419 protein-coding genes, 13 tRNA genes and 9 pseudogenes (2 of these 441 running past the window's edge) are annotated in these 450141 nt (G+C 67.5%); 234 read left to right on the top strand and 207 right to left on the bottom strand.

What is annotated here, in order from left to right:
• Both CSW60_RS06490 and CSW60_RS06485 read left to right on the top strand, forming a co-directional pair.
• On the top strand, positions 1-831 hold the 3' portion of the coding sequence (locus tag CSW60_RS06490; protein ID WP_099536452.1) for a carboxypeptidase regulatory-like domain-containing protein. 2316 nt of this gene lie to the left of the window's left edge; 831 of the gene's 3147 nt are visible here — the last part of the coding sequence; the start codon falls outside the window, past its left edge; it ends in the stop codon at positions 829-831.
• Positions 832-994: 163 nt separating this feature from the next.
• Positions 995-1357: pseudogene (locus CSW60_RS06485) on the top strand (DUF4440 domain-containing protein); the annotation flags it as partial.
• 88 nt (positions 1358-1445) lie between these two features.
• Here CSW60_RS06485 and sppA read toward each other — a convergent pair.
• Both sppA and CSW60_RS06475 read right to left on the bottom strand, forming a co-directional pair.
• The gene (gene sppA, locus CSW60_RS06480; protein ID WP_099536451.1) at positions 1446-3230 is read right to left on the bottom strand and encodes a signal peptide peptidase SppA; all 1785 of its coding nucleotides are present in this window, start codon (positions 3228-3230) and stop codon (positions 1446-1448) included.
• A 175-nt stretch (positions 3231-3405) separates the two neighbouring features.
• Positions 3406-3482: transfer RNA gene (locus CSW60_RS06475), tRNA-Pro, on the bottom strand.
• A 165-nt stretch (positions 3483-3647) separates the two neighbouring features.
• On the opposite strand from CSW60_RS06475, the gene CSW60_RS06470 reads away from it, so the two are divergent.
• A tRNA-Gln gene (locus CSW60_RS06470) sits at positions 3648-3721 on the top strand.
• A gap of 233 nt (positions 3722-3954) precedes the next feature.
• On the opposite strand, the gene CSW60_RS06465 is transcribed toward CSW60_RS06470, so the two are convergent.
• Positions 3955-4491, bottom strand: coding sequence for a hypothetical protein (locus CSW60_RS06465; protein ID WP_099536450.1), 537 nt, complete (start codon positions 4489-4491; stop codon positions 3955-3957).
• 105 nt (positions 4492-4596) lie between these two features.
• The gene (locus CSW60_RS06460) at positions 4597-5076 is read right to left on the bottom strand and encodes a hypothetical protein (protein ID WP_099536449.1); all 480 of its coding nucleotides are present in this window, start codon (positions 5074-5076) and stop codon (positions 4597-4599) included.
• A 300-nt stretch (positions 5077-5376) separates the two neighbouring features.
• Between CSW60_RS06460 and CSW60_RS23040 the strand changes: the two genes are divergently transcribed.
• On the top strand, positions 5377-6033 hold the full coding sequence (locus tag CSW60_RS23040) for a hypothetical protein (protein WP_143324128.1): 657 nt from the start codon (positions 5377-5379) through the stop codon (positions 6031-6033).
• A gap of 559 nt (positions 6034-6592) precedes the next feature.
• A complete protein-coding gene (locus tag CSW60_RS06455; protein WP_099537575.1) occupies positions 6593-7021 on the top strand; it encodes a MucR family transcriptional regulator in 429 nt (142 codons plus the stop codon).
• A gap of 103 nt (positions 7022-7124) precedes the next feature.
• On the opposite strand, the gene CSW60_RS06450 is transcribed toward CSW60_RS06455, so the two are convergent.
• From CSW60_RS06450 to CSW60_RS06440, 3 genes are all read right to left on the bottom strand, one after another.
• Complete coding sequence (locus CSW60_RS06450; RefSeq protein ID WP_099536448.1) at positions 7125-8936, bottom strand: ATP-binding protein; 1812 nt, start codon at positions 8934-8936, stop codon at positions 7125-7127.
• 70 nt (positions 8937-9006) lie between these two features.
• On the bottom strand, positions 9007-9564 hold the full coding sequence (locus CSW60_RS06445; protein WP_099536447.1) for a GNAT family N-acetyltransferase: 558 nt from the start codon (positions 9562-9564) through the stop codon (positions 9007-9009).
• Entirely contained in the window at positions 9561-11750 is a 2190-nt protein-coding gene (locus tag CSW60_RS06440; RefSeq protein WP_099536446.1) for a S9 family peptidase, read from the bottom strand. Before CSW60_RS06440 ends, CSW60_RS06445 begins: the two co-directional genes overlap by 4 nt.
• A 134-nt stretch (positions 11751-11884) precedes the next feature.
• Here CSW60_RS06440 and CSW60_RS06435 point away from each other — a divergent pair, with 134 nt between their 5' ends.
• The 3 genes and pseudogenes from CSW60_RS06435 (at position 11885) to CSW60_RS06425 (ending at position 15052) form a co-directional block, all read left to right on the top strand.
• The gene (locus CSW60_RS06435) at positions 11885-12733 is read left to right on the top strand and encodes a serine protease (RefSeq protein WP_099536445.1); all 849 of its coding nucleotides are present in this window, start codon (positions 11885-11887) and stop codon (positions 12731-12733) included.
• A gap of 58 nt (positions 12734-12791) precedes the next feature.
• A pseudogene (locus CSW60_RS06430) lies at positions 12792-12991 on the top strand (CsbD family protein); the annotation flags it as partial.
• Between the two features lie 156 nt (positions 12992-13147).
• Positions 13148-15052, top strand: a complete 1905-nt coding sequence (locus CSW60_RS06425) for a CocE/NonD family hydrolase (protein ID WP_099536444.1) — start codon at positions 13148-13150, stop codon at positions 15050-15052.
• Between the two features lie 31 nt (positions 15053-15083).
• Here the strand turns inward: CSW60_RS06425 and CSW60_RS06420 are convergent, their stop codons facing one another.
• From CSW60_RS06420 to CSW60_RS06390, 7 genes are all read right to left on the bottom strand, one after another.
• Positions 15084-15554: an OsmC family protein gene (locus CSW60_RS06420; RefSeq protein WP_099536443.1), complete on the bottom strand. Its 471-nt coding sequence runs from the start codon at positions 15552-15554 to the stop codon at positions 15084-15086.
• Positions 15555-15872, bottom strand: a complete 318-nt coding sequence (locus tag CSW60_RS06415; protein ID WP_099536442.1) for a DUF1272 domain-containing protein — start codon at positions 15870-15872, stop codon at positions 15555-15557. It lies immediately after the preceding gene.
• Positions 15873-15962: 90 nt separating this feature from the next.
• A complete protein-coding gene (locus CSW60_RS06410) occupies positions 15963-16409 on the bottom strand; it encodes a MaoC family dehydratase (RefSeq protein ID WP_099536441.1) in 447 nt (148 codons plus the stop codon).
• Positions 16410-16463: 54 nt separating this feature from the next.
• On the bottom strand, positions 16464-17798 hold the full coding sequence (locus CSW60_RS06405) for an Nramp family divalent metal transporter (RefSeq protein WP_099536440.1): 1335 nt from the start codon (positions 17796-17798) through the stop codon (positions 16464-16466).
• 32 nt (positions 17799-17830) lie between these two features.
• Positions 17831-18202, bottom strand: coding sequence for a DUF4180 domain-containing protein (locus CSW60_RS06400; protein ID WP_236634227.1), 372 nt, complete (start codon positions 18200-18202; stop codon positions 17831-17833).
• 11 nt (positions 18203-18213) lie between these two features.
• A complete protein-coding gene (locus tag CSW60_RS06395) occupies positions 18214-19752 on the bottom strand; it encodes an acyl-CoA synthetase (protein ID WP_099536438.1) in 1539 nt (512 codons plus the stop codon).
• A gap of 13 nt (positions 19753-19765) precedes the next feature.
• Complete coding sequence (locus tag CSW60_RS06390) at positions 19766-21433, bottom strand: GMC family oxidoreductase (protein WP_099536437.1); 1668 nt, start codon at positions 21431-21433, stop codon at positions 19766-19768.
• 164 nt (positions 21434-21597) lie between these two features.
• Between CSW60_RS06390 and CSW60_RS06385 the strand changes: the two genes are divergently transcribed.
• The 5 genes from CSW60_RS06385 (at position 21598) to CSW60_RS06365 (ending at position 26662) form a co-directional block, all read left to right on the top strand.
• A complete protein-coding gene (locus tag CSW60_RS06385) occupies positions 21598-22932 on the top strand; it encodes a cytochrome P450 (protein ID WP_099536436.1) in 1335 nt (444 codons plus the stop codon).
• A gap of 233 nt (positions 22933-23165) precedes the next feature.
• A complete protein-coding gene (locus CSW60_RS06380) occupies positions 23166-24050 on the top strand; it encodes a crotonase/enoyl-CoA hydratase family protein (RefSeq protein WP_099536435.1) in 885 nt (294 codons plus the stop codon).
• A gap of 52 nt (positions 24051-24102) precedes the next feature.
• Entirely contained in the window at positions 24103-25323 is a 1221-nt protein-coding gene (locus CSW60_RS06375) for a DUF2336 domain-containing protein (protein WP_099536434.1), read from the top strand.
• Between the two features lie 227 nt (positions 25324-25550).
• Positions 25551-25970, top strand: a complete 420-nt coding sequence (locus CSW60_RS06370) for a MucR family transcriptional regulator (RefSeq protein ID WP_013080426.1) — start codon at positions 25551-25553, stop codon at positions 25968-25970.
• 197 nt (positions 25971-26167) lie between these two features.
• The gene (locus CSW60_RS06365; protein ID WP_099537573.1) at positions 26168-26662 is read left to right on the top strand and encodes a PAS domain-containing protein; all 495 of its coding nucleotides are present in this window, start codon (positions 26168-26170) and stop codon (positions 26660-26662) included.
• 10 nt (positions 26663-26672) lie between these two features.
• Here the strand turns inward: CSW60_RS06365 and CSW60_RS06360 are convergent, their stop codons facing one another.
• Genes CSW60_RS06360 through CSW60_RS06350 form a run of 3 tightly spaced genes read right to left on the bottom strand, consistent with a single transcriptional unit; the run spans position 26673 to position 28726 of the window.
• A complete protein-coding gene (locus tag CSW60_RS06360; RefSeq protein WP_099536433.1) occupies positions 26673-27584 on the bottom strand; it encodes a ribokinase in 912 nt (303 codons plus the stop codon).
• 30 nt (positions 27585-27614) lie between these two features.
• The gene (fliP, locus tag CSW60_RS06355) at positions 27615-28415 is read right to left on the bottom strand and encodes a flagellar type III secretion system pore protein FliP (RefSeq protein WP_099536432.1); all 801 of its coding nucleotides are present in this window, start codon (positions 28413-28415) and stop codon (positions 27615-27617) included.
• Positions 28412-28726, bottom strand: coding sequence for a flagellar biosynthetic protein FliO (locus CSW60_RS06350; RefSeq protein WP_099536431.1), 315 nt, complete (start codon positions 28724-28726; stop codon positions 28412-28414). The genes fliP and CSW60_RS06350 overlap by 4 nt, the downstream gene beginning before the upstream one ends.
• Positions 28727-28831: 105 nt before the next feature.
• On the opposite strand from CSW60_RS06350, the gene flgB reads away from it, so the two are divergent.
• From flgB to fliE, 3 genes are read left to right on the top strand one after another with little or no spacing between them, the layout of a single operon-like run.
• Positions 28832-29275 carry a flagellar basal body rod protein FlgB gene (gene flgB, locus CSW60_RS06345; protein WP_099537572.1) on the top strand — a complete coding sequence of 148 codons (444 nt, stop codon included), beginning with the start codon at positions 28832-28834 and terminating at the stop codon, positions 29273-29275.
• 11 nt (positions 29276-29286) lie between these two features.
• The gene (flgC, locus tag CSW60_RS06340; RefSeq protein WP_099536430.1) at positions 29287-29706 is read left to right on the top strand and encodes a flagellar basal body rod protein FlgC; all 420 of its coding nucleotides are present in this window, start codon (positions 29287-29289) and stop codon (positions 29704-29706) included.
• A 10-nt stretch (positions 29707-29716) separates the two neighbouring features.
• Positions 29717-30028, top strand: coding sequence for a flagellar hook-basal body complex protein FliE (fliE, locus tag CSW60_RS06335; RefSeq protein ID WP_099536429.1), 312 nt, complete (start codon positions 29717-29719; stop codon positions 30026-30028).
• Here fliE and CSW60_RS06330 read toward each other — a convergent pair.
• Positions 30025-31008, bottom strand: a complete 984-nt coding sequence (locus tag CSW60_RS06330) for a sodium-dependent bicarbonate transport family permease (RefSeq protein WP_099536428.1) — start codon at positions 31006-31008, stop codon at positions 30025-30027. The genes fliE and CSW60_RS06330 overlap by 4 nt on opposite strands.
• Before the next feature lie 119 nt (positions 31009-31127).
• Here CSW60_RS06330 and CSW60_RS06325 point away from each other — a divergent pair, with 119 nt between their 5' ends.
• Entirely contained in the window at positions 31128-32000 is an 873-nt protein-coding gene (locus CSW60_RS06325) for a LysR substrate-binding domain-containing protein (RefSeq protein WP_099536427.1), read from the top strand.
• Between the two features lie 77 nt (positions 32001-32077).
• Here CSW60_RS06325 and CSW60_RS23605 read toward each other — a convergent pair whose 3' ends face one another.
• Entirely contained in the window at positions 32078-32230 is a 153-nt protein-coding gene (locus tag CSW60_RS23605) for a hypothetical protein (RefSeq protein ID WP_201722975.1), read from the bottom strand.
• Positions 32231-32378: 148 nt separating this feature from the next.
• Here CSW60_RS23605 and CSW60_RS06320 point away from each other — a divergent pair, with 148 nt between their 5' ends.
• Positions 32379-33143, top strand: coding sequence for an ABC transporter ATP-binding protein (locus CSW60_RS06320; protein ID WP_099536426.1), 765 nt, complete (start codon positions 32379-32381; stop codon positions 33141-33143).
• Positions 33136-34683: a glycine betaine ABC transporter substrate-binding protein gene (locus tag CSW60_RS06315; protein ID WP_099536425.1), complete on the top strand. Its 1548-nt coding sequence runs from the start codon at positions 33136-33138 to the stop codon at positions 34681-34683. Before CSW60_RS06320 ends, CSW60_RS06315 begins: the two co-directional genes overlap by 8 nt.
• On the opposite strand, the gene hutH is transcribed toward CSW60_RS06315, so the two are convergent.
• The gene (gene hutH, locus CSW60_RS06310; RefSeq protein ID WP_201723038.1) at positions 34680-36218 is read right to left on the bottom strand and encodes a histidine ammonia-lyase; all 1539 of its coding nucleotides are present in this window, start codon (positions 36216-36218) and stop codon (positions 34680-34682) included. The two genes, CSW60_RS06315 and hutH, sit on opposite strands and share 4 nt — an antisense overlap.
• Positions 36219-36282: 64 nt before the next feature.
• On the opposite strand from hutH, the gene hutC reads away from it, so the two are divergent.
• Positions 36283-37026: a histidine utilization repressor gene (gene hutC, locus CSW60_RS06305; RefSeq protein ID WP_099536423.1), complete on the top strand. Its 744-nt coding sequence runs from the start codon at positions 36283-36285 to the stop codon at positions 37024-37026.
• A gap of 44 nt (positions 37027-37070) precedes the next feature.
• Positions 37071-37610 carry a DUF1993 family protein gene (locus CSW60_RS06300; RefSeq protein WP_099536422.1) on the top strand — a complete coding sequence of 180 codons (540 nt, stop codon included), beginning with the start codon at positions 37071-37073 and terminating at the stop codon, positions 37608-37610.
• A gap of 6 nt (positions 37611-37616) precedes the next feature.
• Here the strand turns inward: CSW60_RS06300 and CSW60_RS06295 are convergent, their stop codons facing one another.
• Complete coding sequence (locus CSW60_RS06295; protein WP_099536421.1) at positions 37617-38030, bottom strand: GFA family protein; 414 nt, start codon at positions 38028-38030, stop codon at positions 37617-37619.
• 249 nt (positions 38031-38279) lie between these two features.
• Here CSW60_RS06295 and CSW60_RS06290 point away from each other — a divergent pair, with 249 nt between their 5' ends.
• Positions 38280-38546, top strand: coding sequence for a hypothetical protein (locus tag CSW60_RS06290; RefSeq protein WP_143324127.1), 267 nt, complete (start codon positions 38280-38282; stop codon positions 38544-38546).
• 5 nt (positions 38547-38551) lie between these two features.
• Here CSW60_RS06290 and CSW60_RS06285 read toward each other — a convergent pair.
• Together CSW60_RS06285 and ybaK are read right to left on the bottom strand one after the other, a co-directional pair.
• Positions 38552-38628: transfer RNA gene (locus CSW60_RS06285), tRNA-Met, on the bottom strand.
• A 65-nt stretch (positions 38629-38693) separates the two neighbouring features.
• Positions 38694-39170, bottom strand: a complete 477-nt coding sequence (ybaK, locus tag CSW60_RS06280) for a Cys-tRNA(Pro) deacylase (RefSeq protein ID WP_099537571.1) — start codon at positions 39168-39170, stop codon at positions 38694-38696.
• 45 nt (positions 39171-39215) lie between these two features.
• Here ybaK and CSW60_RS06275 point away from each other — a divergent pair, with 45 nt between their 5' ends.
• From CSW60_RS06275 to CSW60_RS06265, 3 genes are all read left to right on the top strand, one after another.
• Entirely contained in the window at positions 39216-40901 is a 1686-nt protein-coding gene (locus tag CSW60_RS06275; RefSeq protein WP_099536419.1) for a copper resistance system multicopper oxidase, read from the top strand.
• Positions 40901-41692 carry a copper resistance protein B gene (locus CSW60_RS06270; protein ID WP_099536418.1) on the top strand — a complete coding sequence of 264 codons (792 nt, stop codon included), beginning with the start codon at positions 40901-40903 and terminating at the stop codon, positions 41690-41692. Before CSW60_RS06275 ends, CSW60_RS06270 begins: the two co-directional genes overlap by 1 nt.
• Before the next feature lie 109 nt (positions 41693-41801).
• On the top strand, positions 41802-43394 hold the full coding sequence (locus CSW60_RS06265) for a fatty acid--CoA ligase (protein ID WP_099536417.1): 1593 nt from the start codon (positions 41802-41804) through the stop codon (positions 43392-43394).
• Positions 43395-43539: 145 nt separating this feature from the next.
• On the opposite strand, the gene CSW60_RS06260 is transcribed toward CSW60_RS06265, so the two are convergent.
• Both CSW60_RS06260 and CSW60_RS06255 read right to left on the bottom strand, forming a co-directional pair.
• Entirely contained in the window at positions 43540-44463 is a 924-nt protein-coding gene (locus CSW60_RS06260; RefSeq protein ID WP_099536416.1) for a Gfo/Idh/MocA family protein, read from the bottom strand.
• Between the two features lie 101 nt (positions 44464-44564).
• Positions 44565-45167, bottom strand: a complete 603-nt coding sequence (locus tag CSW60_RS06255) for a peptidylprolyl isomerase (protein WP_099536415.1) — start codon at positions 45165-45167, stop codon at positions 44565-44567.
• 197 nt (positions 45168-45364) lie between these two features.
• Here CSW60_RS06255 and CSW60_RS06250 point away from each other — a divergent pair, with 197 nt between their 5' ends.
• From CSW60_RS06250 to CSW60_RS06235, 4 genes are all read left to right on the top strand, one after another.
• Positions 45365-47032, top strand: a complete 1668-nt coding sequence (locus tag CSW60_RS06250; protein WP_099536414.1) for an MFS transporter — start codon at positions 45365-45367, stop codon at positions 47030-47032.
• Positions 47033-47120: 88 nt separating this feature from the next.
• Positions 47121-47714, top strand: a complete 594-nt coding sequence (locus CSW60_RS06245) for an RNA polymerase sigma factor (protein ID WP_201722974.1) — start codon at positions 47121-47123, stop codon at positions 47712-47714.
• Entirely contained in the window at positions 47678-48673 is a 996-nt protein-coding gene (locus tag CSW60_RS06240; protein ID WP_099536412.1) for a FecR domain-containing protein, read from the top strand. Before CSW60_RS06245 ends, CSW60_RS06240 begins: the two co-directional genes overlap by 37 nt.
• 119 nt (positions 48674-48792) lie before the next feature.
• The gene (locus CSW60_RS06235; protein WP_099536411.1) at positions 48793-52092 is read left to right on the top strand and encodes a TonB-dependent receptor; all 3300 of its coding nucleotides are present in this window, start codon (positions 48793-48795) and stop codon (positions 52090-52092) included.
• Positions 52093-52517: 425 nt separating this feature from the next.
• On the opposite strand, the pseudogene CSW60_RS06230 reads toward CSW60_RS06235, so the two are convergent.
• Positions 52518-55359 (bottom strand): annotated as a pseudogene (locus CSW60_RS06230) (M14 metallopeptidase family protein).
• A 122-nt stretch (positions 55360-55481) separates the two neighbouring features.
• Positions 55482-56243 (bottom strand): FadR/GntR family transcriptional regulator, encoded by a 762-nt coding sequence (locus CSW60_RS06225; protein WP_099536409.1) that lies wholly within the window; start codon positions 56241-56243, stop codon positions 55482-55484.
• Between the two features lie 235 nt (positions 56244-56478).
• On the opposite strand from CSW60_RS06225, the gene manD reads away from it, so the two are divergent.
• Positions 56479-57690, top strand: coding sequence for a D-mannonate dehydratase ManD (manD, locus tag CSW60_RS06220; protein WP_099536408.1), 1212 nt, complete (start codon positions 56479-56481; stop codon positions 57688-57690).
• A gap of 81 nt (positions 57691-57771) precedes the next feature.
• Here the strand turns inward: manD and CSW60_RS06215 are convergent, their stop codons facing one another.
• Positions 57772-58161 carry a VOC family protein gene (locus CSW60_RS06215; protein ID WP_099537570.1) on the bottom strand — a complete coding sequence of 130 codons (390 nt, stop codon included), beginning with the start codon at positions 58159-58161 and terminating at the stop codon, positions 57772-57774.
• Positions 58162-58518: 357 nt separating this feature from the next.
• Here CSW60_RS06215 and CSW60_RS06210 point away from each other — a divergent pair, with 357 nt between their 5' ends.
• The 5 genes from CSW60_RS06210 (at position 58519) to CSW60_RS06190 (ending at position 63314) form a co-directional block, all read left to right on the top strand.
• Positions 58519-58776, top strand: a complete 258-nt coding sequence (locus CSW60_RS06210) for a hypothetical protein (RefSeq protein ID WP_099536407.1) — start codon at positions 58519-58521, stop codon at positions 58774-58776.
• Between the two features lie 31 nt (positions 58777-58807).
• The gene (locus tag CSW60_RS06205; protein ID WP_099536406.1) at positions 58808-59317 is read left to right on the top strand and encodes a low affinity iron permease family protein; all 510 of its coding nucleotides are present in this window, start codon (positions 58808-58810) and stop codon (positions 59315-59317) included.
• A 171-nt stretch (positions 59318-59488) separates the two neighbouring features.
• Positions 59489-60724 carry an MFS transporter gene (locus CSW60_RS06200; RefSeq protein ID WP_236634259.1) on the top strand — a complete coding sequence of 412 codons (1236 nt, stop codon included), beginning with the start codon at positions 59489-59491 and terminating at the stop codon, positions 60722-60724.
• Positions 60721-62349 carry a glycoside hydrolase family 43 protein gene (locus tag CSW60_RS06195; protein WP_099536404.1) on the top strand — a complete coding sequence of 543 codons (1629 nt, stop codon included), beginning with the start codon at positions 60721-60723 and terminating at the stop codon, positions 62347-62349. The genes CSW60_RS06200 and CSW60_RS06195 overlap by 4 nt, the downstream gene beginning before the upstream one ends.
• Before the next feature lie 77 nt (positions 62350-62426).
• Positions 62427-63314 (top strand): TauD/TfdA family dioxygenase, encoded by an 888-nt coding sequence (locus tag CSW60_RS06190; RefSeq protein WP_099536403.1) that lies wholly within the window; start codon positions 62427-62429, stop codon positions 63312-63314.
• A 179-nt stretch (positions 63315-63493) separates the two neighbouring features.
• On the opposite strand, the gene CSW60_RS06185 is transcribed toward CSW60_RS06190, so the two are convergent.
• From CSW60_RS06185 to CSW60_RS06175, 3 genes are all read right to left on the bottom strand, one after another.
• Positions 63494-64804: an MFS transporter gene (locus CSW60_RS06185; protein WP_099536402.1), complete on the bottom strand. Its 1311-nt coding sequence runs from the start codon at positions 64802-64804 to the stop codon at positions 63494-63496.
• Positions 64805-64935: 131 nt separating this feature from the next.
• Complete coding sequence (locus CSW60_RS06180; RefSeq protein WP_236634226.1) at positions 64936-66789, bottom strand: glycoside hydrolase family 2 protein; 1854 nt, start codon at positions 66787-66789, stop codon at positions 64936-64938.
• Positions 66790-66926: 137 nt separating this feature from the next.
• Entirely contained in the window at positions 66927-69431 is a 2505-nt protein-coding gene (locus tag CSW60_RS06175) for a TonB-dependent receptor (RefSeq protein WP_099536401.1), read from the bottom strand.
• Positions 69432-69797: 366 nt separating this feature from the next.
• Here CSW60_RS06175 and CSW60_RS06170 point away from each other — a divergent pair, with 366 nt between their 5' ends.
• Entirely contained in the window at positions 69798-70427 is a 630-nt protein-coding gene (locus tag CSW60_RS06170; protein WP_099536400.1) for a TetR/AcrR family transcriptional regulator, read from the top strand.
• Here CSW60_RS06170 and CSW60_RS06165 read toward each other — a convergent pair.
• Together CSW60_RS06165 and msrA are read right to left on the bottom strand one after the other, a co-directional pair.
• Entirely contained in the window at positions 70424-70774 is a 351-nt protein-coding gene (locus CSW60_RS06165; RefSeq protein ID WP_099536399.1) for an MmcQ/YjbR family DNA-binding protein, read from the bottom strand. The genes CSW60_RS06170 and CSW60_RS06165 overlap by 4 nt on opposite strands.
• On the bottom strand, positions 70774-71427 hold the full coding sequence (gene msrA / locus CSW60_RS06160) for a peptide-methionine (S)-S-oxide reductase MsrA (protein WP_099536398.1): 654 nt from the start codon (positions 71425-71427) through the stop codon (positions 70774-70776). The genes CSW60_RS06165 and msrA overlap by 1 nt, the downstream gene beginning before the upstream one ends.
• A gap of 172 nt (positions 71428-71599) precedes the next feature.
• Here msrA and CSW60_RS06155 point away from each other — a divergent pair.
• A tRNA-Ser gene (locus tag CSW60_RS06155) sits at positions 71600-71689 on the top strand.
• A 64-nt stretch (positions 71690-71753) separates the two neighbouring features.
• Here CSW60_RS06155 and CSW60_RS06150 read toward each other — a convergent pair.
• From CSW60_RS06150 to CSW60_RS06135, 4 genes are read right to left on the bottom strand one after another with little or no spacing between them, the layout of a single operon-like run.
• Positions 71754-73022 carry a TolC family outer membrane protein gene (locus tag CSW60_RS06150; protein ID WP_099536397.1) on the bottom strand — a complete coding sequence of 423 codons (1269 nt, stop codon included), beginning with the start codon at positions 73020-73022 and terminating at the stop codon, positions 71754-71756.
• Complete coding sequence (locus tag CSW60_RS06145; RefSeq protein ID WP_099536396.1) at positions 73022-73225, bottom strand: DUF2892 domain-containing protein; 204 nt, start codon at positions 73223-73225, stop codon at positions 73022-73024. Before CSW60_RS06145 ends, CSW60_RS06150 begins: the two co-directional genes overlap by 1 nt.
• A gap of 18 nt (positions 73226-73243) precedes the next feature.
• The gene (locus tag CSW60_RS06140) at positions 73244-73687 is read right to left on the bottom strand and encodes a co-chaperone YbbN (RefSeq protein ID WP_099536395.1); all 444 of its coding nucleotides are present in this window, start codon (positions 73685-73687) and stop codon (positions 73244-73246) included.
• 2 nt (positions 73688-73689) lie between these two features.
• Positions 73690-74973, bottom strand: a complete 1284-nt coding sequence (locus CSW60_RS06135; RefSeq protein ID WP_099536394.1) for an NAD(P)/FAD-dependent oxidoreductase — start codon at positions 74971-74973, stop codon at positions 73690-73692.
• Positions 74974-75133: 160 nt separating this feature from the next.
• Between CSW60_RS06135 and CSW60_RS06130 the strand changes: the two genes are divergently transcribed.
• The 4 genes from CSW60_RS06130 to CSW60_RS06115 are packed head-to-tail and all read left to right on the top strand — an operon-like array spanning position 75134 to position 80128.
• Complete coding sequence (locus CSW60_RS06130) at positions 75134-75493, top strand: rhodanese-like domain-containing protein (protein WP_099536393.1); 360 nt, start codon at positions 75134-75136, stop codon at positions 75491-75493.
• Positions 75494-75520: 27 nt separating this feature from the next.
• A complete protein-coding gene (locus tag CSW60_RS06125) occupies positions 75521-76555 on the top strand; it encodes an efflux RND transporter periplasmic adaptor subunit (protein WP_099536392.1) in 1035 nt (344 codons plus the stop codon).
• Complete coding sequence (locus CSW60_RS06120) at positions 76552-79764, top strand: efflux RND transporter permease subunit (RefSeq protein WP_099536391.1); 3213 nt, start codon at positions 76552-76554, stop codon at positions 79762-79764. Before CSW60_RS06125 ends, CSW60_RS06120 begins: the two co-directional genes overlap by 4 nt.
• Before the next feature lie 31 nt (positions 79765-79795).
• Positions 79796-80128, top strand: a complete 333-nt coding sequence (locus CSW60_RS06115) for a helix-turn-helix transcriptional regulator (protein ID WP_099536390.1) — start codon at positions 79796-79798, stop codon at positions 80126-80128.
• Between the two features lie 139 nt (positions 80129-80267).
• Here the strand turns inward: CSW60_RS06115 and CSW60_RS06110 are convergent, their stop codons facing one another.
• Both CSW60_RS06110 and CSW60_RS06105 read right to left on the bottom strand, forming a co-directional pair.
• A complete protein-coding gene (locus CSW60_RS06110; RefSeq protein WP_099536389.1) occupies positions 80268-80816 on the bottom strand; it encodes a hypothetical protein in 549 nt (182 codons plus the stop codon).
• Positions 80816-81547, bottom strand: a complete 732-nt coding sequence (locus CSW60_RS06105) for a 2OG-Fe(II) oxygenase family protein (protein ID WP_099536388.1) — start codon at positions 81545-81547, stop codon at positions 80816-80818. The genes CSW60_RS06110 and CSW60_RS06105 overlap by 1 nt, the downstream gene beginning before the upstream one ends.
• 590 nt (positions 81548-82137) lie before the next feature.
• Here CSW60_RS06105 and CSW60_RS06100 point away from each other — a divergent pair.
• A complete protein-coding gene (locus tag CSW60_RS06100) occupies positions 82138-85062 on the top strand; it encodes a TonB-dependent receptor domain-containing protein (protein WP_099536387.1) in 2925 nt (974 codons plus the stop codon).
• 117 nt (positions 85063-85179) lie between these two features.
• On the opposite strand, the gene CSW60_RS06095 is transcribed toward CSW60_RS06100, so the two are convergent.
• Positions 85180-86673, bottom strand: a complete 1494-nt coding sequence (locus CSW60_RS06095) for a putative 2OG-Fe(II) oxygenase (protein WP_099536386.1) — start codon at positions 86671-86673, stop codon at positions 85180-85182.
• A gap of 162 nt (positions 86674-86835) precedes the next feature.
• Here CSW60_RS06095 and CSW60_RS06090 point away from each other — a divergent pair, with 162 nt between their 5' ends.
• The 3 genes from CSW60_RS06090 to CSW60_RS06080 all read left to right on the top strand — a co-directional run bounded on the left by CSW60_RS06090 (position 86836) and on the right by CSW60_RS06080 (position 91947).
• Positions 86836-88083 (top strand): histidine-type phosphatase, encoded by a 1248-nt coding sequence (locus tag CSW60_RS06090; RefSeq protein ID WP_236634225.1) that lies wholly within the window; start codon positions 86836-86838, stop codon positions 88081-88083.
• Positions 88084-88282: 199 nt separating this feature from the next.
• Positions 88283-89530: an MFS transporter gene (locus CSW60_RS06085; RefSeq protein WP_099536384.1), complete on the top strand. Its 1248-nt coding sequence runs from the start codon at positions 88283-88285 to the stop codon at positions 89528-89530.
• 2 nt (positions 89531-89532) lie between these two features.
• The gene (locus CSW60_RS06080) at positions 89533-91947 is read left to right on the top strand and encodes a TIM-barrel domain-containing protein (RefSeq protein WP_099536383.1); all 2415 of its coding nucleotides are present in this window, start codon (positions 89533-89535) and stop codon (positions 91945-91947) included.
• A 62-nt stretch (positions 91948-92009) separates the two neighbouring features.
• Here the strand turns inward: CSW60_RS06080 and CSW60_RS06075 are convergent, their stop codons facing one another.
• The 3 genes from CSW60_RS06075 to CSW60_RS06065 form a co-directional block, all read right to left on the bottom strand.
• A complete protein-coding gene (locus tag CSW60_RS06075; RefSeq protein WP_099536382.1) occupies positions 92010-92942 on the bottom strand; it encodes an alpha/beta hydrolase in 933 nt (310 codons plus the stop codon).
• An 87-nt stretch (positions 92943-93029) separates the two neighbouring features.
• Entirely contained in the window at positions 93030-95375 is a 2346-nt protein-coding gene (locus CSW60_RS06070) for a TonB-dependent receptor (RefSeq protein ID WP_099536381.1), read from the bottom strand.
• Between the two features lie 44 nt (positions 95376-95419).
• Complete coding sequence (locus CSW60_RS06065; protein WP_099537568.1) at positions 95420-96967, bottom strand: glycerol-3-phosphate dehydrogenase; 1548 nt, start codon at positions 96965-96967, stop codon at positions 95420-95422.
• A gap of 172 nt (positions 96968-97139) precedes the next feature.
• On the opposite strand from CSW60_RS06065, the gene CSW60_RS06060 reads away from it, so the two are divergent.
• Positions 97140-97910 carry a DeoR/GlpR family DNA-binding transcription regulator gene (locus CSW60_RS06060; protein ID WP_099536380.1) on the top strand — a complete coding sequence of 257 codons (771 nt, stop codon included), beginning with the start codon at positions 97140-97142 and terminating at the stop codon, positions 97908-97910.
• Here the strand turns inward: CSW60_RS06060 and CSW60_RS06055 are convergent.
• The 5 genes from CSW60_RS06055 to CSW60_RS06035 form a co-directional block, all read right to left on the bottom strand.
• Entirely contained in the window at positions 97907-98545 is a 639-nt protein-coding gene (locus CSW60_RS06055) for a ChrR family anti-sigma-E factor (RefSeq protein WP_099536379.1), read from the bottom strand. The two genes, CSW60_RS06060 and CSW60_RS06055, sit on opposite strands and share 4 nt — an antisense overlap.
• Positions 98542-99105 (bottom strand): sigma-70 family RNA polymerase sigma factor, encoded by a 564-nt coding sequence (locus tag CSW60_RS06050; protein WP_201722973.1) that lies wholly within the window; start codon positions 99103-99105, stop codon positions 98542-98544. The genes CSW60_RS06055 and CSW60_RS06050 overlap by 4 nt, the downstream gene beginning before the upstream one ends.
• Positions 99106-99186: 81 nt before the next feature.
• A complete protein-coding gene (locus tag CSW60_RS06045; protein WP_099536377.1) occupies positions 99187-99975 on the bottom strand; it encodes a DUF1365 domain-containing protein in 789 nt (262 codons plus the stop codon).
• A gap of 2 nt (positions 99976-99977) precedes the next feature.
• Entirely contained in the window at positions 99978-101303 is a 1326-nt protein-coding gene (locus CSW60_RS06040; RefSeq protein ID WP_236634224.1) for an NAD(P)/FAD-dependent oxidoreductase, read from the bottom strand.
• An 89-nt stretch (positions 101304-101392) separates the two neighbouring features.
• A complete protein-coding gene (locus tag CSW60_RS06035) occupies positions 101393-102178 on the bottom strand; it encodes a Crp/Fnr family transcriptional regulator (protein WP_099536375.1) in 786 nt (261 codons plus the stop codon).
• Positions 102179-102395: 217 nt separating this feature from the next.
• Here CSW60_RS06035 and CSW60_RS06030 point away from each other — a divergent pair, with 217 nt between their 5' ends.
• Complete coding sequence (locus tag CSW60_RS06030; protein WP_099536374.1) at positions 102396-103130, top strand: Crp/Fnr family transcriptional regulator; 735 nt, start codon at positions 102396-102398, stop codon at positions 103128-103130.
• 46 nt (positions 103131-103176) lie between these two features.
• Here CSW60_RS06030 and CSW60_RS06025 read toward each other — a convergent pair whose 3' ends face one another.
• Both CSW60_RS06025 and CSW60_RS06020 read right to left on the bottom strand, forming a co-directional pair.
• Positions 103177-103389 (bottom strand): hypothetical protein, encoded by a 213-nt coding sequence (locus CSW60_RS06025; protein WP_099536373.1) that lies wholly within the window; start codon positions 103387-103389, stop codon positions 103177-103179.
• A gap of 9 nt (positions 103390-103398) precedes the next feature.
• Positions 103399-104331: an iron-containing redox enzyme family protein gene (locus CSW60_RS06020; RefSeq protein WP_099536372.1), complete on the bottom strand. Its 933-nt coding sequence runs from the start codon at positions 104329-104331 to the stop codon at positions 103399-103401.
• Between the two features lie 328 nt (positions 104332-104659).
• Here CSW60_RS06020 and CSW60_RS06015 point away from each other — a divergent pair, with 328 nt between their 5' ends.
• From CSW60_RS06015 to CSW60_RS05985, 7 genes are all read left to right on the top strand, one after another.
• Entirely contained in the window at positions 104660-106018 is a 1359-nt protein-coding gene (locus CSW60_RS06015; RefSeq protein WP_099536371.1) for an arabinogalactan endo-1,4-beta-galactosidase, read from the top strand.
• A gap of 128 nt (positions 106019-106146) precedes the next feature.
• Positions 106147-108795: a TonB-dependent receptor gene (locus CSW60_RS06010; protein WP_099536370.1), complete on the top strand. Its 2649-nt coding sequence runs from the start codon at positions 106147-106149 to the stop codon at positions 108793-108795.
• An 88-nt stretch (positions 108796-108883) separates the two neighbouring features.
• Positions 108884-111379, top strand: a complete 2496-nt coding sequence (gene galA, locus CSW60_RS06005; RefSeq protein ID WP_099536369.1) for a beta-galactosidase GalA — start codon at positions 108884-108886, stop codon at positions 111377-111379.
• 389 nt (positions 111380-111768) lie between these two features.
• The gene (locus CSW60_RS06000) at positions 111769-114873 is read left to right on the top strand and encodes a TonB-dependent receptor (protein WP_099536368.1); all 3105 of its coding nucleotides are present in this window, start codon (positions 111769-111771) and stop codon (positions 114871-114873) included.
• Positions 114874-114972: 99 nt separating this feature from the next.
• Positions 114973-115695: a SapC family protein gene (locus CSW60_RS05995; RefSeq protein WP_099536367.1), complete on the top strand. Its 723-nt coding sequence runs from the start codon at positions 114973-114975 to the stop codon at positions 115693-115695.
• The gene (locus CSW60_RS05990) at positions 115620-116726 is read left to right on the top strand and encodes a cupin-like domain-containing protein (RefSeq protein WP_201723037.1); all 1107 of its coding nucleotides are present in this window, start codon (positions 115620-115622) and stop codon (positions 116724-116726) included. Before CSW60_RS05995 ends, CSW60_RS05990 begins: the two co-directional genes overlap by 76 nt.
• Before the next feature lie 18 nt (positions 116727-116744).
• Positions 116745-118244, top strand: coding sequence for a tryptophan halogenase family protein (locus tag CSW60_RS05985; protein ID WP_099536365.1), 1500 nt, complete (start codon positions 116745-116747; stop codon positions 118242-118244).
• A 3-nt stretch (positions 118245-118247) separates the two neighbouring features.
• Here the strand turns inward: CSW60_RS05985 and CSW60_RS05980 are convergent, their stop codons facing one another.
• The 4 genes from CSW60_RS05980 to CSW60_RS05965 all read right to left on the bottom strand — a co-directional run bounded on the left by CSW60_RS05980 (position 118248) and on the right by CSW60_RS05965 (position 122771).
• Positions 118248-119555: a glycosyltransferase family 4 protein gene (locus CSW60_RS05980; protein WP_099536364.1), complete on the bottom strand. Its 1308-nt coding sequence runs from the start codon at positions 119553-119555 to the stop codon at positions 118248-118250.
• Between the two features lie 9 nt (positions 119556-119564).
• On the bottom strand, positions 119565-120764 hold the full coding sequence (locus CSW60_RS05975) for an FkbM family methyltransferase (RefSeq protein WP_099536363.1): 1200 nt from the start codon (positions 120762-120764) through the stop codon (positions 119565-119567).
• Between the two features lie 85 nt (positions 120765-120849).
• Positions 120850-122403 (bottom strand): hypothetical protein, encoded by a 1554-nt coding sequence (locus CSW60_RS05970; RefSeq protein WP_099536362.1) that lies wholly within the window; start codon positions 122401-122403, stop codon positions 120850-120852.
• A gap of 68 nt (positions 122404-122471) precedes the next feature.
• Positions 122472-122771, bottom strand: a complete 300-nt coding sequence (locus CSW60_RS05965; RefSeq protein WP_066680458.1) for a helix-turn-helix transcriptional regulator — start codon at positions 122769-122771, stop codon at positions 122472-122474.
• A 261-nt stretch (positions 122772-123032) separates the two neighbouring features.
• Here CSW60_RS05965 and CSW60_RS05960 point away from each other — a divergent pair, with 261 nt between their 5' ends.
• The 8 genes from CSW60_RS05960 (at position 123033) to CSW60_RS05925 (ending at position 135813) form a co-directional block, all read left to right on the top strand.
• Positions 123033-126716: a hypothetical protein gene (locus tag CSW60_RS05960; protein WP_099536361.1), complete on the top strand. Its 3684-nt coding sequence runs from the start codon at positions 123033-123035 to the stop codon at positions 126714-126716.
• A 245-nt stretch (positions 126717-126961) separates the two neighbouring features.
• Positions 126962-128692, top strand: coding sequence for a type I secretion system permease/ATPase (locus CSW60_RS05955; RefSeq protein WP_099536360.1), 1731 nt, complete (start codon positions 126962-126964; stop codon positions 128690-128692).
• 74 nt (positions 128693-128766) lie between these two features.
• Positions 128767-130074, top strand: coding sequence for an HlyD family type I secretion periplasmic adaptor subunit (locus tag CSW60_RS05950; RefSeq protein ID WP_099536359.1), 1308 nt, complete (start codon positions 128767-128769; stop codon positions 130072-130074).
• Positions 130075-130299: 225 nt separating this feature from the next.
• A complete protein-coding gene (locus CSW60_RS05945; protein WP_099536358.1) occupies positions 130300-130932 on the top strand; it encodes an acetyltransferase in 633 nt (210 codons plus the stop codon).
• Positions 130929-132056, top strand: coding sequence for a DegT/DnrJ/EryC1/StrS aminotransferase family protein (locus CSW60_RS05940; RefSeq protein ID WP_099536357.1), 1128 nt, complete (start codon positions 130929-130931; stop codon positions 132054-132056). Before CSW60_RS05945 ends, CSW60_RS05940 begins: the two co-directional genes overlap by 4 nt.
• A 3-nt stretch (positions 132057-132059) precedes the next feature.
• Entirely contained in the window at positions 132060-133097 is a 1038-nt protein-coding gene (locus CSW60_RS05935; protein ID WP_099536356.1) for a glycosyltransferase family 4 protein, read from the top strand.
• A 10-nt stretch (positions 133098-133107) separates the two neighbouring features.
• Entirely contained in the window at positions 133108-134145 is a 1038-nt protein-coding gene (locus tag CSW60_RS05930; protein ID WP_099536355.1) for a glycosyltransferase family 4 protein, read from the top strand.
• 57 nt (positions 134146-134202) lie between these two features.
• Positions 134203-135813, top strand: coding sequence for a TolC family outer membrane protein (locus CSW60_RS05925; protein WP_099536354.1), 1611 nt, complete (start codon positions 134203-134205; stop codon positions 135811-135813).
• Here the strand turns inward: CSW60_RS05925 and CSW60_RS05920 are convergent, their stop codons facing one another.
• From CSW60_RS05920 to CSW60_RS05885, 8 genes are all read right to left on the bottom strand, one after another.
• Positions 135814-137103, bottom strand: a complete 1290-nt coding sequence (locus CSW60_RS05920; protein WP_099536353.1) for a glycosyltransferase — start codon at positions 137101-137103, stop codon at positions 135814-135816.
• 711 nt (positions 137104-137814) lie between these two features.
• The gene (locus tag CSW60_RS05915; protein ID WP_099536352.1) at positions 137815-138567 is read right to left on the bottom strand and encodes a DUF599 domain-containing protein; all 753 of its coding nucleotides are present in this window, start codon (positions 138565-138567) and stop codon (positions 137815-137817) included.
• 57 nt (positions 138568-138624) lie between these two features.
• The gene (locus CSW60_RS05910; RefSeq protein ID WP_099537567.1) at positions 138625-140064 is read right to left on the bottom strand and encodes an MFS transporter; all 1440 of its coding nucleotides are present in this window, start codon (positions 140062-140064) and stop codon (positions 138625-138627) included.
• A 63-nt stretch (positions 140065-140127) separates the two neighbouring features.
• Positions 140128-140283 carry a DUF3309 family protein gene (locus CSW60_RS05905; RefSeq protein WP_099536351.1) on the bottom strand — a complete coding sequence of 52 codons (156 nt, stop codon included), beginning with the start codon at positions 140281-140283 and terminating at the stop codon, positions 140128-140130.
• Positions 140284-140377: 94 nt separating this feature from the next.
• The gene (locus tag CSW60_RS05900; protein WP_099536350.1) at positions 140378-140770 is read right to left on the bottom strand and encodes a DUF983 domain-containing protein; all 393 of its coding nucleotides are present in this window, start codon (positions 140768-140770) and stop codon (positions 140378-140380) included.
• Positions 140771-141055: 285 nt separating this feature from the next.
• The gene (locus CSW60_RS05895; RefSeq protein WP_099536349.1) at positions 141056-141193 is read right to left on the bottom strand and encodes an entericidin A/B family lipoprotein; all 138 of its coding nucleotides are present in this window, start codon (positions 141191-141193) and stop codon (positions 141056-141058) included.
• 202 nt (positions 141194-141395) lie between these two features.
• Positions 141396-141977, bottom strand: a complete 582-nt coding sequence (locus CSW60_RS05890) for a beta/gamma crystallin-related protein (protein ID WP_201722972.1) — start codon at positions 141975-141977, stop codon at positions 141396-141398.
• 88 nt (positions 141978-142065) lie between these two features.
• The gene (locus CSW60_RS05885) at positions 142066-143145 is read right to left on the bottom strand and encodes a murein L,D-transpeptidase (RefSeq protein WP_099536348.1); all 1080 of its coding nucleotides are present in this window, start codon (positions 143143-143145) and stop codon (positions 142066-142068) included.
• Positions 143146-143348: 203 nt separating this feature from the next.
• Here CSW60_RS05885 and CSW60_RS05880 point away from each other — a divergent pair, with 203 nt between their 5' ends.
• Positions 143349-144281 (top strand): D-alanyl-D-alanine carboxypeptidase family protein, encoded by a 933-nt coding sequence (locus CSW60_RS05880; RefSeq protein ID WP_236634223.1) that lies wholly within the window; start codon positions 143349-143351, stop codon positions 144279-144281.
• On the opposite strand, the gene CSW60_RS05875 is transcribed toward CSW60_RS05880, so the two are convergent.
• Positions 144211-144831, bottom strand: a complete 621-nt coding sequence (locus tag CSW60_RS05875) for a glutathione S-transferase family protein (protein WP_099536346.1) — start codon at positions 144829-144831, stop codon at positions 144211-144213. The two genes, CSW60_RS05880 and CSW60_RS05875, sit on opposite strands and share 71 nt — an antisense overlap.
• Positions 144828-145007 carry a hypothetical protein gene (locus tag CSW60_RS05870; protein ID WP_099537565.1) on the bottom strand — a complete coding sequence of 60 codons (180 nt, stop codon included), beginning with the start codon at positions 145005-145007 and terminating at the stop codon, positions 144828-144830. Before CSW60_RS05870 ends, CSW60_RS05875 begins: the two co-directional genes overlap by 4 nt.
• A 63-nt stretch (positions 145008-145070) precedes the next feature.
• Here CSW60_RS05870 and CSW60_RS05865 point away from each other — a divergent pair, with 63 nt between their 5' ends.
• From CSW60_RS05865 to CSW60_RS05855, 3 genes are all read left to right on the top strand, one after another.
• Positions 145071-145640: a hypothetical protein gene (locus tag CSW60_RS05865; protein WP_099536345.1), complete on the top strand. Its 570-nt coding sequence runs from the start codon at positions 145071-145073 to the stop codon at positions 145638-145640.
• Between the two features lie 48 nt (positions 145641-145688).
• Positions 145689-146483 (top strand): DUF3883 domain-containing protein, encoded by a 795-nt coding sequence (locus CSW60_RS05860; protein WP_099536344.1) that lies wholly within the window; start codon positions 145689-145691, stop codon positions 146481-146483.
• 146 nt (positions 146484-146629) lie between these two features.
• On the top strand, positions 146630-147520 hold the full coding sequence (locus CSW60_RS05855; protein WP_099536343.1) for a hypothetical protein: 891 nt from the start codon (positions 146630-146632) through the stop codon (positions 147518-147520).
• On the opposite strand, the gene CSW60_RS05850 is transcribed toward CSW60_RS05855, so the two are convergent.
• The 5 genes from CSW60_RS05850 to lepA all read right to left on the bottom strand — a co-directional run bounded on the left by CSW60_RS05850 (position 147517) and on the right by lepA (position 153350).
• A complete protein-coding gene (locus tag CSW60_RS05850) occupies positions 147517-148521 on the bottom strand; it encodes a hypothetical protein (protein ID WP_099536342.1) in 1005 nt (334 codons plus the stop codon). The two genes, CSW60_RS05855 and CSW60_RS05850, sit on opposite strands and share 4 nt — an antisense overlap.
• A 104-nt stretch (positions 148522-148625) precedes the next feature.
• Positions 148626-149456, bottom strand: a complete 831-nt coding sequence (locus CSW60_RS05845; protein WP_099536341.1) for an Eco29kI family restriction endonuclease — start codon at positions 149454-149456, stop codon at positions 148626-148628.
• Positions 149453-150634 carry a DNA cytosine methyltransferase gene (locus tag CSW60_RS05840; protein ID WP_099536340.1) on the bottom strand — a complete coding sequence of 394 codons (1182 nt, stop codon included), beginning with the start codon at positions 150632-150634 and terminating at the stop codon, positions 149453-149455. The genes CSW60_RS05845 and CSW60_RS05840 overlap by 4 nt, the downstream gene beginning before the upstream one ends.
• Positions 150631-151044: a very short patch repair endonuclease gene (locus CSW60_RS05835; RefSeq protein WP_099536339.1), complete on the bottom strand. Its 414-nt coding sequence runs from the start codon at positions 151042-151044 to the stop codon at positions 150631-150633. Before CSW60_RS05835 ends, CSW60_RS05840 begins: the two co-directional genes overlap by 4 nt.
• A gap of 497 nt (positions 151045-151541) precedes the next feature.
• A complete protein-coding gene (gene lepA, locus CSW60_RS05830; RefSeq protein WP_099536338.1) occupies positions 151542-153350 on the bottom strand; it encodes a translation elongation factor 4 in 1809 nt (602 codons plus the stop codon).
• A 152-nt stretch (positions 153351-153502) separates the two neighbouring features.
• On the opposite strand from lepA, the gene CSW60_RS05825 reads away from it, so the two are divergent.
• A complete protein-coding gene (locus CSW60_RS05825; RefSeq protein WP_099536337.1) occupies positions 153503-154117 on the top strand; it encodes a DUF1134 domain-containing protein in 615 nt (204 codons plus the stop codon).
• Positions 154118-154137: 20 nt separating this feature from the next.
• Here CSW60_RS05825 and CSW60_RS05820 read toward each other — a convergent pair whose 3' ends face one another.
• Positions 154138-154665, bottom strand: coding sequence for a TIGR00645 family protein (locus CSW60_RS05820; protein WP_099536336.1), 528 nt, complete (start codon positions 154663-154665; stop codon positions 154138-154140).
• A gap of 61 nt (positions 154666-154726) precedes the next feature.
• Positions 154727-155167 (bottom strand): Rrf2 family transcriptional regulator, encoded by a 441-nt coding sequence (locus CSW60_RS05815; protein ID WP_099536335.1) that lies wholly within the window; start codon positions 155165-155167, stop codon positions 154727-154729.
• Between the two features lie 137 nt (positions 155168-155304).
• Between CSW60_RS05815 and hmpA the strand changes: the two genes are divergently transcribed.
• Positions 155305-156513 carry an NO-inducible flavohemoprotein gene (hmpA, locus tag CSW60_RS05810; protein WP_099536334.1) on the top strand — a complete coding sequence of 403 codons (1209 nt, stop codon included), beginning with the start codon at positions 155305-155307 and terminating at the stop codon, positions 156511-156513.
• Here hmpA and CSW60_RS05805 read toward each other — a convergent pair whose 3' ends face one another.
• The 10 genes from CSW60_RS05805 to infC form a co-directional block, all read right to left on the bottom strand.
• Positions 156514-156795 (bottom strand): hypothetical protein, encoded by a 282-nt coding sequence (locus tag CSW60_RS05805; protein ID WP_099536333.1) that lies wholly within the window; start codon positions 156793-156795, stop codon positions 156514-156516.
• Positions 156774-157076, bottom strand: a complete 303-nt coding sequence (locus tag CSW60_RS05800; protein WP_066680127.1) for a hypothetical protein — start codon at positions 157074-157076, stop codon at positions 156774-156776. The genes CSW60_RS05805 and CSW60_RS05800 overlap by 22 nt, the downstream gene beginning before the upstream one ends.
• 126 nt (positions 157077-157202) lie before the next feature.
• Positions 157203-157352 carry a hypothetical protein gene (locus CSW60_RS23035; protein WP_106907222.1) on the bottom strand — a complete coding sequence of 50 codons (150 nt, stop codon included), beginning with the start codon at positions 157350-157352 and terminating at the stop codon, positions 157203-157205.
• Positions 157353-157648: 296 nt separating this feature from the next.
• Complete coding sequence (pheT, locus tag CSW60_RS05795; protein ID WP_099536332.1) at positions 157649-160048, bottom strand: phenylalanine--tRNA ligase subunit beta; 2400 nt, start codon at positions 160046-160048, stop codon at positions 157649-157651.
• A gap of 58 nt (positions 160049-160106) precedes the next feature.
• Positions 160107-161180, bottom strand: coding sequence for a phenylalanine--tRNA ligase subunit alpha (gene pheS, locus CSW60_RS05790; protein ID WP_099537564.1), 1074 nt, complete (start codon positions 161178-161180; stop codon positions 160107-160109).
• 121 nt (positions 161181-161301) lie between these two features.
• On the bottom strand, positions 161302-161658 hold the full coding sequence (gene rplT, locus CSW60_RS05785) for a 50S ribosomal protein L20 (RefSeq protein WP_004625089.1): 357 nt from the start codon (positions 161656-161658) through the stop codon (positions 161302-161304).
• A gap of 15 nt (positions 161659-161673) precedes the next feature.
• The gene (gene rpmI / locus CSW60_RS05780; RefSeq protein WP_004625088.1) at positions 161674-161874 is read right to left on the bottom strand and encodes a 50S ribosomal protein L35; all 201 of its coding nucleotides are present in this window, start codon (positions 161872-161874) and stop codon (positions 161674-161676) included.
• A gap of 120 nt (positions 161875-161994) precedes the next feature.
• Positions 161995-163188 (bottom strand): MFS transporter, encoded by a 1194-nt coding sequence (locus CSW60_RS05775; protein ID WP_099536331.1) that lies wholly within the window; start codon positions 163186-163188, stop codon positions 161995-161997.
• Positions 163189-163243: 55 nt separating this feature from the next.
• Complete coding sequence (locus CSW60_RS05770; RefSeq protein ID WP_236634221.1) at positions 163244-165190, bottom strand: S9 family peptidase; 1947 nt, start codon at positions 165188-165190, stop codon at positions 163244-163246.
• Positions 165191-165328: 138 nt separating this feature from the next.
• Positions 165329-165850, bottom strand: coding sequence for a translation initiation factor IF-3 (gene infC, locus CSW60_RS05765; protein WP_013080311.1), 522 nt, complete (start codon positions 165848-165850; stop codon positions 165329-165331).
• A 235-nt stretch (positions 165851-166085) separates the two neighbouring features.
• On the opposite strand from infC, the gene CSW60_RS05760 reads away from it, so the two are divergent.
• Positions 166086-166685: a YitT family protein gene (locus CSW60_RS05760; protein ID WP_099536329.1), complete on the top strand. Its 600-nt coding sequence runs from the start codon at positions 166086-166088 to the stop codon at positions 166683-166685.
• A gap of 12 nt (positions 166686-166697) precedes the next feature.
• Here CSW60_RS05760 and CSW60_RS05755 read toward each other — a convergent pair whose 3' ends face one another.
• Both CSW60_RS05755 and CSW60_RS05750 read right to left on the bottom strand, forming a co-directional pair.
• Entirely contained in the window at positions 166698-167663 is a 966-nt protein-coding gene (locus tag CSW60_RS05755) for a glycosyltransferase family 9 protein (RefSeq protein WP_099536328.1), read from the bottom strand.
• The gene (locus tag CSW60_RS05750) at positions 167660-168841 is read right to left on the bottom strand and encodes a glycosyltransferase family 4 protein (RefSeq protein ID WP_099536327.1); all 1182 of its coding nucleotides are present in this window, start codon (positions 168839-168841) and stop codon (positions 167660-167662) included. Before CSW60_RS05750 ends, CSW60_RS05755 begins: the two co-directional genes overlap by 4 nt.
• A gap of 56 nt (positions 168842-168897) precedes the next feature.
• Between CSW60_RS05750 and CSW60_RS05745 the strand changes: the two genes are divergently transcribed.
• Positions 168898-169770, top strand: a complete 873-nt coding sequence (locus tag CSW60_RS05745; protein WP_099536326.1) for an alpha/beta fold hydrolase — start codon at positions 168898-168900, stop codon at positions 169768-169770.
• Positions 169771-169774: 4 nt separating this feature from the next.
• Here the strand turns inward: CSW60_RS05745 and CSW60_RS05740 are convergent, their stop codons facing one another.
• Complete coding sequence (locus CSW60_RS05740) at positions 169775-170635, bottom strand: SDR family oxidoreductase (RefSeq protein WP_099536325.1); 861 nt, start codon at positions 170633-170635, stop codon at positions 169775-169777.
• Positions 170636-170805: 170 nt separating this feature from the next.
• On the opposite strand from CSW60_RS05740, the gene CSW60_RS05735 reads away from it, so the two are divergent.
• The 4 genes from CSW60_RS05735 to CSW60_RS05720 all read left to right on the top strand — a co-directional run bounded on the left by CSW60_RS05735 (position 170806) and on the right by CSW60_RS05720 (position 173925).
• Positions 170806-170880: transfer RNA gene (locus CSW60_RS05735), tRNA-Gly, on the top strand.
• Between the two features lie 50 nt (positions 170881-170930).
• Positions 170931-171005, top strand: a tRNA-Gly gene (locus CSW60_RS05730).
• Positions 171006-171099: 94 nt separating this feature from the next.
• The gene (locus CSW60_RS05725; protein WP_099536324.1) at positions 171100-172866 is read left to right on the top strand and encodes a DUF885 family protein; all 1767 of its coding nucleotides are present in this window, start codon (positions 171100-171102) and stop codon (positions 172864-172866) included.
• A 228-nt stretch (positions 172867-173094) separates the two neighbouring features.
• The gene (locus tag CSW60_RS05720) at positions 173095-173925 is read left to right on the top strand and encodes a hypothetical protein (RefSeq protein ID WP_143324126.1); all 831 of its coding nucleotides are present in this window, start codon (positions 173095-173097) and stop codon (positions 173923-173925) included.
• Between the two features lie 364 nt (positions 173926-174289).
• Here the strand turns inward: CSW60_RS05720 and CSW60_RS23030 are convergent, their stop codons facing one another.
• Positions 174290-177622: a type ISP restriction/modification enzyme gene (locus tag CSW60_RS23030; RefSeq protein WP_143324125.1), complete on the bottom strand. Its 3333-nt coding sequence runs from the start codon at positions 177620-177622 to the stop codon at positions 174290-174292.
• Between the two features lie 260 nt (positions 177623-177882).
• Between CSW60_RS23030 and CSW60_RS05705 the strand changes: the two genes are divergently transcribed.
• The 6 genes from CSW60_RS05705 to CSW60_RS05685 all read left to right on the top strand — a co-directional run bounded on the left by CSW60_RS05705 (position 177883) and on the right by CSW60_RS05685 (position 182731).
• A complete protein-coding gene (locus tag CSW60_RS05705; RefSeq protein ID WP_099536321.1) occupies positions 177883-178329 on the top strand; it encodes a hypothetical protein in 447 nt (148 codons plus the stop codon).
• Between the two features lie 33 nt (positions 178330-178362).
• On the top strand, positions 178363-178785 hold the full coding sequence (locus CSW60_RS23025) for a hypothetical protein (protein ID WP_143324124.1): 423 nt from the start codon (positions 178363-178365) through the stop codon (positions 178783-178785).
• 22 nt (positions 178786-178807) lie between these two features.
• Positions 178808-180316 (top strand): DUF2779 domain-containing protein, encoded by a 1509-nt coding sequence (locus CSW60_RS05700; RefSeq protein WP_099536320.1) that lies wholly within the window; start codon positions 178808-178810, stop codon positions 180314-180316.
• Positions 180317-180550: 234 nt separating this feature from the next.
• Positions 180551-180787 carry a hypothetical protein gene (locus CSW60_RS05695; RefSeq protein ID WP_099536319.1) on the top strand — a complete coding sequence of 79 codons (237 nt, stop codon included), beginning with the start codon at positions 180551-180553 and terminating at the stop codon, positions 180785-180787.
• 343 nt (positions 180788-181130) lie between these two features.
• A complete protein-coding gene (locus CSW60_RS05690) occupies positions 181131-181961 on the top strand; it encodes a hypothetical protein (protein ID WP_143324123.1) in 831 nt (276 codons plus the stop codon).
• Complete coding sequence (locus tag CSW60_RS05685) at positions 181961-182731, top strand: hypothetical protein (RefSeq protein ID WP_099536317.1); 771 nt, start codon at positions 181961-181963, stop codon at positions 182729-182731. Before CSW60_RS05690 ends, CSW60_RS05685 begins: the two co-directional genes overlap by 1 nt.
• Positions 182732-183522: 791 nt before the next feature.
• Here CSW60_RS05685 and CSW60_RS05680 read toward each other — a convergent pair.
• Both CSW60_RS05680 and CSW60_RS05675 read right to left on the bottom strand, forming a co-directional pair.
• Positions 183523-184125 (bottom strand): response regulator transcription factor, encoded by a 603-nt coding sequence (locus tag CSW60_RS05680; RefSeq protein WP_099536316.1) that lies wholly within the window; start codon positions 184123-184125, stop codon positions 183523-183525.
• Complete coding sequence (locus CSW60_RS05675) at positions 184118-185695, bottom strand: HAMP domain-containing sensor histidine kinase (RefSeq protein WP_143324122.1); 1578 nt, start codon at positions 185693-185695, stop codon at positions 184118-184120. Before CSW60_RS05675 ends, CSW60_RS05680 begins: the two co-directional genes overlap by 8 nt.
• A gap of 171 nt (positions 185696-185866) precedes the next feature.
• On the opposite strand from CSW60_RS05675, the gene CSW60_RS24345 reads away from it, so the two are divergent.
• Positions 185867-187132, top strand: coding sequence for a flagellin (locus CSW60_RS24345; protein ID WP_099536314.1), 1266 nt, complete (start codon positions 185867-185869; stop codon positions 187130-187132).
• Here CSW60_RS24345 and CSW60_RS05665 read toward each other — a convergent pair.
• From CSW60_RS05665 to CSW60_RS05655, 3 genes are all read right to left on the bottom strand, one after another.
• Positions 187122-187688 carry a recombinase family protein gene (locus CSW60_RS05665; RefSeq protein ID WP_099537563.1) on the bottom strand — a complete coding sequence of 189 codons (567 nt, stop codon included), beginning with the start codon at positions 187686-187688 and terminating at the stop codon, positions 187122-187124. The genes CSW60_RS24345 and CSW60_RS05665 overlap by 11 nt on opposite strands.
• Positions 187689-187865: 177 nt before the next feature.
• Entirely contained in the window at positions 187866-189026 is a 1161-nt protein-coding gene (locus CSW60_RS05660) for a hypothetical protein (protein ID WP_099536313.1), read from the bottom strand.
• 114 nt (positions 189027-189140) lie between these two features.
• On the bottom strand, positions 189141-190913 hold the full coding sequence (locus tag CSW60_RS05655; RefSeq protein ID WP_099536312.1) for a recombinase family protein: 1773 nt from the start codon (positions 190911-190913) through the stop codon (positions 189141-189143).
• Between the two features lie 56 nt (positions 190914-190969).
• Between CSW60_RS05655 and CSW60_RS05650 the strand changes: the two are divergent.
• Together CSW60_RS05650 and CSW60_RS05645 are read left to right on the top strand one after the other, a co-directional pair.
• A pseudogene (locus CSW60_RS05650) lies at positions 190970-191173 on the top strand (chromosomal replication initiator DnaA); the annotation flags it as partial.
• Positions 191170-191892 (top strand): DUF6456 domain-containing protein, encoded by a 723-nt coding sequence (locus tag CSW60_RS05645; protein WP_201722971.1) that lies wholly within the window; start codon positions 191170-191172, stop codon positions 191890-191892. The pseudogene CSW60_RS05650 and the gene CSW60_RS05645, both read left to right, overlap by 4 nt.
• On the opposite strand, the gene CSW60_RS05640 is transcribed toward CSW60_RS05645, so the two are convergent.
• The 6 genes from CSW60_RS05640 to CSW60_RS05615 all read right to left on the bottom strand — a co-directional run bounded on the left by CSW60_RS05640 (position 191889) and on the right by CSW60_RS05615 (position 195954).
• Entirely contained in the window at positions 191889-192638 is a 750-nt protein-coding gene (locus CSW60_RS05640; RefSeq protein ID WP_099536311.1) for a glucose 1-dehydrogenase, read from the bottom strand. The genes CSW60_RS05645 and CSW60_RS05640 overlap by 4 nt on opposite strands.
• A 188-nt stretch (positions 192639-192826) precedes the next feature.
• A complete protein-coding gene (locus CSW60_RS05635; RefSeq protein WP_099536310.1) occupies positions 192827-193147 on the bottom strand; it encodes a helix-turn-helix transcriptional regulator in 321 nt (106 codons plus the stop codon).
• A gap of 80 nt (positions 193148-193227) precedes the next feature.
• Complete coding sequence (locus CSW60_RS05630) at positions 193228-193677, bottom strand: PA2169 family four-helix-bundle protein (protein WP_099536309.1); 450 nt, start codon at positions 193675-193677, stop codon at positions 193228-193230.
• A gap of 59 nt (positions 193678-193736) precedes the next feature.
• Positions 193737-194687, bottom strand: a complete 951-nt coding sequence (locus tag CSW60_RS05625) for a rhodanese-related sulfurtransferase (protein ID WP_099537561.1) — start codon at positions 194685-194687, stop codon at positions 193737-193739.
• Positions 194680-195114, bottom strand: coding sequence for a SufE family protein (locus CSW60_RS05620; RefSeq protein WP_099536308.1), 435 nt, complete (start codon positions 195112-195114; stop codon positions 194680-194682). The genes CSW60_RS05625 and CSW60_RS05620 overlap by 8 nt, the downstream gene beginning before the upstream one ends.
• 45 nt (positions 195115-195159) lie before the next feature.
• Positions 195160-195954, bottom strand: coding sequence for a sensor histidine kinase KdpD (locus CSW60_RS05615; RefSeq protein ID WP_099536307.1), 795 nt, complete (start codon positions 195952-195954; stop codon positions 195160-195162).
• 193 nt (positions 195955-196147) lie between these two features.
• Between CSW60_RS05615 and CSW60_RS05610 the strand changes: the two genes are divergently transcribed.
• Positions 196148-197872 (top strand): HAMP domain-containing sensor histidine kinase, encoded by a 1725-nt coding sequence (locus CSW60_RS05610; RefSeq protein WP_099536306.1) that lies wholly within the window; start codon positions 196148-196150, stop codon positions 197870-197872.
• 19 nt (positions 197873-197891) lie between these two features.
• On the opposite strand, the gene CSW60_RS05605 is transcribed toward CSW60_RS05610, so the two are convergent.
• On the bottom strand, positions 197892-198782 hold the full coding sequence (locus CSW60_RS05605) for a hypothetical protein (protein WP_099536305.1): 891 nt from the start codon (positions 198780-198782) through the stop codon (positions 197892-197894).
• 64 nt (positions 198783-198846) lie between these two features.
• On the opposite strand from CSW60_RS05605, the gene CSW60_RS05600 reads away from it, so the two are divergent.
• Together CSW60_RS05600 and CSW60_RS05595 are read left to right on the top strand one after the other, a co-directional pair.
• Positions 198847-199185, top strand: a complete 339-nt coding sequence (locus CSW60_RS05600; protein WP_099536304.1) for a DUF1491 family protein — start codon at positions 198847-198849, stop codon at positions 199183-199185.
• 94 nt (positions 199186-199279) lie between these two features.
• Positions 199280-199660: a hypothetical protein gene (locus CSW60_RS05595; protein ID WP_099536303.1), complete on the top strand. Its 381-nt coding sequence runs from the start codon at positions 199280-199282 to the stop codon at positions 199658-199660.
• Positions 199661-199681: 21 nt separating this feature from the next.
• Here the strand turns inward: CSW60_RS05595 and CSW60_RS23600 are convergent, their stop codons facing one another.
• Positions 199682-199819, bottom strand: coding sequence for a hypothetical protein (locus CSW60_RS23600; RefSeq protein ID WP_201722970.1), 138 nt, complete (start codon positions 199817-199819; stop codon positions 199682-199684).
• A 299-nt stretch (positions 199820-200118) separates the two neighbouring features.
• Between CSW60_RS23600 and CSW60_RS05590 the strand changes: the two genes are divergently transcribed.
• Both CSW60_RS05590 and CSW60_RS05585 read left to right on the top strand, forming a co-directional pair.
• The gene (locus tag CSW60_RS05590; RefSeq protein WP_236634220.1) at positions 200119-202500 is read left to right on the top strand and encodes a TonB-dependent siderophore receptor; all 2382 of its coding nucleotides are present in this window, start codon (positions 200119-200121) and stop codon (positions 202498-202500) included.
• Positions 202501-202568: 68 nt separating this feature from the next.
• Entirely contained in the window at positions 202569-204167 is a 1599-nt protein-coding gene (locus CSW60_RS05585; protein WP_099536301.1) for a peptide chain release factor 3, read from the top strand.
• A 143-nt stretch (positions 204168-204310) separates the two neighbouring features.
• On the opposite strand, the gene CSW60_RS05580 is transcribed toward CSW60_RS05585, so the two are convergent.
• Positions 204311-205546 carry a pyridoxal phosphate-dependent aminotransferase gene (locus CSW60_RS05580; protein WP_099536300.1) on the bottom strand — a complete coding sequence of 412 codons (1236 nt, stop codon included), beginning with the start codon at positions 205544-205546 and terminating at the stop codon, positions 204311-204313.
• Between the two features lie 172 nt (positions 205547-205718).
• On the opposite strand from CSW60_RS05580, the gene CSW60_RS05575 reads away from it, so the two are divergent.
• Positions 205719-206096 (top strand): methylglyoxal synthase, encoded by a 378-nt coding sequence (locus CSW60_RS05575; RefSeq protein WP_099536299.1) that lies wholly within the window; start codon positions 205719-205721, stop codon positions 206094-206096.
• A 1-nt stretch (position 206097) separates the two neighbouring features.
• Here the strand turns inward: CSW60_RS05575 and CSW60_RS05570 are convergent, their stop codons facing one another.
• Positions 206098-206577 (bottom strand): ribonuclease H, encoded by a 480-nt coding sequence (locus CSW60_RS05570; RefSeq protein ID WP_099536298.1) that lies wholly within the window; start codon positions 206575-206577, stop codon positions 206098-206100.
• Positions 206578-206963: 386 nt separating this feature from the next.
• Here CSW60_RS05570 and CSW60_RS05565 point away from each other — a divergent pair, with 386 nt between their 5' ends.
• Both CSW60_RS05565 and CSW60_RS05560 read left to right on the top strand, forming a co-directional pair.
• Complete coding sequence (locus CSW60_RS05565; protein ID WP_099536297.1) at positions 206964-208325, top strand: hypothetical protein; 1362 nt, start codon at positions 206964-206966, stop codon at positions 208323-208325.
• Positions 208326-208380: 55 nt separating this feature from the next.
• Positions 208381-208683: an energy transducer TonB gene (locus CSW60_RS05560; RefSeq protein WP_099536296.1), complete on the top strand. Its 303-nt coding sequence runs from the start codon at positions 208381-208383 to the stop codon at positions 208681-208683.
• Here the strand turns inward: CSW60_RS05560 and arsC are convergent.
• Genes arsC through CSW60_RS05545 form a run of 3 tightly spaced genes read right to left on the bottom strand, consistent with a single transcriptional unit; the run spans position 208680 to position 210132 of the window.
• Complete coding sequence (arsC, locus tag CSW60_RS05555) at positions 208680-209093, bottom strand: arsenate reductase (glutaredoxin) (protein WP_099536295.1); 414 nt, start codon at positions 209091-209093, stop codon at positions 208680-208682. The two genes, CSW60_RS05560 and arsC, sit on opposite strands and share 4 nt — an antisense overlap.
• Positions 209090-209761: an MIP/aquaporin family protein gene (locus CSW60_RS05550; protein ID WP_099536294.1), complete on the bottom strand. Its 672-nt coding sequence runs from the start codon at positions 209759-209761 to the stop codon at positions 209090-209092. The genes arsC and CSW60_RS05550 overlap by 4 nt, the downstream gene beginning before the upstream one ends.
• Positions 209758-210132: a helix-turn-helix transcriptional regulator gene (locus tag CSW60_RS05545; protein ID WP_201722969.1), complete on the bottom strand. Its 375-nt coding sequence runs from the start codon at positions 210130-210132 to the stop codon at positions 209758-209760. Before CSW60_RS05545 ends, CSW60_RS05550 begins: the two co-directional genes overlap by 4 nt.
• A gap of 181 nt (positions 210133-210313) precedes the next feature.
• Between CSW60_RS05545 and fliQ the strand changes: the two genes are divergently transcribed.
• The 4 genes from fliQ (at position 210314) to cckA (ending at position 214625) form a co-directional block, all read left to right on the top strand.
• Positions 210314-210577 carry a flagellar biosynthesis protein FliQ gene (gene fliQ, locus CSW60_RS05540; protein WP_066683014.1) on the top strand — a complete coding sequence of 88 codons (264 nt, stop codon included), beginning with the start codon at positions 210314-210316 and terminating at the stop codon, positions 210575-210577.
• Positions 210578-210594: 17 nt separating this feature from the next.
• The gene (gene fliR / locus CSW60_RS05535) at positions 210595-211350 is read left to right on the top strand and encodes a flagellar biosynthetic protein FliR (protein ID WP_099536293.1); all 756 of its coding nucleotides are present in this window, start codon (positions 210595-210597) and stop codon (positions 211348-211350) included.
• A gap of 9 nt (positions 211351-211359) precedes the next feature.
• Positions 211360-212445 carry a flagellar biosynthesis protein FlhB gene (gene flhB, locus CSW60_RS05530; protein ID WP_099536292.1) on the top strand — a complete coding sequence of 362 codons (1086 nt, stop codon included), beginning with the start codon at positions 211360-211362 and terminating at the stop codon, positions 212443-212445.
• Between the two features lie 101 nt (positions 212446-212546).
• Positions 212547-214625: a cell cycle histidine kinase CckA gene (cckA, locus tag CSW60_RS05525; protein ID WP_099537559.1), complete on the top strand. Its 2079-nt coding sequence runs from the start codon at positions 212547-212549 to the stop codon at positions 214623-214625.
• A gap of 29 nt (positions 214626-214654) precedes the next feature.
• Here cckA and CSW60_RS05520 read toward each other — a convergent pair whose 3' ends face one another.
• From CSW60_RS05520 to CSW60_RS05510, 3 genes are all read right to left on the bottom strand, one after another.
• Positions 214655-215182: a DUF4199 domain-containing protein gene (locus CSW60_RS05520; protein WP_099536291.1), complete on the bottom strand. Its 528-nt coding sequence runs from the start codon at positions 215180-215182 to the stop codon at positions 214655-214657.
• A 115-nt stretch (positions 215183-215297) separates the two neighbouring features.
• Positions 215298-215711 carry a response regulator transcription factor gene (locus CSW60_RS05515; RefSeq protein ID WP_099536290.1) on the bottom strand — a complete coding sequence of 138 codons (414 nt, stop codon included), beginning with the start codon at positions 215709-215711 and terminating at the stop codon, positions 215298-215300.
• Between the two features lie 41 nt (positions 215712-215752).
• Positions 215753-216064 carry a hypothetical protein gene (locus tag CSW60_RS05510; protein WP_099536289.1) on the bottom strand — a complete coding sequence of 104 codons (312 nt, stop codon included), beginning with the start codon at positions 216062-216064 and terminating at the stop codon, positions 215753-215755.
• Between the two features lie 152 nt (positions 216065-216216).
• Between CSW60_RS05510 and CSW60_RS05505 the strand changes: the two genes are divergently transcribed.
• Positions 216217-217893, top strand: a complete 1677-nt coding sequence (locus CSW60_RS05505; RefSeq protein ID WP_099536288.1) for a PAS domain-containing methyl-accepting chemotaxis protein — start codon at positions 216217-216219, stop codon at positions 217891-217893.
• Here CSW60_RS05505 and meaB read toward each other — a convergent pair.
• Positions 217890-218873 carry a methylmalonyl Co-A mutase-associated GTPase MeaB gene (meaB, locus tag CSW60_RS05500; RefSeq protein WP_099536287.1) on the bottom strand — a complete coding sequence of 328 codons (984 nt, stop codon included), beginning with the start codon at positions 218871-218873 and terminating at the stop codon, positions 217890-217892. The two genes, CSW60_RS05505 and meaB, sit on opposite strands and share 4 nt — an antisense overlap.
• 125 nt (positions 218874-218998) lie before the next feature.
• Between meaB and CSW60_RS05495 the strand changes: the two genes are divergently transcribed.
• Complete coding sequence (locus CSW60_RS05495) at positions 218999-219466, top strand: DUF4112 domain-containing protein (protein ID WP_201722968.1); 468 nt, start codon at positions 218999-219001, stop codon at positions 219464-219466.
• 3 nt (positions 219467-219469) lie between these two features.
• Here the strand turns inward: CSW60_RS05495 and CSW60_RS05490 are convergent, their stop codons facing one another.
• Positions 219470-220003 carry a TetR/AcrR family transcriptional regulator gene (locus CSW60_RS05490; RefSeq protein WP_099536286.1) on the bottom strand — a complete coding sequence of 178 codons (534 nt, stop codon included), beginning with the start codon at positions 220001-220003 and terminating at the stop codon, positions 219470-219472.
• 99 nt (positions 220004-220102) lie between these two features.
• Between CSW60_RS05490 and CSW60_RS05485 the strand changes: the two genes are divergently transcribed.
• A complete protein-coding gene (locus tag CSW60_RS05485; RefSeq protein ID WP_099536285.1) occupies positions 220103-221074 on the top strand; it encodes an alpha/beta fold hydrolase in 972 nt (323 codons plus the stop codon).
• Here CSW60_RS05485 and scpA read toward each other — a convergent pair.
• Positions 221071-223221 (bottom strand): methylmalonyl-CoA mutase, encoded by a 2151-nt coding sequence (gene scpA, locus CSW60_RS05480; protein WP_099536284.1) that lies wholly within the window; start codon positions 223219-223221, stop codon positions 221071-221073. The genes CSW60_RS05485 and scpA overlap by 4 nt on opposite strands.
• 3 nt (positions 223222-223224) lie before the next feature.
• Complete coding sequence (locus CSW60_RS05475) at positions 223225-224616, bottom strand: methylmalonyl-CoA mutase family protein (RefSeq protein WP_099537557.1); 1392 nt, start codon at positions 224614-224616, stop codon at positions 223225-223227.
• A 233-nt stretch (positions 224617-224849) separates the two neighbouring features.
• Between CSW60_RS05475 and CSW60_RS05470 the strand changes: the two genes are divergently transcribed.
• The 5 genes from CSW60_RS05470 to CSW60_RS05450 all read left to right on the top strand — a co-directional run bounded on the left by CSW60_RS05470 (position 224850) and on the right by CSW60_RS05450 (position 231615).
• Positions 224850-225857 (top strand): nitronate monooxygenase family protein, encoded by a 1008-nt coding sequence (locus CSW60_RS05470; RefSeq protein ID WP_099536283.1) that lies wholly within the window; start codon positions 224850-224852, stop codon positions 225855-225857.
• Positions 225858-225950: 93 nt separating this feature from the next.
• A complete protein-coding gene (locus CSW60_RS05465; RefSeq protein WP_099536282.1) occupies positions 225951-226691 on the top strand; it encodes a DUF2793 domain-containing protein in 741 nt (246 codons plus the stop codon).
• Between the two features lie 229 nt (positions 226692-226920).
• A complete protein-coding gene (locus tag CSW60_RS05460; protein WP_099536281.1) occupies positions 226921-227496 on the top strand; it encodes a TMEM165/GDT1 family protein in 576 nt (191 codons plus the stop codon).
• Positions 227497-227542: 46 nt separating this feature from the next.
• Positions 227543-231139, top strand: coding sequence for a hydantoinase B/oxoprolinase family protein (locus tag CSW60_RS05455; RefSeq protein WP_099536280.1), 3597 nt, complete (start codon positions 227543-227545; stop codon positions 231137-231139).
• The gene (locus CSW60_RS05450; protein WP_099536279.1) at positions 231139-231615 is read left to right on the top strand and encodes a low molecular weight protein-tyrosine-phosphatase; all 477 of its coding nucleotides are present in this window, start codon (positions 231139-231141) and stop codon (positions 231613-231615) included. Before CSW60_RS05455 ends, CSW60_RS05450 begins: the two co-directional genes overlap by 1 nt.
• A 3-nt stretch (positions 231616-231618) precedes the next feature.
• Here the strand turns inward: CSW60_RS05450 and CSW60_RS05445 are convergent, their stop codons facing one another.
• The 4 genes from CSW60_RS05445 to CSW60_RS05430 form a co-directional block, all read right to left on the bottom strand.
• Positions 231619-232110 carry a hypothetical protein gene (locus CSW60_RS05445; protein ID WP_099536278.1) on the bottom strand — a complete coding sequence of 164 codons (492 nt, stop codon included), beginning with the start codon at positions 232108-232110 and terminating at the stop codon, positions 231619-231621.
• Between the two features lie 143 nt (positions 232111-232253).
• Positions 232254-232901, bottom strand: coding sequence for a DUF1190 domain-containing protein (locus tag CSW60_RS05440; protein ID WP_099536277.1), 648 nt, complete (start codon positions 232899-232901; stop codon positions 232254-232256).
• Positions 232902-232911: 10 nt separating this feature from the next.
• Positions 232912-233325, bottom strand: coding sequence for a DUF350 domain-containing protein (locus CSW60_RS05435; protein ID WP_099536276.1), 414 nt, complete (start codon positions 233323-233325; stop codon positions 232912-232914).
• A gap of 11 nt (positions 233326-233336) precedes the next feature.
• Positions 233337-233978 (bottom strand): YjfK family protein, encoded by a 642-nt coding sequence (locus CSW60_RS05430; RefSeq protein ID WP_099536275.1) that lies wholly within the window; start codon positions 233976-233978, stop codon positions 233337-233339.
• Positions 233979-234134: 156 nt separating this feature from the next.
• Here CSW60_RS05430 and CSW60_RS05425 point away from each other — a divergent pair, with 156 nt between their 5' ends.
• The 4 genes from CSW60_RS05425 (at position 234135) to pelA (ending at position 238155) form a co-directional block, all read left to right on the top strand.
• Entirely contained in the window at positions 234135-234806 is a 672-nt protein-coding gene (locus tag CSW60_RS05425; RefSeq protein ID WP_099536274.1) for a YjfI family protein, read from the top strand.
• A gap of 24 nt (positions 234807-234830) precedes the next feature.
• Positions 234831-235583 (top strand): PspA/IM30 family protein, encoded by a 753-nt coding sequence (locus tag CSW60_RS05420; RefSeq protein WP_099536273.1) that lies wholly within the window; start codon positions 234831-234833, stop codon positions 235581-235583.
• Positions 235583-236746, top strand: coding sequence for a glutathionylspermidine synthase family protein (locus tag CSW60_RS05415; protein ID WP_099536272.1), 1164 nt, complete (start codon positions 235583-235585; stop codon positions 236744-236746). The genes CSW60_RS05420 and CSW60_RS05415 overlap by 1 nt, the downstream gene beginning before the upstream one ends.
• A 101-nt stretch (positions 236747-236847) precedes the next feature.
• The gene (gene pelA, locus CSW60_RS05410; protein WP_099536271.1) at positions 236848-238155 is read left to right on the top strand and encodes a pectate lyase; all 1308 of its coding nucleotides are present in this window, start codon (positions 236848-236850) and stop codon (positions 238153-238155) included.
• Positions 238156-238157: 2 nt separating this feature from the next.
• Here pelA and CSW60_RS05405 read toward each other — a convergent pair whose 3' ends face one another.
• Positions 238158-238913, bottom strand: coding sequence for a copper homeostasis protein CutC (locus CSW60_RS05405; protein ID WP_099536270.1), 756 nt, complete (start codon positions 238911-238913; stop codon positions 238158-238160).
• A 53-nt stretch (positions 238914-238966) separates the two neighbouring features.
• Here CSW60_RS05405 and CSW60_RS05400 point away from each other — a divergent pair, with 53 nt between their 5' ends.
• The 3 genes from CSW60_RS05400 to CSW60_RS05390 all read left to right on the top strand — a co-directional run bounded on the left by CSW60_RS05400 (position 238967) and on the right by CSW60_RS05390 (position 242980).
• Positions 238967-239995, top strand: a complete 1029-nt coding sequence (locus CSW60_RS05400; RefSeq protein WP_099536269.1) for a N(4)-(beta-N-acetylglucosaminyl)-L-asparaginase — start codon at positions 238967-238969, stop codon at positions 239993-239995.
• Positions 239996-240072: 77 nt separating this feature from the next.
• Positions 240073-240936 (top strand): dienelactone hydrolase family protein, encoded by an 864-nt coding sequence (locus tag CSW60_RS05395; RefSeq protein WP_099536268.1) that lies wholly within the window; start codon positions 240073-240075, stop codon positions 240934-240936.
• A gap of 64 nt (positions 240937-241000) precedes the next feature.
• Positions 241001-242980, top strand: coding sequence for a TonB-dependent receptor (locus tag CSW60_RS05390; protein ID WP_099536267.1), 1980 nt, complete (start codon positions 241001-241003; stop codon positions 242978-242980).
• Here CSW60_RS05390 and CSW60_RS05385 read toward each other — a convergent pair.
• Genes CSW60_RS05385 through CSW60_RS05365 form a run of 5 tightly spaced genes read right to left on the bottom strand, consistent with a single transcriptional unit; the run spans position 242977 to position 247288 of the window.
• Positions 242977-243633 carry a hypothetical protein gene (locus tag CSW60_RS05385; protein WP_099536266.1) on the bottom strand — a complete coding sequence of 219 codons (657 nt, stop codon included), beginning with the start codon at positions 243631-243633 and terminating at the stop codon, positions 242977-242979. The genes CSW60_RS05390 and CSW60_RS05385 overlap by 4 nt on opposite strands.
• 14 nt (positions 243634-243647) lie before the next feature.
• Positions 243648-244400: an SDR family NAD(P)-dependent oxidoreductase gene (locus CSW60_RS05380; RefSeq protein ID WP_099536265.1), complete on the bottom strand. Its 753-nt coding sequence runs from the start codon at positions 244398-244400 to the stop codon at positions 243648-243650.
• Positions 244393-245061 (bottom strand): TenA family transcriptional regulator, encoded by a 669-nt coding sequence (locus CSW60_RS05375; protein ID WP_236634219.1) that lies wholly within the window; start codon positions 245059-245061, stop codon positions 244393-244395. The genes CSW60_RS05380 and CSW60_RS05375 overlap by 8 nt, the downstream gene beginning before the upstream one ends.
• Positions 245058-246524, bottom strand: coding sequence for an AMP-binding protein (locus CSW60_RS05370; RefSeq protein WP_099536264.1), 1467 nt, complete (start codon positions 246522-246524; stop codon positions 245058-245060). Before CSW60_RS05370 ends, CSW60_RS05375 begins: the two co-directional genes overlap by 4 nt.
• Positions 246521-247288 (bottom strand): thermostable hemolysin, encoded by a 768-nt coding sequence (locus CSW60_RS05365; RefSeq protein WP_236634218.1) that lies wholly within the window; start codon positions 247286-247288, stop codon positions 246521-246523. The genes CSW60_RS05370 and CSW60_RS05365 overlap by 4 nt, the downstream gene beginning before the upstream one ends.
• A 119-nt stretch (positions 247289-247407) precedes the next feature.
• On the opposite strand from CSW60_RS05365, the gene CSW60_RS05360 reads away from it, so the two are divergent.
• From CSW60_RS05360 to CSW60_RS05350, 3 genes are all read left to right on the top strand, one after another.
• Positions 247408-247935, top strand: a complete 528-nt coding sequence (locus CSW60_RS05360; RefSeq protein WP_099536263.1) for an RNA polymerase sigma factor — start codon at positions 247408-247410, stop codon at positions 247933-247935.
• Positions 247936-248032: 97 nt separating this feature from the next.
• Entirely contained in the window at positions 248033-249025 is a 993-nt protein-coding gene (locus CSW60_RS05355; protein WP_099536262.1) for a FecR domain-containing protein, read from the top strand.
• A gap of 77 nt (positions 249026-249102) precedes the next feature.
• Positions 249103-251463 (top strand): TonB-dependent receptor, encoded by a 2361-nt coding sequence (locus CSW60_RS05350; protein ID WP_236634217.1) that lies wholly within the window; start codon positions 249103-249105, stop codon positions 251461-251463.
• 4 nt (positions 251464-251467) lie between these two features.
• Here CSW60_RS05350 and CSW60_RS05345 read toward each other — a convergent pair whose 3' ends face one another.
• The 4 genes from CSW60_RS05345 to CSW60_RS05330 are packed head-to-tail and all read right to left on the bottom strand — an operon-like array spanning position 251468 to position 256826.
• Positions 251468-253780, bottom strand: a complete 2313-nt coding sequence (locus CSW60_RS05345) for a GH92 family glycosyl hydrolase (RefSeq protein ID WP_099536260.1) — start codon at positions 253778-253780, stop codon at positions 251468-251470.
• Positions 253752-254915 (bottom strand): N-acetylglucosamine-6-phosphate deacetylase, encoded by a 1164-nt coding sequence (gene nagA / locus CSW60_RS05340; RefSeq protein WP_099536259.1) that lies wholly within the window; start codon positions 254913-254915, stop codon positions 253752-253754. The genes CSW60_RS05345 and nagA overlap by 29 nt, the downstream gene beginning before the upstream one ends.
• Positions 254915-255991, bottom strand: a complete 1077-nt coding sequence (locus CSW60_RS05335; protein ID WP_099536258.1) for an SIS domain-containing protein — start codon at positions 255989-255991, stop codon at positions 254915-254917. Before CSW60_RS05335 ends, nagA begins: the two co-directional genes overlap by 1 nt.
• A gap of 40 nt (positions 255992-256031) precedes the next feature.
• Positions 256032-256826, bottom strand: coding sequence for a GntR family transcriptional regulator (locus CSW60_RS05330; RefSeq protein WP_236634258.1), 795 nt, complete (start codon positions 256824-256826; stop codon positions 256032-256034).
• A gap of 189 nt (positions 256827-257015) precedes the next feature.
• On the opposite strand from CSW60_RS05330, the gene ptsP reads away from it, so the two are divergent.
• The 7 genes and pseudogenes from ptsP (at position 257016) to CSW60_RS05295 (ending at position 271809) form a co-directional block, all read left to right on the top strand.
• On the top strand, positions 257016-259547 hold the full coding sequence (ptsP, locus tag CSW60_RS05325) for a phosphoenolpyruvate--protein phosphotransferase (RefSeq protein ID WP_099537554.1): 2532 nt from the start codon (positions 257016-257018) through the stop codon (positions 259545-259547).
• A gap of 5 nt (positions 259548-259552) precedes the next feature.
• Positions 259553-261292 (top strand): N-acetylglucosamine-specific PTS transporter subunit IIBC, encoded by a 1740-nt coding sequence (gene nagE / locus CSW60_RS05320; RefSeq protein ID WP_099536256.1) that lies wholly within the window; start codon positions 259553-259555, stop codon positions 261290-261292.
• Positions 261293-261566: 274 nt separating this feature from the next.
• Positions 261567-264369: pseudogene (locus tag CSW60_RS05315) on the top strand (TonB-dependent receptor).
• A gap of 139 nt (positions 264370-264508) precedes the next feature.
• Complete coding sequence (locus CSW60_RS05310) at positions 264509-266821, top strand: alpha-N-acetylglucosaminidase (RefSeq protein ID WP_099536254.1); 2313 nt, start codon at positions 264509-264511, stop codon at positions 266819-266821.
• On the top strand, positions 266818-267936 hold the full coding sequence (locus CSW60_RS05305) for an acyltransferase family protein (protein ID WP_099536253.1): 1119 nt from the start codon (positions 266818-266820) through the stop codon (positions 267934-267936). The genes CSW60_RS05310 and CSW60_RS05305 overlap by 4 nt, the downstream gene beginning before the upstream one ends.
• 8 nt (positions 267937-267944) lie before the next feature.
• Complete coding sequence (locus tag CSW60_RS05300; RefSeq protein ID WP_099536252.1) at positions 267945-269189, top strand: histidine-type phosphatase; 1245 nt, start codon at positions 267945-267947, stop codon at positions 269187-269189.
• A gap of 94 nt (positions 269190-269283) precedes the next feature.
• Positions 269284-271809, top strand: coding sequence for a glycosyl hydrolase 115 family protein (locus CSW60_RS05295; RefSeq protein WP_099537553.1), 2526 nt, complete (start codon positions 269284-269286; stop codon positions 271807-271809).
• A gap of 174 nt (positions 271810-271983) precedes the next feature.
• Here the strand turns inward: CSW60_RS05295 and CSW60_RS05290 are convergent.
• A tRNA-Thr gene (locus CSW60_RS05290) sits at positions 271984-272058 on the bottom strand.
• Between the two features lie 90 nt (positions 272059-272148).
• On the opposite strand from CSW60_RS05290, the gene CSW60_RS23425 reads away from it, so the two are divergent.
• The 18 genes and pseudogenes from CSW60_RS23425 to CSW60_RS05200 all read left to right on the top strand — a co-directional run bounded on the left by CSW60_RS23425 (position 272149) and on the right by CSW60_RS05200 (position 285225).
• Entirely contained in the window at positions 272149-272601 is a 453-nt protein-coding gene (locus CSW60_RS23425; RefSeq protein WP_161495625.1) for a hypothetical protein, read from the top strand.
• Positions 272602-272714: 113 nt separating this feature from the next.
• The gene (murA, locus tag CSW60_RS05280) at positions 272715-274004 is read left to right on the top strand and encodes a UDP-N-acetylglucosamine 1-carboxyvinyltransferase (protein WP_099536251.1); all 1290 of its coding nucleotides are present in this window, start codon (positions 272715-272717) and stop codon (positions 274002-274004) included.
• A 3-nt stretch (positions 274005-274007) separates the two neighbouring features.
• The gene (locus tag CSW60_RS05275) at positions 274008-274451 is read left to right on the top strand and encodes a DUF2948 family protein (protein ID WP_099536250.1); all 444 of its coding nucleotides are present in this window, start codon (positions 274008-274010) and stop codon (positions 274449-274451) included.
• 135 nt (positions 274452-274586) lie between these two features.
• A complete protein-coding gene (hisD, locus tag CSW60_RS05270; protein ID WP_099536249.1) occupies positions 274587-275861 on the top strand; it encodes a histidinol dehydrogenase in 1275 nt (424 codons plus the stop codon).
• Between the two features lie 45 nt (positions 275862-275906).
• Positions 275907-276389, top strand: coding sequence for a UPF0262 family protein (locus CSW60_RS05265; protein ID WP_099536248.1), 483 nt, complete (start codon positions 275907-275909; stop codon positions 276387-276389).
• Positions 276390-276391: 2 nt separating this feature from the next.
• The gene (locus CSW60_RS05260) at positions 276392-276847 is read left to right on the top strand and encodes a low molecular weight phosphatase family protein (RefSeq protein ID WP_099536247.1); all 456 of its coding nucleotides are present in this window, start codon (positions 276392-276394) and stop codon (positions 276845-276847) included.
• Between the two features lie 74 nt (positions 276848-276921).
• Positions 276922-277140, top strand: a complete 219-nt coding sequence (gene infA / locus CSW60_RS05255) for a translation initiation factor IF-1 (protein WP_004617696.1) — start codon at positions 276922-276924, stop codon at positions 277138-277140.
• 7 nt (positions 277141-277147) lie between these two features.
• The gene (locus CSW60_RS05250; protein WP_099536246.1) at positions 277148-277753 is read left to right on the top strand and encodes a nucleoside triphosphate pyrophosphatase; all 606 of its coding nucleotides are present in this window, start codon (positions 277148-277150) and stop codon (positions 277751-277753) included.
• Positions 277750-278810: pseudogene (locus CSW60_RS05245) on the top strand (ribonuclease E/G). The gene CSW60_RS05250 and the pseudogene CSW60_RS05245 overlap by 4 nt, the downstream one beginning before the upstream one ends.
• Positions 278807-278980: a DNA gyrase inhibitor YacG gene (locus CSW60_RS05240; protein ID WP_099536244.1), complete on the top strand. Its 174-nt coding sequence runs from the start codon at positions 278807-278809 to the stop codon at positions 278978-278980. Before CSW60_RS05245 ends, CSW60_RS05240 begins: the two are co-directional and overlap by 4 nt.
• 99 nt (positions 278981-279079) lie before the next feature.
• A tRNA-Phe gene (locus CSW60_RS05235) sits at positions 279080-279155 on the top strand.
• Between the two features lie 571 nt (positions 279156-279726).
• Positions 279727-280629, top strand: a complete 903-nt coding sequence (locus CSW60_RS05230; RefSeq protein WP_099536243.1) for a MotA/TolQ/ExbB proton channel family protein — start codon at positions 279727-279729, stop codon at positions 280627-280629.
• A gap of 5 nt (positions 280630-280634) precedes the next feature.
• A complete protein-coding gene (locus tag CSW60_RS05225) occupies positions 280635-281066 on the top strand; it encodes a biopolymer transporter ExbD (RefSeq protein ID WP_099536242.1) in 432 nt (143 codons plus the stop codon).
• A gap of 12 nt (positions 281067-281078) precedes the next feature.
• The gene (locus CSW60_RS05220; RefSeq protein ID WP_099536241.1) at positions 281079-281810 is read left to right on the top strand and encodes an energy transducer TonB; all 732 of its coding nucleotides are present in this window, start codon (positions 281079-281081) and stop codon (positions 281808-281810) included.
• A gap of 129 nt (positions 281811-281939) precedes the next feature.
• Positions 281940-282016, top strand: a tRNA-His gene (locus CSW60_RS05215).
• Between the two features lie 270 nt (positions 282017-282286).
• Positions 282287-282883, top strand: coding sequence for a YfiR family protein (locus tag CSW60_RS05210; protein ID WP_236634216.1), 597 nt, complete (start codon positions 282287-282289; stop codon positions 282881-282883).
• On the top strand, positions 282880-284604 hold the full coding sequence (locus CSW60_RS05205) for an ATP-binding protein (protein WP_099536239.1): 1725 nt from the start codon (positions 282880-282882) through the stop codon (positions 284602-284604). Before CSW60_RS05210 ends, CSW60_RS05205 begins: the two co-directional genes overlap by 4 nt.
• Positions 284605-284685: 81 nt before the next feature.
• The gene (locus CSW60_RS05200; protein WP_099536238.1) at positions 284686-285225 is read left to right on the top strand and encodes a hemerythrin domain-containing protein; all 540 of its coding nucleotides are present in this window, start codon (positions 284686-284688) and stop codon (positions 285223-285225) included.
• A 133-nt stretch (positions 285226-285358) separates the two neighbouring features.
• Here the strand turns inward: CSW60_RS05200 and CSW60_RS05195 are convergent, their stop codons facing one another.
• From CSW60_RS05195 to CSW60_RS23020, 4 genes are all read right to left on the bottom strand, one after another.
• Positions 285359-286786 (bottom strand): UdgX family uracil-DNA binding protein, encoded by a 1428-nt coding sequence (locus CSW60_RS05195; RefSeq protein WP_099536237.1) that lies wholly within the window; start codon positions 286784-286786, stop codon positions 285359-285361.
• On the bottom strand, positions 286786-288006 hold the full coding sequence (locus tag CSW60_RS05190; protein WP_369801013.1) for a putative DNA modification/repair radical SAM protein: 1221 nt from the start codon (positions 288004-288006) through the stop codon (positions 286786-286788). Before CSW60_RS05190 ends, CSW60_RS05195 begins: the two co-directional genes overlap by 1 nt.
• 131 nt (positions 288007-288137) lie before the next feature.
• Complete coding sequence (locus CSW60_RS05185; RefSeq protein ID WP_099536235.1) at positions 288138-288416, bottom strand: HU family DNA-binding protein; 279 nt, start codon at positions 288414-288416, stop codon at positions 288138-288140.
• 125 nt (positions 288417-288541) lie between these two features.
• Positions 288542-288745: a hypothetical protein gene (locus CSW60_RS23020; RefSeq protein WP_143324120.1), complete on the bottom strand. Its 204-nt coding sequence runs from the start codon at positions 288743-288745 to the stop codon at positions 288542-288544.
• Here CSW60_RS23020 and CSW60_RS05180 point away from each other — a divergent pair.
• Both CSW60_RS05180 and ligD read left to right on the top strand, forming a co-directional pair.
• Positions 288744-289013 (top strand): hypothetical protein, encoded by a 270-nt coding sequence (locus tag CSW60_RS05180; protein ID WP_099536234.1) that lies wholly within the window; start codon positions 288744-288746, stop codon positions 289011-289013. The two genes, CSW60_RS23020 and CSW60_RS05180, sit on opposite strands and share 2 nt — an antisense overlap.
• 11 nt (positions 289014-289024) lie before the next feature.
• Positions 289025-291670: a DNA ligase D gene (gene ligD / locus CSW60_RS05175; protein WP_099536233.1), complete on the top strand. Its 2646-nt coding sequence runs from the start codon at positions 289025-289027 to the stop codon at positions 291668-291670.
• Positions 291671-291808: 138 nt separating this feature from the next.
• On the opposite strand, the gene CSW60_RS05170 is transcribed toward ligD, so the two are convergent.
• The 3 genes from CSW60_RS05170 to CSW60_RS05160 all read right to left on the bottom strand — a co-directional run bounded on the left by CSW60_RS05170 (position 291809) and on the right by CSW60_RS05160 (position 294275).
• Positions 291809-292666, bottom strand: a complete 858-nt coding sequence (locus CSW60_RS05170; protein WP_099536232.1) for a Ku protein — start codon at positions 292664-292666, stop codon at positions 291809-291811.
• A 53-nt stretch (positions 292667-292719) separates the two neighbouring features.
• A complete protein-coding gene (locus CSW60_RS05165; protein ID WP_099536231.1) occupies positions 292720-293751 on the bottom strand; it encodes a DNA topoisomerase IB in 1032 nt (343 codons plus the stop codon).
• Between the two features lie 116 nt (positions 293752-293867).
• Positions 293868-294275: a helix-turn-helix domain-containing protein gene (locus tag CSW60_RS05160; RefSeq protein WP_099445490.1), complete on the bottom strand. Its 408-nt coding sequence runs from the start codon at positions 294273-294275 to the stop codon at positions 293868-293870.
• Between the two features lie 168 nt (positions 294276-294443).
• Between CSW60_RS05160 and CSW60_RS05155 the strand changes: the two genes are divergently transcribed.
• Entirely contained in the window at positions 294444-295451 is a 1008-nt protein-coding gene (locus CSW60_RS05155) for an FAD-binding oxidoreductase (RefSeq protein WP_099536230.1), read from the top strand.
• Between the two features lie 34 nt (positions 295452-295485).
• Positions 295486-296649: an acyl-CoA dehydrogenase family protein gene (locus tag CSW60_RS05150; RefSeq protein WP_099536229.1), complete on the top strand. Its 1164-nt coding sequence runs from the start codon at positions 295486-295488 to the stop codon at positions 296647-296649.
• Between the two features lie 69 nt (positions 296650-296718).
• On the opposite strand, the gene CSW60_RS05145 is transcribed toward CSW60_RS05150, so the two are convergent.
• The gene (locus tag CSW60_RS05145) at positions 296719-297429 is read right to left on the bottom strand and encodes an energy transducer TonB (RefSeq protein ID WP_099536228.1); all 711 of its coding nucleotides are present in this window, start codon (positions 297427-297429) and stop codon (positions 296719-296721) included.
• Positions 297430-297621: 192 nt separating this feature from the next.
• On the opposite strand from CSW60_RS05145, the gene CSW60_RS05140 reads away from it, so the two are divergent.
• Positions 297622-298500, top strand: a complete 879-nt coding sequence (locus CSW60_RS05140) for a transglycosylase SLT domain-containing protein (protein WP_099536227.1) — start codon at positions 297622-297624, stop codon at positions 298498-298500.
• Here the strand turns inward: CSW60_RS05140 and CSW60_RS05135 are convergent.
• Together CSW60_RS05135 and CSW60_RS05130 are read right to left on the bottom strand one after the other, a co-directional pair.
• The gene (locus CSW60_RS05135) at positions 298487-299677 is read right to left on the bottom strand and encodes a CaiB/BaiF CoA-transferase family protein (protein ID WP_099536226.1); all 1191 of its coding nucleotides are present in this window, start codon (positions 299675-299677) and stop codon (positions 298487-298489) included. The two genes, CSW60_RS05140 and CSW60_RS05135, sit on opposite strands and share 14 nt — an antisense overlap.
• A gap of 81 nt (positions 299678-299758) precedes the next feature.
• Positions 299759-301549 (bottom strand): ATP-binding protein, encoded by a 1791-nt coding sequence (locus tag CSW60_RS05130; RefSeq protein WP_099536225.1) that lies wholly within the window; start codon positions 301547-301549, stop codon positions 299759-299761.
• 290 nt (positions 301550-301839) lie between these two features.
• Here CSW60_RS05130 and spbR point away from each other — a divergent pair, with 290 nt between their 5' ends.
• Together spbR and CSW60_RS05120 are read left to right on the top strand one after the other, a co-directional pair.
• Positions 301840-302973 carry a pole-localized protein SpbR gene (gene spbR / locus CSW60_RS05125; RefSeq protein ID WP_099536224.1) on the top strand — a complete coding sequence of 378 codons (1134 nt, stop codon included), beginning with the start codon at positions 301840-301842 and terminating at the stop codon, positions 302971-302973.
• 60 nt (positions 302974-303033) lie between these two features.
• Positions 303034-303798: an NUDIX domain-containing protein gene (locus CSW60_RS05120; protein WP_099536223.1), complete on the top strand. Its 765-nt coding sequence runs from the start codon at positions 303034-303036 to the stop codon at positions 303796-303798.
• On the opposite strand, the gene CSW60_RS05115 is transcribed toward CSW60_RS05120, so the two are convergent.
• Genes CSW60_RS05115 through CSW60_RS05100 form a run of 4 tightly spaced genes read right to left on the bottom strand, consistent with a single transcriptional unit; the run spans position 303795 to position 307310 of the window.
• Positions 303795-304430, bottom strand: coding sequence for an ABC-type transport auxiliary lipoprotein family protein (locus tag CSW60_RS05115; protein WP_099536222.1), 636 nt, complete (start codon positions 304428-304430; stop codon positions 303795-303797). The genes CSW60_RS05120 and CSW60_RS05115 overlap by 4 nt on opposite strands.
• Entirely contained in the window at positions 304427-305365 is a 939-nt protein-coding gene (locus tag CSW60_RS05110) for an MlaD family protein (protein ID WP_099536221.1), read from the bottom strand. Before CSW60_RS05110 ends, CSW60_RS05115 begins: the two co-directional genes overlap by 4 nt.
• Positions 305365-306198 carry an ABC transporter ATP-binding protein gene (locus CSW60_RS05105; RefSeq protein ID WP_099536220.1) on the bottom strand — a complete coding sequence of 278 codons (834 nt, stop codon included), beginning with the start codon at positions 306196-306198 and terminating at the stop codon, positions 305365-305367. The genes CSW60_RS05110 and CSW60_RS05105 overlap by 1 nt, the downstream gene beginning before the upstream one ends.
• A complete protein-coding gene (locus CSW60_RS05100) occupies positions 306195-307310 on the bottom strand; it encodes an ABC transporter permease (protein WP_099536219.1) in 1116 nt (371 codons plus the stop codon). The genes CSW60_RS05105 and CSW60_RS05100 overlap by 4 nt, the downstream gene beginning before the upstream one ends.
• Before the next feature lie 216 nt (positions 307311-307526).
• Here CSW60_RS05100 and CSW60_RS05095 point away from each other — a divergent pair, with 216 nt between their 5' ends.
• The gene (locus CSW60_RS05095) at positions 307527-309086 is read left to right on the top strand and encodes a globin-coupled sensor protein (RefSeq protein WP_099536218.1); all 1560 of its coding nucleotides are present in this window, start codon (positions 307527-307529) and stop codon (positions 309084-309086) included.
• Positions 309087-309120: 34 nt separating this feature from the next.
• On the opposite strand, the gene CSW60_RS05090 is transcribed toward CSW60_RS05095, so the two are convergent.
• Positions 309121-310173, bottom strand: a complete 1053-nt coding sequence (locus CSW60_RS05090; protein ID WP_099536217.1) for a LacI family DNA-binding transcriptional regulator — start codon at positions 310171-310173, stop codon at positions 309121-309123.
• Positions 310174-310392: 219 nt separating this feature from the next.
• On the opposite strand from CSW60_RS05090, the gene CSW60_RS05085 reads away from it, so the two are divergent.
• The 3 genes from CSW60_RS05085 to CSW60_RS05075 all read left to right on the top strand — a co-directional run bounded on the left by CSW60_RS05085 (position 310393) and on the right by CSW60_RS05075 (position 313555).
• Complete coding sequence (locus CSW60_RS05085) at positions 310393-311649, top strand: MFS transporter (protein ID WP_099536216.1); 1257 nt, start codon at positions 310393-310395, stop codon at positions 311647-311649.
• 18 nt (positions 311650-311667) lie between these two features.
• Positions 311668-312474 (top strand): RNA methyltransferase, encoded by an 807-nt coding sequence (locus tag CSW60_RS05080; RefSeq protein ID WP_099536215.1) that lies wholly within the window; start codon positions 311668-311670, stop codon positions 312472-312474.
• 82 nt (positions 312475-312556) lie between these two features.
• Positions 312557-313555 carry an alpha/beta hydrolase gene (locus CSW60_RS05075; protein WP_099536214.1) on the top strand — a complete coding sequence of 333 codons (999 nt, stop codon included), beginning with the start codon at positions 312557-312559 and terminating at the stop codon, positions 313553-313555.
• On the opposite strand, the gene CSW60_RS05070 is transcribed toward CSW60_RS05075, so the two are convergent.
• The gene (locus CSW60_RS05070) at positions 313552-314277 is read right to left on the bottom strand and encodes a YafY family protein (protein ID WP_099536213.1); all 726 of its coding nucleotides are present in this window, start codon (positions 314275-314277) and stop codon (positions 313552-313554) included. The genes CSW60_RS05075 and CSW60_RS05070 overlap by 4 nt on opposite strands.
• A gap of 93 nt (positions 314278-314370) precedes the next feature.
• Here CSW60_RS05070 and CSW60_RS05065 point away from each other — a divergent pair, with 93 nt between their 5' ends.
• Together CSW60_RS05065 and CSW60_RS05060 are read left to right on the top strand one after the other, a co-directional pair.
• On the top strand, positions 314371-315099 hold the full coding sequence (locus CSW60_RS05065; RefSeq protein ID WP_099536212.1) for a glutathione S-transferase family protein: 729 nt from the start codon (positions 314371-314373) through the stop codon (positions 315097-315099).
• A gap of 195 nt (positions 315100-315294) precedes the next feature.
• Positions 315295-315630 carry a hypothetical protein gene (locus tag CSW60_RS05060; protein ID WP_099536211.1) on the top strand — a complete coding sequence of 112 codons (336 nt, stop codon included), beginning with the start codon at positions 315295-315297 and terminating at the stop codon, positions 315628-315630.
• A 7-nt stretch (positions 315631-315637) separates the two neighbouring features.
• On the opposite strand, the gene CSW60_RS05055 is transcribed toward CSW60_RS05060, so the two are convergent.
• From CSW60_RS05055 to CSW60_RS05035, 5 genes are all read right to left on the bottom strand, one after another.
• Positions 315638-316654: a 2-hydroxyacid dehydrogenase gene (locus tag CSW60_RS05055; protein WP_099536210.1), complete on the bottom strand. Its 1017-nt coding sequence runs from the start codon at positions 316652-316654 to the stop codon at positions 315638-315640.
• Positions 316655-316734: 80 nt separating this feature from the next.
• Complete coding sequence (locus tag CSW60_RS05050) at positions 316735-317475, bottom strand: SDR family NAD(P)-dependent oxidoreductase (RefSeq protein WP_099536209.1); 741 nt, start codon at positions 317473-317475, stop codon at positions 316735-316737.
• 1 nt (position 317476) lies between these two features.
• Complete coding sequence (locus CSW60_RS05045; protein WP_161495624.1) at positions 317477-317905, bottom strand: DUF3429 domain-containing protein; 429 nt, start codon at positions 317903-317905, stop codon at positions 317477-317479.
• Between the two features lie 182 nt (positions 317906-318087).
• Positions 318088-318162: transfer RNA gene (locus CSW60_RS05040), tRNA-Val, on the bottom strand.
• Positions 318163-318209: 47 nt separating this feature from the next.
• Complete coding sequence (locus CSW60_RS05035) at positions 318210-318923, bottom strand: HAD-IA family hydrolase (protein ID WP_099536207.1); 714 nt, start codon at positions 318921-318923, stop codon at positions 318210-318212.
• A 69-nt stretch (positions 318924-318992) separates the two neighbouring features.
• Here CSW60_RS05035 and glmU point away from each other — a divergent pair, with 69 nt between their 5' ends.
• From glmU to CSW60_RS04990, 9 genes are all read left to right on the top strand, one after another.
• Positions 318993-320375: a bifunctional UDP-N-acetylglucosamine diphosphorylase/glucosamine-1-phosphate N-acetyltransferase GlmU gene (gene glmU / locus CSW60_RS05030; protein ID WP_099536206.1), complete on the top strand. Its 1383-nt coding sequence runs from the start codon at positions 318993-318995 to the stop codon at positions 320373-320375.
• The gene (gene rpiA / locus CSW60_RS05025) at positions 320372-321058 is read left to right on the top strand and encodes a ribose-5-phosphate isomerase RpiA (RefSeq protein WP_099536205.1); all 687 of its coding nucleotides are present in this window, start codon (positions 320372-320374) and stop codon (positions 321056-321058) included. Before glmU ends, rpiA begins: the two co-directional genes overlap by 4 nt.
• A gap of 42 nt (positions 321059-321100) precedes the next feature.
• The gene (gene gor, locus CSW60_RS05020; RefSeq protein ID WP_099536204.1) at positions 321101-322501 is read left to right on the top strand and encodes a glutathione-disulfide reductase; all 1401 of its coding nucleotides are present in this window, start codon (positions 321101-321103) and stop codon (positions 322499-322501) included.
• Positions 322498-323733: an O-antigen ligase gene (locus tag CSW60_RS05015; protein ID WP_099536203.1), complete on the top strand. Its 1236-nt coding sequence runs from the start codon at positions 322498-322500 to the stop codon at positions 323731-323733. The genes gor and CSW60_RS05015 overlap by 4 nt, the downstream gene beginning before the upstream one ends.
• A gap of 112 nt (positions 323734-323845) precedes the next feature.
• Positions 323846-325225 (top strand): class II 3-deoxy-7-phosphoheptulonate synthase, encoded by a 1380-nt coding sequence (locus CSW60_RS05010; RefSeq protein WP_099536202.1) that lies wholly within the window; start codon positions 323846-323848, stop codon positions 325223-325225.
• Positions 325226-325288: 63 nt separating this feature from the next.
• Positions 325289-326200, top strand: coding sequence for an aspartyl protease family protein (locus CSW60_RS05005; RefSeq protein ID WP_099536201.1), 912 nt, complete (start codon positions 325289-325291; stop codon positions 326198-326200).
• Positions 326201-326296: 96 nt separating this feature from the next.
• Positions 326297-328087, top strand: coding sequence for a long-chain-acyl-CoA synthetase (locus CSW60_RS05000; protein ID WP_099536200.1), 1791 nt, complete (start codon positions 326297-326299; stop codon positions 328085-328087).
• A gap of 168 nt (positions 328088-328255) precedes the next feature.
• Entirely contained in the window at positions 328256-328612 is a 357-nt protein-coding gene (panD, locus tag CSW60_RS04995) for an aspartate 1-decarboxylase (RefSeq protein WP_010920154.1), read from the top strand.
• A gap of 3 nt (positions 328613-328615) precedes the next feature.
• The gene (locus tag CSW60_RS04990; RefSeq protein WP_099536199.1) at positions 328616-329077 is read left to right on the top strand and encodes a hypothetical protein; all 462 of its coding nucleotides are present in this window, start codon (positions 328616-328618) and stop codon (positions 329075-329077) included.
• A gap of 34 nt (positions 329078-329111) precedes the next feature.
• Here CSW60_RS04990 and CSW60_RS04985 read toward each other — a convergent pair whose 3' ends face one another.
• The gene (locus tag CSW60_RS04985) at positions 329112-329876 is read right to left on the bottom strand and encodes an SIMPL domain-containing protein (protein ID WP_099536198.1); all 765 of its coding nucleotides are present in this window, start codon (positions 329874-329876) and stop codon (positions 329112-329114) included.
• Positions 329877-330025: 149 nt separating this feature from the next.
• On the opposite strand from CSW60_RS04985, the gene CSW60_RS04980 reads away from it, so the two are divergent.
• Together CSW60_RS04980 and CSW60_RS04975 are read left to right on the top strand one after the other, a co-directional pair.
• Positions 330026-330101 (top strand) — tRNA-Ile (locus tag CSW60_RS04980).
• Between the two features lie 181 nt (positions 330102-330282).
• Positions 330283-330516 carry a hypothetical protein gene (locus tag CSW60_RS04975; protein ID WP_143324119.1) on the top strand — a complete coding sequence of 78 codons (234 nt, stop codon included), beginning with the start codon at positions 330283-330285 and terminating at the stop codon, positions 330514-330516.
• Positions 330517-330524: 8 nt separating this feature from the next.
• Here the strand turns inward: CSW60_RS04975 and CSW60_RS23420 are convergent, their stop codons facing one another.
• Complete coding sequence (locus CSW60_RS23420) at positions 330525-330869, bottom strand: helix-turn-helix domain-containing protein (protein WP_161495623.1); 345 nt, start codon at positions 330867-330869, stop codon at positions 330525-330527.
• A gap of 180 nt (positions 330870-331049) precedes the next feature.
• On the opposite strand from CSW60_RS23420, the gene CSW60_RS04965 reads away from it, so the two are divergent.
• The 14 genes from CSW60_RS04965 to CSW60_RS04905 all read left to right on the top strand — a co-directional run bounded on the left by CSW60_RS04965 (position 331050) and on the right by CSW60_RS04905 (position 344957).
• Positions 331050-331475: a hypothetical protein gene (locus CSW60_RS04965; RefSeq protein WP_099536195.1), complete on the top strand. Its 426-nt coding sequence runs from the start codon at positions 331050-331052 to the stop codon at positions 331473-331475.
• A complete protein-coding gene (locus CSW60_RS04960; RefSeq protein ID WP_099536194.1) occupies positions 331472-331687 on the top strand; it encodes a hypothetical protein in 216 nt (71 codons plus the stop codon). The genes CSW60_RS04965 and CSW60_RS04960 overlap by 4 nt, the downstream gene beginning before the upstream one ends.
• Positions 331688-331838: 151 nt before the next feature.
• Positions 331839-332393, top strand: coding sequence for a hypothetical protein (locus tag CSW60_RS04955; RefSeq protein WP_099536193.1), 555 nt, complete (start codon positions 331839-331841; stop codon positions 332391-332393).
• A gap of 277 nt (positions 332394-332670) precedes the next feature.
• Entirely contained in the window at positions 332671-333075 is a 405-nt protein-coding gene (locus tag CSW60_RS04950; RefSeq protein WP_099536192.1) for a phage tail terminator-like protein, read from the top strand.
• Between the two features lie 82 nt (positions 333076-333157).
• Entirely contained in the window at positions 333158-334372 is a 1215-nt protein-coding gene (locus tag CSW60_RS04945) for a phage tail tube protein (RefSeq protein ID WP_099536191.1), read from the top strand.
• A gap of 88 nt (positions 334373-334460) precedes the next feature.
• Complete coding sequence (locus CSW60_RS04940; RefSeq protein ID WP_099536190.1) at positions 334461-334904, top strand: hypothetical protein; 444 nt, start codon at positions 334461-334463, stop codon at positions 334902-334904.
• A complete protein-coding gene (locus CSW60_RS23015) occupies positions 334790-335251 on the top strand; it encodes a hypothetical protein (protein ID WP_143324118.1) in 462 nt (153 codons plus the stop codon). Before CSW60_RS04940 ends, CSW60_RS23015 begins: the two co-directional genes overlap by 115 nt.
• A 62-nt stretch (positions 335252-335313) precedes the next feature.
• A complete protein-coding gene (locus CSW60_RS04935; RefSeq protein WP_099536189.1) occupies positions 335314-340176 on the top strand; it encodes a hypothetical protein in 4863 nt (1620 codons plus the stop codon).
• Entirely contained in the window at positions 340176-341324 is a 1149-nt protein-coding gene (locus CSW60_RS04930; RefSeq protein WP_099536188.1) for a hypothetical protein, read from the top strand. Before CSW60_RS04935 ends, CSW60_RS04930 begins: the two co-directional genes overlap by 1 nt.
• A 5-nt stretch (positions 341325-341329) precedes the next feature.
• A complete protein-coding gene (locus CSW60_RS04925; RefSeq protein WP_099536187.1) occupies positions 341330-342100 on the top strand; it encodes a hypothetical protein in 771 nt (256 codons plus the stop codon).
• Positions 342101-342102: 2 nt separating this feature from the next.
• The gene (locus CSW60_RS04920) at positions 342103-342498 is read left to right on the top strand and encodes a hypothetical protein (RefSeq protein WP_099536186.1); all 396 of its coding nucleotides are present in this window, start codon (positions 342103-342105) and stop codon (positions 342496-342498) included.
• Positions 342499-343677: 1179 nt separating this feature from the next.
• Positions 343678-344109, top strand: a complete 432-nt coding sequence (locus tag CSW60_RS04915) for a hypothetical protein (RefSeq protein ID WP_099536185.1) — start codon at positions 343678-343680, stop codon at positions 344107-344109.
• Between the two features lie 34 nt (positions 344110-344143).
• Positions 344144-344692, top strand: coding sequence for a lysozyme (locus tag CSW60_RS04910; protein ID WP_099536184.1), 549 nt, complete (start codon positions 344144-344146; stop codon positions 344690-344692).
• Positions 344693-344720: 28 nt separating this feature from the next.
• Entirely contained in the window at positions 344721-344957 is a 237-nt protein-coding gene (locus CSW60_RS04905; protein WP_099536183.1) for a hypothetical protein, read from the top strand.
• Between the two features lie 188 nt (positions 344958-345145).
• Here CSW60_RS04905 and CSW60_RS04900 read toward each other — a convergent pair whose 3' ends face one another.
• Positions 345146-347872, bottom strand: coding sequence for a TonB-dependent receptor (locus CSW60_RS04900; RefSeq protein ID WP_099536182.1), 2727 nt, complete (start codon positions 347870-347872; stop codon positions 345146-345148).
• Between the two features lie 303 nt (positions 347873-348175).
• Between CSW60_RS04900 and CSW60_RS04895 the strand changes: the two genes are divergently transcribed.
• From CSW60_RS04895 to CSW60_RS04885, 3 genes are all read left to right on the top strand, one after another.
• Positions 348176-349975: an alpha-amylase family glycosyl hydrolase gene (locus tag CSW60_RS04895; protein WP_099536181.1), complete on the top strand. Its 1800-nt coding sequence runs from the start codon at positions 348176-348178 to the stop codon at positions 349973-349975.
• Positions 349951-351600, top strand: coding sequence for an alpha-amylase family glycosyl hydrolase (locus CSW60_RS04890; RefSeq protein ID WP_099536180.1), 1650 nt, complete (start codon positions 349951-349953; stop codon positions 351598-351600). The genes CSW60_RS04895 and CSW60_RS04890 overlap by 25 nt, the downstream gene beginning before the upstream one ends.
• A 94-nt stretch (positions 351601-351694) precedes the next feature.
• Positions 351695-352168, top strand: a complete 474-nt coding sequence (locus CSW60_RS04885) for a nuclear transport factor 2 family protein (protein WP_099536179.1) — start codon at positions 351695-351697, stop codon at positions 352166-352168.
• Positions 352169-352240: 72 nt separating this feature from the next.
• Here the strand turns inward: CSW60_RS04885 and CSW60_RS04880 are convergent.
• A pseudogene (locus CSW60_RS04880) lies at positions 352241-353311 on the bottom strand (LacI family DNA-binding transcriptional regulator).
• Between the two features lie 254 nt (positions 353312-353565).
• Here CSW60_RS04880 and CSW60_RS04875 point away from each other — a divergent pair.
• The 9 genes and pseudogenes from CSW60_RS04875 to CSW60_RS04840 all read left to right on the top strand — a co-directional run bounded on the left by CSW60_RS04875 (position 353566) and on the right by CSW60_RS04840 (position 363580).
• The gene (locus CSW60_RS04875; RefSeq protein WP_099536177.1) at positions 353566-355062 is read left to right on the top strand and encodes an MFS transporter; all 1497 of its coding nucleotides are present in this window, start codon (positions 353566-353568) and stop codon (positions 355060-355062) included.
• Between the two features lie 34 nt (positions 355063-355096).
• Positions 355097-357421, top strand: a complete 2325-nt coding sequence (locus tag CSW60_RS04870; RefSeq protein WP_099536176.1) for a glucan 1,4-alpha-glucosidase — start codon at positions 355097-355099, stop codon at positions 357419-357421.
• Positions 357422-357563: 142 nt separating this feature from the next.
• Positions 357564-359012, top strand: a pseudogene (locus tag CSW60_RS04865) (methyl-accepting chemotaxis protein); the annotation flags it as partial.
• A 54-nt stretch (positions 359013-359066) separates the two neighbouring features.
• The gene (locus CSW60_RS23415) at positions 359067-359240 is read left to right on the top strand and encodes a hypothetical protein (protein ID WP_161495622.1); all 174 of its coding nucleotides are present in this window, start codon (positions 359067-359069) and stop codon (positions 359238-359240) included.
• Positions 359241-359243: 3 nt separating this feature from the next.
• On the top strand, positions 359244-359873 hold the full coding sequence (locus CSW60_RS04860; protein WP_236634214.1) for a nucleotide-binding protein: 630 nt from the start codon (positions 359244-359246) through the stop codon (positions 359871-359873).
• Positions 359874-359944: 71 nt separating this feature from the next.
• Entirely contained in the window at positions 359945-360439 is a 495-nt protein-coding gene (locus CSW60_RS04855) for a GAF domain-containing protein (RefSeq protein WP_099536174.1), read from the top strand.
• A gap of 54 nt (positions 360440-360493) precedes the next feature.
• Positions 360494-361018: a flavin reductase family protein gene (locus CSW60_RS04850; RefSeq protein ID WP_099536173.1), complete on the top strand. Its 525-nt coding sequence runs from the start codon at positions 360494-360496 to the stop codon at positions 361016-361018.
• 75 nt (positions 361019-361093) lie between these two features.
• Entirely contained in the window at positions 361094-362590 is a 1497-nt protein-coding gene (locus tag CSW60_RS04845) for a CoA-acylating methylmalonate-semialdehyde dehydrogenase (protein ID WP_099536172.1), read from the top strand.
• A 21-nt stretch (positions 362591-362611) separates the two neighbouring features.
• On the top strand, positions 362612-363580 hold the full coding sequence (locus CSW60_RS04840) for a M15 family metallopeptidase (protein ID WP_099536171.1): 969 nt from the start codon (positions 362612-362614) through the stop codon (positions 363578-363580).
• Positions 363581-363748: 168 nt separating this feature from the next.
• Here the strand turns inward: CSW60_RS04840 and CSW60_RS04835 are convergent, their stop codons facing one another.
• The 5 genes from CSW60_RS04835 to CSW60_RS04815 all read right to left on the bottom strand — a co-directional run bounded on the left by CSW60_RS04835 (position 363749) and on the right by CSW60_RS04815 (position 367537).
• Positions 363749-364468: a DUF72 domain-containing protein gene (locus CSW60_RS04835; protein ID WP_099536170.1), complete on the bottom strand. Its 720-nt coding sequence runs from the start codon at positions 364466-364468 to the stop codon at positions 363749-363751.
• Positions 364469-364498: 30 nt separating this feature from the next.
• Positions 364499-365224, bottom strand: coding sequence for an endonuclease III (gene nth, locus CSW60_RS04830; RefSeq protein ID WP_099536169.1), 726 nt, complete (start codon positions 365222-365224; stop codon positions 364499-364501).
• Positions 365225-365312: 88 nt separating this feature from the next.
• Positions 365313-365885, bottom strand: a complete 573-nt coding sequence (locus tag CSW60_RS04825; RefSeq protein WP_099537551.1) for an NUDIX hydrolase — start codon at positions 365883-365885, stop codon at positions 365313-365315.
• Positions 365873-366874 carry an inorganic phosphate transporter gene (locus CSW60_RS04820; protein ID WP_099536168.1) on the bottom strand — a complete coding sequence of 334 codons (1002 nt, stop codon included), beginning with the start codon at positions 366872-366874 and terminating at the stop codon, positions 365873-365875. Before CSW60_RS04820 ends, CSW60_RS04825 begins: the two co-directional genes overlap by 13 nt.
• A gap of 6 nt (positions 366875-366880) precedes the next feature.
• Entirely contained in the window at positions 366881-367537 is a 657-nt protein-coding gene (locus CSW60_RS04815) for a DUF47 domain-containing protein (protein WP_099536167.1), read from the bottom strand.
• 178 nt (positions 367538-367715) lie between these two features.
• Between CSW60_RS04815 and CSW60_RS04810 the strand changes: the two genes are divergently transcribed.
• From CSW60_RS04810 to upp, 3 genes are read left to right on the top strand one after another with little or no spacing between them, the layout of a single operon-like run.
• Positions 367716-368180, top strand: a complete 465-nt coding sequence (locus tag CSW60_RS04810) for a (2Fe-2S)-binding protein (protein WP_099536166.1) — start codon at positions 367716-367718, stop codon at positions 368178-368180.
• On the top strand, positions 368180-370354 hold the full coding sequence (locus CSW60_RS04805) for a xanthine dehydrogenase family protein molybdopterin-binding subunit (RefSeq protein ID WP_099536165.1): 2175 nt from the start codon (positions 368180-368182) through the stop codon (positions 370352-370354). Before CSW60_RS04810 ends, CSW60_RS04805 begins: the two co-directional genes overlap by 1 nt.
• A gap of 54 nt (positions 370355-370408) precedes the next feature.
• Positions 370409-371038, top strand: a complete 630-nt coding sequence (upp, locus tag CSW60_RS04800) for a uracil phosphoribosyltransferase (RefSeq protein WP_099536164.1) — start codon at positions 370409-370411, stop codon at positions 371036-371038.
• 32 nt (positions 371039-371070) lie between these two features.
• On the opposite strand, the gene CSW60_RS04795 is transcribed toward upp, so the two are convergent.
• From CSW60_RS04795 to CSW60_RS04745, 11 genes are all read right to left on the bottom strand, one after another.
• Positions 371071-371595: a hypothetical protein gene (locus CSW60_RS04795; protein ID WP_099536163.1), complete on the bottom strand. Its 525-nt coding sequence runs from the start codon at positions 371593-371595 to the stop codon at positions 371071-371073.
• Between the two features lie 74 nt (positions 371596-371669).
• On the bottom strand, positions 371670-372068 hold the full coding sequence (locus tag CSW60_RS04790; protein WP_099536162.1) for a Dabb family protein: 399 nt from the start codon (positions 372066-372068) through the stop codon (positions 371670-371672).
• Between the two features lie 94 nt (positions 372069-372162).
• Positions 372163-373677 (bottom strand): PepSY domain-containing protein, encoded by a 1515-nt coding sequence (locus CSW60_RS04785; protein ID WP_099536161.1) that lies wholly within the window; start codon positions 373675-373677, stop codon positions 372163-372165.
• Entirely contained in the window at positions 373677-374240 is a 564-nt protein-coding gene (locus CSW60_RS04780; RefSeq protein WP_099536160.1) for a hypothetical protein, read from the bottom strand. Before CSW60_RS04780 ends, CSW60_RS04785 begins: the two co-directional genes overlap by 1 nt.
• Entirely contained in the window at positions 374237-376555 is a 2319-nt protein-coding gene (locus tag CSW60_RS04775) for a TonB-dependent receptor (RefSeq protein WP_099536159.1), read from the bottom strand. Before CSW60_RS04775 ends, CSW60_RS04780 begins: the two co-directional genes overlap by 4 nt.
• A 220-nt stretch (positions 376556-376775) precedes the next feature.
• Positions 376776-377675, bottom strand: coding sequence for a 5'-methylthioadenosine/S-adenosylhomocysteine nucleosidase (locus CSW60_RS04770; RefSeq protein WP_099536158.1), 900 nt, complete (start codon positions 377673-377675; stop codon positions 376776-376778).
• Between the two features lie 78 nt (positions 377676-377753).
• Positions 377754-379031 (bottom strand): amidohydrolase family protein, encoded by a 1278-nt coding sequence (locus CSW60_RS04765; protein ID WP_099536157.1) that lies wholly within the window; start codon positions 379029-379031, stop codon positions 377754-377756.
• Positions 379032-379076: 45 nt separating this feature from the next.
• Positions 379077-379514 carry an acetyltransferase gene (locus CSW60_RS04760; protein ID WP_099537550.1) on the bottom strand — a complete coding sequence of 146 codons (438 nt, stop codon included), beginning with the start codon at positions 379512-379514 and terminating at the stop codon, positions 379077-379079.
• 84 nt (positions 379515-379598) lie between these two features.
• Entirely contained in the window at positions 379599-381095 is a 1497-nt protein-coding gene (locus tag CSW60_RS04755; RefSeq protein WP_099536156.1) for a phosphomannomutase/phosphoglucomutase, read from the bottom strand.
• Positions 381096-381195: 100 nt separating this feature from the next.
• Positions 381196-382152 carry an SIS domain-containing protein gene (locus tag CSW60_RS04750; RefSeq protein WP_099536155.1) on the bottom strand — a complete coding sequence of 319 codons (957 nt, stop codon included), beginning with the start codon at positions 382150-382152 and terminating at the stop codon, positions 381196-381198.
• Entirely contained in the window at positions 382149-382379 is a 231-nt protein-coding gene (locus CSW60_RS04745) for a hypothetical protein (RefSeq protein WP_099537549.1), read from the bottom strand. Before CSW60_RS04745 ends, CSW60_RS04750 begins: the two co-directional genes overlap by 4 nt.
• A gap of 150 nt (positions 382380-382529) precedes the next feature.
• On the opposite strand from CSW60_RS04745, the gene gpmA reads away from it, so the two are divergent.
• The 3 genes from gpmA (at position 382530) to CSW60_RS04730 (ending at position 385956) form a co-directional block, all read left to right on the top strand.
• On the top strand, positions 382530-383243 hold the full coding sequence (gene gpmA, locus CSW60_RS04740) for a 2,3-diphosphoglycerate-dependent phosphoglycerate mutase (RefSeq protein ID WP_066686255.1): 714 nt from the start codon (positions 382530-382532) through the stop codon (positions 383241-383243).
• An 82-nt stretch (positions 383244-383325) separates the two neighbouring features.
• On the top strand, positions 383326-384585 hold the full coding sequence (locus CSW60_RS04735) for a pentapeptide repeat-containing protein (RefSeq protein ID WP_099536154.1): 1260 nt from the start codon (positions 383326-383328) through the stop codon (positions 384583-384585).
• A gap of 105 nt (positions 384586-384690) precedes the next feature.
• Positions 384691-385956, top strand: a complete 1266-nt coding sequence (locus tag CSW60_RS04730; RefSeq protein WP_099536153.1) for a pentapeptide repeat-containing protein — start codon at positions 384691-384693, stop codon at positions 385954-385956.
• An 87-nt stretch (positions 385957-386043) separates the two neighbouring features.
• Here CSW60_RS04730 and CSW60_RS04725 read toward each other — a convergent pair whose 3' ends face one another.
• On the bottom strand, positions 386044-386499 hold the full coding sequence (locus CSW60_RS04725) for an Hsp20 family protein (RefSeq protein WP_099536152.1): 456 nt from the start codon (positions 386497-386499) through the stop codon (positions 386044-386046).
• Between the two features lie 235 nt (positions 386500-386734).
• On the opposite strand from CSW60_RS04725, the gene CSW60_RS04720 reads away from it, so the two are divergent.
• From CSW60_RS04720 to CSW60_RS04700, 5 genes are all read left to right on the top strand, one after another.
• Positions 386735-387577 carry a class I SAM-dependent methyltransferase gene (locus CSW60_RS04720; RefSeq protein ID WP_099536151.1) on the top strand — a complete coding sequence of 281 codons (843 nt, stop codon included), beginning with the start codon at positions 386735-386737 and terminating at the stop codon, positions 387575-387577.
• A 58-nt stretch (positions 387578-387635) separates the two neighbouring features.
• Complete coding sequence (locus CSW60_RS04715) at positions 387636-388520, top strand: class I SAM-dependent methyltransferase (protein WP_099536150.1); 885 nt, start codon at positions 387636-387638, stop codon at positions 388518-388520.
• A 20-nt stretch (positions 388521-388540) separates the two neighbouring features.
• Positions 388541-389173 (top strand): hypothetical protein, encoded by a 633-nt coding sequence (locus CSW60_RS04710; RefSeq protein WP_236634213.1) that lies wholly within the window; start codon positions 388541-388543, stop codon positions 389171-389173.
• 89 nt (positions 389174-389262) lie between these two features.
• Entirely contained in the window at positions 389263-389571 is a 309-nt protein-coding gene (locus tag CSW60_RS04705) for an SCP2 sterol-binding domain-containing protein (protein ID WP_013080000.1), read from the top strand.
• Between the two features lie 5 nt (positions 389572-389576).
• A complete protein-coding gene (locus CSW60_RS04700) occupies positions 389577-390551 on the top strand; it encodes an alpha/beta fold hydrolase (RefSeq protein WP_099536148.1) in 975 nt (324 codons plus the stop codon).
• On the opposite strand, the gene hisN is transcribed toward CSW60_RS04700, so the two are convergent.
• Positions 390532-391368: a histidinol-phosphatase gene (gene hisN, locus CSW60_RS04695; protein WP_099536147.1), complete on the bottom strand. Its 837-nt coding sequence runs from the start codon at positions 391366-391368 to the stop codon at positions 390532-390534. The two genes, CSW60_RS04700 and hisN, sit on opposite strands and share 20 nt — an antisense overlap.
• Positions 391369-391437: 69 nt before the next feature.
• Complete coding sequence (locus tag CSW60_RS04690) at positions 391438-391821, bottom strand: helix-turn-helix domain-containing protein (RefSeq protein ID WP_099536146.1); 384 nt, start codon at positions 391819-391821, stop codon at positions 391438-391440.
• Between the two features lie 111 nt (positions 391822-391932).
• On the opposite strand from CSW60_RS04690, the gene CSW60_RS04685 reads away from it, so the two are divergent.
• Complete coding sequence (locus CSW60_RS04685) at positions 391933-392877, top strand: lysophospholipid acyltransferase family protein (RefSeq protein ID WP_099536145.1); 945 nt, start codon at positions 391933-391935, stop codon at positions 392875-392877.
• Here CSW60_RS04685 and CSW60_RS04680 read toward each other — a convergent pair.
• From CSW60_RS04680 to gcrA, 4 genes are all read right to left on the bottom strand, one after another.
• The gene (locus tag CSW60_RS04680; protein WP_099536144.1) at positions 392874-393401 is read right to left on the bottom strand and encodes a response regulator; all 528 of its coding nucleotides are present in this window, start codon (positions 393399-393401) and stop codon (positions 392874-392876) included. The two genes, CSW60_RS04685 and CSW60_RS04680, sit on opposite strands and share 4 nt — an antisense overlap.
• Positions 393402-393611: 210 nt before the next feature.
• On the bottom strand, positions 393612-393824 hold the full coding sequence (locus CSW60_RS04675; protein WP_099536143.1) for a DUF2093 domain-containing protein: 213 nt from the start codon (positions 393822-393824) through the stop codon (positions 393612-393614).
• Positions 393825-393852: 28 nt separating this feature from the next.
• The gene (gene xseA / locus CSW60_RS04670) at positions 393853-395376 is read right to left on the bottom strand and encodes an exodeoxyribonuclease VII large subunit (RefSeq protein ID WP_099536142.1); all 1524 of its coding nucleotides are present in this window, start codon (positions 395374-395376) and stop codon (positions 393853-393855) included.
• Between the two features lie 92 nt (positions 395377-395468).
• A complete protein-coding gene (gene gcrA, locus CSW60_RS04665) occupies positions 395469-395990 on the bottom strand; it encodes a cell cycle sigma 70 cofactor GcrA (RefSeq protein ID WP_099536141.1) in 522 nt (173 codons plus the stop codon).
• 238 nt (positions 395991-396228) lie between these two features.
• On the opposite strand from gcrA, the gene CSW60_RS04660 reads away from it, so the two are divergent.
• The 6 genes from CSW60_RS04660 to CSW60_RS04635 all read left to right on the top strand — a co-directional run bounded on the left by CSW60_RS04660 (position 396229) and on the right by CSW60_RS04635 (position 401815).
• On the top strand, positions 396229-397050 hold the full coding sequence (locus CSW60_RS04660; RefSeq protein WP_099536140.1) for an ABC transporter permease: 822 nt from the start codon (positions 396229-396231) through the stop codon (positions 397048-397050).
• Positions 397051-397145: 95 nt separating this feature from the next.
• Positions 397146-397802 (top strand): TetR/AcrR family transcriptional regulator, encoded by a 657-nt coding sequence (locus tag CSW60_RS24290; RefSeq protein WP_099536139.1) that lies wholly within the window; start codon positions 397146-397148, stop codon positions 397800-397802.
• A 5-nt stretch (positions 397803-397807) separates the two neighbouring features.
• Positions 397808-398326: a hypothetical protein gene (locus CSW60_RS04650; RefSeq protein ID WP_099536138.1), complete on the top strand. Its 519-nt coding sequence runs from the start codon at positions 397808-397810 to the stop codon at positions 398324-398326.
• 154 nt (positions 398327-398480) lie between these two features.
• Positions 398481-399698, top strand: coding sequence for an aspartate aminotransferase family protein (locus CSW60_RS04645; RefSeq protein WP_099536137.1), 1218 nt, complete (start codon positions 398481-398483; stop codon positions 399696-399698).
• Between the two features lie 65 nt (positions 399699-399763).
• A complete protein-coding gene (gene argF / locus CSW60_RS04640; protein ID WP_099536136.1) occupies positions 399764-400708 on the top strand; it encodes an ornithine carbamoyltransferase in 945 nt (314 codons plus the stop codon).
• Between the two features lie 195 nt (positions 400709-400903).
• Positions 400904-401815, top strand: a complete 912-nt coding sequence (locus CSW60_RS04635) for an Hsp33 family molecular chaperone (protein ID WP_099536135.1) — start codon at positions 400904-400906, stop codon at positions 401813-401815.
• Positions 401816-401859: 44 nt separating this feature from the next.
• Here the strand turns inward: CSW60_RS04635 and CSW60_RS04630 are convergent, their stop codons facing one another.
• From CSW60_RS04630 to metZ, 6 genes are all read right to left on the bottom strand, one after another.
• Complete coding sequence (locus CSW60_RS04630) at positions 401860-402840, bottom strand: DUF4347 domain-containing protein (protein ID WP_099536134.1); 981 nt, start codon at positions 402838-402840, stop codon at positions 401860-401862.
• Between the two features lie 134 nt (positions 402841-402974).
• Positions 402975-403637, bottom strand: coding sequence for a hypothetical protein (locus CSW60_RS04625; protein ID WP_099536133.1), 663 nt, complete (start codon positions 403635-403637; stop codon positions 402975-402977).
• A 177-nt stretch (positions 403638-403814) separates the two neighbouring features.
• Positions 403815-404153, bottom strand: a complete 339-nt coding sequence (locus CSW60_RS04620) for a helix-turn-helix domain-containing protein (protein ID WP_099536132.1) — start codon at positions 404151-404153, stop codon at positions 403815-403817.
• A gap of 266 nt (positions 404154-404419) precedes the next feature.
• A complete protein-coding gene (locus CSW60_RS04615; RefSeq protein ID WP_099536131.1) occupies positions 404420-405082 on the bottom strand; it encodes a hypothetical protein in 663 nt (220 codons plus the stop codon).
• 200 nt (positions 405083-405282) lie between these two features.
• Positions 405283-405747, bottom strand: a complete 465-nt coding sequence (apaG, locus tag CSW60_RS04610) for a Co2+/Mg2+ efflux protein ApaG (RefSeq protein WP_099536130.1) — start codon at positions 405745-405747, stop codon at positions 405283-405285.
• Positions 405728-406912 (bottom strand): O-succinylhomoserine sulfhydrylase, encoded by a 1185-nt coding sequence (metZ, locus tag CSW60_RS04605; protein ID WP_099536129.1) that lies wholly within the window; start codon positions 406910-406912, stop codon positions 405728-405730. The genes apaG and metZ overlap by 20 nt, the downstream gene beginning before the upstream one ends.
• Before the next feature lie 166 nt (positions 406913-407078).
• Here metZ and CSW60_RS04600 point away from each other — a divergent pair, with 166 nt between their 5' ends.
• The 8 genes from CSW60_RS04600 (at position 407079) to CSW60_RS04565 (ending at position 412157) form a co-directional block, all read left to right on the top strand.
• Positions 407079-408098: a 2'-deoxycytidine 5'-triphosphate deaminase gene (locus CSW60_RS04600; RefSeq protein ID WP_099536128.1), complete on the top strand. Its 1020-nt coding sequence runs from the start codon at positions 407079-407081 to the stop codon at positions 408096-408098.
• Between the two features lie 157 nt (positions 408099-408255).
• A complete protein-coding gene (locus CSW60_RS04595; RefSeq protein ID WP_099536127.1) occupies positions 408256-408561 on the top strand; it encodes a hypothetical protein in 306 nt (101 codons plus the stop codon).
• Between the two features lie 117 nt (positions 408562-408678).
• The gene (locus tag CSW60_RS04590; protein ID WP_099536126.1) at positions 408679-408939 is read left to right on the top strand and encodes a hypothetical protein; all 261 of its coding nucleotides are present in this window, start codon (positions 408679-408681) and stop codon (positions 408937-408939) included.
• Positions 408940-408964: 25 nt separating this feature from the next.
• The gene (locus CSW60_RS04585) at positions 408965-409402 is read left to right on the top strand and encodes a hypothetical protein (protein WP_099536125.1); all 438 of its coding nucleotides are present in this window, start codon (positions 408965-408967) and stop codon (positions 409400-409402) included.
• Positions 409403-409425: 23 nt separating this feature from the next.
• Positions 409426-410010: a hypothetical protein gene (locus CSW60_RS04580; protein ID WP_099536124.1), complete on the top strand. Its 585-nt coding sequence runs from the start codon at positions 409426-409428 to the stop codon at positions 410008-410010.
• On the top strand, positions 410007-410201 hold the full coding sequence (locus CSW60_RS04575; protein ID WP_099536123.1) for a helix-turn-helix transcriptional regulator: 195 nt from the start codon (positions 410007-410009) through the stop codon (positions 410199-410201). The genes CSW60_RS04580 and CSW60_RS04575 overlap by 4 nt, the downstream gene beginning before the upstream one ends.
• A 107-nt stretch (positions 410202-410308) precedes the next feature.
• On the top strand, positions 410309-411196 hold the full coding sequence (locus tag CSW60_RS04570) for an alpha/beta fold hydrolase (protein ID WP_099536122.1): 888 nt from the start codon (positions 410309-410311) through the stop codon (positions 411194-411196).
• Positions 411197-411266: 70 nt separating this feature from the next.
• Positions 411267-412157 carry a TraB/GumN family protein gene (locus CSW60_RS04565; RefSeq protein ID WP_099536121.1) on the top strand — a complete coding sequence of 297 codons (891 nt, stop codon included), beginning with the start codon at positions 411267-411269 and terminating at the stop codon, positions 412155-412157.
• 33 nt (positions 412158-412190) lie between these two features.
• On the opposite strand, the gene CSW60_RS04560 is transcribed toward CSW60_RS04565, so the two are convergent.
• From CSW60_RS04560 to CSW60_RS04545, 4 genes are all read right to left on the bottom strand, one after another.
• Positions 412191-412799, bottom strand: coding sequence for an HD domain-containing protein (locus CSW60_RS04560; RefSeq protein ID WP_099536120.1), 609 nt, complete (start codon positions 412797-412799; stop codon positions 412191-412193).
• Between the two features lie 77 nt (positions 412800-412876).
• Positions 412877-412951, bottom strand: a tRNA-Gly gene (locus CSW60_RS04555).
• 72 nt (positions 412952-413023) lie between these two features.
• On the bottom strand, positions 413024-414781 hold the full coding sequence (locus CSW60_RS04550) for an ATP-binding protein (protein WP_236634212.1): 1758 nt from the start codon (positions 414779-414781) through the stop codon (positions 413024-413026).
• Between the two features lie 448 nt (positions 414782-415229).
• Entirely contained in the window at positions 415230-415580 is a 351-nt protein-coding gene (locus CSW60_RS04545) for a calcium-binding protein (protein ID WP_099536118.1), read from the bottom strand.
• Positions 415581-416153: 573 nt separating this feature from the next.
• On the opposite strand from CSW60_RS04545, the pseudogene CSW60_RS23860 reads away from it, so the two are divergent.
• Positions 416154-416234: pseudogene (locus tag CSW60_RS23860) on the top strand (hypothetical protein); the annotation flags it as partial.
• A gap of 141 nt (positions 416235-416375) precedes the next feature.
• Here the strand turns inward: CSW60_RS23860 and CSW60_RS04535 are convergent.
• From CSW60_RS04535 to CSW60_RS04520, 4 genes are all read right to left on the bottom strand, one after another.
• Positions 416376-417314: a prephenate/arogenate dehydrogenase family protein gene (locus tag CSW60_RS04535; protein WP_099536117.1), complete on the bottom strand. Its 939-nt coding sequence runs from the start codon at positions 417312-417314 to the stop codon at positions 416376-416378.
• Positions 417315-418436 (bottom strand): histidinol-phosphate transaminase, encoded by a 1122-nt coding sequence (gene hisC, locus CSW60_RS04530; protein WP_099536116.1) that lies wholly within the window; start codon positions 418434-418436, stop codon positions 417315-417317.
• Between the two features lie 45 nt (positions 418437-418481).
• Entirely contained in the window at positions 418482-419282 is an 801-nt protein-coding gene (locus CSW60_RS04525) for a chorismate mutase (protein WP_099536115.1), read from the bottom strand.
• Between the two features lie 103 nt (positions 419283-419385).
• Positions 419386-420396, bottom strand: a complete 1011-nt coding sequence (locus CSW60_RS04520; protein WP_099536114.1) for a DUF2125 domain-containing protein — start codon at positions 420394-420396, stop codon at positions 419386-419388.
• A 28-nt stretch (positions 420397-420424) separates the two neighbouring features.
• Between CSW60_RS04520 and CSW60_RS04515 the strand changes: the two genes are divergently transcribed.
• A complete protein-coding gene (locus CSW60_RS04515; protein WP_099537548.1) occupies positions 420425-420976 on the top strand; it encodes a gamma-glutamylcyclotransferase in 552 nt (183 codons plus the stop codon).
• On the opposite strand, the gene CSW60_RS04510 is transcribed toward CSW60_RS04515, so the two are convergent.
• Genes CSW60_RS04510 through ftsE form a run of 4 tightly spaced genes read right to left on the bottom strand, consistent with a single transcriptional unit; the run spans position 420973 to position 423891 of the window.
• Positions 420973-421683 (bottom strand): 1-acyl-sn-glycerol-3-phosphate acyltransferase, encoded by a 711-nt coding sequence (locus CSW60_RS04510; protein WP_099536113.1) that lies wholly within the window; start codon positions 421681-421683, stop codon positions 420973-420975. The genes CSW60_RS04515 and CSW60_RS04510 overlap by 4 nt on opposite strands.
• Entirely contained in the window at positions 421680-422297 is a 618-nt protein-coding gene (locus CSW60_RS04505) for a YdcF family protein (RefSeq protein WP_099536112.1), read from the bottom strand. The genes CSW60_RS04510 and CSW60_RS04505 overlap by 4 nt, the downstream gene beginning before the upstream one ends.
• Positions 422294-423187 carry an ABC transporter permease gene (locus tag CSW60_RS04500; RefSeq protein WP_099536111.1) on the bottom strand — a complete coding sequence of 298 codons (894 nt, stop codon included), beginning with the start codon at positions 423185-423187 and terminating at the stop codon, positions 422294-422296. Before CSW60_RS04500 ends, CSW60_RS04505 begins: the two co-directional genes overlap by 4 nt.
• A complete protein-coding gene (gene ftsE / locus CSW60_RS04495; RefSeq protein WP_201722967.1) occupies positions 423184-423891 on the bottom strand; it encodes a cell division ATP-binding protein FtsE in 708 nt (235 codons plus the stop codon). Before ftsE ends, CSW60_RS04500 begins: the two co-directional genes overlap by 4 nt.
• A gap of 59 nt (positions 423892-423950) precedes the next feature.
• On the opposite strand from ftsE, the gene CSW60_RS04490 reads away from it, so the two are divergent.
• Together CSW60_RS04490 and CSW60_RS04485 are read left to right on the top strand one after the other, a co-directional pair.
• Positions 423951-424931, top strand: a complete 981-nt coding sequence (locus CSW60_RS04490; protein WP_099536110.1) for an MJ0042-type zinc finger domain-containing protein — start codon at positions 423951-423953, stop codon at positions 424929-424931.
• Positions 424873-425454, top strand: coding sequence for a phosphoribosyltransferase (locus CSW60_RS04485; protein WP_201722966.1), 582 nt, complete (start codon positions 424873-424875; stop codon positions 425452-425454). Before CSW60_RS04490 ends, CSW60_RS04485 begins: the two co-directional genes overlap by 59 nt.
• A gap of 21 nt (positions 425455-425475) precedes the next feature.
• Here the strand turns inward: CSW60_RS04485 and CSW60_RS04480 are convergent, their stop codons facing one another.
• The 4 genes from CSW60_RS04480 to argH all read right to left on the bottom strand — a co-directional run bounded on the left by CSW60_RS04480 (position 425476) and on the right by argH (position 430183).
• Positions 425476-427092: a methyl-accepting chemotaxis protein gene (locus CSW60_RS04480; RefSeq protein ID WP_099536108.1), complete on the bottom strand. Its 1617-nt coding sequence runs from the start codon at positions 427090-427092 to the stop codon at positions 425476-425478.
• Between the two features lie 92 nt (positions 427093-427184).
• Positions 427185-428450: a diaminopimelate decarboxylase gene (lysA, locus tag CSW60_RS04475; protein ID WP_099536107.1), complete on the bottom strand. Its 1266-nt coding sequence runs from the start codon at positions 428448-428450 to the stop codon at positions 427185-427187.
• 9 nt (positions 428451-428459) lie between these two features.
• A complete protein-coding gene (locus CSW60_RS04470) occupies positions 428460-428783 on the bottom strand; it encodes a hypothetical protein (RefSeq protein ID WP_099536106.1) in 324 nt (107 codons plus the stop codon).
• A complete protein-coding gene (argH, locus tag CSW60_RS04465) occupies positions 428762-430183 on the bottom strand; it encodes an argininosuccinate lyase (RefSeq protein WP_099536105.1) in 1422 nt (473 codons plus the stop codon). Before argH ends, CSW60_RS04470 begins: the two co-directional genes overlap by 22 nt.
• On the opposite strand from argH, the gene CSW60_RS04460 reads away from it, so the two are divergent.
• Both CSW60_RS04460 and CSW60_RS04455 read left to right on the top strand, forming a co-directional pair.
• On the top strand, positions 430184-430816 hold the full coding sequence (locus CSW60_RS04460) for a TlpA disulfide reductase family protein (protein ID WP_099536104.1): 633 nt from the start codon (positions 430184-430186) through the stop codon (positions 430814-430816). It abuts the gene before it with no gap.
• Positions 430813-431541 carry a GNAT family N-acetyltransferase gene (locus tag CSW60_RS04455; RefSeq protein ID WP_099536103.1) on the top strand — a complete coding sequence of 243 codons (729 nt, stop codon included), beginning with the start codon at positions 430813-430815 and terminating at the stop codon, positions 431539-431541. Before CSW60_RS04460 ends, CSW60_RS04455 begins: the two co-directional genes overlap by 4 nt.
• A gap of 4 nt (positions 431542-431545) precedes the next feature.
• Here the strand turns inward: CSW60_RS04455 and gluQRS are convergent, their stop codons facing one another.
• A complete protein-coding gene (gene gluQRS, locus CSW60_RS04450; RefSeq protein WP_099536102.1) occupies positions 431546-432388 on the bottom strand; it encodes a tRNA glutamyl-Q(34) synthetase GluQRS in 843 nt (280 codons plus the stop codon).
• Positions 432389-432390: 2 nt separating this feature from the next.
• Positions 432391-433011 carry a TetR/AcrR family transcriptional regulator gene (locus CSW60_RS04445; protein ID WP_201722965.1) on the bottom strand — a complete coding sequence of 207 codons (621 nt, stop codon included), beginning with the start codon at positions 433009-433011 and terminating at the stop codon, positions 432391-432393.
• 170 nt (positions 433012-433181) lie between these two features.
• Between CSW60_RS04445 and CSW60_RS04440 the strand changes: the two genes are divergently transcribed.
• From CSW60_RS04440 to CSW60_RS04420, 5 genes are all read left to right on the top strand, one after another.
• Positions 433182-433292, top strand: a complete 111-nt coding sequence (locus CSW60_RS04440) for a hypothetical protein (RefSeq protein WP_099536100.1) — start codon at positions 433182-433184, stop codon at positions 433290-433292.
• A gap of 178 nt (positions 433293-433470) precedes the next feature.
• Positions 433471-433953: a transcription elongation factor GreA gene (gene greA / locus CSW60_RS04435; protein ID WP_099536099.1), complete on the top strand. Its 483-nt coding sequence runs from the start codon at positions 433471-433473 to the stop codon at positions 433951-433953.
• A gap of 50 nt (positions 433954-434003) precedes the next feature.
• On the top strand, positions 434004-434645 hold the full coding sequence (locus CSW60_RS04430) for a DNA-3-methyladenine glycosylase (RefSeq protein WP_099536098.1): 642 nt from the start codon (positions 434004-434006) through the stop codon (positions 434643-434645).
• Positions 434646-434818: 173 nt separating this feature from the next.
• Positions 434819-435382, top strand: coding sequence for an HNH endonuclease (locus CSW60_RS04425; RefSeq protein ID WP_083778479.1), 564 nt, complete (start codon positions 434819-434821; stop codon positions 435380-435382).
• An 82-nt stretch (positions 435383-435464) separates the two neighbouring features.
• On the top strand, positions 435465-435749 hold the full coding sequence (locus CSW60_RS04420; protein WP_099536097.1) for a hypothetical protein: 285 nt from the start codon (positions 435465-435467) through the stop codon (positions 435747-435749).
• Here the strand turns inward: CSW60_RS04420 and CSW60_RS04415 are convergent, their stop codons facing one another.
• From CSW60_RS04415 to CSW60_RS04390, 6 genes are all read right to left on the bottom strand, one after another.
• On the bottom strand, positions 435750-436259 hold the full coding sequence (locus CSW60_RS04415) for a VanZ family protein (RefSeq protein WP_099536096.1): 510 nt from the start codon (positions 436257-436259) through the stop codon (positions 435750-435752). It lies immediately after the preceding gene.
• Positions 436260-436371: 112 nt separating this feature from the next.
• Positions 436372-438195 carry a M1 family metallopeptidase gene (locus tag CSW60_RS04410; RefSeq protein ID WP_201722964.1) on the bottom strand — a complete coding sequence of 608 codons (1824 nt, stop codon included), beginning with the start codon at positions 438193-438195 and terminating at the stop codon, positions 436372-436374.
• A gap of 17 nt (positions 438196-438212) precedes the next feature.
• On the bottom strand, positions 438213-438773 hold the full coding sequence (locus tag CSW60_RS04405; protein WP_099536094.1) for a demethoxyubiquinone hydroxylase family protein: 561 nt from the start codon (positions 438771-438773) through the stop codon (positions 438213-438215).
• On the bottom strand, positions 438770-439327 hold the full coding sequence (locus tag CSW60_RS04400) for a disulfide bond formation protein B (protein WP_099536093.1): 558 nt from the start codon (positions 439325-439327) through the stop codon (positions 438770-438772). The genes CSW60_RS04405 and CSW60_RS04400 overlap by 4 nt, the downstream gene beginning before the upstream one ends.
• The gene (locus CSW60_RS04395; RefSeq protein ID WP_099536092.1) at positions 439324-439932 is read right to left on the bottom strand and encodes a YqaA family protein; all 609 of its coding nucleotides are present in this window, start codon (positions 439930-439932) and stop codon (positions 439324-439326) included. Before CSW60_RS04395 ends, CSW60_RS04400 begins: the two co-directional genes overlap by 4 nt.
• A 106-nt stretch (positions 439933-440038) precedes the next feature.
• Positions 440039-442264, bottom strand: a complete 2226-nt coding sequence (locus CSW60_RS04390) for a TonB-dependent hemoglobin/transferrin/lactoferrin family receptor (protein ID WP_099536091.1) — start codon at positions 442262-442264, stop codon at positions 440039-440041.
• 157 nt (positions 442265-442421) lie between these two features.
• Here CSW60_RS04390 and CSW60_RS04385 point away from each other — a divergent pair, with 157 nt between their 5' ends.
• The 5 genes from CSW60_RS04385 (at position 442422) to CSW60_RS04365 (ending at position 445122) form a co-directional block, all read left to right on the top strand.
• Positions 442422-443207 carry a DUF4198 domain-containing protein gene (locus CSW60_RS04385; protein WP_099537546.1) on the top strand — a complete coding sequence of 262 codons (786 nt, stop codon included), beginning with the start codon at positions 442422-442424 and terminating at the stop codon, positions 443205-443207.
• Positions 443208-443233: 26 nt separating this feature from the next.
• Positions 443234-443704: a hypothetical protein gene (locus CSW60_RS04380; protein ID WP_099536090.1), complete on the top strand. Its 471-nt coding sequence runs from the start codon at positions 443234-443236 to the stop codon at positions 443702-443704.
• Positions 443705-443807: 103 nt separating this feature from the next.
• Complete coding sequence (locus tag CSW60_RS04375; RefSeq protein WP_062099782.1) at positions 443808-444056, top strand: DUF3297 family protein; 249 nt, start codon at positions 443808-443810, stop codon at positions 444054-444056.
• Between the two features lie 31 nt (positions 444057-444087).
• Positions 444088-444330 (top strand): hypothetical protein, encoded by a 243-nt coding sequence (locus CSW60_RS04370; protein WP_099537545.1) that lies wholly within the window; start codon positions 444088-444090, stop codon positions 444328-444330.
• Positions 444331-444612: 282 nt separating this feature from the next.
• Positions 444613-445122 carry a MarR family winged helix-turn-helix transcriptional regulator gene (locus CSW60_RS04365; RefSeq protein ID WP_066681894.1) on the top strand — a complete coding sequence of 170 codons (510 nt, stop codon included), beginning with the start codon at positions 444613-444615 and terminating at the stop codon, positions 445120-445122.
• Here the strand turns inward: CSW60_RS04365 and CSW60_RS04360 are convergent.
• A complete protein-coding gene (locus tag CSW60_RS04360; RefSeq protein ID WP_099536089.1) occupies positions 445109-446104 on the bottom strand; it encodes a P1 family peptidase in 996 nt (331 codons plus the stop codon). The genes CSW60_RS04365 and CSW60_RS04360 overlap by 14 nt on opposite strands.
• Before the next feature lie 99 nt (positions 446105-446203).
• On the opposite strand from CSW60_RS04360, the gene CSW60_RS04355 reads away from it, so the two are divergent.
• Positions 446204-446288, top strand: a tRNA-Leu gene (locus CSW60_RS04355).
• 110 nt (positions 446289-446398) lie between these two features.
• On the top strand, positions 446399-447145 hold the full coding sequence (locus CSW60_RS04350; RefSeq protein WP_099536088.1) for a LamG-like jellyroll fold domain-containing protein: 747 nt from the start codon (positions 446399-446401) through the stop codon (positions 447143-447145).
• On the opposite strand, the gene CSW60_RS04345 is transcribed toward CSW60_RS04350, so the two are convergent.
• Positions 447142-447756, bottom strand: coding sequence for an alpha/beta hydrolase (locus CSW60_RS04345; RefSeq protein ID WP_236634211.1), 615 nt, complete (start codon positions 447754-447756; stop codon positions 447142-447144). The genes CSW60_RS04350 and CSW60_RS04345 overlap by 4 nt on opposite strands.
• A 124-nt stretch (positions 447757-447880) precedes the next feature.
• The gene (gene msrB, locus CSW60_RS04340) at positions 447881-448360 is read right to left on the bottom strand and encodes a peptide-methionine (R)-S-oxide reductase MsrB (RefSeq protein ID WP_099536087.1); all 480 of its coding nucleotides are present in this window, start codon (positions 448358-448360) and stop codon (positions 447881-447883) included.
• A gap of 51 nt (positions 448361-448411) precedes the next feature.
• Here msrB and CSW60_RS04335 point away from each other — a divergent pair, with 51 nt between their 5' ends.
• Positions 448412-448990, top strand: coding sequence for a type 1 glutamine amidotransferase family protein (locus CSW60_RS04335; protein ID WP_099536086.1), 579 nt, complete (start codon positions 448412-448414; stop codon positions 448988-448990).
• A 67-nt stretch (positions 448991-449057) separates the two neighbouring features.
• The gene (locus tag CSW60_RS04330; protein ID WP_099536085.1) at positions 449058-450074 is read left to right on the top strand and encodes an N-acetylmuramoyl-L-alanine amidase; all 1017 of its coding nucleotides are present in this window, start codon (positions 449058-449060) and stop codon (positions 450072-450074) included.
• Here the strand turns inward: CSW60_RS04330 and CSW60_RS04325 are convergent.
• Positions 450067-450141 carry the final stretch of a heme-binding protein gene (locus tag CSW60_RS04325; RefSeq protein WP_099536084.1) on the bottom strand. The gene runs 420 nt beyond the window's last position, so only the last 75 of its 495 coding nucleotides appear in the window; its start codon lies beyond the right edge, outside the window; it ends in the stop codon at positions 450067-450069. The two genes, CSW60_RS04330 and CSW60_RS04325, sit on opposite strands and share 8 nt — an antisense overlap.

The raw sequence follows: 450141 nt of genomic DNA, 5'->3' as shown, positions 1-450141 counted from the left end.
TACGACGGCACCCTGATCGACTACGCCATCATCAACCCCGGTTCGGCCGCGACGGTGCGTCTGCAGAGCCCGCTCACCTCGACGAGCACGGAACTGCCGACCATCACCTTCACGGCGCAGCAACTGGGCTATCCGAAGCCGAAGCGTGAATACACGGCTCTGGATCTGTCGTTCGACCGCGCCTTCGACGGGAAGTGGAGCTTCCACGGGACCTACACCCTGTCGGAGCTGAAGGGTAACTACGAAGGCTCGTCGTACAGCGACTACGCCAGCGGTCAGGTCGACTCGGGCGTGACCCTGCAATACGATACCCCGACCCTGCTGGAAGGCGCCTACGGCCTGCTGCCGAACCACCACGCCCACGTCTTCAAGGCCTATGGTTCGTATCAGCTGACCGACAGCCTGATGCTCGGCGCCAACGGCACCGTCATCTCGCCCCGCCGCGTCGGCTGCATCGGCTATGACCCGAACGACCCGGTCCTGGAGAACAACTACGGTCCGTCGTACACCCACTACTGCGGTGGCAAGCTGGTGCCTCAAGGCAAGGGCACGAGCACGCCCTGGACGTCGTCGATCGACGCGTCGCTGCGCTACACGGTGCCGAAGTTCTTCCCCTACCAGGGCGACCTCGTCCTGCGCGCGGACGTCTTCAATATCTTCAACTCGCGCAAGCCTGTGAACGTGCAGAACGTCGCCGAAAACGGCACCGTGCTCTACACGGCGCCGGCGACCGGCAGCCCGCTCTCGGCGACGCGCCAGCCGGTGTTCGGCCAGCCGATCACTTTCCAGACGCCGCGCTACGTGCGTCTGGGCTTCGACCTGACGTTCTAAGGTCGACGCAGCTCTGAATGGATCGCGGCGGGCTCCGAAAGGGGCCCGCCGTTTTCTTTGAAGGGCGCCTACACGGGAGGAAGCATTGCGCGAGATGATCCTGGGTCTTCTATTCGTCGCCCTGGCTGGCGCGGCTCAAGGCGCGGAACCGACAGGGGAGCGAAAGGCGGTCGAGGCGGTGATCGCCGACAGCGCCAAGGGCTGGAACGCCGGCGACGTCGGACGCTTCATGGCCAGTTATTCCGACGCTCCACAGACCAGCTTCGTCACGGCGGAGGGCCTCGTCCGAGGCAAGGCCGCCATGCTGGAGCGGTACAGGACCAAGTATGACTTCGGCGATCCAGCCAAGCGGGGCGTGCTGACGTTCGAGACGCTGGACTTCCGGCCGCTGGACAAACGCCACGCGCTCTACGTGGCGCGTTGGACTCTAACCTACGCCGACGGAAAGGCCGCGAGCGGCTACACCACCCTCGTCATGGCCCACGAGAAGGCCGGCTGGCGGATCATCGCCGACCACAGCAGCTAAGGCTCTCGCGGCGGCGAGCATCCAGAAAAAAAGGCCGCCCGCGGACCGGAGCCCCGGGCGGCCTTCGCCTTTTGGGGGCGCCTAGCCTCTAGCGCACCGGCGTGTCCGCCAGCACCGACGCGCCGCCGGGCGCCGCGCGCAGGCGGGCCTTGGCCATTTCGTCGAGAAGGGCCTGCGAGCGGGGATCGCCCAGCACCCAGGCGGCCGCCGCCAGCGTCCGGACCGAGGTCTCGCTGACGCCCAGCAGCTTCTCCAGGGCCTCGAAGGGCGAGGGGCCGCCGTCCATGCGCTTGAGGCGCACGTCGCCGTTCAGCTTGGCCAGGGCCTTGGCCTTGTCGACCGCCTGGTAGAAGCCGCCCAGCTCGTCGACCAGGCCCAGCTGCTTGGCTTGCTCGCCGGTCCAGACGCGGCCCTTGGCGATCTCGCGCACGCGAGCGGCGGGCAGTTTGCGGCCCTCGGCCACGCGGGTGACGAAGCCGGCGTAGATGCGGTCCATCCAGCCGGCGAACTTGGCGCGTTGCTCGGGCGTGAAGCCGTCGCCCGAGCCGAAGGCCTGGGCGTAGTCGCCGCCGACATGCAGCTGCTTGGTGTCGACGCCGAACCGCGCCAGGGCGTCGCCGATGGCGAACTTGCCGCCATAGACGCCGATTGAGCCGGTCAGGGTCGAGGGCTGGGCGACGATCGCGTCGGCCTGGCTCGAGATCCAGTAGCCGCCCGAGGCCGCGTAGGTCCCCATGCTGACCACCACGGGCTTGCCCGCGGCCTTTGCGGCCTTCATCGCCGCCAGGATCTGCTCGGAGGCGGTGTCCGAGCCGCCGGGCGAGGAGACGCGGAAGACGATCGCCTTGATGTCCTTGTCGTCGATCGCGTTCTTGAAGGCCTGGGCCACGTCGTCTGAATAGACGTTGCTCTCGCCGCCGAAGGGCGAGCCGCCGCCGCTGGTCCCGGTGACGATCGCGCCCTCGGCGCCGATCACGGCGATGGCCGGACCGGTCTTCACGATGGGCGGCTTGCTGCGCGAGGCGTAGTCGTCGAAGTCGATCAGCTTGGCGCCCTTGCCGGCCTTGTCGAGGGCGAAGGCCTGGATGTCGCTGACCTGGCCGACCTTGTCGATCAGGCCCTTCGCTTGCGCCTCCTGGGCGCTGTAGGGGCCGTCCTCGAGCGTGCGGGTCAGCTGGACCGGATCGCGCTTGCGATCGACCGCGGCGCTGACCAGGGCGGTGCGATAGACCGAGCCCATCCACGACAGCGTCGATTCCCGGTGAGCCGGCGTGTAGTCGCTATAGAGATACGGATTGACCGCGTTCTTGTACTCGTAGCGCTGCTCGTAGTCGGCCTTGACGCCGTACTTGTCGAAGAAGCGCTTGAAGAACATCGACTCGCTGGACAGGCCGACCGCCTGGAAGCTGCTGTCGGGCTGCATCCACAGCTCGCTGGCCGAGGCGCCCAGCATATAGGTCGAGGTGACCATGCCCGAGGGGTAGAGGCCCTGGCTGTGGGCGTAGATCGGCTTGCCGCCGACATCGCGGAAGTGCTTGAAGGCCAGGCGCAGCTCGTCGGCCGCCGCCGGGGCGACGCCGCCCTCGGGCAGGCGCACCAGGACGGCGCGGACCTTGTCGTCCTTCTCCGCCCGTCGCAGCGTCTCGATGATCGACATCACGGAGTCGCCGCTTCCGCCCAGGGCGGCGAACGGGTTCCGGGGCGTCTGATCGGTCAGGCCCTGGCGCAGGTCCAGTTGCAGGACGGCGTGCGCCGGGGGCGGGGCGGGGCGCGCCGCCCCGGCGGCGATCACGATGAGGAGGAACGGAACTCCGACCACGAACAAGAGAAGGCCGACAAACACGCCGGCGACGGTCAGGAAGAACTGCTTCATCGGAAGTCCCGTTGGGAGGTGTCCGACACAAGTTACCCGGTGTCGCGGACGGTTCCAAATGAAGAGCGCGCAACGCCGTTCGGCTTCACGCAGGATTGGCGTCAGCGCCGGAGCGCTGGCTGCTAATCTTCTGTTTTTTCGGCAGCTTTCCCGCTTCTGGCTAGCGGGGAGGAAATGGTCGGAGTGGCAGGATTTGAACCTGCGACCCCTGCGTCCCGAACGCAGTGCTCTACCAGACTGAGCCACACTCCGACTTGGAGGCCGGCCTTATAGGAGGGTGTTTCGGAGGGCGCAAGCGCCTTTTTCGACGATCGTGCGACGGCCCGAAAAAAGATCGAAAATGGCCTGTTGCATCCATCCGAGTCGTGAGCTATCTCCACCGCCTCGCCGGGCCCTGACGGGTCTCGCCGTTCCTGCTGGGGAATGGTGTAATGGTAACACTGCGGTTTTTGGTACCGTCATTCTAGGTTCGAGTCCTAGTTCCCCAGCCAGTCTTTTCAATCACTTACGGCGGCGATCCGCGTGGCGGGAGTAGGGTTTTTACAATCCTCCTACGGATCGGCCGGATTTTTTACAGCTTTTACACCGGCATCTGACCTCTCAGCGAAGGGCGCTATCACCGGCCGTCGTCGATGGGGCGTACTAAATCCATGGGAAAACTGGAGCTAAAGCGATCGTGAAAGGCGACACGCCTCTGGCCTCATTTATCGCGGTCTGTGTGGCGCTATAGTTCGATTGCTTCTTTGGCCTTTAAGGCCTGGTCGATGAAGGCTGATAGGCGCTCGTCGAATTCCTCAAGAAGGGTAGGCCCAGTCGCCTTGCGGCCGGTCTCGTTCTCGGTCTTCACCCGAAGCTGCTCGTGATAAAAGTCAGCGGCCAGCAGCGCCGCGTCGAACGACGGGTTTAGGCGGGTTTTGGGGTTTAGGTCTCGGTGGGCCGTTAGCTCGTTACGATAGTCGACCAGCGCTTTCCTATAAGCGGTCCATTGATCCTGAGACATGCCCAGCGACGCACGCAGACCGGTGCGAAAATGGTCATGGTCGAACATGTTTTTCCAGTGGATCTGCTGATTATCGGCATGGTCCGATCCAAAAAGGATGCACCACGCATTGATCGCCGTGTCATAGGCGTTCCGCTGGGCGACGGTCAGGAAGTAGGGCGGTTCCTTCAGCTCGCAAATAGCTCGTGTTTGAGCAACCGCGTCGATGAAGGTGCGCAAAGTTTCACGGGCGAACGAAAGGTGCGCGTTTTTAACGACCATTTTCCGCCCTCCAGTCACGTTCCAAATCCCTTTTCGGTTTTGACGTTTGACCGGTCGCGGTCCCGATAGACGCTCTCTCAGAGGATGTGCGGCGCGTAGGTTTGGCTACCAAATGGGGGCGAGAAAGGCCCAGGCCAAATAGGCCCCGCCTGTCAGAAACAGAAACACTGAGGCGATGACCAGCCACACGCCCATTACAAGGTGACGGTTCGCTGTTTCGAGCTCAGCGACTTCTTCTGCGGGGCGGCCAAACTCCGCAGTCTGATAGAATCGCTCGGCTTCTCGAACCTCGACGCCTGACATTCGCGCTTGGGAATCATGACCGCAGACGGAGGCTAAAAGCGTTAGAAAGACGGCCAACGCGAAAGCCATGATCCCGCAAAGGACCGTGGGTAAATATACCCCCGCTAGGATCGAGGCGTTTTTGCCTTGGGCGAGAAGGCCGAGTACGGCCACAATCGCTCCGCCGTTGATGAGCAAGAGCGATTGAATAGCGGTCGTGGCAATTTGAGTCGCGGAATTGAGCCGCGCAATCGCCAGCTCGTACAGCTTGGCTAGCGCAACGCCCTGCATCTCGTAGGCCATGCGTACGTCTCTACCGTGGCTAGGTGACAGCCTAGTCGCTCGGTTGTCGCCGGATAACGGCCGTCCTGAGCTAAGCTAATGGTGGGTTTTGAAGGCGCATAGCTGAGTCTTCCGCTCAAACCTGTTCGACCGCCGGCCAGCCCATACGAGGCTGGTCGGTAGGGGGGGCATCTCCGCGATTTGCGTGTGTCATCATTTGCGCCCCGCTTTCTTGGGGGCTGATCAAGGTAAGGGCGCTGCATAGTTGACTCCCATTCTCGCTCTGCTTTTGTCTTCAAGAAGCATGGGGGCGTGCGAACGGTGAGCAGGTTCACGAGGAACGAGTTCTGGGCTGCGGGCAGTTTCTTCTTGGCCATCGTTGGTATAGCCGTTGGTGTCTATATCTGGAAAAATCCGATCCCTTCCCCGGCTGCGGCTCACGATTTCGGCGTCGACATCCCAACAAAAATCACGGCAAAGCCAGCTAAGGTCGATGAAGCGATTGATCCGTCGCCGGGCTCCATGAAGAAGGCCACCGTGCCCGGGGTGTCAAAAGGGCAAGCCGCAGCGGCGCTGATTTCCAAACGCCCGGCAGCCATGAAACGAGAGGAGTCAGTAGAGCTCCCTGAGCCCATTATAGTATACGATATTAGTCAATTTGATGTCATTGAGAAAATGCCCAATGAAGATCAGCTAGCGTATGTACCGCCTGAGTATAGAGATGATGCTTTCGAGGGGTTTTTATTTACTACATGCGTCGTTAATAGCGATGGTAGGCTAACTAAATGTACCTTCAATGCGACCGGAGATAGCGAATCTCTGAAGGGATTTGGTCGTATTTTCGCGAAGTCGTACAGAGTCGGGCCGCTAATGAAGAGCGGGAAGCCTTCGGCAGGCGTTACGGTTAGCTATAAAACGCTTTTGGGCGCCTCCTCCGCCAAGTGGCGTCGAGAGCACCCAGGAGTTGCCTACAACTAGGCCTTGCTGAAGCCACCGGCGGTGGCCATCTTTGCAGCTTCCTGCGCCAAGTCCGTGGCGGGGCGACGCATCGCTGCGTCCCTTCGTTGAGCCTTTCCTAACCCGGAAAACGTCGCCGAACCTGACGCGGCGCGCTACGAATCGCCCTGGAAATCGTTGGTCGACGGTAGATCGTTTCTCGGCCAAATCCAGATGAGCAAAACCCTAATCGACGAAAGCGCGAGCGACGATGATCCGTTTCAACGTTTGCGTGTTGTTCTGTCGACGAAGCTGGTGATCACGATATTCGCATCGTGACCGCCGTTCACATACATGAGTGCTGTTCGCAACTGCGTGATGGATGCCGGCGTACGCTGTTTTCGCTAGGCTGGCCGGGCTTAAAGCGAGGTGGTCAGCCTTATAGTGGATGGAAATTTTCCTCGTTGAACGCGCTCATTCACAAACGATTGCTAAGCTTTAACACGCATCAATCAGCTTTCTGGCTTTGAACTACTTGTTTTTCTCAAGCGAAGGTGTAATTGCGGGCTCAGCGGGAGAATAGGGGAATGGAGTTGTGATCGTGGAAGATAAAGCGACCCTCATCGAGCTAACGGCGGAAATCGTGGCTAATTATGTTGCGAATAATTCGACGCCGGTGTCGGACCTTCCGGCCTTGATCCGCGCGACGCACGACGCCCTGGCCGGTATTGGCGCGCCGCCGGCTCCCACCGTGGAGACCGTGACCAAGGCGACGCCGGCTCAGATCCGCAAAAGCATTACGCCTGAGGCGCTGATCAGCTTCGAGGACGGCAAGCCGTACAAGACGCTGAAGCGCCACCTCACGACCCACGGCATGACCGTGGCCGAGTACAAGGCTAAACGGGGTCTGCCGAACGACTATCCGACGACCGCTCCGGCCTACAGTGAAGCGCGGTCCAAGATGGCCAAGGCCCTGGGCCTGGGGCAGGGCGGTCGAAAGGGCAAGGCTCCGCGTTCGCGCAAGTCTTGACGTACCGGCGACAGTTCTCACGAGCGGTCGCCGAGCCAATCTGAATGAAAGAGGGGACGCCATGGCGTCCCCTTTTTTGTTGTCGGCCCGCGAGGCGGGTGGGTCAGGCGACGCCGCGCGTGTCGGCGTGATCGACCACGGGATCGATCGACAGGGCCTTGCCCAGGGCTTCGACGAGGCGCGGAATCTCCACGGGCTTGGCGACGATGCCGTCCATCCCCGCCTCGGCGTAGAGGGTCCGTTCGTGGGTCAGGACGCTGGCGGTGACGGCGATGATCGGCGTGCGGGGGCGTCCCGTGGCGCCCTCGCGCGCGCGGATCGTCTGGCTGGCCTGCACGCCGTCCATGACCGGCATGTGGATGTCCATCAAGATCGCGTCCCAGTGGGCGCGTTCCCACATGGCGAGGGCGTCGCGACCGTCGACGGCGAACTGCGCGGCGACCCCCAGGTGGCCCAGCAGGGTCAGCAGCACGGCGCGATTGGTCTGGTTGTCGTCCACGACGAGAATCTTGGGCGTGTCCGAGTTCGCATCTGGTCCGTTGATGCCCTGATGAGGGTCTTGCCCGTCCGCCGGCTTTACACGCGGCATTGGCAGGGTGACCGTGAAGCAGGCGCCGCCCCCTTCGGCGGTCGAATAGACAATCGAGCCGCCCATCAGCTCGCTCAGCGTCTTGCAGATCGCCAGACCCAGACCCGAGCCGCCAGCGCGACGGGTGCTGGAGCTGTCGAGCTGGGCGAATTTCGTGAACAGGCGACCGCGCTCGGCCTCCGGTATGCCGACGCCGCTGTCCGTCACGCGCGCGACGATGGTCTCGTCATCGCCATCGACCAACACCTGAACCTTGCCGGCGTCGGTGAATTTCACGGCGTTCGAGATCAGGTTCGACATCACCTGTCGCAAACGGTCGGCGTCGCCCAGGCGCCAGCCCTGCGCGTCCGCCGTGATCTCTAGATTGAAGTCGAGGCCCTTGTCGCGCGCCAGGCCGCCGTAGAGCTGGCGCAGGGCGTCCAGGTGGGCGGAGAGGTCAAACGGGGCGGGGTTGATCTCCATCTTGCCCGCCTCGATCTTCGAGATGTCCAGGATGGCGTTGATCACGCCCAGCAGCGACTGGCCCGAGGCGGTGATGGTGTCGAGGCGGCGGCGCTGGTCGGGACTGAGGTCGCTTGCCGCCATGATCTGCGCCATGCCCAGCACGCCGTTCAGGGGCGTGCGGATCTCGTGGCTCATGGTCGCCAGGAATTCGGTCTTGGCGCGGTTGGCGGTCTCGGCGGTGAGGGCCAGGGCCTGGGCTTCGGTCTTCAGGCGACGGTTCTCGGTCAACTCGCGCTGCAGCTCGACATTGAGGGCCTCGCTGGCGAGACGCGCCCGCACCTCACGGTGGACGACGCCGCGCATCAGGCTGGACATGCCAAAGGCCGCGAACGCCCCGGCCAGGCCAATGAAGGCGTAGTTGTTGATCGTGTCGCCCGGCGCCTTCTGGGCCATCCAAGCCAGCCCGATCACGGCGGCGCTGACGCTGACCAGCGCCACGCGGCGCGAGGGGGCCGAGGTGGCGAAGACCAAGCCCATCAGCACGAAATAGACGAGCTTCATCGGCTCGAAGTGCAGGATCTGGTAGGCGAGGACGTTCGACAGGAACAGGGTGTTCATGCCCAGAGCCACGGCCTCCAGGCTCGGGCCGACAATCCGTTCCCCCTTCAGCGCGCGCCAGGCGCCGAAACCGTAAAGGCAGGCGGCGACCGACAGGCCCTCCAGAAGCCAAAACGCAAAACCCTTCTCGTAGAAGGGGTGAGAAAGGCTGATCAGCGCATAGTAAACAGAGCTGGCGATCAGGTAGCCGCGCACGATCGGAACATAGGCGCGCGTGAGCGCGACTTCCGCCCGCCGATCTGAACCGGTGTCCTTGACCTGCAATCCCAGCCCTCGCTGTCGTCAAGAACGACGATATACGTGGGGGAGGTTAAGCTTTACTTCGAAAAAGACTTCAAACGCCGCTCAGCGACATGCCGGGCGTGTCTGGCGGGGTCGCGCCGCCCCCATTTAGGGGACGCTGCATCCAGACCAGGTCCAGCCAACGGCCGAACTTGTGGCCCATATCCGGGAAAACGCCCTTCTTTTCAAAGCCGAGCGCGGCGTGCAGGCCGATTGAGGCCGCGTTGCCGCTATCCCCGATGACTGCGCACATTTGTCGCAGGCCTAGCGCTTCGCAGGCGTCGATCAGGGCGCCGAGCAGCGCCCGTCCCACGCCGTTCCCAACAGCATCGGGCGAGACATAAATGCTGTCCTCGACCGTATAGCGATAAGCCGCCCGCAGCCGGAACGGGCCGGCATAGGCGTAGCCCACGACCTTGCCGTCCAACTCGGCGACCAGATAGGGCATGCCGCGCGCGAGGAAGCCCTCGCGCCGACGGGTCATCTCCGCCTGGTCGGGCGGAACCTCCTCGAACGTCCCGAAGCCGTTCAGGACGTTCCAGCCGTAGATCGCGGTGATCGCGGGAAGGTCGGCGTCCGTGGACGGACGGATAACGACTGCCGAACTCACGCCTTCTCCCACCCCTTCTCGGCCGCCCAGACGGCGAAGGCGTAGTCCAAGGCGATCTCCTTGAGGAAGTCAAAGCGGCCGGACGCGCCGCCGTGGCCCGCGTCCATATTGATCTTCAGAAGGACAGGCTTGCCGCTGGTGGTGTGCTCACGCAACTTGGCTGTCCATTTTTCGGGCTCCCAGTAGGTGACCCGCGGGTCGGACAAGCCGCCGGTCGCCAGCACCGCCGGATAGGCCTTCTTGGCGACGTTGTCGTAGGGGCTATAGCTGGCGATGTAGTCGTAGGCCTCCTGGTCCTCCAGCGGATTGCCCCATTCGGGCCATTCCGGCGGGGTGAGAGGCAGGGTGGTGTCGCTCATCGTGTTCAGCACGTCGACGAACGGCACGGCCGCGATGATCCCGGCGAACAGGTCCGGACGCATGTTGCTGATCGCGCCCATCAGCATGCCGCCGGCCGAGCCGCCATAGGCCACCGTGTTGGCCGGCTTGCCGTAGCCGGCCGCGTGCAGGTGCTCGGCGCAGGCGATGAAGTCGGTGAAGGTGTTCTTCTTCTTGAACTTCTTGCCGTCCAGGAACCAGCCCCAGCCCTTTTCCGAGCCGCCGCGCGGGCAGGCCGTGGCCCAGATCCAGCCGCGGTCGACCAGGCTGAAGTTGCGGATCGAGAAGCTGGGCTCCATGGCGATGCCGTAGCTGCCGTAGCCGTAGAGGAGCAGCGGCGCTGTGCCATCCAGCTTGGTGCCCTTCTTCATCAGGACGAAGATCGGCACCTCGGCGCCGTCGGCCGCCTTGGCGTTCAGGCGACGGGTCTCGTACTTCGACGGATCGTGGCCGGAGGGGATTTCCTGGGTCTTGCGCAGGGTGCGGGTGCGCTTGGCCATGTCGTAGTCGAACCACTGCCGGGGCGTGGTCATCGAGTTGTAGACGAAGCGCACCGTATCGGTGTCGTACTCGTAGCCGCCTTCCAGCGACAGGGCGTAGGCCGCCTCGTCGAAGCCGATGACGTGTTCCTGGCCATTCGCGGCGGTGACGGTGACGCGGTTGAGAGCGTCGACCTTCTCCAGGCGCACGAACCAGCGCTTGAAGGCCATGGTCCCGGAGATCAGGCGGCCGGGCTGGTGGGCGATCCAGTCCTTCCAGTTGGCCTTGCCGGTGGCGGTCTCGGGCGTGGTGACCAGCTTCCAGTCGACCGCCCCATCGGCGTTGGTGCGGATCATCCAGTGATCGTTCCAGTGCTCGACCTCGTAGCGGACGCCGACCTGGCGGGGATGGAAGATGACCGGCTTGGCGGTCGGGTCGGCGGCCGGGATGATCAGCGCCTCGCTGGTCTCCTGGTTGCCGCACGAGATCACAATGTACTTGTCTGAGCCGGTCGCGCCGACGCCGATGAAGAAGCCCTCGTCGGGCTCGTCATAGATCAGCACGTCGTCCTTGGCCGCGCCGCGCGCCGGGCGGCGGTAGATCTTGGCCGGGCGGCCGTTATCGTCGCGGAACGTCCAGAACAGCCACTGGCTGTCGGGCGAGAAACAGAAGTCGCCAGTGGTGCTCTCGACGGGGCTTTCCAGCACCTTCCCGGTCGCCAGGTCCTTGACGTAGATACGGAAGACTTCCGAGCCCTGCTCGTCGACGGCGAAGGCGTACAGCTTGTGATCGGGCGAGTGGGTCGCCGCGCCCACCTGGTAGAAGGCCTTGCCCTTCGACTCGGCCTCCTCGTCCAGCAGCACCTCCTCAGCGCCGCCGCCGACCGGCTTGCGGGCGTGGACCGGATGCTGCGCGCCCTTGTCATAGCGGGTGTAGTATTCGAACGGACCGTCCTTGGCCGGGACGCTGGCGTCGTCCTCCTTGATGCGGCCCTTCATCTCCTCGAACATTTTTTGTTGAAGAGCCTCGGTCGAGCCCAGCATGGCCTTGGTGTAGGCGTTCTCGGCCGTCAGGTGCTCCTTGACGTCGGCCTTGATCAGAGTCGGGTCGCGCAGGACCTTCTGCCAGTTGTCGTCCTTCATCCAGGCATAGTCGTCGGTCCGCTTGCGGCCCAGCTGCTCGATCGTCTTGGGAGTCTTCTTGGCGACCGGCGGAACGGGACGAGCGGGCGATGACGACATGGGAGATCCGAAAGCTATTCCAGGAAGGACTGCGGAAGACGAGGTAAGCGCGGCGGCGGCGCTCGTCATCATCTGGCGGCGATTCATGCGAGAAAATTCCCCGTAACCCTGCTCAACGCGCGACTGCGGCAGAACGACAACTTGCGGCGTGAAAAACCTGTGGTCAAACTCCTCGCGGTGTCGGGCGCAGTGGTTTTAGTAAGCGTGACGAAGGGGGCGACATGGCGTGGGATCTGTCCGTCGACCTGATCAAGGCGACGGTGCAACTGGAGCAGCCTCTGGGCGATGGCTCCCGCACGGTGGGCACGGGCTTTCTGGTGTCCGACCCCACCCCGGACGGCAAGCCCCGCACGATCCTGGTCACCGCCGCCCACGTCTTCGAAAAGATGCCGTCGGTGTCGGCCCGGATCGGCTATCGCATCCAGGGCGCCGAAGGCGTCTGGCGCTACGATCCGGAGTCCCTGACGATCCGCGACGGCGACCATCCTCTGTGGACCAAGCATCCGACCCGCGACGTCGCGGTCATGGTGGTCGAGGCGCCGCCGGAGTTCGCCAAGGCGGCGATCCCGCTGAACTACCTGGCGCAGGACGACACCTTCAACAAGTTCAACCTGGGCCCGGGCGACGAGATGATGGCGCTGGGCTTCCCCCGGGGGCTGTCGGCCAATCCCGCCGGCTTCCCGATCCTGCGCTCGGGCCGCGTGGCGTCGTATCCGCTGGCCCCGGCGACGAACTTCCCGACCTTCCTGATGGACTTCTCGGTGTTCCCCGGCAATTCGGGCGGGCCGGTGTTCATGGCCGAGGGCGCGCGTCGGCGGCCGGGCGCCAGCGAGAGCCAGGAGGTCCAGTTCGTGGCCGGCCTTCTGACCCAGCAGGTCGAGCTGTCGGGCGAGCGCCTGGAGATCGGCATCGTCACCCATGCCAAGTTCATTCGCGAGACCCTGGCCCTGCTCGACAAGGTTCCTGGCGCGGCGGTCACCCAAGCGCGCGCGCCAAGACCGGAACCGGCCATGCCGGGCGCCACGCCCGCCGCGGCCGTTTCGGCGATGGCCATGGGCGCTTCACACTAGGTCGGAACAGACCTCCGCTCCGGCCGTTTCTTCTGCGACCACAACAACATCGCAGGAGATAGCCATGAGCACCAATCGTGTCGAAGGCGCCGTCGACAAGGGCGTGGGCGCCGTCAAGGAATCCGTCGGCAAGATGACCGACAACGAACGCCTGGAAGCCGAAGGCGCGGCCCAGAAGGCCAAGGGCGACATCCAGAACAAGGTCGGCCAGGCCCAGGACAAGATCGGCGACGCGATCAAGCGCTGAACGCCGGCCTACTACTGACGAAGAGCCGCCGGAGCGATCCGGCGGCTTTTTGCTGCGCGGATCCTTGCCCAGACGCGCGGTCCGCTCCTCGACGAACGATGATTAAAAAAGTGGCTTGAGCCTCCGCCCGCGGATGGTTTGCTGCGCGCATCCGAGGGGAGAGCAAGATGCGTGTTTCGGCGAAGGTTTGTGCGGCGGTCATGGTTTTGGCGACGGCGTCGCCAAGCTGGGCGCAGGACTATTCCCAGTTCTCGGACGCGGCGATCGACCGAGAGCTGTCCCAGAAGGCCGATGTCACCATGTTCGAGATGGTGCCGATGCGCGACGGCGTGCGGCTGGCGACGAACATCTATCGTCCCAAGGGCGCCAAGGGGCCCCTGCCGACGATCCTGATCAAGACGCCGTACAACGAGCTTTCCTACAAGGTCCGGAGCAGCCTCAACGCGCTGGAGGCGATCAAGCACGGCTACGTCCTGGTGCTGCAGAACGAGCGCGGCCGCTTCTATTCGGAAGGCGACTGGGAGATCCTCGGCAAGCCGCAGACCGACGGCTATGACACACTGAGCTGGATCGCCAAGCAGCCGTGGTCGAACGGCAAGGTCGGCACGCGCGGATGCTCGTCCTCGGCCGAGTGGCAGCTGGCCCTGGCCGCTCAGAACCACCCGGCGCACGCGGCCATGGTCCCGCAGTCGTCGGGCGCCGGCATCGGCAAGGTCGGCGAGTTTGAGGAGCAGGGCAACTGGTACACCGGCGGCGTGCCGCGCAACCTGTTCTTCGTCTGGCTGTACGGCGTCGACAACCCGCTGAACCCGCAGCCGCCCAAGGACTTGGATCAGCCCACCATCGCCCGCCTCGCGCGCTACAACGACCTGGCGCCCAACAAGCCGGCGGTCGACTGGCCCAAGCAGATCCGCCACCTGCCAGTCGCCGACATGCTCAAGGATCTGGGCGAGCCGCCAGGCACGTTCGAAGAGCTGATCAACCGCAAGGGACCGGCCGATCCGGCCTGGCGCAAGGGCGGCCTCTATCATGACGACAAGGGCTGGGGCGTGCCGGCCCTGTGGTTCAATTCCTGGTACGACGTGTCGATCGGCCCGAACCTGGCCCTGTTCAACCATGCCCGGACTGTGAACTCCGACAAGGAAGCCAGCGCCAACCAGTACGTGGTGGTCACGCCCTCGAACCATTGCGGCTTCACCTCGAAGGTCCTCAGCGGTCCCTACACGTCCGGCGACCGCCCCATGGGCTCGATCGACTTCGACGCCGAGAAGGAGGTCTACGCCTTCTTTGATCGCTGGCTGAAGGGCGATACAGCCGCGTTCCCGGCCTCCACGCCGCCGGTGCGCTACTATTCCATGGGCGCCAATGCGTGGCGTCAGTCGGCCCAGTGGCCGCCTCAGCAGGCCAAGACGGTGCGCTTCTATCTGCGCTCCGCCGGGCGGGCCAACAGCCTGAACGGCGACGGCAAGCTCTCGACCGCCGCGCCCGCCGCGGGCGAGAAGCCGGACCGCTATGTCTATGATCCCGCCAATCCCGTGCAGACCATCGGCGGTGGCGATTGCTGCAACGGCGGCCTGGTCATCGCCGGCGCCTTCGACCAGCGCCCGATCGAGGCGCGGGACGACGTGCTCGTCTACACCAGCGAGCCCCTGACAGAGGCCATGGAGGTCACCGGCTTCGTCCGCCCGGTTCTGCATGTGTCGTCGGACGCCAAGGACACCGACTTCGCCGTCAAACTGGTGGACGTCGCCCCGGACGGCGCGGCCTACATTATCGGCGACACCATCATGCGGGCCCGCTATCGCGACGGCTACGACAAGCCCAAGATGCTGGCGCCGGGCGCGGTCAGCGTCGTCAAGCCGACCCCGATCACCACCAGCAACACCTTCCTGCCGGGGCATCGTATTCGCATCGAGATCACCTCTTCGAACTTCCCAAAGTTCGTCCGCAACCTGAACACCGGCGGCGACAACGAGAAGGAGGCGACCTTCGTGGTCGCCCGCAACGCGATCCACCATGCCGTGGGCCAGGCGTCCTACGTCGAGTTCCCGGTCGTGCCGGCGGCCAAGTAGCTCTGAGGGGAGGTCGGGGTCCGTCGGGACCTCAGACCTCCTCGTAGGTCGCGGCGTAGTCGACCGGGAAGTTCACCGAGCGGGCGATGAAGCAGACCTTGTGGATCTCGTGATGGATGGCGTCGGCCTTGGCCAGATCGGCGCCGAGTTCGACCACGATGTGCGGTCGCAGCGTGGCGCGAAGAAAGCGGCCGGCGCCGTCGGGGGTGCTCTCGCCGACGCCGAGCGGCTGGTCGCGATAGCCGCGCACCACGATGCCCGCGCTTGAGGCCAGGTGCAGGTACCAAAGCATGTGGCATGCGCTCAGCGAGGACAGCAGCAGGTCCTCGGGATTGTGCAGCGTCGGATCGCCGCCCAGCAGCGGGTCGTTGGAGCAGTTCACCACCGGCTTGCCCGGCGTGGCGATGCTCCAGGTGCGGTCATAGCCGCGATAGGTCCGCGTGCCCTGGCCGCGATCCCCGGTCCATTCGATCAGGCTGGTGTAGTCGTGCTGCTTGGCCATCTAGCGCTCTTCCGGCGGGACCTTCGTCAGCCGCGCTGACATGGCGGCGATCTCGTCCCGGCTCCAGCGTGAATACTTGCGGGTTTCGCTGGGCGGATGGAAGCCAAGTCCGAGTGAAATGTCCGGCGCCCGATAGGCCTCGCGCGGGCGGATCGGGCGAGGCTGCAGGCCGCCGCCGCAGGTGGGGCAGACGTTGAGCAGGACGTTCTCGGCGCAGTCGGCGCAGTAGGTGCACTCGTAGCTGCAGATCCGAGCGTTGACGGCCGCCGGCGGCAGGTCGACGTCGCACAGTTCGCAATTGGGGCGGAGTTCAAGCATGCAAATCCCCTGGCGGTGGCTCCCTCCGCTATCGCGGACGGCCGCCAGGGGGAATGACAGCGAAGCCTCGATTACCGCCAGCGGCGGCGATCAGCCGTAGATGATCGAGATGGTCTCGGCGACGCAGGCGGGACGTTCCTCGCCCTCGATCTCGATCGTGCACTCGTTCTTCATCTGCAGGCCGCCGGCCTTGGGCTCGACGCTGACCAGCTTCTGGCGCATGCGCACGCGCTTGCCGACCCGGACCATGCCGGTGAAGCGGACCTTGTCGCAGCCATAGTTGATGCCGCGCGTGACGCCCGTGACGCGCAGGATGCCCGCGCCCAGCATCGGGATCAGCGACAGGGTCAGAAAGCCGTGGGCGATCGGGCCGCCGATCTCCTTGGTGGCGCGTTCGACGTCGACGTGGATCCACTGGTGGTCGCCGGTGGCCTCGGCGAACAGGTTCACGCGCTCCTGGGTGATCTCGACCCAGTCGGACACCCCAAGCTCCTGGCCCACAAGGCCGGCGAGGTCGGCGTAGGCGACTTCCTTCATGGCGTTTTTCTCCCAAACAGTTGTTTGGATAGAGACCAGTCCGCGCGGCTCAGGTCAACCGGAGAACGTGCTGACGACCAGCCAGACATTGGCCGCCGAGATCACCACGAACAGGAACCAGGCCACCGCCTTGGTGAGCCCGCCGTTGGCGAACGGCCCCATCAGCGCCTTGTCGTCGGTGAAGCGCAGCAGCGGCCAGATGGCGAAGGGCAGCTGGGCCGACAGCACGACCTGGGTCAGCACCAGCAGCTTGCCGACCGAGTGCTCGCCCAGAGTCAGCACCCCGATCAGGGCCGGGACGATCGCCAGGGTCCGGGTGATCAGCCGCCGCTGCCAGCAGGGGATCTTCAGGTTCAGGAAGCCTTCCAGGATCACCTGGCCGGCGATGGTGCCGGTGAAGGTCGAGCTCTGGCCGGAGGCGAAAAGGGCGATGGCGAACAAGACGCCGGCCAGGGCGCCGCCGGTGACGGGCGCCAGCAGCTCGTGAGCCTCCTCGATGCCGGCCACCTCGGTCAGGCCCGAGCCGTGGAAGGCCGAGGCGGCCAGGACCAGGATCGCGGCGTTGATGAACAGCGCCAGCAGCAGCGAGACGACCGTGTCGATCGTCGACAAGCGGATCGCCGCCCGCTTGCCCGGCTCGTCGGCGGGCGTCAGCCGCGTCTGCACGATCGAGGAATGCAGATAGAGGTTATGCGGCATGATCGTCGCGCCCAGGATGCCGATCGCCAGATAGAGGGCGTCGCCCTGCTTCAGGGCGTCGAGCGACGGGACGAGGCCCCGCGCCACCTCGCCGGCGTTCGGCGGGGCCAGGATCAGCTGCACCAGAAAGCAGATCCCGACCGTCGAGATCAGGCCCAGGATGATGGCCTCCAGCTGCCGGAAGCCCTTGCCCTTCAGGCCCAGCACGATGATCGTGTCCAGCGCCGTCAGCAGCACGCCGCCCCACAGCGGCACGCCCAGCAAGAGCTTGAAGGCCAGGGCCGAGCCCAGCACCTCGGCGATGTCGCAGGCGATAATGGCGAGCTCGGCCAGCAGCCACTGGACCTTGACCGTCCGCGGCCCGAACCGCTCGCGCGACATGCGGGCCAGGTCCTTGCCGGTGACGAGACCCAGCCGCATCGACAGGGTCTGCAGGACGATCGCCGCCAAGCTCGACAGCACCACCACGAACAGCAAGGACGTCCCGTACCGCGCGCCGGCCTCGATGTCGGTGGCCCAGTTGCCAGGGTCCATATAGCCGACGCTGACCAGCAGGCCGGGGCCCGCCACGCGCAGCATCCGCTTCCAAGCCGGCAGCCCCTCGGGCACGGCGACCGCGCCGCGCACCTCCGACGGACAGAACGGCGCGGTGGCGGTTTTCGGGAGGCGGTCGAGCAGGGCGGCGAACATGTGGCCCACTTAGGAGCGCGTCGCCAGTTTTGTCAGCCCTCGGCGGCCAGTCGCGCGTCCAGGGCGGCGCGATCGTTCAAGAACCAGACCTGCCGCCCCTTGTTGGACTCAAAGACAAAGTCGCGCAGGCTGCGGCTCGTTTCCGTATACGCCGAGATGTCGCCGATGAAGGCCAGCCGCATGCGGTAGTTGGTGAACTTCTGAATGACTTCGCCGGCGATGCGGGTCGACAGGTCCAGGAAGCCGTCGGCCAGCCGCTCGATCGGCACGACGACGAGGTCCGCTTCGACGCCCCAGGCCTCGCCTAGAAGGTCGTTCGCGTTGGCCGCGCCCAGCGGCGGGCCGTCAGCGGGGGCAAACAGGATCTTGGCCATTGGCCGCAGATACGGCCCAGCCAAGGTCATGGCAATCGCCCTCAGACGATCCGGCTTTCGCCCTTCCCCCAGTAGGCGTCGCGGATCAGGCGCTTGTAGAGCTTCCCCGTGGGGTGCCGGGGCAGTTCGGCCATGAAGTCGATGCGGCGCGGCGACTTCACGTGGCTGAGGTTGGCGCGCGCGAACGTCATCAGCTCCTCGGCCAGGGCGGCCTGGTCGTCGCCGAAGTTCAGGGGCTGGATGACCGCCACGACCTTCTCGCCCATCTCCTCGCACGGCGCGCCGACCACGGCGGCGTCGGCGACTTTCGGATGGGTGATCAAGAGGTTCTCGATCTCCTGCGGATAGATGTTCACCCCGCCCGAGATGATCATGAAGCTCTTGCGGTCTGTGAGGTAGAGATAGCCCTCCTCGTCGACCCAGCCCACGTCGCCCAGCGTGGTCCAGCCGTGCTTGTTGTAGCTCTCGGCGGTCTTCTCCGGCGCGTTGTGGTAGTTCACGGCCGGGCCGTTGGCGAAGTAGACCGTGCCCTCCGTCCGAGGCGGCAGCGGGTCGCCGTTCTCGTCGCAGATGCGTAGCTCGCCCAGCACCGCCTGGCCGACGCTGCCCTTGTGGGTCAGCCAGTTCTGCGAATTGATCCAGCAGAAGCCGTTGCCCTCGGTGCCGGCGTAGTACTCATAGATCACCGGCCCCCACCAGGCGATCATCTGCTCCTTGACCGGCACGGGGCAGGGGGCGGCGGCGTGGATCGCCGATTTCATCGACGAGACGTCGTATCGGGCCCGGACGTCCTCGGGCAGCTTCAGCATCCGCACGAAGTGGGTCGGCACGAACTGGCCGCAGGTGACCTTGTACTTTTCGATCAAGGCCAGGGCCGCTTCCGGCTCGTACTTCTCCATCACGATGACCGTGCCGCCCAGCTTGTGGACGACCATGCACCAGCGCAGCGGGGCGGCGTGGTACAGCGGCGCGGGCGACAGGTAGATGCTGTCGCCGGTAAAGCCGAACAGGCCCTGGGCCATCATCTGCAGCGGATTGGGCGCGTCGATGGGGTTGTCGCTGAGCGCGGGTTTCACGCCCTTGGGACGACCGGTGGTGCCGGACGAATAGAGCATGTCCGACCCCGCGCTCTCGTCGGTGATCGGCGTCGTCGGCATCGGGGCGCGCGCGGCCTCGAAGTCGGCGTAGGGCCCGTGCGCCCCGCCCACGGCGTACAGCGTCAGGCCGGGCAGGGCCTTGGCGATCTCGTCGATGACCGGGCCCATTGCCGGCGAGGTGATGAACACCTTCGCCCCGCAGTCCTCGAGGATGTATTGGGCCTCGCCCGCCGTCAGCTTGGTCGAGACGCAGACGAAGTAGAGGCCGGCGCGCTGCGCCGCCCAGGCGATCTCGAAATAGCGGGCGTTGTTCTCCATCATCAGGGCGATCACGTCGCCGCGCTGGAGGCCCAGCGATCGGAAGAGGTGCGCGCCCTGGTTCGAGCGGGCGTCGAGCTGGCCGTAGGTCACCGTCTCGCCGGAGCCGGCCATGACGTATGCGGCCTTGTCGGCCTGGTTCTGGGCGTGGTGGAAGGGGTGCATCGTCGTCTCCCGATCAGGCGGCGGCGGACAGGGCGGCGCGACCCAGGATCATGTCCGAGGCCTTCTCCGCGATCATGATGGTGGGGGCGTTGGTGTTGCCGGAAACCAGGCGCGGCATGATCGAGGCGTCGACCACCCGCAGGCCTTCCAGGCCTCGCACGCGAAGCTGATCGTCGACGACCGCCATCGGCCCGTGGCCCATCTGGCAGGTCCCCACCGGGTGGTAGATGGTCGAACCGGCGAGGCGCGCGAACTCCAGCAGCTGGGCGTCGCTGGCGACGGCCGCGCCGGGGTCCATCTCGTGATCGACATAGGGCGCCAGCGCCGGCGCCTCGCCGATCTTGCGCGCCCACCTTAGCCCGGCGACGGCGACCTCCTGGTCCAGCGGATCGGCCAGGTAGTTGGCGAAGATCGCCGGATAGACGCTGGGATCGGGCGACTTGATGCGGATGTGGCCGCGGCTCTCCGGACGCAGCTGGCAAGGCGCGATGGTCAGGCCCGGCGCGCTCTCCAGCTCCATCTTCTGCTCGTTGACCAGCTTATCCAGGTCCATGGTCGCGGGCAGGATGTGGAATTGGATGTCCGGTCCCGCCAAATCCGGACGGGACTTGCAGAAGGCCGCGATATGGGCGGCCGATAGGGTCAGGAGGCCCTTGCGCTGGAAGAGGTACTTCAGCGCCTCGCCCGCCAGGCGGCCGCCTTTGCTCTGCTCATTGACCGAGACCACGCCCGCCTTCAGGCGATAGCGCACGCTCATCACATAGTGGTCCTGCAGGTTCTCGCCGACGCCGGGCAGGTCGGCGACGACCTCGATCCCGTGGCGGTTCAGGAGTTCGCCGGGGCCGACGCCCGACAGTTGCAAGAGCTGGGGCGAGTTGATGGCGCCGCCGGCCAGGATGACCTCGGCCCGGGCCATGGCGACGCGCTTCTGGCCGTTCTGACGGAACTCGACCCCGACCGCGCGCTTGCCCTCGAACAGGATGCGGCCGGCCAGGGCGTTGGTCTCGACCTGGAGGTTCGGCCGGTTCATCGCCGGGTGCAGATAGGCCACCGCCGCCGAGCAGCGCTGGCCGTTCTTGACCGTCAGCTGGTAGTAGGTCGCGCCTTCCTGGGCGCCGGCGTTGACGTCGTCGTTGCGCGGGATGCCGGCCTGCTCGCAGGCGGCGATCACCGCGTCCGAGACGGGGTGCTTGGTCGTCACGTCCGAGACGTTCAGCGGCCCGCCCGTGGCGTGCCATTCGCAATCGCCGCGCTCTTGGTGCTGGGCCCGACGGAAGTAGGGCGCGACGTCGTCCCAGCCCCAGCCGGCGCAGCCCAGCTGTCGCCAGCCGTCATAGTCGGCGTGCTGGCCGCGGATGTAGAGCAGGCCGTTGATCGAGGACGAGCCGCCCAGCACCTTGCCGCGCGGCCAGACGTGGCTGCGGCCGCCGGTGCCGGGGTCCGGCTCGGTCGTGTAGAGCCAATTGACCTTGGGGTCCTTTAGCGTCGACGAGTAGCCGACCGGGATATGGATCATCAGGTTCGAGGCGAACTGCGAAAGGTTCTTGGTCGGGCGGTCGTCGCCGCCGGCCTCCAGCAGCACGACCTTGAACTTGCCGCCCTCGGACAGCCTGGCGGCCAGCACGCAGCCCGCCGAGCCCGCGCCCACGATCACGTAGTCGGCCTCGATGATCCCGGTCATCGTTTCTCTCCCGTTACTGCCCCGCGTGTGACCCGCGTGATCAGTGTTCAGTTTGGAGGATGCGCCCAGGTTCGCCGATCGCGCAAGTTGCCGTCGCGGCGCCGTTCTCGCGTCGTCTTTCCAGGCTATCGTCCCGCCATGACAATGTTCCAGGGAGATGCGTGATGGACCTGATCAGCCAGACGGTGGTGGACGGCGTAGCCGGGCCCGGGGCGCCCCCGACCTATCCGACGCTGGCGGGCGTCGACCTGGCCGACATCTTCCGCTTCACCAAGGGCCAGCCCTTCGCCGACTTCGCCCGCATGCGCGAGCAGGCGCCGGTCATGTGGCATCCCGAGCCGATGGGCGGGCCGGGCTTCTGGGCCCTGACGCGCTATGAGGACGTCCATCGGGTCAACGGCGATCCCGAGACCTTCTCGTCCCAGCGCGGGGGCATCCTGATGTCGATGGGCGCGCCGGAGAAGCGCCACGCGCTGCTGTTCCGCGCCTCGATGGACACCATGATCAACATGGACGCGCCGCATCACCTGCAGCTGCGTCGCGAGCACATGCCGTATTTCACGCCGGCCTATCTGCGCGGCCTGACCGAGCGGGTGAAGGCCGAGGTCACGCGCCTTCTCGACGAGATGGAGCCCAAGCTGGCGGGCGGGGCGGCGATCGACATGGTCGAGCACTTCTCGTCGGTGCTGCCGCTGTTCACCCTGTGCGAGATCCTGGGCGTGCCGCCCGAGGATCGGCCGAAGTTCCTGACCTGGATGCACTATCTGGAGCGCGCCCAGGACTTGGCGGTGCAGCAGGCCAACGCGCCGCTGCAGCCGACGCTGGAGCTGATGCAGTTCGTCATGGACTTCAACAACAACGTCGAGGAGATGTTCGAGTACGGCCGGACCATGCTGCACAAGCGACGGCAGGATCCGAAGGAAGACCTGATGACCGCCATCGCGCGGGCCCAGGTCGACGGCGCGCTGCTGTCGGACGAGTACCTGGATGGCTCGTGGCTGTTGATCGTCTTCGCCGGCAACGACACCACCCGCAACACCCTGTCGGGCGTGATGAAGCTGCTGACCGAGTTCCCGGACCAGAAGCAGCGGCTGATCGCCGATCCCTCGCTGCTGCCCGGCGCGGTGGACGAGTTCATCCGCATGGTCAGCCCGGTGATCTATATGCGCCGCACGGCCACTCGCGACGTCGAGGTCAACGGCCAGCGCATCCGCGAAGGCGAGAAGGTCATCATGTACTACGGCGCGGCCAATCGCGATCCGGCGATGTTCGAGAACCCCGACCAGTTGGACGTGACCCGCGCCAACGCCGGCAAGCACATCGCCTTCGGCTACGGCCCGCACACCTGCGTCGGCAAGCGCGTCGCGCAGATCCAGCTGGAGGAGGCCTATCGCCAGATCCTGGCCCGCTTCCCGGACCTGACCTGGACGGGCGACATCGAGATCGCCCCGAACAATTTCGTGCACGCGATCAGCAAGCTGGGGGTGCGGCGCGGCTGACGGAAGAAGGGGCGTCGGCGACGAAGGGGGGCTTCGCCGCCGACGCTTGGAGACCGCCTGACTGGGGGGAGCCAGGCAGGATGATGATGGCTCAGCTTGAGCCGATGAGCGTTGCGACGCGCCGCCGCACGTGACCCAGAACGCGTAGGGCCGTGTTCGGACGAAAACCTTGTGCTCGCCCTCTGCTGGGCCATACGATTGTTTGAAAACAGAGCCGCCGGGAGGCCAGCGCCATGTCGAAACCGACCTTCGAGACCCTGCTTTACGATGTCGAGGATGGGATCGCGACGATCACCCTGAACCGTCCGGAGCGGATGAACGCCTTCACCGCCCGGATGATGAAGGACCTGATCGAGGTGTTCGACATCACCGATGCGGACGACGCGGTGAAGGCCGTGATCGTCACGGGGGCGGGGCGGGCGTTCTGCGCCGGGGCGGACCTGGGCGGCGGCGGGGCCACCTTCGACCGCTCCGCGCCCCAGGCCCTGGAGCGCGAGGAGGGCAAGGTCGGAGACATCTATCGCGACGGCGGCGGGCGCGTGACCCTGCGCATGTATGATAGCTTGAAGCCCATCATCGGCGCGATCAACGGCGCGGCCGTGGGCGTCGGCGTCACCATGCAGCTGCCGATGGACATCCGCATGGCGTCGACAGAGGCGAAGTTCGGCTTTGTCTTCGCCCGGCGGGGCATCAATCCCGAGGCCGCCTCGTCCTGGTTCCTGCCGCGCCTGGTCGGCCTGCAGACGGCGCTGGAGTGGTGCTACACCGGCCGGGTCTTCCCGGCCCAGGAAGCGCTAGAGCGGGGCCTCGTCCGCTCGCTGCACGCGCCGGAAGACCTGCTGCCCGCCGCCCGGGCCCTGGCGCGCGAGATCGTCGACAACACCGCGCCGGTCTCGGTCGCCATCACACGCCAGCTGCTCTGGCGGATGGCCGGCGCATCGCATCCGATGGAGGCCCACAAGGCCGACAGCCGGGCGATCCAGTCGCGCGGCGCCTCGGGCGACGCCAAGGAGGGCGTGACCTCGTTCCTCGAAAAGCGCGCGCCGGTCTATCCGAACAAGGTCTCCAGCGACCTGCCCGATATCTGGCCGGAGTGGGTCGAGCCGGAATTCCGGTAAACCCAGCCGCCCGCTCATCGCGCGTTAAGCATGAAATGGTCTGCTGACGCCGATGAGCGAGCCGTCGCCGATTCCGTTATCGGACGAGCCGCGGGCCGACGCGTCCGCGTCGCGGCGGCGCGCGACCCTCTTCAAGCGCCTGGCCGACGTGGTCTGTCTGCCCGCCAGCCGGATCAACGCCTTCGAGCGGGCGATGACCAGCGACCTGCTGCTGGAGCTCCTGCGCGAGGCCAGCCTGGTCGAGCGTGAGCGCCTGGCCCGTCGCCTGTCCTCGGTCGCCGAACCGCCCGCGCCGCTGGTGCGCGTGCTTCTGCGCGACACCGTGTCGGTCGCGCGGCCTCTGCTGGAAGAGACGGCTCATCTGAACGATGCGGACCTGATCGCTTGCCTCTATCAAGCCGGCGCCGAGCACCGTCGCCTGATCGCGCAGCGTCGCGGGGTCAGCGAGGTTGTCACCGACGCCCTGATCGACATGGACGAGGAGGCGGTGGCCGAAGCGCTGCTGCGCAATGACCTGGCTCGGCTAAGCCACCACGGCGTCGAGCATCTGGTCGCGGCCAGCCGCGACGCGCCGCATCTGGCGGCCCTCCTGCTTCGGCGCGCGGAACTGCGGCCTAGCCACGCCTACGTCCTCTTCTGGTGGGCCGACGCCGAGACGCGCCTGAGCATTCTCCAGCGGTTCGCGATTCCGCGTGATGTCCTCGAGGAGGCCGTGGCCGATGTCTTCGAGATCGCGGGCGCCGGGATGGAGGAGGGCGTTGCGCGCAAGGCGCTGGCGTTCATTGGGCGAAACCAACGCCACTCCGACGCGACGCGCGCGGGCCCCTTCCAGACCCTGGAGGCCGCCGTCGCGGCGGCCGGAGGCGGGCTGACCCCCGAGATCGGCGAGGAGATCTCCTACCTGTCCGGTCTAAAGCCGATCACGGGCGCCAAGATCTTCACCGATCCCGGCGGCGAGCCGCTCGCGATCCTTTGCAAGGCGGCGGGCCTGCCGCGCGCGGCGCTCCGCGCGCTTTGGCGAGGCCTCGGCAGGCGAGAGGCCGACCGCTCCGGCGCGACGGATCATGCCTTGGAGCGCGCCCTGATGGTCTACGACGCGATCGCGATCGACCGGGCCCAGACCGTGCTGCGCTACTGGGACTGGTCGCTGACCTCGGGTCTTTCGCCCGCGCTATTGAAGGCGATGAGACAAGATGACGAGAGCGCCATAGACGAATACTCGCCCCCACAGCTTACGGCGATGTTAGCGCTGTCGCGCGACTTCGGACGTTAAGGCCGGGATATCATTGTTTTTCGATCAGCCGGCTTTGTAGGGTTCGCGAACTCAACCTAGCTTACACATTCTTTCGTAGAGCCCGCTACGATTTTAAACACTGGGCTTTTACAGCTGTTATCTTGATTGGTTCGTATTGCTCGAGGCATGCAATGTTTGTATGCACGCCTCGACTGGTGTGGGAATCAGTCCGTATCAGCAAATTGATTGTCGACGGGCGAGGCCATATGGAAGATCAATCCGATCTGATTGAGATGACGGCGGGTATTGTCTCCGCCTATGTCGGCAATAACGTGGTCGCGACCGCTGACCTGCCCGCTCTAATCAAGCAAGTGCACCAAGCCCTGGCCACCGTGGGCTCGCCGGCCGCCGAGCCGCCCGCGCCGCCCAAGGAGCCCGCGGTTCCGATCAAGCGCTCGATCACGCCGGACTATCTGATCTGCTTGGAAGACGGCCGGAAGTTCAAGTCGCTGAAGCGCCACCTGCGCACCAAGTACGACATGACCCCCGAGGACTACCGCGCCAAGTGGGGTCTGCCCAAGGATTACCCGATGGTCGCTCCGAACTACGCCGAGGCGCGTTCGAACCTGGCCAAGCAAATGGGCCTGGGCCAAGGCGGCCGGAAGCCGGCTCGCAAGGGCAAATAGTCGAGTCTGAACAAAAGCTTGGCCGGAGAGGGGCTCTCCGGCGACGCAACGCCCGTCGTCCGGACCCGGACGGCGGGCGTTTCCGTTCGTGTTGACTCTTTAAGGAAATCTTGTCGCGGAGGCCCTTTTTCACTTGCCCGCGATTCGTTCCTTAAGCGATAGTGAATCGAAGTGATTCCAAGGGCTTGTGGGGGACTCTGAAGATGTCCGCGCAATTGAGCGCATCCGCCACGGCGGCGCGCGCTCATCAGGAGATGTTCGCCTATTGGGCGTCCCTCCGTCGGGGGGCTGGCCTCCCTGGCCGCGTGGACCTGCACCCGTCCAACATGAAGCGCCTGCTGCCCACGGTCAGCCTGATCGACGTCGTTCGCGAGCCTCGCGATTACCGCCTGCGGCTGGCGGGCACCGGTCTCTACGGCGTCTATGGGCGGGAGATCACGGGCAAGAGCCTGTCGGAAGTCTACAACACCGCCGCCGCCGACTACTGGCGCAAGGAACTGGACAAGGTGGTCGACGAGCGTCGTCCGGGCGTGGGCGTCCATAGCCTGGCCTGGCGCGGCGCGCCGCACATGTCGATCCTGTGGCTGCGCCTGCCGCTGGCCAGCAACGGCAAGGACGTCGACATGATCCTGGGCTACGACGCGGTGGTCGGCGCCCAGGCCGAGAGCAATTCCGGCATCCGCGCGGCCTAAGGCTTCCGCGCTACCCTTTCAGGAAGGCCTCGACCTCGCGCCGGTTCGGCATGGAGGGCGCCGCGCCGGCCTTCTGGACAGACAGAGCCGCCGCCGCATTGGCCATCTCGACCGCGTCGCGCAATTCCATGTTGGCCGCCAGGCCCGCGGCCAGAGCGCCGCAGAAGCAGTCGCCCGCGCCGACGGTGTCGATCGCCTTGACCTTTCGTCCCTCGACCAGAAACGCCTCGTCGCGCCGAACCCCCGCCACTCCGGCCGCGCCGAGGGTGACAATGATCGTCTGGTCGGGACGGCTCATCAGCTTGCGCGCGGCCAAGGAGACGTCCTCCAACCGCACGGGCTCGTGGTCGAGTTTCGCGTAGGTCGCCAGCTCGGTCTGGTTCAGGATCAGGATGTCGGTCAGCGGGAACAGCGCCGCGCCCTGGGGCAGGGCGGGGGCGGCGTTCAGGATCCGCAGGGCGCCTTTGGCGGCGCCGGCGCGGAACAGGGCCTCGATCGCCGTCGGCGGCGTTTCCAACTGGCAGAGCAGGATCCGCTGGCCCTCCAGCGTCGCGCCGGCCACCTGCTGGGGCGTCACCAGCGCGTTGGCGCCCGAGGTGACCACGATCATGTTCTCGCCGCCGGCGCTGACCCAGACGTGGGCTTGGCCGGTGGGGGCGTCTTCAAGCTCCAGCACGTCCCCGACCTGGACGCCGTACCCCGTCAGCTTGGTCTTCAGGCTCACGCCGCTATCGTCCCGGCCGACCGCGCCCATCAGGCGCGTCGGGGCGCCCATTCGCGCCGCCGCCACGGCCTGGTTGGCGCCCTTGCCGCCTAGGAAGAGCTCCAGCGAACGGCCGGCCACGGTCTCGCCCGGGCGGGGCAAGTCATCGACCCGCGCGACCGCGTCGAGATTGATGGAGCCGAGAACAAATACCGTCATGGTCGTCTTCTGGGTCTTGTCGGAAAAGCGCTAACCCGCCCCGCCGCGCTGGAAGCTCTCGACGAGGCTGCCGGCGACGAGTCGCCAGCCGTCCACTAGCACGAAGAAGATCAGCTTGAACGGAAGACTGATCGTCGCCGGCGGCAACATCATCATGCCCATGCTCATCAGCACGCTGGCGACCACCAGGTCGATGACCAGGAAGGGGATGAACAGCAGGAAGCCGATCTGGAAGGCGCGCTTCAGCTCCGAGATCATGAAGGCTGGCGTGACGACCTTGATCGGCGTCTCCGCCGCCGTCTTCGGTTGGGGGATCTTGGAGAGGCGGACGAACAGGGCCAGGTCGTCGCGATCGACCTGGGTCAGCATGAACTGCTTCACTGGACCGCTGGCGGCGTCGAAGGCCTCGGGCAGCTCGATCTGCTTGTCCAGCAGCGGCTTGATGCCGGCGTCATAGGAGCGCTCGAAGGTCGGGCCCATGACGATCGCGGTCAGGAACAGCGCCAGGCTGATGATGACCGGGTTCGGCGGGCTCGATTGCACGCCGATGGCGGTGCGCAAGAGGCCCAGCACCACCACGATGCGCACGAACGAGGTGGTCATGATCACGATCGACGGCGCCAGCGACAGCACCGTCATCAGGGCGACCAGCTGAACCACGCGGTCGGTCAGGCCCGCGCCCGTGCCCAGATTGATGTTCACGGCCGACTGGGCCATGGCGGCCGCCGGCATCACGGCGCATGCGAAGGCGGCCAGCACCGAGATCAGCGCTGCGCGGCGCAGGTCTTCCGGTTTGGCGCCCGTCAGGGACTTGATCAGGTCGCGCATCAGGCCACGGGCTCCGGAGCGGAAACGGAAGCGGAAACCGAAGGAGACGGAGAGGGCGCGGGCGTCCAGTCCAGCAGCCTGCCGTCGCCTAGCAGGACGAGGCGCTCCTCGCCGTCCAGGCTGACCACCAGAAGGCGGCGCGTGGGGTCGAGCGCCAGGCTCTCGACGACCCTGAGGCGGCGATCCTGGCGCGCGGCGATCAGGCGGCCGACCGCGTCCGGCCCGAACTTGCGCAGGGCCCAGGCGGCCAGGCCGATCAGGCCCAGGGTGATCGCCAGCGCCGCCAGGGCGCGGATGAATTCGATGACGGGCATGACGGCCGAGCGAGACAAGATGGCGCAGGGAGATGCCCCCGACACCCCTGGTGTGCCTGAGGGTTCTTAATGTCGAATTAACCCTGTTTCTTCACCATGTTCGTCATGGGTCCGGATGACATCCCTCTCTTTGGCATGCTCAAGAGCCGCCTCGGCTATCTGTCCGAGCGCCAGAAGCTTGTCGCCCAGAACGTCGCCAACGCCGACACCGCCGGCTACCGCCCCAGCGACCTCAAGCCCTTCAGCTTCCAGGCCTCGCTGATGAACCAGGCGTCGGGCGCGGTCTATCGCGGCGGGCCCGCCGCGCCGACCAACGGCGTGCGGATGATCGCCACCTCGGCCTCGCACCTGGCCCCGTCGAACGCGCCCAGCGCCTGGCGGTCGACGGCCGGAACCGATTCGGAAGTGACCCTCGACGGCAACGCCGTGTCGCTCGAGGACCAGATGATCAAGATGACCGACGCGCGCATGAACTACGACGCGGCGATCGGCTTCTACCAGAAATCCCTGACCATGCTGCGCATGGCGGCGCGCAAGCCGAACGGCTGAGGAGCTAGGCGATGCCGGAGATCAAGTCTCAACCGATGGCGGCCATGGCCGTGGCGGCTTCCGCGCTCCGGGCCCAGCAGGGCCGCATGCGGGTCATCGCCGAGAACATCGCCAACGCCAATTCGACGGCGACCACGGCGGGCGGCGATCCCTATCGTCGCCAGTTGCCGATCTTCCGGCCCACCAAGGTGCAAGGCGCCGAGGGCGTGCAGATGGTCCGCGTCGATCCCGACCAGACGGCCTTCAAGACCGAATACGATCCGGGCAACCCGGCCGCCGACGCCCGGGGCTACGTCAAGCTGCCCAACGTCAATTCGCTGGTCGAGGCGCTGGACATGAAAGAGGCGCAGCGCGCCTACGAAGCCAACCTCAACGTCATCGAGACGGCGCGCGTGATGGAATCGCGCACCCTCGACATCCTCAAGAAGTAGGGGCTAGGCCATGATCACCGCGCTCGCCGCCGCCAAGGCCTACGCCAATTCGGGCGCCATGGGCGTCGGCTCCGTCGGTTCGATCGGTGGCGGCCAGAAGAACGGCCTCGACTTTGGCGACATCCTGAAGTCGGCCATGACCGACGCGACCAAGGCCTCAAAGGTCGCCGAGCACAAGATCGCCGACCAGGTGGCCGGCAAGGCCGAACTGGTCGACGTCGTCACCGCCATCAGCTCGGCCGAGGCCAGCCTGGAGACGGTGATGTCCGTCCGCGACCAGGTGATCTCGGCCTACCAGGAAATCATGCGGATGCCGATCTAGCGGCTAAGCGCTAGAGCCAGCTGGGCGTAAAGCGGGATGCCCAGCAGGATGTTGAAGGGGAAGGTGACCCCCAGGGACAGCGTCAGGCACAGGCCCGCGTCCGCCTTGGGCAGGGTCAGCCGGATCGCCGCGGGCGCCGCGATATAGGACGCCGAGCCGGCCAGGGCCGTCAGCGCCGCCAGCTCGCCGTTCCGCAGGCCGACCAGCCAGCCCAGACCCAGCGCCAGAGCCGCGCCTGTCAGAGGCAACACCACGCCCATCGCCACGACCGCCGGCCGCACTTCGCGCCAGGCCCGCAGCCGCTCGGCCGCCGTCACGCCCAGCTCCAGCAGGAACAGGCACAGCACGCCCTGGAACATCGGGCCGACGAAGACATTCAGCTTGGCCGCGTTGGGCGCTGTGGCGACCAGGCCGATGGCGAAACTGCCCAGCAGCACCACGGCGGCGGGGTTCAGCAGCGCCTCGTGCAGCAGCTTGCCCGTCGAGGCCGAGCGCGCTTCGTTCGGCGACATCAGCTTGGCCAAGGTGACGGCGACCAGCACCCCGGGCGTCTCCATCAGCGCCAGAACCGCCGACATGTAGCCGGCCGGATGATGACCGATCGATCCCAGATAGCTCTGCGCGGCCGCGAAGGTTACGACCGAGACCGAGCCGTAGTGCGCCGCCACGGCCGCGCTGTTCAGGCTGGTCAGGCCGACTTTCCGCATCGCGCCGTAGGCCACGACCGGTAGCAGCAGGGCCAGGCCCAGGCCGGCGATAGCGGCGCTTACGAAGGTCGGGTCCAGCCCATGGGCGCGGGCCTCGGCGCCGCCTTTGAAGCCGATGCACAGCATCAGGTACATCGACAGGAAGCTCATGGCCCCCTTGGGCAGCCGCAGCGGCGAGCCGGCCAGCGCCGCCCCCGCTCCGAGCACGAAGAACAGCACCGCCGGCTGCGTGAGGTTGCCGGCGGCCTGCGCCAGACCCTTGGCCAAATCCATCTGAAGGAGCTCCTTGCCACGCCCCCGGTCGAGGCGCGGCGGTGCTCTAGCCAAGCTTGATCAATTCGATAAGATAATCATTCGTATCGTTATCATGATGAAATGTAATAGATGGGCCGATGCCGAATTCGACGAATCTCGATCTCGACCTGGTCCGGGCCTTCGTCACGGTCAGCGAAAGCCGCAGCTTCACCCGCGCCGGCGAGCGCCTGGGCCGCTCCCAGTCGGCCGTCAGCCTGCAGGTGCGGCGGCTGGAGGACCTGATCGGCGAGCCGCTGTTCCAGCGCGACGCGCGGCGGGTCAGTCTGACAGACAAGGGCGAGGTGTTCCTGGCCCAGGCGCGGCGGCTGCTGCGGGTCAATGACGACATCGTCGCGGCGCTGGCGGCCGACGAGGTCGAGGGCGAGGTCCGACTAGGCGCGCCAGAGGACTTCGCCACCGCCCACCTGCCGGCGGTGCTGGGCGCCTTCGCCCGCAGCCATCCGCGCATCGCCCTGTCGGTGACCTGCGACCTGACGCTGCGCCTCTTGGACAGGATGAGCGCCGGCGAGCTGGACCTGGCCCTCGTCAAGCGCGAGCCCCTGGGCGGCGAGCTGGGCGTGCGGGTCTGGCGCGAGCCTCTGGTCTGGGTCGGGCGGGACGGCGAGGACCTGGCGTCCAGCAAGGTTGTCTCGTTGATCGCCGCGCCATCGCCCTGCGTCTATCGGCGGCGCGCGACCACGGCCCTGGACGAAGCCGGACGGGCCTGGCGCATCGCCTATACGAGCCCCTCGGTGGCGGGGCAGCTGGCGGCGCTGCGGGCGGGCTTGGGCGTCTCGGTGCTGCCGCGCGCCATGGTTCCGGACGACCTGACGATCCTGGGCGGCGAGGCGCCGCCCCTGGCCGACGGCGAGATCGCCTTGATCCGCAATCGCGAGGCCGGTCCGGCCGCCGACCGCCTGGCCGAGCACGTGCTGGCGGCGCTGGACCGCGCTGTGGCCCAGCGGGGCTAAGCCGACAAAAAAAGAGCCGCGTCCGGGTCGGACGCGGCCTTCAAGTGCTCGGGGGAGAAAAAGCAAAAACGCTACGCTCACAAACGCAGGAACGCGCGAGCGACCGACAAGAGCCCGCCCCAGACGATCGCGTTCAAGACGGCGGCGACGAACACGGCGACACCGAGCGGCCACTGGCGGGGCCGACGGGCGCGGGGATCGAACGGGCGGGTCTGCGACGCGAAGGGCATCTGGCGCTCCTTGAACATGCCCTCATGGTCCCGTTTGACTCGGCTTTCGCGAACCGGGCGACCTGTCGCGCGCCGCCTTGTCGCACCCTGGCTTTGATTTCCGGCTTGGAACCGGCGAAGGTCGATTCTCGCGCCGCCGGGAGCCCGCATGACCGACGCCATCGTTCTCGACCGGGTGAGCAAGGCTTACGGCGGCCAGACGGTCCTGCGCGAGACTGATCTGCGCATCGCCAAGGGGCGCTTCGTCGCCCTCGTCGGCGGCTCTGGCGCGGGCAAGACGACGCTGCTGAAACTGATCAACGGTCTGATCGCGCCGACCTCGGGGCGGGCGCTGGTCGATGGCGAGGACATCGCGCTTCGCCCTGGTCACGCACTGCGCAGGAGCATCGGCTACGTCTTTCAGGAGACGGGTCTCTTTCCTCATATGAGCGTCGCCCAGAACATCGGGATCACGCCGACTTTGCTGGGCTGGCCAGCCGAGACGATCGCCGCGCGGACGGCGGAGTTGCTCGATCTGGTGGCTCTGCCGCGCGAGCTGGCCGCTCGCGCGCCGGCGCAGCTGTCGGGTGGTCAGCGTCAGCGGGTGGGCGTGGCCCGAGCGCTCGCCGCTCGACCGTCGATCCTGCTGTTGGACGAGCCGTTCGGCGCGCTGGATCCGGTGGTCCGCGTGGCCCTGGCCGATGACGTGCGGCGGCTGCACGAGACGCTAGGCCTGACCACGGTGATGGTGACCCACGACGTGAGCGAGGCCCTGTTGCTGGCCGACGAGATCGTTGTGATGGCGGATGGGAAGGTGCTGGCCCAGGCCACGCCGCGCGACCTGCTGGCCGGGCATCCCAACCCCGTTGTCGCCGAGCTGATCGCCGCGCCCAGGCGACAGGCGCAGCGCTTGGCGGAGCTGGCCCGTGGCTGATCGTCTCGACGCCGCCTTGGCCGTCCTGCCCGAGCGTCTGGGCTGGCACATCGCTCTCGCGGCCTGCGCCCTGGCCCTGGGCCTCGCCATCGCCTTGCCGTTGGGGATCGCGGCCGCCCGCCATCCGCGCGTGAGGTGGATCGCGCTGGCGAGCGCCGGCCTCGTGCAGACCATCCCCAGCCTGGCCCTGCTGGCGCTGTTCTATCCGATCCTGCTGTTGCTCTCGGGCTTGACGGAGAGGGTCTTGGGCCATGGCTTCCCGGCCCTGGGCTTCTTGCCGTCGCTGCTGGCCCTGACGCTGTATTCGATGCTGCCGATCCTGCGGAACGCCGCCGCCGGCGTCTCGGGCGTCGATCCGGCGGTGGTCGAGGCGGCCAAGGGCGTGGGCATGACCGATCGCCAGCGGCTGTGGCGGGTGGAGCTGCCTCTCGCCGCGCCGGTGATCATGGCGGGCGTGCGCACCGCCGCCGTGTGGACCATCGGCGCGGCGACCCTGTCGACCCCGGTCGGCCAGACTTCGCTGGGCGACTACATCTTCTCGGGCCTGCAGACCGAGGACTGGGTGGCGGTGCTGGTCGGCTGCGCGGCCTCGGCGGCGCTGGCGCTGGTGGTCGACGGCTTGCTGGGCCTGATCGGGGCCGGCGTCGCGCGGCGTGACGGCAAGCGCCTTCTCGCGGGGGGTGTCGGTCTCGCCATCGGCCTGATCGCCGCCCTGGCCCCGCTCGCCGCCGGCGCGTTGGTTCAAGGACGACCGTCCTATGTGATCGGCGCCAAGAACTTCTCCGAGCAGTACATCCTGGCCGAGATGATGGCGGGGCGGCTGGAGCATGAGGGCGCGAGCGTGCGGCGGCGCGTGAACCTTGGCTCCGCGGTGGCCTACCGCGCGCTCGCCGCCGGCGAGATCGACGCCTATGTCGACTATTCCGGCACGCTCTGGGCCAACGTATTGGACCGCCAAGATAACCCCGGCCGTCAGGCCGTGCTGGATGGACTGCGGACCGAGTTGAAGGCCCGCGACGGCGTCGTCCTGCTGGCCCCGCTGGGGTTCGAGAACGCCTACGCCCTGGCCATGCGCCGTGATCGCGCAGAGCAGCTGGGGATCCGGTCCTTGGCCGACCTTGCGGCCCGCGCGCCGGAGCTGACCATGGGCGGCGACCTGGAGTTCTTCTCGCGACCCGAGTGGACGGCGGTGGAAAAGGCCTATGGCCTGCGGTTCAACGCCAAGCGCCAGTTCCAGCCAACCTTCATGTACCGGGCGCTGGCGAGCCGCGAGGCCGACGTGATCTCGGCTTTCTCGTCCGACGGCCGGATCGCGGCCGACGACCTGGTGCTGCTGACCGATCCGAAGGGCGCGCTGCCGCCCTATGACGCGGTGATCCTGGTCTCGCCGAAGCGGGCGGGGGATCGGCGCTTGCTGGAGGCTCTGACGCCGTTGAGCGGCGCGATCAGCCTTCGCGCGATGCAGGCGGCCAACTACGCTGTCGATCGCGACACGGGCAAGAAGAGCCCGGCCGAGGCGGCGGCGATGCTGGCGCGCTAAGCCACGCCTGGCAGCCCCGCCGCCGCCGCGATCACCGCGCCGGACCGCACCAGCGCGTTGGCGGCCTCGAGGTCGGGATGGAAGTGGCGGTCGTCCGAGAGGTGGGGGACCTTGCTCCGCGTCAGGGCGCGGACCGCTTCCAGCGCGTCGCTGGATCGCAGCGGCGCGTGGAAGTCGCAGCCCTGCGCCGCGGCCAGCAGCTCGATCCCCAGCACCGCGTCGGCGTTCTCGACCATGCCCAGCAGGCGCCGGGCGCCGTGGGCGGCCATCGAGACGTGGTCCTCCTGGTTGGCCGAGGTCGGGATCGAGTCGACGCTGGCCGGATAGGCCTTCTGCTTGTTCTCCGAGACCAGGGCCGCGGCGGTCACCTGCGGGATCATGAAGCCCGAGTTCAGGCCGGGCTTGGGCGTCAGGAACGCCGGCAGACCCGACAACGCCGGGTCGACCAGCATGGCGATCCGCCGTTCGGCGATGGAGCCGATCTCGCAGATCGCCAAGGCGATCATATCGGCGGCGAAGGCCACCGGCTCCGCGTGGAAATTGCCGCCGGAGAGGGCCTCGTCGGCTTCCGGAAAGATCAGCGGGTTGTCCGAGACGCCGTTGGCCTCGGTCGCCAGGGTGGCGGCGGCCTGGCGCAGGACGTCGAGGGCCGCGCCCATCACCTGCGGCTGGCAGCGCAGGCAGTAGGGATCCTGAACCCGCTCGTCCTCCTTCAGGTGCGAGGCGCGGATCGCCGAGCCCGCCATCAAGGCGCGCAGGGCGGCGGCGGTCTCGATCTGGCCGGCGTGGCGGCGCAGTTGGTGAATGCGCGGGTCGAACGGGGTGTCCGAGCCCTTGGCGGCCTCGGTCGACAGGGCGCCAGTGACCAGGGCCGTCTGAAACAGGCGCTCGGCCTCGAACAGGCCCGCCAGGGCGTTGGCGGTCGAGAACTGGGTGCCGTTCAGCAGGGCCAGGCCTTCCTTGGGGCCCAGGATGAGCGGCGACAGGCCCGCCGCGCTCAGCGCCTGAGCGGCCGGAACGCGGGCGTCGCCCACGAAGATCTCGCCGACCCCGATCATGGTCGCGGCCATGTGCGCCAGCGGCGCGAGATCTCCCGAGGCGCCGACCGAGCCCTGGCAGGGGACCACCGGCGTCAGGCCCTTGAGCAGCATGGCCTCCAGCAGGCGCACGGTCTCGACCCGCACGCCCGAGGCGCCTTGGGCGAGGCTCGCCAGCTTCAGCGCCATCATCAGGCGGATGACCGGAACGGGCGAGGGCGCGCCGACGCCGGCGGCGTGCGAGAGGACGATGTTGCGTTGAAGCGTCGCCAGGTCCTCGTCGCCGATGCGAACGCTGGCCAGTTTCCCGAAACCCGTATTGATCCCGTAGATCGGCTCGCCCTTGGCCAGGATGCGCTGGACCGCCTCGGCGCTGGCGGCGATCACCGGCCAGGCGTCGCCGGTCAGCCGCGCGCCCGCGCCCCGATAGATCGCCTTCCAGTCGGCCAGCGGAACGTCGCCGGGGTTCAGAACAAGCTCGGTCACTCGGGTCTCCAGAGGGCGGAGCTCTTGCGGCTCGCCAATATGTATAGTCATATTGGCGAATGATGAGGCTTGTCCAGTGACTGACGCGCGCGTTCAACGGGCCGCCGCCCTCGGTGGCGCGCCGCTGCACCAGCGGATCCGCGCCGAGATCGAGAGTCGCATCCGCTCCGGCGCCTGGCCGCCGGGCCATCGCGTGCCGTTCGAGACCGAGCTGATGGAGCAGTACGGCTGCGCCCGCATGACGGTCAGCAAGGCCATGGCCGCCCTGGTCGAGGCGGGGCTGATCGTACGCCGCAAGCGCGCCGGTTCGTTCGTGGCGCGGCCCAAGGTCCATGCGCCGGTCCTGAACATCCCCGACATCCAGGCCGAGATCGAGGCGCGGGGCGAGACCTACGCCTTCCGGCTGCTGGCGAGGACCGTGCGCGAGGCGGATCGCGACGCGCCGGACGAAGTCGCGTTGGCGGCCGGCGGCCAACTGCTCGCGCTGGATGGTGTTCATGACGCCGACGGTCGCCCCTTCGCCCTGGAGCGCCGGCTGGTGTCGTTGAAGGCCGCGCCGGAGATGGAGGCCGCCGACTTCACCGCGATCACGCCCGGCGCCTGGCTGCTGGAGCACGTCGCCTGGACCGAGGCCGAGAGCCGGATCAGCGCGGTCAACGCCGACGCCGAGGACGCCCGGCTGCTGGCCCTCGACGACGGGGCGGCCTGTCTGGTCGTCGACCGCCGCACCTGGCGGGAAGGGCGCGGCGTCACCCGCGTCCGCCAAGTCTTTCCGGGCGAAGCTTACGACCTGGTGGCGCGGTTCGGTCCGGGCGCCTAAGTCCCTGGGGCGCGCGCGATCTGGCGCCGCTTGGAGAAGACGCCATGGACCTCTACGCGATCGCCGTTCCCACCTATGTCCAGATGCTCAAGGGCCTGACGGCTCAGCTGACGAAGGCCGAGGCCTTCGCCGCCGAGGCGGGGATCGCTCCCGACACTCTGATCGGCGCCCGCCTGGCGCCGGACATGTTCCCCCTGTCGACCCAGGTTCGGTTCGTCTGCACCCAGGCCAGCGATCTGTTGCGTCACCTGACCGGCGCGGACTCCTTCGCGCCAGCCGAGGACGCGACGGACTTCGAGGGACTGCGGGCCCAGCTGGCCGACGCCTTGGCGCGGCTTGCGGCGACGCCCGCTACCGCGTTCGACGGCGCGGCGGAGAAGGCGATCGAACTGAAGCTGCCCAACGGCATCGTCTTCGACATGACCGGCGAGCAGTTCGTGCGCGACTGGGCCTTCGCCCAGTTCTATTTCCACGCGACGACCGCCTACGCGATCCTCCGCCACAAGGGCGTCCCGCTGGGCAAGCCTGACTGGGTCAGTCACATGTTCGCCTATATCCGGCCGGGCACGCTGCCGGGCGGTTAGGCGCGCCTACTCTGGCATCGTCTCGAACCGCGTCACGCCCTTTGGCGGCACCACCCAGTCAGGGCGCTCGCGCTCGAACAGCAGCATGGTCGGCTTGAACAGGCTGGGGTCGTCCAGGCTGCCGGCATAGATCGTGTGGCTGTCGCTTTGGCCATGCTCGCCGCCGAAGACGAGGCCGCCGCAGGTGGGGCAGGAATTGCGTGTCGACACGCCGCCTCGGAAGGCCTGGCAGCGATACTGCCGCGACGGCCCCGTGATCGTCAGCGCCGAGGCCGGAAAGCCGATGAACGGGATGAAGCCGGAGCCTGACGCCCTGCGGCAGTCGCCACAGCAGCACAGCCCCATGTAGTCGGGCTGGCCGTCGGCCTCCCAACGCAATGCGCCACACAGGCATCCGCCCTTGAAGGTCTTCGTGGTCATGGAGCCACTAGAGCCCTGGGGCGGGCGCGGGTCAAACCCTTGCCGGAAAAGCTGTTTTGGCGCGCAAGGTCTGAGGTGTGGACAAGTTGTCGCACCAAATGTCCGTAAATAATGACTGCAGAATTTACTGAAGACTCGCCGAGTGTGGCAATTCGCCTCGCATGCGAACGTTCGTTTTCATTGGGAGCTTATTGCGACGCGGCGCAATATAGTCAGGCAGACGTCGTGACGAGGAGCGTCGAAATGGAAATGCCCGACCAACCTTCGCTGTTGCAGATCCAGACCGGTCTGTTCGCGGCCCTCGTCGGCGTGCTGTCCGCCAAGGGCGCGGCCTCGCGGCAGGAGTTCGCCGAGGCGATGGACGTGCTGGCGCGCCACGAGCAGGACACCCGTATCGCCGACTACTTCCACATGTTGGGCGACGAGCTTCGCGGCTCGAGTCCGGCGGCGACGCGGCCGTTGCTGAAGCTGGTGGTGGGCGGTTTGGACGACGAGCGTCCGCCGATATCGGCCTGAAGTCCTGGTGGCGGGGGGCGGGATCGAACCGCCGACCTGTGGGTTATGAATCCACCGCTCTAACCATCTGAGCTACCCAGCCAGACCAGGAGGCGCGGCTTATAGGCGAGAACCGCGCGGGATTTCAAGCCCGCGCCGCGCTCCGCGTTAGTCCGCTACGATCGCCGCCGCCGTCGCGCCCAGGGCCTTCACCGCATCGGCCGGCGCCAACTTCACCTGCAGACCCCGCTGTCCGCCGTTGATGAAGACGTAGGGCTCGGAAAGAGCGGCTTCCTCCATCACCGTCGGCAGGCGCTTCTTCTGGCCGAAGGGGCTGACGCCGCCGACCTTGTAGCCGGTGATCCGCTCGGCGTCGGGCACCGGGGCCATGGCCGCCGACTTGCCCTTCAACGCCGCGGCCAGCTTCTTCATGCTGACCTCCTTGTCCGAGGGCAGGATGGCGCAGGCGGGCTTGCCGTCCAGCATCACCACGAGCGTCTTGAGCACCCGGCGCGGATCCTCGCCCAGCGCTTCGGCGGCCTGCAGGCCCACGCGCTCCGATCCCGGATCGTAGTCGTACGTATGAAGGTCGAACGCGACGCCGGCCTTGGTGAGTGCGATCGTGGCGGGGGTGCTCTTGGACATGGCCTTGGTGATAACCAACTGCTCGGGGCGTTAGAATACGGAACGGTGATGACGGCTTTTGATCGACGAACCTTGCTGCGCGGCGCCCTGGGCCTGGGCGCCTTGGGCCTGCTGCCGGCCTGGGCGCGGGCGGGCGAGGGGACGCGATCGCCGGCGGCCCTGAGCGGCGAGGACATCAAGCTCACGATCGGCCACGCCATGCCGCGCATCGACGGTCGGACCGGCCATGGCGTGGCGATCAACGGCGCGATCCCGGGTCCGCTGATCCGGCTGAAGGAAGGTCAGAACGTTCGCATCGCCGTGACCAACACGCTCGACGAGGACACCTCGATCCACTGGCATGGCCTCTTGGTCCCGTTCCAGATGGATGGCGTGCCGGGCGTCAGCTTCCCGGGGATCAAGCCGGGCGAGACCTTCACCTACGACTTCCCGATCCGGCAGTCGGGGACATACTGGTGGCACAGCCATTCGGGCCTGCAGGAGCTGTCCGGGCACTACGCGCCGATGATCATCGACCCGCCCGGCGAGGATCCGATCCCTTTCGACCGCGAGCACGTGATCGTGCTGTCGGACTGGAGCTTCCGGCATCCGCACGAGCTGTTCCGCAAGCTGAAGGCCCAGGCGGGGTATTTCAACACCCAGAAGCAGACGGTGGCGGGCCTGCTGCGCGGCGAGGATCAATCGCTGAAGGACCGCATCGAATGGGCCAGGATGCGGATGGACCCGACAGACATCCTGGACGTCACCGGCTCGACCTACACCTATCTGGTCAACGGCCATGGCCCGCTCGACAACTGGACAGGTCTGTTCGCGCCAGGTGAGCGGGTGCGGCTGCGGATCATCAATTCCGCCGCCATGACCACCTTCAACGTCCGCATTCCGGGCCTGGCGCTGGAGGTGGTGGCGGTCGACGGTCAACCCGTGGTCCCGGTCAAGGTCGACGAGTTCCAGACCGCGCCGGCCGAGACCTATGACGTCATCGTCCGCCCCACCGAGGACAAGGCCTTCGCGCTGGTGGCCGAGGCCTCGGACCGCTCGGGTCTGGCCCGCGCCACCCTGGCGCCGCGCCTGGGCATGACCGCGCCGGTTCCGCCGCTGCGCAAGCGTCCGCTGGCGACCATGAAGGACATGGGCATGGGGAACATGGCCCACGGCATGGACATGCCCGGCATGGACATGTCCATGCGGTCCCAGAGCAACGCGCCCGGCGTGGCGCTGACGCCCGGCGTCCAGAGCATCTCGCCGATGCCGATGGACCGCATGGCCGAGCCGCCCCAGGGCCTGGAGGACGTCGGCCACAAGGTCTTGACCTATGCCGACCTCGCCAACCTGAACGAGCCGAAGGACAAGCGCCCGCCGGGGCGGACGGTCGAGATCCACCTGACCGGCAACATGGAGCGCTTCATGTGGGCGTTCGACGGCCAGCCCTATGGACCGGGCCGCAAGCCCTACGCCTTCGAGCGCGGAGAACGGGTGCGGGTGGTGCTGGTCAACGACACCATGATGGCCCACCCGATCCACTTGCACGGCCACTTCTTCGAGCTGGTCAACGGCCAGGACCGCCAGCCGCTGAAGCACACGGTCAATGTCGCGCCGGGCGGCAAGGCGGCCTTCGATCTGACGGCCAGCGAGGCGGGCGACTGGGCCTTCCACTGCCACATGCTGCTGCACATGCACGCGGGCATGTTCGCGGTGGTCACCGTGCGTCCGCTGGACGGGGAGGCGGCGTGATGCTGGCCGATCTTCCGCCCGCCGATCAGCACGAGCACCATCAGGCCGCCGATCCGCACGCTGGTCATCAGATGCCGATGACCGCAGCGCCCGCCGCCGAGGCCAAGCCGCCGCCGATCCCGACCGACCACGCGGCCGAGCGCTTCTACAGCCCCGCGGCGATGGCCGCCGCGCGCGCACAGCTGGCGAAGGAGCACGGCGGCGGGACCGCCTGGACCGTCCGCGCCGACGTGCTGGAGCACCGCGCCATGAAGGGCGGCGACGGCCAGGCCTTCGAGGGCGAGGCTTGGTGGGGCGGCGACGCCTCGCGCTGGGTGGTCAAGGCGCGCGGCGAGCGCAAGGCCGGCGAGGGCTGGGAGCGCGGCGAGGCCGAGGCGCTGAAGGCCTGGCCCATCGGCCCATACTTCGATCTGCAAGCCGGTGTTCGCTACGACCTGGCGCCGAAGGGACGTTCGTATGCGACGCTCGGCTTCGAGGGCCTCGCGCCTTACTGGTTCGAGGTCCAGGGCGCGGCCTATCTGTCGGACAAGGGCGACGTCTCGGCGCGGGCCGAGGCCTCCTACGACCTGCGGCTGACCCAGAAGCTGATCCTGCAGCCCCGCGTCGAAGGCGACCTCGCCGAGGCCGGCGCCGCGCGGCTCGAGGGCGGCCTGCGCCTGCGCTACGAGATCACCCGCGAGTTCGCGCCCTATGTCGGCGTCGTGCGCGAGCGGGCGTTCGGACCGGCCGTCGTCGCCGGCGAGCGCGCGGGGAGCACGGCGGTGGTGATCGGCGTCCGGGCCTGGCGCTGAGGGCTTCGCGCTCCACCCTATCGTTACGGATAGCTTGCCGCGCGCGGAAGCCTGGCCCAACCTCTCCCTTGACCGGCCGCAGAGCCGGCGCACGAGGGAGCCAGGACGGATGTCGGACGCGATCGATTTCGAGCGCATGCGGACCTTGGGCGATGTCGCCCGCTATCACGCCGAGGCGCGGCCTGACGCCGTCGCGTTCAGCTTCGAGGGGCGCGACACGACCTTCGCCGACTTCGATCGGCATACGAACCAGGTCGCCAATGCGCTGATCGCGGCGGGACTGAACACCGGCGACCGCATCGCCTATGTCGGCAAGAACAGCGACTGGTACTTCGAGCTCCTGATCGGCGCGGCCAAGGCCGGGGTTGTGACGACGCCGATCGGCTGGCGCCTGGCGGCGCCGGAGATCGCCTACATCGTCGCCGACAGCGACGCCAAGCTGGTGTTCGTCGGGCCCGAGCTGATCGCTCACGTCGAGGACGTCGCCGCCGAGCTCACCCATCGCCCGGTGGTCATCGCCATGGAGCCGCAGGGCGCGGGCGAGAATGCGATCTTCGAGGCCTGGCGCGACGCGCAATCCGACATCGATCCGCACAAGCCCATCGCGACCTCCGACATCGCGATCCAGCTCTACACGTCGGGCACCACCGGCCGGCCAAAGGGCGCGATGCTGACCCACGACAACCTGCTGGCCATGCGGCGCGAGGCGGGAAAGACGCCGCTGGCCTGGAACCAGTGGGGGCCGCAGGATGTCAGCTTGGTGGCCATGCCTGTCGCCCACATCGGCGGCACCGGCTGGGGGCTGGTCGGCCTGCTCAACGGCGCCAAGGGCGTGGTGGCGCGCGAGTTCGATCCGACCAAGGTTCTGGACTACATCGAGAAGGACCGCATCTCGAAGATGTTCATGGTGCCGGCGGCGCTGCAGATCGTGGTTCGGCTGCCTCGGGCGCGCGAGGTCGACTATTCGCGGCTGTCTCACATCCTGTACGGCGCCGCGCCGATCCCGCTCGATTTGCTGCGGGAGTGCATGGAGGTGTTCGGCTGCGGCTTCGTGCAGCAGTACGGCATGACCGAGACGACCGGCACGGTGGTCTATCTGCCGCCCGAGGACCACGACCCGGCCGGCAACAAGCGCATGCGCGCGGCGGGCCTGCCGATGCCGGGCGTCGAGCTGAAGGTCATCGACGAGGCCGGGAACAGCTTGCCGCCCAACACGGTGGGCGAGGTGGCGGTGCGCTCGGCCTCGACCATGGCCGGCTACTGGAAACTGGACGAGGCCACGGCCAAGACCATCGACGCCGAGGGCTGGTTGCGCACGGGCGACGCCGGCTATCTGGACGAGGACGGCTATCTGTTCATCCACGACCGGGTGAAGGACATGATCATCTCGGGCGGCGAGAACATCTATCCGGCCGAGGTCGAGAGCGCCGTCTACGGCCACCCGCACGTGGCCGAGGTGGCGGTGATCGGCGTGCCGGACGAGAAATGGGGCGAGGCCGTCAAGGCGGTGGTCGCGCCCAAGCCGGGCGTCACGCCGGACCCCGACGACATCATCGCCTTCGCCCGGACGCGGATCGCGCACTTCAAGGCGCCCAAGAGCGTGGACTTCGTGGCCGCGCTGCCCAGGAATGCGTCTGGCAAGATCCTGCGGCGCGAGCTGCGCGCGCCGTACTGGGAAGGGCGCGAGCGGCAGGTGAATTGAGGCGGAACCAAGATCCTCCCCCGCGATGCGGGGGAGGTGGCCCAGAGGGCCGGAGGGGGCCAGTTGGGTTTAGGCCGCGATAGCCCCCTCAGTCGCTCCGCGACAGCTCCCCCGCATCGCGGGGGAGCATCCTGCCTATCGCCCTCTACTCCACGAACGCCTCGACGCTTTCCCGCGTCCCGACCATGAACGCGTCGGCCACCAGCGTCAGCGGCCGGACGTCCACCTCCGACCGTCCCTCGGCGATCAGCGTCGCGAAGCGGTCGTAGAGGCCGGGGTACTCGCGGTTCTCGCCGACCTCGACCGCCTTGCCGTCGATCGTCAGCTCGGCCCCGCCCAGCGACAGCTTCAGCTCGCCGGCGTCGCTCCAGGCGGTGATGTCCCAGGTCTGGGGTCCGGTCTGCAGGAAGTCGAGATCGGCGGTGATCGTCGCCCCCTTCAGGGTGGTCATGTCGACATGGCCGGCGATCGGCGACTGGACGTTCTCGGGGACCTGCAGCTTGGCGTCGGTGACAAAGACCTCGTCGGGCATGATCTCGGTCAGGATCGACAGGGCGTTGATGGCCGGGTCGAAGACGCCCATGCCGCCCGCCTGCCAGATCCAGGTCTGGCCCGGGTGCCAGCGGCGCACATCCTCGCGCCATTCGATCGAGAGCGTACGGACGGGGTTCTGGGCCAGCCAGGCCTTGGCCTGGGGCACGCCGGCGGCGAAGCGCGAGTGCCAGCTGGTGAACAGCACCACGCCATGCTCGCGCGCGACGGCGGCCAGCTCGGCGACCTCGCCGACCGTCGCGCCGGGCGGCTTTTCCAGGAAGACGTGCTTGCCGGCGCGCAGGGCGGCCAGGGCCGTCTCGCGCCGCGCCTGAGGCGGGGTGCAGAGGGCGACCGCGTCCAGATCCGGACCTTCGGCCAGCATCTCCGCGATGTCGTGGAAGACCGGCAGGCCTCCCAGATCCGGCCGGCTGCGGCTGGCGGCCGCCACGAGGTCGAAGCGCGGGTCCGCGGCGATCGCGGGGATGTGCTGGTCATGGGCGATCTTGCCCACGCCGACGAGGCCGATGCGGATCACTTTAGTCTCCTCCCACGCGGATGTTCGGCGTCGGCGTTTATATTATAAATGGGTCGACGCAAGCCGGACGCGCGCAAAAAGGGTTCCGGCCCCCGTCGAGGCTAGATCCGCTTCATGCTGATGATCTTCACCGGCGGGTTCAGGATCTGGCCCTTCATCGAGGGCACATTGGTCGGGCCGTCGGTGCGGCCGGCCAGGATCTTCTTCACGACGTCCATGCCCTGCACGACATAGCCGAAGACGGCATAGCCCTGGTCGGCGTCCGACTTGCCTGGCTTGGCGTCGAGATACGGTTGGGCGCTGGCGCAGATGAAGAAGTCGGCGGTGGCCGAGCCTGGCGCGTCGCGTCCCATCGAGATCGCGCCGGCCTTGTGCTTCAGGCCCGTCTTCAGCGTGCTCTCGTGGGCGATCGGCGGGGCGCGGCGGGAATAGGGCTTGGGCTGCCCCTGGATCGAGCCGGCGCCCGGCGCGCCCTTGGCCCGGTTGGCGCGGAAGAACTGCCCGCCGTCGAAGCGGTGCTTGTCGACATAGTAGAGGAAGTTCGTGGCGGTGATCGGCGCCTTCTTGTCCTCCAGCTCGACGACGATGGTCCCCTTGTCGGTTTCGATCGCCACGCGCGGCTTGCCGGCGGCGAGGACGGGCGAGGCGGCCAAGGCCAGGACGACGCCGATCAGGGCGCGGCGGGCGATCTTCGTGACGGTCATGGCGGCTCCTCTTCCTCGATAGGGGTGATGGCATATCGCGATCGCGCCGTCATTCCCGTCCCTTGAGCCACATTGTGGGAAGCGGTTCTGGAAAAGTGACCGCTCACAGATTTCCTGCATCGCAAGAGTCACGTTCGCTGAGTTAGGGTCGTGCTTGACCGCGGGGAAACGCGGCGATCAGGGAAGGGAATTCATCGATGGGGGCTGACAGCCAAGCCGCGCCCGCCCAGGGGAAAACGGGTAGGGGCCGCGACGCGCTGGTGATCGGGGCGTCCTCGCTCGGCACCGTGTTCGAGTGGTACGATTTCTATCTGTACGGCTCGCTGGCGGTGATCATCACCGGCCACTTCTTCTCGGGCGTCAACGAGACGACGGGCTTCATCCTGGCCTTGCTGGCCTTCGCCGCGGGCTTCGCGATCCGCCCGCTGGGCGCGGTGATCTTCGGACGGCTCGGGGATATCTGGGGCCGCAAGAACACCTTCCTGATCACCATGCTCCTGATGGGCGTCTCGACCTTCGTGGTCGGCCTCTTGCCCTCCTACGAGCAGATCGGCGTGGCCGCGCCGGTCGCGCTGATCGTCATGCGCCTTGTTCAGGGCCTGGCCCTGGGCGGCGAGTACGGCGGGGCGGCGACCTATGTGGCCGAGCACGCGCCGGAAGGGCGCCGCGGCTTCTACACCAGCTGGATCCAGACCACGGCCACCGTCGGCCTGTTCCTGTCGCTGCTGGTGATCCTGGCGACCCGCACGTGGATGGGTGAAGACGCCTTCAAGACCTGGGGCTGGCGCATCCCGTTCCTGGTCTCGCTGCTGCTGCTTGGTGTCTCGCTGTGGATCCGCCTGAAGCTGCACGAGAGCCCGACCTTCCAGCGCATGATCTCTGAAGGGAAGGGGACCAAGAAGCCGCTGGCCGAAGCCTTCGGCCGTTGGTCGAACTTGAAGGTCGTGCTGCTGTCCCTGTTCGGCCTGACCATGGGCCAGGCGGTGGTCTGGTACAGCGGCCAATTCTACGCCCAGTTCTTCCTGGAGAAGACGCTGAAGCTGGACGGGGCCCTGGCCAACCTGCTGATCGCCACCAGCCTGCTGATCGGCACGCCGTTCTTCGTGTTCTTCGGCTGGCTGTCGGACAAGATCGGTCGCAAGTGGATCATCATCGTCGGCTGCGTGCTGGCGGCGGCGACCTATTTCCCGATCTTCAAAGCCATCACGGCCTACGCCAATCCGGTGCTGGCCCAGGCCGAGGCTTCGGCCCCGGTCGTGGTCAACGCCGATCCGACCACCTGCGCCTTCCAGTTCGACCCTGTGGGCAAGGCCAAGTTCAACACCGCCTGCGACGTGGCCAAGGCCTATCTCGCCAAGGCCGGCGTCACCTACACCTCGCAGGCCGTTCCGGCCGGCGCGGCGACCACGGTCCAGATCGGCGGGGTCAGCCTCTCGGGCTTCGATCCCCAAGGCGCGACCGGCAAGGCCTTCGCCGCCGCCCGCAAGGCGTGGGAAGCCGATCTCGGCGCCCAGCTCAAGGCGGCCGGCTATCCCGCCAAGGCCGACGCCAAGCTGGTGGACAAGCCCAAGGTCATCGGTCTGCTGGCGATCCTGGTGATCTATGTGACCATGGTCTACGGACCGATCGCGGCCATGCTGGTCGAGCTGTTCCCCACCCGCATCCGCTACACGGCGATGTCGCTGCCCTACCATATCGGCAACGGCTGGTTCGGCGGCTTCCTGCCCACCACGGCCTTCGCGATCGTGGCGGCGACGGGGGATATCTATTCGGGCCTCTGGTACCCGGTGATCATCGCCTCGGTGACCGCCGTTATCGGTGGTCTGTTCCTGAAGGATACGCGGCACAATCCGATCGAGGATTAGGCGCCGCGCCAAAAGTGGCCCGGCGACGGGGACGTCGCCGGGTTGCCATTCCGCGTTCGATCGGCTTGCTTGTGTCCCGAGAGGGGCGTTGATGGCGCAAGAAGACGAAGACAGGCGCGCCTGGTTTCGGCGGGAGATCCTGCCGCTGGAACCGGACCTGCTGGCCTATGCCCGACGGTTTTGCCGCGATGGGCAGACCGATCCTGAAGACCTGGTTCACGAGACCTTCGCGCGGGCCATCGCCTGCAAGACTTGGCGTGAGATCGGCAATCCGGGCGCGTTCGCCACCCGCATCCTGCGCAATTGCGCCCTCGACGCCCTGCGCCGCCGAAAGGTGCTGACGATCACCGCCGTCGCCGACTTCGAGCGTATCGATCCGATCGACGAGGCGCCGGGCGCGCAGATGATCGTCGAATCGCGTCAGGAGCTTCGCGCCCTCGCCGACGCCATCGCCGAACTTCCGACGCAATGCCGACGCGTCTTCACGTTGAGAAAAGTCTACAGCCTCTCGCCCGACGAGATAGCGGTTCGACTCGGCTTGTCCGTCTCTACTGTTGAGAAGCACCTGGTGAAGGGACTTCGCTACTGTTCCGAGAAGTTGGGACGGCGTAACGAACGAAAGAATTCGATCGACGAAAGGCGCTCATGGAGCGGGACACGGGATCACGACGCGAAGCGGTAAGGCAGGCCGCCGCCCTCTGGGTGGTGCGGCTTGACGATCCTTCGTGCTCTGACGCCGATCGCGCAGCCTTCGAGGCCTGGCGTGATGAAAGCTTCGAGCACGAGGCCGCCTTTGAGCGCGAGGCCGCCGGCTGGGCGCGCCTCGATCGCGTGCGCGCGCTTCGGCCCGGCTTGCAGCGACCCGACGCCGACCTGCTGGCGCCGACGTCAAAGCCTCGCCTGCCGGCCCTGGCGCGCTCGCCCTGGGCGCGGGGGATGGCGGCGGCGGCGGCGATGGCGCTCATCGTGGCGGGAAGCCTGTCTTTCGGAACCTCGACCGCCTACGCCACCGCGATCGGCGAGCGTCGTGTCATCGTGCTGGGCGACAACAGCCGCATTGAGCTGAACACCGACAGCAAGGTGGTGGTCCGCTTCCGGCGCGGCGTGCGTGAGTTCAAGCTGGTCAAGGGCGAGGCCTTGTTCGACGCGGCGCCGGGCGCGCGGCCCCTGGTGGTGAAGGCCGCCGACGCGGTGATCGCCGCCGACGGCTCGGCCCAGGTGGTGGTGCGCCTTGGCTCCGACGGCGCGGCGGTGACCGTCAAGAAGGGCGCGGTCGATGTCGATCCGGTTCGCGCCGAGTCCAAGGATGACATGCGTCTGAAGGCCGGCGTGGTGGCGGTCTACGACTCGCGCGGCTCCCGGTCGCGCGCGGTGTCCGACGCCGAGATCGATCGCAGCCTGGCCTGGCGGCAAGGGGCGATCGCGCTGAACGGCCAGTCGCTGGCGCAGGCGGTCGCCGAGTTCAACCGCTATAACCATCGCCAGATCCGCATCGCCGACCCGTCGATCGCCGATCTGCGCCTTGCCGGCTATTTCCAGACCACGGAGCCGACCAGCTTTGTCTCGGCCGTGACCAGCGCCTTCCCGGTGCGCGCTTCCGAAGGCGCCGACGGCGCGATCCGCCTTTCAAGGCGCGGCTAGCGCCAGGCCGGCGCAAAAAAGTTCCGGTCGCCAATGGCGGAAACGCCCGCCTATACCGTCGATCCCGGAAAGGCGCTCTCCCGTCGGGGCTGGAGGCGTCGAGAGGGATTATAAGAACAATGTCTAACGACACGCGTCGCCGCACCGTTCGCGGCTTCCTGATGGCGTCCGCCGCCGTCCTGGTCCTGGCCGGTCCGGCCTTGGCCCAAGAGGCCCGCCACACCTTCAACATTCCGGCTGGCGATGCGGTGACGGCGCTGCAGGCCTTCGCCCAACAGTCGGGCAAGCAGGTGCTGTTCCCGTTCGAAGCGGCGACGGGTAAGCGCACGCCGGCCGTGGCCGGCGACATCGCCGACGCCGAGGCGCTGGCGCGCCTGGCCAAGGCCGCCGGTCTGGCCGTCCAGTCCGACGACGGCAAGACCATCACCCTGCGCCCGGCGCCGGCCGAACTCCCCCAGTCCCAAGCCCCCCAGGCTTCAGGCGCGGGGGCCGGCGCGGCGACTGACGAGGCCCAGATCGTTGAAGCCGTCGTGGTCGTCGGCTCGCAGATCGAAGGCGCGCGCACCACGGACGCCCTGCCGGTCACCGTCGTCGGCGAGAAGGAGATCATCGCCACGGGCGCCGTCTCCGGCGACGAACTGTTCCGCTCGATCCCGCAGGCCGGCGACGTCCAGTTCCAGGAAGCCCGCACCACCGGCAACCTGAACGACGCGCGCGGCGACGTCTCGTCCCTGAACCTGCGCAATCTGGGCACTGGCAACACCCTGGTGCTGCTGAACGGCCGTCGCGCCGTCCTGGCGCCGGGCACCCAGACCGAGAACCTGGTGCCGGTCCAGACCGTCAACACCAACTCGTTCCCGGTCTCGGGCGTGAAGCGGGTGGAAGTGCTGCGCGACGGCGCCGCGGCCATCTATGGCGCCGACGCCGTGGCTGGCGTGGTCAACATGGTGCTCGACACCAAGTTCCAAGGCCTGCGCGCCGAAGCCCAGATCGGCGGCTCGGAAGGCACCGGCTACCGCGAAGGGACCTTCAACCTGAAGGCCGGCACGCGCCTCGAGGACGGCACCCGTCTGACCTTCTTCGGCACCTACACCGCTCACAGCCGCCTGATGGCCAGCGAGCGCGACTACTCGGCCAGCGAAGACCACCGCGCCGCCATGGCCGGCACCGCCTGGGCCAATGACACCGCGTTCGACAACCGCTCGACCTCGAGCCCCTGGGGCGCCTTCACGCTGATCCCGTCCTCGACGGCGCCGCGGCAGAACGGCGTGGCCCTGACGACCTCGGGCGTGTTCCACATCGAGCCGGTCTCCAACACCGCCGCCGGCTGTTCGTCGACGACGCTGTCCGGCGATATCTGCATCAAGTCGGGCACGATCACGGGCACGGCCGACCGCGCCCTTCGCTATGACGAGAACGCCCAGCGTTCGCTGAAGGGCGGGCTGGAGCGCACGAACCTCTTCTCGACCGTCGAGCACGACTTCGGCGACATCACGGCCTATGGCGAAGCGGGCTACTACCACGCGCTGTTCACCGGCAATCGCGAGCAGTCCGCGCCGCTCAGCACCGCGCCGATCAGCATCGCGGCCAACGCCTACTGGAACCCCTTCGGACCCGTGACGCTGGCCAATGGCGCGGTCAATCCGAACCGTCTGGCGGGCCTGACCGGCGTGGCCACGTCGGGCGTGGCGATGAACATCACCAACTACCGCCCGGTCGACGCCGGCGGCCGCACCTATACGGTGACCGACGACAGCTTCCGTATCCTGGGCGGCGCCAAGGGCTCTTGGAACGGCTGGAAGTGGGACAGCGCGCTGCTCTACACCGAGGCTCGCACCAAGGACATGACGCATAACGCGATCAGCAACACGGCCTTCCAGGCCGCGCTGAACCGCACCGACGCGTCGGCCTACAACCCGTTCAACGGCGGCTCGCTGACCAACTATTCGGGCGCCGACGCCACGCCCAACAGCCAGGACACGATCAACTCGTTCCTGATCAACGTCTACCGGATCAGCAAGACCTCGCTGGCCATGGGCGACTTCAAGGTGTCGAAGAAGGACCTGTTCCAGCTGCCCGGCGGCGACGTCGGCTTCGCGGCCGGGGTGGAGCTTCGCCGCGAAACCTACAACGACAATCGCGACGATCGCCTGGACGGCACGATCAAGTACACCAACACCGTCACCGGCGTGACCTACGCCACCGACGTGATGGGCGCTTCGGGCGCGCCGGACGTCTCGGCCCATCGCACGATCGCCTCGGCCTTCTTCGAACTGGCGGTGCCGGTCATCTCGCCCGAGATGAACATCCCGTTCGTCGAGGAGATCAGCCTGCAGATCGCCGCCCGCGACGAGCACTATTCGGACTTCGGCAACGTGCTGAAGCCCAAGGGCGCGATCCTCTGGAAGGTCGGCCAGGGCCTGTCGCTGCGCGGCTCGGTCTCGCAGAGCTTCCGCGCGCCGAACCTGCCGCAGTTCTATAGCGAAGGCGCTTCGGTCTCGAACACCCGCACCGACTGGGCGGCGTGCCGGATCAACACGCCCAACGCGACCACCTGCTCCAGCGCCAGCACGATCGAGGTCCGCAGCGGCAACGACCAGCTGAAGCCGGAAGAGGCCGACAACGCCAGCGTCGGCTTCGTCTACCAACCGCGCTTCATCCCGGCCGAATATGGCAAGCTGACCTGGACCACCGACTTCTGGTCGATCCGCGAAAAGGGCGTCATCGGCATCCTGGGCGGCGGCAACCAGATCGCTCTGGACTGGCTGCTGCGCCAGCAGGGCTCGTCCAACCCGAACGTCGTGCGAGACGCGCCGGTGGGGACGAACACCGTCGGGGCGATCGCCTATATCAGCGACACCTACATGAACCTGCAGCCGCGCATGGTTCAGGGCGTCGACTTCTCGCTGGCCTACGACCTGGACGACACCCCCTGGGGCGACTTCGGCCTGAACGTCAACGTCGCCAAGCTGCTGAAGTACGACCAGCAGCCCAGCGCGACCGAGGCTCTGCTGCAGCAGGCCGTCGCGGCCGGCAAGCTGCCGGGCGTGACGATCACCAGCGCCGGCAACCAGATCGGCCTGGGCGGCTTCCCCGAGTTCCGCGGCAGCGCCAGCCTGACCTGGCGCAAGGGCGGCTGGGGCGCGGGCGCCTTCGTGAACTATGTCAGCGAGGTGTATGACACCGGCTCGACCCTGACCGGCGGCGAGTACTACCAGATGCCCGCCTGGACCACCGTCAGCCTGTATGGCCAGTACGCGTTCAAGGAAGGCCGCTTCGACGGCTCCACCGTGCGCGTCGGCGTCCGCAACATCGGCGACAAGGACCCGCCGGTCTCGTCCAGCAACTTCGGCTACTACGGCTCGCTGTACAACGCGACCGGCCGCTACTGGTACATGAACGTTTCCAAGCGATTCTAACTCTCAAGGCCTCCGGCTTCCCAGTCTTCGGGGAAGTCGGGGGCGCCCGATATCCTCGGACGAGACCATGGGCTCCGCCCAGTCGATCACGATCGACAATGGCCTCTTCTCGGGGGCGGTTGCGCCCTAGGGTATTTTCCCACCTCCATCCTAGGACGCGATCACGGCGCCGGAGCTGCCCCTCCGGCGCCGCTTTCATTTTGGGATTTGCGCCGGATCAAAGCTGGCCCGGACAAGCGGGCGCAGTATGTCTTCAGGCTCTTCTGTTTGCGGTCCAGACGGGAGCCTACCGCCGCTCGACGTCATCGCCAGTTCGACGTCGGACGGTGGCGCTTCGGGGCCGTGCCCCCTAGGTGCTCCGAAGCTAAATCGGCGCCGGAATCGCATCCGGCGCCGATCTTGTTTTCAGAGCTAGGCGAGGGCGCTCAACGCGCCGCCGCCGCCGGCCCGTACAGCAGGCCGTTGAACAGGAACTTGAACGTCCCCCACGACTGTGCGCGCTGGGTGATCTCGGGGCCGAAGACGAAGATCTTGCCCTTGCCCAGGTCGATGTCGAGCATCGCCGTGGAGTCCTTGAGCTTCTCCTGGCCGACGGCCCAGCCGCTGCGCAGCGGCTTGTCGGTGTCGAACCACGAGACGCGCGAGACGCCCTTGACGTCGGGCTTCACCGTGAAGGTTGGGCTGCGGTCGAAGAAGATGTCCACCTGCTCGCCGGCGCCGTAGGCCAGCGGCTGCTTGGGATCGACCTTGGCGCGCAGCACCGAGCCGGGGATGTAGAGTTCGCGCGTGGTGTAGGGCTTGGTCTGACCGTTCTCGGTCTTGGCGGTGGCGACCTCCACCGGCGCGCCCAGCGCCGTCGCCAGACGCGTCGAGGCGCCGATGGCGACCACCGAACCGCCGCCCTTCACGAACGCGGCGATCTGCGGAAGGGTTTTGTCGTCGGTGAACCGGCCCAGCCAGGCGCGATATTCGGCCGGGATATCCTCAGGCTTCGGCTGCGGCCCGCCGCGACCGGCCTTGAACGGGCTGTCCTGCGGCGCGGGCACGACGCCGTCCGGGAAGACCAGGACGTCGAAGTCCTTCTTGATGTCGCCGGCGTCCAGGCGCTGCGGATAGACGACCTGGAAGGGCGCCTCGAACTTCTCGAACATCCAGCGGTTCCAGCCCGACGGCATCGAGCCGCCATAGACGTCCACGAGGCCGATGCGGATCGGCTTCAGGGCGATGGTCGCGCCTGACGGCTTGCCGCCGACCGCATAGGCGTCGATTCCAAGGTCCTTGACGCCCTTGTCGATCACCGCCTTGGCGGCGGGCGAGGCGGGGACCCAGATCGCGCCCGGACCGAAGGCGACCTTGTCGGCCTTGGCGCCGTCCTTGACCCAATAGACCTTGGCGCCGGCCTTCAGCAGGCGGTTGGTCAGGGTGAAGCTGGCGTTGGTCTCGTGGCTGACCAGCCAGCCCGCGCCGCCCGAGCCCTTCACCGAGCCCGGCGCGACCTTGATCAAGTCGGGCACGCGCGAGGTGGGAGCGTCGAAGCCGTCCAGGATGCGGTCGAACTTGATCCCCATCTGGTAGGCCAGGGTGTAGCCGGTGACGTCGTAGGGCGCCTTGGGCGGGCCGCCCGGATATTCCAGGTCGTGCGGGTGATCCTGCGGCTCGAACATGTCGAGGATGTGCGGGCGATAGGCCTGGGCCGTGCGGACGACGTAGGAGCCGGCCGGATAGGTCTTGCCGGCGATCGTGAAGGCCTTGTCGGCCTTATCGACGTCGACGCCGGTCTTGATAAGGGCGTTCAGGAAGGCGACCGCCGTGGGCATGTCGGCTTGGTCGGCGGGAATGACGTAGGCGCGCGGGTCACGCGCTTCCGGCGTCTGAAGGACGGTCTTGTAAAGGCTGGGATCGATCGCCGCGCCGTAGGGGCCGGGCTTGCCCTTGCCGGCGGCGGCCAGGGCCTCGACGCGGGTCGGGGTGATGGTCCAGCTGTCGGTCGAGCCGCGCTTGATGCTGTTGTCGCCCATCTTCCAGATGTTGAAGAGCAGGCGCTCGCGGTTGCGGGCGGCATAGTCGATAACCGCCAGGTTCATGGTCATCTGGTAGTCCAGCGAGTCCTGCAGGCGCCAGATGCGCGGGGCGATCGGTGCCGGGCGGTCGTTGTTGGGCAGTTGCAGGTCTGGAACGAGATTGACCGTGGTCGGGGTCGGGCCGCCGATGATCTCGGTCAGAAGGCCGATCGAATTGTGGAAGTAGGCGACCGACCGCACCATGCCATTGTGCCAGGTGGAATAGGGGGCGGCGCTGCGGTTCCCCGAGCCCGGCTTGTCCTCGGCCACCAGCCGGCTGTGCATGGCCATGCCGACTTCCTGCAGCTCGGTCATGACCAGCGGGTCATAGTTGAAGTTGAACGGGTCGCGGAACGGCGGGACGAACACCACCATGCCGTTGGGGCCGGTCTGGTGCTGATTGAAGATGATCTGCGGATACCACTCGCGGAACAGCTGGCGGTTGATGTTGGTGGTCTCGGCCATGGCCGACATGAAGCTGTCGCGGTTGTTATCGTGGCCGACGTACTTCTGGTACAGGCGCGGCAGCGAATTGAACTCGCGCTTCTTCGGATCGGCGTTGCGCATGTACCAGTCGCTGACCAGCTCCATGCCGTCGGGATTGTCGTGCGCGAACAGGATCACGCAGTCGTCCAGCAGGCGCAGCGTTTCGGGATCCTTGGCCGTCAGCATTCGATAGAGGATCTGGATCTGGCCCTGCGAGGTGATGGTCTCGGTGGCGTGCAGGCCCGCGTCGATCCAGACGACCGCCTTGCCTTCCGCCGCCAGCTTGGCGGCCTCTTCCTTGGAGACGCCCTCGGCCTTCGCCAGCTTGCGCGAGATCTCCTTCAGGCGGTCCAGCTTGGCGAGGTTGGCGGGTGAGGAGACGACCGCCATCCACTGGGTGCGGCCTTCCTCGGTCTTGCCGATGTCGATCAGCTTCATGCGGTCCGACTGGGCCGCCAGGGTCTTCAGATAGGCCTCGTAGGCCGTGTAGTCGGCCAGGAAGTAGTCGCTGCCGACCGGCTGGCTGAACGCCTTGTCCGGGGGGGTGATGTCGGCCGCGACCGCGCCCCCCAAGGCCCCGAAAGCCAGAATCACGCCGAGGGCCGCACCGGCCATCGCTCCGCCACGCGTCATTGCATCACCCCTAACCCGCGCGCCTCGACAGCAAGGGCGCTCTCCCTAGAAGAGACGAAGCTGGACCGGATTTCCGCACCCGGAGCAACCGGCTGAGCAGCCCATTTTTTCGTCGGGAGCGTGGGCGCACGGAAAAGAGGCCGCCCTCGCGGACGGCCTCTTCCTCTCATCGGGCCCTACTGGCGGCCCGTACGCGAGATCCGGTGGTGGTCAGATCGCCGAACGGCGGGCGAGTTCGACCCGGCGGGCGGCCACTTCGCTACGGGCGCGCTCCAGGGCGTCAATCTCGGTGGCGGTCAGCAGGTTATCGATGACCCGGCCCAGGTGCTCGCGCATCGCGTTGCGGGCGGCGGCGGGATCGCGCGCCTTCAGGGCCAAGAGAATCTCCTGGTGGTCGTCGATCCGCGGGCGGACGCCGACCTGACGCGCCCGCTCCAGCATGGCCCGGCACAGCGGCGACTTGTAGCGCTGGTCCCAAAGCGTCTCGACCACGTTCACGAGAGCGCTGTTGCGGCTGGCCCGGGCGATCGCGACGTGGAAGCGGCGGTCGGCGCCTTCGCCGCGCACGTCCTTGTCGTTCTCGACCACCATGTCGTCCATGATCGTCGCCAGTTCGGTCAGCTCCTCGTCGGTGATCGTGGCGGCCGCCAGGGCGGCGACCTCGCCCTCGATCAGGCGGCGGGCTTCGGTCAGCTCGAAGGCGCCGATATCCAGTTCGGGCGCCGAGCCCTGGGCGCGCGGCGCGTCGGTGACATAGACGCCCGAGCCATGCCGAGCCTCGACCAGGCCCTGGATCTCGAGGGCGATCATCGCTTCGCGCACGGTGGGGCGGCTGACCTTGTAGTCCTCCGCCAGGTCGCGCTCCGACGGCAGACGCTGACCAGGCTTGTGGACGCCCTCGCGGATCGCCTCGGCGATCGCGCCAGCCACCTGTTGGTAGAGCTTGCGGGCTTCCGTCGTCGAAGTGGTCATGTCTCTTCAAATCCCGTCCATTACGCGCCGGCCATACGCGCCAGGGTTGGGCAGACTATTGCATGGGGAAGGGACGCGCTACCCGACCTTCGTCGACAGGCTCTAAGGCACATATTTGGAGCCCTCCTGAACGCTTCGGATTGTTCCATCCGAAGCGGAGGGCTCTAGCATCTCGTCTGATAAGTCGCTAAAACTGGTCAGGCCAATTTCTTTTCCACGTTTAACGACTAGGTCCATGCTGAAGATCATCGACGCCAAGGTCATCGTCACCTGCCCCGGCCGCAACTTCGTCACGCTGAAGATCACCACCGAGGACGGGATCACCGGGGTCGGTGACGCCACGCTGAACGGCCGCGAGCTGTCGGTGGTCAGCTTCCTGCAGGATCACATGATCCCGTCGCTGATCGGTCGCGACGCCCATCAGATCGAGGACATCTGGCAGTTCTTCTATCGCGGCTCGTACTGGCGCGGCGGCCCGGTGGCCATGACCGCCCTGGCGGCGGTCGACATGGCGCTGTGGGACATCAAGGGCAAGGTCGCGGGCCTGCCGGTGTACCAGCTGCTGGGCGGCGCCTGCCGCACGGGCGTCACCGTCTATGGCCACGCCAATGGCGAGACGATCGAAGACACCATCGCCGAGGCGGTGAAGTACAAGGCCATGGGCTACAAGGCCATCCGCCTGCAGACGGGCGTCCCGGGCCTGCCCAGCACCTACGGCGTGTCGAAGGACAAGATGTTCTACGAGCCGGCCGACAACGACCTGCCGTCCGAGAACGTCTGGTCGACCGCCGCCTATCTGAAGCATGTGCCGAAGCTGTTCGAGAAGGCGCGTGAGGTCCTGGGCTGGGATGTCCACCTGCTGCACGACGTCCACCACCGCCTGACCCCGATCGAGGCCGCGCGCCTGGGCAAGGACCTCGAGCCCTACCGCCTGTTCTGGCTTGAAGACTCGGTCCCCGCCGAGAACCAAGGCGGCTTCCGCCTGATCCGCCAGCACACGACGACGCCGCTGGCCGTCGGCGAGATCTTCGCCCACGTCTGGGACGCCAAGCAGCTGATCGAAGAGCAGCTGATCGACTATCTGCGCGCCACCGTGCTGCACGCCGGCGGCATCACCAACCTGAAGAAGATCGCCGCCTTCGCCGACCTGCACCACGTCAAGACCGGCTGCCACGGCGCCACCGACCTGTCGCCCGTGACCATGGCCGCGGCCCTGCATTTCGACATGTCGATCCCGAACTTCGGCCTGCAGGAATATATGCGCCACACGCCGGAGACGGACGCGGTCTTCCCGCACGCCTACACCTTCAACGACGGCATGCTGCATCCGGGCGACAAGCCGGGCCTGGGCGTCGACATCGACGAAGAGCTGGCCTCCAAGTACGAATACAAGCGCGCCTACCTGCCGGTGAACCGCCTGCAGGATGGCACGATGTTCAACTGGTAGGCGGCTAACGCCTACCCAAGAATTCGGCCGCCGGAGGAGCCCCCCGGCGGCCGTTTTCGTTTCGGGACCGTTCGTCGAGCGCTACGCCGGGCCGACGCGGAACGCGCACAGCTTGTTGCCGTCCAGGTCTCGGAAATAGGCCGCGTAGAACGCCTGAGGGCCTTCCTCGCCGCGCACGCCGGGCTCGCCCTCGCACTGGCCGCCCAGGGCCACGGCCTTGTCGTGCAGGGCGTCGACCTTGGCGCGCTCGTCCATGACCAGGGCGATCATGGTGCCGTTGCCGAAGGTGGCGGCCTGGCCGTCATAGGGTTTGCCGACGCCGAACATCGGCTTGCTCCAGTCCGCGCCCCAGGCGCAGCCGCCGGTCGGGAATTCCATCAAGCGCTTGACGCCGACGGTGTCGAACAATGCGTCGTAGAAGGCCTTGGCCTTGTCCAGATCGTTGCTGCCGACCAGGGTGTATCCGATCATGTGCGCCTCCCATATCGCGCTGTTCGAGGTCATGCCTCGCGACAAGTTATCGGAGAAAACCAGCATTTTTGAGAACGGTTAGGCAAGGGCAAAGCTTCGCCTTAAGTTCATCAATCATGGGTTTTGGGTTGGTGGTAACTTTTATGACTTCTATTGAATTTATTTCGCTTTTATTTAATGGAAAATCGCTATGTCGGGTTTACGACCTATAGGTCGCGCGAAGTTTTTATTATTTACTTTCGTTTTCGGGGTCTTGCTGCTAAGTTGAGCTCATCACTGGCACGGCTTTTCGAGCGTCGGTGACTGAGAGACGAAGCGCAAGGCTTTCGCTCCCGCTCGAACGGCTGGAGCTCTTTAATGCCCGCGTACCTATTCTATCCGCGCCGCGCGAACGGCGTGTCGCTGACCTTTGTCGCCGAGACCGCCAGGAACGACGTCGAGGCTCTGGAGCTAGCGGCCGAGATCGCGGCGGACCACGATTGCGTCAGCGTTTTCGTCTGGGAGCCAGCGTCCACCCCCGATGGCCGCGACCGCTTTGTCGGTGAGATCGGCAACCCGAGTGGCGAGACCCGTAGCGATCCGTCCGCCGATCATGGAGCCTCCGCGTCGGCTTAAGCGTTACCGGGAGACCTGCTGGGAGGTCTCCGTGGACAAGCTGTTCGCCAAGTTCGCCAACGTCACCGCCAGGATCACTGGCAGCCCGCCGGCCTTCCTGGTCTGCGTCGCCCTTGTCCTGGTCTGGGCCCTCAGCGGCCCGCTCTTCGGCTTTTCCGAGACTTGGCAGCTGGTGATCAACACCGGCACCACGATCGTCACCTTCCTGATGGTCTTCCTGATCCAGAACACCCAGAACCGCGACGGTGTCGCTCTCCAGACCAAGCTGGACGAGCTGATCCGCGCCACCACCGACGCCGAGAACGAGTTCATCGGCATCGAGAAGCTGACCGACAAGGAGCTCGAGGTCATGCACGCCCGGTGCAAGGCGCGGGCGGATCGGTCGATGCGCGCCTTGCAGCGCGCGGCCGCCGAGAAGGACGCCCGCGTGGCGAAATCGAGCGCGGGCGCGCGCAAGGCACCAGCCAAGTCGCAGCCCTCGGCCAAGGCTCGCGCCGCCAGCCGCGCGAAGGCCCTGAAGGCCGGTCGTTCCAGCGAGTAACGGCGCGTCGGCTACGACCTCGACAGGCTGGACGCGAGTTGTCTTAAACGGTAGCGGTACCAAAGGGTGAGCGCGTCGGCATGAACGCGCGCCTGATTGGGGAAACGCGCCTTGCCGAAGCTGTCCTTTCCGAAACTTCGGGCCCTGCGCTGGTGGATCATCGGCCTGGTCATGCTGGGCGCGATCATCAACTACCTGACGCGGTCGACCATGGGCGTGGCCGCGCCGACGGTGCTCAAGGACCTCGGCATCTCGGTGAAGGAATATTCCTGGATCACTGGGGCGTTTCAGCTGGGTATCATGCTGCAGCCAGTGTGCGGCTACGTGCTCGACACCCTGGGCCTGCGCACCGGCTTCGCGGTGTTCGCGACCGCCTGGTCGCTGGCGGCCATGGCGCATGGCCTGGCCTCGAATTGGCAGGGCTTCGCCGTCCTGCGCGGCCTCCTGGGCTTCGCCGAAGGCTCGGCCCAGCCGGCGGGCATGAAGACGGTCGCCACCTGGTTCCCGGCCAAGGAGCGGGGCTTCGCGGGCGGGATGTTCAATATCGGCGCGTCGGTGGGCTCGATGCTGGCGCCGCCGCTGGTTGTGTGGGCCGTGCTGACCTGGAACTGGCGCGCGGCCTTCGTCATGACCGGCGCCCTGGGCCTGGTCTGGCTGGCGCTGTGGCTGTTCTTCTACCGCTCGCCCGACCAGCATCCGTCCATGACCGACGAGGAGCGCGCGCGGATCGCCGCCGGACAGGAGACGCACCTGGCCGAAGCCGGCGCCAAGCCCTCGGTCCTGTCGATCCTGAAGCAACGCAAGTTCTGGGGCATCGCCCTGCCGCGCTTCCTGGCCGATCCGACCTGGGGAACCCTCTCGTTCTGGGTGCCGCTGTACCTGTCCCAGACCCGAGGCTTCGACCTCAAGCAGATCGCCATGTTCGCCTGGCTGCCGTTCGTGGCCGCTGATCTGGGCTGCCTGTTCGGTCCGACCGTCGCCAGTTTCCTGCAGGCGCGGGGCGTGTCGCTGATCAACGCCCGTCGATGGGCCGTCACCCTGGGCGCGGCGATGATGACCGGCATGATCTTCGTGGGGAGGGTCGAGAGCCCCTACGCCGCCATCGCCTTGCTGTGCCTGGGCGGGTTTGCGCACCAGACCTTGTCCGTCACCGTGATCACCATGGCCTCGGACCTCTTCCGCCGCGACGAGGTCGCCACCGTGGCGGGCCTCGCTGGCATGATGGGCAATCTGGGCGTGCTGCTGTTCTCGCTGCTGATCGGCGGTCTGGTGGCCACGATCGGCTATGACCCGTTCTTCGTGGCCCTGGGCGTGCTCGACATCGTCGGCGCCATCATCCTATGGACGTTTGTCCGCGACCGCATCGCGCCCAAGGCCGAGCCGGTCAGCCAGATTCCCAATCCGTGAGCCTGTCCGTGATCCGCAATCCCATCCTGCGCGGCTTCAACCCCGATCCCTCGATCGTGCGGGTAGGGGACGACTACTATATCGCCGTCTCGACCTTTGAGTGGTTTCCGGGCGTTCAGATCCACCATTCGCGCGACCTGAAGAACTGGCGGCTGCTGAGCCGGCCGCTGCAGCGCGCCAGCCAGGTGAACATGCTGGGCGATCCGGACGGCTGCGGCGTCTGGGCGCCGTGCCTGTCCCACGCCGACGGCCGCTTCTGGCTGATCTACACCGACGTCAAGCGCTATGGCCGCACGACGGTCGGCGGGGCGTCTGGCGCCAGCCTGCGCGACTTCCACAACTACCTGGTCACCTGCGAGACGATCGACGGCGATTGGTCGGATCCGATCTATCTGAACAGCTCCGGCTTCGACCCGTCGCTGTTCCATGACGACGACGGCCGCAAGTGGTTGGTGAACCAGCTGTGGGACCATCGGCCGGGCAAGAACCGCTTCGCCGGCATTGTCCTGCAGGAGTTCTCGGCGACCGAGGGGCGGCTGATCGGCGAGCGCAAGGTGATCTTCCAGGGCACGCCGATCGGCCTGACCGAGGCGCCGCACCTCTACAAGCGCGACGGCTGGTACTATCTGATCACGGCCGAGGGCGGCACGGGCTGGGGCCATGCGGTGACCATGGCCCGCTCGCGGACCATCGACGGCCCCTACGAGCTGCACCCCGACACCTACCTGCTGACCTCGCGGGATCGTCCCCACGCGCCGCTGCAGCGCGCGGGACACGCTGACCTGGTCGAGACCGCCGACGGCGAGACCTATGCGGTCTATCTGGTCGGTCGTCCGATCCCGAACCGCGGTCGCTGCACCCTGGGACGCGAGACCGCGATCCAGAAGCTCGTCTGGAGCGACGACGGCTGGCCGCGCACCCTGGACGGCTCGGGCGACCCGACCCTGGAGACCCCCGCGCCGGACCTGCCGGAGCATCCCTGGCCCGCCGCGCCGGTCCGCGAGGACTTCGACGCGCCAAGCCTGCCGATCGATTTCCAATGGCTGCGGACGCCCCATCCGGATGAGATCTTCAGCCTGACGGCGCGGCCTGGTTTCCTGCGCCTTTACGGCCGAGAGACGGTTGGCAGCCTGTTCCGCCAGGCCCTGGTCGCGCGACGCCAACAGGCGCACTGCTACTCGGCCGCGACGAAGCTGGATTTCGAGCCCGCCCACTTCCAGCAGGCGGCGGGGCTGATCTGTTACTACAACGCCTCGAAGCTGCACTACCTGCACGTCACCCACGACGAGACGCTGGGCAAGCACCTGCGGGTGATGACCTTCACGCCCGACAGCCCGCAGACCGACAGCTTCACCGCGCCGATCCAACTCCAGGCGGGCCCGGTCGAGCTGCGCGTCGAGATCGACTTCGAGCGCCTACGCTTCGCGTTCCGGCAGGACGGCGGCGACTGGACCTGGCTACCCGAGGTGTTCGACGCCTCGATCCTGTCGGACGAGGCCACCGCCCCCGGCGCGCCGGCCTTCACGGGCGCCTTCGTCGGCATGGCGTGTCAGGACATGTCGGGGCAGGGCGCGCCAGCCGACTTCGACTGGTTCGACTACGAGGAACGGGAATACCGCCCCTAGAATTTGTGAATTGAGTGAACGCTGTTCACTCGTAGTGTTCTCCCATGCGCCGCCGAAGACGGCCTTGGGAGAACGCCATGAACGCCCCAGTCTCCATTTCCGAACACGACGCCGCCCTCTGCGCTGGCCTCACCGTGACCCCCGCCGGCACGGTGCTGGGCGCCGAGATCTCGGGCGTCGACCTGCGCGAGCCCCTCAAGCCCGAGATCGTCGCGGCGATCCGGGCGGCGCTCTTGCGCTACAAGGTCGTGTTCTTCCGCGACCAGGACATCAGCCACGAGGATCATGTCCGCTTCGGGCGCTATTTCGGCGACCTCGAAGGACACCCCGTGACGGCGCACGTGCCGGGCTTTCCGGAAATCCTGCACATCGAGGCCGCCGACGGCATGAAGCTGCGCGAGGAGATCGTCCCGATCGTCCGCGCCGCCAACAAGTGGCACACCGACGTCACCTTCCGCGAAGCGCCGTCCATGGGCGGGGTGCTGCGCATGCGCCAGATGCCGCCGCTGGGCGGCGACACCCTGTTCGCCGATACGGCCGCGATCTACCGGGATCTGCCGCAGAAGCTGAAGGACCAGATCGCCGACCTCACGGCCGAGCACGACATCATCCAGAGCTACGGCTATCGCGTCGACGAGGCCAAGCACCAGGAGCTGCGCGCGGCCTATCCGCCGATGATCCACCCGGTGGTCCGCACCCATCCGGAGACCGGCGAGAAGCACCTGTTCGTCAACAAGGTCTTCACCACCCGGATCCTCGGCCTGCCCGAGGACGAGGCCAAGGCGCTGCTGAACGAGCTGCTCGACCGGGTGAAGGCGCCCGAATACCAGGTCCGCTTCCGCTGGACGCCGAACGCGATCGTCTTCTGGGACAACCGGGCGACCCAGCACTACGCGGTGCTGGACTACTGGCCGCAGGAGCGCGTCGTCGAGCGGGTGACGATCAAAGGCGACAAGCCCTTCTAAGCGCAGGCGGCGCGCGCAAGAAAAAAGCCGGCCGACACGCCCAGGAGGCGAGCCGGCCGGCCGAAACAAAAAGGTGTCGGCGCGGTGGGGTGCGCCGAGTGCCAGATCAATTAACGAATCTTGGCGGAATGGCAACGCTCCTTGTGGTTGCGTCGCTGCGACAATCCGGCGCGGATCCCTTACTTTGCCTGGGTTTTAGGCAATTCTTGAGGTTGAGCGGCCTTGGGCCCCGTCCCCAATACGCGGAAGGCCACGAAGACCAGCCCTCCGGTAAGGGTCAGACAGGCCGCCAGGAACAGCATCGGGGCCAGATTGCTGCCGGTTGAGTCGCGGATGATCGGCACGACGTTCTGCGCGATGAAGCCGCCGAGATTGCCGACGGCGTTGATCGCGGCGATGCCGGCGGCGGCGCGCGGGCCGCGCAGGAAGCTGGGCGGCAGGCTCCAGAAACCGGGCTGCCCCGCGAAAATGGCGGGCGCCGCGACGCACAGCAGCGCGAACTTCGCCCAGGTCCCTGGGACCACGACGCTGGCGACCAAGGCCACGGCGGCCAGCAGCGGCGGACCGGCGACGTGCCAGACGGTGAAGCCGCGCTTGGCCGCATGCTGGGGGACCCACCACAGGGCTGCGGCGACCAGGACCCAGGGGATGATGTTGATCAGGCCGTTGACGGTGTTCGACACGCCGAACGCCTTGACGATCGTCGGCAGCCAATAGCTGAGGCCGTAGGCTCCCAGCGGCATGCCGATATAGAGACCCGCCAGCAGCAGAACGCGCGGATCCAGCATGGCCTTCCAGGCGCCGGCGTGGCTGGTGTCCTGGCCCACGTCCTCGCCCGCCAGGGTCTGGGCCAGCCAGGACTTCTGCTCGGGCGCCAGCCATGGGGCCTTTTCCGGACCGTCAGGCAGCTTCCAGAGCACGTAAGGCGTCATCAGCACGGCGGGCACGCCCGTGGCCAGGAACACCCATTGCCAACCCGCCAGGCCGAGCAGGCCGTGAAGGTCGAGCAGGGCCCCGCCGATCATCGCCCCGACCGCGTTGGCCAGGGCCGAGGCGATCATGAACAGGCCGACCATGCGGGCGCGGTGGGCGTGCGGGAACCACAGCGTCAGGACGTACAGCACGCCCGGGAAGAAGCCGGCCTCGGTCACCCCCAGCAGGAAGCGCAGGATGTAGAACATCGTCGCGTTCTGGGTGAAGCCCAGCGCCAAGGTCACCAGGCCCCAGGTGAACATGATCCGCGCGAACCAGACGCGCGCGCCGACCTTCGCCAGGATCAGGTTCGAGGGCGCCTCGAACAGGAAATAGCCGACGAAGAACAGGCTGGCGCCGAGGCCATAGGCGGCCTCGCTGAGGCCCAGCGCCTGGACCATCTCCAGCTTGGCGTACGAGACGTTCTGCCGGTCGATGTACGCGATCAGGTACATGATGCAGAACAGCGGCATCAGCCGCGCGGTCACCCGGCGGACGGTCGAGACTTCCAGGCTCATGCGATGGCCGCCGTCAGCTGCAAGCGCGTCGTCATGCCATCCTCATCGTTCATGGGGCCAATACCGCCTGTCCGGTTAGCGGCGTCGGGAGGGGCGCGCCACCCCGACCAAGGTCGATGGTCGGCGGGGCCTCAGCGCCCCGCCGCCTTGTCGTCGTAGAACGCGCGCAGGACGAAGAAGGCCGGCTTGCGGCGACCCGTGGGCGAGATCAGACCCTTGCGGTTCCAACCCTGCTGATAGACCGGGTGCTGGCGTCGGGGCGCGCGGAAGTCCTTGAGGATCCAGGGCGACATGCCGCGCAGGGTGGGGATCTTGCGGGCCATGGCCAGGGTCTTTTCGTAGTAGCGCTTCTGGAAGTCCTCGGAGAACTTGCGCATCAGGACGGGATCGCTGAAGCCGGCCAGGGCGTCGGCGCCGAACTCAGAGAACACCATCGGCTTGTCGGTCGCCTTCCAGGCCATGTCGGGCAGGGCGTCGAGCGCGTCGTCGCTGTACCAGCCGTTATAGGTGTTGGCCGCCAGCACATCGAGCTTGTCGGCCAGCGGGTCGTTGAGACCCATCAGCGGCCGGCCGTCGACCGTCTTGCGGTCGGTCAGCAGGGCCGCGGTGACGAGGCGCGTGTCGTCCAGGGCGCGGACCTCGTCGACCAGCTCGTAGAGGAAGGCGTTGCGCGCTTCGGTGATCGGCGTCTCGTTGGCCACGCTCCACAGGATGATCGACGCGCGATTGCGGTCACGGCGAATGTTGTCGGCCAGCATGCCGCGCGCCAGGGCCAGCGTGCGCGGATTGGCGAAGTCGACCAGCCAGTAGACGGGGATCTCGCTCCAGACCAACAGGCCCATCTCGTCGGCCAGCCGGGTGGTGATTTCGCTGTGGGGATAGTGGGCTAGGCGCACGAAATTGCCGTGCAGGCCGGTCTTCACCTCGCTGAGCAGGGCGCGGGCGCCCGCCTCGGTGATCGTGCGCGCGGGGTTGTCGCCCAGCTCCTCCTCGTGGATCGAGACGCCGCGCAGGAAGATCGGCTTGCCGTTCAGCAGGATCTCCGAGCCCTTGGTCTCGACGGTGCGGAAGCCAACCCGATCCGTCAGGCGGTCCTCGCCGGACTGGACGACGACATCGTAGAGCTTCGGGCTCTCTGGCGACCAGCGGGCCAGGCGCTTGGGCGCGGGCGCCGAAACGTTCAGCACCCCTTTGGCGTCCGTCTTGCCCGCGATGTCGAGACCCAGCTCGGCGACGCGCACGTGAACCTCCTGGTTCGCCGCCTGGGCGCCGTCCAGCGTCACGGTGGCGGCGATCTTGCCGTCCTTGGACAAGCGCACCCAGGCTTCGTCGATGAAGGTGCCGGGCGTGATGACCAACCGCATGGGCCGGGTGATTCCGCCATAGTTCTCCCAGTCGGTGACCGGCGGCGGCACGCCGTCGTCTCGGGCGGTGGAGTCCACCCCGACCGTAAGTTGGTTGTTGCTGTCGCGAAGGACGTCGGTGACCTCCATCGAGAACGGCGTGAAGCCGCCCTCGTGCTCGCCGACGGGCTTGCCGTTCAGATAGACCTTGGCGGCGTAGTTGGCGGCCTCGAAGCGCAGGAAGGCGCGTTGGCCGGGCTTCAGCGCCGGCGCGTCGAAGCGGCGCTGGTACCACATCAGGCCCTGGTAATAGCGGAGCGTCGGATCGTGGCCGATCCAGGCCTGCGGCAGGGTCGCCGTCGGGCTGCGGTCCATGTCGTATTCGTAGAGGGCCGTCGGCTTGGCACGCGTCAGGGCGTCGACATCGACGTCCTCATAGCGCCGGTGGCCCGGGTTGGGCGGTCCGCGATGAAAGCCGGCCAAGCCGTCGCGATAAGGGTCGACCGAGTAATGCCAAGTGCCAGAGAGATCGACGCCGTCGCGTAGGTCGGCGCGGGTCAGGGTCGGCGAAGAAGCCAGAGCCGGCGCCGCGATCATCAAGGCGCACGCCGCGCCGATTAGGGTCTTCAGTCCCGGTCCCATCGCATCCTCCCACGCGGCCTTTGGCCTTGGAGGAGTTGAAGCATGGTCTGACGCGGTCGGATAGTGGTCAGGCCACTGTGAAAAGAAAAGGGCGGCCCCGGTTGGAGCCGCCCCCTCTGAACGATGGTGCGAAGATCCTAGAACGTCTTGCGGACCGTCACGCCGTAGGTGCGCGGGGCGTTCGGATAGCCGCTGTAGCTGCCGTCCTGCGCCACGGTGGGGAAGGTCGAGATCAGGCTGTCGTCCTTGGTCAGGTTACGCACCCAGGCCATGACCTCGATCTGCTTGGCCGTGTTGGTGACGCCCACGCTGGCATTGACCACCTTCTGGCCCCAGGTCGACAGCTCCGGCGGGGTCGTCTCGGTCAGCTGGGTCTTGCTGACATAGTCGTATTCCACCCGGGCGTAGCCCTGGTAGTCGCCGCCCAGGTCGCGATTGACCGTCGCCGAGGTCGAGAACGACCACTTCGGGATGCCCGCCGGGCGATCGCCGGTCAGGTCCCGGAAGTTCGGACGGCGGCCGGTGGCCGGATCGACGGGGCAGCGGACGGTGTCATAGTTCACGCAGGCCGCCCCGGTGAACTTGTCGTACTTCGGATCCAGGTAGGTCGCCGCGGCGGCCAGGTTCAGCCAGCTGACCGGACGCCAGGCGCTGTCGATCTCGAAGCCCTTGACCGACTCCTCGCCGGCGTTGACCAGGCTGTAGCCAAGGCCCGTGAAGGCGTTCGACTGGAAGCCCTTGATCGACTGCTTGAACACCGCGACGTTGGCGTAACCACCCGGGAAGTTGGCCTTCACGCCCAGTTCGTAGACGTCGACGTTTTCCGGATTGGCGGTGCGGCCCACGCCGTTGGCGTTCGGCGGACGGCTGTCCGACGACAGGTTGTAGGCGCCGGCCTTCCAGCCCGTGGAGTAGCTGACATAGGCGTTGATGGCGCCGAAGTCGTAGGCCGCGCGCACCGCGTAGGTGACCTTGTCGGCCTTCAGCTCGCCGGACTCGGTCGCGTTCGGGAAGTTGACCGGGCCGTGGTTGGTGGTGTTGCCGTAGAAGAACTGCAGGGCGCCCAGGGCGCTATACAGGTTGCCCGGCAGACCCAGGGCCGGGAACTGCGGCACAGCGCCCAGGTTCAGGGCCGAGAACGGGTCGTTCATGACGACGTTCGAACGGGCCTTCTTGTCGTCGTTCAAGTAGGCGAGACCGCCCGTCAGGGTCAGCTTGTCGGTCACGCGATAGTCGACCTGGCCGAACAGCGAGTACGACGTCTGCTTCATGCTGTAGTAGTCGTCGATGCCCTGGCCGGGCTGGAAGTAGGTCGAGCCGGGCTTGACCAGGGTCGGCGTCGCCAGGCTCTGCAGGAACTCCAGCGCATAGAGGTTCGACTTGCCGGTCAGGGCCGGACGGATCGTCGCCGGCAGGGCGGCCAGCAGCGTGGCCGGCACGGCGCCCGACAGGGCGTCCGCGAAGGCGCGGATGTCCGTGCCGTAGGTGATGGTGCGGCCGGTATCGAGCTTTTCGTGCTGGTAGAAGCCGCCGGCCAGCCAGCTGATCGGACCATCGCCGCTGGAGGCCAGGCGGACTTCCTGGGTGAAGGTCTTGATCGTGTTGGACGTGCGGTTGTTCGAGATGTCCGCGCCGGTGAAGTCGATGTCCTGGAAGGACGCGTTCTTCTGGTTCCGGTAGGCGGTGATCGCCGTCAGCTTGGCGAAGCCCAGGTCATGGTCGACCTGGCCCGAGACACCCTTGCCCGACAGGTCGTTGTTGGGATCGGTGTTGAAGATGACGTTGCGGTCGAAGACCTTGGTCGTGTCGCTGATCGGCTTCTTGAGCACGGCGCCGATCGCCAGGGTGGCGGGGCCGTTGAGGATCGAGCTGACCGCGCAGCAGGTCTCCTTGATCTTGTTGTAGTCGGCGATGACCCGGAACGAGGTCTTGTCGGTCGGCTCCCACAGGACGTCGCCGCGGATCGACCAGCGGTTACGGTCGTTGACGTCGTTGCCGGTGGTCAGGTTGGTGAAGAAGCCGTCGCGCTTGTTGTAGCTGCCCGAAACCCGGACGGCCAAGGTGTCGCTGAGCGGTCCGGTGAAGGTGCCCTTGATCTGGCGGGTGTTGTAGTTGCCGATCGTGGCTTCCAGCTTGCCGCCGGCGTCGAACTGCGGGCGCTTGGTGACGATGCTGATCGCGCCGGCCGACACGTTCTTGCCGAACAGGGTCGATTGCGGGCCGCGCAGCACTTCGATGCGCTCGACCTCGGGAAGGTCGTCGAGGGCGGCGGCCGAGCGGCTGCGGTAGACGCCGTCGATGAAGACGCCGACCGAGCTTTCGATGCCGTCGTTGCCGTTGCCGTTGCCGAAGCCGCGGATGACGAAATTCGTCTGACCGGTGGCGTTGAATTGCGACACCTTCAGCGACGGCACGACCGATTGCAGGTCGATCAGGTCGCGGACCTGGGCCCGTTCGATCGTCTGCTGGCCGGTGACGGCGACCGAGATCGGCACGTCTTGCAGGGTCTGTTCCCGCTTGGTGGCGGTGACGACGATCTCCTCGACGGCGGTGGCGTCAGCGGGTTTGGTTTGTTGGGCGAAGGCGGGGGCGGCGATGGCGAGCGCCAGGGCCGAAACCCCCAGCATCTGGACGTTTCTCATATGTAACTCCCTGATGTGTTTTATTTTTATCCGCGCCTCTTCCCGCTCCGGCTCGAGCTTGACCGGAGTTCCTGGAGGGAAGGGCGTTTTTCTTGACGTTGGGTAAGGGCGGCCTCGGCCGGCCGTTCGGGCCGCGCGTGGCGGTCGGAAGAGCCGGACCGTGGATGCGGACGCTGTCCGTCATTTTTTGCCCCAAGCCAGCACGGTCTTGCATCCCGTGCTGAGCTAAGGGGAAATCTAACATGCTCTCGATATTCTAGTGCAAGTTAGAAATTATCCGATTGATTGCGTTGCCGTTAGGGGAGAGCTTGGCAGACCGGCAGTCGCTGGACGCAGAATCAAGCGCGCCGGGCGGAGGAGCGACCATTGTCGAGGGCGGGGGAACCCCTGACGCCGGCGGAGGACATCAGGCCTCTGGCGCAGAGCCAGAAGTCCCTGAGGAAGCGCGAGGCGATCCTGCGCGCCGCCATCGAGATCATCAACGCCAAGGGCTTCGCGGCCGCCACGATGACCGACATCGCCGCCGCGCTCGATCTGCGCGACGCGGCGCTCTACTACTACTTCCCCAACAAGCAGGCCCTGGCCTTCGCGGGCCACCATCAGTCGCTGGACCGGTTCGAGGCCATTCTGCTGGCGGTCGACGCCGCGGGCGGAACCGGCCTTTGCAAGCTTCGCCGCCTTTTCCGCGCGGTGCTGGACGACGCGGTCGACAATGGCCCGCAGCTCTATTTCGGCGACAACTCGTATCTGGACGACGTCCAGCGCGACGCGATCGAGACGCGCACCGCCGAGCTGCGCAAGGGCCTGGAGCGCTTCCTGGAAGAGGGCGTGGCCGACGGCACCATCGCCCCGTGCGAGCCGCCGCTGGTGGTGCAGCTCTTGGTCGGCATGCTGATCTGGCTGGTCAAGTGGACGCCGCAGACGCCGGGGCTGACCAATGAGCGGCTGCTGGAGGCGATCGAGGCGACGGCGCTGCGGGGGCTGGCGCGCGCTTAAAGCAATCCCAGCTCCGCCCGCGCCTTGCGCGTCAGCTTCGCCGCGATCAGGCCGTAGGCGGTCTTCACCCAGTCGGCGACCTCGTCCGCGTCGAGCGCGTCGAGGTCAGCGAAATGCACCCATTTGGCGCGGGCCAGGTAGGGGGCGGGCGCGGCTTGGCCGGACTCGGTCAAGACCTCGAACGCCACGTCCGAGGCCTTGAACGAAATCCCGCCCTGGCCGACGCCCTGACCGCGCACGGCGAACATCTTGCCGCCGACCTTGAAGACGTGATCGTCGCCCCACTGGATCGACAGGGTCGCGCCCGGCAGGGCCAGGCACGCCCGGTCGAAAGCCTCGGGGCTCATCAGGCCTCGACGCCGACACCGATCGGGCAGACGACGCCCGTGCCGCCGATGCCGCAATAGCCGTTAGGGTTCTTGGCCAGGTACTGCTGGTGGTAGTCCTCGGCGAAGTAGAACGGGCCGGCGGCGGCGATCTCGGTGGTGATCGGGCCCAGGCCCTTGGCCGACAGCGCCTGCTGGTAGGCTTCCTTGGACTCCACGGCCGCGGCGGCCTGGGCGTCGTTGGTCACATAGATGCCCGACCGATACTGGGTGCCGATGTCGCCGCCCTGGCGCATGCCCTGCGTCGGGTCGTGGTTCTCCCAGAAGGTCTTCAGCAGCGTTTCGTAGGTGATGACCTTGGGATCGAACACCACCAGCACGACCTCGGTGTGGCCGGTGCGGCCGGTGCAGACTTCCTCGTAGGTCGGGTTGGGCGTGATGCCCGCCGCATAGCCGGCGGCGGTCACATAGACGCCCGGAACCTTCCAGAACACGCGCTCGACGCCCCAGAAGCAGCCCATGGCGAAGATCGCCGTCTCCAGGCCGTCCGGATACGGGCCCTTCAGCGGATGTCCGTTGACGAAGTGCGTCTCCGCCGTCGGAATCGGTTCCGGGCGACCGGGCAGGGCCGTGTCGGCGGTGGGCATCTCGAGGGTTTTCTTCAGCGACAGCATGGCGGGCCTCTCGAAGGCTGGAATGTCTTGGGCCCCGATATAGGCGTTCGCGCGCCCGGTTTCACCCCGCGATGAAGAGGCGCGCTTTGTTCGCTTGCCCTGAGACGGTCCCTGAGTATATTGCGCGCCTTCCCGCGCCGGGGGTCTCAACCACCCCCGACTCGAATGCGCTGGTGAGGTGGCCGAGTGGTTGAAGGCGCACGCCTGGAACGCGTGTATAGGGGAAACTCTATCGAGGGTTCGAATCCCTCTCTCACCGCCACTCTTCCCCGATAAAATCAAAGAGTTATGTGGTTTGCGCCGTTCCGCGCCGGCTGACGTCCGTTCTAAGGACGCGACGCGGGCGCCGTGCTGGTCAAGACCGCCAGCTGGCGAGCGCTGGCTGTGACGTCTCCCTCGGCGGCCAAGGCGCGCGCCACGGCGGCCAGCTGGTCGCGCTGGGCGTCGAGCAGGTCGAGCATGGGGCGCTGTCCGACCCGCACCTCCTGGCGCAAGCTCTCGACGGCGCTGTTGGCCGCTTGAACCTGTTCCCGGGCGGCCGTCGCGGCGAGGCGACTGGCCTGAAGATCGCTCCAGGCGCCGATCACGGCCGTCTTGAGCGCGGCCCGCGAGGCGTCGCGCTCGGCTTCGGCGGCGCGGACGCCCGCGGCCGCCTCGGACTTGGCCGCCTGGACGCGTCCGCCGGAGAACAGGGTCCACCGTCCCTGCAAGCCGACCGTCACCGCGTCCGATCGATAGCCGGGAAAGAACTGGTCGCGCACCTGTTCGGCGCGGGCGGCCAGGCTGACGCTGGGCAGGCCTTGAGCGGCGGCGGCCGAGGCGGCTGCTCGCGCCGCGCGCACGCCAGCCTCGGCGGCCTTTAGGGCTGGGCTGACGGTCTCGGCGCGGGTCAAGGCTTCGTCGAGCGAGGGCAGGGCGCCGTCGTCGGGCGCCGGCTCCAGCGCCACCGGCTCGGCGCCGACCAGCGCGGCGTACTGGGCGCGGGCCACCGCGAGGGCCCCTTGCGCCTTCGCCACGCCCGCCCGCGCCTCGGCCTTGCGCGCGAGCGTCAGATCCAGGTCGCTGCGCGGAATCTCGCCTGCGTTGAAGCGCAGCGTCGCCTGCCGGGCCCCTTCTTCAAACGCCTTCGCCTGCGCCTGGCTCGCCTCGAAGAAGGTCTGGGCGGCGCGTACGCCGGCATAGGCGCGGGCAACGGCGACCTGCAGCTCATCGTCGGCCTGAATCAGGCGAGCCTGGGCCCCCGCCTGGCCGGCGCGCGCCTGGTCCACGCCAGCGGACAACGCGCCGCCGGCGTAAAGCGGTTGCGAAAGCTCCAGGCGGGCCGATCGCGGGTCCACGTTCGCGGCGGCGAAGCCGAAGAAGCCGCCCAGGTCGTTTCGGCCGCTCAGATACTCGCCAGCCAGGCCAACGCTTGGGAGCCGCGCGCCCTTGGCCGCGTCCAGACGGGCGTCGGCCGCCTCCGCTCGCGCCTTGGCGGCGCGGATCTGCGGATTGTAGGCGCGCGCCGCCGCGATGGCCTCTTCCAGCGTGGTCGCCTGGCCGAGGGACGGCGAGGCCAGCAGGGCGACGGCGGCGATCAGAGCGGCGCGGCGCATCAGCGGAACGCCGTCCCCGGTTTCACGCCCAGCTTCTTGAAGATCATCGCCGCCGGGCAGAAGCCCGTGAACGCGGCCTGGATCATGTTCAGCCCGGCGAAGATCGAGAGGCCAACCCAGTAGGGATGGACAATGCGCGCGAGCGCCAGTCCGAGCAGGACCACGAAGCCGGCGAAGGCCAGCACGGCGCGATCGAGGGTCATGGTGTGTTCCTTTCGCTATCAGACGGCGGCCTTGGCCGTGGCCAGGCTCACCCAATCGACAAGTTGGTCGGCGCTCATCAGGCCCGCCTTGCGGGCGATCAGGCGGCCATCCTGAAAGAGCAGCAGCGCCGGTATCCCTTGGACGGCGTACTGTGCGCAGGGGCCGGGATTGTCGTCGGCGTTGAGCTTCAACAGCCGCGCCCGAGCGCCAAGACGCGCGGCGGCCGCGGCGAACTGCGGGACCATCGCGCGACAGGGCCCGCACCAGGGGGCCCAGACATCGACGAGCACCGGGGCGCCTTTCGTCCCGGAGAGATGGCGGGCGAGCCCCTGGGCGTCGACGTCCAGCGGCGCGCTGGAAAAGACCTCGGCCTTGCAGAGCCCGCATCGGGCGGCGGCCGGGTCGCGATCCTCCGGAATGCGGTTGGACGCGCCACAGGCGGGGCAAGCGAACTGGCGCATCGCTAGGCGCCCTTGATCTTGTTGACGCCCAGGATGTCGAGGGCGAGCTTCTCGTAGAACGGCTCGCTTTCGCCGCGCTTGACCTTGCCCAGGAAGTATTTCTCGAAGCCGACCTTGGCCAGGTGGACCCACTTGCCGCTGGCCGACCAGTTGACGTTGCGCGGCGGGATCTGCGGCTGGGCGACGAAGGCCACGCCGCCGTCGCCGAAGTCGGCCAGGCAGATGGCGTTCCAGCTGGCCTCGTGGGTCGGCTCCTGCTCGTCCAGGATCTCTTTCAAGTTATGGGCGATGGCCGTGACCATGCTCTCGATCATGAAGCCGGTCTTGGGCACGCCCACCGGCACCGGCGTCTTGCCGGTCGGCGCGATGGCGACGCAGACGCCCAGCGCCATGATGTTGGGGAAGGTCGGATTGCACTGGTGCTTGTCGATCAGGATGAAGCCGCGCGGATTGACCAGCCCCTCGACGCCGCGCACGGCCTCGACGCCGCGGAAGGCGGGCAACATCATCGAGAAGCCGAACGGCAGGTCGTGCTGGGCGCGCACCGAACCGTCCTCTGCGATCTCCTCGACATGCATTAGGCCTTCGTCGACCGAGGCGACCTTGGCGTTGGTCACCCACTTGATGTGACGCTGGCGCAGCTCGCTTTCCAGTAAGCCCTTGGTGTCGCCGACGCCGTCCAGGCCCAGGTGGCCGATATAGGGCTCCGAGGTCACGAAGGTCATTGGGACCTTGTCGCGCACCTTGCGGCGGCGCAGCTCGGTGTCGAGGATCAGGGCGAATTCGTAGGCGGGGCCGAAGCACGAGGCGCCCTGCACCGCGCCGACGACGATCGGGCCGGGGTTCTGGCAGAATTTGTCGAAGGCGTCGGCGGCGGTCTCGGCGTGGGCCACGTGGCAGACGGATTGGGTGTGGCCGCCGTTCGGTCCCAGCCCGGGGATTTCGTCGAAGGCCAGCTCGGGGCCCGTGGCGATGACAAGATAGTCGTAGGCCAGGGCCTGACCATCGGCCAGATGCAGCGTGTTGGTCGCGGGATCCACCTTGCTGGCGCCGACGCCTGTGAAGGCGATGTCCTTCTTCTGGAAGACTGGCGGCAGCTTGACCTCGATCGCGTCGCGCGTGCGCCAGCGTACGGCGACCCAGGGGTTGGAGGGCACGAAGTGGAACGTGTCGCCCTGCGAGACGACATGGACATCGGCCTTCTTGCCGACGGCGAGCTTGATCTCGAAGGCGGCGATGGCGCCGCCCAGACCGGCTCCCAGAACGACGATGCGAGGCTTGGCCACCTGGCTTCTCCCTACTGGTTGATCCCGATCAGCTCGCTGGCCGGCCGGAGCGGCCAGGATGTCTGTCAACCGGCCACGCTTGACTTAATATTCCAATCTCCGCATATTAGCAATTGCGAATTTTTAGGGCGACGACGCCCCCCTTGCGACGGAGACGGCCATGTTCGGATCGAAGGTGAAGGACCTCACCCCCGCGGAAGTGAAGGCGGCGCTAGACGCGGGCCAGATCCTGCTGATCGACGTGCGTGAGCCCGCCGAGTTCGCGGCCGAGCGGATCCATGGCGCGCTGAATTTCCCGCTGTCGACCTTCGACCCGTCCGCGCTGCCGCTCGCCGATGACCGGCGCATCGTCATGCAGTGCGGCTCTGGCAAGCGCTCTGCGACCGCCATCGATCGCTGCCGGGCCGCCGGCCACAAGCTGGACAGCCATCTGGGCGGCGGAATCATGGCGTGGAAGGCTGCTGGCCTCCCCACTGTCAGCCTGGACGCCGCCAGCGGCCAAGTCCGCGATCGCGGCTGAAGAAAAAAGACCCTTGGGGGGACGACGATGACCGCAAAGCCACTCCTGATCGGCGCTCTTGGGCTGGCCGCGCTGCTCGGCGCGTGCGGCAAGGACGAGGCCTCGACCAAGCCCGCCGTGGTCATGGCGCCCGCCGCCGATCGCCTGACGGTCCGCGCGTCGGTCGTCGATGATCTCAAGCCGGTCCCCGCCACGCTGACGACGCGGGACATGGCCGAGGCGCGCGCCCGGATCCCCGGGACGATCGCGCGCCTGCTGGTGAAGGAAGGCGACGTCGTTCGCCAGGGTCAGACGATCGCCATCGTCCACGACGAGCGGATCGGCCTGCAGACCGGCGCATACGACGCCCAGGTCGCCGCCGCCGCCGCCCAGGCCGCCCAGGCCCAGGCCGATCTCGCCCGCACCCAGGACCTCTACGATCACGGCGTCTACGCCAAGGCCCGTCTGGATCAGGTGCAGGCCGCCGCCAAAGCCGCCAGCGCGGGGCTCGCCGCCGCGCGCGCCCAGGCGCGGGCCAGCGCCGAACTCGGCGTCCAGGGCGCGGTGCTGGCCCCCGCGGCCGGGCGCGTGCTGACCGCCGACGTGCCCGTGGGCTCGGTGGTCATGCCCGGACAGTCGATCGCCACGATCACCGCCGGACCGCCGGTCGTGCGCATAACCCTTCCCGAAGGCGAGGCCTCGGCGTTGAAGGCCGGCGGCAAGGTCCGCTTCGCCGCCGAGGATCTGGGCGGCGCGGTCGCGTCCGGACAGATCAGCCAGGTGTATCCCGCCGTGACCGGCGGCCAGATCGTGGCGGACGTCACCGCCGCCGACCTTCCCCAGGCGCTGATCGGGCGAAAGGTTCGGGCTTTCGTTTCGGTCGGCCAGCGCCAGGCGGTGGTTATCCCGCGTCGCTACGTGGTCACCCGTTTCGGCGTCGACTATGTCCGCCTGGTCGGCAAGGACGGCGCGGTCGCCGACAGCCCCGTCCAAACCACCGCCGCTTCTGACGCCGGCATGGTCGAAGTCCTGTCCGGCCTTCGGATCGGCGACGTCCTGACGCCGGCGGAGGCGGGGCGATGAATCTCGGGCTCTCCGGCCGCCTGACGAAGGCGACGATCCGCTCGCCGCTGACGCCCCTGATCCTGATGGCCGCGATCGCCGTCGGCCTGCTGGCGCTGTTCTCGATCCCCCGCGAGGAGGAGCCGCAAATCAGCGTGCCGATGGTCGACATCATGGTCGCCGCGCCTGGCCTGTCCGCGCCCGACGCCGTCGAGCTGGTCGGCAAGCCGCTGGAAGCGATCGTCAAGAGCGTCAACGACGTCGAGCACGTCTACGCCTTCGCCGACGACCACCAGGTGATGGTCACCGCGCGCTTCAAGGTCGGCGTCGACCCCGACGCGGCGGCCGTGCGCATCCACGAGAAGGTTCGCGCCAACTACGACCGGATTCCCGCCGGCATCCCCGAGCCGCTGATCCAGACGCGCGGCATCAACGACGTGCCAAGCCTGGTCCTGACCTTGTCGCCCAAGCCGGGCTATGAGAGCCGCTGGACCGACGATAGCCTGCGCGAGGTTGCCGGCAAGCTCAGGACCGAGGTCGCCAAGGTCGACGACGTGGGCCTGACCTTCATCGTCGGCGGCCGCCCCCGCGAGATCCGCGTTACGCCCGATCCCGCGCGCCTGGCCTTGCGCGGCGTCTCGATGGGCGCGCTGATGGACACCATCCGGCAGGCGACCCGCGCGTTCCCGGCCGGCGACGTGCGCAACGGCGGCGAGGCGGTCGCCGTCACCGCCGGGCGCGACCTGAAGAGCGCGGCCGAGATCGGCCTCTTGGCCCTGCCGTCGGCCAAGGGCGAGGCCGTCTATGTTCGCGACGTCGCCGATGTCGCCGAAGGCCCGCGCGAGGACCAGACCCAGGTCCGCCGCTACGCGCGCTTCGAGAACGGCTGGAGCGAGGCGCCGGCGGTCAGCCTGGCGATCGCCAAGCGCAAGGGCGCCAACGCGGTGGTCGTCTCCAAGGCCGTCCTGGATCGCGTCGAGGCCCTGAAGGGCTCGCTGCTGCCCGCGACGCTGAACGTCGACGTCACGCGCGACTACGGCGCGACCGCCAATGAAAAGGCCAATGAGCTCTTGTTCCACCTGGGGCTGGCGACGGTCTCGATCGTCGTGCTGATCGGCCTGGCGATCGGCTGGCGCGAGGCGGGCGTCACCGCGGTGGTCATTCCGACGACGATCCTGCTGACGCTCTTCGCCTCGAACCTGATGGGTTACACGATCAATCGCGTCAGCCTGTTCGCCCTGATCTTCTCGATCGGCATCCTGGTCGACGACGCCATCGTCATGATCGAGAACATCGCCCGCCATTGGGCGATGAACGACGGACGCGGCCGGATCGAGGCCGCCGTCGAGGCGGTGGCCGAGGTCGGCAATCCCACGGTCGTGGCGACGCTGACCGTCGTCTCCGCCCTGCTGCCGATGCTGTTCGTCTCGGGCCTGATGGGGCCCTACATGGCGCCGATCCCGGTCAACGCTTCGGCGGCCATGGTGTTCTCGTTCTTCGTGGCCGTGGTCATCGCCCCGTGGCTGATGGTCCGCCTCGCTCGCAAGACGCTGGAAGGCGTCGCGCACGGCCACGGTCATGACGACGAGGGTAAGCTGGGCGCGCTCTATCGCCGGGTCGCCGGCCGCGTGATCCGGGACCGCCGCTCGGCCTGGATGTTCCTGGGCGGGGTCGGCGTCGCCACCCTTCTGGCCTGCGTCATGTTCGCCACCAAGACGGTGACGGTGAAGCTGCTGCCGTTCGACAACAAGTCCGAGTTGCAGGTGGTGCTGGACATGCCGGAAGGCGCGTCGTTGGAGATCACCCAGCGCACCCTGGCCCAGGCGGCCGCGATCGCCGGGACCCTGCCGGAGACGGTCGCGATCGACTCCTACGCAGGCACGGCCTCGCCGTTCAACTTCAACGGCTTGGTTCGCCACTACTACCTGCGCGCCCGTCCCGAGCAGGGCGACCTGTCCGTGGCCCTGGCGCCGAAGGACGAGCGCAAGCGCTCGAGCCACGCCGTGGCTCTGGATCTGCGCGAGCGCCTGGCGCGGCTGGCCCTGCCGGCTGGCGCGGCCATCAAGGTCGTCGAGGCGCCGCCCGGACCGCCGGTCATGGCGACCCTGCTGGCCGAGATCTACGGTCCTGACGCCGCCACCCGCCGCGCGGTCGCCGAGCGCGTCAAGGCGACGTTCCACGCCGTTCCCTACATCGTCGACATCGACGACAGCTGGGGCGCCCCGCGTCCCACCCTGCGCCTGGTTCCCGATCGATCGCGCCTGGAGGCCCTGGGCGTCGCCGACCGCGACGTGCTCGACTCCATCGGCGCGGCGTTCGGCGGGCAGGTGGTCGGCTACGCCCATCGCGGCGAGGGCCGTGATCCGCTGGAGATCTCGGTCCGCCTGCCGCAAAGCGCCCGCACCTGGGGCGAGACCCTGGGCTCGACGCCTGTGGCGCGGGCCGCCAGCGGCCGCCTGGTCGAGCTGTCCGAAGTGGTCGACGCCAAGCGCGAGGCGGGGGCCACTCACGTCTTCCGCCGCGACGGTCGCGACGTCGACATGGTCATGGCCGAGCTGGCCGGGGCCTACGAGGCGCCGATCTACGGCATGATGGACGTCGACAAGCGCCTGCGCGACCTGGACTGGGGCGCGACGCCCAAGCCCGACATCCGCATGCACGGCCAGCCCGCCGACGAGAGCCGCCCGACCGTGCTGTGGGACGGCGAATGGGAGATCACCTGGGTGACCTTCCGCGATATGGGCGCGGCGTTCGGGGTGGCGATCCTGGGCATCTACGTCCTGGTCGTGGCGCAGTTCAAAAGCTTCCGCCTACCGTTGGTGATCCTGACGCCGATCCCGCTGACCCTGGTCGGCATCGTGCTGGGCCACATCCTGTTCCATGCGCCGTTCACCGCGACGTCGATGATCGGCTTCATCGCCCTGGCCGGGATCATCGTCCGCAACTCGATCCTGCTGGTCGACTTCATCCGCCACAGCGCCGAGGAGGGAAGGCCGCTGCGCGAAGTGCTGCTGACGGCCGGCGCGATCCGCTTCAAGCCGATCCTGCTGACCGCCCTGGCGGCGATGATCGGGGCGGCGGTGATCCTGACCGACCCGATCTTCCAGGGGCTGGCGATATCGCTGCTGTTTGGCCTGGCGTCCTCGACGGTGCTGACCGTCCTGGTCATTCCGGCGATCTATGTCGTGTTGCGCGACGCGGACGCTCCCGTGAAGCCGAAGGTCGCTTGATCCTCAAACCCATGTTTCTAAATTGGCTCCAATGACCGCTCCCGCCGTTTCCTGCCATTCGCCGTCCGACGTGGCCGACCTGCGCGCCTGCGCCAGCGACGCCGCGCGCCTGCTGAAGCTGCTGGCCAGCGAGCAGCGGCTGCTTCTGCTGTGCCGCCTGGCGGATGGCGAGGCCTCGGTCGGGGAGCTGTCGGAGCAGGCCGGCCTCGCCCAGTCGGCGACCTCGCAGCATCTGGCGAAGATGCGCGCCGAGGGCCTGGTCTCCACCCGGCGTGAGGCCCAGACGATCTACTACAGCCTGAGCGACCCCAACGCCGCGCGGGTGCTGGGGACGTTGTCGGACATCTACCGCACGACCGGCTGACCGTCAGAGCGCGGTGACGGCGCGCCAGGCCCGCCCTTCACGCCGAAGATCCCGCCGACCGCGCCGTCCACGAGCTCAAGGCCGACTACACGATCGGGTCGCTCCTTGCGCCCTACGACGTCTCGCCCGCCTTGACCCGTCAGCGCGCCGCGGCGGCTTCGCTACGGCGAACCCGGATGGCGGGCTGCGAGCCGATCTTCATCAGATAGCTGCCCATGGCGGCCTTGCGGATTTCCACGGTCTCGCCGGGCTTGGGCGGCTTGCCTAGGGTTCGGTCGTCGATCTGGCGCCAGACCGCGCCGTCTTCCAGGGTGACGACGAGGCCGCCTTGGGCGTCGGTGCGGGCGGTCTTGACGACGGCTTGCAGGGTGTCGGTCTCGGCCTTGTCGGCCCCGCGCTCCAGGATCGATAGGGTCGGAAGCTCCAGGCCGAACGCCTGACGCCGGGCGGCGCGGGCCTGCTGCTTATCGATGATGATGACCTCGCCGGTCTCCTGCGCCTTGGTGACCGATTGCGCCGCCTTGTCGTAGCAGGCCAGCCGCTCGCCGTCGGCCTTGATCGCGCTACAGGCCTTCAGCGCCTTGATCACGTCGGGCTCGGGCGCCGTCTGGGCCACAGCGCCGCCGGCCGTCAGGGCCAAGGCGAAGGCGATCGGGAGGGCAGGGCGGGTCATGATCATGTTTCCCATCAGCCGGCGTCCTTGCCGCCCAGAAGCCATCCGGTCAGCGACAGCCGCTTGGCCTCGGCGTAGCTGGCGACCTGCGCCACCGAGTGGGCGGTCGGCACCTTGAACAAGGTCAGCACATTGAAGCCGGGCGCGAGACCGCGAGCGACGTTTCCGTCCGCGTCGTGAAACAGCAGCTGACCGCCCCAGTCCGGCCGCCACCGTCGCGTGAAGCCCAGGGTGAAGGCGGCCAGGCGATGGTCCTTGCGATGGCTGTCGTCGTGGACCGTCAGGAAGTCGCCCGGGCGATAGTAGGACGCCTGGACCCGAACGCCGGTCACTTCGGGCGCGCCGATCACGCGACCGCCGAAATCCAGGAACGCGCGGCTCTCCAGGAACTCGGTCGCGCGATGGATCGGCGCCTCCGGCCCGCGGGGATATTCGTCCTGCAGGGCGTAGGACATGTGCACGAACGAGAACGTCTTCCCGGCGCGTCGGATCGCGCCTTGCAGGAACTGGCGAACCTGGGCCTCGCCGAATTTCTTGATGACGTCGGGGCTGATCACCAGGGTTTCGCCCGTCTCGTCCGGCGCGACGATGTTCCAGGTGAGCGGCTCCAGCGCGCCCGCCACGGCCTCGGCGTCTTCCGGCGCCAGGAACACCGGAATTTGGACGTGACCATCCCGCGCGAACCGCGCGGCGAACGTGTCGATCGGCAGATCGGAATTGATTCTAAGGGGCGGATGCAGGGCCATTCGAACTCGGAAACGCGACGCAAGGACGGCATCAATCTGCCGCAGCTATATTCAAGCGATGCTTCTTCTCCCAGCGCAACCGCTCGCTGTCTTTTTCAGCCTTAAATATGGGCGTCCAAAACAACTTCCGTCTAATCTTTAGGCTGCCCAGTGTATTGCAGGGCTGTGGTACCGTTACCGATGGTCATGGAACGGTGTTCTTAATGGAATTGGATCGCTTTCACATTGCTTCATTAGAGTTTCAATTGGTCGAAAATCGATATCAAGAGTGAAGCTTTATTGTGAATGGTTTTGATGAATATCAATAAATTCTGTCATGAACATTATGTAATGTTTCGAATTGGCAATGGGATCGTTGTGTCCATCTTGCTGAAATTGATGGGTTTTTATAACCTCAACGTCGCCTGCCGCGCGATAATGTGTCGCATTTGAGACACTGAGGCAGATTTCTTGCTTCAAGGGCTCGGGTCGCGGTTGACCCGACGCGGCGGACACCGCCTCCATGCCCCCAATGCCCAGTTCCTGGAGGGACGGGGGGGGAGCGCTCGCCATGGATCCGTGATGGCGGCGCCAAGTTTTTGGAGGTGGAATTGCTAGGTATTGTTAGCCGTCGAAAGAGCCTGCTGGCGTCTTCGATCCTTTGCGGCGTCATGCTGCCGGCCGTTGGCGCCTGGGCTCAGCAGACGACGGAAGAACCGGCTCAGGTCGAGGAAATCGTCGTCACCGGTTCGCGCATCGCGCGTCCCGATCTGACGTCCTCGAGCCCGATCGCCCAAGTTGGCGCGGCTGAACTGAAGCAGTCGGGCGTCGTTAACACCGAAAACCTGTTGAACACCCTGCCGCAAGCGGTCCCGGGCATCACCTCGACCGTCAACAACGGCAGCAACGGCACCGCTACCGTCAACCTGCGCGGCCTGGGCTCGAACCGCACCCTGGTGCTGGTCGATGGCAAGCGCCAGACCCCGACCACCCAGACCGGCACCGTCGACCTGAACCTGATCCCGCCGGCGCTGATCAAGCGCATCGACGTCGTGTCGGGCGGCGGCTCGGCCGTTTACGGTTCGGACGCGATCTCGGGCGTCGTCAACTTCACGCTGAAGACCGACTTCGAAGGCCTGGAATTCTCGACCGGCTATTCGAAGACCGACAACGGCGAGGCGCCGATCTACTCGGCCGACCTGACGATGGGCGCCAACTTCGCCGATCGTAAGGGCAACGTGGTTCTGAGCCTGGGCTACAACAAGCGTGAAGCCCTGACCCAAGGCCAGCGTGGCGGCATGCTGAGCACGGCCTGGGGCGACAACGCCACCAAGACCGGCTTCGTCCCCTCGGGTTCGGGCTCCAACGAGCCGGGCCGCGTCGATCCCTTCGTCTCGGGCAAGTTCGTCACCCTGCCGGGCGTCGCCAACAGCGCCGCCAACTCGGCCCTGTTCCTGACCGATGGCAACGTGCGCCTCTACAGCGGCGTCACCGACACCTACAACTTCGCCCCGGTCAACTACGTCCAGACGCCGCAAGAGCGCTTCTCGGTCACGTCGTTGGCCAACTATGAAATCAAGCCGGGCCTGCGCGCGTACGCTAAGGGCAACTTCGTCAACAGCCAGGTGACCACCCAGCTGGCTCCGACGCCCATCGGCAGCCGCACCTTCCGGTTCACGCTGGATAACAATCCGTTCCTGACGGCGGCCGCCAAGACCGCGCTGAACAGCCTCGGGTCGTCGACGGCCTACACGATCCCGGCGTCCAGCTCCTGGACCGCCGGCACGTTCACCGACGTCGATAGCGATGGCGATGGCCTGTACGACACCGTCACCGGCAGCTTCAACCGCCGCCTGACGGAAGTCGGCCCGCGGATCTCGAAGTTCAACTTCTACGGCTACCAGATGCAACTGGGCCTGAAGGGCGACATCGACGCCATCAACGGCGGCTTCGACCTTTACTACCAGTACGGCAACACCCACGGCACCAACACGCTGCTGGGCGACACCAGCCTGGCCCGCATCCAGCAGGCTCTGCTGCTGAACGCGGCCGGCACCGGCTGCGCCGACCCGTCGAACGGCTGCGTGCCGATCAACCTGTTCGGCCAAGGCAACATCTCGAAGGCCGCCGCCGAGTTCATCAAGACCCGCATCACCGCCGCTCAGGACTACGAGCAGCAGTACGGCGGCTTCACGATCAACGGCGACACCCAGAACTGGTTCTCGCTGCCGGCCGGCCCGATCGGCTTCGCCTTCGGCGGCGAATACCGCGCTGAAGAGTTCGACTACAGCCCCAGCCAGGATCTGGCGGCGGGCAACGTCACCGGCTTCAACGCCAGCCCGCCCGTCAAGGGCCGCTTCGATGTCTACGAAGCGTACGGCGAACTGCTGGTTCCGATCCTGAAGGACCTGCCGTTCGTCAAGTCTCTGGACCTGGAACTGGCCGGCCGTACGTCGGACTACACCGGCCAGCCGCACCCGGTGAAGACCTACAAGGTCGCCGGCTCGTGGAAGGTCTATGACGATCTGATGCTGCGCGCCTCGTACAACAAGGCGATCCGCGCTCCGTCGATCGGCGACCTGTACGCGCCGCAATCGAACGGCTTCCCGACCGCCACCGACCCCTGCTCGGCCCGTGGCGCGCCGACCGCCGCGATCCGTCAGGCCTGTATCAACTCGGGCGTCGCCTCGAGCGTCGTGGGCCTGATCAACGCCAACCAGCAGACCCAGACCCTGTCGGGCGGCAACCCGAACCTGCGTCCTGAAGCGGGCAAGACGTTCACGGCGGGCTTCACCTACCAGCCGTCGTGGCTGTCGGGCTTCTCGCTGACCGCCGACTACTTCGACATCAAGATCACCGATGCGATCGCCAGCTTCGGCGGCAGCGCCTCGAACGTGATGAACGTTTGCTACGGCTCGCTGGTCAACGGCAACCCGAACTCGCCGTACTGCCAGGCCATCAAGCGCCTGCCCAACGGTTCGATCGACTACGTCTCGCTGACCGCGCAGAACGTCGCCTCGATCAAGACCTCGGGCCTGGACATCAGCGTCACCTACCGCACCACGCTCGAAAAGCTGGGTCTGCCGGACTGGGGTTCGCTGGCGTTCCGCTCGCTCTACACCAACACGTGGGAGTGGACGAACACGCCGGACGAGATCTCCGCGCCGGTCAAGTGCGCCGACAAGTTCGGCACGCGCTGCGGCAACCCGACCCCGCGCCACAAGCTGCGTAGCACGGTGAACTGGACCATGAACCAGTTCGGCGTGAACGTGGTCTGGAACCACATCGACGACGTGCTGGATGACAACCCCGCCAGCACCTACACGGTCGAGCGTATCGGCGCGAAGAACTACATCGACCTGTCGGGCGACTGGAATGTCACCGACAGCCTGGCCTTCACGGCCGGCGTGCGCAACCTGACCCAGGAAGCCTATCCGATCCTGGGCGGCAACGCCTCGCCGTCGAACAGCGGTTACCCCGCGACCTACGACGTGCTGGGCCGGACGTTCTTCCTGAACGCCCGTCTGCGCTACTGATCCAGGCTTGAAGGTCTTCCCGCCGTCTTGGCGGTGGGAAGACGGCCGGCCTGACTAAGAAGCCCGCCTCGGCTAGCCGGGGCGGGCTTTCTTGTTTGAAAAACCTGTCGAGGCGCCTCAGCGCGGAACGACGTCGAACGCGATCGTCAGGCGATGATCGGCGTCCGAGAACGGCCGCGTGCCATGCCACAAGCAAGACGGGAACAGGGCGAGAGTCCCACGCTCCGGCTTGATGAAATGCTCGGCCTCAAGCGCTGGCTCGGTCAGGCATCCGGGACGCCCAAACTGCAGCCATCCGGCCCGCGTTTCCTCGTCGTCGAAACGCCCGGGCAAATCCAGATAGAAGGCCGAGGAAATCCAACCGCGCGGATGGACGTGGTCGGCATGGAAGCCGGCCGACCGCAGGCGCACCGACCATCCGCCCGCGAAGACGAAGTCCTGGGTTTCGCGGCGGCGGATGGGATCCTCGCCAGGGCCCAGAGCTTCGATATAACGGGCCACCGACTTGCGCGCCGAGGCGAAGAACGCGCGCACCAGCGGATCCTGCGAGCGGTCCAGCGACGGGACCTGGGTGCCGCCCCGCAACGACTGGTGCAGCGGGTGGGTCGTCAGGTCGTGCAACTCCAGAAGACGGTCGCGCAAGGCGTCCAGGAACGCGTCCAGGCTGGGCCAGCCGTCTGGCGTGTCCAGCCGATCCGTGCGGACCAGGGCGGCGTAGTCGCGGAAGAGCGCGCCGCGCGGGTCGTCCAGGATCCGCCAGGCGGTGTTGCGCAGCACCAGGGCGTACTGATCGTCCGGCGCGGCCGCGACCATCTCCTCCGCCACGCGCGATGCGGCGTCGGCCTCGCCATTGGCCAGCAGCGCCTCGCAGAGGACGCCGCGCGTCTCACCGGCCTGGGGAGCGCGCCGGTGCGCTTCCTGGGCGTGGCGCAGCATCCGGGCGCGGTCCCCTTGAGCCCCGGCCGAACGCGCCGCGGCGATCCTAACCAGCAGGTCGTCGGGCGCGCGGGCCAGGGCGTCCTCCAACGTGGCGTCGGCCCCGGCGTGGTCGCCGGCGAAGGTCAGCACCGCGCCGCGGATCATGCGCAGGTTCGAGGCGTTCGGCTGGCGCGCGATGGCCTGATCCAGGAGCGCCAGGGCGGCGTCCGTCCGGCCGCTGCGCATCCAACGCAGTTGGGCCAGCTCCAGGTGCGCGTTGGCGTCGCCTGGTCGGGCGGCGAGGGCGGCCTCGAAGGCCCGTTCCGCCTCGTCGTAGCGGTGCAGGCCTTGCAGCGCTTTGCCCAGCACCAGCCGCACCTCGGGGACGTCCAGGCCCAGGGCGAGGGTTTTGCGCGCCGCCTGCTCGGCGTCCGCGTGCAAGGTCAGATCGCCGAGGGTGGCCGCCAGATTATACCAGGCGAAACGATCGCCGGGCGCGACCGCGACGGCGCGGCGGTTGAAAGTCAGGGCCTCGTCCGTCCGCGCGACGGCCTTCAGCGCCGCGGCGTGGGCCATCAGAAGGCCCGCTGGCGCCCTTGGCGACAAGGCCTGGGCGGTGGTCAGGCGCAGCGCGTCGACGGCCCGACCGTTGTCGATGAGCGTCCAGGCCTGGTTGGTCAACGAATCGATCATGACGCGCCGCTGCTGTGTTCTGCTGCTTGTTTGTCTTTCCCAGGCGTGGGCCACAACAGGCAAGGCTAAAGCCCGCGCGAGGCCGCCTTGGCGCTTGTCACGATCATGTCGCGCATGGCGCCTAGACGGATGGGTTCGATAGCGGGGTTCGGCGAGGGAAAGATGGGGCTTCGGAACGCTGGCATGACGGCCTTGGCGCTGGTGGCGCTGTTGGGCCCGGGAATCGCGAAGGCCGCGCCCGCGGGTGGTCCCACCGAAGGACTGAAGCTCGAGCGCATGGTCATGATGATGCGCCACAGCGTCCGTCCGCCGACCAAGCGGGTCGCGACGCCGGCGGGCACCACCGCCCAGCCCTGGAGCGCGTGGAGCACGCCCTATGGCGAACTGACGCCGCACGGCGCCGAGGGTGCTCGGCTGATGGGCGTCTACTACCGCACCTTCCTCGGCGCTCGGGGTTTGCTGCCGCGCGACGGCTGCGCGGCCGGCGACGACGTCGTCGCCCTGGCCAGCAGCAAGCAGCGGGCGATCAAGACCGCCGAGATGTTCGTCGAGGGCCTGCAACCCGGCTGCGGCCTGAAGGTCGATCATCCCGACAGCGAAGAGGCCGATACGATCTTCCATCCCTCGGAGGGCATTGACGGCGACGTGGCCTTGCGGGCCGCACTGCGCCAGAAGCCGGGCCTGGCGGCCGAGCCGCGTCTGCGCGCCGCCGAGTTCGCTGTTCTGCAGCGCGTGCTGGGCTGCGACCCGGCGACGAAGGCAGGCTGCGACCTCGCCAAGAAGCCGTCCCACCTGCAGGCCAACAAGAACGACACGCCGGAGCTGGAGGGCGCGCTGTCGGTCGCCTCGACCGCCGGCCAGACGATCCTGCTGGAATATGCCGAGGGCAAGCCAATGGCCGAGGTCGGCTGGGGCCGCGCCTCCAAGGCCGACATCCAGGCGATGCTGCGCTTCCATACCCTGAAGTTCCACTACGAGGTGGGCGCGCCCTATGTCGCCGAGCGCTACGCCGCGCCGGTCGCGCGGAAGATCCTGGACGCGCTGAGCGCCGCCCAGGCGCCGAAGCTGACCATGCTGGTCGGTCACGACACCAATATCGCCACCCTGCGCGGCTTCTTCCGTGCGCACTTCACGGCGGCCGACTATCCGCGCGATGACCCGCCGCCTGGCGGCGCCATGGGCTTCGAGCTGCTCAAGAACGCCGCTGGCAAGCGCTACGTCCGCGCCTTCTACACGGCCCAGACCATGGACCAACTGCGCGAGCTGCAACCGCTGACCGCCAGCAATCCGCCGTCGTTCTCGTATCTCGAGATCCCGGGCTGCCGCGTGGCGGACGAAGCCACGCTTTGTCCTCTGGAGACCTTTCAGAAGATCGTCGGCGGCAAGCTGAAGGCCCTGCCGACCCGCTGACGACGTCTCGTTAGGAGAGGCCGCGACGGCGTCCTAGGTTCGGGTCGCCCAGCCTCCGCGCGTCCGCGCCAAAACTGGTCTTACCACTCTTTGCAAATTGACAGGCCAATCTCCATTGGCCATGGATGGAGCGGGGTGAAAGCGACAGGCCGGCAAAGGTCCGTCGGCCAGGATAAGAATAAAAAGGGTAGGACGAACAATGACCTGGCGCTCGGCGCGGTTGCGCATCCTCCTGCTAGTCATCGTCGGGACGATCATCAACTACATCGCCCGCAATTCGCTCGGCGTCCTGGCCCCCCAGCTGAAGCAAGACCTAGCGATCACGACGGAGCAGTACAGCTACATCGTCGGCGCCTTCCAGCTGGCCTACACCGTCATGCAGCCGATCGCGGGCCTGCTGATCGACAAGATCGGCCTGACGGCGGGCTTTGCTCTGTTCGCCCTGGCCTGGAGCGTCGCCAACATGATGCACGGCGCGGCCAAGGGCTGGTTCTCCCTGGCGGCGTTTCGCGGGCTGCTCGGCATGGCCGAGGCCGCCGCCATCCCCGCCGGCATGAAGTCGATCGGCGAGTGGTTCCCGGACCGCGAGCGCTCGGTCGCCGTCGGCTGGTTCAACGCCGGCACGTCGCTGGGCGCGGTCATCGCGCCGGTGCTGGTCGCTTTGGTCGCCAAGACCTGGGGCTGGCAGGCGGCGTTCTTCGTCACCGGCCTGATCGGCGTGGTCTTCGCCGGCGTCTGGTTCCGCTTCTATCGTTCGCCGGCCAAGGCGGCCTATGTCACGCCCGCCGAGCGCGCCGAAATCGAGGCGGGTCAGCGCCCCGTGGCCGCCAGCGCCACGACCCTGAAGGCCATCGCCGCCACGCCTCGGTTCTGGGCCATCGCCGTGCCGCGCTTCCTGGCCGAGCCCGCCTGGCAGACCTTCTCGTTCTGGATCCCGCTATACCTCGCCAAGGAGCGGGGCATGGACCTGACCCACATCGCCCTGTTCGCCTGGATGCCGTTCCTGGCCGCCGACGCCGGCGGCATCCTGGGCGGCTATCTCGCCCCGTTCCTGCAGAAGTGGCGCGGCATGACGCTGGAAGGCTCCCGCATCGCCGGCGTCGCGCTGGGCGCGGTGCTGATGATCGCGCCGGGCTTCGTCGGTCTGGTCGGCCATCCGATGGCGGCGATCGCTCTCCTGGCCATTGGCGGCTTCGCCCACCAGGTGATCTCGGTGCTGATCAACACCCTGTCGGCCGACGTCTTCCCCAAGGGCGACATCGCCAAGGCCAACGGCCTGGTTGGCATGGCCGGCTGGACCGGCGGCCTGCTGTTCTCGCTGGCGATCGGCCAGTTGGCCGACAAGATCGGCTTCGCCCCGCTATTCGCCTGTCTGGGCGTCTTCGACCTGATCGGCGCGATCTGGCTGTTCGCCATGCGCCGCCACCTTATCGTCAAGGAGGCCTGATCGTGCGTAAAGCAAGCTTGGCTAAGCCGCCGCTGTTCGCCCTGGCCGAGCGCGAGGGTCCGCGCGTCACCCTGCGCGCCGACACCGGCGCCGTGGCCCATGTCTTCGTGCTGGAGGAGGACGTGATCCGCGTCCTGCTGCTGGCCGACGGCGCGGTGACCTCGCCGCCCAGCTGGGCCGTCGCGCCGGGACAGACCGACATCGCCGAGCCGGGCCGCGATCGCCTGGACGTCTCGGGCTTCGCCGGGCCGGCGTTCACGCTGGAGGAGGGCGGCGACGTCGTGACGCTGTCCACCGCGCGCCTGCGCCTGGAGATCACCCTGGCCGGCTTCTTCTGCCGCTGGTCGCAAGCGACGCCAGACGGCTGGCGGGTCATCGCCGAGGACCGCCCGACCCAGGCCTACAATTTCGGCTGGTGGGACGAGGGCGTTTATCACTACGTCAAGCGGCGGCCGGGTGAGCGCTACTACGGCCTGGGCGAGCGGGCGGGGGCCATGGACCGCGCGGGGCGGCGCTTCCGCCTGACCAACCTCGACCCGATGGGCTACGACGCCTCGGCCGACGATCCGCTGTACAAGTCGATCCCCTACGTCCTGGTGGTCGACGCGCAAGGTTCGGCGCACGGGGTCTTCTACGACACCACGGCCGATCCGGTGTTCGACTTCGGCCACGAGCACGACAACTATCACCCACACTACCGCTACATGCGGGCGGCGAGCGGCGATCTCGACTACTACATGATCGCCGGTCCGGACGCGGCGGCGGTGACGCGGCGCTATACCTGGTTGACTGGCCGACCGGCCCTGATGCCCCGCTGGGCCGTGGGCTATTCCGGCTCGACCATGACCTATACCGACGCGCCGAACGCCCAGGCGCGGATGGGCGAGTTCATCGCCGGCGTCGGCCGCCACGACATCCCCTGTGAGTCCTTCCACCTGTCGTCGGGCTACACCTCGATCGGCGACCGCCGCTATGTTTTCCACTGGAACCGCGACAAGTTCCCCGACGTGGAAGGTTTCGTGCGCGGCTATGCCGAGGCCGGGGTCGAGCTGGTCCCGAACATCAAGCCGGCCCTGCTGGTCACGCACCCCCGCTACGCCGAGCTGGCCGCCAAGGGCTGGTTCGTGACCGACACCGATGGCGATCCGATCGTCTGCCAGTTCTGGGACGAGGTCGGCAGCTATGTCGACTTCACCCACCCCGACGCCGCCGCCTGGTGGCGCGGGCAGGTGACCGAGCAGCTGCTGGCCCATGGCATTCGCTCGACCTGGAACGACAACAACGAATACGAGATCTGGGACCGGCGCGCTCGCATCGCCGGGTTCGGAAGTCCGCGCGCGGCGGCGGCCGAGCGTCCGGTGCAGACCCTCTTGATGATGCGCGCCAGCCGCGCCGCCCAGATCGCCTATCGCCCGGACGAGCGGCCCTATGTGGTGACCCGCGGCGGCATGGCCGGCATGCAGCGCTACGCCCAGACCTGGTCGGGCGACAACTACACCGCCTGGAAGACCCTGCGCTTCAATCAGAAGATGGGGCTGGGCATGGCGCTGTCGGGCGTCTCCAACACCGGCCACGATATCGGCGGGTTCGCGGGGCCCGCGCCCGAAGCCGAGCTGTTGCTGCGCTGGGTGCAGGCCGGCATCGTGATGCCGCGCTTCTCGATCCACAGCTGGAACACCGACGGCACCGTCAACGAGCCTTGGATGTATCCCGAGGTCACGCCGGCCATCGTCGAGATGATGAAGCTGCGGCGAGCGCTGCAGCCGCTGCTGCACGACCTGCTGTGGCGTCACCACGCCGACTACGAGCCGGTGACCCGTCCGGTGTGGCTGGACTTCCCCGGAGACCCCCGCGCTTGGGAAGACGGCGACGCCTATCTGCTGGGCCCGGACCTGCTGGTCGCGCCGGCGCTGGACCAGGGCGTCAACAGCGTGCGCGTCTATCTGCCGGCCGGCGCGACGTGGCGCGACCTGCGCGACGACAAGGCCTATGTGGGCGGGGCGGAGCATGACTTGCCCGCGCCGCTCAGCGGCCTGCCGCCGATGCTGGCGAAGGAGGGCTCCGGCGTGTTTGTGGACCTGGCGCCGGCGGGCTTCGCCGCCGTCGCACCGCAGCCCGGCGTTCTGCTCTATCCGCCGAAGGAAGGCTGGATGACCTGGCGCGCCTTCGACGAGGCCGACGCCGCGCCACGCGATCCGACGACGCCGCAGGGCTGGATTTTGGAGGTCGAGGCCAGCGTGGGGGATTTGGCGATCACCGTCGCCTGGCGAGGTGAAAGCGAGGCTCCGGCCGAAGCGCTCCAGCTCGTCCTGCCAGCCTCCGAGACCCGCGCGGTCACGCTGAATAGCGTGGTCGTCACGCCCCGTATGGAGAACGTGCTCGGCGTCTCGCGCCGTGTCGTGACCTGGAACGTCTAAACATTCTCGTGTCATCCTGGATGGGCCTTCGGCCGTCCAAGATGACACAGATGGTTTGGGCCTTAGGGCGCGAACTTCATCGCCTTCAGCCACAGGGCGTACTGATCAAACCAGGCGTCGCTGGTCGTCCCGTGCGGCTGAGAGGCGAAGCCGTGGCCGCCGGCGCTGTAGAGATGCAGCTCCACCGAGGCGCCCGAGGCGCGCCAGTTCTGGATCAGGCTAAAGTCCTGCGAACGGAAGAAACGATCGTCGGCCGCGAGGGCGGCGAACAACGGCGGGGCGTTCGACGGGACCACGTTCGACTGGGTCGGGCCATAGATCATGCCGGCGAAGTCCGGCCGCGCGTCGGGGGCGTTGGCTTGCAGAGCCCCCAGCACCGTCATGGCCCCGGCCGAGAAGCCCAGCACGCCGACGCGCTTGGGATCGACATGCCACTCTTGTGCATGTTCACGGACGGCGCGGATCGCGGCCTGGGCGTCGGCGACCGCGTACGGCGTTTGCCGAGTCCGCTCCTCGGCCCCTTCGCCGCGTTGGAACGTGCCGGCCAAGGCGGCCTTGAAGCCGTCGAAGCTGTCGGGGAGGGGGATGGTTCGGTACTTCAGGATGAAGACCCGCACGCCCAGCGGCGCCAGCCGCTTGGCGACGTCGTAGCCTTCGTTGTCCATCGCCAGGAACTGGAAGCCGCCGCCAGGGACCAGGATCACCGCTGGCGCGTCCTTGTCGGCCGCGGGGCCGCCCGGCATGAGGGTCAGGGTCGGCTTGGCGACGTTGTAGACAAGGCGCTGCTTGGGATCCTGCTGGGCCCAGGCTTCACGCGCCGGGTTCGTCAGCGGCGTCGTCACCGGCAGAGCGAAGGCGGGCGGCTCCTTCGGCGTCGGAATCGCCAGGACACCATTGACCCAGTCGCCCGGGGCGGCGTGCGCGCCGAGGGCGGCGAGACAGGCCGAAGCGCCGGCCATCAGACCAAACAGGCGGCGGGAGAGGGCGTTACGCATACGGGCTCCTGATGCCACGTGGATAAAAAAGTGGGGAGCAGGCGGGTAGCCTACTCCCCATCGCAGAGGTCGTCCGGGGAGGACTGCCTAGAACTTCGTGTCCACCTTCAGGCCGAAGTAGCGGTCGCTGTCGCGCGACAGCACCTGGCTCACGAAGTGGACGCCGTACGAGCCGAAGCCGTCGCCGATGCCGGAGACGAAGTGCTCGTTCAGCAGGTTGTTGACGAACAGGGTGGCCTTGACGTCGCCGCGCGCGAGCGAGGCCGAGGCGTTCAGCAGGCCATAGGCCTTCTGTTCGGCCAGCGGGTTGCCCAAGAGGTCGAAGTTGACCTTGCTCTGGTACTGGTAATTGACCGTGAAGACGCCCGTCAGGTCGCTGGCCAGCTCACGCGTGACCGTGCCGCCCAGATTGACCTTGAACTTCGGGCTGTTCGGCAGCTGGGTGTTCGAGCGGTCCTGCACGTTGCCCAGCCCCACGGGGTTGGTCGAGGGCGCGCAGCCCGTTCCCGTTTGCGCCTGGCCCGGATAGCAGGCCGCGTTCGGGAACGAGACCACCTTGGCGTCGGTATAGGCGGCCGAGGCGTCCAGGCGCAGCCACTCGACCGGCATGGCCTGGGCTTCGACCTCGAGACCCTTGGTGCGCAGCTTGCCGACGTTGTTCAGTTTCTGCTGCAAGGCGCCGTTGATGTACTGCGACGACTGGGCCTGGAAGTTGTCGTAGTCCGTGTAGAAGGCCGCGACGTTCAGCTGCAGGCGATTGTCGAGGAAGCGGCTCTTCAGGCCGGCTTCGTACGACTTCGACTTCTCGGGCTGGACGGGGTTCTGGGTGCGCAGCGGCGTATAGCCCGACGAGATGTCGTAGGCGTAGCCCTTATACCCCGTGGCCGCGCTGGCGTAGACCGAGACGCGCGGCGCCAGCTCCTGGTTCAGGGACAGCTTCCAGGTGACGGCGGTGTCCTCATTGCTGCCGGCGCAGAACTGGCTGCCCGCGCCGCAGGTGCCGATGCTGGTCGGCGAGACATAGACCGTGGCGGTCGACAGCAGGTTGACGAAGCTGTCCTTGATCCGCTCGTTGTTGACGCGCACCGCGCCGCTGACGGTGGTGTTGGTCGGGAACTTGTAGTCGACGCCCGCGAAGGCGGCGACGCTGCGCGTGCTCTGCCAGCCGGTCCACTTGGCCAGGATCAGGGCCGGGCCGCGCTGGAAGTCGCGGGTGGTCTTGGCGTCGGCGTAGAAGGCGCCGACCACGTAGGACAGCGGACCTTCGCCCTTCGAGGTCAGACGCACTTCCTGGGTGAAGGACGTCGAGTGATAGGGGCCCGAATTGCTCACGCCCAGGCCGGGCGCGATCGGACTGGTCACGTTCGGCGCGGTCCCGTTGACCGCCAGGTCGGTGCCGTCGACGTCGGCCGAGAAGTTGTACTTCCAGTCCTGGTACGAGGTGACCGAGATCAGGCTGGCGAAGCCCAGGTCATAGGTCAGCTTGCCGCTGAAGCTGGCCTGCTTGTTCTCGGTGAAGCCGTCGTTATCGACGCGGGTCTTGCGGTTGGCCGCGCCGGGCGTGATTCCCGCCAGGGCAGGCATGATCGAGACGCCGTTGTACTTCGGGATCACCGGGGTGGTCGCGCCGGCCGGCAGGTAGTTCAGGTCGACGAAGCGCAGGGTGGCGGCCGTGCCGTCCGACTTCGACTTGGCGTAGGAGCCGTTCAGCGACAGCACCAGCTTGTCGGTCAGCTCGGACCGCAGCTTGCCGCGCACGCCGTACGAGGTGTTGTCGTTCAGCTTGTGGCCGTTGGCCAGGTTATCGACGTTGCCGTCCCAGTGATTGTAGTAGGCGCCCAGGCGGAAGCCCGTCTTGTCGCTGATCGGGCCCGAGATCGCGCCGTCGGCCTTGTAGCCGTTGTCGCTGGTGACGGTGGCCGAGGCGTGGCCGCCGAAGGCCACCGACGGCTCCTGGGTGACGATATTGATCGCGCCGGCGCTGGCGTTCTTGCCGAACAGCGTGCCCTGAGGGCCGCGCAGAACCTCGATGCGCTCGACGTCGGACAGGTTGTCGAAGGCCTGGGCCTGCTGGACGACCGGCACGTCGTCGATGATGACCGCCACCGAAGGCTCGACGCCGATCGAGAAGGCGTAGGTGCCGATGCCGCGCAGGATGATGGCGTTGTTCGGCGAGGCGGTGCTTTGCGTCAGGGTCAGCGACGCGGCGGCGCGGGTCAGGTCGCCGAACTCGTTGATGCGCTGGTTCTGGATCGTCTCGCCGGTGATGGCGGTCACGGCCACCGGGACGCTCTGAAGATTGGCCGAACGCTTGGTCGCCGTGACGACGATTTCTTCCAGGCCTGTGGTCTCGTTCTTGTCTTGCGCCGCCGCCAAGTTCGGCATGGCGATCACGCACGAGGCTGCGCTCGCAAGCAGGATCAACTTACGCATGATACCCTCCCTAAGTTGTTGATTTTTATTTCGTTGTTCTTTGGCTAAACCGTTGCTCGCCTTTGGTCAAGCCAATCTTGGGAAGTGGTCAAACAATTCGTTGGCGCGGCTTTTCGCGAGAGATAGGCCTCCAGGCGCGCGACGCCCTCCGGCGCCAGATGCAGGCCAAGCTTGCTGCGCCGATAGAGGACGTCCTCGGCGGTCCGCGCCCACTCTACCGCGACCAGATAGTCGATCTCTGCGGCATATAGTCCCGCGCCGAAGGCCTCGCCCAGGTCGGCCAGACTGCCGGCGTTGGCTAGAATCGTCCGGGCGCGCGTTCCATAGGACCGCGCCAGACGCTTGGCCATGTCGTCCGGCAGGAAGGGGAACTCCACGCGCAGCGCTTGGGCCAGGGCGGCGCGGTCGAGATCGGGTAGGTCGCCGCCCGGCAGGACGGCGCCGCGGGTCCACGACGCGCCCGCCTCCGGGAAGAAGGTCGCCAGGCGGTTCATCGCCTGGTCGGCCAGGTGGCGATAGGTGGTGATCTTGCCGCCAAACACGGACAGCACGGGCGCCGCGCCGTCCGGCGCATCGACCTCCAGGACGTAGTCGCGGGTCACCGCCGAGGCGCTGTCGGCGTGGTCGTCGAACAAAGGCCGCACGCCGGCGTAGCTCCAAGCCACGTCCTTGGGCGTGATCTGGCGGGCGAAATATCGGTTGATGCTTTCGCAGAGGTAGTCGACTTCCTCGGCCGAGATCTTGGCGGGGCCCGGCGCGGCGTCCCAGGCGACGTCGGTCGTGCCAATCAGCGTGAACCGCTCCTCGTAGGGGATGGCGAACACGATCCGGCGGTCGGGGTTTTGCAGCATGTAGGCCTGGTCGCCCTCGAACAGCCGGGGCACGACGATGTGGCTGCCCTTGATCAGCCGCGCGCCGCTGCCGGTGGTTACGCTCAGGGCGCCCGTCAGGACATCCGAAACCCAGGGGCCGGCGGCGTTGACGATGGCGCGGGCGCGGACATTGCGCTCCGGGCCCTCGGCCGACTTCAACCGCGCTTCCCAGACCGCGCCCAACCGGCGGGCGGAGACCAGCTTCGTGCGGGTCTCGACCACCGCGCCGCGATCGCGAGCGTCCATGGCGTTCAGGGTCACCAGCCTGGCGTCGTCCACCCAGCAGTCGGAGTAGACGAAGGCCTTGCCGTATTCGGGCTTCAGCGCCGCGCCCTCTGGCGCGCCCTTCATGTTCAGCCCTCGCGAACCTGGCAGCCGCTTGCGGCCGCCCAGATGGTCGTAGAGGAACAGGCCCAGCCGAACCAGCCAGGCGGGGCGGGTGGCGTGGGCGTGCGGCAGCACGAAGCGCAGCGGCCAGATGATGTGCGGCGCCATGGCCAGCAGGGTCTCGCGCTCTTCCAGCGCTTCACGAACCAGCTTGAACTCGTAGTACTCAAGATAGCGCAGACCGCCGTGCACCAGCTTGGTGCTGGCCGACGAGGTGGCGCTGGCCAGATCGTTCTGCTCGACCAACAGCACCGACAGCCCGCGGCCCGCGGCGTCGCGCGCTATGCCCGCGCCGTTGACGCCCCCGCCGACGACCAGGAGGTCGAACTCCATCTCTGGCTCCTTATACATCATCTGTGAGTAGCGTATTGCTCCCGAAATCGCAATTTCGAAATCCAAAAACGAAACTTAATGTGAAGAAACGCGCACAAAATCGAAACCGATCCGTAAGGCGCGCTGGTCAAGGAGGACGCCAACGCGCTAAGCGGAGAATGGAGGTGCGTTGATGGCTATCGAGGAGCGACACGAGGCGATTCTCGCGCTCGCCCGGAAAAGCGGGCGGGTGACGGTCGAGGCCCTGTCCGACCAGCTTCAGGTCTCTCGCCAGACCATCCGCAAGGACCTCAACGACCTTTGCGACCAGGGTCTGCTAAACCGCGTGCACGGCGGCGCGGTGATCGGCGCGGGCGGGGTCGACAACCTCGAGTACGAAGCGCGGCGCGTGCTGGCGCGCGAGGCCAAGGAGGCGATCGGCGCGGCCGCGGCGGCGCTGATCCCCGAGAAGGCCTCGCTATTCATCAACATCGGCACGACTACGGAGGAGGTCGCCAGGGCCCTTCAGGGGCGCTCGGGACTGCTGGTGATCACCAACAACCTCAACGTCGTCGATATCCTGGCGAGCTCGCCGGGCATCGAGGTGATCGTGGTCGGGGGGCGGGTGCGCAGCGCCGACCGCGCCTCGGTCGGGGCCTTCGCGGTCGACTTCATCCGCAACTTCAAGGTCGACTTCGCCGTGATCGGCGCCTCGGCCATGGACGAGGACGGCTCGCTGCTCGACTTCGACATCAACGAGGTCCAGGTCTCGCAGACCATCATCCATAGCTCGCGCCGGGTGATCCTGGTCGCCGACAGCCAGAAGCTGGGACGGCCCGCGCCGGTGCGGATCGGTCACATCGGCGACGTCCACGTCTTCGTCATCGACCGGCTGGACAGCCCGGAGCTGGCGGCGAAATGCGAGGCCGAGGGCGTGCGGGTGATCGAAACGTCGAAGCCCTAGAGCTTGACGAACGGCGCCAGCAAGCGGCCCAGGCGGCCGGGCAGCACGATCTGGCCGTCCAGCGCGGCGACGCAGAGACAGGGCTCGGGCGAGACCACGCGGGGCTGGTGCGTCACCTTCGGATCGGCTTCCTCGAGGTCGCCCTGGGCGAAGACGCCGTCCTCGGTGGCGTAGGCGCCGCTGATCACGCAGGTCAGCTCGACGCCGCCGTGGGTGTGGCGCGGCGCGCACTGGCCGGGCGCGATCCGCAACAGGATCACGCGGCAGTCGCCATCGCGCGGTCCGATCACATTGCGCACGTGCACGCCGGGCCCAACCCAGCGCCAGGGTCCCAGCGGCAGGTCGCGCAAGGGCGCGGGCAGGGATGGATCAGCCGACTTCGGCGCGGGGGGCGTCTCGGTCGAGACCGGGGCGTCCAGCAAAGCCAGCGCCGCGTCGCGGGCGCCGGCGTCCAGGGCCACGGGCTCGGCCTCTTCGAGCAAGGCGCCGCCGACGGCGCGGCCGAGATCGGCCCACGGGCGGGTCTCGGGCTTCAGCGCCAGGTGCGTGGCGACCACCACGGCCTCGGGCGCGCTGAGGGTGCCGGCGGCGTAGGCCAGCAACCGTTCCTCGCTGGGTTGGCGACGCAGGCTCATGCGGCGCCTCCGCTGTCGCGCTCGATGAAGGCGCGCAGTTTCATCATGCCGAAGCGAATCCGCGCCTTGACGGTGCCGAGGGGCACGCCCAGGGCCTGGGAGATCTGGGTGTGGGTTTGCTCGTGGAAGAAGGCCATCTCGATTGCTCGGGCTTGGTCTGGATTCAAGGTCCGCATGGCGGCCCTGACCAGCTCGGCGTCCTGGGCGCCGCTGAGGATTGCGTCGGGTTGGGCGGGTTCGTCGGCCGCCAAAGCAAGATCGGCGGCGTAGACGCTGGCGTCGCCGCGCCGCAGGCTGTCGATGCGCAGGTTGCGCGCGATGGTGAAGATCCAGGCCGCCGACGAGGCGCGCTCGGGGTTGAAGAGGTGCGCCTTGCGCCAGACGTTGAGCAGGGTCTCCTGCGCCAGCTCCTCGGCGGCTGCGGCGGGCGAGCCGCTGCGCATCAGCAGCGCCTTCACGCGCGGCGCGTAGTGGTCGAACAGCGTCGCGAAGGCCTCGCGGTCGCGATCGGCCGCGATCCGCAGCACGCAGTCGTCGAAGTCGCGCGACGCGGTCGTCACGGCGCGATGTCGAGAGCTGGGTTGGGCGGCCTGAGTCGCATGCATGTCCATGATACGCCGAATGGCTCTGTTTGGATGACTCTAGGTTCGCGGCACGGCGCCCAGCGTCACCGGCTCGGGCGGAAGGGGCGGGCGGGGCCGCAGCCAGATGCCGCGCGCGACGATCTTCACGGCTTCCCAGTGGATGCCGAGGATGACCTTGAAGCTGAGCAGCGGATGCCTCAGCCAGGCCTTCAGAAGGTTGGCGTCGGTGAGCGGCCGATGCTGGCCGCCGAACCTGGCGGTCAGGATCGCGTCGTCCCCGCGCCGCGCCGAGACGTTGACCGCGACAGCCTCGCCCGGCGGCAGGATCTCGAAGTCGTAGGTCAGGTCCATGTCCATGAACGGCGAGACGAAGAAGCGCTTGGGCGCGCTCTGCCGCACCGGCGCGACGCCCGGCCCAACGCCGGGTTCTGGCGCCGCCGCCAGATAGCTGTGGCGCTGGCCGAAGGTGTTGCGCACCTCATAGAGGATCGCCGCCAGTTCCCCGTCCGCGCGGTGGCAGAAATAGAGGCTCAGCGGATTGAAGCCGTAGCCTAGGATGCGGGGCATGCAGAGCAGGCGGATCGGACCATCGGCGACAATGCCCGCCTCGGCGAGACGCGCGCGGGCATAGGCCTTGAGGTCGCCGCCCGAGCGGTCGCCGTGATCGGCGGCCCGGAATGACATCAGGCCGAACGGACCGAACTTCAGCACCCGCAGTCTGGCCGCCAGCGCCGACAGCTCGTCCAGGTCCAGCAGAAGCATAAAGATCCGGTAGCGCAGGCGATGCGAGGCGGGCGAGAACCGCCGGTGCGTCACGACCCCCTCGTAGATCGCCGAGGCGCTCATCGTCAGGCCGCCCGTTCGAGCGGCATGGTTCCGCGCAGGGGATGCAGCGGGATGCGGCCGTTCTCGTCGGCCACGGTCCAGGGCCGGCGGACGCCGCCCAGCTGCTCGGCCACGGCGAGGCCGGCCTGCAGGCCGTCCTCGTGGAAGCCCGCGCCGAAATAGGCGCCGCAGAACCAGGTCCGGCGCGCGCCCTGCAGGCTCCAGAGATCGTTCTGCGCCGTCAGGGCGCCGGCGTCGAAGTGCGGGTGCTCGAAGCTGCGGACTTGATGAACCAGCTCCTCGCGCGGCGTGATGTGCGGGTTCAGCGTCACGAACAGCGGCGGCGCGCCCTTCAGGCTCTGCAGGTGGTTCATCCAGTAGCTGACGCAGCCGCTGGCCGGATCGTCGCGACGGCCCAGGTGGTTCCAGCTGGCCCACGCCAGGCGCCGACGCGGCATCAGGCGCTTGTCCTGGTGCAACACCACTTCGTTGGTCGTGTAGCGGAAGGCGCCGAGCACCGTCTGTTCGCGCGCGTCGGCGTCGGCCAACAGTGACAGGGTGGTCGGCGCGTGGGTGGCGAACACCACGTGGTCGAAGGCGCTCTCGCGACCGTCCGCCTCGACGATCTTCACGCCAGTGTCGGACCGCGTCACGGCCTTGATCCGGGCCGACAGTCGAACCTGGCCTTTGAAGGCCGCGGCCAGGGCGTCGACATAGGCGCGGCTGCCGCCGTCCACCGTCCGCCAGGTGCGCCGGCCGACAAAGCGCAGCAGGTCATGGTTCTCGAAGAAGCGGATGAAGGCCGCGGCCGGATGCTCGCCGGCGCCTTCGATCGTCGCCGACCAGATCGCCGCCGCCATCGGCAGCAGGTGGTCCTGGCTCAGCGCCGCGCCATAGCCGTTGTCGCGCAGGTACTGGCTGAGCGACACCACCGGGTCCAGCGTCGCCAGGTGGCCGGGCGCGGTGCGATAGAAGCGGTTCAGGTCGCGCAGCATAGACCAGAAGCGCGGGCGCAGCAGGGCGCTGGGCTGGGCGAACAGCGAGGCCAGGCTCTTGCTGCCGTACTCGAGGTCACCATCGTCCAGCGAGATGGCCAGCGACATGTCGGCGTGCTTTGTCGGCGTGCCCAGATGCCGGAACAGCGCCGTCAGGTTGGGATAGTTGAACTCGTTGTAGACGATGAAGCCCATGTCCACCGGGACCGAGCCCTTCGCCGTCGGGACCTCGACCGTGTGGGCGTGGCCGCCCAGCCGGTCGGCGGACTCGAACAGGGTGACGTCGTGGCGTTGGCTGAGCAGCCAGGCGTTGGAGAGGCCCGAGATCCCGGCGCCGATGACGGCGATCCGCATCGGGACGCCTTCAGGATTCGCCGGAAACTCTCCGTGCATGGGCCTCATCGACGGTCTCCTGGAGTTCGACGCATAGCGCGCGCTTGCTCCTAGCTACGGTCGTGGCCGTCCAGCGGACGAGTGTCGTCAGTGAAGTTTTTCGGGACGACGTCCAAAGCGCTGTCGAAGGGCTCCTGCTGGGGGCGCAGCCGCTCGGGGTCGAAGCCGCCGAGACGCGAGAGCGCCTCCCAGTCGCTGATCCTCAGCACCCCGTTGCGCAAGGTCGCCAAGCCGTCGTCGCGCAAGGTGCGAAGCACGCGATGAACATGCACGACCGAGAGTCCCAGGGCGTCGGCGATGTCGGCCTGGACGGCGGGGAAGTCGCACTTGCCGTCGCCGGCCAGGCGAAGGGCCGTCTGCCGCCAATAGACCTCGCAGAGTAGGTTCGCCGCGCGCGCCAGCGCGGTGCGACGGCCCAGGCCGACCATCCAATTGCGCTGCTGCTGGGCCTCGGTCAGCACCGCGCGGCACAGCGCCGCCAGAAGGCTTGGATGGGCGCGTAACATCGTGCGCAGTTCGCGCGCGGTGGTCATGCGCACCTCGCAGGCGCCAAGCGCGCGGACCTCATAGTCGAGGCCGGCATAGAGACCGCCCAGATCGATCACATCGCCGGGGATGGCGACGCCGAAGATCTGGCGGCCGGACTCTGGCGACACCTGCTGCTTCACCGCCAGGCCGCGCGCCAACAGCCGGAGACGGGCGTGCGCGCCGGCCGCGACGATGACCTGACCTGGCTCGAAACGCGTCGCCTCTTGTGAGCACGTCATAAGATCATCCCGCACGCTTTCGCGCAGCGGACCGAACCGGTCGAGGCTAGCGACCAGCAGCCGGTTCATGTCGAGACCCCGACATGCGAGAGCAGGCGGGCGACAACGAAATGGCGTCCTCGTTCGTTGAGGCGGGGAGCGGTGGAACTTGGCACTACGAAATCTCCGCGAGAGCGCTCCCCCTTAGGCGCGCCCGCGAAGTCCCACCCTAACCTAGGTTAGCGGCGACCATCTTTTGATCGGGTCGCCGGCCCGGTTTCGAACGCAAGGGAGTGGTCTCGCCCGAATGTCCTCGCCGCAAAACATCGCGCCCTTGGTGACCAAGCTGGCGCGCCGCGACGCGCTGTCCGTCGTCGAGCGGGAGGCGCTCAGCGGCCTTCTGGGCCCCGAGCGCGCGGTCAAGGCGGGCGGGGTGCTGATCGCGCCGGGCGACCGGCCCAGCTACAGCACCTTCCTGGTCAGCGGCTTCTGCGCCCGCTTCAACCTGACGACGGCGGGCGGTCGGCAACTGACCGAGATCAACGTCGCCGGCGACTTCGTCGACCTGCACAGCATGCTGATGCGGCAGATGGACCATGGCGTGGTGGCCCTGGACGATTGCGTCGTCGCCTATGCCCAGCACGCCGACCTCCGCCGGCTGACCGAGCAGCATCCGCACCTGGGCCGCCTGCTTTGGCTGGAGACGGTGATCGACGGCGCGATCCATCGGCAGTGGCTGGTGACCATGGGACAGCAGGACGCCGCCAGCCGGCTCGCGCATCTGGTCTGTGAGCTCTACAGGCGTCTGGAGGCGGCGGGCCTAGCCAGCGACGGACAGCTGAAAATCCCGATGACCCAGACCGATCTCGGCGACGTGCTGGGCCTCACGCCGATCCACGTAAACCGGGTGCTGATGGAGCTGCGCCGGGAGGGGCTGATCGCGTGGAAGGGCGGCCAGGTCACCATTCCCGACTGGGACCGCCTGGCCGCCTTCGCCCTGTTCGACCCGACCTACCTGCGCCTGCAACGCGATACGGTCTGAGAGGTCGCCACGGGGTCATTGCGGACGGCGGCCTCCATGACCGGCGTCACGCCGCCTTCGCCGGGAGCGGGGCGGCGATGTGTTCCGGGCGGTCCAGTCTCGCCGCGACGATGTCCCGGATGACCAGGGCCGCCGCCAGCTTCTTGCTGGGAGCGATCCCTTGCGCCCGAACGGCGCCGTCGCGCTCGATCGTGCGCCAAAGCCAGGTCCCGGTCGCTGTCGGGACGATGGTGAAGCGGAGCAGCTTGTCGTCAGGCATCACGCACCCTCACTCGGCCGCGTAGACGAGCGGGTGGGCATGGGCCCACAAGTGTGCACGATAGGTCTCGAAGCACTGCTCGCCGCAGATCAGGCGCATCATCGCGCCCTCGGCGATGAAGCGGGCGCGGGTCGGATCCTCGGCGACCAGAGGGATCAACGCCTCGGCGTTCCAGCCCTTTGAGTGCTCGATGTCGATCTGGGCGTGCAAGGCGAAGTACTTGCGGGCCTCCGGCGAGACGCCAACCCGTTTCAGACCGGCGTCCACGCAGGCGACACGGGTCGGCGCGGTCAGCTCGACGACGCCCAGCGCGCCGATCGAGTGCCAGACATAGCGGCGCGTCGTGGCGAAGGCCGTCATGGTGTTGGCCAGGCACAGCGACTGCCAGAGCGTGGTGTCGATGGTTGGCGTCAGGCCGAGCGTGGCGGTGGTCCGCTCCAGCATCGGGCCGTGCATGCCGCGCGCATTGCCGCGTCCCATTTCGTCCCAGTAGTTGCGGGCCAGCTCCAGCTTGGCGCGGTCGGGGATCTTCACCTGGGTCATGGCGACGAGATCGTCGAAACCCGCCTCGCCGGCGGCTTCCTGGGTCAGGAACCACTTGAGGTCTTCCAGGGCGGCTTCGCCTTCCAGCCAGTCGAACAGCGGGTCCCACTGACCGGGGCCGTGGTCCTTCAGCGCCTCGAACCAGGCCACGAAGCCTTCCGGGTCCTGCGGAACCTCGGCGACAAGCGACGAGACGTGGGCGCGGAAGGCCTCGATGAACTCGCCCTCCAGGCGTTTCATCAGGCGCTCGCGATCCAGGTCCTCGCGCCAGTCGTCCGCGGGCGCGGTCGGCGCCAGGCGATCATGGTTCCAGTACGCCAAGCCCTTGTGCAGGGCCTCCGCGTCGGGGAACCGGGGGCTGAACTGACCAAGACGCGAAAGGCGATCGCCACCAAACATTCGTGCTGCTCCGTGCGCGGGGGAGGAACGGGCGGGCCTCGACGGGATCCCATCGCCGCTCCTCGAAAATGAGACGGGCCGCCGGAATGGCGGCGAGCACCACAAACGGGAGGCGCGCGTGCTCTGTTCCACCAAGGGCGGCGATGGGGCGCTTGCTCGCCCGACGACCCTTGAAATATCTGGCGCGCGCGATCGAAGCCTTCTTCATTTGATGGGCGGGCGCGGCTTCGCGCGAAATGGGAAAGATCGCCCGCGCGTCTTGCGCTTGAATTATACGATAAATAATATTGAGACTTCAGCGGCCGCCCAAGGGCCGCCCGGAGGAAACATGTCTGTCCCGCCCCGTCGCGTCGCTCTGTCGTCCTTGCTCGCCCTGTCGCTGATCAGTCCGCTCGGCTCGGCCTGGGCGGCGCCGAAGACCTATCTGGGCGTCGACATCTCGTACGCCAACGAGATGGAGGACTGCGGCGCGGTCTATCGCGCGGGCGGCAAGACGGTCGAGCCTTACGCCTTCTTCAAGGCCTCGGGCGCTAACCTCGCCCGCATCCGGATCTGGAACAATCCGGACTGGACGGCCTATTCGAACCTGAAGGACGTCAAGCGCAGCATCGCCAAGGCCAAGAAGGCCGGGATGCAGGTGCTGCTCGACTTCCACTATTCGGACGACTGGGCCGACGGCGACAAGCAGATCGCGCCCAAGGCCTGGGCCAAGCTTTCGACTCCGGACCAGGCCAAGGCGCTGTACGCCTTCACCCGCGACACCCTGGCGGAGCTGGATCGCGAGGGCCTGACGCCCGACATGGTCCAGGTCGGCAACGAGACCAACGGCGAGATCGTCTCCAGCCTCGAAAAGGCGAAAGAACCGATAAGATGGGAGCGCAACGCTCTGCTGTTCAACGCCGGGATCAAGGCGGTGCGCGACGCTAGCGCGGCCTCGGCGATCAAGCCCCGGATCATGCTGCACATCGCCCAGCCCGAGAACGTCGAGCCCTGGTTCGCGGCGGCGGCCAAGGCGGGGGTGACCGACTTCGACCTGATCGGGATCAGTTACTACAGCAAGTGGTCCAAGCGCTCGATGCCGGAGCTGGGCCAGACCATCAACCGCCTGCGCCACCTCTACTCGGCCGACGTCGTGGTGGTGGAGACGGCCTATCCATTCACCAACGAGGGGGCGGACGCCTCGCCGAACCTGCTGGGCGAGGATTCGCTGATCCCCGGCTATCCCGCGACCCCGGCCGGCCAGAAGAAGTACCTGACCGACCTGACCCAACTGGTTTTTGCCAACGGCGGGGTGGGGGTCGTCTACTGGGAGCCTGCGTGGCTCTCGACCAAGTGCAAGACCCGTTGGGGCGTCGGCTCGAACTGGGAGAACGCGGCCCTGTTCGACTTCAAGGGCCAGGCGCTTGAAGGCGTCGACTGGCTGAAGACCCCGTATGTCATGCCGGTGGACGTCACGTTCCGAGTGACAGCCCATGGAGAGGCGGCCCGCTTCGTCGACGGCGACTTCCTGGGCGGCGTCGGGCCTCGCCCCATGACGCTGGAGGGGGGCGCTTGGACCTACCGCACGCGGCTGATGCCGGGGGCTTCGGTGACGGCCGCCACGGCGACGGAGCCCTCGGCCGTGGCGGACGCGCCCGCCAAAAGCGCGGCGGTTGGCAAGGGGGCCTCGGTCATCCCGCTCGATTAAAGGCCCGGGCGACTAACGGGTAAGCAGCTTGTCATGTCTGATTGATATGATAATTAGCGCCCAGCTTGTTCTAGATCGTAGGGTAGCCCCGCCGGCTGAAGCGTGGCGCCGCTCCTAAGGGGGAAACCATGACCCGTCATTCCATGCTCTTCGCCGCCGCCAGCGGCTTCGCCATGCTCGTGGCCGCCGGCGCGCACGCCCAAACCGCTCCGGCCGCCGAGTCCGCGCAGGTCGAGGAGGTCGTCGTCACCGGCGTCCGCAAGAGCCTGCGCGACGCCCTGGCCGTGAAGCAGGGCTCCGACAAGGTCGTTGAAGCCATCTCGGCCAAGGACATCGGCGTCCTGCCCGACGTGACCATCGCGGAGTCCATCGCCCGCCTGCCGGGCGTCAACGCCACCCGCGACCGCGGCAACGACAGCCAGGCCGTCGTCCGCGGCCTGGGCGCCCGTCTGGTGCTGGGCACGATCAACAACCGCGAAGTCGCCTCGTCCGAGCCGGACCGCAACGTTCGCTGGGAGATCTATCCGTCGGAAGTCGTCTCCGGCGTCGAGGTCTACAAGTCGCAATCGGCCGACCTGATCGCCGGCGGCGTCGCCGCGACGATCAACATCAACACGATCGCCCCGCTGGACTATCGCGGTCCCGAGTTCGTGGTGCGCGCCGGCCCCGTGTTCTACGACGGCGGCAAGGACATCCCGAACTACGGCACCACCGGCTATCGCGGCTCGGGCTCGTGGGTCCGCAAGATCAACGACGACCTCGCCATCGTCCTGGGCGCCACCGCCCAGCGCCAAAAGAACGGCTACGGCTCTTTCACGGGCTGGGGCTACAACGACAGCAACGCCCGCCCGCCGGCCGGCGCCAGCGACTATTCGAGCGACCTGAACCGCGACGGCAAGCTGGACGCCACCCCGTGGGGCGCTCAGATGTCGGCCAGCCGCATCGACCAGAAGCGCACCGGGATTTCGGGCGGCCTGCAGTACAAGCCGACCGACAACTTCGAACTGAAGGCCGACGCCCTCTATTCGAAGATCAAGATCACCGAGGTTCAGGACCAGACCGTCTGGGGCGCCAACAACTGGGGCAACTGGAACACCGGCACGAACAACATCGGTTGGAATGACGGGGTCTACAACGCCACCGGCGCGTCCTACACGCTGATCAACAACACCGTCGTCGCCGGTCGCCTGCCGTTCAGCTCGGTCCAGACCGTGCTGGCTAAGTACAGCGAAGACAAGGACCTGTTCGCCGGCGGCCTGAACGGCAAGTGGACGGGCGACCAATGGACCGTCGCGGGCGATGTGTCCTACTCCAAGGCCAAGCGCACCAACGCGTGGAAGGCCGTTCGCTTCGAGGCCTGGCCGGCCTGGACGACCTTCGACTGGCGCGCGGGCAAGACCCCGACCATCAGCACCAGCGAAGAGAGCATCAAGCTCAGCCAAACGGCCGATCTGGCCGGTTCGTACGACGGTCCCGAGCACCTGAACGACGAGTTGAAGGCCGCGGCGCTGGACTTCACCCGCGACTTCGGCGGCGGCGCGCTCAAGAGCGTCCAGTTTGGCGTTCGCGCCTCGGATCGCGTCAAGAGCCACAGCAGCTTCAGCTTCGCGCCGACCGCGACGGGCGCGACCATCCCGACCAGCCTGCTGACGGCCTACACCCTGAGCGATGGCGCCAACGTGCCGGCCCTGCTGACGGGTGACATCGACAAGATCGCCGCCATTGCCTACGGGGCGAACGCCTTCGACGTCTCCAAGGCGACCGAGGAGCTGGCCGAGCGCTGGACCGTCCAGGAGAAGGTCTACGAAGGCTACGGCAAGCTGAACTTCGCCGCCGACGGCCCGGCCGGCGCTTGGGTCACCGGCAACATCGGCGCGCGCGTCGTCCACACCGAGACCGACAGCGAGGGCCTGCAACAGAACACCGCCAGCGCCTTCGTGGCCGCCACGGTCGGCAACGACTACACCGACTTCCTGCCCTCGGCGAACGCCAAGCTGGACTTCGGCGGCGGCAAGATCGTGCGCCTGGGCCTGGCCAAGGTCATCGCCCGTCCGCCGCTCGACGAACTGCGCGCCAGCCGCAGCCTGTCGAACTGGTCGCCGTGGACCGGCAGCGCCGGCAACCCGAACCTGAAGCCGTTCGAGGCCACCCAGTTCGACGCCTCGGCCGAATACTACTTCCGTCCGGAAGCCCTGGTGGCGGTGTCTTACTATTACAAGGACGTCGACTCCTACATCGGCTGGAAGCAGACGCCGGTCGTGTTCGGCGGCCAGACCTACACGGTCGCCAGCCCCGCCAATGGCGGCAGCGGCCACATCCAGGGCGTGGAGCTGACCTTCCAGACGCCGTTCTTCTTCCTGCCGGGTCCGTTCGACAAGTTCGGGATCTACTCGAACTACGCCTATGTGGAATCGAACCTGAAGGAGTTCTCGCCGGCCAACAATCCGCTGCGGATGACGGGTCTGGCCAAGAACACCGCCACGGTCGACCTGTGGTACGCCAACGGTCCGGTCGAAGCGCGCCTGGGCTGGAAGTACCACTCGCCGATGACGGTCATCTACGGCTGGAACGGTTCGGATCTGCAGACGCTGGAGAGCGAGAAGACCCTCGACTTCAGCTCGTCCTACAAGATCAGCGAGAGCATCAGCGTCCGCCTGCAGGTCAACAACCTGACCAACGAGACGCTGCGCATGTACCGCGACAACGACCCGAACCGCATCGGTCGCTACGACTCCTATGGTCGTCGCTACCTGATGGACGTCACCTTCAAGTTCTAGAGCGTCAATCCTCCCTGACGTTCCCTGCGCTGGGGAGGAGGCCGCACGCCTCCTCCCCATTTTTTTGATTTATCGAGAGGCTCGTCCCATGGCCCAGATCAACCGACGCCAGGCTCTGGCCGCCGCTGGGGGCGCCGCCCTCCTGGCCAACGCTTCGCGCGCCGCCGTGGCGGCTGTCGCAGCGCCGACCGCGACCATTGACATGGCGCCGCGCGAGCGCTCCTCGCTAGACTTCGGCTGGCGCTTCGCTCTGGGCCACGCCTCCGATCCTTCCAAGGACTTCGATTTTGGCGGCAATCAACGCACCTACGCCAAGGCCGGCGCTGATGCGCCCAACTGGTGGGTCGCCGCCGCCGCGCAGAAGACCTTCGACGACAGCGCCTGGAAGCCGGTGACCCTGCCGCACGACTGGGCGGTCGAGCTGCCGTTCGTCGAAAACCCCGAATATAAGCCCTCGGGCAAGCCTGACGACGAGGATGTGCTGGCCGCGCACGGCTACAAGGCGCTGGGGCGTCGCTTCCCCGAGAACAGCGTCGGCTGGTATCGCAAGACCTTCGCTCTGCCGGCCAGCGACGCCGGCAAGCGCCTGTCGATCGAGTTCGACGGCGCGTTCCGCGACACCATCGTGATGGTCAACGGCTACATCCTCGAGCGCGAGGAGAGCGGCTATTCGCCATTCCGCGTCGACATCACCGACATCGCCAACATCGGCGGCGACAACCTGATCACCGTGCGCGTCGACGCCAGCCTGGGCGAGGGCTGGTTCTACGAAGGGGCGGGGCTCTATCGCCACGTCTGGCTGGTCAAGACCGCGCCGGTGCACGTGCCACAGTGGGGCGTCTTCGTCCGCGCCAAGGTCGACGGCACGGTCCAGATCGACACCGACCTCGTCAACGAGTCCGACGCGGCCCAGGCCTTCGAAGTCTCGCATGCCGTGCTGGACGCGACCGGCAAGCCCGTCCTGGCCGTCGCGCCCGCCGCCGGCCGCCTGCCGGCCTGGGAGCGCCAGAGCCTGTCCCAGACCGTGACCCTGGCCAATCCGGTGCTGTGGTCCCTGGAGAACCCGCATCTCTACACCTTGGTCACCGAGACCAAGGTCGGCGGCGCGGTTGTCGACCGCTTCGTCACGCGCTTCGGCGTGCGCTCGATCCGTTTCGATCCGGCCAACGGCTTCTTCCTGAACGACAAGCCGGTGAAGCTGAAGGGCAGCTGCAATCACCAGGACCACGCCGGCGTCGGCGCGGCGATCCCCGACGCCCTGCAGGTCTGGCGGCTGGAGCAGCTGAAGTCGATGGGCTCCAACGCCTATCGCGCCGCGCACAATCCGCCGACGCCGGAATTGCTGGACGCCTGCGACCGCCTGGGGATCCTGGTCATCGACGAGACCCGCCGGATGTCCAGCGATCCGACCTCGCTGGACGAACTGGAGCGCCTGGTCCGCCGCGACCGCAATCACCCCTCGGTGATCCTGTGGTCGATCGGCAACGAGGAGCCGCAGCAGGCCACCGCGCGCGGCGTCAAGGTCGCCAAGACCATGAAGCGCCTGGTCAACCGGCTCGATCCGACCCGCTTGGTCACCGCAGCGATGGACAACGGCTTTGGCGAGGGGATCAGCGCGGTCATCGACGTCCAGGGCTTCAACTATCGCCACGAGAAGATGGACGACTTCCACGCCCGCTTCCCGAACGTGCCGATCATCGGCACCGAGAGCGCCAGCGTGGTGACGACGCGCGGCGAGTACGTCCGCGACGAGGCCAAGAGCTATGTGCCGGCCTATGACACCGACCACCCCTGGTGGGCGACGACGGCCGAGAAATGGTGGAGCCACGCGGTCGACCGCCCCTGGATGGCCGGCGGCTTCATCTGGACCGGCTTCGACTATCGCGGCGAGCCGACGCCGTTTAACCGCTGGCCCAGCATCAGCTCGCACTTCGGGGCTTTCGACACCTGCGGCTTCCCGAAGGACAACTACTATTACTACCGCGCCTGGTGGCGGCCCGAGCCGCTGCTGCACCTCTTGCCGCACTGGAACTGGGAAGGCCGCGAGGGCCAGCCGATCGCGGTCTGGGCGCACAGCAACTGCGACAAGGTCGAGCTGTTCCTCAACGGCAAGAGCCAGGGCATGCGCGAGGTGAAGGCCAACCGCCACGTCGAATGGTCCGTACCCTACGCGCCGGGCGTGATCGAGGCGCACGGCTACAAGAACGGCAAGGTCATCCTGCGCGCGCGTCGCGAGACCGCCGGTCCGGCCGCCGCCCTGCGCCTGACCGCCGACCGCGTCCGCCTCGCCGCCGACGGCCAGGACGTGGCGGTGCTGAAGGTCGAGGTGCTGGACGCCAAGGGCCGTCCCGTTCCGCGCGCCGAGGACCTGGTGCGTTTCGAGCTTTCCGGTCCGATCGACCTGATCGGCGTCGGCAACGGCAACCCCACCAGTCACGAGCCGGACGTCGCGCTCCAGCGCAAGGCGTTCAATGGGCTGGCCCAGGGGATCGTCCGTACCCAACAGAATCAGGCGGGGCGGTGCAGGGTGGTCGTCAGCGCCGCCGGGCTCAAAAGCGCCGCCCTGGACGTCACGGTCGCCTGACGCCGCAATGCGGTAATTTCGTGAGCCGCTGCGAGACGAACGTCAGAGATGGCGTTCGTCTCGATGTGTTTCTACGCACGGAAACCGGTTACCACGTTGAAATAGTCAACCTTCTAGCGAAGGTCGGGGCATGGCCTTGTGTGGCGCCGCCGAAGAGGGGCTCGGAAGCGGTCCATTTGTAATAGAAATGGCCCGAAAAACTGCTTGAAAAAAGATTGCTAGCGCTGTCATTTTGGCATTGCGGCAGTGGTGGACCGATGTTACCGCTAACTCGTCTCTCGTGCCCTGGTTGTCCATCAGGCGCCCGGAACGGGAAGAGCGGCCGGGAAATGCTTCCGGATCGTAACAATAACATCGCCCCATAGAGGGCATTATTAGGGGGAACGGCTATGAAGCGGCTTCGTCGCTTGAACGCGTCTGCCTCTTGCGTCGCCATCACGGCGGCCATGTTCGCCAGCCCGGCGCTGGCTCAGCAGACTCCAAACACCACCGTCGATGAAATCATCATCACGGGCATTCGCGCCTCGCTCGAGCGTTCGATCGAGATCAAGCGCACCAACAGCGGCGTCGTTGACGCCATCTCGGCCGAAGACATCGGCAAGTTCCCGGACACCAACCTGGCTGAATCGCTGCAGCGGATCACCGGCGTGTCCATCGACCGCACCAACGGCGAAGGCTCTCAGGTCACGGTCCGCGGCTTCGGCGGCGGCTTCAACCTGGTGACCCTCAACGGCCGCACCATGCCGACGGCCAACGTCGCCACGGTCGGCGGCGACCAGTCGTCGGACACCGCCGGCGGCACCAGCCGTTCGTTCGACTTCTCGAACCTCGCCTCGGAAGGCGTGACCACGCTGGAGGTCTACAAGACCGGCCGCGCGGCCATTCCGTCGGGCGGTATCGGCGCCACGATCAACGTCAAGACCCGCCACCCGCTGGACGCTCGCGAGAGCGGCCTGAGCGGCAGCGTCGGCGTCAAGGGCGTCTACGACCAGGGCATGGACAAGAAGGTCGACGACTTCGGCCACAAGATCACGCCGGAAGTCTCGGGCCTGCTGAACTGGACCGACGACGACAAGAAGTTCGGCGTCGCCCTGTTCGGCGCCTACCAGAAGCGCGACTTCACCAGCCGCAGCGTCACGTCGAACGACTGGAACATCCGCACCTATTCGGATTTCATCAATCCGGCCAACGGCTTCGTCCGCAACGGCGGCGCGACCCAGATCACCAACGCGCCGTCCAGCGGCTCGACCCTGGTCGCGATCCCCAACGACAGCCGCTACCACTTCTCGCAAGGCGAGCGTGAGCGGATCAACGGCCAGCTGACGGCGCAATACCGTCCAACCGACAGCCTGACGATCACCGCCGACGCGCTGTATGCGGAGAATAAGTCGTTCGAACGCCGCAACGACAGCACCAACTGGTTCAACCGTCCGTTCGACAAGGTCACCTTCGACAACAACCCCGTCGTGGCCACCGCCGTCCTGCTGTCGGAAACGCTCAGCGGCACCAAGGATATGGGCTTCGAGCAGCAGTATCGCAGCAACAAGGACACCCTGAAGTCGTTCGGCCTGAACGCGGACTGGGATCTCTCGGACCGCGTCCGCGTCCGCCTGGACGGCCACATCTCGAAGGCAGACTCGGGTCCTGACTCGTCGAACGGCACCAGCTCGACCACCGTGTCGATCGGCGCGCCGATCGTCGCCTCGCACTCGGTCGACTACAGCGGTACGGTTCCGATCCAGAAGATCACGATCAACGACGCGGCCCCGCGCGGCAACGGCAACGGCGTGATGGATGTCGGCGACCTGGGCAGCCAGGTGGCCCGCACCTGGACCAACCGCCAGCAGCACGAAGTCAAGGAAATCCGGGGCGACCTGACCTGGGATCTCGACGACAACGGCAGCCGCTTCGACGCCGGTTTCAACTACCGCACCTCGAAGATGGTCCAATCGTCCAGCTCGACGCAGCAGGACCTGGGCAGCTGGGGCATCTCGAACCCCCGCGACGTCCAGCAGTACGCCGGCAGCCTGGTCAAGGCCTTCTGCATGGCCTGCCAGTTCAACGACTTTGATCTGCAGCAGAGCGGCGCGGGCCTCGTCTCGTTCCGGGCCAACGCGATCGACCTCTACAACGCCATGTCGGCCCCGTATGTCGCCAAGGGCAACGCGGTCGGCATCACGGGACAAGCCCGCAACCAGGTCGACGAAGACATCCTGGCCGGCTACGCCCAGGTCACCTGGAAGTCCGAACTGGCTGGCCGTCCGGCGACCCTGGTCACCGGCGTCCGCTACGAGCGCACCGACGTGACGTCGACCTCGCTCATCCGGACTCCCAGCGCCATCGTCTGGACCGCCGACAACGACTTCCGCCTCGACACCGCCAGCACCTATTCGCCGCTGTCGGGCAAGGGCAAGTACAACAACCTGCTGCCGGCCCTGGATTTCAGCGTTGATCTTCGTGACAACCTGATCGGCCGCTTCTCGTTCAGCCGCACCATCGCCCGTCCGGACTACGGCAACCTGTTCGCCGCCCAGACGGTCGGCACGCCGAACCGTCCGGTCTCCAACGGGGCCATCCCGCTGGGCACGAGCGGCAACCCGGACCTGGAGCCGCTGATCTCGGACAACTTCGACGTCTCGCTGGAATGGTACTACAAGCCCAGCAGCTTCATCACGGCCGGCTTCTTCGAGAAGCGCGTGAACAACTTCGTCGGCACGGGCACCTTCACCCAGAACCTGTTTGGTCTGCGTGACGTCAGCTCCGGCGCGGACGGCACCCGTTCGGGCACCGCCAAGGCGCTCCTGACGGCCATCGGCGCCGACCAGACCGACGTCAACCTGTTCACGATGACCGCCCTGCTGCAGACCACCGGCTCTTCGGCGGCGGCTCAGGCCCAGTTCCAGGCCAACCGCATCGCTGGCGGCGACCTGAACCAAGCCTTCGTCGACCAGATCCTGGCGGCGGTGGATATCTCGCCGAACAGCACTGATCCGCTGATGAACTTCCAAGTTTCCAAGCCGATCAACAACCGCACCGGCAAGATCCACGGCTTCGAAATCGCGGCTCAGCACTTCTTCGGCGACACCGGCATCGGTATCTCGGGCGCCTATACGATGGTGCGCGGCGATGTCGAATTCGACAACGGCGCGAGCCCGTCGCAAGACCAGTTCGCTCTGCTGGGTCTGTCGGACACGGCCAACGCCACGCTGATCTACGACAAGAACGGCATCTCGGCGCGCCTGACCTACAACTGGCGAGACAAGTTCCTGCAAGCCACCAACCGTGGTGGTTCGCGGAACCCGGTCTATGTCGCGCCCTTCACGCAGATCGACTTCAACATCAGCTACGACGTCACGCCGAAGCTGGCGGTTTCGCTGGAAGGCATCAACCTGACCAAGGAGCACGTCCGCACCTATGCTCGCGATCCGAACCAGCTGTGGTTCGCTCAAGAGCTGGACCGCCGCTTCCTGCTCGGCGCTCGCTACCGCTTCTAGGGCCGGAAGTCTCCTGGAAGCCTAGGGAGGGGCCGCCGCGCTTGCGGCGGCCCCTTTCTTCCTTTGAAGTACGCGTCTGACAGCGTGAGTGCGGCCCCGATGAACCGAGTGCTTCTGAATAATGTCGATCACGCCGACCTGCGGGTGATCGCCGGCCACGGCGCGGCCTTTGGCGACGCGATCAATCAGACCCTGATCCTGCCCACCGAGTTCGAGGCGGCCCAACGCGAATATCCGATCCTGATCCGCAAGGACGCCGCTGGCGCTTACCAGGCCGTTGTTCTGCTGGGTCTTGATCGCGACGAGAACCTCTTCCTCGACGAGACAGGCTGGAACGCCCGCTATGTGCCGGCGGTGCAGCGACGCGGCCCGTTCTCGATCGCCTTGCAGCGCGACGCCGTGGGCGGCGAGCCTCGCCCTATGATCCACGTCGATCTCGACCACCCGCGCATCAGCCGCGAGGACGGCGAGCCCGTGTTCCTGCCGGCCGGCGGCAATTCACCCTATCTGCAAGGCGTCAGCCGAACCTTGAGCCAGATCCACGACGGGCTCGAGATCGCTGGTCCGATGTTCGCCTTCTATGACGAACTGGGCCTGATCGAGCCGATCGATGTCGAGATCAAGCTGGACGACGGGACCAGCTATGACCTGCCCGACGTCTTCACGGTGGCGCCGGATCGTCTGGCCGCGGTGACGGGCGAAAACCTGGAGAAGCTGCACCAGTCGGGCCTGCTGCGCGCCGCCCACTGGATCATGGCCTCGATGGGCAACATCGAGGACCTGATCGCGCGCAAGACACGGCGTCGGGCTCGGCTGGCATGACCGCCCTGACGGCCCGGCGCACGTTGGAGGCCACTGTCGCCACGCCGGCGGATATCCCGTTCGACGCCATCCTGGCCGGCCAGACGCCGATGCTGTTCAAGGGGTTGGTCCGCGATTGGCCGCTTGTGCGCAAAGGCCTCGAATCCAGCCAAGCCGCCCGCGACTATATCCGCGCCCATGACCAGGGCGGCCGCGTGGTCGGCTATTCGGCGGGGCCGGAGATCCGGGGGCGCTTCTTCTATGACGAGACCTGCGCGGCGGTGAACTTCAAGGCCGAGCGGGCCCCGCTGGAGGTGTTCCTGGAGCGTCTGGAGGCGGTGGAAGGGCTGAACGACGCCCCGGCCGTCTATGTCGGCTCGGCGGATCTGGACGGCTACTTCCCCAGCCTCAAGGCCGAGAACGACCTGGGCCTCGGGCCCGAGGTCTATGGCGACCAGCCGCCGATGGCGGGCGTCTGGATCGGCAACCGCACCGTCGCGGCCGCTCACTGGGACATGTCGAACAACATCGCCGTCTGCGCCGTGGGCCGCCGACGCTTCACCCTGTTTCCCCCCGACCAGGTCGCCAATCTCTATCCCGGTCCGCTTGAGCCGACGCCCGGCGGTCAGGTGGTCAGCATGGTCGATTTCGAGAACCCCGACTTCGACGCTCACCCTGGCTTCCGCGAGGCCCTGGCGACGGCCCAGGTGGCCGAAATGGAGCCTGGCGACGTGCTGGTCTATCCGGCGCTGTGGTGGCACCAGGTCGAGGCGCTGGAGCCCTTCAACGTCCTGATGAACTACTGGTGGAACGCCGCGCCGGCCCACGCCGACACGCCGATGAACACGCTGTTGCACGGCCTGCTCAGCCTGCGCGATCGCCCCGCGTTCGAGAAGCAGGCCTGGAGGGCCTTGTTCGACTACTACGTCTTTGGTCCCGCCGACCGCGCCGGCGCGCATCTGCCCGAGGGCGCGCGCGGGCCGCTGGGACCCATGGACGCCATGACGGCGAGGCGGCTGCGCGCGCAGCTGCTGGACCGCCTGAACCGATAAGATCAAGGGAGGGACGCGATGGCCCAGCAGAGGATCCGTAAGGTGGTGATCGCGGGCGGCGGCACCGCCGGCTGGACAGCGGCCGCCGCGCTCGTGCGACAACTGGGCCCGCTGCTCGACATCACCTTGGTCGAGTCCGAGGACATCGGCACGGTTGGGGTCGGGGAGTCGACCATCCCCACCGCCCGCACCTTCAACGCCATGCTCGGCATCGACGAGGCCGAGTTCATGCGGGCGACCCAGTCGACCTTCAAGCTGGGCATTTCGTTCGAGAACTGGGGCGAGATCGGCGACCGCTACATCCACTCGTTCGGTCAGGTGGGTAAGTCGACCTGGATGGGCGGCTTCCATCACTTCTGGATGCAGGCCCAGGCCCAGGGCTTCGGCGGCGATCTGGGCGACTACTGCCTGGAGCTGAAGGCGGCCGAGGGCGAGCGGTTTTTCACCGGCGACAACGGTCCGCTCAACTACGCCTACCACCTGGACGCTGGCCTCTACGGCCAGTTCCTGCGCCGGATGGCCGAGGCCGACGGCGTCAAGCGCGTCGAGGGCAAGATCGCCAGCGTCCGTCAGAGCGCGGCCGACGGCTCGATCGAGGCGCTGGTCATGGAGTCCGGCCAGGCGGTCGAGGGGGACCTCTTCATCGACTGCACCGGCTTCCGGGGCCTCCTGATCGAGCAGACCCTGAAGGCCGGTTACGAGGACTGGGACCATTGGCTGCCGACCAACAGCGCCCTGGCGGTCCAGACCCGCTCGACCGAGCCGGCCAAGCCCTATACCCGCGCCATCGCGCACAAGGCCGGCTGGCGCTGGAAGATTCCGCTGCAGCACCGCGTGGGCAATGGCCTCGTCTACTGCAACGAATTCATGTCCGACGACGAGGCCCATGCCATGCTGCTGGGTGAGATCGAGGGCGAGACCCTGATCCCGCCGCGCCTGATCCGCTACCGCACAGGCCGCCGCCGCAAGACCTGGGACAAGAACGTCGTCGCCCTGGGTCTTTCCAGCGGCTTTGTCGAGCCGCTCGAGTCGACCTCGATCCACCTGATCATGATCGGCGTGACCCGGCTGATGCAGCTGTTCCCGTTCGACGGGATCAGCCCGTCGGTGATCGACCGCTACAACCGTCTGGCCGATGACGAGCTGGAGAAGATCCGCGACTTCATCATCCTGCACTACAAGGCGACCGAGCGGACCGACAGCCCGTTCTGGGACCGGGTGCGCGAGATGGAAATCCCCGACAGCCTGGCCCAGCGCATCGACTTGTTCCGGGAGAGCGCCCAGGTCTATCAGGCGCCGGGCGAGCTCTTCCAGGTCGACTCGTGGCTGCAGGTGCTGCTGGGCCAGCGCGTCCAGCCTAAGAGCTTCCACGCCATGGGCCGCCTGATGCCGACGCAGCAGCTGAAACAGGCCCTGGATGATCTGAAGCGCAACATCGCCGGCACGGTCGGCCGACTACCGCAGCACCAGGCGTTCCTCGACGCCTACTGCGCGCCGCCGGTCAGCAAGAGCGCCTGAGGCTCAGGCCTCGATCGGCGCGAACAGCTTCTGCAGCGTCGCGCCGATGCGGACGGCCGAAGGATCGCTGGGCGGCAGCCCAAAGCCGCGGAGCTCGTGGCCGATCCGCTCGCCGACGGCCAGCAACGGTCGGCTGGTGAGCTGGGCTTGAGCGAGGGTTTCGACGGCCTCGGCGTATCGCTCGGCATTCAAGGTCTTCAGCGCCCAGGCCCTAGCGGCGTCACCGGTCTTCCGGCGCAAGGGCGCGTCATCGACCAGGCGTTCCAGCACCGCGCGGATTTCTTCGACGACGATCTCGCCGTCGACCTTGAAGACCAGGTCGTCGGGCAACTCGCCATAGAAGCCGGCGCGGGCGACGACCGTGGGGCGGCCGCTGAGCATCCCTTCGCAGGCCGAGCCCGAGGCGCCTTCCAGCACCGGCTTGCGGAGCGCGCAGATGATGTCGGCTTCGTCCAGGCGCTCATCCAGGGTCGCATCGTCGACGGCGCCGTCGATGACGAGATTGTGGAAGCCGACCTCCGCCGCGACGGCTTCCAGCCTGGCGCGCTCGTCGTCCGAGATCGGGCCGACCAGGCGGTAGGCGCAGGCCCTTAGCGTGTCCGAGCCCCCGATCGCGCGGATCACGTCGGCGACGCGCTTGTTGGGGTTCATGACCCCGACCGTGGTGATGGTCAGGCGGTCCTTGGCCCTCGGCGGCCCCGGCGGGGTCTCGCGATCCGGACAGCACAGCGGCGTCACCGACACCGGACCGGCGCAGGCGGCCTCCAGGCGCGGGGCGTAGAAGCGGGCGTGGGCGAGGGCGGCTTCGCAGCGCCGGGCCAGCCACTCGGTCATCGGCAGCGTGGCGGCGATCTCGCCCATGTCGAGCATCTGGCCCGAGCGCACGGCGACCGCATGGGGCTCTGCCTCCGGGCCATAGGTCGCGACGATCTCGGCGTCGTGCCGGCGATAGTCCAGCCCGTTGTGGTGCAGCCAGCCCGAGAACAGGTTGTAGATGTAGAAGTCGTGGAAGATCCCCAGGCACGGCGCGGCGTCCAGGATCGCCAGGGCGCCGGCGTGGAAGGGGTAGTTGTCGCCGATATTGACGATGACGACGTCGAAGTCGTCGCGCAGCCGCGTCAGGTCGACCTGACGCCAGTGACGGACGGGCAGGGCGGTCGGGTGTAGCGCCTCGGGCGCATCCTCCTCCACGTCCTCGCAACGCAGGATCTCGACCTCATGCCCCCGCGCGGCGAGGGCGGCCGTGACGGCGGCGCTGACCCGGCCGATCGACGACCGCAGAACGAAGGGCGTGACCCAGCAGATCTTCATCGCGACCGCCTAGCGCTGCAGAAGCCGGCGCTCGGCGTCGCCGCCGGGCCGCACGAAGGCGATGTTGGCGGAGACGAGCTTGGCGGCCGACTTGGCGTCGGTGGGCGCGCCGGCGCTGGTGGCCTCGTCGATCAGATAGGGCTTGAAGCCGGCGTCGGCGAAGGCCTTGAACCATTGGGCGGGCGTCTGACCGACGCGCGTCAGGTGTTCGGGCCCGAACTCGGCCAGGATGGCGAGATCCGGGTTCTTGGCGATCACGCCCTTCATGCCGGCCAGCACGTCCAGCTCCGCGCCTTCGACGTCGATCTTGACCACGTCCAGGCGCTTGCCGGGCGCGGCGTCATCCAGCCGCACGACCTCGACCTCGATCGTGCGCGCTTCTTCCGCCTCGGGGAGGGCGTAGAGCGAGCTGTGGCCGATGATGTCGCTGACGTGGAAGGTCAGGCGCCCGGCCTTCTCGCCGACAGCCTGGTCACGCACCTCGACCCACGACAGACCATTGAGGTGCTTCATCTTCTCAAGGTTGGCGCGCGGCGTGGCCTCGGGTTCGAAGGCGATGACCTTGCCCTCGGGACCGACGGCGCGGGCCATGACCAGGGTCAGCAGGCCGATATTGGCGCCAACGTCGGCGACGGACATGCCGGGGCGAACCAGGCGTCGCAGCACGTCGCTCGTGCCGGGCTCCAGACCCTTGCTGGTGGCGTTGGCCAGCATGGTGACGAAGGTCGGCAGGGCGCGCGGCGCCAGGACGTAACCTTCGCGCATGCGGATCGCCACCGACTCCTCGTCATAGTGGATCAGCGGCCGCAGCTTGATCTCGAGCTCGTCGAAGCGCGGACCGAACAGGCCGGGCAGGGCGTCCAGAGCGTCGCCGCTGCGCTCCGCGCGGGCCTCCAGCCGCGCGAGGGCGGCGGCCAGGCGCTCGTTCTGACGGAGGCTGAGGTCCAGTCGGTGCTGCACGGCCTGCAGATCCGCCGAGATGGCGTTGAGTTGGCCGCGCGTCTCGCGCAGCTCGTGCTCGACGCTGGCCTGCAGATAGCGGCGCGCGTAGCTGGCGATCGGCCCCAGCACGGGTCCCAGCAGGCGCCGCGCGAAACCGAACCGCCGGCGCGGCGGCGGGGTTGGCGTGGACGCCGGCGCCGGTTCGGGCTGGGAAGATGGAGCGCGCATGGCGGAACGAATGGCCAAGTCCAGGCGTGCGGGCCTCAAGTGCGAATCCTTCCCGAGCGCCGCCTGAGCGGTCGCGCGTGTCCAAGCCTAGCCTAAAAAGCCGCCAAACCCGGCCGAGCGCCGTCTAGAACAGAAACCCGTAGTCGACGAAAGCGCTGTGATCGCCGACCAGGTTGATCGAGCTGTGATCGGGCAACTCGAACGTCAAGCTGGTGACGTGGCTGATAGCGCCCGGATCGCTAGTCACGCGGGTGTCGTACATCACCACCTGCGAACCATCCATCGCGAGACCGACGCTGGCGGTGTGGGCCATGAAGGAATCGATGACCTGCCGCACCAAGTCGATCGAGACAAAATCCAGATGGGCCGTGGTCTTCTGCGGCCCCTCGGGGGCCGAAGGCGTCGAGGGCGAAGCGATGTGATCGCCTTCGGCGACGCCCGGCGTTTGCGGGGCCGCGACGCCGTCATCGACCGGCTGCGTGGCCTGCACGCCGACCGGCGCCACTTGCACGTGCTCGCCGCGCGAGATGATCTCGGTCAGCAGATCCGGCAGCTTGGAGACCTCGATCACGGCGATCTTCTGGGCCAGCGCCGTGTCGCCGACCAGGGCGCGCACCAGCTGGACAGCCTCGACGTTCGGCAGAGCGCCAGCCCCAAGGCGAATTTCCAGAACCCAATCTGCGCCGTCGTGAAGGGTGGGCGCCGACAGAGGGGAGGGTGTTACGTCGTGGCGACCGCCGCCGCCGCCGTCGCCGCCGCCATTCCCACCGCCGCCATTGCCGCCGAAACCCAGCGTCGTATCCGCGGTCGTGATCGGATCAACCGAGCTCGGCATCGTCGACAGCAACGCCACCAGCGAAAGCACCGACGAAGCGGTCTGGGCGGGCGTAGCGGGAGCAGTCGCGGCGTGCGCGGCCACGGCCGAGGCCTCGCCGCCCATCGACGTCAGGTCCGAAGCCGCGGGGCCCGCGAAATCCAGCGCCACGGACGCGGAGGCCAGGGCGGTGCGGGCGTCAGGCTCCAGGCTGGCTTGGTCGACCTTGAAGTCGGCGGCCAAAAGCGCCGCGGCCAGCACCAGGATCGCCTGGTTGGCCGGCAATTGGACGGTGTCATAGGCCGACGACTGGACGTTCGCGGCGGTCACGGGCGGAAGAGAGGCCGCGCCGCCGTTCAGGCTGGTGTTCGAGCTGGACGACAGCAGCGCCGGACGCGAGTGGGAAGCGGGCGCATTGGCCGCGCCGCTCTCGGCCGCGCGGGCCTCGCCGCTCTTGAAGAACGCGGTGCCGACCACGGCCACCAGCAGGGCGGCGGGGTGAACAGAGATGTTGTCGCCGCGATCCGTCCGGCGGATCAGCGGATGGCGCGCGACCATGTTGCGCACCATCGACGAGAAGTCGAAGCCGCGCGCGACCTCTTCATAGGCCGGCCCGGCGATCAGATACTCGCCGTCGATGCGCGCGAAGTGAATGACGACCTCGCCATCGTCCGTCCGATAGAAGACGAACCAGGGTTCCTTCTCGTCGCTCAGGCCGCGGTCGGTGCCGACGCGAATCCCCGCCCGCAGCAGGGCGGCCTCGACCCGATAGAACTCGGCCAGCTCCTGCTGGCTCCAGTCCGACGGCGGAGCGGGGACGTAGCGCGGCGAACGCTGGAAGAACGAGAGGACTTGCGCGGCCATGTCGGCGGATTGTTCCCACGCCAGAAGAGAGTCGCCGGCTTTCCCGCCGGCAGGTCAAGCTAGACGATCTACTCTTCGTTGAACAGGATGTCGTACGTAATAGGATCGTAGAACCGCATCAGTTCCCGCACGAACGTCCTTTCCGGAACGTTAAGCGCGCGCGCCCAGTCACGATACCGGTCCGGGGGGATGCGGCCGCGCCCGGTCTCGAGCTGCGAAATGAAAGTGTAGTAGTCAGCGCCAACCTTGGCCGCGAGCTGGCGCTGCGACAGGCCGGCGGCCTCGCGCGCTTCCTTTAGCCAGCGACCGCCTTCGCGGCGGAGGTCCTGAACCTCCGGGGCGCTGCGACGTTGAGGGTTGCCATACATTATAGACTCTCAAGCCTCCGTCCGTGGGCGGAGAGCGCTGTCGCTCGCCTCTACGGACGCCAAATTCCTTCCACATATAGCGCTTTCGCGGCCAAGGTACAAGGAACGCGACATATGAAAATGCTGTACCGGTTAGAAAAATGCTGTACCGCGTGATTTCGGGTATTGTCGACGTATGACGTTTGCTCTATAGCCATCGCTGCTCCCATGCGCGCCGTTCGGTCGCAGGGGGTGTGGGATTTTCTTTGGGAGACAAGCCAGATGGCTTATACGCTAGCTCAGCTGACGGAGTTCTTCACGAACGCCAACGCTGGTACCGCGCCGACCGAGGCGCAAAAGCTCGCTCTGCAAGGCCTGCTGAACGACAACCAGTCGGGCCTCAGCAACGACGCGACCTTCTCTAAGGTTGTCGATCTCGCTTCGGACAGCACCGTTGCCGTCAGCGTCGGCACCTACAACTTCTTCCTGGGCTATGCGCCGAGCCAAGCCGGTCTGACCGCGCTGAACGCCGCCTATGTCGGCGCCGGCAAGCAGTCCGGCATGAACGCTGAAAACCGCTTCATCGCGCAGTCGATCTCGCTGTCGATGGATAACGCCACGGCGAAGGCCAACTTCTCGGCCTCGTACGGCTCGCTGTCGCTGGCCGACGCGGCGAAGGCCGCTTACCTGATCATCATCGGTCAGGCCGCTGCGACCGCCAACAACATCAACGTTGACAACGCCGTCGCCTTCCTGACGAACGCCACGTCGGTCGCCTACTACACCGCCCTGGTGAAGGCGAACTATCCGAACGCCTCGGCTGCTGACCAAGCTCTGGCCGTCAAGGCCGCCGTCGTCGGCGAAATCCTGTTCCAAGCCACGTCTTACAACCAAGGCGCGGGCATCGGTTCGTACGCTCAAGCCAGCACCAACCTGGTGAAGGACCTGGCGCTCGACAACGTTCTGACGAACGACAGCACCACCGGCATCGACCTGCTGGGCAAGTATGGCACCACCAACGGCGGCGGCTCGTCGCTGGTCCTGACGAGCGGCGTCGACACCATCACTGGCACCTCGGGCGACGACACCATCACGGGCCTGGTTGATACGACGGCCGGCGCCACGCCGACCTTCACTGCGCTCGACACGATCGCCGGCGGCGCTGGCAACGACACCCTGATCATCAATTCGATCACGGCCCTGGCTCAGAGCAACATCAACGCCGTGACCGTCACGGGCGTTGAAAACGTCACCCTGCGCGGCGCCGCCGCCGTTGTGGCTGACGTCACCAACTGGACCGACGTCACCGCTCTGAACGTCACGCAAGCCACCTCGGCGACCGTCGGCGCTAGCGGCACGGCCAACATCGGCGTGTCGGGCGTCACCGGCGCCATCACGATCGATGGCGGTAAGGGCGTCACGGTCACCGACGCGACGGCTGGCAACGCCATCACGATCGGCGGCACCACCGCTCCGAAGGGTGTCGTTTCGGTTACCGACACCAGCCTGACCACCGGTTCGGTCAACGTTCAAGGTGGCACCAACGTCACCGTGACGACTTCGGGCGCGACCACGGGCACCGTCACCGTCGGCGGCACCACCTCGCCGTCGGGCGTCGTGACGATCGCCAACACCGGCGCGGCCTATGACGCCACCGCCGCCAACAACGCCCTGGGCGCGATCACCGTCACCGGCGGCACCACCGTCAACGTGACGCAAACCGCTTACTCGAGCACCGCCGATGCGGCCGCGGACACCGCTGCGGTGACCCGGACCCAAGGCGCCGTGACCGTCAACGGCGGCGCTGCGACGACGGAAGTGTCGGTCACTCAGTCGGCGACCGTCGCTGCTGTGAACCAGCAAACCGCCGATGGTACGAAGTCGGTGGAAACCGTCACCTTCGTCGCCATGGCCGCCAGCGAAACGATCACGGTCAACGGCCTGACCTTCACCGCCGCCAAGGCGCTGACGGCAGCCGAAGCCGCCGCCGCCTTCGCCAACCTGGCCAACGGCGCCACGACCGGCAGCGCTCCGGTGACCAACGGTACGTATTCGGGCACCTTCTCGACGGTGTCGGGTTCGACCGGCGCGGTTACGACGGCTTCGGGCGTCAGCACCGTGTCGTTCACCCAGACCTCGTTCGGCGCCACCACCGGCCTGACCGTGGCTGACACGGCCGCCGCGGGTAACGTCAGCGTGGCCACGGCCACGGCGGGCGCTGCTCAGACGATCACCAGCACCAAGGCCGGCGTCGCCGGTGTGGCCGCTGGCGCCGTCACCATCAACGGCGCGATCACCGGTGCGGACGTTCTCAGCAAGGTGACCCTGAACAGCTACGGCACGGTCGGCATCACGTCGGACGCCCTGACCACCCTGAGCCTCGCCAACAGCGACGCCGCGGTCACGGTCACGAACGCCGCGGCGACCACCCTGGGCCTCACGGTCAACAAGGTTGGTTCGTCGACGACGACGGCCGCGCTCAACCTGGGCAGCACCTACACGACGCTGAACCTGGCTGTCGCTGGCGCTTCGGTCACCAACCTCACCGCCGCTGGCGTGACGGCTCTGGCGGTGACCGGTTCGGCGGCCGCTGATCTGACCGGCTCGACCCTCACGGCCCTGAAGACCGTGACGGTTGCTGGTTCGGCGGGCGTGACCCTGGCTGCTCCGGCCGCCCTGACGTCGTTCGACGCCTCGGCCACCTCGGGCGCCAACACCGTGACGGCCCTTGACGCTTCGACCGCCACCTACACCGGTGGTACGGGCGTTGACACCGTTACGCTGGGCAACACGACGGTTTCGAAGGCCGTCTCGCTGGGCGCCGGTGACGACGTCCTGAACCTGGCTTCGGGCACGACCTCGCTGACCGCCACGGTCAATGGCGGCGACGGCACGGACACCCTGGGTATGGCCACGGCTGACGCCGTGACCGCCACGGCTGGCGCCGCCTTCGCCTCGAAGGTCGTTGGCTTCGAAAAGCTGAGCCTGGGTCTGGCCGCTGCTTCGGGTACGGTGAACCTCGCCAACCTGAACAACATCGGCTACGTCATCACCAACGGCGTCGGCGCCAACACCACGACGCTGTCGGGCTTTGTCGCGAACGGCACGCTGGAACTGGCCGCTGTTGCTCAGGCCACTGGCACGGTCGCTGTGACCCTCGCTGATGCGACCGGTACGTCTGACGTGCTGAACGTGGTGGCCAAGGTCAGCACGGCCGACCTCAACCACGGCACGGTCAGCGCTGCTGGTGTCGAGACCATCAACCTCACCGCCACGGACACGTCGACGACGGCCGCGATCAATCGCTCGACGATCTCGATCACCGACTCGGCGCTGAAGACCCTGACCATCGCGGGTAACGCCAAGGCGACCGTGACCTACGACAGCACCGCGCTGACGTCGGTCAACGCGTCGACCAACACCGGCGGTGTCACCGTCAGCACCCTGTCGGGCGCTGCGGCGGCCACCACGGTGACCGGTGGCACGGGCGCTGACACGCTGACCGCCAACCACGCCAGCGACGTCCTGATCGGCGGCGATGGTGCGGACTCGCTGACGGCGGCGGCCAACCTCGTCACCCTGACGGGTGGCGCTGGTGCGGATACGTTCAACGTCGCCTTCGTCGTTTCGAACGCCAACAGCTACGCGACCATCACGGACGCTTCGGCCGGCGACTCGATCGTGCTGAAGAACGTCGCGGCGGTCACGGAAACCTTCGCTTCGGCGAAGGTTGCTCTGGGCGACACGGCGGTGTTCCAAGACTTCGCCAACCAAGCCATCTCGACCACGACCGCTGGCGCCATCTCCTGGTTCCAGTACGCTGGCAACACCTACATCGTCGAAAACGCTTCTGGTTCGGCCACCGCCTTCCAGAACGGCACCGACGTCGTGGTGAAGCTGGCGGGTCTGGTCGATCTGTCGACCGCTTCGTTCAGCGCCTCGTCGCAGACCCTGGTCCTGCACTAATCCTCCTCGGAGGCGAGCCTGGCCTTCGGGCCAGGCTCGGAACTACAGAGCGCCCTCGTCAGTTCGCTGGCGGGGGCGTTTCTTTTTGGCGGGCCCGTTCGCGCGCTGGCTTGCGAGTCTTGCCTGGTTTATCTAGGGCAAGACCTAGTCGCTCCTTTTCCGCCACAATTTCGTGGTCCTGACGCCACCTAAGTTGTTACTGTAGTTCAGCCGCGTCACGTGTCGCGGCGTCCTGAAGGCTAGAGATGTTCTTCAACCGCACCGGCGCGAAGCCGACCATCCTGGACCAAGCCGTCCTGGTCATGAAGCCGGCGGTGATCACCGCCATGGTCTTCAGCTTCTTCATCAACATCCTGGCCCTGGTCAGCCCGCTGTACATGCTGCAGGTCTATGACCGCGTGCTGTCCAGCCGCAGCGTCTCCACCCTGGTGGTGCTGACGATCCTCTGCGTCTTTCTGTTCATCATCTACGGCCTGCTCGAGGCGCTGCGCACCCAGGTGCTGGTGCGCGGCGGCCTGAAGTTCGACGGCGTGGCGCGCGACCCGATCTTCCGCTCGGTGCTCGACTCGACCCTGACGCGGCGCGGCCCCGGCGGCCAGGCGTTCCGCGACATGGACCAGGTGCGCGAATTCGCGACCGGCGGCCTGATCGCCTTCTGCGACGCGCCTTGGACGCCGGTGTTCATCATCGTGTCCTGGATGCTGCATCCCTATTTCGGGATCCTGGCGATCATCAGCTGCTTCGTGATCTTCGGCCTGGCCGTGATGAACGACCGCGCCACCAAGAACCCGCTGCAGATGGCGACGATGGCCTCGATCGCCGCGCAGAACGACGCCGGCTCGACCCTTCGCAACGCCGAGGTCATGAAGGCCATGGGCATGTGGGGCGGTCTGCAGCAGCGCTGGCGCGGCCGCCGCGACGAGCAGGTGGCCTGGCAGGCCGCCGCCAGCGACGCCGGCGGCGCGGTGATGTCGGGCATCAAGGTGTTCCGTCAGGTGGTCCAGACCCTGATCCTGGGCGGCGGCGCCTATCTGGCGATCGAAGGCAAGATCTCGCCCGGCTCGATGATCGCCGGCTCGATCCTGGTCGGTCGCGCCCTGGCGCCGATCGAGGGCGCGGTGGGGCAATGGAAGGTCTTCCTCGGCGCCCGCAGCGCCTGGGACCGTCTGCAAGGCATGCTGCGCGAGAGCAAGGACACCGAAGACCATATGCAACTGCCCGAGCCGCGCGGCGTGCTGTCGGCCGAGGCGGCTTCGATCCTGCCGCCGGGCGCGCAGCAGCCGACCATGCGCCAGGCCAGCTTCCGCATCGACGCCGGCACGGCCGTGGCCCTGGTCGGCCCCAGCGCCGCCGGCAAGTCCTCGCTGCTGCGCGGCATCGTCGGCGTCTGGCCGTGCGCCTCGGGCGTGATCCGCCTCGACGGCTACGACATCAAGCAGTGGGATCCCGAGCGCCTGGGCCGCCACATCGGCTACCTGCCGCAGGACATCGAGCTGTTCGCGGGCACGGTCGCCCAGAACATCGCTCGCTTCACCGAGTACGAGGCGCAGGAAGTGATCGACGCGGCCACGCTGGCGGGCGTTCACGAGATGATCCAGGCCCTGCCGATGGGCTACGACACGCCGATCGGCGAGGGCGGCGCCTCGCTGTCCGGCGGCCAGCGCCAGCGTCTGGCCCTGGCCCGCGCGGTGTTCCGCATGCCGGCGCTGCTGGTGCTGGACGAGCCGAACGCCAGCCTCGACCAGGTGGGCGAGGTGGCGCTGATGGAGGCGATGAACCGCCTGAAGGCGGCCAAGCGCACCGTGGTGTTCGCCACGCACAAGGTGAACCTGCTGGCCCAGGCGGACTACATCATGGTGATCAACCAGGGGGTCATCGCCGACTTCGGCGAACGCGACCTGATGCTGGCCAAGCTGACGGGGGCCGCGCCGCAGCCGCAGCCGCCCAAGCCCGCGCCGATCCAGAGCGCGCACTGACGCCGCGCCGGCCTCACGACCCCGCACCCCGTTTCCACGGCCGCCGCTGGCGCGCCTATCAGGCTTGAAGACGCATGAAGCCCCCGAAGATCCAACGTCCGACGGACAACTACCAAGTCGTGGCTCGCATCGGCTACGCCGTCATCGGCCTGATGCTGCTGGGCTTGGTCATCGCGGCCTTCGCGCCGTTGAACGCTTCGGTGATCGCCAACGGCGTCGTCTCGGCCGAGGGCAACCGCAAGACCATCCAGCACCTGGAAGGCGGCATGCTGCGCAAGATCCTGGTGCGCGAGGGCGAGAAGGTGAAGGCCGGACAGGTTCTGTTCGAGCTGGATCCCACCCAGGCCAACGCCGCCGCCGGCATCACCAAGAACCAATATGTGGCGCTCAAGGCGCTGGAGGCTCGCCTCCTGGCCGAGCGCGACCAGCGGCCTTCCATCAGCTTCCCGGCCGAATTGCTCAGCCAGCGCAACGATCCGATGGTCGCTCGCGCCATCGCCGACGAGCAGGTTCAGTTCCAGGAGCGTCGCCAGACGATCCAGGGCCAGATCGACCTGGTGAACGGCCAGCGCGAGCAATATCAGAGCGAGATCGAGGGCATCGACCGCCAGAACCAAGGTCTCAAGGATCAGCTGGGCTACATCCAGGACGAGCTGAATGACCTGCGCAAGATCTACGACAAGGGCCTGGTGCCGCGGCCGCGCCTGCTGGCGCTGGAGCGCGAGCAGGCCTCGCTGTCGGGCTCGATCGGCCGCCTGACCGCCGACCGCGCCAAGGCCGTGCAGGGCATCTCCGACACCCAGCTGAAGGTCCGCCAGATCAAGCAGGAGTTCTTCGAGCAGGTCAGCCAGAGCATCACCGAGACCCGCGTGAAGCTGGCCGAGGTGACCGAGAAGGAGGTCGTGGCCTCCGACGCCCTGAAGCGCGTGCGGATCGTCTCGCCGGTCAACGGGACGGCGCAGAACCTTCGCTTCTTCACCGAAGGCGCCGTGGTGCGTCCGGCCGAGCCGCTGGTCGAGATCGCCCCCGACGACGAGGCGTTCGTGATCCAGGCCCACTTCCAGCCGACCGATGTGGACAACATCTATCCGGGCATGGTGACCGAGGTCCGTCTGCCGGCCTTCCACTCGCGCGAAATCCCGATCCTGAACGGCAAGATCGAATCCATCTCGCGCGACCGCCTGTCGGATCCGGAGGGCAAGACCTCCTACTTCCTGGGCATCGTGACCGTGGACATTCGGCAGCTGCCAAAGCCGCTGCGGGCCAAGGTGACGGCGGGCATGCCGGCCCAGGTGATCGTGCCCACCCGCGCGCGCACCGTGCTCGACTACCTGATCTCGCCGCTGCGCGACACGCTGCGCACGACGATGCGCGAGGAGTAGGGCCGCGGAATTCAATTCTCTGAATTCCCAAGCGTTTCGGCAAAGGGGCGTCTCGAGGCCAAATCTCGATGTCGCCGCTTTCCAACCGCCTCCAATGGTGTAGTCAAACACTTTCGTTGTTACTGGAGTCGGCGCGAGGCGCATGGCCAAGACGGCATTGATCACCGGCCTCACCGGCCGCCTCTTCCGGGGGCGGCGGGCTGGCGCGCGGGGCGTCAGGTCCTGATGGCCGCGGGCGTCGTCATCATCGGCGGCGGTGGCCACGCCAAGGTGGTCATCGAGAGCCTCAGGGCGGCCGGCGAGACCGTCGCGGCGATCGTCGACGCCGATCCGACCCCGCGCGAGGTGTTGGGTGTTCCGGTGGTGGGCGACGATCTCGCCCTTCAAGCGCTCCGCGCCCAGGGTTTTTCCAGGCTGTTCGTGGCCGTCGGCGACAATCGCCTGCGCGAGAAGCTTGGCCGCAAGGCTGGGGAGCTGGGTTTCAGCCTGGTCAACGCGATCCACCCGTCATCGGTGATCTCCGCCAGCGCGCGTCTAGGCCAGGGTGTGGCCGTGATGGCCGGCGCCGTGATCAACGCCGAGAGCGAGATCGGCGACCTTGCCATCATCAACACCGGCGCGGTCGTCGATCACGACTGCCGCCTCGGCGCGGCCAGCCATGTCGGACCGGCCTCGGCGCTCGCCGGCGGGGTGCGCGTCGGCGACAGAGCGTTCCTGGGCGTGGGCGTGCGCGTTATCCCTGGCGTGACGATCGGCGCCGACACGGTCGTGGGCGCTGGCGGGGTCGTTGTCCGGGATCTGCCGGACGCGGTGCTGGCCATCGGCGCGCCGGCCAAGATCAAAGGAGACCGGTCATGAACAGCCCGGCGAACAGCTTGCCTCGCATCTCCGTCGCCGCCCCGCGCCTGGACGGCCGTGAGCGCGAATACGTGCTGGAGTGCATGGACACGACGTGGATCTCGTCGGTCGGGCGCTTTATCTCGGAGTTCGAGAAGGGCTTCGCGGCCTATTGCGGGGTCAAGCACGCCATCGCCTGCAACAACGGCACGACCGCCCTGCACCTGGCCCTGGTGGCGCTGGGCATCGGTCCGGGCGACGAGGTGATCGTCCCCAGCCTGACCTACATCGCCTCGGTCAACGCCGTGACCTATTGCGGCGCGACCCCCGTGCTGATCGACAACGATCCGCGGACCTTCAACCTCGACCCGGCCAAGCTGGAAGCCCTGGTCACGCCGCGCACCAAGGCGATCATGCCGGTGCACCTGTACGGCCAGATCTGCGACATGGAGCCGATCCTTGAGGTCGCGCGCAAGCATGGCCTGAAGGTCGTCGAGGACGCCGCCGAAGCCGTCGGCGCCACCTACCATGGCAAGATGTCGGGTTCGCTGGGCGACTGCGCGACCTTCAGCTTCTTCGGCAACAAGATCATCACCACCGGCGAAGGCGGGATGATCACCACGGACGACGACGAGCTGGCCGCCCGCATGCGGCTGCTGCGCGGGCAGGGCATGGACCTTTCGCGCCGCTACTGGTTCCCGGTCGTCGGCTTCAACTACCGCATGACCAATATCGAGGCCGCCATCGGCCTGGCCCAGCTGGAGCGCGTCGACGAGCATCTGGCGGCCCGCCAACGCGTGGTGGCCTGGTACGACGAGAAGCTCTCGCGCCTGGGCAACCGGGTCATCAGGCCCTATGTCGCGCCGACCGGCCGTCACGTGTTCTGGATGTACACCGTGCGTCTGGGCGAGGGCCTGTCGACCTCGCGCGACCAGGTGATCAAGGATCTGGACGCCCTGGGCATCGAGAGCCGCCCGGTGTTCTACCCCATGCACGTGATGCCGCCTTACGCGCATCTGGCCACGGACGATCTGAAGCAGGCCGAGGCCTGCGGCGCCGACGGCCTCAACCTGCCCACGCACGCCGGGCTTAGCGAAGCCGACATCGACCGCGTCGTCGCCGCGCTCGACCAGGTGCTGGTCTAGTCGGTGCGCATCGTCCTCCTGTCCTCGATCGTGCCGTTCATCAACGGCGGCGCGCGCTTCATCGTCGAGTGGCTGGAGGAGAAGCTGGTCGAGGCCGGGCACCAGGTCGAACGCTTCTACCTGCCGTTCACCGACGATCCGAACGAGATCCTGCACCAGATCGCCGCCTGGCGGCTGATGGACCTGACCCAGTGGTGCGATCGGGTGATCTGCTTTCGGCCGCCGGCCTATGTGGTGGATCATCCCAACAAGGTGTTGTGGTTCATCCACCACATTCGCACCTTCTATGACCTGTGGGACACGCCCTATCGCGGCATGCCGGACGATGCGGAGCACCGGGCCATCCGCGACAACCTGCGGGCCCTCGACACGCGAGCGATCTCCGAGAGCCGCGCGGTGTTCACCAACTCGCGGGTCGTCGCCGATCGTCTGAAGGCGTTCAACGGCCTCGACGCCACGCCCCTCTATCCGCCGATCTACCAGCCCGAACGCTTCACCCACGAAGGCTATGGCGACGAGATCGTCGCGATCTCGCGCCTGGAGCCTCACAAGCGCCAGGCCCTGATGATCGAGGCCATGCAGTACGTGAAGACGCCGGTGAAGCTGCGCCTGGCCGGCACGGCGTCCAGTCCCGAATATGGCCGTCAGCTGATCAAGATGACCCGCGACCTGGGGCTCCAGGATCGCGTCATCCTGGAAGACCGCTGGATCAGCGAGGACGAGAAGGCCGACATGCTGAAGACGGCCCTGGCCGTCGCCTATCTGCCCAAGGACGAGGACAGCTACGGCTATCCGTCGCTTGAGGGCGCGCACGCTCGCAAGGCGATCGTCACGACCACCGACTCCGGGGGCGTGCTGGAGCTGGTCGAGCACGGCCGCAACGGCTTGATCAGCGAGCCCGATCCCCGCGATCTGGCCCAGCAGTTCGACCGCTTGCACGCCGACCGCCAGGCCGTCGCGGCGATGGGGCAGGCGTCGCTGGATCGGCTGACCGAGATGAAGATCGACTGGGGCACGGTCGTGGAGCGCCTGACCTCATGAGAAAGCCGGCATGAAGGTTCTGGTCGTCAACAACGCCGCGCCGTTCCAGCGCGGCGGCGCCGAGGAGCTGGCCGACCACCTGGTCCGCCGCCTGAACGCCACGCCCGGCGTCCAGTCCGAGCTTGTCCGCGTGCCCTTCACCTGGGAGCCGGCCGAGCGACTGATCGAGGAGATGCTGATCGCCCGCGGGCTGCGGCTGCCCAATGTCGATCGGGTCATCGGCTTGAAGTTTCCCGCCTATCTGATCCCGCACCACGACAAGGTGCTGTGGCTGCTGCACCAGTTCCGGCAAGCCTATGACCTGTCCGAGGCCGGTCAGAGCCACCTGGATTTCGACGAGGCGGGCCGGACGGTGAAGGCGGCGATCCGCGCGGCCGACAACGCCTGCTTCGCCGACTGCCGCAAGATCTACTGCAACTCGCCCGTCACCCAAAACCGGCTGATGAAGTTCAATGGCGTGCCGTCCGAGGTGCTTTATCCGCCGCTGAACGACGGCGAGCTGTTCACCGGCGGTGACTACGGCGACTACGTCTTCGCCGGCGGCCGCGTGGCGGCGGGCAAGCGCCAGCACCTGCTGATCGAGGCCTTGGCTCTGCTGCCGAACGGCCCGCGTCTGATCATCGCCGGCCCGCCGGAGAACGAGGCCTATGCCGACCGTCTGCGCAAGCTGGTCGAGGATCTGGATCTGAAGGACCGCGTGTCCTTGCGCTTTGGCTTCCATCCGCGCGAGGATATCGCGCGCTGGGCCAATGACGCCCTGGCCTGCGCCTATTTGCCGTTCGACGAGGACAGCGTGGGCTACGTGACCATGGAAGCCTTCGCGGCCGGCAAGCCAGTCCTGACGGTCACTGACTCCGGCGGCTTGCTGGAGATCGTCAGCGAAGAGACCGGCGCGGTGGCCGAGCCCACGCCCGCCGCCCTATCCGAGGCCTTGGCCCGTTTAACGTCTCACCGGGGACGCGCGATGTCGCGAGGCGCTACGGCGCGTGACCTCTGGCGCAACAAGAATGTCACATGGGAGGCGACAGTGCGTCGTCTTCTTGATTAAGCCACAAATATTGGCTTGAACCGCCGCATTCCGGCGGGGGCCGTGAAAGTCTGGAAAATGCGAGTGCTGTCGAAAGTCCTGTCCGTTCGAACGTCGGTGATCGCCGTGGCCGTCGCCATGGCTGTGGCCGGCGGCGCCGAACGCGCTCACGCCGAGACCTTGGCCGACGCGATCACGGCGGCCTATCAAAGCAACCCCAACATCCAGGCCCAGCGCGCCGCCATGCGCGCCCTGGACGAGAACTACACCCAGGCGCGGTCGGCTTACGGCCTGCAGGCCACCGCCCAGGTGTCTGAAGGCTATGGCTATGCGCGCGGGCCTCAAACGAACACTGGCTATCCCCTGTACAAGACGGAAACGCGAGAAGGCATAGGACAGTCGAACGACCTGTCTGTAAGCCAGACTCTCTACACCAACGGCCGCTATGCGGCGCGTCTCGCGGGCGTCGAGGCTCAGATCAAGGCGTCGCGCGAAAACCTCCGCCGCATCGAGATGGACCTGCTGGTCCGCGTGACCAACGCTTATGTCTCCGTGCGCCGTGACCGCGAGGTTCTGCGCATCAGCCTGGGGGGCGAAGCTTTCCTGCGCAAGCAACTGCAGGACACCGAGGACCGCTACAGCGTCCGCCAGATCACCCTAACGGACGTGCAGCAGGCCAAGGCGCGCCTCGCCGCCGCCAGCACCCAGGTGGCCAACGCTCAGGCCCAGCTGAACGTCAGCATCGCCTACTATGCGTCGCTCGTGGGGCATCTGCCCGACAATCTCGAACCGGAGCCGGATATCGACGGTCTGCCGACGACCCTGGACGAGGCGTTCAATCAGGCTGAAGAGGCGAACCCAACCCTGAACGCGGCGCTCTTCACCGAAAAGGCTTCGCGTCTGGGCGTGGTGCAGGCGCGCGCTCAGCGGCTGTTCTCCGTCTCGGCGCGCGCGGACTATCGCAACGGGCCCTACGTGCCCTACAGCGCCAAGGATGCGAACCGTTCGAACACGGTGAATGCGTCGATCACCCTGACCCAACCGCTGTTCGCCGCCGGTCAGCTTAACTCCCAGGTCCGTCAGTCGATCGAGGAGAACAATCGCGACAAGCTGCTGATCGAAGACGCGCGCCGCAACATGGTGCTGAGCGTCTCTCAGTACTGGGACCAACTGGTCGCCGCCCGCAAGTCGCTGGTCAGCCAGGAAGAGGAAATGAAGGCGAACACGGTCGCCTTCTACGGCGTGCGCGAGGAAGAACGCTTCGCTCTGCGCAGCACGATCGAGGTTCTGAACGCCCAGGCCGAGCTGCAGAACGCCCAGCTCGCCTTCATTCGCGGTCGGGCCAGCGAGTATGTCGGCCGCGTCCAGCTGCTGGCGCAGGTCGGTACGCTGGAAGTCGGCAATCTGGCGCCGGGCGTGGCGGCCTACGACCCGACCCGCAACTTCAAGAAGGTGCGCTACAAGGGTGTGCTGCCGACCGATCTGATCGTCCAGACCATGGACAAGATCGCGCTGCCGCTGGAGCCGAAGAAGCCGAAGGCCGGCGACACGACGCCGATCCGGCCGCCGTCCTCGGAATTGCCGGCCAAGCCGATCGCCGCGGACAAGGTGGCGCCGCCGCCGTCGATCAACGAAATGCCGGCGCTGAGCGATAGCGACGCGCCGCTGGCCACCGCGCCGAAGGGCTGATCAGCGCAGCGGCAGCAGGCGGCGAAGGGTCTCCAGCCAGGCCGCGCGATCGAACGACACATGGCCGTTGCGGGATGTCGCGGCGGCCAGTTCGGCGCGCCAGGCGTCGTCGTCGATCATCCGCGCCAGCTTGCGCGCCGCGTCGTCCTCGTCGGCCGCCGCCCAGCGCCCGGCCTGGTAGATCGCCCCGTCGCCTTCGACGGGGATCAGGGCGTAGTCGACCAGCTGGCTGGAGGCGAGGTCCATGAACTCCACGTTCGAGGACCACCCGGTCGCCAGGGTCGGCTTGCCCAGCCAGATCGCCTCGGCCAGCAGCAGGCCGTAGCCCTCCGAGCGATGCAGCGACAGGATGATGTCGCTGCTGGCTGTCAGGAGGGCCATGTCCTCGGCCGACAAGCTTTCCCGCATCAGCCGGATGCTCGGGTCCCCCGCGACGTCGGCGGCGAGGGCCGCGTAGGTCTCCGGATAGAGATCGGCCCCGACCACCTTGCAGACGAGCAGCGCCGCGCGCGCGGTCTGACGCTTGGCCGCCTGGAATGCGCGGAGCGCGGCGTACGGGTTCTTGCGCTGGGCGGTCGAGCGCAGGTCGAACGCCATCAGGACGACCACCGTGTCGTCGGGCAGCTCAAAGCGGGCGCGATCCGCGCCAGGCCTGGGATTGAGATACAGCGGATAGGGCAGGGGCGTGACCTTGACCCTCGGCGGCGCGATCTTGCGCAGCGCGTCGGCCGCGAAGGCCGAGGGGGTCCAGACTTCGTCCACCAGATCGAAGGCGGGAGCCCAGGCCGCCGGGGCGTCCTCGAGCTCCCAGGCCCAGTAGCCGATATGCCGCCGGCCGCCGAGAAGCCGCCCTTCCGTCTCGCGCGCCCAGCGCAGGAGTTCCGGCGGGTTGATGTGCGAGATCACCACCCCGCGCTCTCTGACGCCCGGCGGCGGATAGGCCGTTTCGATGTCGACGGGCATGCCCACGAAGCGCGACAGGTCCACGGCGCGGACGGGAAGACCGGCGTCGGCGAAGCCTCGCGCCAGCATTCGAGCGCCTTCGCCCAAGCCATGAACGGCGCCGTGGAAGCCCACGACGGTGACGGGCAAGGCGGGGCGACGATTGCGACGGCGCGTGCGGCGCTGGGTCCTGGCCTCGGCCGCGCGAAGGGCTTGGGCCTTGGCGGTCCTATCCACCCATTCGCTGGCGCGCTCGAACGCCGCCTTCGGCGCGCCCTTGGCCAGGTGCGCGCCCCGACGGATGGGCGTGGGCAAGCGACGCCAAAGCGCCAGAAGCGGTGAAGTCATCGATCTTGGCCGGTGCGCGATCTCGCGAAGGGATGAAGAGCTATAGCGATTTGCCGCGCGCCGACGCCACGCCAAAACACGCGACCGAGGCGAACGGAACGCTGGGACTCGGTCGAGAAAACTTTCAGTTGGGCTCTTCGGCCGCCGTTCGCCTGCGCGTCTAGCGAGAGTCGCCGAGCCGCCGGCGCCGTCCCGGCCTTGGTGTTGGTTTCCTGGTCCCTAGGAGCTCAATAGAGGGGGCGTTTTCCAATGTCTATTCGGGCTGGGATGCGGCTGAGAGTGAAATTTCGGTCTATAGGCGGTCCGTTCCTGAAAAATAGTGTCGAGAAATAGACTATTGATGTCGAGATGTGGTCGTTGGATAACTTTCAGAGATCACGATGGCCTGATGAACTTCGAGGCTCTTGCCTCGCGAGGTTGGCGTCGGGGGCGATATTTTGACGGAGCCGCCAAGAATCTAGAGCCGCCTCGACAATAGCGGAAGTTGCAACGCGAAATCAGGCTGAAATGTCGGAATCTCGCCGCTGGGCGGTTGCGAAGCGGCTCCGGTTAAGATATGAAGAGTGTGTCTACCCACAAGACTTCCCATCAGCCCCGCCGGAGACCGAGTCGCCGGCGGGGCTTGTTGTATGTGGCGTCTCGCTGCTGTGTCGAACGCCTCTTGGGGCGGGATGTTCCTAAGGCCAGGCTAGAGGCGGCGAATATCCGCGCCTAAGCGCGGTCCTTCGGGGGCGGCGGGCGCTTCAGCTTGGTCAGATGCGGCCCGTGCACGACCGGCTGGCGCTCGAGGATCTCGCGCACCTTATGGACCGCCAACGAGGCGCGGCTGCGGCGCTGGCGCCAGAGCAGCAAGGTCATCGCGCCCAGCGTCGCCGTCATGAAGGGCAGGGGGCCTAGCAGCCAGCAGGCGGCCGCCAAGGCGAAGTAGTAGGCGCGGACGCCGGCGTTGAAGGCCGACAGCGCCGGGTTGAGGATGCCCCCGGCCGCTTCGGCGTATTCCTCCAGCACCTTGGCGGGCGCCCACATCGGCGCGGCGCCGATCGCGGCCAGGCAGTAGTTCATCTGGCGGATCGACCAGATGAAGTCCAAGAGACCGCGCGCCAGGGCGATCAGCACCAGGCCCAGCTTGATCTGGAACATCATCGGCGTGGTCTTGGCCAGCACCGCCAGGCCCTCGACGCTCTTCCAGGCGCTGTCGCCGCCGAACAGCACCCCGGCCGCCGCGGCGATCAGGATCAGGTTCGACGAGGCGAAGAAGCTGGCCGAGTTGATCGCATGGCCCAAGAGCTGGCCGTCCAGCAGCGCGATCTCGCGCACGGCCATCTCCTGCATCCACCGGCGGCGGATCACGGTCATGTCGGTGTTGAGCACGCCTCCGGCCTCGCCCAGGCGCCGGAGCATGGGCTCGTACAGCAGCCAGCAGAGCGTGAAGACGACCAGGACGAAGATGTCGAGCAACGGCATGTGCGGCAATCTAGACGGGCGCGGAGAGTCGGAAAACGGGGTTCGAGGATACCGGTATCAATCCTCGTGGATAAGGCTGTGGCGGCCGGTGTCTTTGAGGATAACCGAACAGATCAGGCCCAAGGTCATGACCCCCGCCACATAGACATAGAAGGCGCTTTCCATCTTCTCGTGCTTGAACGCCAGGGCGACCATCTCGGCCGTGCCGCCGAACAGCACATTGGCCAGGGCGTAGGGCAGGGCCACGCCCAGCGCCCGCACGTGGGCGGGAAACAGCTCGGCCTTCACCACCGCGCTGATCGAGGTGTAGCAGGACTGGATCGCCACGCCGGCCAGGATCAGCGACAGGGCGCCCGTCACCGTGGTCGCCTGGGAGATCCCCGTCATGATCGGCCAGATCGATAGGGCGCCGCCGCCGAACGCCGCGATCAGCATCGGCTTGCGCCCCACCTTGTCCGACAGCCATCCAGCCAGAGGCTGGGCCAGCAGGAAGCCGATCAGGCTGAGCGCGCTGATCTCGGAGGCCTGCCCCTTGGAGAAGCCGGCCGTGTTGACCAGGAACTTCTGCATATAGGTCGTGTAGACGTAGAAGGTCAGCGACCCGCCGGCTGTCAGGCCCATGATCAGCAGGCTCTCGCGCGGATGCAGCCGCACGAGCGGCACGATCAGCGAGACGAAGAACAGCACCAGGAACACCGCGCCCAGGATCTGGGCGGGGCGGGCCAGCGGTCCGGTCGTCACGCCGATCACGCCGGCGATCACGGTCAGCGCCAGCAGCGCCCCGGCGACGCCGACCTGGCGCCGCGAGAGGTTCTCGCGCGGGCCGGCGTTCTTGAAGGCGATGCTCTCGTCCAGGCCGCGCCGGATCCAGAAGACGACGACGGCCAGCAGGGCGCCGATCACGAACGGAACCCGCCAGCCCCAGGCCTTCAGCGCGTCCTCGGGCAGCAGCCGCTGCAGCACGATGAGCACGCCCAGCGCCAGCAACTGCCCGGCGATCAGGGTCACGTAGTGGAAGCTGGACCAGAAGCCGCGCCGGGCCTTGCCGGCCATCTCGCTCATATAGGTGGCGCTGGCGCCGTATTCGCCGCCGACCGAAAGGCCCTGCAGGACGCGGGCGAACAACAGGATCGCCGGGGCCCAAAGGCCGATCGCGGCGTAGCCTGGCGTGACGGCGATGATCAGAGCGCCGGCGCACATCAGGGCGACCGAGGCTGACAACGCCGCGCGTCGACCCGAGTGATCGGCGTACAGGCCCATCAGCCAGGCGCCGATCGGCCGCGCCACGAAGCCCAGAAAAAAGACCGCCGCCGCCTGCAGCAGCTGAACGGTCTGGTCGCCTTTCGGGAAGAAGGCGGGGGCGAAATAGAGGGTGAAGGCGGCGTAGGCGAACCAGTCGTACCATTCGACGAGGTTGCCGGCCGATCCGCCGAGAATGGCCCGGGCGCGGGCGGTCGGCGAAAGTCGCGCTCCGGGCGCGTCGGCGTTCGCCGTCATGGTCATCTCTCCCCCTCTTGCTTGAGGGGGAGATTAGGCGAACGCCGATCTAGAGCAAGTTCGCTAGATCCTGCCCATCAGGACCAGGATGATGATGATCACCAGGATCAGGCCCAGGCCGCCGGAGGGATAGTAGCCCCACGAACGGCTATGGCCCCAGGTGGGCAGCGCGCCGATCAGGGCCAGGATCAGGATGATGATGAGGATCGTGCCGAGCATGGTCCGTGGTTTCCCTCCGATCCCGCGTCCGCCACCACGGCGACGCTGGGATCACGTATTGGGAATACCCGACGGCGTAGGTCGGTTCCGGCGATCAGCTGGGCGTGTCTTCGGCCTTGCGCAGGCGGATCGCCCACAGGGCGCCGATCACGCCGCCCTTCACGCGCGGCAGCAGCAGAAGAGTGAGCGCCGCCAGCGGGATCAGGGTCAGCGGCGCGACCAGCGCCGGCGGCGCCGTCCAGATCCACGGGAAGAACAGCATGGGGGCCACGACCAGATGGCCGATCAGCAGGATCGTGAAATAGGCTGGGCCGTCGTCGGCGGGATAGCCGCCCAGTTCGTGGCCGCAGGCCTCGCACTCGGGATCGACCTTCAGATAGCGCATGTAGAGGCGCCCGTCGCCGCAGTTCGGGCAGCGGTGCAACAGGCCGCGCTTGAGGCCGGTCAGCAACGAGGGGGCGGTATGGGTCTCGGACATGGCGTCCATATGCGCTTCCTGACCTGGCAAGAAAAGGGCGACGCGGGGTCGCACGGCGACGATATGTCCCGATCTTGACGAAGTATTCCGCCTATTTTCGCCGAAATGGCGTCAGAAAATCCCGGACCTCTAGAGCGCGGATACGCAGGATTTTGGAATGAGGTTAACTGTCGGAATATTCACGTCGTTTATTTTCGACGATGATTTCGGCTCTTGTGGCCGATGCTCTGAAAATTCCGCGACCTGACCTCGCGAGGCAAAGACTGAAGACTGAGCGCCGCGAGACCGGCTTGATCAGTGCTTGGCGTCTTTCGCGGTGTTGCTGACGGCCCGTCCGGCGGCGGAAATGTCGCGGCCGGCGCCTTCGATCGTGTTGCAGGCCGAGACCAGCAGGGCGGCCGCGGCGGCGGCCAGAACAACGATCTTACGCATGGTCTAACTCCACTGTTCGTAGGGCCTGTCTGGTTTGGATGGCGCCATCCAAACCAGATAAACAGGCCCTATCTTCATATTGAGAGCGCGTTCGAGCGGTTTAACCGCTCACACTTAAACCTAACGCGCTTGAGGGCGCGGGACCTTAACCGTGGGCCGCGCCGACCTTCAAGAGGGCGCGACCCAGGGTCGTGATCCGCCTTTAGCGGACGCGGCGGATGGAGCTGATGCGGTCGTTCCAGTCGCGCGGCAGGACGCCCTGATCGCGGTCGATCACGGTGCAACGGCCTCGATAGAAGGCGTCCTCGCAGACCTCCCAGGCGCCGCGCAGGATCTTGATCGACGAGGTCCTGTCGTTGAATCCGGCCTGGTCGAGGTCGGGCATGTCGCCCTTAACCTCGTAGACCCGACCGTCGTAGCCGGCGTGCTCGAACAGCACCGCGTCGGCGCGCCAGCCGCCGCCAGGCGGGCGGCCGGGGCCCGGGATGGGGCCAGGGCCCACAAAGCCCGCGCATTGCAGGCGGCCGTCGCGGTTCTCCAGGCCCTGGCCGCCGCAGTCGCGCGAGCGGACGCTGCTCCACTCCCAGCCGCCGCGATCGGTCTGGCAGCGCGCCCAGACCCGTCCGTCGAAGGCGGTGATCTCGCGGCACGAGCGCGTATAGGAGCCGCGCGGCGGATCGTCGTAGCGGCCGTCCCAGCCGGGGGCCTGAGCGCTGGCGGCGCTGCTCCAGCCGGCGATCAAGGCGGCGGCGGAGAGAGCGGTCAGGCTGAGCGTCTTGGACATCTTGGTTCCCCCAAGCGAAAGCGGCTTGTCGGGAACACTAGGCCGCTCGCCGGCTGAACGCAGCCTGAACGCTCAAGCTTTCGAGCGTTCAGGCGGGGCGCGCTTCGGTTCCCATGAAGATCACCTTCGCGCCCTTGGTGACCGCCGAGCCCAGCTCCGCCGCGTCCCAGTTGGTCAGGCGCACGCAGCCGTGCGAGGCGCGTTTGTTGACCAGCTTCGGCTCCGGCGTGCCGTGTATGCCGTAGGTGTCCTTGGTCAGGTCGATCCAGGTCGAGCCGACGGGATTATTCGGACCCGCCTTGATGGTCAGCTTGTCCTTGGGCTTGCCGAAGGTCAGGCGCGACGGGTCGTAGGTGTAGGTCGGGCGCGGCGCCAACGTCCGCACGGCCCATTCGCCGGACGGGGCGGGGCGCTCGGTGCTGCCCACCGTGGCCGGATAGACCGCCAGCTGCGCGCCGCTTTCGTCGAAGGCGCGCACCTGGCCCAGGGTCTTGTCGATCTCGATGCGAGCGACCTTGGCCGGCAGGGCGTCCGCGCCGGCGGCGGTGACGACGATCGCGACGCCGGCCTGGTTGAAGTTGGCGCCCGGGTTCAGGTCGCGCAGCAGGGCCTCGTCCATGTGGAAGCGTTCGGCCAGCATCTCGACGACGTCGTGGTAGTTCATGGCCGGCTCACGGGCCATCGCCTCGTAGTCCTCCTTGGGAAGCTGGGGCGTGAACGGACCGGCGACGTCGCTCTGGGTGATCGTGTAGTCGACCAGCGCCGGCCCGTTGTCGGCCGCGACCAGGGCGTCCAGCAGCGCCTGGCTGACCTCGCCGTCGGCGCTCATGTCGTGCGCCTTCTGGAAGGCCTGGATCGCCAGCTTCAAATTGCCGCCATCGCGGCCGTCGATCACGCCGGGAGAGAAATGGGCGCGGTCGAGCAGGGTCTGGACCCGGATCAGGACATCACGTCGGGCTTGTGGATCGCTGGCGGCGGGATCGAAGGCGGCCGCGTTGATCGCTTGGGCCATCGGCGACGACGCGGCCGAGGCTGGCGGCGCGGCGACGGTCGGGACTGGCGCCTTTTGCACGGTGTTGGCGGGGGCGGGCTTGGCCGGCGGTTTGTCGTCGCAGGCGCTGAGGGCCAGGACGGCGACGAGGGCGAAACGGGAAACCAGACCGGTCATGCAAACTCCAGGCGGGAACGACTTCACCGCTTGAAGGCTTGAGCCATGGCGAAGTTCCACCGCGGGTGAGGCTGGATTTGAGGGCGCTGCGTCGTTTGCTTTGGGGGCTGGGCGTTCTGGCGCTGGCCGTAGGGGCGTTCTGGCTGTGGGTGATCTGGCCGCCTTGGGAAGCGAAACCCTCCCGGGCTGACCGTCCGGGGCCCATGTCCGAGGCTCCGGTATCGGCCGAGAGCGCGCCGCCCTTGGTCGCCGCGCCGGCGCTGTGCGTCGGAAGCGAAGCGGGGCCGGCCGGCGCCGCGGCGGCCAACGCCGCGTCGCTCTCCACCCTGGCCTGGTCGCCCTTTGGAAAGCCCGAGACGGGCTGGGAAATCTACGCGCCGCGCATCGCGGCGGAGATCGGCACGAGTTGCGCTCCGGGCTCCGACGGCTTCGCCGCCGCCCTGGCGCGTTGGCAACAGGCGAACCACCTTCCGCGAACGGGCGTGATGGACGCGGCGGCGTTCGCGGTTATGCTGCCGCGCTGGCACCTGACGCGGCCGTTCGTTCGCGTGAACCGCGACGGCGTCTGTCCTGGCGCGCCGGCGGAAGCTAGCCTGGCCACCGCGCGTCCGGACGAGAGCTATGGCGGCAAGACGATCCAGCTCCGGCCCGCCGCGCTGCAGGCCTATCGCCGGATGGTCGCCGAGGCGCGCGCGGCCGGCGTGCTCCGCCGGCCCGAGGCGCTGACGATCTATTCGGGCTTCCGGGCCCCGGACGCCGACGCCCAGCGCTGCGCCCGCGACCGCAACTGCCAGGGGCTGACCCGCACCATCTGCTCGGCCCACCGAACGGGTCTCGCCCTGGACGTCTTCATCGACGCCGCGCCGGGCTTTGGCCCGGACTCCTCGGCCGACGCCAACCGCCTGGCGATGGCGCGTTCGCCGCTTTACCGCTGGATGGTGTGGAACGCCGGGCGCTTCGGATTCGTCAACTACGTCTACGAGCCGTGGCACTGGGAGTGGACGGGCGAGCCTCTGCTGCCCGGCGCGCCGATCGCCAGCCTCTCCGCAGACGGCGCCGAGCCGGTCACGGAACCTCCGGCAGGCTCCACGCCGCGAACGCCGGCCGCTGCTTCAGCCGCTCGTAATAGGCTGTGAGGGCGGGCCATTCGACGCGCTGGATCGGGCTGTGCAGCCAGCGGTGCAAAGCCAGGCCCAGGACGATGTCGGCCAGGCTGAAGTGCTCGCCCGCCACATAGGCGCCGGTGTCCACCAGCCGGGCGTCGAGCAGGCCCATGGCCGTGTTCCAGGCCTCGACGCTGGCGGCGATCTGCTTGGGATCGTCAAAGCCCGGCGCCTTGCGCACCAGCCCGGCGAAGGCGTAGCGCCACGCGGTGTTCAGCTCGGTCGCCTGCCAGTCCATCCACTGTTCGACGATCGCCCGCGCGCGTTTGCCCTCCGGCAGCAACGGCGTCCCGGTCGCGAGATAGCGGCAGATGGTGTTGCTTTCCCAGAGCGCGCCGTGCTCGTCGATGAGGACCGGCACCAGGGCGTTGGGGTTCATGGCCAGGAACTTCGGGTCCCGGGTCGAGGCGAAGCCCGCGCCCCAGTCCTCGCGCTCATAGGCCTGGTCCAGCTCGTCCAGGGTCCACAGGACCTTGCGGACGTTCAGCGACGAGGCGCGGCCGAGGACCCGGGGAATCGTCACCGCGTCATCCAGGGCTTGGACTTGCCGGTGGGCGCGGCGGCGCTGGCGCGCTCGACCTTGCCGCTGGAGGCCTTGGGGCCATGGCCGTGGCGGCCTTGGGCGGCCTTCTTCAGGCGCAGGGCGCGCTGCATCGGCGTTTCGCCCTCGGGCGCGGGAGCGTCGGTCTTGTCGGTCATGAACGCGATGTAGGCCTCGATGGGCGCCTTGAGAAGGCCGCGCTTAGCGGTCAGTCTGGAAAGATGCCGCGTCGTCGCCTGGTTCCCGCTGTCGTGCTCTGCGCCGTCCTGGCCGGGGCGGGCGCGCGCGCTCAGACGCAAGGGCCGGCCGCGGAGGCGCCGAACGCCGTCTCGCCGGTGCTGATCCTGCCGCCGACCCCGCCGCCCAAGCTGGTCTCGACCTATCCGGCCCAGGACCAGACGGTCGCGCCGGGCGTCCTGATCCTGAAGGCCGCCTTCGACCAGCAGATGTCGCCCGCCGCCTGGAACTACGCCCCCGCGCCGGGCGCCGAGCCGCTGGACTGCGTGAAGACCCCGCGCCTGCTCTCCGACCAGAAGACCTTCGTCCTGATCTGTCGGGTGCTGGCCGGCCGGACCTATGGCGTGACCTTCAACGCCCAGCGGCCCGGCGGCTTCGCCAATCTCGGCGAGAACCCGGCCCTGACCGCCAGCCTGACCTTCAAGGTCGAGGACGCCGCGCCGGTCACCACCCTGCGCCGCGCCATGGAGCTGGCCGGGCTGCGGGCGGACCAGACGCCGGTCCAGGAGGCTCCCAAAGCCTCCGTGGGCGCCTCGGCGACCGCGGGGCGCTGAACCGCCCAGGCTCTGGCGCGCGCGGCCACGCTGGCGCAGGATCGTCCGATGACGGGGGATTCGGCGGAGCGCGAGGCCATCGGGCGCGAGTGGACGGGCGCCGAGCTCGCCGTCGTGGTCGGCGACTACCTGACCCAGCTGGAGAAGACCCTGGCCGGCAAGCCGGTCGACCGCGCCACCCACGACCGCACCGTCCGCTTCGTCACCGGCAAGTCCGGCATGCCCTTGACGGCCAAGCAGGGCGAGATCACCGCCGTGCTCTCGCTGATCGGCCTGCCGGCGCTGAAGGACCCGCCGCCGCGCTGGACCTACGACCCGCCGCTGCTGACCGCCGTCGAGGACGCCCTCCTCGCCAAGCCCGCCCTGCTGGCCGCCGCCGTCCGTCCGGACGCCCTGTTCGCCGCCCCGCCGGCCGTCCCGCTGATCGAGGCCGCTCCGCCCCAGCCCCTGCCGCCGGACGCGACCCTGGCCCGGATCATCCAGCGCTTCGACCTGGCCGCCCGCGCGGCCGAGGACCGCTTCCTGCCGGGCCTGGGCGCGGCCAGCATCGTCGCCCACGAGGCCCGCCGCCTGACCGACCACGGCCGCCCCGACCTGGCCCATCAGGTCCGCCTGGCCCGCGCCGGCGATCCGGAGGGCTGCGACGTCGTCAGCTTCGACCTCGAGGCCGCCCCGCGCCTGCTGGTCGTCAAGACCACCCTGGGCGCCGACGTCGCGCCGTTTGGCCTGACCGAGGCCGAGCTGGCCCTGGCCCGCGCCCAGCCCGAAATTTTCCGTGTCCGCCGTGTTTACGATCTTTTGGGCGACGCCCGCTTCTTCCGGCTGCAGCCGCCGTTCGAATAATCGCCGCGCGGATAACCATACAGACCAGCTTGTGAATTGCGCCCGCCCGCGCCGCGGACTAGATCAGCCCAGGGCGCAAAATGTGGACGGGCGAGGGGGCCAAGCATAGGGGCAGGTCCCGGAGCCCTTCCCAGGGTTTCGACATCATGAGTGCATCAACCGCGACGGTGGACAGGACCTGCGAAGGCCTGTGCCTGGCCTTCTCGGCCCAGTTGATCCCGAACGGATTTCGCAGGCAGGGGCACCGCTCGGCGCTCGACACCCTGCTGATGCTGGCCATCGCCCAGGCCAACCTCGCCCCCCTGTCCCGCGACCCCGAGTTCCAGAAGACCTATGCGGGCCTCGACGCCTCGCCGCCCGACGAGATGCGGCGGCCCGCCCGCGTCCGGGCTATCGCCACCTCGCTGGGCGTGCCCCAGGAGACCGCGCGGCGCCGCGTGGTCGCCCTGGCCGAGGCCGGCATCCTGGTGATGAGCGACGACGGCGTGATCCTGCCCCAGGCCTTCACCTACTCGCCCCACGCGGTGGAGATGGCGATGGAGACCTGGAACACCTTCGCCCAGTTCTACGCCAATCTGCGCCGGGCGGGATGCCTGGCCCCGGTCCCGCCCGCGACCCCGGACCAGCCGCTGCCGATGCGCCAGATGATGCGGCTGTGGGTCGACCACTTCCTGCGCCTGATCGAGGCCCTGATGCCGATGGTCGGCGACCCGTTCAGCGTGGTGATGCTGTTCGCCATCCTCGACGGGGGCCTGGCCGCCGGCGGCAAGCCCGCCTCGGCCTCGGCCGTCGCCCGGGCCCTGGGCCTGCCGTTCGAGAGCGTCCGCCGCAACGCCCTGCGCATCACCGACAACGGCCTGTGCCAGAAGGTCGGCCGCGGCTATCTGATCCCGCCCGAGCTGATGGAGGAGCCCCGCTGGCGCGCCTTCTCGGAACGCCACGCCCAGATCCTGATGCGCTTCTTCGCGGTCATGCGCGAGCAGGGCCTGCTGAGCTGGTGGGAGGCGCAGTATCTGGCCGAAGGCGGCAGGCCCTAGCGCTTCCGCCCATAACGCACCGCCCCGGGAAGGGGCTCGGCCGGCGGCAGGGGCGTGGCCAGCTTGGCCAGGTCCTTGCGCGAGGGATACGGCGGACGCGGCGGCGGCCAGGTCCGCGCCGGCAGCTTGCGGGCCGGACGGGGCGTCAGGTCCGTGAAGTCCATGGCCACCACCTCCTGCTCGCGCAGCAGGCCCTCGGTGATGATCTCGGCCGCCTCCATCGCCTGGGGATCGTCCTCGCCCAGATAGTCGCGGCGAAAGCGCATGACCCGCCGCTTGAAGAGGCCCGGCACGGTGTCGGGCTTCAGCAGCATGGCCAGGGCGATCAGGTAGATCGAGCGGAACATGTAGGACGTCTCGTGCTCGACCTGGGCCCGCGACGGCCGCCAGTCGACGAAGCCGGTCATCAGCAGCCGCGCCCGCTCGGCGTCATAGGGCTCGTCGCCGTCGGGCGCGGCGCCGTCGCCCGGAAACGCCCCCATCCCCACGTCGTCGGCCGAGGCCAGCCGCGTCAGCCGGTCGGCCAGGGTGGCCAGCCTCAGCGCCTCCTGGTCGCGCCCCGACTGGATCGCCGCCGCCAGCCGCGCCAGCGTCGCGGCCTTCAGGTCGGAGGGATCGGTCGACAGCGGGGGAGGGGGCGGGACCCGGCCCGACGCGGCGGCGAAGGCCGGGTCAAAGGCGCTGAGGGCTTCCTCGTCGGCGTCCTCGTCGCCGGTCAGCCACAGCTCGCCGGGCAGGGGCCCCGCGCCGCCCAGCGCCGCCCGCCGCGCGGCCTCGGCCTCGAAGGCCGCGGCGTGCTCGCGCGCCACCGCGTCGCCGTGCGCCTTCTTGGTCCAGCCGTCCTTGCAGGCGTGGCGATAGATGCTGGTCGGCGAGACTTTCCACTTGGCCCCCAGCTCGGCGGCGGTCGCGCCGTTCTTGTACTCTTCGGCCACCTGGGCCCACGAGGCCTCCGAGAGGCGGAACCAGGTGGGGCGGGCGTTGGGATGTGCGTTGCTCATGCCCCAAGAATACGGCCGTTCCGGACACCGAGGACGGAGCGGGGCGTAGAGCGGGGGTCAGGCGAGGGAATTCAGGGGGTTAGGTGGGCGGAGAGGTGGGGGGATTAGCCCTGTCTCAGCTCGGCGAAGAAGTCTTCCAACAACGTCGTGCGCTCGCGATACGGAGCGTGTCTCGCGAAGTGCGCGGTCACGTCCGTCACGATCTGATCGACGGGGCGCGCGTCTTCCGTCGATTTCGCGGCCCAGGCGCGGCCAGGATGCAACGTGTCCCAGGGCGAGCGCTTATTGGCGCGCGTCGTGGCGCTGTCGCCGTGCTTGCCCAGCCCATAGAGCAGGTTGGTCTCGTTGTTCCAGATCGGCTTGAACAGGTGGATCAGATAGTCCTCGGCCGCCGTCTCCCAACCAGATTGGACGACGAGATACCGGGCGTCGAAATCGGCGACATCCAGCGTGGTTGTCGCCTTGGCGATGTTCTTTCGATGCTCGTTCAAGCGCGCGGCGAGGCGGGGTCCCTGTTCGCGAGCGGTGTGCGCGCCCTGATCGCCAGGCGCGGCCTGACCGACATAGATGGGCGTCTCCGCGCCCGAGAGAGGCGCGTACAGCGAGTAGGGGCCACGATAGTAGATCGCGTAGACGCCCGAGCCGTAGAACTGCCCCACGGCGTTTAAGGGCACGCGCTCCTGCGCCACCAGCGCCAAGGCCGTGAAGCGCCCGATCACCTTCGGGTTGCTCGGATCGAAGATCGAGCGCGGCATGGCGATCGGATCGAGGCGCCGCAGCGCCGCCTCCAGCGCCTCGATGACCCCCCGCAGCTCGTGGTCGACCTTGCGCCGCGCGGCGGGCGAGAAGGGCGCGCTATCGGCGAGGCTGGTCAGCGCGGCGACGCGGTCGCGTAGGCCGGCGATCTCTTGGTCGAGGGAGTTGGGCTTGCTCACGCCGCGTAGCGTAACTTCCGCGCGACGTCCTTGCCAATCACCTCCGCGAGGCGAACGGGCACGGCGTTACCCAATTGGCGCATCACCTCGCCCCAGGCGCCGTGGAAAATGAAGCTGTCGGGGAAGGTTTGCAGGCGCGCGCTTTCGCGAACGGAGAAGTAGCGCACCGAGCCATCCGGACGCGCCAGCATGTTCTCGCCGCCGGGCACGCCGTGGACGCCGGCCTTCAAGGTCTTGGCGGGTTCATCCAGCGGGCTGCCCGTGTGGCCGGGATAGGACCGGGCGCCAGGCTGGAAGCGGTGATAGGCGATCTCGGCGGCGGCCTCGGGCTCGAACTCGGGATCGGGCAGATCGGCGATCGCGTCGCGCACCGTGCGCCAGGCCAGTTCAATGGGCTTTTCCTTCAGCGCCAGCGCGCGGGCGGGAGCCGCCGACAGGTCTGGGCGCGCGCGCTTGGCGACCTCGTGCGCGTCCCAATAGTCTTCCGAGCGATACTGCGCCCACAGCAGCGCGTCGGCGGAATGGGTCGCGACAGGGAACGACCAATTCGCATCGACGTCCGAGCGGAAGCCAACGAAGATCACGCGTTCGCGCTTCTGAGGCACGCCATAGTCGGCGGCATTCAGGACCTGGGCGACCACGTGGTAGTGCAGCCCCGGGTATTTGCTTTGTGTGGCGTGCTTCTGGAGTCGAGCGAGGTGCTCGGTCCAATCCTCGGTCGGACGACCGTCGCGGTCGGTCTTGATGGTGACCTCGGGATGCTCCAGTTGCAGCCGGATATATTCGAAGTAGTTGCGGAAGGTCGCGCGGGTCAGGCCTTTGACGTTCTCGAACACGAAGGCCCGGGGGCGCGTCTCGCGCACCGCCCGGATCGCCTGAGGGAACATGTCGCGGGTGTCGTCATAGGCCCGGTGCTTGCCGCCCAGCGAGAACGGCTGGCAGGGCGGTCCGCCCGAGACGAGATCAACCTTGCCCTCGAGGTCTCGAAAGTCGACATGGCGCACATCGCCCTCGACCTGCGGCCAGCCGGCCATGGGCGAGGCCTTGCTGGCGCGGTTCTCGGCGATGGTCTCGCGGCAATAGCGGTTCCACTCGACCACCTTGGTCGGCTTGAACCCCGCCCGACACAGGCCGATCCCCAGCCCCCCGGCGCCCGCGAATAGCTCGATCGACTTCATGAGTCCAAGAATGTTCTAATTTCGTTCTCGAGGGAAGTCTCGTCCTTGAGCCCGCATTCCCAAAGGACGAGGGCCCGCCAGCCGAGGGTTTCCAACTCCGCCAGCTGACGAAGATCGCGCGCGCGATTCCCTTCCAGCTTCGGGATCCAGAACTCGTGCCGTGATTTGGGCAGCCGCGCCAGCTTGCAGTCCGGATCGGGATGGCGATGCCAGAAACAGCCGTGGACGAAGATCACCTTCTTGCGGCCGGGGAACACCAGGTCCGGCCGGCCAGGCAGCTTTCCGCCGTGCAGCCGGTAGCGATAGCCCAGGCGGTGGACGAGCCGGCGGACCGCCATCTCGGCGCTGGACCCCTTGCCCTTGACGCGGGCCATTCGGGCGCTGCGGTCGGCGGGGGAGAGGGTGTCCATCGAGAGGGGAATATCCGCTGGACTGCTAGATAGTGCTAGCCTGAAGCTGGGCTACGATGACCGGATCTGCGCCAGACCCCCTAATGCCATTCCAGACTTTTATAAGATTAATGCGGTTGTGCGCTATCCACGGCTGCACTACTCCGTCATACGTTCCGTTTCCAGCAAGTAGTTGGCCGTTGTCGATCGCGTAAGAGGCCATGTGTTTCTTACGGTGATAGTCTATATGTAGATGAGGGCGTCCGTGATTTCGGTTTCCATCCATCTTCAGAGCTAGAAGCTTGTGTTTTTTGAGCAAGAGCTCCAAGCCATTTCCATGGCTAGGCTCTCGCAAAAGATCCAATGATGCCATTTGATCCTGCAAATGGCGTAGAGCGCGCTGAAGTTCAGAGCGGATTTCCTGGAGGTCGTCTGGTTGATTTCGCTCATTCATCGGAAAAATACTCGCATAACGAATACTTTAGACTGAAAGCTAGGATCGGCGCTAACCGCCCGGATCAATCCTCGTCCATCTTCAGGGCGGCGATGAAGGCTTCCTGCGGGATCTCGACCTTGCCGAACTGGCGCATGCGCTTCTTGCCTTCCTTCTGCTTGTCCAGAAGCTTGCGCTTGCGGCTGGCGTCGCCGCCGTAGCACTTGGCGGTCACGTCCTTGCGCAGGGCCCGCACGGTCTCGCGGGCGATGATGCGGCCGCCGATGGCGGCCTGGATCGGGATGACGAACATGTGCTGGGGGATGAGCTCCTTCATCTTCTCGCACATGCCCCGGCCGCGGCTTTCGGCGCGGCTGCGGTGGACCAGCATCGAGAGGGCGTCGACGGGCTCGCTGTTGACCAGGATCGACATCTTGACGAGGTCGCCGGCGCGGTAGTCCTCCAGCTGGTAGTCGAAGCTGGCGTAGCCCTTCGAGATCGACTTCAGGCGGTCGTAGAAGTCGAAGACCACCTCGTTCAGCGGCAGGTCGTAGACGACCATGGCGCGGCTGCCGACGTAGGAGAGCTCGCGCTGCATGCCGCGGCGGTCCTGGCACAGCTTGATGACGCCGCCCAGGTACTCGTCGGGGGTGAAGATCGTGGCCTTGATCCAGGGCTCGGCGATCTCCTCGATCTGCATGACGTCGGGCAGGTCGGCGGGGTTGTGCAGCTCGATCTCGTCGCCGTTGCGCAGCTTGATCTTGTAGACCACCGAGGGGGCGGTCGCGATCAGGTCGAGGTCGAACTCGCGCGAGAGGCGCTCCTGGATGATCTCCAGGTGCAGGAGGCCCAGGAACCCGCAGCGGAAGCCGAAGCCCAGGGCGGCGCTGCTCTCCATCTCGTAGGTGAAGCTGGCGTCGTTGAGGCGCAGCTTGCCGACGGCGGCGCGCAGGTCCTCGAAGTCGGCGGCGTCGACCGGGAAGAGGCCGCAGAACACGACCGGGACCACTTCCTTGAAGCCCTTGAGCGGGGCGGCGGTGGGCTTCTTCTCGTCGGTGATGGTGTCGCCGACGGCGGCGTCGGCCACTTCCTTGATGGAGGCGGTGAAGAAGCCGACCTCGCCGGGGCCCAGGTACTCGACGTCGGTGGCCTTGGGCGTGAAGACGCCGACCTTGTCGATGCGGTGGGTGGCGCCGGTCTGCATCATGCGGACCTGCTGGCCGGCCTTCAGCGCGCCGTCGAAGATGCGGACCAGGACGACGACGCCCAGATAGGCGTCGTACCAGGCGTCGACCAGCAGGGCCTTGAGCGGGGCGTTGGGGTCGCCCTTGGGGGCGGGCAGGCGGGTGACGATGGCTTCCAGGACGTCGGGAATGCCCAGGCCCGTCTTGGCCGAGCACTCGACGGCGTCGGAGGCGTCCAGGCCGATGACATCCTCGATCTGCGCCTTGACGCGCTCGACGTCGGCGGCGGGCAGGTCGACCTTGTTCAGGACGGGGACGATCTCGTGGTTGTTGTCGATGGCCTGGTAGACATTGGCCAGGGTCTGGGCCTCCACGCCCTGGGAGGCGTCGACGACCAGGATCGAGCCTTCGCAGGCGGCCAGGCTGCGCGACACCTCGTAGGCGAAGTCGACGTGCCCGGGGGTATCCATCAGATTGAGGATATAGGTCTCGCCGTCATTGGCCTTGTAGGTCAGGCGCACGGTCTGCGCCTTGATGGTGATCCCGCGCTCCTTCTCGATGTCCATGTTGTCCAGCACCTGCGCGCTCATCTCGCGCGCGGTGAGGCCGCCGGTGGTCTGGATCAGGCGATCGGACAGCGTCGATTTGCCGTGGTCAATGTGCGCAACGATCGAGAAGTTACGGATCTTGTCGAGAGGCGTCGAAGTCATGCCGCAGCCTCTAGCACATTTGGCCCGCTTCGCGAGGGGGCGGGTGCGGCAAGGCGGGCGGTCATGCTTAACCGCGCGTTAAGTTTGGGGCCGCAAACCCGTCTCAATGGCTTGCAACAGTGTTGCAAAGTAACCGACCTGGAGGCCCACCCATGGACCGTCGCAAGCTGATCCTCTCCGGCGCCGCCGCCGGCCTGACCGCCTCGGCGACCGACGCCCTGGCGCGCCAGGCCAACCCGCCGCCGGCCGGCTCCAGCGGGCCGGTCTACGAGACCGGCGGGGCCTCGACCTATTCGCGCGACGAGATGGTGCGCGCCACCTCCGACTTCCTGGGCGTGACGGCCGAGAGCGCTGGCGCGGCGATCGAGCGGGTGTTCAAGGAGAAGGGCCAGCCCACGGGCTATATCGCGGGCGAGGAGGGTTCTGGCGCCATCGCCGTCGGGCTCCGCTATGGCCGGGGCCTGCTCTACATGAAGGGCCGTCCGACGATGGAGGTCTTCTGGCAGGGGCCGTCGATCGGCTGGGACTGGGGCGGCAACGCCAGCCGCGTCTTCACCCTCTGCTATAACCTGCAATATCCCGACGCGATCTTCCGCCGCTTCCCGGGCGTCGAGGGCAGCGCCTACCTCGTGGGCGGACTCGGCGTGAACTACCAGAAGGCCGACGAGATCACCCTGGCCCCGATCCGCGCGGGCGTCGGCCTGCGCCTGGGCGCCAACGTCGGCTATCTGGGCTATAGCCGTAAGCGGCGCACGCTGCCGTTCTAGGCATAGGGCGTTGGAGAGGCCTAGTGCTTCTCCACCTTGCCGTTCAGCCAGTCCATGACGGCCAGCAGCACGCCGGACGCGACGAACGACAGGTGCACGATCACCAGCCAGAACAGGCGGACCTGATCCACCGCCTGGCCCGGTTCGGTCAGCTTCAGGAAGGCCTTGAGCAGGGCGATCGCCGAGATCGCCACGATCGAGGCGATCAGCTTCATCTTCAGACCCGAGAAGTCGACCGTGCCCATCCAATCGGGCCGGTCCTCATGGCTGGCGGTGTCGATCTTGGAGACAAAGTTCTCGTAGCCGGACAGGATGACGATCACCAGCAGATTGGCGGCCAGCGACAGGTCGATCAGCGACAGAGCCAGCAGGATCGCGTCCTCGGGCTTCATCGACAGCAGGTGCGGCAGCTCGTGCGCCAGTTCCTGGAAAAAGACCACGATCAGCGCCGCCAAGGCCACGACGAGGCCAACGTAGAAGGGCGCCATCAGCCAGCGCGAGGCGAACAGGCCGCGCTCGAGCCACATTTCCAGAACCGGTTTCTTCATCCAGACCTCCGTCAATCCTCAGCCTAGTCGGACGACATGACATTCGTCACGCCCTGCCGCCTCAGATTGCTAGATCGCCAGGGGGAGGCGAGGCTAGCAGCATGCGAAGGTCGCTGCGGGCGCTGGCCATGTCCGCCAGGGTGTAGCCGTCGAGAACCGCCAGGAAGGCCCGGGTCGCCTCGTTCAGGCCACGAGGCAGGGTGCAGGCGGGCGCGACCTTGCAGGTGCTGCAGTCGACGAGTTGGAAGCCGTCCTCGGTGTGTCGGACGACATCGCCGATGCGAATCTCTTCCGGAGGACGGCCCAGGCGCAGCCCGCCGTTTCGGCCCCGAACCGCCGTGACGAAACCCGTCCTGCTGAGGTCCTGGACCACCTTCATCAGATGGTTCTGCGAGATCGAATAGGCGCGCGAAATCTCGCCGATCGACACCAGGCGCTCGTCATAAGCGGTGAGGTGCAGAAGCACGCGCAAGGCGTAGTCGGTGTACCGAGTCAGACGCATTGCCTTCGGCTTATCAGCAGCCGCGAGGGTCCGTCGAGCGGTTCGGGCCAAAAGATGCACATTAAATGCATTTAATCTTGCGTAACGACGATCTCCCAGATAGATGCGCGAAAAATGCATCTTTGAGGGGTTCTGAAATGACTACGCAGCTTAGCGAAAAGACGATCGCGATCGTGAAGGCGACGGCTCCGGTTCTCGCCGTCCATGGCGAGGCGATCACCAAGGCGATGTACGCGCGCCTGTTTCAGGACGAGGCCATCGCCTCGTTGTTCAACCACGCCAACCAAGCGTCGGGCGCCCAGCCCAAGGCCCTTGCGGGCGCGGTGCTCGCCTATGCGCAAAACATCGACAATCTGGGTGTTCTGGGCGGAGCGGTCGAACGCATGGCCCAGAAGCACGTCGGCTATCACATCCTGCCCGAGCACTACGCGGCGGTGGCGACCGCCTTGCTGGGCGCGCTGGTCGACGTTCTGGGCGAGGCCGCTAACGAAGATATCCTGGCGGCCTGGGGCGAAGCCTATTGGTTCCTGGCCGACATCCTGAAGGGCCGGGAGGCGGCGATCCGCGAGGCGGCGGCCGCGGCGACGGGGGGCTGGGTCGGCTGGCGCGCGTTCGTGGTCGAGAAGAAGATCCGCGAGAGCAAGGTCATCACCTCGTTCATCCTGCGTCCGCGCGACGGCGGGCCGGTGATCGCCCATCGGCCGGGCCAGTACCTGACCTTCCGTTTCGACACGCCGTCGGAAAAGGGCCTGAAGCGCAACTATTCGATCTCGGCGGCGCCGAACGGCGAGACCTATCGCATCTCGGTCAAGCGCGAGGATGAGGGCCACGGCTCGGTGTTCCTGCACGACGTCGTGGCCGAGGGCGATATCGTCGAGGCGACCCCGCCCGCCGGCGATTTCCACCTGGCGCCGATGTCGGACCGCCCGGTGGTTCTGCTGAGCGGCGGCGTCGGCCTGACGCCGATGGTCGCCATGCTGGAGGCGATCGCCAAGGATCACCCTGAGCTCGAGACCCACTTCGTTCACGGGGCGATCAACAGCCGCGTCCACGCCATGGCGCACCATGTCCGCGGCCTGGCGGCCGAGCATGGCCGCACGCGGGTGGCGACGTTCTACAGCGAGCCCCTGCCCAGCGACGCGCTGGGCGTCACCCACGACGTGGACGGCATGGTGGATGTCGACTGGCTGAAGGCCAACACGCCCTTCGACACAGCTGACTTCTATCTCTGCGGCCCGCGGCCGTTCATGCGGGCGCTGGTGAGCGGGCTGGCCGCGGCCGGCGTCTCGCCTGACCGCATCAAGTACGAGTTCTTCGGCCCGACCGACGAACTCCTGGCTGCCTAATTACTGCCGCCAGCCGAACCCGACGCCGCGCACGGCCGGACAGGCGGCCAGGCGCGAGGCCAGGGCTTCGGCGCGGGCGTCGCCCTGGTCGTCGATCTCGAGCCGAATGGCCATGTGCTGGCCCTCGGGAGCGGCGGACAGGGCGCGCAACCGCGCCTGCTGGACCGAGGCTACGCCCAGCACGCGCATCAGGGCGTCGGGCGTGTCCTCGGCGGTGACGAGGAAAAGGCGGCGTTTGTCGTCCTCGGGTTTAAGGCTGTCTAAGCGCACGGGCGGACCCACTGGTGCTCGACCGAGGCCGAATTGACGCCCGGCCAGGCGGCGAGGTCGCGGGCCAGCAGGCGGGCGGCTTGGTCGCCTAGATGGCGCACGCGCAACGAGGCTTCGACGATCTGGCCGACGGGCTTCATCGTAAGGCCGCACAGTTCGGCGCCGCTGTCGGCCAGGCCTTGGCGAACGGCGTCGAGCGCGCTGGGCGCGTCCTGCGCGGCCAGCAGCAACTGGTGCACGGTGACGCCGTCGGCGTCGCTGTGGAAGGCGGGTGGAGAGGGCAGGTAGCTCATCGTCTTGGTCCTTGGATCTGAGAGACTGGGAGGACCGAGGAACCGCGCAACAAAAAAGCCCCGCTCGGGTGAGCGGGGCTTTTTGGAGATCTTGCGATCCTTCGGCTTTGGTTTTGGTAGGGTCCCCTACCGCTGCTTGCGCCGATTTTGCCCCGTTCGAACTCGCACGGTTTTAATCTGGTTAATCATGTTCCACATCGACACCGCGCACGACATCGCAGCCACGGCGGCGAGGCCGGTGGTCACGAAGGCGGCGAAGGCGAAGGTCGATTGCATGTGGAAGCGATGAGTCCAGTTGGCGCTTGTTACAGGTAGCGTGACATTCACTACCGCGCAAGGGCTCGTCCAGAGCAGGGACGTTCGGCCGCGGAGGAGGGCGGGTTTTGCCTCTGGCGAGGCGGGGCGCCTGGAAAGGCGGCAGATTGGTCTCCTTCTCCCCTTGCGGGAGAAGGTGGCGCGCAGCGCCGGATGAGGGGTTGAATGACATAGCCGCCCAAGAAAAGGGGCCGCCTGAGCGACCCCTCATCCGTCGGCCTGGCGGCCGCCACCTTCTCCCGCAAGGGGAGAAGGGACTACCCCCGCAGCTTCCCGCCGGCCTTCTCGGCCGCCGCGACGACCTTGGCCGACAGGGCTTCGATCTCGGCGTCGGTGAGCGTGGCTTCGCGGGGCTGGACCACGACCTCGATCGCGATCGACTTGAAGCCCTCCGGCACGCCGGGGCCTTCATAGACGTCGAATACGCGCGCGGCGGTGATCAGGGCCTTGTCAGCGCCGGCGGCGGCTTTCACGAGATCGCCGGCGGCCTTGGTCTTCTCGACCAGGAAGGCGAAGTCGCGGGTCAGCGGCATCAGGGGCGAGGGCGAGAAGGCCGGACGCGTCTTGACCGACTTCTTCTTAGGCTCGGGGATCGCCTCCAGGGTGATCTCGAAGCCGTAGACCGGGCCGGCCACGTCCAGGGCCTTCAAGACCGCCGGGTGGATCTCGCCAAACTCGGCCATCACCGCCTTGGGGCCCAGCTGCAGGCGCGCCGAGCGGCCCGGATGCCACCAGGCGGAGGCCGAGCCTTGCGCGGTCTGCAGCGAGGCGACGGGCGCGCCCAGCTCCTCCAGCAGGGCCAGCAGATCGGCCTTGACCGTGAAGACGTCGCCCTGCGGGGTCTTGTCCCAGCCGCGCGGAGCCTTGGGGACCAGGATCGCCGAGACGACGGTGCGCTGGTCGGCCGGCCTGTCGCCGTGGAAGGTCGGACCGATCTCGAACAGGGCCGCGTCCGGGAAGCCCTGGCGGGCGTTGCGGCCGGCGGCCTCGATCAGGTTGGGCAGCAGCGACGGGCGCATGCAGTCCAGTTCCGAGGCGATCGGATTGGCCAGCACAAGCTCGGCCTGCCCACCGCCGAACAGCTCGGCGATCTTGCGGCTGGTGAAGCTGTAGGTCACCGCCTCGGCGTAGCCGGCGGCGGCGAGGGCCCGGCGCGCCGTGCGGGCGCGGGCCTGCTTGGCGGTCAGGATGCCGCCCACCGCGCGCGGAACTTCAGGCAGCGGCGTCGAGGGCAGGGCGCCGTAGCCGGCGATGCGGGCGATCTCTTCGACCAGGTCGGCCTTGCCTTCCACGTCGCGGCGGAAGGTCGGCGGCGTGATGATCCAGGGCGAGCCGTCCTTCACGTCAAAGCCCAGGGCGACCAGGATCTGGCGCGCGCGATCGGCCGAGACCGACAGGCCTGACAGTTGCTCGACATAGGCCGGATCGAAGGCGAAGCCCTTCGGCGCCGCCGGGGCCTCGCCGGCGACGATGATCTCCGACGGCTGGCCGCCGCAGAGCTCGAGGATCAGCTTGGTGGCTAGCTCGATCCCCGGCACGACCGAACCGGTGTCGACCGTGCGGGCGAAGCGGTACTGGGCGTCGCTGTTGATGCCGGTGGCGCGGCCCGTCTGGGCGATGCGGATCGGCTCGAACCAGGCGCTCTCGATGAAGACGTCGACCGTCTCGTCCGAGCAGCCGGTGCTTTCGCCGCCCATCACGCCGCCCAGCCCGATCGGCCGGTCGCCATGGGCGTCGGCGATCACGCACATCTCGGGCGTCAGCTCGTAGGTCTTGCCGTCCAGCGCGATCAGGTGCTCATCGCCATGCACGCCGTGACGGCCCAGGCGGGTCGAGATCTCGGTCCCCGACAGCTTGGCCGCGTCATAGACGTGTAGCGGTCGGGCGCGGTCGTAGGAGATCAGGTTAGTGACGTCCACCAGGGCGTTGATCGGGCGCAGGCCGATGGCGGTCAGGCGGTCCTGCAGCCACTTGGGCGAGGGCCCGTTCTTGACGCCCTTGATCAGGCGGCCGGCGAACACCGGGCAGGCCTCGCCGTCGACCTTGACGGTGATCGGGCAGGGGAAGGTTCCAGCGACCGGCGCGATCGACAGGTCCTTCAGCGCGCCCACGCCGGCGGCGGCCAAGTCGCGGGCGATGCCGGCGACGCCCAGCCAGTCGGGGCGGTTGGGAGTGACTTCGAAGTCGATCACGGCTTCCAGGCCGAGCGCGTCGACGGCCGGCGTGCCGACGGCCAGGCTGTCGGGCAGCTCCATGATGCCGTCGCTCTCGGTGGCGTATTCGAGCTCGGCGGCCGAGCAGAGCATGCCGTTCGAGACGACGCCGCGCACCGGCTTCTCGACCAGGGTGACGTCCAGGCCAGGCACATAGGCGCCGATCGGAGCGTAGATGGTCGTCAGGCCCGCGCGAGCGTTCGGCGCGCCGCAGACGATCTCCTTGCGGCCGTCGACGGTGTCAACCTGGCAGACCTGCAGGCGGTCGGCGTTCGGGTGCCGCGCGGCCTCGACGATCTTGCAGACCGTGAAGGGCTTAAGCTTGGTCGCCGGATCGATGACGTGCTCGACCTCGAGTCCGGCCATGGTCATGGCCGCGACGATCTCGGGGACGGTGGCGGTGGTCTCAAGGTGATCCTTGAGCCAGGACAGGGTGAATTTCATTTTCGATCTCCAAGCCCCGCCGCCGCGCGGAGGGGTTGGTTGAATTCCAGAAGGGCGATCAGCTCAAGCCGCTGGCCGGGTTCGGCGCGGCGAAGGCGCTGAAGCCGTAGTGCGACAGCCAGCGGACGTCCGACGACCACATGTCGCGCAGGTCCGGCATGCCGTACTTCAGCATGCCCAGGCGGTCGACGCCCATGCCGAAGGCGAAGCCCTGGTACTCGTCCGGATCGATGCCGCAGGCGCGCAGGACGTTCGGGTGAACCATGCCGCAGCCCAGGATCTCGAGCCAGCTCGTGCCCTGGCCGATTTTGATCTCGCCGCCCGAGCGATCGCACTGCACGTCCATCTCGGCCGACGGCTCGGTGAACGGGAAGTGGTGCGGACGGAACTGTGTCGTGACCGCGTCGGTCTCGAAGAACCGCGCCAGGAAAGTCTCCAGGGTCCACTTCAGGTGGCCCATGTGGATACCCTTGTCGATGACGAGGCCCTCGACCTGGTGAAACACCGGCGTGTGGGTGGCGTCGTTGTCCACGCGATAGGTGCGGCCCGGCGCGATGATGCGGATCGGCGGCTTCTGGCTGACCATGGTCCGCACCTGCACGGGGCTCGTATGCGTGCGCAGCAGCATGCGCTCGCCGTTCTCCTTCGTGTTGAAGAAGAAGGTGTCGTGCATCTCGCGGGCCGGGTGCTTCTCGGGGAAGTTCAGGGCCGTGAAGTTGTGGAAGTCGTCCTCGATGTCCGGCCCCTCGGCGACGGCGAAGCCCATCTCGGCGAAGACCGCGACGATCTCGTCCATGGTCTGCATGGTCGGGTGGACCGAGCCCTTGCGGCGGTAGGGCGCGGGCAGGGACAGGTCCAGGGTCTCGCTGGCCAGGCGCGCGTCCAGCTCGGCGGCTTCCAGCGCGGCCTTCTTGGCGGCGATCGCCTCGGTGACCTTGTCGCGCAGGGCGTTGATCGCCGCGCCTTGGGTCTTGCGCTCCTCGGGGCTCATCGCGCCCAGGGTTTTCAGCAGGCCCGAGATGGAGCCGGTCTTGCCGACGGCGGCCACGCGGACGGCGTCGAGCGCTTGGAGATCGCCAGCGGCGGCCACCTGGGCCAGCACGTCGGCTTCGAGGGTGTTGAGATCGGTCATGACGGGCATCCGTCTAGAGGATTTGGTCGCGGGGGAGTAGGGGAGCGCGCAGCAAAAAGCCCTCCGGTTCGCACCGAAGGGCTTTTCAGGATCGATTGGGCTTCGAAAAGCCCAGATGTCCTTAGGCCAGGGCGGCGCGAACCTTGTCGGCGATGGCCTTGAACGCAACCGGATCGGCGCCGGCGATGTCGGCGAGGACCTTACGGTCGATCACGATCCCGGCCACATCCAGGCCGTGGATAAATTGCGAGTAGGTGAAGCCTTCCAGACGGGCGCCAGCGTTGATGCGCTGGATCCACAGCGAACGGAAGGCGCGCTTGCGCACCTTGCGGTCGCGGTAGGCGTACTGGCCGGCCTTGTCGACCGCGGCTTTCGCCGTACGGATGGTGTTCTTGCGGCGCCCGTAGAAGCCCTTGGCTTGCTCGAGAACCTTCTTGTGCTTGGCGTGGGCGACGACGCCCCGTTTCACGCGAGCCATGTGTCAGCGCTCCTCTTACAGGCCGTAGGGCAGGTAGGTCTTGATGATCTTGGCGTCAGCCTCGGTCATGACCTTCGTGCCGCGCTGTTGGCGGATGTACTTGCCATTGTGACCGATCAGGCGGTGGCGCTTGCCGGCGACGCCGGCCTTCAGCTTGCCCGTGGCGGTCAGTTTGAAGCGCTTTTTGGCGCCCGACTTCGTCTTCAACTTCGGCATTTCGCGTCGGAGCTTTCGCCCCGTCCTCTGGAAGCATGACGAACCGCCATGGCATGCCAATGGCCAGGCGGTTCCGGAAAGGCGGCGTTGCTACAGGAAAGACTCGCCGCTGGCAAGCATTTAGGCGGCCGTCTTGGTTCTGTGGACGATCGTCACGGCGAAGGCGATCGCGGGAATCATCAGCGCCGAGCCCAGCCAGTAGGGACCGCCGGCCGCGAGACCAAACAGCGGCCCGGCCGTCAGCGGTCCGGCGATGCGCGCCAGAGAGCCGGCGGCCATGTTCAGGCCCAGCATCTGGCCCTGGCGATCCGGCGGGCTGGCGCGGGAGATCAGGGCGGCCACGCAAGGGAAGACCAGCGACTGGCCAAATGCGGTGCAGCCCACCGCGACCATGGCCAGGCTGGGATGCGGCGCGAACGGCGTGGCGAACAGGCTCAGCATGATGATGAAAAGGCCGGTGGTCAGCACCCGGCTCTCGCCGAACCGGCGGGCTAGGCGGCCCGTCAGCACGCCCTGACCCAGCGAGGCGATGATCCCGATGATGGCGAAGCATAGCCCGACCTCGCGCGGCCCCCAGGAAAAGCGCGCGTTGGCCCACAGGCCGAAGATCGACTCCATGCCCGCGAAGGCGCCGGTCGAGACCAGCGTCACCAGCAGCACCCGTGAAAGGATCGGGTGAGCCGCGGCCTGGGCGAGCGCCTCGCCGCGCCCCGGTTGAGGATGGCCCGCGACCGCGCCAGCCCGGCTCTCCGTGACGAAGACGACCACGCCGATGGCGGCGGCGGCGGCCATACCGGCGGCGACGAACAGCGGGATCTGGAAACCGAGTTGTCCGGCGCTGGGATGGGCCAGCAGGCCGCCCAGCGACGGGCCGATGACGAAGCCCGCTCCGAACGCCGCGCCCAGCAGGCCCATGCGGCCCGCGCGCTTCTCCGGCGGCGTCACGTCGGCCATGTAGCCCTGGATCGTCGAGATATTGCCGCTGCCAAAGCCGCCGACCAGGCGGATGGCCATGGCGATCCAGATGTTGGGCGCGAAGGCCAGCGCCACATAGGCCGCGGCGTTGGCCAGGATCGTCACGATCAGCACCGGCCGCCGACCGATCCGGTCCGACAGTCTTCCCCAGAACGGCTCGCCGAAGAACTGTCCCAGGCTGTAGGCGGCGAACATCGTCGTCACCTGCCACGGGGCGGCGTTCATCGCCTTGGCGTAGAAAGGCAGCAGCGGAATGACCACGCCAAAGCCCACCAGGTTGATGAAAACAACCAGGAGCAGGACGGCCAGGGCGCGGGTGCTGTGGGCGGTATCGGACATGGCGGGCGGGGTTTACGCGTGTTCCGCTCTTCTGACGACCGCCAAAACAGGCGCTCTAGTTTGGCGGGTTGTATTTCTCGATAAAGGCGACGGCGGCGGTGAGCATCTGGAACCGGGTCTGGCTGCGCGAGAGCCAGTGATCTTCGCCATCCAGCGTCACGAACTCGTAAGGTTTGCCAGCGGCCTTGAGCGCGGCGGCCATCTTTTGGCTCTCAGCATACGGAACAACCGTGTCGTCCTTGCCGTGGATCAGAAGAACTGGAGCCTCGACATTGTCGGCGTGGGCGGCGGGAGAAATCTCTCGCAGCTTCGGGTCGCGCTCGCCGGTCACCCCGTAGAAGCGCTTGCGATAGCGGATAAGGCTGCTCTGCTCGCCCGAGCGAAGGATTTCGTCATGCAGGCGGCCGGGCAGGTCGGCGGGGCCGGCCACGGAGACGGCGCAGCGATAGACGCCCTTTTGCAAGGTCACGCCCGCGAGCGCGGCGTAGCCGCCATAGCTGCCGCCGAAGATGCAGACGCGCTTGGGATCGATTACGCCCTGCTTGGCCAGGAACGCTACGCCGTCTGAAAGGTCGGTCTGCATCTTGCGACCCCATTCGCCGTAGCCCGCCACCTTGAAAGCATGGCCGCGATTGGTCGAGCCGCGGAAGTTCGGCTGCAGAACGGCATAGCCGCGCGAGGCCAGCGCCTGGGCCCAGTAGTCGAAGGCCGTCGTGTCATAGGCCGCCGGTCCGCCGTGCGGCAGAACGATCAGCGGCAGGTTCTTTTCCTCGCGCCCTCTCGGTGTGGTCAGGATCGCGTCGATCTCGAGACCATCGCCCGCTAGATAACGGATCTGGCGCGCCGGCGCGACGTCGGCGGGGCCGATCTTGGAATAGGCCACGCCGATCGGGTCCACGCGCTTGGTGGTCGTGTCGGCCATGTAGTAGGCGCCGGCGTTGTCGGGTCCTTGAACGAAGAGGACCAGCTTCTTGAAATCGGGCGTCCACGACGCCAGCGACACCGACTGGTTCTTGAAAGCGGCCCGGAACGGCGGCCACAGAGCCTTCAGCCGGGGTTCGATGAACTCGTATTCGACGAAATTATTCTGGTAGCTGAAGCCAAGCACCACGCCGTCGGGGCCGATGACGGGCGAAAGATCCCGGGCCGGTCCCACGAAGCCCGCGGACTCGCCGTCGGACAGCCCGATGAGCGTGGGACGCCACAGGCTGGCGTCCTTGTCCCAGGTGTCGATGATCACCGACTGACCGCTCGGCGCGACGCCCCACAGCGAGGGGGTCTCGGCCGCCTCGGTGGTGGAGAACACGGTCTGCCAGCCGCCGCCCTTCCGCAGCTGCATGGTCCAGGTTGCGTTGTTCTGACCCTCGTTCTCCTTGTAGCTGGCCTTGGCTAGGACCTTGCCGTCGGCGTTGGCCAGGTAGTCGTAGGTGTCGGAATCGCCCATCTGCGCGACCAGGGCTTGGCCGCTGTCCAGATCGATCTTGAATAGGTCCAGATGGCTGCCCTTGGCCTGCATATTGCGGGCTTCCGTGCTCATCAGGGGCACCAGCAGCACTGACTTCTTGCCGTCGCGGGCGGGCTGGGTGCGTCCGGCGATGACGTTCACCACCGTGTCGAGCGCCTTGGTCGGCAACTGCACGAAATCGCCGGTCCGGATGTTCAGGCTGACGGCCTGGAAATTCTCGCGGAAATAGCTGACGCCATCAATGACGGCGGTGTTGGAGACTTCGATCACCACGTGGTCGCCGTCCGCCCACTGCACGTTCCGCACCTTTCGGTAGCCGATCTTGGCTGACGCCAGCACGGGACCCGTCAGCGACTTGACCACCACCTGGCTCTCGTCGTTGACGGTCACGATGAGCGCCAGCGCCGAGCCGTCCGGCGAGACATCCACCATGTTGATTGAAGGCAGGCGGCCATAGGCTTCGAGCGGGGTGCCTCGCGCTGACGAGGCGGCCAGGGCGACGCATGCCGCCATGGCGGCCAGGGTAGTCTTCAGCACGGAAATCCCCTCGAACTTCGCCGAACGCTAGCAAAGATTGAGCGGATGTCGAGTACTCGCCCTTGTCGCTGAGGGCCCAAAACAAAACGCCCCGGCCGCGAGGGCCGGGGCGTTTCGTTGTCTACCCGTGATCCAGTCCTAGCGCGGGGCCAGGATCATGATCATCTGCCGGCCTTCCATGCGCGGCTCGTATTCGACCTTGGCGACCTCATCGAAGTCGGCCTTGACCTTGAGCAGCAGCTTCATGCCGAGTTCCGGGTGCGCCATTTCGCGACCGCGGAAGCGGAGGGTCACCTTGACCTTGTCGCCTTCCTCGAAGAAGCGATGCATCGACTTGGCCTTCACTTCGTAGTCGTGAACGTCGATGTTCGGACGGAGCTTGATTTCCTTGAGCTCGACGACCTTTTGCCGCTTGCGCGCCTCGTTCTTCTTCTTCTGCTCCTGGAACTTGAACTTGCCGTAGTCCAGGATCTTGCAGACGGGAGGATTGGCGTTCGGAACGATTTCCACCAGGTCCAGGCCAGCCTCCTCGGCCGCTTCCAGGGCGGCGGACGTCGGCATCTCGCCTTGCTTCTCGCCGTTTTGGTCGATCAGCAGGACGCGGGGGACACGGATTTCATCGTTGATACGCGGCCCATCCTTGACGGGCGGCGTTTGCATAGGACGGCGAATAGGGGCGGCTCCGAGGCTGTTGATAGGGTAGGGCTGAACGCATACGCGCCGCGCTGGGCGCGCCGCGAGAAACTGATATATGACGCGCCGGCCGCGCTCTATCAAGCGAAGGCGGTTAAAGAGACGTCGCCGGACCGAGTTTTTTCGGAGCGAACGGGCGACAAGGGGGAAACGGCGAGGCGGGGACGCATGTCCTCCAGACCAAGACCCCTGCCTGATCTCCATGAATCCGCATCGCCATACCGCCCTGGAGGACATCCACGCCCTCCTGATCGGCTCCAGTTTCATCGCTGTCGGCCTGACCTTGCTGAAGGCCGCGGGCCTCGTCACCGGCGGCGTCGCCGGGGTGGCGCTGATCGTCTCGTACCTGAGCGGCTGGCCTGTGGGCGTCGTGTTCTTCGTCCTGAACCTGCCGTTCTATGTGCTGGCCCAGCGCACCCTGGGCTGGATGTTCACCTTCAAGACCCTGGTGACCAACCTGCTGCTGGCGGGCTTCGCCTGGGCCATGCCGCATTGGCTGAAGGTGACGGGCGTCGATCCGATCTTCGCCGCCATCTTCGGGGGCACGATCGTCGGCATGGGTATCCTGGCCCTGGCGCGGCACCGCTCCAGCGTCGGCGGGATTGGGGTGCTGGCGCTCTATTTGCAGGAGCGGCGCGGGATCAGCGCCGGCAAGGTGCAGATGGCGGCGGACTGCGTGGTCGTCGCCACCGCCTTCTTCACGATCAGCTTCGACAAGCTGCTGCTGTCGATCGCCAGCGCCGTTGCGCTGAGCGCGGTGATCATCGCCAACCACAAGCCGGGCCGGTACGCGGGCTACTAAGAGGCTAGCGCCTCAGCGCGTCGTTAGCGCCATGGCCGCGCTGGCGACCGTGCTGACCGGCAAGGCCTGCAGATCCGGCGAGCGGATCACCGTCACATGGCCGCGCGGCGCGCAGAGGTCCGGATCCGAGGCGTCCGAGAACAGGGCGATGGTCGGCGCGCCGGCGGCGGCCAGCAGGTGGGTCGGGCCCGTGTCATTGCCGACGGCCAGAGCCGCCTTGGCGCCGAGCAGAGCGAGCTGCGCGAAGTCGGTGCGGCCAGTCAGGTCGCGAGCGCCGGCGGCGGCCTTCTGGATCTGGCGGGCCATCGCGCTTTCCTGCGGGCCGCCGATGATCACGATGTCGAAGCCGCGCGCCTTAAGCAGCGACGCCAGCTGGGCGTAGAACTCGACGGGCCAGCGCTTTTCCGGCCGATGGGCCGACCCGCCGGGCACCAGCAGCACATACGGCTTGGGCTTGGCGGCGGTGGAGGGCGCCTGCTTCTGCTTCTTCAGGATCCACGACAGATCCGGCGCGGGCGCGCTGCCGGGCTCGGTGGGCGCGTCGGGCCATATGCCCGCGGCCTTCAGCTGATCGGCCTGTCGCTCCAGCGTGTGCATGCCTAGGCGCGCCTTGCCCTTCTGCGGCAGGGCGCAGCCGAAGGCGATGCCGTTCCACTGCGGCGGGAACGGGCGCAGCAGCTGGAAATACCAGTTGGTCCGGCTGTTGGTTTGCAGGTCGTAGACCCGATCATAGCCGGCTTTGCGGATCCGGCTGATCATGGTCAGGGTCCCGCTCAGGTCGCCCGGGCGGCCATCGGTCTCGACGGCGTTGAAATAGGGGCTGAGCTTGGCCAACGCTTCGAACGGCGGCGTGGTCAGCAGGGTGATCTTGGCCTTGGGATGCGCCTCGCGAATCTTCTTCATCGCCGCCAGGGCCAGGACGAAGTCGCCCAGCGCCCCCAGCTTGATGACCAGGACCTTCTTGATCTCCTTGCTCAAGACGAATGCTCCGCGGCCCGAGCCCGCAGAACGCGAGCATAGACATCGAGCGTGGCTTCGCACATCGCGTCCACCGAATACAACCGTCGCGCTCGCGCTCGCGCCGCCTGGCCCATGACTTGGCGCTTCGCGGCGCCGGCGTCGCAAGCCTCCGTCAGGGCGTTGGCCCAGGCTTCGGCGTCGCCAGGTTTCACCAGCCAGCCCGTCTCGCCGGGAACCACCGTCTCGCGCGTCGCCCCATGGTCGGCGGCCATGACCGGGCGGCCCATGACCTGCGGCTCGACGGCGGTGCGGCCGAAGGCCTCCGGCTCCAGCGAAGGGGCGATGGCCAGATCGGCCAGCAGATAGGCGGCCGGCATGTCGTCGCAGTGGCCGACCAGCTTCACGCGATCCTCGAGGCCCGCCGCGGCGATGGCGTCGGTCAGTTCGGCGCGATAGCCCTTGCGGCCCTGGTCGTCGCCGGCCAGCAGCAGCAGGACCCGATCCTCGCCGCGCGCCTTCAGCAGGGTCATGGCCTCCACCAGCAGGGCCTGGCCCTTCCAGCGGGTCAAGCGGCCGGCCAGCAGCACCTTCAGACGCCGTTCGTCCAGCGCCACGCCCCACGAGTCGGCGAGCGCCTTCACACGCTCGCAACCGACCATGCCGGGCTCGAAGCGCGAGAGATCCACGCCGCGCGGAATGGCGACCACCTTTTCCGCCGGGACGCCATGCTCACGGATCACATGCTGGCGTGTGTATTCCGAGTTGGCGATGACGAGGTCGCCCTTGGTCATCACCGCATTGTACCAGCGCTTGAGATTGGACTTGGCGTTGTAGACCCCGTGGTAGGTCGCCACGAACGGGGTCTTGGTGGCGTGAGCGGCCCACAGGGCGCTGAACGCCGGGGCGCGCGAGCGGGCGTGGACCAGGCTGACCTTCTCGCGTCGGATCAGGTCGATCAGCCGGGCGGCGTTGCCCAGCATGACAAGCGGGTTCTTGGACTGGGCCGGCATCTGCGCCAGGCGGCCGCCGTCGGCGGTCAGGCGCGCGGCCATCCGACCGCCCTTGGTCGCGACCAGGGCCTTGCCGCCTTGCGCCACCACCGCGTGGGCGACATCAATCGTCGTCTGCTCCGCGCCGCCGGTTTCCAGCTCCGGCGTCACTTGCAGCAAGGTGAAATCGGGAGGTAGGTCGGACACACGACTCTCGCGAGGACAACGCGGGCTTTAACTAGCGAAACGATCGAGGCGACGCCATGACCGAATCCCCCGGCGCTCTAACGCGCGAAGACGGCTCCAAGCTCGCTTTCCGACGGATTTCCGGGGAGGGCGCGACCGTCGTCTGGCTCGGCGGCTTCCATTCCGACATGACCGGGACCAAGGCTCAGGTGTTGGCCGAGCAGGCCCAGGCCAGCGGCGGGTCGTATGTCCGCTTCGACTATTTCGGGCACGGCGAGTCCGATGGCGCGTTCAAGGACGGCACGATCAGCCGCTGGCGCGCGGACGCCTTGGCGGTGATCGACGAGTTGACCGAAGGCCCGCTCGTGCTGGTCGGCTCGTCGATGGGCGGCTGGCTGGCGTGCCTGGCGGCGATCGCGCGGCCTGACCGGGTCAAGGCGATGGTGCTGATCGCGCCGGCGCCGGATTTCACCGAGAAGCTGATGACGCCCGAACTCTCGGACGAGGCCAAGGCGGCGATCGCCCGCGACGGCTTCTGGATCCGTCCTTCAGAGTACGACGATGGGGGTTATCCGATCACGCGCGAGCTGCTGGAGGACGGCGCGCGGTGGTCGATCCTGCCGGGACCCGTGCCGATCGATATTCCGGTGCGGGTGCTGCAAGGCGGCGCCGATCCCGACGTGCCCTGGACCCACGCCCTGGAGCTGGCCAACGCCCTGACCAGCCAGGACGTGGTCTTCACTCTGATCAAGGATGGCGATCACCGTCTTTCGCGTCCCCAGGACCTGGGGCGTCTGGTCGCGGCCGTGTCCGAGGCCAAGGGCCTGGCCGAGCCGGAGGAGGGCGACCTGGTTTCGCGCCGTCTTGCTCGCGCGGCCCGCCTGCGGAACGCCGCGGGCCTGGAGGCCGTGGGCATCACGCCGCGCTTGCCGGCCATCGACGACGAGTAGCCGATCAGCCGCCAGTCTTCAGGATCGCCGCGAGTCCTTCGCGATAGGTCGGATAGGCTGGCGTCCACCCAAGCTCGGCCTTGGCCCGGGCGTTCGAGACACGCTTGTTCTCGGCGTAGAAGCGGCGGGTGGCGGGCGACAGGTCCAGCTCGTTGAACGGCAGGTCCGGCGGGACAGGGACGCCCAGTAGGCGCGCGGCGTGCTCCATGACGTCCTGCGGCGGGGCGGGCTCGTCATCGACCAGGTTGTAGACGCCGCCCGCGCGGGGCTTGTCCAGCGAGGCCAGCAGGCCCGAGACGATGTCGTCGACATGGATGCGGCTGAACACCTGGCCGGGTTTGACGATCCGACGGCCTTCGCCGGCGCGCAGGCGATCCAGGGCGCTTCGGCCCGGACCGTAGATGCCGGGCAGGCGGAAGACCGTGACCGTCAGACCCATGCCGCGCCCGACCTCCTGCCAGTCGCGCTCGGCCCCGACGCGGCGCGCGCCCTCGACCGATTGCGCCTTCAGCGGCGAGGTCTCGAACACCCACCGTCCGTCGAAGTCGCCATAGACGCCGGTCGTCGACAGATAGCCGATCCAGTCCGGGAAGGCCTCCGCCTGGGCGAGGGCGGGGACGATCGATTCGAGCGCGGGGCAGCCGTCGGGGCCAGGCGGGGCGGTGATCAGGATGGCGCTCACGCCGGTCAGGGCCCGCGCCATGGCGTCGCGGTCGGCTGGGTCCACCGGCGTGACGCCGCTGGCGAGCAGGGTTTGGGCCTGTTCGGAGCTCCGCGCGCTGGCGGCGACCGTCCAACCGCGCGCCCGCAAGGCGTTGGCGAAGGCCGCGCCCACATAGCCCAGACCGAACACGAACAGACGCAACGCCACGACTCCGCCCCAAGATCGCCGGACGAAAAGCCGGCTGAAACCCGGTCAGATCAAGGCGTCGAAAAAAGCCGCTTCGCAACCCCTCAAAGGGCGCTTGCAAACCGCGAAGCGCTCTGCCATAAGCCGCCTCCTCGTCGAGGGGCGCTTCACCAAGCCCCTCCGATGCGGGCGTAGCTCAGTGGTAGAGCGCCACCTTGCCAAGGTGGATGTCGAGAGTTCGAATCTCTTCGCCCGCTCCATTCCTCCCGATTTCGGGAAGGGTTGGAGGAGACCATATCTCGCGAATAGCGCGGGCGTAGCTCAGTGGTAGAGCGCCACCTTGCCAAGGTGGATGTCGAGAGTTCGAATCTCTTCGCCCGCTCCATTCTCGGTTCTTCCGAATTTTGGACAAAGCAGACCGCGTCGCGGTTCGCGCCGACGTATCGCTAGTCGACGAACCTTCGCCTAAGCTGCGGCGCATGACTCGCATCGCACCCTGGCGCGCCGCTCTGGTCGGCGTCTGTTTCACCGCCCTGACCGCGTCGGCGGCGTGGGCTGGCCCCTCGGAAAGTCTGACGAGCCTCGTCACCCGGTTCGAGTCGCTAGGCGGCGGCGACGAGGATCCCGATTCCGGCGGCGCGGCCGAGGCCCGCTGGCGCCTGCCCGATGTGACCCCCGCCGCGGACGCCGCGCGCCTGGTCAAGCTGAAGGCCATCCGGACCGAACTAACGGCGATGGGGACGTCAGGGCTCTCGGAAGAGGAGGCCCTGACCCGCGAGCTCCTGCTGTGGACGCTGAACGACCGCATCGAGGCGGCCGGGTTCGACGAGTCCCGAATGCCGTTCAGCAGCGACGGCGGGTTCGATGTGATGATGTTGTACCGCGCCAGCGGGCTGCGTCTGAAGAGCGAGGACGAGGCGCGCCGCTGGATCGCTCTCCTGAACCGCATGCCAGGCTGGTACGCGGCCAATATCGAGAATGCGCGGCGCGGGGTGAAGACCGGCTTCGTGCAGGCTGTTCCGACGGCGCAGACCGTGCTGGAGCGCGCCCAGCGCATCGCCGCCACGCCGCTGGCCGAAGATCCGCTGCTGGCGCCATTGCGGGCGCTGCCCGCCAGCATCCCAGAGGCCGCGCGAGCGGCTCTGCTGGCGGAGGGCGAAAGCGCCGTGACCGCCAAGGTCGCGCCGGCCCGCGCCAGCTTCGTCAAGTTCATGATCGAGGAGTACGTCCCTCACGCCGCCAAGAGCCTGGCGGCCTCGGACCTGACCGACGGCAAGCGCTATTACGCCTTCCTGGCTCGGCGGCACACGACCACCACCATGACGCCGGATCAGATCCACGACATCGGCCAGGCCGAGGTCGCGCGCATCCGGGCGCGGATGCAGGAGACCATGAAGGCGGCGGGCTTCCAGGGCGACCTGCCAGCGTTCATCGCGATGCTGCGCAAGGATCCGCGCTTCTACGCGACGAGCCGCCAACAGTTGCTGGAGAAGGCCAGCGAGATCGCCAAGCGCGCCGACGACCAGCTTCCGGCCCACTTCGGCGTCCTGCCGCGCCTGACCTACGGCGTGCGGCCGGTGCCGGCCGCCATCGAGAAGGGCTACACCACTGGCCGCTACTTCGGGGGCGACGCCAAGGTCGGCCGCGCCGGCGGACTGATGATCAACACCTCGGAGCTCGACCAGCGCCCCCTCTACGAACTGCCCGCCCTGGTGCTGCACGAGGGCGCGCCCGGCCACCACATCCAGACCTCGCTGGCCGCCGAGCAGACCGGCGCTCCGGACTTCCGCAAGAGCCTCTACTTCACCGCCTTCGGCGAGGGATGGGGCCTGTATTCGGAATGGCTTGGCGAGGAGATGGGCATCTACCGCGATCCCTACGAGCTGTTCGGCCGTCTCTCTTACGAGATGTGGCGCGCCTGCCGGCTGGTCGCCGAGACGGGCATCCACTGGAAGCACTGGTCCTTGGACCAAGCGCGCGCTTGCTTCACCGACAACACGGCCCTGTCGCCGGTCAACATCGAGGTGGAGCTGAAACGCTACGTCTCCTGGCCGGGCCAGGCGTTGGCCTACAAGGTTGGCGAACTGAAAATCCTGGAGCTGCGCCGCCGCGCTGAGCAAGCTCTGGGACCGCGCTTCGACGAGCGGGCCTTCCATGACGTGGTGCTGCTGGACGGTTCGCTGCCGCTGGCGGTTCTGGAGCGCCGCGTCGACGCCTGGATCGTGGAACGGAACGCGAAGCGGTGAGGGCTGACGAAGCCCCAATCGGGGACGGTGCCCTTTAAGGCGAGCTGACGACTTGGCGAGCGGACGTTATCCTGTCGCGCAGGCGCTTCGGTCGCCACGTTTCGTGCAACTCTCGTTCTCTTTGTGATCCAGCCTCCTGACTCTCTAGACGCCAGTCGCCTTCAGACCGCGCTGACGCGCCGGTTTCTCCTGCCCGTCCTCCCTGAGCTGGAGACGCTGTTTCTGGCCATGAGGGCGGAGACCGACACAGCCCTAGCGCCCGGCGCGCTCGCGCGCCGCGACAAGCCATATCCTTACGGCTATTGCATGGAGATAACGCAGGATGTCGTGATCAATCTTCGCGCCCGCAACGCCAGGGCGCGCAGCTCAGCGGCGAGGGCGGTCAGCGCCTTTCTCAAGCATGGCGGCGCTGCGACCATGATCTGGGGCGTGCTTCGCGACCGCTACTTCCAGAACGCGATCCAGATGGGCTCGCTCTATATCGACGTCGCTAACGACAGCGTCGATCCGAACAAGCCGAAGGTCGAAATACTCCCGATGGCGGAGTCGGGACTGGAGCTGGTGCGGGACGTCGACCATTTCGCGCGGATCGCCGAGCGCTACTGGGGCGTGCGGTGCTACGCCAATATCGCCCTGCCGGACTTGGCGCCGCTGTTCCCCGTCATCATCGTCGATCCGCTCAAGCATGTGCTGCTCCAATCGCGGACCGGGTATATGATGCGTTTGCTGGGCGGCGATGGGTTCCGGAAGTCCGAGCAGTGGCTGAAGACAGCTCCGCAACCACCGGCCGAGGTAGTGACGGGGCTCCGCCAGAACTGTCCGGCGGATATCCTGGCGACCAATCCAGTCGCCACGCGGGAGGCCGCCGTCGGCGCCTGCAGCGCCTTGCGCCAGAAGGTGTCGACGCTGGATGGGGCTTGGATTGAGCAAATGGCTGCGCTGTTCGATCGCGTGCCTGAGGTTCGAATCTTGGACACGCCTTCAAAACCTGTCCCTCTGATCGACATGAAACGCACGAATGCTCGTTTCATCACGAGCGAAGCGGCGGCCGCTGCATAGAAATATCAATGACTTAAGCTCTGAAAGGATGAGATTTTAGGAATATCTTCCTCTCCGTGAGAAAATAAACCTATAGTGGCGCTGTCCGACCTGCTCGCGGTCGGGAGGAGAGAGCGCCATGCTGGTTCATGCCCTTGAGGATATCTGGGTCATCACGCCCGATCCCCGACGCGACCGCCTGATGGCGGGTTTCGTCACCCAACTCGTTTCCCTGGCCACCGGAATTCCCGCCGCCGAGATCAATACGGCGCGCCGGACCACCAACGCAGCCGTCCGCGCGCGGCATCTGGCCATCTACCAAGACGTTACGCACATAGTCGCTCTCAAGATGAGCGGCTTTGATCTGGCAAAACTCGCCTCTTCGTCAAATAAGTCCTGCCGTAAATGTCTTCGGTGGCAACCTTTCGCTAGGCTTGGGAAGCGGCAATTCAGAACCAAGTATCAGGGGGCCGGCGACGATCTGATTGAGTAGGTCATCAGAGTTATGAACTTGGATCGTCCGTGTGATAACCCGGATTAGATCGAGCAGCTCGTCATTCCAGTCGTCGTTCCACTCTGAAGGGCGGATCTTGTCCAACTGGCTTTTGGAGGACGCAGCTTTGCCAAGGCCCTTCACAGTCCTGTAACCTATCCACCGCTCGACTACCCTCATGCCGCTGACTTCGAACTCCCAAACCGAGCGGGACACGCCTAAAATGCGCCCAGTTCCAACCACAAGAGTTTGATCCGCTTCGATGTAAGCGACTTCAGAGAGGTCATTGGGAAGTGTCTCAACCGCCTCTTCCCATTCAATTCCCTCGAGCAACGGAACATTTGGCCCGCGCTTCGCTGGCGCGCTCTGGAACCGTTCTGCGAAGGTATGAAGCCACAGCAGTTCTTCTCCGCGAGAGACTGCCTTTGCCCAGAGCTTGGCGTCCGCTGTAAACGGCACCCGCGGCCCCGGAGTTTCAAGCTCTGCCTGGAAGAGCTGATAATAGCCCGGATCAGACATAATCGCGTACACGTAGGCGGCTATGTCACAGACGTTCGGGCTCGCAATGCCAAGCCGTTTTCCGATTGCATCGGCTAGCCCACTGCACAGATTTTCCTTCTTTGCGTCGGCATCTCTATAGAGCGGAATTATGTCTTTGCCGCCGTAGCTCCCTCTAAAAAAGTGCAAATCTGGTACATAGGCGCTGACGGTCATGGCGGGACCGAAGCCGATTTTACCCGTGAGGAAGCTAGCAAGATAAACCTGCTTTTCAGACCAAGTGCCCCATAATGATGGACTTTCAGTTTTCGCCATCCTCGGGTCGGCAAAAGCCGTTTGCCGATCAAAGCTCCGGTACCCATACCTTGGCATTGGCTGTGGGCTATCTTGCGGGCCGACGTCCGCAAGGCGAGGCAATCCATCAACTTTCGTAAATACGTTCCGTCCTGATGTGCCGGTAACGAAAAGCTGAGGCCGATCCTCCACAGAAGATCTTCTAAAATAATCCCATCTCTCCGAGAGAGTTTCGGCAAGCGGGGCGATCGGCCAAGTACGGCCGAACTTACATCCAGGCTGCTGCCATGGAAATATATCCGCAAGCTTGGGAAACGTTGCCCAAGACGCGTCTCCTGTTGCCGGGACAAATGGCTCCAGCCAGCCCGTCGGGCCATCCTTCCATTCGCCTCCGAAAGGGTCCTCCGATGAGGCAATTTCCGCTAAGGCGGCGAGTTTTTCTTCCGAGGACCCCGTTATCCTTCGATAATTGATCGCTGCCGGCTGTTTGGCGTCGCTCTTTCCGGTTCTCACTAGGACCACGATCGCAACTGGCGTTTCAATTGCAAAGACGTTGTCTTCGGGGCGAGCATCGCGGTTGTTGCCGCCGAGATCGATAATCCACGCCTCGTCACAAGTGGCGCGGACCATTTGGCGAAGGCCAACAAACCCCGGACCCGACAGCCAACTGCTAGCGGTAATCAGAGCTACAATCCCAGGACCCTCACCGTGGGCTTCAAAAGCTTTCCATAGGGACCAGCGCCAAAAATACACATAAAGATTATAAAGGCTGGCGTGGTGAGCAAAGTTTGTGTGTTTCTTGGCTACATCCAGAATGTCGTCAAAGAGCGCCTTCGACGTTTTTCTACCGGGAACCTTACCTTCGACAACCCATCCGCCATTGCCTCGGCCGGGTGCGCCGCGATCAACTCGACGGTAAGGTGGATTTCCAAGAACAACGGTGACGCGCTGCTCAAGCTTGATCCTTTTGGCGCGATTTTGCTCTGCTGCAAGCACTTCAGCATCGCCAAAAAGTGACAATTGCTCCTGAGGATTTAGCGGCGATTCAAGTGTATCGGTAAGCACAACCCGAGCATGGCCATCGTAGGCTGGCATCAATTCGTGGAGGCGCTGATTTATACGCAGATGAGCCACAGAGTATGGTCCAGGCAAAAGCTCGAACGCGTAGAGCCCTTTTGCGAGGTTACCTGCGGCCTGCACCTTGCCAGCTTTGCCACGCGTCGCTTGGGCACGCGCGACCGCATGGTCAATCACGGCCAGAGGAAACGTCCCAGTTCCTGTAGCTGGATCAAGGGTAACTACTGAAGCGTCGCCAAAGCCGAGCCGCTTGCCCATCCGATTGACCAGCGTATGGTCAACCATCGCCACCATCGCCTGAACAACTGAAAGGGGCGTGTAGTATACCCCAGCCTGCTTTCTCTCTTCCGGGTCATACTCCGCGAGGAAATCTTCGTAAAAATAGAGCCATGGCTCACCGCGCCTATCAGCACTCCTGTTTACCCGATCCGGGTCAATTGCGCTGATGATTGCTTCGAGGGAGCCGATCTCTAAGCGTACGGCTTCAAATAAAACGGGCTTGTCGACCAGTGGGGCAAATGCTGCAGCCAAGACAGGGCTAAATCGACGGATCGATTGGCGCGCTTCAAGAACAGTGATGATGCCGTCACCATCGGCATCTGCATTTTTAGACGTAAGTGCAGCAAGAACCATCCCGTAGGCGATGACCTGCGAAATTCCATCTGCGAATGCAATTTCTGAAGCTTCGGGATGTACGTGCATCCTCCATGAGGATAGCGCCCCCCTTGCTGCGTCCGCAGCATTTCCTGCTTCTCGAAGCAACCAGAGCAGCCGGTCGCGAAGGTCTGCCGTCCTAATTGCAAGGCGCTTAGAGAGATCACCGACCGACGTAATTGGCCTTGGGTTTAGCTCCAGAAAGCGCCTGATGAGCTTCACTAGCTCGTCGGCTGACCAGGCTTCTGGATCATGATATGGCAGACTTGCCGTCTCACCGATCGGCTCTCCGCTCCGATAAATTTGTGCTTCGATACCGTTGCAAACTATCAGTATCTCGGCCTCAACGCTCATCCGTTCCCATTGACGAGCATTTCTGTTCGTCCATGTGGAGGCATTCACGGAGATCTCTGGCGCTTTAAGCTCGATATAGCCCTTCTGTCTGTGTCTCGCGCCATCGACGTGGACTACGGCAAAGTCTGGACGTGTGCGATCTAAGCGTGTCTCCCTGATCAGCTCGATCGCGCCCAGGCCTGCGACACGCGCCAAGCCAATAAATAGGTTGCTAACTGGCGTGGTGAGCTGAGCTTCACGCTCTGCAGAAATGGTAGCTCTCTCAGCAGCCCGAACGCCCTGGCTATACTGAGTGGCGAGGCTCAAGACCTCGCTTTCTTTGGGGGTTTTGCGCGACGCCGGGCTCATGCTGCACCTCTCACTCAAGCTGCTTAAATGAACCTGATTCGGAAGCCTAGGGCTCTGGCGCGCACAACTTTCGAGAGCTTCCCTTAGAGCGACTGGCGCGCCGGTCCACAAACCAAAGGCCCGAACCACTTCGGCTACTTTCGAGAAGTGCGTCGATGAGCTGTGCGCCGCGATTAGGCGAAGGACCACTACCTTTACGGTCGCTCTCCTGGAAGACGGCTTTAGAGCCGCGACACCACAACCCCGCAGGGGAGTTCCCGATGTCGATGCTCAAGACGCTGAAGTTGGTCGCTGCGAAGCCCGCCCCGGCGAACGCCACGGCCCGCAACCGCCAGAAGCTCGTCCGTTATCTCACCGAACAGAAGGCCCTGGTCGGCGCTCACCTGGCCGGCGAGCCCTTCAAAGCCACGCGCATCGTCACCCGCAAGGACGAGGCGGGCAATCGCACGCGAGTCGAAGCCCCGCGCCACGTTCGTCGCGGCTGGTTCACCGACGCCAACGGCAGCCTGTTCTTCACGCTTCGCTATGGGGCTAAGCCTCTTGAGCTGGCGAAGGGCATGACCGCCATTTCGGTCGAGAAGCTGGAAGCCCTGCCCGCCGTCATCGACACCCTGACCCAGGCTGTCGAGGCCGGTGAACTCGACGCCGTGACGGCCACCGCTGCTGTCGAACGGCAGCGCAACTTCAAGGGCAAGGCCAAGGCCTAAAGACCGAAGGACATGGAGCGCCATGAGCGCTCCATGTCGTCTGAACTCCGCATGCGCCCACGCGCTTACACGTCCGCGACCATCCGCAAGGCGGTATCGCTACTCGCGATCAGCGTGCGCCCAACAGCCGGTAATCCATTCCGTCCGCGCATCTTCGTTTCATCGCCACCTAGATATGAGCTACTCGATCAGCACGATCTAGACGCGCCGCTTCCGCCAGCCGGGCTTACCCACGCCGACTACGACTGGATGAGGCCGGTTGCTCGGGTGATACGTGAAGCCAGGAAGCGACACCTGCTTTTCCGCACCCTCGGAATACTTCCCCGCCTACAAGATCGTCTTCGCGCGCGCCTTGGACGCATGCCGACCGAGAGCGAGATCGCCGAAAGCTACCGCGCCTTTCTGTTGGACGATCTCCTCGCACTCCAAAGCGCGACAGATCCATTTTTCGGTTAAGCTCCACCCAGCAGGAGGTTTGATGCGAGCACTCTCGAAGTCCAAGCTGCTGTCGTTCGGGCAATGCCGCCGCCGTCTCTGGTTGGAGGTTCACCGCCCAGCTGAGCGAAGCACGTCTGATGCAAGCGCCCAGCTGATCGCCGCTGGAAATCGGGTCGGCGAGATAGCCCGAGAAATCTACGACCCGGAAGGCCGGGGCGTCCTGTTGAGCGCCCAATCGGATGGCTATGAGGCGACATTCAATCGGACGATCGAGCTGCTAGCCGACGACCGACCGATCTTCGAAGCGGGCTTCTCCGCCAGTGGCGCGCTATTCTTCGCGGACATCCTCACGCCCGTTAACTCCGACAATCGCCGCGCATGGCGCCTGATCGAGGTCAAGTCGACGGGCAGCCTCAAGGACTATCACCTCGACGATGTTGGGGTTCAGATGTTTGTCGCCACATCGACCGGCTTGGAGCTGGACGCTGTGTCAGTCGCGCACATCGACACGACGTGGGTTTATGCCGGCGATGGCAACTACCGTGGCCTGCTAGTCGAGCGGGACGTAACGACGGCTGCTAAGGAGCGCGCGGCGCAAGTGGCTGGATGGGTCGCTGGAGCCGAGAAAGTCCTTACCGGCGACATGCCCGAGGTGCGGCGCGGCCGTCATTGCAAAGACCCCTTCGAATGCGGCTTCTCTGAGTTCTGCGCCAAGCTGGACCCCGATCCGGAATTTCCGTCGTCGTGGCTACCCCGCGTCACATCTCGTCCGCTCAAGGCACTGATCGAGGACGAAGGGGTCCGTGCGCTGGCGGAAATCCCGGACAACCTCCTCAATCCCAGCCAGTTGCGGGTGAAGCGCCACACGCTGTCACAGACCACATATTTCGACGCCGCTGGCGCGGCGGCGGCGCTGGGGCCCTACACGCTTCCGGCATACTTCCTCGACTTTGAGACCATCCAGTTCGCCGTTCCGATTTGGGCGGGGACAAAGCCGTTCCAGCAAATACCCTTCCAGTTCAGCCTACATGTCATAGGCCCCGATGGTCCGCGCCACGTCGGTTTATTGGACACCACAGGCGACAATCCCTCGGAGCGCCTAGCTAAAGCCTTGGTCGCCGCGTGTGGCAGCGAGGGCGTAATCTTCGCCTATAATGCGGGTTTCGAGCGCGGGGTTATCCTGGCGCTAGCGGACCAGTTTCCTGCCCTAGCAGGGGCTCTCAGGGGCATCGCGGGGCGCTTGGAGGACTTACTGCCCGTCGCGCGTGAGCATTTCTATCATCCGAGCCAGAAGGGAAGCTGGAGCATCAAGTCCGTGCTGCCAGCCATCGCCCCCGACCTGCGCTATCAGGACCTGGAAGGAGTCCAGCATGGCGGGATGGCCCAGGAGGCCTATCTTGAGGCGATCCAGCCTGACACCAACCCCGATCGACGGGCGGCGCTTCAGCGACAGCTAGAGCGCTACTGTGAGTTGGACACCTGGGCGATGGTGCGGCTGTGGCGGTTCTTCACCGGCCAGACGGAAACAGGCGGTTCTGATCAAAAATAATTCTTCCGCCACAACCACAGATTTTAGTGATTTCAGGGAGCGATTAGATCAGTATTCCCTCCCATTGCGAGAGCGCATCTCCACGTTCGCGCTTTGTCACGCAACCGGAACGGCCATGAGACGACGGGGTTCTGAATTGTTCCGCAGCCTGACGAGTTGGGGCTGGGCCGCAGTCCTGTTCAGCGCGGCGCTTTTCGCGCTCGCGATCTTCGTGACCTTCAAGGGCCAGCATTGATGCTCCAGGCTGGCCCGCTGCTCTCGCGCCTTCTCCGCTTCTTCGACGACTACGACCGGGGACGGGTCGATGACGGGGTTCGTCGCGACTACCAGGAGCTTCAGGCTCGCATCGAGATCGCGACAGCTAACATGGATACGGCCGCGAGTGAGGAAGAGGCGCAGCAGCATTGGGAGCGTGCCGCTAACGACATCCTACGCTTCCTCCAGCGACTTGATGCGCCGACGCTGCACTAGCAGCATTGATAAGCACGGGCTTATCACCACTGTTAAGTGCTACGCTGGTTTAGTTTTCAGCAATTAAGCATAGCTATAAAATAGTTTTGGCATTTCGCCAAATTGTACTTGCCGCCTCAGGTTACCTGGGCTAGAAGTTCACCATTCGCTGTTAACGGGAGCAGCGGACGCGGCCCTGACGCAATGGCCGCTCTTCTCTGCGGGCAGGTTGCCGCGCTCAGGTCTGGGGTTCGATCTCCAGCGCAGAACCGATGCCGAATTTCTCCGATCATCTTCGGAGAGCGTGACGCGCTTGAACTAGCCGTCATGTGGATTTCCCCGATTTGGCATCGGGGTCCACGACATGATTCCGATTTCCGTAATCAACACGAGCGCTTCGTTCGCTAACCAGCTTGCTGGTGTCCAGAAGCTAGGCGCGCAAGCAGACCGCGACCACCTGCGTGGCTTGGCTCGCTGCTACGCCGCCTCCTACGGCTTCGGCTGGTATCACTACCAGCACGACCCGGCCGCGCTCACCATCGAACTGACCAAGCGCCAAGTCCCCATCGCCGACCAGGGAGCCAACCAGTGGCTTCCCATTGCTCGCGTCTGTTTCGGCGACTTCGACCCGAAGGGTACGAAGGTGTCCTACATGGGCGTGTCTGGCCTGACGAAGTGGAACTGGGACAACAGCAAACAGCGCGGTGCTGGCGTGATGCGCCACCTCTTTGAAGAGGGCATCCACCCCGATGAAGCCGAAGAGTACATCTTCAACTTCAAGGGAGGCGTGACCGGCATCATTAAGGCCGACACCGAAAAGAACGGCCAGAAACGCTCTCCGCGCAAGCCGGTGACCAAGCAGCGCAAGACGGAGCTGACGCAGCGCGCCAAGGCGTTGCCGAAACTCCCCGAAGCGCTCATCGGAACCCTGCCCGTCACCGGTGCTGCGGGTCACTTTGCCCAAGCCTGGGTCTACATTGAGAACGGTCAGGTCTTCCTGGGCGGCATCGTTCCCGACTCCGAGAACGAAGCGCTGAAGGCTGCGGACACGCACATGACTGCGCTCGACGAGGCGCCGGTCTCGCATACGCTGGAAGGTGTGTTCGAGCATACGCCGGAGATGGCGCGGGCTAGCGCGAAGATGCAGCGCAACTTCCTGGCCAGTACCGCGAGCAAGCGTCGGGGGGATGCGTAATGACCTTTGTCATCCCGAACCTCGCCGATCACCGCAACGCCTTGCTCATGGCCAATCTGACGCGCGATGCGAATGCTTGTCTTCCTGATAAGCAGATGGCGCTGGTCCTTCCGGCCGATAAGCTGGCTGACTATCAACTCGCTGTGGTGGCCGCGAAGGCACGAGCCGAGGCCGCGAAAAAGGTTCCTGCGACTGTAGGCACCGAGGCGGCCTACTACTGGTCGGCGGCCGAGAAGTTCATCCGCAAGGTCGTCACGGTGGCTAAGATGGGCGAGCGGACGGCTGAGCAGAAGTCGGCCAAGCGCGGCGCTTCCGCCAAGCTCCAGGGCGAGGCCGACGACTTGGCCGATCTCTGGCGTACCGTCCCAGCGGAAGACCGGCCGAGCTTCCGCAAGTTGGCACTGGACGGAACCCTGGACACGGCGATCATTCCGGGCATCGTGATCACCGGGACGACCAAGGCTGGCAAGAAGGGCAAGGAGCGGCGGGTCAAAGCCAGCCTGGTCCAGCAGTACGCCATCTGGGTCATCCAGTCAGAGTTCGAACAGGACCCGGAGCTGGTCCTCATCCCGTGGTTCGAGCAGCTTGCAGCGCTGGAAGAGCACCTTGGCAAGGACATCGCGGACACGGCTCCGTGCTTGCTCGACGACGCCGATCAGTTCATCGCCGAGGACTACAAGCCCGACGCTAAGCGAAAGCCCCGGCCAGATGACGTGGACGTGACCGCCATGGTTCGCCAGATCGTGGCCCTCACCAAAAGCAAGGACTGACACCCGTCACACGCGTAGACCCCGGTCTCAGCCGGGGTCTACCAACATCTCGAACTTATGGGCCCATCACGAGCTGATCACATAAGCCCTCGGCTTAGCCCCCGGGGGGGGCTTTTCCATGGACCGAGGCCTTGCTCTCGCAAGTCCTATGAACTGCGCTTCAGCTCACCGCGCCTCCGTCGCGCTTCGCTTCTCGCTAGTTCATGAAGTTTTGTGTTCCTCTTCCCGAGCGCGCGTAGCGGCGCGGTGTCCTGTCGAGGTAACGGAGCCATGTCTCTATTCCCCCCGCGCACCGAATAGCGATGCAGCAGGAGGATTGCCGATAGATCGACCTGTCGATGGCCCATCACCACGTCTTCGTATGAGAACATTTATATGCAGGTGGAAGGCGCGAAACCTGCGTTCTGTTATCCCGTCCATATAGGACCGCTTCGGTGCTTCGACGGTCGCTACGAAGCCCGACCGGCGAAGTTCTGGACCGGGAGACTAAACCCGCCAGCTCTTTTCAATCGGCCATCAGCCGACGCGACCGTTTCGCCTAATAGGCCTGGCAGTCCACGACGCACGGGGTTCCTCTCGGGCCGAAGTCGGTTTCGTTCCAGTTGGCTGCCGCTGCCTCTTCGCGCCCGTCTAAGTCCGGTGGCTCTCGCCGTTGCTGTCGCTGACTAGTTGTTGCGGCTATGTCGGGCCAAAGAATGACCCCCGGTGGGCCGCAACTCCCATCCGGGGGCTGTAGTCGCCCATAAGGCGCATACAGAATTCCTCGGCGCGTTGCGGCGCATCCGTCAAATCTATTTATCACCGAGATTTATCGGTAGCGCCCGTCCGAGCCGCACATAGTCCTCGAGGAGATGAGCGCCGGTCTTGGCTCTGATCGCCGCCCTATGGTCCTCCACGGTCTTCAAGGACAGGCCAAGCACATTGGCGATGGCCTTGCTGCTCTTGCCGTCGGCGACCAGCCCCAGCACCTCGCGTTCGCGAGCGGACAGCCGCTCAATAGCTCGGGCGGCAAGGGTCCGCTCCCGGCTCCAGGCCAAACCTTCGGAAACCGACCGCAGAAGCCTCTCCTCGTCGATCGGCTTCTCAAGATAGTCGATGCCCCCATGCCGCCGGATCGCGTCCACCGCGTCGGCGGTGTGGGGCCAAGCCGTCATGAACAGGACCGCCGCGCTCGGAGCCCAGGCGCGTATGCTTTGGGCGACGTCAAAGCCGTTGTCGTCGCCGAGCATGATGTCCGTAACGATGCAGAGCCCGCCTTCACCGCCCCTTTGCACACTAGGGAGCCCTGCCGGATCCGCGAAAGCGTGCGCTTCCAGTCCGTGACGCCCAAACAGGCGCGCGAGGCTCTGCGCCAGGTCAAGGTCATCGTCGATAACGTAGATGGCGTCAGCCATGCTCGAACGCCTTAATCGGAAAATCGGCGCGATAGATCACCCTTGGGCCGATGTCGCTTCGCCTCAGCTCGCCCCCGGACGCCTCTACGATCGTCCGCGCGATGATGAGCCCGACGCCCATGCCATCAGCCGCGGTGGCTGTTGGCGTATTCTCGACGGCGAAAAACGCCCTCGCAGGCGTGGAGCCCAGACGGACCATCACGCTCGCTCCGGGCGAGGCGGACATCGCGTTGCGCAGCAGATTGACCAAGGCCTGCTGTAGCTCCAGCGCGTTGCCCACGATCTGCTCGCGGGACGCGCCTTCGACTTCTAGCCTGACCTTCAGGGCCTTGGCCTCCGATTGAACAACCGTCACGGCCTCGCTGGCGACCTCCGAAAGCGCGACTAGCGTGGCGGGTTCGGTCGTCCGCGCGCCAAAGCGCCGTAGCGTGCGCACCAGTTCGGCAAGGCCACTGCTCTTGCGCTCGATTAGCTGCGCCGTGAACTTGAGATCTTCGTCCCCGATAGACCCGGCTTGACTGGCTTCCCGCAGATGCTTGGCCTCGACAGCCAGCGTCGAGAGCGGCTGGCTGATCTCGTGGATGATCGCCACGGACATGGCGCGCAGGGTCTTCAGCCGTTCGGCCTGGAACAGCAACCGATCACGCTGGGTGATCTCGGCGGCGTGGCGGATTTCGGCGTCGGAGTAGCCTCCCGCCAGATAGCCCGCGACAGCGATACAGGCGGCCAGGAGGTGCAGTTCCACCCGATCAGCGGTCGGCGTCGCGGCGGGAAGACCAAACAGCACGTAGAGCGCCGTGGACGCCGCCACGCTCCAAGCGGCCCAGGGCCCAAGACGGAGACCAATCCACACGGTCGCCAGAACAAAGGGCTCCAGGCGCACACCCAACTCGGCGCTGTAGGCCACCCATGAGACGAGGAAGGCCAGCACGACCGCTGCCGCACCCTCGAACACCCGAGGCGTCGTCAGGCGCTTTGGCGCATGACGGCTCTTCGCGCTTCGCAGCGCCAACGCCCAGAGCAACGGCGGCGCGAGCAGAAGAACGCCCAGCACGTCACCGATCAGGAAGGTAAGAATGGCCGCCAGCCGATCCACGACATGCGCGATCAGGGATGCGCGCTGATCGAGGAAGGCCCAAGGCAGACTGAAACTCGCCGCCACCGCTGGCGCGACCGCCATGGCGATCGCCATCGACAGGGCAGTTTCCTTCTCGGGCTTTTCCTTGCGCGCCGCCCGCACCAAACGGATGCCGAGCCCGTAACCCAGCGGCGGCAACACCACGCTCAAACCGAAAACCAGCGCCTCCATCGGCGGCTTGTCCAGACGCCCCCAGAAGGCTTGGACCAGCAGCTCGGCGAGCGCGAACGGCCATGCGAACTTCGCGCCATAGCGCCAAAGGAACGCGAAGCGGACGCCGGCGATCGGATACCAGAGGCTGTAGATCGTGATGCCCCAGGTCCTCGCCAGCGAATGCAGCACCGCGAACAGAACAGCGTAGGTCGCGATCAGGACCATGCCGAACGGAGATAGGACGTAAGTCTTCGGGGGCTGAGCGCGGTCCAAATCCATATTCGGCTTTACTGTAGGGCGGTCAACGAGAGCGCTATCCGGGTTCAGCCCGGATAGCAGAGGTTGTGCGGCGCTGTTTAGCCATGGGGTGTGTTTTTCCCCTCGCGAAGCGCACTTGCCCATCGGCAGGCTGCCGCCTCGCTTAGCCGCTGCGCGCGGTCGAGTTCTTAGATGGCGTCTATCAATACCAACGCCGCCGCGAACCAAGCACGGCAGGCACTCGCCGCATCGCAAAAGGAACTGGCGACGAGCCGCAACCGGATCGCCACCGGAAAGGTTGTCGCCTCGGCCAAAGACAATGGTGCGATCAACTCGATCGCCACCATGATGTCGGCGGAGCGGAGTGGCTGGACCGTCGCCAATGACAGCCTCGCGCGAGGTCAGTCCCTCATCGCGACAGCTTCGGCGGGCTTGGACGCAATTACAGATCTTTTGCAGAAAGCGCGGGAGAAGGCGGTCGCGTATCGGGACACCTCGTTGAGCGCGCAAGCCAAGGCTTCGATCCGCGCAGACATTGAAGCTCTGCTTCGTCAGGTAGATCGCACGGCGATGTTGGCTGAGTTCGACGGCAAGAAGCCGTTGGCGGATATACTGACGCCCACCACGGTGACGCAGACCAGCACCACCTACACCACGGTGACTTCACCCTACACCCCGCCCGCGATGTCCAGCCTGGTCGGTTACACGTCCGGTTCGGGCAGTCGAACCTTTGCGGTGAACGGCGGCGCAGCGCCCGGCCGGATCGACCTTGATATCGACACCTACAGCGCCTTGGATGTCGTCGAGGTCTGGCAGGGGACCCGACGCGTGGCAGCGACCGGTCAGCCTTACGCGCCTGGCGGGGTAGCGGTCGCGCCCGGGACGCCGGTCACATTCCAGAATGTTCTCAGCTTCGATTATGATCCTGCGAACGGCCAGTCATTGGAGTTCCGTTTTAACGAGCATTTCGGCGGTTCCGGGTGGCAGATCAATAACGTCGTTCTGACACCTACCGATCCACTCCCCACGCCGACCACGACGACCACCACCACATCGGTTCTGGCATCGGTCGCGACCAACTATGAGTTCGTCAGGTCTTCGAGCGGCGACCTCGAAGGCGTCGCTGCGCGCCCCATGACGCTGAACGCCTTGAAGCTCGAAGCGATCGACTGGAATGAGCCCGCCCAACTGTTCGGCAGTCTCGACGCTGCCCTCGGACAGGCCGTGGACGCCGCAACCTACTACGGCGAGCGCGCGAGTTCGTTCGATCGGCTTATCGAACAAAACGGGCGCCTTGCCGACGCTTTAGAGACCGGTGTGGGAAACCTCGTTGACGCCGATCTGGGCAAGGAGAGCGCGAAGCTTCAAGCTGGGCAGATCAAGGAGAGCCTCGCCACCAAAGCGCTCGCGATCGCCAACGCCGCGCCTCAGTGGATCCTGGCCCTTTTTAAAGGCTGAGGACGTCCACAGCGGGCTTTCCAGCTAACCGGTAGATGCTGGCTGGCGAACAGCCCAGGCGCTCCGCGATCGATCGCGCCGACATCCCGTCCAAGCTCATCCGCTTCACCGCGTTCCTATCAATGGAAGCCTTCCGTCCGCGATAGACGCCCTTTGCTTTGGCATTCTCGATGCCCTCCCGTTGCCGTTCCTGGCGAATGTCCAGCTCGAACTCAGCTACGGCGGCCAAGATGCCGAGCATCAGTTTGCCGTGGGTCGTCGTGGTGTCGATCCCGCCCTGCTGCAGGCATCGAAAACCGACACCCTTGGCGGTGAGCTGCTCGACGGTGCGGTGAAGGTCGGCGGCGCTTCGGGCGAAGCGGTCGAGGCGCGTGACCACGAACGTGTCGCCCTCGCGGCAGAAATCTCGAGCCCGTTGTAGTTCGGGCCGATTGGCCGCCCTCTTGCCGCTGCGCTGTTCGCTGAAGACCTTCTCGACCCCGGCCTGGGCGAGCTGATCAAGCTGAACCTCAAGGGACTGTTCGGTGGTGCTGACGCGGGCGTAACCGACGAGCATGGCCTTCTCCTTTGGGTCTAAGGCCATTCGCGATTGTGTCTTATAGGACGGAAATCAACCTAATTAAGACGCCTCGCAGGGCACCGGCGCGTGTCGCGTATGGGTGTAGTCTAAGGCGATCCAACGTGTGTTCGCGTACATCCAGTCGCGCGGGGCGGCTTCCGCCTATCGCGGCTGTTACATATCCGACAGGTCGGGCAACGACAGATTACCGGCGGTCACGGGATCTAGCGCGTCGGCCTCCAGAAGCGCCCAATCGGCCCAGGCAGCGAGCTCATCGGGCGTCTTCGCCGACTGGGCCAGGACCGCAGCGACGAAGCCGCGAATATCCTGGGCCGTCCTCCAATCCTTAGCTTGCCCAAAGAGGTGCTCACGGCGAGCCTTGATAGCGGCGGCGCGCCGCTCACGGGCTTGCCTCTCAGCCTCAATTCGATGCTTTTCGACTTCGCGCGCCAACTCAGTTCGTCGCTCGATTGCCCAGACGTGCCCCCTAAGAAGCCCGGCGCGATATTCGGCTTCGCCAGCGACGACGATTTCCAGGGCGATGCTCGTAATCTTGTCCTCAAGCTTGCCGTCGGCATCATCCTCCCAAACGGCACGATAGCCTTCAGCGCGCTCTCTGACGGGGCCTACGAGCAGACGAAGATCGGCCGCAGGTCCTTCACGCACTTTCCACTCGCCATGTTGGTTCGCCTTGGCCGACGGATGGTCTAGCTGGAGCTTGATCGTTGTGTCGCCGACAGCAGCGATGACGTCTCGGCCTGTCCTGCCACGAGCATCGAGACGAACTTGAACCTTCGCAAGGCCTAAGCCCAGGCTGTTTAAAACTCTCAGCCGCCGCTTCTCAAACCCGCTGTCAAACTGCGGGCTATCCCAAGAGAAGCTGTAGGCGCTGGCCTGCTGTCTGGCGGCCCGCTTGGCGTCGTCCTGCAGCAATCTCCGCAGACCGGCGCACGGGCTCGTTAAATCTCGCACCGCTTTAACTTTCCCAAGTCGCCGTTCGACACGAGACCTCACGGCATCGAGATGCTCGGCGAAGACCGGTGGTTCCGGCGGCGGCTTCGCCAACTCCGCTTCGGCGTCGAACTTTCCGTATTCTATGGGCCCGATGCGGACGTCGTCATTCGCGCCAGGATCGCGCGTAGGGAGAGGAAAACGAGTTACGGGCTTGCCCGCCGCCAACTTGGCCCAATAGCCCCGCTCCGGAACGGGGACGCCGGCGCGGACGCAGTATTTCTTGAAGGCAACATCCGACATGCCGAAACGCTGCGCGATCGTTTTGACAGGTTCAGACCAGACAAGATCGTAGAGCGCCTGACGACTGAATACCTTGTCCACAAGCCCTCTCCCCACCACTCCAACTCGCCCACAGATCGACTCATGAAGAACGGCAAGGCTGCAAGCGACCGATCGCTCCTCTGACTATGCTGTGCCAGTTATCTAAGCTCGCCGTCAGGACGACTGACGTAGCCGACGTAGCAGCGCGTCAAGCTGGGCGTTTCTTCGTGGGTCTTGCCCTGTTACCCCATGCCTTAGCGACATTGCCGGCTGGCGAATGTTGTCCGTCGCCCCCGATCGCTCCGCCTTTCTCGCAGCCATGGCCTCTTCAAATAGCATTTGGCTGGTGAGATCGACTTGTTGAAGCAGCGTGCCTTCGTTGTCGAATTTGAAGGCCATAAGTCCGCCGACGAGGATCATGACAATCGCTCGGTTTCCGTCCTGATCAACCTGGCAGCGGACCTGATCTACCACCGCGCGCATCGCCTCGTTGACCTTCAGTCTGGCCGCAATCCGCACGTCTTCGTCGTCATCTTCAATCACCGAACGCACGTCGATGACGCGCCGCAGATGCTCGTCCGGGCTAACCCGCCCATTTGCGACCGTGAGCTCGTTCCGGGTGGAGACGATCTTCTGTTCAAGCTCGTGCATCGCTTGCTTGGTCGCGCGAAGCTCGTCCTCAACTTCGGGCATGTCATCCATCGTGGCGAGGAGCCGGACCAGTCGGCGCGCGGCGTCGCGCGCCAACGCAAGTTCCTTCTCCATTTCAGCTACTTTGATCGAAAGCTGCACGCTGGATGCAGCCTTTTGGAAGAAGCTGTCATTGAGCGCGAGATGTAAGATCGCGTCGAGCGCGGCTGGCTCAAACTTCGCGTAGTCGAAGAATTCCCTTTGTTCGCATTTGAGCGCCGCCATGGCGTTCGCACATTGCAGGTAGTTGTAATGAACCCTGGTCCCGCCAGCGAGCGTCCTCCGGGTTCGCCGCGTTGTCATTCGACCACCACACGCCCCACAGACGCAGACGCCCTGGAACAGGTTCGACATGTTCTGGCGATACCGTCCGCCTTGGCCCTTGCGAGAGGTGATAGCGGCTCTGGCACGAGCCACTAGGTCAGTGTCAACGACACGCGGGTAGTAGCCCAGGATCGGTGCCGTGGAGATGTTGCGCTTCTTGGCTCGGTAGTTTGGATGATACTCGCCCTCGACGCTCGGGCTGAGCAGCAAGTCACCCACGAAGCCGTGCGTCCAGCCGACGACCTGTCCGTCCTTCCAGGCCTCGCGAAATGAGGGCGCGCCGCGCTTGTTGAGGGTCTGCGCTATCGCTCTGGCACCGTAGCCGTTCGCAGCAAGTTCGTAGATTTCCCGCACCAGCGCGACCCGTTCTGGGATTTCTTCGATGCGGGATCGGTCTTCGGTCACTCGGAGCCAACCAGGGGTCTTTGTCGTCATCACGACACCTGCCTTGGCCTTCTCCTGCTTACGTCGCCAGCTATCGCCGATCCGGTCACTTTTGTTCTGGCTCTCGTCGTGCGCCAGCTTGCCAATTAGCAGCACCTCTAGGGTGGCCATGAGGCTTCCGCGTAGGCTCTCGTCGTCATAGACGCGATCCCCCGAAACGGTCGCGATGGCGATGCCTGCAGCGCATAGATCCTCCAGCCAGCGTTGGGTTGTACGCACCTCTTGTCGACTAAGTCGGTCAAGTTTTTCCACGACCAACACCGACCCCGGCGCAATCTCACCAGCATGGACGCGTTCAGCGAACCGTCCGAGCTGACCCGATTTAAGGTGATCGCCTTTCCAGGCCGACTTGCCTAGATCTTCAAGGACCTCAACAACTGGCCAACCCTTTCGAGCGCAATATGCAAGGCAGTCTTCGGCTTGGCGCTCCTTCGACGCGCCCTTTTCCTGCTTGGGCGTGGAGAAGCGAATGTAGACATAGGCTTGCATCAACGCGGCGCTCCATCCGAACTTTAGATAAGCTTATCTGCTTAACGTCTGTCTAAATTGCCATCTATCTGACCCACATCACCTTCCACTGGCCGCTGCACCGGGTGGCCTATGCGTTCGGCCGCGATCGCACGACCTGCGGCCACGCCTGCCGCAAGATCGAGGACCTGCGCGAGAACGCCGACTTCGACCGCCGCCTGGCCGAGCTCGAGGCTTGCCTGCGCCAGGCGCCGGCCCATGCGGAGGCCCTGCCGCAATGAGCCAGACGTTTGATCAGGACCTAGAAGCCCGCCGCCAAGCCGAGCGCGCCATGCGGCTGCTGGCTCGCCCTGGCGCGGTCGTCGAGGCGCAGGGCGGGGGCTATGGCGTACGGCTGGGCGCCAACCGCCGCCGCCGCCCGATGCTGATTTTGGATGAAGCCGGCTTCCAGGCCTTGGCCCGCGAGGCGACGTTGAGGCCCCGTCCGCAAGGCGGCTGGAGCATGATCGATCGGCCGCCTCCCATGACGCCGCCGCCGGGGCGGCCGGGCGTCATCGACGGCGAAGTCCTGTTGCCCGGAGCGTCAAAGCCTGTCCGGCGCAATCTTGGGGAGTCGCCGATCGCTTGGCTGGCCCGTCGCCGCGATCGCGACGGACAGCCCTGGCTGACGCCGATCGAGGCCGCCGCCGGCGAACGCCTGCGCGAAGACTATGAGCGCCTGGGAACCCAAGGTCGCCTGACCATGCGCTGGGACGCCTCGCGCGTGGACGGCGGATCGCCGGGCCTCGCGCCCGTCGAACGCGACCACGCCGCCCGCCAGCGGGTCGCCCGCGCCCTGGAGGCGGTGGGGCCTGGCCTGCGCGAGATTCTGGAGCGGATTTGCCTGATGGGCTCGGCGCTGGAGGCGGCCGAGTCCGCGCTGAAGCTGCCGCGCCGGACGGGCAAGACGGTGCTGAAGCTCGCCCTGCAGCGCCTGGCGCGGCACTATCGGATGGTCTAGCGGTTGCCGCCCGCCACGGCGATCACCTCGCCGGTGATCCAGAAGCTGTCTGGCGAGGCCAGGAAGGTCGCGACCGGCGCGATGTCCGATGGCTGGCCCATGCGGCCCAGGGCCGTGCCGGCCACGATCTGGGCTTCGAAATCCGAGCCGATGATCCCCGCCGTATGGGTCCCTTCGGTTTCGACGGCCCCGGGCGCGATGGCGTTGACGCGGATCTTGCGCGGCCCCAGTTCCTTGGCCAGCACGCGGGTGATGGCGTCCACCGAGGCCTTGGTGGCCGTGTAGATCGAGAAGGCCGGGATTTCGAGCGTCACGGCCGACGAGCTGATGTTGATGATGCTGCCGCCGTCCGGACCGAAGCGCTTGGCCGCCTCCTGCGACGCCAGGAGAAGCCCCAGAACGTTGGTGTCGAACTGGCGGCGGAATTCAGCCTCGGTCACCGCCTCCAGCGGGGTAAAGGCGTAGACGCCGGCGTTATTGACCAGGATGTCGATGCGGCCGAACGCGGTCTGGGCCGCGTCGAACAGCCGAGCCACGTCCTCGGCCTTGGCGACCGAGGCCCGCACCGCGATGGCCTTGCCGCCAGCGGCGGTGATCTCGGTCACAACCTTGTCGGCGCCGGCCTTGTCGGACGCGTAGTTGACCGCCACCGCCGCGCCTTCGGCCGCTAGCGCCTTGGCGATCCCCGCACCGATGCCTTTCGACGCGCCGGTCACCACGGCGACCTTACCCGCAAGCTTGCTCATGATCTGTCTCTCCATCGCCCAACCGGCGATCGATTAGACAATTAGATAATCATCGAAGTGCTTCAAGGCGGGACCGACGAATTCAGGGCCGACGCCCTGTTCTCGCATTGCATCCTGGTCGGGATCCCGATCGCGTTCATCGCCGCGCGTTGGGTGTCTGGGCGCGCCTCTGAGGCTTCGCTGGAAGCCTAGATCTCGGCCAGCTGCGCCAGGTAGGCGTTCAGAACGTCGCGCTGCAGCACCAGAAAGGCGAACTTGCCCTGGCGGCAGATGCGGATCAGGCCGGCGTTCTCCAGCTCCTTCATGTGGTGCGAGAAGGTGGCGGCGCTGACCTCGATGTGCTGGGCGACGGCGCCGCAGGGCGTCGGTTCGCTGGCGGTTCCGATTTCCTTGAGGATCTGACGGCGGCGCGGTTCGGCCAGCGCCTTGGCGATCAGATTGACCTGCCGCTCGTCCAGCACGAGGCGTTCGGCGGAGGCGGGGCGCGGCGCGTCTTCCATGACCCTCATATGCGGGGTCGCGGGCGCGGACGCAAATAACGGAAAAGGGCGAGCCTCGCGGTCCCGCCCTTCAACATCCCGCTAGACGTCTAGTGCTTCAGCATATGCTTGATATCGCGCATCTGGTCGTGGCCGGACTTCACCGACGTCCAGGCGCGTTCGATCACGGCCCGGGTCTGGGGATCGACATCGGTGTCCTGCATGGCCTTCTCGTACTTGGCCTTGATGTGGTCCTCGCCGGCCTCGACCTCGTTGACCACGGCCTCGTCGCCCTTGGTCATGGCGTCCTTCAGGTTCAGGAAGGCGCGGTGGGCGGCGGCCAGGATGGTGCCGTCGTCCTTCGGATCGCCGCCGAGGCGACGGACCTCGTCCTGCAGTTCCGAGGCGACCGAGCGGCGCTCCTGGGCGCGGCGTTCGAACAGCTCCTTGTAGCGGCTGTTGTCGGCGTCCTTGGCGGCCTCGGCATAGCCGTCGGCGCTGTCGATCGTGGTCTCGACCAGGCCGTTGACGAGCTTGATGTGATCTTCGTTGGTATGCATGGGGCGGCTCCTCGCTTGGGGAAGGGGAGCCGTGTCAACGCGGGGCGAGGCCGAAGGGTTCAGCCCATCTTCGCGGGCAATTGCGCGCCCACATGGTCGATGCCCAGAGCCTCGCAGTGCAGGGCCTGACGGTGGCGCTCGGCGGCGCGGGCCTTTTGGTCCTCCGTCCGCTGATCATGGCAGGCGGGGCAGGAGACGCCTTCGACATAGAGGGGCGAGGCCTGGTCCTCGGGGCTGACCGGCATGCGGCAGCCTCGGCACAGCACATGGCTTCCGGGCGTCAGGCCGTGGCCGACCGCCACGCGCTCGTCGAACACGAAGCATTCGCCGCGCCACAGGCTCTCGGGCTCGGGCACCTGTTCCAGATAGTCGAGGATGCCGCCCTTTAGGTGGAAGACCTGTTCGATCCCCTCCGACTTCAGGAACGCCGTCGACTTCTCGCAGCGGATGCCGCCGGTGCAGTACATGGCAATTTTCAGCGGCGCGGCGTCCGGACCGCGCGCGGCCTCGACCTCGGCGCGCCAGTCGCGGAACCATGTCGGGAATTCGGAGAAACTGGCGGTTTTCGGGTCGATCGCGCCCTCGAAGCGGCCCACCGCGACCTCGTAGTCGTTGCGGGTGTCGATCACGACGACGTCGGGGTCGCTGATCAAAGCGTTCCAGTCTGAGGGCGCGACATAGGTTCCAGGATCGGTCGGGTCGAGATCGGGCTTGCCCAGGGTGACGATCTCTTTCTTCAGCCGCACCTTCATCCGGTAGAACGGCATGCGCTCGGCCCAGGCGGTCTTCGGAGCGAGATCCGCGCAGCCGGGCAGGGCGCGGATGTAGGTGAGCACCGCCTCGATGGCGGCGTCCTCGCCGGCGATCGTGCCGTTGATCCCCTCGCGCGCCAGCAGCAGGGTGCCCTTGACGCCGAGGCCGCAGCACAGGGCCGCCAGCGTGCCTTGGATCGCGGCCGGATCCTCGAACCGGGTGAACCGGTAGAGCGCGGCGACGCGATACCTAGCCACGGTCTGCAAGCGCCTCCTGGGCGTCGCGCTGGATGCGGGCGACCATCGACTTCAGGCCGTTGGAGCGTTGCGAAGACAGGGCCTCGGACAGGCCCAGGCGGTCGAGGGCGGCCTTGGCGTCGAAGGCGACGATGTCGGCGGGGGCGCGGCCGGAATAGAGCCGCAGTATGATGGCGACCAGGCCGCTGACGATATGGGCGTCGCTGTCGCCGCGGAACGCCAAGGTCCCGTCGGCCTGCGGCTCGGTGACCAGCCACACCTGGCTGGCGCAGCCGCGCACCTTGTTCTCTTCCGAGCGCTCGGCGTCGGTGAGGGGGGCAAGGTCCTTGCCGAGTTCGATCACATAGCGATAGCGCTCTTCCCAGTCGCCGAGCAGTTCGAACTCGTCGGCCAGTTCGTCGAGGGCGGCGTCGATCGGGTTGGTCATGGGCGGGCGTTTAGGCGCCTTCGCCTGTCCAAGGCAAGCGCGGCGTCAGCCGGCCTGCAGGATCAGCCTCGCCAGGAAGCCCGCGCCCAGGCTGGACGACAGCTTCAGCCGGCCGCCCATGGCGCGCGACAAAAGGTCGACGATCGGCAGGCCCAGGCCCACGCCCTCGTTGGCGCGGGTCAGCGGCGAGCCGCCTTGCTCGAAAGGCTGCAGCAGGCGCGGCAATTCAGCGCTGTCCACGCCCGGACCCTGGTCGCGGATGGTGATCTCGACCTCGGCGCCGATCCGGCCCGCCGCCACGTGAACCACGCCGCCGGCCGGCGAGTGGGTCACGGCGTTCTGCAGCAGGTTCGACAGCATGGAGCGAAGGCCCCGGCTGTCGGCGATGACCAGCGGCAAGGCGCCCTGTCCGATGATGTGGATGATGACCTCGCGGCGGGCGATCTCGGGGCGCAGGCCCTCGATCACGTCCTCCAACGCCTCGTCGAGGCTTTCGGGCGTCATCTTGATGTCGGTGACGTGGCCTTCCAGGCGCGCGATCTCGACGATCTGATTGACCAGCTTCAGAAGCTTCACGCCGCTTTCGTGCACGATCTGCGCGTATTCGCGGTACTGCGGCGCGCCGAGCGGGCCGTACAGCTCATGCGACAAAATCTCCGAAAAGCCGATGACGGCGTTCAGAGGCGTGCGCAGCTCATGGCTGACCATACGCAGGAAGGAGCGCTTGCGATCGTCCAAGGCCGCGCGGCGGCGCTCCTCCGCGGCTGTCCGACGCTCAGCCGGGACAGCGTCCGCGAAGGGGACGATAAGCGATGCGTCCAGGGACGCCGGTTCTGGCATTACGAACTCCCGGACCTTCTGTCCGCACCAATCAGAGGCGGACCATGACGCAAGGCGCTTACGATTCCGTTTCCGTCCACAGCGAAGTCCGCCGTTAACCTCGCTTAACGATTGTGCGCGCTTGGCCGGAATACGCCGCTCGCGTTAGGCTTCACGGAACGGCGACTCTCGCCACAGTCGAAACCGGCCGGCCTTGGAACTCAAAACGCGTCCAGACCCGATCAGCCGTCCCGCCGCACAGGCGGGATTCGACCCCGCGCTTGCCTGGCGTCTGGGGTGGTTGGGCGCTGTCTGCCTGGCTTCCGCCGCGGCGCTATTCGTCGTCGACGCCAGCGCCTGGCCCGTTTGGAGCGCGTTGGCGGCCGGCGCCGCGCCAGCCTTGGCGTCGCTCATGTTCACCCGGGGGGGCGAGCGGACCGAATCCTTGCTGCTAGTGCTTTGGGCCGTGGGCGGAGCTTCCGCCGCCGCCCTGACCGGTGGTGTTTCCGGCGCCATGGCGGCCTGGTGCCTGGCTCCCGTCGCCGCGGCCTCGACCATGGATCGGCCCAAGCGGCTGGCCGAAGGGGCGGCGCTGGCCCTGATCGGCGGGTGCGTCGCCGCTCTGGTCCAGCTTTCGGGCCTAGCGCCGGCCGCGCCGACCGGGCCGCTGGCTTTCCTTCTGGGTTTCCTGGCGCTTGTGACCATGGGCCTGGGCCTTGCCGCCGGGCTGCTGATCGGCCGTCGTCGTCAGGGGCTGCGCGAGGATCGCGATGCTTTGGAGATCGGCTGGCTGGAAACCCTGCTGGACGGCCTGCCGTATCTGGCGATCGCCGTGCGCGGGCATGAGCAGGTGACCACCGTGCGCGGCTCCGCGCCGCTGGGTCTGTCGACCGAGCAACTGATGACGCGCGGCCTTGCCGAGGCCGCCCTCCCGGCGGATCGGCCGCGCCTGGCCGCCGCGATCGCCCAGGCGCATCGCGACGGCGCCGCCAGTCTCGATTTTGTTCCGGCGCAGGGACTGGAGCGTCTCGTGACGCTGGATCTGCAGCGCGTGGCGCCCAATCAATTGGTGGGGGTGCTGCGTGACGTGACGGCCGAGCGCGACCGGGCCGCCGCTTTGGAACAGGCCCGCGCCGACGCCGAGGGCCTCGCCGCTGGCCGCGCGCGCTTCCTGGCCAATATGAGCCACGAGCTGCGCACGCCCCTCAACGCCATCATGGGCTTCTCCGACATCATGCGGGCGCGCATGTTCGGTCCGTTGACCGACCGCTATGCCGAGTACGCCGAACTGATCCACGAGAGCGGCGGCCATCTGCTGGACCTGATCAACGACGTGCTGGACATGTCCAAGATCGAGGCCGAGCGGTTCGAACTTCAGCGCGGCGTCTTTGACGCGCGCGAGGCCGTGCAGGCGGCGATGCGCCTGCTGCGGGTGCAGTCTGACGCCGCCGGCGTCCAGCTGCGCGGCGTCCTGCCGCAAGGCGAGCTGGAGGTCGACGCCGATCGCCGCGCCCTGAAGCAGATTGTGTTGAACCTTGTGTCCAACGCCCTGAAGTTCACCCCGCGCGGCGGCCAAGTGACGGTGACGCTGGACGGCTATGATGGCGTGCTGGAGATCGTCGTGGCTGACACGGGCGTCGGAATCAGCCCCGAGGATCTCGAGCGGCTGGGCCGACCCTACGAACAGGCCGGCGGCGCCGAGCAGCGGGCGCGCGGCACGGGTCTTGGCCTGTCGCTGGTCCGCGCCTTCGCCAAGCTGCATGGCGGTGAAATGGCGATCGAAAGCCGCCTGGGCGCCGGAACCACGGTGTCTGTGCGGCTGCCGGTCCTGCTGGCGGCTCTGCCGGCCAAGGCGGCGGAGCCCGCGCCTCCCGTCGAGCAAGAGCCTTTGCCGCCGACCAGCTTGGGCGACAACGTCATCGCGTTCGCACCGCGCTGATCCAAGGTCTCCTAGGGCTCTAGCGCAGGAACGCCCGGCCCGCCGCGAAATCGCCCACCTCGACATAGGCCTTGCGGGTCATCTCATCGCCGCGGCCGGTGAAGACGAATTCGATCGTGACCGCCTCGCGCGGGTCCAGCTGCGACATCGCCTCGGCGACCGCGACGGGGAAGCGGAAGGCCAGTCCCGACTTGGCGCCGGTCGGCAGCAACGTCGGCGGGGCCTCCTCGCGGGTCTCGGCGTTGAACACCAGGCTCGCATTGCGCGGGGCGACCTTGCCGGTCAGCGCTCGCCCGGACTGATTGGCGATATAGGGACCGAGCGTGCGTTTCGTGTCGCGCAGGATGACTCGCGCCGCGTAAGGACGCTGGCCGTTCTCGAACGTGGCGACGGCGGTGACGGCCTTGTTGCGTCCGGCCAGGCCGAACATCAGTCGATCCGCCCCGAAGGCCGACATCTGCGATAGGCGCCAGAACGGGATGGTCGCCGACGAGGCCCGGTCCGCCTTCCACGACGAGACATCGCCAGGATAGGTCATGGTCTGCATCTGCGCGTAGCCGTCGAAGGCGGCTTTGACCCGAGAGGCGGCCAGCGTGATGTCCTTGGAATTGCAGGCGGCGCTGGCGGCCTTGGCGCGGGCCCTTTGCTCGAGGGCGGCGACCTGCGGTTCGCTGACGCCCGAGCGCAGGGTCGCGCCGCGGGCCTGGGCGCGCGCGGCGTCCAGCGCCGCGGCGATCTGCGGCGCGAACAGGCGGCAGCGTGCGTCGGCCGCGGTCATCAGCGTGCGCTCGTAGAGCTGGTCGGCCGCCTCGGCCGCGCGCGGCGCCGTGGGCGCGGCCAACATCGCCGCGAGCGCGATCGCCGCCATCCCCTGGCGGGCTCGACCTTTCTGATGCTCTGCGGACGTCATTGGCCTATGGGTGAGACTTTCGGAGGGGCGGTTCTAGGCCATCCCGGGTTGCGGTTCGGTTAGCATGCTACTTTCGACGGACATTTGGGTCGGCGCGCTGATCCGACGCGCGGAGCTGGGCGGAGCCTTCGCCGCGGTGGCGCGCAAGGGCGACGCGCGCGCCGGCGCGGTGTTGGTCAAGATCGTCAATCGCCGTGACGGGACCGCCCGGCTCTATAGCGAAGCCATGCGGGGCGATGGCGAGCGCTTCTGGATGCAGCCGGTCAGGTCGGTGTTCGAGCCCGATCTGGACGCCTATGTCGAACGCGCGGCGCGCATCGATCCTGATCTCTGGCTGGTTGAAATCGAGGACCGCGAGGGGCGCCATTTCCTCACCGAGCCAGTCGAGCCCGATCCGTCCTGATGGCTAACGGACGACATTAACCCTGATCCTAAACCGGACCGAAAGCCCGGATCGGGTACGTGTTTCGCCCGTAGCCGCCGAGTCCGTGACGCCCATGCTTTTCCTGATGAACGACGTCATTCTCAGTTTCGACCCCAGCGAACTGGCGCCGCCGGTGACGCGTGATCGCTTCGCCAAGCTGTCGCTGAACAGCGTGCTGGATCTGGGCAAGGAGCTGTTTTCGGAAGAGCCGCTGCTGCAGCACAAGGACATCGAACGCGCCCAGCGCTTGGCCGCGCTGATCATCACCAAGGCGCCGGATATCAACGCCGCCCTGTTCATCGCGCCCGCGCGCGGCTGCAAGGTCGAGGACGTCCAGGCGCGCTACGTGCAGCTGAGCGTGGAAGTCATGGGCGCGTTGCTGCATCGCCAGAATGCTGGCGCGCTGACCAACGCCGAGGCCGACCGTCAGGTCTGGCAGCGCTTGGCCGCCTAGAGCCTTATCGAGCGCCGCGTTCTAGAACTTAACGAACGTCATCAGCCAACTGATGGTCACGGCCAAGCCGACCAGGCCGGCGATCGTGATCCCAAAGCACAAGGCGCTGCCGGCGGGATGTTGCCGGCTTTGGGGACGGTGATGGTCGAGCAGGGCCATCGTTCGATTTCCTCCAGACACCCGACGATCTAAAGCCGTCGTTGGCGATGGAGGAAGCATGACTCCAAACCCATTCTTCGAATAGGGGGATTTTGAGCTTCTATTGAGCACTTCTCAGGACATGATGACGCGGTTGTGCTTGTCCGGTTCCTCGTCCCAAGCGCCTTTCAACCTGCGGTATAATATTCCGCGAACGCTGTTCTGAGCCTTCATGTAACCAACACGCGCCTGTCGTCCACCTGACAAGAGCCCTGGTTACCCCGCGCCGCATACAACAGCGCAGGTTCACGATGAAGCTCATGACGACGGCCGCCTGGGGCGTGCTCGCCCTGGTCCTATCCACCCAAGCCCATGCCCAGCAGGCTCCAGTCGCCAGCGAGACGGCGGAGGTGGACACCCTGGTCGTCACCGGCACGCGCCGGGTCGACCGCACGGCGTTCGAGTCGGCCGCGCCGGTCGATGTCGTCAGCCAGGACGCGCTGAAAAGCATCGTCTCCGACGAGATCATGGACAAGCTGGCGGCTACGACTCCGTCGTTCAACGTCCAGCGCTTGCCGGCCGCCGACGGCCAGGCCTTCGTGCGCCCGGCCACCCTGCGCGGCCTGTCGCCGGACCAAACGCTGGTGCTGGTCAACGGCAAGCGTCGTCACCGTTCGGCGGTGCTGGGCGGGCGCGGCCAGCAGGGCGTCGATCTGGCGGCGCTCGGGACCAGCGGCATCGAGCGGATCGAGGTGCTGCGCGACGGCGCCTCGGCCCAGTACGGCTCGGACGCCATCGCCGGGGTGATCAACATCATCCTCAGCGACAAGACCGGCTTCGAGGGCTACGGCCAGTTTGGTCGCTACTTCGCCGGCGATGGCGACAAGACCGAGATCGGCGCGCGTTACGGTCTTGCTATCGGCAATGGCGGCAGCGTGGTCGCCGCGCTGGACTACACCAACGCCGAGGCCACCTCGCGCACCCGCCAGCGTCCGGACGCCATCGCCTTCCAGGCGGCCAATCCGAACATCAAGGTTCCGAACCCGGTTCAGCGTTGGGGCCAGCCCGATCGCGAAGTGTGGCGGGGCTCGCTGAACCTGGTCCTGCCGATCAGCGACGCGATCGAGGCCTACGGCTTCGCCACCTATAGCGACATGCACGGCGTCACCGACTTCAACTGGCGCAATCCTTCGACCGATAGCTCGTACAAGACCAGCACGGTGTTTCCGGGTTGGTCGCTGAGCCAGATCTATCCGGCTGGCTTTTCGCCGAAATTCGGCCAGGACGAGACCAACGCCTCGGTCAACGGCGGCTTGCGCGGCGACGCCAAGGGCTGGTCGTGGGACGTCTCGGCCGGCTGGGGCCGCGACAAGGTCGACTACTTCCTGAACAACAGCATCAACGCCTCGTTTGGCCCGCAATCGCCGACCAGTTTCGACGCCGGTTCGCTGATCCAGGAAGAGGCGACCCTGAACCTCGACGCCTCGCGTCCGCTGGAATGGTCGTTCCTGGCCAAGCCGGCCAACCTCGCCCTCGGCCTCGAAGCCCGCAAGGAGACCTACAAGATCGAGGCCGGCGATCGCTATTCGTGGGATGTCGGTCCCGGCGCGGCGGCGGGCCTGCCCAGCGGCTCGAACGGCTTCCCCGGCTACGCGCCCAGCCAGGCCGGGTCGTGGGACCAGACAAGCTACGCGGCCTATGCCGATCTCGATCTGCCGATCACCGACAAGTTCGACGCCGACATCGCCGTGCGCCACGAGGACTTCTCGGAGTTCGGCCAGACCACCGACGGCAAGATCGCCGTGCGCTACGAGTTCACGCCGAACTTCGCGATCCGCGGCGCGGTCTCGACGGGCTTCCGAGCCCCGACGGCCGGCCAGATCAACAACACTCGCACCTCGCAGGGCCTGAACACCACGACCCTGCTGCTGTTCACTTCGGGCCGCCTGTCGCCGGTCAACCCGATCTCGGTCGCTCTGGGCGGCAAGCCGCTGGAGCCGGAGGAGTCGAAGAACCTGTCGCTGGGCGCGGTGTTCCGCCAGGGTGGCTTCACCGCCTCGGTCGACTACTATCGCATCGAGGTCGACAACCGCTTCGCCGTATCGCCGAACTTCACGGTCACGCCCGCCCTGCGCGCCCAGCTGGTCGCGGCGGGTATTCCCGGCGCCGACAGCCTGACGACGGTCAGCTACTTCACCAACTCGTTCGACACCCGCACCCAGGGCGTCGACGTGGTCGGCTCGTGGCGAGGCCAGGTCTGGGGCGGGCGCGCCGGCGTCACCGCCGCGTGGAACTGGAACGACACCAAGGTCACCCGCTCGAAGCTGACCGAGGTCTCGAAGCTGGCCCGCATCAACCTGGAAGACGGCCTGCCGCAGAACGCCGCCAATGTGTCGTTCGACTACGCCAAGGGCCGCTTCAGCGGCCTGATCCGCGCCCGCTGGTCGGGCGAGTGGACCGACGCCCAGGCCAACGGGACCGCCGATCTGATCCAGAACTTCTCGGGCAAAACCCTGGTCGACCTGTCGGTCAGCGCCCAGCTGACGGACGCGATCAAGCTGACGGTCGGCGCCGAGAACCTGTTCGACACCTATCCGGACGAGGCGACGTTCCAGGCGTCGCGCGGCCTGATCTACTCGCGCAACGCCCCCTACGACACCGACGGCGGCCTCTGGTACGCGCGCCTGTCGGCGAAGTTTTAGGGGGCGACGCGGCCGGCGCGGCGGCGAGGGAAGGTGACAAAAAGGGCTTATGAGGCTAGTCCCCGCCCATGAGCACTTCCCCCGCCGCTGAAGCCGCCCGTCGGCGCACCTTCGCCATCATCAGTCACCCCGACGCCGGCAAGACGACCCTGACCGAAAACCTGCTGCTGGCCGGCGGGGCGATCCGGGCCGCCGGCGCGGTTCGGGCGCGCGGTCAGACCCGGCGCACCCAGTCGGACTGGATGAAGATCGAGCGCGAGCGCGGCATCTCGGTCAGCGCTTCGGTGATGACGTTCGACCACGACGGCCTGATGTTCAACCTGCTGGACACCCCGGGCCACGAAGACTTCTCGGAAGACACCTACCGCACCCTGACCGCCGCCGACGCGGCGATCATGGTGCTGGACGCCGCCAAGGGCATCGAACCCCAGACCCTGAAGCTGTTCGAGGTCTGCCGGCTGCGCGACATCCCGATCATCACCTTCATCAACAAGATGGACCGCGAGGCCCAGGATCCGTTCGAGCTGCTGGACGAGGTGTCGTCGAAGCTGGCCCTGGACCCGGCGCCGCTGTACTGGCCGGCGGGCTCGGGCGGGCGGTTCAAGGGCATGCTGGACCTGCGCAAGGACCAGTTCATCCCCTATGCCAAGAAAAGCTCGACCGACGAGGAGGGGCATCCCGACCCCGTCGCCTTCAAGGGCAACGCGGTGGTCCAGTACCTGGACCCGGAAGAGAAGGCCGAGCTGGAAGACAACGCCATGCTGGTCACCGAGGCCGGCAAGCCGTTCGACGTCCAGTCGTTCCTGGAGGGCCACATGACGCCGGTGTTCTTCGGCTCGGCCCTGCGCCACTTCGGCGTCGCCGAATTGCTCGGCGGCATCGGCGCCTACGCCCCGCCGCCCAAGCCCATGCCGGCCACCAAGAACGGCGCGGAGACCCACGTCGCGCCGGGCGACAGCGAGGTCTCGGGCTTCGTCTTCAAGGTCCAGGCGAACATGGACCCCAACCACCGCGACCGGATCGCCTTCCTGCGCCTGACCAGCGGCCGCTTCACGCGCGGCATGAAGCTGAAGGCCCAGAACACCGGCAAGGCCATGAGCGTCAACGCGCCGATCATGTTCTTCGCCAGCGACCGCGAACTGGCTGAAGACGCCTTCGCCGGCGATGTGATCGGCATCCCGAACCACGGCGTTCTGCGGGTGGGCGACAGCCTGTCCGAAAGCGGGACGCTGCGCTTCGCGGGCCTGCCCAACTTCGCCCCGGAAATCCTGCGCCGCGTCCGGGTCAAGGATCCGCTGAAGGCCAAGCACCTGAAGAAGGCGCTGGAAGGTCTGGCCGAGGAGGGCGTCACCCAGCTGTTCCGCCCGATGATCGGCAGCGACTTTATCGTCGGCGCCGTCGGCCAGCTGCAGTTCGAGGTCATGGCCGACCGCCTGGCCAACGAGTACCAGCTGGAAGTGATCTTCGAGGCCAGCCCCTACGCCGAAGCCCGCTGGCTGGGCGGCGACCGGGCCGACGTCGAGGACTTCGTGAACAAGCACAAGTCGGCCATGGGCCAGGATATCGACGAGGCCCCGGTCTTCCTCGGCAAGAGCGCCTGGGAAATCGGCTATGTCGCCGAGCGCTATCCAAAGGTGCGCTTCGAGCGGACCAAGGAGCGGGCTTAGAGCTTTCTTCCTTCTCCCCTTGCGGGAGAAGGTGGCCCAAAGGGCTGGATGAGGGGTTTCTCGGGGCCGCCGGTGCGACCCCTCACCCGACCGCCTCCGGCGGTCACCCTCTCCCGCAGGGGGAGAGGGGGCAATTCTAGGCTTTAGAGCGTACCGAAATAGTCCAGTTCCGCGTGCTGGACATGATCGCCTAGCGCGGTCGCCTTGGCGTCCATGACCTCCTTGAAGGCCACCTTGAACTTGGCCATCTCCTCGGGCGTGCCGACCGAGACGCGGACGGCGTTGGGCCATATGGGCCAGGTGCGGCCGATCAGGACGTTCTTGGCCTTCATGGCGGCGAACACGGCTTTGCCGTTGCGGCCCGTGTCGATCATGAAGCAGTTGGTCTGCGGGTCGCCGATGACCTTGTAGCCGTTCGCCTTCAGCCAGGCGATCGTGTCGCGGCGGGTGTCGCCGATGATCTTGCGGCGCGTGGGGACCAGGCTGGCGTCCTCCAGCGAGGCGCGGGCGGCGGCCGAACCGGTGATCGGCATGGCGTTCTGACCGAAGGGCTTGAGCTTCTCCAGAAGATCGGGCCGTCCGACGGCGAAGCCGCACCGAATGCCGGCCATGCCATAGATCTTCGAAAAGGTGCGCAGGACGATCAGGTCCTTGCCCTGGGCGACCAGGTCCAGCGTGTCCGGCGCTTCGGTCAGGTGGATGTAGGCCTCGTCCACCAGCAGGATCGAACCGGCCGGCTTGTTCTCCAGCGCCCAGACGATGTCCTGCTTGGTGGTCAGGGTGCCGGTCGGGTTGTTCGGGTTGCAGATGTAGATAACGCCGGCCTGGGCGTCGGCGGCGACCATCGCCTTGACGTCGTGGGCGCAGTCGGCGGTCAGCGGCACTTTCACGACCTTCGCCTGGCTGGTCTTGGCCGCGTACATGCCAGCCTCGTAGGACGGGTCCGCCGTGACGAAGCTCTTGGTCGGCGAGGTGAAGGCCAGCACGCTGTAGTGCAGGGGCTCGGACGAGCCCGCATAGGGGATGACGTATTCGGGCTTGAGGCCATTCTGGGCCGCGAAGGTCCGGACCAGCAGATCGGTCTCGCCGTTCAGGTCGTAGCGCCCGCCCAGCGGGGCCACGCGGGCGATGGCGTCGCAGGCCGCCTTGCTCGGGCCCAGCGGGTTTTCATTGGCGTTGATCAGCACGGCGCCGGGCGGCGGAGTGTTGGGGCTTTGGCCGTGCAGCGCCATGCCCGAGGGCGGCGCGGCCGGGGTCTGGGCCGCTGCGTGAGCCAGGCTGGCCTCGGTCATGATCGGCGCGGCGGCGGCGATCAGCGCAGCGCCGCGCAGGAAGGATCGACGCCCCAGCGCCGGCTCGTCGGATATCCGCGTGGTCATCTTCTTTCACTCCCCATTGGCCTGAGGCGCCAGGACGAACCTCCCAGCGCGATCGCGCAAGAGGGGGAGGGCGCGTGACGACCATCCTGCCCAAGGCGCGGGCAGAGCCGGGCTTGCCATCGCCCCCGAGGCGCGAAATGAGTGCGGCTTCTGTTCGTCAGGAGTCGTTCCCATGTCCGCGCCCCTCGCCATCGGTCTCGTGGCCCACGACGACAAGAAGGCCGCGCTGGTCGGCTGGGCCAAGGCGCACGCGGACTTCCTGAAGGACAAGGCGCTGTTCGCGACCGGCACGACCGGTGGCCGGATCCTCGAGGCGCTGCCGGGGCTGGACCTGGTGCGCTTGAAGAGCGGTCCGTTGGGCGGCGATCAGCAACTGGGCGCGATGATCGCCGAGGGGCGGCTGGACGTGCTGATCTTCTTCGTCGATCCGCTGTCGCCCCAGCCGCACGACGTCGACGTCAAGGCGCTGATCCGCATGGCGACGCTGGCTAACATCCCGTTCGCCTGCAATCCGGCGACGGCCGACCTGATCGTCGCGGGCCGGGACTAGATCAGCCCGGGAACTTCATCAGGTTCGGCTTGGGGATAGCCGCCTTGAACGTCCCGCGCGACTTGCTGGTGTCCAGCCCGAACTCCGCCCAGGCGGCCAGGAAGCCATGGACCGCGTCATCGGCCGAGGCGGGGACCATCTCCAGCACAGGCCGCGCGGCGACGGCGGCGCGAGCGGCCGCCCAGGCGTCCGGCTCGGCGGCGGCGTAGTCGCCGTCCGACGTGACCAACTGGCTCGCGAGCTCAAGATCGGAAAAGCGCAGGATCACCGCGGCGTCGGAGGGTAGGTCCGATAGTCCTTCGAGGGCTTCGGTCAGCGCCGTGAGGCTCATCTTGGCGGCGGTCGTGCGCCGCTCGCCGCCGGCCGCGCCCTTGATCGCGGCGGCGCCAGTCTCGCCATCGATCCGGCGCACATACGACCAGCCGCCATAGCTCGGGTCCTGGCGGCAGAGGCTGGCGATCCACAAGGTGACGGCGACCATGGCGGGCTCCCAATCAACGTTCTGGCCGCGGTTCTAGCCTGCTTCGGCCAAGCTGGGGGAGGGGGTGCGAACGGAAGGTAAACATCACCCTAAAACTTATAGTTAACGTCATTTTAAGATCGATGAACGCCGTTCTAAAAAATGAGTTGTTTGGCTCGTGTTGGGCGTATTCGCAAAAGCAAGAAGTGTGCCAGATTGGCCCATCATCCGCCCTTTTGGGTGACCTTGCGACCTGGGTATAAAAATTTGGGAAATATTTATGGTTAACGCGTCGTAAAGACCTATTAATCACTTGTTAAAGCTGCTGGCTCCGGTTTTGCTGCTTGGGCGTTGAACCTTCGACGGCTGTCCCGGGTTGGGACGTCCCCAAGTGGAGTGCGCTGGCCATGTTCGAATTCGGACGAGATCTGAAGCGGCTGTTCGGTGTTGAGACCGACGCCAAGAGCGCCTGGCGCGAGGGCCTGACCGGCGGCGACACCTCGCTGCTGGAACTGCTCGACACGCGCCTGCTGGCCAATGAGGCGCGCTCGGCCGACGTCGCCGCTAGTCGCCTGGGGACCAAGGAGCGCGGGGCGCGCCTTCTGGAAGCCGCCGTGATCTGGCGCGAGCTGGCCCGCCGCACCGGCGACGCCACGGCGCTGCGCAAGGGCGCCGCCCAGGCCGAAGCCGCCGTGAAGATCTTCGAGGCCGAACGTCGGCAGGACGGCCTCGCGGCCGCCCGCTGCGAGCAGGTGATGCTGGCGCTGCAAGGCGCCGACCTGTTCGGCGACGAGGGCCTTGTCGCCGCCGCCATCTCGACCCTGGCCCGTACGCCTGACCAGCATCGCACCGCGCTTTGCGGCGCCCTTTCCGCCGCCCTTGAGGGGCGTGCAGCTCTGGCGGCGGGCGATCTCGACCGCGCCCTGGCCGCCGTCCAGGCCTTCGAGGCGCCGATGCGCGCCTTGGCCGCGGCCAAGCGCGCCAAGGGCGGGGCCGCTCGGCTGCTTTTGGCTGACCAACGCGCCAACCGCATCGATCTCATTTTGAACTGCGCCGCGCGGCTGAAGGATCGCGCTCTGGCGGAACTCGCCGCCTCGGAGGCCAAGAGCGCGCTCGAGGGTCTCGACGCCGACTTCGAACCGCTGGTGTGGGCGCGACTGGAGTGCCTGCGCGGGGCCGCTCTGGTGCAACTGGGCGACCTTGACGGCGAGATCGCTCGCATCGGCGAGGGTGTTCAGGCGATCACCGACGCGGGGCAGGTCATCTCGCTGGGCCACAGCCCGATGGATTGGGCCCGCGCCCAGGCGCTGCTCGGGGCGGTGCTGCAGACCATGGGCGAGGCCACCACCAGCGAGCGCGTCTTCGAGCAAGCCGTCTCGGCCTATGACCGCGCCACACAAATCCTCAAGGTTCAGCCGGCCCTGGCCCTACGCGCCCACGTCGCCAACAACCGGGCTCTGTGTCTGGCGCGCTGCGCCGAGCTGACCGCCGACCTGGCGGTTCTGGACGCGGCCGAGTTGGCCTTCAAGGCCGAGCTGGCCGAAGTGCGCGGCGCGCGCGATCCCGCCAGCTGGGCGGTCGCCCAGATGAACCTAGCCCGCCTCTATGAAGCGCGGGTCGAGATCACCGGCCGCGACGACGGTCGCCTGGCTCGAGCTGGCGTGGCTCTGGCCGCGGCCTTCGACATCTTCTCGGAGCTGGGCCTGCGCTCTCTGACCGACCTAGCGGCACAGGGCCTGCAACGTCTCCAGCGGGCTCCGGCCGTCTGACCCGAAACGGGACGCGGCGGGGCCGCCAGAAGAACGACAGTAAAGGGATGAACTCGTGATTGCTTCGCTCGCCTTGGTCGCCGCCGTGGTCGCCACTCCCGTTCCGGCCAAGACCGCCTCGGACATGCTCGTCCCCGCCTCGCAGCCGCGCGAGGCCGTCGCCCTGCTGAATTGCCTGGTGAAGAACGACGGCCGCCTGACGGCCTGCACGGTGCAAGATGAGACCCCCAGCGAGCTTGGCGTCGGTCAGGCCGCTCTGTCGATGGCCTCGCAGTTCCAGGTCGACCTGCTTGGCCCGGACGGCAAGAGCCGCGCGGGCTCCTACATCCAGGTGCCGGTCCGGATCCGCATCCGCTAGACCTTGACGACTTCGCCGTCTTCCTTGGTGAAGCCGGCGGGACGCTGTTCGAGCAGGTCGAGCACGAGCTCCGAGGGGCGGCAAAGGTTCGCGCCCTTCGGGGTTACGACGATGGGCCGGTTCACGAGGATCGGGTGCTCGATCATGGCGTCCAGGATGCGTTCCTCGGCCACGTCGTCCGCCAGCAGGCCCAGCGTCTCGGCGGGCGTGCCCTTCTCGCGCATCAGCTGACGTAGCGACAGTCCGGTCTTGACGACGAGGTCGCGGAGCTGGTCTCGCGTCCAGCCGGCCTTCAGATACTCGACCACTTCGGGCTCGTAGCCGGCCGCCCGGACCATCGCCACGACATTGCGCGAGGTGCCGCAGGCCGGATTGTGGAAGATCGTGATGGGGAAGTCCGCGGTCGTCATGCGGTGCGCTCCGTCTGGAGAAGCCAGCCGAATACGCCGGCGGCCAGAAGCGCGCCGACGAATTGGGCCAGGATGAAGGCCGGCGCGCTGGCGGGCGCGATGCCGGCGAAGGTGTCCGACAGGCTCCGCGCGAGCGTCACCGCCGGATTGGCGAAGGATGTCGAGGCCGTGAACCAGTAGGCGGCCGTGATGTAAAGCCCCACCGCCATCGGCGTGCTGTCCGGGCGGAAGCGCACCGTCCCCAGGATCGTCGCGATAAGACCAAACGTCGCCACGACCTCGGAGAAGGCTTGAGCGCCGCCGTCGCGGGCTTTGGTCGAAATCTGCAGGATAGGCTCGCCGAACATGGCGTGGGCGATCCAGACGCCCAGCGCCGCGCCGCCGATCTGGACGGCGACATAGGCGAGGGCGGTGCGGAGCGAAAGGTCCCGCCGCGAGACTGCGACCAGCGTCACCGCCGGATTGAAGTGCGCGCCCGAGATCGGCCCGAAGATCCAGATCAGGACGACCAAGGCCGCTCCCGTGGCCAAGGCGTTGCTCAGCAAGGCGATCGCGGTGTTCCCCGCCGCCAGCCGCTCACCCATGATCCCCGAGCCAACGACCACGGCGAGGAGGAGGGCGGTTCCGAGCCCCTCGGCGACCAGCTTTCGCGCTAGGCCTATGCTCACGAAGGAGCCTCCGACGCGGGCGCGCAGGCAGAGGCGCAAGAGGCCGCCCGGTCCAGGGCCGCGCTCAGCGGCGCGCAGATCTCGGGCGCGCCGTCGCAGCAATCTTCCAACAGGAAGCCGAGCATGCCGCTCATCGCGCCGTAGTTCGCGGAATAGATGATCGAGCGCCCTTGGCGCCGCGAGGTGATCAGGCCCGCGCGCGACAGGACGTTCAAGTTCGCCGACAGGCTGTTGGGAAGAACGGACAAGGTCCTGGCGATCTCGCCGGCCGGAATTCCAGCGTCGCCGGCTTTCACCAACAGACGAAAGATCGCCAGGCGCGCCTCGTGGCCGAGGGCGGACAGCATCTGGACGGCGGTCGATGATTCCATATTTCCAGCATATTCGAAATATTATGCGGTTCAATGACAACCAAGCGCCGCGACCCACCGTCGCGCTGGGCCTTGCCGGGCCTCCGAAAAGTTAACTCCTAACGCCTCGTTAACCATATCTCGCCCAAGCTGAAGCCCTCGATTCCACGGCCTTTGGCGGCCGATTCCCAAGAGGCTTTCGATGACGGGCGCCGAGGTTCTAGATGTCGGCCGGGACGCGATCTGGCTGACGCTCAAGCTATGCGCGCCCGTGCTGATCGTCGGCCTGGTGGTCGGCGTCGCCATCGGCCTGTTCCAGGCCCTGACCCAGATCCAGGAGCAGACCCTGGTCTATGCGCCGAAGATCGTCGCGATCTTCATTTCGCTGCTGATCTTCCTGCCGATGATGGGCGCGTTGATGAGCGCCTTCATGCGCCAGATCGCCGCCCGCATCGCGGGCCTGTAGCGGAAGGGCAGGGGCGCGTGAATTCCTTCGCCACGGCGTTTCAGGTCTATGTCGCCGCCCTCGTGTTCTCGCGGGTGGGCGCCATGGTCATGACCATGCCGGGCGTTGGCGACCAGTCCGTGCCGCCGCGCATCCGCCTGTCCTTCGCGCTGCTGATGGCGATGCTGCTGGGGCCTCTGGTCCAGGACACCGTGCCGCCAATCCCGACCACCCTGGGCGGCCTGGTCGGCGCGGTCATCCACGAGATCCTGATCGGCCTGATGATCGGCTCGGTGCTGCGGCTGTTCATGATCTCGCTCACCACCGCCGGTGAAATCATCTCGCTGCAGACGACCCTGTCCTTCGCCCAGACAACCAATCCGGCCATGCAGGGCTCCAGCACGGCGGTAGCCAGCTTCCTGTCGATGATGGGCCTGACCCTGATCATGGCGACGGGACTGCATCACCTGTTCATCGGCGCGATCGTCAAGTCCTACACGCTGTTTCCGTTCACCCGCGCCGTGCCGGTCAACGACGCCGTGACCCTGGCCGTGCGCACGGTGGCGGAGTCGTTCTCGCTGGGCGTCCAGCTGGCCGCGCCGGTGATCGTCTTCTCGCTGGTCTTCAACCTCGCCACGGGCCTGGTCGGCCGGGTCATGCCCGCCTTCCAGATCTTCTTCGTCGCTTCGCCGCTCAGCGTGATCCTGGGCCTGTCGCTGCTGGCCCTGTCCCTGGGCGGCATCGCCATGGTCTGGACCGACCGCTATCGCGAGCTCTTGCAGGTCTTCGCTTAGGGGGCGCGCATGGCGGACGATACGGATCCCGAGTCGAAAACAGAAGAACCGTCGGCGAAACGGTTATCCGACGCGCGCGCCAAGGGCGACGTCGTCAAGTCGGCCGACATCCCGCAGCTGGCTTCGCTGGTGGGCGCCGTCTCGGTGGTGATCCTGGCCGGCGGCTGGCTGACCCGCGACCTTTCCGCCGCGCTCTATCCGTTCATCGCTCACGCCGGCACGATCGACCTCTCCAGCGGCGGGGCGATGGTGGTGATGAAGCAGGCGACCATGGCCGCTTTGCCGCCGCTGATCCTTGTGATGCTGGTCTCGGCGGCCTGCGGCGCGGCCGCTCACATCGCCCAGTCCGGCTTCCTGCTGACGCCCGACAAGCTGAAGCCGGACTTCAGCAAGCTCGACCTGATCAAGGGCCTGGGCCGTATCTTCGGCATCGACGGCTTCGTCCAGTTCGCCAAGTCGGCGGTCAAGTTCCTGGTCACCGGCCTGATCGCCTGGATGGTGCTGAAGCCGCACGTCGGCGAGGTGCGCAATCTGGTGGGCCTCGACCCGGCTCTGATGCTGCCCGAGGCGATGAAGCTGTCGAAGTCGCTACTGATCGCCGTGATCATCTTTCTGACCGGGACGGCCGCCTTTGACTGGTTCTGGCAGCGCCAGCGCTTCATGAGCCGGATGCGGATGACCCTCCAGGAGGTCAAGGAGGAGTTCAAGCAATCGGACGGCGACCCGCACATCAAGGGCAAGCGCCGCCAGATCCAGATGCAGCGCTCGCGTCAGCGGATGATGCAGCAGGTGCCCAAGGCGACCGTGGTCGTCATGAACCCGACCCACTACGCCGTGGCGCTGAAATACGAAGCCGGCGAGACGCCCGCCCCGCTTTGCGTCGCCAAGGGCGTCGATGAACTGGCCTTGAAGATCCGCGCCATCGCCGAGGAACATGGCGTGCCAGTGCTGGAAGATCCGCCCCTGGCGCGGGCCCTCTACGCCAGCGTCGAGGTCGATGAGGAAATCCCCGTCGAGCACTTCGAGGCGGTGGCTAAGGTCATCAGCTTCATCCTCAACGGCAAGAAGCCCCAATCGCGGGCGCGCCCGCTGTAGACCCACGTCCGAAAAAAAGACCTAGCCCTCGGGAAAGGTTATTGTTTCAACGATCTCCGGTGAGTCGCAGCCTCGCCGTAACCAAGGTACTCATGCCGCCGATGGCCGATCTTCACCTCCAGGACAAAGCCTTGGTCGGCGCGGGACGCCGGCGCTTCGATCCGTGGCTGGCGGGCGCGGCGCTCTTCTTCCTGGCGGCGGCGGGCTTTTCGGCCGCGCCAGCGCTGAAAGCGGGGCCGGCCACCCTGGCGGGCCTGCTGTTGCTGCTGGGCGTGGCGGGCGTGGCCGTGCTGGGTCTGCTGGCCATCCGCGGGACGGCGCAAAGCGGCGACGATTCTGACCAAGCCGAGACCTTCATCGCCGCCCTGAGCGAGCCGGCAAGCCTGGCGGCGCCGGATGGTCGCGTGCTGGCCGCCAATGGCGCCTGGCGCGCGGTGATGGGCTCGCAGCGCCGCCTGCCCAAGGGCGTGGCGGGCGCGGGCCTGTTCGCGGCCATGGTCCAGGCCCGCAGCGGCGAGATGGCCGAGGGCGCGCTGCGCGTGGGCGACGCCGATCACCTCGCCAAGGTCTCCTGTCTGCCCGGCGGCCGTCTGCTGATCCGCCTGTCGCCCGTCGCGACGCCCGAGCCCGTGGCCGAGCCGGTCGCGCCGGCGCCCGCGGCCGAGCGCGCCGCGCCGCCGCCCAACTCGCTGGACGCCTTCGCCGGCGCCTCGCCGTTCGGCGCGGCCTTGCTGGAAGGCCTGGAGCCGTTCACCTCGCGCGTGCTGGAGGCCAATCCCGCCCTCACCACCATGACCGGCGCCAAGGCTGGCGTGGTGTTCGGCGACCTGATCGACGCGGCCTCGCGGGCCGACGCCGAAACGCGCCTGGCCGAAGGGCGCGCGGGTCCCTACGAGGTGCGCCTGGCCCGCGACGCCACGCGTATCGCCCACCTCTACCTCTACCGCGCCGAAGGCCGCCTGGTGGCCTACATGATCGACGTCTCGGAGCAGAAGCAGATCGAGCTGCAGCTGGCCCAGGCCCAGAAGATGCAGGCGATCGGCCAGTTGGCCGGCGGCGTGGCGCACGACTTCAACAACCTGCTGACGGCCATCCAGCTGCGTCTGGACGAGCTGCTGCACCGTCACCCGGTCGGCGATCCGTCGTACGAGGGCCTCAACGAAATCCGCCAGACGGGCGTGCGCGCCGCCGACCTCGTCCGCAAGCTGCTGGCCTTCTCGCGCAAGCAGACCGTCCAGCGCGAGGTCTTGGACCTTGGCGAGCTGATCTCCGAGTTCGAGGTCCTGCTGCGCCGCCTGCTGCGCGAGGACGTCAAGCTGATCACCGACTACGGCCGCGACCTGCCGCAGGTCCGCGCCGACAAGAGCCAGCTCGAGACGGCGGTCATGAACCTGGCCGTCAACGCCCGCGACGCCGTGAGGGCGGCCAAGGGCGGCGGCGTCGTGCGCATCCGCACCGCGCGCCTGAGCCGCGACGAGGCGATCCAGCTGGGCTTTCCCGCCGCCGATGGCGACTGCGCCTTCATCGAGGTCAGCGACGACGGTCCCGGCATCCCGCCCGACGTGATGGGCAAGATCTTCGACCCGTTCTTTACCACCAAGCCGGTGGGCGAGGGGACGGGCCTGGGCCTGGCCACCGTCTACGGCATCGTCAAACAGAGCGATGGCTGGATCCATGTCCACAGCCGTCCCGGCGAGGGCGCGGCGTTCCGCATCTTCCTGCCGATCTACGACGCGCCCGTTGGGGTGTCGGCCGCCCAGACCGCCGCGGCCGAACCGGCCAAGCCGCGCGCCGCCCGCGACCTGTCGGGCGCCGGCCGCATCCTGTTCGTCGAGGACGAGGACGCCGTCCGCAGCGTCGCCGCCCGTCTTCTGCGCGCTCGCGGCTACGAGGTGCTCGAGGCCGCCGATGGCGAGGAGGCGCTGCTGATCGCCGAGGAGCACGCCGGCACGATCGACCTGCTGATCTCCGACGTGATCATGCCCGGCATCGATGGCCCGACCTTGCTCAAGAAGGCGCGCGGCTATCTCGGGACCGCGCCGGTGATGTTCATCTCCGGCTACGCCGAAGCCGAGTTCAGCGACCTGCTGGAAGGCGAGACGGGCGTGACCTTCCTGCCCAAGCCGATCGACATCAAGACCCTGGCCGAGCGGGTCAAGCAGCAGTTGCAGGCGGCTTAAGCCGCCTGCTCGCAGTCTAAGTCTCGGGCCTAGGCCCTGGCCGGCAGGAACCTTGGATTGCGCAGCAGCGCCGCGCTGACCAGGGCGACCAGCAGACCGACCGGGAAGATTTCGGCGAAGGTCATGGGCAGGCGATACAGCGGATTGGCGTAGGATCGCTTCATCGCCTCCAGGTCCGCGGCCAGCTTGGCGTAGGCCTCGCCGCTCAGACCAGCGGCCTTCTTCTGGGCCAGCGTGGCGGCCACATACTGCTCCATGAAGCTGTAGTGCGTAAGCGCCAGATAGACCTCCCAGATCAGCACATAGGCCAGGGACGCCACGACGGCGACGCCCAAGCCGATCAGGAAGGCCGGCCAGAACTTGATGACGCCGCCCAGAACCTTGTCGCGATGCTGCTTGATGGCCAGCAGGATCGAGGACAGGCCGACCAACATGATCAGATAGCCCAGCCAGACGCTGGAATGCGGCGCGCCGCCGCCGATCACGATGGTGATGATGATGCCGACGATGATCACGGCGCCGGAGAGCAGGCCGTAGCCCAGGATAGTGCGGGACATGTCATTCCTCCTCCGCGCCGCCCCCTGCGACGCGTCCCGAGGCTTGCCGCCGATCAGAGCACGGCGGTATCGCCCAAAAGGGTGAATTCGACGGTTTGGCGCCTCTGCCGGGCCGTCAAGGGATGAGGGCCAGCTCGCGCGCTTTGCCGACGGCCTGGGTTCGGCGGCTGACGTCCAGCTTGCCGTAGAGATTGGTCACGTGCGTCTTGACCGTGTTGGGCGAAAGGCCCAGGTCGCGGGCGATCTCCTTGTTGGAGCGGCCGGCCGCCAGCCTTTCCAGCACCCGCACCTCCTGACCCGTCAGGCCGAGGCTGGAAAGCGCGGCGTCGTTGCGCTGGAACGTCTCGGACCTTGGCCTGACCGCCAACTTCCAGCCGACCCAGACGCCCGCCGCTGCGAACGCGGTTCCAATCAGGCCGGCATAGATCTTCCAGGACAGGATGCGCAGCAGGAGTTGTTGCTCCAGCCACTGGAGGGCGAAGGCGGCGGCCGCCAGGACCAGCGCCCAGATCAGGATCGTACGCGTCATGTGGCGAGGGTGCGTGATCCCCGCGCCGCGTCAATGGGGGTCTAGCTCAGGCGCGCCTTGGCCTCGGCCGGCGCGATCTGGTCGAACAGGATGCGCAGGTGCTGGTCCTTGGCGTGGTCGTTGTGCAGTTCCCACGACAGAGAGACCGGCAGGCGCAGGCGACCGCCGTCCGGTAGCACGGCGACCAGCACGCGCCAGGAGAAGCCGTCGCCCGGATCGCCAAGCGGGTCCTTGAACTCCAGCGGCGCGGGATCGCGCAGGCGAAAGCGTCGCTCGGCGTGGGCTTCGAACCAGGCGCGGTCGGCCTCGGCGGCGGGATCGGTGACCTTGCTGACGATCGTCTTCTTGAGCATGGCGGGGTCTTTAGACCCAAACCGGCGCAATTGCCAAAAGTGTCGCACAGCCCTCGTTTCGGGGGCGTTCTGGAGGCGTCAGGAGCCGGGTTTAAGCCCCGAGAAAGGCTGTTCGATGATCGTCCTTGTGGGAATCCTGCGGAAATCCTTCCATGACCTTCGGTTTCAAAGCCCGCTCCGCGTCCGACGCCACCCTGGAAGCGCTGTGCCTTTCATTCGCGATTATCGAGTTCACGCCCGAGGGACGCATTCTAAGGGCTAACCCCACTTTTTGTGCGGCTGTTGGCTATCAGGCCTTGGAGATCGTCGGCCGCCAACACGCGATCCTCTTGGAGGAGGCGGAGGTCACATCTGAGGCCTACCAGCAGTTCTGGGCGGACCTCCGGACCACTGGCTTCAAGAGTGGCGAGTTCAAACGCCGTCGCAAGGATGGCTCTCCCTTATGGATCCGCGCCTCCTATTCGCCGGTGCGTGATGGCGCGGGGAAGGTCGTCAAGGTCGTCAAGCTGGCCCTCGACATCACCGCCGAAAAGATCGTCGCCGCCGAGAACCAAAGCCTGCTGAACGCGATCAACCGCTCGCAGGCGATCATCCAGTTTTCGTTGGACGGGACAATTCTCGAGGCCAACGACAACTTTCTGAATGCCGTCGGTTACAAGCGCGAAGAGATTATCGGCCAACATCATCGGATGTTCGCCGAGCCCGTCTACGCCAAGAGCAGCGAGTACGCGCGCTTCTGGGCTCGCCTGGAAGCCGGGGAGTTCTTTTCAGGCGAGTTCCATCGTCTCGGCAAGAACGGGCGCGAGGTCTGGCTGCAGGCCCAGTACAACCCCGTCTTCGACGCAGAAGGCCACGTTACGCGGGTCGTCAAGATCGCCACCGATCTGACCGAGCGCATGCGGCAGGTGGGCTTGGTCAGCGAAAGCCTGCAAAGCCTTTCCGAAGGCGATCTGCGCGTCAGGATCAGCGAGGCCCTGATGCCGTCGCTGGATCCCTTGCGCACGGCCTTCAACGCTTCGGCCGAGGCGTTGAACCGTACGCTGCTTGTCGTGGCCGAGGCGACCAAGGTGGTCAATTCGGGCGGTGACGAGATCGCTGGCAACGCCGACGACCTGGCGCGTCGCACTGAGCAACAGGCGGCTAGCCTTGAGGAGACGGCCGCCGCGCTCGACGAGATCACCACGGCCGTCAGTCGCACGGCTTCCGGCGCCAAGCACGCCAACACGGTCGTGGAGCGCGCCAGTCGCCACGCCGAACAGTCGCGCAGCGTCGTCGAAAGCGCCGTCGAGGCGATGGGCGGCATCGAGCAGTCCTCGGATCAGATCAGCAAGATCATCGGTGTCATCGACGAGATCGCCTTCCAGACTAACCTTCTGGCCCTGAACGCAGGGGTCGAGGCTGCGCGGGCGGGCGAGGCCGGACGCGGCTTCGCCGTGGTCGCCCAGGAGGTCCGGGCCCTGGCCCAGCGTTCGGCCGACGCCGCACGCGAGATCAAGGCGCTGATCGCCGCCTCGTCCCAGAACGTCGAGCGGGGCGTGTCCCTGGTTGGCGGCGCGGGTGCGGCCCTACGCGACATCCTCGTCCAGATCGGCGAGATCGAAGGCTTGATGAGCGACATTTCGCTATCGGCTCAGGAGCAGGCCTCGGGCCTTGGCCAGGTGTCCTCGGCAGTGGGGGAGATGGACCGAATGCTACAGTCGAACGCAGCCCTGGTAGAGGAGGCCACGGCGGCTTCGCACATGCTGCGCGGTCAGGCGGTGGAGCTGTCGGACCTTGTCGCGAGGTTCCGGCTGAAGGAAGCGGTCAGCGCGCTCGCCAGCGCCGCCTAATCCAACCCGAAGGCGGCGAGCAGGCGGTCGGCGGCGACCGAAGCCGGGACCTCGCCAGCCCGCACCGAGGCTTCGAGGTTCGGCGCCAAGGCGGCCACGGCGGGCGCGGCCCGGAGCCGCTCCCGCAGCCTGTCCTCGACCATCGCCCACATCCAGCGCGCGTCCTGGTCCGCGCGGCGAGCGGCGCGCGCGCCATTGGCGGTCATGATCTCGCGATGGCGCTGGATCTGGGTCCATAGAACGTCCAGCCCCTGGCCGGTCAGGCCCGAGGCGGTCAGCACTGGCGGCGTCCAGTCCGGATGGGCGGGCGTGAGAATATGCAGGGCGTTGCGGTAGTCGCGGGCCGAGCGTTCGGCCTTGGCGGGATCGGCGTCGGCCTTGTTGATGACCAGCAGGTCGGCCAGCTCGATCAGGCCCTTCTTGATGCCCTGCAGCTCGTCGCCGCCGCCGGGGATCAGCAGGGCCAGGAAGATGTCGACCATGTCGGCCACCACCGTCTCGGACTGCCCGACGCCAACCGTCTCGACGATCACCACGTCGAAGCCCGCCGCCTCGCACAGCAGCATCGCCTCACGGGTCTTGCGCGCCACGCCGCCCAGGGCGCCGCCGGACGGAGAGGGGCGGATATAGGCGTTCGGCTGGACGCTGAGTTGTTCCATCCGGGTCTTGTCGCCCAGGATCGAGCCGCCGTGGCGGCCGGAGGATGGATCGACCGCCAGCACCGCGACCTTGCAGCCCGCCTCGACCAGATTGCAGCCGAAGCGCTCGATCGTCGTCGACTTGCCCGCGCCGGGGACTCCCGTGATCCCGATCCGCTGGGCGCGGCCGGTGAGGGGCATCAGCCGCGAGAGCAGGCTCCGGGCCCCGACCTGATGATCGACGCGGCGGCTCTCGACCAGGGTGATGGCGCGCGCCAGGGCGGCGCGGTCGCCGGCGACCAGGCGCTGTTCCAGGGCGTCGATGTCGAGACCGGGGTTCATAGGACCTCGCTTAGCCGAGGCTCGCTAATCGCGAAACCAAAACGGTCAATCGGTCTTGCGGCGCCGCGCAACGTCCACGATCTGAGATCGAGGCAACGACGGACGCCGCGGCACGTTCTGGGACCATGACCGAAGATTTCTCCATGGCCTCGGCCTATGCCGAGCCTCAAGCGGCTCCGGTGGACGACCAGCGGTTCAAGGCGCATCGCGCCTGGCGCGCGGCCGAGACCATTAAGCGGCTGTCCGACCGCCTGATCGGCGTCGGGCCGATCGGCATCGGTCTGGACGGCGTGCTGGCCTGGGTTCCGGGCGTCGGTCTCGCGTATGGCCTGGGCGCCGGCGCGCTGTTGCTGTTCCACGCGGCGCACGCCAAAGCCTCTCCGGCCACGCTGGGGCGAATGGCGGCCTATCTCGCCGCCGACAACCTTTCGGACACCGTGCCCGTACTGGGCTGGACCGTAGACACCCTGTTCCCCGGCCACCTGATGGCGGCCAAGGCGTTGCAGAAGGACATCGAGGCCCGCCACGGCCTGCCTGAGGAAGTCGCCTTCGAACGCAGCCAGAAGAAGCGGGGATTGTTTAGGCGGAAGTAGCGTTCAGGCCTGGGCCGCGATCAACTCGGCCAGGGCGCGTCGCATCGGCGCCTCATCATTCATCGTGGCAAGCCATAAGGTCGCCCCTTCGAGGCGCGCTATGGCGTCAGCGGCCGTGGCGTCGGCTTGCCCAGCCGGCATGCCGCCGCTGGTCAGGATCGCGGCGAGGCCCTCGCGTTGGACCTTGAAGAAGTCGCGTACGGCGGCCTGGGCGAGGGGGGTGTCGTTCGAGACGCCATAGGCCAGGTGCAGGCCTACGCAACGCTTCCCCTCGATCAAGGTCTCCGCGAACCGGGTGAGGACGGCTGCGTAGCGAGCGCGCCAGTCAACGTCATCCGCCAGTCCCGACGACGCCTCGGCCAGGGTGAGTTTCAAGACCTCGGGCGCCAGGGCCTCCTTGTTCGGGAAGCGCGTGTAAAGGCTGGCTTTTTTCAGCCCGACCCGCTCGGCGAGCTCCTGCATCGACGCGCCGTCGTAGCCATGCCGGCGGAACAACTCCCGCGCTTCGATCACGATGTCCTTGAGGGTCGCTTTCATATCACCTCTTTACTTCCGACCGATCGGTAGTATTTACGACCGGTCGGTCGGTTTTATCTGGGCTGGATCGACGCCACCGTCAATATCCGGAGATCCGACATGTCCGATCCGCGTCCCCAATTGTCGCGCCGCATGGCGCTGTTCGCCCCCGGCGCCCTGGCCTTGGGTGTCGCCGCGGGCGCGTCCGCGGCTGTCGCCGCCCAGGCTTCGACCAAGATCAGCTACCGTCGCCAAGCTGTTGGCGAGGTCGATGTCTTCTATAGGGAGGCAGGGCCGGTTGACGTGCCCGTCATCCTCCTCCTGCATGGCTTCCCGACATCGAGCCACATGTTCCGGGATCTTATCCCGCACCTGGCGCAGAAATACCGCGTCATCGCGCCGGACCTGCCAGGCTTCGGCCAGACCAAGGCGCCGCCGCGCGGCCGGTTCGCCTACACCTTCGACAATCTCGCCAAGACGATCGACGGCTTTATCCAGGCGCTGGGTCTGACCCGCTACGCGCTCTACGTCTTCGACTACGGCGCGCCGACCGGGTTCCGCCTCGCGGCCGCCCATCCTGAGCGCGTTACGGCGATCATCACCCAGAACGGCAACGCCTACCTTGAGGGGTTGAGCGACGGCTGGACGCCGCTCAAGGCCTACTGGGCCAATCCCTCGCCGGCTAATCGCGAGGCCCTGCGCGCTATGCTAACGCCAGAGATGACCCGCACCCAGTACGTGGCCGGGTCCGACGAGACCTTGGTCTCGCCCGATGGTTACATGCTGGATATCGCTTATCTGGCGCGGCCCGGTCAGGACGAGATTCAGCTGGACCTCTTTGCCGACTACCGCGCCAATGTCGCTCTCTACCCCGCTTGGCAGGCCTATTTCCGCCAGCACCGTCCCCCGATCCTGGCGGCCTGGGGCCGGAACGACATCTTCTTCCTGCCGCCGGGCGCGGAAGCCTTCAAGCGCGACCAGCCGGAGGCGGAAGTCCGCTTCTTCGAGGCCGGCCACTTCGCGCTCGAAACCCATTCGGCCGAGATCGGCGCGCTGATCGTCGACTTCCTAGGACGGAAAGCGACAGCCTAAGCCGCTGCCTGCGTGTAGCCGAGCTGACGGTTCAGCTGGTCCAGCAGCTCGATCGCCGCCTCGGCGATGACGGTGCCCGGCGGGAAGATCGCCGCGGCGCCGGCGTCGCGCAGGGCCTGGAAGTCCTGGGGCGGGATGACGCCGCCCACGACCATCAGGATGTCGTCGCGGCCCTGCTTGGCGAGCTCGGCCTTCAGCTCCGGCGCGAGGGTCAGGTGGCCGGCGGCCAGGGAGCTGGCGCCCACCACGTGGACGTCGTTCTCCACGGCCTGACGCGCGGCCTCGGCCGGGGTCTGGAACAGCGGGCCGATATCGACGTCGAAGCCGAGGTCGGCGAAGGCCGTGGCGATGACCTTCTGGCCGCGATCGTGGCCGTCCTGGCCCATCTTGGCGATCAGGATGCGCGGCCGACGGCCGTCGGCCTGCTCGAACGCCTCGACCATGGCCTTGGCGCGGGCGGTGGTCGGATCGTTGCCCGCTTCCTTCATGTACACTCCCTGGATCGACTTGATCTCGGCGCGGTGGCGGCCGAACACCTTCTCCAGCGCGTAGCTGATCTCGCCGACGGTGGCCTTGGCGCGGGCGGCGTCGACGGCCAGGGCCAATAGGTTGCCGTTCCCCCGCGCGCCGTCCTCCAGAGCCTTCAGGGCGGCTTCGGTCGCGGCCGGATCGCGCTCGGCCTTCAGGCGGGCCAGCTTCTCCAGTTGCTGGGCGCGGACCGCGCCGTTGTCGACCTTCAGCACGGGAATGTCGTCGGCGACCTCGGGCTTGTAGCGGTTGACGCCCACGACGCTCTGCTTGCCGCTGTCGATGCGGGCCTGGGTGCGGGCGGCGGCTTCCTCGATGCGCAGCTTCGGCAGGCCCTGTTCGATGGCCTTGGCCATGCCGCCCAGCGCCTCGACCTCCTCGATGTGGGCCAGCGCCTTCTGGGCCAGCTCATAGGTCAGGCGCTCGACATAGTAGCTGCCGCCCCAGGGGTCGGCGACGCGGGTCGTGCCGCTCTCCATTTGCAGGAAGAGTTGGGTGTTGCGGCTGATCCGGGCCGAGAAGTCGGTCGGCAGGGCCAGGGCCTCGTCAAGGCTGTTGGTGTGCAGGCTCTGGGTCTGGCCGTTGACGGCGGCCATGGCCTCGACGCAGGTGCGGGCGACGTTGTTGAACACGTCCTGGGCGGCCAGCGACCAGCCAGACGTCTGGCTGTGGGTGCGCAAGCTGAGCGAGCGGTCGTCCTTGGGATCGAACTCGCGCTTCATCAGGCGGGCCCAGAGCAGGCGCGCGGCCCGCATCTTGGCCACTTCCATGAAGTAGTTCATGCCGATCGCCCAGAAGAACGACAGGCGCGGCGCGAACTGGTCGATGCTCATGCCCGCCGCCACGCCGGCGCGGGCGTATTCGACGCCGTCGGCCAGCGTGTAGGCCAGCTCCAGGTCGGCCGTCGCTCCGGCCTCCTGCATGTGATAGCCGCTGATGGAGATCGAGTTGAACTTGGGCATGTTCGCCGAGGTGAAGGCGAAGATATCCGAGATGATCCGCATCGAGGGCGCGGGCGGATAGATGTAGGTGTTCCGCACCATGAACTCTTTGAGGATGTCGTTCTGGATCGTCCCCGAGAGCTTGTCGGGGCTGACGCCCTGTTCCTCGGCCGCGACGATGTAGAGCGCCAGGATCGGCAGCACCGCGCCGTTCATGGTCATCGACACGCTCATCTTGTCGAGCGGGATGCCCGAGAACAGCGTGCGCATGTCCAGGATCGAGTCGATGGCCACGCCCGCCATGCCGACATCGCCCTTCACCCGCTCGTGGTCGCTATCATAGCCGCGGTGGGTAGCCAGATCGAAGGCCACGGACAGGCCCATCTGACCGGCCGCCAGGTTTCGCCGATAGAAGGCGTTGGAGTCCTCGGCCGTCGAGAAGCCCGCGTATTGCCGCACCGTCCACGGATTGGTCACGTACATGGTCGGGTAGGGGCCGCGCACATAGGGCGCGACGCCCGGATAGCCGCCCAGGAAGTCCAGGCCCTGAATGTCGCTGGCGTCGAAGGCGGGAGCGACGTCGACGCCTTCGGGCGTGCTCCAGGCCTTGCCGTCGGGCGCCGCGCCGGGCGCGACCTCGGCGAAGTCGATCTGGGTGAAGTCGGGGAACTTGGTCATGGCTCAGGCTCCCTCGAAGGCGGCGGCGAAGCGGATGGGCGTCAGCGCGGGGCACTTGCTGTCCGGCCCGGGCAGGCGAATGTCCGGCCCAGGGACCGCGAAGGCGGCCGGATCTGGCGTCTCCACCTCCGGCGGCTTGTCGTCGGCGTTGGGGAAGACGGTGACGCCCAGGATCTTGCGGGTCTTGTCGGCGTAGGCGGCTTCCTGCGCCGCGCGGGTCTTGGCGACGCCGCTGGCGATGAAGCCGCTTTCCTGCGCCTTGATGATCCCACCGGCCGCCTCAATGGCCTGGAAGTCGTTCCAGGCGGCGCGGGCCAACTGATCGGTCAGGCTGTCGAGATACCAGGCGCCGCCCGCCGGATCGGCGACGCGACCCAGATTGCTCTCTTCCATCAGGACGAGCTGGGTGTTTCGAGCCTGGCGGCGAGCGAAGGCGGTCGGCAGGCCAATGGCGTCGGTGAAGGCGTCCAGCACGATCGCGTCAGCCCCGCCGACCGCGCCGGCGAAGCCCGCCGAGGTCAGGCGCAGCAGGTTCGTCCAGGCGTCGGCCTTGGCCAGCATCCGCCGCGACGAGCGGGCCTCGATCTTGGCGGGAACGGAGACGCCGCAAGCCTCGGTCAGCCGCGCCCACATCGCCTTGGCGGCGCGGATCTTGGCGACGCCGGTGAAGTATTCGCCGTCCAGGCTGACGCCCAGCACGATGCGGCCGAACGCTTCCTCGGTCGACAGGCCAGAGCGCGTCAGGGCCTTGGCGTAGGCGAGGGCGGCGGCGGTCATGGCGGCCAGCTCCTCGACGTTCGAGCCGCCGGCCTCGTGGACCGCGCGACCGGTCGCGAGGAAGAGGCTGGCCTTGGCGTACGCAGCGGCCAGACGCGTGGCGACGGTCGCAGCGTTGAACACGTGGCTCTCGATCGGGCCGGGGCTGACGCCCGCCTGCATGAAGGCGGTCAGCGGATCGAGGTGGAACGCGAGCGGCGCATTCGGCGCGGCCTTGGCCAAAGCGCCCAGCCAGTCGGCGGCCTTGGGACCCAGGAAGCCGGCGTCCAGCGCCACCGGCGCGAGGTCCAGCAGCACGCCGGAAAGCGCCTTGGCGAGGTCATCGGCCGAGCCGACCGCGACGCCGTTCTTGCCGGTGGGGTCCAACTGCAGCAGCACCGACGCCGCGCCGCCCTCAAGGTCGGTCAGCACGTCCTTGGCGACGCGCGCAGGATCGGGATGGGCGGCGCGGACGCGCAGATCCCAAGGACGTTCGGCGTCTCGAATGCGCAGGTCGCGGGCGACGGCGACGCCGTCCTTGGCGGTGTAGAGAGGCTGGATCGTCACGCCGTCGGGCGTAGCGGTGGTCAGGGCGTCGTCGAAGCTCTGACCTTTGAGGGTCTTTTCGACCAAGGCCATCCAGCGCGCGCGCGTGGCGTCGTCGCCTTGGGGACCAAAATCCTCGGCCAGGGGCGTGGTCGCCTCGGTCAAAGCGTCTCTCTCCTGCACTGCAGCATTTTTATTTTCGATCGTGATGCGCCCCTGCCGCTACGGCCGTCAAGCCTTGCGCGGGCGCCAAACGAGCGTTTAAGCTGAACGGCGATCATATATTCGGCGCTCAAGCCGATCTCCAAAGGGGAGAACCTCCGTCCATGGCCCTGCCGCCGATCCTGCGCGACCGTCTGCGCCTTCCGGTCATCGCCTCGCCGCTGTTCATCATCAGCAATCCCGACCTGGTGATCGCCCAGTGCAAGGCGGGCATCGTAGGCTCGTTCCCGTCGCTGAACGCGCGTCCCATCTCGCAACTGGACGAATGGCTGGCCCGCATTACCGAGGAACTGGCCGCGTATGACAAGGCGCACCCGGACGCCCCCTCGGCGCCGTTCGCCGTCAACCAGATCGTTCACAAGACGAACAACCGGCTCGAGGAGGACATCGAGCTGTGCGTCAAATACAAGGTCCCGGTGGTCATCACCTCGCTGGGCGCGCGCGAAGACCTGAACCAGGCGATCCACTCGTACGGCGGCATCACCCTGCATGACGTGATCACCGACCGTTTCGCCCGCAAGGCGATCGAGAAGGGCGCCGACGGCCTGATCCCGGTCGCCGCCGGCGCCGGCGGCCACGCCGGCACGCTCTCGCCGTTCGCTTTGATCCAAGAGATCCGTCAGTGGTTCGACGGCCCGGTGGCGCTGTCGGGCTCGATCGCCTGCGGTCGTTCGATCCTGGCCGCACAGGCCATGGGCGCGGACCTGGCCTATATTGGCTCGGCCTTCATCGCGACCGAAGAGGCCAATGCGGTGGAAGGCTACAAGCGCGCCATCGTCGAGGGCCAGGCCGACGGCATCGTCTATTCGAACCTGTTCACCGGCGTGCATGGCAACTACCTGCGCTCGTCGATCGTCGCGGCGGGTCTCGATCCCGACAACCTGCCGCAAAGCGACCCGTCCAAGATGAGCTTCGGCTCGGGCGGCAACCAGGAGGCCAAGGCCTGGCGCGATATCTGGGGCTCGGGGCAGGGCATTGGCGCGATCAAGGAAGTGCTGCCGGCGGCCGAACTCATCGCGCGTTTCGCGGCCGAGTACGAGCAAGCCAAGGCCGAACTGGCGGCCAAGACGGCGCTTACGTCCGGAAATCACTTGGCTTTCGCCGCCGAGTAGACGGGTGTTCGACGGGGACGGGGACCGCTCTGTCCCCGGTTCCCGTGGCGCGGGGATGCTGGAGGCGTGATCCAATCCGCCTCCGGAGCTCCCATGTTCGACGACGTCACGCCCCGCCTCGGCCTGCCCTATGTGGTCGCCGCTCAGGCGCAGAAACACATCCCCATCAACGAGAGCCTCGCCCGGCTGGACGGTCTCGTCCAACTGGCGGTCGAGAGCCGCGCCGCGGCCGCTCAGCCCGCCAGTCCGGTCGCCGGCGGCGTCTGGATCCTGCCGGCGAGCGCCACGGGCGCGGCCTGGGCTGGTCAGCCGGGCGGGACCCTGATGCGCTTCGAGGCCGGCGCCTGGGAGGCGCTCGCGCCGGCTGAAGGCGTGCTGGCCTGGGTCAAGGACGAGAACCAGATGGTCGCCTTCGACGGCGCGGCATGGACGCCGCTGTCGGCGACGTTCCGGAGTCTCACGGCGGCCGCCACGCCGAACCTCGCCACGACACGGCTCGAGATCCTGGAGCAGGAGGTGACGCTGTCGGGCGCCTCGACCGCGACTAGCATCGTGATCCCCAATCGGGCGATCGTGCTGGCGGTCTCGACCCGGACCACGGTCGCCGTCACCGGCGCGACCGCCTACAACTGCGGCGTTGCGGGCGAGGCCAGCAAGTTCGGCGGTTCGCTGGGCGTGGCCAAGAATTCCAGCAACATCGGGGTGGTGGGACCGACGGCCTACTATGCCGACACGCCCGTGGTGCTGACGGCGGTCGGCGGCAATTTCGTCGCCGGCAAGGTTCGGGTGGCGATCCACGTGATGCGCTTCGACGCGCCGGCGGCGGTCGCCTGACGCGTTGACGCGCGGGACGGGGTCCGCTACACGCCGCCTCACCTTTGGGGAGTAGCCGCCCGCGCCGATCAGCGGGCCCCGCCGTCAACACACTTGGATCTCTGATCCATGGCGCGGGGAAGGGAAGCGGACTTGAAGCTTCCTTGGCGAGACCAATGGCGCCGATTTCCATCCGGGCCGGGTGGGCGTCGACGCTATTGGCATGCGCCCGGCCCAGAGGACTATTTCAGTGGAAGCCCTGCTCGTCTCGACCCTGGTCGTGGCCATCGCCGAGATCGGCGACAAGACCCAGCTGCTGGCCATCATCCTGGCCACGCGCTTCAAGAAGCCCGTCCCGATCATCCTCGGCATCCTGGTCGCCACCTTGGCCAACCACGCCCTGGCCGCCACGGCCGGCTACTGGGTGTCTGACTTCCTGAGCGGCGCCGGGTTCAAGTGGGCGATCGCCATCTCGTTCATCGCCATGGCCGCCTGGGCGCTAATCCCCGACAAGGCCGATGACGAGGACGGCCAGAGCGCCGGCCGGTACGGCGTCTTCGTCACCACCGCCGTCGCCTTCTTCCTGGTGGAGATGGGCGACAAGACCCAGATCGCCACCGTGGCCCTAGGCGCCAAGTTCCACTCGATCGCCTGGGTCGCCGCTGGCACCACCCTGGGCATGATGCTGGCCAACGTCCCGGCCGTGTACCTCGGCGAGGCCGCTACCAAGATCGTCCCGTTGAAGTATGTCCGCTTGGGCGCGGCCTTGATCTTCCTGTTGCTGGGCCTCTGGCAGGCGGCGGAGCTGCTGGGGCTGTTGAAGTAGAGCCTCCAAAGGCTATGAGGAGGCGGAGCAAGGAGTTCCGCCCCTCATGACCGCCACCGATCAGTCGCCGCGCGGCTGGGAATTCTGGATCGATCGCGGCGGCACCTTCACCGACATCGTCGCGCGGCGGCCGGACGGGACGCTGGTCACCCACAAGCTGCTGTCGGAGAACCCGGAACACTACCCCGACGCCGCCGTGGCGGGGGTGCGTGCGCTGCTGCCGGACGACGCGACGATCGACGCGGTGAAGATGGGCACCACGGTCGCGACCAATGCCCTGCTCGAGCGCAAGGGCGAGCCGACCGTGTTGGCGATCACCCAAGGCCACGCCGACGCGCTGCGCATCGGCTACCAGGCGCGGCCGAAGCTGTTCGAGCGCCATATCGTCAAGCCCGAGGCGCTCTACGACCGCGTCGTCGAGATCGACGAGCGGATCAGCGTCGAGGGGGAGGTGCTGCGTCCGCTGGATGAAGAAGCGGCGCGGCGGGATCTGCAAGTCGCCTATGACGCCGGCTTCCGCGCCATCGCGATCGTGCTGCTGCACGGCTTTCGCTTCATCGATCACGAGGCGCGGGCAGCCGCCATTGCCCGTGAGATCGGCTTTACCCAGGTCTCGGTCAGCCATGAAGTCAGCCCGCTGATGAAGCTGGTCGGGCGGGGCGACACGACCGTGGTCGACGCCTACCTCTCGCCCATCCTGCGTCGCTATGTGGATCAGGTCGCAAGCGCGCTCGGCCACGACACGCGGCTGCTGTTCATGCAGTCGAACGGCGGCCTGACCGACGCACGCGCCTTCCGGGGCAAGGACGCCATCCTGTCGGGCCCCGCCGGCGGCGTGGTCGGCATGGCGCGGACGGCGGCGGAGGCCGGCTTCGAGCGCGTGATCGGCTTCGACATGGGCGGCACCTCGACCGATGTGTGCCACTATGCGGGAGCGTACGAGCGGGCGTTCGAGACGGTGGTGGCGGGCGTGCGGATGCGCGCGCCGATGATGAACATCCACACCGTAGCGGCCGGCGGCGGATCGATCTGTTCGTTTGACGGCGCGCGGCTGCGGGTTGGCCCCGCCTCCGCCGGCGCCGTCCCGGGACCGGCGGCCTATCGCCGAGGCGGCCCGCTGACGGTCACCGACTGCAACGTCATGCTGGGCAAGTTGCGGCCGGAATTCTTCCCGAAGGTGTTCGGACCGAATGCAGACCAGCCCCTGGACGTGGAGGCCGTGGCGCGCGGCTTTGAAGCGATGGCTGGCGGGATCGCGGCGGCCATCGGCAAGGCCATGACCCCTCAGGAGGTCGCCGAGGGATTTGTCACCATCGCCGTCGAGAATATGGCCAAGGCCGTGCGGCAGATCTCGATCCAGCGCGGCTACGACGTCACCCGCTATGTCCTGGCCTGCTTCGGGGGCGCGGGCGGTCAGCACGCCTGCCTGGTCGCCGACGCGCTAGGCATGACCAAGGTGATGATCCACCCCTTCGCGGGCGTGCTCTCCGCCTACGGCATGGGCTTGGCCGATCTGCGGCTGATCCGCGAAGAGACGGTCGAGCGGCCCCTGGACGACGCGGGCGACCTGGCGGCGCGCGCGACGACGCTCGCCGCCGAGGCCGAGGCGGCCCTGCGCGCTCAGGACGCGCCGATGGCTTCCGTGGAGACGCTCGCCAGCTTGCGCGTGAAGTATGCGGGGACCGACACGCCGCTTGTCGTGCCGTTCGCCGCCGCCGCCGCCGTGCGCGCGGCCTTCGAGGATCAGCATCAGCGCCGTTTCGGCTTCATCTCGCCCACGACGTCGTTGGTGGTCGAGACCCTGTCTGTCGAGGCGATCGGCCATTCGGACGCCGGTTCGGAGCCTGAGTTCGAAGCTGGCGCGTCCAACGGCGTCGAGCCGCTCGCGACCGTCGAGGCCCGCATGGCCGGCGCGCTTCAATCCACGCCGGTGTTTGACCGCGAGGCCTTGCCGATCGGCGCTGAGGTCCTCGGCCCGGCCATCATCCGCGAAAGCACAGGCACCACCGTCATCGAGCCCGGCTGGCGCGCGACCGTGGACGCTCGCCTGAACCTGATCCTCGACCGCGTCGTCGCCCTGCCGGCCCGCAAGGCGATCGGCACGGAGGCCGATCCGGTCATGCTGGAGGTGTTCAACAACCTCTTCATGGCTGTCGCCGAGGAGATGGGTTTCGCCCTGCAGAACACCGCCTACTCGGTGAACATCAAGGAGCGGCTGGACTTCTCGTGCGCCCTATTCGACCGGGACGGGAACCTGATCGCCAACGCCCCGCACATGCCGGTGCACCTGGGTTCGATGGGGGACAGCGTGCGAGCGATCCGCGACGCGCGGCTGGGCGACGGTCGCGGCTTGAAGCCCGGCGACGTCTACATGCTGAACGCGCCCTACAACGGCGGCACCCACCTGCCGGACGTGACCGTGGTCATGCCGGTGTTCGACGCGGCGGGGGCTCTGCTGTTCTATGTCGCCGCCCGCGGGCATCAGGGCGACATCGGCGGGATCACCCCAGGCTCGATGCCGCCGAACAGCAAGACGGTCGAGGAAGAGGGCGTCCTGATCGAGAACTTCCTGCTGGTCGAGGGCGGTCGGTTCCGCGAGGCCGAGACCCGCGCCTTGCTGGCGTCGGGCAAGTGGCCGGCCCGCAACCCCGACCAGAACATCGGCGACCTGAAGGCCCAGATCGCCGCCTGCGCGCGCGGCGCCGAGGCCCTGACCGCCATGGTCGCCGAGTTCGGCCAGGATGTCGTCGAAGCCTACATGGCCCACGTCCAGGACAACGCCGAGGAGGCGGTCCGCCGCGTGCTGGCGACGATGAAGAGCGGGTCGTTCGCCTACGAACTTGACGACGGCGCGGTGGTCCGCGTGTCGATCAACGTCGACCAGAAGGCTCGCACGGCTCGCGTTGATTTCACCGGCACGAGCGATCAGGTCCCGACCAACTTCAACGCTCCGGCCTCGATCTGCCGGGCGGCGGCGCTGTACGTCTTCCGCACCCTGGTCGACGACGAGATCCCGATGAACGACGGCTGCCTGCGGCCGGTCGAGCTGGTGATCCCGGAAGGCTCGATGCTGCGGCCGCGCTATCCGGCGGCGGTGGTGGCGGGCAATGTCGAGACCAGCCAGGTCGTGGTCGACGCCCTCTATGGCGCTCTGGGCGTGATGGCCGCCGCGCAGGGCACGATGAACAACTTCACCTTCGGGGACGAGCGCCGGCAGTACTACGAGACCATTTGCGGTGGTTCGGGCGCGGGACCTGATTTCGACGGGACCGACGCTGTCCAGACCCACATGACCAACAGCCGCCTGACCGATTCCGAGGTGCTGGAGGCGCGCTATCCGGTGCTGGTCGAAGCCTTCTCGATCCGGCGGGGATCCGGCGGCGAAGGGACGCATCGCGGCGGCGACGGCGTCGTGCGCAAGATCGGCTTCCGAGAACCGATGACCGTGACCTTGCTGTCTAACCGCAGGCGCGTACCGCCGTTCGGCTTGCACGGCGGGCGCCCCGGCGCCCTAGGCGCGGCGCGGGTCGAACGCGCCGACGGAGCTGTCGAGGCCATGGCCGCCACGGACCTGGTGCGAGTCGGCGCGGGCGACGCTATCGTGATCGAGACGCCCGGTGGCGGCGGCTGGGGAAGGGCTTGATGGCGAAGGCTTCGGTTCTGTTCGTGTGCCTGGGCAACATCTGTCGCTCGCCGCTGGCCGAGGGCGCTTTCCGAGCCGAGGCGCAGCGGATGCAGCTGGACGTCGTCGTCGACTCCGCCGGCACCGGCGGCTGGCATGCCGGCGAGCCGCCCGATCCTCGCGCCATCGCGGCCGCGCGGCGCAACGGCGTCGACATCACCCGCCAGCGGGCCCGCAAGGTGACCAAGGACGACTTTCGAAACTTCACTCACATCTACGCGCTCGACGAGACCAACCTGAGCGGCCTGCGGGCGCTGGCGCCGCGCGACGCGACGGCGGAGCTAGGCCTGCTCTTGGACTTGGTGCCCGGCTATGAGGGCAGGGCGGTGGCCGATCCCTACTACGGCGACGCTGGCGACTTCGACGTGACCTGGCGCGATGTCGAGATGGCGGCGCGCGCCCTCGCCATGCGCCTGGCGCATCAGGGCTACCGATAAGCTTCAGTGCAGGGTGGGGCGCGCGGCCGGCGGGCGGTCCGGCTCGTCGAACCTTACCGGCAAGGCGAGCGCCTCGTGGGCCAGGGCCATGTTCAGGAAGCGCGCCGTCACGATCACAGCCTCCGGCGCGATCACCAGGCCTTCCAGAAGGCGTCCCGCGATCTCGGGCGAGGCCGGGCAGACTCCGCAGGCGGTCACCAACCGCTGCTCGTCCTCGGCGTAGCCCTGCCGGCAGGGCGCGGCGATGCGCAGCGGGCGGCGAACCTGGCCCTCGATCGTGGTCATCATCAGGATGAAGGCCGACGCCACACGCGCCGAGACGAGAGCGCCGGCTTCGCGCGACAGGCGCTCGCCGGGCTCCTGGCCCAGCACCCGCGCTGTCACCCATTGGCGCAGCATCCACAGCAGGACGCGCTCGCCCCGTGTCAGCGCCAGGGGGCCGCAGTCGTCGACGGAAGCGCCATGGAAGGGATCGGGGAAAAGGTCGGACCGCACGCCGGAAATCTCCTCGCCGAGCAGGGGGCCGACACCCGCCCTGGCGAACCGACTTCGGTGAGCGGCCCGACGCGTTCTTGCGAACACTTCTCAACTAAACGGGATGTCCAGTTGCGAGTCAATCGCAAAAATGTCGAGCCGTTCTAACCGCCGAAGCCGCCCTTGAAGCCCCCGCTGTGGGCGTAGCTGCGCCCGCCGCCGAAACCGCCGCGCGAGACGACCGAAGTGCGGGTCTGGACCTTGGGCGGCGCGTTGCGGATCACGTCGGGCGGATCGATGCTCTCGCGGGTGATGACCGTGCGGCCGGTGCCGTAGTCGCGGCCAAGCCGTCCGCCCCAGGTCGAGTAGTAGCCGCCGCCATAGTCGTCGTTGCGGCGATAGAGGCCAGTGCCGCGATAGTAGTCGCCGCCGTCCAGCATCCGCCCGATCACGAAACCGGCCAGCAAGGGCGTGAAGAAGCTGCCATGGCCGGCCTCGCTGCGCGGTACGCAGTTGCCGACGCCGTAGACGTCCTCGCACGAGGCGCGGGCTTCGTAGCGCGGCGCGTTCTTCTGATCGTCCTTCTGGGCGGCCGCCCACGAGGTGTCGCACTGCTGGTCGGAGACCTCGTTGGCGGCCTTGCATTCCTCGAGGGACTTGTAGCTGAAGGCCTCGACCTGTTCGCCGCGATTGGGATCCCAACCGCCCTGGGCGCCGGCGCCAGGGTCGTCGCAGCCGGCCAGGGTCAAGCTGGCCGCGCTGGCCAGCATCGTCGTCAGGTGTAGCGAGGCGGAGCGCTTGCGCGGGCTCATGGCGCGATCCTCACGCCGTCATGCAGGCGGCGTTCAGCACGCCGACCGCGATCGAGATGCCCGCCAGATAGACGCCGATCGAGGTCTCGCCGTTCTCGATCCGCGCCTTGACGTCGGGCAGGGCGACCAGGCGGACGCCGGTGAAGGCGGCGATCTGGATGACGCCGGCCAGGGTCGCCCAGGCGGCGAACTCCGGCAGGCTGACCGTGTGGCTCAACGCCGAAGCCAGAGGCAGGACGTAGCCGATCAGCGCGCCGGCGAGAGCGATGGCCGCGGCCAGGTTGCCCTGTCGGATCAGCGCTTTCTCGTTATAGGGCGTCACCCACTGGTAGACGTACTTGAAGGCGACGGTGAACAGGCCGGCGGCCGCGAAGGCCACCAGGAACGCGATCGCCCCGTCCTGGAATGCCGTGAAGTCGAACATCGGCCTCTCCCTCAAGCCTTGAACTCGCCTACCGACAACGGCAGGCCGATCATGGTTTCATGCGTCACGTCGCCGTCCTCGGGCTCGGCGGTCAGCGCCAGCAGCAGCTCGCGGCCTTCGCCCCCGGAGAGCTCGCGGTGGAACAGCATGGTGGTCTGGAACAGGCGCCGGTCCGGCGTCTCGCCCTCGCGGTCGTAATAGACGTCTTCCCAGAGCGTGACCGGGTCTTGCCGCTCGGCGTCCTCGCCGAACCAGAAGCGGCGGTAGATTGGCAGGCCCTCGGCCTGGAACGTGCGGGCGCGCAGGCGCTCGGCCCACAGGTCGCGATCGGCGCGATCGGCGGGATACGCGCTGGCCCAGGGTACGAAGACCGTGAAGTCGTTGGCGCGCTGGCCCTCGCGATCGTCCGAGACCACCTGAAACAGGATCTCGTCGTCAGTATAGAAGCGGTGCACGAACGCACCGTCGTTCAGCTGGATCAGGCCCTGGGCGGTAATCTCCAAGGTGTCGCGATCCAGGACGAACCGGGTTTCGCTTCCGAAGCGTCGCCAGGCTAGCGGGTCCAGAATGACCGTCCGGCCGATCGTCACGTTGCGGATGACGGGCAGGGCGGGGCGCTGGGCGTCCTTCCTGCCGAAAAGCTTTCCGAACATCGCTGTGCGCGAGCCCTCGAATTCCTGGCCGGCGCGCCTATCTGAGCGGCGACGTCAGCTCTACCGCCGGACGCGCTTGTCCCTCGGTGAAGTCGGGCGCAGGATGACGTCGAACGGCGTCTTGTCAAGCGTACATGTTATGCGTACATGTAACGCATGCCTGCCAAACCGACGAGAGGCGCTCAGGCCGCCGAAAGGACCCGCGCGTGGCGAGAAGCCCGTCGGCAAGCCGGCTTCGTGAAGATCGAGGTCTGGGCGCCGGCGGCGTGCAAACCCGACATCCTCTCGGCCGTTCAGGCCATCGTCGTTGAGTCGGCACGCGGGCCGAACCTGAAGACCAACCCCAACCCTCCCAAGGGCGTCAGACACATGGACTCCGTTATCGACACCGCCTGGACGATCCACACCCTGCGTGACGGGCTGGTGGAAAGCGCGCTGGTCCGCGAGGGCGAAATGACCGTCACCGTGGTGGAGGGCGTCGAGCCCGTGCTGCTGGTCGTCATGCACGAGTTCGGCGACCTGCCGATCTATGTCAGCGGCGGCGGCTTGCAGCTGGTGGTTTCGACCCTGCTGTGGCCTTGCGATGAGCAGAACGATCGCGCGGCGTTCAACGAGTTCCTGCTCAAGGCTCAGAAGATCGTGCCGCTCTCGAACTTCGGCATCACCACGGTCGACGGCCGCGACTATTACGAGCTGATGGGCGAGATCTCGTCCAAGACCACCCTGCAGACCCTGGTGATCGAGCTGCGCACCCTGGCCGACAACGCCATCGCCGCCGCCAGCGATCTGCGCGACACCTTCGAAAAGAGCCGCGTCGCGGCCGCCTAAAAACAGAGACCTGGAGACCTTCGAATGTCGATCTGGAGCAAGCTCTCGGCGCTCTTCCGCGGCACGGCCCATGACGGGGCTCAGACCATCGTCGACGCCAACGCCCTGCGGATCCTGGACCAGGAAATCCGCGACGCCGACAACGCCCAGGGCAAGGCCCGCGACGAACTGGCCAAGCTGGTCGCGCGCCGTCGGGCGCTGGAGACCGAGGTCGCCGGCCTGACCGATCAAATCCGCAAGTACGAGGCCTCGGCCCGCGCGGCCATGGGCAAGGGCGACCAAGCCCTGGCCCTGGAAGTCGCCCAGCGCATCGCTGATCTGGAGAAGGATGCGACCCAGAAGTCGACCCAGATGACCGAGCTGCGCGCGGCCGAGGAAAAGCTGCGCACGGTGATCGCCCAGACCGACACCAAGATCGAGGCCCTGCGCCGCGAGATCGAGATCGTCAAGGTCAACGAGAGCGTCCAGAAGGCCCAGGCGGCCGTGATCTCGCGTTCGGGCTCGGCCAGCGGCGTCGTCGGCTCGGCCGCCGATAGCTTGAAGCGCATCAAGGAGCGGCAGGCCGTCCGCGAGGAGCAGTTCAAGCTTCATAACGAGGCCGAGGAGCGCAAGACCGGCGCCGACCTCGACGCCAAGCTGTCCGCGGCGGGCATCCTGCCGGGCGGCGGCGGGGCCGAGGATGTGCTGGCCCGCCTGATGGCGCCGAAGGACGAGGCGCTGCCCGCGCCGATGCTGGCGATCGAGGACAAGGCCAAGGCCGGCGCCAAGGACGCCTGATGCGCCGCCTGACCCTGACGCCTCGGCCGGACTGGAAGTCCAGGGCCGAGGCCGTCGGCTTCACCTGGCATCACGCCGATGGTCGTCGCTACTGGGACGAGCGGGCGGCCTACGCCTTCACGCTGGAGGAGGTCGAAGGCCATCTGGAGCCCGCGACCGAGGCGCTCCACAAGCTGTGCCTGGAGGTCGTCGACGAGGCCGTCGGCAGCGACGCCCTGATGGCGAAACTCCAGATCCCCGAGGCCTCGCGCGATGTCGTCGCGGCTTCGTGGAGGGCGCGCGATCCGTCGCTCTATGGCCGGTTCGACTTCTTCTTCGACGGCGAGGGGCCGCCGAAACTCTACGAGTACAACGCCGACACGCCGACCAGCGTCTACGAGGCGGCGGTGTTCCAATGGCTGTGGCTGGAGGACCTGATCCAGCGCGGCGTGCTGCCGGAGAGCACCGACCAGTTCAACAGCCTGCACGACCAGTTGGCCGAGCGGTTCAAGGCGATCTTCCCGAACGGCGGCTTCGTCCACTTCGCCAGCGATCCGGACTTCGTCGAAGACCGCCAGACGGTGCGGTTCCTGGAGGACATGGCGCGGCTGGCGGGACTGGAGCCGAAGTTCGTCCCGACAACGGAGATCGGCCTCGACGCCGAAGGCCGCTTCGTCGACCAGGACAACTACATCATCGGCGCGCTGTTCAAGCTGTACCCCTGGGAGGACATGCTGCGCGAGCCGTACGCGGCCAACATCGCCGGCTCCAAGACCCTGTTCATCGAGCCGCCTTGGAAGGCGCTGCTCTCCAACAAGGCGCTGCTGCCACTGCTGTGGGAGCGCCACCCGGGCCACCCAAACCTGCTGGAGACCTATTTCGACGACGATCCCAAGGTCGAGCGCCTGGGATCGAGCTACGCCCGCAAGCCGCTATTCAGCCGCGAGGGCGCGAATGTCGAGCTCTGGACCAACGGCCGCAAGGGCCGGGTGCTGGACCAGGGCTATGGCGCCGAAGGCTGGATCCGCCAGGAACTGAAGCCGCCGCCGAGGTTCGGCGCGAACTATCCCGTCGTTGGCTCCTGGGTGATCGGCGACCAGCCGGCCGGGGTCGGCGTGCGCGAGGATCGCGGCCGGGTGACGCGCGACCGCTCGCGGTTCGTGCCGCACATCATCGAGGGCTGAGCGAAGGCGGTTCCCTCCGGATAGGAAACCGGTATCATTCCTGTGAGGCAAGGCGTCCAAGCGTGAAGGCGCCCGTGAATACGCCCTTGGGGAGATGTCCGATGATCCGCCGCGCCGCCGCTCTTGGCCTGCTTCTGTCCGCCAGCCTGCTGGCCTCGCCGGTCGGGGCCGGAGTCATCGGAACCAACGTCCCGGCCCAACCGATCACCGCCGAGCGCATCGCGGCCCTGCCGTCGGCGCAACAGCCGGCTTGGAAGGCCTACCTGGACCGCTCAATCGCTCAGGAGAAGGCCGACCGCGCCGCCCTGGCCGCCGAGCTGAAGCCTGGCCAGACGCCGCCGCCGCCTCCGCCGGCGGGTCATGGCGACGGCGGCATGGCCCTGGACAAGGATCCCGTCTGGTACGGCTCGCCCGAGGCGCGCCACATCGCCGACGTGATCGTCAGCTTCCAGACCCCGGCCGGCGGCTGGAGCAAGAACCAGGACCGCACGGGCGCCCCGCGCCTGCCGGGCCAGCCGTGGGCCTCGGACAATAACTCCAAGTACCTGACCGAGAACGACTTCGACGCCGCGCGTGATCCGAAATGGGGCTATGTCGGCACGCTGGACAACAACGCCACGATCACCGAGCTGCGCTTCCTAGCCAAGGTGTCTCGCCAGGTCCCGGGCGCCGAGGGCGAGACCTATCGCCAGAGCTTCCTAAAGGGCGTGCGCTATCTGCTGGCCGCGCAGTTCCCCAACGGCGGCTGGCCGCAGGTCTGGCCGTTGGAAGGCGGTTATCACGACGCGGTCACCTTCAACGACAACGCTGTCTCCGAGGCGTCTTATCTGCTGACCGAGGTGGCGGAAGCCAAGTTGGACTTCGCCTTCGTGCCGGCCGACCTGCGGGCCAAGGCCGGCGCCGCCGCCAAGAAGGGTCGCGAAGTGATCGTCGCCGCCCAGATCCGCGTCGACGGCAAGCCGACCATCTGGGGCCAGCAGGCCGATCCCTTCACGCTGGCGCCGGTCGCCGGCCGCAACTTCGAGCCGCCCGCCCTGGCGACCGGCGAGAGCGCCGACCTGCTGTTCTATCTGATGCAACTGCCCGACCCGACACCGGCCGAGGTGGCCGCCGTCCATGCGGGCGTCGCCTGGCTGCGCAAGGCCGCGATCGTCGGCTTCGAATGGACCGGCAAGGGCGAGCCGGATGGCCGCCACCTGGTCGAGAAGCCGGGCGCGGGTCCGATCTGGGCGCGCTACTACGACACCAGCGGCAAGCCCGTCTTCGGCGAGCGCGACAAGACCCTGCGCGACAACGTCAACGAACTCTCGCGCGAACGCCGCGACGGCTATTCCTGGTTCGGGACCCAGCCGGCGAAGATCATCGGGCTGTACGAGACCGGCTGGGCGGCCAAGCACCCCGTGAAGTAGCCTCAGAGGCCGCGCAGGATCCGCGCGACCTCGGCCACGGTGGCCTCGTCGGTGTCCTGCAAAGTGGGCGGGACGAAGCCCATCGCGCCCAGCTTCGAGGCCGGGTCCGCCCCGGGGCGCGGCCCGCCGAACGAGCCGTGGACCTCGCGCACGCCGGTGCTTCGGACGAGATCGGCCACGTTCGAAACCCGCACGCCCGCGCCGGCCAGGATGCTGATCCGGCCCTTGGCCTGCGCGACCAGGGCGGCGATCCGATCGGCGCCGACCAGAGCGCTGGTCTCGCCGCCCGAGGTCAGCACGCGCTCGAAGCCCATTTCGATGGCGATCTCCAGCGCCGCCGACTGGTCGGCCACCAGGTCGAAGGCGCGGTGCAGGGTCAGGCCCAGGCCCCTCGCGTGTTCCACCAAGGCGCCCAGCACCTCGAGGTCGAGCTCGCCGTCCGGCCGGCTGGCGCCAATGCTGACGCCCGACAGGCCGTAGGTGCGCACGGCGTCGATATCGCGCTTCATGGCGTCTAGGTCGCGCGCGTCGTAGCAGAAGTCGCCGTTGCGCGGCCGGATCATCGGATAGACCGGGATCGGCGCTTTCGAAGCCAGGGCCATCAGGCCCGCCGCGGGGGTCAGGCCCTGCAGCGTCAGGGCCGCGCAAAGTTCGATCCGATCCGCCCCGCCGGCGATCGCCGCCGCCAATCCGTCGGGCGTATCGACACAGACTTCCAGCAATACGCGCCTTTTTTCGAGACTATTGGCGGTCGTCATCGTCTCTCTCCGGCCGTGTTACGGATTCGGCGGTCTTCTTGGAGCACACCGGCATGATGAATCGTAGAGGCCTGATCGGCGCCACCCTCGTTGGATCAGCGATGATCAGCGGGCGAGCATCGGCGGCGGGCGAGGGCGTTCGCCTGGACGGGCCTTGTGTGATCTCGACCTGGGACTTCGGCGTCGCCGCCAACCAGGCCGCGTGGGCGGTGTTGTCCAAGGGCGGTCGCGCGCTGGACGCCGTCGAAGCCGGGGCGCGCGTGCCCGAGCAGGACCTCAAGAACCACAGCGTCGGCCGGGCCGGCTATCCTGACCGCGATGGCCATGTCTCGCTCGACGCCTGCATCATGGACGAGCTGGGCAACTGCGGCGCGGTCGCCGCCCTGGAGCACATCGCCCACCCGATCTCGGTCGCCCGCCGCGTCATGGAGAAGACGCCCCACGTGATGCTGGTCGGCGCCGGCGCGCTGCAGTTCGCCCTGGAGCAGGGCTTTCCGCGCGAGGAGCTGCTGACGCCGGAGTCCAAGGCCGCCTGGGAGGCCTGGAAGAAGGAGGCCAAGTACCAGCCCAAGGCCAACAGCGAGGTCGGCGACTACGGCAAGACCACGGGCCAACTCGGCGCGCCGGGCGGGGCGGGCAACCACGACACCATCGGCATGCTGGCGATCGACGCCAAGGGGAACATCGCCGGCGCCTGCACGACCAGCGGCATGGCCTGGAAGATGCGCGGCCGGGTGGGGGATAGTCCGATCATCGGCGCGGGCCTCTATGTCGATAACGAGGTTGGCGGCGCCACCTCGACCGGCGTGGGCGAGGAGGTGATCCGTAATGTCGGCAGCTTCCTGGTGGTCGAGCTGATGCGCCAGGGCCGCTCGCCCGAGGCCGCCTGCCGCGAGGCCGTCGAGCGCATCCTGAAGAAGAAATCTCAAGCCAAGGACATCCAGGTCGGGTTCCTGGCAATCAACAAGAAGGGCGAGGTTGGGGCCTGGGCGATCCAGTCCGGCTTCAGCTACGCCCTGTGCGACGGCCGCAAGCAGGACCTGCTTTTGCCCGGCAAGGCGACCTACGCGTCCGGCGCCTGACCTGCTACGTAAAGTGGATAGGCGAACGGAGAACGCGGTTATAGCGTGCCCGCCAAAATCATCCGGAGGAGACCGCCATGTGCGATGACGATATCCACCAAGGCCTCGTGCACGACCCCAGCGTTTCCCGTCGCGCCTTCGGCCTGATGACGGTCGCCCTAACGGGCGTCGCGACGGTCGCGCGCGCCGACGACAAGGTCGAGGAGAAGGACGTCGAGATCAAGACGCCGGACGGGACCGCCGACGCGGCGCTGTTCTATCCCAAGGCCAAGGGCAAGTTCCCGGCCGTGCTGCTGTGGCCCGACGTCATGAGCCTGCGGCCAGTGTTCCGCGACATGGGCCGCCGCCTGGCCGCCGAGGGCTATGTGGTGCTGGTCCCCAACCTATACTACCGCGTCCAGAAGGCGCCGGTGATCCAGGGCAGCTTCAATTTCGCCAATCCCGAGGACCGGGCCAAGCTGACGCCGATGCGCGCCACGGTCACGCCCGAAGGCACGGCCAAGGACGCGGTCGCCTATCTCGCCTTCCTCGACGCCCAGCCCCAGACCAACAAGGCCAGGAAGGCCGGCGTGCAGGGCTATTGCATGGGCGGCCCGCTGTCGTTCCAGACCGCCGCCGCCGTGCCCGGTCGCATCGGCGCGGTGGCCTCGTTCCATGGCGGCGGGCTGCTGACGGACAAGCCCGACAGCCCGCACCTGCTGCTGCCCAGGACCAAGGCGGCTTATCTGATCGAGATCGCCGATAACGACGACAAGCAGGACCCGACCGTGAAGGACAAGCTGAAGGCCGCCTTCGCCGCCGCCAAGCTGCCCGCCCAGGTCGAGGTCTTCGAGGGGGCCAACCACGGTTGGACGGTCAAGGGAAGCCAAGTCTACAACGAGGCCGCCGCCGAAACGGCGTGGAGCAATCTCCTGGCGCTCTACAAGAAAGCCCTGGCCTAGCGGAACGATGGCGGGCGGCCGGGGCTTTGGCTAAACCCTGGCCGTTCGTAATCCCGAGGTCTCCGTGCTTTTCGACGCCCCGCCGCCCCAAGTCTCCGCCGTCGTTATCGAGGCGCCGAGACTGCCGCCGCTGGCGGGGCGGGAGGCTTTTTCCACCGCGACCTATGACGCCGCCCAGCTCGGCGCGTCGGCGCGGCTCGACGATGTCCTGAAGACAACGCCAGGGGTGTCGCTGTTCCGGCGCACGGGCAGCGACGCGGCCAATCCGACCATCCAGGGGCTGTCCCTCCGCGCGGTCGCGCCGTCGGGCGCGGGGCGGGCGCTGGTGACGCTGGACGGCGCGCCGCAGAACGATCCGTTCGGCGGCTGGGTCATCTGGACCGCTCTGCCCGGCGAGGGCCTGTCCGGCGCCACCATCGTGCGCGGCGCGGGGGCGGGACCCTATGGCGCGGGCGCGCTCACGGGCGTCGTCGCCCTACGCGAGCGCGCGGCCGGCGGTGGCCTCTCCAGCCTGACCCTCCAAGGCGGCCAGCGCGACAGTTGGCGTGGCGCGGGGACCTTCGGAACCGACCACCTGCTGCTGACCGCCAGCGGCTCGCGCACCGACGGCTATCGCCCCGTCCGCGGCGCGGCGGCGGGCGCGGCCGACGTCCCGACGACATTGGAGGACGGCTCGATCGCCGCCCGCGTACAAGGCGAGGCCGGCGGCGTGCGCTGGGCCGCGCGGCTCGGCGCGTTCCAGGAGAAGCGCGGCGCGGGCCTGCTCGGCGCCAGGTCCAACGCCACGGGAACCTCGCTGGCCCTGACCTTGGCGAGCGAAAGCTGGCGCGTTCAGGCCTGGGCGCGATCAAGCGATCTGGAGAACACTTCGGCGGCCGTGGCGGCTGGTCGGACGGGGACAACGCCGGCCAATGACCAGTACTCTACGCCCGCCAGCGGCTATGGCCTGAACGCCGCCTGGCAGGGCAAGTCGAACGACTGGTCCTGGGAACTGGGTGGCGACGTCCGCGCGACCGAAGGACGGACCCATGAGCTGTTCCGCTACCAGAACGGGGCGTTCACGCGGCAGCGCACGGCGGGCGGCCGCGCGCTGGTCGGCGGGGTCTATGCCGAGGCGAGCTACAGCCAACCGGACTTCTCGCTAACCGGTGGGGCGCGGCTGGACGGCTGGCGCTCGTATCATGGCGTGCGGCGCGAGCGAGACGCCGCGACCGGGGCGCTGACCCTCGACGCGCCCGTCGCCGACGCTTCCGGCACGACGCCGACAGCGCGCGCCGGCGTCCGCCAGCGCCTGGCCGGCGACACCTGGATCCGCGCCGCCGTCTATGCCGGGTTCCGTCCGCCGACGCTCAACGAGCTGCACCGGCCGTTCCGCGTGGGCAATGACGTGACCGAGGCCAACGCCGCCTTGAAGCCCGAGACGCTGTACGGCGTCGAGACCGGGCTCTCGAGCGAGGGGGCGGTGAAGTGGAGCCTCGGGCTGTTCTACAACCAGGTCCAGGATCCGATCACCAACGTGACGATCGGCGTCGGCCCGGGGACCTTCCCGGTGGCGGGCTTCATCCCGGCCGGCGGCGTGCTGCGCCAGAGGCGCAACGCGGGCGAGATCAACGCCTATGGTCTGGAGGGCGACATCGACGCCGATCTGTCGCGCGCCTGGACGGTTCGCGCGGCCTTCTCGGCGACCCACGCGCGGGTGGACGGGGGGAGCCTCGCGCCGCAACTGACCGACAAGCGCCCGGCGCAGGCCCCGGCCCTGACGGTCACCGCCGGGGCGCGATGGACGCCGCTGGCGCGGCTAAGTTTCGACGCCGACCTAGGCTATGAGAGCAAGCGCTACGAGGACGACCTGAACCAGCGCGTGCTGAAGGCCGGGACGAGCCTCGACCTTCGCGCCGGCTGGGCGCTGTCGCCGACCAGCGAGATCTACCTGGCGGCCGACAACGCCCTGAACGCGGATCTCGCCGTCGCCCAGACGGCCGACGGCGTGACCAGCTTCTCGGCGCCGCGCACGGTGTACGTGGGTTTCGCCCTGCGTCGCTAGCGGAGCTTGGCCTGGGCTTCGGTCAGCAGCGCCTGGGCCTGGGCCTTGCGCCCCTTGTCGGCGACTTCGTGGCCGGGACGGGCGGGGGCGGCGAGGGCCTTCCGCAGGGCCTGGGTAGCGCCGGCATAGTCCTTCTGGCGCAACAGGAAGTCGCCGTAGAAGAAGTTGGAGTCGACGCCGTTCGGGTTCACGGCCAGCGCCTTCTGCAGGTAGCCGCGCGCCTTGCCGGCGTCGCCGAAGCCGACCGGGAAGCCGGGCACCTGGGCGTAGAGCGAGCCGAGGCTGGTATAGACCGAGCCGTCGCCGAGGGCGGCGGGGTTGATCTTCTCGGCCTGCTCCAGCAGCGACTTGGATTCCTTGGCCAGGGCCAGACCGCCCAGGCCGCCCTTGGCGCCCGCCTCGGTCGCCTTGGCGATGGCTTCCCAGACCAGCGGCTCGGCGCGGTTGGGGTTCTGACGCGCCAGGGCCTCGGCCTCGGCCGCGACCTGGGCGGCGGCGACGGCCTGGGCGCCCTTGTCGGTGATCTCGTAATTGGCGTGCGCCCAGCCGCGCGCCAGGGCGTCGATGCGGCCGTCCAGGGCGTCGGCGTGGGCCGCGCCGGCCAGCAGGGCGCCGGCCAGGCCGAGGGCGAACAGGGTGTTGGTCTTGGTCATGGCGATTTCCTTGATCAGCGGGCGAACAGCCGCGCGGCCTTGCGGTCGTTGGCCGCGAGGGCGCGGTCGACGAGGCCCGGCAGCAGAGCGTTGAGGCGGACGAAGAAGGCTTCGGGGAAGCCCAGATAGACGTCGCGGCGACGGGCGCGGATCGCCTGGACGATGCGGCGCGCGGTGGCTTCGGGCGCGTCGATGTTCATCTGGGTGATCTTGGCGTACTCGAGCACCCGGTCCGAGACCATCGCCGTGCGCACGGCGCGCGGGGCGACATAGGTCACGTCCACGCCGGTGCCGGCGGTCTCGCGGCGCAGCGCCTGGCTGAAGCCGCGCAGGCCGGCCTTGGCGCTGGAATAGGTGGCGAAGTGGGCGAAGTTGATCGAGCCGAAGATCGAGCCGATGTTGACGATCTGGCCCTTGCCTCGGGCCTTCATGCCCGGCAGCACCGCCTGGGCCAGACGGACCGGCGCGACCAGGTTGACCATGTAGCCGGCCTGCAGGTCGGCGGCGCTTTCTTCCTCGATCGGGCCGAAGTGCTGGACGCCGGCCAGGTTGATCAGGATGTCCCAGTGACGACCCTTGACCGCCGCCACGGCCGCCTCCAGCCCTTCGGGCGTGGCGAGGTCGTGTCGTAGGAAGCCGTCGACGCCGTCCGGCCGCGAGCGACCCAGGGCGGTGACGTGCGCGCCTTCGGCCGCCAGCTGACGCGCCACCAAGCCGCCCAAGCCGCCCGAGGCGCCGGTGATCAGAACGCTCTTTCGATCAAGCATGGGCCACCTCGCGGACGTGCGGGATCGAGCGGAACATGGCGGCGAAGCGCTCGAAGATCGCCTTGGCGACTTCGATGATCGCCGCCTGGTCGGCGGGATCCTCGACCTCGTTCATCAGGTTTTCGAAGAAATGCAGGTGCTCCAGGTCCAGCGAACCGTGCGAGGTCAGGTAGCTGAAGCACTCCGGGCCGAGACCCAGGTTCTTGGCGACCGCCTCGGCGCCGTGGGTCGCCAGCTTCACGCTGGTGCCCTCCAGCACGAAGACCATGCCGAAGAAGCCCATCGGATTGGCCTCGCGGATGTAGTCGTAGGCGTAGTCGGTCATGGCCTGGGTGGCAGCGCCGGGAGCGGCGTCGCGCGCCGCGGCCATGTCGCCGCCGCAGTGCTTGATGTCGGCCAGGATCCAGTGCTCGTGGCCAGTCTCCTCGGCGATGTACTCGTTCAGGGCCTCGACGAAACGCTGGTGGTTCTCGTCCATCCGCGCCCGCGCCGTCTGCATCAGCGGCACGGTGTGCTTCACGTGGTGATAGGCCTCGGTCAGGTAGGCGATGTAGGTCTCGCGCGAGATGCGGCCCATCAGGCCGTCCTGGATTTGCGGGACCGAGGCCAGGGCCATCTGCCCGTCGATCGTCTCGGCCACGAGGCGTTGGTAAAAGGTCACGCGAAGTCTCCTGTCGTCGAGGTTTCCATGAAGTCCCGGTGGCGGGCGCTGAGCGCGGCGCGACGGGGGCGTCCGTTGTTGGTGAGTTCGCCCGCGGCCGCGTCGAAGGCGTCGCGGACCAGCCAGCGGCCGACCTGGGCGTAGGGCGGCAGGTTGGCGTTGGCGCGGGCGACGGCGGAGGCGATCGCCGCCTCGTCCATGCCGGGGATCAGGGGCACGATCAGCGCCGAGAGCTCGGCCTGGGCCTCGCCCAGCACCACGGCCTGGCGGATCTCGGGCTGGGCGGTCAGTTCGCTCTCGACCCATTCGGGCGCGACGTTGCGGCCATGCGAGGTGATGATCGTGTTGGTGCGGCGGCCCGAAATGCCCAGGAAGCCGTCGGCGTCGATCGCGCCGAGGTCGCCGGTGCGGACCGGACCCTCGTGCGTCGCGCCGCCGGCGTAGCCGAGGAAGCCGGAGCCCTCGACGATGATTTCGCCGTCGTCGATGGTCACGCCCAGGTGGGGCAGGGGACGGCCGACGGTTCCAGCCTTGCGGTGGGCCGGGGTGTTCAGGGCGACCACCGACGCGCATTCGCTGAGACCGTAGCCCTCGTAGACCGGAAGGCCCAGATCGTCGGCGCGGCTGAGCAGCGAGGGGGAGACCTTGGCGCCGCCGACCGCGACCAGCTTCAGGGCGGGCAGGCGCACGCCGGTGAAGGTCATGACCATCATCAGGGCGCGCAGCAGCTCCGGCACCAGGATCAGGCTGCTCGCGCCTTCCTCGGCGATCGCGGCGGCGAGACGCGGGAGGTCCGGCCGGAACGGGTCGGCCAAGCCCAGCTGGTCGGCGGGCAGGATGTGGTAGCGGCCGCCCGCCAGCAGGGTCGTGTAGAGACCGGCGACGTTCTCCAGCAGGATCGACAGCGGCAGCAGCGGCAGGTGCGTGCCCGCGTAGTCGGCGCCGATGGTCAGGACCAGCGAGGCGGCCACGGCCTCCATGTGCTCCCGCGACAGGCAGACGCCCTTGGGCTGGCCCGTCGAGCCGGAGGTGTAGGTGATCTTGGCGGTGCCCTTGGGCAGGACGCGCGGCGCCAGGGCCAACGGGGTGACCCGCAGCGCGACGCCGGCCAGGTCGATGTCGCCGTGGACCGCCCTGGCGGCCTCGATCAGCAGGCTCGCGCCGGCGTCGGCCATGGCGTGCTGGCGCTGCTCGTCGGTGAAGAAGCCGGGCAGGGGCAGGGACGTCCAGCCCAGACGCGTCAAGGCGAGGTCCAGGATCACCCAGGCCGGGCCGTTGGGCAGGCGGATGGCCACCGGCGAGCCGGGACACACCAGCGGGGCCCATTGCAAGAGCTCGCGGGCGGCGGTCTCGATCGCGGTTTCCAGCGCGCCGTAGGTGAACGACAGGCGGTGGTCGCTCAGGGCGATGGCGCCGTCGTCGAGGCGGGCGCGCTGGGCGATGGCGGCGAGGACGCGGCTCATTGGTCGGCTCCGATCTGGGGATGAAGGCGCGAGCAGGCGCCGGGGATGGCGGGGGGCTCGACCAGCAGCAGTTGGGCCAGGGGCTCCAGGGCCGGGGCGATGGCGCCGGCCAGCACTTCCGGATCGCGCTCGTAGTAGCCGCCCCAGTCGCGAGCCTCCTCGCCCAGGCGGGCGGGGTCGGCTGTCGTCAGGCGGCGGGTGAGGAAGCCGACGCGGCCAAAGGTGCGGCGCAGCTGGCGCGTGGCCGTGGCGACCGCATAGTCGCAGCCGCCCTGGTCCAGATGACGAGCCAGCGCCATGAACAGAAAAAGTGATGCGCCGGCGCTGCGCGAGGCCAGGTTGCCGATCTCGGCGACGTCGGCCCTCTGGACCGCGGCGCCCGTCGCGCTGCTCAAAGCCTGCTCGATCGGATCGTCGAGATAGCGCTCGAGGAACAGGGGCTCGTCGCCGGCCAGGCGGAAGCCGACGGCGGCGTGGATCTCGCCGTGACCGTCCTGCACGCTCATCAGCGTGGGGTAGTGGGCGCGGATGGTGCCGTTATAGGCCTCGGCGTAGGTGCTCTCGATATAGGCCTCCACGCGCTTCCGTTCGGGGCGGAAGTGATGGTGGATCGAGATCACCCGCGGCTCGACCGAGGTGAAGCGGCGGACCCGGTCGGCGTCGAAACGCAGGCTGCCGACACGCGCCCCGTCGTTCATCATCGTCACTTCCAGCAAGGCGATCTCCCAGCCCGGCGGCGCCTCATCGCGCCCTTCGACCGGCAAGGACGACGCTCTCGTCGGGGCGCCTCAATGCTTTCGGCTGTTGCGCGGCGCTTTCGGTTCGGAAAGATTGTCGCAGGGGTCGGATTCTCGACGCCCGCCTTGAGGAGCGCCGCCGCGCCTTGGACGACGAACCCGTCCATCCCCTGCTTTCCGCCTATATGGAGCGGCGCGAGGACCTGGTTCGCTATTTCCGGGTGCGCCTGCGCTCGGACGAGGCGGCCGAGGATCTGGTTCAGGATATCTATTTCAAGATCACGCCGCCGCCCGCCGAGACGGTGGACAACCCCGCGGCCTATCTGTTCCGGCTGGGCGCGAACCTGATGCTGGACCGCATCAAGGTGCGCCGTCGGGCCGAGGCGCGCGACGCCCAGTGGCACGGCGCCCATGTCTCCGACGTGGGTGGCGCGCATGTCGCCAACGAGGCCCCCGCCGATCAGGCCGCCGCCGCCAAGCAGCAGCTGGAGAAGATCCTGGAGGCGGTGAAGGCGCTGCCGCCCGCCGCCCAGGAGGCGTTCCGCCTCCACAAGCTGGAGGGGCTCAGCCACGCCGAGACGGCGGCGGCCATGGGCGTGTCCCGCTCCAGCGTCGAGAAGTACATGATGAGCAGCCTCAAGCTGATCGTCGCCAAGGTCGGGCGGTGGCCATGAGCGGGGCGGCTGAAATTCTTTTGAGGCGCCCGACGGTTTGTGGCGTCTTTGGGGCGAACAGGGAGGCTAAACGCCTTCCGGAACACGGCGAAGTCGGATGAGCGATCGGACACACGAGACGAAGGAGGGCCTACGCGACGAAGCGGTCGCGTGGCTGATCCGCGTCCAGTCCGACGCGGCGACGGCCGACGACTGGATGGCCCTCACCGACTGGCTGGAGGGCTCGCCTGTACGGCAAGAGGCCTTCGAGGAGGCCGAGCTGATCGTCGCCGACCTGACGGAACGGCGAGACGAAATCGCGGCCGGACTGACGCAGCCAGCCGACAATGTGATCAGCTTCCCCGCCGCCAGGCGTAAGCCGACCGCCGCGCCGCGTCGCGCCTGGATCGGCGGAGCCATCGCCGCGTCGCTGGCGGTGATGATCGGCGGCGCCGCGCTGTGGAACGCTTCGCAAGGCGCGCTGGTCACCTACGAGACCAAACCCGGCGAGACGCGTCGCATCGATCTGGCCGACGGCACCCACATCACCCTGGACGGCGGCTCCAAGCTCAGCGTGCGGCTGGGCTGGAAGGCGCGCCGGGTCGAGATGGGCTTGGCCCAGGCCAGCTTCGACGTCGCCAAGGATTCCTCGCGTCCGTTCCTGATCGGCGTGGGCGACCAGGCCGTGCGGGTGGTGGGCACCGAGTTCAACATCCGCAACGACGGTCGCAGCGTCCGGGTGACCGTGCGCCGAGGGATCGTCGAGGTCGCCCAGCGCGACGCCAAGGGCCAGGCGCCGACCCGCCTCACGGTAGGCCAGGAGCTGCGCCACATGCAGGGTTCTGACACCGCCCAGGTCCGCCGCGTCCAGGCCAGCGACGCCTTCGCCTGGTCGCAAGGCCAGCTGGTCGCCGACAACGAGACGCTCGCCGACATCGTCGCCGACCTGAACCGCCGCTTCGCGACGCCGATCCGCATCACGCCCGAGGCGGCCAACCGCCGCTTCTCCGGCGTCATCGCGCTGGACAACGAAGACGCCGCCGTCCGCCTGCTGGCGACCTATGCGTCGCTGCGGGTGGATCGTTCGGGCGAGGAAATCATCCTAAGGTGACGCCCTGATCGTCGGGGAGGGGTGATTTGCGGATCGGTGCGTGGCGTCGCGTTTGGCTCGCCCCGGCGATGGGGCTTATGCTCACGCCAGCGGTCGCGCGCGCCGAAACCCAGACGGTCTTCGCGATTCCGCCCGGGCCGCTGAGACAGGTCGCGACGGCTTTCGCCCTGCAGGCCCGGGTCTCGATCGACGCCAGCGCGACGCAGGGCTGCGGGCCATCGCGCGGCTTTTCCGGGCGCGGATCGTCCGAAGCCGTACTGCGAGCGCTCTTGCGGGACACGGGCTGCGAGCTCCGCCGGATCGACGCCCGCGCCTACCAGATCGTCCCCGCGCCGAAGCCGACCGCGAAGCCGCTCGCGCCTGTTGTCCAGGTTCGCGAAGTCGAGCCTCCGCTCGCGCCCTTGTCGGAACTGGTCGTCGTCGCGACGCGACGGCCAACCCTGGCCGACCGGTTGGCCTATTCGGTCAGCGTCTTGGATGAACGCGCCGCCGCCGCGCAAGGCGTTCGCGACACCAACGACCTGGCGGCGGTCATGCCGGTCATGACCGTCACCAACCTTGGGCCCGGCCGTGACAAGGTGATCCTACGGGGTCTGTCGGACGGTCCGTTGACTGGCCAGACCCAGTCGATGGTCGGCATCCATCTCGATGACGTGCGCCTGACCTACAACGCGCCCAATCCCGACCTGCTGATGCTCGACATCGCGCAGGTCGAGGTGCTGCGCGGCCCGCAAGGCGCGCTCTATGGCGCTGGGTCGCTTGGCGGAGTCCTCCAGTTCACGACGCACCGTCCCGACCCAACGGCGTTCGACGCCTGGGCCGCCGCATCCGTTTCGAGCCTGCGTGGGGGCGAGCCCGGGGGGCAGGTCTCAGGGATGATCAACCTCCCACTGCTGGACGGGCGCGCCGCCATGCGTCTTGTCGCCTATGCCGACCGGCAAGGTGGTTATATCGATGATCCCGGCCAGGGTCGCGACGATGTGAACCGGACACGGCGATTGGGCGTCCGCGCCGCATTCCGCGCCCAGTTGGGCGGGGGCTGGACCGGAGACATGGGATTCGCGACCCAGGCGATCGCGTCTGACGATACGCAATATGCGATGCCGGCCGATGGCTCTTTCGCCCGTCGCAACCAAGTGGCCGAACCGCACGACAACGACTTCCTGGAAGGCCATTTGGGCGCGAGCGGCCTGATCGGAACGGTAAAGGCCAAGGTCACCGTGGCGTGGGTAGGTCACGACATCGCCAGTCGCTACGACGCCAGCGCCGCGCCGCCGGTCGCCGGGCCGGCGGGAGCGGCGATAGCCTTCGACGACGACAACCATGTCGGCGCGACCATAATCGATGCGTCCCTCTCGTCCGACGATCGCGCTCGAATCCAGTGGCAGGTCGGCGCCTTCCTGGCGCGTACCCGGCAACGGCGCGACGGCGACCTTCTCGCGATTACATCCCCGAACATCTTGCTGGCGACCGAGCATCGCCGGGACATCCTGGAGGAGGCCGCGCTCTTCGGCGAGGCTATCGGCGACCTGGGGCGCGGCTGGAGCGTGACCCTGGGCGGTCGCCTGTTCTCCATCCGCTCTCAGGCGTCCAGTAAGGCCTCGTCGCTGGGCGCGACCACGGCCTTCCGCGACAGCCAGGACTATGTCGGCTTCGCGCCGAAGGCGGTGCTGTCCTTCCAGCCGACTTCGAAAACGCTGGTCTACGTGCAGGCCACGGAGGGCTACCGCGCCGGCGGCTTCAACACCGCCCTTATCCCCAACCAGCCTTTCTTGACGACCGGGGGGGAGCCGCAGCGAGCCTACGACGGCGATGATCTCTGGAGCTTCGAGGCCGGCGCCAAGACCAGCCTAATGGAGGGGCGTCTGCGGCTTCGCGGCGCGGTATTCCTGGCGCTCTGGAAGGCTATCCAGAGCGATCAACTGCTGCCTTCGGGGTTGGCCTATACCGCTAATCTCGGGGACGGGCGGAACATCGGCCTCGAGGGCGAGGCGACCTATGTCGCCGGACCGCTGCGACTGGACGCCAGTTTCCTGGTCAACACGCCTGAGCTGGAGACGGTCAATCCCGCCTTCCCGGGACGCAAGGACCTTGGCCTGGCGGGCGTGCCGAAGCAGGCTTTCGCGCTGGGCGCCAGCTATGAGCGTCCGCTCATCGGCGATTGGCGACTGGGGACGGACGCGCGTGTCAGCTATGTCGGGCGTTCGCGTCTCAGCTTCGACGCCACCACGGCGCCGACCATGGGCGACTATGTCACCGCCCGCGCGGCGGTGAGGGTCCAGTCCGAGCGACTGAGCGTCGGCTTGGCGGTCGACAACCTGTTCGACGGCCACGGCGACACCTTCGCCTACGGCAATCCGTTCAGCCTGAGACTAGGCCGCCAGACCACACCCCAGCGGCCCCGGACGGTGTCGCTGGAGCTTAAGGCTCACTACTGAAGTTTCAGAGGCCGTTCGGCGGGGGCGTAAAGCGGCTGGCCCACCCGGTGGGCGTCGGGCCCATCGTCAGCTCCAGTACGCCGCCCTTGGCCAGCTCGTCGTGGCTGATCCAGGCGCGGTCCAGCGGTTTGCCGTTCAGCTTGGCCCCGGTGACATAGCGGTTGGCCTCCGAAGTCGTCGGCGCTCGGACCTCGAACGTCTTGCCGCCCTCTAGCGCGATTGCGCTCCGCGAGAACACTGGCGAGGCGATGTAGTAGTAGGGCTGGCCCGCGTTCGGGTAGAGCCCCATTGCGTTCCACACGTACCAGCTGGACATCGCGCCGGCGTCGTCATTGCCGGGCAGGCCCGTACGGCTGAGGCGATAGTGCTTGGCCATCAGGCCGCGCACGATCTCGTCGGTCCGATCCGGGCGTCCGGCGTGGATGTACAGGTACGGCGCCAGAAGGTCCGGCTCGTTGCCCTGCGAATAGTGGCCGTCGAACAGGTGATCCAGCCATTTGACGAAGCCTTCGGGCCCGCCGCTCTTGACCATTAGCCCCGCCACGTCCTGCGGAACGTAGCTGGAGTACTGCAGCGAGTTGCCCTCGTAGAAGACCGCGTCCCACCAGGGCCCTGACCTGTCGGGATACTCATAGGTGCAGCTGTAGTTCTCGACCCACTCGCCGTTCGGATAGCGGGGGCGCACGCAGCCGAGACTGTCGTCCCAGATGTTCTTCCAGTTGCCGCTCCGGGCGATGTAGCGCTTGGCGTCCTCGGTCTTGCCCAGGGCCCTAGCGACCACGCCGATCGCGTAGTCGTCATAGGCGTATTCCAGGGTGCGGGAAGCCGAGCGGGTCTCGGTGAAGGGGACATAGCCCAGCTTCAGATAGTCCTTCAGAACCCGGCCCTGCAGGAAGGGCTGGTCGCTGTCGACCTCGCCGTTCTTGCGGATCGCCTCATAGGCCAGATTGACGTCGAAGCCGCCCAGCTTCTTGGTCACCGCGTCGGCGATCAGGATGTCGCCATTCGAGCCGCCCTGGGTCATGCCGTTGGCCCCGGCGATGCGGGAGTCGGGCATCCAGCCGGTGTGCTTATAGGTGTCGACCAGCGACCGGATCATGTCGCGCTGGCGCTGGGGCTGGATCACCGTCAGCAGCGGATGCAGCGTCCGGAACGTGTCCCACAGCGTGTAGAAGTCCTCGTAGTGCGGCTCGTCGGATTTCCACCAGACATTCTCGCCGCTGAGGTCGTGCGGCATGGTGTGCGCGCGGTAGAGCGCCGAATAGAAGATCCGCTGCTGCTCGTCCGTGCCGCCCTCGACCTTGATCTTGGCCAGCGCGTCCGACCACTGCGCCGCCGTCGCCGCGTGATAGGCGTCGAAGTCCCAGCCGGGCATCTCCTCGGCCAGATTGGCGCGGGCCTTGTCGGCGCTGACGAACGACACGGCCAGCTTCATCTGGACCTGGCGGTTGCTCGTCGTGTCGAAGGTCAGATAGGTGCCGAGGCGGTTGGAAAACTCGCGCTCGGTGTCGTACTCGATCATCAGGCCCTGGCGGTTGGCCGCGCTCCTGACCTGCACGCCGCCTTCCCAGCGGCCAGCGCCGGGTTTGGTCTCCATCCAGCCCTGACCCGCCTTCCAGGCCCCGAACGCCTTGGCCGGACGGTCGGTGACCGCGTGGAAATAGAGGGTGTAGGGCGTCGGGTTCCAGCCGCCCTCGACCGTGACCTCGCCGGCCAGGGTGTGGTCGTCGATCAGCTCGACCTTGGCCAGGCGCACGCGTTGGCCCCGGCCCCGCATGGCGATCACCGAACTGACGTCGAAGATCAGGTTGCTTTCGGCGACCGCGGGATAGGTCAGGCGCTGGAAGCCGACCTGGCGCGAGGCCGTCAGCTCGACCTTGATCCGCTCGGCGTCGCTGTTGCCCAGGCCCACCGCGTAGTAGCCGGGTGAGGCCTGTTCGTCCTTCTTGCCGTAGTGCAGGTGGTTGACCCGCAGCGGGCCGACGGTCGGGGTGACCCGGAAGTTGCCGTACTTGCCCGAGCCGCCCGTGCCGCTGACATGAGTATAGCTGAAGCCCATGATCGGGCTCTTGGAGTCGTAGCCGTTGGTGTCGGCGTTGGTGGTGTCGGGGCTCAGCGACACGAAGCCGAACGGTGCGCCGGCGCCGGGCACGGTGTTGCCGCCGGTGACGCCGCCGCCGTCGACGCCGACGAACGGATCGACCTTGGCCAGCAGGTCCGACGCGGACTGGGCGCTCACCAGTCCGGCCGATCCGAGGGATAGCGCCAGGGCCAGCGCCAGAACGCGTCTAGACGGGAGCAGGCTCTTTCCGGACATGGGTTTCCTTCCCGTCGATCCAGGTTTTCGCGACGTTGAGATCGTCGTCTAGCAGGCAGAAGTCGGCGGCGAGGCCGGGGGCGATGGCGCCGCGCTGATGGGCCAAGCCCAGGAACGCGGCGGGGGCGGCCGAGGCCATCATCACAGCCTGCTCCAGCGACAGGCCCAGCATGGCGACCGCGTTGCGCACGGCGGCGGCCATGTCGAGGTCCGAGCCCGCCAGGGTGCCGTTATCGTCGACGCAGACCCCGTCACGGACGGTGATCTGGCGGCCTTGCAGCGTGAACCGCTTGTCGACCATGCCCACGGTCGGCATGGCGTCGGTGACCAGCATGAACCGGTCCAGCGGGCGCGCGCGCAGGGCGATCTTCAAGGTGACCGGATCGACGTGGCGGCCGTCGACGATGATGCCGGCGACGACCGTCTGGTCTTCCAGCACCGCTCCGACGACGCCGGGTTCGCGGCTGGTCAGGGGCGACATGGCGTTGAAAAGGTGGGTGGCGCCGGTCAGGCCATGGTCGATGGCCTGGCGCATGGTCTCGTAGCGGGCGTTGGTGTGGCCAGCCGCGACGATCACCCCGGCCTTGGAGAGGCGCGCGATGACCTCGGGCGTGGTTCGCTCCGGCGCCAGGGTCAGCAGCAGCTTGCCGCGCTTCAGCGACGAGAGCAGGGCGATCGCCGCCTCGTCGAGGACCCGGAACTTGGCCTCGTCGTGGATGCCCTTGCGCTTGGGGTTCAGGAACGGGCCCTCGATGTGGACGCCCAGCACGCCGGGGACGCCCTGCTCAATGGCCGCTTCGGTGGCGCGCAGGGCCTTGTCGACCACGTCGAGATCGTCGCTGATCAGGGTCGGCAGGAAGCCGGTCGTGCCATAGGTCCGGTGGGCCGCGCCGATGGCGGCGATGGTCTCGACGGTCGGGGCGTCGTTGAACAGCACCCCGCCGCCGCCATTGACCTGGGTGTCGATATAGCCCGGGACCAGCAGGCGGCCGGCCAGGTCCTGGCGCTCGGCCCCGGTCGGAACCTGCGCCATCGGAACCAGAGCGGCGACCTTGCCGCCCTCGACGAGAACGGCCTGGCCGTCGACAAGACCGGCCGGCGTCAGGACGCGGCCGTTGATGAACGCGACTGGCATCAGACGGTTTCGGTGACCTTGTTGAGGTGGGGCGGGCTGTCGGGATCGTAGCCGCGCGCGACCGACAGGGCGTTGGCCATGCGGTAGAAGCTCTGGACCATCAGGATCGGCTCCAGGACCGGATGGGCCTTCAGGGTCGGCAGCAGGTCGTCGCCCGCCTTGCCGGGCGCGGCCAGGAACACGTCGGCGCCGCGCGCCTTCAGGCCCTTGGCCATGTCCTCGACGCTCTGGCGGCTCTCGTCGTTCTGGGCGAAGACCAGGGCCGGGAAGCCGTCCTTCACCAGGGCCATCGGGCCGTGCAGCACCTCGGCGGCGCTGAAGGCCTCGGCGTGCAGGCCGCAGGTCTCCTTGAACTTCAGGGCCGCCTCCAGCGCCACGCCGAAGCCGACGCCGCGGCCCAGCACATAGAGGTTCGTCGCCGTCTCCAGGCGCTGGCCGGCCGCCGACCAGTCCAGGTTCCAGGCCTGCTCCAGCGCGGCGGGCAGGTCCGTGAGGGCGGCCGTCAGTTCGGCGTCCTCCGTCCAGGCGGCGATCAGCTGGGTCACCGCGACCAATGCGGCGATATAGGACTTGGTGGCCGCCACCGACAGCTCGGGGCCCGCGTGCAGCGGGATCACGGCGTCGGCCAACTGGGCCAGCGGGGAGTCCTCGACATTGACCAGGGCCACGGCGTAGGCGCCGGCGGCCTTGGCCGCCGTCACCGCCGCCAGCAGATCGGGGCTCTTGCCCGACTGCGAGACGGCCAGGCACAGCGCGCCTTCCAGATTGGGCGAGGCGTCGTAGACCGAGCTGACCGACAGGCCGACCGACGAGGTCAGCACCCCGGCCTTGGTCTCGATCAGGTAGCGGGCGAAGGTCGCGGCATGGTCGCTGCTGCCGCGCGCGCAGGTCACCACGACGCGGGGCGGATTGGCCCGCAGGCGCTCGGCCAGGGCCGCGACCCGCTCGGCGTTGGCGGCCAGCAGCGCCTTCGCCACGGCCGCGCCTTGGCTGGCCTCGGCGAACATCTTGGTGCTTTCCGGCGCCAGCCGCCCCGACGTGGGGCCTTCAGGACGGGTCAAGACAGTCGCCTCCAAGCTCGTGGTCCTTTGAAACATGCCAGCGCGCGAACGCCGGTCAGGATGCGTCGTTCAGTTCGGCGACGAAGTCGTAGGCGTCGCCGCGATAGTAGGAATGGGAGATCTCGACGGCCCGGCCGTCCTTCAGGAAGCCGCGGCGCTCGACCAGCAGGCCCGCGTCCTTGGGTTTCACGCCCAGCAGCGCGGCGTGCTCCCGATTGATCAGTACGCCGCGCAGACGTTGAAGCGCTCGGGCCGGACGATGCCCGTGCGCGGCCATGGCCTCGTAGAGCGAGTCCTTGACCACCTCGGGCGAGGGCAGGGCGAAGGCGGCGATCGTCGTGTACTCCACGGCCATCGGCGCGCCGTCGGCGAAGCGGATGCGGTGGAAGCGATAGACCGGCGTGTTGGGCGAGACGCCCAGCATCAGGGCCTCTTCCGGCGTCACCGCGCCCTCGGCCCGGGTGATCCATTCGCTGTGCGGCAGGCGGCCGCGCGAGATCATGTCCTCGGTGAAGCAGGTCAGCTTCGAGAAGTTCTTCTCGACCCGGGCGGCGACGAAGGTGCCCGCGCCCTGGCGGCGGGTCAGCAGGCCCTCGTTGACCAGGCCTTCAAGCGCCTTGCGGACGGTGATGCGCGAGACGTTGAAGTCGTCGGCCATGTCCCGCTCGGGGGGCAGGGCGTCATCCGGACTCAGCACCTTCAGCTGGATCGCCTCGCGCAGAGCGCGTTGCAGCTGGAGATATAGAGGCGCAGAAACCGCCCCGTGGGCGAAGCCTATGCGCTGGGAAAGAGACACTTCTCCGCCTCCTGCGGTTGCGTGACCCCGGCGGCCGAACCGTCGGATACCAATATGAGTCCGATTATCCGTCGGCGGATGTCAACGCTTCATACCCCCGTCGCGCCGATTTGTCCCTGTATATTGGCTATTTTGCGAGCTTAGCAATAGTGGTCATGCCGAAAGGCAAAAGTGGCCTTGCCAAATGGTATTAAAATGGAATGTAGTGTCTCTCCGTCGTCGGAGCGCGGCGGAAGGGGGGCGATTCAGATGTCGGCATTGGTGTTGTCTTCGCCCCTGAGTGGCTGGATTGCGTCGTTGTCGGAGGTTCCGGACGCGGTGTTCGCGGGTCGGATGCTGGGTGACGGGGTGGCGATCGATCCGTTGGGCGGGGAGCTTTTGGCGCCGTGCGACGGGGTGGTGATCTCGGCGCATCGGGCGGGTCACGCGGTGACCCTGCGCTCGGAGGCGGGCGCCGAGATCCTGATGCATGTGGGGCTGGAGACGGTGGCGCTGGGCGGCGAGGGCTTTGAGGCTTGCGTGCGCGAGGGCCAGGCGGTGAGGGCCGGCGAGGTGCTGATCCGCTTCGACCTGGACCTACTGGCCCAGCGGGCCAAGAGCCTGATCACCCCGGTGGTCATCACCAATCCCGAAGCCTTCGAGATCGTGCGCCGCGATCAGGATGTAGCCGTGGAGGCCGGCGGGTTCCTGATGGAGCTACGTCCAGTGGCCGGTGCGGCGACCTCGGCCGCCTCGAACACGTCCAAAGAGATCGCCCGCGCGGTGACGGTGCCCTTGATGCACGGGATCCACGCGCGACCAGCGGCGAGGATCGCCGAACTGGCCAAGACCTTTACCGCCGAGACGGCGCTGGCCGTGGGCGAGCGCCGTTCCAGCGCCAAGAGCCCGGTGGGGCTGATGGCCCTGGCCGCGCGCCACGGCGACGCGATTCAGGTGCTGGCCTCGGGCGCTGATGCGGAGGCCGCGATCACCGCGATCGCCGCGCTGATCGAGAGCGGCATGGGCGAGGGGGCTCCCGTGCCCGCCAAGACCGCCGCGCCCGCGCCGAAGCAAGCTGTTGTTGAGGCGCCCCTGGCCCCCGCCGCTCTGCCGGCGGACGGGGTGCTGAAGGGCGTCTTGGCCGCGCCGGGCCTGGCGATCGGCAAGGCCGTGCGCCTGGCCTCGTCCGACATCGCCGTGCGCGAGGACGGGCAGGGCGTGGCTTCGGAAGAGACGGCTCTGACGGCCGCCCTGGACAAGGTCCGCGCCCGCCTGGAAGCCAACGCGTCCAAGGGCGACAAGGCCCGCAAGGCGATCCTCGCCGCCCACCTGGCGTTCCTGGACGACCCCGAACTGCTCGGACAAGCCAAGAGCCTGATGGCGGCGGGCAAGAGCGCCGGCTTTGGCTGGCGATCGGCGGTGCGCGGCTATGTCGAGGCGCTGCGGGCCTTAGGCGATCGCCGCATGGCCGAGCGGGTCGACGACCTGATCGACCTCGAACGCCAGGTGCTCAAGGCGCTCGCGGGTGAAGACGACGAGGCCGCGGTCCTGCCGCCGGGCTCCATCCTGCTGGCCGACGAGCTTTTGCCCTCGCAGCTGATGGGCGCCGATCCTGGCGTCATCGCCGGCTTCGCCACCGCGCGCGGCGGGCCGACCTCGCACGTGGCGATCCTGGCCGCGGCCATGGGCATTCCGGCCCTGGTGGCCCTGGGCGGGGCGACCCTCTCCATCGCCGACGGGACCGCCCTGATCCTCGACGCCGACGGCGCGTCCTTGCGCGTGGCCCCCGACGCTCCGGCCCTGGAGGCGGCCCAGACGCACCTGGCTAAGCGCCAGGCGACCAAGGCCGCCGCCAAGGCCGCCGCCCATGAGCCGGCGGTGACGAAGGACGGGACCCGCATCGAGGTCTTCGCCAACACCGGCGCGGTCAAGGACGCCTTGGCGGCGATCGAGAACGGGGCGGAGGGCTGCGGCCTGCTGCGCACCGAGTTCCTGTTCCTCGATCGCCAGACCCCGCCCGACGAGGACGAGCAGGCCCGCCAGTACCAGGCCATCGCCGACGCCCTTCAGGGCAAGCCGCTGATCGTGCGCACGCTGGACGTCGGCGGCGACAAGGCCGCCCCCTACCTGCCGATCCCGGCCGAGGAGAACCCGGCGCTGGGCCTGCGCGGCGTGCGCGTCAGCCTGTGGCGGCCGCATCTGCTCAAGACCCAGCTGCGCGCCATCCTGCGGGTCCAACCCCAAGGTCAATGCAAGATCATGGTCCCGATGGTCGCCAGCCTCGATGAACTGCGCGCCGTGCGCGCGGTGCTGGAGGAGGCCAAGCGCGAGCTCAAGGTCACCGCCAACGTCGAGCTCGGCGTGATGATCGAGACTCCGGCCGCGGCCGTGACCGCCGACCTGATCGCCGCCGAGGCCGACTTCCTCTCCGTCGGCACCAATGATCTCACCCAATACGTCCTGGCCATGGACCGGGGTAATCCGGAGCTGGCCGCCCGGATCGACGCCCTGCACCCGGCGGTGCTGCGGATGATCGCCCAGACCTGCCAGGGCGCGAAGGCCCACGGCCGCTGGGTCGGGGTCTGCGGCGGCCTGGCCTCGGATCTGGCGGCCACGCCGATCCTCTTGGGGTTGGGGGTTACCGAGCTCTCGGCCACAGCCGCCATCGTGCCGGAGGTCAAGGCTCGCGTCCGCGCCCTCGACATCGCCGCCTGCCAGGACCTCGCCCGCCAAGCCCTGGCCCAGACCTCGCCCGAGGCCGTGCGCGGCCTTGTCCAATCAACGCTCGGAGTCTGATCCCGATGAAGTCTCCGCTCGAGATCCTCCAGCCGCTGGGCCGAGCCCTGATGCTGCCGATCGCGGTGCTGCCGGTGGCGGGCCTGCTCTTGCGCCTGGGTCAGCCGGACCTCCTGAACATCGGCTTCGTGGCCGCCGCCGGGGACGCGATCTTCTCCAACCTCGGTTTGCTGTTCGCCATCGGCGTGGCCGTGGGCCTGGCCCGCGAGAACAACGGCGCAGCGGGCCTGGCGGGCGTCGTCTGCTTCCTGATCGCTGTCGAGGGCGCCAAGGCCCTGCTGCACGTCCCGGCCGAGGTCACGGCGGGCCTCGTTCAGGCCCACGCCGACCTGGCCTCGGCGGCCTACAAGGCAAAAGCTCTGGCCAAGCTCAGCGTGCCGATCGGCATCGTCTCGGGGATCATCGGCGGGCTGTTCTACAACCGCTTCTCGGGCTTCAAGCTGCCCGAGTATCTGGCCTTCTTCAGCGGCCGCCGGTTCGTGCCGATCGTCTCGGGCCTGGCGGGTCTGGCCATCGCCCTGCTGCTGGGCCTGGGCTATGACGCGATCAACGGCGGGGTCGACGCGGCCAGCCGGGCCGTGGTCGGCTCAGGCGAGATCGGGCTCCTGGTCTACGGGTTCCTCAACCGGATCCTGATCGTCACCGGCCTGCACCACATCCTCAACAACATCGCCTGGTTCGTGGTCGGCGACTATCACGGCGCCACCGGCGATCTTCGCCGCTTCTTCGCCGGCGACCCCGCCGCCGGGGCGTTCATGAGCGGGTTCTTCCCGGTGATGATGTTCGGCCTGCCGGCCGCGTGTCTCGCCATGTACCACGCCGCCAAGCCCGAGAAGAAAAAGGCCGTCGGCGGCATGCTGGCCTCGCTGGCCCTGACCTCGTTCCTGACCGGGGTGACCGAGCCGATCGAGTTCTCGTTCATGTTCCTGGCCCCGGCGCTCTATGCGATCCACGCCGTGCTGACGGGCGTCTCGATGGCGCTGATGGACGTGCTGCGGGTGAAGCTGGGCTTCACCTTCTCGGCGGGCCTGTTCGACTACGTCCTCAACTTCGGCAAGGCGACCCGGCCGCTGTGGCTGATCCCGATCGGCCTGGTCTATGGCGGGCTCTATTACGGCCTCTTCCGCTGGGCCATCGCGCGGTTCGACCTCAAGACCCCCGGCCGCGAGGCCGACGAGGCCCAGCCGGCCCAGGCCGTCACGACCGGCGGCGGGCGCGGGGCCGACTTCGTCCAGGCCCTGGGCGGAGCCGCCAACCTCGCCAGCGTCGACGCCTGCACCACCCGCCTTCGCCTGATCGTCGCCGACCAGGCCCGGGTCAATGAGCCCGCCCTCAAGGCCCTGGGCGCGCGCGGGATCGTCAGGCCTTCCGACAAGGCCCTGCAGGTGGTGCTGGGCCCCATCGCCGACACCGTCGCCGGCGAGATCCGCGCGGCCATGGGCGCCCCGGCGCCTCAAGCTCAGGCCAAGCCCCAGCCGGCCGCCGCCAGAGCCGTCCCCACCGCCCAGGACATCGCCCAGGCCCAGGCGCTCCTGGCCGCCCTCGGCGGTCCGGCCAACCTGCGCCAGGTCACCGCCAACGCCAGCCGCCTGCGCATCGTCCTGGCCAACCCCGACAAGCTCGACCAACCCGCCCTCGCCAGCGCCGGAACACGCGGAGCCGTCAGCATCAGCAACAACGTCCTGCACGTCATCGTCGGACAAAACGCGGAAGCCATGGAGAGCGTCATGCAAGCGCATGTCTAGCGAGCCGCACGCGGGGCGGGAGTGACCGAACGCCCTCTCGACCTGTGGCTGCCAAGGATTGAACGCGGCTGTCATATGGCCTTTTAAGAGGCATTATAATGGTATTGCCAAACCGTGTTCGCTCTCGGCGATGTCGCAGGCTAAATGTCTGAATAAAAACAAAAAATGGAGGAAATGCGCGGATGAATGTCTTTTAGCCCAGGCTCTTGCGGCGCCCAACGAACGGTCGTCATGCAAAAGCGAGCAAAATAAACGACTTAGGTTTTGCGGCGTGTTGGCCGCCAGCTTTACTGTCTATCCATGCGGGCCAAAAAAGGTATTTCAATGGTCTGCTTAACCATCAAGGCGCGCGGTCTTGCAGCCGTATCAGCGTCAGCAGTCAAACGGGGGATACAAAAATGATCGATCCGAAATCGAAGAACGCGGCCGCGCGCCGCAAGGCTTTCACGCTGGCCCTGCTGGGCGGCGTCTGCTTCGCCGACATGGCTCTGGCCCAGACGGCGCCCGCGCCGGCGGCCGAGCCGGAAGCGGTGGACGAAGTCATCGTCACCGCCTTCCGCAAGAGCCTGGCCACCGCCCTGGAAGTGAAGCGCAAGGACGTCCGCGTCTCCGACGGCATCTCGTCGGAAGACATCGGCAAGTTCCCGTCGGAAAACATCGCCGAGGCCATCCAGCGCATTCCGGGCGTCCAGATCTCCAACATCAACGGCCGCGGCTCGACGATCAGCATCCGGGGCCTCGGCCCGCAGTACGCCCTGACCACCGTCAACGGTCAGGCCTTCAAGAGCTCGAACTTCACCGACGGCTTCCGCTACGACGTCATCCAGACGGAACTGGCCTCGGGCATCCAGGTCTATAAGTCGCCGACGGCCGACATGGACGCGGGCGGCCTGGCTGGCACCGTCAACATCGACACGGTCCATCCGTTCGACGTGAAGGGCCGCCAGATCATCATCGCCGGCAAGGCCCAGAAGCAGGATCTGATTGGCGGCAGCCCGACCGGCAAGTACGGCCTGACCTATGTCGACCACTTCCTGGACGGCAAGCTGGGCGTGTTCCTGGGCGGCGGCTATCAGGAGCTGAAGGACCGCGGCGACTATCTGTGGATGGACCGCTGGACCGTCAGCAACGGCACCTACACCCCGGCCCGCCTGCGCTATCGCCGCATCGACCGCGAGACCAAGCGCTCGATGCTGAACGGCGCCCTGCAGTTCAAGCCGACCAGCGACCTGCAGGTTGACGTGATCGCGACCTACGCCAAGGACAAGACCACGCAGGACCTGCACCAGCAGGTGTTCTTGCTCACGACGCCTTCGGCCTCGAACGTCGTGCCGATCACGGTGACCAACGGCACCGCCACCAAGGTCCAGGTCAACAACTTCCGCCTTGAAAACAACCACCAGTTCGAGAACCGTCCGCAGTCGACGGGCGCCCTGACGACCAACATCCACTACACGGGTATCGAGAACTGGGATTTCAAGGCCGTCGGCCACTACTCGCGCGGCAGCGCCAAGCATAACGAAGAAGCCGCGATCCTCGGCATCAACATCCCGAGCGCGACCATCGACATCAGCAACCCGAAGAACGTCGTCTTCACGACCTCGACGCCGCTGACGGATACGGCCCAGTACAACACGTCCACGCTGATCCGGAACACCTATCCGAACGGCGCCTATCGCTCGATCGACTCGTACGAGGACGCGGCCCAGTTCGACGCCAAGCGCTTCCTCGACTGGGGCGTCCTGGAGTCGGTCCAGGTCGGCGCCAAGACGCGTCACGAAGTGCTTAAGCGCAACGTGATCCGTCGGGACGGCCAGAACACGATCCCGGCCTCTTACTCGCCGACCATGGCCGCCACGGGTCTGTCGATCACCAACTTCCTGGACGGCGAAGCGACCCTGCCGGCCGCGTGGGTGTCGCCGAACCTGCAAGCCTATCGCGATGCGCTGAAGGCCCAGGGCGTGACGGTGTACGCCGCGTTCGATCCGTCGGGCAGCTTCCGCGTCGAGCGTGATCTGACCTCGTTCTACACCATGGCCAACCTGAAGGGCGAAGTGCTGTCCAAGACCTTCCGCGGCAACGTGGGCGTCCGCAGCGAAAGCACCGACCAGACGGTGAAGGGCTATGTCGGCGGCGCGGCCAACCCGCTGAACACCGAAGTGAAGCTGGTCGCCGGCACCTACACGACCAAGAAGTCGTACGACAACATCCTGCCGTCGGCTAACTTCAGCCTGGACCTGACCGACAACCTGCTACTGCGCTTCGCCGCCGCCAAGGTGCTGGTGCGTCCGATCATCGACTCCAACAACCAGCTGGCCACCACCAAGACCACCACCACCGACACGACGGGCAAGAAGGTCAACACGATCTCGATCGGCCAGGGCGACCTGGACCCGATGACCGCCAACCAGATCGACCTGACGCTGGAGTGGTACTACGGCCAGGGCAACGGTCTGTCGGCGGGCTACTTCTCGAAGAAGGTCAAGAACGGCGTCTTCACGTCGGTCGTCTGCCCGACTTCGTATGAAGGCGTCACGCTGTCGAAGGACGCCACCGGCGTCTGCGTCTCGGGCGCCGGCGACACCTACTCGATCACCCAGAGCTTCAACGACGACAAGACGGTCGACATCCACGGCTACGAAGTGAACTGGCAACAGTCGTTCGACGCCTGGCTGCCGATCAAGGGCTTTGGTCTGATCACCAACTACACCCACGTCAATCCGGCGACCTCGACGACCGGCTTCCGTCTTGCCAACCTGTCGGAGCACACCGCCAACGGCACGCTGTACTGGGAAAACCAGACCTTCAGCGCCCGTCTGTCGGCCAACTACCGCAGCGCCTATGACCAGACCTCGGTGGAAAGCTTCTTCGCCGGCCCGCTGGGTCACACGGTCAAGGCGCGCACCCAGCTCGACCTGAACCTGGGCTACAACTTCAACGAACACCTGAGCTTCGCCTTCGCGGCGATGAACATCAACAACGCGCAGGAAGAGTCCTATCTGGGCAACGCCAGCCGTTGGCAGGAAACCTCGGTCACGGGCCCGAGCTACTACCTGTCGTTCCAGTACAAGATGTAACGCGTTCGGCGCGGCGCTCTCTTCCTCCCCTGAGCGCCGTGTCCTTCCTGGCCCTGTCCGCGCCCGGACAGGGCCTTCCCCCTGGCGCCCGCCGTTTTCCTTCTCCTAGGCGGCGGGCGTCCCTTTTTTGTAGATCCTGATGCCGATGAAAGCCTCTCTGAACCGACGTCAGGCGTTGATCTCCGCGGCCGCCGCCGCCATCGCGGGGCCCGCCTTCTCCGCGCCCGCCGCCAAGGGCGCCGCCGCCGCCCGCGAGAGCCTGCGCCGCCTGTTCGGCCCGCGCCTCGCCGGGGTGAACTTGGCCCTGAGCCCGAGCGCCGGGCGCTCCTGGTATTCGGTCAGCGGCAAGGCCGGCCAAATCTCCATTTCCGGCGATACGCCCGTGGCCCTCGTGCGCGGCGCCTACGCCTATCTGAACCAAGCGGGCTTGGCCCACGTCAGCTGGGAGGGCGATCGGATCGCCCAGGGCGGAACTCTGCCCGCCGCTTCCGGCGCGCGCGTCGAGACACCCTTCCGCCACCGCGCCTATCTGAACACCTGCACCTACGGCTACACGACCCCCTGGTGGGGCTGGACCCGCTGGACGCGCGAGATCGACTGGATGGCGGCGCACGGCGTCGACATGCCGCTGGCCATGGAAGGCCAAGAATATGTCTGGCGCGCCCTATGGCGCGAGTTCGGCCTCGGCGAGGCGGAACTGGCCGACTACTTCTCGGGCCCGGCCTTCACGCCCTGGCAGCGCATGGGCAACATCGAGGGCTATCGCGCCCCGCTGCCGGCCAACTGGATCGACAAGAAGAAGGACCTGCAGGTCAAGATCCTGGGCCGCATGCGCTCCCTGGGCATGACCCCGATCCTGCCGGCGTTCGGCGGCTACGTGCCCAAGGCCTTCGCCCAGAAGAACCCCAAGGCCCGCATCTACCGGATGCGGCCCTGGGAGGGCTTCCACGAGACCTATTGGCTGGATCCGGCCGACCCACTGTTCGCCAAGATCGCCGGCCGTTTCCTGGCGCTCTACACGGAGACCTACGGGGCGGGGACGTACTATCTGGCGGACTCGTTCAACGAGATGCTCCCGCCGATCAACGCCGATGGCGCGGATGCTCGCGACGCGGCCTATGGCGATGGGACGGCCAACACCGCCGTGACCAAGACCAAGATCGAGGTCGATCCCGCGCTGAAGGCCCAGCGTCTGGCCGCCTATGGCAAGGCCATCTACGACTCTATCCGCCAGGCGCGGCCCGACGCGGTCTGGGTGATGCAGGGGTGGCTATTTGGGGCCGACAGCCACTTCTGGGATTCGGCGGCGATCTCGGCCTATCTGAGCCTGGTTCCCGACGACAAGCTGATGATCCTGGACATCGGCAACGACCGCTATCCGGACGTCTGGAAGAACGCCAAGGCCTTTGGCGGCAAGCCGTGGATCTATGGCTACGTCCACAATTACGGCGGCAGCAATCCGGTCTATGGCGACCTCGACTACTATCGCCGGGACATTCCGGCCATCGCGGCCAATCCCGAGGCGGGCAAGTTGGCGGGGTTCGGCATGTTCCCCGAAGGCCTGCACAACAACTCCATCGTCTATTCGGCTGTCTATGACCTGGCCTGGGGCGCGGGGCAGGAGTCGCTGTCGGCCTGGCTGTCGACCTACGCCCGCGCGCGCTACGGCAAGACCTCGCCGGAACTGGACGCGGCCCTGGGCCAGCTGGTCGAGGCGGCCTATTCGACCCGCTACTGGTCGCCGCGCTGGTGGAAGAGCAAGGCCGGCGCCTATCTCTTCTTCAAGCGTCCCACGGCGACCATCGGCGAGTTCCCGCCGCATCCGGGCGACCGCGCCAAGCTGGAAGCGGCCGTCAAGGCGCTGACGGCCCTGGCCCCGGCCTATGGCAGCGAGCCGCTGTTCGTGCTGGACCTGACCGACGCGACGCGCCACCTGGCGACGCTGAAGATCGACGACCTGTTGCAGGCCGCCGTCGCCGCCTATCGCCGGGGCGACACCGTCGCGGGCGATCAAGCGCGCGCCGAGATCGAGGCGCTAGCGCTGTCGATCGACAAGCTGCTGGGCGTCCAGCCCGAGACCCTGGCCACCTGGATCGACGACGCCCGCGCCTATGGCGACACGCCCGCCGACGCGGCGGCCTATGTCGCCAACGCCAAGGCCCAGGTCACGGTGTGGGGCGGGGAGGGGAACCTCAACGACTACGCCTCCAAGGCCTGGCAGGGGCTGTATCGCAGCTTCTACCTGCCGCGCTGGTCGCTGTTCCTCGACGCGCTGAAGGCGGCCGGGACCGGGACCTTCGACGAGCCCGCCGCCGTGCGGGCCAGCATCGCCTGGGAGCGCGCCTGGGTGGACGCCGAGGTCGCCTATCGCCGCGACAAGCCCGCCGATCCGATCGGCGAGATAAGGACCCTGGTCGCACGGATCGGCCAGGGCGGGGAGAAGACCGCATGAGCAAGCCCGCCGCCCGCTTCCTGTCCCTGGACGTGTTCCGGGGCCTGACGGTCTGCCTGATGATCGTGGTCAACACCGCCGGCCCCGGCGCCAAGGCCTTCACCCAGCTGGTGCACGCGCCGTGGTTCGGCTTCACGGCCGCCGACGCGGTGTTCCCCTCGTTCCTGTTCGCCGTCGGCTGCTCGATGGCCTTCGCCTTCTCGCGACCGATCCCGACGCAAGAGTTCATGGCAAAGGTGCTGCGGCGCGCGGCCCTGATCTTCCTGCTCGGCTTCCTGATGTACTGGTTCCCGTTCGTGAAGAAGGTGGACGGGCACTGGGCGCTGATCCCGTTCGCCGACACCCGGATCATGGGCGTGCTGCAGCGGATCGCGCTGGCCTATCTGCTGGCGGCCCTGGCGGTGCGCTGGCTGTCGCCGCGTCTGATCGTGGCGTTGTCGGCGGTGCTGCTGCTGGGCTACTGGGCGATCCTGATGACGTTCGGTGATCCCGCCGCGCCGCTATCCAAGCTCGGTAACGCTGGCACGCATCTGGACCTCTTCCTGATCGGCCAGAACCACCTCTATCGCAAGGACGGCGGCTTCGATCCCGAAGGCCTGCTCGGCACGCTGCCCTCGACGGTCAATGTACTGGCCGGCTATCTGGCCGCGCGGTTCCTGAAGGAGAACCCGGGCTCGAGCTCGGCCCTGACGCGGATGGCCGTGGCGGGTGTCGTTCTGATCCTGGCCGGCCTCGCCTGGAACCCGCTGTTCCCGATCGCCAAGAAGCTTTGGACCGGCAGCTTCGTGCTGCTGACCGTCGGCATCGACCTGGTCCTGCTGGCCGGCCTCACCAAACTGCTGGAAGGCAAGGAGCCCAACCGCGCGACCTATTTCTTCCAGGTGTTCGGTCTCAACCCGCTGGTGATCTATCTGTTCTCGGAGATCTTCGTGACCGTGCTGGGCATGATCGAAGTCGCTCCGGGCGTGGGCGTCTACAAATGGATCGGCGTCAACATCTTCCAGGCCATGGCGCCGGGCGCGATCGGCTCGCTGCTGTGCGCCATCGCCTACATGCTGGTTTGCTGGCTGCTGGGCTATGTCATGGATCGCCGCGGCATCGTCGTGAAGCTTTAGGAGCCGTCATGCGCCTGTCCCTTCGCATCGCCGCCGTCGCCATTGCTCTGAGTTCGGCGACCTCGGCGTCGGCCGACACGCTTGAGAAGGTCGTGATCCTCAGCCGCCACGGCGTGCGGGCGGCGATGTCGTCGCCGGAGAAGCTGGAAGAGGCCTCGGCGCGTCCCTGGCCGCGCTTCGAGGTTCCCGCTGGCCACCTGACCGCGCGAGGCCAGACCCTGGTCGCGCGGATGGGCGACTACTATCGCCAGTCTTACGCGGCGCAGGGCCTGCTGAAGGCCGGCGACTGCTCGGCGGTCTATGTCTGGGCGAATGTCACCCAGCGCACCATCGCCACGGGCAAGGCCTACGCCGCCGCCCTGGCGCCCGGCTGCCCGGTTGTCGTGAACACGGTGGGCGAGGGCAACAACGATCCGATGTTCGAGCCGGTGAAGGCCGGGATCGCCAAGCCCGATCACGCCTTGGCCCGCGCGGCCGTCGCCGGACGCGTCGGCGGCGACCTGACCGCCTGGAGCGCCAGCCACCGCCAGGAGGCGGAGCAACTCGACGCCCTCTTGATGCAGTGCGCCAAGGGCCCGTGCCCCGCCGCGCCCGGCAAGCGCCGCGTCTTCGACGCCAAGCCTGGCTTCGTGGACGGTGAGGACCTTGCGGGCGTCGCTGGCCCCGAGGCCTTCGCCTCGGGCGTCACCGAGAGCCTGCTGATGGCCTGGGCCGACGGTCACGACTTCGCCGCGCTCGGCTGGAAGGGTCTCGACGAGGAGACCCTGACCCGCTCGTTCTTCCTGCACCAGGCCGAGTTCGACCTGCGGCTGCGCACGCCCTATGTGGCGCGGATTCTGGCCGGGCATCTGGCTGATCGGCTGCTGGCCACTGTCGAGGGCGGCGCGGCCTCTATCGGTCCGGCCGACGCCAAGCTGGTGGTCATCTCCGGCCATGACGGCACCCTGGCCTCGCTGGGCGGCTTGTTGCGGATGGAGTGGGCTCTGCCAGGCTATCAGCCCAACCAGATCCAGCCGGGCGGCGCCTTGGTGTTCGAGCGCTGGAGGCGCGACGACGGCGTGCGCGTGGTTCGCGTGCGCTTCACTGGCCAGAGCCTCTCGCAGCTGCGGAACATGACAACCCTGGACGACAAGAACCCGCCGCTGTCGGCCCCGGTGTTCATCCAGGGCTGCGGCACGGCGACCCCGGCCTTCGACTGCCGGCTAGAAGACTTCGAAGGCGTCGTGCGTCGCGCGACGCGCGCGGACGGCTAAGCGGCCGCTCGGCGGCTAAGGAACGTCGCCCAGCGAATGGGCGCGAACGACGGCGCCGCCCAGCGTCGCGCGTAGGGAGTATGTGATGAAGTGGATGCATGTCGCGGCGGTCTGCGCCCTGGCCCTGGCCTCGTCGGCCGTTCCAACTCGTGGCGTCCTGGCCGCTGGCGTCTCGAGCCGCGCCGTCGCCGAGACCGCGCCGATCTTCGCCGACGGTCCCGTCCGAGGCGGCTTCCAGCTCGTGGGCGCGGGCGTGGTCCCGACCATCGTGGTCGATCAGGCCGACGCCGCCGTCGTGCGCCACGCCGCCGATGACCTTTCCGACGACATCCAGACCGTCACGGGCCAGCGCGTGGCTGTCGCCGCCGCGCCCGCCGGCAAGACCGCGATCCTGGTCGGCACGCTCGGCCAGAGCAAACTGATCGACCAGCTGGTCGCCGCCAAGCGCATCGACGTCTCGCGTCTCAAGGGCGTCTGGGAGAGCTTCGTCATCGCGACCGTCGACCGTCCCATGCCCGGCGTCGACAAGGCCCTCGTCGTGGTCGGCAGCGACCGGCGCGGGACGGCGTTCGGCGTCTATGAGGTCGCCCAGGCCATGGGCGTCTCGCCCTGGGCCTGGTGGGCCGACGTGACGCCCAGGCATCGCGACGCCCTCTATGTGCGCGCCGGCGTCCATCGCTTTGGCCCGCCTTCGGTTCGCTATCGCGGCGTCTTCGTCAACGACGAGGACTGGGGCCTCTATCCGTGGGCCGTGAAGACCTTCGATCCCGAGCGCGGCGATATCGGCCCTAAGACCTACCGCAAGGTCTTCACCCTGCTGCTGCGCCTGAAGGCCAACACGCTGTGGCCGGCGATGCACCACACCACCGCGCCGTTCAACTCCGATCCGGCAAACGCCAAGCTGGCCGAGGAGTACGGCGTCGTCATGGGCTCGTCCCACGCCGAGGCCATGCTGCGCAACAATGTCGGCGAGTGGAAGGACGACCCAGCCAAGTTCAACTACGCAGCCAATCCCGACGGTGTGAAGGCCTATTGGGAAGAGCGCGCCAAGGCCAACGCCGGCTACGAGAGCCTGTGGACCGTCGGCATGCGCGGCATCCACGACACCGGCATGGTCGGTCCCAAGACGACCGAGGAAAAGGTCGCCCTGCTGGACAAGATCATCGCCGACCAGCGCGAGATCCTGGCCAAGAACGTCAACGCCGACGTCGCCAAGATCCCGCAGATTTTCGTGCCCTATAAGGAAGTGCTGGGGATCTATCGCGCCGGACTGAAGGTCCCCGACGAGGTGACGATCGTCTGGCCCGACGACAACTTCGGCTACATCCGCCAGTTCGCCAGCGCCGAGGAGGCCGCACGCAAGGGCGGGGCGGGGGTCTATTACCACCTCTCGTACCTCGGCTATCCGCTGGCTTATCTGTGGCTCTCCACGACGCCGCCGGCTCTGGTGCAGGAGGAGATGACCCACGCCTGGGACAAGGGCGCGCGCAACGTCTGGATCGCCAATGTCGGCGACATCAAGCCGGCCGAGATCGGGACCAGCCACTTCCTGGAGATGGCCTGGGACATCGACCGCTGGCGCGGCAAGAGCCAGAAGCAGTTCCTGCAGGACTGGACGGCTCGCAACCTGGGTCCCGACCTCGCGGCCAAGACCGCCGACCTGATGGACCGCTACTACCGCCTGAACTTCGAGCGCCGTCCCGAGCACTTGGAATGGCAGCCCAAGGCCGAGAGCCGTCACCTGTCGAGCTATACGCCCGAGGAGGTCAACGCCCGCCTGAAGGCCTTCCGCGCGCTGGTCGACGAGACCAAGGCGACCGGCCAGCAGGTCTCGCCGGAGCTGCGCGACGCGTGGTTCGAACTGGTCGAGTTCCCGATCCGCGTCTCGGCGGCGGCGAACATGCGATTCTTCGCGGCCGAACGGTACAACGAGCTGATCGACGGCCAGCAGGCCATGGCCCGCTCCGCGGGCGGCGCGGCGGTCGAGGCCCAGGCCGAGATCACCGCCCTGACCGATCGCTTCAACAACCAGATCGCCGGCGGCAAGTGGCGCTGGCTGATGCCTGAGGAGCCCGCCGACAGCCAGTGGCGCATCTATCGCGCTCGCTCAATCCCGCTGCCGGGCGCGGGCCTCACGGCCGATCCTGGCCCGTTCCTGAGCGTCGTCGATAAGGCCGGCCCCGTGGGCGGCCTGACGACGGAGGCCGAGGCCTTCACGGCCAACACCGGCTGGCGCCTGGTGGAGGGCGTCGGACGCGGGCAGGGCGTGATGGTCGCCGACTCGGCCGGCGCGTCTTTGTCGTTCAAGGTCCAGGTCCCGGCGACGGGCCTCAGCCTGCAACTGGGCGCGCTGCCGATCTTCCCGGACGGGCAGGGGGGCGACATCGTCCTGGACGTCAGCATCGACGGCGGTCCGGCCCAGAAGGTCTCCTGGCCGCGCGCCGTAGGCTCGCCAGCCTGGGCCCAGGGCGTGCTCGACAACCTGCTGAAGGCCTCGGTCGGACCCGAGCTTTCGCCGGGGCCGCACACCGTGCAGGTGGTCGCCCGGACGGGCCGCGTCGCGCTCGACCAACTGCGCCTCGCCGCGCCCGAGATCGTGCCGACGCACGAGAACCACTGACAACGTCGTAGGCGCTGGCGGTCGTCACCGGACGGCCGCCAAAGGCTGCTCGGACAGTCGCTCGCCGCGCCGGACAGCGTTGGGGCGCGAAGACGCGTGCCCGCGCCAAAGGCGCAGCGAAATCAAGATTGTCTGGGAAGTGGTGGGGACCCAAGTTCTTTACTTGGGTCCCCATGGTGCCGCCGGGCAGGATTGAACTGCCGACCTCAGCCTTACCAAGGATGCGCTCTACCACTGAGCTACGGCGGCGACGAGGAGGGGGCGTATAGCGAGGAGAATCGCGAACGCCAAGCCCAAAATCGTCTTGACCGAACAACTTTGTCGCCGCACCCCGGCGATATGCCGATAAGCGACGACAAAGCGACCCGCGAGGCCAAGCTGGCCGAGGCCCTCAGGACCAACCTGCGCAAGCGAAAAGCCGCGTCCCGTGGGCTTTCCAGCGATCTCGACCCGGCGATCGAGGCCGCGCGCGCCGCGCCGCGGCCGTATAACGCCGTTCGGAAGTTGCTGGGGATAAGTCATCGCGACGGGACGCGCGCCGAGTTGGTCGTGGAGCTTTCCGTCCCTTTCCCGAATCCGGACGGGGAGGGGTGGGCCGTGGCGGTTCGGCTGACGGGCGGAGGCGGCCAGTTCGACACCGACGCCGGCAAGGCCGCGTTCGGGCGCGACGGCCTCGCGGCGACCCGTAAGGCGATCGATCTGGCCCTGGTCGCCCTCGACCTCGCCAGCACGGCCTACGACCTGCGCTGGCCTGAGGACGAGCGCCCCTACGATCTCTCCGCGCCCATCTAGCCCGCCAAATTTAGCCGTGGAGCCCTTGCAACCCCTCTTGCAACGGATAGAACCCGCCCCTCACATGTGAGCCGCGCCGGGCCACCCCCGCCTTGGCGCGTTCGAGGGACGTAATGGATCGCATCGCCATCACCGGCGGCGCGCAGCTGAACGGGACGATCCCGGTCAGCGGCGCCAAGAACTCGGCCATCAAGCTGATGGCGGCCAGCCTGCTCACCGACGAGCCGCTGCGCCTGACCAACATGCCGCGCCTGGCGGACACGCGCTTCCTGGGCAAGCTGCTGACGCGCCTGGGCGTCCAGGTCACCGAGAGCGACGGCCCTGATGGCCAACAGACCCTCCTGCACGCGCCTGAGATCACCAGCGGTTTCGCGCCTTACGACTTGGTCCGCCAGATGCGCGCCTCGTTCAACGTGCTGGGCCCGCTGGTCGCCCGTTCGGGCCAGGCCAAGGTCAGCTTGCCCGGCGGTTGCACCATCGGCGCGCGCCCGGTCGACCTGCATCTGCAGGCCCTGGAAGCGCTGGGCGCCAAGATCGACCTGCACGAGGGCTACGTCTACGCCCAGGCCCCGCGCGGCCTGAAGGGCGCGGAGATCACCTTCCCGATCGTGTCGGTTGGCGCCACCGAGCACGCCATGCTGGCGGCCGTCCTGGCCGACGGCGTCACCGTGATTCACAACGCCGCTTGCGAGCCTGAGTTGGCCGACCTTCAGGACTGCCTGAACGCCATGGGCGCCAAGGTCGAGGGCGCGGGCACGCCGACCATCACGATCACGGGTGTCACCCGCCTGAAGGGCGCGACCCACGCGGTGATCCCCGATCGTATTGAAATGGGCACCTACGCCGTCGCCGCCGCCATGGCGGGCGGCGAGGTGCGCCTGACCAACGCTCGTCCGGGCCTGATCGACGCCCTGCTGGACAAGCTCAAGGAAGCCGGCGCCGGCGTCGAGCCGACCGCCGACGGCGTCATCATCCGTCGCAACGGTCACCGCCTGGACTCGGTCGACATCGAGACCGCGCCGTTCCCGGGCTTCGCCACCGACCTGCAAGCGCAGTTCATGGCGCTAATGACCACGGCCAAGGGCGAGAGCCGGATCCGTGAGACCATCTTCGAAAACCGCTTCATGCATGCGCCCGAGCTGATGCGCCTGGGCGCCGACATCTCGGTGTCGGGCGGCGAGGCCCGCGTGCGCGGCGTCGAGCGCCTGGAAGGCGCCGAGGTGATGGCCACCGACCTGCGCGCTTCGGTCAGCCTGGTGATCGCCGGCCTGGTCGCGCGCGGCGAGACGACCGTGTCGCGCATTTACCACCTCGACCGTGGCTTCGAGCGCCTGGAAGAGAAGCTGGGCGCCTGCGGGGCGCAGGTCCGTCGCATCAAGGGCGACGGCGAGCCGGAGCTCTAGCCGATGGCCGACAACGCCAAGCCGCTGCGCCTGCTGGCCCACGAAGCCGAGGACCTCGCCGTGCTGTCCGCCGCCCTGCAGGACGCGATCGCCAAGATCGGCGACATCCGCTGGGACGCGCAGGCCCGCACCCTGACCATCGCCTGCAACCGCTTCCGCTGGGAAGCGCTGGGCAAGCGCGCCAAGGCGGGCGAGCGGGTGCGCTCGGCCCTGCAGTTCGGTGACGTCGCCGGCGTTCAGGCGCGTAACCTGCGCCGCGACGCCAAGGGCGCGGTGGTCGAGCTGCTGTCCATCGCCTTCGAGGCGGCCGAGGAGGCGCCGGCGGGCGTCGTCACCCTGACCTTCGCGGGGGGCGGCGACATGCGGGTGGCGGTGGATTGCCTGGACGTGGCCCTGGCCGACGTCTCCGATCCCTGGGCAACGCCGCGTACGCCGGGGCACGACTAAATCGGCTCGAAGAGACGCGGAGCGGGAAGAGGCGGGCTCGCAAGCACTTTCCCTTCCGGTCCTTCGGACCACCTCCCCCGCTGGGGGGAGGATTTGGCTCTTGCATACCGGCGCAAAAGCCGCATCTAGCAGCGCATGCGCCGTTTCTCCTTCTCCGCTCCCGATTTCCAGGCCGCCTTCAAGGCCTTCCTCGATGAACGCCGCGGTTCGCCGGCCGATGTTGACGCCGCCGCGCGCGACGTGCTGGAGGCGGTCAAGGCGCATGGGATCGAGGCGGTGCTCGAGTTCAGCCGCAAGTTCGACAAGGTCGAGCTGACCGCCGAGACGATCCGCGTCACGCCGGAAGAGATTGAGGCTGGCTGGGCCGCGACACCCGCCGACGTGCGCGAGGCCATCGCCTTCGCCGCCGCCCGCATTCGCGCCTATCACAGCCGCCAGCGCCCCGCCGACCAGGCCTGGACCGACGAGGCCGGCGTGGAGCTGGGCTGGCGCTGGACGCCGCTGGAAGCCGTAGGCGTCTATGTGCCCGGTGGTCGCGCGGCCTATCCCTCGACCGTGCTGATGAACGCCGTACCGGCCCAGGTGGCCGGCGTCGATCGCATCGCCATGGTCACCCCGCCTGGCAAGCTGCAGCCGGCGGTGCTCGCGGCGGCCAAGGAGGCGGGGGTCACCGAGATCTGGCGGGTGGGCGGGGCCCAGGCGGTCGCCGCCCTGGCCTATGGCGCGGGGCCGATCCAGCCGGTCGACAAGATCGTGGGCCCCGGCAACGCCTTCGTCACCGCCGCCAAGCGCCGTCTCTATGGCGTGGTTGGCATCGACGCCCTGGCGGGGCCGTCGGAGATCGTCGTGGTCGCCGACAAGGCCAACAATCCCGACTGGATCGCCGCCGACCTGCTGAGCCAGGCCGAGCACGACCCGGCCGCCCAGTCGATCCTGATCACCGACGACGAGGCTTTCGCCGCCCAGGTGGAGCAGGCCGTTTCTGAGCGGCTCAAGACCCTGGCGACCGGCGAGGACGCCGCCGCCTCCTGGCGCGACCACGGCGCGGTCATCATCGCGCCGCTGGACGAGAGCCCGGCCCTGGTCGACGCCATCGCCCCCGAGCACGTCGAGTTCGCGATGGATAATCCCGAGCGCCTTTCGGATCGCGTCCGCCACGCCGGCGCGATCTTCCTGGGCCGCGTGACGCCCGAGGCGATCGGCGACTATGTGGCCGGCTCCAACCACGTGCTGCCGACCAGCCGCGCGGCGCGCTTCCAGTCGGGCCTGTCGATCTACGACTTCATCAAGCGCACCTCGATCGTGAAGTGCGACGCCGCGTCGTTTGGCGTCCTGGGCCCGCACACCGTGGCCCTCGCGAAGGCCGAAGGACTGCCCGCCCACGCCTTGTCGGCCGAAATCCGCCTTTAGGAGAGGTTGCCTTCGGCCGGCCGACGCGCGAACCTCCCGCGTCAGATGAGCACCGAAGACGACCACGCCCGCCAACGGATCCAGTCGATCGAGATCGACGAGCAGAGCCTCGCGGCTGCCTCGCGCGACCAGGAGCAGGAGCGCCAGGTCGCGATCTTCGATCTTCTGGACGGCAACTACTTCGAGCCCGCCGAGGCGGCGGGCGGCCCCTACGACGTCAAGCTTTCGCTGGTCGAGAATCGCCTGGCGTTTGACATCGCGGGTCCTGGCTATGCGCGCCGGCACCTGCTGTCGCTGTCGCCGTTTCGAGGGGTGATCAAGGACTACTTCCTGATCTGCGACAGCTACTATGCGGCGATCCGCAACTCGACGCCGCAGCAGATCGAGGCCTTGGACATGGGCCGGCGGGGGCTGCACAACGAAGGCTCGAACCTTCTGCGCGAGCGTCTGGACGGCAAGGTCAAGACCGACCTCGACACCGCCCGGCGCCTTTTCACCCTGATCTGCGCCCTGCACTGGCGGGGGTAGGGGTGGGGGAGCTTCCGGACGCGGTGCTGTTCGCCTGCAACTACAACCGCGTGCGCTCGCCGATGGCGGAAGGGTTGTTCAAGCGGTTCTACGGCAAGCGGGCCTTCGTCGATTCCTGCGGCCTGAAGGGCGATCCGACCGGCGAGGGGATCGATCCGTTCGTCGTGGCGGTGATGGACGAACTGGGTCTGGACGTCTCGGATCACAAGCCCAAGACCTTCGCCGAGCTTGAGGACGGCAGTTTCGACGTCGTGGTCTCGCTGACGCCCGAGGCGCAGCACCGGGCGGTGGAGCTGTCGCGCGATCGCGCCGTGGATATCGAGTACTGGCCGACCCACGATCCCACCCTGGTGGACGGCTCGCGCGAGGCCCGGCTGGAGGCTTATCGCGAGGTCCGAGACGCCCTCGCCGACGCCATCAAGCAACGTTTCGGGGCGCCATCGACGTTTGGGGGGTAATTGCGTTATAGAGGCGCCTCGCCGCGAGGACCCTCGTCTTCGCGGCAATCCGATTCGTCCCTTTGAGAGGCCTGATGGCTAAGGAAGAACTGCTCGAGTTTCCCGGCACGGTCAGCGAATTGCTGCCCAACGCCACGTTCCGCGTGAAGCTGGAAAACGATCACGAGATCATCGCCCACACCGCCGGCAAGATGCGCAAGAACCGCATCCGCGTCCTGGCCGGCGACAAGGTCCTGGTCGAGATGACCCCCTACGACCTGACCAAGGGCCGTATCACCTACCGCTTCAAGTAAGACGCCGATGGCTCCGACGACGGCAGCCCAAGCGGCCGCCGGGCCGGCGCTGGTGCTGGCCAGCGCGAGCCCCCGGCGCCTCGACCTGCTGGCCCAGGTCGGCGTCACGCCCGACCGGGTCGATCCCGCCGACATCGACGAGACCCCGCTGCGCGACGAGACCCCGCGTCGCCACGCCTTGCGGCTGGCGCGGGAGAAAGCGCGCGCCGTCGCCGCCCGCGCGCCGGGCGACTTCGTCCTGGCCGCCGACACGGTCGTGGCCGTGGGCCGACGCATCCTGCCCAAGGCCGAGACCGAGGCCGACGCGCTCTACTGCCTGAAGCTGTTGTCGGGCCGGAATCACAAGGTGCTGACGGGCGTGGCCCTGATCGCACCCGACGGCCGCCTGTCCTCGCGGCTGGTCGAGACCAAGGTTGGCTTCAAGCGCCTGTCCGACGCCGAACGCGACGCCTACGTCGCCAGCGGCGAATGGAAGGGCAAGGCCGGCGGTTATGGCGTCCAGGGGCTGGCCGGCGGCTTCATCACCGATCTGCAGGGCTCCTATCCCAGCGTCGTGGGCCTGCCGCTGTATGAGACGCTGAACCTGCTCTCCGGCCTGGGCTACCGTCCATGAGCGCCAAATCATGAGTGAAAGACGGGCCTATCTCTACAAGGGCGTCGGCGAGACGGTCGGGGTCGTCACCCTGGACGGCCGTCCCGAGCGCCTGTTCGTCTCCTGGCCCACCGACGATCCGTTGGACGCCGAGGGCGTGCGCGGCGTCGCGCGCGTCAAGTCGATCGAGAAGACCTTCGCCTCGGCGTTCGTCGCCTTGCCCGGCGGCCAGGACGTGATCCTGCCGCTGCGGCCCGACATGCCCAAGCTGGTCGAGGGCGGTCTGGTCGAGATCGAGATCAAGACGGCTTCGCGCCTCGGCAAGGCCGCAGTCGCCCGCTTCGTGGCGGAAGGGCAGGGCGAGCCACGCGTGCTGGCCGCCGCGCCGTCCGTCGAGGAGCGCCTCCGGCACTATGTGAAGGCCGGGTCGCCCACGACCGGCGACAAGGCTCTGCAAGCCGTCGAGGAGGCCGAGGCCGACGCCCTTGCGACGATCTTCGCCCTGCCGGGCGGCGGTGACATCGCCGTCGAGCCGACTCGCGCCCTGACGGCCGTCGACGTGGATCTGGGCGCTCGCGAGGCGTCCGATTCGAAGCGCGCCGCGCGGCAGGCCAACATGGCCGCCCTCAGCGTCGCGGCGCGGGTTCTGCGCCTCAAGGGCTTGGGCGGAATCATCGTCTTCGACCTGGTCGGTCGCGGCCATGACGGCCAAGCCCTGACCACGGCGGCGCGCAACGTCTTCGCGGCGGACAATCCTGGGGTCGGCGTCGGCGCGATCAGCAAGTTCGGCACGCTGGAGATGATCGTCCCGCGCCGCGCGCCGCCGATCCTGGATCGCTTTCTGACGCCCGCCGGGGCGCCGAATCCTCGTCACCAGGCGCGTCTCCTGGCGCGGGCCCTGGAGCGCGAGGGCAGGGCGCAGGGCGGCGCTCGCCTGACCGCGCGCTGTTCGTCGGCCGTCGCGGAGGCTTTCGCCGTCGAGCTCGACGCCGGCGTCGCCGATCGTCTGGGCCGTCGCTTCACCGTCGAATCCGAGACCAATTGGCCCGACGACCTCATGGAGGTGTCCGCCACATGAGCACGGGATGCCCGATTTGCGGCAAGCCTGTCGAAAAGGCCTTCCGCCCCTTCTGTTCCAAGCGTTGCGCGGACGTGGATCTGCAGCGCTGGTTGAGCGGTCGTTACGTGGTCCCCGGCGGCGACGACGACGAGGAAAATCCGTCTTCGGAAGCCATCAACAGAGAATGATAAAAGGGCGCTGGACTTCGCCGCGCGCCTTCTCTATAGACCCGGCTCCTCGCTTCACGGCGAGGTCGCCGGCGCGGTTTCGGACCGCCAAGCGCAGATGCCTGGGTAGCTCAGTTGGTAGAGCAGCGGATTGAAAATCCGCGTGTCGCTGGTTCGATTCCGGCCCCAGGCACCACTTCCCTTGATTTTCTGGACAGACGGCTTGCAGGGCGCTTTCGCGCCCGTGTCGAGTGTCATTTTTCCTTCATGTCGCCGCGCGGTCTCGGTGGCGCCGCCGTCCTTTTGCCGCGTCGGCAGGCGCCTTTCTTCACCGACCATTGTTTTGTTGCCTTGCTGCAGTGCAGCATCGCCAATCTTCTTGCCAGGGGAAAAACGCCCCGTTTTCCCGAAAAGCCCTTTGTGCGTCGCGGTAAATGGCGGGGCGCGCGGGGCTCTACGACGATTTTGTGCCCAAATGAGCCCCTTGACGGTGCGAAAAGGGGTTGCCAAAGGACCACAGCCGCAATTCTAACATTGCGGTAAGACCGGAGCCCCTCAACAGGGCCTCGGTCGCACGCGCTTCGAAACGATCCTTCTGGAGGCCTAGTCCTCGTGGGGGGCGTAACGGGTCGAGCGCAGCGAAGCGGGTCCGTCCCGAGGGGAGAGAAATCGAACCTAGGAACGGGCTATTCAGAGTTAGGGTGGAGACGCTCTCGCGCGACGACCCTCGGTCCAAACGTGCTAGACCAATCAGGAACTGGCGACAGATGCTCGACATTAAACGGAAGACCCCCCTCATCGCTCTCGTCGGCGCCGTTGCGCTGATGGCGAGCGCCCCGGCGTTCGCTCAGGACGCCAAGCCCGCCGATCCGGCCGCCGCGACCGCTCCGGCCGACGCCGCCGCCGCTCCGGCCCCGGAAGCTGCTCCGGCTCCGGAAGCCGCTCCGGCTGACGCCGCCGCCGCTGAAGGCGAAAAGAAGGGCCACTCGCTGACGCCCGTCGGCATGTTCCTCGCCGCCGGCGCCGTCGTTAAGGTCGTCATGATCGGCCTGCTGCTGGCCTCGGTCTTCTCGTGGGTGCTGCTGCTCACCAAGATTTTCGAGTTCGCCGGCCTGAACAAGCAATCGGACAAGTTCCTGGAAGCCTTCCGCGGCGCTCGCTCGATCGCCGACATCGCGCGCATCAGCTCGTCGGAAGAATTCGAAGGCAACCCGATGGCCGACATGGCCGCCGCCGCCTCGCAGGAAGTCGAACTGTCGCGTCAAGCTGGCCTGCAAGTCGCCGGCGAGCACCGCGACTCGACGCTGGCCCGCGCCACCTACGCCATCAACGCCGTCCAGTCCTCGCTGGCCAAGCGTCTGTCGGGCGGCATGGTGTTCCTGGCCTCGGTCGGTTCGGCCGGTCCGTTCATCGGTCTGTTCGGTACGGTGTACGGCATCATGACGTCGTTCATCGGCATCGCGAACACCAACACCACCAACCTCGCCGTCGTGGCGCCGGGTATCGCTGAAGCCCTGCTCGCCACCGGTATCGGCCTCTTCGCCGCTATCCCGGCCGTTATCTTCTACAACTACTTCCAGACCCGCATCTCGGGTTACGGCACCCGCTCGGAAGGTTTCGTTGCTGAACTGATGAACGCCATCTCGCGTCAGCTCGACAAGGGGGCGTAACACCCATGGCCGCCAAACTTTCAGGCGGTGGGGGCGACAGGTTCAACGTCGAACAGAACAGTGAGATCAACGTTACGCCCTTCGTGGACGTTATGCTGGTCCTTCTGATCATCTTCATGGTGGCCGCTCCGCTAGCCTCCGTGTCGATCGAGGTGAACCTGCCGTCGGCGGTGGCGAAGTCATCGCCGCCTCCATCCAAGCCGGTTTACGTCACGATCAAGGAGTCGGGTCAGCTCTACCTTGGCGACAACGAGACCAGCATCGATGAGCTGGGCTTCGACATCACCAAGAGCATGGGCCGTCGCGATCCTACCAAGGAGCGCATCTTCATCCGGGCCGACGAAAAGGTTCGCTACGGGGCTTTCATGGAGGTGATGAACACCCTCCAGGATAATGGCTTCTACAGCGTGGCGCTCGTTGGACGGGATGATAGCTAGTAGGGGTGCTGCATGGCTGAACAACAAACGCCCGAGCATCGCCACTACGATCCGCTCACCTCGGAAGGTCCGCGTCGCAAAAAGGGCATGGGGCCGTTCGGCGTCGCGCTGATTGTGGTGCTCGGTCTGCACGGACTGCTCTTCGCGTACCTCGCGAAGCAGAAGTTCGAAGCGGTGTTCCAGGAGTATTCGGACGACGCGACGGTCGTGGAGCTACCTCCGCCTCCGCCGCCGCCTCCGCCGCCTCCGCCGCCGCCGCCGCCGACCAATGAGCCGCCGCCGCCTCCGGCCGTGGTGCAGCCGCGTCCCCCGGTGGCTCCGCCGCCGGACGTGACGCCGCCGCCGCCGCTGCCGATCCCGCCCGTTGAAAAGCGGGTCGAGACGACCGCTCCGCCGGTCATCTCGCAGGCTCCGCCGGTTCCGACGAACCCGCCGGCTCGCGCCTCGGTCGTGACCCGTCCGGACTGGGCCCGTAAGCCCAGCGCCGACGACATGGCCCGCTACTTCCCCGACCGCGCTCAGCGGATGGAAGTCAGCGGTAAGGCGACGATCTCGTGCACCGTCACGGCGAAGGGCACGCTGGAAGGCTGCTCGGTGGTCTCTGAGACCCCCGCGGACATGGGCTTCGGCGACGCGGCTATCCGCTTGTCGCGCCTGTTCCGGATGAAGCCGAAGACCCTCGACGGCGCGCCCGTCGACGGTGGCCAGGTGACCGTCCCGCTGGTGTTCCAAGTCCCGCAATAGGACCTGGATACAGGCGACGACCAAGAAGCGCCCCGGAGTTTCGGCTCCGGGGCGTTTTCCTGTTAAAATCGTCTGGATCGGCGCTTGATCCCAGGGGCCGATCCGACTAAAGACGACGCCTCGCGATGAGCCGGCTTAGCTCAGTTGGTTAGAGCGCTAGATTGTGGATCTAGAGGTCCTCGGTTCGAGCCCGAGAGCTGGTACCATCGCAAGCCTTTGAAAAGCCCGGGTTCGCCCGGGCTTTTTGCTTTTTCGGCTCACAGCGCCGCTTGGCCTCCAAAATGTCACGGGAATGGGATCGAACGGCTAGGCTTGGAGCTTGGCGGGTTCAGGCCGATCATTCGCGGCTGGTCCTGGCTCGGCTCGAACAGGATCGACGGTGAAGCCGTTCATGCTTGGGGCTATCAAGTCGCTAGGCGAAGCGCGGAGGGGACTGGCGCATGGTTTTGGGCGTTCCGCCCAGCGGCCCGCGGTCGATGCGGGGAGGAGGTTCCAAGCCGCGCCGGCTGTCGGCTGCGGCGGCGCTTCTCCTGTGTCTGCAGGGCGGCGTGGCGCTGGCCCAGGACGGCGCGCGCGAGGCGCATGAGCGTCGTCACGCCCCTCATCACGGCGGCTATCCGGTGAAGGCCAGTCACCTGGCGAAGTTCCCGGCCTTCGTCACTTGGCCCGACACGGCGTTCGAGACGTCCTCCAGCCCCTTTCGGCTGTGTATTGGCGGCGTGGATCCGTTTGGCCCGCTTATCGACCGCCTCGCCCAGAATGCGCGGGTGGGCGATCACGAAATGATGGTGACGCGGCTGTCTTCAGTGGCCAAGGGCGCGGACTGCCATGTGCTGTTCGTCTCGGCGTCACGGGGCCAGACGCCACGTGAGATGATCGCGGCCGTTGCGGGACGTCCCGTGCTGACCGTCGCCGACGACGGCCTCGACGCGGCGGGCGCCATGATCCAGTTCGTGACGCTCGAGGGGCGGGTGCGCTTCGAAATCCGTGGCGACGCCGCCCAGGCGGAAGGGCTGGTGATCAGCTCCAAGCTGCTCTCCCTGTCCGTCACGCGTGGGACTGGCGAGCGATGAGCGAGGCGGCGAAGGCTCCGCGCCGGCCATGGCGACCGGCTCTGACCGTCTGGATGGCGGTGACCCTGGCCGTCGCCATTGTCGTCGCCGCCTTCGCCATGGCCGTCTACAACGAGCGCCTGGGGCAGCAGGAGAAGCTTCGCCAGGCCGAGGTGCAGCTGCGCATCCTGGCCGGCAGCATGGCCGCGCCGTTGGCCTTCGACGATCGCTCGGCCGCCCGCGAATATGTCGGCGCCCAGAGTTCCAATCCCGACGTCGAGGCCGTCGGGGCCTACGACATGCAAGGCGCGCTCGCCGCCGGCTATACGCGCGCCGGCGCGCCGCCGCCGGCCCGCAATGTTCTGGGTCCGCCGCGGATCGTCGGCCCCCGGCTCGTGCTGACGGCGCCGGTGACCGAGGGCGACACCGTGCTGGGGTCTGTCTATCTGCGCACGGTGCTGGAGTCGCCCACGCGACGCGCCATGCGCTACGCCGGCTTCGCCCTGCTGATCGTTATGGCCGCACTGCTGGTCGCCGTGCTGGGCGCCGCCGGCGCGCGCGAGGCCGAAGCCTATCGCAAACTCAAGGCCGAGATCCGCGAACGCGAGAAGGCCGAGGAAGCTCTGCGCCAGTCGCAGAAGATGGAGGCCATGGGCCAACTGACCGGCGGCGTGGCGCACGACTTCAACAATCTTTTGATGGTCGCCTCCAGCGGTCTGGATCTGCTTGAGCGCACCTCCGACCCGGCGCGCCGCGAGCGCCTGCGCGACGGCATCCGCCAGGCCATCGACCGCGGCGCCAGCCTGACCCAGCAGCTCCTGGCCTTCTCGCGCCGCTCGCCGCTGAAGCCCGAGGTCATCGACATCGGCCAAAGGCTGTCGGGCATGCTGGCGATCCTGGACCGCTCGCTGCGCGAGGACGTCACGGTGCGGATCCAGCTGCCGCCGGATCTTTGGCGGGTCGAGGTCGACGCCTCGCAGATGGAGGTGGCGGTGCTGAACATCGCCATCAACGCCCGTGACGCCATGCCCGATGGCGGCACGATCACCATCGAGGCCCGCAACGAGCCTTCGGGGCGTCCGGACGGGGCCGGCGACATGGTTCGCCTGTCCATCCGCGACACAGGCGTTGGCGTCGCCCCGGACATGATTAGCCGCCTGTTCGAGCCCTTCTTCACCACCAAAGCGGTCGGCAAGGGCACGGGGCTGGGCCTGTCCCAGGTCTACGGCTTCGCCCGCGCCTCGGGCGGCGAGGTGGGCGTCGACAGCGTTCTGGGCGAGGGAACCACGATCTGGCTGCGGATTCCGCGCTCGACAAAGGCGCTGCTCAAGTCCGAGCCGCTGACGCTCCGGCCGCCGCCCTCTGACGGCGAACGCCAACGCGTGCTCCTGGTCGAGGACGATGACAGCGTCGCGCATCTGGTCGAGGAGATGCTGCGCGAGCTGGGCTATGAGGTCAGGCGTGTGGCGGACGGGAGCAGCGCCTTGGACGCGCTGCGCGCCGATCCGCGCTTCCAGCTGGTGTTCAGCGACATGGTGATGCCCGGCGACATTGGCGGGCTTGATCTTGCGCGCGACATCTCGCGGCTGCGGCCCGACCTGCCGGTGCTGCTGACCACGGGCTACAGCGCCGCCGCGGCCGCCGCCAGCAAGGAGGGGCGGCGGGTGCTGGTCAAGCCGTATCGGATCGAGGCCCTGGCCGCCGAACTGGACGCGGTGCTGGCAAGATCCGCCGGCGGCTAGAGGTTCCGCGCGCTCCCGATCCGGAACGACAAGCCGCGCCCAGGTGTTGGTTGGCGGTCGGGGATATCGAGGGAGAATTCCATGGCCGCCGCCACCAAGAGCTCATCGAGCAAAGCCAAGACCGCCAAGCCTCGCAAGGCGACCCGCCGCACGGGCCGCCGCGATCCGTTGGCCATTCGTCTGCTGAAGCAGGACCACCGCGAGGTGGAGAAGATGTTCGCCGAATACGAGCAGCTGGAGAGCGACAGCGAGAAGCTGGCGCTGTTCAACCAGATCGCCCTGGCCCTGAAGGTCCACACCCAGATCGAGGAGGAGGTCCTCTATCCGGAGAGCCGCGGCGAGGTCGAGGACGACCTGATCGACGAGGCCTATGTCGAGCACGACAGCGCCAAGAAGCTGATCGCCGAGATCGAGGCCATGAAGCCGGGCCAGGAGTTCTACGACGCCAAGGTCAAGGTGCTGGGCGAGTACATCAAGCACCACGTCAAGGAGGAGGAACAGCCCGGCGGCTTCTTCGCCCAGGCCAAGAAGGGCGACGAGGATCTCGAGGCCATGGGTGAGCGCATGAAGGCGCGCAAGGAAGAGCTGATGGCCAAGATGGGCGGCGCCAAGGCGAACTGATGCTCTAGGTTCCTCCCCCGTATCGCGGGGGAGGCGGCCCAGAGGGCCGGAGGGGGCGAGCCTGGCCTATGCCGCGTTAGCCCCCTTAGTCTCTCCGCGACAGCTCCCGCGCACCGCCGGGGAGCTTTGTTGTTCAAAGCCCCGCCAGTTTCCCCGCCATCCGCAGATCCTCGACGAACTCCGCATAGGCCTTCGCCTTGGCCTCGGCGTCGGGAATGCGCAGCAGGAACGACGGGTGATAGGTCACCACGCCCTGCGCTTGGTCCGGCAGTGGCATCGCCTTGCCGCGATTGGCCCTGATCGGCGTCGGCTTGCCGATCACGCTCAAGGCCGCCGTCGCGCCGAGCATCACGATCACCCGAGGCCGGACGATCCGGCGCTCTGCGTCGAGCCACCAGCGGCACGCGGCGACCTCGCCCCGGTCAGGCGTCTTGTGGATTCGGCGCTTGCCGCGAACCTCGTGCCTGAAGTGCTTCACGGCGTTGGTGACGAAGGCGCGGTCCCGCGGCGCGCCTGCTTCCGCCAGGGCCTTGTCGAACATCTGACCGGCGGGACCGACGAAGGGGCGACCGGCGAGGTCCTCCTGGTCGCCGGGCTGCTCGCCGACGAACATCAGCGGCGCGGGATGCGCGCCTTCGCCAGGAACGCCCTGGGTGGCGTCGCGCCAGAGCGCGCAGCGGCGGCAGACCTGAACGCCGGCTTCGACCTCCTCAAGCGTCGTCGGCGCGCCCTGGCCGAACGACGCGTCCCGGCTATGGCGCAGGGAGGCTTTGAGCACGCGGTCGGAGGGCTGACGGGGCGGGGCGGCGACCATGGCGGCGGCGCGATCCTGGGCTGAGGCGATCAGCTCCGGAATGAGCGCGGCCTCCGGCAGGTTCCGCCAATAGCGCTTGGGCATCTCCTGGCGCATCTGCTTGGGGTTCAGCCGCGCTGGATTGAAGATCGAGGCGTAGTAGGTGCGCCAGAGCTCCTCTTGTGCGTCCTCGGAGGGCGCATCGGCCGGATCAGCGCCTTCGGAGACCATCAGCCGCTGGCCATCCCAGGCCACGCAGGCGTCGGGCGTCAGGATCGTCCAGTCCATGTTGGTGAAGCGGCGGACGAAGAACGGCGCGACCGCCTCGGTGACGCGATGCGCCGGCTCGAACCAGGCTGCGTAGGTCTCGGTCTCCGTCCCCTCGACGAGGCGGAAGCGCACGAAGGCTTTCATCTTGTGCGCCGCGCGACTGACAGCCTTGGCCATGTCGCGCGCCCTGGCCATGTCGGGATCGGCGGGGTTCTCGACCAGGCGCGGCTCGCGCTCCAGCCGCCACAGGATGCGATAGAGCAGGGCGAAACGGTCGGGACCGCGGTGCAGAATGACCTGCTCGGCGAGGTCGAGGAAGGCGGCGGGGACCGTGAAGTTGGAGGGCGCGGCGGGCGGCGGCGATCCCGCCGTATCGAACAGCTCCCGCTCGACAGTCCAAACCACGGCCTCTGGGGCCACGCCCTCGGCGCGCAACGCCCGCGCCGCCGAGCGCCATCCGGCAAAGTCGATCTCCGAGGCCAATCGTATGACCCGCATCAGAACAGGCTCAGCTGCTGGGGTTGGACCAGCGCGGCCTTAAGGCTGTCGCGATCGGTCAGCGCGCCCGGCGTCCAGTCGGCGGTGACCACGAAGGCTCTGGCGCGCTTCAGGACCGCCCCCACGCGCTTGAGGTCGTCGAGGGTCAGGCGGGCCGCCTTCCGGGCCGCCAGGACGCGTTCCACGGCCTTGGCGCCCAGGCCCGGCACGCGCAGCAGCGTCTCGCGGTCCGCGGTCTGAATGTCGACCGGGAACTTGGCGCGGTTCTTCAAGGCCCAGGCGGTCTTAGGATCGACCGAAAGGTCAAGGTCTTCGCCCTCCTCGATGATCTCCGGCCGCTCGAAGCCATAGAAGCGCATCAGCCAGTCGGCCTGGTAGAGGCGATGCTCGCGCAGCAGGGGCGGGCGGGCCAGCGGCAGGCGATGGCTGGCGTCTGGGATCGGGCTGAAGGCCGAGTAGTAGACGCGGCTCAGCCTATAGGCGCCGTAGAGGTTGGCGCTGCGGGCCAGGATGTCGCCGTCCTTGGCCTCGTCGGCGCCGACGATCAGCTGCGTAGACTGGCTGCGCGCGAAGGTTCGCCGGCCGGCCTTGCGCGCGGGCTCGGCCTTGTCCTCGATCGCCAGGCGCATGCGGCCCATGGCCCGCTTGATGTCGGTGACGTCCTTCTCGGGCGCGAGCGCCTTGAGACTGTCGTCACGGGGCAGTTCGATATTGATCGATACTCGGTCGGCATAGAGTCCCGCCTCGGCCGCCAGCTCTGGCGAGGCCTCGGGGATCAGCTTCAGGTGGATGTAGCCGCGGAAGTCGTGGTCCAGCCGCAGCGACTTCGCCACCCGGACCATCTCTTCCATCGTGTAGTCGCCGGTGCGGATGACGCCCGAAGACAGGAACAGGCCCTCGATGTAGTTGCGCTTGTAGAAGTTCAGGGTGAGGTCGACGACCTCCTTCACCGAGAACCGCGCCCGGGACGTGTTCGACGACACGCGGTTGATGCAGTAGGCGCAGTCGTAGATGCAGAAGTTTGTCAGCAGGATTTTCAGCAGGCTGATGCAGCGCCCGTCCGGCGCATAGGCGTGGCAGATGCCCATGCCCTCGGTCGAGCCGACGCCCTGGCCGCCTAGCGAGTTGCGTTTCTGGGCCCCGGACGAGGCGCAGGAGGCGTCGTACTTGGCGGCGTCGGAGAGGATGGCGAGCTTGCGCCGAAGATCGAGAACGGCCATGCGCGGCACGTTATCGTTCTTGTTTTGTTCTGAAAAGTCTTCACGCGCAACGCTGGCATGAGGCTAGACGTCGCGCGTGAAGGGAAGCGTCGAGGAGCGGACACTGGATAGTGTCCGCCCCCTGAACCGAATTAGCCGTTGACGGCGTCCTTCAGTTGCTTGGCCGGCGTGAAGGCGACCTTCTTGCTGGCGGCGATTTCGATCGTCGCGCCCGTGGCCGGGTTGCGGCCGGTGCGGGCCGGCTTGGCCTGGACCTTGAACTTGCCGAAGCCCGGGATCGAGACTTCTTCGCCCTTCACGGCGGCGTCGGAGATCGACTTGAAGACGCCGTCGATGATGGCCTTGGCTTGCGTCTTGGTCAGCTTGTCGTCGGCGGCCACAGCGGCGTCGACCAGATCGGAAACGTTCATCTTCTTAAGCTCATTCCTGTGAATCAGGGAATTTCGAGCCTGACGAGCCCAATCGCGTTTGTCACCCGTTAGGGAAGGTTAAAAAGCCGATTTATGGGGGCAAAACGCCCGTGGGTCTGGGTTTTTTACGGAATCGTCGCCTTCGGAACCGTCGGATCGGGGGCATAAGCGTTAATTTTGGTTCCAAAAGTGGACTTAAGGCTCGCTCGCGCCATGGGTGATTCTGCGAACGAATCGCGCTGCCGGGCCGTATGGCGGATGTGAATCGATAAGACCGGAACGCCGAGCGCCGCCATCCATTCCTCCTGCGAGCACAGGAGAGCAGCCATGACCGATGTCGACAACGGGTGGGACGACCAAGACGGCGCCGAGGCGATGGACGATGACGTGATCGGTCGCGACGGCGAGTTTCGCACCTTCGAAGAACTGCCGGACGTGCTGGATGTCACCCGGGCCGAGGGAGACGCCGCCGACGACGACGCTCTGATCGCCGAGGAGCTCGACGACGAGGAGATCGTCGAACTCGAGCAGGACGATGATGCCGGCGACGGCCGCGACGTCGATGACGTCCGCCCCGAAGTCTTCGACGGCGAATAGGCGGCGCGGCGATGGCGGCGCGCAAGCTGGCGGCCTACGAGGCCAAGCGCGACTTCGAGAAGACGACCGAGCCCTCGGGCAAGATCGCTGTCGCCGCGTCCGAGCGCGCGCGCTTCGTCATCCAGAAACACGACGCCACGCGCCTGCACTACGATCTACGTCTCGAACACGAGGGCGTGTTCCTGTCGTGGGCCGTGACCAAGGGCCCTTCGCTTGATCCGCACGATCGGCGCCTGGCGGTGCATGTCGAGGATCACCCGCTGGCCTATGGCGACTTCGAGGGCACGATTCCCAAGGGCCAGTACGGCGGCGGCACGGTGATGCTGTGGGACCGCGGTTGGTGGGCGCCCGAGCCGGGCTTTGACCTGGCCAAAGGCCTCAAGAAGGGCGAGATCAAGCTGGTCTTCGCCGGCGAGCGGATGAAGGGCGGCTACGTCCTCGTGCGGATCAACAACGATCGGCGCGGGGACGGCAAGCGCGAGAACTGGCTGCTGATCAAGCATCGCGACGAGTTCGCGGTCGAGGGCGACACGGCCTTTCTGGACGAAACGGCCTTCTCGATCGCGTCAGGGCGGACGATGGAGGACATCGCGGCGGGCAGGGGAAAGGCTCCGACGCCGTTCATGACGCAGAAAACCACCGCCTCAGACGCGGTCTGGCATAGCAAGGGCTCGCCGGAGGCCAGCGCCGAGAAAGACTCCGAAGACACCGTCGTTCCGAAGGGGCGGCGGGCCGAGCCCTCCGCCAAGACGAGTCCATCGCGAAAAGTCGCCAGGAACGCGGCCATGCCGGACTTCCTGCCGCCGCAGCTGTGCAAGCTGGTCGACCGTCCCCCCACCGGCGGCGACTGGGCGCACGAGATCAAGTTCGACGGCTATCGGATGCAGATGCGCATCGAGGGTGGCAAGGCGGTCTTGCGCACCCGCGCGGGCCTGGACTGGAGCGCCAAGTTTCCGAGGCTCATCAAGGATGGTTCAAAGCTGCCGGACGCGCTGATCGACGGCGAGGTCGTGGCTCTGGACGCGGACGGCTCGCCCTCGTTCGCGGGGCTGCAGGCGGCTCTGGCCGAGGAGAAGACCGACGATCTGATCTTCTTTGTCTTCGACCTGTTGTACGCGGATGGCGAGGACCTGACCGACCTTCCCCTGAGCGAGCGCAAGGCGCGATTGAAGGCGTTGATCCCGGACGACAACGACCGCATCCGCTATGTCGAGCACTTCAAGAGCGGCGGCGAGGCCGTGCTGCAATCTGCGTGTAGGATGTCGTTGGAGGGCGTGGTCTCCAAGAAGCTCGACGCGCCGTACCGTTCCGGCAAGCCGGGGACCTGGACCAAGGCCAAGTGCCGGGCTGGCCACGAGGTGGTGATCGGCGGCTGGACGACCACCGGCGACGCCTTTCGGTCGCTGATCGTCGGGGTCTATCGCGACGGCGATCTGGCGCACGTCGGTCGCGTCGGGACCGGCTTTGGCCGCGACAAGGTCGCTCGCCTGCTGCCGAAGCTGAAGGCGGCCGAACGCAAGACCTCGCCGTTCGGCGGCAAGGGCGCGCCGCGCGGCGGGGCGAATATCCACTGGGTGGACCCCGTGCTGGTGGCGGAGATAGAGTTCGCCGGCTTCACGGGAGACGGCTCGGTGCGCCAGGCGTCGTTCAAGGGTCTGCGCGAGGACAAGCCGGCCCAGGCGGTCGAGGCCGAGGCGCCGGCGCCCGCCGAAGAGGTCGAGCTGGCCGAGCCCAAGGCGGCCACGCCGAAGCGGACCGGCGGCAAGGCCTCCGTGCGCGGCGTCGCCATCTCCAATCCCGACAAGCCGATGTGGCCCGACGCGGGCGACGGCGCGCCGGGCACCAAGCTTCAACTGGCCGAATATTTCGAAGCCGTCGGCGACTGGATGCTGGAGCACATCAAGGGCCGTCCTTGCTCGGTGATCCGCATGCCCGACGGCATCGACGGCGAAAAGTTCTTCCAGCGCCACTCGGGCAAGGGCGTCTCGTCATTGATCGACGAGGTGGTCGTCAGCGGGGATCGCAAGCCCTACCTCGTCTTCAATACGGTGGAGAGCCTTGTGGCCGCCGCCCAGTGGGGCGCGACCGAGCTGCATCCCTGGAACTGTCGGCCCGGCGAGCAGGACGTCCCGGGGCGTCTGGTCTTCGACCTCGACCCCGCGCCCGACGTTTCGTTTGACGTGGTCGTCGAGGGCGCGCGGGAGATCCGCGATCGACTGGAGGCCCTGGGCCTGGCGCCGTTCTGCAAGACGACCGGCGGCAAGGGCCTGCACGTGGTCACGCCCTTGAAGCCCACGAAGGTCGACTGGGATACCGCCAAGGCCTTCGCCCGCGAGGTCTGCGCCCAGATGGCCGCCGATAGTCCCGACCAGTACCTGCTGAACATGGCCAAGAAGGAGCGGGGCGGGAAGATCTTCCTCGACTACCTGCGCAACGACCGCATGAGCACGGCGGTCGCGCCGCTGTCGCCGCGCGGCCGGCCTGGCGCGCCGGTCTCTTGGCCGGTGGCCTGGACGCAGGTGAGGAAGGGCCTCGATCCCAAGCGATTCAATATCCGCACCGCGCCGGGGCTGCTGAAGGGCCTCGACGCCTGGGACGCCTATGCCGAGAGCGAGCGGGATCTTGAGGCGGCGATCCGAAAACTGGGGAAGGCGTAACGGGCGACACCAAATAGTGTCATCCCGGAAGCCTCGCAGAGGCTATCCGGGACCCAGGCGCGGCGCGCACTGCGCTTCGTCACCCCTGGGGCCCGGCTCTAAGCTACGCTTCGGCCGGGATGACACGGTGGGTTGGCCTTAGCCCGCCTTTTTCCGCGCCGGCGTCTTTGACGCCGTCTTGGCAGGAGCCTTCTTCGCCGTCGCCTTGCCCGTCGGCGCCTTGCCCAGGCTGGCGCGCAGGGCCTCCATCAGGTCGACCACGTTGGTGTCCTGGGGTTCCTCAGGCGCGGTGACCTTGCGGCCCTTACCCTTCTGCTTTTCCTTGATCAGCGCCCGCAGGGCGTCCTCGTAGCGGTCGTTGAACTGTTCGGGATCGAAAGGGCCTTCCTTCTGCTCGATGATCTTCTGGGCGATCTGGATCATTGCCGCGTCGGGCTTCTTGTCGGGGATGGCGTCGAAATAGCTGGCGGCGTCCCGGACCTCGTGGCGGCTGCGCAGGCTCCAGGCGACCATGCCGGCGTCGCGCGGCTCGATGGCCAGCAGGCGTTCGCGCTGATGCATGACGACGCGGCCGAGCGCGACTTGACCTTCCTTGGTCATGGCCTCCCGGATCACGCCATAGGCCTCGGCCGCCAGCTTGCCGTCGGGGACCAGGAAGTACGGGTTGTCCCAGTAAAGGCGGTCGATCTGGGCGGCGGGCACGAAACGCTCGATATCGATCGTGCGGGTGCTTTCCAGGCGCACGCTGTCGATCTCGTCCTGGGTGATGACGACGTACTCGCCCTTCTCGTACTCGTAGCCCTTGACGATGTCCGAGCGCTCGATGGGGCCCAGGTCCGGATCGGTCGGGATCATCCGGATCCGGTTGTGCGTCTTCTTGTGCAGCATGTTGAAGCGCACGTCGCCGCGCGCGTCGGTGGCGGTGTACATCGCGACGGGGCAGGTCACGAGCGACAGGCGCAGGTGGCCCTGCCAGGTGGGACGACCATCGGCCATGGGCGGTTCTCCGTTAGCGCCGACTCAACGAACCCTGACCGCAGGCCGTTCCCTTAGTCGGCTTGATACGAGGCCTTGGCGGCATCCAGGAAGCGGATCACGGCTAGCTCGAACGCTCGCTCGGACCGTCCAGGCTTCAGCGGCAAGACGCCCTGCTGATAGGCCTCCAGGACCAGCGGGTGGATGTAGGATCCCCGGCAGACGGCGGCGGTGTTGCCCAGCAGACCGGCGACGGCCTTCACGCAGGCGTTGACATTGCGCTTGGCTTCGGTGGCGCTGGCGGCCTTGGGAACCAGGCACAGGCCTCGCGCGGCGGCCAGGGTGCCTGCCCAGGTGCGAAAGTCCTTGGCCGAGAAGTTCTCGCCGATGGCCGCGCGGATATAGGCGTTGACGTCGGCGCTCTCGATCGAGCGCCGCTGACCATCCTCGTCGATGTACTGGAAGAGGCGTTGACCCGGCACGTCCTGGCAGGCCTTGACGATGCGGGCCAGACGACGGTCGCGGAAGCCGGTCTTGTGAACCTTGCCGCTCTTGCCGCGGAATTCGAAGACACCCCCGACGCTGGACAGCTTGGCGTGGCGGTCGCGCAGGGTCGTCAGGCCGAAGCTCTTGTTGACCTGGGCGTATTCCTCGTTGCCGACCCGGATGAGGGTCAGCTCCATCAGCCGGATGACGGCGGCGATGACCTTCTCGCGGGGGAGGCCGCGCCGCGCCATGTCCGCCTCGACCCGCGCGCGCAGGCGGGGCAAGGCGCGGCCAAAGGCGATCATGCGGCTGAACTTCAGCCCGTCGCGGTCGCGTCGCCAGGCGTCGTGATAGCGGTACTGCTTGCGACCCTTCTGGTCGCGGCCGGTGGCCTGGATATGGCCGCGCGCCGAGGGGCAGATCCAGACCTCGGTCCAGGCCGGCGGGATCGCCAGGGATCTGATGCGGTCCAGGGTTTCGGCGTCCTTGACCGCGCGGCCATCTGGGGCGCGATAGGCGAAGCCGTCGCCAGCGGCCACGCGGCGGATGCCGGGATCGTCGTCATTGACGTAGGAGAGGCCGGTGGAAACCGGCGGAAGCTCGATCGTGTCGCGTGGCATGCCGCCAGCCCTCGTCGCGGGTCCGTTGGCGGATCAACGGGGCGCGAGAGCGGCGGGTTCCGATGTGCGGGCTGGAGGTCGCCTAGGGGTGGAGGTCGCCTAGGGGTGGAGGTCGCCTAGGGGGCTTCGTCGTCGACCATGGCGCGGACCAGGTCCACGACCCGGCGGCGCAGGCGACGGTCGGCCAGGCGCGGGAACAGGCCGGCCAGTTCCAGGCCCTCCGGGGTCGAGACGAACTCGGTCATGCGCTGGGCGAAGCCGTCGTCCATGCCGCCATCGGTGTCTTCCAGGCCTTCGTAGAAATAGGACACGGGCGCCTGCAGCAGCTTGGCCGCGTCATAGAGCTTGCTGGCGCTGATGCGATTGGCGCCGCGCTCGTACTTCTGGATCTGCTGGAAAGTGATCCCGAGTGCATCGGCGACCTGAGTCTGGCTGAGGCCCATCATCTTTCGACGAATTCTCAGCCGCGCGCCCACGTACAGGTCGACGGGGTGGGCTTGTTCGGCCGCGGGTCGATCGTTCATACGCCTCAAATCCCTCAACGCCGCGACGCGGCTTAAACGCGAGTGTTAAGGATATAGCCCGAGCTTTACAGAGTCGTCACGTCCGTGCGTACACGATAACGGGTCTATTGAGCCATTATGGCCTCGCCCGGGCTTGACGTTGACGTCACGGGGAGGTGTTTCCCCCCAATGCATTCTGAGAACGACGCAGAGATCGCGGTGGCCGGAGCCGGCGCCTTCGGCTTGGCGGTGGCGTTACGTCTGGCGCGGGCCGGACGGTCGGTCACGATCATCGATCCCGCGCCGCCCGGCGACAACGCATCTGGCGTGGCGGCCGGCATGTTGGCCCCGGTCAGCGAGGCGCTGTTCGATCCTATCTCACGCGATCACCTGGCGCTGATGCGGCGCGCGCGCGACCTGTGGCCGGACTTCGCTCAGAACTTGCGGATTCCCCTCTCACGCGCCGGGGTGAGATTCGAAGGCTCCGACGCCTGGCGCGCCGAAGTCGCCAAACGGCTTGAGCAACTGGGCGTCGCGCCGGCCCAAACCCTCGACGAGGATTGGCGGCTGGAAGCTCGGACGGCGCTGGCGATGCTGCGCGCGGCGGCGCAGGAGGCCGGGGTGGCGTTCAAGACGGGCGCCGTGGCGGCCTTCGAGCCTGGCGCGTTGACCTTGGTCGATGGTCGGGTCGAGACCTTCGACTTATTGGTGTTGGCGACAGGTCCGGGCGTCCGCGACGGCCGCATTGCCCCCGAGACCTCGGCCCTGGCGCCGATCAAGGGGCAACTCCTCCGAACGCCCGCCTTGGACGACGAGGCCCTGGTTGTGCGCGGGGAGGGCGTCTATCTGGCGCCGGGCGAGGCCTTGGCCATAGGCGCGACCATGGAGGCGGGGCGCGACGATCTCGCGCCGGATGCGTCCGCGACCCAGGCGCTGCGCCGAGCCGCCCTGGCCCTGCGTCCGTCATTGGATCTCGAGGGCGCGACGGTGGAGGTCGGCGTTCGAGCCACTACGCCCGACGGTTTGCCCCTCGTCGGTTGGAGCCGGACGCCTGGGATCATGCTGGCCGTCGGCGCCCGACGTAACGGATGGCTGTTCGCGCCGCTTGTGGCGGATATGGTGGCGGCTTATCTGACGGGCGATAACCCAGGCCCCGAGGCCGCCGCCTTCGATCCGCGGCGCTTCGAGAAGGCCTAGAGGGATGACGCAAAGCGCAGGGGAGTAGGGCCGGATGTCCGGATTCTGGTTGACCGAAGAGCAGGAAGCCATCCGCGAAGGCGTCGCCAAGGTGTGCGCCGCCTTTGACGACGAATATTGGCGCCGCACCGACGAGACCGGAAACTTTCCCGAGGAATTCGTCGCCGCCATCGCCGAAGGCGGCTGGCTGGGCGTGGCCATGCCGGAAAGCGTCGGCGGCGCGGGCCTGGGCCTGACCGAGGCGGCGATCATGATGCAGACCGTGGCCCAGTCGGGCGCGGGCTTCTCGGGCGCCTCGGCCATCCACCTCAACATCTTCGGTCCGATGCCGCTGGTGAAGTTCGGATCGGACGAGCAGCGCGAGCGCCTGCTGCCCAAGATCATCTCCGGCGAAGACAAGATGTGCTTCGCGGTCACGGAACCGAACTCGGGCCTGGACACCTCCAGCCTGGAGACGCGGGCCGAGAAGGTGGACGGCGGCTATCGCCTGAACGGCCGGAAGATCTGGACCACCGGCGCCCAGCGCGCCAACAAGATCCTGATCATCGCCCGCACCACGCCCAAGGACCAGTGCGCAAAGCCGACCCAGGGCCTGTCGCTGTTCTACACCGACCGTGAGAAGATCGAGGCCAAGCCGATCCCAAAGATGGGGCGTAAGGCCGTCGAGTGTAACATGCTCTTCATCGAGGACCTGTTCGTCCCGGCGCAGGATCTGGTCGGCGAGGAGGGCAAGGGCTTCCAGTACCTGCTGCACGGCCTCAATCCCGAGCGCGTGCTGTTCGCCGCCGAGGCCATCGGCCTGGGTCGCGCGGCGCTGGCCAAGGCTTCGACCTACGCCAAGGAGCGGGTGGTGTTCGGCCGGCCGATCGGCCAGAACCAGGGCGTCGCGCACCCGCTAGCCAAGTCTTGGGCCGAGCTGGAAGCCGCCAACCTCCTCGCGTTCAAAGCCGCCGCCCTCTACGACGCCGGCCAGGAGTGCGGGGCCGAGGCGAACGCCGCCAAGTACCTGGGGGCGGAAGCCGGCTTCCATGCCTGTGAGGCGTCGGTGCTGGCGCACGGTGGCATGGGCTACGCCAAGGAGTACGACGTCGAGCGCTACTTCCGCGAGGCGATGATCGCCCGCATCGCGCCGATCAGCCGCGAGATGATCCTGAACTACATCGCCGAGCGCGTGCTGGGTCTGCCCAAGAGCTATTGAGCCAACAAAGATGGCCGGGTCGCTGGAAGGCGCGACCCGGCCGCCGTTTCAACGCCAGAGGAGGGCGGGTCAGCCCGCGTTGAACCGGATCGGGATGCTGATGCTGGCGCCGTCGACCGGCTCGCCGTTCTCCATCTGCGGTCTCATCCTGAAGAAGCGCGAGATCTTCAGGGCGGCGGCGCCGAAGCCCTGGCTGGCGGGCGTCTCGGCGATCACCGAGCAGTCGCGCACCGTTCCATTCACCGCCACCGTGCAGCTCAGCGTCGCCGAGCCCGAGACGCCCAGCTGTTGGGCCCGTTCGGGATAGTACCGCGCCATCTCCTCGCCGGACGGTATTCGCAGCCAGTTGGCGCGAGTGATCACCTTGGGCGGTGGGGCGGGCGGCATCGCGGGACCGGCCGGCGCGGTCGGCAGGGCCACCGGACCCGGTGTTGGCGGCGTGTCGACCTCCACGGGCTTCAACGGTAGCGGATCGGGCGTCGGCAGCGGCGTCAGGACCGGCGTGTGCAGCCGAATCTGATTCTGCCTCGGCGTGGTCGGCTGTTGCGGCGGCGGGGGAGGCGGGGGCTTGGGCGTGTAGACCTGCTCGATCACGAACGGATTTTCAGGCTCCGCTGTAGGCAGTGGCTGGTTCCACTTCTGATAGGCCAGGTAGCCGATCAGCATCAGGTGCGCGGCGGCCGAAACCCCGAGGCCCACGATCAGCACGGGCGATAGCTTGCGCTGCGTCTCGTCCAGGCCCGGAATGCCGGAGCCATTGGGATTCAGGGCCAGAGCCATATCGATCTCCCTAGCGGAAATTACATTCGTAGGATCAGATCAGCATGGGCGCGCAATCCTGTAAATTGACAATCGTAATCCCTTGCCGATTTTTCTTACAATCGTAAGATCGCCTGCGGCATCTCGTCCCCGGACGCGCGGCATGGAACGTGGTTAATTCCGAATTAACCATGATCGCCGACTCCTGAGGCCATGCCCGCCGTAGGTTCCATTCGCAGCGTCGTCGAGTCGGCGATCCAGCGCGCCTCCAGCGCGACGGGAGTCGATTTTTCGTTCCTGATGGGCGCGGCCAAGCGCGAGAGCGGCTTCAATCCGGCCGCCAGGGCGCGGACGTCGTCGGCCTCGGGCCTGTTCCAGTTCGTCGACCAGACGTGGCTTGCCACGCTGAAGAAGCATGGCTCCAAATACGGTTACGCCCGCTATGCCGACCTGATCACCCAGGGATCCGACGGTCGCTATCGGGTCGATGGCGACGAGGCGCGCAAGGCGGTGCTGGGACTGAAGATGGATCCTCACGCCGCCTCGCTGATGGCTGGCGAGCTGACCTCGGATCACGCCTCGTATCTGCGCGGCCGGGTGGGGCGCTCGCCCACCGCCGGCGAACTCTACGCCGCCCACTTTCTAGGGCCGCAGGGCTCGGCCAAGCTGATCCAGGCGGCGAACGCCTCGCCCGGCGCCAACGCCGCGGCGATGTTCCCCGAGGCCGCCCAGGCCAACCGCTCGATCTTCTATCGTGACGGCCGTCCGACCACCGTCGGCGAGCTCTATGCCAACCTGACCAAGACCGGCGGCGCGGCTCAGGTCCCTGATCCAGCCCCCTCCCGCGCGGCCGACGAAGACCAGGGCTTCATGCAGTACGCCAGCGGCCGGCGCCTTGAGCGCATCCGCCAGCAGGAGGCGGTTATGGACCTGATCCTGCGAGGCTCGCAGGATGTCGGCGATCCCTTCGGCGGGGCGGGCTCTTCCGGCTCTTCCAGCATGGGCGCGGGCCAGCGCCTGGCTAGCTCGATGTTCTCGGCCGAGATGCTGCGCGTGCTGGCCGACGCCAACGACAAGATCAAGCAGCGCTGACCGCCGTCAGCGCCGCGACCCTTTCCTCGTCCCAGCCCAGTTCCCGGAACACCGCCGCCGTGTCCGCGCCCAGCGCCGGCGCGGGACCCCGTGGCCCATCCGCCGCGCCGGGGAAGCGGGCCGGTGCGGCTGGAGCTCTGAAGGTCCCGCCGCGTCCGTCCGGCGTCTGGACGAAGCAGCCCGCCGCCTCGGCCTGGGCGTCTTCGGCCAGTTCGCGGGGTGTCTGGTAGGGCGCCCAGGTGATGTCGCCCGCGTCGAGCGCTTCGGCCGCCTTGGCGTAGGTCATGGCCCCGAAGGCGGCGTCCAGGATGTCGACCAGCGCCTCGCCGTGCTCGCGCCGGGCCTTGGCCGAGGAGAAACGCGGGTCTTCAACCAGCTCGGGGTGACCGGCGGCCGCCGCGATGCGCGGCCAGTCGACGGAGCCCTGACGGGGCAGCAGGCAGATCCAGCGCCCATCGGCGGTCTTGTAGAAGTTGGCCAGCGGCTGAACGGCCTCGCGCCGGCCCCGCGTCGAGGCCAGTTTCCCCAAGCGCAGCTGGATCGCCATGTCCGAGCCGATCGCATAGACGCCCGTGCGGAGAAGCGAGGTCTCGACCAGGCGGCCGACGCCGGTGTGTTGGCGCTCGTACACCGCCGCGAGGATCGCCGACACAGTCGCCAGCGAGGTAACGTGGTCGCCCATGCCGGTGCGGATCGGAAAGGGCTCCGAGCCCTTTGGCGCGGTGATCGATCCGACGCCCGCGCGCGACCAGAAGGCGGCGACGTCCATGCCCGGCTTGTCAGCGTCGGGCCCGGTCAAGCCATAGCCGGTCAGGCTGGCGTAGATCAGGCGCGGATTGACGGCCTTCAGCGCTTCGTAGTCCAGCCCGGCGCGGGCCAGGGCGGCGGGGCGGACATTGGTCAGGAAGATGTCGGCGGTGGCGGCCAGCGCCTTCAGAGCCTCGCGGCCCAGGTCGCTGCGGATGTCCAGCACCACGGCGCGTTTACCCCGGTTGTCGAGTTCGAAGACGGGGTTGGCGTCCTGGTCCGAGCCAATGGTGTCGAAGAAGCGTCGCATCGGATCGCCCTCCGGCGACTCGACCTTGATCACGTCCGCGCCCCAGTCGGCCATGATCCCGGCCGCGCCAGGCGCGGCGATATAGGTCGCCAGCTCGACGACCCGCAGACCTTCCAGCATCGCGTCCTCCCTTTTTCTGTTCTTTCCAGAACCATGGGGGAGGGCGAAGGAGGGCGAAAGGCTTACCTTACGGCAGAAGGATCAGGCCGCGGCGGTGCGGACGGCGTCGGGGCGCTCGAGCGCCGCCGCGTCGGCGACGGCCCGCGCCACGCCGGCCACGCTGACCGGCTTGCGCAGCACGATGTCGGCGCCGGCGTCGAGGCTCTCGCGGGCCTCGTCGGCGTCGCCGTCGATCATGGCGATGATCGGCGCGCGCCGGTTGGGGCCGTCGTTCTCGCGCAGGGCCTTGGCGGCCGAGGGGCCGTCCATCACCGGCATGCGACCGTCCAGCATCAAAAGGTCGAACTCGGCGATCCGGGCCAGGTCCAAGGCGCGTCGGCCGTTCTGGGCGTGGACGACCTGGTGGCCCAGCTGCTCAAGAATGGCGCGCAGCATGGCGGCGTTCAGGGCGTCGTCCTCGGCGATCAGCACGCGCATCGCGCGGGGCGCGCCCAGAGGATCGGCGGGCGACGAGGCTTCGTGAGGTCCGCGCTCGGCCAGGGGATCGAACGGGAGGCGCAGGGTGAAGCAACTGCCGACGCCCATGGCGCTGCTGGCGTCCAGAGCGCCGCCCATCAGCCGGGACAGCTGGCGCGACAGAGACAGGCCCAGGCCCGCGCCGTTGACGCCCGCCCCGGTGCGCTCCACGCGACGGAACGGCTCGAAGGCCAGTTCCAGTTCCTCTGGCGTCAGGCCAGGGCCCGTGTCGGCGACTTCCACCGCCACGTGATCGTCGCGAAGCTCAAGGCGAACCTCGATCCGGCCGCGCACGGTGTACTTCACCGCGTTGCCGAGCAGGTTGGACATGATCTGGCGCGTGCGTAGCGGGTCGGCGACCGTCGCGCCGCGCTCGCGGCTCAGCAGCAGCGGGTCGATATGAACCGAGAGCTCCAGGCCCTTGGCGCCGGCGTGCGGCTTCTCCAGCAGCACGAGATCCTGGATGAGGCGGACGGGATCGAACGGCTGGGTTTCGACGCTGAGGCGGCCGGATTCGGCTGTCTCGGAGTCGAGCGTGGCGTTCAGCACCGCGATCAGGTCCTGGGCGGCGTCCAGCGCGGCGTTCAGCTGTTCGCGCGAGGGCGCGGCGCGCCCGCCGCGGCCGGCGGCGGCGGCCAGGACGTGGGTGACCCCGGTCAGGCCGTTGCGGATTTCGTGGCTCAGCGTGGCGACGATGTCGGACTTGGAACGCGCCGTGCGTTCGGCGGTCTCGAGCACGCGCAGGCGTTCGTCGACCAGCCGCTCGTGCTCGACCGCAAGACCGTGTTGCCGACGCAGGGCGCGGTTGTGGATCATGGCCAGCGCCAGGGCCAGCGCCGTGGCGCCCCAGGTCAGCTCCAAGCCCGAACGAGGGGCGGGCCCCATGAACTGGGCGATCAGCGGGCCGGCGGCCGCCAGAGGCGTGACGATCAGGAGGGCGGGCAGGTAGGGCGCCGAAAAGAACGCGCACAGCACCGCTCCGGCCGTCGCCAGCATCAGCAGGGTCTCGCGCGCCGGACCAGCGCCAGCCGCGAAGGCCGAGATCTGCGCGACCGCCATGGCCCACAGCGCCCCGCAGGCCACGTGAATGCGGGCGCGGCGTCCCAGGTCCCGCGACCGGTCGTCGCGCAGCCAGTTCACCGCCAGATAGAAGGCGCCCCAGTTGATCGCGAAGATCGCGAAGCTGGCCGTCATCCAGATGCTGTTGGTCGCGAACGAGGCCACCCAGACGAACAGCGGCAAGCTGACGGCGAAGACGCCCAGCGCGTAAGGCAGCAGGGCAGCCTGGGCGTCGAGAGCCTTGGCCAACTGCGCGCTTCCCGCGGAATCTTCGGTCTGGCGGCGCTCGGCGAGCAAAGGCGCGCTCCTCGTGATGGGCCGGGCACCTTAGGCGGGTGTCCTTTGCTCGGCGTTACGTCACATCGTTAATCGCTGGAGCGCGTAGGTTTGAGTGTGAGCGGTTGAACCGCTCGAACGCGCTCCATTTGCAAAAGATTGAGCCCGCGCAAGCGCGGGGGCTCTGGCCTCGCGGCGCAAACAATCGTTAAGCCTAACAACTGATGATCGTGACTCGCGAAACGCTCCCGGGGCGGCTCGCTGATAGGCACGACAGGCTTCGACACAACCCCCGGTCCGGACGGACGCCCTTGGCCACGACGCGCGCAGCACTGACCGAATCCGACATCCGGATGCTCGTGAAGGGCGCGACCGCCGATGAGCGGGCGCTGGCCGCTCACAAACTGTGCCGCAAGATCGACCGCGCCGAACTCAGCGAAGAAGACCGCCAGGTCGCCCACGACATCCTGCGGGTGATGGCCGCCGACGCCGCCGAGCTGGTGCGTCGGGCCATGGCGGTGACGCTGAAGAGCTCGAAAATCCTGCCGCACGACGTCGCCATGCGGCTGGCCCGCGACATCGAGCTGGTCAGCTTGCCGATCATCGCCTTCTCGCCGGTCTTCACCGACGCGGATCTGGCCGAGATCATCCGCGTTGGCGGGCCCGCGCGCCAACTGGCGGTGGCCAAGCGTCCAAAGCTCTCCAGCCGGATAACGGCTCAGCTGGTGGAGGAGGCCGGGGAGGAGGCTGTCGCCGCCGCCTGCGCCAACGACAACGCCCGCTTCTCCGAGGTCTCGCTGAAGAAGGCGCTGTCTCGCTTCGCCAGGTCCGAGCAGGTGCTGCAGGCCGTCGCCTATCGCGCGACCCTTCCAATGGCCGTGGCCGAGCGCTTGATCGACATGGTCGGCGACCAGCTGCGCGACCACATCCTGACGCACCATGCCCTGTCGGCCGAGCTGACGCTGGAGCTGATCGTCGACGCCAAGGAGCGGGCGACGGTCGACCTGGTGGATCAGGCCGGGCGGACCGCCGATCCGAAGGCGTTCGTGGCGCACCTCAACAGCGTCGGTCGCCTCTCGCCATCGCTGCTGTTGCGGGCCCTGGCGCACGGCCACATGGCCTTCTTCGAGTGGGGCGTGGCCGAGCTGGCGGGCGTCCCCCACCACCGCGCTTGGCTGATGATCCACGACGCCGGCTCGCTGGGCCTGAAGGCCATCTGCGAGCGGGCGGGCCTGCCTGAGCGTCTCTACTCGGCCTTCCGAGCCGGGGTGGACGCGTTCCACAGCCTGGAGTTCGATGGCGGGGATCACGATCGCGAGCGGTTCCAGGAGCACATGATCCAGCGCTTCCTGACCTCTAGCCACACGGCCTCGCGCGACGACACCGACTATCTGCTTGAGCGCATGGATCGCAGCGCCGAACGGCGGCGATCCGCCTCAGCCTGAGTCGAACGGTCGTTCGAATCTAGGCTGGCGGCGGCGCTTCAGCGGCGCCAGACTATCGGCATGTCCGACTCTTCGCAGGGCGCAATCCGCCCGGCCGCGACCATACTGCTGCTTCGAGACGCTCCGGATTTCGAAGTGCTGATGGTCAAGCGCCACCACCAGATAGACTTCGCCGCCGGCGCCTTGGTCTTTCCCGGCGGCAAGAGCCACGCGGGCGACAGCGACCCTCGCTGGCGCGATCACGCACTGGGATTTGACGCGGTGGAGGCCGACGACGCGGCCTTGCGGATCGCCGCCTTGCGGGAGGCCTACGAGGAGGCCGGGGTCCTGCTGGCGCGCGACCGCGACGGCGCGGTCTATGCGGGCGAAGCGGCCAAGGACGTTCGCGCCGCGGTGGCCGAGGATCAGGTTCCCTTCCTGGACGTGGTGGCGGACCTGGGCCTGCGCCTGGATCTCTCCGCCCTGACGGTCTTCGCGCGCTGGATCACGCCGAAGCTGATGCCCAAGCGGTTCGACACCTGGTTCTATGTCGCCCACGCGCCCGCGGCGCAGCAGGCGATCTGTGACGGCCACGAGGCCGTCGACGCCGAGTGGATCGCGCCTGGAAAGGCTCTTGAATTGGCCGCGTCGGGGGCGCGCAAGGTGATTTTCCCCACGCGCATGAACCTTCAACTGCTGGCCGAGAGCGCCGATCCCGCGGACGCCGTCAGGCGTGCGGCGGCGCGCGAACTCGTCACGGTCGAGCCGTGGGTGGACGGGGAGGTTCTCCGCATCCCGGCCGAGGCGGGCTACGGCGCGGTGACCGAGCCCTTGGCCGCGCTTTAGCCCGCGATCCCCGGTCCGGCCGCATTGGCCCAGGCGACGATCTCGCCCAGCACCTGGGCGACGGCCTTGTCATAGGCCGGCACGATCGCCGAGACGCGATTATCCGCCGCCTTCACGCGCGCCTCGAAGACCTGATCGCCGACAAGCGCGCGGTCGGTGTTGCGGTTCAGGACGCCGCGCACGCGCACCACGACTTCGGGCGCGGCCTTGGGGCCGTTGACGTAGTCGGCCTCGAAGGTCCGCACCTCCAGCCGCAGAACGAGGTCGACCTTGGCCACCTCGCCGCGGCCGATCAGGCGGGCGCGGCCGGGATCGTTCTCGAACGCGCGAGCCACCGCCTCCTCGAACAGCACCGAGGCCGCCGAGACCCAACGCGCGTCGGCGATATAGGCCACCTGACCTTGGCTGCTGGTCAGGATCCGGTCGCTGGCGGCGGCGCGGGTGAAGACCGTCGGCGCCTTCAGCACGCCGAACATCGCCCCAGGCGGTCCCTTGGGCGCGCTGACCTCGGCCTCGCCAAAGCGATAGAGACCCACCGGCTTGGTCTTGGGGAAGACGCTGATGCAGGCCGAGAGGCCCATGGCGAGCGCCGCGACCGCCGTGAGGCGGGCGAAGTTGCGGATGCGGCTCATGGTTTGACCTCCACTTCCTTGGCAGGCGCCTTGCTGAGCGCGCCGCGAGGGTTCTGCTCGACCTCGCCGACCAGACGGTCCAAGGACTCGGCGGCCGATTGCAGGGTGACGATAGCCGCCGACAGCTGAGGCAGGCCGGTGTTGGCGAAGTCGCTGGTCGGGCCTTCCAGCTTGCTGACCATGCCGCGGGCGTCCTTGGCGGCGGCGCGCAGCTCGGCGGCGGCGTCGCCCAGCTCCTTCAGCGTGCGCTTGGCGTCGCCGTTGACGACCCCGTCGGCGCTATTGGCCAGCTGGGTGATCGACTGGGCCGTCTGGTCGATGCTCTGCAGCGCCTTCTGGGCGTCGGCGATGACCTCCTTGCGCTCGCGCAGCTCGGCCGTGACGGCCTGGACGTCGCTGAGCGTGGCGCTGAAGGTCTTGATGTTCTTGTCGGAGAGCACGCGGTTGACGCGGTCCAGCGCCTCGATCGTGCGGGTCAGCACCGTGCCGCCGCCTTCCAGCAGGTCGGAGAGGGTGCTGCGCTGGCTGCGCAGGACGGGCACGCGGCCGCCCTTCACCGTATCCTTCAGCAACTCCTTGTTCGGCGAGCCGGCGGTGATCTGGATGTAGTTCACGCCCGTGATGCCCTGCGGCTCCAGCGTGGCGTAGCTGTCGACCTTGATCGGCACGTCCGAGGTGACGCGGATGCGCGCGATCACCCGGTTGGGGTCGCTCTTGTCCAGCTCGATGCGCGTGACCTCGCCGACCTTGATGCCGTTGAAGTGGACTTCCCCGCCTTGCGAGAGACCGCGGACGGGACCGACGAACAGCACGTCATACAGGTCGTAGTCGCGATTGAAGCTGATCTTGGCCAGCCAGACGGCGAAGACGATCAGCCCCATGAAAAGGGCCAGCGTGATCGCGCCGACCACCGCGTAGTTGGCGTTTCTTTCCATCAGTCGATCCTCGCCTCGGCCTGGGACATGGCGGACGCGGCGGCGCGTCCTCGCGGACCCAGGAAGTATTTCTTGATCCAGGGATGATCCGAACGCTCGAGCTCATGAACCGGCGCCACGGCGACGACCTTCTTGTCGGCCAGAACCGCCACGCGATCGGTGATGGCGTAGAGGGTGTCCAGATCGTGGGTGATCATGAACACCGTCAGATCCAGGCTTTCCGAAAGGTCGTTGATCAATTCGTCGAAGGCCCCGGCGCTGATCGGGTCAAGCCCGGCGGTGGGCTCGTCCAGGAACAATAGCTCGGGATCCATCGCCAGGGCGCGGGCCAGGCCCGCGCGCTTGCGCATGCCGCCCGAGAGCTCGGCTGGCTTCAGCAGGGCGGCGTGGGCGGGAAGGCCGACCATGGCGATCTTCAGGTCGGCGATCTCGTCGATCTCGCGACGGGGCAGGCGGGTGTGCTCGTGCAGCGGCGCGGCCACGTTCTCGCGCACGGTCAGGTTCGAGAACAGGGCGCCCTGTTGGAACAGGACCCCCCAGCGGCGCTCGATCGACGACCAGCGGCGGCGCGAAGCCGTGCGCATGTCGCCGCCGAACAGCCGCACATGGCCGCCGTCGGGCGCCTTGAGGCCGATGATGGTGTTTAGCAGCACCGACTTGCCGGTGCCTGAACCGCCGACCACGCCCAGCACCTCGCCGCGCTCGACCTTCAGGTCCAGGCCGTCGTGGACGACATGTTCGCCAAAACGGGAGACGAGGCCGCGGACCTCGATCGGATACTTTTCGCTGTCGGCCGTTTCGACGGCGGGCTCTTCGATCTCGGGCGCGCTCATATGTCCAGCTCCATGTAGAGCAGGGCGAACACCGCATCGATCAGGATGATGGCGAAGATGGCGTGCACCACCGAAGCGGTGACGCGTCGACCCAGCGCCTCGACATCCTGACCGACCTCCATGCCCTGTCGGCAGCCGATGGCGGCGATCACCGCGGCCATGACCGGCGCCTTGGACATGCCGATCCAGAAGTGGGTGGCGCCGACATAGTCGACGATCCGCTGCAGGAAGAAGGTCGGCGACAGGTCCAGCACGATCCAGACGACCAGCATGCCGCCGGCGAGACCCGCGAGGGTGGCCACGAAGGTCAGGATCGGGATGGTCAGCAGCAGGGCGGCGAACCTGGGCAGCACCAGCGCTTCGTACGGATCGACCCCCATGACCTGCATGGCGTCGATCTCCTGGTTCATCTTCATCGAGCCGATCTCGGCCGCGAAGCTGGACGCCGAGCGGCCCGCCAGCAGGATCGCGGTGATCAGGATGTTGAACTCGCGCATCACCGAGATGCCGATCAGCTCCACCGAATAGACCTGGGCGCCGAAGTCGGTGAGCATGTTGGCGCCCAGCAGGGCCACCACCGCCCCGATGAAGAAGGTCGTGGTCGCCACGATCGGCATGGCGTCGAGACCGGCGCGCTCGCACAGGGCGACGATCGGCGTCCACCGGATGCGGCTCGGCCTGACCAGGCTGCGCCCCAGAGCGGTGAGCAGGTGGCCCAAGAAGGCCATGGTGCTGTAGGCGTCGTGGAAGAGGCCGAAGACGCCGCGTCCGATCCGTTCGAGCAGGGCTTTGAAGCCCCCGGGCGGCACGGCGGGCTCGGTCTGGACCTTGATGGCGGCCGAGACTAGCTCCAGCAGTCGGAGAATCCCGTGGCGCGCCTTGACGCCCTCGGGGTTAAAATCCTCGCCGGCCGCACGCAGGATCGCATAGGCGCCGGCCGTGTCGCAGCGGTTGACGCCCATCAGGTCGAAGGCGGGCCGGTCCGCGCCCTCCAGGGCTTTAGCCAGGCGTATGCCGGCGTCGAACAGGCCGCGTGCGGTCCAGTCCCCTGACAGCACCGCCGTCGCGCGGCCATCCTGTTCGGCCAAGGTGAAGTCCGCAGGAAGCGCCATGAGGTCCTTGAGGGTGAGCTCTCGCTATATCCAAGCCCGGCCATGGACCTGACAAGTCCAAAACGCGTCAAAGCGCAGCTTGTTTCGACGCGAGGTGACGTTGAGGCGTCAGCCTCGTGAAAAGTGGGTGATGTTCAGGCTGTTGATTTAACTTCGGTTAAGACATTGGGGTCACCAACGGGCCAACAGAACAGTGTTTAGTTAGGAGTTGGCGGCATGGGCTCGGACGCGAAATTGGACCAGCGGATGGCCTTCATGCGGTTCGACGAGCGCGCTTGCTCGGCGCTGCGGGCGATCCAGCCGTTGATCGACGCCGAGATCAACGCCGCCCTCGGGCAGTTCTACGATCAGGTCCGCGCCTTCCCCGAGACCCGCGGCAAGTTCCGCGACGAGGCCCATATCGCCGCCGCCGAGCGCGCCCAGGCGACGCACTGGCGTCGCATCGCCCGAGCGGACTACGGCGACAGCTATGTCAACGACGTGGAGCGGATCGGCCGCGCCCACGTCCGCGTCGAGCTCGAGCCGCGCTGGTACATCGGCGGCTACGCCGTGGTCGCCGAGGAATTGATCCGCTCGGTGATCTCCAAGCGGGCCAAGGGGCTGCTCAACGCCGGCAAGTCCGACCAGGCGCTGGCCGACGGCCTGTCGGCCATGGTCAAGGCGATCTTCCTGGACATGGATCTGGCCATCTCGAGCTACATCGCCTTCATGGACGAGCAGCGCCGGACGCTGGAGGTCGAGCGCGAGGCTGGCCAGCGTCGCCAGGCCGAAGCGGTCAAGGCCTTGGGCGTGGCGCTGGCCCGCCTGGCGGAGGGCGATCTGTCGACGCGCGTCGATGGGGACCTCTCGCCGGAGTTCCAGAGCCTTAAAGCCGACTTCGAGAAGGCGGTGGGCGCGCTGGACGCGGCCATGCACGCGGTCGAGCGCTCCGCGGGCGGCATCCTCTCGGGCGCCGAGCAGATCGCCCGCAGCGCCGAGGACCTGTCCCAACGCACCGAGCAGCAGGCCGCGACCCTTGAGCAGACCGCCGCAGCGGTCGAGGAGCTGACCACCGCCGTCGGCAAGACGGCTCAGAACGCCCAAGAAGTGACGTTGCGCGTCGAGGAGGCTAGCGCCGAGGCCAAGCGATCGGGGGACGTGGTCAGCCGCGCCGCCGAGGCCATGACCAAGATCGAGGCCCAGTCGCAGCAGGTGAACCAGATCCTGGGCGTGATCGACGAGATCGCCTTCCAGACCAACCTCCTGGCCCTGAACGCGGGTGTCGAGGCGGCGCGAGCGGGTGACGCCGGCAAGGGCTTCGCGGTCGTCGCGCAAGAGGTTCGGGCCTTGGCTCAGCGCTCGGCCGAGGCCGCCAAGGAGATCAAGTCGCTGATCACCGAGTCGAGCCGCCAGGTGGGCGAGGGCGTCGAGCTCGTGGGCCGGACCGGCGGAGCGCTGCGCGGCATTGTCGAGAAGGTCGGCGGCATCGGCGAGATGATCACGGCGATCGCGGCGTCCACCAGCGAGCAGGCCTCGGCTCTGGGTCAGGTCAATGCGGCCGTGAACCAGCTGGATCAGGTCACCCAGCGCAATGCGGCCATGGTGGCTCAATCCACCCAGGCCACACAGGCCCTCAGGGGCGAGGCGTCCGACCTGTCGGAGCATGTGGGGGCCTTCCGCCTGGCCGGCGAGCCAGCCCGGCCGCGCGGCGAGGTCGCCGTCGGGGACGCGTTCGCCGACAACGCGGTCCACACCGCTCAGGCGCGCGTGGCGGCCTTCGCCCGACCGGGGCGCTGAGCGGGTTCCAGCCCAGGCTCGCCCCTAAAGCCCTTTAACGCGGGGGCGGCGCTGTCGAGGCGCGGTGGATTAGCTCGAACGGAAGCAGAATGTCTTCCGGGCGCTCCGCGGTCTCGTTCGTCTTGGCCTGGGCGATCAGCAGTTTCGCGGCGACCGACGACATCTCCGCCACAGGCTGGCGCACGGTCGTCAGCTGAGGGCGGCTGAAGCGGGCGCTGGGGCTGTCGTCGAAGCCGGCCACCGACACGTCGCCCGGCGTCATCAATCCGGCCTCGGCGATGGCGGCGACGCAACCGAGCGCCATGTCGTCGTTGCTGGCGAAGATCGCGGTTGGCCGATCAGGCAGGGCCAGCAGCGCCTTGGCCTCGTCCATGCCGGACTGGAAGGTGAAGTCGCCCTGGCGCACCAAGCCCTCCGAGACCGGCAGGCCATGGGCCTTCATCGCCGCCAGGTAGCCTTCGCGCCGCGCCTGGCTGGCGCCGTAGCGCGGCTCGCCGACGATGAAACCAATCCGCTTGTGGCCTAGGCCGATCAGATGCTCGGTCATCTCGCGGGCGGCGGCGACGTCGTCCATGTGCACGCGAGGGCCCAGCCCCTCGGCGCGTTCGGGGCCGACGCGCACATAGGGCGTGCCGGCCTTGTCGAGCAGTTCCAGCACCACCGCGTTGTCTGACGACGGCGGGGTCAGGATCACGCCGTCGGGCTTCAACGCGGCCAGCAGGGCCGCGACCTCCTGTCGGACCTGCGGGCCTTCATGGTCGATCAGTTCGATCAGCAGGTGATAGCCGGCCGCCCGGCATTCCAGCGTCGCGCCCAGCTGGATGCGGCTCAGATAGTCCGCGCCGCGCTCGCTGCGCCAGTGATCGATGGTCAGGGCGGCGTCGACGAAGACGGCGATCACGAACGAGCGGGAGCCGGCCAGACTGCGTGCCGAAAGGTTTGGGCTGTAGCCCAGCTCGCCGGCGGCCTGCAGCACGCGGTCGCGCATGGCGGGCCGGACGTTCGGCTCCTTGTTCATCACCCGCGAGACGGTCTTGATCGAGACGCCCGCCCGCGCGGCGACGTCGTAGATCGTCACCGAAGCCATACTTCGCCTCGCCCCCTCGAGAGACTCACGCCAATCCGCCCACCGTAGTGCCTGGGTATGCCGGATGGAAACCACTGGACGACAGCATAGCGGCTCTTGTGCGGCAAGGCCGCCCCCGCCACTGTGCGGCCAGACGCGGCGCAGACCGCGCGGACCTGTCCGGGTCCGGTTCAAGAATCTGAGCGGCCGAAGCCGATCGGTCGCTCGGGGGGAGATGATATGCGGCCAGAGGATCGGGCCCGGCCCAAGGAGCCGGTGCGCGCGGGTTTTATCGCGGCCTACACCCTGGCGCAGATCGGGGCGTTCGTGTCGTTCCAGCCCTTGCTGCAGGTGCTGTTGCCGCTGAAGGCCGAGGCGATCGATCCGGCGGGCAAGGCGGTGGTCTTGAGCCAGGTCGCCTTCTACGGCGCGATCGTCGCCAGCATCGCCAACCTGCTGGCGGGCGCGATCAGCGACCGGACCACCTCGCGCTTCGGGCGGCGACGGCCCTGGATCGTGGTCGGCGCCATTGGCGCTTCCCTGGCCTATCTGGCGATCATGCGCGCCACGACCCCGATGGCCCTGGTCGGCGGCATGATCCTGTTCCAGCTGACCTTCAACCTCTGTTTCTCGGCGCTGGTGGCGGTGATGCCCGATCGCGTTCCCGACGGCCAGAAGGGCCTGGTCGCGGCGTTCCAGAGCCTGGGCAACCCGTTGGGGACCGCGGCTGGCGCGATCTTGATCGGCGGCTTCCTGGTCGTGGAGGGCCAGCGCTATGCGGCGATTTCGGCGGCGCTGCTGATCGGGCTCCTGCCGCTTGTGGTCAGCCTGCGCGACCCGCCGCAGCCCAAGAGCAGCGTGCCGCCCTTTCGCCTCGGCGCCTTTCTCTCCGGCCTCTGGGTGAATCCGCGCGAGCATCCGGACTTCGCCTTTGCGTGGGCCGGGCGGTTCATGGTGCTGGTCGCCCTGTGCCTGACCCAGAACTACATGCTCTATTTCCTGCAGGACGTGCTGGACTACCCGAGGCTGTTCCCCGGCCATCGCGCGGAGGAGGGGCTGGCGATCCTGACGACGGTGTCCACCGTCTCCAACGTCGCCTTCGCCATGCTGGGCGGGGTGCTGTCCGACCGGCTGCGACGGCGCAAGCTGTTCGCCTTCGGCGCCGCGCTGACGATCGCCGGGACCATGGCGGTCTTCTCGATGTCGCCGAGCTGGCCGCTGCTGCTGGCGACCTATCTTGTGCTGGGTTGCGGCGCGGGATGCTTCTACGCCGTCGACATCGCCCTGGTGACCCAGGTGCTGCCTTCGCAACGCGACGCGGGCAAGGACCTGGGCGTCATCAACCTGGCCAACACCTTGCCCCAGGCGCTGGCGCCGGGCCTGGCCGTGTGGGCGCTGGGGCCCACCCAGATGAACTATCAGGTCTTCTTTCTGACGGCGGCGGCGCTGGCCCTGGCTGGCGGTCTGGCGATCCTGCCGATACGAGGGGTGCGTTAACTCTCAGCCGAGGCCGCCTTGCCGCAGTTCCGCGTCGTCACCGATCCTGACGATCCCGCCGTAGCCCCATTCCGGTCGATCAAGGAACGCGACCTGGTCGGGCGCGAAGGCCTGTTCATCGCCGAGGGCGAGACGGTGTTGCGGGCGTTCGTGCGCGACGCGCCCGAGCGCGTGGTTTCGCTGCTGATCGATCCCAAGCGTCGAGACAAGCTGGAGGATGTCTTCGCGGGCTTGCCCGAGGATGTTCCGGTGCATCTCGCCGACCAGGCGGTGCTCGACGCCATCGCCGGCTTCCACCTGCATCGCGGCGTGCTGGCCGTCGGGCGCAAGCCCGAGCCGGTCGCGGCCGCCGACCTGCTGGCTGGCCTTCCCGCCCGGGCGATGGTGCTGGTGCTGTGCGGCATCGCCAATCACGACAACATCGGCGGCATCTATCGCAACGCCGCCGCCTTCGGCGCGGACGCCGTCATCCTGGACGCCGATTGCTGCGATCCGCTGTACCGCAAGGCGATCCGCGTCTCGGTCGGCGCGGCGCTATCGGTCCCGACCGCGCGCCTCGAACGCGGCGAAGACATCGCCGACCTCTTGGCGCGGACAGGCTTCGAGGCCCTGGCGCTCAGCCCTTCGGCGTCCGAGATCCTGGCCCGCCTGAAGCCGGCGCCGCGCACCGCCGTCCTGCTGGGCGCTGAGGGGCCAGGCCTGTCGCCGCAGGTCATGGCGCGCGCCCGGACCGTCGGCATCCCGATGGCCAACGGCTTCGACTCGCTGAACGTCGCCACCACAAGCGGGATCGTGCTGCACCACCTGCGGTTCGCCAAAGGGTAGGCCAGCGCGGAAACCGGTTTCCAAATCGGCGGAAGCCGCTTTAGGGTCCGTCCACAACATCCCGTCAGAAGGCTTCGATCCCATGCTGAACCGTCGCGGCGCCCTTGCGGCCTTTGTCACTGGCGTCCTGGGATCCCTGGCGGCGCGAAAGGCGGAGGCGGCCGTGGAGCAGTCCAAGTCAGCCCATCCAAAATCAGCTCTGGCCGACCCCACCGAGATCATCACCCTCTGGCCGAACAGCGCGCCGGGCGGGGAGGGCGTGACGGTCGAGGAGCAGATCATCGATCGCACCACCGCCGGCGGTCCGCGCGACCGCGCCCTGACGCACACGCGCAAGCCGACCCTGGCGGTCTTCCGCCCCAAGAAGCCGAACGGCGCGGCGGTGATGCTGATCCCGGGCGGCGGCTACGAGCGGGTGGTGCTGGACAAGGAAGGCTACGAGACCGCCCGGCGGCTGAACGACAGCGGCTACACCTGCTTTGTTCTCTTCTACCGGATGCCCGGCGACGGCTGGGCGGCGGGCGGCGACGCGCCGCTGCAGGACGCCCAGCGCGCCATCCGCCTGGTGCGGTCTAAGGCCTCGGCCATGGGCTTTTCTCCGGACCGCGTGGCGATCATGGGCTTCTCGGCCGGCGGGCACCTGGCGGCCAATCTGACGGTGCGGTTCGACGCGCCGACCTATGACCCGATCGACGCCGCCGACCAGCTATCGGCCAAGCCGAGCCTGTCGGCCCTGATCTATCCGGTGATCAGCCTGGATCTGTCGATCGCTCACGGCGGCTCGCGCAAGCAGCTGCTGACCCGCGACGGTTCGCCCGATCGTGAGACGGTGCTGTCGCCGGACAAGCAGGTGCGCGAAGGGCTTTCGCCGGTGTTCCTGCTGCACGCCGCCGACGACAAGACCGTGCCGGTCGCCAATTCCCTGACCATGTTCACGGCGCTGAAGGCCAAGGCCGTTCCGGCCGAGCTGCACGTCTTCGAGGAGGGCGGCCACGGCTTTGGCCTGCGCTTCACTTCGGACAAGCCGGTCTCGGCCTGGCCCAGCCTGTTCGAGGCTTTCGCCAAGCGACACGGGATCTAGGGGCAGCAAGCCTCTTTTTGCCGGAGGTTCCAGGCGGCGATCTCGGCGTCGCGGAACTTGATCCACTCGGCCCGCAGCACCGCCGGCCGCTTGCCATGGCGCTCGTCCAGGAACTCGGCGCCGACGACGCGGTCGGTGCGGAAGGTGCGGAAGGCCTCGCGCAGCTCGCACCAGGCGATGATCATGCGGATGGTCTCGCGATAGCCGACCGTGACCGGCCATATCACCCGGTTGCTGATCGCGCCGGCCTCGTCGCTGTAGTCGAGGCGAATCTTACGCCCAGCGTGAATCCAGGCGCGGACCTGGGCGACGTCGATGCGATCAGTCTGCGGCTTCCAGGCCGGCGCGGCCCCGGTCGCGGGCTCCAGCACATAAGGGCGCAGGCGATCGGGCACGGCCGAGGCGATCTTGCTGATCAGGTCCTTGGCCGCCTTGGCCAGGACAGGATCGCCGCGGCCAGCCACCCACTGCGCCCCCAGCACCGCCGCCTCGATCTCGTCGGGCGTCAGCATCAGCGGCGGCATGTCGAAGCCGGCCTCCAGCACATAGCCGACGCCCGCCTCTCCGCGGATTGGCGCGCGCTGGCCGACCAGGGCGGCGATATCGCGGTAGACGCTGCGCTTGGAGGTCTCCAGCTCGGCGGCGATGGCGTCGGCCGTCACCGGCGCACGGCTGCGGCGCAGGATCTGGATGATCTGGAAAAGGCGTTCGGCGCGTCTCATGGCTCACATATCGGCGATCGCTACTGACAGCATGCTGGCAGTAGGGTGGCGGTAGCAAGTGGTCATCACGACATTCGAGATCGGAGAGGGACCATGATCACGCTGTTCGCCGCCGGAGCCGGGTTCGGGCTGCCCGAGATCAGCCCCTATGTCACCAAGACCGAGGTCCAGCTGATGATGGCCGGCCTCGACTATCGCAAGACCGTCGGCAGCCGCGAGACCGCGCCGAAGGGACAGCTGCCGTGGATCGAGGACGCCGCCCAGGCGATCGGCGATTCGACCTTCATCCGGGCCCACATCGAGCAGAAGTACAACGTCGACCTGGACATCGGCCTGACCGCCAAGGAGCGCGCCCAGGCCTGGGCGATCGAGCGGATGATCGAGAACCAGTTGGGCTGGGTCTCCGGTTATTTCCGTTTCCTGGAGCCCGCCAACTTCGCCAAAGGGCCGGCGCGCTGGTTCGACCAGGCGCCCGAGCATCTGCGGGAGGGCCTCCGTAAGGGACTGCTCGAGGCGGTGACGACAAATGTGCGGGCCGTCGGCGTTGGGCGTCACCTCCGCGAGGAGGTGGCTTGGCTGGGCAGTCTGTCGCTGCGATCGCTGGACGAGTTGCTCGAGGACAAGACCTACCTGATGCGCGATACGCACCCCGTCGGCGTCGACGCCATCGCCTTCGCCATGCTGGCCGCGATCCTGACGCCGTTCTTCGACTCGCCGCTGCGGCGCGAGGCGGAAAGCTATCCGCGGCTGGTGGCCTATGTCGGCCGAATGATGAGCCAGTTCTATCCCGCTCACCCCTGGGGTCTGCGGCAAGCGGCCTGAGGACCTCGGCTATCCCCAACCTAAGTCTAGGTGAACCCGTTTCAGGTTGCGATCAACGGTTGCATCTTGTTTCGATCTGACGTTGTTGACGGCCAATGACCTCGCTTTGGCGCGATCATTGGCCGCACATGTCCAGGTCTTGCCCCTCGCGGCGAGCGTGTGCTGTTTTGCGGCCTTCAAAACAGGGGGTATGGGATGTCTGAGACTTTGGCGCCGGTGGAAGTTGAGACGGTGCTGGAAGCGATCTCGACGGAGATGTCGATCGCGGCCGTGGCGTGCGGGCATCTGGACGTGGCGCTGGGCAAGATTCTCGAGGTCGTGCCGGCCGAGCATCGGCTGGCCGTGATGCATGAGCTGCACATGGTCGACATGCTGGCTCAGCACATCACCGCCATCACCGACTTCACCGGTCGCGTGCTGCACGAGAGCCATCACACCGGTCGCCTCGAGGTCAATGACGCCCTGAACGCGATCACCCTGGGCGACGTCGCCGCCCGCCTGCGCGCCTCGCTGCAAGCCAAGGCAGGCTAGGACACCCTCAGTGAGACGGCCGGACGGCGTCCGCGGACACCGCGTGCGCCGACGGCCGTCCGGCTTCGACATCCGCCAGATTGCCCAGCGTCGTTTCGGCGATCGCGGTCAGCGCCTCCTCGGTGAGGAAGGCTTGGTGCCCGGTCACCAGCACGTTCGGGAAGGTCAGCAGGCGCTGGAACAGGTCGTCCTGGATGATCTCGTTCGAGAGGTCCTCGAAGAAGAGGTCCGCCTCCTGTTCATAGACATCCAGCGCGACGCCGCCCACCTGCCGTGACTTCAGGCCCGCGATCAGGGCGGTGGTGTCGATCAGAGCGCCCCGGCTGGTGTTGATGATCAGCACGCCGGGCTTGGCCGCCGCGATGGCGGCGTCGTCGATCAGGTGCCGCGTCTCCGGCGTCAGCGGACAATGCAGCGATATCAGCTCGGCCTCGCGCAGCAGCGTCTTGACCGGGACATAGCGGACGCCGACGGCCACCAGCGCCGGATCTTGGACGACATCGCTGGCAAGCACCTCGCAGCCGAAACCCAGGCGCAGCATCCGCGCCACCAGCGCCCCGATACGGCCCGTGCCGACGACGCCCGCCGTGCGTCCGGCCAGGTTGCGGCCGATCAGGCCGTCGAGCGCGAAGTTGTTCTCGCGGACCCGGGCGTAGGCGCGCGGGATGTTGCGATCCAGCGCCAGCAGCAAACCCAAGGTGAACTCGGCGACCGCCTCGGGCGAATAGGCCGGCACGCGGACGACGGTGACTCCCAGTCGCTGGGCGGCCGCCAGGTCGACATTGTTGAAGCCGGCGCATCGCAGCGCCACGGTCCGGGTTCCACCGGTCGCCAAGGCCTCCAGCGTCGCCGCGTCGAGGCGGTCGTTGACGAAGACGCAGACCGCCGGATAGCCCACCGCCAGCGGCGCCGAGGAGGCGTCCAGGCGGGCCTCGAAGTAGTCGATGCGATGGCCGAACGCGCCGTTGGCGGCGTCGAAGAACCGCCGGTCGTAGGCCTTGGCCGAGAACATCGCGACCCGCATGGTCCGCTCCTTGATGATTGAGGCAGCGGTAGCAGATCGCGCGGGGCGCGCGCAGCGCGGGCGGCTACGGAGCTGTCAGCTCACCAGGGAACGGCCGCGCCGTCGTAGTCGAAGAAGCCGCCGCTGTCGGCCGCCTCCAGACGATGGACGACCTTGAGAAGCTTGGCGGCGGCCTCGCGCGGCGTCGCGATCGATCGAGCGCCGCGCGCGAACGGGGTGCTTAGCGGCGTGTCCACGGTCCCCGGATGCAGGGCGGCGCAGATCGCTAGCGGCCGCTCGCGCGACAGCTCGATCGCTTGGCAACGGATCAGCATGTTCAGCGCCGCCTTGCTGGCGCGATAGGCGTGCCAGCCGCCCAGGCGGTTGTCACCGATACTGCCGACGCGGGCCGAGAGCGCCGCGATCACCGCGCGCTCATGGCGCGGCAGCAGCGGCGTCAGGTGCTTGCAGATCAGGGCCGGCAGCACGGCGTTGACCTCGAACAGGCGCGAGAGGCTGGCGGCCGTCACCGCCTTCATCGCCTTTTCGGGGGTGAGGCCGGGTTCGTGCAGCAGGCCCGTGGCGATCAGGATCAGGCCGGGCGCGCCGAGCTTGGCGAGCGCGCTAGCCAGTTCGGCCAGGGCCTGCTCGTCCAGCAGGTCGGCGACCAGGAAGGGCAGGCGAGGATCGTCCGGCCAATCCGTAGGTCGCCGCCGACCGACGCCCACAACCTTGGCCCAGCCTGGCTCGCCGCGAAGTTCCTCGACGAAGGCGCGGCCCAAGCCGCCGCCAGCGCCGACCACGACCGCGATGCGTTGGTCTGGCTCTTGATCGAGCGCCATCTCAGCCGCCCGCCACCGCCGCGCCGATCACCAGGCCGACGCAGGCCATGGCGGTCAGCGGCAGGCGAAGCTGCCGGTACCACTCGGGAAGGGATTTGGAGGTGACGTCCCAGACGCCTTGCGCGGCCAAGGCGGCGGCCATGCCGAGCAGGGCGTCGGCCGCCAGCTTTGGTTCGGTCTGACCCATGACGCCGACGGCGGCGAGCGCCCAGCCGACCAGGGGCGGGGCCATCGCCAGGATCAGGGTGTCCGAGCGGCAGTCCTCGCTGAACACCGCCTGCGCCGCCCGCACGCCGCCCAGGAAGGACAGAATGGCGGCGGCGTAGACGACCTGCAGGCTGCTCCAGCTGAGAACGGGCTCGAACCAGTCGATCCGCAGAACGGGCGGCGCGAGGAACGGGATCAGGCCCAGGCCTCCAAGCCATGTCATCAGCTTCGCCTGGGATCGCGCCTGGCCGATCTCTTGCGCGTGCGACATCTTTCTCCCGCTCCCTCGGACCAAGCGCGCGGCTGGCGCTTGAGCGGGAGATACGGGCTGTCGATGCGATCGGATGACCGGACGCGCGGCGAAACCGCCGAACGCGCGAGCCGATAGGTCTGAATGAAGGGGAATGGTGGATGCGACAGGGATTGAACCTGTGACCCCCTCGGTGTGAACGAGGTGCTCTCCCGCTGAGCTACGCATCCGCCGTGTGGAGGGGTCCGAAACGGACCGATCCGCGAGAGGAGGGGGCCTATAGCCCGGTGTTCGGCGCGGGGCAAGAGGCCAAAAGCGTCAGGCAGGCGTTCGGCACGTCCAAAAAGCTGTGGACGACCAGATCGCCGCCCAGCGTTTCGACCGGATCCTCGGTGTAGCCGAACGACACCAGCACGCTGGGCACCCCCGCGTTCCGGGCGCCGAGGGCGTCGTTGATGCTGTCGCCGACCATCACCGCGCGGGCGACCTCGCCGCCGACCGCGGCCACGGCGGCGGCGACGTGGCGGCCGTCGGGCTTGGCGGCCGGGGCGCTGTCGGCGCCGACCACCGCGTCGAAGAAGGGCGTCAGGCCCGTGGCGTCCAGCAGGGCGACCGACAGGTGGGTCAGCTTGTTGGTGCAGACCACGAGCCGCGCGCCGGCGGCTTTCAGATCGGTCAGGGTCTCGACCACGCCTGGGAAGGGCGCGCTCTCATCGGCGATGCGGGTCAGATAGAGGTCGATGAAGCGCTGGACGAGGGCCGGCGCGTGCTCTGTGTCGAGTGGCGCGCCGGCGGCGGCGAAGCCGCGCTCCAGCAGGGCCCGGGCGCCGCGACCGACCATCAGCCTGACCTCGTCGAAGGGCAGTGCGGGCAGGGATTCCTCGGCCAGGATGGCGTTCAGCGAGCCCACCAGGTCGGGCGCGGTGTCGACCAGCGTGCCGTCGAGATCGAAGGCGATGGTCGCCCCGTTCAGGTCATGAAGCGCGTGCATGGGTCTGGCCTTTCCGCCAATTGCGCGGCTAATGCAACTTTGGTTCGCCTCTAGGGAGTCGCGAGAGCCATGACTGACCCCGCCGTAAAGCCTGTCCGCCCGCGCGCCGCCGTGATCCTGGCCGCCGGCCAGGGCACGCGGATGAAGTCCCCTACGCCCAAGGTGCTGCACAAGCTGGCCGGCCGGACCCTGCTGGACCACGCCATCGACGCGGCCGAGGGTCTGGGCTGCGAGCGGATCATCGTCGTGGTCGGCGCACACAGCCCGCAGGTCGGCGAAGCCGCCCGCAAGCGGCTCGGCCCCAACGCCACCGTCATTCAGGATCCGCCGCTGGGCACCGGCCACGCCGTGCTGGCCGCGAAGGACGCCCTGGCGGACTTCAACGGCGACGTGGTCGTCACCTACGCCGACTGCCCGCTGACCACCGCCGGCGTGATTGCGCCGCTGTTCGACCTGATCACCGGCGGCGCCCATGTGGCGGTGCTGGGCTTCGAGGCCCACAACCCGACCGGCTATGGCCGCCTGATCCTGGCGCCGGGCCACGTGCTGCTGCGCATCGTCGAGGAGAAGGAAGCCGATCTCGCGACAAAGCAGGTCAAGCACTGCAATTCCGGCGTCCTGGCCGCCGACCGCGCCGTCCTGTTCGACCTGCTGGCCAACGTCCGCAACGACAACGCCAAGGGCGAGTACTACCTGACCGACGTTGTCGGCCTGGCGCACGACCGCAAGCTCGTCACCCGCGCCGCCTTCGCGCCCGAGCCGTCCGTGCAGGGCGTCAACTCCCAGGCCGAGCTCGCCGCCGCCGAGGCCGTCTGGCAGAAGACGCGCCGCAACGCCCTGATGGTCGAGGGCGTCACCATGCCCGCGCCCGACACCGTCCACCTGTCCTGGGACACGAAGATCGCCGGCGGCGCGGTGGTCGAGCAGTTCGTGGTCTTCGGTTCGGGTGTCAGCGTCGAGAGCGGCGCGGTGATCAAGGCTTTCAGCCACCTGGAAGGCGCTCACGTGGGCGAAGGCGCCCTGATCGGCCCCTACGCCCGACTGCGGCCCGGCGCCGAGATCGGCCCCGAGGCCCACATCGGCAACTTCGTCGAGGTCAAGAAGGTCAAGGTCGGCAAGGGCGCCAAGGCCAATCACCTGAGCTATCTGGGCGATGGTTCGATCGGCGAGAAGGCCAACATCGGCGCCGGCACGATCTTCTGCAATTACGACGGCTTCGAGAAGTTCGAGACCCATGTCGGCAATGGCGCCTTCATCGGCTCCAACAGCGCCCTGGTCGCGCCCGTGCGGGTCGGCGACGGGGCGATGACCGGCTCGGGCTCGGTGATCACCAAGGACGTGGAGGATGGGGCGCTGGCCCTGGCGCGTCCGGAACAGACGATCAAGGCGGGGTGGGCGACCAAGTTTCGCGCCCTCAAGCAAGCCAAGAAGAAGGACGCGAAGACGAAATGAGCAGCGCCGACGATCAGAAGCGCGCCTCGGGCGAGGCCGCCGCGCAACTCGTTGAAGACGGCATGGTGGTGGGCTTGGGCACCGGCTCGACCGCCGCTTGGTTCGTCAAGGCGCTGGCCGCTCGCAAGCTGAGCGACATCAAGGGCGTGCCGACCTCGGACGCCACCGCCGCCCTGGCGCGAGAGTTGGGCATCCCGCTGGTGGCGCTGGACGACGTCAAGACGATCGACCTGACCGTGGACGGCGCCGACGAGATCGGTCCCGGACTGTCGCTGATCAAAGGCGGCGGCGCGGCCCTGCTGCGCGAAAAGCTGGTCTGGGAAGCCTCGACCCGCTGCGTGGTCATCGCCGACGCGGCCAAGCGCGTGCCGGCGCTGGGCAAGTTTCCGCTGCCGATCGAGGTCGTCCGCTTCGGCCACGTCCACACCGGCCATCGCTTGGCCGACATCGCCGCCGAGTTCGACCTGCCGCCGCCGCGCCTGCGCACGGCCGAGCGCGGCGTCGTCGTCACCGACGGCGGCAACCTGATCTACGACATGGCCTCGGGCCGCATCGACGAGCCGGCCGCCCTGGCGACCGCGCTGAAGAGCGTGACCGGCGTGGTCGACCACGGCCTGTTCCTCGATCTGGCCGACGAGGCGCTCGTCGGCACGGACGAGGGCGTGGTGCGCCTGGTCCCCTGACGTCCTACATAGAGCCCCACGCTTTAGGTTCGGAGGCCGATGATGGCTGACTACGACTACGATCTCTTCGTCATCGGCGCGGGCTCTGGCGGCGTGCGGGCGGCGCGCGTGGCGGCCATGAGCGGCGCCAAGGTCGGCGTCGCCGAGGAGTATCGGGTTGGCGGCACCTGCGTGATCCGCGGCTGCGTGCCCAAGAAGTTCATGGTCTACGCCAGCGAGGTCACCAGCCAGCTGAAGACGGCTAACGGCTATGGCTGGACCTTCGAGGGCGCCAAGTTCGACTGGAAGAAGTTCCTGCACGACAAGGACGTCGAGATCGCTCGGCTGTCGGGCATCTATGTCACCAACCTGCAGAAGGCCGGCGCGCACCTGCTGCACGGTCGCGCCCAGGTCGCCGACGCCCATACCGTCGAGGTCCTGCCCAAAGACGGTTCGAACGACGCGGGGACCTACACCGCTCGCAAGATCCTGATCGCCACCGGCGGACGGCCGGTGAAGCCTGACTTCCCCGGCGCGGAGTTCGGCATCACCTCGGACGAAGCCTTCCATCTGCCCAAGCTGCCGAAGAGCATCATGATCGTCGGCGGCGGTTATATCGCCGTCGAGTTCGCCGGCATCTTCGCCGGGCTGGGTGTCGAGACGACGCTGCTTTATCGCGGGGCCAACATCCTGCGCGGCTTCGACGACGACGTCCGCGCGCACCTGGCCGATGAGCTGGGCAAGCGCGGAATCAAGGTCGTGCTGGGCTGCTCGCACACCCGCATCGCGAAGCAGGAGGACGGGACCCTGCTCAGCGTCCTGAACAACGACCTGACCTTCGAGACCGAGGCTGTGATGTTCGCTACGGGCCGCGAGCCGTACGTCCAGGGGCTGGGTCTCGAAAAGGCCGGGGTAAAGCTGAACGAGCGCGGCGCGATCGCGGTCGACGCCTACTCCAAGACCAATGTCGACAGCATCTGGGCCGTGGGCGACGTCACTGACCGGATCAACCTGACGCCGGTCGCGATCCGCGAGGGCGCGGCCTTCGCCCAGACCGAATTCTACAACAACCCGACGACCTTTGATCACGACATGGTCGCCTCGGCGGTGTTCTCGCAGCCGCCGGTTGGCGCGGTCGGCATGACCGAGGCCGAGGCCCGCCACGCGTTCGGCGCGGTCGACATCTATCGCTCGGTGTTCCGCCCGATGAAGATCACCTTCTACGGCGGCCAGGAGCGGTGCCTGATCAAGCTGGTTGTCAAGGCTGACGATCAGAAGGTGGTCGGCGTCCACGTCGTGGGGCCGGACTCTCCCGAGATCATCCAGATGGCCGCGATCGCCGTGAAGATGGGCGTGACCAAGCCGCAGTGGGACTCCACCTGCGCGGTCCACCCGACCCTGGCCGAAGAGCTGGTGACGATGCGCGAGAAGTACGTGCCGGTCGAAGTCGGTGGCGTGGGATGATTGAGGCGGGCGTCCTGACGGACGCTTCGGAGCGCCGCACCCGCTGGCTGGGCGGCCTCGCCGTCTTCATGATGGTGATGACGCCGTTGCTGGGCTATCTGGCGCCCAAGCAGTTCGCGGCGCTGCTCAGCCTGGTCGGCCTGCTGGCCGCGCCGGGCCTCTTCCGGTCGCGACGGCCGCTGCTGCCGATGTTCGCCTTGGCGCTGCTGGCGCTGTGGGCGCTGATCAGCCTGAGCTGGACGCCGGCCCTGCCTGACCCGGCCAAGCTCAAGAAGTTCGGCGCTGTCGAGGCCTTCACGGCGATCAAGCTGTTCCTGCAACTGGGACTCTATGGCGCCGCGGTCGCCATGCTGGGCCAGATGTCGAGCCGTTCGGCGCGGCTCGCGTCTCAGGTGATGCTGGTCTGCGCCGCGCTGTTGGCGCTGGTCACCTGCCTGGACGGCCTGCTGGGCGCCAAGATCTATCAGGCGCTCCGCAAGGCCGGCGGGGATCCCCTGACGCCGGATCTTGCGATGGTGAAGGTGTCGATGGGGACCTATCCGTTGGTCCTTTTGCTGTGGCCCTGCGCGCGCGTGCTCGGCGCCTCGAACCTCAAGGGGCGCAACATCCTGACGGCGGTCCTGTTCGCCATGATCCTGGCCGGGGCGCACCTGACCGGCGCCGACGCGCCGGTTGTGGCCCTGGTGCTGGGGGGGCTGGTCTGGCTAGGCGTGCGGGTCATCGGCAAGCCGGTCGTGCGGGTTCTGATTCCGCTGGTCTCGGCCGCCTTCATCTTCGCGCCCATGGCGATGCTGTGGGGCGAGAAGTCCGGCTTCGTCGCCTGGCTGCATGCGCTGGTCCCGCCCTCGTGGGATCATCGCCTGAACATCTGGGCCTTCGCCGCAGACCGCATCCTGGAGCACCCGATGCGCGGGTGGGGCATCGACGCCAGCCGCACGTTCGGCGCGGCCATCCCGCTGCACACGCACAACGCCCCCCTGCAAATCTGGCTGGAGCTGGGCGCGTTCGGCGCGGCCATGGCGGCCGCCTTCTACGCCTGGATCCTGTATGGCGTTTTGAGTTGGACCGAAGCGAACCGGCGCGACGGCGCCATGGCGGCCGGCGCCTTGGTGTCCTATCTGGTGGTCAGCGGTTTCAGCTTCGGGGTCTGGCAGGAGTGGTGGCTGGCCCTCGGCGCCTTGGCCGTCATCGCCTGCGGCGTTGCGCAAAAAACCAGCGCTTCGTCGCGGTAGGGCGATAACGAAATTCCTCACCTTGGCGGATCGGCGCGCATCATTCGCACGATTTTGCCTTTCGGTTCCATTCGCGGTATCTACGCCGCCCCTTGTTGCTGTTGAGCCTGTCATGACCGCCCGTTGGACCCCCGCCGCCTGGAGAGCCAAACCCGCCAAGCACATCCCCGCCGACTATCCGGACGCGGGCGCTGTCGAGCGGGTCGAGCAGACGCTGCGCCAGATGCCGCCGCTGGTCTTCGCCGGCGAGGCGCGCCGCTTGAAGAGCCTGCTGGGCGATGTGGCCGAGGGCCGCGCCTTCCTGCTGCAGGGCGGCGACTGCGCCGAGAGCTTCAAGGAATTCCACGCCGACAACATCCGCGACACCTTCCGCCTGATCCTGCAGATGGCGGTGGTGCTGACCTTCGCCGGCGGCAAGCCGGTCGTGAAGGTGGGCCGCATCGCCGGCCAGTTCGCCAAGCCGCGCTCGGAGCCGACGGAAGTGCAGGGCGACGTGACCCTGCCGTCCTATCGCGGCGACATCATCAACGGCATGGACTTCAACGAGGCCGAGCGGATTCCCGACCCGGATCGCTTGCTGAAGGCCTACGGCCAGTCGGCCGCGACGCTGAACCTGCTGCGCGCTTTCGCCAGCGGCGGTTACGCCGACCTCTACAATATCCACCGCTGGACCCTGGGCTTTGTCGGCGACAGCCCGCAGGGCGCGCGCTACCGCGAGCTGTCGGAGAAGATCAGCGAAGCCCTGACCTTCATGGCGGCCGTCGGCGTCACGCCCGACACCCAGCCCGACCTGCGCCGCGTCGAGTTCTTCACCAGCCACGAGGCCCTGTTGCTGGGCTTCGAGGAAGCCATGACGCGCGTCGATAGCACCTCGGGCGACTGGTACGACACCAGCGCCCACCTGCTGTGGATCGGCGAGCGCACTCGCCAGCTGGACGGCGCCCATGTCGAGTTCATGCGCGGGGTGAAGAACCCGATCGGCTTGAAGTGCGGCCCGACCATGGAAGGTGACGATCTGCTGCGCCTGATCGATGTGTTGAACCCCAACAACGAGCCGGGCCGCTTGACCCTGTACGGCCGCTTCGGCTCGGACAAGATCGCCGACCGCCTGCCGCGCCTGATGCGCGCGACCAAGAGCGCCGGCCGCTCGGTGGTCTGGGCCACCGACCCGATGCACGGCAACACGCTGAAGGCCTCGACCGGTTACAAGACCCGCCCGTTCGACCGGATCCTCTCGGAAGTGAAGAGCTTCGTGGAGATCGCCCAGGCCGAGGGCGTGCACCCCGGCGGCGTCCACCTGGAGATGACCGGCCAGAACGTCACCGAATGCCTGGGCGGCGCCCGCGCGGTCTCGGAGACTGAACTCGCCGACCGCTACCACACCCACTGCGACCCGCGCCTGAACGGCGAACAGGCGCTGGAGCTGGCGTTCCTGGTGGCCGAGAAGCTGAAGGCCGCTCGCGACGACCAGCGCCGCCTCGCCGCCGGCTAGGGCGAACGGCGCTATCTGGCGTCGTCCGTTTCGGGACGATAGCTTCCTCTTTGGAGGAAGCGCATGGATTTGCAGGATGCGGCGCGCCGCGCGCTGATCGGGGGCTTGGCGGCGGCGGCGCTGCCCGGCGGCGCGGCCTGCGCGCTGCAACGGCCCAGCGCCGATGACGCCGATCCGCTCCGCTATCTGGACGCCGCCAATCGCCTGACCGTCGAGACCTTCGTCAACGGGCAAGGGCCGTTCGCCTTTCTCGTGGATACGGGCTCTACGACGTCGGTGATCACCACCGAGCTCGCCGATCAGCTGGGTCTGGCGCGCCAGGAGAGCGGCCGGCTTCACAGCATCGCCGGCGTCCAGGCCGTGACGATGTCGCGCGTCTCCAGGCTGGCGGTCGGCAAGCATGAGCGCCGGGACGTCGCCGTCGCCGTCCTGCCCAAGTCCCAACTGCGCATGGACGGGATCCTGGGGCTGGAATGGCTGGGCAACGCCAGTCTGCTGCTGGATTTCCGCCGTCGGCGCATGGTGATCGGCGAGGCTCTGCCGATTCCCGACGACCAGACCGTGGCCGTGAAATCGAAGATCGAACGCAGCGGCCTGATTCTGATCGACGCCGCGATCCCGCGTCAAAGGGTCATCGCCTTCATCGACAGCGGCTCGACGACGAGCGCCGGCAATCAGGCCCTGATGGAGGCCGCCAGCCGGGCCCAGGCGCTGATCGGCGGTTCGGGACCAACGGAGCTGTTCAGCGTGACGGGACAGGTCCTGGCGGGGCGTTCGGCCGTGCTCTCGCGCCTGACGCTGGGGCCGATGACGTTGCGCAATCTGGCCGTCGTTATCGGCGACATCCACACCTTCAAATATTGGGGCCTTCAGGATCGCCCGGCCGTCGTCATCGGCGCGGACGTGCTGCGCACGTTCGACTCCGTCGCCATCGACCTGAAGCGAAACGAGGTGCGGTTCAGGATCGGGCGGTGACCGCAAACCCATAACGGCGTTCGGTTTGCGATGCGGCGAACGGCCGCTTGACCGCTCGCGCGGCGCTCTCCAATGGTTGTTTGAAGGGAGAGCCGAATGCGTTTGCGCCAGAAGATCCGTCGAGAGGTCAAGTTCCTGAAGGGGTTGGTCCGGACGCTGAAGCGCGTGAACTCCATCGCTCCCGATAGCGCCAATCTGATCTGCGACGACCTCGAGGCGGCCGTTGACAAGTGGAGCGATCGCCCCGCCATCACCTTCGAAGGCAAGACGGTCAGCTACGCCGAGCTGGACGCCATGGCCAACCGCTACGCCCACTGGGCCAAGGGGCAGGGGCTGACCCGCGGCCAGACGGTCGCGCTGTTCATGCCCAACCGCCTGGAATATTTCGCGGTCTGGTACGGCCTGACCAAGGTCGGGGTCGCCACGGCCCTGATCAACAACCAGCTGACCGGCGCGGCCCTGGCCCACTGCCTGAACATCTCCCAGGCCCTGCACTGCATCGTCGATCCCGAGACCTCGCCCTGCTTCGAGGACGTGAAGGGCCAGCTGGACCGCCACATGCAGCAATGGGTGCTGGGGCCGGTCCATGGCGAGCAGCGCGATCTGGTCAAGGCGCTGAAGAGCTGCAGCCAGCTGCGGCCCGACCGCGTCACCGCGCGGGAAGGCATCACCGCCCGGGACACCGCGCTCTACATCTTCACGAGCGGCACGACGGGCATGCCCAAGGCCGCGCGCATCACCCACATGCGCGCCCAGCTCTACATGCGCGGCTTCGCCGGCTCGACCGGAGCCAAGGAGAGCGACCGCATCTATGTGACCTTGCCGCTTTATCACGCCACCGGCGGTCTCTGCGCCCTGGGCGCGGCCTTCTTGAACGGCGGCTCGATCGTGCTGCGCAAGAAGTTCTCGACCACCCATTTCTGGCCCGAGGTGGTGGCCGAGAACTGCACCATGTTCGTCTATATCGGCGAGCTGTGCCGCTATCTGGCGAACCAGCCCGAGCATGAGCTGGAGCGCGCCCACAAGATCCGCCTGATCTTCGGCAACGGCCTGCGGCCAGACGTCTGGGACGAGATGCTGGACCGCTTCAAGGTCGGCGAGGTGCTGGAATTCTACGGCGCGACCGAGGGCAACGTCTCGCTGTTCAACTTCGACGGCAAGCGCGGCGCGATCGGCCGGGTGCCGGGCTATCTGCGCGGCAAGTTCAACATCCGCGTCGTCAAGTTCGACGTCGAGACCGAGACGCCGGTGCGCGGCCCCGACGGCTGCTGCATCGAGTGCGCGCCGGGCGAGGTCGGCGAGTGCATCGGCCATATCGCCAATGACGCCCGTTCCAACTATGTCGGCTACGCCGACAAGGCCGCCACCGAGAAGAAGGTGCTGCACGACGTCTTCCAGAAGGGCGACTCGTGGTTCCGCACCGGCGACCTGATGCGGGTGGACAGCGACGGCTACATCTATTTCGTCGATCGCATCGGCGACACCTTCCGCTGGAAGGGCGAGAACGTCGCCACCAGCGAGGTGGCCGAGCGTCTGGCCGCCATCGAGCATGTGCTCGAGGTCAATGTCTATGGCGTCCCGGTCGGCGACCTGGACGGTAAGGCGGGCATGGCGGCCCTGGTGGCTGATCCGGAATTCGATCTCGCCGCGTTCGCCCAATATGTCGACGAGCATCTGCCCAGCTATGCGCGGCCGATCTTCCTGCGGCTGCAGCAGGCGATCGAGACGACCGGCACCTTCAAGTATCGCAAGGTCGACTTGGTCGGCGACGGGTTCGACCCCACGCGGACCAAGGACCCGCTGTACTTCCGCGATCCAAACAAGGGCTACGTGAAGATCACCAAGGCGGTCTTCGCCAAGCTCCAGGCGGGCGGCTACAAGCTGTAGGGCAACGGGCCGCTCGCCCGATCCGCCGCTCCATCTGCCGCTACGTCATGTTGCGGTGCGATTGAATCGCGCTGGCGTCATGGCTATATGGCGGGAGCTGATCGTCGGGCCTTGTGTGTGGCGTGCCCTGAAAATCTCATTCCAATCATAGGGATAGGCCTAACCGCCATGCTGCTTACGATGCTGAAGGCCAAGCTGCACCGCGCCACGGTGACCCAGGCCGACCTCGATTACGAAGGCTCGATCGCCATTGACCGCGACCTGCTGGACGCTTCGGGCATCCTGCCGAACGAGCAGGTCGACGTGCTGAACATCACCAATGGCGCGCGTTTCACGACCTACGCCATCGAGGCCCCGCGGGGCTCCAAGGTCATCGGCGTCAACGGCGCCGCCGCGCGCCTGGTGCAGAAGAATGACCTCGTCATCGTCGTCACCTACTGCCAGATGCCGGCCGAGGAGGCGCGCAACTACGCCCCCACCGTCGTGCTGCTGGACGAAGGCAACCTGATCAAGAAGGCGGCCTGACGCATGGCCCATCGCCTGGTCCTGGTCGCCATCGCCGCCGCGGGCCTGTCGGCCTGTTCTCCGAAGCTGCCGGCCGGCATCGACGAAGCCGTCCTGACCCAGGCGATCGGCAAGTCCATCGGCTCGCCCTCGACCTGCGTGATCGTCGCGGACGACAAGGGTCGGACCGTCTGGCGCGGCGGCGGCTATATCACCTGCTCGCGCAACCTGCCGACCTGCCAGGGCGGCGAGACCACGACGGCCGAGGCCGTCCTGAAGGCGGGGCTGGGCAAGCCGGCCCGCTTCGCCAGCTGCCCGACGACCGGCGCCAACACCGTCGGTTGGGCCGTCGGTCCCGTGCCGACCGGCGAGGGCAAGCCTTCGCGCGGTCTGAGCTACGTGGCGGTCATGGAGGGCGAGCGCGCCCTGCCGGGCCTGGAGATCAAGGAACGGGCGGAGCACGCCTTCGAGAAGGCGGGGTTCTAGCCGCCGCCCACCAGGGGCGGCGGCCTCGCCTTCGCTACTTCGCCGCCTCATAGACGGCGCTGACGTCCACCCGCACCTTCAGTTCGCCGGCCGAGATGCTGGTCGAGTCAGCCATCTCGCGCTTGGCCATGGCGAACACCGGCATCGGCGGGGAGGGGGGCGTATAGCCGCCGCCTTCGCTGAGATTGACCAGGCGCACGGCCTTGTAGCCCGTGGCGCGGCCATACAGCTCGGCCTTGGCCTGCAGGGCCTTCACCGCCTCCAGCCGCGCGGCGTCCTCGGCCGCCTGCGGATTCGTCAGGCCAAAGCTGATGCCATTGACCGTGTTGGCGCCGGCGCCGACGGCCGCGTCCACGGTCGCGCCCAGCTTGGCGAGGTCGCGGACCGTGATCGTCACCTGGTTCGATGCCTGGTAGCCGGTCAGCTTCGGCGGCTGGTTCTGCTCATAGGCGTACTGGGCGTTCAGGTTCAGGTTCGAGGTCTGGATGTCGCGCTCGGCGATCCCGGCCTTCTTCAGCGCCGCCAGGGCCTGGTTCATCCGCGCCCCGTTGGCCTTCAGGGCCTCGCCGGCGGTCGGGGCTTCGGTCTGCACGCCCAGGGTGATGGTGGCCATGTCCGGCGCCACGCGGGTCTCGCCATAGGCCGACAGGTTGAAGGTCGTGGCCTTGAAGGCGCTCTCGGCGCTGGTCTGGGCCAGGGCCGGGGCGACCGCGCCCATCAGCAAGGCGCCGCCGATCAGGGCGGGGGCGGCGAAGGCGGCCATCAGGCGATTGGCGGGGCGGCGGGCGGTGTGGGTCATCGTTTTTCTCCAAGGCTGTCCGGCTCGGTCGAAGCGTGGCCGGAAAGCTATGGTTCCCTGATGACAGCTCGAACCTGAACCGGACCTTTAAGCCGCGTTCGGCCCGTGCTAATCCGCCGGCTCGCGTGCGCTTCGAGGCGACTCCGCGCGGGCCTGTAGCTCAATGGTTAGAGCCGACCGCTCATAACGGTCTGGTTGGGGGTTCGAGTCCCTCCAGGCCTACCAACGCCTCTATAAGCCTCACCTCATCGGGCTTTATTTGTGCTGTGCACAAGTTCGCCTCCGGCGAAATTCTCCCTAGGCACAAAAGTTAACATGCGTCAGAAGCGGACGCATTGGGCGAGCGCGCCGATCGACTCTCGCCAAGGACGCGTGCAGAGTGAGCGCGTTGGAGGCGGAGGTTGTCGTGTTCGCGGTGACGCGGTTCTGCGTGCAGGCCTTCGGAAGGCGGGGCGGAACGCTGACGCCGACCGAGGTGAGGGAGTGTTATTTCGAGGAGGATGCGCGGCGTGAGATGGAGGTCCTGGCCCGGCGTTCGTCGGGCGTGGCGCTGTATCGCGTGCGCGGCGAGCCGCTGTCGGGGCTCTGGGAAAATCCCAGGCTGATCGCGCGCCAAGGTGAGATCCTGGCGCTGGATTAGGCCAAGATTTATCCGGTCTTTTTAAGGGTTTGACCGATCTCGACTAGCTGGATCCGTTGGACGGGCTGCAGCTGGTCCCAGATCGACCAGATCGCCTCGGAGGCCTCCGGATCGCGCATGATCAGGTCGGCCGGTTCGCAGCGATAGATGGTCGCCAAGGCCTCCAGCACGTCCTGCGAATAGCCGGTCTCGCCGCGCTCGACCCGTGAGAGCTGGGCGACGGAATAGGGGTAGCCCACCTCGAGCTCCAAGCGCTCGACGGCCTGCTCCAGGTTCATGCCGCGGTGTTTGCGCCAGGCGCGGATGAAGGTCTTGCCGCGCCGCTGCGCCTTGGCCTGCCGATCGGTCGTCATGCAAATTCCAACGGGAGCGAAGGGGGAATATCCACGCATTAAACACAAAATTTGCTTGCCATGCAAATTTGTATTTGGTACAAATTGGATATTCCGGAAGTTGCGCCCTTGGCCCCGCGAGCCAAGCTGGGCTTCCCGCCCAATTCCCCTCCATCGGCTGCAAGCCGCAGGAAATTCCAGATGATTCCGATCCTCGCGACCGGTTCGCCCGGTCATGCGCCCGCGCGCGCCTCGCTCCACGCTTATGTCGCCCGGCGCACCGAGGCGGACCGGCGACGCCCGCGCGCGGTGCTGACCGCCCGGCTGATGGGCGACCCGCGGCCCGATCGCTTTGCCCTGTCCGACGCCCTCCGCGCCAGGCTGTGCGGCGCGCTGCCGGACGAACCCGTCGTTCCCGCCAAGGTCCTGGCGGTGCTGGAGGCGCTGTCCGACGGCGCCCTGACCCTGGCGGATCTGGCTGACGAGATGGCGGTCAGCCTGTCGGCCGGCAGCGACCGGGCGCAGGCGGCGCGCGGGTTGGGCCTGGTCGAGCGCCTGGCCGGCCGCCCTTGCCGCGTCCGCCTGACGGCCGCCGGCCACGCCGCCCTGGAGGCGGCGGGCGGGTGACTGGCCTTCAGGACGAGGTCGCCGAGGGCGCGATCGACCAGGCCGTCCGCGCCTGTGGTCCGCGCAGGCCGATGCTGTGCGCCATCATCCGCGCCGCCGGCCGGATGCTGGCCGAGAGCGAAGGCCACGACTTCGTCGCCCAGGTCTGCGCCGGCGAGGCTCGCCGCCACGCCCTGGCCCAGAACCGACGCGGCGTCCGCTTCGGGCGCTGACCCATCTTCGAGCACAAGGGGATCGACCATTTCCGCCCAAGTCCTCCGCCCGGAAGGGCTCACCTCGGCCGAGCTGCGCGACCTGGCCCGCGCCGATCGCGCGGCCGCGCTGGCGCTCAGTCCCGCCGCCCGCCAGGCCGCGCGCGAGACCATGCAGCGCATCGTTGGCGCCCAGGCGGCCCGACGCGGCGAGGCGAACGTCGCCGCCGGCCTGGTCGAGACCTTCGCCCTGGCCCGCGCGCGGGGAGAGCGCGTCGAGACCTCGGCCGGCAAGCTGAGGGTCTCCAGCCGCGACGGCCTGCGCAGTCTGCGGGAGGCTGGCCATATCGACGAGGCGCAGTACGCCGTCGGTCTACTGTATCGCCTGGGGTTCGAGGCGCGGGGCCGCGACCTGCGCGCCGCCAGCCTCGAGCCTGGCCGGGGCGGGGGGCATGACAACGACCGCTTTGTCGCCGCGCGTTTGCGGCGGGCGCGCAGCCTGGACTTCGTGATCCGCGCCGACCGCGCCGTCGCCATGTGTCTGGCCGACAAGCCCATGGCCCTGCGCCTCCTGCGCGCCGTGGCTGGGGAGGGGACGAGCCTGTCCGCGTTCGGCGCCGGCCGCGCCCTCGTTCAGAACCGGCAAGTCTTCATCGAGGCGATGTCACTGGTCGCGAACCTTTCCAGGCAGATCGCCCGCGACCGCAAAGAAAAGAACATTTCATGAACAAATGGATTGACGGTCGGGCCGGTAAAAGGTCTAATCCAGTCAGTCTCGGAGATGCGCCTTCTGACAGCGCTTTGATCTCCCGAAGACTTTCCAGCCCTTCCCAATCCTTATCCTGTTCACGCGGTGGCGTGAGCAGGCTTCGCGCGGTCGTCTTTGGAAGGCGGCCTCCACGTCCCCCGTTTTTGGGAACCGACCCCATGATCCTGATCCGTCCCGTCGGAAGCCGCGCGGCTTCCGGCCCGCCTCCGTGCGCCCTGGTTCAGGCGAGCCGCCCATGAGCGTCGCCAAGATCCGCGCCGCGCTGGAGACCGCCCTGGCCGCGATGACCCCGCCGCTCGCCACGGCCTGGGAGAACACCGCCTACGCACCGACGGCCGGGACGCCTTACCAGCGGGTGTCGATGACCTTCGCCGAGCCGGTCAACACCGAGTACGGGCGCGGCTTCCAGCAGGGCGGGATGTTCGTGGTCTCGCTGTGCTGGCCGCAGGGCGCCGGCGTGGCCGACATCGCCGCGCGCGTCGAGCTGCTCCGCGCGGCCTTCTATCGCGGGGCGGCGTTCACGGCCGACGGCCTGACCACGACCATCGCCCGCACGCCTCTCATCCTGGCCGCGACCCTGGAGGGCGACCGCTACGTCGTCCCCGTGCAGGTCCCGTTCCTGGCCACGATCACCAGCTGACGGCGGTCTCCGCCCGAAGGGACGGGCCCTTCCGCCTCGTCTGACCCCACCCCTCCCGATAACTTCCAAGGAGCAGATCCCCATGGCTGTCGCCCAGGGCATCAACAAGAAGACCGTCTACAAGAAGCAGACCGGCCTCGGCGCAGCCGCCGCCGGTTCGGGCGGCCAGGTCGTCCGCCGCACCAGCTCGGTGTTCCAGGCCCCGCCTGACACCTTCGAAAGCAACGAGATCGTCGGCCACCAGCAGTCGACCGGCGTCGGTCTGGGCGTCGTCAAGCCGGCGGGCAAGATCGACGGTCTGCTGTCGCCCGGCACCTACGCCACCCTGCTGGCTTCGCTGCTGCGCAAGGACATGACGACAGGCGTCTCGGCGACCGGCGCCACCATCACCATCGCCGCCTCGGGCCAGAACTGGACCCTGACCCGCGCCGCCGGCTCGTACCTGACCGACGGCTTCAAGATCGGCGACGTCGTGCGCCTGACAGCCGGTTCGTTCAACGCCGCCAACAGCCAGAAGAACCTGCTGATCATCGCCCTGACCGCCACCGTGGCGACCGTACGGGTGGTCAACGGCTCGGCCCTGGTCGCCGAGAGCAACATCGCCAGCGCCACGCTCGCCGTCACCGGCAAGAAGTCGCTCGTCCCGCTCAACGGCCACACCAACGACTACTACACCTTCGAAGAGTGGTATCCGGACCTCGGCCGCTCGGAAATCTACGCCGATCAGCAGGTGGGCCAGGCCGCGCTGAACCTGCCGGCCACGGGCAACGCCACGATCAGCCTCGACACCGTCGGCCGCACCCGCACGCTGGGCGCCGCCCAGGTGCTGACCTCGCCGACCGCCGAGACGGTGACCGACATCCTGACGGCCGTGAACGGCGTGATCCTGGTCAACGGCGCGCCGGTCGCCAACGTCACCGGCGCCCAGGTCACCATCAACGGCAACGCCGCCCACAGCGACGCCGTGGTGGGCTCCAACGTGGTCGACGACATCCAGCGCGGCCGCCTGGCCGTGTCGGGCAGCTTCACCGCCAAGTTCGACGGCGTGACCCTGCAGACGATCTTCGAAGGCCGCTCGACCACCTCCCTGGTCCTGGCGGTCACCGAGGACGCCACCGCCAACGCCGACTTCGTGGTCATCAATCTGCCGATGATCAAGCTGACCGGCGACACCCCCGACGACGGCGAGAAGGCTGTGATCCGGACCTATCCGTTCACGGCCCAGATCAACGCAAACGGCGGCGCGGCTCTGGCCACCGACCAGACCATCGTCGCGATCCAGGACAGCGCCGCCTAGCGGCGCGGTCCTTCTTTCCCTCTCTCCCGAAGTCCCCCTCAACTTAGCGGCCGGGTCGCGCCCGGCCGTCCTTTTCAAGGACAGATCCATGATCAAGACCTCGACCGAAACCCTCTTCGACCTGAACGACCTCGACGCCGTCTCGGCCGGAGACACCCCCTTCGAGATCGAATACGTCCGCGCCGACGGCTCGGGCTCCGGCGTCTTCCTGCTGGTGCTGGGCGGCCAATCCGAGAAGGTCCAGGCCGAGGTCAACCGCCTCGTCAACGACCGCCGCAAGAAGCAGGCCGTGGCCGCGGCCATGCAGGGCCGGGCCAACCCCGACAAGGCCGACTTCACGCCGATTGAGGATGACATCGCCTTCGGCCACCGCCTGACCGCCGTCCGCTTGGTCGGCTGGCGCGGCATCAAGCAGGAGTGGTCGGCCGAGAACGCCTACCGCCTGGTCAGCCGCAATTCCGAGATCGCCGAGCAGGTCACCACGGCGTCGAACAACCTCGGAAATTTTATGCCGGGCAAGTCCGCGGCCTGATCGCCCACGCCCGCGAGCAGTTCGAGCTCGCCGGGCGGCAGGACGACGGCGAGCCGCTGCGGGTCCACCTCGAGAGCCTGGCCCGTCAGGGCGATCCCGAGGCGACCTGGCGGCTCGCCAACCCGCCGCCGCTGTCGCCGTACGTCGCCCACCTATGGGCCTGGTACGCCGACCTCTGCCAGACCCGCCAGAGCGGCGGCTTTGGCCCCTCGCGTCTCTCGCGCCTGGAGATCCAGGCCTGGGAGCGCGACGAGGGCGTGCGGCTGGAGCCGTGGGAGCGCCGGGCCCTGGTCGCCCTCGACGCCGAACACCTTCTGACGATGACGGCCCCCGCCAAGGGCGGCTGACCACCACCGGGCCGTTGCTCCGCGCAGGCGGAGCGCGGCCCGAACCTTTTGGGAGAGCCGTTGTGGCTGACAAGGATCTGGATGAGCTGGCCGCGGGGCTGAAGAAGGCTGCCATCGCCACCGCGGGCCTGACGGTCGCGCAATTGGCGACCAAAAAGGCGACTGACCAGCTGACCGCGACCATCGGGGCCTTCGACAAGCAGGCGGCCAGGGCGGCCAAGGACATCGAGAGCCTGGCGACCGAGACGGGTCTTTTCTCACGGCAGGCGGCCAAGGCCGTTGGCGGGGTGGCGGAGCTGGATAGCCGGTTCTCCGCCCTGCTAGGCGCGCTGACCCCACTCAGCAGCGTTTTGAAGGATGTGGGCGATCGCCTGCAGGCCACCGCCATCGTGATCCAGCAGAGCGGCGTGGCTATCAACACTTACAATCAGGCGCTGGTTCAGATGCAATCGGCGGGCGTGTCGGTTTCTGAAGGTCAGGGCGCGGTCTCGGAAGCCCTCGGCAGGACCGAAGCGGCCGCCAGCAAGAGCGCGGAGAAGCTGAAGAAGGTCCACGAAACCGCTCAGACGCTCGGCGGAACGATGATCGATACGGTGTCGGCGCTGGCGTCGGGCGAGGCGCCGATGAAGGTCCTGACCGAGAAGGGCGGTGACGTCGCCAAGACGCTGCTTAAGGCCAGGATGGATGGCGTCAGCCTCGTCGAGACCTTCAAGTCGCTGGGCTTGGCGACCGGGATTCTGCAGGTGGCCACGACGGGCGCCGCCGCCGCCCAGGATGTGAACGCCGTGTCGGCCGCGATGGCGACGGCGGCTCTGGAGGCTCAGACCGTCGCGGCGGGCGAACTGGCGGCTGCGGAAAGCGTCGCTCTAGCGCCCCTGGGGGCGATCCTCGCGGGCATCGCCGTCGCGGCGGCGGGCGTCGCGACCGTTTTCGCCATCGCCGCGCACGACATTGGCGAGAAGGCCGGCGACCTCACCAAGGACATGGGCCTGACCGAAGAGCAGATGGGGCGGGTTAAAGACAAGTCCGTCACCATGGGCGATGTCGCAAAGGCCACATTCGAGGCCTTGGGCGAGCGGCTGCGGGCGGCGTTCGGACCTGGTTTGAAGGCGATCGGGGACGGCTTCATGGCCGTCTATCACACCGTGACTGACGTGGCCTTGAAGGCGGCCGCCTTTGCGGTCGGCGCCTTTGCCGGCGCGGTCCAGGCCATCCGCGTGGCCTGGTCGGTGCTGCCAGCGGCGATGGGCGATATCATCATCTCGGGCGTCAACTTCGTGCTCGATGGTGTGGGCAGGATGGTCAATGGCGCGATCGGCATCGCCAACGGCCTGATCGGCACGGTCAACTGGTTGGCCAAGCAGCTTGGACTGTCGCTGAAGCTCCCCGATCTAGGCCAGGTTCAGGTCGGGAAGTTGGCGAACCAGTTCGAGGGCGCGGCAAAGTCGGCGGGCAGCGCGATCAGCGCCGCCTTCGGAAACGGCTTCAAGGGCGGCTTCGAGGGCGTCATGAACATCCCGGCGGAGATCGCCGGCCGCGCCGTCGAGATCGCCAAGGACCGGATCGAGGATGAGGCCGGCAAAATCAGCGGGTCCGTGAAGGACGCGGAAGATTCGGTCCGGCGGACGAACACCCAGGCACCCGGCAAATCCGAAGCACGAACGGCCGCAGTCTCTCAGGAGCCTATCTCGGCTTCTCAAGAGGCGCCTTTGGAGGGCGTACGGCCCGCTGTCGCCAACGTCGAAGGACTGACGTCCTTTGTCGATCCGATCACCAAGAGCCTCGATGAGCTGATCAAGAAGCTCACGGACGTCAATGCGCTGGCGCCCGAGCTCAGCAAACAGTTCGAGGCGGCCTTCGGCAAAAGCGGTAAGGCGCTAGGCGGTCTGCTGACGAGCTTCTCAGCCTATTCGTTGGAGGTCGCGAAGATCGACAGGGAGGCGGCCGGACGCACCCTGACGGCCGAGGAACAAGCCAAGCGCGATCAAGCCAGGGTCAAAGGCTATGAGGCCATGGCCAGCGCTGCGAAGGGGTTCTTCAAAGAAGGCTCCGACGGCTACAAGGCCATGCAGGTCGCGGAGATCGCGTTCCACACGATCGAGACACTGAACACGATCAAGTCGATGGCGCTACGCGGCGCTGACACGGCGAGTGTCGCAGCCGCTGAAGCCCCGAAACAAGCGGCCTATGCCGCCACCGCCTACGCTAAAATCCTGGGCAGCCTGCCATTTCCGTTCAACCTGCTGGCCGGCGCCGCGGTGCTCGCGGCCCTAGTCCAGGTCGGCGCGGCGATCAAAGGCAAGCCCGGCGGCGGCTCCGTCCCCGGCGCCAACGACATGAAGACCCGTCAGGACGCCCAAGGCTCTGGTTCGGTCCTCGGCGACTCCAAGGCCAAGTCCGAGAGCCTGGAGAAGGCGCTGACCCACGCCCAGGCCTACGAGAACAAGGACTTGGAATACGGTAACGCCATGGTCCGGTCGCTGAAATCGATCGATGACCAGATCGGCGCCGTGGCCGCCGCCCTGGCGCGCTCGTTCGGGGCGGGCGGCATGCTGAGCACCGAGGGGCTGAATCTCGGCAAGAGCGGGACGTCGGCCACGCTGTCGAACCTTGGCTTCTCCAAGTCGACGACCCGCACTCTGCAGGACCAGGGCATCGCGTTCGACGCCGCCAGCCTCGCCGACATCGTCGCCGGCGGCCTGTCGGGCTCGACCTACCAACAGGTGCTGGAGACGACGAAGAAGAAGGCCTTCGGGATCACCACCTCGAACAAGAGCAAGGTGACGACGCAGACGGGCGCGCTGGACGCGGATTTCCTGCTGCAGGTCACCAAGCTGATCGGCGCGCTGGGCGACGGCGTCAAGGACGCCGCCAAGGCGCTGCAGGCGACCGGGATCGAGGAGACTCTCGCCAGCTTCACCGTCGATCTGGGCAAGCTGTCGTTCAAGGACATGACCGGCGCCCAGATCGAAGAGGCGCTGAACGCCGTCTTCGGCAAGCTGGGCGATGACATGGCCAAGGCGGCGGTCCCGGCGATCGCCCAGTTCCAGGAGGTGGGCGAGGGCGCCTTCGAGACCCTGGTTCGCGTGGCCCGCCAGTACGAAGTGATCGACACGACGCTGAAGTCGGTCGGCATGACGTTCGGCGCGGTCGGCGTCGCCTCGCTGGAGGCCCGCGAGCGTCTGGTCGATCTGGTCGGCGGCCTCGACGCCCTGACGGACCAGGCGTCCTTCTTCGCCGAGCACTTCCTGACCGAGGAAGAGCGGCTGAAGCCGGTCAAGGACGCGGTCGCCGGCAAACTGGCCGAGCTGAAGCTGCCCGCCGATCTGGACCGCGAGGGCTTCAAGAGTCTTGTCCTCTCGCAGAACCTCTCCACCGAGGACGGCGCCAAGATGTACGCCGCGCTGATGGCGTTGGCGCCGGCCTTCGACAAGGTCGCGACGGCGGCGGAGGCCGCCAAGGCGGCGGTCGAGGACAAGGCCACGTCGCTGCAGGACCAGATCGACGACCTCGTCCTGTCGCCCGCCCAGAAGCTGGCCAAGTCGCGTAAGGCCGAGGAAGACGCCGTCAGCGCGTTGGATGCTTCGCTGCTGCCGCTGCTCAAGTCCCTATGGGCTGTGGAGGACGCGGCCAAGGCCGCCGCGGACGCCGCCGAGAAGGAGGCCAAGGCCAAGGCGCTGGCCAGGGACCGCTCGAGCGCCCTGGCTGATCTTCTGGACGCCCAGGGCCATACGGATCTGGCCAAGTCCATGCGGCGCGACCTGGCCCTGGCCGACGTCGAGGACGAGGTCCAGAAGGAGTACATGCGGCGCACCTGGGCCGCCCAGGACGCCGCCGAGAAGGTCTCGGCCGCGCGGGATGTGCTGACCGAAGCCTACAACCGAGAACGCGACGCCATCCAGGCGACCAAGGACAAGTTCGCCGAGCTGTCCAAGTCGCTGCGCGGCTTCAGCGCCAGTCTGTCGGCGACCATCGCGGGCTCGGACCTGGCCGGGCGCTATCGCTCGACCCGGCAGGCGTTCCTGGCGACGGCGGCCATGGCGCGCCTTGGCGATCCCGACGCCATGAGCCGTCTTCAGACCGAGGGCGAGGCGTTCACGGCCGCGTCGCGGGACTATGTCGCGACCAGCCAGGACTACCTGCGCGACGTCGGCCTGGTCCGCTCGGCGGTCGATGAGGCCGCCGACACCGCCGACCGCCAAGCTTCGATCGCGGAGGAGCAGCTCAAGGCCTTGAACGCCTCCGTCGAGGGGCTGATCCAGATCAACACCAGCGTGATCTCGGTGCGGGACGCGATCGCGGGGCTTCGTGCGGCCAATCAGGCGGCTGCGGCGGCCGGGGTGGTCTCCGTTGGCGGGCAACCCGTTCCTGGCGCGACATCGACTCCGCCGACGGCGACAACCACGACGCCATCTCTTTCCGATGCCCAGAAGGCGCTGAACAACGCCTCCTTTTTCTGGGGATTGGTCAACAGCGAGATGGGCCGATACGACACGGGGGTTGAGACGGAGGCCACCCGGTACGCCAAGGAGACGGCGGCTCGCTACAATCCCGGCTACATGGACATCGTGTCCGCCTACGGCATTGAAAAGGCGAACGCCTTGGTCGAGGCGGGGCAGCTGTCCTATTTCCAATCGGGCTCTCTGAAGTACGCCACCGGCGGCAGCTTCGAGGTCGGCGGCTCCGGCCCTCCGGACTCCAAGCTGTTCAGCCTGGCTTTGAGCCCCGGCGAGGCTGTGAACGTCCGTCGGCGCGGCGAGAGCGGCGACCAGAACGTCGTCAACGAACTGCGACGCCTGCGCGAGGAGCTCGTCGACCTGCGCGCCACCAGCGCCCGCATCGCCACCACCAACGACAAGATGGAGCGCACCTTGACCAACGTCACCGAGGGCGGCCGCGCCATGCAGACCCAGGCGGCCGCCTGATGCGCGCGCTTCCTCCCATTCCCATCACGCCCGCCATGCTGACCAGCACGACCTGCGCCGAGCCTTCGGCGGGGGAGACCGTCTGGAGCGCCGGCGCCGCCTACAAGGGTGGGGACCGTGTGATCAGCACGACCAGCCACCGCGTCTACGAGTCGATCTCGAGCAAGGTTGCGGCGGTCACCCTGGCGACGGGAACCGGCCTCGTGACCTGGGCCAATCATGGCCTTGTCGCCAATACGCCGATCAGCTTCGCGACGACCGGCGCCTTGCCGTCGGGCCTGACCGCCGGAACGACCTACTACGTGCTCTCGGACACAGCGAACACCTTCAAGGTCGCGGCGTCCAGCGGCGGGTCCGCCATCGCGTTCAGCGGCGCTCAAAGTGGCTCGCACACGGCGATCGTCACCACGAACCTGGGCCACGACCCGGCGACCGACGACAGCTGGTGGATCGACATCGGCCCGACCAATCGCTGGGCGATGTTCGACCTGCTGCGCAACACCGGTACGACGACGGCCTCGCCGCTGACCGTGTCGCTCACGCCAGGCCAGCGGGTGGACTCGATCGGTGTCGTCGGCATGGTCGCCGACACCGTGACCGTCACGGTCAGCGTGGCCGGAAACACCGTCTACACCGCCTCGGCCGACCTGCTGAAGCGGCCGACCAGCGGCTGGTACGACTACTTCTTCGGCGCGTTCCGCTACCAACAGGAGTTCGCGCGCTTCGACCTGCCGCCCTACACCGGCGCGGTCATCACCATCACCCTGACCCGGGCGAACGGGAACGTCGCCTGCGGCGGCGTCGTGGTGGGCTCGTCGGTCTATCTGGGTCGCACCCTGCACGAGGCCGAGAGCGACGCGCTGAACTTCTCGAAGATCGACCGCGACGACTTCGGGACCGCCACGCTCGTGCCGCGCCGCTCGGTGCCGCGCACCGTCCAGACCCTGCGCTGCAAGAAGTCCGACGTCGATCGGATCCTGCAGCTGCGCGACGACCTCAACGCCGCGCCGGCGCTGTGGTCGGGCCTGGACGACCAGGACAGTGGCTACTTCTCGGCCCTGCTCATCGTCGGCGTCTACAAGCGGTTCACGATCACGATGGACCAGCCCGAGGACGCCCTGATTTCCCTCGAACTCGAAGAGGTCTGATCCCCGTGCCCGCACAAATCACGGCGCTTCCCACGCCGCCCTCCACCAACGATCCCGCCAACTTCAACACCCGCGCCGACGCCTTCCTCGGCCAGATGCCGACCTTCGTGACGCAGGCGAACGCGCTGGCGACGGAGGTGAACGGCCTAGCCGTCCAGGTCACCGCGGACAAGGCGTCGGCCGCCGCCTCCGCGACCACGGCGACCACCAAGGCGACGCAGGCGGCGGATCAGGTGGGGCTGGCGGCTAACCAAGTCACGCTGGCCGCCGGGCAGGTGACTTTGGCCGCGGGGCAGGTGGCCCTCGCCACCACCCAGGCCGGCATCGCGACCACCAAGGCCAACGACGCCGCCGCGATCCTGGCGCAGGTCCAGAACGTCGCGTCGGGCGTCTCGTTCTCGACCACGTCTCTCACGTCCAACGCGATCGCCGTTGGGACCAAGACTTGGACCGTCAGCAGCGGCGAGAGTTTTGTCGAGGGCATGCCGATCTACGCCGTCGCGCACGGCGATCCCAGCCGGTTCATGGTCGGCGTCTGCACCTCGTACGCCGGAACGACGCTGACTGTCGCTGTCACCCAGACCTCGGCGACCACTGGCACGATCAGCAACTGGGACATCAGCATCGGCGGCGTCCCGGGCGTTCCGGGCGCAGGCTTCCCCGCCGGCGGTCTGCCCGGCCAGCTGTTCCGCAAGAAATCCGCCGTCGACTTCGACACCGAGTGGGTCCCGGACAACGGCGGCAACCTCTTTTCCTGGCAACAACAAGGGATTTGAACATGGCCACCGCGCCCAATTTCGCGTCCACGCCGCTTGCGCCTGACATCGTCCAGCTGACCGCCGCCAACACCAACCGCGACGGTACGGGCACGATGGTCAAGGTCGCCACCGGCACGGCCTCGGGCATCGTCACCGAACAGCTCCGGGTCACCGCGACCGGCAACACCACGTCCGGCATGATCCGCTTTTTCCTGTCGCTGAACGGCGGCGCATCGAAGTTCTTCCTGACCGAGGTCGCGGTGCTCGGCGCCACGCCCAGCGGCACGGCGCCGGCTTTCACGACGATCGTCGACGCGCTGACCGGTCTGACGCTGCAGGGCGCGACGACCGAGCTCTACGCGGCGACGCACAACGCCGAAACTTTCAACATCATCCATCACAAGGCGGGGCTGTAAACATGCCGATTCCAAGCAGTTCCAACCGAGGTGTGCTGGGGCGGATCGGGTCGGCGCAGGGGGCGGGCGCTGCTCCCTCCCCAACCGGCCAATCCAGTAGCGCCCCGCCTTTTCTCACCGGCAACTCAGTTCCACCTGTCGGATGGCTCGGTGTTTTCGGTTCCGGGCGTTACTCTGTCTTCACTGACGCGGCCACATTCGCCGCGCCAGTGGCTGGATACTACCGTGTCAGAGTATTGGCCGGCGGTGGTTCCGGCGCGCTCTCGACTACCGACCCAGGACGCGCCACCGGTGGTGGGGGCGGCGGATACGCAATGGGTCTTGTGTGGCTAACCCAAGGGCAAACCGTAACAGTTACCGTTGGCAAGGGGGGCGCGGTGTCAACTAGTGGCACTTCCGCCTCCGGAATAGCGGGCGGAACCTCTTCATTCGGGAGTTATCTCTCCGCAACTGGTGGTGCGGGCGGTACGTACGCCACCACTGGCGCCCTTTCAGGCTCGGCAGGTGGTTCTGGTTCGGGCGGTACCATCATCAATGCCGCGGGCGGAAAGTCGGGTTCGATCGATGCAAACGGGGCATTCAGTGCCACGGGCGGCGGCGGCGCTGGTTCGCAGCTAGGCACTGGTGGAGATTCCGGCTCGATCTCTGGGTCTAACGGCGTGACAGGACCAGCGGCCACAGGGGGCGGCGCCGTTGGAGGCACCGCTTCATTTTCAATTACCCGATCTGGGTCTTCTATCGCGACAGGTGGCGCTGGTATAGCGGGCCCTTCAACGAACTTGACGGGCGGCTTCGACTTGCTGTTCGGCGCATCACAGCAATTCGTCAACGGTGTCGCCAATTCTAGTAGCGCCATCTTCCGATTTCCCGGCGATGCCTTCGCGGGTGGCGGCGGTGGGCCGGCCTACGGACAGAGCGGCGCTTCGGGGTCTGGCGGTACGGGCGCAGGCGGCGGTGGTCATGCAAATGCGAACGGAACCACCTACCTCGCCTCTGGCGGTGGGGCATTTGGCGGCGCTGGCGGAGCTGTGACAGCGAGTTCGAGTGCCTATGCTCAGAAGCCAGGCTACGGCGGCGGCGGCGGTGGCTGTGCTGGCGTTGGCAGTGGCGCGTCCCAGGGCGGCGACGGTCTCGTCGTCGTGGAGTGGTAGGCGGGTCTAACGCCCAGCCCTAACCCCCATGGACCTCCCCACAGCCCTCGCCAAGACGTGGCCCTACGCCGTGGTGGCCGCGCCGGGGGTCTATGCGGTGATCAAGGATCTCCTCGGCCGGCGGGCTCTGGCCCGCAGGGCCGAGGCGGATCTGATGCAGATGGCGCAGGACGCCGCCTCGGGGGTGATCCACACCCTGCGCGAGGAGGCCGAACGCCTGGCTCAGCGCCTCGAACAGGTCGAGGCCGAGCTGAGCGACCTGCGCCGCGAGCATAGCCGCATGATCCTCGACAAGGACGCCCGCATCGCCCTCCTGGAGGGCGAGAAGCGCCAGCTGGAGGCTAAGGTCTCGGCCTATCGCCGCGTCCTGGCCGTCCACGGCCTGGCCGACGAGCCTTCGTCCCAGCACTTCGAAGTGGCGGCCGGCGACAAGCCGGTCGTCACCCCCGCGGTCGGCTGACCGCCTAACCACCTCCCACGAAAGGACCCCAACCATGCCCACGCCCTCGGCGCGGGGCGTTCCCGCCTGCGCGCTCGCGCTGATCAAGCGGTTCGAGGGGCTGCACGACGGCGACAAGGCGACCGCCGTGCTGGAGCCTCAGGCCGATCCGGTCGGCCTCTACACCGTCGGCTGGGGCCATGCGCTGTTCGTCGCCGGCAAGCCTGTCCGCGACCGCGAGACCGCCTATCGGCTGTGGCGCGCGCGCTGGCCGGCGGGGATGGTCCGGGCGGACGCCGACGCCTTGCTGAAGGCCGACGCCCAGGCCGTCTGCGACAAGGTCGTCGCGCTGTTTCCCCGCACGCCGCTGAGCGACGGTCAGCTGGGGGCGATGGTCAGCCTGGCCTACAACATCGGCGTCGGGGAGGTCGGCGGCGGTCCCGACTTCGCCGACAGCAGCGTGCGCCGAAAGCTGATCGCCGGCGACGTCGCGGGGGCGGCCGACGCCTTCCGCCTGTGGCGCTTCGCCGGCGGCCGCGAGCTGCCGGGCCTGGTCGCCCGCCGCGAGGCCGAGCGCGCCGTCTTCCTGGGTCACGCGGCCTGATCCCCAAACCCTTAAAGGGAGTTTTGCGATGAAACACATCATCGGCCCGATGGCGGGCCTCGTCATGGCCGTCATGCTGTCTGGCTGCGCGGGTCTGGCCGCCGATCCCGTCACCCTGGCGCGCGCGGTCCAGATCCTGAACGAGGGCTGCGAGCGCACCGTCGACCTGACCCTCGACAAGGCCCAGCCCGGAGGCGGCGCGCTGAAGGTGACCCGCGCCTGTCCCCCGGCGCCGCAAGCCGTTTCGGCCGAGCCCAAGCCCTAGCGCCAGCCAAAAGAAAACCCTCGCCGGGCAGGACCGGCGAGGGCTCAAGGCGCCTGGAGCATGGCAGGCGAAAGTGTGAGCGGTTTCGCCGCCCGCCATGCTCCAAACGCTCTAAGTGAGAGAGCCTGTTGACCCGTTTCTGATGTCGCCATCAGAAACGGACAGGCTCTCGGGGGAAGGAAAGGGGGCTAGAACTTGTACGACAGGCCGATCAGGTAGGTGCGGCCGTAGCGCTGGTAGTCGATCACCTGGCGGGTGTCGTTGTTCTGGTAGGTGGTGAACGGCTCGTCGGTCAGGTTGTTGACCTGGGCCAGCACCGACAGCCCCTGCATCGGACCTTCGTTGAAGGTGTAGCCGATCTGGCTGTCGACGACGGACTCGCCCTTGACCATCCGGTAGTTGCGGCCGTTGCCGAAGCCGGTGACCTCGCCCAGGAACTTGGACCGATAGCGGTCGCTGATCCGGAACGAGAAGCCGTTCTTCTCGTAATAGACGGTCAGGTTGGCGACGGTCTTCGAGAGACCCGGGATCGGCTGGGTCTTGTCGCTGGGGTTCGGCTGGATCGAGCTGTCGGTGTAGGAGGCGCTGAAGGTCGCGCCGAAACCGTCCAGCATCGGGGTCAGCAGCGCGCCCGGCATGGAGACGGCGAACTCGACGCCCTTCAGCGAGCCGCCCTTGCCGTTCTGCGGCGTGGTCACGAGACCCTGACGCGTCGCCGGCTCCGGCCCGCCGCCGATCGGGAAGCCGGTGAAGTCGAAGATGACGCTCTGGTCGTAAACGTAGGTCTTCAGGTCCTTGTAGAAGGCGGCGAGCGACACGTAGGCCTGACGGCCGAAGTACTTCTCGTACGAGACGTCATAGGCGTCGGCGCGCCAGGGCTCGAGCTCCGGATTGCCGCCGGTCCCGCTCCAGGGCGAGAAGTTGATGTTGCTGTTGCCAGCCTTGGCCTGGTCGTAGGTGAAGGTCTTGCTGGCGCGCATCTGGTCCATGCGCGGACGGGCCAAGGTCCGGGCGACCGCGAAGCGCAGGCTTTGCTCGCCCGGCAGGGCGAAGCGCAGGTTCACGCTGGGCAGGAAGTCGACGTACTTCTTGCCGCCCGAGAGGTTGGCGCGAACGACGCCGCTGCCGGTGCCGCTGGCGCCCAGGGCGGTGGAGCCCTGGTCGGTGTGCACGACCTGGAAGCCAAAGTTGCCGGTCACCGGCACGCCGCCCAGGTCGGCGTCGATATTGGCCTTCAGGTAGCCAATCGCGACCTTCTCCTCGACGTCCCAGCTCTTGACCAGCACATCGGCGTTCGGGTTGCGGACCAGGTCATAGGCGCCGGACTTGATCAGCGCGAACGGGTCGTAGCTGATTACATTGCCCAGGCCGATGAAGCCCAGCGAGGTCGTTCCGACGATGGCCGAGGAGGGGATCGTGACGCTGGCCGGCGAGCCCTTGGCGCGCAGGAACCACTCGTCGTTGACCAGGCCCTTGGTGCGTTCGCTGTAGCTGGCGCCCAGCTCGACGCTGGAGAGGCCCTTGTCCAGGTCGCGGGTGATCGAGAAGCGGCCGGTCTTCAGCTCGTCCTCGATGGTCGGCTGGTTCAGATAGCCATCCTGGCCGCCGGTGATGATGTCGCCGCCCCAGCCTTGCGGGCTGGTCAGCTTGATCTGGTTGGCGTCGGCGTAGTTCAGCGTTGAGGTGAAGATCGCCTTGCCGTCGCCGTCCATCATGAAGGTCATGTTGTCGGTGGCGCCGACGCCGGCGCGGCCCGTGCCCGAATAGGACTCGACGACCTGGTCGGTGCGCTCGACCTTGGACCAGGAGAGGTCGGTCACCAGGGTCCAGGCGTCGCCCAGCTCCCACTTGTTGTTCCAGCCCAGGGACTTGATCGTGGCGTCGCGGTCGTTGCCGTCGTTGCGCACCACGCCCTTGACGCCGTTGAAGGCGCCGCCGACGACCATGCCGTTCGAGACCTTGGAATTGGTCAGCGGGACGCCGCCCCAGACCAAGGGCAGTTCGACGCCGCGTTGGATCTGGTGGTTGTTGAACTCCGAATAGAAGACGTCCAGCGATGAGGTGAAGCGGTCGGTCGGCGCGAACTCGACCACGCCGATGAAACCGTCGCGCTTGAGCATGCTGGACTGGACGTACGGCTTGGCGCCGCCGATCACCAGATTGCCGGCCGCGTCGGTGGGGTAGCCCCAGCTATTCCAGCGCTCGGCCTGATAGGGCGACTCCATGTGGGCGTAGCCCAGGGCCAGGCCCAGCTTACCGTCCATGAACTGGTCGATGTACGAGACGCTGAGGCGGTTGCCGTGCGACTTGGTCCCGGCGTTCAGGGCGCCGATGTCGTTCCACTCGTAGCGGGCGCCGACGGCGAGGGCGCGCTTGCCGAAGGCCAGCGGGCGGACGGTGCGCATGTCGGCGGTGCCGGCCAGGCCCTGGCCGATCAGGCCGGCGTCCGGGGTCTTGTAGACGACGACCGCGCTCAGTAGTTCCGACGGATACTGGTCGAACTCGACCCCGCGGTTGTCGCCGGTCGAGACCTGCTCGCGGCCGTTCAGCAGGGCGGTGGTGAAGTCGGGCGCAAGGCCCCGGATCGAGATGACCTGGCCGCGGCCGTCCAGGCGCTGTGCAGTCAACCCTGGCAGGCGCGCGATCGACTCGGCGATCGACATGTCCGGCAGCTTGCCGATGTCTTCGGCCGAGACCGCTTCGACGATCGAGGTCGAGCTTTTCTTCAGCGAGATGGCGCCTTCGATGCCGCGACGGATGCCGGTGACCACGACTTCTTCGACTTGCGCGTTGTCTTGCGGCGCGGGGGCGGCGGTCTGCGCCTGGGCCGAACCGGCCAGCGCGACGGTCAGCGCCAAGCCCGTGGCTGCGCCGGTCATCAGCCAGGCGCGGCGGCGCGAAATTGCAGTGCTCATGAGTCTCGCCCTCCCTGTCCGGCTCTGCGCTTTGTGGATGCGGCGGGCCGTTGATGAAAATTACTGCAAATTAATCCGATGTAATCAACCCAAAAAAGTGCAAATCGGCGCGAGTGGGATGCCCGCCTGCGCGTGGTTTCGGCGATATGTGGCCTATTTGTCCCACTTGTCGCGCTGGACGTAGGTGGAAAATCGCCGCAAATCGGCCTGAGAACGCGGATTGACAGGCTCGCTCCGGCCCTGCAAATTCTTGCAAAGAATTGCAGCGGAGGTCCGGCGATAACCGGGCGCGGGGAGGGAGCGATGCCGATCATGACGCCTTGGCGACGCACACTGCTGGCCGCCTTGAGCTTGAGCGCCATCGCCGCCTCAGCGCTTTCCGCGCCCGCGCCTTATCTGCAGCGCAAGCCGCGGGATGAGGTGATCTACTTCCTGCTGCCCGACCGCTTCGAGAATGGCGACCTGGCCAACGACCATGGCGGTCCGAACCGGGGGGCGCTGGTCGACGGCTTCGATCCGACGCGGGCCAGCTTCTATCACGGCGGCGACCTGAAGGGCGCGACCCGCCGGCTGGACTACATCCAGGGCCTAGGCGCGACGGCGATCTGGCTGGCGCCGATCTTCACGAATAAGCCGGTGCAGGGCGCGCCGGGCCACGAGTCGGCGGCGCATCACGGCTACTGGATCACCGACTTTACCGACGTCGATCCGCACTTCGGGACCAAGGCCGACTTCAAGGCCCTGGTCGACGCCGCCCACGCGCGGGGGCTGAAGGTCTACATGGACATCGTCGTGAACCACACGGCCGACGTCATCCAGTACCGCGAATGTCCGGAGGGGCATTGTCCTTATCGGAGCGTCGCCGACTATCCCTACACGCGAAGGGGCGGGGCGGCCGGACCGGCGATCAATGCCGGCTTCGACGGCAAGGACTTCGCCAAGCTGACGCGGCCGGACTGGGCCTACACGCCGTTCGTTCCGCGCGACCAGGAGCGCGCCAAGACGCCCGAATGGCTGAACGATCCGATCTACTACCATAACCGGGGCGAGAGCACGTTCGCGGGGGAGAGCTCGCTGACCGGTGACTTCGCCACCCTGGACGACGTCTTCACCGAGAATCCGCGCGTCGTGCGGGGCTTCATCCACGTCTACGGAAAGTGGATCGACGAGTTCGGGATCGACGGCTTCCGCATCGACACCGCTCGCCATGTGAACCCCGAGTTCTGGCAAGCCTTCGTCCCGGCCATGCTGGCCCGCGCCAAGGCCAGGGGCATCCCGAACTTCCACATCTTCGGCGAGGTGTTCGATCCCGACCCCGCGATCCTGGCCAGCCACACGCGCGTCGACAAGCTGCCGGCGGTGCTGGACTTCGCCTTTCAGGCGGCCGTGACCGACGTCCTCACAGGCAGGGCGGGGCCGGAGCGGTTGGCGCGGGTCTTCGCGGCCGATTCCGTCTACGAGGGCGGCGCGGCGGGCGCTCTTCAGCTGCCGACCTTCCTGGGCAACCACGACATGGGGCGCATCGGTTGGTTCCTGGCGAAGGCCTGCCCAGGAATCGGCGACGGGGAGCTCCTCGCGCGCGCGACCCTGGCCAACGCCATCCTGCTGACCGCGCGCGGCGTCCCGACGATCTATTATGGCGACGAGCAGGGCTTCACCGGCGATGGCGACTATGCCGACGCGCGCGAGGACATGTTCCCGAGCCAGGTCGCCAGCTACAACGACAATCGTCTGATCGGCACGGCGACGACCGGGCCGAGATCGGCCTTCGATCCGCAAGGCGTCCTCTACCGGCGGATCTCCGAGCTGGCCCGCCTGCGCGCCGCGACGCCGGCCTTGCGCGAGGGCCGTCAGGTGACGCGCGTCGCCGACCAGCAGCCGGGCCTCTTCGCCTTCTCGCGCCTGCTGGCGGGGACCGAGGTTCTGGCTGTCTTCAACACCAGCGACAAGCCGATCCGGGCGAATGTCCAGGTCGAGGCCGGTTCGGCGTCCTGGCGCGCTCTGCGCGGCGCCTGCCAGCCCAGCGCCGCCGCGCCGGGCAGCTATTCCGTCGAGCTTGCGCCGCTCGACTACATGCTATGCGTTTCCGAGGGACGACCGTGACCGTTGAAGTTCTAGCCAAGCCCCGTGCGGAGACCTTGATGAGCGAGTGGTGGCGCGGGGCGGTGATCTATCAGGTCTATCCGCGCAGCTTCGCCGACTCGAACGGCGATGGCGTCGGCGACCTGCCGGGGATCACGGGCCGCCTCGAGCACATCGCCTCGCTGGGCGTCGAGGGCGTGTGGCTGTCGCCGTTCTTCAAGTCGCCGATGAAGGACTTCGGCTACGACGTCTCGGACTATCGCGATGTCGACCCGATCTTTGGGACCTTGGCCGACTTCGACGCCCTGATCGCCAAGGCTCACGCGCTGGACCTGAAGATCATCATCGATCTCGTCTTCTCGCACACCTCGGAGGAGCACCCCTGGTTCGCCGAGAGCCGGCAGGATCGGACCAACGCCAAGGCCGACTGGTTCGTCTGGGCTGACGCCAAGCCCGACGGCAGCCCGCCCAGCAACTGGCAGTCGGTGTTCGGCGGCCCGGCCTGGACCTGGGACGCCCGTCGCGGCCAGTACTACATGCACAATTTCCTCAGCAGCCAGCCGCAGCTGAACCTGCACAATCCGGCGGTCCAGGACGCGCTGCTGGCCGTCACCCAGTTCTGGATCGACAAGGGCGTCGACGGCTTCCGCTTCGACGCCATCAACTTCTCGATGCACGACCCGGCCCTGACCGACAATCCGCCGCTGCCGCCGGGCGGAAAACGCACGCGGCCGTTCGATTTCCAGGACAAGATCCACAACCAGAGCCACGCCGACATCCCGAAGTTCCTGTCGCGCATCCGGGCGCTGACCGACGCGGCGGGCGGCCGGTTCTCGGTCGCCGAGGTGGGCGGCGACCACGCTGACCGCGAGATGAAGCTGTTCACGGCGGGCGAGGACCGTCTGAACAGCGCCTATGGCTTCCTCTATCTCTACGCCGACAAGCTGACCGGCGACATGATCCCGCAGGGCGCGGCCATGTGGCCCGGCGCGGACGGGGAGGGCTGGCCGTCCTGGACCTTCTCGAACCACGACGCCCCGCGCGCGGTGTCGCGTTGGGCCGAGGGCCGCGACCGCAAGGCCTTCGCCGAGATGGCCCTGCTGCTGCTGATGGGCCTGCGGGGCAATGTCTTCGTCTATCAGGGCGAGGAATTGGGCCTGCCTCAGGCCAATGTGCCGTTCGAGCGGCTGCAGGATCCCGAAGCCATCGCCAATTGGCCGCAGACGCTAGGTCGCGACGGGGCTCGCACGCCCATGCCCTGGCTGGCCCATTCTCTGAACGCCGGCTTCTCGGCGGTCGAGCCCTGGCTGCCGGTCGATCCCGAGCACCTGCCGCTGGCCGTTGACGCGCAGGAGGCGGACCCGAACTCGACCCTGCATGTCGCGCGCCGCCTGATCGCCTTGCGCCGCAGCCACCCGGCGCTGCGCACGGGCGCGATCACCTTCCTCGACACCAACAGCCCGCTGCTGATCTTCCAGCGCGGGGAGGGGGCGGACGCGCTGCTGCTGGCCTTCAACCTGGGGCACGAGGCGGTCGCCTGGTCGCTGCCCGACGGCTGGAGGCTGGTCGACGGCGTCAACCTGGGGGGCGAGGGCGAGATGCCGGTCTGCGCGGGGCTGATCGCTCGACGGGCTAACGAGACCTAGCGGCGGCCAAGCGGTTTGCGGGATGACCGCGAATTCACGCGACATTGTTCGGCGAATGCGGGATCCAGGTCCGCGCTAAGTCTCGGAGTGTCCGATGTTCGCCCTTCTCGCCGCGCTCGCCGCGACTTCCGTCCTCGTGCCGGCGCAGCCCGCTCTCACCCAGACCATCGCGGCGCGCGACGCCGTGTTGTTCGACGTCATGTTCGCAAAATGCGATCCTGCGGCGCTGGCGGGCCTCGTGACGGATGACATGGAGTTCTACCACGACAAGGGCGGGGCGATGGACCACGACGCCTTCGTCGCCGACTACGCCAAGAGCTGCGCCGCCAAGCGCGCGCCGGACGCCTGGCGGTCTCGTCGAGAGCTGGTCCCCGAAACGCTGAAGGTCTATGCCATCCCTGGTTTCGGCGCGGTCGAGGAGGGAGCGCACCTCTTCTACGAGCGAAAGGGCGAGGGGGCAGAGCGCCTCGCCGGCAAGGCGCGGTTCTCGATCCTGTGGCGTCTTGGCGCCGACGGCCAATGGCGCATGGCGCGGACGTTCAGCATTGATCACGCGCCGGCGCCCTGATGATTTGGCGCCGCGGCCGGCCGGCGGCCTCGGCAGCTGGATTCCGGGGCGGGAAAGGTCTCCGCGGGGGCTCTACCCCCCGCAGCTCTCGCGGATGATCAGATCGGTCGGCACGCGCTCGGAGCGGCTGGCGCGTTCGCCGCTGTCGAGCAGTTTGGACACCATCAGCCGGCCGGCCTTGGCGGTGTCCTGGGCGATGGTCGAGAGGGCCGGGCTGGCGTAACGGCTGAACGGCACGTTGTCGAAACCCATGACCGAAACGTCGCCGGGAACCGACAGGCCCGCGTGCTTCAACGCCCGGATGGCGCCCAGGGCGATTAGGTCGGACGCGGCGACCACGCCGTCGAACTGGATGCCATGGTGGATCAGGCTGTCGATGGCGGCCTCGGCCGACTCGACCTCGAAGTGGGCTGGGACGATCAGGTCGGGATCGACGCCCAGCTTGGCCTGCTCCAGGGCTTCCAGATAGCCGCGGTGGCGGTGCATGGCTTCGGGCGCCTCGGTGTCGCCCAGGAAGACGATGCGCTTGCGGCCCAGGCGCGCCAGGTGCAGCGTCGCGCGACGGCCGCCCTGGATGTTGTCCGAGCCGACCGAGCAGTAGTTCTGGTCCGGGAACTGGGCGCCCCAGACGACGAAGCGGGTCTCGGTCTCGGCCAGCCGGTTGAAGGCCGCGTGCAGCGAGCTCTGGCCCAGGAAGATCACCCCCTCGGCGCGGCTGGTGTTCATCGCCGCCGCCAGGTCCTCGAAATTGGCCGGCGCGATGTGGCTAAGGATCACGTCGCAGCCGCGCTCCTTGGCCGCCTCGCCGACGCCGGCCAGCAACTCGAGAAAGAACGGGTCGGACATGCCGCTGTCGCGGCCCTGCGGGCGCGGGGTGACGAGAGCGATCGTGGCCTCGGCGCCGATCGGGCCGGCGGGCATGTAGCGGCGGAATGGATAGTCCATCTCGCGCGCCAGCTTCCAGATCAGCTGCTTGGTGCGCTGGTTGACCGCCGGGCTGTCATTCAGCGCCCGCGAGGCGGTGGAGATCGAAACTCCGGCCAGCTTGGCCAGGTCCTCAAGTCGTGTCGCGCCTCTGCTCACCGAACGCCCGTCCCTCAACGCAAACATTTCTGCAAAGTTTTTCATTGGCCATAAGGCCATGTTCGGCGAGATTTGCAACCGGCGCGCGGTCGAACACAGCGCGCTCGGCTGCGCTGAAAAATAATGCAAAGATTTGAGCAGGAGGTTGCGGCTGCGCCTGCCCGCTCGCGCATGCGTCAGCGCAAATAATCGAGAATTATCCGTATTTCCCGTTGCAAGGCGTCGATCGCCATGTGCAAATGTGGCGCGCGCAGTTTGTGCAAAATATTGCGAAAATGGATCGGGCTCAACCGATCGCGACGGGGCGGAGACGGATGGCCAGGCAGAGGCTGACTTTCCTGCAGATCTGGAACATGTGCTTTGGGTTCTTCGGAATCCAGATCGGTTTCGGCCTGCAGAACGCCAACACCAGCCGGATCTTCCAGACCCTGGGCGTGGACGTGAACCACCTGGCGATCCTGTGGATCGCCGCGCCGGCCACGGGCCTCTTGGTCCAGCCGATCATCGGCCATTTCAGCGACAAGACCTGGGGACGCTTGGGCCGTCGGCGGCCATATTTCTTCTGGGGCGCGATCCTGACGACCCTGGGCCTCTTGATCATGCCCAATTCGCCGACCCTGTGGGTGGCGGCCGCGGCGCTGTGGATCATGGACGCCTCGATCAACGTGACCATGGAGCCGTTCCGGGCCTTCGTCGGCGACAACCTGCCCGACGAGCAGCGGGCGACCGGCTACGCCATGCAGAGCTTCTTCATCGGGCTTGGCGCGGTGTTGGCCTCGGCCCTGCCGTGGATGCTGACCAACTGGCTCCACGTCTCCAACACGGCGCCGCCGGGCCAGATCCCCGACGCGGTCAGGATCGCCTTCTACGTCGGCGGCGCGGGGCTGCTGCTGGCGGTGATGTGGACGGTCTTCACGACCCGCGAATATCCGCCCGAGCAGCTTCAGGTCTTTGAGGCCGAAGAGGCGAGGGGTTTTGGTCCGCGCCAGGAGCCCGCCCCCTCGGTCAACGCCTACATCGCCCTTGGCGTCAGCGGCGTGCTGGCGGGCTTGGCTCTGGCGGCGGTCGTCTGGTTCGCCCGCCTGGAGAAGGAACTCTACGTCCTGGCCGCGCTCCTGCTGGCGTTCGGCGCCGCGGGCGTGGCTGGAGCAAGGTTCAAGCGCCTGGGCCGCACCGACAACGGCTTCTCCGAGGTCCTCGAAGACGTCTTCCGCATGCCCGTGACCATGCGCCAGTTGGCGGTGGTGCAGTTCTTCTCGTGGTTTGGCCTGTTCGCCATGTGGATCTATACGACCCCCGCCGTGGCGGCGGTCCATTTCCACGCCACCGACGCCGCGTCGAAGGCCTATAACCAGGGCGCCGACTGGGTGGGCGTGCTGTTCGCCGTCTACAATGGCGTCGCGGCCCTGGCGGCCCTGCTGATCCCCCTGATGGTCAAGGTTTCGAGCCGCAAGGTCAGCCACGCCGTCTGCCTGACGCTGGGCGCGCTGGGCCTGCTGTCCTTCCTGCTGATCCGCCAGCCTAGTCTGCTCTGGATCGGCATGATTGGCGTGGGCTTCGCCTGGAGCTCGATCCTCTCGGCCCCGTATTCGATCCTGGCCGGCGCCCTGCCGGCGCGGAAGATGGGCGTCTACATGGGCGTCTTCAATTTCTTCATCGTCATCCCGCAGCTCTTGGCGGCGACGGTGCTGGGCCTGCTGCTGAAAACCTTCTTCGGCGGCCAGGCCATCTACGCGCTCGTCCTGGGCGCGGCCTCCCTGATCATCGCGGCCCTGGCGACCTTCGCGGTTCGCGACGCCAAGCCGGCCTGATCCCCTGTTCCCCCAGCCTGACGAGGTCCTCGCCATGCGCCGCCTGAAACTGCTCGCCCTGGCCTCGGCCGCCACCGCTCTCGCCAGCGCCGCCCACGCCGCGGCTCCGGCCACGACCTGGGCCTATTCGGCCAAGACCGGCGTCGGCGCGTCCTACGAGGCCTATGTCGACGGCGCCTACAAGCCGGGCGGCCCGACGGGCGCGGTGTCCAAGGTCTGGTTCTCGATCGCCGACGGCGTTCTGACCGAGACGATGTATGGCCTGATCCACGAGGCCCAGATCAAGCAGATGCGCATCGCCGTCCAGACCGCGACGGGTCTCGCGGTCGAGGGCGCGGACACCACGGCCAAGACCGAATATCTGCACGTCGACAGCGCCGGCCGCCCGCTGTCGCCGGCCTACAAGATCACCACCGCCGATCGCCAAGGCCGCTTTGTCATCGAGAAGCGGATCTTCACAGATCCGGACCGCAACAGCTTGTTCGTACGCGTGACGGTCAGGGCGCTGAAGGGACCGGTGACCCCGACCCTTGTGCTGGAGCCGCACATGGCCAACACCGGCGGCGGCGATGTGGGCGCGGCCTCGACGACCTCCCTGACCGCCTACGAGGGCAAGGCCTTCCTCAGCCTCAAGGGGGCGAAGCCCTTCGCCAAGGCGTCGGCCAGCACGCTGCAGGACGGCGACGCCCTGGCGGGACTGACGGCCACGACCACCTCGGCCAAGGGCGCGATCGTCCTGACCGCCCAGCTGCCGGCGGTGGCCAAGGAGGCGACCTTCGACTTCGCCATCGGCTTCGGCCCCGGCGCCAAGGCCGCCGACGCGAGCGCCGCCGCCACCTTGAAGACCGGCTATGCCGAGGTGTTGGCCCGCTTCAACGGCGAGGGCGCGCGGGTGGGCTGGGAGGACTATCTGGCCTCGCTGAGCGAGCTGTCGCGCCTGCGCGAGGCGTCCGAGGACGGCGGCAAGCTGGTCCAGGCCTCGGCCCTGATGCTGAAGGTGCAGGAGGACCGCACCCACGCCGGCGCCTTGATCGCCTCGCTGTCGAACCCGTGGGGCGACACGGTGGACGCCACCCAGTCCTCGACCGGCTACAAGGCCGTCTGGCCGCGCGACTTCTACCAGTGCGCCATGGCGTTGGCGGCGCTGGGCGACAAGCAGACGCCTCTCGCCGCCTTCCACTATCTGCCGACCGTGCAGGTCGGTCCGAAGACTCCGGGCAATACCGGCGTCGGCGGCTGGTTCCTGCAGAAGTCGCACGTCGACGGCACGCCGGAATGGGTCGGCGTCCAGCTGGACCAGACCGCCATGCCGATCATGCTGGGCTGGAAGCTGTGGAAGCTGGGCTGGCTGCCCGAGGCCGAGCTGAAGGCCTATTACAGTCGGATGCTGAAGCCCGCCGCCGACTTCCTGGTGAGGGGCGGCAAAGTGGGACTGGGCTGGAACAGCGCCACCATCACCCCGCCGTTCACCCAGCAGGAGCGCTGGGAAGAGCAGGGCGGCTATTCGCCCTCGACGACCGCCGCCGTGATCGCGGGCCTGGTGGTCGCCGGAGACATCGCCGAAGCGGCCGGCGACAAGGCCTCGGCCGAGACCTACCGCAAGACCGCCGATGATTACTCGGCCAAGGTTGAGGCCCGCATGGTCACGACCAAGGGATCGTTCGGCGACGGCCACTACTATCTGCGCCTGAACAGCGACCAGGATCCGGACAACAAGAGCCCAGTCGAGGAACGCAACGGCCAGGCGGCGGTCCCCGAGGACAAGATGCTGGACGCCGGCTTCCTCGAGCTGGTCCGCTACGGCGTGCGTCGCGCCGATGATCCGGCCATCGTCGCGACCCTGCCCAAGCTGGACGACCAGGCGATGGAGGACCTCTATCGCGTCCGCTACGACTTCACTTTCCCGGGCGAGCGGGGGACCTTCCCCGGCTGGCGGCGCTATGGCGTCGACGGCTATGGCGAGGACGTCGCGACCGGCGCCAACTACGGCGAAGGCGGCCAAATGCGCGCCGGCCAGCGCGGCCGGGTGTGGCCGATTTTCACCGGCGAGCGCGGCCACTATGAACTGGCCTTGGCCGGCGTCTCGGGCAAACCGGATGCGGCCGCGGTCAAGAAGATCCGTGACACCTATGTCCGAGCCATGGAGCTGTTCGCCAATGATGGCCTGCTGATCCCCGAGCAGGTCTGGGACGGCGTCGGCGCGGCCAGCCCGCACGGCTACGACCGCGGCGAGGGGACCGATTCCGCGACGCCCTTGGCCTGGAGTCATGCCGAGTACGTCAAGCTGCTGCGCTCGGTCAGCGACGGCCAGGTTTGGGACAGCTACGCGCCGGTGAAGGCCCGTTTCGGGCATCCCTGAAACGTGGTTAACGGGCGATTCAGGAATCGATCGTCAAAGACAGGGTTAACAGCCATAGTTCTGGCCGGAGACCTTGTTCATGTCCCGATCGACCATCGCCCGGAAGCTGATCCTCGCCACCGGACTGACGATGGGCGTGCTGCTGATCGCCGCCGCTGGCGGCGTGGCGCTGCAGGCCGGCAGCTTCGGCGTGGCGCTGACCTTGCTGGCGGCTGGCGCGGTCTTTACCGTCGCCGTGCTGATCGCGCTCGCCATGACCGCCAAGGCGGTGGTCAAGAAGCCGCTGGGCGGCCTGTCGCGCTCGGTCGAGGCGCTGAGCGCCGGTCGCTACGACCAGGCCGTCCACGGGACCGAGAGCAACGACGAGATCGGGACGGTCGCCCGTGCGCTAGACGGCTTCCGCAACACCCTGGCCGACAACGAACGCCAGAAGGCTGAGCGCGAGGCCCAGTGGGCCGCGACCGAGGCCGAGCACCGCCGCCAGGCGCAGGAGGCCGCCGAGCAGGCCGACGCCTACGCCCGGGCCGAGGATGCGCTGGGCGAGGGGCTGGAGCGGCTGGCCGAGGGCGACCTGATCTGGCGCATGCGCGAGGACGCTTTTCAGGGCGACGCCGTGCAGATGCCGCGCGACTTCAACGCCGCCGTCGAGACTCTGCAGGCCACGCTGGCGGGCATTCTGGGCGCGGCGCGTAACATTCGGGGCGGCTGCATCGAGATCGGCGACGCCGCCGACGATCTGGCCCAGCGCACCGAGCGGCAGGCCTCGGGCCTGGCCCAGACCGCCGCGTCGCTTGATCAGATCACCGCCACCGTCAAGCGCAGCTCGGAAGGGGCTGAGCGGGCCCGACAGGTGACCATCACCGCCAAGGCCGCCGCCGAGCGCAGCGGCGCGGTGGTCACCGAAGCCGTCGAGGCCATGAGCGGCATCGAGAAATCCTCGCAGTCGATCACCCAGATCATCGGCGTCATCGACGAGATCGCCTTCCAGACCAACCTGCTGGCCCTCAACGCCGGCGTCGAGGCGGCCCGCGCGGGCGAGGCCGGTCGCGGCTTCGCCGTGGTCGCCCAGGAAGTTCGGGCCCTGGCCCAGCGCTCCGCCGACGCGGCCAAGGAGATCAAGGGCCTGATCACCGCCTCGACCGATCAGGTCGGCAAGGGCGTCAAGCTGGTGGGCGAGACCGGCGACACCCTGCGCGAGATCCTGGTCCAGGTGGCCGAGATCAACGAGCTGGTCGGCGACATCGCCGCCTCGTCCAAGGAGCAGGCCACGGGCCTGGCCGAGGTGAACCAGGCGGTGAACCAGATGGACCAGGTGATCCAGCAGAACGCGGCCATGGTCCAGCAGTCCAGCGCCGCCAGCCGCGCCCTGGCCGCCAAAGCCGCCGAGCTGGAGCGTCTGGTCGGCCGCTATCAGGTCGGCGCCGAGATCCACGAGATGCCGGCCCGCATCGAGCGTCGTCCGGCCGCGCCGCCGCAGCGCCCGACGGTGGCCGCCCCGACCCGCGAGAGCTTCCGCCAACGCTACGTCCAGGGCTCGAACGCTCTGAAGGTGGCGCCCAGCTCGCGACCTGGGGAGTGGGAGGAGTTCTAGGGCGTTCGCGATTTGTCCCTTGCCCTTCGAGGGGCGAAGACGCACATTCTCGCTATGGCGACCTCGACCAACTCAGCGTCCCCCAAGATGGGCAAGGCCGGCAGCCACGTGGCTGGCCGCAGCGCGGCCACGGGGCGTTTCGTGCTGAACCCCGCGTCGAAGGGAAGTTCGATCACGATCCGCGAAGCCAGCCGGGTCGCCAGGGACGTCCAGAGCAAGAAGAAATAGCGCTTGGCCGCCAAGTCGGGGACATCGGCGGATGACGTGTTCATCAACTGCCCGTTCGACGACGCCTACAGGCCAACCTTCAGGGCTCTGATCTTCGCCATCTATGCCTGTGGCTTCCGCCCGCGCTCGGCGATGGAGCTCGATGATGGCGGCCAGACGCGTATCGACAAGCTTTACGGCCTGATCGGCGAGTGCCGATACGGTATTCACGACCTGTCGCGCACCGAACTGGACGCCGCCCACCAGCTTCCGCGTTTCAACATGCCTCTGGAGCTCGGGATCTTCCTGGGCGCCAAGCGCTTTGGCGGCAAGGCGCAGAGCGCCAAGCGCCTCCTGGTCCTGGACGTCGAGCGCTACCGCTATCAGCGCTTCATTTCCGACCTCGCCGGCATGGACATTCACGGCCATGGCGGCGACGCCATCGAGGCCTTGCGGAAGACCCGCGACTGGCTGGCCAATGTCTCGCGGCGGCAATTGCCGAGCGCCGATCGCGTCGCGCGGCTGTTCCAGGTCTTCATGGCCGACCTGCCGGCCCTCGCCTCCGATCTCGAGTTCGACCCCGAAAACGTGCCCTATGTCGATTTCGAGCGCATGATTGTCGGCTGGCTGCTGACGGCGGGCCCGCCGGCGTAGGCGTCGGTTTCGTAACGCCCCCAAGCGACTTCCCCCCTCGCATCCCGCGCCGGCCGCGCTATATCCCCGCCATGGCCGAAGCGTTCAACGACATCACCCTCTCCGCCGACAAGGCGACCCGCTATGCCGAGGTCGCCGACGAGATCGCGTCCGTGCTGGACGGCGAGAGCAACCTGACCGCCCGCATGGCGACGGTGGCCTCGATGCTGGCCAACAGCTTCGACCACTATTTCTGGACGGGCTTCTACGTCGTCGACCCGGCCAAGCCGCGCGAGCTGGTCGTCGGCCCGTACCAGGGCACGCTGGGCTGCCTGCGCATCGCGTTCGGACGCGGCGTCTGCGGCGCGGCCGCCGAGACCGGCCAGACCCAGCTGGTCGCCGACGTCCACGCCTTCCCCGGCCACATCGCCTGCGACAGCCGCTCCCAGAGCGAGGTCGTCGTTCCGGTGTTCGACCCGCAGGGCCAACTGATCGCCGTGTTCGACGTCGACTCCGACCAGCCCGCCGCCTTCGATGAGACCGACCAGGTCTGGTTGGAAAAGATCCTGAAGGCGACGTTCGCTTGATCCTCGGCGCGCCCCGGCTTGCTCCCGCCATCGCTTTGGCCCACTGCTAAGGCGATGAGTAGGGCGGTTACGATCGAGCTGGGAGAAGGCGGCGTCCACGACGCCCGCGCCCTGCGCAACGCATTCGGATGTTTCACGACCGGCGTGACGGTCGTCACCACGCTCGCCGAGGACGGCCGGCGCGTCGGCCTGACGGCGAACTCCTTCACCTCGGTGTCGCTGGACCCGCCGCTGGCGCTGATCTGCGTGGACCTGAAGTCCTCCAGCCTGCCGGCCCTGGACGCCGCCGGCCGTTTCGCCGTCAATGTCCTGCACGCCGAGCACCAGGAACTGGCCCGCCAGTTCGTGCAGAAGGGCGTCGACCGCTTCACCGGCGTCGAGACCGAGACCTGGCGCACGGGCGTGCCGATCCTGCCGGGCTGCATGGCCAATTTCGAGTGCGAGACGCACCAGGCCTTCGACGCCGGCGATCACCGGGTCTATGTCGGGCGCGTCGTGAAGCTGCGCTACGACCCGGATCACGAGCCGCTCGTCTATCTGCAGGGCCGCTTCCGGCGGGTTCACGTCGATGCGGAGTGAGGCGGCATAATTTCGCGCGGTACGGCGAAAGCCGGGGATGCTATTGACGCGCAAAACAGCGTTAGGGAGCGCATCATGCGAGACATCGCCCATTTCGTGAACGGCCAAGCCCTGGTCGGAACCTCCGGCCGCTACGGCGACGTCTTCAATCCCAACACTGGCGATGTCCAGGCGCGCGTCCAGTTCGCGACCGACGCCGAGCTGGACGCGGCCGTCCAGGTCGCCGCCAGGGCCCAGGTCGGCTGGGCCCAGACCAATCCGCAGCGCCGCGCCCGGGTGATGTTCGAGTTCAAGCGCCTGATCGAGCGCGACATGAACAGCCTGGCCGAGATCCTGTCGTCCGAGCACGGCAAGGTCATCGCCGACGCCAAGGGCGACATCCAGCGGGGCCTGGAGGTCATCGAGTTCGCCTGCGGCATCCCCCACATCCTGAAGGGCGAATATACCGAGGGCGCCGGTCCCGGCATCGACGTCTATTCGATGCGCCAGCCGCTGGGTGTCTGCGCGGGCATCACCCCGTTCAACTTCCCGGCCATGATCCCGATGTGGATGTTCGGCATCAGCATCGCGGTCGGCAACAGCTTCATCCTCAAGCCGTCGGAGAAGGATCCGACCGTGCCGGTCAAGCTGGCCGAGCTGATGATGGAGGCCGGAGCGCCCGCGGGGGTGTTGAACGTCGTCCATGGCGACAAGAGCGCCGTCGACGCCATCCTGGCCCATCCGCTGATCCGCGCGGTCAGCTTCGTCGGCAGCAGTGACATCGCCCACTACGTCTACCAGACGGGCACGGCGCACGGGAAACGCGTCCAGGCCATGGGCGGGGCCAAGAACCACGGGATCGTCCTGCCGGACGCCGACCTCGACCAAGTGGTCAAGGACCTGTCGGGCGCGGCCTTCGGCTCGGCCGGCGAGCGCTGCATGGCTCTGCCGGTGGTGGTCCCCGTCGGCAAGAAGACCGCCGACGAGCTGCGCGAGCGGATGGTCGCCGAGATCGGCACGCTGAAGGTCGGCGTCTCCACCGATCCCGACGCCCACTACGGCCCCGTGGTCAGCGCCCAGCACCGCGCCAAGATCGCCGACTACATCCGGATCGGCCAGGAAGAGGGCGCCGAGCTGGTCGTCGACGGCCGCGACTTCCAGCTGCAGGGCTTCGAGAAGGGCTTCTTCATCGGCCCGTCGCTGTTCGATGGCGTCAAGAAGGGCATGAAGACCTATCACGAGGAGATCTTCGGTCCGGTGCTGCAGATGGTCCGCGCCGAGACCCTGGAAGAGGCCATCGCCCTGCCGTCCGAGCACCAGTATGGCAACGGTGTCGCCATCTTCACCCGCAACGGCCGCGCCGCCCGCGAGTTCGCGGCGAACGTCAATGTCGGCATGGTCGGGATCAACGTGCCGATCCCGGTGCCGGTGGCCTATCACACCTTCGGCGGCTGGAAGCGCTCGGCCTTCGGCGACACCAACCAGCACGGCGTCGAGGGCGTGAAGTTCTACACCAAGGTCAAGACGGTGACGGCCCGCTGGCCGGAAGGCGACGTGGCCGATAGCAGCTTCGTCATTCCGACGATGAAGTAATCCAGAACGGAGGGGGCGGCGATGGGCGGTCTGGTTCGACGATCCTTCCTGGCGCTCGGCGCCGCCGCCTTCGCCGCGCCTTCCGCGTTCGCGCTCTTCAGGTCCGAATGGGCGGCGATCGGCCAGTACGGCGACAAGGCCGCGCCGCTGACGGTGTTCGAGAAGGACGACGCCTTGCACATCGACGGCGCCGGCCACGCCTCCGCGCGGCTGACGCCGACGGAGCGCGGACGCTATGCGATCGCGGGCGGCGGCGAACTGGCCCTGGAGCCGCGCGCGGTGCGGCTGAACGGGTCGCGGCTAGCCTTCCACGACTTCGGGGCGGAGACCGAGGCGGCCATCCGCGCCGGCGTCAGCGCCGACCCCGAGGCGCTGCGACGGCAGGCCCTGGCCGCGACGCCGCCGGTCGAGACGGGCGACTTCCTGTCCGCCGACCTCGTCGACCTGACGACGGTGGATCCGCGCATCAAGCTCGACATCCGCTATGCGGGCGCCAACAACTTCATGGGCATCCCACTCTACGAGCGCGCGGCGGCCTACCTGCAGCGCCCGGCGGCCCAAGCGCTGAGACGGGCGCAGGACGCCCTGTCGGCCCAGGGTTACGGCCTCCTGATCCACGACGCCTATCGGCCCTGGTTCGTCACCTGGATGTTCTGGGAGGCCACGCCGCCCGACGCCCACATGTTCGTCGCCGACCCGGCCAAGGGCTCGCGCCACAACCGCGGCTGCGCCGTGGACCTGACGCTGTACGACCTGAAGACCGGCAGGGTCGTCGAGATGCCCAGCCGCTACGACGAGTTCTCCGGCCGCGCCTATGCCGACTTCGTCGGCGGAACGACGAAGCAGCGGGCCCTGCGCGCCGTGCTGCGCGAGGCCATGGTCGCTCAAGGCTTCGAGGTCTATCCCGAGGAGTGGTGGCACTTCGACTTCAGGGACTGGGCGCGTTATCCGATTGGGACCAGGACGTTCACGGAGCTGGGGAGCAAGTGAATCCCTCTCCCAGGGGAGAGGGCGGGGCCCGCGCCGTAGGCGTGGGAGGGTGAGAGGGTAGGCGAAGCCCTTGGACGATCATGGCGCTGCGGGAAGCGATGTGCCGGAGCTCCGGCTAACGGCGTAACCACTCACCCTCCCAAGCTTCGCTTGGGCCCCTCCCTCTCTCTAAGATAGAGGGGATTCAGTGCGCTCCCGCAGCGCCAGCGCATCCCAGGTCGCCGCGCCTAGGCGGGTGTTGTCGAAGACGCACCAGGGCTCGGTCTCTGCGCGAAGTCGGACGGCCAGGGCGTCCAGCACCTCCGGCTCATAGGCGCTGGCGTACATCTCCGGCGAGCCGTGCAGGCGGTGGTAGGCCAGGCCGCGCCAGCCGCCCGGCTCCGCGGCCAGGGGAACGACCGCCGGATCGGCGGCGACCCGAGCGACGCGGTGGGCCGCTAGCAGATCGTCGGGCTCGGCCTCGAACCAGCTGGCGTGGCGCGGCTCCAGCACGGTCGGCGCGTCGGTGCGATCGCGCCAAGTCGCCAGGAACGCGCCGACCCGTTCGGCCTCGAACGCCAGGCTGGGCGGCAATTGGATCAGCAGCGGGCCGCGCTTGGCGCCCAGTCCATCCGTCTCGTCGAGAAACCGCGCCAGCAGGTCGTCGACGCCGACCAGCCGCCGCTCGTGGGTGATCGCCTGCGGGACCTTGACCGCGAACCGGAAGTCCTCCGGCGTCGAGGCCGCCCAGCGCTCATAGGTCTTCTTCTGGTGGGGGCGGTAGAACGACGTATTGACCTCGACCGCATTGAACCTAGCCGCATAGCGTTCGAGCACGGTCCCCTCCGCCGGAAAGGCCTCGTCCGCGCGATAAAGGCTCCAGCCGGCCGTGCCGATGCGGATGGTCATGTCCCATCAGCGCATGAGCGTGTGACAGGTTCAGGCGCGCGGCCGCCATTCCAGCACATCCGCGCTACGACCCACCCCGACCTTGGCGCAGGTCGCCTTGAGCGGACAGGCGCCGCACTTAGGACCTTCGTGCGGGCACAGCATCTGCCCCAGGCCCCGCTTCATCAGCCAGTGCAGCTCGAACAGATCGTCGGCGGTCCAGACGTCGGGCGCCAGCGCCATCAGAGTGTGATAGGTGTGGGTCGCATCACCGGCGCCAACCAGGCCGATGCGCTTGGCGACCCGGTCCACATGGGTGTCGACGACGAGGGCCCGCATCGCCAGGTCGCTGAAGTTCAGCACGCAGGCGGCGACCTTGGTCCCGACGCCGGGCAGGGCCTGCAGCTCCCAGCGAGCCTGATCGACCGTCAGGGTCTTCAGGTGGTTCAGCGACAGCCAGCCGACCTTGTCACGGATCATCTTCAGGGCGGTGGTCAGGTGGCGGGCCTTGTCGACCGGGAAGGTGACGTCCTCGATGATCCGCGCCACGGCCGCGACCGGCGCGTCGGCCAGGTCGTCCCAGGCCTTGAACGCCGCCCGCAGCCGCAGGAAGGCGGCCCACGAGACCGCGTCCTGGGTGCGGCCGCTGATCGAGGACTTCACCAGCTGCGAGATCGGGTCCATCCGCGTGACCGGTCGCTGCGGACCGAATTCGCAGAGCAGGGCGTCACGCACGCTTTCCAGCGGCGACCGGGCAAGGCTTAGGGACAGTTGCATCGGACACCGGCGCTTGAGAACATAATGGGAACATTATGCGCGGCGGAGGCGGTTGTCCACAGGCTTGCCGAAGGTTGAGAAGGGCGGGTTACCGCCCGTAGCGCCCCCATAGCGCCGTGACCCGTCGGCGCAGGCGCTGGAAGGTCACGCGCACCGGCGTCGGGGCGGGGGTGGGGGCGGGGTGATCTTCCGCCGAGAGTTCGACCCCGGCGAAGCGGGCGATCAGGTCGCGCAGGTCCGGCTCCTGGACAGAAAGGGCGGCCTCGACCGGCGTCATCCATCGCAGGGTGCGCTGGCCCTTTTCGGGCCAGGTCGCGTGCTCGCCGGTCGCCTGCAGGGGATAGACGTCGACCTTGACCAGCTTGGCCGCGCCGCTCTTCAGGCGTTTCAGGTACTCGTACTCGCCGATCGGCTTGTCGGCGATGACGCCGTCGAGGCCCGCTTCCTCGTAGGCCTCCTGGGCGGCCGCGGCGGAGTCGGTCTTGCCCTTCATCGGCCAGCCCTTGGGGATCACCCAGCGGCGGGTCTCGCGCGAGGAGACCAGCAGGATGCGCAAGGCCTCGCCTTCGCCGCGCCAGGGCAAGGCGGCGACCTGGCGGCGCTTGCCGCCGCCGGACTTGCGTCCTTCCTGCTTGCCTCGCGAGGCCGTCACTTCATCCAGAACCCGAGATAGTAGAACAGCGCCGCCGTGAGGGCCGCCGCCGGCAAGGTGACGATCCAGGCGATGACGATGTCCTTGGCCACGCCCCAGCGCACCGCCGAGACCCGGCGCGAAGCGCCGACGCCGACAATAGCGCCCGTGATCGTGTGAGTCGTCGAGACCGGAATCCCGAGATGAGTAAAGAAGAACAGGGTGATGGCCCCGCCCGTCTCGGCGCAGAAGCCCTGCATCGGGGTCAGGCGCGTGATCTTGCTGCCCATGGTGTGGACGATGCGCCAGCCGCCGAACAGGGTGCCCAGCGCCATCGCCGTCTGGCACGAGAGGATCACCCACAGCGGGATGTGGCCCGCCTGATGCGTGGCGCCATGCGCGAACAGCAAGGCGGCGATGATGCCCATGGTCTTCTGCGCGTCGTTGCCGCCGTGGCCCAGGCTGTAGGCGGCCGCCGACACGAACTGCAACTTGCGGAACACACGGTCGGCGAAGAACGGCGAGCTCTTCAGGAAGGTCCAGGAGACGATCAGCACCAGCAGTAGGGCCAGGAAAAAGCCCAGGGTCGGGGAGACCACGATGGCGGCGGCGGTCTTGGACAGGCCCGCCCACTGGATGGCGCCGACGCCGCCGACCTTGGCGATGGCCGCGCCGACCAGGCCGCCGATCAGGGCGTGGGAGCTGGACGAGGGGATGCCGGCCCACCAGGTCAGCAGGTTCCAACTGATCGCGCCGCCCAGGGCGCCGAAGATCAGCCGGTCGCTGACGATGTGCGGATCGATGATCCCCGAGCCGACCATCTTGGCAACGCCGGTGCCGAAGAACATGAAGGCGATGAAGTTGAAGAAGGCCGCCCACAGCACCGCCCACTTCGCCGACAGCACGCGCGTCGAGACGATGGTGGCGATCGAATTGGCGGCGTCGTGCAGGCCGTTCAGAAAGTCGAACGCCAGGGCGACGACAATCAGAAACCCCAGGATCAGGAGCGTCGGGTCCACGGGACTCTAGACCTGCTCGACGACGATGCCGCTGATGCGGTTGGCGACGTCCTCGAAGCGGTCCATGACCTTCTCGAGGTGGCTGTAGATGTCGATGCCGACGATGAAGGCCATCGGGTCGCCGCCAGGGCCGTTTGCTCGGCTGGCCAGGAACAGGTCCTTGCGGCCCTGGTCGTACATGTGGTCGGACTGTTCCTCGATCTCGCGGATGCGCACCGAGATCTCGCCCAGCTTGTGGGCGTTCTGGCGCATCTTGGGCAGCAGGGCGACGGCCTGCTCCGTCAGCTTGGCGGCTTCGACGATGACGCCCGCCATCTCCTTCATCTGAGGCTCGAAGCTCTTGACCTCGAACAGGCTGACCACCTTGGCGGTCTTGCGCATCTGGTCGATGGCGTCGTCCAGCGAGGTGGTCAGGTCCTGGATGTCGCTGCGGTCGAACGGGGTGATGAAGCTGCGGCGCACGGCCAGCATCACCTGGCGGGTGATGTCGTCGGCTTCTTCCTCGTGGCGATAGACGCGCGCGCTGGCGGCCTCGACGGCGTCGCCGCCCTCGGTCATGTCACGCAGCGCCTCGGCGCCGTCGATCAGCGTGCGGGCGTGAGCGGAGAACAGGTCGAAGAACGAGTCTTCCTTCGGCATGACGGCCTTGAACAAGCCCAGCATGGTGTCGGTCTTTCCTTGCGAGATCGCGTTCGTCCGTGGTCGGATCGCCGCGCGGCGCACCGGAACCACGGAAGGATTTGGCCGTCAAATCCTATCTGTGAAACTTATGTGACAGTTCTCGCGCGAACGGCGAGCTTGAGGCAGATTGCGTCCCGGTTCGAAGAACGGGAGTCTCGGCATGGCGTTCACGCTGACCGTCAATGGTGAAACCAGGACCGCCGACGTGGACGGCGACACGCCGCTCCTGTGGGTGCTGCGCGACACGCTGGGCCTGGTCGGCGCCAAGTTCGGCTGCGGCGCGGCGCTCTGCGGGGCCTGCACCGTGCATCTGGACGGCGAGGCCATCCGATCCTGCGTGACTCCGATCAGCGAGGTCGGCGGCAAGAAGGTCACCACCATCGAGGGGATCGGCAAGACGCCGATCGGGGCCAAGGTGCAAGACGCCTGGAAGACGATCGACGTACCCCAGTGCGGCTACTGCCAGGCGGGCCAGATCATGTCGGCCTCGGCGCTGCTGGCCGCGAAGCCCAAGCCAACCGACGCCGACATCGACGCGGCCATGAACGGCAACCTCTGCCGCTGCGCGACCTACAACCGCATTCGCAAGGCGATCAAGGTCGCCGCCGGCCAGGAGAAGGCGTGATGGACGGCGAAATCCTACGCGACCCCACTCGGCGTTTCGTCCTGCAAAGCGGCGCGGCCATCGGCGGCGGCCTGCTGCTGAGCTTCACCATGACCGCCGAGGGTCAGGCGGCCGGCGACACTCAGGTCAACGCCTATGTCCGCATCGCGCCGGACGGCAAGGTCACCATCGCCTCCAAGGTCCCGGAGGTCGGGCAGGGGATCAAGACGTCGCTGCCGATGCTGATCGCCGAGGAGTTGGACGTCGACTGGTCGGCCGTGACGGTCGAGCAGGCCATCGCCGACAGCAAGATCTACGGCCGCCAGGTGGCCGGCGGCAGCATGGCCACGACCCTGGAATACGATGGTCTGCGCCGCGTCGGGGCCAGCGTCCGGGCGCTGCTGATCCAGGCCGCCGCCGCGCGCTGGAGCGTTCCGGCCGACAGCCTGACGACCGATCGCGGCGCGGTGGTCCACGCGGCCAGCAAGCGCCGCGCGTCCTACGGCGAACTGGCCGCCGACGCCGCCAAGCTGACCCCGCCCGACCCCAAGAGCCTGACCCTGAAGGATCCCAAGGCCTTCCGGATCATCGGCAAGAGCCACAAGAGCCAGAACCTCGACGCCATCACCACGGGCGCGCCGACCTTCGGCATCGACATGCGCCTGCCGGACATGCTGTACGCCACCTTCGCCAAGGCCCCGACCTATGGCGCGAAGGTCGCCGGCGTCGATCTCGCCCCGGCCAAGGCGGTCAAGGGCGTGCGCGACGCCTTCGTCGTCGAGGGTGGAACCAACCTGCAGAGCATCATGCCCGGCGTGGCGGTGGTGGCCGACAGTTGGTGGGCCGCCCGCAAAGGCCGCGAGGCGCTGGATATCAAGTGGGCCGAACACCCGACCGCCGCCCAGAGCAGCGCTGGCTTCACCGCCAAGGCCGCCGAACTGGCCAAGGCGCCGCCGCACCGCACCGCCTACAACGACGGCGACGTCGACGCGGCGCTGAAGGGCGCGGCCAAGACGGTCAGCGCCGCCTACAGCTACCCCTTTTTGGCCCACGCGCCGATGGAGCCGCAGAACTGCACGGCCCAGGTCAAGGACGGCAAGGTCGAGATCTGGGCCCCGACCCAGAATCCCGAGGCCGGCCGCGCGCTGGTCGCCAAGGCGCTGAACGTCGATCCGTCTGCGATCACCATCCACCTGATCCGCTGCGGCGGCGGCTTCGGCCGTCGGCTGATGAACGACTACATGGTCGAGGCGGCGGTGATCGCCTCGAAGGTCGCCGCGCCGGTCAAGCTGGTCTGGACCCGCGAGGAAGACATCCAGCACGACTTCTACCGCCCCGCTGGCTGGCACAACCTGACCGCCGGCCTGGACGCCAGCGGCGCGGTGGTCGCCTGGAGGGACCACTTTGTCACCTTCGGCGAGGGCGAGACCTTCAACACCTCCTCGGGCATGAACTCGACCCAGTTCCCGTGCCGCGCCGTGGCCAACTACCGCCACGACATCTCGGTCATGCCGCTGGGCTTCCCAACGGGCTACCTGCGCGCGCCGGGCAACAACGCCTTCGGCTTCGTGATCCAGAGCTTCACCGACGAACTGGCCCACGCCGCGGGCAAGGACCCTGTCGCCTTCCGTCGCGAGATGCTGGGCGCGCCGCGCCTGCTGGGCGAGCCGGGCAAGGGCGACAGCTTCCACACCGGCCGCATGCGCGACGTCCTCGATCTCGCCGCCGAGATGTCGGGGTGGGGCCGCAAGGTCCCGAAGGGAACCGGCCTCGGCGTCGCCTGCCACTTCAGCCACCTGGGCTATGTGGCGGTGGTCATCCAGGCGACCGTCAAGGATGGAGCGACCAAGGTCGACAAGGCCTGGGCCGCCGTCGATTGCGGCCGCCAGATCGTCAATCCCTCCGGCGCCGAGCAGCAGGTACAGGGCTCGGTGCTCGATGCGATCGGCAGCGCGCTCTACCAGGGCGTGACCTTCGAGAACGGCGCGGCGGTGAACAGCAACTTCGGCGACTTCCCGCTGTTGCGCATCGCCGACGCGCCGCCGGTCGAGGTGCGCTTCAAGCTGTCGGACAACAACCCGACGGGCCTGGGCGAGCCGGCCTATCCGCCGACGCCGGCGGCCCTGTGCAACGCGCTGTTCGCCGCCACGGGCAAGCGGATCCGGTCCCTGCCGATCGGCGATCAACTGGCTTGAAAATCGGCTACCGTGCTAGGAGCGGGACGTTCCCGTTCCTAGCCGAGCCGCGCCATGTCCCAGGTCACCGTCGTCAATCATCCGCTCGTCCAGCACAAGCTGACCCGGATGCGGGACAAGTCGACCTCGACCAAGACCTTCCGCGCCCTGATGCGCGAGACGGCGACGCTGCTCTGCTACGAGGTCACCCGCGACCTGCCGATGGACAAGGTCGAGATCGAGACCCCGGTCGCGCCCGCCACGGCCTATGAGATCGCCGGCAAGAAGCTGGTCTTCGCCCCGATCCTGCGGGCGGGCCTGGGGATGTGCGAGGGGATGCTGGACCTGGTCCCGTCGGCCCGCGTGGCCCACATCGGCCTCTATCGCGATCACGAGACGCTGGAGGCCATCGAGTACTACTTCAAGGCGCCCGAGGACATCTCCGGCCGCCTCACGATCGTTGTCGATCCGATGCTGGCGACGGGCCACTCGGCCATCGCCGCCATCTCGCGCCTGAAGCACTATGGCGTCGCCAACCTGCGCTTCGTCTGCCTGTTGGCCGCACAAGCCGGCGTGGACGCCCTGCGCGAAGCCCATCCCGACGTGCCGATCTGGACGGCGGCGATCGACGAGAGGCTCAACGAGCACGGCTATATCGTGCCGGGCCTGGGCGACGCCGGCGACCGGACGTTCGGAACGCGGTAGCAAGAGTCCGACCGACGGCCGGATCAGGTGGGTCAGCTGGCCTTGAAGAGTTCGGGCAGCGACTTGCCGCTAACGACCTGGTCCTTCGGCGCGGCGCAGACCCTCTGGGCCACGGCGCGCGACATCGCGTCGACCTTGCGGAAGCTCTGCTTCGTGCTCGCCACCGGCCGCAGGTCGGCGCCGAACTTACGCATGCCCAGCACGGTTTCGCCTGTCTTGCGGCAGTCGATCCGCGAGGTGACCTCGGTGAGGCCCATCTTGTCTTGAGCCCACACATAGTAGGTCAGATCGATGGTCCGGCCGTTGCGGCTGACGGCGCTGGTATCGAACGCGACGGTCTTGGCCGCGTTCGGCGAGGGGCCGCCCAGCACGCCGTTGGCGCTGGTCATCCAGTCCATCGGCGGGTTGGCTCCGCCGTCGGGCCGCGCGCTGGCCGACGCCGCCGAGGAGAGGGCTACGACCTTCATCACGGACCAGTCCTGGCTTGGCCAAGCCTCGGCGAAAGCCGGAGTGACGAACAGCAGGGCCGTGGCGGCGGTCAGAGCAGTCCTGATCATCACAAGTTCTCCCCAGGCTGACGCGAGCGTACGCTCGCCGCCTAGGGTGTCAATCTGGGCGCTCATCCGCGCCGTCAGACCGCCATGCTGTCGTAGACCACCACCTTGCTCCAGAGGTGGCCGCAGTCGGTCACGAACTTCTGGTGCAGCGGGTGGTCCTGATAGCGCTTCTGGTCCTCGACGCTTTTGAAGGCCATCAGCTCCGAGACGTCGTAGCTGTTGTCCACCACGTCGCGCTTCTCGGTCGAGGCCGGCACGCCGATGTGCAGCTGCTGGATCACCTCGATGGCCTTCAGCGCCTTGAGACCCGCGATCAGTTGGTCGCGATCGGCCTTGGCGCCGGGGGTCTTCAGCCAGAAGAACACCTGATGGAACACCAGAGGGGCCTCGGGCGCGGCGCTCGCGGACGTCGCCAGGGCGGCGCCGGCCGCGAGACCGCCGGAGAGGAGGGCGCGGCGATCGAAAGCGGTCATGGCGAGGTTCCTCCTTGGACGCGGTCGGGCGCCGCGCCGTTCGGCGAGAATGGTGGGCGAAGGGGCGCGGAGCAAGGCCGCGCCCCGTCGCTCTTCACCGCGCGGCGCTTGGTCGGCGAGCGAGGGTCGTCGCCGCCAGCAGAAGCGCGGTCGCCAGCAGGGCCGCGTCCATGCCCCAGCCGACCGGATCGGCCATTCCTTGGCCGTGAAAGGCGCCATGGACCAGGGCGACCAGAGCGATCAGGCTGGCGCCGATCCGGCGCAGCGCCACGGAAATCCCGGCCGGCGAGCCGACGAGCGCCGCCGCGCAGCACGCCAGGGTCGCCAGGCCCCAGACCGCCACGGGCGCGGCTTGGGGCGACAGCAGCGCGACCAGGGCCGAAAAGGCGTAGGCGACCGGCTGGCTCCAGACGAAGGCGATCCAGATCCGCTCCCAGCGCGGAGTGGGACGGCCCTTGTCGCGGCGCCGAGCCAGCCAGATGGCGACGCCGCTCGAGGTCACGGCCGTCAGGCCAAGGCCCAGCAACAGGTACGCGACCTTGACCGGCCAGCCGCCGAACCAGCCGAAGTGCAGCGGCGTCATGGCCGAGAGCACGCGAAAGCCCAGCGCGTTCCCCTCATAGCCGACCTCGCCCAGGATCTTGCCGTCGCCGTCGACCACAACGGTCTCGCCGCGCGACAGGCGGTTTTCGGTCACGACATTGACGTTGACGTGCTGGCCGCGCTCGCCGGGATGCTGGACGTAGAGATAGGTCGGCCGCGCGTCCGGATGGCGCGCCGTCACGGCGGTAAGGGCGGCGCCGACGTCCATGACCTTGGCCGGGCGCGGATCGTCCTTCACGGTGGGACCGGTGAACAGCGCATAGGCCTTGGTCGTGTCGCCCTTGAAGGTCGCCAGGGCCAGGACGCCGACGATGATCGTCGTCAGGCCCAGGAAGGCGCCGGTCAGGGAGACGGCGAGGTGGAAGGGCAGGCCCCAGACCGAGATCCGATTATGGAGGTCGGCCTCCTGCAGGCGCTTGGAGCCCCCCCAGCGGAAGGCGAAGGCGTCCTTGAAGACCCGGGGATGCGACAGCACGCCCGAAATCAGCGACGACAGCAGCGCCACGCCGGTCAGGCCCACCACGAACCGGCCCCATGTGCTGGGCAGGTGAAGCACGGTATGCAGCTTGGCCTGGAACTCGGCCCAGGGCGTCCGCGCCTCTCTCACGAGACGACCGGTCTGATCGGCGACATAGGTGTGTTCGCGGCCGCTGGCGTCGTCGGCCTGAACGCTCAGGCGAGGGTTGGCGGGTTCGGGCAGGCGGACCAGCAGGTCGTGGGCCTTCGGGTTGCGCGCGACGGCGTCCTGGACGGCGGCGTTCACGGCGTGGGGCGACACCGCGCGCAGCACTGGTCCCGCCGGCTGCTCCCAGCGCTCGAACTCCTGAGTGAACACAGCGATCGAGCCGGAAAAGCAGACCAGATAGATCAGCGCCGCGAAGGCTAGGCCCAGGGCCGAGTGACCGGCCAGCATGGCGCGGACGAACTCGGCGGGGATCTTCGGCCAGATCGGCTTGCCCGCGGCCTTGGTCTTGGCGGCGTGGCGCTTGTCGGCGGAGACGTCCATCACAGCGCGCCCTTCAGGAAGGCCGCGCCCAGGGTCAGGGTCGCGACGCCGGCCAGGACCGCGAAGGCCCGCAGGATCTTGTCGTCGGAAAGGGTCCAGGCCATGCCGCCGGCCCACAGGAACGGGACGATCAGCCCGCCGATCACCATGCGGCTCTGGACCTGGCCGGGCGCGCAGATCGCCACCGCCAGACCGCAGCCCAGGGCGGCCACGCCCGCCAGGGGACCGGCCAGGAAGCCGCGGAGCCAGCCGCGCCAGGCGACGCGGCGACGATCCGACGGCTCGGGCGCCAGCTCCCTCGGGGCCTTCCTGCGAGCATCGCGGCGCTCGATCCCGGCCGCGACGAAGCCGAGGACGGCCGTCGAGCCGACCGCCAGCATGGCCGAGGGCCCGCGTGCGGGCCCCAGTAGGGGAACCGATGCGGCGATCGCCAGGATCAGCAGGCTCCAGCCGCCCAGGATCAGCCAGGGGCGTCGGGGGCTGGGGCCATCCCAGGCGCGTTTCAGCAGGACAGCGCCGGCCAGCGGCAATGGCGTTAGCGCCAGGGCCCAGAGCGCGCTCACCAGCGCGTTTCCAGGGTCAGGCCCAGAATGCGGGGCTCGCTCAGCATCGCCACGCCCACGTCGGCGCGGGTGTACTGGGCGTAGGTCGCGTTCAGCAGGTTCTTGCCGTAGATGTACGCGCCCCAGCGGGCGCGCTCGTAGCCGAATCGGCCGTTGAACACGACGCGTTCCTTGACGACATCGTCCTGCGCCTGCTGCAAGCCCGCCGAGGAGTAGCTGCCGGACCGATAGTTTCCGTCCAGGTGGGCGATCAGGCCGCTGGCCCAGCGATAGTCGGCGCCCATCGCCACCGTCCAGTGCGGGGCGTAGGGGAACTCCGACCCGGCGAGATTCCGCGTGTCGACGCCCGAGGTGATGGTGAAGTCGTCGAACTTGGTCCGCGTGTGGCCCAGCGACGCGTACCACGACAGCGCCGGGGTGACCCGCTGGGCGAGCTCCAGCTCGAAGCCGTAGAGGTGCGACTTGCCCGCGTTGCGGACTTCGTAGTCGTAGCTGTTGATGCCCAGGTTCACCGTGACCTGCTGGTCCTTCCAGTCGACATAGAAGGCGTTGGCGTTGACCGTCAGGGTCCCGTCCAGCCAGGCGGTGCGCAGCGAGGCTTCATAGTTCCAGGTATATTCGGGGTCGTAGGCCGCCACGGTCGAGCGGGCGATGTTCACCGTCGAGCCGCCGGAGCGATAGCCGCGCTGGGCGACCAGGCTGGTGTTGATGTCCGGCGTCCAGTCGTACTTGACGCCGACCTTGGGCAGGAAGGCGTTGAAGGTCCGGGTGTCCTCCGGCGCCGCGGAGCCCGCCTGGGCCACCATGTTGGCGACGAAGGCGTTCACCAGGGTCACGTAAGGCGCGTAGGCCCCAAAGCTCGACGCCGTGGGATAGGTCCCCGTGAAGCGCGCGACCTGGCTGCTGCCGCCGGTGTTCTTCTCGTGGTCATAGCGAAAGCCGCCCAGCAGGCTCAGCTTGTCGGTCAGGGCGTAGCTGGCGTCGGCGAAGATGGCGCTGGTGTCGATCACCGACGGCTGCTCGCCCGAATAGTCCACCGGGATCACCGGCAGGGCCGCGATATAGAGGTTGGCGAAGGCGTTGGCCTGGGCCGACGCGGCCGCCTGCTGGGCGGCGGTCGGGTTGGGGACGCTGGCCAGCAGGGTCGAGGTCAGGGTGTTGACCAGCGTCGTCCGCGGGAAGGTGACGTTGACCTGGCTGGCGGTCAGGTCCTGGACGTCACGCTTGGCGTGGTAGAGGCCGATCAGGCCCTTCAGGCGCTCGCCGTCATAGTTCAGCCGCAGCTCCTGCGAGGCTGTGTCGGTGTCCTCGCGCCGCGCGCCGTACGAGGTTCTGACGGCCTTGAAGTCGAGATCATAGGTGGAGCGGGTCTTGACCGTGTTCAGCGAGGCAATCGCGTTCAGGGTCAGCTTGTCGCTGAACCTGTAGGCGACATCGGCGGTCAGGATGTCGGTCTTGGTCTTCGTGCGGTTCGGATCACCCGACAGATCCACCCGGTGCTTGTAGTAGTCGGGCGTGTCGATGCGCGAATAGGTGAACAGATAGCCGGCGTCGCGGTCGCTGTGGGCGTAGGTCAGCATCGCCTTCAGGCCGGGCAGGGCGCTTGGCGTGAACAGCAGCTTGCCCCGGACGTTCAGGCTGTCCAGCGCGTCGATGTCGCGCTTCAGCGTCTGATTATAGACGAAGCCGTCGCTGTCCTTCTTCTCGACCGAGGCGCGGAAGGCCAGCTGATCCGCGACGATCGGGCCGCCGCCCGCGATCGCGAAGGTGCGCTCGTCGCCGCTGGCGAGGTTCACCCGCGCCCGGAACTGCGGGACGTAGGTCGGATTGGCCGAGGTGATGACGACCGCGCCGGCCAGCGAGTTGCGGCCCTGCAGCGTCGATTGCGGCCCACGCAACACCTCGACCTGGCCGATGTCCCACATCTCGAGCGGACCGCCGTAGACGGCCTCAATCGGCAGGGCGGCGCCGTCGACATAGACGGTCGCCAGGCCGCCCGTGCCGCCGCCCGACACGTTCATGTTGCTGACGCCGCGGATCGTGAAGCCGGTCTTGCCGTAGGTCTCGCTCATGTTCGCCGTGCGGGCGACCACGTCATAGAAGGTCTGGATGTTCTCGCGCTCGATGCGCGCGGCGGTGGTCACCGCGACGCTGGTCACCGTCTGCTGCAAAGAGCGGGAGGTCTTCTCGCCCGTGACGACCACGGCCTCCACGGCGGTGGACTGGTCTTCGGCCTTGGCGACCTCGGCCGCTCGCGCCCCTTGCGCCATAACCAGAACGCCCAGCGCGCCCGCCGCCAACCCCATCCGCTTCATGAAAGCACCCCACGCAAAAACGATGGTGCGGCGCTTACTTCGCGTTGATCATGAGAGTCAATCTCATTTGCATCTGGACTCGATCTTTATCGGGGCTCGTCGGGTCGATGCGATCGTCCCGAGGCTGGCCGACCGAGCGTCGGCGAGAGGAGGGCTCTCATTCAAAAGTTTAGAGCCTTTTTCGATCCGATGACCGTTTCACACTGATCGGAAAACGCCGCTAGTTGGGCAGCGCCTTGACGAACGCCTTCACGACCGTCGCCGAATTGTCCGAGGCCAGGGCCATGAAGGTGTGCATCTCGTTGGCGCCCGCGCCGCCGCCGGCCAGGTCCGACAGGCTGCGGAAGGCGATGAACGGGGTCTTGTTGACGAGCGCTACGTGGGCGACCGCGGCGCTCTCCATGTCGACCAGGCGGGCGTCGAAAGCCGAGCGCAGGTATTTGCGGTAGGCGGCGTTGTCGAGGAACACTGGCGCCGAGACGCCGGCCCCGCCGATCACCACCTTGGGCGGATGGATCAGGCACTTGTCGGCGGCGCAGCGCTGCAAGGCGACCGAGGCGGCCACCTGCTTGGCGGTCTCCAGCAGGGCCGGGTCGGACGGGAACCAGACGCGGCCGTCTTGGAGGCTGTCACCGGGCAACAGGATCGCCCGGGGGAAGATCATGCCGTAGTTCGGCAAGGTGCTGTTGCGGATGCTGGGCGAGACCTCGAAGCCCTTGTCGGTCTCGCGGGCGAAGGCGCTCTCCAGGTTCTGGGCCCAGCGATCGGCGACGACCACGTCGCCGATGTCCAGGCCCTCGTCGACGCCGCCGGCGATGCCCGAGAAGACGATGCGGGTGATGTTGAAGCGGTCCAGCGCCATCTGGGTGGTCATGGCCGCATTGACCATCGAGACGCCGCTCAGGAACACGACAACCGGCTTGCCCTCCATCTGGCCTGTCATGAACTTCACGCCGTGGACGTCGAAGGTCTTCTGGTCCTTGGTCGCGGCGTTCAGCGCGCCGATCTCCGGCGGGAAGGCCGAGATCACGGCCACGCGCGGCGTCGCGTCGAGCCGCTGGGCGAGGGCGGGCGAGACCAGCAGGGCCAGCAGGGTCAGGACGAGGGCGGGCAGGCGCATGGCGACTCCTTGAACGGTCACGCCTGCTTAGCGGCGAGCGCGCGCCAGCCCAAGGCCTCGTCGCGCTTCCGAGGTCGATCAGCGGCGGGTGATGATTTGTCCGCCTTTGACGACCAGAACGACGTCCCGCGTCGCCTCGATCGCTTGCGTCGGGTCGCCCGTCACCGCGACGAGGTCGGCCAGATAGCCGGGCTTCAACTGGCCCAGGCTGTCGGCTCGCCCCAGCGCCTTGGCGTCGACCGCCGTCGCGGCCAGCAAGGCTTGGACCGGCGTCATGCCCGCCTTGACCATCAGGATCAGCTCGCGGGCGTTGTCGCCGTGGCGGAAGACGCCGACGTCGCTGCCCATGCCGATCGTGACGCCGCTTTTCATCGCCAGCTTGAAGGCCCGGTCGGCGTTGCGCATGGCGACTGTCGGCGGCGTCTTGCCCGCGACATAGCCGCCGAAATAGGTCGAGGTGCTCTCGACCGCCGTCAGGGTCGGGAAGAAGACGACGCCCTTCTCGGCCATCAGCTTGAAGGTCGCCTCCGAGCCGCCGTAGCCGTGCTCGATCGTGTCGACGCCGGCCAGGACCGCGCGGCGCATGCCCTCGTCGCTGGAGGCGTGGGCCGAGACGGGCCGGCCGCCAGAGTGGGCGGTCTCGACCAGGGCTTTGAGCTCTTCGAGGCTGAAGGTCGGCTGCGTGGAGCCATCGGGCCCGACCCGGTAGTCGGCGTAGACCTTGATCCAGTCGGCGCCGGCCCCGGCCTGCTCGCGGACGGCCTTGATCACCTCGGGAACGCCGCTGGCTTCCTGCGCGCCCTGCGGGATTTCGGCCTCGGGATTGAAGTTGCGCCGGGCCGGGCCGTAGGCGCCGGTCGCCACGATGGCCTTGGTGGCGACGAACAGGCGCGGGCCGGGGATCACGCCGTCGTTGATCGCCTTCTTCAGCGGAACGTCGGCGGCGCCGACGCCCTCGGTGCCCAGATCGCGCAGCGTCGTGAAGCCCGCCTCCAGCGTCGCCTTGGCCTGCACGCCGGCGCGCAGGGTTCGATAGGTCGGGCTCTCCCTCAGCACCTGATCGTCCCACGAGGTCTCGTTGTACGGGTGCAGAAAGAGGTGGCTGTGCAGGTCCATCAGCCCCGGGATTACCGTTGCGCCCGGCAGATCGATGACCTGGGCGTCCTTGGCGTCGATCGAAGCCAGCGGGCCGACGGCGGCGATCCTGTCGTCCTTCATCAGCACCGCCCAGCCCGCGTGGGGCGGCCCGGCGTCCTCGGCCGTCCAGACCCGGGCGGGCTTCAGCAGGATCGGCTGGGCGGCCTCGGCGAGGCCAGGCGCGAGGATCAGGGCGAGGGCGGTGAGCAGGCGGCGCATGGGCGACTCGTTTGGCGGATGGACGAGCAGCTAAACCCGAACCGCTCAGACGCCAAAGCGCAGATGGATCAACGGATAGGCGCGGCCCTGGCCGTCGGTCGCCGACCAGCCCGTCGGCTCGAAGCCCATATGTTTGTAGAAGCCGACCGCCTGGGCGTTCTGTTCATTGACGTCGGTGGTCAGGATCGGGTGCACCGCCAGGGCGTATTCGATCAGCATCCGCCCGATCCCGGCGTCGCGATGCTCGGGATCGATGAACAGCGCCTCCATGTGCGAGCCGGCGATCAGCATGAAGCCGACGGGGCGGTCGCGGCGGTCGACGGCGACGGTCAGAGGGGCGGTGGGCAAGAAGGCCTCGACCTCGCGCCCGATCGCCGCGCGGTCCTCAGGCGTGAGGAAGTCGTGCGTCGCGTCCACGGCGGCGGCCCAGATCTCGACGACCCGTGGGCCGTCTTCGGGGCGGGAAGGGCGGAGCCTGATCATGGCGCGGTCGGTACCCCACATGGGCCCAAAGAGAAAGGCCGGAGCTTTCGCCCCGGCCTTCGATCGATCGGCGATGTGCTCGCGTCAGATCTCCTGATTGTACTTGCCGACCCGGTCGCCCAGGCGCGGCTTGACCTCCTGGCGGAAGAGGGCGCGCATGTCGTCTTCGGACTGGGTGCTCTCGACGACCACCACGATCTCGGGCTTGTTCGACGAGGCGCGGACCAGAACCCAGGAGCCGTCCTCCAGGTGCACCCGCACGCCGTTGACCGTGATCACCTCGGTGATCTTGCGGCCCAGGATCGAACCGCCGGCGGCGAACAGGTCCTCGTATTCCTTCACCACGTCTGCGACGACGCCGTACTTCTTCTCGTCGTCGCAGTGCGGGCTCATGGTCAGGGAGGTGAAGGCCACGGGCAGGGCCTTCTTCAGTTCGCTGAGTTTCTTGCCGGGATTGCGGTCCAGCATCGACAGGATGGCGGCGGCGGCCACGAGGCCATCGTCATAGCCGCGACCCAGCTCGCCGTTCATGAAGAAGTGGCCGCTCTTCTCGAAGCCGGCCAGGGCGCCCAGTTCGGCGCTCTTGCGCTTGATGTAGCTGTGGCCGGTCTTCCAGTAGAGCGTCGTGCAGCCGTGCTTGGCCAGGATCTCGTCGGTGGCGTAGAGGCCGGTCGACTTGACGTCGACCACGAAGGTCGCGCCCGGATGCAGCGGGGCGAGGTCGCGGGCCAGCATCAGGCCGATCTTGTCGGCGAAGATCTCCTCGCCCTCGTCGTCGACCACGCCGCAGCGGTCGCCGTCGCCGTCGAAGCCGAGCGCGATGTCCGCGCCATGCTCACGGACGGCTTTCGCCATCTCGTGCAGCATCTCGTGGTCCTCCGGGTTCGGATTGTACTTGGGGAAGGTGTAGTCGAGGTCGGTGTCCATCGGGATCACCTCGGCCACGCCCATCTTCTTCAGAGCTTCCACCACGAAGGCGCCGGCCGTGCCGTTGCCGCAGGCGGCGATGACCTTCAAGGGGCGCTTGAGGCTGGCGCGTTTGGCGACGTCGTCGATGTAGCGCTGCGCTTCGCCCTCGACCCGGATCAGCTTGCCGCCGTCGCGCTCGACGAACTGGGCCTTCAGCACGATCTCTTTCAGCCGGCCCATCTCGTCGGGGCCGAAGGTCAGCGGCTTCTGGGCGCCCATCTTCACGCCGGTCCAGCCGTTCTCGTTGTGGCTGGCCGTGACCATCGCCACGCACGGGATGTCCAGGTCGAACTGGGCGAAATAGGCGGTGGGCGAGAGGGCCAGGCCGATGTCGTGCACCTCGCAGCCGGCGCTGATCAAACCGAGGATCAGGGCGTTCTTGATCGACGACGAATAGGAGCGGAAGTCGTGGCCGACCACGATCTTCGACTGGCCCAGCTCGTGGATATAGGTGCCCAGGCCCAGGCCCAGCGCCTGGACGCCCAGCAGGTTGATCTCCGGCCCGAACAGCCAGCGCGCGTCGTACTCGCGAAAGCCCGTCGCCTTGACCAGCGGCTCGTTTTCATAGGCGGCGGTATTGGGAACGAGATCGGCGCGCGGCGCGGAGAACATCTAGAAGCTCGCTTCAGTTGTGACGAAGTCGCTTTAGCCGCCCAGATCGAGGGCGACTAGCGCGATCACATGACAAAGTTCGACAAAGTGCCGATGTGACCTAGATCACGCCGGCGCGGAGAAGATCGTGGACATGCAGGACGCCGACAGGGCGTTCGGCCTCGACCACGAACAGCACGGTGATCCGCCGATCGTTCATCAGCTTCAGCGCTTCGGCCGCCAGGGCGCCGGGCGCGATGACCAGCGGGGCGCGGGTCATGACCTCGCCAGCCGTATGCTGCAGAAGGCCGTCCATGTGCCGGCGCAGGTCGCCGTCGGTGATCAGGCCGGCCAGGCGTCCGTCGGCGTCGACCACGCCCACCGCGCCGAAGCGCTTTTCGCTCATCACCAGCAGGGCGTCGGGCATGGGGGCTTCGGCGCCGATCAGCGGCAGCTCGCCGTCGCCGTGCATCAGGTCCGCCACCGTGCGCAGCATGGCGCCCAGCTTGCCGCCCGGATGGAAGACGCGGAAGTCGCTGGCCGTGAAGCCGCGGCGCTCCAACAGCGCCACAGCGATGGCGTCGCCTAGGGCGATCTGCAGGGTGGTCGAGGTCGTCGGCGCGTTGACCTCGGCGGTGGCCTCCGGCGCGTCGGGCAAACGGAGCACGATGTCGCCGCCGCGGCCCAGCTGGCTGTCTTCGAACGCGGTCATGGCGATCAGCGGGATCGAGAAGCGCTTGGCGTAGGCGATGACGTCAGACAGCTCGCGCGCCTCGCCGGACTTCGACAGGGCCAGGATCACGTCGTCTGGACCGATCATGCCGAGGTCGCCGTGGCTGGCCTCGGCCGGATGGACGAACATCGCCTGGGCGCCGGTCGAGGCGAGGGTCGCGGCGATCTTGCGCGCCACGTGTCCAGACTTGCCGATGCCGGTGCAGACGATCCGGCCCTTGGCGTTGAACAGGGTCTCCACCGCCTGGACGAAAGCCTCGTCCAGGGACTGGGACAGCGTCTTGAGCGCGTCGGCCTCGACGCTCAGCACGCGGCGACCGACGGCGATCGCGTCGAAGGCGCTCATTGGGCCTCCTGACCGGACTGGGCCTTGCTGGCGGCTTCGACAGCCTTGCGAGCGGCTTCGTCGCGGCGCGCGGCGGCGTCCTTCTCGCGCTGGATCTTGGCCTTCATCTCGGGCGTCTGCTGGACCGGCGTATGGCCGAACGGGCCCCACGAGCGGTCGCCCTGGCCCTGCGGCCAGACGAGGGAAAAGGCGATCAGCACGAGGGCGATCAACCCCATCAACGGCATGAAGATGCGATCAGGCATGGCCCGCCTATAGCACGGGCGCGCGCCAGGGGGAGGGGGCGCGGGCGCCATCCGCGCTTGACGCTGGAAGCGGCTGGTCTTAGCCCGCCCTGACACAAAGCCCGACCTCGCCTCCATTCTGAAGGAAGCCCGATGCCGACCCTCGTCCTGCTCCGCCACGGCCAGAGCCAGTGGAACCTGGAAAACCGCTTCACGGGCTGGGTCGACGTCGACCTGACGGCGGAGGGCGAGGCCCAGGCGCGCAAGGGCGGCGAACTGATCGCCAAGGCCGGGCTCGACATCGATCAGGCCTTCACCTCGGTCCAGACCCGCGCCATCCGCACCTGCAATCTGGCGCTGGACGCGGCCAAGCAGAGCTTCGTGCCGGTGACCAAGGACTGGCGCCTGAACGAGCGCCACTACGGCGGTCTGACCGGCCTGAACAAGGCCGAGACGGCCGAGAAGCACGGCGTCGAGCAGGTCACGATCTGGCGCCGCTCGTACGACATCCCGCCGCCGGAACTGGCGCCGGGCGGTGAGTACGACTTCGCCAAGGACCGCCGCTACAAGGGCGCCAGCCTGCCGTCGACCGAGAGCCTGGCGACGACCCTGGTCCGCGTGCTGCCTTATTGGGAAAGCGACATCGCTCCGCACCTGAAGGCCGGCGAGACCGTCCTGGTCGCCGCCCACGGCAACTCGCTGCGCGCCATCGTCAAGCACTTGTTCCAGGTGCCGGACGACAAGATCGTCGGCGTCGAGATCCCGACGGGCAACCCGCTGGTCATCGAGCTGGACGCCCAGCTCAAGCCGACCGGCGCGCGCTATCTGGACGAGAGCCGAGCCGAGGCTCTGCCGCAGGTTGGCTAGTCGGCTCTGGAAGCCCTTGGAAAGGCGGCGTTAATCCTGTTCTGCGCAGGGTTGACCCATCATTCAGGATAACTTCCCGCCCATGAGCGCCGACGCGCCCGCCGCCCAAGAATACAAGCGCCTGACGCAGCACGACCTTGACGTCATCTGCGCCAAGCACGATCGCCTATGGTCGGCGAAGTTGGGAGGCGCGCGGGCGGTCTTCACGTTCTGTGATCTTTCCGGCCTGTCCCTGACGGGCCGGAACCTCTGCGACGCCGACTTCACCGGCGCGATGATGGTCGGCTGCGACCTGCGCAAGACCAAGCTGGACAACGCCAACCTCTATGGCGCGGACTTGCAGGGCGCGGACCTCACGGACGCCTCGCTGCGCCGCGCCGACCTGCGCGGATCCAGCCTGCGCGGCGCCAACCTGACCGGCGCCGACATGTTCGAGGCCGACCTGCGCGAAGGGGCCATCGCCGCCGCCGACCGCAAGGAGGGCTACAAGGTCATCGAGCTGACCCAGCGCGAGGCCTACGCCATCGGCGCCAACCTCAGCGGCGCCAATCTGGAGCGCTCGCGCCTGTCGGGCATCGTCGCGACCAAGGCCGACTTCAGCGACGCGATCCTGAAGGACGCCAAGCTGGTCCGCGCCAATCTCAAGCAAGCCAATTTCAACGGCGCCAACCTGGCGGGCGCGGACCTGTCGGGCGCGAACCTGGCCGGCGCGGACCTGCGCAACACCGTGCTGGTCGGCGCCAAGACCATGTCCTGGAACGTCAGCCAGACGAACATGGAAGGCGCCCTGACCGACAAGCCGGCGGGCACCAACGTCTCCGACCTGCCCTACGAGCAGATGATCGCCGACCATGCGCGCTGGATCGAAACCGGCGGCGCCGAGGGCAAGCCCTCCGTCTTCGACAAGGCCGACCTGCGCAATCTGCGCTCGGTGCGCGGCTTCAACCTGACGGCCCTGTCGGCCAAGGGCGCGGTGTTCTACGGCCTCGACATGGAGGGCGTGCAGATGCAGGGCGCTCAGCTGGAAGGGGCGGACCTTCGCGCCTGCAACCTGCGCCGCGCCGACCTGCGCGGCGCGCGGCTGAAGGGCGCCAAGCTGACGGGTTCGGACCTTCGCGACGCCCAGCTGGGCCCGCTGCTGATCACCGCCGACCGCGTTCTGCCTTGCGACATGACCGGCGCGATCCTGGCCAACGCCGATTTCGCGCGGGCCGATCTGCGCCAGGCGCGGCTCGCCGGCGCCGACCTCTCGCGCGCCAATTTCACCGGCGCCCAGATGCGCGATGTCGACGTCATGGGCGCGATCCGTCTGGGCGCGCGCGGCCTGGACGACGTGATCTAGCGCCTGTCAAAAAAACGCGGCAATTCGTCACGGATTTAACGGTTCGCTGTTCCCCTCTCGATACGGTCCCGTCAATTCATCGAGATCACCATAGGGAACAGCGTTATGAACGCCGCGCAAAGCGTGGCTGGGCGGCGTCGCCTGAGCCAAGCCGAGCTCGACATGATCGTAACGGCGCACGAGAAATTCGTTACCGGCAAGCCGGGCGGCCGTCGGGCCTCTCTTCGTTTCGTGCAGTTGTCGGGCCTTGATCTGTCGTATCGAAACCTGAGCGACGCGGATCTTTCCGCCTCGATCCTGGACGGCTGCCGCATGGTGCGGACCAAGCTGGATCGAGCCAATCTGTTCGGCTGCGATCTGCGCAAGTCCGACATGCGCCAGGCCTCGCTTGTGCGCGCGGACATGCGGGGCGCCTCCCTGCGCGGCGCCAACCTGGCGCAGGCGGACCTCACCCAAGCCGATTTCCGCGAAGGCCAGGTCGCCATCCCGCATCCACGCAAGGGTTTCGAGACCCTGGGGCATGAGACGCGTCGGGGCGAGGTCGACGAGGCCAACTTCTCGGGAGCAACCCTCGACGGGTCCGAGTTCACGGGGGTCTCGGCGTTCAAGGCCGACTTCAGCGATTGCTCCCTGCGCGGGGCCAAGCTCTCCGGCGCGAACTTGAAAGAAGCCAATCTCGCCGGCGCGATCCTGGACGGCGCGGACGTCGACGGGGCCAACCTGGAAGGCGTCAATTTCGCCGGCGCGGTGATGGCTGGCGTCGATATCTCGACCGCGAAGGTCGAGCGCGGAGCCCTGAGCGGGGTCTTGGGCGCCTCGACGCCGGACGCTGTCGCCAAGGCCGACGACCTTCATCAGCTCTGTCTGGCCAACCAGCTCTGGTGCAAGACCGGCGGCAAGCAGGGCGCGGTCGCGCGCCTCGACGGCGAGGATCTGCGCCCGCTGGGCGACCGTCTGCGGGGGCTGCGGCTCTCGGCCATGAGCGCCAAGGGCGCCTGCATGGTCGGGCTGGATCTGTCGGGCGCGCACTTGCAGGGCGCTAACCTACAGAACGCCGACCTGCGCGGGGCCAATCTGCAGGGGGCGGATCTGCGCGGCGCCAAGTTGACGGGCGCGAACCTGACCAAGGCCGATCTGCGCCAGGCCTTCCTGTCGCCGCTTCCGATCGGACCTCAGCGCCAGGCCCTGGTGAACATGGAAGGCGCTCGCCTGCGCTATGCGACGGCGCAGGCCGCCGATCTCGCCGGCGCGGTTCTGGACGGCGCGGACCTGCGCGGCGCGGACCTGACCGGCGCGCGCCTGACCAAGACGCGGCTGCGCGACGTGGACCTCAGCCAGGTCCAGGGTCTGGATCTGTCGATGCCGGACTAACCGGTCGAGCGGATACGAAAAAGGCGGCGCATCGCTGCGCCGCCCAAGTTCAGAGGGATGTGGGGGGAGACTTCGGAAGGGGGCCGCTTAGGCGGCCTTTTCGCCTTCGATCAGCGGCGAGACGTTCGCCTTGATCTCCACTGTCCGGGGCTTCAGAGCCTCGGGCAGTTCACGCTTCAGCGAGATGGCCAGCAGGCCGTTCGACAGCTCGGCGTCGACCACCACCAGGTAGTCGGTCAGCTGGAACTTGCGCTCGAAATTCCGTTCGGCGAGCCCGCGGTGCAGGTACTGCTTGGCGTCGTCGTTGGCCGCCTTGCGGCCGGTGACGGTCAGCAGGTTTTCCTTCACCTCGACGTTCAGCTCTTCCGGCTTGAAGCCGGCCACCGCGATCTCGATGCGGTAGTCGTTCTCGCCGGTGCGTTCGATGTTGTAGGGGGGGTAGCCCGAGCTGGCTTCCGTGCGGGCCGCGGCGTCCAACTGGGCGGCGAGGCGGTCAAAACCGACGAGCGAGCGGTACAGGGGCGAAAGGTCGATCGTACGCATAGGGTCAGATCCTTCTTATCAAGCAAGGTCTTTGAATGTGCGTCCCTTCGGCGACCCGAAATCGGCGTCGCCAGCGGTCCGGAAGGCCCGGGTTTCCAGCGCCTTCGTGGATAGAGTTGGTGAGCGGATTTTCCCGTTCAAGAGGCGCCGGTTTCATCGAACGCGAATCCTTTTGACGCGCCGCGCGCCCCGGCTAAGGTCGCCGCGCAACAACTCGCCGAAGGACAAGTCCCCCATGCCGCTTCGTCGTCACGTCCTGCTGCTGGCCGCCGCCGTCAGCCTCTTCGCTCCCGCCGCCTTCGCCTCGACCGACCAGGCGCTGAAGGCCGCCATCGCCTCGCCCAACCGTCCCGCCGGCGACGTCGCCCGCGACGGCGCGCGCCATCCGTACGAAAGTCTGACCTTCTGGGGGCTGAAGCCCAAGCAGACGGTGATCGAGATCTCGCCCGGCGGCGGCTACTGGACCGAGATCCTGGCGCCCTACGCCAAGGCCACGGGTGGAACCTACATCGCCGGCGTCGCCGACCTTTCGAACCCGAAGTTGTCGGAAGGCGCGCGCAAGGGCCGCGCCGACTTCGAGGCTCGCTTCGCCGACGCGGCCAAGTACGGCAAGCCGCTGTTCGTGAACTTCGGCGCCGTGTCGGGACCGCTGGGCGCGCCGGGCTCGGCCGACCTCGTCCTGACCGCCCGCAACGTCCACAACTGGACCGTCCAGCCGGGCATGGCCGACAAGGTCTTCGCCGACTTCTTCGCGGTGCTGAAGCCGGGCGGCGTCCTGGCGGTCGAGGACCACCGGGCCGATCCGCGCTCGGAAAAGGCCGCCGGCGCCGACGGCTATCTGAACACGGCGACGGTCGTCGCCCTGGCTGAGAAGGCTGGCTTCAAGCTGGACGCCCAGTCGGAGATCAACGCCAATCCGAAGGACACCAAGGACCATCCGTTCGGCGTCTGGACCCTCCCTCCCGTCAAGCGCACGGCGCCCGCCGGTCAGCCGGCGGACCCGAACTTCGACCGCACCAAGTACGATGCGATCGGTGAAAGCGACCGCATGACCCTGCGCTTCCGCAAGCCGGCCTGACTTTGGCCAAGGTCAGCGGCCACGTTGGCGTGATTTCAGCGTACGCGTACATGGGGGCATGATGGGGTCTATCCAGCAGTGGTCGCGCAGGAGCGTCCTGGCCGGCGCGACCGCGCTGAGCCTTTCAGGGTGCGGCAAGTCCAAGGACAAGGCCGCTCCCGCTGAAAAGGCGCGGCCCGAGAGCCTCGAGGCGGTGGTCGCCGGCGACTGGCGGCTGCCCGCCGACCGCGCTCGCGACCGCTGGCGCCACCCTGTCGAAACCCTGAAGTTCTGGGGCCTCGCGCCCGGCCAGACCGTCGTCGAGTTCTGGCCGGGGGCGGGATGGTACACCGACATCCTCGCGCCCTTCCTGGCCGACACCAAGGGCAAGCTCTACGAGGCCCTGCTGGAGACCAACAATCCGGCCGATCCCGCCGCCGCCGAGATCGTCGAAGCCTACCGCCGCAAGGTCACGGGCGCGAAGAAGGTCTATGGCGAGGTGACGTTCACCGCCTTTGGTCCGACCAGCGGTCCGGTGGCGCCGGCGGGCAGCGCCGATCTGGTGCTTTTCCTGCGCAATCTGCACAACTGGATGGCCGGCGGCATCGCCGAAAAGGCCTTCAGGGACGCCCTGGCGGCGCTGAAGCCCGGCGGGGTGCTGGGGATCGAGGAGCATCGCGGCCAGCCGGGGCGCGTCCAGGACGTCTTGGCCGCCGACGGCTATGTCCAGCAGGACTATGTGATCCAGATGGCCAAGGAGGCGGGCTTCGTGCTGGCCGCGACCAGCGAGATCAACGCCAATCCCAAGGACACCAAGGACCATCCGTTCGGCGTCTGGACCCTGCCGCCCACGCGCCTGTCGGCGCCGCGCGGCGAGCCGGCCGAGCCGGGCTTCGACCACGCCAAGTACGACGCGATCGGGGAGAGCGACCGCATGACCCTTAAGTTCGTGAAGCCGAAATGAGACGGATCGAGATAGCGCTGATGGCCGGCCTCGCCATCGCGGCGGCCGCGGGTCCCGCCTTGGCCGAGAAGGTCGTGCCGGCGACCAAGGTCATGCCTTACCTGGACAAGTTTCTGCGACTACCGCCAGCCGAGCGGTCCCGCATGAAGTTGTCCTATGCGATCCTGCGCGACGGAAAGCCGATGACCAGCCTCAAGGCCGCGCTGGTCGAGCCGAGCGGCGCCCGCACGCCGCTGCCGATGAACGACGAAGGTTTCTTCGAGCGCTTGCCGACCCTGGCTCAGCTAGAGCAGGGGGCGAAGATCGCGTTCGACGTGCCGGCGGATCTGAAGCTCGGGTCGGCCATGGACATCGCGCCCCAGCTCAGGCCAGCCGTCGAGTACGAGGTTCGAGACCTCGCGGCGACGGTCGACGAAACCAACGCCGTGATCGGGAAGACCGCTGGGGTCATGGCTTTCATGGCGCCCAAGTTCAGCGGCATCGCCTTCCTGAAGGCCGAGGGCGGCCTGGCGGTCTTCGCCGATGGCCGCGCCCAACCGCTGCCTTTGATCCGCAGCGGACCCTATTTCCGTCCAGAGGACTTCAAGGGCGCCGTACGGGTAAAGTTGACAAAAACCCCGACTAAGGTCGCCTTCTATAGCGGGAAGAAATAAGGGCCTGTGGCGTCTGAACGGTGTTTACTTGTTCGGTCGCGCTGGTCTAGCTATCCGCAACATCATTTCGCGCAAGGGAGATCGCGCCTATGGCCACCATCCAGGAAATCACCGATCGCATCAAAACCGCCGTCGGCGACGACAGCGGCCTGGGCAAGAGCCTGAAGTTCGATCTGAAGGACGCCGGCGTCATTCACATCGACGGTGGTTCGGTGACCAACGAGGACAAGCCGGCCGACCTGACCATGACTCTGGCGCTGGACGACCTGCTGGCCATCGGCGAAGGCAAGCTGGACCCGACCATGGCGGTCATGACCGGCAAGCTGAAGCTGTCGGACATGGGCGTGGCCATGGCCCTGCAGCCCAAGATGGGCGCTCTGTTCTCGAAGATGCGCTGAGCCTTATGACGGAACCGGCCTATCTGGTCTCGACACTCGAGGCCCCGGTTCCAGACCAAGGCAAGGCTGAATGGTTCCGCGGCGCGGAGGGGACAACCCTCCGCGCCGCGATCTTTTTCCCGACCGGTCCGGCGCGCGGAACGGTGGTGCTCAGCCCCGGCCGCACCGAGCCGATCGAGAAGTATTTCGAGGTCGTCGAAGACCTGCTGACGCGCGGCTTCGCGGTCTTGACGCACGACTGGCGAGGGCAGGGGCTCTCGGCCCGCAGTCTGCCCGACCGGCTGAAGGGCCACGCGCGCGGCTACCAGCCTTTTCTGAACGACTACAAGGCGCTGCTCGACGCGTTCGAGGCGCGGCTGCCCAAGCCCTGGATCGCCATGGGCCACTCGATGGGCGGCTGTCTGACCTTGCTGGCTCTGGCCAAGGGGGAGCGGCGCTTTTCGGCCTGCGTCCTGTCAGCCCCGATGCTGGGGATCAATACGGGCGCCGTGCCCCCCTTGGCCGCCAAGGCCTTGTCGTGGACGTTATCCCGCTTCGGCTTCGCGGGCCGCTATGTCAGCGCCGCCTACGATCCCCTGACCCAGACCTTCGAGGTCGAAAAGCTTACGCACGATCGCGCGCGCTACGACCGCTATCGCGCCCAACTGAAGGCCGATCCGCGGATCGCCCTGGGCGGCGTGACCTGGGGCTGGCTGGATTTCGCGGTGTCGGCCTGCGCTTGGCTGGCGCGGCGGGGCGCGGTCGAGAGCCTCGATATTCCGGTCACGATCGTCGCCGCCGAACTGGACGATCGCGTGCTCAACCCCGCCCTGAAAGCGATCGCAGAGCGCTTATCGCAGGGGCGCTACATCGAAGTCCCTGGCGCGTTCCACGAGATCCTGATCGAGACCGATCCCCGCCGGGCGGTCTTCTGGAAGGCGTTCGACGAAACGGTCGACGGGACAGCGACCGTCGGCGCGCCTATTTCGCCGAGCGCTTGAGGCTGACCAGGGCCTCGTCCAGCGGGCGACGGTCGCCCGAGATCACCATCTGACCGCCGTTCGGGCCGATTGTCTCGCCGCGCCAGTTGGTGACCATGCCGCCGGCGGCCTCGACGACGGGGATGGCGGCCTCGATGTCCCACGACTTCAGACCCGCCTCGATGACCATGTCCATCTTGCCCATGGCGACCATGGCGTAGGCGTAGGCGTCGCAGCCCAGGCGGGCCAGCTTGGCCGCCGCGCGCACCTGCAGCCACGCGCCGCGCTCGGCCCCATCGAAGCAGGCGTCGGGATCGGTGGTGGCGATCACCGCGTCGTTCAGATTGGCGCACTCACGCACGCGGATCGGCGCGGTTTCGCCCCGCGCGATCAGGCGCGCGCCGCCGGCGTGGCCGATGAACAGCTCGTCGGTGAAGGGCTGGCCGATCGAGCCCAGCACCGGGCGACCGTCGTGACGCAGGCCAATCAGGGTGGTCCACAGCGGCAGGCCCGAGATGAAGGCGCGCGTGCCGTCGATCGGGTCCAGCACCCAGACGAACTCGGCGTCGGGACGATCCTCGCCATATTCCTCGCCGATCACGCCGTGTTCGGGGTAGCGCTCGGCGATCAGCTTGCGAATCGCGGCCTCGGCGCCGCGGTCGGCCTCGGTCACCGGATCGAAGGCCCCGTGCGTGTCACGCGGCAGGTTCTTGCCCGCGCCCTTGTCTTCCAAGCCGTGATCCGCCCGAAACAGCGGGAGGATGGCGGCCGCCGAGGCCTTGTTCAGGTCGATGACGAAGGCGTCGAGCGCCGCGAGCCGATCAGCGGAAAGAGTCATGCGCGCGGGTTTAGCTTTCCAGCCGTCGCAGCGCCACGCCTTTCCGCGCGTGTCGGTTGCGCGGACGCGTTAGGCTTCCGCCAGCTCGCCGCCATGCAGCGACTTGGCGAGGTCCAGGAGACGTCGACGCGGGCGTTCGCCCAGCAGGTAGTAGGCGCGGACCAGGTCCAGCGTCTCCTTGCGCGCGAACATCTCGCCGCTCTCGGCCGCCTCGCCGACCATCTCGCGCCGGATCGCCGAGAGGCCGTCGTAGAAGTAGCCGACCGGCACCTCCAGGGCCTCGGCCAGCTGCCAAAGCCGCGCCGCCGAGATGCGATTGGCGCCGCACTCGTACTTCTGGATCTGTTGGAAGCGCACGCCGACCGTTTCGGCCAACTGCTGCTGCGTCAGACCCAGCAGACGGCGACGCCGACGCAGGCGCTTGCCCAGGTGGACGTCGATGTCGTTACCCATGAAACTCTAGCCCCCTTAACCTTGCCTCGTACCGAAACGGAACGAGATGCCCCGCGAGCCGCAAATCGCGTGCCGTTGCGCGAAGCGGCCGGCCAAGCCTACTAAGGGCGCATGTCTGATAAGCGTCGGCCTTGGGTGCAGGATCTGCTGTGGCGGTTGGAAGCCTTGGGCTTCGACCTCTTCATCGGGGCCGTGCGCCTGATGGGCGTGGATCGCGCCTCGGATTTCGGCGGCTGGCTGGGCAAGACCTTTGGGCCGATGAGCGGCGCGCACAAGGTCGCCACGCGCAATCTCAAGCTCGCCTTCCCTGAGAAGGACGCCGCCTGGCACGCTCGGATCCTGGATGAGCAGTGGGAGGGCCTGGGGCGCTCGTTCGCCGAGTTCCCGCTGATGGACAAGATCCTGCCGTCCACCGGCCGGGTCGAGGTCGTGGGCAAGGAGCGCCTGGAAGAGATCGCCCGCGAGAAGATCCCGGTCGTCTTCGTCTCGGGCCACCTGTCGAACTGGGAGGTCATGCCGGCCGCCATCGTCGACAGCGGCGTGATCTGCGAGATGACCTATCGCGCGGCCAACAACCCCTATGTCGACAAGCGCATCAAGGACAGTCGCTTCCGCTATGGCGTGCGCCTGTTCGCGCCCAAGGGCGGCGATGGCGCGCGCGAGCTGCTGGAAGGCATGAAGGAGGGGCGCTCGGTCGCCCTGATGAACGACCAGAAGTTCAACAGCGGCGTGGCGGCGCCGTTCTTCGGCCATGACGCCCGCACCGCGCCGGGGCCGACGCGCCTGGCGATCCGCTTCGGCACGGTCCTGCAGCCCATGTCGGTTCAGCGCCTGAAGGGCGCCCGCTTCCGGGCGGTGGTGCATGAGCCGATCGTGCCGCCCAAGACCGGCGACCGCACGGCCGACATCGAGGCCGGCGTGCGGATGATCAACGCCTTCATGGAAGACCGCATCCGCGAGCGGCCGGCCGAGTGGTTCTGGGTCCACCGTCGCTGGCCGAACGAGGTCTACGCCGCCCTGGCCGAGCGCGAGCGGGCCGCCGGGCCGACGACCTAGATCTCGACCGTGTCGCCGGGCGTTTCGCCCGAATCCGCTTCGCCGGCCCGGCGGAAGGGGCCCTTGTGCGACGGGTCGTTTCGGCGTCGCCGGCACGGGCCGAAATAGTCCGGCGAGCGGATGAACGGCCGCGGGTGGAAGATCACCGTGTTGATCCGGTCCAGCAGGGACCGAGCGGTGACCGGCTTGACCACGATCTCGGTGACCCCGGAGTCTCGGGCTTCGAACACGCGGTGGCGCTCGGCGAAGCCGGTCAGCATGATGATCGGCAGGAACGGATCGACGCTGTCGTCCGCATTGCGGACCAGATGGGTGAATTGCACGCCGTCCAGGGGGCTCATTTTGAAGTCGACGATCGCGATGTCCGGGCGCCAGTCCCGCAAGACCTGCAGCGCCTCGGCGCCGTCCATGGCTTCCCGGATCTGCCGCGCGCCCACGCCCTTCAGGATCGTCGAGACGATCGACCGAATATGCTGGTTGTCGTCCACCAGCAGGAAACGCAGCTTTTCAAACGCCGCCGGCATTCGCTAGCCGCCTCCTTAAGGATCTCGCGGGAAAGGCCAGACGAAGATCGCCTTGGCGACCTAACGTTCCGGTGAGGTCGGCATTGCTAACGAATGATTTAAGCTCAAGCTAGACACGAATAACGCGAACCAGGATTCCGGAAGTCTGGCCGAATGTCGTCGGATGGGCTTTGGGGACGTGGAATAGACACCACGGGGCGACGCGAGCTCTCAGCCTTGCCAGCGCTTGAGAGCCTCGACCGCGCCGGCATAGGCCTCCTGGTGCTCGGGGCTCCAGTAGCGCAGGGCGTCCAGCGGGATTTTCGCATTGGTGACGGCGCACAACACGAAGCGGCCGGGCGAGAGCACGGCGTATTCGCCGTCGCCATAATGCAGGACGGCCAGGTCGTCGGGCTTACCGAGATCACGATCGAAAGCGTTCATGGTCCATACTCTACGCCAGAGCGGCGCTTCAGAACAGGTCGCCTTGTTCGGTCGACGGTGTGACCGGCTTGGGGCGAGGCTTAGGCGTCGGGGCGGGGGCGGGCGTCGGGGCGGGGGGCGCGCCCTCATTCCCGATCACCGCTTCGCGCTCGCCGTCGGCGAACTGCAGGGCCACTTGGTCCCCGAAGGCCAAGGCGGCGGCCGAGCGGATGATCGTCCCGTCGGCCTTGCGGACCAGCGCGAAGCCCAGCTCCAGCGGTCGGCGTGGGTTTAGCGACAGGCGAAGCTTGTCGAGGTTGGCCAGCTGGTCCTCGGCGCGAGTCAAGCGGCGCTCGGCGGCGGAACCAAGACGGGCCCACAGCAGCGGCAGGCGGGCGTGGTCCCGGACGCGGTCCACCGAGCGGGTCCCGCAAGCGTTCAGGCGACGGCCCAGGTCGGCGAGCCGATCGGCCTTGGCGGCGTGCTGGCGGCGCAGAGCGTCCGGCGTCAGGCGCGCGGTGACCTTCAGAAGGTCCTGGGCGTGGACGGTGGTGTTGCGGTGCAGGGCCGCGTCCAGCCGGCCCGAGGCGATGTCGAAGCGCTGCTGGGCAAGCGCCAGCAGGTCGTTGGGACGCGGCAGGCCGCGCGCGGCGCTGGTCAGGCGCGTGCGGCGCTCCTCGATGACGCGCGCGCCGCAGCGGTTGAGGCGGCGGTCGAAGTCCGAGATCAGCGCCCGCAGCTCGGCCAGCACCGGCGTCGCCATCTCGGCGGCGGCGGTGGGCGTGGGCGCGCGGCGGTCCGAAACGAAGTCGATCAAGGTGGTGTCGGTCTCGTGGCCGACGGCCGAGATCAGCGGGATCGTGCTCTCGGCCACCGTGCGGGCCAGGGCCTCGTCGTTGAAGGCCCACAGGTCCTCGACCGAGCCGCCGCCCCGGGCGACGATCAGGATGTCGGGGCGGGGAATGGGGCCGCCGGGCTGGATGGCGTTGAAGCCCCGTATCGCCGCGCTGACCTGCGCGGCGGCGGCGTCGCCCTGCACCACGACCGGCCAGACCAGCACCTGGCAGGGCCAGCGGTCGCGGATGCGGTGCAGGATGTCGCGGATGACCGCGCCGGTCGGGCTGGTGATCACGCCGACCACGGCCGGCATCGAGGGCAGGGGTCGCTTGCGCTCGGGGGAGAACAGACCCTCGGCCGCCAGCTTGGCCTTCAGCCGCTCGAGCTGGGCCAGCAGGGCGCCGACGCCGGCGGCCTCCATGCTGTCGATGACGATCTGGTAGCGCGAGCCGGCTGGATAGGTGGTGATCTTGCCGGTGACGATCACTTCAAGCCCGTGCTCGGGCCGCACGCCCAGGCCCCGGACATTGCCCTTCCAGACGACGCCGTCGATGGCGGCCTTGTCGTCCTTGATGGTCAGATAGACATGGCCGTTGGAGTGATGGGTGACCTTGGAGAGCTCGCCGCGCAGCCGCACGAAGCCGTAGCGGTCCTCCAGCGTCCGCTTGAGGGCGAAGGCCAGTTCGGAGACCGAGTAGGGCGGGGCGTTGGAATCGTTCGGCGCGAGGTCCGTCATGCGCCTTATCTAGAGGTTTCCCCCGAAACGGAAAATCCCGGGCAGTCGCAAGACTGCCCGGGACCCGCCGCTCTGAGAGACTTTTGTTCTTCTTAGATGTAGCGGCGAAGCGAGCGAGCGAGCTCGGTGGCGCCGCCCTTCTTCTTCGTTTGCTGCGGCTGGTAGGCCACGCGGGCGTGTTCGACGCAGTAGGGCAGGCCGTCCGAGGCGCGGCGGCCGCAGAAGGTGAAGCCTTCGGACGACGGATCGCCAATCGGCCACTTGCACATGTGCGCGCCCAGGGTCAGCACGGTGGCCGAGCCCGGCTCCTCGTGCCGGAAGGCCGGCAGCGGCGCCGGCGCGGCGGTCACGGGCATCGACGGCGCCTCGATCGGCGTCACGCGACGCGGGGCCGACGGCATGGCCTGGGCGGCCGGACGCGCGGGACGCGGGGCCTTGAAGGCTGGACGCGCCGGTTGAGAGGGCGCGGCGCGGCCCGACAGGCCGAGGCGGTGAACCTTGCCGATGACGGCGTTGCGCGTGACGCCGCCCAATTGCTTGGCGATCTGACTGGCCGACAGTCCGTCCAGCCACAGCTTCTTCAAGGTCGAGACCCGTTCGTCGGTCCAGCTCATAACCCGTCTCCGCCATCTAGAATGAGGAGAGGGCGTCCCCACGCCCATCACCCCATATCTGGTGATCGAACCGCCCCGCCGGCGGTCGTCCTACTACTAATCGTAAAGAATGCATTAAAACACACAATGGGCGCCAACGACTCTGTCCACAGAAACAAGATGTTGATTCACGCAAGCCCGAGCTTGCGAAAAGGGGGGCGAGGGCGCACATGGCCAAGCAGAACAACGGGTTGAGCGCATGAGAGACACCGCACAGAGCGTCATTCCGCCGCAGCCGCGCGACTATCACGGCTGGAACTGGAGCGGTTTCCTGACCCTCTATCAGCGCGAGATCCGCCGGTTCTGGAAGGTTGGCACACAGACGGTGGCCGCGCCGGTCGTCACGACTCTGCTCTACATGCTGGTCTTCGTGGTCGCGGTGGGCGCCAGCCGCCCGGCCGTCGGCGGCGTGACCTTCGGCCATTTCGTGGCCCCGGGCCTGATCATGATGGCCATCCTGAACAACGCCTTCGCCAATTCCTCGTCATCGCTGATCCAGGCCAAGATGATGGGCCTGACGCCCGATTTCCTGACCCCGCCGCTGTCGGCGCTGGAGCAGGTCTCGGCCTTCACTCTGGGGGCGGCGACGCGCGGGATCGTGGTCGGCGCGGTCACGGCGCTGGTCGTGGGCGTCCTGCCCGGCGCGGGGCTGTCGATCGTCCATCCCTGGGCGATCGTCTATTTCGGCGCGGTCGCGTCCCTGAGCCTGGGCCTCGCCGGCGTCGCCGCGGGTCTGTGGTCGGAGAAGTTCGACCAACTGGCGGCCGTGACCAACTTCCTGATCATGCCGATGACCTTCCTGTCGGGCACCTTCTACCTGGTGGACAAGCTGCCAGAGCCCTTCCGCTCGGCCAGCCACTTCAACCCGTTCTTCTATCTGATCGACGGCTTCCGCTACGGCTTCATCGGCCACGCCGACGGCTCGATCGCCATCGGGGTGGCCTCGACGGGTCTGATGACGGTGGCGCTTTTCCTGTGGTGCTGGCGGCTGTTCGTGACGGGCTATCGGCTGAAGAGCTGAGCCCAGTCTGATCGCCACCTTCGAAGCCCCGGTCCGCAAGGCCCGGGGCCTTTTCGTGTTGCGGCGTCATAATTAATGTAATACACACCTACATCATGTCGTCTGTTCGATCATACAATTCCGCGCTCCGCCGCGACCAAGCCGAAGCCACCCGCGAGCGCATCCTCGCGGCCATGGCCGCTCTGGTGGAGGAGGGGGATGGACAGGCGCCTACAAACCGCGCCGTCGCTGAGCGCGCCCAAGTGACCGAGGTCACGGTCTATCGCCACTTCCCCAGCCGCGAACTGCTGCTGAAGGGCCTGTGGGAGCATTTGAACCGCAAGGACGGCGTGCGGGTCGGCATGCCCGAAGGCCCGGCCGACCTGCAGGCCAAGATTGGGCCCTTGATGGCCAGCTTCGACGCCAATCCGGCCCAGATCGTCGCGCGGGTGACGACGCCGCAAGGGCGCGCGGCCCGCGCCAGCCTGGATCCCGAGCGCCGGGAGGCCTTCCTGGCGGTGGTGGCCCAAGCCGCGCCCGGCCTGCCCGAAGGCGAACAGGCCAAGGCGGCCGCCGTGCTGCAGCTTCTCTATTCGGCCTATTCCTGGCTTTCGCTGCGCGAGCAGTGGAACCTCACGGGCCAGCCCGCCGCCGACGCTCTGGGCTGGGCGACCGAAGTTCTGTTGACCGACCTAAGGTCCCGGGGCGCGGCGTCCATCGCTCCCGATCCCTTCGCCCAGTTCACTGAAAGCACATTACAGCCAGAAAGCTGACCGCCATGATCGCTCACATATCCATTCCCGCCCGCGACCCCCAAGCCACGGCCGAGGTCTTCGGCCGCATCATCGACGGCGAGGTCATGCCGTTTCCCGTGGTGGACGGCGCCTGGGTCGCCATCGCCCGGGACGGCTCGGGTCTTGGCGTCGAGGTCATGCCCGCCGCCGCCGCCCATCATCCCGGCCAGGGACAACCCGACGGGCGCGCCTCCAACGGCCCGTTCGTGATGCCGTGGGAAACCCAGATCCGCCAGGACGGCGCGCCCCAGGACGCCAGCGGCTTCCACGTAGCGATCACCACCAAGCTGTCGGTGGAGGAGATTTTGTCCATCGGCGCGGAGAAGCGCTGGCGGGCGGTGCACTGCGATCGCGGCGGCGCCTTCGATCTTGTGGAGCTGTGGATCGACAACCGTTTCCTGGTCGAAGTCCTGCCGCCCAAGGGCAGCGAGCGGTACCATGCGTTCTACACGCCGGAAGTCGCCGCCAAGATGTTCGCCGCTCCCATGCCCGAGGAGGTGTGACCCCGGAGCCAGAATTCGCCATATCGCCAGTATTTCAGGGGCTTTTTCACAGTCCGTTGATTGACACGACGGCGTTCCACGGCGACAACCTGCGGCCTTCCGGTCCCCATGCTCAGAGCGTGGGGGCTTCTTTCCTTTTAGGGAGGTCGGTCTCTTGAGCACCGCGTCGTCGTCCCCCACCTCGCAACACCACATCATGGGCGTCTACAATCGCGCCCCGCTGGCGTTCGAGCGAGGCCGAGGCGCGCGCCTGTTCTCGACCGACGGCGGCGAATATCTGGACTGCGTGGCGGGCATCGCCACCAACGGCCTGGGTCACGCCCATCCCGTGCTGGTCGAGGTTCTGAAGAACCAGGCCGAAAAGCTGTGGCACGTCTCGAACATCTACCGCATCCCCGAGCAGGAAGCCCTGGCTGACGCCATCTGCGCGGCCACCTTCGCCGACGTGGTGTTCTTCACCAACTCGGGCACCGAAGCGGTGGAATGCGCGCTGAAGACGGCCCGCAAGTATCACTCCGCCAACGGCCAGCCGGAGCGGATCGACATCTACGGCTTCGACGGCTCGTTCCATGGCCGGACCTATGCGGCGGTCAACGCCTCGGGCAATCCGAGCTATGTCGACGGCTTCGGCCCGCGCCTGCCGGGCTACAAGCAGCTGACCTTCGGCGACCACGAGGCCATCAAGGCCGCGATCGCCAGCCCGACCACGGCGGCGATCATCGTCGAGCCGGTGCAGGGCGAGGGCGGCGCGCGCGCCATCCCGACCCAGTGCCTGAAGGGCCTGCGCCAGATGTGCGACGAGCACGGCGTGCTGCTGATCTATGACGAAGTCCAATGCGGCATGGGCCGCACCGGCAAGCTCTTCGCCCACGAGTGGGCCGAGGGCGGCGAGCCGCACATCATGGCGGTCGCCAAGGCCCTGGGCGGCGGCTTCCCGATCGGCGCGTGCCTGGCCACGACCGAGGCGGCCAAGGGCATGACCGTGGCCGCGCACGGCTCGACCTTCGGCGGCAACCCGCTGGCCATGGCGGTCGGCAAGGCGGCCTTCGACCTGATCAACTCGCCCGAGACGCTGGACAACGTCAACGCCGTCGCCGGCTTCCTGACCCAGCAGCTGAACGGCCTGAAGGACCGCTTCCCGGACATCATCGTCGATATCCGCGGCAAGGGCCTGCTGATCGGGATCAAGCTGATCCCGAACAACCGCGAGTTCATGGTCCTGGCCCGTGACCAGCACCTGCTGGTCGCCGGCGGCGGCGACAATTGCGTGCGCCTGCTGCCGCCGCTGAACCTGACTGTCGAGGAAGCTCGCGAAGCCATCGCCAAGCTGGAAAAGGCTTGCGAGGCCGCGCGCGCCAAGGCCTCGGCCTGACACAACTCTGAACCTTTGAAATCGCCCGCTTCGGTCAGCCGGAGCGGGCGTGAGGGATTTGGCCCATGACCGCCCCCCGCCACTTCATCGACCTGTGGAAGCTGGACGGCGCGACGCTGCGCCTGCTGCTCGAGGACGCCAAGGCCCGCAAAACCGCCCGCAAGGGCTGGCCGCAAGGCAAGGTCGACGCCGACGCGCCGGCCAAGGACCGCGTGCTGTCGATGATCTTCCAGAAGAACTCGACCCGCACCCGCTTCTCGTTCGACGCCGCCATGCGCCAGCTGGGCGGCTCGGCGATTATCTCGACTTCGTCCGACATGCAGCTGGGCCGCGGCGAGACGATCGAGGACACCGCCAAGGTGCTGTCGCGCATGGTCGATGCGGTCATGATCCGCGCCAACAGCCACGCCGACGTCGAGCGCTTCGCTCAGGTCTCGACCGTGCCGGTGATCAACGGCCTGACCGACAAGAGCCACCCGTGCCAGATCATGGCTGACATCCTCACCATCGAGGAGCATCGCGGCGACATCGGCGGCAAGACGATCGCCTGGGTCGGCGACGGCAACAATGTCTGCTCCAGCTTCATCCACGCCGCGCCGCTGCTGGGTTTCGAGCTGAAGATCGCCTGTCCGGCGGTCTACCACGCCGACCTGCACGACCTGGCCCGCGCCGAGAGCCTTCAGGGCAAGGTCAGCATGACGACGGACCCCAAGGAGGCCGTCCGCGGCGCCGACGTCGTCGTGGCCGACACCTGGGTCTCGATGGGCGACACAGACCATGACGAGCGCCTGGCGGCGCTGGAGCCCTATCAGGTCGACGACAGGCTGATGGATCTCGCCAAGAGCGACGGCGTGTTCCTGCACTGCCTGCCGGCGCACCGGGGCGAGGAAGTCACGGACGCGGTGCTGGACGGTCCGCGCTCGCTGGTGTGGGACGAGGCCGAGAACCGCATCCACGCGCAGAAGTCGGTGCTGGCCTGGGCCTTCGGCGGATTGGCTAGGGAAGGGTAGGGCGCCGGCCAGCGCCCGGTTGGACTGCGCTGGCCGACTGCGCCGGCGCGTATGGGCAAAAGCGACGGCGGATCATTGGTGCGCCGACTCCCCAAGCGCGGCAATGCGGCAGGACGTCGCTTTCCCGAGATTGGGGAGAAGCGTCGGGCCCGCCCAGGCTCGCAATTTCCGAAAGACCCCTTATTTAACCGCCCCATGACCGACATCGCTTCCACTCCGGGCGTCCTCGACGACGTCGTTTCCGCGTTTCAGATCGAAGGGCTGCCCGTGCGCGGCCGCGTCGTGCGGCTGGGCCAGGCTGTTGACGAGGTGCTGACGCGCCACGCCTATCCCGAGCCCGTCGCCAACCTGCTGGGCGAGGCCTGCGCGCTCGCCGCCCTGGTCGGCTCCAGCCTGAAGTTCGAAGGCCGGCTGATCATCCAGGCCCAGGGCGACGGCCCGGTCCGCTATGTCGTGGTCGACTACGACACGTCGGGCGGCCTGCGGGGCTATTGCCGGTTCGATCCGGACGAGGTCGCGGCGGTGTCGGAAGGCTTCGCGCGGCCCGGCGCCAAGACCCTGCTGGGCGGCGGCGTGTTCATCATGACCTTGGACCAGGGGGCCGACATGGACCGCTACCAGGGCGTGACGCCCATCGAGGGCGAGACCCTGGCCCTGTGCGCCGAGCAGTACTTCGCCCAGTCCGAGCAGACCCCGACCCGTATCCGCTTGGCCGTTGGCCAGGTCGACACAGGCGAGGGGCCGCAATGGCGCGCCGGCGGCATCCTGATCCAGGTGATCGCGGGCGACCAGGCGCGCGGCGACACGCAGGAGGCTTGGCAGCATGTCACGGCGCTGTTCGAGACCACCGGCGAGGACGAGCTGATCGACCCCACGGTCACGACCCCGACCCTGCTGTGGCGCCTGTTCAACGAGGACGGCGTTCGTCTGCTGGACGAGAAGCCCCTGCGCGCCTTCTGCCGCTGCTCTGAGGACCGGATCGGCGTTGTGATGGACTCGTTCTCGGCCGAAGAGGTCGGGGAGATGATCGAGCCCGACGGCAAGATCCACGTGACCTGCGAGTACTGCTCGCGCGTCTACAAGCTGGACCCGCCGACGGCGGGTTGAGGCCAAGGAGCGGACGGCCAGCGCCATCCGCTCCCGTCGCGACCCTAGCTCAGCAGCTCCAACCACCGGCCCGTGGCGCGGTAGTGGATGTGCGGGTGATCATGGTCTTGCAGAAGGGTGTGGTTGAAGACCGAGAACACCTTTCGGACCGCCCGATCGCCAAAGCCGAACGTCAGGGTGAGGCTGGCCGTGAACAGAGCGGCGTGTTGACCTGGCGGCGTGAACGGCTTGTGCCAGTGAACTTCGCGCACGAGCTGGTCAAGGACATCGTCGCGCACATGGCTCACGCCCGTCCATGGATGCGGTTCGAAGGCCGCATGGCTCAACTGATCGAGGTTGGTGATGAGCACGTTCTCAAGGACGTGCAGCCGCACCTCGCGGCCGCCCGGCGTCACCTCGCCCTCCGCCACATCAGGCGGCTCGATCGAGCCAGGCGCTTGCTGGGGCGAGGCCATCTGCCATTGCGCGCCCTTCTCCAGTGAGAAATTTCCCGAGGGGTCGCAGTAGATCAGACCCGTGGGGGCGTAGACGTTGCAGCCCACGGTCTGGGCGAGCTCGTGCAGCAGCTGCGAGCCGGCGGCGCCGGCCCCAACGCTGCAGCCATAGAGGAACAGATTGTTCATCGTTCCTTGCAGGGGGCTGAACAGCGGATTCCAGATCGCATTGTTGGCGTGATTGATGTGCTGGTTGGGGGCGCCGAGCTGTTGGCCCGCGCCGGTGACGATGACGCCGCTGGCGCCATGGCCGACGATGCTGGCTGACTGGGCGGCCGGCTTCTTTCCGCCCAAGCAAGACGCCAGGCCGCCGGCCGCGGTCTGCACAGACGAATTGTTGCTCGAGGCCGGCGTGCCGGTCTTGGCGTAGCTCAGATAGAGGTCGGGACGGGTGGCGTCGATGGTCACGCAGCCCGACAGGGGCGCGGTCATCTTGGGCGACACGACGATCCCGCTTACCGGAGAGGATGGGGGGCTTGCGTTGGAGGCGTGCGTGATCGCATCGCCCGAAGGGGCGTTGGTGGTGGTCATGGATTGTCTTCCTGAGAAAAGGAGGCGCTGCGCGCGCGGGGGCTAAGGCGGGCCGCCGGCGGGGTTGGCGGCCCGCCCGCCGTTCGACGAGGGCGGAGGTGCGGTGGTGGGGCGGCGGTCCTCCGCCCGCGTCGTCAGCTGTATTTGACCGAGAAGGAGCCGTCGGCGCCTTGCGTCACGATCGCGGTGGTGAAGGGCGTGCCGGTGAAATCGATCAGCGCGTTGTTGTTCGACACGGTGGTCACGTCGATGATCGCGCCTTCGCTGAAGCTGCCGTCGGCGACGTAGAACTGCACGATCGGCGTCACGTTGTACTTCTCGTTCGGCGCGGCCTCGAAGGTCGCGATCGGCGACGGGATGCCGCTGCCGTTGTCGCTGGCCAGGCCGAAGACGAGATCGGCGGCCGGGGTGAAATCGGTCCCGGTGATGATTTCGAACGAACCGTTCTGCGCGCCGCCGGGGCTGGTCACCGGCAGGAAGCCGGTCGGCTGGCCGTTGGCTTCGCCGTAGACGAACGTGGTGCTGTCCTTGGTGTCCGTATTGACCTCGATCACGCCGCCGGAGTCGACCGTCGTGCCGGCGCTGACGCCCGGAGGCTGGGCCCAGTAGGCGAAGGTGGTCTCGGTGTACTTGACCGAGTCCCAGCCGCCGTTCGTGAGGTTGGGGAAAGTGCGCCAGGCGTTGGTGAAGATCGGCGTCGTGCCGCCATTGGCGGTGACCTGCGGCGGTTGAAGGAACACGACGTAGGACTTGTTGAGGGTCGACTGATTGTAGACCTTGATGGTGTAGGTGGCCATCTCGCTTGTTTCCTTGTGGGGCTTGAGTATTCGGAGGCGTATTTGGCCGATTGATTTGAATTCAATTGGCTGTCGGGGCTTGCCGAAAAGGAAAAGTCTATTGTCTTGGGGCTTCAGTAGATACGGTTGCTGGCTTGCGCCTAGAGCAATTGAGGGGGGCTCAAACTTGCCTTCAGCTCAAGGCTCGATCGGCTGGGACAGGTCTTCCAGGAAAGCCAGCAGATGGCTGGTCGCGCTGCGCCTCAGGCCGCGCATGACGCGCAAGAGCTCGAATTCCTCGGAGGCGAGGCTCTCGATGGTGTGGCTGTCCATTTGACCCCGTCCCAGCACCAGCCAGTCGAGCGAGATATCCAGCACCTCGGAGATGCGCGCCGCGTTTTCCAGCGACATCGGACCGTTCTTGCGCCAGCGACTGATGGCGCTCTCGTGCACGTCGAGGTCCAGCGCCAAGGCCATCATCTTGGAGATGCCGCGACCCTTGATGGCGCGGCTCAGGCGATCCCCCCTGGACTCCATCCCCAATCCACTCAACGGGCGGCCGGAGCCAAGCCCATCCCAAGCGAATGCCGTGATGCAACCTATGTCAGTATCAGTACAAAATATAGCCTAAGATTGTATGGGCGGGTAAGCGAGCTCGCCCCTGGCGACCCCGCGGGCAAGGCGACGGCGGCGAGAGTCCCGAATGGCGTGGGGGGGGGGGCCGCGAGCGCTTCATTCTTGGCGCGAAGCGCGCGGATGTGGGGGGGGGCAAAGAGCGCCCGCGTTAGCCGGCGCTCATCAGTTTAGCGGTATTTGACGGTGAAGACGCCATCGGCGGCTTGGGTTACGGTCGCGCTGGTGAACGATGCGCCGACGAAATCGACGACAGCGCTATTGTTCGATATCGCGGTCACGTCGAGGATCTCGCCCTCGGCATAGGCGCCATCGGCGACGTGGAAAACAGCTCCCATGGGCGTGACATTGTATTTCTCGTTGGGCGCGGCGGCGAAGGTCGCGATCGGAGCGGGAATGCCGCCGCCATTGTCGCTGGCCATGCCGAAGACAAGGCCATTGGCCGTAGTGAAATCGGTTCCGGTGATGATTTCGAAGGAGCCGTTCTGCGCTGCGCCCGGAAACGGCGGTTGGAAGCCGGTCGGCTGGCCGGAGGCTTCGCCATAGACGAACACGGTGCTGTCCCTCGTGACCGTATCCACGGGCATTACCCCTCCGGAGTCGATCGTCACGCCCGCGGTGACCCCAGGGGCGTGGGCCCAGTAGGCATAGGTGGTCTGGGTATAGGCGACGGAGTCCCAACCCCCATTCGTCAGATTGGGGAAGGTGCACCAAGCGTTCGTGTAGACCGGCGTCTGACCGCCATTGGAGGTGACCTGCGGCGGTTCCATGAACACGACGTAGGACTTGTTGAAATTCGATTGGTTGTAGATCTTAATCGTATAGGTCGTCACGGCTCGTCCTCCTTCATCGAGGCGGATGCGAGCGTGGCCTATCGGTTCTCCCAGCGGCGCTTGAGAGCGACAAGGTCTTGACGCTCACTGTGCCTCGGCAAAAATACAACCTAGATCAGTATTTTTTAAAAATATAGCCTAAAGCTGAGTTGGGCGACGCGCCGGCGACATTGCGGGCCAGTGACCAAGCGCGGCCCGTCTTAGTTCACCTTCAGCGCCGCGCCGGGCAGGTGTAGCGAGAACTCGGGGATTTCGGCGTCGAACAGTTCGCCGTCCTCGGTGACCATCTGATAGCTCCCGCGCATCGCGCCGGAGGGCGTGGGCAGGGGGCAGCTGGAGATGTAGCGGAAGGCCTCGCGGGGCTTCAGTTCCGGCTGTTCGCCGACCACGCCTGAGCCTTCGACCTCGTTCACGCGATTGAGGCCGTCGATGATCGTCCAGCGGCGAGAGACCAGGGTGACGGTCTCGCCGCCATGGTTCTCGATCTCCACCGTGTACGACCACAGATAGACGCCTTCCTCGGGCGAGGAGTCCTCGGCCGCATAGGTCGGGAAGACGCGCACGACGATATCGCGGGTGCGCGCCTCATAGCTGCTCGCGGCCTGGCCGCGCCGCCGGCGCATCCGCTGCATCGGCGGGGAGGTTTCACGCCTGATCGAGCGCACGGGTCACGTCTCGCGTCAGGTCGGCCAGGCTTTCCAGGCCCACGGACAGGCGCACGCCGCCCTCGGTCACGCCCAGCAGCGGGCGCTCCGCTTCGGGCACCGAGCGGTGGGTGGTGGTCGGCGGATGGGTCGCCATCGACTTGGCGTCGCCCAGGTTGTTGGAGATGTCGACGATTTCCAGCGCGTTCAGGAAGCGGAACGCCGCCTCGCGCGTGCCGAGGTCCAGCGCGATCACCGTGCCGCCGCCGCTCATCTGCTTCTTGGCGATCTCATAGCCCGGATGGTCCTCGCGGAACGGGTAGAGGACGGTCTGGACCTTCTTGTGCTCGGCCATGACGTCGGCCAGCGCCGCGGCGGTCTCGGCCTGGCGGCGGACGCGCAGATCCAGGGTCTCGAGACCCTTCAGCATCACCCAGGCGTTGAACGGCGACAGGGCGGGGCCGGTGTGGCGCAGGCTGTCGCGGTAGAATTCCTCGTTGATCGCCTCGCTGGTCAGGATCGCTCCGCCCAGCACCCGGCCCTGACCGTCGATGTGCTTGGTGGCCGAATAGACCACCACGTCGGCGCCCAGCTGCAGCGGCTGCTGGAAGATCGGGGTGGCGAAGACGTTGTCGACGATGACCTTGGCGCCGACGGCGTGGGCCATTTCGGACACGGCGGCGATGTCGGTGATCTCAAGCACCGGGTTCGAGGGGGTCTCGATCAGCACGGCCTTGGTGTTCGGGCGGATCGCCGCTTCCCAGGCCTTCAGGTCCGTGGCGTCGACGAAGGTGGTCTCGACGCCAAAGCGCGGCAGCCACTCGGCGACGATCCAGCGGCACGAGCCGAACAGGGCGCGGCCGGCCACCACGTGGTCGCCGGCGCGAACCAGACCCATCAGCGCGGCGTGGATCGAGGCCATGCCCGTCGCCTGGGCGCGGCACACCTCGGCGCCTTCCAGCAGGGCCAGGCGATCCTCGAACATCTTCACGGTCGGATTGTTGAACCGCGAATAGACGAAGCCCGGCTCGTCGCCGGCGAAGCGGCGGTCGGCGCCCTCGGCGCTGTCGTAGGTGAAGCCTTGCGTCAGGTAGAGGGCCTCGGCCGTCTCCATGAACTGCGAGCGCGCGATCCCACCGCGGATCAATTTCGTCGCGACATCCCAGTCTTTCGGATCTTCGGCCACCGCCTTGCCTCCTACGCGTAAAACGCCGGCATAAGGAGGGGGAGGGGACGCTGGGTCAAGCCACAACACCGCCCGCGAGGCGGAAGAATTGTCACGCTTGGCCTGTCGATTGTCTCATTGCGTCCGAGCCTTGCCTTTGCGGCCCGGTTTGGCGAGTGTCGCGCCGATGACCGACGCACACGCCGCGGGGATTCTTCCCTGCCAAACGATCGAGGACCTGATCGCCGAGGAGGCGATCACCTCCGCCACGCCGTTCGACAAGGATCAGGTGCAGCCCGCCAGCCTGGACCTGCGCCTAGGCGCGCGCGCCTGGCGGATCCGCGCCTCGTTCCTGCCGGGCCTGCATCGTCGCGTGCCCGAGCGTCTGAAGGACGTGGCCATGCACGAGCTGGACCTGACCAAAGGCGCGGTGCTGGAAAAGGGCTGCGTCTACATCGCCGAGATCCAGGAGCGCCTGGCGCTGCCGGGCAATGTCTCGGCGCGCGGCAATCCCAAGAGCTCGACCGGCCGGGTGGACGTCTTCGTGCGCCTGCTGACCGACCACAGCCGCGCCTTCGACGACGTCGACGCGGGCTATGAGGGGCCGCTCTATATCGAGATCGCGCCGCAGACCTTCTCGGTGCTGGTGCGCGCCGGCACGCGGCTGAACCAGCTGCGCCTGAAGCGCGGCGAGCCGGCCAAGCTGTCGATCCGCAGCGTCGGCGTCGACTTGACCACCGGCATTGTCGGTTTCCGGGGCCGTCGCCATGCCGGCGTCGTCGACCTGGACCACGAGGACGGTCACGATCCGCGCGACTTCTGGGAGCCGCTGGAGGCTCGTCATGGCGAGCTGCTGCTGGATCCGGGCGAGTTCTACATCCTGGCCAGCAAGGACGACATCGAGATCCCGGTGATGGAAGCGGCCGAGATGACGCCGATCGACCCGTCGGTCGGCGAATTCCGCGTCCACTACGCCGGCTTCTTCGATCCCGGTTTCGGCACCGATGAGGCGCTGGCGCGGGGTTCGAAGGGCGTGCTGGAGGTGCGCAGCCACGAGACGCCGTTCCTGCTGGAGGATGGCCAGACGGTGGCGCGGCTCGTCTACGAGCCCCTGACGGCCCGTCCCGCGCGGCTCTATGGCGAGGGCGGATCGCACTACCAGCGCCAGGGCCTGAAGCTCTCCAAGCACTTCAAAGTCTGGTCCTGAAGACGACGCCGAGCCTGTCGCAGGGCCGCCGCGCGGCAACGCGCCGCACTACATCTAGTGGACAGTGCGTGTTGTTGCACAAATCCTGGTCTCGTCCTCGCGGGCGGTGATCTTCTGAGTCGCCGGGCGCGGAGGATGGAAGATCACGGAGGCCCAGTTGGCCCGTCATGCTCAAGACCCGTTCCTGGTCCTTCAAAGTCGCGTCGACGCCTGGGAGCGCTGCGCGCGCATCCCGGGCTGCGACAAGGCGATCTGGCGACAGGACGCCCAGGGGCGCGTGATCCGCTGGTCCGACTTTGGCGATCGCTTCTCGCGCTATGGCTGGGAAGTCGTCAGTCGAACGCGCCCCGGCGTGTTGGGGCGCGCCCTGGCCGTCAAACGCCTCGAGGCGGTGCATTGGCGCGGCGTTATGGGCGGCGAGCCCATCGTTCGTGATCCCTTTCTGGACCAACGCGCCGCCTGAAAACATCAAGCCTGTCCGTCATTTAGTCTTGTTTGCATGACAAAATGACAAGACTGCTTGACATGAATTCGTCTTTGCATGACAAACATCCTTGTCATTTCGACGAGGAGGCTTGTCATGAAGAAGATCGCCCAGCGCACACCCGTCAGCCGCACGGATAAGCTGGCCATGGGCATGGCCGCCAGCTCTGGCGCCATCGTCACCGCCGTCTGCGCCGCGCGCGACATGGGTGGTCCGATCCTGGCGACCGCCGTCGGCGTGGGTCTGGCCGCGCTCGCCGCGATCGTGCTCTTCGTCTTCCGCGATCGTTCGCCCGCGCCGGAGGCTGAAACGCCTGCGGAGCAGGACGGCGCCGTCGAAGCGCTGGCCGCCCTTTAGTCGTAAGCGGATAGGGGGTTCATCGATGAGCGAACACATCAACCGACAGACGCGTCGCCAGGCGGTCGCGCTGCGGGGCTTGCTTGGGGCGTTCCTGGTCGGCGCGGTTTGCGGCGCCGGCTACTACGTCGTCAGGGACATGGGTCTGACGATCCCGCCCGCCATGATCGGCGCCATCCTGGTCGTGCTGATCGTGCTGGGCTCGGTCACCAGCCTCGCCTATTGGCGCAACATCGACGAGGCGGCGCGCGAAGCCCACAAGTTCGCGTGGATGTGGGGCGGTTCGACCGCGATGGCTCTGGTGCTGCCGATCCCATTCCTGATCGGCGACGCCCGCCTTGTTTCGCTGATGGGTCAGCACGCGCCGGCCGAATGGGTCGCGATTGGCGTCGTGGGCCTCATCACCGTGCAACTCGTTGGCTACGGCTTGGCCTGGGCCGGCTGGTGGCTGCGTCAGCGCTAATTCCAAATCGAAAGGAGGCCGTCATGGCCCAGTCTATGCCGACCTGGTCCAAGTGGGCCCTGTTCGCCGCCGGCGCGGTCGCTTTGTCCGCCATTCCGTTCTGGCTGGCCTTCTCCCACGTGTTGAAGGGCCTGGCGCTGCCGATCGCGCTGTTCGCCTGGTTCGTCGTCTACCTGGCCTATGTCTTCTTCGGCACGGCCAGGCTGAAGGCGGGGCGGATCGGTCCGGTGATGAAACGGTACCGTCGGCGGCTGTCGGTGGCCCTGATGAGCTACTGCCTGGTTCTGATGGGCTCGATCTATCTGCTGCATCGCGTGGACCTGTCGGGGCCGTTGCTGTGGCTGGTCGCCGCCGCGCCCGCTGTTCCGATCCTCGGCGTGCTGGTCGTCATGGGCCTCTATCTCAAGGAAGAGCCCGACGAATTCGAACGCGCCGTGCATGTCGAGGCGATGATCTGGGGGCTGGGCGTCGTGCTGGCGGTGACCACCGTCTGGGGCTTCCTCAGCAACGCCGATGTGGTTCCCGCGCCGCCGCTGTTCCTGGTCTTCCCGCTGTTCTGCCTGGCCTGGGGCTTCAGCCAGCCCTTCATCCGGAGGCGGTACCAATGAAGAACCGCCTGAAGGTCCTCCGCGCCGAGCGGGACTGGAGCCAGGCCGATCTCGCCGACCGGCTCGAAGTGTCCCGCCAGACCGTCAACGCTCTGGAGACGGGCAAGTACGATCCCAGCCTGCCGCTGGCCTTCAAGATCGCTCGGCTGTTCGAGCAGCCCATCGAGGCCATCTTCCAGGACGAGGCCTAGGGCCTCGTCCGCCCGGGGCCCTTAGCCCCGACCCATCCTTTCAATCCGCACCGCTCGGCGCTTGTCGCCGAACCCTTGCGCATGCCCCGTTTCCCAAGGAGAGCACGATGCAAAAGCTGATGCCCCGCGCCCATCTGTTCGCCGTCATCATGGCGATCCTGGCCGCGCTCGGCGTGTTTGGCGGCCGCGCCAGCGCCGCCGATCGAATGACCGTCACCGTCACGGGCAAGGGCCCCGATGTCGTGCTGATCCCCGGCCTGGCCTCGTCCGCCGCCGTCTGGGACGCGACCGTCAAACAGCTCTCGACCTCGCATCGCGTCCACGTCGTGCAGGTGGCGGGCTTCGCCGGCGCGCCGGTCGCCGGCAACGCCGAAGGTCCGGTGGTCGAGCCCCTGGTCGAGGCCGTCGACGCCTACATCAAGGCCAACCACCTGAAGTCGCCGGCGGTGATCGGCCACTCGATGGGCGGCTTCACCGGCCTGCTGCTGGCTGAGCGTCACCCGGAGGACGTCGGCCGGCTGATGATTGTCGACAGCCTGCCGTTCTTCTCGCTGCTGTTTTCGCCGACCGCTACGCCCGACAGCGTCAAGCCGCAGGCCGCGGCGATGCGCGACGCCACGATCGCCATGAGCGCCGAAGCCTTCGCCAGCCAGCAGGCCATGGCCGCGCCGCGCTACGCGAAGTCCCCCGAGGGCCAGGCGCTGATGCTGGCCTGGTCCAAGGCCTCGTCGCAATCGGTCGTCGGCCGGGCGATGTACGACCTGCTGACCACCGACGCCCGCCCGGGCCTTGGCGGCGTCAAGGCGCCGACGACCCTGCTCTATCCCTTTGACCCGGCCGCCGGCGCGCCTGTGGCGATGATCGAGAAGATCTACGCCGACGCCTATGCCGGCCTGCCGGGCGTCTCCCTCAAGCGCGTCGACGACAGCCGCCACTTCATCATGCTGGACCAGCCCAAGGCTTTCGCCGAGGCGGTCGAGACCTTCCTCCGATAGTTCCCGCGGCGATCGGACCTTGCCGTCGCCGCAAACCCATCCAACCCTCAATCCATCCCTAGGAGTGACCATGCTTCGAGACCTGAACCGCCACGCCCGCCGCCTTTGCACGGGCCTGATCTCCGCCATCGCCCTGGCCGTCGCCGGACCGGTCCTGGCCGAACCCGCCCTGTGGGCGATCAAGGACAAGGACTCGACGATCTACCTGTTCGGCACGATCCACATCCTCAAGCCCGACACCCAATGGCGTTCGGCCAAGATCGATCAGGCCTTCAAGAGCAGCGGCGAGCTGACGCTGGAGATCGTGGGCGGCGACGACCCCGCGGTGATGCAGCCTCTGGTGCTGAAGTACGGCCTGGATCCGGCGAAGCCCCTGTCCAGCAAGATCGGCCCGGAGGCCTTCAAGCACGCGGCGGAGCTGGCCCAGGGCGGCGGCGTGCCGCCTCAGGCCCTGGAGTCGATGCGGCCCTGGCTGGCGGCCGTGTCGCTGTCGATGGCGCCGGTGATCAAGGCCGGCTACGACCCTCGCAGCGGCGTGGAGCAGGTGCTGGTCAAGGCGGCGACCGAGACCGGCAAGGCCAAGAACGGCCTCGAGACCCCCGAGCAGCAGATCCGCTTCTTCGCCGACCTGCCGCCCAAGACCGAGGCCGACTTCTTGCGCTCGACCCTGGACGACGTCGATGAGGGGGTGGCCAAGATCGACAAGATGGTCGCCGCCTGGGCCGCCGGCGACGTCAGCGAGCTGGAGAAACAGTTCGTCGCCGAGATGAAGGGCGAATATCCCGAGCTCTACGATCTGCTGCTGGTCAAGCGCAATCAGGATTGGGCTAGCCAGCTGAAGACCAAGCTCGCCGGATCGGGCGTCAGCTTCGTCGCGGTCGGCTCTGGCCACCTCGTGGGCCCCGACAGCGTCCAGGTCCAGCTGGCCAAGCTGGGGATCAAGGCCGAACGGATCGAGTAGGACCTTGGCGGCCCTTCCGAAAGGGAGGGCCGTTTACTCCGCCGCCCGCGAGGGCATGTAGATCGACCGCTTGGGCGTCGTCATCACCCGCCCCAGCATCGGCTCGAACGCCTCCAGCGGCATTGACTGGAAGTTCGGATCGAAGGCTTCCTGGTCGTACACGTGGCAGAACTTGGCCGTGTACTCGAAGTCCGGATGGCCCCGGAACTGGTCGCGCAGGTTCCGGTCCAGACCCAGGTGGTGGAAGAAATAGTAGCCTTGGAAGATCGCGTGGTGCGCCACCATCCAGTGGTTCCGCTCCGACACGAAAGGCTGCAGGATCGCCGCGGCGATGTCGGCGTGATTGCGCGGACCCAGGATGTCGCCGATGTCGTGCAGCAGGGCGCAGACGACATATTCCTCGTCCTCGCCGGCTTGGTGGGCGCGGGTGGCGGTCTGCAGGCTGTGCTCCAGCCGGTCGATGGCGAAGCCGCCGCAATCGCCCTTCAGCAGGTTCAGATGCGCGATCAGGCGCTTGGGCAGGTCGCGACCGAACTCCATCGAGGCGTTGGCGATAATCGCCCAGTCCTCGGCCGTGCCATCGACCATGGCGTGGAACTTGGCCCGATCATGGGCGTGCGGATCGACCGCGCCGTCGGCCATGGCGTTTCTCCCCAAACGTCTGTTTGAGGTGATCGTGCGCCCGAAGCCGGCGAGCGTCAACGCGATGAGGGAAACCTTGGAGCGGGCGGGGGGAATCGAACCCCCGACATTCAGCTTGGGAAGCTGACGTTCTACCTCTGAACTACGCCCGCCAAAGGGACGCTCCGTTTAGCCCGGCTCGGGGCGCTACTCAAGCGTCGGCGCGATCTGATTTCGCCGGAACGTCAGGTCTCGGACGTCTCGCCGCCGACGCAGCGGGCCAGCATCTCGGCCAGGGCGCTGACTTCGATCGGCTTGGGCAGAACATCATCCATGCCGGCGGCGTGGTAGCCGGCGGTTTCCTGTTCCATCAGGCTGGCGGTCACCGCCACGATCGGCACGCGCGGCCGTCCCAGGCGGCCTTCTTCCCGACGAATGGCGCGGGTGGCTTCCACGCCGTCCATCACCGGCATGTGGACGTCCATGAAGATCGCGTCCCAAGGCTGACTCCGCCAGGCCTCCACCGCTTCGCGACCATCGGCGGCGAAGCCGCAGGCGATGCCGAACGGCTCGACCAGGGCGGCGATGATCTCGCGGTTCATGGCGTTGTCGTCGACGACCAGCAGGGTGGGATGTTCCTCATCCTCGGCGCGCGGACCCGGCGCGCGTTGCGGCGTCTCGGCGATGGTCGGGCAGGGGATGCGCAGACTGAAGGTCGATCCGCGACCGGGCCGCGAGGAGGCCGACATATCGCCGCCCATCTTGGCGACCAGGCCTTGGCAGAGCGCCAGACCCAGGCCGATGCCGCCCGCCGCGCGCTTGGTCGAGTCGTCGATCTGGCTGAAGCGCTCGAAGATCACCGCCATTTTTTCGGGCGCGACGCCGTCGCCGGTGTCGCTGACCTCGATCCGCAGGTCATCGCCCGCGCCGCTGATCCGGCAATCGACGCCGCCCTCATGGGTGAACTTCAAGGCGTTGTCGATCAGGACGCTGATCACCTGGCGCAGGCGGTCAATGTCGCCGAGCCTGCTCTCGCCCTGGCCCGCCTCGAGTTGCATGGTCAAGCGCAGGCCGCGCGCCTCGGCCGTCGGCCGATGAAGATTGTCCAGCGATTGCGCCAGGGCGGTCAGCTGGAACGGCCGAGGCTTCAGCTGCAGTTCGCCGTCGTCCAGCTGGCAAAGATCCAGCACGTCGTCGATCATCATGCGCAGCCGTCGGGCGGCGCCCTTCATCTCCACCACCTGTTCGCGCTGCTTCCTGTTGAGCGAGGAGCGGGCCAGGATCTGTCCCAGGCCGAGGATGGCGTTCAGCGGCGTGCGCATCTCGTGACTGACCGTGGCCAGGAAGCGTGACTTGGCCTCGTTGGCGCTTTGAGCGCGCTCGGTGGCTTCCTGCAATTGGCGGGTGCGCAGCGCGACCCGGGCCTCCAGCTCCTGGTTCAGGCTATTGAGATCGTGGCTGCGGCGCGCCAGGGCCTCGACCAGGTCGCGGTTCTGGTCGCGCAGCTGGACGGAGTCGACCAGCAGGGCGTGGTTGTTGCGATGGCCCGCCAGCATGACCAGCCAGAACGCGACGCCCAGCAAGCCCAAGGCGCGATCAGGGCCGATTAGCAGAGCCGCGGACGCTGGCAGCAGGATCAGCGAGATATAGATTCGTCCCGTCGCCTTCATCGGCGACAGGACGCCGGTGGCGCCGCCAGCCAAGGCCGACAACACCACGATGATCACGAAGCGCGTACGCTGGCTGTCTATGGGAAAGCGCGCCCAAGCCAGCAGGGCCCACAAGGCGGCGCTGATCAGCAGGCCGGCGGAGAAGGCGAGGACGATCTGGTCCAGGTGGCGCGCGAGCGGGCCGCCCTTCAACGCCGAAGCCAGCAGGCGATCCACAACCACGCGCGCGGCCAGGACGGCCAGGGTCGCCGTGAGCCACATCCAGTACACCGGCCGTTCGGACGGCAAGGTGGCCAGGGTCACGCCGATCGCGGCCGCGGCTTGCACAGCCATCGTCGCGACGCTGTTGCGCGACGCCTGCCGAACAAGGGCCAAGGTGAGGGGATTGTCGCGGATGCTCGAACGTCCTCGCGCCATGACCATGGCTATCTAGATGTTACGACATAGGGTTGCTGGAAACTATGCGTCGGCCCTGTCGCCGAGTCATCGCGTCGGCCTCGCGACAAAGCGCCGCGCAAGACGGCGAACACCTTGGAAACCATAAGCTTTCCCGTCTCCGAAACCCTATGCGCAATGGGCTTTGCGGCCTGGTCATCACTGGTAACGCTACCTTAGATGGAGCCGGCCAGGCGGTAAATCGACCTCATTTTGGGCAGGGCGTCAGCGATGCGTTTCATGGCCAAGTTCATGGAGCGCCGTTGAGGTTGTCACGGCAAATGGCCTCAACGAAAACGCCGCCCAGCGGTGTGGCTGGACGGCGTCGGATCGGGCGAAGGCCTGATCAGTTCTGAGGCATGGGGCCTTCCGGCGGCGGACCGGGGGGCGGGCCGGGCGGCGGGCCGTCGCCCTGCTGCATGCGACGCTGACGCATCGTCTCGAAGGCGGTCTTCAGCTCGTCGAGGGTGATCTTGCCGTCCTTATTGGCGTCGATCATCGCGAAACGGTCTTCAGGACGGCCGGCGCCGGTCCATTCGGCCTTGTCGACGAAACCGTCGCTGTTGGCGTCCCAGCGCTTGAAGATGTCTTCCGGCGCCGGCATGCGCATGCCGGGCGGCGGTCCTTCTTGGGCGAGAGCTGCGCCCGCGGCGACAGTAGCGCAGGTCGCGAGCGCGGCGAGAAGCATGCGGCGCATGGAGGTCGTTTCCTTCCGGGTGATTGTCCCTGGACGCTTTGCATGAGCCTGGATTGTTACGGCCATGTTTCGCGATTGAGGCGAGAAGCAGCGTGGCGCGAGCGGGGCGGCATGGGCGCTCGGCGCTTCCATTCCCGTCAAGGAACGGGCGCGAAACACCCTCTCCCATGGGAGAGGGCGGGGCCCGCGCCGCAGGCGTGGGAGGGTGAGGGGATGGCGGAGCCGGTGGTGAGTCCGCGCAAACCTCTGTGTTCCCTGTGTTTTTATCGGTGAGGGCTTAGACCCTCACCCTCCCAAGCTTCGCTTGGCCCCGCCCTCTCCCCAAGGGAGAGGATGATGGAAGGAACGAGCGTTCGCGCGATCTTATCCTCCCCCTCGAAACCTGCCGTATTCTCTAACCACCTCGTCGCGAGGAAAGGGCGCATGGCCAGCGACCATCGTGGCGGCGGGGGGCGATCGAGCGGGGACAGGTTCGAGGGGGATACTCGGACGGTCCGGGGATCTGGTTGCTGGCCAGACCCGCCCGCCGTCGGCGTGGTTGAAGGCAAAAGGGCGTGTCTGGCTGGAAGCCCGTCCTCTTCGACCGCTGGGTCTTCTGGAAACGGAAGCGCCCAGGTCCCGGTAAGGCCTGAACAGGGCCACCCGACGGGACGCTGGCGAATAACGATCGCGCGGAGCGTCGGGCTTCGTCGAAACGGTATTTACTACTCAAACCTCCGGACGTCGTCCGGCGCTCCGCGTCCCTTTCCATCCCTTCAGCGGCTCGCCGCGTGAAGCGGAGAAGCCGTGTCGATGTCAGTGCTTGCCGCGATCCCGCCCGAAGTTCGGCTCGGCGCTTTCCTGGCCCGCCGCCACGATGCCGCGGCGGATGGCGCGGGTGCGGGTGAAGTGGGCGTGCAGGGTGTCGGCGTCGCCCCAGCGGATCGCGCGGCTCATGGCCTGCAGGTCCTCGGTGAAGCGGCCCAGCATCTCCAGCACGGCGTCCTTGTTGGCCACGAAGATGTCGCGCCACATGGTCGGGTCGCTGGCGGCGATGCGGGTGAAGTCGCGGAAACCCGAGGCCGAGTACTTGATGACCTCGTTCTCGGTGACGTTCTCGAGGTCCGCCGCGCTGCCGACGATCGTGTAGGCGATCAGGTGGGGCAGGTGGGAGACGACGGCCAGCACCAGGTCGTGGTGCTTCTCCTCCATCAGCTCGACCTGGGCCCCGAAGGCGCGCCAGAAGGTCGAGAGGCGGGCGACGGCGGCGGCGTAGGCCTCGTCCTCGCTGTCCAGCGGCGTCAGGATCGTCCAGCGGTTCTCGAACAGCTCGGCGAAACCGGCGTCGGGGCCCGACTGCTCGGTGCCGGCGATCGGGTGGCCGGGGATGGCGTGGATCTTCGAGATGTCCTGGGCGCGGAAGGCCTCGGCGACATTGCCCTTGGTCGAGCCGACGTCGGTCAGGGTGGCGCCCGCCTTCATCTTAGGGATCACCTGGGCGGCGAGGTCGGGGATCGACAGCACCGGCGTGGCGATCACCACGAGGTCGGCGTCCTTGACCGCCTCGGCGATGTCGCCGGTGACGTGTTCAGCGACGCCCAGCTCGGCGATACGGCTCCGGTGCGCCTCGCTGGCGTCGGCCACGGTGATCTCGCCGACCACGCCGTGCTCGCGCGCCGCGCGGATGATCGAGCCGCCGATCAGGCCGGCCCCGATCACGGTCATCTTGGGATAGAGGATACCGGGATTAGACATCTAGCGGCCCATGAACTGGGTCAGGTGCTCGACCACGGCGCGGTTCTGCTCTTCCAGGCCGATGGTGATCCGGATCGCGTTCGGCAGGCCATAGTTGGCGACCGCGCGGACCAGGTAGCCCTTGGACGCCAGGAAGGCCTCGGCCTCCAAGGCGGTCTTGCCGGGCGTGGTCGGGAAGGTCGCCAGCACGAAGTTGGCCGCCGACGGCGTGACCTCCAGGCCAAGGCCGCCCAGCTGCTGGGTCAGCCACGGCCGCCACTGCTCGACCAGGGCCAGCGAACGGGCCTGGAAGTCGTCGTCGAACAGCGCCGCGACCGCCGCTTCCTGGGCGGGGATCGAGGTGTTGAACGGCGGACGGATGCGCTCGATCGGTTCGATGATGTGGCTGGGCGCATAGCCCCAGCCGACGCGCAGGGCGGCCAGGCCGTGCAGCTTCGAGAAGGTGCGGGTGACGATGACGTTCTCGGCGGAGCGGGCCAGATCGAGACCGTCCTCGAAGCGCGGATCGCTGCAGAACTCGGCATAGGCGCCGTCCAGCACCAGGACCACCGACGGCGGCAGGGCCGCGTGCAGGGCGCGGATCTCCTCGCCGGTCAGCCACGTGCCGGTCGGGTTGGCCGGATTGGCGATGAAGACGAGGCGCGTGCGCTCGTCCACGCACTTGGCGACCTCATCGACGTCGATGCGGTGGTTGATCTCCTTGGCCATCCGCACCTGCGCCTGGCAGGCGCGAGCGCCGATGGCGTAGGCGGCGAAGCCGTGCTCGCCCTGGACGATGTTGTCGCCGGGCTCCAGATAGACTTGGCACAGCAGGGCGAAGATCTCGTCGCTGCCGTCGCCGAAGGTCAGGCGCTCGGGCTCAAGGTTGAAGCGCTTGGCGACGGCTTCACGCAGGATATTGGCCTTGCCGTCCGGATAGATGTGCAGGCGATCGACGGCGTCGCGATAGGCCGCCTTGGCCTTGTCGCTGCTGCCCAGGATGTTCTCGTTGCTCGACAGCTTCACCGGATGGGCGACGCCTTCGACCTTCGACTTGCCGCCGACATAGGCGTGGATGTCCAGGATCCCGGCCTTGGGGACGGGGCGGGGCGCGGCGAAGCGGTCGGCGGCGGAGGCGGTCATCGGCTTACTCGGGCTTCGTACCAGTCTGTGTACGGCGGCCGCTTCTTACACGTCGAACTGCTCGGGCGCAGCCCCGATGACGCCTGTCAGTTGCCCGGGCGCGCGCGCCAGCCGCTCGTCGTGCGGCTGGAAGAAGCCGGAGAGCGAAAAGAGCTTCAAGCCGCCGGCCTCGGCGGCCAGTTCGGCGGCGACGCCATCCTGGCCCAGGGTCTCGACGATGGCGGCCGCGCTCTTGGGCGAGTCGCTCACCCAGAAGGTCTGATCGCCGCCCGTGGGCTCGACCTCGACCTCGGCGACGGCCAGGGCCGCTTGGGGGCCCCAGGTCGCCAGACAGGGCAGGGCGGCGAACACTTTCAGCTTCGGCTCGGCCAGCAGGCGGCCCCACCAGGGCGTGTCGCTGGCCAGCGGCAGCACCGCGACGCCCCAAGGGGCTCGCGCGACGGCCAGGGCGTCCTGGGCCGTCGGGACCAGCGACAGGCGCGGGGCTGTCCCGAAGCGCAGGCGGGTCAGCTCGACCGTGCGAGCGGGCTCGCGGCCGCCGAACACACCCAGCTGATAGGGGCCCTGGCGCGCCAGGTTATCGGCCATGATCTCGCGCCAGATGCGAATGACCAGGGCGTTGGAGGCGCCCTTGCGCGGCGCGTCGAGCAGCTTGCGGACGATCTGGGCCTCGCGGCCGGGGCGCAGGCCAAAGCCGGTGTCGCCCGAGGCGCGCTTGGCGGCGGCGACGGCGCCGGCCAGGCTGGCGCGCTCGTCGAGCAGCTTCAGCAGTTCACCGTCGATGGCGTCGAGCCGCCATCGGACCTCTTCGAGAGACGGTGTGGCGTCCGTCGCGTCGCTGCCCATGTTCTTCCCCGAAATTGGAGGCGGGACCATAGTCTTTGCCGCCAAACACGCAATAGCCAGCCTTCATGGGAAGAAAATTGCGCTCTGGGCGATCGTTGCTCGATCAGTAGACGCGCGGCGCAGGGCCGGTGTCGAGCACGCCGAGGAAGCTGCGGCCGTCGCGGAAATGCAGGCTGGCCTCGATGACCGGTTCACGCCCCATCGCCTGGGCGGCGGCCGCCAGGGCCTGCTCCGGCGTGCGGATCGGCTTGTCGAGGTCGACGCGCTCCTTGATCGCCACTTCGAGATCGCCGGTCAGGCGGCCTTCCGAGTCGACCGACAGCACGCCCGACTTGGCCTTGCCTTCGGCGTCGCCGGCCAGGATCTGGCTCTGCTCGAAGGTGATCTGGCCGCCGGCGGCGCTCCAGCCCTTCACGGCGGCTTCCCAGTTGCGGCCGCGCAAGGCCGAGACATGTGAGAGCTTGGTCTCCAGCGTCATTGAGGCGGTCTTGTCCTGGGCGATGCGGCCCAGGAGGCCGGTGAACGCGGTCTTGGCGCCGTCGGCCTTGAAGAAGATCGCGCCCTGGTCGTCCGGACCCGCGCGCAGATGCAGCTGCATGCCGTCGGCCGAGACCAGCTGGAACGGCTTGGCGCCGGTCGCCGGCGTGAAGGTCAGGCCCGCGCCCTCGACCGAAATGCGCGGTGGGGTCTCCTTGACGTGCGAGATGCTGGCCCGCAGCGCCTGGCCGGTGATCGCCACGTCGCCGGCTTCCGGACGGGTCAGCACCACACCCTGCGGGGCGACCAGCACCCAATGCGTGACGTCGAAGATCGCCGCCTCGCCCTTCAGGACCGGCGCGCGGACGGCCCAGCCGGTTGGCTCAGCGACCCGGGCGTCGGTCAGGTCCACGTTCAGGCGGAACGGAAAGCCGTGAAAGGTGCGGTTGCTCCACGACAGGTCATAGCCCCGCGACTTCAGGTCCGCCGCCTGGGCGTCCATCTTCTGCTCGGCCTGGCCGCGCAGCCAGAACCAACCATAGCTCCAACCGCCCGCGACGAGGCCGGCGAGGATGAAAGGGGCGAACAGTCGGCTCCGGCGGGCTTTGCGGGACGGGGCGGCGTCGCTATGGGTCATGGAAAGGCGCGTCCAGTCGGGAATGGTGATGGGTTTGGCAGGCGGCGGCGAAGATCGCTGGGTGTTCGGATACGGATCGCTGATGTGGCGACCCGGGTTCCCGTTCATAGACCGAAGAACCGCCGTGCTCCACGGTCGGAGACGCGCCTTCTGCATCTATTCGGTCCACCATCGCGGCACCTACGAGCGGCCGGGCTTGGTGCTGGGCCTGGCGCCCGGCGGGGCGGTGCGCGGCATGGCCTATCGGGTGGCGGCGTCCGAGTGGGAGGGCGTCTACGCCTATCTGCGCGAGCGCGAGCAGCCGACCGAGACCTATTTCGAAACCTGGCGCGACGTGAAGATCGACGGAAACGGCAAGGCGTCGGCGCTGGTTTTCCTGTCCGACATGAAGCACAGCCAGTGGGCTGGCGCTCTGACCCTGGATCAACAAGCCCAGTTGATCGCCGGCGCGACGGGCTTGTCGGGTCCGAACATCGACTACCTCCGCGACCTCGTCATGCACCTGCGCGAGGATGGCGTGCGCGACTACGCCATGGAGCGGCTGCTGAAGATGGTCGAGGCGATCGAGGCGGAGGCTTAGAGCCCCTCGGCCTCCAGCGCCTGGGTCGCGCCGTCGATGCGGGTCTGCAGCTCGCGCATGAACTCGGCGCGCTTCAGGCCAGCGGGGATTGGCTCGAGATATTCGAAGACGATGGTCCCGGGCTTGCGCAGGAAGCCCTTGTCCCAGTGGCTGCCGCAGTTCAGGGCCAGCGGCGTCACCGGCATGTCCAGCTCGCGATAGAGCGCGGCGATGCCGGGCTTGTAGTCGCCAGGCTGGCCCACGTCGCCGCGCGTGCCTTCCGGGAAGATCACGATCTGGCGGGCGTCCTTCATGCGATCCTTGGCGTCGCGGACCAGCTTCTTCAGCGCCGCCGAGTGACCGTCGCGGTCGACGACGATCATGTCCGCCTTCAGGCCATGCCAGCCGAACAGCGGCACCATCAGGAGCTCCTTCTTCATCACGAAGCAGGCGTCGGGCAGGATGGCGAACTGGCTGAAGACGTCGAACATCGACTGGTGCTTGGCGGCCACGATCGCCGCTCCAGTCGGCACGTTCTCGCGGCCGCGGATCTCGATGCGGACGCCCGCCAGCCAGCGCAGGCTCAGGATCACGCCTTTCGACCAGAAGGTCAGGCAGGCGCGATTGACCGCGCGCGGCAGCGGGATCGTGGCGAGCATCAGGACCGCCATCGTCGCGGACCACAGCCAGAAAACAAGCTGGAACAGGAACGAGCGCAGGTAGATCAAGGAGCGTCCTTCGCCTCGGGGGCGCCTTTGGTCTTGGGGCCAAGGCCCAGGAACGCTTCGCGCCCCAGGATGGCCAGGTACTTACAATATTCCACGATCATCCGCCGAGCGCTGATGCTGGTTTTCCACCAGCGATGAGCGTTGAGGTCGGTCTTCACCGGGTAGGGATAGAGCTTCACGCCAGGCATGGCGGCGCCGAGCTCCAGCATCGAACGCGGCATGTGATAGTCGGCGGTGACCACAATGAGGCTGTCATAACCGTTGGACCTCGCCCATTCGGCGGTCTCCAGCGCGTTGCCCACTGTGTTGGCGGCGGTGAAGCCCAGGTCCACGCAGCAGTCGTAGATTGGCTTGACCGCTTTTGTGACGCTCTGGACGTCGGCGCGGGTGGCCTCGCGGTTGACCCCCGAGATCAGCAGGCGCTTGCCCTTGCCTTCCTCAAGCAAGCGCGTGGCGGCTTCCAGACGCAGGTTCGAGGCGCCGGTCAGGGCGACGACGCCGTCGGCTTGCGGCGGTTCGGGGGCGGGCGTGGAAAGGTCCACGCGGCCGGTGAAGGCCACCAGGCCCAGGCCCCAGATCATCAGGCCGATCAAGAGGGCGGCGAGCGACTTCACGCCATCTCCCCCACGATCCGCGACGCGGCCAGACGCGCCGAAACGCCCGCGATCAGGGCCGCGACGAAGGGGGCTGGCGCGGCCGCCAGCAGGTCCATCCAGGCCAACGGCAGGACGGGCGCCAGACCCGCGCCGCCGCCGAAATACCGCAGCAGAGCGCCGACGCCCGCCGCGCTGGCGCCGCCCAGGAAGCCGGCGAGCGCGCCCATCATCGCGAAGCGGCCCTGGAAGAGGCCGGCGATGAAACCCCGTTCGGCGCCGGAGAAATGCAGCACCTCGATCACCTCATGGCGTGCGGCGAGGCCGGCCCGGGTGGCGAAAGCGATCACCGCCGCGGCGGCCGCCGCGATCAGAGTGAAAACGCCCAGCGCCGCCAATCGCGCCATGTCGGCGGCGCGCTCGATGTCGGCGATCCAGCGGCTGTGGTCGTCCACGGTGGCGTCGACGCCGGCGGACCGGAGGGCCTTGTCCAGGGTCTCGGCCGTCGGCGGGGCCTTCGGGTCCAGGTCCAGGGTGACGAGACGCGGCGTTGGCAGGTCCTCGACCAGGGCGTCCTTGCCGATCCAGGGCTCCAGCAGGGCCTCGGCCTTCTCGCGGGTCAAGGCCTGGGCTTCGACCACGCCGCGGACGCCGGCCAGGGTCTCGGCGGCGCGGGCGGCGGCGCTGTCGGGCGTCTCGCCGGCGCGGGCGCGGACAACGACGGTGGCCGAGCCGGTGAGCTGGGCGGTCCAGCCGTGGGCGGCGCGGTTGGCGGCGAGGGCGGCGAAGGCTGTCAGGCAAGCCAGGAAGCACAGCACCGCCACGACGAACACCAAAGCGCCGTCGCGGGCGTCGCGCGGCGGCAGCAGCGGCCCGGGCCGCCAGCGCGAGACATCGAACAGGGCGGTCATGGCGTCGCCTCCGTCCCCATCAGGCGACCGTCCAGAAGGCGCAGAGCCGGCCGGCCGGCGCGCGCGACCATGTCCTCGTCATGGGTGGCGATCAGCACCGTGGTGCCCAGGCGGTTCAGCTCGACGAACAGGCGCAGCAAGCGCAGCGACATGGCCGGATCGACATTGCCGGTCGGCTCGTCCGCCAGCAGGATGTCTGGGCGGTCGACCACGGCGCGGGCGATGGCCAGGCGCTGCTTCTCGCCGCCGGACAGGGTGGCCGGCAAGGCGTGCATCCGCTCGCCAAGGCCCACCCAGTTCAAGAGTTCGGCGACGTCTTCGCGATAGGTAGCGGGCTTGCGTTTGAGGATGCGTAGCGGCAGGGCGGCGTTGTCGAACACCGACAGGTGCTCCAGCAGCCGGAATTCCTGGAAGACGACGCCGATCCGCCGGCGCACGAAGGGCAGGTCGTGGGCGTGCAGCAGGCTGATATCGCGGCCGAACAGCTCGACGCGTCCTCGTGACGCACGATGGGCCAGATAGATCAGTTTCAGCAGCGAACTCTTGCCCGCGCCGGACGCTCCGGTCAGGAAATGGAACGAACCCTGACGGAGGGAGAAGCTGATATCCTTGAGGGTTTCCGGCGCCCGGCCGTAGCGCATCGAGACGCCTTCGAAGCGGACCACCGGTAGGGCGTCATCGCCCTGTTCTGTGTCGATCCGCAAGGCGCGTCACTGGGCTTTCTGGACATCAGGGTTAAAATCAGCGACCCCCTTATAAGCTTGTGGGGATCGTTCGATTCGCGGCCATGATACTGACCTGTCCGGAGTGCGCCAGCCGCTATTTCGTGGACGACTCGAAGGTCGGTCCGGAAGGCCGGGTCGTGCGTTGCGCGGCCTGCGGCCACCGCTGGACGGCGCGCAACGAAGAGGCGGCGACCGATCTCTTCGAGGACCCCGAGAACCCTAGCCTCGCCAGCCGAGGCGACTCTGACGCCGCGGCGGCGTCCGCGGCGGGAGACCAGCCCGCCAACGAACCAGAGGAAGAGCCGCCCGTCAGCGCTCTGCCCGGAGAAGAGCTTCCTAAGGTCTTCCGGGCCCGCGCCGACGCCGAGCGACGGCTGCGCGAGGCCACGGTCACCGGCATCGTCTGGGCGGGCATGGCCGCCGTGATGGCCGCGCTGGTGATCGGCGCCCTGATCTTCCGGATCGACGTCGTCCGGATCATGCCTGGAACCGCCGGAGCCTACGCGGCGGTGGGCTTGCCTGTGAACACGGTGGGCCTCGTGATCGACCGGGGCAGCATCAAGGCCCAGCCTCTGATGAAGGACGGCCACGCGGCGGTCACGGTGACGGGCGCGATCCGCAACATCACCGAACACGCGGTGGTCGCGCCGGCCCTGCGCGTCGAGCTGCTCAATGGCGAAGGCAAGCGCGTCTCCGGCCAGCTGGCCGCCGCCCACGACGCCAAGATCCCGCCCGGCGAGGTCCGGCACTTCTCGATCACCTTCGTGGATCCGCCCCGCACGGCCAAGGACCTGCAGATCGGCTTCGCGAACGAAGAGGGCGGCGTGAAGGCCTCGATCCACCCCGAAGCCGGTCACGACAAGCCCGCCGAGGGCCATGGCGAGAAGCCCGATGTCGCCCTGCGTGGGGCTCAGGATGCGTCCGCGACGTCAGAAGCGGCTGGACATGCCCCCCCGGGACATGAGAGCGGGGACAAAACCGTCCCTACAGCCTCTCACGAACCCGCTCATCATGAATGACTCCAAGAAGCCCGAAGTCCTGATCTCGGAAGCCGAGATCGCCGAACGGGTGAAGGCGCTGGCCGAAGCGATCGCGCCGCGCATCGACGACGACACCGTGGTCATCTGCCTGCTGACCGGCGGCCTCTGGTTCGCCGCCGACCTGACCCGCGCCCTGTACAAGGCTGGCCGCGACGTGCGTTTCGACGCGCTGTGGCTGGCGTCATACCACGACGAGCGCAAGAGCTCGGGCCGTTGCGAAGTCCGCGCGGACCTGCAGCGCCCGCTGGTCGGCCGTCGCGCCCTGGTCGTCGACGACGTCTTCGACACAGGTCTATCGCTGTCGGAAGCCGCGCGGCTGGTGAAGGACGCCGGCGCCAGCGAGGTGCTCACCGCGGTGTTCGCCCGCAAGCCCTGGCCGACCTCGCGCGGCATGGAGCCCGACTTCGTGGCCTGGGAAGCGCCGCCCCGCTATCTGGTGGGCTACGGCCTCGACGACGAAGGCAAGAGCCGCGGCCTGCCGTACATCGGCGCGATGGACTAAAGGATTGGGGCGCGGCTTGACCTAAGCCGCGCGCTGCTCCGCCGCGGAGGCGGCCTTTTCGCGGCCGATCTCGAACATGTCGACCCGCCGCGCCAGCTCCTGCGCCTCGTTGCCGAGGGCGTGAGCGGCGGCGGTGGTCTCTTCCACCATCGCGGCGTTTTGCTGCACCACCCGGTCCATCTCGCCCATGGTGGCGTTGACCTCGCCCAGCCCCTCGGCTTGATCGCGAGCCGAGGCGGCGATGGCGTTGATCTGAGTGTTGATCTCGGCGACCCGGGCGATGATGCGCTGCAGCGCCTCGCGCGTGCGGCCCACGCGCTCGACGCCGGCGCTGACCTGGTCGCCGGAGATGTTGATCAGGTCCTTGATCTCCTTGGCCGCGTCGGCCGAGCGCTGGGCCAGGGCCCGAACTTCCTGAGCCACGACCGCGAAGCCGCGACCAGCTTCGCCCGCGCGGGCGGCCTCGACCCCGGCGTTCAGGGCCAGGAGGTTGGTCTGGAAGGCGATCTCGTCGATGACGCCGATAATCTTGCCGATCTGACCCGACGAGGTCTCGATCTGGGTCATGGCCTCGACGGCCTCGCTGACCACCGGGTCCGAGCGCTCGGCCTCCTGGCGGGCGGCGGCGGCGGCGGCGTTGGCCTGGTTGGCGCTTTCGGCGGTGTTCTGGACGGCGACGGTGATCTCGCCGAGGGCGGCGGTGGTCTGCACCAGGCTGGCGGCCTGGTGCTCAGTACGACGGGCCAGCTCGTCCGAGGCGCGAGACATGTCGGCGACGCCGGCGGTCATGCTGGCGGCGTTGCCGGCGATCTCGCGCATGGCGGCCTGCAGGCGGCTCAGCGCCTCGTTGAAGTCGGCGCGCAGGGGCTCGTAGCGGTCGGCGAAGGTCTTGGTCAGGCGCCAGGTCAGGTCGCCGCGCGACAGGTGGGCGAGGGCTTCGGCCAGCTCCTCGACGACCTGAGTCTGCTCGGCTTCCAGGGCGGCCTTCTGACGGGCCTGCTCGGCGTTGGCGGCGTCGCGGGCGGCGCGCTGGGCCTCGGCGTCGGCGTTGGCCGCGTCGGCGCGGGCGGCCGCGTCGAGGGCCTTGTCGGTGCGGGCGGTGACGGTGACGAACAGGCGCGAGACGCTGGCGGTCAGCCAGATCAGCGACCAGGCGGTCGCCAGGGTGACTCCGGCGCTGAAGGCGACGCGCAGGGGCGTGACCTCGCCGACCATCAGCAGGTGAGGCGCGAACAGGGCGCCGGCGATCTCGACGCCGATGATCGTGCCGGCGGCCACGGCCACCGCGCGCCAATCGCCATAGGCCACCATCAGGGCCAGGGCGGCCAGATAAGCCATGCGGGCTTCGTGCTGCAGCGGATGGCCGGCGAAGGCCGCGACGAACAGGCTGACCTGGCCCATGAGGGTGACGGCGGTCGAGATGCGCTGCGCGGCGTTGTCGCGCCAGATGGCCCAGCCGCCCCAGCCGATCGCGGCGAGCAGCACCGAGGCGCCCGCCAGGATCAGGGTCGATTTACCGCCGGTGAACAGGCTGGCCGCTGGTGTGATCAGCACCAGGGCGGCGATGCAGGCCAGCACAAGATGGCCGCCCACCTTTCGTTGAGCTTCGATACTGTCGAACTCTATGAAGCTGCTCACCGAAGACACTCCACGCCCCAAACTGGGTGAAAATCGGTGATTGCGGTTAATCTAGAGTGACGATGAAGCGGACTTTTTGTGCGTACGACTACCTAAACCCATTCCGGGACCAGATCCCGGGCCAAAATCTCGTCATAGGTCGGGCGCTTGCGGATGACCGCGTAGCGGTCGCCATCCACCAGAACCTCGGGGACGAGGGGGCGGGTGTTGTACTCGCTGGCCATGGCCGCGCCATAAGCGCCCGCCGACATGAAGGCGACCAGGTCGCCCGTCGTGAACGGGGGCAGCGCGCGATCACGCGTGAAGGTGTCGCCGGTCTCGCAGACCGGGCCCACGACATCGTAGACCGTTTCGCCGCCGCGCTGGACCACGGGACGGATGTCGTGGAACGCGTCGTACATCGCCGGTCGGATCAGATCGTTCATAGCCGCGTCGATGACCAGGAACTTGCGGCCTTCCGGACGCTCATGGACATGCACGACCTCGCTGACCAGCACGCCGGCGTTGGCGGCGATCACGCGGCCGGGCTCAAAGGCCAGGGTCACGGGCAGGCCCTGGGTGACTTCGCCGACCATGGCGGCGAACGCGGCGGGCGAGGGCGGTTCGGGGCTGTTGAAATAGGGCACGCCCAGACCGCCGCCCAGGTCCAGGCGCTCGACCGACAGGCCCTCGCCCAGCAGCTGCTCGACCAGGCCCCGCATCTTCGTGAAGGCGGCGCGCATGGGCTCGAGGTCGGTGATCTGGCTGCCGATGTGGCAGGCCACGCCGACCGGCTCGAGGCTCGAATTGTTGCTGGCGTTGGCGTAGAGGCGCGCGGCCTCGGCGAACGAGACGCCGAACTTGTTTTCGGACTTGCCGGTGGCGATCTTGGCGTGGCCGCCGGCCGCGACGTCCGGATTGACGCGGAAGGCGACCTTGGCCTTCACGCGCATGTTGGCGGCGACCTGCGCGATCAGGTCCAGCTCGGGTTCCGACTCGACATTGATCTCGGCGACGCCGACGGACAGGGCGAAGGCGATCTCGCGGCGGGTCTTGCCGACGCCCGAGAAGACGATCCGCTCGCCCGGAATGCCTGCCGCCAGGGCGCGGCGGATCTCGCCTTCCGAGACGGTGTCGGCCCCGGCGCCGAGGTCGCCCAGCACCTTCAGCACCGCGACGTTGGAATTGGCCTTCACCGCATAGGCGATCAGCGGATCGGCCACGCCGGCCAGGGCCAGCGCGTCGCGAAAGACCGTGAAATGCCGCTCTAGGGTGGCGCGGGAATAGACATAGACCGGCGTGCCGACCTCGGCCGCGATCTTGGCCAGCGGAACGCCCTCGCAGGCCAGGCCTTCGGGGCCGTATTCGAAGTGGTTCAACGCGAAGTCCTAGTTGGGCGTGGCGCCGGGGAAGCCGGCGGCGGACGGACCGCCGAACGGATCGTTCGTGCCGGGAAGCGGCGCGGCGCGGATGGTGCGGTTGCTGGAGGCCGGGTCGCGGATTTCCTGCGTGCCGCCGGCGCGGGCCGGTTGATTGGCTTGGGCCGAGGCGGCGCGGCGCTCGGCTTCCCAGGCGGCCTTCTTGGCCGGATCCCAGAGCGGCGCGGGACGCTCAAGCGCGCCTTGCTTGCCGCAGGCGGCGGCCGTGACGGCCAGGGCGGTCAGCGCGAGCAGGGTAATGGGGCGCAGCGTCATGCCAGAACTTCCTTCCAACGCGCGATCTGGGCGCGGACCTGGGCGGGGGCGGTCCCGCCGTAGCTCATGCGGCTGGCCGCCGAGGCGGCCGGGGTCAGGACAGCATAGACGTCCTGGGTGATCCGGGGTTCGATCGCCTGGAACTGCTCCAAGGTAAGATCGGCCAGATCGACGCCAAGACCCTCGGCGGTCTTCACCGCCGACCCTGTCACGTGGTGCGCGTCGCGGAAAGGCATGTTCAGCGTCCGCACCAGCCAGTCGGCGAGGTCCGTGGCCGTCGAGAAGCCCGCGCCCGCCGCCTTGGCCATGGTCTCGGTGTTCGGCGTCAGGTCGGCGACCATGCCGGCCATGGCCAGCAAAGCCAGCTCCAGGGCGTCGAAGGCCTCGAAGGTCGGGACCTTGTCCTCCTGCATGTCCTTCGAATAGGCCAGCGGCAGGCCCTTCATCACCACCGTCAGGGTGGTCAGCGAGCCCAGAATCCGGCCGACCTTGGCGCGGATCAGCTCGGCCGCGTCGGGGTTCTTCTTCTGCGGCATGATCGAGCTGCCCGTCGTAAAGGCGTCGGTCAGCTTGATGAAGCCGAACATCGGCGTCGTCCACAGCACGATTTCCTCGGCCAGCCGCGACAGGTGCGTGGCCGTGATCGAGGCGGCCGAGAGGGCCTCCAGGGCGAAGTCGCGCGAGGAGACGCTATCCAGCGAATTGGCGGTCGGACGGTCAAAACCCAGCGCCGCCGCCGTCTGGTGGCGATCAATCGGGAAGGGCGAGCCGGCCAGGGCGGCCGCGCCCAGCGGACACTCGTTCATCCGCGCCCGGGCGTCGCGGAAGCGCGAGGCGTCGCGGCCGAACATCTCGACATAGGCCATCAGGTGATGGCCGAACGTCACCGGCTGGGCTGGCTGCAGGTGGGTGAAGCCCGGCATCAGGGCGTCGGCATAGGCTTCGGCCTGGGTGAGCAGGGCCTTCTGCAGAGCCTCCAGCTGCCCCACCGAACGGTCACAGGCGTCGCGGACCCACAGGCGAAAGTCGACCGCCACCTGGTCGTTGCGCGAGCGGGCGGTGTGCAGCCGGCCGGCCGTCGGGCCGATCAGCTCGCGCAGCCGCGCCTCGATGTTCATGTGGATGTCTTCGTACTCGTCGCGGAACGGGAAGGCGCCCGCGGCGATCTCGCCCTCGATGGCGTCGAGACCTTTCAGAATTTCCTCGCCGTCGGCGCTTGCAATCACACCTTGGCTGATCAACATCCGGGCGTGGGCGCGCGAGCCTGCCAGGTCCTGCGCCCACAGGCGCTTGTCGAAGCCGATGGAGACGTTGATCGCCTGCATCAGCTCGGCGGGCTTGGCCGAGAAGCGACCGCCCCACATGGCTTGGCCCTGGCCCTTGGCGGCCTGGGGCGTATCGGAGGCGTGGTCGGTCATATGAGCGAAGTCCAGTCGGGTCAGAACGAGCCGGGCGCTGCGAAGCGCAATCCTTTGAGACTGGCGCTTGCGGGCGTCATCCTCGTCGGCGTGGCGGCGGTTCTATACGTCATCGCAACCGCTTCGTTCAAACCCCAAGGGCCCGCCGACCTCACAGAATTCAAGAAGGGGACGCTTGCAAAGCTGGACGTGCCCGCCAGCCCGCGCGCCGCGCCGGCCACGGTGTTCACCAGCCTGGACGGAAAGCCCGCCACCCTGGCCGACTTCAAGGGCCGCGTCGTGGTCATGAACCTGTGGGCCACTTGGTGCGCGCCGTGCAAGGCCGAGATGCCGACCCTGGCCAAGCTGCAGGCGGCCTATGCGACCCAGCCGCTCACCGTCCTGCCGATCAGCGTCGACCGCGACAGCGACCTGAACCTCGTCCAGGCCGAGATGGCCGCGAACCCGCCGCTGAAGACCTATCGCGATCCATCCTACAAGCTGTCCTTCGACCTGGAGCCGCGCGCGGCGGGCTATCCCACGACCGTGATCTATGACCGTCAGGGCCGCGAGCGCGCCCGTTTGTCCGGGCCCGCCGACTGGTCCGCGCCCGAGGTTCGGGCGCTGGTCGAGAAGCTCTTGTCAGAGAAGTGATCGATCCGGCGATTCTCGAACCCCTGGCGGACGACGCCTGGCCAGCGCGCGAGCGCGAGCGGCTGGGCGGCTGGCGGCTGAACGCCGCGTCTGGTCACTCGATGCGGATCAACGCCTGTTGGCCGTTGGGAGCGCCGGATCGCGATCCCAACGCAGCCATTGACGCCGTCGAGGCCTGGTACGCCGCGCGTGGCCTGCCGCCGCGCTTCAAGCTGACCGACGACGTCGTCGCGCCCGCCGACCTCGCCGAACGTCTCGCCGCGCGGGGCTACCGTCCCGGCAAGGACACCCTGGTCATGGTCGGGGCGACGGGCGGGGAGCGCGATCTGGCGGTGCGCGTGTCTTCTGCGCCGGACGAAACCTTTGAGACGGTGTTCACCGCCTCGGCGGGCGATCCCGAGGATGGCCGCGAGCGTATCGAAGCGCTGAGTCGGATGCCGCCGCCGGCCTGCTTCGCGCGACTGGATATCGACGGCGCGCCGGCGGCGATCGGCGTGGCGGCCCTTGGCGGGGGCTTCGCCGGCGTCTTCGGCATGCGCACGGTTCCGGACCATCGTCGCAAGGGCCTGGCCCGGAGGGTGCTGCTGACCTTGCTGTCCGAGGCTCGCCGAGAGGGCGTCGAGCGCGCCTGGCTGCAGGTCGAGGCCCACAACGCGCCAGCCATCGCTCTCTATGCGGCCGAGGGCTTCGCGCCCGCCTATCGCTATCGCTACTGGAGCCGGTGAGGCTTCAGGAGAAGCCCAGCTCTTGCCGCAGGGCCTTGGCCGTGACGCCGGCCGCCCGCAGCTCGCGTAGCGTCTGGGCCTTGTCGCGCTTGGCATAGCGCTTGCCGTCGGGGCCGACGAGCAGGCCGTGATGGCGGTAAGTCGGCGTCGGCAGGTCGAGCAGAGCCTGCAGCAGGCGCTGGATATGGGCCGCCTCGAACAGGTCGTGACCTCGGATCACGTGAGTGACGCCTTGCAGGGCGTCGTCGTGAACGACAGCCAGGTGATAGGCGACACCAACGTCCTTGCGAGCCAAGACGATGTCGCCGGCGGTTTCGGGGCGCGCCTGGATCAGACCCGTCTCGCCGTTGGGGCCCGCGCCGTCCTCGATGAAGGTCAGGGCATCGAAACCGCCCAGCATGTCGCGTGACGCCGCCAGCGACAGCCGCCAGGCGAAAGCTTCGCCGCGGTCTAGGCGCTCGGCTTCCTCGTCCGGCGGTAGCGGCGAGCCGACATAGGGAACCGCCGGCTCGTGGGGCGCGCGGCCGACGTCGATCTCCTTGCGGGTCTTGAAGCAGCGATAGACGAGGCTTCGCGCACGGAGCGCCTCGATGGCGGCGTGATAGTCGCCCAGGTGTTCGGACTGCCGGCGCACCGGATTTTCCCAGGACAAGCCCAGCCAGGCCAGATCCTCGAGAATCGCCGCCTCATATTCGGGGCGGCTGCGGGTGACGTCGATGTCTTCGATCCGCAGCAGAAAACGACCGCCAGCCTCCTGCGCGGCTTCGTAGGCGGTGACGGCGGAATAGGCGTGGCCGCGATGCAGATAGCCGGTGGGCGACGGCGCGAACCGAGTGACGAAGGCCACGCTCAGTCTGCGTCGAGCTTCGCGAACATGCCCAGGTGTTGGAACACCGCCCGCAGGAAGGCTTCTTCGCCGCCCAGGATTTCCTTGAGGTGCGCGAACTGTTTGAAGCCGATCATCTCGGCCAGGCCGTGACCCGCGCACCAGCCGGCGATGGTGGCCAGCTCCAGGTCGATCTCGGCCAGGGGGCTCTTGGCCTGCTCGGCCAGGGTGTCGCGCACCTGGCAATAGGCGCCGCCTTCCTTCAACTGTTCGGGCAGGGCGTCCTTGTCGCGTGAGCAGTCGTACATCACGCGATAGATCGCGGGGTTGTCGCGGGCGAAGCAGACATAGGCCACGCCCAGATTGGTCATGCGCTCGCCCGGATCGGCGGTCAGGGCGCGCGCCTTCGAGAGCGCCTGATCCAGTTCGACCCAACCCTCGTGGGCCACCGCTTCAAGCAGCTCGGCCTTGTCCTTGAAGTGGTGGTAGGGCGCGGCTGGGCTGACCCCGGCCTCGCGCGCCACGGCCCTTAGCGAGAGGGCGGCGGGACCGTCGGTCTCGAGAATCTTGCGCGCGGCGTCGACCAGCGCGCGGCTGAGATCGCCGTGGTGATAGGGGCGGGATTCGACGGTCGCGGTGGTCATCGGCCTCACTCTAACCATAGCTTTCTAAAATTTCATCCAAACGCTGTAAAGATCATCTTGACGCCGTTTAGATTTGCGCTATCTAAGCACTGTCCAGATTGGCTAGCCGCTAGCGGCCGCCGGTGGCTCGCGGTGAGCCAGGACGCAACAACATATGAGGGGCTACCGATATGCTTCGTTACGTAAACGCCTTTGAGAACGCCTTCGACCGCCTTGCGGGCGGTTATTTTCTGGTTATCGCCCTGGCGGTGGCCGCCGCTGTCGCCGGCGTCGTCCTGTAAGCGATCCGTTCGCGATCGGCGGGCGGCCTTGGGCCCCCGCCGCCGTGTCCCTCCTGAAGGTCTGGCGGCTTGAAGCCTCCCGTGTACGGAGCTAACCAGATCAGGACGCGTTAGGCCTTCGACGCCGCCCATCGCGCGTCGCAGGCGAATTCTCAATGATCCAGACTTCCGAGCGGCCATGAGCGTCGCCTTCACCAAAGAGGGCGACAGCGAGGCCTTCGCGGCCGATCTGCCCGATCGCCCGATCTCTCCCCATCCCAATCTCGTCACGCCGGAAGGCCTGGCCCAGATCGAGGCCGAGCTCGCCTCGGCGCGCGCGGCCTACGCCGCCGCCCAGAGCGCCGGCGGCGCGGCCGATGGCGATCGCACGGCCATGGCGCGGGCCACCCGCGACCTGCGCTATTGGTCCGCCCGCCGCGCGACCGCCCAGCTGACGGAGCGCGACCCGAGCAAGACCGTCGTCCAGTTCGGCGACCGCGTGACGTTCGAGCGCGAGGACGGCCGCGTACAGACCTTCCGCATCGTCGGCGAGGATGAGGCCGACCCGACCAAGGGCTCGGTGTCCTACATCGCGCCGATCGCCAGGGCGTTGCTGGGCAAGGCGATTGGCGAGACCGCCGTGGCGCCCGGCGGCGAGATCGAGATCACCGCGATCGAATAGGCCGCAAGTTTCGGATTGCCATGGCTCGATAAGGCCCCCACCTGCGAACCATGTTCGTTCCGCCCGCCGCAGACGCCCTCCTGGAAGCCCGCAAGGTCCTCGCCGACGCCGACCCGGCCTTGGCGGCGATCGAGGCGGTGACGCCAGCCTTCGACTGGCGCGTGGGCCTTGGCGGCTTTCCGGGCCTTTTGAAGATGGTGGTGCAGCAGCAGGTCTCGCTGGCCTCCGCGGCGGCCATCTGGGCGCGGGTCGAAGCTGGCGTGCCGGACATGACGCCCGAGGCCGTGCTGGCGCATGAGGACGCCTACCTGCTGTCGTTGGGGCTATCGCGGCCCAAGGCGCGTTACGCCCGCGCCATTGCGCAGGCCCATGTCTCGGGAACCTGCGACTTCGACGCCTTGCCGGGCCTTTCCGACGAGGAAGCCGTCGCGGCCCTGACGGCGATCACCGGGATCGGGCGCTGGACGGCCGAGGTCTATCTGATGTTCACCCAGGGCCGGCTGGACATGTTCCCCGGCGGCGACGTGGCCTTGCAGGAAGCCATGCGCTGGATGGACAGGTCGGAGGTCCGTCCCAACGAGAAGCAGGCCTATCTTCGCGCGGAGCCTTGGCGGCCGTATCGCGGCGTCGCGGCGCACTTGCTGTGGGCCTGCTACGGGGCGGTGAAGCGACGCGAGATCGCGCCTTTCTAAGTCCCTTCGACAGATGTCTTGGTTCTGTCGCCGATCTGGCTCATCCTTTCCCTGCGTTCGGGAATGAATGCCGATTCCCAGAATTGCGTAGGAAGGAGGCCCGTCTTCAGTCCTGTCGCGTACCCCCTCAGCCGAGGCTCCGGGCGTTTTGGCGCTCGCCTCGAAGGGAGGATCTGATGCAGGTCCTCACACGCCCCCCGTCGGGCATGCCGGCCCTCGTGCTCAACGCCGATTTCAGGCCGCTCAGCTACTATCCGCTATCCCTCTGGCCCTGGCAGGAGGTGATCAAGGCGGTGTTCCTGGACCGGGTCGATGTCGTGGCCAGCTACGACCAGGTGGTCCATTCGCCGTCGTTCGAGATGCGGCTGCCCAGCGTCGTGGCGCTGAAGCAATACGTCCCGCAAGAGCGCCCGCCGGCCTTCACCCGCTTCAACCTGTTCCTGCGCGACGCGTTCAGCTGCCAGTACTGCGGCTCGACCGAGGACCTGACGTTCGATCACGTCATCCCGCGGTCGCGAGGCGGGCGAACCACCTGGGAAAACATCGTCACGGCCTGCGCGCCCTGCAATCTCAGCAAGGGCGGTCGCACGCCGCGTGAGGCGGGCATGCAGCCCTATCACCACGCGCGGCGGCCCTCGATGCACGAATTGCAGGAGCGTGGACGGCGCTTCCCGCCGGGCAGGCTGCACGTCAGCTGGCTGGACTATCTGTACTGGGATATCGAGCTGGAGGCCTGAGGCTTCCACTCGGCGTTCCGATGCAACCGGAACCTTGGCGGCAGGGTTCTATCTTCGAGGCTCAAGCCATCGGAGATAAGCCATGACCCGACCCGATACCCAGAAGGGCGACGACCGCCACTTTACCCACGGCACCGCCGCATCGACCGCCGACATGGCGTCGGAGGGGGCGATCCGGCCGGAGGATAAGTCGTTCGACGCCCCCCACGCCCGCGAAGCGGAAGAACCGCTCCGCGAGGGTGAGAAGCATGACCAGCTCGCCGCCAAGGTCGAGACGGCTGAAAACCGTCAGGAAGCCTTGCTGGACGAGGGTCTGGAAGAGAGCTTCCCGGGCAGTGACCCGGTCAGCGTCAAGCGCATTACCTGATCAGCGAGCCGGGAACCGTTGCGAGGCGCGCTCGGCGAAGTTCGCGGCTTCGGCCGAGCCCTCCTGCGGTTCGAAGGCGACATTGGCGCGACGCGATGCGCGACGAGCGTCCATGGCGGCGATCTCGGCGAAGGTCAGCGAGCCTTGCTCGCGGATCATCCAGCGCCAGCGTTCGATCATGCTGATCACGTAAACGCCGTAGACGCCAACCGCGTCAGCCACCCAATCGGCCAGGCTGCTGCTGCGCGCGACGTAGGTCTGGGCGATTTCGACCGCGGCCCCAATCGCCAGCGCGATGAGCATCATGTCGAACCGGCGACGGAACGGGAATGCAAAGAACGCAATCCCCAGGAGCGCGCCAAACGCGAGCGCGTGGGCGACCTTGTCGCTCAGACCGAGGATTTCCTCGGCGCCCGCGAACGGACCGAGGGTCAACGCCACCACGGCCAGGCCGCCCACGACAAGGGCGCCGCGGGCCACGGGAACGATATGGCGGGGCTTGAGGAACATGCGAGGATCTCCAAATGGCGTCCTCGTCTTAAGATGAAGATTACGCCAAGTGGTGAACGAACGCGGTTAGCCAAGTATGACTTTTCCGCCTCTCGCGATGTCTTCCTGAAGACTATTTTTCTCCGGACTCGGCTTTTTTCTTTGCCTCCGTCGCCGCCCGGTCCGCCTCGTCCTTGGCCTTCTTCCAGGCTTGGTAAGCTTCCAGATAAGGTTGACGACGAAGGACTTTTGAGGCCGGGTCGATGATCACCGGCGCGGCGGCGCCGACCGTGATCCGAGCGGTCCCGTCCGTCATCGGCGCGGTCACAAGCCTGTCCCCGACCTTGACTTCAACCGGCATGGGGAACGGCTTGTCCTTCGGCGTCTTCCAGGTCAGCACCAGATCATCGCCCTCGCGCGACTCCAGCAACTCGGGTTGCTGGGCCTCGTACAGATAGACGTCGAAGAACCAGCCGTAGTCCTTGCCGGTCACCTGGTTGACGATCTTGATGAAGTCCCTGGTGCTCAGATAGCGCGGCGCGAAGTTGCCGGGCTTGGGGTCCGGGGTCCCATAGACGGCGATCCGCGTGATCTTGAAGAAGGCCTCGTCGCCGAGCAAGGCGCGCAGCGTGTGCAGGACGTTGGCCGCCTTGTAGTAGATGTCGTTCCCGGGGCCACGGTCGCCGTTATAGACCTCGTCCTCCTTGAGGGCGCGGCCCGAGACGATCGGGAACCGGTTCTTGGTGTCGACGCGCATCTGGTTCAGGCGCGCCATGTACTCCATGTCGCCGTGGAGCCACTGGGAGAATAGCGGCTGCATATAGGTGCCATAGCCCTCGTGCAGCCACATGTCGTCATTGTCGGCGTTGGTCAGCTGGTTGCCGAACCACTCGTGCGCGAACTCGTGCTGCAGCAGCCAGTCAAAGCCGTAGACGTCCTTGCGGTACTCGTTGCCATAGGCGTTGATGGTCTGGTGCTCCATGCCCAGGTGCGGGGTCTCGACCACGCCCATCTTCTCGTCGCGGAACGGGTAGGGACCGATCATCTGCTCGTAGAAGTCCAGCATTGGCGTGAACTCGGCGAACAGCGCCTTGGCCTTTTCGGCGCGGCCCTTCAGATACCAGAACGACATCGGGAAGCTGTCGCCGTAGCGGCTCTTGTAGGTCGCGGTGAGCTCCTCATACGGGCCGACATCCAGCGCGACGGCGTAGGTATTGGGGGTCTTGGCGCGCCAGTTGTAGGTGCGCCAGCCGTCCTTCTCGGTCATGCCCAGGAAGACGCCGTTGGCCGGCGCGACCAGCGAGGCGGGGACGGTGATGTGCAGGTCGACCAGCTTGGGTTCGCCGGTCGGATAGTCGATACAGGGCCAGAACAGGTCGCAGCCGTCGCCCTGCACGGCCGTGGCGATCCAGGGCTCGCCCGTCGGAGTCTTGCTCCAGACAAAGCCGCCGTCCCAGGGGGCGCGCTTGGCCTCCAGCGGGACGCCCGCATAGGTGATCGCGACCGTGACCGTCTTACCTTTGGCGACGCGGCGGGGCAGGGTGATGGTCATCCGGCCTTCCGGATTGGTCCAGGCCGAGGGCTTCAGCGCCTTGCCGTCGATCGTCAGCTTGCTGATCGCGAACACGCGGTCGAAGTCGAGGACCAGCTTGTCCAGCGGCGACTTGGCCGTGAAGGTCAGGGTCGCCTCGCCCTCGATCGCCTTCTTGTCGGGCAGGATTTTGAACTTCAGGTCCGCGTGGTCGAAGCCCAGCGCCTGCTGCTCGACGGGCATGGGTCCGCCGGTCTCAAGGGAGAGCGCGCTGGTCTTCAGGGGCTCGGCCGCGAACGCGCCGCTGGCGGCGGACAGGGCGAGCAGGGACGCGGCGCAGGCGGCCAGGGCGCGGATACGGACGGACAAGGCGGGCGACTCCCCAACGCGAAGATTTGGGAAGCATCGGTAGGCGCGGGGGCGCATGGCGCCAAGCGCCGGGCTTAGATCTTTTCGCTGATCTTGATCGCGGCGCGGCAGCCGGCCTGGATCACGGCGCTCAGCAGCGGATAGCCGGGGGCCTCGCGGGCGCCTTCCTCGACGGCCAGGTCACGATGGGCCAGTTCGTCGTCGCGGAACTGCGAAAGCTCGGCGGCCAGCTCGGGATCGCGGTCCTTCAGTTCCGCGATCTGGCCGGCATAGTGCTTTTCGATCACCGACTCGACCGCCTCGGTGCAAGCATGGGCGGCCTTGTCGCCCATCAGGGCGGTGCCGGCGCCGAGGGCGAAAGCCGCCGCGCGCCAGACCGGCGACATCAGGGTCGGGCGCACGCCGCGCTCGGTCAGAAGGTCGTTGAAACGGGAGAGGTGGACCTGTTCGTGGCCCTCCATCTCCTTCAGCTGGTCGGCGATCCGCTCGCGGCCGGGGGCGTTCCGCATCACGGCCGCCTGGCCGCGATAGATGTGGACGGCGGCCAGCTCGCCGGCCTGATCGACGCGGAGGATCTCGCCGAGACGGGTCTTCAGGGCGCCCTGGCCGGGACGGGGAGGTGTGGGTTTGCTCATACCGAGGCTTCCGACTTGCGCAGCGCCGCCAGGACGGACCAGACGGCCAGTTTCAGCGAGATGAGCACGTTCCAGCCCGCCATCGACAGACCAAGGAATACCCAGGCGGCCTTGTCGCAGGCCGGGGCCTTGATCTTGGCCGTGCCTTTCAGCATCGCTTCGAGATCCGCCGCGCCGGCATAGCCCACGCCCGAACAGGACGAGGGGCCCGGCCACCACTTCCATTCGGCGCCGGCGTGATAGGTCGCCAGGCCCGCCCCATACAGGAACAGCGCGCCCAGCAGCAGATTGGCCGGCATTCGCAGCCGCGGCCACAGCGGCGTGCGTTGCAGGGCGAAGGCGATCAGGCCGACCGTTCCGGCCGCCCAATAGATCTCGCGCTGCTTCAGGCAGAGGTGGCAGGGCGCGAGGCCGCCAAAGCGCTCGAAGGCATGGGCGATGACCAGCATCAGCGCGCTGGACAGGAAAGCCAGCAGCGGCCAGCGCCGCGTGACCAGATCGTAGACGCGACCGACAAGGCCCTTCGTTTCGCCCGTGGCGCTCTCGCTCGTCATGCCACGCAGGCTCCGCCGTGTCCGCTACCGCCAATGAAATGGCTCGCGGTCAGGCCGATGACAATGAGGGCGATCAAGATTCCGGCGAACAGGGCCAGGCGACGCTCGACCACCGGCAGCAGGGCGGGGCCGAACTTCTTGATGATGAAGGCGACAAGGAAAAATCGCGCGCCCCGCGTCAGGGTCGAGGCGACGATGAAGATCGGGAAGCTGAAGGCCGCCAGGCCCGAGGCGATCGTCACCAGCTTGTAGGGGATCGGCGTCAGGCCCTTGGCCAGGATCACCCAGACGCCGTACTTGCCGTACCAGCACTGGAACTGCTCAAGCCCGCCGGAATGGCCGGTCGCCGCCATGATCCACAGGCCGAAGTCGCGCAGGAAGTAACCGATCGCATAGCCGAGAATCCCGCCCAGCACCGACGCGATCGTGCAGATCAGGGCGTAGCGCCAGGCCTTCTCGGGCTTGGCCAGGCACATCGGCGCCAGCATCACGTCCGGCGGAATCGGGAAGAACGAGCTCTCGGCGAACGACACGGCGAACAGGCTGGTGGGGGCGTGACGGGAGGCGGCCAAGCCCATGACCCAGTCGTAGAGGCGACGCAGCATGCGAACTCCAAGCGCGGTGAGAGCCCGTAGCTAGCAGGGCCAGGCGTCCTTGTCCGCAAGGATGTCGACGCGCGCGGCTTGCAGTCCGCGCGCGCCGTTCAGTCGCCTAGAACTTCAGCGCGAGGGAGACGCTGTAGTTGCGTCCAGGCTGGCTGTAGGCGTCCTTGACGGTCGAGCTGTCGGCCAAGCCGCGCATGTCGCTCCACCACCAGTACTTCTCGTCGGTCAGGTTGAAGACGCCGGCGCGGACCGTCACGGCGTCCGTCACCGCCCACCAACCCGTCAGGTCGGCTACCGTGAACGACGGCGGCATGAAGCAGTTATTGGCCGAACTGCCGCCGGTCCCCGCGCAGGTGACCCCGGCGCGGCCGGCGGACTTGCGATCCGAGTGGATCACGCTGAGCTCGCCGCCGAACTTGCCCGAAGGCGCGCGGTAGTTGACCCCGCCCGTGATCTTCACCGGATCGATCGAGGCCAGCGGCGTGTTGACGCCATTGGTCCGCGAGGAGCCCCGCGCATACGAGACCGCCGCCTTGGCCGTGAATCCGGAGCCCAGGTCGAACGACCCCTTCGCCTCGGCCCCGCTGATCTTCACGCCCGACAGGTTTACGTACTGGTAGACCGCCGGATTGGCGGCGGTGAAGTTCCCCGAGACCTGCACCTGCTCGATGAAGTCGTCGTACTCGCCGGTGAAGCCCGTCAACGCCACCCGCCAGCGGTCCCGATGCAGGCGAATGCCGCCCTCGAGCGTGCGGCTGGTCTCGGGCTTCAGGTCCGGGTTCGAGATCGACTTGTAGTTCGAGACTAGGTTGGCGAAGCCGGTGTTGACCTGCGACGGGGAAGGGGCCTTGAAGCCGGCGGCCAGGTTGGCGAACAGCGTCACCAGGTCCGTCGCGTCCCAGACCAGCCCGATCTTGGGGCTGAGGTGCGTGTCGCTCTGGCCGGAAGCGGCCGTCGTGAACAGCGGATCGGCCTTGGGATCCAGCTTGTAGTAGTCGAGGCGGACGGCCGGATAGATCGTCACCGGTCCAGCCTTGATCTCGTCCTGCACATAAAGGCCAGCCAGGGTGAAGTCGGTGGTCGGGAAGGCCTTGCCGGGGAAGGTCTCGCCGGCCGGCGGGACCGTGCCGTCGCGCGTGCCCTGCTGACGCGTGATCGAGGCGTCGCCGCCCCAGACGACGTCGTGGGCGAAGGCGCCGGTCTCGAAACGGCTATGAAGCTCGACGCCCGCGCCGAACACGCGGTTGTCGAAGGTCGCGTCGCGCGTGCGGTCGGCGGCGGTGTTGCGGTCCTCGGCCGAGAACTGGCGGGTCTTGCTGCGCTGCCAGTAGAGCGTGGTCTGGGCGGCCTCGATCAGGCCCGTTCCGCCGTCGAAGCGGTGGTCCAGGCTGACGCGATCGCGCTTCATGCGGTCGAAGGCGGTCAGGCCGATCACGCTGGTCGAGGCCAGCGGCGGCTTGGCGATGGCCGAGAGCACCGTCCAATCCACATCGCGGTCCAGATGGTCCACGGTCAGGCGGAAACGGTTGCGGTCATTGGGGCTGTAGATCAGCTTGCCCAGGACGGCGTTGGACTGGTTGTCCTCGGGGTTGGCGGTGGTGCGGTCGGTGTTGGCCGAGTCGTTGGTCCCGGCCGTCTTCTGGCCCTCTCCGTCGCGGCGGGTATAGGCCAGCATAGCTTCCCAGCGGTCCGTGCGCCCCGCCAGGACCAAGCTCTCGCTCCAGCTTTCATCCGCCGAGGCGTAGGACGCCCGCGCCCGCCCGGCCACGTTCTGGCCCGGCTTGAGGATGTCGGACGGATCCTTGGTGATAAAGCTGACCGAGCCCGCCAGGCCGTCCGCGCCATAGAGCGCCGAGGCGGGGCCGCGCACGATCTCGACCGATTTCAGGATGTCGAGATCCACATAATCGCCGCGTCCGGTTGACTGGGCGCCGAACGCGAAGCCGTCCGGCACGCGCACGCCGTCGACCACGATCAGCACGCGATTGCCTTCCAGGCCGCGGATGTTGAAGCCGGCGTTGCCGTCGCGCCCGGTCGAGGCGCCGGCGGCCGTGAAGCGGGCGGGGGCGGTGCGCACAGCGACGCCGGGTTCGTCGCGGACCAGGTCCTTGATGTCCTTCACCAGCCCGTCCTCCATCTCGTCGGCCGAGATGACGCTGACGGTCGCCGGCGCCTTCGACACAGGCTTCTCCGAACGCGTGGCCGTCACGGTGACCTTGTCGACTTCGGTGGCGTCGGCGGGCGCGGTGGCGTTTTCAGCGGCCAAGGCTGTCGAGGCGAGCAGGGCGGCGGTCGAGGCGGCCGCCAGGGCGGCCAGCTTCAGGCGAGACATCGATATCCCCTTCGATGGTTATATGCGAACCATTCGCAATTGATGGCGACGGGGTAGAGCGAGGTCGAAACGTGGTCAAGCTATTTGCAATTGATTCTCAGAACTAATCGCAATAAGTCGACATCGCCGCGTTTCGGCGATGTCAGGAATGTCCCCGATGATCCGTTCTCTTCGCGCCGGCCTGCTGGGCGGCGCGCTCGCGCTAGGCCTCGCCGTGACGGCCGCCCAGGCTCATTCGCCCTATCTTTTGCCCAGCGTGTTCGACGCTTCGGACCGCAAGCTGATCACTGTCGAGGGGGCGTTCACCGAAAGTTTCTTCACGCCCGAGGTGGTGATGAAGTCCGACGCCTACGCGGTGATCGGTCCCGATGGGACGCGCACGGCGCTGTCCCCGACCTACCTGCGCCAACTGGCGGTCTTCGAAGTGGCGACCGAGGCGCCGGGCACCTATCGCATCACGACGGGCCAGCGGGCTGGTCGGGTCGCCAAGGCCGCTCTGGTCGGCGGGGAGTGGAAATTCTTCGAAGGCGAGAAGGCGCCGGCCGACGCCATCGACATGCAGAGCCTTACGACCGCCGAGGTCTATGTCACGCGCGGCGCGCCGAGCGACGCGGCCTTGGCCCCCATCGGGAAAGGGCTGGAGTTCCGCCCGATCACTCATCCCAGCAAGATCGTCACCGGGCGGCCGGTCGTGTTCGAAGCTCTGTTCGACGGTAAGCCGCTGGCCGGCCTGACGGTGACGCTCAGCGCGGCCGACGACCGCTACGCCGACGTCAAGTCGCCGCCGAAGATTCTGGTCAGCGACGCCAAGGGGCAGGTGGCCTTCAAGGTTGAGCGGTCCGGCGTCTACCAGATCCAGGGCCGCCACCGGGTGGCGTCCGCGGGACAGGGGCGGCCCGGCCAAAGCCACACCTACGCCCTGACCTTCGAATCCCTCCCGTGAACCCTCTCGTTAAACAAGGACACGCCATGAACACCCGTATCTTCTTCACTGGGGCGGCTCTCTTCGCCTCGCTGCTGGCCGGTCCGGCCAGCGCCGCCTCCCACGCCCGGGACATCTTCATCAAGGAACAGGATCAAAACGGCGATGGCGTCGTCACCAAGGACGAGTACGCCGCCACCCGGACGATTCAGTTCGACAAGACCGACTCTGACAAGAACGGCGTGCTGTCCCAGGCCGAGTATGTCGCCGAGTTCAAGGCCCGCCTCGAGAAGAAGCTGGACGCCTCGGACCGGACGCCCGAGAAGAAGGAAGAGGAGCGCGAGCGCCAGATGCGCCAGACCGACGTGCGCTTCCATGTGCTGGACAGCGACAAGAGCGGCGCGATCACCCGGGCCGAGTTCGACTATTCCGGCTGGCGGATGTTCGTCCACCACGACACCAACGAGGACGGGGTGGTCTCGGCCGCGGATCCGATCAAGGACGATCAACAGACCTAGGCGACGGCGTCGGGCGGCTGTCCGATTTGGACTTTCCGCGTTTCGTGGGTATCACCGCCGGCCAAGACACGGGCCAGCGCGCCCGCATCCAAGTTGGAAGACCATGAGCGACACGCCTCCCGACCGCCTCTCCGTCAATCCCGACAGCCCCTACTACGACGCCGATCTGCTGGAACGCGGCATCGGCATCCGCTTCAAGGGCGTCGAGAAGACCAATGTCGAGGAATACTGCATCAGCGAGAAGTGGGTGCGCGTCGCGGCCGGCAAGACGCTGGACCGCAAGGGCAACCCGATGACCATCAAGCTGCAGGGCGAGGTCGAGGCCTATTTCCGCGACACCGCCGAAGGCTGAGTTGTTGGCGGACGATCCCGACCTGGAGGCGATGGCCCGCGACGAGCTTTCGCGGGCCCTGACCCTGCGGTGGCAGGATCTGCGTGGGATCATCCCCTGGGGCGACACCTTCGAGGGAATCTCGCCGGCCGGCCGCTATGTCGAGGTGGAGCGCAGCTACATCTGGGCGGCTGAGGAGGGCGGCGACATCCTTTGCGAGGTCGCCGTCTATGGCGGCCCGTCGCGCTATGATCATGGCGCGCGCGCGTCTGCGACAATTCCGCGTCCCGCCTAGGGCGGGTCCTGACTCGCCGCCGCGAAGACAAAAACGCCTGTTTCAGCCCAGTCGAGGCATGGAAACGCCACTCTGCGAGGCGAGAGAGCTATTCTCTGCCCACGGGGCGTGCGAAACTGCGTCATCGAGAGGGTGGTCGCCGGGCGGCATTGTGGGTTTAGCTCGCCGCGCTCAGATCAAGACGCGCACCGGACCGAAACGCCAGGGTCCGGCCAGCGTGATGGACTGGCGAAGGCCGCTCCTTCAAGGCGGTCGCGCCTGGGAGGACGAAAGGAACGGGACATGACCGCCACGGTCTCTCCGCTTACGCCGGGCGCGCCTGACGCGCCCGAAGCCGGTGTCAGTCTTTCCGATTACGTACCCTATCGCCTGGCCACCGCCTCGGCGGCCGTCAGCCGCCTGATCGCCCGCGCCTATGAGGACCGCTTCGGACTGACGATCCCGCAGTGGCGCCTGATGTCCGTTCTGGCCGAGGGGGCGCTGACCCAGCACGCCGCCGTCACCCGCACGGCCATGGACAAGGTCCGCGTCAGCCGCGCCGCTCAGGATCTGGTGGTTCGCCGCCTGGTCGCCCGCACCACGGTGCGCTCGGACCGCCGCTCGCACACCCTGGAGCTGACGGCCGCCGGTCGCCGGCTGTTCGCCGAGATCGCGCCTCTGGCCCTGGCCTATGAGGCCACGCTGTTGGCCGGCCTGGCGCCCAGCGAGGTCGCGACCTTCAAGCGTCTGCTGAACCATCTTGAGACCGCCGCCATCCAGCTAGCCGGCGGCGAGACGATCACGCCGCCCTAGCTTCGAACACGGCGCGGGCGATGGCGCGCGCCAGGCAATCCGCCGCCGACGACCCAAGGCGCGCGAGGCCCGCCGACCGTCCAGGACCTTCGCCCAGAGCCGTCGCGCCCGAGGCCAGGGCGAAGACGATGTCGCCGTCGAAGGTCGTATGGGCCGGGCGAATCGCGCGCCCCATGCCGTCGTGCGCCATCATCGCCATGCGTTGCGCCTCGGCCGTGCTGAGGTCGGCGGTCGTCGCCACGATCGCCAGGGTGGTGTTGGCGCCGGGGCGCAGGCGGCCCATGGCGCCCAGCTTGCTGTCGTCGGGCATCGGCTCGATCGCCGTCGGCATCGGGCCGGGACGCCGTCCGCCAAACTCGCTGTCGATTTCGAACGGCCAGGCCCAGAAGGTCTCGCCGTCGGGCATGTAGACCGAGCCGACCGGATTGGCCGCCACCAGCGCGCCGACGATGAGGCCGTCGCCCAGGTCCAGAGAGGCCGAGCCGAGGCCGCCCTTGACCACGCCCGCCATGGCGCCCCGGCCCGCGCCAACCGAGCCTAGCGGGAAGTCGACGCCGGCGGCCTCCACCGCCTTCATGCCAAGCTGGCGATAGGGCGGGGCGAGGCCCCAGGCCTTGTCGCCGCCGTTGCCCAGGTCGTGCAGCGACGCGGCCGGCACGATCGGGATCGCCGGAGAGCCCGCCGCCAGCTTGACCCCGACATCGCGCGCAGAGAGGGCGATCGCCGCGCCGTCGGCGGCCCCCAGACCGAACACGGATCCGCCCGACAGGCATATCGCGTGGGCGCGAGAGAAGCTGTTTTCTGGGCGCAGGGTGTCGGTTTCGCGCACGGCCGGTCCGCCGCCGCGCACATCGACCGCCGCCGTCCAGGCCTCGGGGCACAGCAGCACCGTCACGCCGGTGCGAACGGCCTCGTCCTCGACACAGCCCACGGTCAGGCCGGGGACGTCGGTGATCAGGTTACGCGGGCCAGGACGAGGCATCGGGAATCTCCGTGGACTTCGATGCTAGACCGGTCGTCGCGAGACTGGAATTCACCGTCGACGCCTGCTAGGAAGACCACCCTTCGCGTTGCGAAGCCTGCGGGCGTGGTGAAACTGGTAGACGCGCCGGACTCAAAATCCGGTTCCGAAAGGAGTGTCGGTTCGACCCCGACCGCCCGCACCAACTCTTTCTTCCTTAAGAGCCAAGCGCCGGTTTCGGCTTGAAAAAGTCCCGGCATGACCGCAGCATCGACGCTGATACCGGTGTCAGTAGCGCGCCGGGGAGAAGACGTCATGACCGCGTTTAAGGGCTTCGGCGAGCTGTCGCGACCGATCGGGCGGCGAGTCGTGCTCGGCGGCGTGGGCGCGCTGTCGGCGGGCGTCGACGCTTTCGCCATGGGGCGGCGGCCGCCGCGCGACGCGCCCGACCAGACGCGCTGGATCTTCGATCGCCTGACCAACATTGGCGGCTTCGCCACGACGGTCGAGGGCGATCCGCGCCTAGTAGACACGCCCTACGGCAAAGCCGTGCAGTTCGACGGCGTTGACGACCGTCTGGTCATCGATCGCCATCCTCTGGCCGGCATGTCCCAGTTCACCTTCGAGGCGCTGTTCCGGCCCGACGGCGGTGTCTTCGCTCAGCGCTGGTTCCATCTGAACGAAGAAGACCCGACGCCCGACGCTCCGCCTTCGGTCACCCGTATGCTGTTCGAGATCCGCGTGACCGGCGAGGCCTGGAGCCTGGACGCCTTCGCCACGGGACCTGGCTACAAGCAGACCCTGCTGTTCCAGGACAAGACCTTCCCGGTCGGCCGCTGGTGCTGGGTCGCCCAGAGCTATGACGGGCGGACCTACCGCGCCTTCGTCAACGGTCAGCTGCAGGGCGAAGTCGAGATGGCCTTCAAGCCGCAAGGGCAGGGACGTTCGTCGGTCGGCGCCCGGATGAACAAGATCGACTACTTCAAGGGCGCGGTGCGCGAGGCCCGCTTCACGCCGCGCGCCTTGCCGCCGGAAGCCTTGCTACGCGTGACGCCGGCCTAGAGTCGCCGCGTCGCTGCGACCCGGTCGACTAGGCCCTTGAGCAAGGTCCGGCCCTTCGGCCAAGCGCCGTGGCCAGAATCGACGTTGATGTGGCCGGCGCGGCCGAGGTCGACGAACTCGGCGCCCCAGCCACGGGCGAAGGCTTCGGCGCGCTCGATCTCGACATAGGGGTCGTTGCGGCTGGCGACGACTAGGCTGGGGAAGGGCAGGCGCTGGCGGGGGATCGGCGAGAAACCGACCAGCAGACGTCCGGCCGGACCCTCACGATTGACGTCGGCCGGCGCGACCAGCATAGCCCCGCCCACGCCGCGCCCCCCCGTGACTTGAGCGAAGTGGGCGACGAGGGCGCAGCCCAGGCTGTGGGCGACCAGGATCGCGCCCGGCCGCTGGCGCACCGCTTCGGCCAGGCTGATCGTCCAGTCGCCAAGCAACGGGCGCTCCCAATCCTGCTGCTCGACGCGCTCGGCGTTCGGAAGCTCGCGCTCCCAATGGGTCTGCCAGTGATCCGGGCCGGAATTGTACAGGCCCGGCACGATCAGGATCGGTGGTCCGTCGAGGTCGCGGCGGCGATGGCGGCGCGGCGTTTCGAAGGCGTGCGGGGCGGGGGTCATGATGCGCTCGGGGCAACTGGAAGCCGTCGAACGCAAATGGCGCGTTTCGCGGTCCCCGCTCAATTCATATGAATTCGATAGGAATTGAGAAAAGCTGAGGCGAGACCGCCGTTTCGCTCGCCGATCAGCCGATCTTGTCGCCCCGGTGCAGCGGATCGGGCAGGGGATCGCCCGACTTCACGAACTGCAGAGACACCGAGTTGATGCAGTAGCGCAGTTGGGTCGGGGGAGGACCATCCGGGAAGACGTGGCCCTGGTGGCTGTCGCAACGGGCGCAGCGGGTCTCGATCCGAACCATGCCGTACGAGGTGTCGCGTACGCCGATCACGTGATCCTCGGCGAACGGCGCGTAGAAGCTGGGCCAGCCGGTGCCGCTTTCGAACTTGGTCTCGTGCTTGAACAGCGGCAGGCCGCAGAGGCGGCAGCAGTAGGCGCCGGGGCTCTTCTCGCCCAGCAGGCCGCCGCAGAACGGGGCCTCGGTGCCATGGTGCAGAAGGACGCGCGCTTCCTCGGCCGTCAGGTCGGCCTCCAGGCGTTCGCGTTCGGGCTCCGTCGGCGGAGTGAGATCGAACCCGGCGGTTGAAAGGGCGGCTGCGTCTGTCATGACTGCCAATGTAGGCGCTCGCGCGCCGAACCGGTAGCACCAGGAGTGATCATGACTGTCGCCGTCGCCTTTCTGCAGCCGGGTTGGGCCGATTGGGAGGCTGGTCCCGTGCTGGCCCTGCTGCGCGAGCACCTGAAGGTTCAGATCGAGATCGCCACTCCGACCGGCGATCCGGAGACCTCGATCGGGGGGATCCTGGCCGCCGCCGACTATAGGTTCGACGATCCGGTGCTCAGCGACGCCGACCTCTTCATCCTGATCGGCAGCGATGAATGGTCGAAGGGCGAGGCCGCTGGGATCACGGCCCTGCTGCGCCAGGCCTTCGCCGACGGCAAGCCGGTGGCCGGCATCTGCGCCGGCACGACCGCCTTGGCGCGCGCGGGTCTTTTCGAGGGCCGCAAGCACACCTCCAACGGCAAGGATTGGCTGGAAGGCGTCGTTCCGGGCTATGCGGGCGCGGAGCACTATGTCGACACGCCGAAGGCGGTGACGGATGGCAAGGTCGTCAGCGCCTCGGGCCTGGCCCCGGTCACCTTCGCCGCCGCGGTGGCGCGCCTCGTGGCTCCAGAAGCTGAGGAGATGATCGCCGGCTACGAGACGATGTTCGCTCAAGAGTTTTCCGACGCGTGAATTAGTCTCATAGATTGCAATTCATCGCCGTTCCTGATACGTTCTTGTGACGTGAGGGGGCGGCGACATGGCGGATCCATTTCCACCTGGGCGGGGATCGGTCGAGGCGGCGGGGCGGCTGAATGTCCGACGAGACAAGCCGCGCACGACCTCGCTCAAGGCGAGGGTCATCGAGGCTGGGACCCGCTTTCCCGTCAGGAATTCCGTTACGGGCGACCTCGTCTCAGGCGTCAGCCAGTGGTTCGATCTCGGCGGCGGCGAGTACGTCTGGGCTGGCGGGTGCAGGGATTTCCAACCGCTGGTCGAGGAGGACGCCGAACGTCCCGATCGTCATCACCTTCATGACTATGTCCCGCCCCGCTTTAAGGTCGCGGCGGGCGTCCGCCATCGCGTCCAAGGCCGCCGGCCGAGCGGGCTGGAAGGGCTGATCGTCCACTTCGACGCCTATCGCATCAAGAAGGCCGGAAACGGCGCGGAGGACTCCGACGCCCGCAGCCTGGACATGATGCGGTCGGGCCAGGCCAACGGCTTCCACTACGGCGAGATCAGTCGCACCGGGACGATCTTCCTGCCCGAGAACTTCGAGTGGAGCGAGTGGGGCTCCCACGCCGGCGTCAGCCAATGCCCCGTGACCCAGAGGAGCGGGGTCTCGCGCTACTATGTCGGCGTCGAGATGAACAATCCTGGCCGTCTCTACGAGGCGCAGGAGGATGGCGTCTTCTGCCCCTGGTTCAACGCGGTTCGCGACGCGGCTGGCAATGTCGTGCTCGACGGGCGCGGGCGCTGCCAAAGGAAATCGATCCACGACGAATGGTTCGCCGCTTCGGAGGTCCGCACCGTCGAGGCCGACGGCAACATCAAGGCTGGGACCTATCTGCCCTATAGCTTCGACCAGTTCGAGGCGCTGACGAACCTTTGCCTGTACCTAGCGAAGACCTTCCCGACGACCTTCAGCCTGGATCGGGTGCTCGGCCATGACGAGGTGGCGCCTCAGCGTAAGAACGATCCGGGCGGAGCCTTGGCCGACCCCGCCCGTCTGATGACCATGGCCGCGTTCCGGGCCTATCTGAAGTCGCTTATTTGAGTGTCGCGGCGGCGGCGCGGGCTACAATCCCGTCCTCCGGCGCCGAGCCCCCCGAGACGCCGATCGC

Origin of the sequence: Caulobacter sp. X, from assembly GCF_002742635.1 — a bacterium.
GTDB lineage: Bacteria > Pseudomonadota > Alphaproteobacteria > Caulobacterales > Caulobacteraceae > Caulobacter.
The sequence above is the reverse complement of the archived record's forward strand: the minus strand, read 5'-3'. Positions and strand labels throughout refer to the sequence as shown.

Coding starts and splice junctions, on each gene's coding strand:
- sppA (WP_099536451.1), bottom strand. CDS start 3,230: ATGAAGCAGTTCTTCCTGACCGTCGCCGGCGTGTTTGTCGGCCTTCTC.
- CSW60_RS06465 (WP_099536450.1), bottom strand. CDS start 4,491: ATGGTCGTTAAAAACGCGCACCTTTCGTTCGCCCGTGAAACTTTGCGC.
- CSW60_RS06460 (WP_099536449.1), bottom strand. CDS start 5,076: ATGGCCTACGAGATGCAGGGCGTTGCGCTAGCCAAGCTGTACGAGCTG.
- CSW60_RS06440 (WP_099536446.1), bottom strand. CDS start 11,750: ATGAATCGCCGCCAGATGATGACGAGCGCCGCCGCCGCGCTTACCTCG.
- CSW60_RS06435 (WP_099536445.1), top strand. CDS start 11,885: ATGGCGTGGGATCTGTCCGTCGACCTGATCAAGGCGACGGTGCAACTG.
- CSW60_RS06425 (WP_099536444.1), top strand. CDS start 13,148: ATGCGTGTTTCGGCGAAGGTTTGTGCGGCGGTCATGGTTTTGGCGACG.
- CSW60_RS06420 (WP_099536443.1), bottom strand. CDS start 15,554: ATGGCCAAGCAGCACGACTACACCAGCCTGATCGAATGGACCGGGGAT.
- CSW60_RS06415 (WP_099536442.1), bottom strand. CDS start 15,872: ATGCTTGAACTCCGCCCCAATTGCGAACTGTGCGACGTCGACCTGCCG.
- CSW60_RS06410 (WP_099536441.1), bottom strand. CDS start 16,409: ATGAAGGAAGTCGCCTACGCCGACCTCGCCGGCCTTGTGGGCCAGGAG.
- CSW60_RS06405 (WP_099536440.1), bottom strand. CDS start 17,798: ATGTTCGCCGCCCTGCTCGACCGCCTCCCGAAAACCGCCACCGCGCCG.
- CSW60_RS06400 (WP_236634227.1), bottom strand. CDS start 18,202: ATGACCTTGGCTGGGCCGTATCTGCGGCCAATGGCCAAGATCCTGTTT.
- CSW60_RS06395 (WP_099536438.1), bottom strand. CDS start 19,752: ATGCACCCCTTCCACCACGCCCAGAACCAGGCCGACAAGGCCGCATAC.
- CSW60_RS06390 (WP_099536437.1), bottom strand. CDS start 21,433: ATGACCGGGATCATCGAGGCCGACTACGTGATCGTGGGCGCGGGCTCG.
- CSW60_RS06385 (WP_099536436.1), top strand. CDS start 21,598: ATGGACCTGATCAGCCAGACGGTGGTGGACGGCGTAGCCGGGCCCGGG.
- CSW60_RS06380 (WP_099536435.1), top strand. CDS start 23,166: ATGTCGAAACCGACCTTCGAGACCCTGCTTTACGATGTCGAGGATGGG.
- CSW60_RS06375 (WP_099536434.1), top strand. CDS start 24,103: ATGAGCGAGCCGTCGCCGATTCCGTTATCGGACGAGCCGCGGGCCGAC.
- CSW60_RS06370 (WP_013080426.1), top strand. CDS start 25,551: ATGGAAGATCAATCCGATCTGATTGAGATGACGGCGGGTATTGTCTCC.
- CSW60_RS06360 (WP_099536433.1), bottom strand. CDS start 27,584: ATGACGGTATTTGTTCTCGGCTCCATCAATCTCGACGCGGTCGCGCGG.
- CSW60_RS06350 (WP_099536431.1), bottom strand. CDS start 28,726: ATGCCCGTCATCGAATTCATCCGCGCCCTGGCGGCGCTGGCGATCACC.
- flgB (WP_099537572.1), top strand. CDS start 28,832: ATGGGTCCGGATGACATCCCTCTCTTTGGCATGCTCAAGAGCCGCCTC.
- flgC (WP_099536430.1), top strand. CDS start 29,287: ATGCCGGAGATCAAGTCTCAACCGATGGCGGCCATGGCCGTGGCGGCT.
- fliE (WP_099536429.1), top strand. CDS start 29,717: ATGATCACCGCGCTCGCCGCCGCCAAGGCCTACGCCAATTCGGGCGCC.
- CSW60_RS06330 (WP_099536428.1), bottom strand. CDS start 31,008: ATGGATTTGGCCAAGGGTCTGGCGCAGGCCGCCGGCAACCTCACGCAG.
- CSW60_RS06325 (WP_099536427.1), top strand. CDS start 31,128: ATGCCGAATTCGACGAATCTCGATCTCGACCTGGTCCGGGCCTTCGTC.
- CSW60_RS23605 (WP_201722975.1), bottom strand. CDS start 32,230: ATGCCCTTCGCGTCGCAGACCCGCCCGTTCGATCCCCGCGCCCGTCGG.
- CSW60_RS06320 (WP_099536426.1), top strand. CDS start 32,379: ATGACCGACGCCATCGTTCTCGACCGGGTGAGCAAGGCTTACGGCGGC.
- CSW60_RS06300 (WP_099536422.1), top strand. CDS start 37,071: ATGGACCTCTACGCGATCGCCGTTCCCACCTATGTCCAGATGCTCAAG.
- CSW60_RS06295 (WP_099536421.1), bottom strand. CDS start 38,030: ATGACCACGAAGACCTTCAAGGGCGGATGCCTGTGTGGCGCATTGCGT.
- CSW60_RS06290 (WP_143324127.1), top strand. CDS start 38,280: ATGCCCGACCAACCTTCGCTGTTGCAGATCCAGACCGGTCTGTTCGCG.
- ybaK (WP_099537571.1), bottom strand. CDS start 39,170: ATGTCCAAGAGCACCCCCGCCACGATCGCACTCACCAAGGCCGGCGTC.
- CSW60_RS06270 (WP_099536418.1), top strand. CDS start 40,901: ATGCTGGCCGATCTTCCGCCCGCCGATCAGCACGAGCACCATCAGGCC.
- CSW60_RS06265 (WP_099536417.1), top strand. CDS start 41,802: ATGTCGGACGCGATCGATTTCGAGCGCATGCGGACCTTGGGCGATGTC.
- CSW60_RS06255 (WP_099536415.1), bottom strand. CDS start 45,167: ATGACCGTCACGAAGATCGCCCGCCGCGCCCTGATCGGCGTCGTCCTG.
- CSW60_RS06250 (WP_099536414.1), top strand. CDS start 45,365: ATGGGGGCTGACAGCCAAGCCGCGCCCGCCCAGGGGAAAACGGGTAGG.
- CSW60_RS06240 (WP_099536412.1), top strand. CDS start 47,678: ATGGAGCGGGACACGGGATCACGACGCGAAGCGGTAAGGCAGGCCGCC.
- CSW60_RS06235 (WP_099536411.1), top strand. CDS start 48,793: ATGTCTAACGACACGCGTCGCCGCACCGTTCGCGGCTTCCTGATGGCG.
- CSW60_RS06225 (WP_099536409.1), bottom strand. CDS start 56,243: ATGACCACTTCGACGACGGAAGCCCGCAAGCTCTACCAACAGGTGGCT.
- manD (WP_099536408.1), top strand. CDS start 56,479: ATGCTGAAGATCATCGACGCCAAGGTCATCGTCACCTGCCCCGGCCGC.
- CSW60_RS06215 (WP_099537570.1), bottom strand. CDS start 58,161: ATGATCGGATACACCCTGGTCGGCAGCAACGATCTGGACAAGGCCAAG.
- CSW60_RS06210 (WP_099536407.1), top strand. CDS start 58,519: ATGCCCGCGTACCTATTCTATCCGCGCCGCGCGAACGGCGTGTCGCTG.
- CSW60_RS06200 (WP_236634259.1), top strand. CDS start 59,489: ATGCTGGGCGCGATCATCAACTACCTGACGCGGTCGACCATGGGCGTG.
- CSW60_RS06190 (WP_099536403.1), top strand. CDS start 62,427: ATGAACGCCCCAGTCTCCATTTCCGAACACGACGCCGCCCTCTGCGCT.
- CSW60_RS06185 (WP_099536402.1), bottom strand. CDS start 64,804: ATGAGCCTGGAAGTCTCGACCGTCCGCCGGGTGACCGCGCGGCTGATG.
- CSW60_RS06180 (WP_236634226.1), bottom strand. CDS start 66,789: ATGGGACCGGGACTGAAGACCCTAATCGGCGCGGCGTGCGCCTTGATG.
- CSW60_RS06175 (WP_099536401.1), bottom strand. CDS start 69,431: ATGAGAAACGTCCAGATGCTGGGGGTTTCGGCCCTGGCGCTCGCCATC.
- CSW60_RS06165 (WP_099536399.1), bottom strand. CDS start 70,774: ATGAGCCCCGAGGCTTTCGACCGGGCGTGCCTGGCCCTGCCGGGCGCG.
- msrA (WP_099536398.1), bottom strand. CDS start 71,427: ATGCTGTCGCTGAAGAAAACCCTCGAGATGCCCACCGCCGACACGGCC.
- CSW60_RS06150 (WP_099536397.1), bottom strand. CDS start 73,022: ATGCGCCGCGCCGCTCTGATCGCCGCCGTCGCCCTGCTGGCCTCGCCG.
- CSW60_RS06145 (WP_099536396.1), bottom strand. CDS start 73,225: ATGACCCTCGATCGCGCCGTGCTGGCCTTCGCCGGCTTCGTGGTCCTG.
- CSW60_RS06140 (WP_099536395.1), bottom strand. CDS start 73,687: ATGCGCCAGTTCGCTTGCCCCGCCTGTGGCGCGTCCAACCGCATTCCG.
- CSW60_RS06130 (WP_099536393.1), top strand. CDS start 75,134: ATGTTCGGATCGAAGGTGAAGGACCTCACCCCCGCGGAAGTGAAGGCG.
- CSW60_RS06125 (WP_099536392.1), top strand. CDS start 75,521: ATGACCGCAAAGCCACTCCTGATCGGCGCTCTTGGGCTGGCCGCGCTG.
- CSW60_RS06120 (WP_099536391.1), top strand. CDS start 76,552: ATGAATCTCGGGCTCTCCGGCCGCCTGACGAAGGCGACGATCCGCTCG.
- CSW60_RS06115 (WP_099536390.1), top strand. CDS start 79,796: ATGACCGCTCCCGCCGTTTCCTGCCATTCGCCGTCCGACGTGGCCGAC.
- CSW60_RS06110 (WP_099536389.1), bottom strand. CDS start 80,816: ATGGGAAACATGATCATGACCCGCCCTGCCCTCCCGATCGCCTTCGCC.
- CSW60_RS06105 (WP_099536388.1), bottom strand. CDS start 81,547: ATGGCCCTGCATCCGCCCCTTAGAATCAATTCCGATCTGCCGATCGAC.
- CSW60_RS06095 (WP_099536386.1), bottom strand. CDS start 86,673: ATGATCGATTCGTTGACCAACCAGGCCTGGACGCTCATCGACAACGGT.
- CSW60_RS06090 (WP_236634225.1), top strand. CDS start 86,836: ATGGGGCTTCGGAACGCTGGCATGACGGCCTTGGCGCTGGTGGCGCTG.
- CSW60_RS06085 (WP_099536384.1), top strand. CDS start 88,283: ATGACCTGGCGCTCGGCGCGGTTGCGCATCCTCCTGCTAGTCATCGTC.
- CSW60_RS06075 (WP_099536382.1), bottom strand. CDS start 92,942: ATGCGTAACGCCCTCTCCCGCCGCCTGTTTGGTCTGATGGCCGGCGCT.
- CSW60_RS06070 (WP_099536381.1), bottom strand. CDS start 95,375: ATGCGTAAGTTGATCCTGCTTGCGAGCGCAGCCTCGTGCGTGATCGCC.
- CSW60_RS06065 (WP_099537568.1), bottom strand. CDS start 96,967: ATGGAGTTCGACCTCCTGGTCGTCGGCGGGGGCGTCAACGGCGCGGGC.
- CSW60_RS06060 (WP_099536380.1), top strand. CDS start 97,140: ATGGCTATCGAGGAGCGACACGAGGCGATTCTCGCGCTCGCCCGGAAA.
- CSW60_RS06055 (WP_099536379.1), bottom strand. CDS start 98,545: ATGAGCCTGCGTCGCCAACCCAGCGAGGAACGGTTGCTGGCCTACGCC.
- CSW60_RS06045 (WP_099536377.1), bottom strand. CDS start 99,975: ATGAGCGCCTCGGCGATCTACGAGGGGGTCGTGACGCACCGGCGGTTC.
- CSW60_RS06040 (WP_236634224.1), bottom strand. CDS start 101,303: ATGCGGATCGCCGTCATCGGCGCCGGGATCTCGGGCCTCTCCAACGCC.
- CSW60_RS06035 (WP_099536375.1), bottom strand. CDS start 102,178: ATGAACCGGCTGCTGGTCGCTAGCCTCGACCGGTTCGGTCCGCTGCGC.
- CSW60_RS06030 (WP_099536374.1), top strand. CDS start 102,396: ATGTCCTCGCCGCAAAACATCGCGCCCTTGGTGACCAAGCTGGCGCGC.
- CSW60_RS06025 (WP_099536373.1), bottom strand. CDS start 103,389: ATGCCTGACGACAAGCTGCTCCGCTTCACCATCGTCCCGACAGCGACC.
- CSW60_RS06020 (WP_099536372.1), bottom strand. CDS start 104,331: ATGTTTGGTGGCGATCGCCTTTCGCGTCTTGGTCAGTTCAGCCCCCGG.
- CSW60_RS06015 (WP_099536371.1), top strand. CDS start 104,660: ATGTCTGTCCCGCCCCGTCGCGTCGCTCTGTCGTCCTTGCTCGCCCTG.
- CSW60_RS06010 (WP_099536370.1), top strand. CDS start 106,147: ATGACCCGTCATTCCATGCTCTTCGCCGCCGCCAGCGGCTTCGCCATG.
- galA (WP_099536369.1), top strand. CDS start 108,884: ATGGCCCAGATCAACCGACGCCAGGCTCTGGCCGCCGCTGGGGGCGCC.
- CSW60_RS06000 (WP_099536368.1), top strand. CDS start 111,769: ATGAAGCGGCTTCGTCGCTTGAACGCGTCTGCCTCTTGCGTCGCCATC.
- CSW60_RS05995 (WP_099536367.1), top strand. CDS start 114,973: ATGAACCGAGTGCTTCTGAATAATGTCGATCACGCCGACCTGCGGGTG.
- CSW60_RS05985 (WP_099536365.1), top strand. CDS start 116,745: ATGGCCCAGCAGAGGATCCGTAAGGTGGTGATCGCGGGCGGCGGCACC.
- CSW60_RS05980 (WP_099536364.1), bottom strand. CDS start 119,555: ATGAAGATCTGCTGGGTCACGCCCTTCGTTCTGCGGTCGTCGATCGGC.
- CSW60_RS05970 (WP_099536362.1), bottom strand. CDS start 122,403: ATGGCCGCGCAAGTCCTCTCGTTCTTCCAGCGTTCGCCGCGCTACGTC.
- CSW60_RS05965 (WP_066680458.1), bottom strand. CDS start 122,771: ATGTATGGCAACCCTCAACGTCGCAGCGCCCCGGAGGTTCAGGACCTC.
- CSW60_RS05960 (WP_099536361.1), top strand. CDS start 123,033: ATGGCTTATACGCTAGCTCAGCTGACGGAGTTCTTCACGAACGCCAAC.
- CSW60_RS05955 (WP_099536360.1), top strand. CDS start 126,962: ATGTTCTTCAACCGCACCGGCGCGAAGCCGACCATCCTGGACCAAGCC.
- CSW60_RS05950 (WP_099536359.1), top strand. CDS start 128,767: ATGAAGCCCCCGAAGATCCAACGTCCGACGGACAACTACCAAGTCGTG.
- CSW60_RS05945 (WP_099536358.1), top strand. CDS start 130,300: ATGGCCGCGGGCGTCGTCATCATCGGCGGCGGTGGCCACGCCAAGGTG.
- CSW60_RS05940 (WP_099536357.1), top strand. CDS start 130,929: ATGAACAGCCCGGCGAACAGCTTGCCTCGCATCTCCGTCGCCGCCCCG.
- CSW60_RS05930 (WP_099536355.1), top strand. CDS start 133,108: ATGAAGGTTCTGGTCGTCAACAACGCCGCGCCGTTCCAGCGCGGCGGC.
- CSW60_RS05925 (WP_099536354.1), top strand. CDS start 134,203: ATGCGAGTGCTGTCGAAAGTCCTGTCCGTTCGAACGTCGGTGATCGCC.
- CSW60_RS05920 (WP_099536353.1), bottom strand. CDS start 137,103: ATGACTTCACCGCTTCTGGCGCTTTGGCGTCGCTTGCCCACGCCCATC.
- CSW60_RS05915 (WP_099536352.1), bottom strand. CDS start 138,567: ATGCCGTTGCTCGACATCTTCGTCCTGGTCGTCTTCACGCTCTGCTGG.
- CSW60_RS05910 (WP_099537567.1), bottom strand. CDS start 140,064: ATGACGGCGAACGCCGACGCGCCCGGAGCGCGACTTTCGCCGACCGCC.
- CSW60_RS05905 (WP_099536351.1), bottom strand. CDS start 140,283: ATGCTCGGCACGATCCTCATCATCATCCTGATCCTGGCCCTGATCGGC.
- CSW60_RS05900 (WP_099536350.1), bottom strand. CDS start 140,770: ATGGACGCCATGTCCGAGACCCATACCGCCCCCTCGTTGCTGACCGGC.
- CSW60_RS05895 (WP_099536349.1), bottom strand. CDS start 141,193: ATGCGTAAGATCGTTGTTCTGGCCGCCGCCGCGGCCGCCCTGCTGGTC.
- CSW60_RS05890 (WP_201722972.1), bottom strand. CDS start 141,977: ATGTCCAAGACGCTCAGCCTGACCGCTCTCTCCGCCGCCGCCTTGATC.
- CSW60_RS05885 (WP_099536348.1), bottom strand. CDS start 143,145: ATGACCGGTCTGGTTTCCCGTTTCGCCCTCGTCGCCGTCCTGGCCCTC.
- CSW60_RS05880 (WP_236634223.1), top strand. CDS start 143,349: ATGTCCGAGGCTCCGGTATCGGCCGAGAGCGCGCCGCCCTTGGTCGCC.
- CSW60_RS05870 (WP_099537565.1), bottom strand. CDS start 145,007: ATGACCGACAAGACCGACGCTCCCGCGCCCGAGGGCGAAACGCCGATG.
- CSW60_RS05865 (WP_099536345.1), top strand. CDS start 145,071: ATGCCGCGTCGTCGCCTGGTTCCCGCTGTCGTGCTCTGCGCCGTCCTG.
- CSW60_RS05860 (WP_099536344.1), top strand. CDS start 145,689: ATGACGGGGGATTCGGCGGAGCGCGAGGCCATCGGGCGCGAGTGGACG.
- CSW60_RS05855 (WP_099536343.1), top strand. CDS start 146,630: ATGAGTGCATCAACCGCGACGGTGGACAGGACCTGCGAAGGCCTGTGC.
- CSW60_RS05850 (WP_099536342.1), bottom strand. CDS start 148,521: ATGAGCAACGCACATCCCAACGCCCGCCCCACCTGGTTCCGCCTCTCG.
- CSW60_RS05840 (WP_099536340.1), bottom strand. CDS start 150,634: ATGAAGTCGATCGAGCTATTCGCGGGCGCCGGGGGGCTGGGGATCGGC.
- CSW60_RS05835 (WP_099536339.1), bottom strand. CDS start 151,044: ATGGACACCCTCTCCCCCGCCGACCGCAGCGCCCGAATGGCCCGCGTC.
- lepA (WP_099536338.1), bottom strand. CDS start 153,350: ATGACTTCGACGCCTCTCGACAAGATCCGTAACTTCTCGATCGTTGCG.
- CSW60_RS05825 (WP_099536337.1), top strand. CDS start 153,503: ATGGACCGTCGCAAGCTGATCCTCTCCGGCGCCGCCGCCGGCCTGACC.
- CSW60_RS05820 (WP_099536336.1), bottom strand. CDS start 154,665: ATGAAGAAACCGGTTCTGGAAATGTGGCTCGAGCGCGGCCTGTTCGCC.
- CSW60_RS05815 (WP_099536335.1), bottom strand. CDS start 155,167: ATGCGTCTGACTCGGTACACCGACTACGCCTTGCGCGTGCTTCTGCAC.
- hmpA (WP_099536334.1), top strand. CDS start 155,305: ATGACTACGCAGCTTAGCGAAAAGACGATCGCGATCGTGAAGGCGACG.
- CSW60_RS05800 (WP_066680127.1), bottom strand. CDS start 157,076: ATGAGCTACCTGCCCTCTCCACCCGCCTTCCACAGCGACGCCGACGGC.
- CSW60_RS23035 (WP_106907222.1), bottom strand. CDS start 157,352: ATGCAATCGACCTTCGCCTTCGCCGCCTTCGTGACCACCGGCCTCGCC.
- pheT (WP_099536332.1), bottom strand. CDS start 160,048: ATGAAATTCACCCTGTCCTGGCTCAAGGATCACCTTGAGACCACCGCC.
- pheS (WP_099537564.1), bottom strand. CDS start 161,180: ATGACCGATCTCAACACCCTCGAAGCCGACGTGCTGGCCCAGGTGGCC.
- rplT (WP_004625089.1), bottom strand. CDS start 161,658: ATGGCTCGCGTGAAACGGGGCGTCGTCGCCCACGCCAAGCACAAGAAG.
- rpmI (WP_004625088.1), bottom strand. CDS start 161,874: ATGCCGAAGTTGAAGACGAAGTCGGGCGCCAAAAAGCGCTTCAAACTG.
- CSW60_RS05775 (WP_099536331.1), bottom strand. CDS start 163,188: ATGTCCGATACCGCCCACAGCACCCGCGCCCTGGCCGTCCTGCTCCTG.
- infC (WP_013080311.1), bottom strand. CDS start 165,850: ATGCAAACGCCGCCCGTCAAGGATGGGCCGCGTATCAACGATGAAATC.
- CSW60_RS05760 (WP_099536329.1), top strand. CDS start 166,086: ATGAATCCGCATCGCCATACCGCCCTGGAGGACATCCACGCCCTCCTG.
- CSW60_RS05745 (WP_099536326.1), top strand. CDS start 168,898: ATGACCGAATCCCCCGGCGCTCTAACGCGCGAAGACGGCTCCAAGCTC.
- CSW60_RS05725 (WP_099536324.1), top strand. CDS start 171,100: ATGACTCGCATCGCACCCTGGCGCGCCGCTCTGGTCGGCGTCTGTTTC.
- CSW60_RS05720 (WP_143324126.1), top strand. CDS start 173,095: ATGAGGGCGGAGACCGACACAGCCCTAGCGCCCGGCGCGCTCGCGCGC.
- CSW60_RS23030 (WP_143324125.1), bottom strand. CDS start 177,622: ATGAGCCCGGCGTCGCGCAAAACCCCCAAAGAAAGCGAGGTCTTGAGC.
- CSW60_RS05705 (WP_099536321.1), top strand. CDS start 177,883: ATGTCGATGCTCAAGACGCTGAAGTTGGTCGCTGCGAAGCCCGCCCCG.
- CSW60_RS23025 (WP_143324124.1), top strand. CDS start 178,363: ATGTCGTCTGAACTCCGCATGCGCCCACGCGCTTACACGTCCGCGACC.
- CSW60_RS05700 (WP_099536320.1), top strand. CDS start 178,808: ATGCGAGCACTCTCGAAGTCCAAGCTGCTGTCGTTCGGGCAATGCCGC.
- CSW60_RS05695 (WP_099536319.1), top strand. CDS start 180,551: ATGCTCCAGGCTGGCCCGCTGCTCTCGCGCCTTCTCCGCTTCTTCGAC.
- CSW60_RS05690 (WP_143324123.1), top strand. CDS start 181,131: ATGATTCCGATTTCCGTAATCAACACGAGCGCTTCGTTCGCTAACCAG.
- CSW60_RS05685 (WP_099536317.1), top strand. CDS start 181,961: ATGACCTTTGTCATCCCGAACCTCGCCGATCACCGCAACGCCTTGCTC.
- CSW60_RS05680 (WP_099536316.1), bottom strand. CDS start 184,125: ATGGCTGACGCCATCTACGTTATCGACGATGACCTTGACCTGGCGCAG.
- CSW60_RS05675 (WP_143324122.1), bottom strand. CDS start 185,695: ATGGATTTGGACCGCGCTCAGCCCCCGAAGACTTACGTCCTATCTCCG.
- CSW60_RS24345 (WP_099536314.1), top strand. CDS start 185,867: ATGGCGTCTATCAATACCAACGCCGCCGCGAACCAAGCACGGCAGGCA.
- CSW60_RS05665 (WP_099537563.1), bottom strand. CDS start 187,688: ATGCTCGTCGGTTACGCCCGCGTCAGCACCACCGAACAGTCCCTTGAG.
- CSW60_RS05655 (WP_099536312.1), bottom strand. CDS start 190,913: ATGCAAGCCTATGTCTACATTCGCTTCTCCACGCCCAAGCAGGAAAAG.
- CSW60_RS05645 (WP_201722971.1), top strand. CDS start 191,170: ATGAGCCAGACGTTTGATCAGGACCTAGAAGCCCGCCGCCAAGCCGAG.
- CSW60_RS05640 (WP_099536311.1), bottom strand. CDS start 192,638: ATGAGCAAGCTTGCGGGTAAGGTCGCCGTGGTGACCGGCGCGTCGAAA.
- CSW60_RS05635 (WP_099536310.1), bottom strand. CDS start 193,147: ATGAGGGTCATGGAAGACGCGCCGCGCCCCGCCTCCGCCGAACGCCTC.
- CSW60_RS05630 (WP_099536309.1), bottom strand. CDS start 193,677: ATGCATACCAACGAAGATCACATCAAGCTCGTCAACGGCCTGGTCGAG.
- CSW60_RS05620 (WP_099536308.1), bottom strand. CDS start 195,114: ATGACCAACCCGATCGACGCCGCCCTCGACGAACTGGCCGACGAGTTC.
- CSW60_RS05615 (WP_099536307.1), bottom strand. CDS start 195,954: ATGCCAGAACCGGCGTCCCTGGACGCATCGCTTATCGTCCCCTTCGCG.
- CSW60_RS05605 (WP_099536305.1), bottom strand. CDS start 198,782: ATGACGTCCGCAGAGCATCAGAAAGGTCGAGCCCGCCAGGGGATGGCG.
- CSW60_RS05600 (WP_099536304.1), top strand. CDS start 198,847: ATGCTACTTTCGACGGACATTTGGGTCGGCGCGCTGATCCGACGCGCG.
- CSW60_RS05595 (WP_099536303.1), top strand. CDS start 199,280: ATGCTTTTCCTGATGAACGACGTCATTCTCAGTTTCGACCCCAGCGAA.
- CSW60_RS23600 (WP_201722970.1), bottom strand. CDS start 199,819: ATGGCCCTGCTCGACCATCACCGTCCCCAAAGCCGGCAACATCCCGCC.
- CSW60_RS05590 (WP_236634220.1), top strand. CDS start 200,119: ATGACGACGGCCGCCTGGGGCGTGCTCGCCCTGGTCCTATCCACCCAA.
- CSW60_RS05585 (WP_099536301.1), top strand. CDS start 202,569: ATGAGCACTTCCCCCGCCGCTGAAGCCGCCCGTCGGCGCACCTTCGCC.
- CSW60_RS05580 (WP_099536300.1), bottom strand. CDS start 205,546: ATGACCACGCGGATATCCGACGAGCCGGCGCTGGGGCGTCGATCCTTC.
- CSW60_RS05575 (WP_099536299.1), top strand. CDS start 205,719: ATGTCCGCGCCCCTCGCCATCGGTCTCGTGGCCCACGACGACAAGAAG.
- CSW60_RS05570 (WP_099536298.1), bottom strand. CDS start 206,577: ATGGTCGCCGTCACCTTGTGGATCGCCAGCCTCTGCCGCCAGGACCCG.
- CSW60_RS05565 (WP_099536297.1), top strand. CDS start 206,964: ATGTTCGAATTCGGACGAGATCTGAAGCGGCTGTTCGGTGTTGAGACC.
- arsC (WP_099536295.1), bottom strand. CDS start 209,093: ATGACGACCGCGGACTTCCCCATCACGATCTTCCACAATCCGGCCTGC.
- CSW60_RS05545 (WP_201722969.1), bottom strand. CDS start 210,132: ATGGAATCATCGACCGCCGTCCAGATGCTGTCCGCCCTCGGCCACGAG.
- fliQ (WP_066683014.1), top strand. CDS start 210,314: ATGACGGGCGCCGAGGTTCTAGATGTCGGCCGGGACGCGATCTGGCTG.
- flhB (WP_099536292.1), top strand. CDS start 211,360: ATGGCGGACGATACGGATCCCGAGTCGAAAACAGAAGAACCGTCGGCG.
- cckA (WP_099537559.1), top strand. CDS start 212,547: ATGGCCGATCTTCACCTCCAGGACAAAGCCTTGGTCGGCGCGGGACGC.
- CSW60_RS05520 (WP_099536291.1), bottom strand. CDS start 215,182: ATGTCCCGCACTATCCTGGGCTACGGCCTGCTCTCCGGCGCCGTGATC.
- CSW60_RS05515 (WP_099536290.1), bottom strand. CDS start 215,711: ATGACGCGTACGATCCTGATCTGGGCGCTGGTCCTGGCGGCCGCCGCC.
- CSW60_RS05510 (WP_099536289.1), bottom strand. CDS start 216,064: ATGCTCAAGAAGACGATCGTCAGCAAGGTCACCGATCCCGCCGCCGAG.
- CSW60_RS05505 (WP_099536288.1), top strand. CDS start 216,217: ATGACCTTCGGTTTCAAAGCCCGCTCCGCGTCCGACGCCACCCTGGAA.
- meaB (WP_099536287.1), bottom strand. CDS start 218,873: ATGAACCCCGGTCTCGACATCGACGCCCTGGAACAGCGCCTGGTCGCC.
- CSW60_RS05495 (WP_201722968.1), top strand. CDS start 218,999: ATGACCGAAGATTTCTCCATGGCCTCGGCCTATGCCGAGCCTCAAGCG.
- CSW60_RS05490 (WP_099536286.1), bottom strand. CDS start 220,003: ATGAAAGCGACCCTCAAGGACATCGTGATCGAAGCGCGGGAGTTGTTC.
- CSW60_RS05485 (WP_099536285.1), top strand. CDS start 220,103: ATGTCCGATCCGCGTCCCCAATTGTCGCGCCGCATGGCGCTGTTCGCC.
- scpA (WP_099536284.1), bottom strand. CDS start 223,221: ATGACCAAGTTCCCCGACTTCACCCAGATCGACTTCGCCGAGGTCGCG.
- CSW60_RS05475 (WP_099537557.1), bottom strand. CDS start 224,616: ATGGCCTTGGTCGAAAAGACCCTCAAAGGTCAGAGCTTCGACGACGCC.
- CSW60_RS05470 (WP_099536283.1), top strand. CDS start 224,850: ATGGCCCTGCCGCCGATCCTGCGCGACCGTCTGCGCCTTCCGGTCATC.
- CSW60_RS05465 (WP_099536282.1), top strand. CDS start 225,951: ATGTTCGACGACGTCACGCCCCGCCTCGGCCTGCCCTATGTGGTCGCC.
- CSW60_RS05455 (WP_099536280.1), top strand. CDS start 227,543: ATGACCGCCACCGATCAGTCGCCGCGCGGCTGGGAATTCTGGATCGAT.
- CSW60_RS05450 (WP_099536279.1), top strand. CDS start 231,139: ATGGCGAAGGCTTCGGTTCTGTTCGTGTGCCTGGGCAACATCTGTCGC.
- CSW60_RS05440 (WP_099536277.1), bottom strand. CDS start 232,901: ATGAGCCCGCGCAAGCGCTCCGCCTCGCTACACCTGACGACGATGCTG.
- CSW60_RS05435 (WP_099536276.1), bottom strand. CDS start 233,325: ATGTTCGACTTCACGGCATTCCAGGACGGGGCGATCGCGTTCCTGGTG.
- CSW60_RS05430 (WP_099536275.1), bottom strand. CDS start 233,978: ATGTTCGGAAAGCTTTTCGGCAGGAAGGACGCCCAGCGCCCCGCCCTG.
- CSW60_RS05425 (WP_099536274.1), top strand. CDS start 234,135: ATGCCTGCCAAACCGACGAGAGGCGCTCAGGCCGCCGAAAGGACCCGC.
- CSW60_RS05420 (WP_099536273.1), top strand. CDS start 234,831: ATGTCGATCTGGAGCAAGCTCTCGGCGCTCTTCCGCGGCACGGCCCAT.
- CSW60_RS05415 (WP_099536272.1), top strand. CDS start 235,583: ATGCGCCGCCTGACCCTGACGCCTCGGCCGGACTGGAAGTCCAGGGCC.
- pelA (WP_099536271.1), top strand. CDS start 236,848: ATGATCCGCCGCGCCGCCGCTCTTGGCCTGCTTCTGTCCGCCAGCCTG.
- CSW60_RS05405 (WP_099536270.1), bottom strand. CDS start 238,913: ATGACGACCGCCAATAGTCTCGAAAAAAGGCGCGTATTGCTGGAAGTC.
- CSW60_RS05400 (WP_099536269.1), top strand. CDS start 238,967: ATGATGAATCGTAGAGGCCTGATCGGCGCCACCCTCGTTGGATCAGCG.
- CSW60_RS05395 (WP_099536268.1), top strand. CDS start 240,073: ATGTGCGATGACGATATCCACCAAGGCCTCGTGCACGACCCCAGCGTT.
- CSW60_RS05385 (WP_099536266.1), bottom strand. CDS start 243,633: ATGACCAAGACCAACACCCTGTTCGCCCTCGGCCTGGCCGGCGCCCTG.
- CSW60_RS05380 (WP_099536265.1), bottom strand. CDS start 244,400: ATGCTTGATCGAAAGAGCGTTCTGATCACCGGCGCCTCGGGCGGCTTG.
- CSW60_RS05370 (WP_099536264.1), bottom strand. CDS start 246,524: ATGAGCCGCGTCCTCGCCGCCATCGCCCAGCGCGCCCGCCTCGACGAC.
- CSW60_RS05355 (WP_099536262.1), top strand. CDS start 248,033: ATGAGCGATCGGACACACGAGACGAAGGAGGGCCTACGCGACGAAGCG.
- CSW60_RS05350 (WP_236634217.1), top strand. CDS start 249,103: ATGCTCACGCCAGCGGTCGCGCGCGCCGAAACCCAGACGGTCTTCGCG.
- CSW60_RS05345 (WP_099536260.1), bottom strand. CDS start 253,780: ATGTCCGGAAAGAGCCTGCTCCCGTCTAGACGCGTTCTGGCGCTGGCC.
- nagA (WP_099536259.1), bottom strand. CDS start 254,915: ATGCCAGTCGCGTTCATCAACGGCCGCGTCCTGACGCCGGCCGGTCTT.
- nagE (WP_099536256.1), top strand. CDS start 259,553: ATGAAGTCTCCGCTCGAGATCCTCCAGCCGCTGGGCCGAGCCCTGATG.
- CSW60_RS05310 (WP_099536254.1), top strand. CDS start 264,509: ATGCCGATGAAAGCCTCTCTGAACCGACGTCAGGCGTTGATCTCCGCG.
- CSW60_RS05305 (WP_099536253.1), top strand. CDS start 266,818: ATGAGCAAGCCCGCCGCCCGCTTCCTGTCCCTGGACGTGTTCCGGGGC.
- CSW60_RS05300 (WP_099536252.1), top strand. CDS start 267,945: ATGCGCCTGTCCCTTCGCATCGCCGCCGTCGCCATTGCTCTGAGTTCG.
- CSW60_RS05295 (WP_099537553.1), top strand. CDS start 269,284: ATGCATGTCGCGGCGGTCTGCGCCCTGGCCCTGGCCTCGTCGGCCGTT.
- CSW60_RS23425 (WP_161495625.1), top strand. CDS start 272,149: ATGCCGATAAGCGACGACAAAGCGACCCGCGAGGCCAAGCTGGCCGAG.
- murA (WP_099536251.1), top strand. CDS start 272,715: ATGGATCGCATCGCCATCACCGGCGGCGCGCAGCTGAACGGGACGATC.
- CSW60_RS05275 (WP_099536250.1), top strand. CDS start 274,008: ATGGCCGACAACGCCAAGCCGCTGCGCCTGCTGGCCCACGAAGCCGAG.
- hisD (WP_099536249.1), top strand. CDS start 274,587: ATGCGCCGTTTCTCCTTCTCCGCTCCCGATTTCCAGGCCGCCTTCAAG.
- CSW60_RS05265 (WP_099536248.1), top strand. CDS start 275,907: ATGAGCACCGAAGACGACCACGCCCGCCAACGGATCCAGTCGATCGAG.
- infA (WP_004617696.1), top strand. CDS start 276,922: ATGGCTAAGGAAGAACTGCTCGAGTTTCCCGGCACGGTCAGCGAATTG.
- CSW60_RS05250 (WP_099536246.1), top strand. CDS start 277,148: ATGGCTCCGACGACGGCAGCCCAAGCGGCCGCCGGGCCGGCGCTGGTG.
- CSW60_RS05240 (WP_099536244.1), top strand. CDS start 278,807: ATGAGCACGGGATGCCCGATTTGCGGCAAGCCTGTCGAAAAGGCCTTC.
- CSW60_RS05230 (WP_099536243.1), top strand. CDS start 279,727: ATGCTCGACATTAAACGGAAGACCCCCCTCATCGCTCTCGTCGGCGCC.
- CSW60_RS05225 (WP_099536242.1), top strand. CDS start 280,635: ATGGCCGCCAAACTTTCAGGCGGTGGGGGCGACAGGTTCAACGTCGAA.
- CSW60_RS05220 (WP_099536241.1), top strand. CDS start 281,079: ATGGCTGAACAACAAACGCCCGAGCATCGCCACTACGATCCGCTCACC.
- CSW60_RS05210 (WP_236634216.1), top strand. CDS start 282,287: ATGCGGGGAGGAGGTTCCAAGCCGCGCCGGCTGTCGGCTGCGGCGGCG.
- CSW60_RS05205 (WP_099536239.1), top strand. CDS start 282,880: ATGAGCGAGGCGGCGAAGGCTCCGCGCCGGCCATGGCGACCGGCTCTG.
- CSW60_RS05200 (WP_099536238.1), top strand. CDS start 284,686: ATGGCCGCCGCCACCAAGAGCTCATCGAGCAAAGCCAAGACCGCCAAG.
- CSW60_RS05195 (WP_099536237.1), bottom strand. CDS start 286,786: ATGCGGGTCATACGATTGGCCTCGGAGATCGACTTTGCCGGATGGCGC.
- CSW60_RS05190 (WP_369801013.1), bottom strand. CDS start 288,006: ATGGCCGTTCTCGATCTTCGGCGCAAGCTCGCCATCCTCTCCGACGCC.
- CSW60_RS05185 (WP_099536235.1), bottom strand. CDS start 288,416: ATGAACGTTTCCGATCTGGTCGACGCCGCTGTGGCCGCCGACGACAAG.
- CSW60_RS05180 (WP_099536234.1), top strand. CDS start 288,744: ATGACCGATGTCGACAACGGGTGGGACGACCAAGACGGCGCCGAGGCG.
- CSW60_RS23020 (WP_143324120.1), bottom strand. CDS start 288,745: ATGGCTGCTCTCCTGTGCTCGCAGGAGGAATGGATGGCGGCGCTCGGC.
- ligD (WP_099536233.1), top strand. CDS start 289,025: ATGGCGGCGCGCAAGCTGGCGGCCTACGAGGCCAAGCGCGACTTCGAG.
- CSW60_RS05170 (WP_099536232.1), bottom strand. CDS start 292,666: ATGGCCGATGGTCGTCCCACCTGGCAGGGCCACCTGCGCCTGTCGCTC.
- CSW60_RS05165 (WP_099536231.1), bottom strand. CDS start 293,751: ATGCCACGCGACACGATCGAGCTTCCGCCGGTTTCCACCGGCCTCTCC.
- CSW60_RS05160 (WP_099445490.1), bottom strand. CDS start 294,275: ATGAACGATCGACCCGCGGCCGAACAAGCCCACCCCGTCGACCTGTAC.
- CSW60_RS05155 (WP_099536230.1), top strand. CDS start 294,444: ATGCATTCTGAGAACGACGCAGAGATCGCGGTGGCCGGAGCCGGCGCC.
- CSW60_RS05150 (WP_099536229.1), top strand. CDS start 295,486: ATGTCCGGATTCTGGTTGACCGAAGAGCAGGAAGCCATCCGCGAAGGC.
- CSW60_RS05145 (WP_099536228.1), bottom strand. CDS start 297,429: ATGGCTCTGGCCCTGAATCCCAATGGCTCCGGCATTCCGGGCCTGGAC.
- CSW60_RS05140 (WP_099536227.1), top strand. CDS start 297,622: ATGCCCGCCGTAGGTTCCATTCGCAGCGTCGTCGAGTCGGCGATCCAG.
- CSW60_RS05135 (WP_099536226.1), bottom strand. CDS start 299,677: ATGCTGGAAGGTCTGCGGGTCGTCGAGCTGGCGACCTATATCGCCGCG.
- CSW60_RS05120 (WP_099536223.1), top strand. CDS start 303,034: ATGTCCGACTCTTCGCAGGGCGCAATCCGCCCGGCCGCGACCATACTG.
- CSW60_RS05115 (WP_099536222.1), bottom strand. CDS start 304,430: ATGAGCCGCATCCGCAACTTCGCCCGCCTCACGGCGGTCGCGGCGCTC.
- CSW60_RS05110 (WP_099536221.1), bottom strand. CDS start 305,365: ATGGAAAGAAACGCCAACTACGCGGTGGTCGGCGCGATCACGCTGGCC.
- CSW60_RS05105 (WP_099536220.1), bottom strand. CDS start 306,198: ATGAGCGCGCCCGAGATCGAAGAGCCCGCCGTCGAAACGGCCGACAGC.
- CSW60_RS05100 (WP_099536219.1), bottom strand. CDS start 307,310: ATGGCGCTTCCTGCGGACTTCACCTTGGCCGAACAGGATGGCCGCGCG.
- CSW60_RS05095 (WP_099536218.1), top strand. CDS start 307,527: ATGGGCTCGGACGCGAAATTGGACCAGCGGATGGCCTTCATGCGGTTC.
- CSW60_RS05090 (WP_099536217.1), bottom strand. CDS start 310,173: ATGGCTTCGGTGACGATCTACGACGTCGCCGCGCGGGCGGGCGTCTCG.
- CSW60_RS05085 (WP_099536216.1), top strand. CDS start 310,393: ATGCGGCCAGAGGATCGGGCCCGGCCCAAGGAGCCGGTGCGCGCGGGT.
- CSW60_RS05075 (WP_099536214.1), top strand. CDS start 312,557: ATGCTGAACCGTCGCGGCGCCCTTGCGGCCTTTGTCACTGGCGTCCTG.
- CSW60_RS05070 (WP_099536213.1), bottom strand. CDS start 314,277: ATGAGACGCGCCGAACGCCTTTTCCAGATCATCCAGATCCTGCGCCGC.
- CSW60_RS05065 (WP_099536212.1), top strand. CDS start 314,371: ATGATCACGCTGTTCGCCGCCGGAGCCGGGTTCGGGCTGCCCGAGATC.
- CSW60_RS05060 (WP_099536211.1), top strand. CDS start 315,295: ATGTCTGAGACTTTGGCGCCGGTGGAAGTTGAGACGGTGCTGGAAGCG.
- CSW60_RS05055 (WP_099536210.1), bottom strand. CDS start 316,654: ATGCGGGTCGCGATGTTCTCGGCCAAGGCCTACGACCGGCGGTTCTTC.
- CSW60_RS05050 (WP_099536209.1), bottom strand. CDS start 317,475: ATGGCGCTCGATCAAGAGCCAGACCAACGCATCGCGGTCGTGGTCGGC.
- CSW60_RS05045 (WP_161495624.1), bottom strand. CDS start 317,905: ATGACATGGCTTGGAGGCCTGGGCCTGATCCCGTTCCTCGCGCCGCCC.
- CSW60_RS05035 (WP_099536207.1), bottom strand. CDS start 318,923: ATGCACGCGCTTCATGACCTGAACGGGGCGACCATCGCCTTCGATCTC.
- glmU (WP_099536206.1), top strand. CDS start 318,993: ATGACTGACCCCGCCGTAAAGCCTGTCCGCCCGCGCGCCGCCGTGATC.
- rpiA (WP_099536205.1), top strand. CDS start 320,372: ATGAGCAGCGCCGACGATCAGAAGCGCGCCTCGGGCGAGGCCGCCGCG.
- gor (WP_099536204.1), top strand. CDS start 321,101: ATGGCTGACTACGACTACGATCTCTTCGTCATCGGCGCGGGCTCTGGC.
- CSW60_RS05015 (WP_099536203.1), top strand. CDS start 322,498: ATGATTGAGGCGGGCGTCCTGACGGACGCTTCGGAGCGCCGCACCCGC.
- CSW60_RS05010 (WP_099536202.1), top strand. CDS start 323,846: ATGACCGCCCGTTGGACCCCCGCCGCCTGGAGAGCCAAACCCGCCAAG.
- CSW60_RS05005 (WP_099536201.1), top strand. CDS start 325,289: ATGGATTTGCAGGATGCGGCGCGCCGCGCGCTGATCGGGGGCTTGGCG.
- CSW60_RS05000 (WP_099536200.1), top strand. CDS start 326,297: ATGCGTTTGCGCCAGAAGATCCGTCGAGAGGTCAAGTTCCTGAAGGGG.
- panD (WP_010920154.1), top strand. CDS start 328,256: ATGCTGCTTACGATGCTGAAGGCCAAGCTGCACCGCGCCACGGTGACC.
- CSW60_RS04990 (WP_099536199.1), top strand. CDS start 328,616: ATGGCCCATCGCCTGGTCCTGGTCGCCATCGCCGCCGCGGGCCTGTCG.
- CSW60_RS04985 (WP_099536198.1), bottom strand. CDS start 329,876: ATGACCCACACCGCCCGCCGCCCCGCCAATCGCCTGATGGCCGCCTTC.
- CSW60_RS23420 (WP_161495623.1), bottom strand. CDS start 330,869: ATGACGACCGATCGGCAGGCCAAGGCGCAGCGGCGCGGCAAGACCTTC.
- CSW60_RS04965 (WP_099536195.1), top strand. CDS start 331,050: ATGATTCCGATCCTCGCGACCGGTTCGCCCGGTCATGCGCCCGCGCGC.
- CSW60_RS04955 (WP_099536193.1), top strand. CDS start 331,839: ATGCAGCGCATCGTTGGCGCCCAGGCGGCCCGACGCGGCGAGGCGAAC.
- CSW60_RS04950 (WP_099536192.1), top strand. CDS start 332,671: ATGAGCGTCGCCAAGATCCGCGCCGCGCTGGAGACCGCCCTGGCCGCG.
- CSW60_RS04945 (WP_099536191.1), top strand. CDS start 333,158: ATGGCTGTCGCCCAGGGCATCAACAAGAAGACCGTCTACAAGAAGCAG.
- CSW60_RS04940 (WP_099536190.1), top strand. CDS start 334,461: ATGATCAAGACCTCGACCGAAACCCTCTTCGACCTGAACGACCTCGAC.
- CSW60_RS04930 (WP_099536188.1), top strand. CDS start 340,176: ATGCGCGCGCTTCCTCCCATTCCCATCACGCCCGCCATGCTGACCAGC.
- CSW60_RS04920 (WP_099536186.1), top strand. CDS start 342,103: ATGGCCACCGCGCCCAATTTCGCGTCCACGCCGCTTGCGCCTGACATC.
- CSW60_RS04915 (WP_099536185.1), top strand. CDS start 343,678: ATGGACCTCCCCACAGCCCTCGCCAAGACGTGGCCCTACGCCGTGGTG.
- CSW60_RS04910 (WP_099536184.1), top strand. CDS start 344,144: ATGCCCACGCCCTCGGCGCGGGGCGTTCCCGCCTGCGCGCTCGCGCTG.
- CSW60_RS04905 (WP_099536183.1), top strand. CDS start 344,721: ATGAAACACATCATCGGCCCGATGGCGGGCCTCGTCATGGCCGTCATG.
- CSW60_RS04900 (WP_099536182.1), bottom strand. CDS start 347,872: ATGAGCACTGCAATTTCGCGCCGCCGCGCCTGGCTGATGACCGGCGCA.
- CSW60_RS04895 (WP_099536181.1), top strand. CDS start 348,176: ATGCCGATCATGACGCCTTGGCGACGCACACTGCTGGCCGCCTTGAGC.
- CSW60_RS04890 (WP_099536180.1), top strand. CDS start 349,951: ATGCGTTTCCGAGGGACGACCGTGACCGTTGAAGTTCTAGCCAAGCCC.
- CSW60_RS04885 (WP_099536179.1), top strand. CDS start 351,695: ATGTTCGCCCTTCTCGCCGCGCTCGCCGCGACTTCCGTCCTCGTGCCG.
- CSW60_RS04875 (WP_099536177.1), top strand. CDS start 353,566: ATGGCCAGGCAGAGGCTGACTTTCCTGCAGATCTGGAACATGTGCTTT.
- CSW60_RS04870 (WP_099536176.1), top strand. CDS start 355,097: ATGCGCCGCCTGAAACTGCTCGCCCTGGCCTCGGCCGCCACCGCTCTC.
- CSW60_RS23415 (WP_161495622.1), top strand. CDS start 359,067: ATGGCGACCTCGACCAACTCAGCGTCCCCCAAGATGGGCAAGGCCGGC.
- CSW60_RS04855 (WP_099536174.1), top strand. CDS start 359,945: ATGGCCGAAGCGTTCAACGACATCACCCTCTCCGCCGACAAGGCGACC.
- CSW60_RS04850 (WP_099536173.1), top strand. CDS start 360,494: ATGAGTAGGGCGGTTACGATCGAGCTGGGAGAAGGCGGCGTCCACGAC.
- CSW60_RS04845 (WP_099536172.1), top strand. CDS start 361,094: ATGCGAGACATCGCCCATTTCGTGAACGGCCAAGCCCTGGTCGGAACC.
- CSW60_RS04840 (WP_099536171.1), top strand. CDS start 362,612: ATGGGCGGTCTGGTTCGACGATCCTTCCTGGCGCTCGGCGCCGCCGCC.
- CSW60_RS04835 (WP_099536170.1), bottom strand. CDS start 364,468: ATGACCATCCGCATCGGCACGGCCGGCTGGAGCCTTTATCGCGCGGAC.
- nth (WP_099536169.1), bottom strand. CDS start 365,224: ATGCAACTGTCCCTAAGCCTTGCCCGGTCGCCGCTGGAAAGCGTGCGT.
- CSW60_RS04815 (WP_099536167.1), bottom strand. CDS start 367,537: ATGCTGGGCTTGTTCAAGGCCGTCATGCCGAAGGAAGACTCGTTCTTC.
- CSW60_RS04810 (WP_099536166.1), top strand. CDS start 367,716: ATGGCGTTCACGCTGACCGTCAATGGTGAAACCAGGACCGCCGACGTG.
- CSW60_RS04805 (WP_099536165.1), top strand. CDS start 368,180: ATGGACGGCGAAATCCTACGCGACCCCACTCGGCGTTTCGTCCTGCAA.
- upp (WP_099536164.1), top strand. CDS start 370,409: ATGTCCCAGGTCACCGTCGTCAATCATCCGCTCGTCCAGCACAAGCTG.
- CSW60_RS04795 (WP_099536163.1), bottom strand. CDS start 371,595: ATGATCAGGACTGCTCTGACCGCCGCCACGGCCCTGCTGTTCGTCACT.
- CSW60_RS04790 (WP_099536162.1), bottom strand. CDS start 372,068: ATGACCGCTTTCGATCGCCGCGCCCTCCTCTCCGGCGGTCTCGCGGCC.
- CSW60_RS04785 (WP_099536161.1), bottom strand. CDS start 373,677: ATGGACGTCTCCGCCGACAAGCGCCACGCCGCCAAGACCAAGGCCGCG.
- CSW60_RS04775 (WP_099536159.1), bottom strand. CDS start 376,555: ATGAAGCGGATGGGGTTGGCGGCGGGCGCGCTGGGCGTTCTGGTTATG.
- CSW60_RS04770 (WP_099536158.1), bottom strand. CDS start 377,675: ATGCGCCTGCCCGCCCTCGTCCTGACCCTGCTGGCCCTGCTGGTCTCG.
- CSW60_RS04765 (WP_099536157.1), bottom strand. CDS start 379,031: ATGCGCCGCCTGCTCACCGCCCTCGCCCTGATCCTCGCGCCTGGCCTC.
- CSW60_RS04760 (WP_099537550.1), bottom strand. CDS start 379,514: ATGATCAGGCTCCGCCCTTCCCGCCCCGAAGACGGCCCACGGGTCGTC.
- CSW60_RS04755 (WP_099536156.1), bottom strand. CDS start 381,095: ATGTTCTCCGCGCCGCGCGCCGATCTCGTTCCCAATACCGCCGCCTAT.
- CSW60_RS04750 (WP_099536155.1), bottom strand. CDS start 382,152: ATGAGCGCCTTCGACGCGATCGCCGTCGGTCGCCGCGTGCTGAGCGTC.
- CSW60_RS04745 (WP_099537549.1), bottom strand. CDS start 382,379: ATGCCGTTGATGGGGTTGATCGCCCTCGTGCTGATCGCCTTTTCCCTC.
- gpmA (WP_066686255.1), top strand. CDS start 382,530: ATGCCGACCCTCGTCCTGCTCCGCCACGGCCAGAGCCAGTGGAACCTG.
- CSW60_RS04735 (WP_099536154.1), top strand. CDS start 383,326: ATGAGCGCCGACGCGCCCGCCGCCCAAGAATACAAGCGCCTGACGCAG.
- CSW60_RS04730 (WP_099536153.1), top strand. CDS start 384,691: ATGAACGCCGCGCAAAGCGTGGCTGGGCGGCGTCGCCTGAGCCAAGCC.
- CSW60_RS04725 (WP_099536152.1), bottom strand. CDS start 386,499: ATGCGTACGATCGACCTTTCGCCCCTGTACCGCTCGCTCGTCGGTTTT.
- CSW60_RS04720 (WP_099536151.1), top strand. CDS start 386,735: ATGCCGCTTCGTCGTCACGTCCTGCTGCTGGCCGCCGCCGTCAGCCTC.
- CSW60_RS04715 (WP_099536150.1), top strand. CDS start 387,636: ATGATGGGGTCTATCCAGCAGTGGTCGCGCAGGAGCGTCCTGGCCGGC.
- CSW60_RS04710 (WP_236634213.1), top strand. CDS start 388,541: ATGGCCGGCCTCGCCATCGCGGCGGCCGCGGGTCCCGCCTTGGCCGAG.
- CSW60_RS04705 (WP_013080000.1), top strand. CDS start 389,263: ATGGCCACCATCCAGGAAATCACCGATCGCATCAAAACCGCCGTCGGC.
- CSW60_RS04700 (WP_099536148.1), top strand. CDS start 389,577: ATGACGGAACCGGCCTATCTGGTCTCGACACTCGAGGCCCCGGTTCCA.
- hisN (WP_099536147.1), bottom strand. CDS start 391,368: ATGACTCTTTCCGCTGATCGGCTCGCGGCGCTCGACGCCTTCGTCATC.
- CSW60_RS04690 (WP_099536146.1), bottom strand. CDS start 391,821: ATGGGTAACGACATCGACGTCCACCTGGGCAAGCGCCTGCGTCGGCGT.
- CSW60_RS04685 (WP_099536145.1), top strand. CDS start 391,933: ATGTCTGATAAGCGTCGGCCTTGGGTGCAGGATCTGCTGTGGCGGTTG.
- CSW60_RS04680 (WP_099536144.1), bottom strand. CDS start 393,401: ATGCCGGCGGCGTTTGAAAAGCTGCGTTTCCTGCTGGTGGACGACAAC.
- CSW60_RS04675 (WP_099536143.1), bottom strand. CDS start 393,824: ATGAACGCTTTCGATCGTGATCTCGGTAAGCCCGACGACCTGGCCGTC.
- xseA (WP_099536142.1), bottom strand. CDS start 395,376: ATGACGGACCTCGCGCCGAACGATTCCAACGCCCCGCCCTACTCGGTC.
- gcrA (WP_099536141.1), bottom strand. CDS start 395,990: ATGAGCTGGACCGACGAACGGGTCTCGACCTTGAAGAAGCTGTGGCTG.
- CSW60_RS04660 (WP_099536140.1), top strand. CDS start 396,229: ATGAGAGACACCGCACAGAGCGTCATTCCGCCGCAGCCGCGCGACTAT.
- CSW60_RS24290 (WP_099536139.1), top strand. CDS start 397,146: ATGTCGTCTGTTCGATCATACAATTCCGCGCTCCGCCGCGACCAAGCC.
- CSW60_RS04650 (WP_099536138.1), top strand. CDS start 397,808: ATGATCGCTCACATATCCATTCCCGCCCGCGACCCCCAAGCCACGGCC.
- argF (WP_099536136.1), top strand. CDS start 399,764: ATGACCGCCCCCCGCCACTTCATCGACCTGTGGAAGCTGGACGGCGCG.
- CSW60_RS04635 (WP_099536135.1), top strand. CDS start 400,904: ATGACCGACATCGCTTCCACTCCGGGCGTCCTCGACGACGTCGTTTCC.
- CSW60_RS04630 (WP_099536134.1), bottom strand. CDS start 402,840: ATGACCACCACCAACGCCCCTTCGGGCGATGCGATCACGCACGCCTCC.
- CSW60_RS04625 (WP_099536133.1), bottom strand. CDS start 403,637: ATGGCCACCTACACCATCAAGGTCTACAATCAGTCGACCCTCAACAAG.
- CSW60_RS04620 (WP_099536132.1), bottom strand. CDS start 404,153: ATGGAGTCCAGGGGGGATCGCCTGAGCCGCGCCATCAAGGGTCGCGGC.
- CSW60_RS04600 (WP_099536128.1), top strand. CDS start 407,079: ATGACCGACGCACACGCCGCGGGGATTCTTCCCTGCCAAACGATCGAG.
- CSW60_RS04590 (WP_099536126.1), top strand. CDS start 408,679: ATGAAGAAGATCGCCCAGCGCACACCCGTCAGCCGCACGGATAAGCTG.
- CSW60_RS04585 (WP_099536125.1), top strand. CDS start 408,965: ATGAGCGAACACATCAACCGACAGACGCGTCGCCAGGCGGTCGCGCTG.
- CSW60_RS04580 (WP_099536124.1), top strand. CDS start 409,426: ATGGCCCAGTCTATGCCGACCTGGTCCAAGTGGGCCCTGTTCGCCGCC.
- CSW60_RS04575 (WP_099536123.1), top strand. CDS start 410,007: ATGAAGAACCGCCTGAAGGTCCTCCGCGCCGAGCGGGACTGGAGCCAG.
- CSW60_RS04570 (WP_099536122.1), top strand. CDS start 410,309: ATGCAAAAGCTGATGCCCCGCGCCCATCTGTTCGCCGTCATCATGGCG.
- CSW60_RS04565 (WP_099536121.1), top strand. CDS start 411,267: ATGCTTCGAGACCTGAACCGCCACGCCCGCCGCCTTTGCACGGGCCTG.
- CSW60_RS04560 (WP_099536120.1), bottom strand. CDS start 412,799: ATGGCCGACGGCGCGGTCGATCCGCACGCCCATGATCGGGCCAAGTTC.
- CSW60_RS04550 (WP_236634212.1), bottom strand. CDS start 414,781: ATGGCTGTGCAAGCCGCGGCCGCGATCGGCGTGACCCTGGCCACCTTG.
- CSW60_RS04545 (WP_099536118.1), bottom strand. CDS start 415,580: ATGCGCCGCATGCTTCTCGCCGCGCTCGCGACCTGCGCTACTGTCGCC.
- CSW60_RS04535 (WP_099536117.1), bottom strand. CDS start 417,314: ATGTCTAATCCCGGTATCCTCTATCCCAAGATGACCGTGATCGGGGCC.
- hisC (WP_099536116.1), bottom strand. CDS start 418,436: ATGACCGCCTCCGCCGCCGACCGCTTCGCCGCGCCCCGCCCCGTCCCC.
- CSW60_RS04525 (WP_099536115.1), bottom strand. CDS start 419,282: ATGGGCAGCGACGCGACGGACGCCACACCGTCTCTCGAAGAGGTCCGA.
- CSW60_RS04520 (WP_099536114.1), bottom strand. CDS start 420,396: ATGACCCATAGCGACGCCGCCCCGTCCCGCAAAGCCCGCCGGAGCCGA.
- CSW60_RS04515 (WP_099537548.1), top strand. CDS start 420,425: ATGGGTTTGGCAGGCGGCGGCGAAGATCGCTGGGTGTTCGGATACGGA.
- CSW60_RS04500 (WP_099536111.1), bottom strand. CDS start 423,187: ATGACCGCCCTGTTCGATGTCTCGCGCTGGCGGCCCGGGCCGCTGCTG.
- CSW60_RS04485 (WP_201722966.1), top strand. CDS start 424,873: ATGAGAGCGGGGACAAAACCGTCCCTACAGCCTCTCACGAACCCGCTC.
- argH (WP_099536105.1), bottom strand. CDS start 430,183: ATGACCGACCACGCCTCCGATACGCCCCAGGCCGCCAAGGGCCAGGGC.
- CSW60_RS04460 (WP_099536104.1), top strand. CDS start 430,184: ATGAGCGAAGTCCAGTCGGGTCAGAACGAGCCGGGCGCTGCGAAGCGC.
- CSW60_RS04445 (WP_201722965.1), bottom strand. CDS start 433,011: ATGACCACCGCGACCGTCGAATCCCGCCCCTATCACCACGGCGATCTC.
- CSW60_RS04440 (WP_099536100.1), top strand. CDS start 433,182: ATGCTTCGTTACGTAAACGCCTTTGAGAACGCCTTCGACCGCCTTGCG.
- greA (WP_099536099.1), top strand. CDS start 433,471: ATGAGCGTCGCCTTCACCAAAGAGGGCGACAGCGAGGCCTTCGCGGCC.
- CSW60_RS04430 (WP_099536098.1), top strand. CDS start 434,004: ATGTTCGTTCCGCCCGCCGCAGACGCCCTCCTGGAAGCCCGCAAGGTC.
- CSW60_RS04420 (WP_099536097.1), top strand. CDS start 435,465: ATGACCCGACCCGATACCCAGAAGGGCGACGACCGCCACTTTACCCAC.
- CSW60_RS04415 (WP_099536096.1), bottom strand. CDS start 436,259: ATGTTCCTCAAGCCCCGCCATATCGTTCCCGTGGCCCGCGGCGCCCTT.
- CSW60_RS04410 (WP_201722964.1), bottom strand. CDS start 438,195: ATGCGCCCCCGCGCCTACCGATGCTTCCCAAATCTTCGCGTTGGGGAG.
- CSW60_RS04405 (WP_099536094.1), bottom strand. CDS start 438,773: ATGAGCAAACCCACACCTCCCCGTCCCGGCCAGGGCGCCCTGAAGACC.
- CSW60_RS04400 (WP_099536093.1), bottom strand. CDS start 439,327: ATGACGAGCGAGAGCGCCACGGGCGAAACGAAGGGCCTTGTCGGTCGC.
- CSW60_RS04395 (WP_099536092.1), bottom strand. CDS start 439,932: ATGCTGCGTCGCCTCTACGACTGGGTCATGGGCTTGGCCGCCTCCCGT.
- CSW60_RS04390 (WP_099536091.1), bottom strand. CDS start 442,264: ATGTCTCGCCTGAAGCTGGCCGCCCTGGCGGCCGCCTCGACCGCCGCC.
- CSW60_RS04385 (WP_099537546.1), top strand. CDS start 442,422: ATGATCCGTTCTCTTCGCGCCGGCCTGCTGGGCGGCGCGCTCGCGCTA.
- CSW60_RS04380 (WP_099536090.1), top strand. CDS start 443,234: ATGAACACCCGTATCTTCTTCACTGGGGCGGCTCTCTTCGCCTCGCTG.
- CSW60_RS04375 (WP_062099782.1), top strand. CDS start 443,808: ATGAGCGACACGCCTCCCGACCGCCTCTCCGTCAATCCCGACAGCCCC.
- CSW60_RS04370 (WP_099537545.1), top strand. CDS start 444,088: ATGGCCCGCGACGAGCTTTCGCGGGCCCTGACCCTGCGGTGGCAGGAT.
- CSW60_RS04365 (WP_066681894.1), top strand. CDS start 444,613: ATGACCGCCACGGTCTCTCCGCTTACGCCGGGCGCGCCTGACGCGCCC.
- CSW60_RS04360 (WP_099536089.1), bottom strand. CDS start 446,104: ATGCCTCGTCCTGGCCCGCGTAACCTGATCACCGACGTCCCCGGCCTG.
- CSW60_RS04350 (WP_099536088.1), top strand. CDS start 446,399: ATGACCGCGTTTAAGGGCTTCGGCGAGCTGTCGCGACCGATCGGGCGG.
- CSW60_RS04345 (WP_236634211.1), bottom strand. CDS start 447,756: ATGACCCCCGCCCCGCACGCCTTCGAAACGCCGCGCCGCCATCGCCGC.
- msrB (WP_099536087.1), bottom strand. CDS start 448,360: ATGACAGACGCAGCCGCCCTTTCAACCGCCGGGTTCGATCTCACTCCG.
- CSW60_RS04335 (WP_099536086.1), top strand. CDS start 448,412: ATGACTGTCGCCGTCGCCTTTCTGCAGCCGGGTTGGGCCGATTGGGAG.
- CSW60_RS04330 (WP_099536085.1), top strand. CDS start 449,058: ATGGCGGATCCATTTCCACCTGGGCGGGGATCGGTCGAGGCGGCGGGG.